This window comes from Rhodococcus sp. NS-SX18, from assembly GCF_057367935.1.
Genome location: NZ_CM170633.1, coordinates 4905845 through 5351543 on the forward strand (window position 1 = coordinate 4905845; position 445699 = coordinate 5351543).

The 445699-nt window shown below is 69.6% G+C and carries 437 protein-coding genes, 1 tRNA gene and 1 riboswitch (2 of these 439 cut by a window edge); of the genes, 205 read left to right on the top strand and 233 right to left on the bottom strand.

Annotation, left to right across the window (positions count from 1 at the left end; genetic code table 11):
- From AC2IPW_RS22445 to AC2IPW_RS22465, 5 genes are all read right to left on the bottom strand, one after another.
- Positions 1-211: the start of an acyl-CoA dehydrogenase family protein gene (locus tag AC2IPW_RS22445; protein WP_486375733.1), read on the bottom strand. Its footprint begins 1034 nt before the window's first position; only the first 211 of its 1245 coding nucleotides appear in the window; the start codon lies at positions 209-211; the stop codon falls past the left edge of the window.
- Between the two features lie 85 nt (positions 212-296).
- Complete coding sequence (locus AC2IPW_RS22450) at positions 297-1472, bottom strand: amidohydrolase family protein (protein WP_486375734.1); 1176 nt, start codon at positions 1470-1472, stop codon at positions 297-299.
- Between the two features lie 144 nt (positions 1473-1616).
- Positions 1617-2678: an LLM class flavin-dependent oxidoreductase gene (locus AC2IPW_RS22455; protein ID WP_486375735.1), complete on the bottom strand. Its 1062-nt coding sequence runs from the start codon at positions 2676-2678 to the stop codon at positions 1617-1619.
- Positions 2675-3892, bottom strand: a complete 1218-nt coding sequence (locus AC2IPW_RS22460; RefSeq protein WP_054373011.1) for a CaiB/BaiF CoA transferase family protein — start codon at positions 3890-3892, stop codon at positions 2675-2677. Before AC2IPW_RS22460 ends, AC2IPW_RS22455 begins: the two co-directional genes overlap by 4 nt.
- 247 nt (positions 3893-4139) lie before the next feature.
- Positions 4140-4946 (bottom strand): SDR family NAD(P)-dependent oxidoreductase, encoded by an 807-nt coding sequence (locus AC2IPW_RS22465; protein WP_486375736.1) that lies wholly within the window; start codon positions 4944-4946, stop codon positions 4140-4142.
- A gap of 126 nt (positions 4947-5072) precedes the next feature.
- Between AC2IPW_RS22465 and AC2IPW_RS22470 the strand changes: the two genes are divergently transcribed.
- The 4 genes from AC2IPW_RS22470 to AC2IPW_RS22485 all read left to right on the top strand — a co-directional run bounded on the left by AC2IPW_RS22470 (position 5073) and on the right by AC2IPW_RS22485 (position 9019).
- The gene (locus tag AC2IPW_RS22470) at positions 5073-5861 is read left to right on the top strand and encodes a FadR/GntR family transcriptional regulator (RefSeq protein WP_486375737.1); all 789 of its coding nucleotides are present in this window, start codon (positions 5073-5075) and stop codon (positions 5859-5861) included.
- Between the two features lie 103 nt (positions 5862-5964).
- On the top strand, positions 5965-7218 hold the full coding sequence (locus tag AC2IPW_RS22475) for an MFS transporter (protein ID WP_486375738.1): 1254 nt from the start codon (positions 5965-5967) through the stop codon (positions 7216-7218).
- A gap of 137 nt (positions 7219-7355) precedes the next feature.
- Positions 7356-8252, top strand: a complete 897-nt coding sequence (locus tag AC2IPW_RS22480; RefSeq protein ID WP_486375739.1) for an enoyl-CoA hydratase — start codon at positions 7356-7358, stop codon at positions 8250-8252.
- Positions 8253-8302: 50 nt separating this feature from the next.
- Complete coding sequence (locus AC2IPW_RS22485) at positions 8303-9019, top strand: SDR family NAD(P)-dependent oxidoreductase (RefSeq protein WP_486375740.1); 717 nt, start codon at positions 8303-8305, stop codon at positions 9017-9019.
- 3 nt (positions 9020-9022) lie between these two features.
- Here the strand turns inward: AC2IPW_RS22485 and AC2IPW_RS22490 are convergent, their stop codons facing one another.
- The 14 genes from AC2IPW_RS22490 to AC2IPW_RS22555 all read right to left on the bottom strand — a co-directional run bounded on the left by AC2IPW_RS22490 (position 9023) and on the right by AC2IPW_RS22555 (position 23556).
- The gene (locus AC2IPW_RS22490) at positions 9023-9901 is read right to left on the bottom strand and encodes a TIGR03619 family F420-dependent LLM class oxidoreductase (protein WP_486375741.1); all 879 of its coding nucleotides are present in this window, start codon (positions 9899-9901) and stop codon (positions 9023-9025) included.
- 89 nt (positions 9902-9990) lie between these two features.
- Positions 9991-11112 (bottom strand): phosphotransferase family protein, encoded by a 1122-nt coding sequence (locus tag AC2IPW_RS22495; protein WP_486375742.1) that lies wholly within the window; start codon positions 11110-11112, stop codon positions 9991-9993.
- Positions 11112-12401 carry an acyl-CoA dehydrogenase family protein gene (locus AC2IPW_RS22500; RefSeq protein ID WP_486375743.1) on the bottom strand — a complete coding sequence of 430 codons (1290 nt, stop codon included), beginning with the start codon at positions 12399-12401 and terminating at the stop codon, positions 11112-11114. Before AC2IPW_RS22500 ends, AC2IPW_RS22495 begins: the two co-directional genes overlap by 1 nt.
- Positions 12402-12439: 38 nt before the next feature.
- Positions 12440-13582, bottom strand: coding sequence for a thiolase family protein (locus tag AC2IPW_RS22505; protein ID WP_486375744.1), 1143 nt, complete (start codon positions 13580-13582; stop codon positions 12440-12442).
- Complete coding sequence (locus AC2IPW_RS22510) at positions 13579-14016, bottom strand: Zn-ribbon domain-containing OB-fold protein (protein ID WP_486375745.1); 438 nt, start codon at positions 14014-14016, stop codon at positions 13579-13581. The genes AC2IPW_RS22505 and AC2IPW_RS22510 overlap by 4 nt, the downstream gene beginning before the upstream one ends.
- A complete protein-coding gene (locus tag AC2IPW_RS22515) occupies positions 14013-14501 on the bottom strand; it encodes a Zn-ribbon domain-containing OB-fold protein (RefSeq protein ID WP_486375746.1) in 489 nt (162 codons plus the stop codon). The genes AC2IPW_RS22510 and AC2IPW_RS22515 overlap by 4 nt, the downstream gene beginning before the upstream one ends.
- Positions 14498-15685, bottom strand: a complete 1188-nt coding sequence (locus AC2IPW_RS22520; RefSeq protein WP_486375747.1) for a thiolase C-terminal domain-containing protein — start codon at positions 15683-15685, stop codon at positions 14498-14500. The genes AC2IPW_RS22515 and AC2IPW_RS22520 overlap by 4 nt, the downstream gene beginning before the upstream one ends.
- A 91-nt stretch (positions 15686-15776) precedes the next feature.
- Entirely contained in the window at positions 15777-16589 is an 813-nt protein-coding gene (locus AC2IPW_RS22525; RefSeq protein WP_486375748.1) for an SDR family NAD(P)-dependent oxidoreductase, read from the bottom strand.
- On the bottom strand, positions 16586-17413 hold the full coding sequence (locus tag AC2IPW_RS22530) for a mycofactocin-coupled SDR family oxidoreductase (RefSeq protein ID WP_003934401.1): 828 nt from the start codon (positions 17411-17413) through the stop codon (positions 16586-16588). Before AC2IPW_RS22530 ends, AC2IPW_RS22525 begins: the two co-directional genes overlap by 4 nt.
- Before the next feature lie 85 nt (positions 17414-17498).
- Positions 17499-18617, bottom strand: coding sequence for an ABC transporter substrate-binding protein (locus AC2IPW_RS22535; RefSeq protein WP_486375749.1), 1119 nt, complete (start codon positions 18615-18617; stop codon positions 17499-17501).
- A 79-nt stretch (positions 18618-18696) separates the two neighbouring features.
- Positions 18697-19461, bottom strand: coding sequence for an SDR family NAD(P)-dependent oxidoreductase (locus AC2IPW_RS22540; protein ID WP_486375750.1), 765 nt, complete (start codon positions 19459-19461; stop codon positions 18697-18699).
- 107 nt (positions 19462-19568) lie between these two features.
- The gene (locus tag AC2IPW_RS22545) at positions 19569-20618 is read right to left on the bottom strand and encodes an NADP-dependent oxidoreductase (protein WP_486375751.1); all 1050 of its coding nucleotides are present in this window, start codon (positions 20616-20618) and stop codon (positions 19569-19571) included.
- A gap of 74 nt (positions 20619-20692) precedes the next feature.
- On the bottom strand, positions 20693-22180 hold the full coding sequence (locus AC2IPW_RS22550) for a class I adenylate-forming enzyme family protein (RefSeq protein ID WP_486375752.1): 1488 nt from the start codon (positions 22178-22180) through the stop codon (positions 20693-20695).
- Positions 22181-22488: 308 nt separating this feature from the next.
- Entirely contained in the window at positions 22489-23556 is a 1068-nt protein-coding gene (locus AC2IPW_RS22555; RefSeq protein WP_003934406.1) for an enoyl-CoA hydratase/isomerase family protein, read from the bottom strand.
- 45 nt (positions 23557-23601) lie between these two features.
- Here AC2IPW_RS22555 and AC2IPW_RS22560 point away from each other — a divergent pair, with 45 nt between their 5' ends.
- Together AC2IPW_RS22560 and AC2IPW_RS22565 are read left to right on the top strand one after the other, a co-directional pair.
- A complete protein-coding gene (locus AC2IPW_RS22560; RefSeq protein WP_486375753.1) occupies positions 23602-24834 on the top strand; it encodes a CoA transferase in 1233 nt (410 codons plus the stop codon).
- Positions 24831-26228, top strand: a complete 1398-nt coding sequence (locus AC2IPW_RS22565; RefSeq protein WP_486375754.1) for an amidohydrolase family protein — start codon at positions 24831-24833, stop codon at positions 26226-26228. The genes AC2IPW_RS22560 and AC2IPW_RS22565 overlap by 4 nt, the downstream gene beginning before the upstream one ends.
- A 119-nt stretch (positions 26229-26347) precedes the next feature.
- Here AC2IPW_RS22565 and AC2IPW_RS22570 read toward each other — a convergent pair whose 3' ends face one another.
- The gene (locus AC2IPW_RS22570) at positions 26348-26776 is read right to left on the bottom strand and encodes a DUF4247 domain-containing protein (RefSeq protein WP_003934424.1); all 429 of its coding nucleotides are present in this window, start codon (positions 26774-26776) and stop codon (positions 26348-26350) included.
- Between the two features lie 180 nt (positions 26777-26956).
- Here AC2IPW_RS22570 and AC2IPW_RS22575 point away from each other — a divergent pair, with 180 nt between their 5' ends.
- Together AC2IPW_RS22575 and AC2IPW_RS22580 are read left to right on the top strand one after the other, a co-directional pair.
- Positions 26957-28291 carry a YhgE/Pip domain-containing protein gene (locus AC2IPW_RS22575; RefSeq protein WP_486375755.1) on the top strand — a complete coding sequence of 445 codons (1335 nt, stop codon included), beginning with the start codon at positions 26957-26959 and terminating at the stop codon, positions 28289-28291.
- A gap of 103 nt (positions 28292-28394) precedes the next feature.
- Positions 28395-29969, top strand: coding sequence for a bifunctional 3'-5' exonuclease/DNA polymerase (locus AC2IPW_RS22580; protein ID WP_486375756.1), 1575 nt, complete (start codon positions 28395-28397; stop codon positions 29967-29969).
- Here AC2IPW_RS22580 and AC2IPW_RS22585 read toward each other — a convergent pair.
- Genes AC2IPW_RS22585 through AC2IPW_RS22600 form a run of 4 tightly spaced genes read right to left on the bottom strand, consistent with a single transcriptional unit; the run spans position 29948 to position 32355 of the window.
- Entirely contained in the window at positions 29948-30805 is an 858-nt protein-coding gene (locus AC2IPW_RS22585; RefSeq protein WP_486375757.1) for a DNA-3-methyladenine glycosylase family protein, read from the bottom strand. The two genes, AC2IPW_RS22580 and AC2IPW_RS22585, sit on opposite strands and share 22 nt — an antisense overlap.
- On the bottom strand, positions 30802-31383 hold the full coding sequence (locus AC2IPW_RS22590; RefSeq protein WP_003934428.1) for a methylated-DNA--[protein]-cysteine S-methyltransferase: 582 nt from the start codon (positions 31381-31383) through the stop codon (positions 30802-30804). Before AC2IPW_RS22590 ends, AC2IPW_RS22585 begins: the two co-directional genes overlap by 4 nt.
- Positions 31380-31871: an RNA polymerase sigma factor gene (locus AC2IPW_RS22595; RefSeq protein WP_003934429.1), complete on the bottom strand. Its 492-nt coding sequence runs from the start codon at positions 31869-31871 to the stop codon at positions 31380-31382. Before AC2IPW_RS22595 ends, AC2IPW_RS22590 begins: the two co-directional genes overlap by 4 nt.
- The gene (locus AC2IPW_RS22600) at positions 31858-32355 is read right to left on the bottom strand and encodes a methylated-DNA--[protein]-cysteine S-methyltransferase (protein ID WP_486375758.1); all 498 of its coding nucleotides are present in this window, start codon (positions 32353-32355) and stop codon (positions 31858-31860) included. The genes AC2IPW_RS22595 and AC2IPW_RS22600 overlap by 14 nt, the downstream gene beginning before the upstream one ends.
- A gap of 291 nt (positions 32356-32646) precedes the next feature.
- Between AC2IPW_RS22600 and AC2IPW_RS22605 the strand changes: the two genes are divergently transcribed.
- The 5 genes from AC2IPW_RS22605 (at position 32647) to AC2IPW_RS22625 (ending at position 35991) form a co-directional block, all read left to right on the top strand.
- Positions 32647-32934, top strand: coding sequence for a hypothetical protein (locus AC2IPW_RS22605; protein WP_054372104.1), 288 nt, complete (start codon positions 32647-32649; stop codon positions 32932-32934).
- Positions 32935-32983: 49 nt separating this feature from the next.
- On the top strand, positions 32984-33661 hold the full coding sequence (locus AC2IPW_RS22610; RefSeq protein WP_486375759.1) for a TMEM175 family protein: 678 nt from the start codon (positions 32984-32986) through the stop codon (positions 33659-33661).
- Between the two features lie 346 nt (positions 33662-34007).
- Positions 34008-34130 (top strand): hypothetical protein, encoded by a 123-nt coding sequence (locus tag AC2IPW_RS22615; protein WP_255325546.1) that lies wholly within the window; start codon positions 34008-34010, stop codon positions 34128-34130.
- A 234-nt stretch (positions 34131-34364) separates the two neighbouring features.
- Entirely contained in the window at positions 34365-34532 is a 168-nt protein-coding gene (locus AC2IPW_RS22620) for a hypothetical protein (protein ID WP_210063094.1), read from the top strand.
- A 91-nt stretch (positions 34533-34623) separates the two neighbouring features.
- Positions 34624-35991, top strand: a complete 1368-nt coding sequence (locus AC2IPW_RS22625) for a hypothetical protein (RefSeq protein ID WP_486375760.1) — start codon at positions 34624-34626, stop codon at positions 35989-35991.
- Between the two features lie 120 nt (positions 35992-36111).
- Here the strand turns inward: AC2IPW_RS22625 and AC2IPW_RS22630 are convergent, their stop codons facing one another.
- From AC2IPW_RS22630 to AC2IPW_RS22660, 7 genes are all read right to left on the bottom strand, one after another.
- Positions 36112-36462: a HepT-like ribonuclease domain-containing protein gene (locus tag AC2IPW_RS22630; protein ID WP_416062048.1), complete on the bottom strand. Its 351-nt coding sequence runs from the start codon at positions 36460-36462 to the stop codon at positions 36112-36114.
- Positions 36459-36917: a helix-turn-helix domain-containing protein gene (locus AC2IPW_RS22635; RefSeq protein WP_486375761.1), complete on the bottom strand. Its 459-nt coding sequence runs from the start codon at positions 36915-36917 to the stop codon at positions 36459-36461. Before AC2IPW_RS22635 ends, AC2IPW_RS22630 begins: the two co-directional genes overlap by 4 nt.
- 155 nt (positions 36918-37072) lie before the next feature.
- Positions 37073-37879, bottom strand: a complete 807-nt coding sequence (locus tag AC2IPW_RS22640) for an acyl-CoA thioesterase domain-containing protein (protein ID WP_486375762.1) — start codon at positions 37877-37879, stop codon at positions 37073-37075.
- A gap of 36 nt (positions 37880-37915) precedes the next feature.
- On the bottom strand, positions 37916-39169 hold the full coding sequence (locus AC2IPW_RS22645; protein ID WP_486375763.1) for a hypothetical protein: 1254 nt from the start codon (positions 39167-39169) through the stop codon (positions 37916-37918).
- A gap of 755 nt (positions 39170-39924) precedes the next feature.
- Positions 39925-41544, bottom strand: a complete 1620-nt coding sequence (locus tag AC2IPW_RS22650) for an alpha/beta fold hydrolase (RefSeq protein ID WP_416062052.1) — start codon at positions 41542-41544, stop codon at positions 39925-39927.
- Positions 41545-41677: 133 nt separating this feature from the next.
- Positions 41678-41938 (bottom strand): Txe/YoeB family addiction module toxin, encoded by a 261-nt coding sequence (locus AC2IPW_RS22655; protein ID WP_054372088.1) that lies wholly within the window; start codon positions 41936-41938, stop codon positions 41678-41680.
- A 2-nt stretch (positions 41939-41940) separates the two neighbouring features.
- On the bottom strand, positions 41941-42201 hold the full coding sequence (locus tag AC2IPW_RS22660; RefSeq protein WP_003934441.1) for a type II toxin-antitoxin system Phd/YefM family antitoxin: 261 nt from the start codon (positions 42199-42201) through the stop codon (positions 41941-41943).
- 315 nt (positions 42202-42516) lie between these two features.
- Between AC2IPW_RS22660 and AC2IPW_RS22665 the strand changes: the two genes are divergently transcribed.
- Positions 42517-42831 (top strand): hypothetical protein, encoded by a 315-nt coding sequence (locus AC2IPW_RS22665; RefSeq protein ID WP_486375764.1) that lies wholly within the window; start codon positions 42517-42519, stop codon positions 42829-42831.
- A 48-nt stretch (positions 42832-42879) separates the two neighbouring features.
- Here the strand turns inward: AC2IPW_RS22665 and AC2IPW_RS22670 are convergent, their stop codons facing one another.
- Positions 42880-43338, bottom strand: coding sequence for a hypothetical protein (locus AC2IPW_RS22670; RefSeq protein WP_416062054.1), 459 nt, complete (start codon positions 43336-43338; stop codon positions 42880-42882).
- Positions 43339-43649: 311 nt separating this feature from the next.
- Between AC2IPW_RS22670 and AC2IPW_RS22675 the strand changes: the two genes are divergently transcribed.
- Positions 43650-44282, top strand: coding sequence for a ribulose 1,5-bisphosphate carboxylase large subunit (locus tag AC2IPW_RS22675; RefSeq protein ID WP_416062055.1), 633 nt, complete (start codon positions 43650-43652; stop codon positions 44280-44282).
- Between the two features lie 3 nt (positions 44283-44285).
- Here AC2IPW_RS22675 and AC2IPW_RS22680 read toward each other — a convergent pair whose 3' ends face one another.
- Positions 44286-45341, bottom strand: a complete 1056-nt coding sequence (locus tag AC2IPW_RS22680; protein WP_371383783.1) for a 2,3-butanediol dehydrogenase — start codon at positions 45339-45341, stop codon at positions 44286-44288.
- Positions 45342-45561: 220 nt separating this feature from the next.
- Between AC2IPW_RS22680 and AC2IPW_RS22685 the strand changes: the two genes are divergently transcribed.
- Positions 45562-46827: a helix-turn-helix domain-containing protein gene (locus AC2IPW_RS22685; RefSeq protein WP_003934446.1), complete on the top strand. Its 1266-nt coding sequence runs from the start codon at positions 45562-45564 to the stop codon at positions 46825-46827.
- Between the two features lie 4 nt (positions 46828-46831).
- On the opposite strand, the gene AC2IPW_RS22690 is transcribed toward AC2IPW_RS22685, so the two are convergent.
- The 5 genes from AC2IPW_RS22690 to AC2IPW_RS22710 all read right to left on the bottom strand — a co-directional run bounded on the left by AC2IPW_RS22690 (position 46832) and on the right by AC2IPW_RS22710 (position 51847).
- On the bottom strand, positions 46832-47584 hold the full coding sequence (locus tag AC2IPW_RS22690) for an SDR family NAD(P)-dependent oxidoreductase (protein WP_486375765.1): 753 nt from the start codon (positions 47582-47584) through the stop codon (positions 46832-46834).
- Positions 47581-48612 carry a phosphotransferase family protein gene (locus AC2IPW_RS22695; protein WP_486375766.1) on the bottom strand — a complete coding sequence of 344 codons (1032 nt, stop codon included), beginning with the start codon at positions 48610-48612 and terminating at the stop codon, positions 47581-47583. The genes AC2IPW_RS22690 and AC2IPW_RS22695 overlap by 4 nt, the downstream gene beginning before the upstream one ends.
- Positions 48609-49826 carry an acyl-CoA dehydrogenase family protein gene (locus tag AC2IPW_RS22700; RefSeq protein ID WP_486375767.1) on the bottom strand — a complete coding sequence of 406 codons (1218 nt, stop codon included), beginning with the start codon at positions 49824-49826 and terminating at the stop codon, positions 48609-48611. Before AC2IPW_RS22700 ends, AC2IPW_RS22695 begins: the two co-directional genes overlap by 4 nt.
- A gap of 114 nt (positions 49827-49940) precedes the next feature.
- Complete coding sequence (locus AC2IPW_RS22705) at positions 49941-50561, bottom strand: TetR/AcrR family transcriptional regulator (RefSeq protein WP_003934450.1); 621 nt, start codon at positions 50559-50561, stop codon at positions 49941-49943.
- Positions 50562-50719: 158 nt separating this feature from the next.
- Positions 50720-51847, bottom strand: coding sequence for an NDMA-dependent alcohol dehydrogenase (locus AC2IPW_RS22710; protein WP_003934451.1), 1128 nt, complete (start codon positions 51845-51847; stop codon positions 50720-50722).
- A 142-nt stretch (positions 51848-51989) separates the two neighbouring features.
- Here AC2IPW_RS22710 and AC2IPW_RS22715 point away from each other — a divergent pair, with 142 nt between their 5' ends.
- Both AC2IPW_RS22715 and AC2IPW_RS22720 read left to right on the top strand, forming a co-directional pair.
- Positions 51990-52433, top strand: a complete 444-nt coding sequence (locus AC2IPW_RS22715) for an SRPBCC family protein (RefSeq protein ID WP_003934452.1) — start codon at positions 51990-51992, stop codon at positions 52431-52433.
- A gap of 139 nt (positions 52434-52572) precedes the next feature.
- On the top strand, positions 52573-53016 hold the full coding sequence (locus AC2IPW_RS22720) for an SRPBCC family protein (protein ID WP_486377052.1): 444 nt from the start codon (positions 52573-52575) through the stop codon (positions 53014-53016).
- Between the two features lie 32 nt (positions 53017-53048).
- Here AC2IPW_RS22720 and hppD read toward each other — a convergent pair whose 3' ends face one another.
- The gene (hppD, locus tag AC2IPW_RS22725; RefSeq protein ID WP_486375768.1) at positions 53049-54254 is read right to left on the bottom strand and encodes a 4-hydroxyphenylpyruvate dioxygenase; all 1206 of its coding nucleotides are present in this window, start codon (positions 54252-54254) and stop codon (positions 53049-53051) included.
- 184 nt (positions 54255-54438) lie between these two features.
- Here hppD and AC2IPW_RS22730 point away from each other — a divergent pair, with 184 nt between their 5' ends.
- From AC2IPW_RS22730 to AC2IPW_RS22740, 3 genes are all read left to right on the top strand, one after another.
- Positions 54439-54948: an Lrp/AsnC family transcriptional regulator gene (locus tag AC2IPW_RS22730; protein ID WP_003934455.1), complete on the top strand. Its 510-nt coding sequence runs from the start codon at positions 54439-54441 to the stop codon at positions 54946-54948.
- 209 nt (positions 54949-55157) lie between these two features.
- Entirely contained in the window at positions 55158-56423 is a 1266-nt protein-coding gene (locus AC2IPW_RS22735) for a Glu/Leu/Phe/Val dehydrogenase dimerization domain-containing protein (RefSeq protein ID WP_003934456.1), read from the top strand.
- Positions 56416-57825: an amino acid permease gene (locus AC2IPW_RS22740; protein WP_486375769.1), complete on the top strand. Its 1410-nt coding sequence runs from the start codon at positions 56416-56418 to the stop codon at positions 57823-57825. The genes AC2IPW_RS22735 and AC2IPW_RS22740 overlap by 8 nt, the downstream gene beginning before the upstream one ends.
- Positions 57826-57905: 80 nt before the next feature.
- On the opposite strand, the gene fabG (AC2IPW_RS22745) is transcribed toward AC2IPW_RS22740, so the two are convergent.
- The 4 genes from fabG (AC2IPW_RS22745) to AC2IPW_RS22760 form a co-directional block, all read right to left on the bottom strand.
- On the bottom strand, positions 57906-58667 hold the full coding sequence (gene fabG, locus AC2IPW_RS22745) for a 3-oxoacyl-ACP reductase FabG (protein WP_003934458.1): 762 nt from the start codon (positions 58665-58667) through the stop codon (positions 57906-57908).
- A gap of 27 nt (positions 58668-58694) precedes the next feature.
- On the bottom strand, positions 58695-59456 hold the full coding sequence (locus tag AC2IPW_RS22750) for an SDR family NAD(P)-dependent oxidoreductase (protein ID WP_003934459.1): 762 nt from the start codon (positions 59454-59456) through the stop codon (positions 58695-58697).
- 148 nt (positions 59457-59604) lie between these two features.
- The gene (locus AC2IPW_RS22755) at positions 59605-60822 is read right to left on the bottom strand and encodes an acetyl-CoA C-acetyltransferase (RefSeq protein ID WP_289377431.1); all 1218 of its coding nucleotides are present in this window, start codon (positions 60820-60822) and stop codon (positions 59605-59607) included.
- Positions 60823-60858: 36 nt separating this feature from the next.
- Positions 60859-62004 carry an acyl-CoA dehydrogenase family protein gene (locus AC2IPW_RS22760; RefSeq protein WP_003934461.1) on the bottom strand — a complete coding sequence of 382 codons (1146 nt, stop codon included), beginning with the start codon at positions 62002-62004 and terminating at the stop codon, positions 60859-60861.
- Positions 62005-62113: 109 nt separating this feature from the next.
- Between AC2IPW_RS22760 and AC2IPW_RS22765 the strand changes: the two genes are divergently transcribed.
- From AC2IPW_RS22765 to AC2IPW_RS22795, 7 genes are all read left to right on the top strand, one after another.
- Positions 62114-62716 carry a TetR/AcrR family transcriptional regulator gene (locus AC2IPW_RS22765; RefSeq protein ID WP_010595708.1) on the top strand — a complete coding sequence of 201 codons (603 nt, stop codon included), beginning with the start codon at positions 62114-62116 and terminating at the stop codon, positions 62714-62716.
- 362 nt (positions 62717-63078) lie between these two features.
- The gene (locus AC2IPW_RS22770) at positions 63079-64356 is read left to right on the top strand and encodes a WXG100 family type VII secretion target (RefSeq protein ID WP_486375770.1); all 1278 of its coding nucleotides are present in this window, start codon (positions 63079-63081) and stop codon (positions 64354-64356) included.
- A complete protein-coding gene (locus AC2IPW_RS22775; RefSeq protein ID WP_486375771.1) occupies positions 64353-65111 on the top strand; it encodes an ESX secretion-associated protein EspG in 759 nt (252 codons plus the stop codon). The genes AC2IPW_RS22770 and AC2IPW_RS22775 overlap by 4 nt, the downstream gene beginning before the upstream one ends.
- Complete coding sequence (locus AC2IPW_RS22780; RefSeq protein WP_486375772.1) at positions 65104-65577, top strand: DUF309 domain-containing protein; 474 nt, start codon at positions 65104-65106, stop codon at positions 65575-65577. The genes AC2IPW_RS22775 and AC2IPW_RS22780 overlap by 8 nt, the downstream gene beginning before the upstream one ends.
- Positions 65577-66197 carry an LON peptidase substrate-binding domain-containing protein gene (locus AC2IPW_RS22785; protein WP_486375773.1) on the top strand — a complete coding sequence of 207 codons (621 nt, stop codon included), beginning with the start codon at positions 65577-65579 and terminating at the stop codon, positions 66195-66197. The genes AC2IPW_RS22780 and AC2IPW_RS22785 overlap by 1 nt, the downstream gene beginning before the upstream one ends.
- A gap of 381 nt (positions 66198-66578) precedes the next feature.
- A complete protein-coding gene (locus tag AC2IPW_RS22790) occupies positions 66579-67145 on the top strand; it encodes a DUF8017 domain-containing protein (protein WP_486377053.1) in 567 nt (188 codons plus the stop codon).
- Entirely contained in the window at positions 67145-68365 is a 1221-nt protein-coding gene (locus tag AC2IPW_RS22795) for a WXG100 family type VII secretion target (RefSeq protein WP_486375774.1), read from the top strand. Before AC2IPW_RS22790 ends, AC2IPW_RS22795 begins: the two co-directional genes overlap by 1 nt.
- A 424-nt stretch (positions 68366-68789) precedes the next feature.
- On the opposite strand, the gene AC2IPW_RS22800 is transcribed toward AC2IPW_RS22795, so the two are convergent.
- The 3 genes from AC2IPW_RS22800 to AC2IPW_RS22810 form a co-directional block, all read right to left on the bottom strand.
- Positions 68790-70298 carry a solute symporter family protein gene (locus AC2IPW_RS22800; RefSeq protein WP_003934470.1) on the bottom strand — a complete coding sequence of 503 codons (1509 nt, stop codon included), beginning with the start codon at positions 70296-70298 and terminating at the stop codon, positions 68790-68792.
- Between the two features lie 5 nt (positions 70299-70303).
- Positions 70304-70630 carry a DUF485 domain-containing protein gene (locus AC2IPW_RS22805; protein ID WP_486375775.1) on the bottom strand — a complete coding sequence of 109 codons (327 nt, stop codon included), beginning with the start codon at positions 70628-70630 and terminating at the stop codon, positions 70304-70306.
- 108 nt (positions 70631-70738) lie between these two features.
- The gene (locus AC2IPW_RS22810; RefSeq protein ID WP_054372057.1) at positions 70739-71278 is read right to left on the bottom strand and encodes a MarR family winged helix-turn-helix transcriptional regulator; all 540 of its coding nucleotides are present in this window, start codon (positions 71276-71278) and stop codon (positions 70739-70741) included.
- Between the two features lie 125 nt (positions 71279-71403).
- On the opposite strand from AC2IPW_RS22810, the gene AC2IPW_RS22815 reads away from it, so the two are divergent.
- Positions 71404-72366 (top strand): MBL fold metallo-hydrolase, encoded by a 963-nt coding sequence (locus AC2IPW_RS22815; protein WP_486375776.1) that lies wholly within the window; start codon positions 71404-71406, stop codon positions 72364-72366.
- 28 nt (positions 72367-72394) lie between these two features.
- Positions 72395-74020: an FAD-dependent monooxygenase gene (locus AC2IPW_RS22820; protein ID WP_486377054.1), complete on the top strand. Its 1626-nt coding sequence runs from the start codon at positions 72395-72397 to the stop codon at positions 74018-74020.
- Between the two features lie 49 nt (positions 74021-74069).
- Here AC2IPW_RS22820 and AC2IPW_RS22825 read toward each other — a convergent pair whose 3' ends face one another.
- From AC2IPW_RS22825 to AC2IPW_RS22840, 4 genes are read right to left on the bottom strand one after another with little or no spacing between them, the layout of a single operon-like run.
- A complete protein-coding gene (locus tag AC2IPW_RS22825) occupies positions 74070-74321 on the bottom strand; it encodes a WhiB family transcriptional regulator (RefSeq protein WP_486375777.1) in 252 nt (83 codons plus the stop codon).
- Positions 74318-74941: a LutC/YkgG family protein gene (locus AC2IPW_RS22830; RefSeq protein ID WP_486375778.1), complete on the bottom strand. Its 624-nt coding sequence runs from the start codon at positions 74939-74941 to the stop codon at positions 74318-74320. Before AC2IPW_RS22830 ends, AC2IPW_RS22825 begins: the two co-directional genes overlap by 4 nt.
- Entirely contained in the window at positions 74938-76440 is a 1503-nt protein-coding gene (locus AC2IPW_RS22835) for a LutB/LldF family L-lactate oxidation iron-sulfur protein (RefSeq protein WP_289377417.1), read from the bottom strand. Before AC2IPW_RS22835 ends, AC2IPW_RS22830 begins: the two co-directional genes overlap by 4 nt.
- Complete coding sequence (locus tag AC2IPW_RS22840; protein WP_003934478.1) at positions 76437-77201, bottom strand: (Fe-S)-binding protein; 765 nt, start codon at positions 77199-77201, stop codon at positions 76437-76439. Before AC2IPW_RS22840 ends, AC2IPW_RS22835 begins: the two co-directional genes overlap by 4 nt.
- 187 nt (positions 77202-77388) lie before the next feature.
- Here AC2IPW_RS22840 and AC2IPW_RS22845 point away from each other — a divergent pair, with 187 nt between their 5' ends.
- From AC2IPW_RS22845 to AC2IPW_RS22860, 4 genes are all read left to right on the top strand, one after another.
- Positions 77389-79056 (top strand): L-lactate permease, encoded by a 1668-nt coding sequence (locus tag AC2IPW_RS22845; RefSeq protein ID WP_003934479.1) that lies wholly within the window; start codon positions 77389-77391, stop codon positions 79054-79056.
- Between the two features lie 107 nt (positions 79057-79163).
- Positions 79164-79916, top strand: a complete 753-nt coding sequence (locus AC2IPW_RS22850) for a FadR/GntR family transcriptional regulator (protein WP_416062066.1) — start codon at positions 79164-79166, stop codon at positions 79914-79916.
- A 12-nt stretch (positions 79917-79928) separates the two neighbouring features.
- A tRNA-Met gene (locus tag AC2IPW_RS22855) sits at positions 79929-80005 on the top strand.
- Between the two features lie 204 nt (positions 80006-80209).
- Positions 80210-81373, top strand: coding sequence for an AI-2E family transporter (locus AC2IPW_RS22860; RefSeq protein ID WP_486375779.1), 1164 nt, complete (start codon positions 80210-80212; stop codon positions 81371-81373).
- Positions 81374-81377: 4 nt separating this feature from the next.
- Here AC2IPW_RS22860 and AC2IPW_RS22865 read toward each other — a convergent pair whose 3' ends face one another.
- The 3 genes from AC2IPW_RS22865 to AC2IPW_RS22875 form a co-directional block, all read right to left on the bottom strand.
- Positions 81378-81929, bottom strand: a complete 552-nt coding sequence (locus AC2IPW_RS22865) for a peroxidase-related enzyme (RefSeq protein ID WP_416063739.1) — start codon at positions 81927-81929, stop codon at positions 81378-81380.
- 325 nt (positions 81930-82254) lie between these two features.
- A complete protein-coding gene (locus AC2IPW_RS22870; RefSeq protein ID WP_003934485.1) occupies positions 82255-82908 on the bottom strand; it encodes a CoA transferase subunit B in 654 nt (217 codons plus the stop codon).
- Entirely contained in the window at positions 82905-83651 is a 747-nt protein-coding gene (locus AC2IPW_RS22875) for a CoA transferase subunit A (protein ID WP_003934486.1), read from the bottom strand. The genes AC2IPW_RS22870 and AC2IPW_RS22875 overlap by 4 nt, the downstream gene beginning before the upstream one ends.
- Before the next feature lie 169 nt (positions 83652-83820).
- Here AC2IPW_RS22875 and pcaH point away from each other — a divergent pair, with 169 nt between their 5' ends.
- Genes pcaH through AC2IPW_RS22905 form a run of 6 tightly spaced genes read left to right on the top strand, consistent with a single transcriptional unit; the run spans position 83821 to position 89680 of the window.
- Complete coding sequence (pcaH, locus tag AC2IPW_RS22880; protein WP_054372046.1) at positions 83821-84540, top strand: protocatechuate 3,4-dioxygenase subunit beta; 720 nt, start codon at positions 83821-83823, stop codon at positions 84538-84540.
- Entirely contained in the window at positions 84533-85129 is a 597-nt protein-coding gene (pcaG, locus tag AC2IPW_RS22885) for a protocatechuate 3,4-dioxygenase subunit alpha (protein ID WP_416062070.1), read from the top strand. Before pcaH ends, pcaG begins: the two co-directional genes overlap by 8 nt.
- Before the next feature lie 13 nt (positions 85130-85142).
- On the top strand, positions 85143-86483 hold the full coding sequence (locus tag AC2IPW_RS22890) for a lyase family protein (RefSeq protein ID WP_486375780.1): 1341 nt from the start codon (positions 85143-85145) through the stop codon (positions 86481-86483).
- A complete protein-coding gene (pcaDC, locus tag AC2IPW_RS22895) occupies positions 86480-87646 on the top strand; it encodes a bifunctional 3-oxoadipate enol-lactonase/4-carboxymuconolactone decarboxylase PcaDC (RefSeq protein WP_486375781.1) in 1167 nt (388 codons plus the stop codon). The genes AC2IPW_RS22890 and pcaDC overlap by 4 nt, the downstream gene beginning before the upstream one ends.
- On the top strand, positions 87643-88440 hold the full coding sequence (locus AC2IPW_RS22900) for an IclR family transcriptional regulator (protein ID WP_486375782.1): 798 nt from the start codon (positions 87643-87645) through the stop codon (positions 88438-88440). The genes pcaDC and AC2IPW_RS22900 overlap by 4 nt, the downstream gene beginning before the upstream one ends.
- Positions 88441-88468: 28 nt before the next feature.
- Entirely contained in the window at positions 88469-89680 is a 1212-nt protein-coding gene (locus AC2IPW_RS22905; protein ID WP_003934492.1) for an acetyl-CoA C-acetyltransferase, read from the top strand.
- A gap of 54 nt (positions 89681-89734) precedes the next feature.
- Here AC2IPW_RS22905 and AC2IPW_RS22910 read toward each other — a convergent pair whose 3' ends face one another.
- The 18 genes from AC2IPW_RS22910 to AC2IPW_RS22995 all read right to left on the bottom strand — a co-directional run bounded on the left by AC2IPW_RS22910 (position 89735) and on the right by AC2IPW_RS22995 (position 106442).
- Positions 89735-91018, bottom strand: a complete 1284-nt coding sequence (locus tag AC2IPW_RS22910; protein WP_054372038.1) for an MFS transporter — start codon at positions 91016-91018, stop codon at positions 89735-89737.
- 52 nt (positions 91019-91070) lie between these two features.
- The gene (locus tag AC2IPW_RS22915; protein ID WP_040781009.1) at positions 91071-91475 is read right to left on the bottom strand and encodes a RidA family protein; all 405 of its coding nucleotides are present in this window, start codon (positions 91473-91475) and stop codon (positions 91071-91073) included.
- Positions 91472-91804, bottom strand: coding sequence for a hypothetical protein (locus AC2IPW_RS22920; RefSeq protein WP_040781011.1), 333 nt, complete (start codon positions 91802-91804; stop codon positions 91472-91474). The genes AC2IPW_RS22915 and AC2IPW_RS22920 overlap by 4 nt, the downstream gene beginning before the upstream one ends.
- Positions 91801-92895 carry a Rieske 2Fe-2S domain-containing protein gene (locus AC2IPW_RS22925; protein WP_054372036.1) on the bottom strand — a complete coding sequence of 365 codons (1095 nt, stop codon included), beginning with the start codon at positions 92893-92895 and terminating at the stop codon, positions 91801-91803. The genes AC2IPW_RS22920 and AC2IPW_RS22925 overlap by 4 nt, the downstream gene beginning before the upstream one ends.
- Before the next feature lies 1 nt (position 92896).
- Positions 92897-93139, bottom strand: a complete 243-nt coding sequence (locus AC2IPW_RS22930) for a recombinase-like helix-turn-helix domain-containing protein (RefSeq protein ID WP_371383805.1) — start codon at positions 93137-93139, stop codon at positions 92897-92899.
- A complete protein-coding gene (locus tag AC2IPW_RS22935; protein WP_289377406.1) occupies positions 93136-93600 on the bottom strand; it encodes an alpha/beta fold hydrolase in 465 nt (154 codons plus the stop codon). The genes AC2IPW_RS22930 and AC2IPW_RS22935 overlap by 4 nt, the downstream gene beginning before the upstream one ends.
- Positions 93597-95282, bottom strand: coding sequence for a thiamine pyrophosphate-binding protein (locus AC2IPW_RS22940; protein WP_450121197.1), 1686 nt, complete (start codon positions 95280-95282; stop codon positions 93597-93599). Before AC2IPW_RS22940 ends, AC2IPW_RS22935 begins: the two co-directional genes overlap by 4 nt.
- 32 nt (positions 95283-95314) lie before the next feature.
- Positions 95315-96100, bottom strand: a complete 786-nt coding sequence (locus AC2IPW_RS22945; protein WP_371383808.1) for an SDR family oxidoreductase — start codon at positions 96098-96100, stop codon at positions 95315-95317.
- 39 nt (positions 96101-96139) lie between these two features.
- Entirely contained in the window at positions 96140-96877 is a 738-nt protein-coding gene (locus AC2IPW_RS22950) for an SDR family oxidoreductase (protein ID WP_486375783.1), read from the bottom strand.
- On the bottom strand, positions 96877-97644 hold the full coding sequence (locus AC2IPW_RS22955; protein WP_289377404.1) for an alpha/beta fold hydrolase: 768 nt from the start codon (positions 97642-97644) through the stop codon (positions 96877-96879). Before AC2IPW_RS22955 ends, AC2IPW_RS22950 begins: the two co-directional genes overlap by 1 nt.
- On the bottom strand, positions 97641-98639 hold the full coding sequence (locus AC2IPW_RS22960; protein ID WP_486375784.1) for a VOC family protein: 999 nt from the start codon (positions 98637-98639) through the stop codon (positions 97641-97643). Before AC2IPW_RS22960 ends, AC2IPW_RS22955 begins: the two co-directional genes overlap by 4 nt.
- A gap of 17 nt (positions 98640-98656) precedes the next feature.
- Entirely contained in the window at positions 98657-99544 is an 888-nt protein-coding gene (locus AC2IPW_RS22965) for a PDR/VanB family oxidoreductase (protein WP_289377402.1), read from the bottom strand.
- Positions 99545-99648: 104 nt separating this feature from the next.
- Positions 99649-100167, bottom strand: a complete 519-nt coding sequence (locus AC2IPW_RS22970; RefSeq protein ID WP_003934505.1) for a cupin domain-containing protein — start codon at positions 100165-100167, stop codon at positions 99649-99651.
- Between the two features lie 29 nt (positions 100168-100196).
- Positions 100197-100568 carry a RidA family protein gene (locus AC2IPW_RS22975; RefSeq protein WP_003934506.1) on the bottom strand — a complete coding sequence of 124 codons (372 nt, stop codon included), beginning with the start codon at positions 100566-100568 and terminating at the stop codon, positions 100197-100199.
- Positions 100565-102124, bottom strand: coding sequence for an aldehyde dehydrogenase (locus AC2IPW_RS22980; RefSeq protein WP_486375785.1), 1560 nt, complete (start codon positions 102122-102124; stop codon positions 100565-100567). The genes AC2IPW_RS22975 and AC2IPW_RS22980 overlap by 4 nt, the downstream gene beginning before the upstream one ends.
- A 239-nt stretch (positions 102125-102363) precedes the next feature.
- Complete coding sequence (locus tag AC2IPW_RS22985; RefSeq protein ID WP_416063740.1) at positions 102364-102885, bottom strand: MarR family winged helix-turn-helix transcriptional regulator; 522 nt, start codon at positions 102883-102885, stop codon at positions 102364-102366.
- A 74-nt stretch (positions 102886-102959) separates the two neighbouring features.
- Positions 102960-104870, bottom strand: coding sequence for an NHL repeat-containing protein (locus tag AC2IPW_RS22990; protein ID WP_486375786.1), 1911 nt, complete (start codon positions 104868-104870; stop codon positions 102960-102962).
- A 201-nt stretch (positions 104871-105071) separates the two neighbouring features.
- Positions 105072-106442: an NAD(P)/FAD-dependent oxidoreductase gene (locus AC2IPW_RS22995; protein ID WP_416063741.1), complete on the bottom strand. Its 1371-nt coding sequence runs from the start codon at positions 106440-106442 to the stop codon at positions 105072-105074.
- 142 nt (positions 106443-106584) lie between these two features.
- Here AC2IPW_RS22995 and AC2IPW_RS23000 point away from each other — a divergent pair, with 142 nt between their 5' ends.
- From AC2IPW_RS23000 to ygiD, 3 genes are all read left to right on the top strand, one after another.
- Positions 106585-107487 (top strand): LysR family transcriptional regulator, encoded by a 903-nt coding sequence (locus AC2IPW_RS23000; protein WP_003934511.1) that lies wholly within the window; start codon positions 106585-106587, stop codon positions 107485-107487.
- 96 nt (positions 107488-107583) lie between these two features.
- Positions 107584-108420: an alpha/beta hydrolase gene (locus AC2IPW_RS23005; protein WP_054373219.1), complete on the top strand. Its 837-nt coding sequence runs from the start codon at positions 107584-107586 to the stop codon at positions 108418-108420.
- Positions 108421-108445: 25 nt separating this feature from the next.
- Complete coding sequence (gene ygiD / locus AC2IPW_RS23010; protein ID WP_003934513.1) at positions 108446-109288, top strand: 4,5-DOPA-extradiol-dioxygenase; 843 nt, start codon at positions 108446-108448, stop codon at positions 109286-109288.
- 98 nt (positions 109289-109386) lie between these two features.
- On the opposite strand, the gene AC2IPW_RS23015 is transcribed toward ygiD, so the two are convergent.
- The 5 genes from AC2IPW_RS23015 to catA all read right to left on the bottom strand — a co-directional run bounded on the left by AC2IPW_RS23015 (position 109387) and on the right by catA (position 114049).
- Positions 109387-110364, bottom strand: coding sequence for an alpha/beta hydrolase (locus AC2IPW_RS23015; RefSeq protein WP_054373227.1), 978 nt, complete (start codon positions 110362-110364; stop codon positions 109387-109389).
- Between the two features lie 65 nt (positions 110365-110429).
- Positions 110430-111563: an alkaline phosphatase family protein gene (locus tag AC2IPW_RS23020; protein WP_486375787.1), complete on the bottom strand. Its 1134-nt coding sequence runs from the start codon at positions 111561-111563 to the stop codon at positions 110430-110432.
- A 24-nt stretch (positions 111564-111587) separates the two neighbouring features.
- Complete coding sequence (gene catC / locus AC2IPW_RS23025; RefSeq protein WP_003934516.1) at positions 111588-111875, bottom strand: muconolactone Delta-isomerase; 288 nt, start codon at positions 111873-111875, stop codon at positions 111588-111590.
- Positions 111876-111942: 67 nt separating this feature from the next.
- Positions 111943-113070, bottom strand: coding sequence for a muconate/chloromuconate family cycloisomerase (locus tag AC2IPW_RS23030; RefSeq protein ID WP_003934517.1), 1128 nt, complete (start codon positions 113068-113070; stop codon positions 111943-111945).
- Positions 113071-113197: 127 nt separating this feature from the next.
- On the bottom strand, positions 113198-114049 hold the full coding sequence (catA, locus tag AC2IPW_RS23035; protein ID WP_003934519.1) for a catechol 1,2-dioxygenase: 852 nt from the start codon (positions 114047-114049) through the stop codon (positions 113198-113200).
- Positions 114050-114246: 197 nt separating this feature from the next.
- On the opposite strand from catA, the gene AC2IPW_RS23040 reads away from it, so the two are divergent.
- Positions 114247-115017 carry an IclR family transcriptional regulator domain-containing protein gene (locus AC2IPW_RS23040; RefSeq protein ID WP_040781014.1) on the top strand — a complete coding sequence of 257 codons (771 nt, stop codon included), beginning with the start codon at positions 114247-114249 and terminating at the stop codon, positions 115015-115017.
- Positions 115018-115023: 6 nt separating this feature from the next.
- Here AC2IPW_RS23040 and AC2IPW_RS23045 read toward each other — a convergent pair whose 3' ends face one another.
- A complete protein-coding gene (locus tag AC2IPW_RS23045; RefSeq protein ID WP_289377391.1) occupies positions 115024-115953 on the bottom strand; it encodes an AraC family transcriptional regulator in 930 nt (309 codons plus the stop codon).
- Between the two features lie 287 nt (positions 115954-116240).
- On the opposite strand from AC2IPW_RS23045, the gene AC2IPW_RS23050 reads away from it, so the two are divergent.
- From AC2IPW_RS23050 to AC2IPW_RS23060, 3 genes are all read left to right on the top strand, one after another.
- Complete coding sequence (locus AC2IPW_RS23050) at positions 116241-116804, top strand: flavin reductase family protein (RefSeq protein ID WP_054373214.1); 564 nt, start codon at positions 116241-116243, stop codon at positions 116802-116804.
- A 56-nt stretch (positions 116805-116860) separates the two neighbouring features.
- On the top strand, positions 116861-118480 hold the full coding sequence (locus AC2IPW_RS23055) for a 4-hydroxyphenylacetate 3-hydroxylase family protein (RefSeq protein WP_289377390.1): 1620 nt from the start codon (positions 116861-116863) through the stop codon (positions 118478-118480).
- 70 nt (positions 118481-118550) lie between these two features.
- Positions 118551-119042, top strand: a complete 492-nt coding sequence (locus AC2IPW_RS23060; protein ID WP_371383815.1) for a hypothetical protein — start codon at positions 118551-118553, stop codon at positions 119040-119042.
- Between the two features lie 65 nt (positions 119043-119107).
- On the opposite strand, the gene AC2IPW_RS23065 is transcribed toward AC2IPW_RS23060, so the two are convergent.
- Positions 119108-120040: an AraC family transcriptional regulator gene (locus AC2IPW_RS23065; RefSeq protein WP_486375788.1), complete on the bottom strand. Its 933-nt coding sequence runs from the start codon at positions 120038-120040 to the stop codon at positions 119108-119110.
- A gap of 171 nt (positions 120041-120211) precedes the next feature.
- Here AC2IPW_RS23065 and AC2IPW_RS23070 point away from each other — a divergent pair, with 171 nt between their 5' ends.
- The 9 genes from AC2IPW_RS23070 to AC2IPW_RS23110 all read left to right on the top strand — a co-directional run bounded on the left by AC2IPW_RS23070 (position 120212) and on the right by AC2IPW_RS23110 (position 132413).
- Positions 120212-121423, top strand: coding sequence for a cytochrome P450 (locus AC2IPW_RS23070; protein ID WP_486375789.1), 1212 nt, complete (start codon positions 120212-120214; stop codon positions 121421-121423).
- Positions 121424-121449: 26 nt separating this feature from the next.
- Complete coding sequence (locus tag AC2IPW_RS23075) at positions 121450-122448, top strand: 2Fe-2S iron-sulfur cluster-binding protein (RefSeq protein ID WP_054373209.1); 999 nt, start codon at positions 121450-121452, stop codon at positions 122446-122448.
- 205 nt (positions 122449-122653) lie between these two features.
- Complete coding sequence (benA, locus tag AC2IPW_RS23080; RefSeq protein WP_003934528.1) at positions 122654-124033, top strand: benzoate 1,2-dioxygenase large subunit; 1380 nt, start codon at positions 122654-122656, stop codon at positions 124031-124033.
- A gap of 13 nt (positions 124034-124046) precedes the next feature.
- Positions 124047-124550 carry a benzoate 1,2-dioxygenase small subunit gene (gene benB, locus AC2IPW_RS23085; RefSeq protein ID WP_003934529.1) on the top strand — a complete coding sequence of 168 codons (504 nt, stop codon included), beginning with the start codon at positions 124047-124049 and terminating at the stop codon, positions 124548-124550.
- Positions 124551-124583: 33 nt separating this feature from the next.
- Complete coding sequence (benC, locus tag AC2IPW_RS23090; protein ID WP_003934530.1) at positions 124584-126191, top strand: benzoate 1,2-dioxygenase electron transfer component BenC; 1608 nt, start codon at positions 124584-124586, stop codon at positions 126189-126191.
- Between the two features lie 14 nt (positions 126192-126205).
- Positions 126206-126997 carry a 1,6-dihydroxycyclohexa-2,4-diene-1-carboxylate dehydrogenase gene (locus tag AC2IPW_RS23095; RefSeq protein ID WP_486377055.1) on the top strand — a complete coding sequence of 264 codons (792 nt, stop codon included), beginning with the start codon at positions 126206-126208 and terminating at the stop codon, positions 126995-126997.
- Positions 126998-127106: 109 nt separating this feature from the next.
- Complete coding sequence (locus tag AC2IPW_RS23100) at positions 127107-128453, top strand: MFS transporter (protein ID WP_416062087.1); 1347 nt, start codon at positions 127107-127109, stop codon at positions 128451-128453.
- Positions 128454-128464: 11 nt separating this feature from the next.
- Positions 128465-131149: a helix-turn-helix transcriptional regulator gene (locus tag AC2IPW_RS23105; RefSeq protein WP_486377056.1), complete on the top strand. Its 2685-nt coding sequence runs from the start codon at positions 128465-128467 to the stop codon at positions 131147-131149.
- Positions 131150-131156: 7 nt separating this feature from the next.
- Positions 131157-132413, top strand: a complete 1257-nt coding sequence (locus AC2IPW_RS23110; protein ID WP_003934534.1) for a benzoate/H(+) symporter BenE family transporter — start codon at positions 131157-131159, stop codon at positions 132411-132413.
- A 49-nt stretch (positions 132414-132462) separates the two neighbouring features.
- On the opposite strand, the gene AC2IPW_RS23115 is transcribed toward AC2IPW_RS23110, so the two are convergent.
- Entirely contained in the window at positions 132463-132633 is a 171-nt protein-coding gene (locus tag AC2IPW_RS23115; RefSeq protein WP_486375790.1) for a hypothetical protein, read from the bottom strand.
- 187 nt (positions 132634-132820) lie between these two features.
- Here AC2IPW_RS23115 and AC2IPW_RS23120 point away from each other — a divergent pair, with 187 nt between their 5' ends.
- From AC2IPW_RS23120 to AC2IPW_RS23135, 4 genes are all read left to right on the top strand, one after another.
- Positions 132821-133828: an NAD(P)H-dependent glycerol-3-phosphate dehydrogenase gene (locus AC2IPW_RS23120; RefSeq protein WP_054373207.1), complete on the top strand. Its 1008-nt coding sequence runs from the start codon at positions 132821-132823 to the stop codon at positions 133826-133828.
- 90 nt (positions 133829-133918) lie between these two features.
- On the top strand, positions 133919-135346 hold the full coding sequence (locus tag AC2IPW_RS23125) for a flavin-containing monooxygenase (RefSeq protein WP_486375791.1): 1428 nt from the start codon (positions 133919-133921) through the stop codon (positions 135344-135346).
- Between the two features lie 37 nt (positions 135347-135383).
- A complete protein-coding gene (locus AC2IPW_RS23130; protein ID WP_450121512.1) occupies positions 135384-136064 on the top strand; it encodes a nitroreductase in 681 nt (226 codons plus the stop codon).
- 81 nt (positions 136065-136145) lie between these two features.
- On the top strand, positions 136146-136730 hold the full coding sequence (locus AC2IPW_RS23135) for a sigma-70 family RNA polymerase sigma factor (protein ID WP_040781017.1): 585 nt from the start codon (positions 136146-136148) through the stop codon (positions 136728-136730).
- Here AC2IPW_RS23135 and AC2IPW_RS23140 read toward each other — a convergent pair.
- Entirely contained in the window at positions 136684-137871 is a 1188-nt protein-coding gene (locus AC2IPW_RS23140; RefSeq protein WP_003934540.1) for an AAA family ATPase, read from the bottom strand. The genes AC2IPW_RS23135 and AC2IPW_RS23140 overlap by 47 nt on opposite strands.
- Positions 137872-137990: 119 nt before the next feature.
- Here AC2IPW_RS23140 and aztD point away from each other — a divergent pair, with 119 nt between their 5' ends.
- Positions 137991-139229 (top strand): zinc metallochaperone AztD, encoded by a 1239-nt coding sequence (gene aztD / locus AC2IPW_RS23145; protein WP_486375792.1) that lies wholly within the window; start codon positions 137991-137993, stop codon positions 139227-139229.
- A 97-nt stretch (positions 139230-139326) separates the two neighbouring features.
- On the opposite strand, the gene AC2IPW_RS23150 is transcribed toward aztD, so the two are convergent.
- The 4 genes from AC2IPW_RS23150 to AC2IPW_RS23165 all read right to left on the bottom strand — a co-directional run bounded on the left by AC2IPW_RS23150 (position 139327) and on the right by AC2IPW_RS23165 (position 143228).
- Positions 139327-140382 (bottom strand): AAA family ATPase, encoded by a 1056-nt coding sequence (locus tag AC2IPW_RS23150; RefSeq protein WP_416062093.1) that lies wholly within the window; start codon positions 140380-140382, stop codon positions 139327-139329.
- 21 nt (positions 140383-140403) lie between these two features.
- Positions 140404-141441, bottom strand: coding sequence for an aliphatic amidase (locus AC2IPW_RS23155; protein ID WP_003934543.1), 1038 nt, complete (start codon positions 141439-141441; stop codon positions 140404-140406).
- Between the two features lie 42 nt (positions 141442-141483).
- On the bottom strand, positions 141484-142122 hold the full coding sequence (locus AC2IPW_RS23160; RefSeq protein WP_289382386.1) for an AmiS/UreI family transporter: 639 nt from the start codon (positions 142120-142122) through the stop codon (positions 141484-141486).
- Positions 142123-142202: 80 nt separating this feature from the next.
- Positions 142203-143228: a substrate-binding domain-containing protein gene (locus AC2IPW_RS23165; RefSeq protein WP_486377057.1), complete on the bottom strand. Its 1026-nt coding sequence runs from the start codon at positions 143226-143228 to the stop codon at positions 142203-142205.
- 154 nt (positions 143229-143382) lie between these two features.
- On the opposite strand from AC2IPW_RS23165, the gene AC2IPW_RS23170 reads away from it, so the two are divergent.
- Positions 143383-143874: a MarR family winged helix-turn-helix transcriptional regulator gene (locus AC2IPW_RS23170; protein WP_486375793.1), complete on the top strand. Its 492-nt coding sequence runs from the start codon at positions 143383-143385 to the stop codon at positions 143872-143874.
- 28 nt (positions 143875-143902) lie between these two features.
- Here AC2IPW_RS23170 and AC2IPW_RS23175 read toward each other — a convergent pair whose 3' ends face one another.
- The 3 genes from AC2IPW_RS23175 to AC2IPW_RS23185 all read right to left on the bottom strand — a co-directional run bounded on the left by AC2IPW_RS23175 (position 143903) and on the right by AC2IPW_RS23185 (position 146398).
- Positions 143903-145333, bottom strand: coding sequence for a glycoside hydrolase family 183 protein (locus AC2IPW_RS23175; RefSeq protein WP_486375794.1), 1431 nt, complete (start codon positions 145331-145333; stop codon positions 143903-143905).
- A 145-nt stretch (positions 145334-145478) separates the two neighbouring features.
- Positions 145479-145907 carry a VOC family protein gene (locus AC2IPW_RS23180; RefSeq protein ID WP_054373199.1) on the bottom strand — a complete coding sequence of 143 codons (429 nt, stop codon included), beginning with the start codon at positions 145905-145907 and terminating at the stop codon, positions 145479-145481.
- Positions 145908-145990: 83 nt separating this feature from the next.
- Positions 145991-146398: a helix-turn-helix transcriptional regulator gene (locus AC2IPW_RS23185; RefSeq protein ID WP_486375795.1), complete on the bottom strand. Its 408-nt coding sequence runs from the start codon at positions 146396-146398 to the stop codon at positions 145991-145993.
- 236 nt (positions 146399-146634) lie between these two features.
- Between AC2IPW_RS23185 and AC2IPW_RS23190 the strand changes: the two genes are divergently transcribed.
- Positions 146635-147861 carry a glycosyltransferase 87 family protein gene (locus AC2IPW_RS23190; protein WP_289382440.1) on the top strand — a complete coding sequence of 409 codons (1227 nt, stop codon included), beginning with the start codon at positions 146635-146637 and terminating at the stop codon, positions 147859-147861.
- Here the strand turns inward: AC2IPW_RS23190 and AC2IPW_RS23195 are convergent.
- The 6 genes from AC2IPW_RS23195 to AC2IPW_RS23220 form a co-directional block, all read right to left on the bottom strand.
- A complete protein-coding gene (locus AC2IPW_RS23195) occupies positions 147831-148160 on the bottom strand; it encodes a branched-chain amino acid transporter permease (protein WP_003934551.1) in 330 nt (109 codons plus the stop codon). The genes AC2IPW_RS23190 and AC2IPW_RS23195 overlap by 31 nt on opposite strands.
- A complete protein-coding gene (locus AC2IPW_RS23200; RefSeq protein WP_054373196.1) occupies positions 148153-148845 on the bottom strand; it encodes an AzlC family ABC transporter permease in 693 nt (230 codons plus the stop codon). Before AC2IPW_RS23200 ends, AC2IPW_RS23195 begins: the two co-directional genes overlap by 8 nt.
- Complete coding sequence (locus AC2IPW_RS23205) at positions 148776-149150, bottom strand: WhiB family transcriptional regulator (RefSeq protein WP_003934553.1); 375 nt, start codon at positions 149148-149150, stop codon at positions 148776-148778. Before AC2IPW_RS23205 ends, AC2IPW_RS23200 begins: the two co-directional genes overlap by 70 nt.
- Positions 149151-149240: 90 nt before the next feature.
- Positions 149241-150254 carry a glucose-6-phosphate dehydrogenase (coenzyme-F420) gene (gene fgd, locus AC2IPW_RS23210; RefSeq protein ID WP_486375796.1) on the bottom strand — a complete coding sequence of 338 codons (1014 nt, stop codon included), beginning with the start codon at positions 150252-150254 and terminating at the stop codon, positions 149241-149243.
- A 93-nt stretch (positions 150255-150347) separates the two neighbouring features.
- Complete coding sequence (locus tag AC2IPW_RS23215) at positions 150348-151958, bottom strand: flavin-containing monooxygenase (RefSeq protein WP_289379806.1); 1611 nt, start codon at positions 151956-151958, stop codon at positions 150348-150350.
- A gap of 14 nt (positions 151959-151972) precedes the next feature.
- A complete protein-coding gene (locus AC2IPW_RS23220) occupies positions 151973-152920 on the bottom strand; it encodes an alpha/beta hydrolase (protein ID WP_486375797.1) in 948 nt (315 codons plus the stop codon).
- A 237-nt stretch (positions 152921-153157) separates the two neighbouring features.
- Here AC2IPW_RS23220 and AC2IPW_RS23225 point away from each other — a divergent pair, with 237 nt between their 5' ends.
- The gene (locus AC2IPW_RS23225; RefSeq protein ID WP_268965698.1) at positions 153158-154078 is read left to right on the top strand and encodes an SMP-30/gluconolactonase/LRE family protein; all 921 of its coding nucleotides are present in this window, start codon (positions 153158-153160) and stop codon (positions 154076-154078) included.
- A 64-nt stretch (positions 154079-154142) separates the two neighbouring features.
- On the opposite strand, the gene AC2IPW_RS23230 is transcribed toward AC2IPW_RS23225, so the two are convergent.
- From AC2IPW_RS23230 to AC2IPW_RS23245, 4 genes are all read right to left on the bottom strand, one after another.
- The gene (locus tag AC2IPW_RS23230) at positions 154143-154580 is read right to left on the bottom strand and encodes a nuclear transport factor 2 family protein (protein WP_054374578.1); all 438 of its coding nucleotides are present in this window, start codon (positions 154578-154580) and stop codon (positions 154143-154145) included.
- Positions 154581-154658: 78 nt separating this feature from the next.
- Positions 154659-156113, bottom strand: coding sequence for an aldehyde dehydrogenase (locus AC2IPW_RS23235; protein WP_486375798.1), 1455 nt, complete (start codon positions 156111-156113; stop codon positions 154659-154661).
- A 63-nt stretch (positions 156114-156176) separates the two neighbouring features.
- Complete coding sequence (locus tag AC2IPW_RS23240; RefSeq protein ID WP_486375799.1) at positions 156177-157367, bottom strand: NAD(P)/FAD-dependent oxidoreductase; 1191 nt, start codon at positions 157365-157367, stop codon at positions 156177-156179.
- Positions 157368-157424: 57 nt separating this feature from the next.
- On the bottom strand, positions 157425-158669 hold the full coding sequence (locus AC2IPW_RS23245) for a cytochrome P450 (protein ID WP_054374580.1): 1245 nt from the start codon (positions 158667-158669) through the stop codon (positions 157425-157427).
- Between the two features lie 151 nt (positions 158670-158820).
- Between AC2IPW_RS23245 and AC2IPW_RS23250 the strand changes: the two genes are divergently transcribed.
- A complete protein-coding gene (locus AC2IPW_RS23250) occupies positions 158821-159018 on the top strand; it encodes a ferredoxin (RefSeq protein WP_003938422.1) in 198 nt (65 codons plus the stop codon).
- Positions 159019-159132: 114 nt separating this feature from the next.
- On the opposite strand, the gene AC2IPW_RS23255 is transcribed toward AC2IPW_RS23250, so the two are convergent.
- Positions 159133-159870 (bottom strand): FadR/GntR family transcriptional regulator, encoded by a 738-nt coding sequence (locus AC2IPW_RS23255; protein WP_238586427.1) that lies wholly within the window; start codon positions 159868-159870, stop codon positions 159133-159135.
- 202 nt (positions 159871-160072) lie between these two features.
- Here AC2IPW_RS23255 and AC2IPW_RS23260 point away from each other — a divergent pair, with 202 nt between their 5' ends.
- The 7 genes from AC2IPW_RS23260 to AC2IPW_RS23290 all read left to right on the top strand — a co-directional run bounded on the left by AC2IPW_RS23260 (position 160073) and on the right by AC2IPW_RS23290 (position 166965).
- Positions 160073-160858, top strand: a complete 786-nt coding sequence (locus tag AC2IPW_RS23260; RefSeq protein ID WP_003938424.1) for an enoyl-CoA hydratase/isomerase family protein — start codon at positions 160073-160075, stop codon at positions 160856-160858.
- A gap of 189 nt (positions 160859-161047) precedes the next feature.
- Positions 161048-161788 (top strand): FadR/GntR family transcriptional regulator, encoded by a 741-nt coding sequence (locus tag AC2IPW_RS23265; protein ID WP_003938425.1) that lies wholly within the window; start codon positions 161048-161050, stop codon positions 161786-161788.
- 245 nt (positions 161789-162033) lie between these two features.
- Positions 162034-163155, top strand: coding sequence for an NDMA-dependent alcohol dehydrogenase (locus AC2IPW_RS23270; RefSeq protein ID WP_289379816.1), 1122 nt, complete (start codon positions 162034-162036; stop codon positions 163153-163155).
- A 106-nt stretch (positions 163156-163261) separates the two neighbouring features.
- The gene (locus tag AC2IPW_RS23275) at positions 163262-163807 is read left to right on the top strand and encodes an SgcJ/EcaC family oxidoreductase (RefSeq protein WP_486375800.1); all 546 of its coding nucleotides are present in this window, start codon (positions 163262-163264) and stop codon (positions 163805-163807) included.
- A 39-nt stretch (positions 163808-163846) separates the two neighbouring features.
- The gene (locus tag AC2IPW_RS23280) at positions 163847-164689 is read left to right on the top strand and encodes a mycofactocin-coupled SDR family oxidoreductase (RefSeq protein WP_003938428.1); all 843 of its coding nucleotides are present in this window, start codon (positions 163847-163849) and stop codon (positions 164687-164689) included.
- 25 nt (positions 164690-164714) lie between these two features.
- Positions 164715-166511, top strand: a complete 1797-nt coding sequence (locus tag AC2IPW_RS23285) for a flavin-containing monooxygenase (protein ID WP_486375801.1) — start codon at positions 164715-164717, stop codon at positions 166509-166511.
- Positions 166512-166542: 31 nt separating this feature from the next.
- A complete protein-coding gene (locus AC2IPW_RS23290) occupies positions 166543-166965 on the top strand; it encodes a nuclear transport factor 2 family protein (protein WP_003938430.1) in 423 nt (140 codons plus the stop codon).
- An 82-nt stretch (positions 166966-167047) separates the two neighbouring features.
- Here AC2IPW_RS23290 and AC2IPW_RS23295 read toward each other — a convergent pair whose 3' ends face one another.
- A complete protein-coding gene (locus AC2IPW_RS23295; protein WP_003938431.1) occupies positions 167048-167356 on the bottom strand; it encodes an EthD family reductase in 309 nt (102 codons plus the stop codon).
- Between the two features lie 290 nt (positions 167357-167646).
- Here AC2IPW_RS23295 and AC2IPW_RS23300 point away from each other — a divergent pair, with 290 nt between their 5' ends.
- On the top strand, positions 167647-169272 hold the full coding sequence (locus AC2IPW_RS23300) for a flavin-containing monooxygenase (RefSeq protein WP_003938432.1): 1626 nt from the start codon (positions 167647-167649) through the stop codon (positions 169270-169272).
- Positions 169273-169498: 226 nt separating this feature from the next.
- Here AC2IPW_RS23300 and AC2IPW_RS23305 read toward each other — a convergent pair whose 3' ends face one another.
- From AC2IPW_RS23305 to AC2IPW_RS23350, 10 genes are all read right to left on the bottom strand, one after another.
- The gene (locus AC2IPW_RS23305) at positions 169499-171481 is read right to left on the bottom strand and encodes an oxidoreductase (protein WP_486375802.1); all 1983 of its coding nucleotides are present in this window, start codon (positions 171479-171481) and stop codon (positions 169499-169501) included.
- A gap of 5 nt (positions 171482-171486) precedes the next feature.
- Positions 171487-172002, bottom strand: coding sequence for a pyridoxamine 5'-phosphate oxidase family protein (locus tag AC2IPW_RS23310; protein WP_003938434.1), 516 nt, complete (start codon positions 172000-172002; stop codon positions 171487-171489).
- A 6-nt stretch (positions 172003-172008) separates the two neighbouring features.
- The gene (locus AC2IPW_RS23315) at positions 172009-172848 is read right to left on the bottom strand and encodes a mycofactocin-coupled SDR family oxidoreductase (protein ID WP_003938435.1); all 840 of its coding nucleotides are present in this window, start codon (positions 172846-172848) and stop codon (positions 172009-172011) included.
- 30 nt (positions 172849-172878) lie between these two features.
- The gene (locus tag AC2IPW_RS23320) at positions 172879-173295 is read right to left on the bottom strand and encodes a MaoC family dehydratase (RefSeq protein WP_054374588.1); all 417 of its coding nucleotides are present in this window, start codon (positions 173293-173295) and stop codon (positions 172879-172881) included.
- Positions 173292-173759 carry a hypothetical protein gene (locus AC2IPW_RS23325; RefSeq protein ID WP_486375803.1) on the bottom strand — a complete coding sequence of 156 codons (468 nt, stop codon included), beginning with the start codon at positions 173757-173759 and terminating at the stop codon, positions 173292-173294. Before AC2IPW_RS23325 ends, AC2IPW_RS23320 begins: the two co-directional genes overlap by 4 nt.
- Positions 173756-175312, bottom strand: coding sequence for an AMP-binding protein (locus tag AC2IPW_RS23330; protein WP_003938438.1), 1557 nt, complete (start codon positions 175310-175312; stop codon positions 173756-173758). The genes AC2IPW_RS23325 and AC2IPW_RS23330 overlap by 4 nt, the downstream gene beginning before the upstream one ends.
- 15 nt (positions 175313-175327) lie before the next feature.
- Entirely contained in the window at positions 175328-175735 is a 408-nt protein-coding gene (locus AC2IPW_RS23335; RefSeq protein WP_003938439.1) for a nuclear transport factor 2 family protein, read from the bottom strand.
- A gap of 115 nt (positions 175736-175850) precedes the next feature.
- Positions 175851-176936, bottom strand: a complete 1086-nt coding sequence (locus AC2IPW_RS23340) for a 2-oxoacid:ferredoxin oxidoreductase subunit beta (protein WP_486375804.1) — start codon at positions 176934-176936, stop codon at positions 175851-175853.
- Entirely contained in the window at positions 176933-178870 is a 1938-nt protein-coding gene (locus tag AC2IPW_RS23345; RefSeq protein WP_003938441.1) for a 2-oxoacid:acceptor oxidoreductase subunit alpha, read from the bottom strand. The genes AC2IPW_RS23340 and AC2IPW_RS23345 overlap by 4 nt, the downstream gene beginning before the upstream one ends.
- Positions 178871-178900: 30 nt before the next feature.
- A complete protein-coding gene (locus tag AC2IPW_RS23350; RefSeq protein ID WP_458602949.1) occupies positions 178901-180049 on the bottom strand; it encodes an acyl-CoA dehydrogenase family protein in 1149 nt (382 codons plus the stop codon).
- 162 nt (positions 180050-180211) lie between these two features.
- On the opposite strand from AC2IPW_RS23350, the gene AC2IPW_RS23355 reads away from it, so the two are divergent.
- The 3 genes from AC2IPW_RS23355 (at position 180212) to AC2IPW_RS23365 (ending at position 182969) form a co-directional block, all read left to right on the top strand.
- Positions 180212-181006: an SDR family NAD(P)-dependent oxidoreductase gene (locus tag AC2IPW_RS23355; RefSeq protein WP_003938443.1), complete on the top strand. Its 795-nt coding sequence runs from the start codon at positions 180212-180214 to the stop codon at positions 181004-181006.
- Between the two features lie 20 nt (positions 181007-181026).
- Complete coding sequence (locus tag AC2IPW_RS23360) at positions 181027-181458, top strand: acyl-CoA thioesterase (protein WP_248957373.1); 432 nt, start codon at positions 181027-181029, stop codon at positions 181456-181458.
- A 242-nt stretch (positions 181459-181700) separates the two neighbouring features.
- Complete coding sequence (locus AC2IPW_RS23365) at positions 181701-182969, top strand: cytochrome P450 (protein ID WP_003938445.1); 1269 nt, start codon at positions 181701-181703, stop codon at positions 182967-182969.
- Between the two features lie 107 nt (positions 182970-183076).
- Here AC2IPW_RS23365 and AC2IPW_RS23370 read toward each other — a convergent pair whose 3' ends face one another.
- The 20 genes from AC2IPW_RS23370 to AC2IPW_RS23465 all read right to left on the bottom strand — a co-directional run bounded on the left by AC2IPW_RS23370 (position 183077) and on the right by AC2IPW_RS23465 (position 206016).
- Positions 183077-184321: a cytochrome P450 gene (locus AC2IPW_RS23370; RefSeq protein WP_450121655.1), complete on the bottom strand. Its 1245-nt coding sequence runs from the start codon at positions 184319-184321 to the stop codon at positions 183077-183079.
- Between the two features lie 43 nt (positions 184322-184364).
- Complete coding sequence (locus tag AC2IPW_RS23375) at positions 184365-185198, bottom strand: mycofactocin-coupled SDR family oxidoreductase (protein ID WP_054374256.1); 834 nt, start codon at positions 185196-185198, stop codon at positions 184365-184367.
- A 226-nt stretch (positions 185199-185424) separates the two neighbouring features.
- On the bottom strand, positions 185425-187101 hold the full coding sequence (locus AC2IPW_RS23380) for an FAD-dependent oxidoreductase (RefSeq protein ID WP_486375805.1): 1677 nt from the start codon (positions 187099-187101) through the stop codon (positions 185425-185427).
- Between the two features lie 22 nt (positions 187102-187123).
- Positions 187124-187651, bottom strand: coding sequence for a nuclear transport factor 2 family protein (locus AC2IPW_RS23385; protein ID WP_054374260.1), 528 nt, complete (start codon positions 187649-187651; stop codon positions 187124-187126).
- Positions 187652-187692: 41 nt separating this feature from the next.
- Positions 187693-188520, bottom strand: coding sequence for a mycofactocin-coupled SDR family oxidoreductase (locus AC2IPW_RS23390; protein WP_486375806.1), 828 nt, complete (start codon positions 188518-188520; stop codon positions 187693-187695).
- A gap of 227 nt (positions 188521-188747) precedes the next feature.
- Entirely contained in the window at positions 188748-190022 is a 1275-nt protein-coding gene (locus AC2IPW_RS23395; RefSeq protein WP_486375807.1) for a cytochrome P450, read from the bottom strand.
- Positions 190019-191095, bottom strand: coding sequence for an LLM class flavin-dependent oxidoreductase (locus AC2IPW_RS23400; protein WP_486375808.1), 1077 nt, complete (start codon positions 191093-191095; stop codon positions 190019-190021). The genes AC2IPW_RS23395 and AC2IPW_RS23400 overlap by 4 nt, the downstream gene beginning before the upstream one ends.
- Positions 191080-192750 (bottom strand): AMP-binding protein, encoded by a 1671-nt coding sequence (locus tag AC2IPW_RS23405; RefSeq protein WP_486375809.1) that lies wholly within the window; start codon positions 192748-192750, stop codon positions 191080-191082. The genes AC2IPW_RS23400 and AC2IPW_RS23405 overlap by 16 nt, the downstream gene beginning before the upstream one ends.
- Positions 192747-194228 carry an aldehyde dehydrogenase family protein gene (locus AC2IPW_RS23410; protein WP_486375810.1) on the bottom strand — a complete coding sequence of 494 codons (1482 nt, stop codon included), beginning with the start codon at positions 194226-194228 and terminating at the stop codon, positions 192747-192749. Before AC2IPW_RS23410 ends, AC2IPW_RS23405 begins: the two co-directional genes overlap by 4 nt.
- Positions 194225-194545 carry an AtuA-related protein gene (locus AC2IPW_RS23415; RefSeq protein ID WP_486375811.1) on the bottom strand — a complete coding sequence of 107 codons (321 nt, stop codon included), beginning with the start codon at positions 194543-194545 and terminating at the stop codon, positions 194225-194227. Before AC2IPW_RS23415 ends, AC2IPW_RS23410 begins: the two co-directional genes overlap by 4 nt.
- Positions 194542-195864 carry an acyclic terpene utilization AtuA family protein gene (locus AC2IPW_RS23420; RefSeq protein ID WP_486375812.1) on the bottom strand — a complete coding sequence of 441 codons (1323 nt, stop codon included), beginning with the start codon at positions 195862-195864 and terminating at the stop codon, positions 194542-194544. The genes AC2IPW_RS23415 and AC2IPW_RS23420 overlap by 4 nt, the downstream gene beginning before the upstream one ends.
- 123 nt (positions 195865-195987) lie before the next feature.
- Positions 195988-197199, bottom strand: a complete 1212-nt coding sequence (locus AC2IPW_RS23425; protein WP_486375813.1) for a CaiB/BaiF CoA transferase family protein — start codon at positions 197197-197199, stop codon at positions 195988-195990.
- 73 nt (positions 197200-197272) lie between these two features.
- Entirely contained in the window at positions 197273-198754 is a 1482-nt protein-coding gene (locus AC2IPW_RS23430; protein ID WP_486375814.1) for an aldehyde dehydrogenase family protein, read from the bottom strand.
- 1 nt (position 198755) lies between these two features.
- Positions 198756-199223 carry a MaoC family dehydratase gene (locus AC2IPW_RS23435; protein WP_003938466.1) on the bottom strand — a complete coding sequence of 156 codons (468 nt, stop codon included), beginning with the start codon at positions 199221-199223 and terminating at the stop codon, positions 198756-198758.
- Positions 199223-200113: an HpcH/HpaI aldolase/citrate lyase family protein gene (locus AC2IPW_RS23440; RefSeq protein WP_003938467.1), complete on the bottom strand. Its 891-nt coding sequence runs from the start codon at positions 200111-200113 to the stop codon at positions 199223-199225. Before AC2IPW_RS23440 ends, AC2IPW_RS23435 begins: the two co-directional genes overlap by 1 nt.
- Before the next feature lie 9 nt (positions 200114-200122).
- Positions 200123-201289, bottom strand: coding sequence for an acyl-CoA dehydrogenase family protein (locus AC2IPW_RS23445; protein WP_003938468.1), 1167 nt, complete (start codon positions 201287-201289; stop codon positions 200123-200125).
- 21 nt (positions 201290-201310) lie between these two features.
- Positions 201311-202981 carry an AMP-binding protein gene (locus AC2IPW_RS23450; protein WP_003938469.1) on the bottom strand — a complete coding sequence of 557 codons (1671 nt, stop codon included), beginning with the start codon at positions 202979-202981 and terminating at the stop codon, positions 201311-201313.
- Positions 202981-204006: an LLM class flavin-dependent oxidoreductase gene (locus AC2IPW_RS23455; protein ID WP_003938470.1), complete on the bottom strand. Its 1026-nt coding sequence runs from the start codon at positions 204004-204006 to the stop codon at positions 202981-202983. Before AC2IPW_RS23455 ends, AC2IPW_RS23450 begins: the two co-directional genes overlap by 1 nt.
- Before the next feature lie 28 nt (positions 204007-204034).
- Complete coding sequence (locus tag AC2IPW_RS23460) at positions 204035-204808, bottom strand: SDR family NAD(P)-dependent oxidoreductase (protein ID WP_235157548.1); 774 nt, start codon at positions 204806-204808, stop codon at positions 204035-204037.
- Positions 204809-204852: 44 nt separating this feature from the next.
- Positions 204853-206016: an acyl-CoA dehydrogenase family protein gene (locus tag AC2IPW_RS23465; protein ID WP_054374247.1), complete on the bottom strand. Its 1164-nt coding sequence runs from the start codon at positions 206014-206016 to the stop codon at positions 204853-204855.
- A 226-nt stretch (positions 206017-206242) separates the two neighbouring features.
- Here AC2IPW_RS23465 and AC2IPW_RS23470 point away from each other — a divergent pair, with 226 nt between their 5' ends.
- From AC2IPW_RS23470 to AC2IPW_RS23485, 4 genes are all read left to right on the top strand, one after another.
- Positions 206243-206797, top strand: a complete 555-nt coding sequence (locus AC2IPW_RS23470; protein ID WP_003938473.1) for a nuclear transport factor 2 family protein — start codon at positions 206243-206245, stop codon at positions 206795-206797.
- A 90-nt stretch (positions 206798-206887) separates the two neighbouring features.
- Positions 206888-208063, top strand: coding sequence for a thiolase family protein (locus AC2IPW_RS23475; RefSeq protein ID WP_486375815.1), 1176 nt, complete (start codon positions 206888-206890; stop codon positions 208061-208063).
- Between the two features lie 25 nt (positions 208064-208088).
- Positions 208089-208853: an SDR family NAD(P)-dependent oxidoreductase gene (locus tag AC2IPW_RS23480; protein WP_003938475.1), complete on the top strand. Its 765-nt coding sequence runs from the start codon at positions 208089-208091 to the stop codon at positions 208851-208853.
- A gap of 9 nt (positions 208854-208862) precedes the next feature.
- On the top strand, positions 208863-209627 hold the full coding sequence (locus tag AC2IPW_RS23485) for a crotonase/enoyl-CoA hydratase family protein (RefSeq protein WP_003938476.1): 765 nt from the start codon (positions 208863-208865) through the stop codon (positions 209625-209627).
- A gap of 126 nt (positions 209628-209753) precedes the next feature.
- Here the strand turns inward: AC2IPW_RS23485 and AC2IPW_RS23490 are convergent, their stop codons facing one another.
- The 9 genes from AC2IPW_RS23490 to AC2IPW_RS23530 all read right to left on the bottom strand — a co-directional run bounded on the left by AC2IPW_RS23490 (position 209754) and on the right by AC2IPW_RS23530 (position 218558).
- Positions 209754-210917: an ABC transporter substrate-binding protein gene (locus tag AC2IPW_RS23490; RefSeq protein ID WP_486375816.1), complete on the bottom strand. Its 1164-nt coding sequence runs from the start codon at positions 210915-210917 to the stop codon at positions 209754-209756.
- Positions 210918-210934: 17 nt separating this feature from the next.
- On the bottom strand, positions 210935-211660 hold the full coding sequence (locus AC2IPW_RS23495) for an ABC transporter ATP-binding protein (protein ID WP_054374243.1): 726 nt from the start codon (positions 211658-211660) through the stop codon (positions 210935-210937).
- A complete protein-coding gene (locus AC2IPW_RS23500; protein WP_486375817.1) occupies positions 211644-212462 on the bottom strand; it encodes an ABC transporter ATP-binding protein in 819 nt (272 codons plus the stop codon). The genes AC2IPW_RS23495 and AC2IPW_RS23500 overlap by 17 nt, the downstream gene beginning before the upstream one ends.
- A complete protein-coding gene (locus tag AC2IPW_RS23505; RefSeq protein ID WP_003938480.1) occupies positions 212459-213445 on the bottom strand; it encodes a branched-chain amino acid ABC transporter permease in 987 nt (328 codons plus the stop codon). Before AC2IPW_RS23505 ends, AC2IPW_RS23500 begins: the two co-directional genes overlap by 4 nt.
- Positions 213442-214332, bottom strand: coding sequence for a branched-chain amino acid ABC transporter permease (locus AC2IPW_RS23510; protein ID WP_003938481.1), 891 nt, complete (start codon positions 214330-214332; stop codon positions 213442-213444). The genes AC2IPW_RS23505 and AC2IPW_RS23510 overlap by 4 nt, the downstream gene beginning before the upstream one ends.
- Positions 214333-214428: 96 nt before the next feature.
- A complete protein-coding gene (locus tag AC2IPW_RS23515) occupies positions 214429-215613 on the bottom strand; it encodes an ABC transporter substrate-binding protein (RefSeq protein WP_003938482.1) in 1185 nt (394 codons plus the stop codon).
- A 105-nt stretch (positions 215614-215718) separates the two neighbouring features.
- A complete protein-coding gene (locus AC2IPW_RS23520; RefSeq protein WP_486375818.1) occupies positions 215719-216969 on the bottom strand; it encodes an MFS transporter in 1251 nt (416 codons plus the stop codon).
- Positions 216966-217283: a ferredoxin gene (gene fdxA / locus AC2IPW_RS23525; RefSeq protein ID WP_289382593.1), complete on the bottom strand. Its 318-nt coding sequence runs from the start codon at positions 217281-217283 to the stop codon at positions 216966-216968. The genes AC2IPW_RS23520 and fdxA overlap by 4 nt, the downstream gene beginning before the upstream one ends.
- Before the next feature lie 66 nt (positions 217284-217349).
- Entirely contained in the window at positions 217350-218558 is a 1209-nt protein-coding gene (locus AC2IPW_RS23530) for an MFS transporter (RefSeq protein WP_486375819.1), read from the bottom strand.
- 82 nt (positions 218559-218640) lie between these two features.
- On the opposite strand from AC2IPW_RS23530, the gene AC2IPW_RS23535 reads away from it, so the two are divergent.
- Positions 218641-219429 carry a M50 family metallopeptidase gene (locus AC2IPW_RS23535; RefSeq protein WP_486375820.1) on the top strand — a complete coding sequence of 263 codons (789 nt, stop codon included), beginning with the start codon at positions 218641-218643 and terminating at the stop codon, positions 219427-219429.
- Here the strand turns inward: AC2IPW_RS23535 and AC2IPW_RS23540 are convergent, their stop codons facing one another.
- Both AC2IPW_RS23540 and AC2IPW_RS23545 read right to left on the bottom strand, forming a co-directional pair.
- Positions 219430-220080, bottom strand: a complete 651-nt coding sequence (locus AC2IPW_RS23540) for a cyclase family protein (protein WP_486375821.1) — start codon at positions 220078-220080, stop codon at positions 219430-219432.
- 83 nt (positions 220081-220163) lie between these two features.
- Positions 220164-221582 (bottom strand): FUSC family protein, encoded by a 1419-nt coding sequence (locus tag AC2IPW_RS23545; protein ID WP_486375822.1) that lies wholly within the window; start codon positions 221580-221582, stop codon positions 220164-220166.
- 72 nt (positions 221583-221654) lie between these two features.
- On the opposite strand from AC2IPW_RS23545, the gene AC2IPW_RS23550 reads away from it, so the two are divergent.
- A complete protein-coding gene (locus tag AC2IPW_RS23550) occupies positions 221655-222167 on the top strand; it encodes a MarR family winged helix-turn-helix transcriptional regulator (RefSeq protein ID WP_003938489.1) in 513 nt (170 codons plus the stop codon).
- A 9-nt stretch (positions 222168-222176) separates the two neighbouring features.
- On the opposite strand, the gene AC2IPW_RS23555 is transcribed toward AC2IPW_RS23550, so the two are convergent.
- Positions 222177-222650, bottom strand: coding sequence for a hypothetical protein (locus AC2IPW_RS23555; RefSeq protein WP_003938744.1), 474 nt, complete (start codon positions 222648-222650; stop codon positions 222177-222179).
- 78 nt (positions 222651-222728) lie between these two features.
- Positions 222729-223544, bottom strand: a complete 816-nt coding sequence (locus AC2IPW_RS23560) for a DUF72 domain-containing protein (RefSeq protein WP_003938745.1) — start codon at positions 223542-223544, stop codon at positions 222729-222731.
- A gap of 108 nt (positions 223545-223652) precedes the next feature.
- On the opposite strand from AC2IPW_RS23560, the gene AC2IPW_RS23565 reads away from it, so the two are divergent.
- Complete coding sequence (locus tag AC2IPW_RS23565) at positions 223653-224246, top strand: HdeD family acid-resistance protein (protein ID WP_059174542.1); 594 nt, start codon at positions 223653-223655, stop codon at positions 224244-224246.
- 31 nt (positions 224247-224277) lie between these two features.
- On the opposite strand, the gene AC2IPW_RS23570 is transcribed toward AC2IPW_RS23565, so the two are convergent.
- Positions 224278-224688, bottom strand: a complete 411-nt coding sequence (locus AC2IPW_RS23570) for a TIGR03618 family F420-dependent PPOX class oxidoreductase (RefSeq protein ID WP_003938747.1) — start codon at positions 224686-224688, stop codon at positions 224278-224280.
- 154 nt (positions 224689-224842) lie between these two features.
- Here AC2IPW_RS23570 and AC2IPW_RS23575 point away from each other — a divergent pair, with 154 nt between their 5' ends.
- Complete coding sequence (locus AC2IPW_RS23575) at positions 224843-225163, top strand: GYD domain-containing protein (RefSeq protein WP_003938748.1); 321 nt, start codon at positions 224843-224845, stop codon at positions 225161-225163.
- A 42-nt stretch (positions 225164-225205) separates the two neighbouring features.
- On the opposite strand, the gene AC2IPW_RS23580 is transcribed toward AC2IPW_RS23575, so the two are convergent.
- Positions 225206-226069: a LysR family transcriptional regulator gene (locus AC2IPW_RS23580; protein WP_059174543.1), complete on the bottom strand. Its 864-nt coding sequence runs from the start codon at positions 226067-226069 to the stop codon at positions 225206-225208.
- A 477-nt stretch (positions 226070-226546) separates the two neighbouring features.
- Between AC2IPW_RS23580 and AC2IPW_RS23585 the strand changes: the two genes are divergently transcribed.
- Complete coding sequence (locus AC2IPW_RS23585) at positions 226547-227638, top strand: IS110 family RNA-guided transposase (protein ID WP_486375622.1); 1092 nt, start codon at positions 226547-226549, stop codon at positions 227636-227638.
- A gap of 285 nt (positions 227639-227923) precedes the next feature.
- On the top strand, positions 227924-229111 hold the full coding sequence (locus tag AC2IPW_RS23590) for an MFS transporter (RefSeq protein ID WP_486377058.1): 1188 nt from the start codon (positions 227924-227926) through the stop codon (positions 229109-229111).
- 44 nt (positions 229112-229155) lie between these two features.
- Here the strand turns inward: AC2IPW_RS23590 and AC2IPW_RS23595 are convergent, their stop codons facing one another.
- Complete coding sequence (locus tag AC2IPW_RS23595) at positions 229156-229749, bottom strand: TetR family transcriptional regulator (protein ID WP_081005181.1); 594 nt, start codon at positions 229747-229749, stop codon at positions 229156-229158.
- A 417-nt stretch (positions 229750-230166) separates the two neighbouring features.
- Between AC2IPW_RS23595 and AC2IPW_RS23600 the strand changes: the two genes are divergently transcribed.
- Positions 230167-231090: a 3-oxoacyl-ACP reductase gene (locus AC2IPW_RS23600; RefSeq protein ID WP_486375823.1), complete on the top strand. Its 924-nt coding sequence runs from the start codon at positions 230167-230169 to the stop codon at positions 231088-231090.
- 101 nt (positions 231091-231191) lie between these two features.
- Positions 231192-232016: an IclR family transcriptional regulator gene (locus AC2IPW_RS23605; protein ID WP_486377059.1), complete on the top strand. Its 825-nt coding sequence runs from the start codon at positions 231192-231194 to the stop codon at positions 232014-232016.
- A gap of 78 nt (positions 232017-232094) precedes the next feature.
- Here AC2IPW_RS23605 and AC2IPW_RS23610 read toward each other — a convergent pair whose 3' ends face one another.
- The 10 genes from AC2IPW_RS23610 to AC2IPW_RS23655 all read right to left on the bottom strand — a co-directional run bounded on the left by AC2IPW_RS23610 (position 232095) and on the right by AC2IPW_RS23655 (position 242409).
- Positions 232095-232700, bottom strand: a complete 606-nt coding sequence (locus AC2IPW_RS23610; RefSeq protein WP_289378027.1) for a PaaI family thioesterase — start codon at positions 232698-232700, stop codon at positions 232095-232097.
- A gap of 82 nt (positions 232701-232782) precedes the next feature.
- On the bottom strand, positions 232783-233910 hold the full coding sequence (locus AC2IPW_RS23615) for an acyl-CoA dehydrogenase family protein (protein WP_486375824.1): 1128 nt from the start codon (positions 233908-233910) through the stop codon (positions 232783-232785).
- A 1-nt stretch (position 233911) separates the two neighbouring features.
- Positions 233912-235120: an acyl-CoA dehydrogenase family protein gene (locus AC2IPW_RS23620; RefSeq protein WP_486375825.1), complete on the bottom strand. Its 1209-nt coding sequence runs from the start codon at positions 235118-235120 to the stop codon at positions 233912-233914.
- A gap of 32 nt (positions 235121-235152) precedes the next feature.
- A complete protein-coding gene (locus AC2IPW_RS23625; RefSeq protein ID WP_486375826.1) occupies positions 235153-237354 on the bottom strand; it encodes an acyl-CoA dehydrogenase family protein in 2202 nt (733 codons plus the stop codon).
- Positions 237355-237357: 3 nt separating this feature from the next.
- Positions 237358-238494, bottom strand: a complete 1137-nt coding sequence (locus tag AC2IPW_RS23630; protein ID WP_486375827.1) for a steroid 3-ketoacyl-CoA thiolase — start codon at positions 238492-238494, stop codon at positions 237358-237360.
- 103 nt (positions 238495-238597) lie between these two features.
- On the bottom strand, positions 238598-239803 hold the full coding sequence (locus AC2IPW_RS23635) for a DegT/DnrJ/EryC1/StrS family aminotransferase (protein ID WP_054372626.1): 1206 nt from the start codon (positions 239801-239803) through the stop codon (positions 238598-238600).
- Positions 239804-239832: 29 nt separating this feature from the next.
- Positions 239833-241032 (bottom strand): lipid-transfer protein, encoded by a 1200-nt coding sequence (locus AC2IPW_RS23640; RefSeq protein ID WP_486375828.1) that lies wholly within the window; start codon positions 241030-241032, stop codon positions 239833-239835.
- Positions 241029-241439 carry a hotdog family protein gene (locus AC2IPW_RS23645; protein ID WP_003938761.1) on the bottom strand — a complete coding sequence of 137 codons (411 nt, stop codon included), beginning with the start codon at positions 241437-241439 and terminating at the stop codon, positions 241029-241031. The genes AC2IPW_RS23640 and AC2IPW_RS23645 overlap by 4 nt, the downstream gene beginning before the upstream one ends.
- Positions 241436-241846 carry a Zn-ribbon domain-containing OB-fold protein gene (locus AC2IPW_RS23650; protein ID WP_003938762.1) on the bottom strand — a complete coding sequence of 137 codons (411 nt, stop codon included), beginning with the start codon at positions 241844-241846 and terminating at the stop codon, positions 241436-241438. The genes AC2IPW_RS23645 and AC2IPW_RS23650 overlap by 4 nt, the downstream gene beginning before the upstream one ends.
- Positions 241846-242409: an FAS1-like dehydratase domain-containing protein gene (locus AC2IPW_RS23655; protein ID WP_486375829.1), complete on the bottom strand. Its 564-nt coding sequence runs from the start codon at positions 242407-242409 to the stop codon at positions 241846-241848. Before AC2IPW_RS23655 ends, AC2IPW_RS23650 begins: the two co-directional genes overlap by 1 nt.
- 140 nt (positions 242410-242549) lie before the next feature.
- Here AC2IPW_RS23655 and AC2IPW_RS23660 point away from each other — a divergent pair, with 140 nt between their 5' ends.
- Complete coding sequence (locus AC2IPW_RS23660; protein ID WP_054372629.1) at positions 242550-243128, top strand: TetR/AcrR family transcriptional regulator; 579 nt, start codon at positions 242550-242552, stop codon at positions 243126-243128.
- A 22-nt stretch (positions 243129-243150) separates the two neighbouring features.
- Here AC2IPW_RS23660 and AC2IPW_RS23665 read toward each other — a convergent pair whose 3' ends face one another.
- The 7 genes from AC2IPW_RS23665 to AC2IPW_RS23695 form a co-directional block, all read right to left on the bottom strand.
- On the bottom strand, positions 243151-244356 hold the full coding sequence (locus AC2IPW_RS23665; protein WP_395704428.1) for a CoA transferase: 1206 nt from the start codon (positions 244354-244356) through the stop codon (positions 243151-243153).
- Complete coding sequence (locus AC2IPW_RS23670) at positions 244353-245588, bottom strand: acetyl-CoA C-acetyltransferase (protein ID WP_395704427.1); 1236 nt, start codon at positions 245586-245588, stop codon at positions 244353-244355. Before AC2IPW_RS23670 ends, AC2IPW_RS23665 begins: the two co-directional genes overlap by 4 nt.
- Positions 245575-247275, bottom strand: a complete 1701-nt coding sequence (locus AC2IPW_RS23675) for an AMP-binding protein (RefSeq protein WP_302069464.1) — start codon at positions 247273-247275, stop codon at positions 245575-245577. The genes AC2IPW_RS23670 and AC2IPW_RS23675 overlap by 14 nt, the downstream gene beginning before the upstream one ends.
- A complete protein-coding gene (locus tag AC2IPW_RS23680) occupies positions 247272-248129 on the bottom strand; it encodes an alpha/beta fold hydrolase (protein WP_486375830.1) in 858 nt (285 codons plus the stop codon). Before AC2IPW_RS23680 ends, AC2IPW_RS23675 begins: the two co-directional genes overlap by 4 nt.
- Positions 248126-248869 carry a hypothetical protein gene (locus tag AC2IPW_RS23685; RefSeq protein ID WP_486375831.1) on the bottom strand — a complete coding sequence of 248 codons (744 nt, stop codon included), beginning with the start codon at positions 248867-248869 and terminating at the stop codon, positions 248126-248128. The genes AC2IPW_RS23680 and AC2IPW_RS23685 overlap by 4 nt, the downstream gene beginning before the upstream one ends.
- Positions 248866-250062: an acyl-CoA dehydrogenase family protein gene (locus AC2IPW_RS23690; RefSeq protein ID WP_003938770.1), complete on the bottom strand. Its 1197-nt coding sequence runs from the start codon at positions 250060-250062 to the stop codon at positions 248866-248868. The genes AC2IPW_RS23685 and AC2IPW_RS23690 overlap by 4 nt, the downstream gene beginning before the upstream one ends.
- A gap of 87 nt (positions 250063-250149) precedes the next feature.
- On the bottom strand, positions 250150-250752 hold the full coding sequence (locus AC2IPW_RS23695) for a TetR/AcrR family transcriptional regulator (protein WP_416062132.1): 603 nt from the start codon (positions 250750-250752) through the stop codon (positions 250150-250152).
- A 122-nt stretch (positions 250753-250874) separates the two neighbouring features.
- Between AC2IPW_RS23695 and AC2IPW_RS23700 the strand changes: the two genes are divergently transcribed.
- Genes AC2IPW_RS23700 through AC2IPW_RS23710 form a run of 3 tightly spaced genes read left to right on the top strand, consistent with a single transcriptional unit; the run spans position 250875 to position 253314 of the window.
- The gene (locus AC2IPW_RS23700; protein WP_003938772.1) at positions 250875-251369 is read left to right on the top strand and encodes a nuclear transport factor 2 family protein; all 495 of its coding nucleotides are present in this window, start codon (positions 250875-250877) and stop codon (positions 251367-251369) included.
- The gene (locus AC2IPW_RS23705) at positions 251366-251701 is read left to right on the top strand and encodes a DUF485 domain-containing protein (RefSeq protein ID WP_003938773.1); all 336 of its coding nucleotides are present in this window, start codon (positions 251366-251368) and stop codon (positions 251699-251701) included. The genes AC2IPW_RS23700 and AC2IPW_RS23705 overlap by 4 nt, the downstream gene beginning before the upstream one ends.
- Positions 251698-253314: a solute symporter family protein gene (locus AC2IPW_RS23710; RefSeq protein ID WP_450119675.1), complete on the top strand. Its 1617-nt coding sequence runs from the start codon at positions 251698-251700 to the stop codon at positions 253312-253314. Before AC2IPW_RS23705 ends, AC2IPW_RS23710 begins: the two co-directional genes overlap by 4 nt.
- A 51-nt stretch (positions 253315-253365) precedes the next feature.
- Here AC2IPW_RS23710 and AC2IPW_RS23715 read toward each other — a convergent pair whose 3' ends face one another.
- From AC2IPW_RS23715 to AC2IPW_RS23745, 7 genes are all read right to left on the bottom strand, one after another.
- Positions 253366-253554 carry a hypothetical protein gene (locus AC2IPW_RS23715; protein ID WP_003938775.1) on the bottom strand — a complete coding sequence of 63 codons (189 nt, stop codon included), beginning with the start codon at positions 253552-253554 and terminating at the stop codon, positions 253366-253368.
- Between the two features lie 151 nt (positions 253555-253705).
- The gene (locus AC2IPW_RS23720) at positions 253706-254236 is read right to left on the bottom strand and encodes a DinB family protein (RefSeq protein ID WP_054372637.1); all 531 of its coding nucleotides are present in this window, start codon (positions 254234-254236) and stop codon (positions 253706-253708) included.
- Positions 254237-254320: 84 nt separating this feature from the next.
- A complete protein-coding gene (locus AC2IPW_RS23725) occupies positions 254321-254503 on the bottom strand; it encodes a hypothetical protein (RefSeq protein WP_003938777.1) in 183 nt (60 codons plus the stop codon).
- 42 nt (positions 254504-254545) lie between these two features.
- Positions 254546-255733, bottom strand: coding sequence for an acyl-CoA dehydrogenase family protein (locus AC2IPW_RS23730; RefSeq protein ID WP_486375832.1), 1188 nt, complete (start codon positions 255731-255733; stop codon positions 254546-254548).
- Positions 255734-255856: 123 nt separating this feature from the next.
- Positions 255857-257035: a CaiB/BaiF CoA transferase family protein gene (locus AC2IPW_RS23735; protein ID WP_486375833.1), complete on the bottom strand. Its 1179-nt coding sequence runs from the start codon at positions 257033-257035 to the stop codon at positions 255857-255859.
- Positions 257032-258735, bottom strand: coding sequence for an acyl-CoA dehydrogenase family protein (locus AC2IPW_RS23740; RefSeq protein ID WP_486375834.1), 1704 nt, complete (start codon positions 258733-258735; stop codon positions 257032-257034). Before AC2IPW_RS23740 ends, AC2IPW_RS23735 begins: the two co-directional genes overlap by 4 nt.
- A 20-nt stretch (positions 258736-258755) precedes the next feature.
- On the bottom strand, positions 258756-260120 hold the full coding sequence (locus AC2IPW_RS23745) for an MFS transporter (RefSeq protein ID WP_289378013.1): 1365 nt from the start codon (positions 260118-260120) through the stop codon (positions 258756-258758).
- Between the two features lie 139 nt (positions 260121-260259).
- Here AC2IPW_RS23745 and AC2IPW_RS23750 point away from each other — a divergent pair, with 139 nt between their 5' ends.
- From AC2IPW_RS23750 to AC2IPW_RS23765, 4 genes are all read left to right on the top strand, one after another.
- On the top strand, positions 260260-261156 hold the full coding sequence (locus tag AC2IPW_RS23750) for a LysR substrate-binding domain-containing protein (RefSeq protein WP_486375835.1): 897 nt from the start codon (positions 260260-260262) through the stop codon (positions 261154-261156).
- A gap of 82 nt (positions 261157-261238) precedes the next feature.
- Positions 261239-262234 (top strand): LacI family DNA-binding transcriptional regulator, encoded by a 996-nt coding sequence (locus AC2IPW_RS23755; RefSeq protein ID WP_486375836.1) that lies wholly within the window; start codon positions 261239-261241, stop codon positions 262232-262234.
- Positions 262235-262289: 55 nt separating this feature from the next.
- The gene (gene aroQ, locus AC2IPW_RS23760) at positions 262290-262748 is read left to right on the top strand and encodes a type II 3-dehydroquinate dehydratase (RefSeq protein ID WP_003938779.1); all 459 of its coding nucleotides are present in this window, start codon (positions 262290-262292) and stop codon (positions 262746-262748) included.
- 142 nt (positions 262749-262890) lie between these two features.
- Positions 262891-264720: a TIM barrel protein gene (locus AC2IPW_RS23765; RefSeq protein ID WP_486375837.1), complete on the top strand. Its 1830-nt coding sequence runs from the start codon at positions 262891-262893 to the stop codon at positions 264718-264720.
- A gap of 6 nt (positions 264721-264726) precedes the next feature.
- On the opposite strand, the gene AC2IPW_RS23770 is transcribed toward AC2IPW_RS23765, so the two are convergent.
- Positions 264727-265731, bottom strand: a complete 1005-nt coding sequence (locus AC2IPW_RS23770) for an NAD-dependent epimerase/dehydratase family protein (RefSeq protein WP_486375838.1) — start codon at positions 265729-265731, stop codon at positions 264727-264729.
- A gap of 125 nt (positions 265732-265856) precedes the next feature.
- Here AC2IPW_RS23770 and AC2IPW_RS23775 point away from each other — a divergent pair, with 125 nt between their 5' ends.
- On the top strand, positions 265857-266858 hold the full coding sequence (locus AC2IPW_RS23775; protein WP_450119740.1) for an MBL fold metallo-hydrolase: 1002 nt from the start codon (positions 265857-265859) through the stop codon (positions 266856-266858).
- 42 nt (positions 266859-266900) lie between these two features.
- Here the strand turns inward: AC2IPW_RS23775 and AC2IPW_RS23780 are convergent, their stop codons facing one another.
- The 3 genes from AC2IPW_RS23780 to AC2IPW_RS23790 form a co-directional block, all read right to left on the bottom strand.
- Positions 266901-267581 carry a TerD family protein gene (locus AC2IPW_RS23780; protein WP_486375839.1) on the bottom strand — a complete coding sequence of 227 codons (681 nt, stop codon included), beginning with the start codon at positions 267579-267581 and terminating at the stop codon, positions 266901-266903.
- An 81-nt stretch (positions 267582-267662) separates the two neighbouring features.
- Complete coding sequence (locus tag AC2IPW_RS23785; RefSeq protein WP_371382651.1) at positions 267663-268751, bottom strand: DUF475 domain-containing protein; 1089 nt, start codon at positions 268749-268751, stop codon at positions 267663-267665.
- Positions 268752-268875: 124 nt separating this feature from the next.
- A complete protein-coding gene (locus AC2IPW_RS23790) occupies positions 268876-269451 on the bottom strand; it encodes a TerD family protein (RefSeq protein WP_003938785.1) in 576 nt (191 codons plus the stop codon).
- A 233-nt stretch (positions 269452-269684) separates the two neighbouring features.
- On the opposite strand from AC2IPW_RS23790, the gene AC2IPW_RS23795 reads away from it, so the two are divergent.
- The 10 genes from AC2IPW_RS23795 to AC2IPW_RS23840 all read left to right on the top strand — a co-directional run bounded on the left by AC2IPW_RS23795 (position 269685) and on the right by AC2IPW_RS23840 (position 281177).
- Positions 269685-270806: a hypothetical protein gene (locus AC2IPW_RS23795; protein ID WP_486377060.1), complete on the top strand. Its 1122-nt coding sequence runs from the start codon at positions 269685-269687 to the stop codon at positions 270804-270806.
- Positions 270803-271993, top strand: a complete 1191-nt coding sequence (locus tag AC2IPW_RS23800) for an HpcH/HpaI aldolase/citrate lyase family protein (protein WP_289378007.1) — start codon at positions 270803-270805, stop codon at positions 271991-271993. Before AC2IPW_RS23795 ends, AC2IPW_RS23800 begins: the two co-directional genes overlap by 4 nt.
- Positions 271990-273264 carry a phosphoribosyltransferase family protein gene (locus tag AC2IPW_RS23805; protein WP_486375840.1) on the top strand — a complete coding sequence of 425 codons (1275 nt, stop codon included), beginning with the start codon at positions 271990-271992 and terminating at the stop codon, positions 273262-273264. The genes AC2IPW_RS23800 and AC2IPW_RS23805 overlap by 4 nt, the downstream gene beginning before the upstream one ends.
- Positions 273261-274367 carry a cysteine protease StiP family protein gene (locus AC2IPW_RS23810; protein WP_486375841.1) on the top strand — a complete coding sequence of 369 codons (1107 nt, stop codon included), beginning with the start codon at positions 273261-273263 and terminating at the stop codon, positions 274365-274367. The genes AC2IPW_RS23805 and AC2IPW_RS23810 overlap by 4 nt, the downstream gene beginning before the upstream one ends.
- A gap of 35 nt (positions 274368-274402) precedes the next feature.
- Complete coding sequence (locus AC2IPW_RS23815; RefSeq protein ID WP_051059578.1) at positions 274403-275245, top strand: HAD family hydrolase; 843 nt, start codon at positions 274403-274405, stop codon at positions 275243-275245.
- Positions 275246-275262: 17 nt separating this feature from the next.
- On the top strand, positions 275263-276537 hold the full coding sequence (locus tag AC2IPW_RS23820) for a TerD family protein (RefSeq protein ID WP_486375842.1): 1275 nt from the start codon (positions 275263-275265) through the stop codon (positions 276535-276537).
- Between the two features lie 268 nt (positions 276538-276805).
- Positions 276806-278368, top strand: coding sequence for a long-chain-fatty-acid--CoA ligase (locus AC2IPW_RS23825; protein ID WP_450119684.1), 1563 nt, complete (start codon positions 276806-276808; stop codon positions 278366-278368).
- Positions 278365-279423, top strand: coding sequence for an MBL fold metallo-hydrolase (locus tag AC2IPW_RS23830; protein ID WP_048771366.1), 1059 nt, complete (start codon positions 278365-278367; stop codon positions 279421-279423). The genes AC2IPW_RS23825 and AC2IPW_RS23830 overlap by 4 nt, the downstream gene beginning before the upstream one ends.
- A 4-nt stretch (positions 279424-279427) precedes the next feature.
- Positions 279428-280303, top strand: coding sequence for a LysR family transcriptional regulator (locus AC2IPW_RS23835; RefSeq protein WP_486375843.1), 876 nt, complete (start codon positions 279428-279430; stop codon positions 280301-280303).
- 4 nt (positions 280304-280307) lie between these two features.
- The gene (locus tag AC2IPW_RS23840) at positions 280308-281177 is read left to right on the top strand and encodes a LysR family transcriptional regulator (protein WP_054372650.1); all 870 of its coding nucleotides are present in this window, start codon (positions 280308-280310) and stop codon (positions 281175-281177) included.
- Positions 281178-281239: 62 nt separating this feature from the next.
- On the opposite strand, the gene AC2IPW_RS23845 is transcribed toward AC2IPW_RS23840, so the two are convergent.
- Positions 281240-282448, bottom strand: a complete 1209-nt coding sequence (locus AC2IPW_RS23845) for an acetyl-CoA C-acetyltransferase (RefSeq protein ID WP_450119685.1) — start codon at positions 282446-282448, stop codon at positions 281240-281242.
- Between the two features lie 32 nt (positions 282449-282480).
- Complete coding sequence (gene fabG, locus AC2IPW_RS23850; protein ID WP_003938575.1) at positions 282481-283221, bottom strand: 3-oxoacyl-ACP reductase FabG; 741 nt, start codon at positions 283219-283221, stop codon at positions 282481-282483.
- 207 nt (positions 283222-283428) lie between these two features.
- On the opposite strand from fabG (AC2IPW_RS23850), the gene AC2IPW_RS23855 reads away from it, so the two are divergent.
- Positions 283429-284613, top strand: a complete 1185-nt coding sequence (locus tag AC2IPW_RS23855; protein ID WP_486375844.1) for an acyl-CoA dehydrogenase family protein — start codon at positions 283429-283431, stop codon at positions 284611-284613.
- Positions 284614-284732: 119 nt separating this feature from the next.
- Here the strand turns inward: AC2IPW_RS23855 and AC2IPW_RS23860 are convergent, their stop codons facing one another.
- The 4 genes from AC2IPW_RS23860 to AC2IPW_RS23875 all read right to left on the bottom strand — a co-directional run bounded on the left by AC2IPW_RS23860 (position 284733) and on the right by AC2IPW_RS23875 (position 289799).
- Positions 284733-286406, bottom strand: a complete 1674-nt coding sequence (locus AC2IPW_RS23860) for a class I adenylate-forming enzyme family protein (RefSeq protein WP_450119687.1) — start codon at positions 286404-286406, stop codon at positions 284733-284735.
- Positions 286407-286416: 10 nt separating this feature from the next.
- Positions 286417-287181 carry an SDR family NAD(P)-dependent oxidoreductase gene (locus AC2IPW_RS23865; RefSeq protein ID WP_003938572.1) on the bottom strand — a complete coding sequence of 255 codons (765 nt, stop codon included), beginning with the start codon at positions 287179-287181 and terminating at the stop codon, positions 286417-286419.
- A 29-nt stretch (positions 287182-287210) separates the two neighbouring features.
- Entirely contained in the window at positions 287211-288341 is a 1131-nt protein-coding gene (locus tag AC2IPW_RS23870; RefSeq protein ID WP_003938571.1) for a thiolase family protein, read from the bottom strand.
- A gap of 123 nt (positions 288342-288464) precedes the next feature.
- Positions 288465-289799 (bottom strand): MFS transporter, encoded by a 1335-nt coding sequence (locus tag AC2IPW_RS23875; RefSeq protein ID WP_054373525.1) that lies wholly within the window; start codon positions 289797-289799, stop codon positions 288465-288467.
- A gap of 313 nt (positions 289800-290112) precedes the next feature.
- On the opposite strand from AC2IPW_RS23875, the gene AC2IPW_RS23880 reads away from it, so the two are divergent.
- The 3 genes from AC2IPW_RS23880 to AC2IPW_RS23890 are packed head-to-tail and all read left to right on the top strand — an operon-like array spanning position 290113 to position 293779.
- Positions 290113-291381, top strand: a complete 1269-nt coding sequence (locus tag AC2IPW_RS23880; RefSeq protein WP_289377997.1) for a CoA transferase — start codon at positions 290113-290115, stop codon at positions 291379-291381.
- Positions 291378-292571, top strand: coding sequence for an acyl-CoA dehydrogenase family protein (locus AC2IPW_RS23885; protein WP_486375845.1), 1194 nt, complete (start codon positions 291378-291380; stop codon positions 292569-292571). Before AC2IPW_RS23880 ends, AC2IPW_RS23885 begins: the two co-directional genes overlap by 4 nt.
- A gap of 50 nt (positions 292572-292621) precedes the next feature.
- A complete protein-coding gene (locus AC2IPW_RS23890) occupies positions 292622-293779 on the top strand; it encodes an acyl-CoA dehydrogenase family protein (RefSeq protein ID WP_486375846.1) in 1158 nt (385 codons plus the stop codon).
- Between the two features lie 98 nt (positions 293780-293877).
- On the opposite strand, the gene AC2IPW_RS23895 is transcribed toward AC2IPW_RS23890, so the two are convergent.
- The 8 genes from AC2IPW_RS23895 to AC2IPW_RS23930 all read right to left on the bottom strand — a co-directional run bounded on the left by AC2IPW_RS23895 (position 293878) and on the right by AC2IPW_RS23930 (position 303677).
- On the bottom strand, positions 293878-294708 hold the full coding sequence (locus tag AC2IPW_RS23895; RefSeq protein ID WP_486375847.1) for a sugar phosphate isomerase/epimerase family protein: 831 nt from the start codon (positions 294706-294708) through the stop codon (positions 293878-293880).
- Entirely contained in the window at positions 294705-296435 is a 1731-nt protein-coding gene (locus AC2IPW_RS23900) for an FAD-dependent oxidoreductase (RefSeq protein WP_450119691.1), read from the bottom strand. Before AC2IPW_RS23900 ends, AC2IPW_RS23895 begins: the two co-directional genes overlap by 4 nt.
- Positions 296432-297526 carry a Gfo/Idh/MocA family protein gene (locus AC2IPW_RS23905; protein WP_119700166.1) on the bottom strand — a complete coding sequence of 365 codons (1095 nt, stop codon included), beginning with the start codon at positions 297524-297526 and terminating at the stop codon, positions 296432-296434. The genes AC2IPW_RS23900 and AC2IPW_RS23905 overlap by 4 nt, the downstream gene beginning before the upstream one ends.
- Positions 297526-298362 carry an aldo/keto reductase gene (locus AC2IPW_RS23910; RefSeq protein ID WP_486375848.1) on the bottom strand — a complete coding sequence of 279 codons (837 nt, stop codon included), beginning with the start codon at positions 298360-298362 and terminating at the stop codon, positions 297526-297528. The genes AC2IPW_RS23905 and AC2IPW_RS23910 overlap by 1 nt, the downstream gene beginning before the upstream one ends.
- Positions 298359-300311 (bottom strand): oxidoreductase, encoded by a 1953-nt coding sequence (locus AC2IPW_RS23915; protein WP_486375849.1) that lies wholly within the window; start codon positions 300309-300311, stop codon positions 298359-298361. Before AC2IPW_RS23915 ends, AC2IPW_RS23910 begins: the two co-directional genes overlap by 4 nt.
- Positions 300308-301207 carry a shikimate dehydrogenase gene (locus AC2IPW_RS23920; protein ID WP_486375850.1) on the bottom strand — a complete coding sequence of 300 codons (900 nt, stop codon included), beginning with the start codon at positions 301205-301207 and terminating at the stop codon, positions 300308-300310. Before AC2IPW_RS23920 ends, AC2IPW_RS23915 begins: the two co-directional genes overlap by 4 nt.
- Positions 301208-301273: 66 nt before the next feature.
- Positions 301274-302638 carry an MFS transporter gene (locus tag AC2IPW_RS23925; RefSeq protein ID WP_486375851.1) on the bottom strand — a complete coding sequence of 455 codons (1365 nt, stop codon included), beginning with the start codon at positions 302636-302638 and terminating at the stop codon, positions 301274-301276.
- 145 nt (positions 302639-302783) lie between these two features.
- Positions 302784-303677: a LysR family transcriptional regulator gene (locus AC2IPW_RS23930; protein ID WP_003938731.1), complete on the bottom strand. Its 894-nt coding sequence runs from the start codon at positions 303675-303677 to the stop codon at positions 302784-302786.
- A gap of 132 nt (positions 303678-303809) precedes the next feature.
- Here AC2IPW_RS23930 and AC2IPW_RS23935 point away from each other — a divergent pair, with 132 nt between their 5' ends.
- A complete protein-coding gene (locus tag AC2IPW_RS23935; RefSeq protein WP_003938730.1) occupies positions 303810-304502 on the top strand; it encodes an SDR family NAD(P)-dependent oxidoreductase in 693 nt (230 codons plus the stop codon).
- Between the two features lie 120 nt (positions 304503-304622).
- On the opposite strand, the gene AC2IPW_RS23940 is transcribed toward AC2IPW_RS23935, so the two are convergent.
- Together AC2IPW_RS23940 and AC2IPW_RS23945 are read right to left on the bottom strand one after the other, a co-directional pair.
- Positions 304623-305807, bottom strand: a complete 1185-nt coding sequence (locus AC2IPW_RS23940; protein ID WP_289379872.1) for a 4-hydroxybenzoate 3-monooxygenase — start codon at positions 305805-305807, stop codon at positions 304623-304625.
- 102 nt (positions 305808-305909) lie between these two features.
- Entirely contained in the window at positions 305910-306650 is a 741-nt protein-coding gene (locus AC2IPW_RS23945; RefSeq protein WP_119700171.1) for an IclR family transcriptional regulator, read from the bottom strand.
- Positions 306651-306731: 81 nt separating this feature from the next.
- On the opposite strand from AC2IPW_RS23945, the gene AC2IPW_RS23950 reads away from it, so the two are divergent.
- From AC2IPW_RS23950 to AC2IPW_RS23990, 9 genes are all read left to right on the top strand, one after another.
- Entirely contained in the window at positions 306732-307352 is a 621-nt protein-coding gene (locus AC2IPW_RS23950) for an AIM24 family protein (protein WP_003938727.1), read from the top strand.
- 8 nt (positions 307353-307360) lie between these two features.
- On the top strand, positions 307361-308062 hold the full coding sequence (locus AC2IPW_RS23955) for an AIM24 family protein (protein ID WP_003938726.1): 702 nt from the start codon (positions 307361-307363) through the stop codon (positions 308060-308062).
- Positions 308011-308814 (top strand): AIM24 family protein, encoded by an 804-nt coding sequence (locus AC2IPW_RS23960; protein WP_371382668.1) that lies wholly within the window; start codon positions 308011-308013, stop codon positions 308812-308814. Before AC2IPW_RS23955 ends, AC2IPW_RS23960 begins: the two co-directional genes overlap by 52 nt.
- Before the next feature lie 135 nt (positions 308815-308949).
- The gene (locus AC2IPW_RS23965; RefSeq protein WP_003938724.1) at positions 308950-309147 is read left to right on the top strand and encodes a (2Fe-2S)-binding protein; all 198 of its coding nucleotides are present in this window, start codon (positions 308950-308952) and stop codon (positions 309145-309147) included.
- Between the two features lie 46 nt (positions 309148-309193).
- Complete coding sequence (gene bfr / locus AC2IPW_RS23970) at positions 309194-309670, top strand: bacterioferritin (protein ID WP_003938723.1); 477 nt, start codon at positions 309194-309196, stop codon at positions 309668-309670.
- Complete coding sequence (locus AC2IPW_RS23975) at positions 309667-310131, top strand: carboxymuconolactone decarboxylase family protein (protein WP_486375852.1); 465 nt, start codon at positions 309667-309669, stop codon at positions 310129-310131. The genes bfr and AC2IPW_RS23975 overlap by 4 nt, the downstream gene beginning before the upstream one ends.
- 44 nt (positions 310132-310175) lie before the next feature.
- A complete protein-coding gene (locus AC2IPW_RS23980) occupies positions 310176-310637 on the top strand; it encodes a MarR family winged helix-turn-helix transcriptional regulator (protein ID WP_054373541.1) in 462 nt (153 codons plus the stop codon).
- A 17-nt stretch (positions 310638-310654) separates the two neighbouring features.
- Positions 310655-310945: a GNAT family N-acetyltransferase gene (locus tag AC2IPW_RS23985; protein ID WP_003938720.1), complete on the top strand. Its 291-nt coding sequence runs from the start codon at positions 310655-310657 to the stop codon at positions 310943-310945.
- 23 nt (positions 310946-310968) lie between these two features.
- A complete protein-coding gene (locus AC2IPW_RS23990) occupies positions 310969-311751 on the top strand; it encodes a putative protein N(5)-glutamine methyltransferase (RefSeq protein ID WP_486375853.1) in 783 nt (260 codons plus the stop codon).
- 76 nt (positions 311752-311827) lie between these two features.
- Here AC2IPW_RS23990 and AC2IPW_RS23995 read toward each other — a convergent pair whose 3' ends face one another.
- A complete protein-coding gene (locus AC2IPW_RS23995) occupies positions 311828-312349 on the bottom strand; it encodes a CGNR zinc finger domain-containing protein (protein ID WP_486375854.1) in 522 nt (173 codons plus the stop codon).
- A 26-nt stretch (positions 312350-312375) separates the two neighbouring features.
- Here AC2IPW_RS23995 and AC2IPW_RS24000 point away from each other — a divergent pair, with 26 nt between their 5' ends.
- From AC2IPW_RS24000 to AC2IPW_RS24040, 9 genes are all read left to right on the top strand, one after another.
- Positions 312376-312546, top strand: coding sequence for a hypothetical protein (locus AC2IPW_RS24000; protein ID WP_191902546.1), 171 nt, complete (start codon positions 312376-312378; stop codon positions 312544-312546).
- 32 nt (positions 312547-312578) lie between these two features.
- Entirely contained in the window at positions 312579-313100 is a 522-nt protein-coding gene (locus AC2IPW_RS24005) for a DnaJ family domain-containing protein (RefSeq protein ID WP_003938717.1), read from the top strand.
- Between the two features lie 233 nt (positions 313101-313333).
- Positions 313334-314242 carry a VTC domain-containing protein gene (locus AC2IPW_RS24010; RefSeq protein WP_486375855.1) on the top strand — a complete coding sequence of 303 codons (909 nt, stop codon included), beginning with the start codon at positions 313334-313336 and terminating at the stop codon, positions 314240-314242.
- A 42-nt stretch (positions 314243-314284) separates the two neighbouring features.
- Positions 314285-314962 (top strand): DUF4956 domain-containing protein, encoded by a 678-nt coding sequence (locus tag AC2IPW_RS24015; RefSeq protein ID WP_010594140.1) that lies wholly within the window; start codon positions 314285-314287, stop codon positions 314960-314962.
- 95 nt (positions 314963-315057) lie between these two features.
- Complete coding sequence (locus AC2IPW_RS24020; RefSeq protein ID WP_486375856.1) at positions 315058-316503, top strand: CotH kinase family protein; 1446 nt, start codon at positions 315058-315060, stop codon at positions 316501-316503.
- 94 nt (positions 316504-316597) lie between these two features.
- Complete coding sequence (locus AC2IPW_RS24025) at positions 316598-317368, top strand: AAA family ATPase (protein WP_486375857.1); 771 nt, start codon at positions 316598-316600, stop codon at positions 317366-317368.
- A 227-nt stretch (positions 317369-317595) separates the two neighbouring features.
- Positions 317596-318012, top strand: a complete 417-nt coding sequence (locus AC2IPW_RS24030; protein ID WP_486375858.1) for a sigma-70 family RNA polymerase sigma factor — start codon at positions 317596-317598, stop codon at positions 318010-318012.
- A gap of 270 nt (positions 318013-318282) precedes the next feature.
- A complete protein-coding gene (locus AC2IPW_RS24035; RefSeq protein WP_486375859.1) occupies positions 318283-318948 on the top strand; it encodes a GAP family protein in 666 nt (221 codons plus the stop codon).
- A gap of 98 nt (positions 318949-319046) precedes the next feature.
- Positions 319047-320222: an ATP-binding protein gene (locus AC2IPW_RS24040; protein ID WP_486375860.1), complete on the top strand. Its 1176-nt coding sequence runs from the start codon at positions 319047-319049 to the stop codon at positions 320220-320222.
- Between the two features lie 5 nt (positions 320223-320227).
- On the opposite strand, the gene AC2IPW_RS24045 is transcribed toward AC2IPW_RS24040, so the two are convergent.
- On the bottom strand, positions 320228-321412 hold the full coding sequence (locus AC2IPW_RS24045) for an ROK family protein (RefSeq protein WP_017680143.1): 1185 nt from the start codon (positions 321410-321412) through the stop codon (positions 320228-320230).
- A 168-nt stretch (positions 321413-321580) separates the two neighbouring features.
- Here AC2IPW_RS24045 and zwf point away from each other — a divergent pair, with 168 nt between their 5' ends.
- The 3 genes from zwf to eda are packed head-to-tail and all read left to right on the top strand — an operon-like array spanning position 321581 to position 325502.
- Complete coding sequence (zwf, locus tag AC2IPW_RS24050; RefSeq protein WP_017680144.1) at positions 321581-323044, top strand: glucose-6-phosphate dehydrogenase; 1464 nt, start codon at positions 321581-321583, stop codon at positions 323042-323044.
- Complete coding sequence (gene edd, locus AC2IPW_RS24055) at positions 323041-324867, top strand: phosphogluconate dehydratase (protein ID WP_450119703.1); 1827 nt, start codon at positions 323041-323043, stop codon at positions 324865-324867. Before zwf ends, edd begins: the two co-directional genes overlap by 4 nt.
- A gap of 11 nt (positions 324868-324878) precedes the next feature.
- Positions 324879-325502, top strand: a complete 624-nt coding sequence (gene eda, locus AC2IPW_RS24060) for a bifunctional 4-hydroxy-2-oxoglutarate aldolase/2-dehydro-3-deoxy-phosphogluconate aldolase (RefSeq protein WP_486375861.1) — start codon at positions 324879-324881, stop codon at positions 325500-325502.
- Between the two features lie 22 nt (positions 325503-325524).
- On the opposite strand, the gene AC2IPW_RS24065 is transcribed toward eda, so the two are convergent.
- Genes AC2IPW_RS24065 through AC2IPW_RS24085 form a run of 5 tightly spaced genes read right to left on the bottom strand, consistent with a single transcriptional unit; the run spans position 325525 to position 330072 of the window.
- Positions 325525-326001 carry an OsmC family protein gene (locus AC2IPW_RS24065; RefSeq protein ID WP_486375862.1) on the bottom strand — a complete coding sequence of 159 codons (477 nt, stop codon included), beginning with the start codon at positions 325999-326001 and terminating at the stop codon, positions 325525-325527.
- On the bottom strand, positions 325998-327335 hold the full coding sequence (locus tag AC2IPW_RS24070) for an LLM class flavin-dependent oxidoreductase (protein WP_486377061.1): 1338 nt from the start codon (positions 327333-327335) through the stop codon (positions 325998-326000). The genes AC2IPW_RS24065 and AC2IPW_RS24070 overlap by 4 nt, the downstream gene beginning before the upstream one ends.
- Positions 327336-327369: 34 nt before the next feature.
- Positions 327370-328455, bottom strand: coding sequence for an NrtA/SsuA/CpmA family ABC transporter substrate-binding protein (locus AC2IPW_RS24075; RefSeq protein ID WP_486375863.1), 1086 nt, complete (start codon positions 328453-328455; stop codon positions 327370-327372).
- A gap of 31 nt (positions 328456-328486) precedes the next feature.
- Positions 328487-329236, bottom strand: coding sequence for an ABC transporter ATP-binding protein (locus tag AC2IPW_RS24080; protein WP_486375864.1), 750 nt, complete (start codon positions 329234-329236; stop codon positions 328487-328489).
- Positions 329233-330072, bottom strand: a complete 840-nt coding sequence (locus tag AC2IPW_RS24085; protein ID WP_486375865.1) for an ABC transporter permease — start codon at positions 330070-330072, stop codon at positions 329233-329235. Before AC2IPW_RS24085 ends, AC2IPW_RS24080 begins: the two co-directional genes overlap by 4 nt.
- 190 nt (positions 330073-330262) lie before the next feature.
- Here AC2IPW_RS24085 and AC2IPW_RS24090 point away from each other — a divergent pair, with 190 nt between their 5' ends.
- The 7 genes from AC2IPW_RS24090 to AC2IPW_RS24120 all read left to right on the top strand — a co-directional run bounded on the left by AC2IPW_RS24090 (position 330263) and on the right by AC2IPW_RS24120 (position 337987).
- Positions 330263-330892, top strand: coding sequence for a GntR family transcriptional regulator (locus tag AC2IPW_RS24090; protein WP_486375866.1), 630 nt, complete (start codon positions 330263-330265; stop codon positions 330890-330892).
- A gap of 22 nt (positions 330893-330914) precedes the next feature.
- Positions 330915-332081, top strand: coding sequence for an ROK family transcriptional regulator (locus AC2IPW_RS24095; RefSeq protein WP_486375867.1), 1167 nt, complete (start codon positions 330915-330917; stop codon positions 332079-332081).
- A gap of 213 nt (positions 332082-332294) precedes the next feature.
- On the top strand, positions 332295-333737 hold the full coding sequence (locus AC2IPW_RS24100) for a sugar porter family MFS transporter (RefSeq protein WP_450119705.1): 1443 nt from the start codon (positions 332295-332297) through the stop codon (positions 333735-333737).
- A 36-nt stretch (positions 333738-333773) separates the two neighbouring features.
- Entirely contained in the window at positions 333774-334757 is a 984-nt protein-coding gene (locus AC2IPW_RS24105) for an ROK family glucokinase (protein ID WP_003938703.1), read from the top strand.
- Positions 334758-334840: 83 nt separating this feature from the next.
- Complete coding sequence (locus AC2IPW_RS24110) at positions 334841-335731, top strand: AAA family ATPase (protein WP_003938702.1); 891 nt, start codon at positions 334841-334843, stop codon at positions 335729-335731.
- Positions 335732-335739: 8 nt separating this feature from the next.
- Positions 335740-336855: a vWA domain-containing protein gene (locus AC2IPW_RS24115; RefSeq protein WP_017680148.1), complete on the top strand. Its 1116-nt coding sequence runs from the start codon at positions 335740-335742 to the stop codon at positions 336853-336855.
- On the top strand, positions 336848-337987 hold the full coding sequence (locus AC2IPW_RS24120; protein ID WP_203011241.1) for an XdhC family protein: 1140 nt from the start codon (positions 336848-336850) through the stop codon (positions 337985-337987). Before AC2IPW_RS24115 ends, AC2IPW_RS24120 begins: the two co-directional genes overlap by 8 nt.
- Positions 337988-337998: 11 nt before the next feature.
- Here the strand turns inward: AC2IPW_RS24120 and AC2IPW_RS24125 are convergent, their stop codons facing one another.
- Genes AC2IPW_RS24125 through AC2IPW_RS24135 form a run of 3 tightly spaced genes read right to left on the bottom strand, consistent with a single transcriptional unit; the run spans position 337999 to position 339991 of the window.
- On the bottom strand, positions 337999-339465 hold the full coding sequence (locus AC2IPW_RS24125; protein ID WP_486375868.1) for an aminotransferase class I/II-fold pyridoxal phosphate-dependent enzyme: 1467 nt from the start codon (positions 339463-339465) through the stop codon (positions 337999-338001).
- A gap of 38 nt (positions 339466-339503) precedes the next feature.
- Complete coding sequence (locus AC2IPW_RS24130; RefSeq protein ID WP_486377062.1) at positions 339504-339767, bottom strand: DUF6098 family protein; 264 nt, start codon at positions 339765-339767, stop codon at positions 339504-339506.
- The gene (locus tag AC2IPW_RS24135) at positions 339764-339991 is read right to left on the bottom strand and encodes a DUF6098 family protein (protein ID WP_486375869.1); all 228 of its coding nucleotides are present in this window, start codon (positions 339989-339991) and stop codon (positions 339764-339766) included. Before AC2IPW_RS24135 ends, AC2IPW_RS24130 begins: the two co-directional genes overlap by 4 nt.
- Positions 339992-340189: 198 nt before the next feature.
- On the opposite strand from AC2IPW_RS24135, the gene AC2IPW_RS24140 reads away from it, so the two are divergent.
- Genes AC2IPW_RS24140 through AC2IPW_RS24160 form a run of 5 tightly spaced genes read left to right on the top strand, consistent with a single transcriptional unit; the run spans position 340190 to position 345693 of the window.
- On the top strand, positions 340190-340693 hold the full coding sequence (locus AC2IPW_RS24140; protein ID WP_003938697.1) for a (2Fe-2S)-binding protein: 504 nt from the start codon (positions 340190-340192) through the stop codon (positions 340691-340693).
- Positions 340690-343077, top strand: a complete 2388-nt coding sequence (locus AC2IPW_RS24145; RefSeq protein WP_416062171.1) for a xanthine dehydrogenase family protein molybdopterin-binding subunit — start codon at positions 340690-340692, stop codon at positions 343075-343077. The genes AC2IPW_RS24140 and AC2IPW_RS24145 overlap by 4 nt, the downstream gene beginning before the upstream one ends.
- Complete coding sequence (locus AC2IPW_RS24150; RefSeq protein WP_486375870.1) at positions 343074-343931, top strand: FAD binding domain-containing protein; 858 nt, start codon at positions 343074-343076, stop codon at positions 343929-343931. Before AC2IPW_RS24145 ends, AC2IPW_RS24150 begins: the two co-directional genes overlap by 4 nt.
- A gap of 38 nt (positions 343932-343969) precedes the next feature.
- Positions 343970-344767 (top strand): SRPBCC family protein, encoded by a 798-nt coding sequence (locus AC2IPW_RS24155; protein WP_486375871.1) that lies wholly within the window; start codon positions 343970-343972, stop codon positions 344765-344767.
- Between the two features lie 23 nt (positions 344768-344790).
- Entirely contained in the window at positions 344791-345693 is a 903-nt protein-coding gene (locus AC2IPW_RS24160) for an LLM class F420-dependent oxidoreductase (RefSeq protein ID WP_486375872.1), read from the top strand.
- A gap of 67 nt (positions 345694-345760) precedes the next feature.
- On the opposite strand, the gene AC2IPW_RS24165 is transcribed toward AC2IPW_RS24160, so the two are convergent.
- Positions 345761-346495 (bottom strand): helix-turn-helix transcriptional regulator, encoded by a 735-nt coding sequence (locus AC2IPW_RS24165; RefSeq protein WP_486375873.1) that lies wholly within the window; start codon positions 346493-346495, stop codon positions 345761-345763.
- Between the two features lie 94 nt (positions 346496-346589).
- Here AC2IPW_RS24165 and AC2IPW_RS24170 point away from each other — a divergent pair, with 94 nt between their 5' ends.
- The 6 genes from AC2IPW_RS24170 to AC2IPW_RS24195 all read left to right on the top strand — a co-directional run bounded on the left by AC2IPW_RS24170 (position 346590) and on the right by AC2IPW_RS24195 (position 351744).
- Positions 346590-347039, top strand: coding sequence for a hypothetical protein (locus tag AC2IPW_RS24170; RefSeq protein ID WP_003938687.1), 450 nt, complete (start codon positions 346590-346592; stop codon positions 347037-347039).
- Positions 347040-347109: 70 nt separating this feature from the next.
- Entirely contained in the window at positions 347110-347586 is a 477-nt protein-coding gene (locus AC2IPW_RS24175; protein WP_124259007.1) for a hypothetical protein, read from the top strand.
- A 1-nt stretch (position 347587) separates the two neighbouring features.
- The gene (locus AC2IPW_RS24180) at positions 347588-349414 is read left to right on the top strand and encodes a glycoside hydrolase family 15 protein (RefSeq protein WP_486375874.1); all 1827 of its coding nucleotides are present in this window, start codon (positions 347588-347590) and stop codon (positions 349412-349414) included.
- A 52-nt stretch (positions 349415-349466) separates the two neighbouring features.
- Entirely contained in the window at positions 349467-350108 is a 642-nt protein-coding gene (locus AC2IPW_RS24185) for a hypothetical protein (RefSeq protein ID WP_052455305.1), read from the top strand.
- On the top strand, positions 350105-351508 hold the full coding sequence (locus tag AC2IPW_RS24190; protein ID WP_486375875.1) for an FAD-binding oxidoreductase: 1404 nt from the start codon (positions 350105-350107) through the stop codon (positions 351506-351508). Before AC2IPW_RS24185 ends, AC2IPW_RS24190 begins: the two co-directional genes overlap by 4 nt.
- A gap of 47 nt (positions 351509-351555) precedes the next feature.
- Positions 351556-351744 carry a hypothetical protein gene (locus AC2IPW_RS24195; protein ID WP_416062177.1) on the top strand — a complete coding sequence of 63 codons (189 nt, stop codon included), beginning with the start codon at positions 351556-351558 and terminating at the stop codon, positions 351742-351744.
- A gap of 7 nt (positions 351745-351751) precedes the next feature.
- Here AC2IPW_RS24195 and AC2IPW_RS24200 read toward each other — a convergent pair whose 3' ends face one another.
- Positions 351752-352003 (bottom strand): hypothetical protein, encoded by a 252-nt coding sequence (locus AC2IPW_RS24200; protein WP_003938681.1) that lies wholly within the window; start codon positions 352001-352003, stop codon positions 351752-351754.
- A 47-nt stretch (positions 352004-352050) separates the two neighbouring features.
- Positions 352051-353196: an LLM class flavin-dependent oxidoreductase gene (locus tag AC2IPW_RS24205; protein WP_486375876.1), complete on the bottom strand. Its 1146-nt coding sequence runs from the start codon at positions 353194-353196 to the stop codon at positions 352051-352053.
- A 104-nt stretch (positions 353197-353300) separates the two neighbouring features.
- Between AC2IPW_RS24205 and AC2IPW_RS24210 the strand changes: the two genes are divergently transcribed.
- A complete protein-coding gene (locus AC2IPW_RS24210) occupies positions 353301-354128 on the top strand; it encodes an esterase/lipase family protein (RefSeq protein ID WP_450119719.1) in 828 nt (275 codons plus the stop codon).
- A 9-nt stretch (positions 354129-354137) separates the two neighbouring features.
- Here AC2IPW_RS24210 and AC2IPW_RS24215 read toward each other — a convergent pair whose 3' ends face one another.
- Complete coding sequence (locus tag AC2IPW_RS24215; protein WP_029540012.1) at positions 354138-355121, bottom strand: DUF389 domain-containing protein; 984 nt, start codon at positions 355119-355121, stop codon at positions 354138-354140.
- A 441-nt stretch (positions 355122-355562) separates the two neighbouring features.
- Here AC2IPW_RS24215 and AC2IPW_RS24220 point away from each other — a divergent pair, with 441 nt between their 5' ends.
- Both AC2IPW_RS24220 and AC2IPW_RS24225 read left to right on the top strand, forming a co-directional pair.
- On the top strand, positions 355563-356006 hold the full coding sequence (locus AC2IPW_RS24220) for a hypothetical protein (RefSeq protein ID WP_289379433.1): 444 nt from the start codon (positions 355563-355565) through the stop codon (positions 356004-356006).
- 83 nt (positions 356007-356089) lie between these two features.
- The gene (locus AC2IPW_RS24225; RefSeq protein ID WP_289379434.1) at positions 356090-356542 is read left to right on the top strand and encodes a DUF6069 family protein; all 453 of its coding nucleotides are present in this window, start codon (positions 356090-356092) and stop codon (positions 356540-356542) included.
- Positions 356543-356607: 65 nt separating this feature from the next.
- Here the strand turns inward: AC2IPW_RS24225 and AC2IPW_RS24230 are convergent, their stop codons facing one another.
- From AC2IPW_RS24230 to AC2IPW_RS24245, 4 genes are all read right to left on the bottom strand, one after another.
- Positions 356608-357093, bottom strand: coding sequence for a TspO/MBR family protein (locus AC2IPW_RS24230; RefSeq protein ID WP_289379435.1), 486 nt, complete (start codon positions 357091-357093; stop codon positions 356608-356610).
- 377 nt (positions 357094-357470) lie between these two features.
- Positions 357471-360053, bottom strand: coding sequence for a cation-translocating P-type ATPase (locus AC2IPW_RS24235; protein WP_486375877.1), 2583 nt, complete (start codon positions 360051-360053; stop codon positions 357471-357473).
- Between the two features lie 142 nt (positions 360054-360195).
- Positions 360196-361497, bottom strand: coding sequence for an MFS transporter (locus AC2IPW_RS24240; protein ID WP_486375878.1), 1302 nt, complete (start codon positions 361495-361497; stop codon positions 360196-360198).
- Positions 361498-361609: 112 nt separating this feature from the next.
- Positions 361610-363277 carry a class I adenylate-forming enzyme family protein gene (locus AC2IPW_RS24245; RefSeq protein WP_486375879.1) on the bottom strand — a complete coding sequence of 556 codons (1668 nt, stop codon included), beginning with the start codon at positions 363275-363277 and terminating at the stop codon, positions 361610-361612.
- 288 nt (positions 363278-363565) lie between these two features.
- Here AC2IPW_RS24245 and AC2IPW_RS24250 point away from each other — a divergent pair, with 288 nt between their 5' ends.
- Positions 363566-365884, top strand: a complete 2319-nt coding sequence (locus AC2IPW_RS24250) for an FHA domain-containing protein (protein WP_486375880.1) — start codon at positions 363566-363568, stop codon at positions 365882-365884.
- 16 nt (positions 365885-365900) lie between these two features.
- Here the strand turns inward: AC2IPW_RS24250 and AC2IPW_RS24255 are convergent, their stop codons facing one another.
- Complete coding sequence (locus AC2IPW_RS24255) at positions 365901-366479, bottom strand: hypothetical protein (protein ID WP_450119725.1); 579 nt, start codon at positions 366477-366479, stop codon at positions 365901-365903.
- 145 nt (positions 366480-366624) lie between these two features.
- Here AC2IPW_RS24255 and AC2IPW_RS24260 point away from each other — a divergent pair, with 145 nt between their 5' ends.
- The 31 genes from AC2IPW_RS24260 (at position 366625) to sfnG (ending at position 401367) form a co-directional block, all read left to right on the top strand.
- Entirely contained in the window at positions 366625-367608 is a 984-nt protein-coding gene (locus AC2IPW_RS24260) for a GlxA family transcriptional regulator (RefSeq protein ID WP_450119726.1), read from the top strand.
- A 143-nt stretch (positions 367609-367751) separates the two neighbouring features.
- Positions 367752-369326 (top strand): FMN-binding glutamate synthase family protein, encoded by a 1575-nt coding sequence (locus AC2IPW_RS24265; protein ID WP_450119727.1) that lies wholly within the window; start codon positions 367752-367754, stop codon positions 369324-369326.
- Between the two features lie 102 nt (positions 369327-369428).
- Positions 369429-369590: a hypothetical protein gene (locus tag AC2IPW_RS24270; protein ID WP_301914262.1), complete on the top strand. Its 162-nt coding sequence runs from the start codon at positions 369429-369431 to the stop codon at positions 369588-369590.
- Positions 369591-369600: 10 nt separating this feature from the next.
- Positions 369601-369693 (top strand): Ms4533A family Cys-rich leader peptide, encoded by a 93-nt coding sequence (locus tag AC2IPW_RS24275; protein WP_312026504.1) that lies wholly within the window; start codon positions 369601-369603, stop codon positions 369691-369693.
- 209 nt (positions 369694-369902) lie between these two features.
- Positions 369903-370934 (top strand): sulfate ABC transporter substrate-binding protein, encoded by a 1032-nt coding sequence (locus AC2IPW_RS24280; protein ID WP_301914263.1) that lies wholly within the window; start codon positions 369903-369905, stop codon positions 370932-370934.
- Between the two features lie 46 nt (positions 370935-370980).
- The gene (gene cysT / locus AC2IPW_RS24285; RefSeq protein WP_486377063.1) at positions 370981-371823 is read left to right on the top strand and encodes a sulfate ABC transporter permease subunit CysT; all 843 of its coding nucleotides are present in this window, start codon (positions 370981-370983) and stop codon (positions 371821-371823) included.
- Positions 371820-372626 (top strand): sulfate ABC transporter permease subunit CysW, encoded by an 807-nt coding sequence (cysW, locus tag AC2IPW_RS24290; RefSeq protein ID WP_140189042.1) that lies wholly within the window; start codon positions 371820-371822, stop codon positions 372624-372626. The genes cysT and cysW overlap by 4 nt, the downstream gene beginning before the upstream one ends.
- Positions 372623-373630, top strand: a complete 1008-nt coding sequence (locus AC2IPW_RS24295; protein WP_416062188.1) for a sulfate/molybdate ABC transporter ATP-binding protein — start codon at positions 372623-372625, stop codon at positions 373628-373630. The genes cysW and AC2IPW_RS24295 overlap by 4 nt, the downstream gene beginning before the upstream one ends.
- Positions 373631-373909: 279 nt before the next feature.
- The gene (locus tag AC2IPW_RS24300) at positions 373910-374881 is read left to right on the top strand and encodes an amino acid ABC transporter permease (RefSeq protein ID WP_486375881.1); all 972 of its coding nucleotides are present in this window, start codon (positions 373910-373912) and stop codon (positions 374879-374881) included.
- Complete coding sequence (locus tag AC2IPW_RS24305; protein WP_486375882.1) at positions 374878-375660, top strand: amino acid ABC transporter ATP-binding protein; 783 nt, start codon at positions 374878-374880, stop codon at positions 375658-375660. The genes AC2IPW_RS24300 and AC2IPW_RS24305 overlap by 4 nt, the downstream gene beginning before the upstream one ends.
- 17 nt (positions 375661-375677) lie before the next feature.
- Positions 375678-376652: an ABC transporter substrate-binding protein gene (locus tag AC2IPW_RS24310; protein WP_119700192.1), complete on the top strand. Its 975-nt coding sequence runs from the start codon at positions 375678-375680 to the stop codon at positions 376650-376652.
- Between the two features lie 28 nt (positions 376653-376680).
- Positions 376681-377811 (top strand): FAD-dependent oxidoreductase, encoded by a 1131-nt coding sequence (locus AC2IPW_RS24315; RefSeq protein ID WP_486375883.1) that lies wholly within the window; start codon positions 376681-376683, stop codon positions 377809-377811.
- Positions 377808-378311: a GNAT family N-acetyltransferase gene (locus AC2IPW_RS24320; RefSeq protein ID WP_054371826.1), complete on the top strand. Its 504-nt coding sequence runs from the start codon at positions 377808-377810 to the stop codon at positions 378309-378311. The genes AC2IPW_RS24315 and AC2IPW_RS24320 overlap by 4 nt, the downstream gene beginning before the upstream one ends.
- Positions 378312-378679: 368 nt before the next feature.
- Positions 378680-379924 carry an LLM class flavin-dependent oxidoreductase gene (locus AC2IPW_RS24325; RefSeq protein ID WP_486375884.1) on the top strand — a complete coding sequence of 415 codons (1245 nt, stop codon included), beginning with the start codon at positions 378680-378682 and terminating at the stop codon, positions 379922-379924.
- A complete protein-coding gene (locus AC2IPW_RS24330; protein WP_486375885.1) occupies positions 379921-381279 on the top strand; it encodes an NtaA/DmoA family FMN-dependent monooxygenase in 1359 nt (452 codons plus the stop codon). The genes AC2IPW_RS24325 and AC2IPW_RS24330 overlap by 4 nt, the downstream gene beginning before the upstream one ends.
- 12 nt (positions 381280-381291) lie before the next feature.
- Entirely contained in the window at positions 381292-382713 is a 1422-nt protein-coding gene (locus tag AC2IPW_RS24335; RefSeq protein ID WP_486375886.1) for an MFS transporter, read from the top strand.
- Between the two features lie 45 nt (positions 382714-382758).
- A riboswitch (SAM riboswitch) is annotated at positions 382759-382853 on the top strand.
- Positions 382854-383057: 204 nt separating this feature from the next.
- Positions 383058-384689 carry an ABC transporter substrate-binding protein gene (locus AC2IPW_RS24340; protein ID WP_054371823.1) on the top strand — a complete coding sequence of 544 codons (1632 nt, stop codon included), beginning with the start codon at positions 383058-383060 and terminating at the stop codon, positions 384687-384689.
- Between the two features lie 3 nt (positions 384690-384692).
- Positions 384693-385724, top strand: coding sequence for an ABC transporter permease (locus AC2IPW_RS24345; protein ID WP_416062197.1), 1032 nt, complete (start codon positions 384693-384695; stop codon positions 385722-385724).
- Positions 385717-386610, top strand: a complete 894-nt coding sequence (locus AC2IPW_RS24350) for an ABC transporter permease (protein WP_054371821.1) — start codon at positions 385717-385719, stop codon at positions 386608-386610. Before AC2IPW_RS24345 ends, AC2IPW_RS24350 begins: the two co-directional genes overlap by 8 nt.
- On the top strand, positions 386607-388208 hold the full coding sequence (locus tag AC2IPW_RS24355) for a dipeptide ABC transporter ATP-binding protein (RefSeq protein WP_486375887.1): 1602 nt from the start codon (positions 386607-386609) through the stop codon (positions 388206-388208). The genes AC2IPW_RS24350 and AC2IPW_RS24355 overlap by 4 nt, the downstream gene beginning before the upstream one ends.
- Complete coding sequence (locus AC2IPW_RS24360) at positions 388198-389301, top strand: LLM class flavin-dependent oxidoreductase (protein ID WP_054371819.1); 1104 nt, start codon at positions 388198-388200, stop codon at positions 389299-389301. The genes AC2IPW_RS24355 and AC2IPW_RS24360 overlap by 11 nt, the downstream gene beginning before the upstream one ends.
- A gap of 14 nt (positions 389302-389315) precedes the next feature.
- Positions 389316-390686, top strand: a complete 1371-nt coding sequence (locus AC2IPW_RS24365) for an NtaA/DmoA family FMN-dependent monooxygenase (RefSeq protein ID WP_054371818.1) — start codon at positions 389316-389318, stop codon at positions 390684-390686.
- Entirely contained in the window at positions 390683-391459 is a 777-nt protein-coding gene (locus AC2IPW_RS24370; protein WP_054371817.1) for a DUF1684 domain-containing protein, read from the top strand. Before AC2IPW_RS24365 ends, AC2IPW_RS24370 begins: the two co-directional genes overlap by 4 nt.
- Positions 391456-392610, top strand: a complete 1155-nt coding sequence (locus tag AC2IPW_RS24375) for an LLM class flavin-dependent oxidoreductase (protein ID WP_054371816.1) — start codon at positions 391456-391458, stop codon at positions 392608-392610. The genes AC2IPW_RS24370 and AC2IPW_RS24375 overlap by 4 nt, the downstream gene beginning before the upstream one ends.
- A 242-nt stretch (positions 392611-392852) precedes the next feature.
- The gene (locus tag AC2IPW_RS24380) at positions 392853-393431 is read left to right on the top strand and encodes a hypothetical protein (protein WP_395704397.1); all 579 of its coding nucleotides are present in this window, start codon (positions 392853-392855) and stop codon (positions 393429-393431) included.
- A 173-nt stretch (positions 393432-393604) separates the two neighbouring features.
- Positions 393605-394777: an LLM class flavin-dependent oxidoreductase gene (locus AC2IPW_RS24385; protein WP_054371814.1), complete on the top strand. Its 1173-nt coding sequence runs from the start codon at positions 393605-393607 to the stop codon at positions 394775-394777.
- A gap of 1 nt (position 394778) precedes the next feature.
- A complete protein-coding gene (locus AC2IPW_RS24390; protein WP_054371813.1) occupies positions 394779-395993 on the top strand; it encodes an SfnB family sulfur acquisition oxidoreductase in 1215 nt (404 codons plus the stop codon).
- Between the two features lie 122 nt (positions 395994-396115).
- Positions 396116-397333: an acyl-CoA dehydrogenase family protein gene (locus AC2IPW_RS24395; protein ID WP_054371812.1), complete on the top strand. Its 1218-nt coding sequence runs from the start codon at positions 396116-396118 to the stop codon at positions 397331-397333.
- Positions 397330-398742 carry an LLM class flavin-dependent oxidoreductase gene (locus AC2IPW_RS24400; RefSeq protein ID WP_486375888.1) on the top strand — a complete coding sequence of 471 codons (1413 nt, stop codon included), beginning with the start codon at positions 397330-397332 and terminating at the stop codon, positions 398740-398742. Before AC2IPW_RS24395 ends, AC2IPW_RS24400 begins: the two co-directional genes overlap by 4 nt.
- 29 nt (positions 398743-398771) lie before the next feature.
- A complete protein-coding gene (locus AC2IPW_RS24405; protein WP_486375889.1) occupies positions 398772-400145 on the top strand; it encodes a styrene monooxygenase/indole monooxygenase family protein in 1374 nt (457 codons plus the stop codon).
- A 100-nt stretch (positions 400146-400245) separates the two neighbouring features.
- A complete protein-coding gene (gene sfnG / locus AC2IPW_RS24410; RefSeq protein WP_054371809.1) occupies positions 400246-401367 on the top strand; it encodes a dimethylsulfone monooxygenase SfnG in 1122 nt (373 codons plus the stop codon).
- Between the two features lie 10 nt (positions 401368-401377).
- Here the strand turns inward: sfnG and AC2IPW_RS24415 are convergent, their stop codons facing one another.
- The 6 genes from AC2IPW_RS24415 to AC2IPW_RS24440 form a co-directional block, all read right to left on the bottom strand.
- Positions 401378-401869 (bottom strand): NADPH-dependent FMN reductase, encoded by a 492-nt coding sequence (locus AC2IPW_RS24415; protein WP_486375890.1) that lies wholly within the window; start codon positions 401867-401869, stop codon positions 401378-401380.
- Between the two features lie 222 nt (positions 401870-402091).
- Positions 402092-402604: a winged helix-turn-helix domain-containing protein gene (locus tag AC2IPW_RS24420; protein ID WP_040272936.1), complete on the bottom strand. Its 513-nt coding sequence runs from the start codon at positions 402602-402604 to the stop codon at positions 402092-402094.
- Positions 402605-402705: 101 nt separating this feature from the next.
- Positions 402706-403269, bottom strand: a complete 564-nt coding sequence (locus tag AC2IPW_RS24425; RefSeq protein ID WP_486375891.1) for a flavin reductase family protein — start codon at positions 403267-403269, stop codon at positions 402706-402708.
- Between the two features lie 64 nt (positions 403270-403333).
- Positions 403334-403405, bottom strand: a complete 72-nt coding sequence (locus AC2IPW_RS24430; protein ID WP_372446906.1) for a putative leader peptide — start codon at positions 403403-403405, stop codon at positions 403334-403336.
- Positions 403406-403500: 95 nt separating this feature from the next.
- The gene (locus AC2IPW_RS24435; RefSeq protein ID WP_486377064.1) at positions 403501-404328 is read right to left on the bottom strand and encodes a nitroreductase family protein; all 828 of its coding nucleotides are present in this window, start codon (positions 404326-404328) and stop codon (positions 403501-403503) included.
- A gap of 94 nt (positions 404329-404422) precedes the next feature.
- Complete coding sequence (locus AC2IPW_RS24440) at positions 404423-405541, bottom strand: LLM class flavin-dependent oxidoreductase (protein WP_486375892.1); 1119 nt, start codon at positions 405539-405541, stop codon at positions 404423-404425.
- Between the two features lie 492 nt (positions 405542-406033).
- On the opposite strand from AC2IPW_RS24440, the gene AC2IPW_RS24445 reads away from it, so the two are divergent.
- The 8 genes from AC2IPW_RS24445 (at position 406034) to AC2IPW_RS24480 (ending at position 414215) form a co-directional block, all read left to right on the top strand.
- Positions 406034-407098 (top strand): isopenicillin N synthase family dioxygenase, encoded by a 1065-nt coding sequence (locus AC2IPW_RS24445; protein WP_486375893.1) that lies wholly within the window; start codon positions 406034-406036, stop codon positions 407096-407098.
- The gene (locus AC2IPW_RS24450) at positions 407095-407934 is read left to right on the top strand and encodes a MetQ/NlpA family ABC transporter substrate-binding protein (protein WP_371382742.1); all 840 of its coding nucleotides are present in this window, start codon (positions 407095-407097) and stop codon (positions 407932-407934) included. Before AC2IPW_RS24445 ends, AC2IPW_RS24450 begins: the two co-directional genes overlap by 4 nt.
- A complete protein-coding gene (locus tag AC2IPW_RS24455) occupies positions 407931-408941 on the top strand; it encodes a methionine ABC transporter ATP-binding protein (RefSeq protein WP_486375894.1) in 1011 nt (336 codons plus the stop codon). Before AC2IPW_RS24450 ends, AC2IPW_RS24455 begins: the two co-directional genes overlap by 4 nt.
- Positions 408938-409606: a methionine ABC transporter permease gene (locus AC2IPW_RS24460; RefSeq protein ID WP_416062214.1), complete on the top strand. Its 669-nt coding sequence runs from the start codon at positions 408938-408940 to the stop codon at positions 409604-409606. The genes AC2IPW_RS24455 and AC2IPW_RS24460 overlap by 4 nt, the downstream gene beginning before the upstream one ends.
- Positions 409607-409725: 119 nt before the next feature.
- Positions 409726-410769, top strand: a complete 1044-nt coding sequence (locus AC2IPW_RS24465; protein WP_486375895.1) for a YeiH family protein — start codon at positions 409726-409728, stop codon at positions 410767-410769.
- 170 nt (positions 410770-410939) lie between these two features.
- Complete coding sequence (gene ggt / locus AC2IPW_RS24470) at positions 410940-412901, top strand: gamma-glutamyltransferase (protein ID WP_486375896.1); 1962 nt, start codon at positions 410940-410942, stop codon at positions 412899-412901.
- A gap of 133 nt (positions 412902-413034) precedes the next feature.
- Positions 413035-413463 (top strand): CBS domain-containing protein, encoded by a 429-nt coding sequence (locus tag AC2IPW_RS24475; protein WP_003938628.1) that lies wholly within the window; start codon positions 413035-413037, stop codon positions 413461-413463.
- Between the two features lie 80 nt (positions 413464-413543).
- A complete protein-coding gene (locus tag AC2IPW_RS24480) occupies positions 413544-414215 on the top strand; it encodes a hypothetical protein (RefSeq protein ID WP_191902526.1) in 672 nt (223 codons plus the stop codon).
- On the opposite strand, the gene AC2IPW_RS24485 is transcribed toward AC2IPW_RS24480, so the two are convergent.
- Positions 414206-415933 carry a cutinase family protein gene (locus AC2IPW_RS24485; RefSeq protein ID WP_486375897.1) on the bottom strand — a complete coding sequence of 576 codons (1728 nt, stop codon included), beginning with the start codon at positions 415931-415933 and terminating at the stop codon, positions 414206-414208. The genes AC2IPW_RS24480 and AC2IPW_RS24485 overlap by 10 nt on opposite strands.
- Positions 415934-416152: 219 nt before the next feature.
- Between AC2IPW_RS24485 and AC2IPW_RS24490 the strand changes: the two genes are divergently transcribed.
- Together AC2IPW_RS24490 and AC2IPW_RS24495 are read left to right on the top strand one after the other, a co-directional pair.
- Positions 416153-416563 carry a TIGR03618 family F420-dependent PPOX class oxidoreductase gene (locus tag AC2IPW_RS24490; RefSeq protein WP_486375898.1) on the top strand — a complete coding sequence of 137 codons (411 nt, stop codon included), beginning with the start codon at positions 416153-416155 and terminating at the stop codon, positions 416561-416563.
- 302 nt (positions 416564-416865) lie between these two features.
- The gene (locus tag AC2IPW_RS24495; RefSeq protein WP_054371797.1) at positions 416866-418170 is read left to right on the top strand and encodes an MFS transporter; all 1305 of its coding nucleotides are present in this window, start codon (positions 416866-416868) and stop codon (positions 418168-418170) included.
- Positions 418171-418279: 109 nt separating this feature from the next.
- Here AC2IPW_RS24495 and dnaB read toward each other — a convergent pair whose 3' ends face one another.
- From dnaB to rpsF, 5 genes are all read right to left on the bottom strand, one after another.
- Entirely contained in the window at positions 418280-421489 is a 3210-nt protein-coding gene (gene dnaB, locus AC2IPW_RS24500) for a replicative DNA helicase (protein ID WP_486375899.1), read from the bottom strand.
- 470 nt (positions 421490-421959) lie between these two features.
- A complete protein-coding gene (gene rplI, locus AC2IPW_RS24505; protein WP_003938622.1) occupies positions 421960-422415 on the bottom strand; it encodes a 50S ribosomal protein L9 in 456 nt (151 codons plus the stop codon).
- 19 nt (positions 422416-422434) lie between these two features.
- Positions 422435-422677, bottom strand: a complete 243-nt coding sequence (gene rpsR, locus AC2IPW_RS24510) for a 30S ribosomal protein S18 (protein WP_003938621.1) — start codon at positions 422675-422677, stop codon at positions 422435-422437.
- Positions 422678-422720: 43 nt separating this feature from the next.
- Complete coding sequence (locus tag AC2IPW_RS24515; protein WP_486375900.1) at positions 422721-423233, bottom strand: single-stranded DNA-binding protein; 513 nt, start codon at positions 423231-423233, stop codon at positions 422721-422723.
- Between the two features lie 64 nt (positions 423234-423297).
- A complete protein-coding gene (gene rpsF / locus AC2IPW_RS24520) occupies positions 423298-423585 on the bottom strand; it encodes a 30S ribosomal protein S6 (protein ID WP_003938619.1) in 288 nt (95 codons plus the stop codon).
- Positions 423586-423715: 130 nt separating this feature from the next.
- Between rpsF and AC2IPW_RS24525 the strand changes: the two genes are divergently transcribed.
- The 3 genes from AC2IPW_RS24525 to AC2IPW_RS24535 all read left to right on the top strand — a co-directional run bounded on the left by AC2IPW_RS24525 (position 423716) and on the right by AC2IPW_RS24535 (position 425958).
- Positions 423716-425059 (top strand): glycosyltransferase 87 family protein, encoded by a 1344-nt coding sequence (locus tag AC2IPW_RS24525; RefSeq protein ID WP_486375901.1) that lies wholly within the window; start codon positions 423716-423718, stop codon positions 425057-425059.
- A gap of 123 nt (positions 425060-425182) precedes the next feature.
- A complete protein-coding gene (locus AC2IPW_RS24530; RefSeq protein WP_486375902.1) occupies positions 425183-425533 on the top strand; it encodes a CD225/dispanin family protein in 351 nt (116 codons plus the stop codon).
- An 11-nt stretch (positions 425534-425544) separates the two neighbouring features.
- Entirely contained in the window at positions 425545-425958 is a 414-nt protein-coding gene (locus AC2IPW_RS24535; RefSeq protein ID WP_486375903.1) for a DUF2752 domain-containing protein, read from the top strand.
- 84 nt (positions 425959-426042) lie between these two features.
- Here the strand turns inward: AC2IPW_RS24535 and AC2IPW_RS24540 are convergent, their stop codons facing one another.
- The 3 genes from AC2IPW_RS24540 to AC2IPW_RS24550 form a co-directional block, all read right to left on the bottom strand.
- Positions 426043-427620, bottom strand: a complete 1578-nt coding sequence (locus AC2IPW_RS24540) for a glycosyltransferase family 87 protein (protein WP_486375904.1) — start codon at positions 427618-427620, stop codon at positions 426043-426045.
- 9 nt (positions 427621-427629) lie between these two features.
- Entirely contained in the window at positions 427630-430182 is a 2553-nt protein-coding gene (locus tag AC2IPW_RS24545; RefSeq protein ID WP_486375905.1) for a transglycosylase domain-containing protein, read from the bottom strand.
- Positions 430183-430522: 340 nt separating this feature from the next.
- Positions 430523-430945 carry a DUF5318 domain-containing protein gene (locus AC2IPW_RS24550; protein ID WP_486375906.1) on the bottom strand — a complete coding sequence of 141 codons (423 nt, stop codon included), beginning with the start codon at positions 430943-430945 and terminating at the stop codon, positions 430523-430525.
- A gap of 94 nt (positions 430946-431039) precedes the next feature.
- On the opposite strand from AC2IPW_RS24550, the gene AC2IPW_RS24555 reads away from it, so the two are divergent.
- From AC2IPW_RS24555 to AC2IPW_RS24565, 3 genes are all read left to right on the top strand, one after another.
- Positions 431040-431150, top strand: a complete 111-nt coding sequence (locus AC2IPW_RS24555; protein WP_486375907.1) for a DUF1707 domain-containing protein — start codon at positions 431040-431042, stop codon at positions 431148-431150.
- A gap of 119 nt (positions 431151-431269) precedes the next feature.
- The gene (locus AC2IPW_RS24560; protein ID WP_003934937.1) at positions 431270-431827 is read left to right on the top strand and encodes a PadR family transcriptional regulator; all 558 of its coding nucleotides are present in this window, start codon (positions 431270-431272) and stop codon (positions 431825-431827) included.
- Complete coding sequence (locus AC2IPW_RS24565; RefSeq protein WP_003934938.1) at positions 431820-432908, top strand: inositol-3-phosphate synthase; 1089 nt, start codon at positions 431820-431822, stop codon at positions 432906-432908. Before AC2IPW_RS24560 ends, AC2IPW_RS24565 begins: the two co-directional genes overlap by 8 nt.
- A 122-nt stretch (positions 432909-433030) precedes the next feature.
- On the opposite strand, the gene AC2IPW_RS24570 is transcribed toward AC2IPW_RS24565, so the two are convergent.
- Genes AC2IPW_RS24570 through AC2IPW_RS24580 form a run of 3 tightly spaced genes read right to left on the bottom strand, consistent with a single transcriptional unit; the run spans position 433031 to position 436097 of the window.
- Positions 433031-433783 (bottom strand): SDR family oxidoreductase, encoded by a 753-nt coding sequence (locus AC2IPW_RS24570; RefSeq protein ID WP_289381461.1) that lies wholly within the window; start codon positions 433781-433783, stop codon positions 433031-433033.
- Positions 433780-434850: a phosphotransferase family protein gene (locus AC2IPW_RS24575; protein ID WP_003934941.1), complete on the bottom strand. Its 1071-nt coding sequence runs from the start codon at positions 434848-434850 to the stop codon at positions 433780-433782. Before AC2IPW_RS24575 ends, AC2IPW_RS24570 begins: the two co-directional genes overlap by 4 nt.
- Positions 434847-436097, bottom strand: coding sequence for an acyl-CoA dehydrogenase family protein (locus AC2IPW_RS24580; RefSeq protein WP_486375908.1), 1251 nt, complete (start codon positions 436095-436097; stop codon positions 434847-434849). The genes AC2IPW_RS24575 and AC2IPW_RS24580 overlap by 4 nt, the downstream gene beginning before the upstream one ends.
- An 84-nt stretch (positions 436098-436181) precedes the next feature.
- Here AC2IPW_RS24580 and AC2IPW_RS24585 point away from each other — a divergent pair, with 84 nt between their 5' ends.
- Positions 436182-436745: a TetR/AcrR family transcriptional regulator gene (locus AC2IPW_RS24585; RefSeq protein WP_486375909.1), complete on the top strand. Its 564-nt coding sequence runs from the start codon at positions 436182-436184 to the stop codon at positions 436743-436745.
- Here AC2IPW_RS24585 and AC2IPW_RS24590 read toward each other — a convergent pair.
- A complete protein-coding gene (locus AC2IPW_RS24590) occupies positions 436723-437436 on the bottom strand; it encodes a class I SAM-dependent methyltransferase (protein ID WP_486375910.1) in 714 nt (237 codons plus the stop codon). The genes AC2IPW_RS24585 and AC2IPW_RS24590 overlap by 23 nt on opposite strands.
- A 116-nt stretch (positions 437437-437552) precedes the next feature.
- On the opposite strand from AC2IPW_RS24590, the gene AC2IPW_RS24595 reads away from it, so the two are divergent.
- Positions 437553-438278, top strand: coding sequence for a TetR/AcrR family transcriptional regulator (locus tag AC2IPW_RS24595; protein ID WP_486375911.1), 726 nt, complete (start codon positions 437553-437555; stop codon positions 438276-438278).
- Here AC2IPW_RS24595 and AC2IPW_RS24600 read toward each other — a convergent pair.
- From AC2IPW_RS24600 to AC2IPW_RS24625, 6 genes are all read right to left on the bottom strand, one after another.
- On the bottom strand, positions 438181-440382 hold the full coding sequence (locus tag AC2IPW_RS24600; RefSeq protein WP_450120909.1) for a transglycosylase domain-containing protein: 2202 nt from the start codon (positions 440380-440382) through the stop codon (positions 438181-438183). The genes AC2IPW_RS24595 and AC2IPW_RS24600 overlap by 98 nt on opposite strands.
- A gap of 109 nt (positions 440383-440491) precedes the next feature.
- Positions 440492-440689 carry a hypothetical protein gene (locus AC2IPW_RS24605; RefSeq protein WP_003934945.1) on the bottom strand — a complete coding sequence of 66 codons (198 nt, stop codon included), beginning with the start codon at positions 440687-440689 and terminating at the stop codon, positions 440492-440494.
- Entirely contained in the window at positions 440686-441537 is an 852-nt protein-coding gene (locus AC2IPW_RS24610; RefSeq protein WP_003934946.1) for a carbohydrate ABC transporter permease, read from the bottom strand. Before AC2IPW_RS24610 ends, AC2IPW_RS24605 begins: the two co-directional genes overlap by 4 nt.
- Complete coding sequence (locus AC2IPW_RS24615) at positions 441534-442616, bottom strand: carbohydrate ABC transporter permease (protein WP_486375912.1); 1083 nt, start codon at positions 442614-442616, stop codon at positions 441534-441536. Before AC2IPW_RS24615 ends, AC2IPW_RS24610 begins: the two co-directional genes overlap by 4 nt.
- A 14-nt stretch (positions 442617-442630) precedes the next feature.
- Complete coding sequence (locus tag AC2IPW_RS24620; protein WP_371382756.1) at positions 442631-443908, bottom strand: ABC transporter substrate-binding protein; 1278 nt, start codon at positions 443906-443908, stop codon at positions 442631-442633.
- Positions 443909-444054: 146 nt separating this feature from the next.
- Positions 444055-445128, bottom strand: coding sequence for an ABC transporter ATP-binding protein (locus AC2IPW_RS24625; protein ID WP_486375913.1), 1074 nt, complete (start codon positions 445126-445128; stop codon positions 444055-444057).
- A gap of 89 nt (positions 445129-445217) precedes the next feature.
- Between AC2IPW_RS24625 and AC2IPW_RS24630 the strand changes: the two genes are divergently transcribed.
- On the top strand, positions 445218-445699 hold the 5' portion of the coding sequence (locus AC2IPW_RS24630; protein ID WP_486375914.1) for a DUF2786 domain-containing protein. Its footprint extends 328 nt past the window's final position; 482 of the gene's 810 nt are visible here — the first part of the coding sequence; the start codon lies at positions 445218-445220; its stop codon lies off the right edge, out of view.

A 445699-nucleotide genomic window follows, 5' to 3' on the forward strand; every position in this document is an offset into this window, starting at 1 on the left:
ACTCCTCGGGCCAGTCGAGGGCACCGTAACCGGCATCGAGCTTGACCTTCTGCCAAGTGCGGTGCTGATCGAGAAGTGCCTTCTCGTCGTCGAATCCGAGGTCGTGGAACACGGCCACGTCGTAGGGGTCGTCGACCCGGTCGAACCCGAGCCGGGCGACGGTCTCGACGACCCAAGCACGGGCGCGGGACTCGAAATCCGAGAGGGACATCTTTCCTCCACTTGACTGGGCCGGCGAGTGCACGGCCGAGAAGACGACGGGGGCGCAGGACCCGGAACCCGATCGGGCTTCCAGGTCAGGAATCCAGGTTGTACAGCGCGGCGGCGTTGTCGTGCAGTATCTTTCGAGCATCCGACTCGGACAGGTGGGAAAAGTTGCGGCGCAGGTACTCGTCGGGCGCCAGCGCGTCGGAGGCCGGGCCGGGCGACATCGACGTCGGGTGCGGGTAATCGGTCTCGTACAGGACGTTGTCGGCACCGAGCTGCTCGATCGCGCTGCGGGCCGAGTCCTGCTCGAACCAGAAGCAGCCGTAGATCTGACGCTTGAAGTACTCGCTGGGGAGCAGCTCGTACTCCGGGTGCTCCTTGTGCACGCCGCTGTTCTTCCATTGCCAGTCCAGTCCCTCGAGGGCGAACGGGATCCAGCCGATGCCGGACTCGACCGAGACGAACTTGAGTTCGGGGAATCGGTCGCAGATGCCGCCACAGATGAGCTGAGAGATGGTGCGAGCGTTGTCCATGAAGAACGAGATGCCCATCATCGCGTAGTTGGCGTGAACACCGTTGCTCTCGTGACCGAAGCCGCTGAGGTCGACCTCACCGGAGGCAATGTGGAAGTTGATGGGCAACTTCTTCTCCTGCGCCGAAGCCCACAGGCGGTCCCAGTACGGGTCGGTAAGCATCGGCAGGCCGAACGCCGCGGGATTCTGCGTGAAGACCAGCCCCTTGTGGCCGGCAGCGGCGATACGCTCCACCTCGGCAAGCGTGGCCTCCATGTCCCAGAAGGGCAGGATGCCGACCGGAATGTACCGCCCGGGGGCGAATTGCGCCCATTCGGTGAGGTAGTCGTTGTAGGCCTTGATGGACGCGATCTGCAGCTCGTTGTCGCCGTTGGACTGCAGCGTCTTGGAACTGAACACCGCGACGTTCGGGTAGAGGATCTGAGCGTGGATACCGTACTCGTCCATGATCGTCAGGCGCTTGGCCGGATCCCACGAGCGCGGGTCGGTGTCCTCGAAGCGGGGCGGGCAGTTCGGCGGGTACTCGTGCCAGCCGGCCATCGCCGGCGACCCGACTGCACTCATGCGCTTGCCGGCAACGAACCAGGCCTGGTCACCGCGCTGGTCGTCCCAGCGTACGTGTGGCACCAGATCGCCCCACTTCTTGGTCGACATCCGCGATGTCCACAGGTCCGGCGGCTCGACGACATGCGTGTCGGTGTCGATGATCTTGATGTCGCGAAGGTCGTACACGTAATCCTCCTGAGAATCGGATGGAGTTCGAACGGGAGATCCGCTCGGTGGATTGCATGCCCTTACTATTAGGAACATGCGAATATTAACGGAGATTTAGATCACAGTCCATACCTGAAAGCGATCTGCGCCATGACAGTGGAATCAATCGTTCAGCGCTGGGAAGACGGCTGTTCCGAGCAGCCGGATCGACTCGCGGGTCGCCACATCGTCGACGCCGGGAAACACCACGCGCACCGTCACATGCGCGCTGACCGTCCGAGGTAGGGCTCTCAGCAGTTCCCACCACGGACGCAGTTGGTCGACACACTCTTCGGGCGTGCCGGCCACGACATGGTCCGGCCGCGTCGGGACGGGCACGTTCGTGTCCGGCCCGTCCGGTACGGCGCCGTCCCCGGCCTGCGCCATCCACCGCCGGTACCGCTCGCCGACGAGGGAATGCCCGGGCGCCACCGTCTCCCACGCCCCGGAGGCGGCGGTGAACGCGCACATCGTCAGTGCGACGTGGAAGGGCCGGTCCAGGTCTGCGAGTTCGAGCGTCCCGATCCGGCGGGCCAGCTGCGCGACGGACGCGAGCTCGGGCGCGATCCAACCGTCGGCGATACGTGCAGCGCGGCGCACACCCCGACTCGCGAACGCGCCCAAAAGGATCGGCGGACCCCCGATCCGGGCAGGAAGCGGGCGGACCTGGACGGCCTGCCCGCTCCGTCCGGGCGGCACGACCGACTCCCCCGACCAGGCTGCACGTAGCGTGCAGACAGTCTCCTCGAGGATCAGCGCACGCCGCGAACGGTCGATGCCGAGCGCCGCGAATTCCTCCGGGCGATAACCCAGTCCGAGGCCCAGGAGCACGCGCCCGCCGCTGAGCTGGTCGGCGACCGCGACGTCCTCGGCCAACCGCAGCGGGTTGTAGAGCGGACCGATCGCGACGTTCGTCGCGAGGTCGACGTCGGTCGTCTCGCGGGCGAGCGCACCCATCACCACCAGTGGGCTGGGGAGGTAACCGTCCTCTGCGAAGTGGTGTTCGCTGAGCCAGACCGAGTCGAACCCGGACTCCTCGGCGGTCACGGCATGCCGCACGAGGGCGTCCAGCGCCCGACCCGACTCCGCCGCGGTCCCGCCGACAGTCTGGGCGGTCAGCGCTCCCAGCCCGACCCGGATGCGACGGCCTCGCTCACCCGTTGCCGCATCCCGGATCCGGCTCACTTGATGGCGCCGTCGATCTTGAGCTGGACGATCTGGTCCCAGTCAAGGCCGTGCTCGAGCAGCACTTCCTCGGTGTGCTCGCCGTGCTGGGGAGCACGGGTGAGCACCGGGGCCTCGTTTCCGAACCGCATCGGCGCCGTGACGAGATCCAGCGTGCGTCCGTCCTCGTACTCGACGGTGCGGACGTACTCGTTCGCGATCGCCTGCGGGTCCGTCAGCACGTCGAGGGGCTTGCGGAACACGTCCCACTGCCCCTCCTGCTTGCCGAGGATGTCCGTCCACTCCGCGAGGGTGCGGCTACGGAACACGTCGGTCAGCTCGGCGGTGCACTCGCGAGTGTTGCGGGCGCGGTCCTCGAACGTCGCGTACCGCGGGTCGTCGATCAGGTCGGGTCGGCCGATCGCCTCGCACAGGCCGGGCCAGTACTTCTGACTCTGCAGCAGCGCCAGATGGATGTACCTGCCGTCACTGGTCCGGTAGATGTTCGAGACCGGATTCACCGGGGCGGACCGGTCCGGATAGGGCAGTTCCGCAGCCCCGATGAGCTGGGCGCCGGCGATGGTCGCCTGCATCGCCCACGCGCCGACGGCAAACAACGAGGTATCGACGACGATGCCCTCTCCGGTGCGTTCACGGTGCAGCAGTCCGGCCGCAATCCCGCCGGCGAGCGCCATCCCGCTCTGCACGTCGCCGAAGGCCGGGCCCGGCATGTTGGCCGGCCACTCGAGGTCGTCGGGGGCGATCGACCCCGCTGCACCGGAGCGGGCCCAGTAGGTGATGCCGTCGAATCCACCCTTCTCGGAGTCGGGTCCGGCGACGCCCTGGGCGGTGCCGCGCGCGTAGACGATGCGCGGGTTACGCGCCATGATGTCGTCGACGTCGATACCCAGCTTGGCCCGTGCATCCGGCAGGAAGTTGGTGGAGAAGACGTCGGCCGTCTCGACCAGCTTCATGAGGACCTCGCGGCCCTGCGGGGTGGCGATGTCGAGCGCGATGGCGCGCTTGCCGCGGTTGTTGATCTCCCACAGACCCGACATGCCGTCGACGTCGCCGGGCACGCCCCACGCCGCGGTCGTGCGCATCGGATCCCCGAAATCGGAGTGTTCGACCTTGATCACGTCGGCTCCCCAGTCGGACAGGATCGCGCCGGCCGAGGGGACGAACGCATACAACGCGACCTCCACGACCTTGATCCCGTTCATCACCTTGGTCATCGAGCGTTCTCCTTGTTCGTACCGCAGTCGCATTCGGCTGCACCGCTTTCGGCATACGGGGCAGTTGCGCTGCGCGTGGTGGTGGTTCCGGCCGGCCGCAGCGACGTGCGGGCACGGATTCGGCGAGCAGCTCCAGAGAGGGAGCGGAAACACCATAACTATAGCAAGGTTTTATGCGTTGTACATCACATCGACGGAGGTCGCCGGTTCAGCGACCGGGACCGGCACACCCCTCGGGTGCGGGAAATCAGTACAGAGACTCCCCGCCGTCGACGACGAGGTTCGTCCCGGTGACGAACGCGGACTCCGGCCCGGCGAGGTACAGGGCCGCGCTCGCCATGTCCGCCGGCGTACCGGCGCGCCCCATGGGCACGGTGGCGGCACGTTCGTCGAAGAGCGAATTGCGCTCCTGCGTAAGCGGGGTCGCCGTGATTCCGGGGGACAGCGCATTGACCCGGACACCCGTCGAGGCGAGCTCGAACGCAGCCATTCGCACCAACTGGTTGAGACCGGCCTTCGCGGTGCCGTACGGCACCAGACTCGGCCGCACTCCCAGCGCCCGGATCGACGAGACCACGACGATCGAGCGGTTCGTCCCCTCGTGGGGGACCATCGCGCGGGCCGCAGCCTGCACGCACCGGAACGTGCCGGTGAGGTTGAGATCGATACAGGCCTGCCACTGCTCCTCGGTGAGTTCGAGGAACGGCGCCACGGTGCCGCTGCCGGCGTTCGCGATCAGGATGTTGAGCGATCCGAACTCCCGCTCGGCCCGCTCGAACATCGCCGCCACCGAGTCGGCGTCCGCGATGTCGGCCACGATGCCCGAGACCCGCGACTCGTCGCCGCATCGAGCGCGCAGCGACGCGACCGCCTCGTCGAGGACCTCGGGGCGACGGGCGGCTACCGCGACCGTCGCGCCGGCGTCGAGCAACCGTTCCGCGATGCCGCGACCTATACCTTCGCTACCACCTGTGACCAGGGCACTCTGCCCCGCCAGTGACTGGTGCCGCGAGTAGGAGTGCTGCGAATAGTGTTCCACTGTGTGCTGCGTCATAAGTTTGGTATAGCATTAGATACGAAATATTGGCATGGTTAATAGGGAGGACGCGGTCGGGAGGGTCTCGGTCCCTATACTCGTCACCATCCCGATCGCCGACCGAACAACCGACGAGGACATCGAATGACGCGCAACACCATGGGTTCTCCCGCAGGAACCGCGGCCCTCCGACGCGCCATCGCGATGACACGGAACGAGAAGGTCTCGCGGACGGTCGCGCGCATGGTCGCCAAGGACATCGCCGACCGCCGACTCGGCCCGGGTTCCGCGCTCGAGTCCGAGAACGACATGGCCAAGCGGTTCGGGGTCGGCCGCGCGTCGGTGCGAGAGGGCCTGCGCCTGCTCGAGGCGCAGGGGCTGGTGACGGTCCGGCAGGGCTTGGGCGGGGGACCGATCGTGTCCGAACCCTCGGGCTCCGAGTTCGGCGACACGCTGTCGATGTACCTGCAGGCGAACGGTATTCAGTTCCGTGAAGTGGCCGAGGCGGCCCTGGAGATGGAAGGCCTGGCCGCAGCCATGCTCGCCGATCGGATCGCCGCCGGTGAGGACGTCGACCTCACCCCTCTGGCCGCCCACGACGTCAGCCCCGACATGTCGAACGAGGAGTTCACCGAGACCGCCACCGGATTTCACACCGCGTTGCGAAACCTGACGGGGAACTACGTCCTGAATCTGACCGGTTCGGCCCTCGCCCACCTGTACACCGACCGGGTGCTCGGCGCCCACCCCGAGGAATGGGACGAGAACGATCGGGAGTCGGTCACCGAACCGCACCGCCGGATCCACGACGCCATCGCCGCTGGCAACGCCGAACTCGCCCGCACTCTGACCCGTGCACACATGCGCGAGGTCATCGACCGCATCAGCCGTCTGAACCCACGCCTCCTCGACGAGCGGGTGGAGTGGCTCTGACCGGCTAGTCCGCTCCTCGTCGTTCAGTCCGCGCCACCCAGGGCACGCACGGGCTGCGAACGCGTCCGGGTCCCGTCGAGCGACGAACGAAAGCGGAGACCCTTTGACGACCACACCTCCCACGCCTACCGACGAGACGTCCTTCCCGGCGGGATCGTCCACAGCAGCGCCCGCACCCCGGCCGGCCGTCGTGCCGGGGCGGACGAAGCAACCGCGTGCGGTATGGGCGATCACGTTCGCCGTGATCGTCGCATTCATGGGCATCGGCGTGGTCAGTCCGATACTGCTCCCGCTGGCCGAGCAACTCGGGGGCACACCGTCACAGGTGTCGTTGCTGTTCACCGGCTACATGGCCGTGATGGGGCTCGCAATGCTCGTGACCGGCGCGGTCTCCAGCCGCATCGGCATCCGCAGGACTCTGTTGTTCGGCCTGTTCGTCATCGCGGGGTGCGCACTGGGCGCGAGCCTGTCGGGGACCCTCGGTCAGATCATCGGCTTCCGTGCCGGCTGGGGCCTGGGGAATGCACTGTTCGTCGCGACCGCATTGGCCGCGATCGTCGGTGCCGCGGCCGGCGGTGCACCGAGGGTCATCGTGTTCTACGAATCGGCCGTCGGCATCGGCATCGCGACGGGCCCGCTCGTCGGGGGGCTCCTGGGTCAGATCTCTTGGCGCGCCGCCTTCCTCGGCGCTGCCGCGCTCATGGCCGTGGCATTCGCGTTGCTCGTGGTACTGCTACCACCCCCGACGACGCCCGACCAACCGGCCCCGCTCCTTGCACCGCTCCGGGCGTTCGGGCATGCGGGTCTGCTGTCGATCGCGCTCGTCTCCCTGCTGTACCACCTCGGGCTCTTCGCCCTGTTCGCATACGCACCGTTCGTCCTCGAACTCGATCCTCTGCCGCTCGGATTCGTCTTCTCCGGCTGGGGCATGTGTGTGGTGATCTCGGCGGTGTCCGTCGCGCCTCGGCTGCGCACCGCCCTGGGTGCGATCGGCGCGACCGCCCTGGGTCTGGCCCTGTTCGCCGTCACTCTTGCGGTCGTGGCCGTGTTCACCGGCAACCGACCGGCGGTCGTGGCGTGCATTGTCGTCTCGGGCCTGTTCCTCGGCGTCCTCAACACCCTGGTGACCGAGATCGGCATGGACACCGCACCGGTGGCCGGGAGCACCGCAGCCGCGGCGTACAGCTTCGTGCGCTTCGGCGGCGGCGCGATCGCCCCGTGGGCCGCAAGCTGGATGGGCGAGGTCTTCAACCCGCACGTTCCGTTCGCCACCGCCGCGGGCGCCGTCGCCCTCGCGCTGGGGGTGCTCGCCCTCGGCCGACGTCGACTGCCCGCTCACCACCGTCGGCAGCATTGAGCTGCAAAGGTTTACAAGATGCTGGTGACTTGTGCCACAACGGGCGGTACGGTAGAAATAACCCTATCGAATATTGGCATGTTTTGCCGGAGTCGGGGGCACCGTCGGCCGGCACGCCTAACTCCGTGAGGAACGCGATGACCGACTACCAGTACCTGACCTACGAGTCCCTCGATGCGGGCCGAATCGTCCGCATCATGCTGGACCGCCCGAAGCAGCGCAACGCCCAGAACCGGGGCCTGCTCGTCGAGCTCGGCGAGGCCTACGCACGCGCGGAAGCCGACGACGCGGTGCGCGTGGTCATCCTCGGAGGTCACGGACCAGCCTTCTCGGCCGGGCACGATCTCGGTTCCTCCGACGACGTGCGCGAACGTACTCCCGGTCCGGACCAGCACGTCACCTACGCCTGCAACGGCGCCACCTACTCCGAGATCGAGATGCGCCACCACCAGGAGTGGCACTACTACTTCGAGAACACCCGCCGCTGGCGCAACCTTCGCAAGATCACCATCGCGCAGGTGCACGGAGCCGTGTACTCCGCCGCGCTCATGTTGATGTGGAGCTGCGATCTGATCGTCGCATCCGAGGACACCACGTTCGCGGACGTCGTCGGCACCCGGCTGGGGATGTGCGGCGTCGAGTATTTCGCCCATCCGTGGGAGTTCGGTCTCCGCAAGACCAAGGAACTTCTGCTGACCGGTGACTGCCTCGATGCGGCCGATGCTCACGCCCTCGGCATGGTTTCGAAGATCTTCCCCGAGAACGAACTCGCCGACTCGACCCTCGCATTCGCGCGCCGGATCGCCCGGGTCCCTACGATGGCGGCCCTGCTGATCAAGGAGTCGGTGAATCAGAGCCAGGACGCCGGCGGATTCCAGTCCGCGCTCGACGCGGGCTTCACCCTGCACCAGCTCAATCACGCGCACTGGTCTGCACTGACCCGCGGCGACACCTGCATCGGCACGGCCGAGCACGGTCTCGACGACTGGCGCACGGCCCCCGAGATCCGGCGCGCCGACCCTCGCGTGCCCTGACCGCCTCACCCATCCCGGATCGCTCATTCAGATCTCGAAAGGCCGTGCCCATGAACGAGAAGTCCCCTGCCCGCACCGTGATCGTCACCGGCGGCACCGGCGGCCTCGGCGTTGCCGTCACCCGACACCTCCTCGACACCGGCTGGCGACTGGTGGTCCCCTGGTACGTCGATGCCGAACTCGACCGCATCGCTCCGCACCCGAATCTCGAGACGATCCGCGCCGATCTGTCCGACGAGCAGGCCGTCGAGGCGATCGTGGAGTGCGCGACGAAGGACGAGGACCGGCCGCTGTACGGCGTGGTCAACCTCGTCGGCGGATTCGCTGCCGGCCGCCGGGTCCACGAAACGCCCATCGAGGTCCTCGAGACCCAGCTGTCGATCAACCTCACGATCGCCTACCGCGTCATCCAAGCCGCCCTACCCGAACTCATCCGCCACGGCGGCGGGTCCGTGGTGTGCATCGGCTCCGCCGCCGCCGTCCGGCCCTTCCCCGGCGCCGCCACCTACGTCGCGTCCAAGGCTGCCGTCTCCGCCCTCGTCCAGGCACTTGCAGTCGAGTACGCCGACGACAACATCCGGGTGAACGGCCTGCTGCCCACCATGATCGACACCCCCGCCAACCGCGCCGCGATGCCCGAGGCCGACCGCTCCAGCTGGGCCCGCCCCACCGACATCGCCGAGGTCATCGGCTTCCTGCTCGGTGATTCCTCGCGCGCGGTCAGCGGCGCGTCGATCCCGGTCGTGAACGTCGCAGGCTCGGACTGACCCTCACACCCGCGACGGTCCCACACCCAGGCGATCGGCGGCCGCGGTCAGGAAGGCGCGGCGCTCTTCGGCGGAGTCGCCCTTCCAGACCGAGTCGGCCCAGACCACGACGTCCTCGATGCCGTGGTCGCGGTACCGGCGCAGGTCCGCCGAAGTCGCCGCGTCGACCCGCACGTAGCACGGGAACTCGCCGATCCGACCGAATTCGCGCCGAAGCCTGCGAATCTCGTTCACCATCTCCACCGCCTGCTCGAAGCTCGGGGTGCCGGAGGAGAACCATCCGTCTCCCAGCCGCGCCGCGCGGGCAAGCGCCTTCGGACCGTTGCCGCCGTGGATGACGGGCACGTGCACGGGGCGAGGATGCAGTTGTACCTCATCGAACCGGTAGTGCTCGCCCTCGTGGGAGAACGGCCCGCCCGACCACGCCTTCCTCAGGATGGTCACGCACTCGTCGGTTCGCGAGAAGCGTTTGCGGAACGGCACGTCCAGCGCTGCGAACTCCTCCTCGAGCCAACCGGCACCGACCCCGAAGAGCAGGCGACCACCGCTGAGTTCCTGCACGGTGATGGTGGTACGCGCAGTGTGCAGCGGGTGCCGCAGCGCAGCGACATACACGGCCGTGCCCAGTTTGATGCGGTTCGTGGTCGCGGCCACGGCCGCGTGCACCGCCCACGGATCCGTCAGCTCCGTCGACACATCGACGATGGGTCCCGTGTGGTGCTGCGCCGTCCCCGTCGACGGGTGGCTGCTGGAGTAGGCGACCGGATGGAGCACGTGCTCCCCCAGCCACAGTGCGTCGAATCCCAGATCATCGGCGCAGGTCGCCAGTTCGAGAAGTTCGGTGGGATTCATCCCGTATGCGCTCAGTCCGACGGAGGCCATGGGGGTTCGCCTTTCGTGTGATCGGTGGTGAGACGACTCGTCCGCGCGGTAGCCGGTGCCACCGCGCGGACGGGCGTGCGGAGGCGAGGTCAGGCAGGGAGCAGGCCGAGCGCGCGACGCGCGAGCGGTGCGACGAATTCGCCGCGCTGACCCATCCGCGCGTCGGTGGTCTCGCCGCGCACGAACCGAGCGTAGAGCTGCTGCAGAACGACCACGGTCTTCCAGCATCCGAACGCCTCGTACCAATCGATGCGCGACAGGTCCAGACGGCTGCCGTTCGCGTACCGCGCGACCACCTCCGCCCGCGACGGCAGGTCGAGGCCGTGCATGCCGGGCACGACGATGAACGCCGCGTCCGAGGCCGGATCCACGGTCCGGTCCGGCCAGTAGTTGAGCAGCGTGCCCAGGTCGACCAGCACGTCCCCGGTCGTGGCCATGTCCCAGTCGAACACCGACTTGACCCGGTCCGGGTCGCCGTGGGGGAACTGGCAGTTGTCGACCTTGTAGTCGTTGTGGACGATCCCGGCCCGCTGGCTCGCCGGGATCGCCGCACGGATCCGCCGGGTCACCTCGGCCACGAGCGCCGCGGTCTCGGCCGGGGCGTACTCGGCGACGGCGTCCCATCGCGCCGACCAGCCCCGCACCTGGCGCTCGAGGTAGCCCTCGGGCCGGCCGAGGCCGGCCAGGTCGCATGCGGCGGGGTCGACCGCATGCAGGTCCGCGAGCGCGTCGATCACCGCGAAGCCGATCCGCCGGCCGGCGTCGTCGACGCCGGACATCGAGTCGGGCACCGAATCCCACACCACGACGCCGTCACGGTACTCGGAGACGAAGAACTCGGCGCCGACGACACTCTCGTCCGCACAGTGCAACAGTGCCCGGGGGGCGCGATCGTACTCGCGGTGCAGGCGGGACAGGACCCGATATTCGCGCGTCATGTCGTGAGCGCCCCGAGCGAGCTGACCGAAGGGCGGGCGGCGCACGACGAGGAGACGGTCGCCGAAGCCCACACGATAGGTGAGATTCGCCGAGCCGCGCGGGAACTGCAGGACGGAGAACTCCCCGTCGAGGTCGTCGAGGTGCCTCCGGAGGTATGCCTCGAGCGCGGCCCAGTCGAGGTCCTCCCCCGTGCGGACCGGCGCGACCTCCGTGCGTGGCTCCTCGACGCTCGGGGCCGAGGGCTGCTCGTCGGACACGACCGAGCCCCCCATCACTGGGCTCCCACCGCGGGCAGGCCGAACTTGAGTTCGGCGGCCGCATCGAGCGCCGGCAGGTGCGTCGTCGGGAACAGGCCCGAGGCCGACGTGGCGTTCTTCAGCAGCTGCTTGGCGATCTGCTGCTTGTGCAGCTCGGTGGCGCCGTCGGCCAGGCCCATGTGGTAGCTCTCGAGCAGCCATTTGCCGAACGGCATCTCCTTCGAGATGCCGAGCGAGCCGTGCAGCTGGATCGCCCGGGACACGACGTTGTTGAGTACCTTGGGCATCACCATCTTCACGGCGGAAATGTCGGCGATGACCTTCTTGTAGTCGTCGAGTTCGTCGATCTTCCAGGCTGTCCGCAGGACGAGCAGGCGGAACTGCTCGAGCTCGGCCCACGACTCGGCGATCATGTCCTGCACCAGCTGCATGTCGGCGAGACTCCGGCCGCGCGTCTCACGAGACACCGCGCGCTCGAGCATCATGTCGAGCGAGGCGCGGACCAACCCGACGGTGCGCATCGCGTGATGGATGCGTCCGCCGCCCAGGCGGGTCTGCGCGACGGCGAAGCCCTCGCCCTCCTCGCCGAGCAGGTGGTCGGCGGGCACGCGCACATCGGTGTAACGGATGTAGGCGTGGGTACCCTCCGACTCGTTGTGTCCCCACACCCCGACGTTGCGGATGATCTCGATGCCCGGGGTGTCCATGGGGACGACGAACATCGACGCGCGCTTCGTCCGCGGCGCGGCGGGGTCGGTCACGGCCATCACGATCAGGAACGACGAGAACCGGGCGTGCGAGGAGAACCACTTCTCACCGTTGATGACGTAGTGGTCGCCGTCCCGGACGGCACGGGTGACGAAGCTGGTCGGATCCGAGCCGCCCTGCGGTTCGGTCATCGAGTAGCAGGACATGATGTCGCCGTCGATGAGGGGACGGAGGTACCGCTCCTTGAGTTCGGGTGTGCCGTAGTGCGCGAGGATCTCGGCGTTGCCGGAGTCCGGTGCCTGGCAGCCGAACACCACGGGGCCGCTGTGGGTCGCGCCGAGGATCTCGTTGAGCAGTGCGAGCTTGACCTGCCCGTAGCCCGGGCCGCCGAGCTTCGGACCCAGGTGGCACGCCCACAGGCCCTGCCCGCGCACGACGTCCTGCAGGGGCCGGATGAGCTTGTTCCGGGTGGGGTCGGTGACATCCCATGCGTGCTCGACGACGCGGTCGACCGGTGCGACCTCCTCGTCCACGAATCGCTGTACCCAGTCCAGCTTTTCCTGGAACTGCGGATCGGTTTCGAAATCCCATGCCATATCAGTGGTCTCCTACTCGGAAGGTGAATTCGCGACGCTCAGCGCGTGAGGACGGTGCAGGCGCTGATACCCGGCGCGCCGTACACGTGGGTGAAGCCGACCTTCGGCTCCCCCGGGACCTGCCGGTCCCCTGCCGCGCCGCGGAGTTGTACGACGTTCTCGTAGACCTGGCGCAGGCCGGTCGCGCCGATCGGCTCGCCGTTGGCCAGGCAGCCGCCGTCGGTGTTGACAGGGATCGAACCTCCGATCTCGGTGGCACCGGACCGGATGAGGGACTCCTGCTCGCCGTGCTTGCACAGTCCCGTCTCGGCGAGGTGCATGATCTCGGCTCCGGCCTCGGTGTCCTGGATCTGTGCGACGTCGACGTCCCCGGGTTCGATGCCGGCGGCCTCGAACGCCGCGCGGGACGCGGTGACGGTCGGGCCGTCGGCCCGCTCGGGTGACGTCCAGGGGCTGAACACCTCGAACGAGCCGAACTCTCGGGACCGCAGTTCCGCAGCGTCGAGAAACACCGGGGTATCGGTGTATTCGTGGGCCCGGTCCGCACGGGCGAGGACGAGGGCCACCCCTCCCTCGGCCGGTGAACAGAACATGTACTGCGTGAGCGGGTCGTTGACCATCGTGGAGCCGGCGATCTGCTCCTCCGTCAACGGTGTGCGGCGCCACGCGTGCGGGGCGAGCGCACCGTTGCGGAAGGCCTTGGCGGCGACCGTCGCGAGCAGCGACTTGGGCAAGTTGTGCTCGACGAGGTAACGCTGGATCTTCATTGCGAAGAACTGGGTGGTGACCATCATGCCGCTCTCGCCGTACCAGCGGCCGATCCCGTTGTCCTCGGGGCGGGCATTGAACGCGCCACGCGGGTGCTTGTCGAACCCGACGACCAGCCCCAGATCGGATTCGCCGGAACGGATCCGGCTGACCGCGGAGGTCAGGGCACTGCCCCCGGTCGCGCAGCCGTTCTTGACGTTGACGAACGGCAGCCCGGTCAGGCCGAGAGCGGAGACGAGTGTGTCGGCGTTGCCGGCCGAATCGCTGCCCCCGTAAGCGAACTGGATATCCCTGAACTCGACACCGGCATCGGCCAGGGCCTGCCGTGCCGCATGCGCGCCCTGTTCGAGCCCGCTGACACCCTCCGTGCGGCCGAACCTGTGGATGCCGACACCCACGATCGCGACCTTCATCGCTGCTCCTCACTGTTCGGGGCGAACGCGAACGTGACGATCTCGGTGCCGTCCTCGTCCACGTGGTTGACGATCGTGGTCAGCCGCATCGGCATGTCGATTCGCAACGCATCCGCATCGGCGACGGTCAGTCGGGACTCGACGATCACGTCACCGAGGGCGACGTAGCCGACGCCGAACGGCTCGAACGGCTCGACGCACTCGAACGGGCTCTTCGGGGCGAACGATTGCACCGTGTAGGACCACAGGGTCCCTTCACGCGGCAGTTCGAGGTCCGTCATCGCCTCCTCACCGCACCGCGGGCAACCGCGCTGGTACGGGAAGGTAACGGTGCTGCACGACGGGCAGCGGGCGCCGCGCAGCCCGGCCTCGGCGGCGCCACCGACGAACAGATCCGGGTCGATGGGGCGCCGCGTTGCGATGGAGGCGCTCATCGGCCGACTCCGTCCGCCGCGGCCGCGCGGTCGGTGTCGATTTCCCACACGGGCAGTACGACAGGGTTGCCCGCGGAGTCGGTACCGAGGTCCTCGAATGCGCTGCGCACCGGAGTGCCGGCTGTTACGTCGACGCGTCCGGGCAGGTTGCCGATCAGCCGAACCCCGTCCGCCTCACCGTCGACGTCGACGACGATCACCGTGTACGGCACAGGGAACAGCGGGTGGACCTGGTGCTCGACGACCGTGTGGGCGTAGACGCTGCCCGTGCGAGCGACCGGCTTCCAGCGCACCGACGTGCTCGCACAGTACACACACCGCGGCCGGGGCAGGTGTATGCGGCGGCCACAGTCTTCGCAGGTCAGGATAGCGAGTTCACCGTCGGCGGCGGCGTCGAAGAAGCCCCTGCTGGCGCGCTCGGTGACGAGGGGGCGCAGCCGGTCCCTGGTGGTGTCCGCCGGTGCGGCGGTGCCGCCGGCGCTCATGCCGACACCAGGATCAGCGCGCTGGCCGCCGGCGGCGGCGCGGAGGTGACGAGGGAGACCCGGGCTCCCTCGACCTGGCTCGTGGAGGTGCCGCGGATCTGCCGCACTCCCTCCACGACGTGGTTCATTCCGTGGATGTATCCCTCGGACATGTGTCCTCCACTCGTATTGATCGGGATCGACCCCCCGAGGTCGATCTGTCCGTCGGCGAGGAAGTCGCCGGTGTCCCCGCGCTTGCAGAAGCCGTAGTCCTCGAGCTGGATCAGCGCCGTGATCGAATAGCAGTCGTAGATCTGTGCGACGTCGACGTCGGCCGGTCCGAGCCCGGCCCGCGAGTACAGCGTCTCCTGACACACCCGCGACGGCAGGGCGGTGATGTCCTCACGCATGAGCGTCGGGTACATGAGGCCCGGCTGGGGGTGCGGACAGGTGGACATCGCGACCGATCGGATCAGGGCCGGTGTCTGCCTCAGGTCCTCGGCCCGTTCGGTGGTGGTGACGACGACTGCGGCGGCACCGTCGGTTTCGAGGCAGTAGTCGTACAGACGCAGCGGCGACGACAGCATGCGCGAGTCGAAGTAGTCGTCGAGCGTCATAGTGCGCTCGTACATCTGTGCAGCCGGATTGGTGTTGGCACGGCGGCGGGTCACGAGGGCGATCTGCGCGAGTTGCTCGGCGGTGAGGCCGGTCTCGGTCATGTAGCGCTGCGCGACCAGGGCGAAGTACTGGCCCGACGACAGCAGGCCGTAGGGGCCGAAGAACTCCTCGAACGTCTCGTTGCCCCCGACCTCGGGGGTGGCGACCGGGGACAGACCGAAGCGGCGGCCGGAACGGCCGTTGAGGGAGCGGAAGACCACGACGGTGGTCGCCTGCCCGCTCATGATCGCGGCGACGGCCTGCGCGACCATCGCGGCCGGGCCGGAGCCGCCGGGGCCGGCCTCGCCCCAGTAGGTCAGGTTCGGAACGCCCAGTCCGTCGGCCAGGGCCGCACACGAGACCAGGTCCATGTCGTTGCGGACGATGCCGTCGACATCGGCCGGAGTCAGTCCGGCATCGGCGAGGGCATTCGATGCGGCCTCGACGGCCAGAGCGGTGACCGACACACCGGAGTCACGGGAATACTCCGTCGTGCCGATGCCGGCGATCGCGCAGGCATCCCTGCGCCAGGTGGGGTCGGTGGACATAGACGGTCCTCTGCGTAGCGCTCGCCGGGAAGCGGCGGGCGGATGGGTTCGGTCGTGTTCGGAAGGGTGGGTGTGAGTGCCACCGGTCTCGTCAGTTCGCGGTCAGGCCACCGTCCGCGGCGATCGCGGCTCCGGTCATGAACGAGGCGTCGTCGGAGAGCAGGAACGCCACCACCGATGCCATCTCGCCCGGGTCGGCCGACCGCGCCAGCGCTGTGTTCTCGACGACCCGGCTGCGCGTGGCCTCCGGTTCCGGCCCTTGCAGCGCAGCGGAATTCGCACGCAGTCCGGTACTCACCAGACCCGGACACAGGCAGTTGGCCCGGATCCCCCGATCGGCGTACCCCATGGCGACCGAGCGGGTCAGTTGCAGGACGCCTCCCTTCGACGCGTCGTAGCCGGGAGTGTTCAGATTCGTGGACACGAGGGACGCAACCGATCCGACGGTGACGATCGAACCCCCGCCGGCGTCGAGCAGGTGCGGAATCGACGCCCGCAGCGGCAGGAAGGTGCCGGTGAGGTTCACCCGCAGGATGCGCTCCCAGTGCTCCAGGTCCATCTCGTGCAACATCGCGGTGCCCGAGATGCCCGCGCACGTGACCACCCCGTCCAGACCACCGAGTTCTGCGACAGCCGCGCGTACGGCTGCGGCGACGGAGGACTCGTCGCCGACGTCGCATGCCGATCCGATCACGGTGCCGCCGGCCGCCCGCACCGCGTCGGCGACCTCTACGGCCGCGCCCTCACGGGCGTCGGTGACCGCGACGGCTGCGCCCTCGGCGGCGAGCCGGTGTGCGACGGCCGCCCCGATTCCACTGCCGCCGCCGGTGAGGAACACCCGTCGTCCGGCGAGCCGCCGAGTCAGGTCCGCGGATGTCGTTCCGCGAGTGTCGGTGATCGTCACAACCGGACCCCCATGTCGACGGGCAGTGCGACCCCGGTGATGAACTGGGCTTCGTCGGAGGCCAGGAACAGCACGGCGTTGCTCAAGTGGGCCGCCGAAACCCATCCGACGCCCATCGGATTGCGATCTTTGGAGCGTTCCCACAGGTCTTCGCGACCGGGATTGTCCAGATCCGGACCGAAGATCCGGAAGGTGGCGTCGTTCAGCAGCATCGGGGTTTCGACGGCGCTCGGATTGACGGTGTTGACCCGGATGCCGTGCGGGCCGAGTTCCGCGGCGAGCGTGCGCATCAGACCCATGACACCGCTCTTGGAGGCGTTGTAGTGCGCGATGTTGGCGGACCCGAGCATGGCCTGGATCGAGCTCGTGATGACGATCGATCCACCGTGACCGGCCTCGATCATCGCCGGCACGACCGCCTTGACGGTATGGAAGGCGCCGGTGAGGTTGACGTCGAGCATGTCCTGCCACTCGGTGTCGCTGAGCTCCCACGTGGGGCGGAAGCCGACGATGCCGGCGTTGGCGGCGACGATGTCGATGTGGCCGAACTCCGCGAGGGCCTCGTCGACGACCGCGTCGAGTTGCTCCTGGCTGCGCACATCGGCGGTGCGCGCCAGTACACGCCGGCCGGTCGCGGCGACCAAGGCCTCGGTCTCCTTCAATTCGACCTCGGTCGCGAGCGGGTAGGGCACCGAGTCGATCCCGGTGCAAGCATCGAGGATGACGACATCCGCACCCTCCTGCGCGAACCGCAGCGCGTGCGACCGGCCCTGGCCCCGGGCTGCGCCCGTGACGAGTGCGACCTTGCCTTCAACTCTTCCCATCAATCCGTCTCCTTCTCGGAAGTATCGTCGTGTGTCCAGGCCGGTTCCAGAGCGCCGCACGACCGGACGCTGTTGCCTGCCGTCGTCACTGGTTGAACAGCTGGCCGAAGCGAAGCTTCAGCGCCTCCAGCGCCTCGGGAGTCATCGCCCTCAGGTCCTGCGGAGCCACCGTGTCGATCGTTGTCACCGCCGACGAGACGCCTGGCAGCACGGCCGCGTTGCGGAACGAGAGCGCCTCCTGCCCGGACGGCGTGATCATGTAGTTGGCGAGGAGCTGGGAAGCGTTGGGGTGCGGGGCTTTCGCGAGAATCGAGGTGTACATCGGGGCACCCCACACGAGCTTGTCGAACCCGCTGTCGACCGGTGCACCGTTCTTCTTCTCCACCGTCTGGTCCTGGGCGAACACCGTCGCGGCGATCTCGCCGGACGCGAGGGCCTGCGCGACCGGCAGCGCGCCGGGGTAGATCCGCGGCTTCTGTGCGGCGAGCTTCTCGACGAAGCCCTCACCACCGACCTGCTCGAGGTAGCTGCCGTAGAAGTCGACGTGCGCGGTCGATGTCGGCAGCACGATGCCGATCTTGCCGTCCGCCAGCGCCGGGTCGAGCAAGTCCTCGTAGCTTTCCAGTCCCGCGGGGTACCGGTCGGTGTTCCAGCCGAAGGTCAGCACGGAGGCGCCGGTGACGAAGTCGCCGGACTCACGCAGCAACGTGTCGGTGTCGTATTCGGAGGCCGGGTCGGTGAAGGCCGGGCCGATCGGCTTCACGACACCGCCGGCAGCGGCGAGCTCGACGACCCAGGGAGAGGTGGCCTGGGTGACGATGTCGGCAACCTGGTTGCCGGTGGCCGCCTCCGCCCCGACCTTCTGGTGGATGTTCGCATCGACGTCACGGACGACGTTCACTCGGATGCCGTAGTCCGCCTCGAATCGGCGGCCCAGTTCGGCAAGGGCGTCGGCCGCATTGGACGAGTAGATCGTGACCTCGCCCTCCGTCCTGGCGGCCTCGACGACCTGCTGCCAGGCCGAGTCCCCGGCCGGGCCGGTGGCGCCGACGAACTCCGAGGTGATGCGATCGTCGCCGCCCCCACCGCATGCGGCGAGCATCGTGGACACGACGGCGACGGCGATCCCGGCGGTGGCGCGGGTGAGGGAGGACCGGCGACGGACGGTGCGGTCAGGGCGCGAGCGCCGGGCGAGAAGGTGCATGCTGGACGACTCCTGTAGGACGGTCGGTACGGGCGACGGTATGGGTCAGTGCGTTCTGGCGATCACGGGTTCGCCACAATCAGGCGGTCGACGTCCGGCCACCGTCGACCGGGATGATCGCACCGGTGGTGTAGGTGGAGCCGGGACCGGCCAGATACAGGGCGGCGCCGACGATCTCGTCCGGGTTCCCAGCTCGCTGCAGCGGCAGGGCGTCGAAGATCTCGTTGGCGTAATCCATGTCCCATGCTTTGCTGATGTCGGTGAGGAACGCACCGGCCATGATCGTGTTGACCCGGACGGTGGGCCCGTACGCCTGCGCGAAACCCTTGGTGAGGGCGTTCAGTCCCGCCTTCGCCGCGGCGTAGGGCAGGTCGTTCGGGGTCGGTCGCTCGGCCGCGATCGAACTGATGTTGATGATCGAACCGCCCGTACCGGCCGCCATCCGCGGCGCGATCAGGGCGGTGAGACGGAAAGGCCCTTTGAAGTTGACGTCGACGACCTTGTCGATCAGGGCTTCCGACACCTGGTCCAGGCTCGGGTACAGCGGGGCCATACCGGCGTTGTTGACGAGGACGTCGACGTGGCCGAACTCCTCGTAGACACGGTCGACGAGCGGTTCGTGGGCGTCCCAGTCGCCGACGTGGAAGGCCAGCGGAAGAGCCCGGCGACCGGTGGTCTCGGCGACCTCCGCAGCCAGCTTTTCGCAGCTCTCCACCTTGCGGCTGACGATCACCGTGTCCGCACCGGCCCGCGCGAACGCGAGGGTCATCTCCCGCCCGAGGCCACGGCTCCCGCCCGTGACGAGGGCGACCTTCCCTTCCAACGGCAGCGCCTGGTCAGTCATCGTATGGCTCCTTCGGATATGAGGCCACCCCGTGGGATTCGGGGCTGCGCCGGATTTCGGTAGGTTGGTGGGGCACCACAGGGGCGGTGCCGACGGATTCAATTCGCTCAGGTGCCGGCGTCCGCGGTGAGCGGGACCACGGCCTTCCCGGTGGCGGTGCCGTCGAGCATGCCGAGGAAGGCGTCCCACGCTCCCGCAACACCGCCGGGGAATTCGGTGTGCACAGGTCGAATTCGATTCGTTCGGATGAGATCGGCCATTTCGGACTCGAATTCGTCACGGGCATCGAGGTGGTCGCCGAGGAGGAAACCCTCCATACGCGCGCGCCGCCAGATGAGCTTGAGGAGATTGCTCGGGCCGGGCTGCGGCGCGGCCGAGTTGTAGATGCTGATCATTCCGCACAGCGCGATCCGGGCGTGGTCGTTGATCACCCGGATGGCGGCCTCGAGATGTTCCCCACCTACGTTGTCGAAGTACACGTCCACACCCCTGACACCGAGTCGGCTCATCGCACCGCGCAGCAGATCCTTGATCGAGCCGTCGTGGTAATCGAATGCGGCGTCGGCTCCCAGGCTCCTCGTGAGCGCGACCTTCTCGGGGGACCCGGCACTTGCGATCACCGTGGCACCGCGCTGCTTCGCGAGCTGGACGACCGTCGAGCCGACTGCTCCGGCCGCTGACGAGACGAATACGACGTCGCCGGCCACGACGTGAGCGATCCGCTCGACGCCGACCCATGCCGTCATGCCGGGAATCCCCAGCAGGCCCAGGTGCACAGCGGGCGGGAGGTCGTCGTGCCGCAGGACACGGCACTCGGAGACCGGGACCAATGAATGCTCCCGCCAGCCGTGGTCGTGCAGGACGAGAGCACCGACCGGGACGGTGCTGTCGGAGGACCCGGTAACGCGCCCGACGGTCGGGGCGAGCATCGGCTCGCCGATCTCGTAGGGTTCCGCGTAGGTGGCCTCACCGCCCATGCGCCCACGCATGTACGGCTCGACCGACATCACCAGGTTCGCGACGCGGACTTCGCCAGGTCCGGGAGTGCCGATCGTCGTCGGCACGAGTTCGACGTCGGTGTCCCGTGGCCGGCCGGTCGGCCGGGCCCGCAGCACCCATGCGTGCTGTGTCGGATCTGCTGTGCCAGTGAGATTCACGACGGTCTCGTCCTCCGTGTCGGATCGGAACTGCGAAAGCTCTCATGAGCCCGGGCGGAACCCGGAAGGGGCGATCAGGCGACAGCGCAGATCCGGTCGACGAGATCGCGCCGCACGAGTTTGCCGGTCGGCGTCCGTGGCAGCTCGTCGACGAACACGACGTCGTCCGGGGTGCGCGAACTGCGCAGCCGCTCACGGCACCAAGTCCGGAACGACTGTGCGTCGTCGTGGATCTCGCCGTTCGGCACGATCACCGCGCAGATCCGCTCGCCCCATTCGTCGTCCGGCACTCCGATCACGGCCACCTCACGGACCTGGGCATGACATGCGAGAACGTCCTCGATTTCGGCCGGCGCGATGTTCTCGCCACCCCTGATGATGGTGTCGTCGGCGCGGCCGCCGATGTAGAGGAAACCGTCCTCGATCCGGGCGCGGTCCCGGGTGGGAAACCAGCCGTCCGCGTCGAGCACGGAACCCTTGCCCATGTACTCGCCGCTGACCTGCGCGCCCCGGACCCACAGCAGCCCCGTTTCCCCCTCCGCGAGAACGGTTACGTCGTCGTCGTCCCGGATCTGAGCCTGCATTCCGGGAACGATGCGCCCCGCAGAAGCAAGCCGACCGCGAAGGGTGGGTTCGGCGAACGCTTCCCGATGGTCCTCCGGACCGAGCACGGCGATCGTCGAACTGGTTTCGGTGAGACCGTAGGCATTCACGAAGCCGGTGTCGGGGAAGGCTGTCAACGCCTTTTCGAGGACCGGCTGTGGCATACGGGCTCCGCCGTACGCGAGGGAGGCGAGGGACGGCGTGCAGGCGGGAGCGCCGTCGAGGTGCTCCACGATGCGCGCGAGCATCGTCGGTACGACCATGGCGCTCGATACCTCCTCCTCTCGGACGAGATCGAGCCAGGCCCGGGGCGAGAAGTCGGGCAGATGCACCATCCGACGTCCGGCGTAGATGTTGCTGAGTACCGCACCCAGACCCGCGATGTGATACGGCGGGGTGCTGACGAGCGTCGCCTGTTCTTCTCCCGCAGAACCGAATTCGACGGTGTTGAGCAGATACGACAGCAGATGCCGGTGGCGCAGCAACACGCCCTTCGGCGCGGAGGTCGTCCCAGAGGTGAACAGCACGATCGCCGTGTCGTCATCGGTCGAGCGGTCTCCGGCCGCGCGTTCGGCTGTGCGCGCGAGTTCGAGGAACCGATCGGACGTGAGGATTCGATGCGAGATTCCGGAGAGCTTGTCGGCGTAGACGTCGTCGGCGACGACGAGCGGCCGGTCGAGGCGATCGATCAGCTCTCGCAACTGGTCGGCGGCAAGCCGGTAGTTCAGGGGAGCGAGCGGGACACCGGCCCGCGCCGAGGCAAACATCAGAACCGGCAGAACGGGGCCGTTCACGCCCACGAAGACGACGTGACCCGCGCCGAGTTCCTCCAGGAGCGTGGCTCCTCCGGCCGCAAGTTCGTCGAGCCGGCCGTAGGTCGTCCCGTCGGACCGACGGCCCATTGCGAGCCGATCGGGTGTAGCCGACGACGCCATGTCCAGGACCATTGCGATGCCCATTTTCACCACCTGTCTTCGAGCACTCTCACGTCGCGGCGACCTCTCCTGCCCTGCCGGCCGTCGCCCTCTCCAAAGGAAAGCGGGAAGTGCTGTACGTCACTTCTCTCTCTGGATGTGAACCATAGCAACTATGGCAATATTTGTGAAGGTAGTAGTAGTTCCTGCTGGTTGTGCTGCATTGCCCCAGGAATTGAGGTGCGGCGCTGCCCGGAGGAATCCCTGGAACGCAGCGCAGCCCTCCGACCGTGAGCGGTCGAAGGGCTGCGGCGAACTCGGAACTCAGACCTTGGTGGGGCTGGCGCGCTTGATCAGGCTGACCGCCTGATCTCGTCGATCAGACCCCATTCGAGCGCGCGCTGCGCGTCGAGTGCGGTGCCGGTGACGAACAGGTGCAGGGCGCGCCAGCGGCCGATGCGGCGCGGGACGCTGACGGTGCCGCCCGCGCCGGGAAGCAGTCCCATCGTCACCTCCGGGAGCCGGAAGACGGTGCCGGGGTCGGCGGCGATCCGGTGTGCGAAGGCCGGAACCTCGATCCCGGCACCGACGCAGTGCCCGTGCAGGTGCACCGTGGTGCGGTCGGCGAGCGCAGCGATCAGGCGTCCGGCGCCGCCGCGGGTGCGGATCAGGTGCGCCGTGGCGGTGTCGGGGGTGTGGCCGAACTCGTCGAGGTCGCCGCCGGCGCAGAACGACGGACCGGCTCCGTCGAGGATCACGGTCGTGATGGTGTCGTCGAGCAGCGGCAGGCGCAGCGCCTCGACCAGGGCGTCGCGCAGCGCGGTGCCGTAGGCGTTGCGCCGCTCGGGCCGGTTGAGCGTGATGCGCAGCGTGCCGCCGTCCCGGTCGATGAGGACCGGGTCGGCGACGGGCGGCGGCGGCAGGGGCCGGCCGAGGCGGCGGCGCTCGTCGAGCCAGCCACCGAACTCGGCGCCGCCCTGCAGGGTGGAGTAGGCGAGCGATTCCACGTCGATCGCTTCGGGCACCGGCAGCGTCTCGGTGATCCGCACGACCTGCCCGGCGACGAGCGCGGACTGCGGAAACCGGTCCACGCACGCGACGAACTCGGCGAGTGCGGCGTCGACGTCGGCGGCGGCGACCACGGCCCGGTCCGCCGGATCCGGGCCGGCCGCGTAGGTCAGGTCCAGCGCCGCCGTCAGCGGAGCAAGGACGGGCGGGACCGGGCCACTGGCCCGGCCGACGACCAGGCGGTCCAACGCGGGCACGCGCGCGGCCGCGGCGGCGGCCACCGACTCGTCGGCGCCGTCGAGGTCGACGATCAGCACCGGCTCGCGCAGCACCGCCCCGTCGCCGAGCACCGGGGTGTCCGCGGCGCCGTCCGCGAGGTCCGCCGCTGTGAGGGTCCGTACGCCTGTGTTCATGTCCGCCGTCCTGAAGTGGTTGTGCCGCAATGTAGCATCGGCCACGTGTCGACCCCTGCGTGCCCTGATCCGGTGCGGGACTGGGCCGAGAGCGGCATCGCCTTCCTCACCGGCCGTCCCGACGGCCCCCCGTTGATCCCGCCGGGCCGGGCGGCGACCGTCGCACGCGAGCGCACCGCGTGGATCGCCGAGGTCACCGGCGGCGCGGTGACCCTCGACGGGGCCGCGCTGCTTTCCGAACGCGCCGCCTTCACCGGGCATCGCCGGGCGGGCGCGACGTCGGCCGGCGGAGCGTGCCGGCTGCTGCCCACCGCCGACGGGTGGGCCGCCGTCTCCTGCGCCCGACCCGACGACCCGTCGCTGCTCGGCGCGCTCGTGGGCGCCGACGTGGGCGAGGACCCGTGGCCCGCGGTACAGGCGTGGCTGCGCGAGCACTCCGGCGCCGAGCTCGCCGAGCGCGCCGAGCTGCTCGGCGTGGCGGCCGGACCCGTTGCCCCGCCCGGCGGCCCCGTCCCGCAGACGCTGCGGCCGCTGAACGCGCGCCCGGTCGCCGGGTTGCGCGTGGTCGACTTCAGCGCCCTGTGGGCCGGTCCGTTGTGCGCACATCTGCTGGGGCTGGCCGGGGCGCGGGTGGTCAAGGTCGAGACCCCGTCGCGCCCGGACGGGGCCCGTCGCGGCAACGCCGAGTTCTACCGCCTGCTGCACGGCGGTCACGAGTCCGTGGTGCTCGACCCCACGCTCGTGCGCGAGCGTGAGGCCCTGGCGGCGCTCGTCGCCGCCGCCGACATCGTGATCGAGGCCTCGCGTCCGCGGGCCCTGCGCGGATTCGGGGTGGACCCGGACGGATTCGTGGCCCGGGGCGGGACCTGGATCTCGATCACCGCGTGCGGGCGCGCCTCGGACCGGATCGGCTTCGGCGACGACATCGCCGCCGGTGCCGGACTCGTCGCGCGCGACGGCGCCGGGCCGATGTTCGTCGGCGACGCGCTCGCCGACCCGCTGACCGGCCTGACGGCGGCGGCCTTGGCGATGTCCGCCCCCGCCGACGGTTCCGGGACGCTATGGGACATCTCGATGGCGGCGGTCGTGGCAGCCACCTTGACCTTGATCGAAGCCGTTGCTGGGCACGCGTATCGGCGACACGGCCGCTGGTGGATCGACACCGCGACGGGACCCGCGGCGATCGCGGAACCGCAGCGCCGCACCCCGCGCGGCGCCGTCGCCGCGCCGGGCCGGGACACCGCGTCGGTGCTCGCCGAACTGGGGATCGCGTCGTGACCGGCCTGCTGCTGCGCCGCGTCGAATTGCCGTCCGGTCTGCGCGACGTCGCGGTCCGCGACGGCCGCGTCGCACAGATCGGTGTCGGCCTCGCCGCCGACGGCGCCGAAGTCGTCGACGGCCGCGGTGGCGCGTTGCTGCCGGGGCTGCACGATCATCACCTGCATCTGCACGCGATGGCCGCCGACGCCGCCTCGGTGCGGTGCGGTCCCCCGCAGGTTCGCATGCCCGCCGAGCTGGCGCGCGCGCTGGACGCCGCGCCCGGCGACGGCTGGATCCGCGGGGTCGGGTACGTCGAGACGGTCGCCGGCCTGCTCGACGCCGCCGCTCTCGACCGGCTGCACGCACGGCGCCCGGTGCGCATGCAGCACCGAAGCGGCGCGGTCTGGATACTCAATTCGGCCGCTTCGGCGCTGGTCGGGCTCGAGTCGGCCGACCATCCGGGGGTCGAGCGCGACCACACCGGCCGCCCAACCGGGCGGGTGTGGCGCGCGGACGCCTGGCTGCGCGAGCGACTGCCCGCCACCGGCCCCCCACCGCTCGACGCCGTCGGCACGGACCTGACCCGGTTCGGCATCACCGGAGTCACCGACGCCACCCCGGACCTGCCCCCGGACTCACTAGCAGCACTCATCGACGCGCACACCACCGGCGCTCTCCCGCAGCGACTGCATCTGCTCGGCGCACCGGTCGGCGACGATCCGGCGTCCCGGCCGGCGACCGTGACCACCGGCCCCTACAAGATCGTGCTCGCCGACTCGGGGCTGCCCGACTTCGAGGCCCTCTCCGACACCGTCCGCCGCGCCCACGCCCACGGCCGCCCGGTCGCGGTGCACTGCGTCAGCCGCGAAGCACTCCTCCTGCTCTTGGCGGCGTTCGACGAGGTCGGCACCCTGCCCGGCGACCGGATCGAACACGGCGCACTGATCCCGGCCGAGTCGATCCCCGAGCTGCACCGCCACGATCTGTGCGTCGTCACCCAACCCGGATTCCTCACCCACCGCGGCGACGACTACCTCGACCGCGTCGACCCGCGGGATCTGCCGGACCTGTACCGCTGCCGGTCACTGGTCGACAACGATGTGCCCCTGGCGATGTCCAGCGACGCCCCCTACGGACCACTCGACCCGTGGGCGGTGATCGCCGCCGCAACCGACCGCCGCGCCCCCACCGGCCAAGTCGTCGGAGCACAGGAGACCATCACCGCCAACGAGGCCCTCGACCGCTACCTCACCCCGCCCGACCGGCCCGGCGGCCGACCGCGAACGGTCGTCCCGGGCGCGCCCGCCGATCTCGTACTGCTCGACTGCTCGCTCGCTGAATCGCTTTCCGCTCCTATCTCGAACTCATTGCGTTGCACAATTATTCGAGGAACGATCCGCTTTCTCCACTGAACGTGATGTCCGGGTGGCCGGCGCGTGCCGCGAGTGACCGAGCAGCATCTCGGATCCTCCGCGGAGAAGTACTCCGGCACCGTCGAACGGGTCCGATCCAGAGCGGTGTAGTGCCGCACCTACCTCACCCCTCGCTCGGATCCCGGCCGGTGCCCCGCTCCGGACGAGTCGGACCCGAACAGCGCCCCCAGCCGCTGCAGCAGACCCCGGCGCGGTCGCCGGTCGAGGTCCCGGACGGTGACTGTGCTGCCGCCCTCGGCCGCGGCCTCGACGGTCACGACGTCACCGGGGAATCGCAGCTCCCACCGGCCGCGATCGACCGTCTGCGCGGTCGGCTCCTGCCTGCGCACGATCGCCTCGACCGTCACCTGCACCGGATCCGGCGAGTGGTAGACCTCGGTGTTTCTCCTCGTCTCCCGATGCTCGTAGGTTTCGGCGATGTGATCCCGGCTCTCGCCGCCGCAGCCCGCGAGCAGCAGCGACGACACGAGCACCGGCACCAGCCGTTTCGCGACGGACGTCCGGCCCGCGTGCACGATCTCCCCCATGAAATCCCCCCGTATCGAATTGTTCCGCGGGGCACCATACAGTCCGGGAGTGAGCCGCCTCGCGGGCGTGCATGTTTCGTGTCTCGTACCACGAGACGGCGGGGAAGCATCCACATCTGACTACGGGTGTGCACAATTGAAGGGCACCGCACCGACTCCACACATCACGGAAGGCCTGGAATGAGTTCGACGGAGATCAGCGCCGACCCGCACGCCGGCACCCTGCGCAGCCCCCGCTTCTGGCTCGCGCCGGTCGTCGTGGTCACCGCTGTGATGGCGGCCCTGGCGGCCCTCTACATCGGCAGCATGATCAATCCGGCCGACAATCTGCACAGGTTCCCGGTCGCCATCGTCAACCAGGACGTCGGCGACGTGCTGCCCGGTTCGGACCAGCAGCGCAATCTCGGCGCCGAGATCACCGCCGCCGTCGCCGACGGGGTCGATCCGGCGGAGATCGACCTGCAGCAGGTCGGGATCTCCGGGGCGATCTCGGGGCTCGACTCGGGCCGGCTCTACGGCGCGATCGTGATCCCGAGCGACTTCACCAAGCGCACGTCCATCCTGGCGCAGGGCAGCGTGATCCCCGGCGACATCGAGAAGCCGATCATCACCGTCTACACCAACCCCCGCACCGGCACCTTCGGCAAGGGCATCGTCGAGTCGATCGCCGACCGTGCCCTGACCACCGTGAACACCACCGTCGGGGAGCAACTCACCACCACGGTCACCGACACCCTCGCCACCAGCGCCCCGGATCTTCAGCTGTCCGGCGGCAGCCGGTTGGCGCTGGCCGATCCCATCGACGTCCGCTTCGTCGAGCACAAGCCGCTGCCCGACGGCACCGGGCTGGGCCTGTCCGCGTTTTACTACACGCTCCTGCTCATCCTCGCGGGCTTCACCGGCGCCACCATCGTCAACTCGCTCGTCGACAGCGCCCTCGGATTCGTCCCCACCGAGTACGGACCGTGGTACGTCGACCGGAAGACGGCGCATCTGTCGCGGTTCCGGGTGCTGCTCGTGAAGTGGGCGATCATGGTGATCCTCGGGTTGATCGTCTCGGCGCTCTACCTGTGGATCGCCACCCTGCTCGGCATGCCGGTGACCCGTGCCCTGCTGCTGTGGGAGTACGGGGCCCTCGCAATCACGGCCGTGGGCGTCACCTCGATCTCGGTGATGGCCGTGTTCGGTTCCGCCGGACTGCTGGTGAACCTGTTGATCTTCATCATCCTGGGCCTGCCGTCGTCGGGCGGGACCGTGCCGCTCGAGGCGATGCCGCCGCTGTACGCGTGGCTGTCGACCTTCGAACCGATGCACCAGGTGTACGTCGCGACCCGGGCCATCCTGTACTTCGACGGCAGCGGCCCCGCCGGGCTGACCCGCGGCGTCCTGATGACCCTGCTCGGCCTCGGGATCGGCCTCGTGCTGGGCGCGGTCGTGACCCGGATCTACGACGTGCGCGGGTTCCACCGCCGCAGCGACGCCGAGCCCGCACTCGTTCCGGCGCAGGACGCGTGAGACAGGACCCCGCTGCTCCTCGAGGGCAGAGCAGCGAGGTCCCAGGTCCCGAAGGTAGCGTTCCGCTTCCGCCCGGCCCAGCCGCGACGGGGTGAAACGAGGGATGAAATCGGACGGGGTGCAGACTGGACGGGTGCGCACCGTCCTGGTTCCCGACACCGCCGGCGGGCAGTCGCCCGGCGGATGGACCGTTCCGGTCGACGCCGACGGACGACCGCTCGCCGCGGCCGAACACCACGACGACCTCACGGCATTCGTCCGGGGGTGCGAGGCGACGGACCCGCCACGGTGGATCTGGACCGGCACCGCCTCCGTCTACCCCGCACTGCTGCGCGGCGGAGCCCGCGTGCGCCGATGCCACGACCTCGCCTCGACACGCGCGATCCTGAACGTGCGCGCCGGGATTCCCGCACCACCGGAGCAATCGGTCGACGAGCGTCCGGGACTGTTCGACGTCGTCCCCTCCGCCGACCTCGACTCGGTGCTCGCCGAGTTCGCCCGGCAGCGCGCCGAACTCGGCGGCCGTGCCCGGCTCGAACTGCTCGTCGCCGCCGAATCGGCGGGCACGCTGGCCGCCGCTGAGATGGGCTTCGACGGGTTGCCGTTCTCCGCCGACGCCCACCGGCAGGTGCTCGAGCGCACCCTCGGGCCACGCCCCACCGACGACGGGTTGCCGCCTCGGATAACCGAACTGAACGCAAGGATCGGTGCGGTGTTCGGTCGTGCGCTCAACCCCGCCTCGCACACCGAGGTGCTCGACGCGTTCCGGCGCGAAGGCATCGAGGTGCCGTCCACCCGCAAACGGGTACTGCGCGAACTCGACCATCCGGCGGTGCCGCTGCTCCTGCAGCACCGGGATCTGTCGAAGCTGCACAGCACCAACGGCTGGCACTGGCTCGACACCTGGGTACGCGACGGCCGGTTCCGCCCGGTCTATGTACCCGGCGCCGTGGTGTCCGGGCGCTGGGCGAGCCGTGGCGGTGGCGCCCTGCAGATCCCGAAGGCGCTGCGGTCGAGCGTGATCGCCGAGCCCGGCCACGTTTTCGTGATCGCCGATGCCGGCCAGCTCGAACCGCGCATCCTCGCCGCGATGTCCGGCGACCCGCGGATGACGACGGCGGCGGGGGCCGAGGACCTGTACGCGCCGGTGGCGGCGACCACGTTCGGCGGCGACCGCGCGAAGGCGAAGGTGGCCGTGCTCGGTGTGCTCTACGGCGCGACGTCCGGCGAGTCACGGGCGTTGCTCACGATGCTGCGGCGGAGTTTTCCCGAGGCGGTGGAGTTCGTCGAGCGCGCCGCGCGGGCCGGGGAACGCGGCGAGGTGGTGCATTCGTGGCTGGGTCGCGCGTGCCCGCCCCCCGACGCCGGCTTCTTCACGCACGGCGACGCGCGGGCCCGGGGACGGTTCACCCGCAACTTCGTCGTCCAGGCGACGGCCGCCGAGTGGGCGCTGTGCGTGCTGGCCGATCTGCGCCTGCGCCTGGCCGCCGACGACGCCGGTGAACTCGTCTTCTTCCAGCACGACGAGATCGTGGTGCACACCCGCACGCCGGAGACTGCGACGGCACATCTGTCCGCCGCGGTGGGGTCAGCCACCCGGTTGCTGTTCGGTGACACGAAAGTGCGCTTCCCCATGCAGGTCTCGGTGCGCGACTGCTACGGCGCCGACGAGCCGTAGGCGGCGTACGTCCACAGGTGGAACGCGGCGTAGGCCCGCCACGGACTCCATCGCTGCACCCGGGCCGTCACCGCACCGGCGGTGTCCACGCCGAGGGCCCTGCGCAGCACCAGATCTCCGGCGGGACAGGCGTCGCGGTCCCCGAGCACGCGCACGGCGAGGTAATCCACGGTCCACGGCCCGATTCCCGGCAGCGCGAGAAGGTCCCGGCGGAACCGCACCGGGTCGGACGGGTCGAGACCGTCGGCTGCGGCGCGGGCGAGCACGAGCACGGTACGCACCCGGGCACCGGTCAGCCCCACCGCCGCCTGCAGTTCGTGCGGATCCGCACCCGCGAGCCCACTCGGCGACGGGAAGCAGCGCAGACCGTCGCGTCCCGGATCGCCGTAGCGCGCGACGAGGCGGCCGGCGAACGTGGCGGCCGCCGCGACGCTGACCTGCTGTCCCAGCACGGTCTGCACGGCGGTGTCGAACCAGTCCGTCGTTCCGAGCACGCGCAGTCCCGGCCGGGCCGCCACCATGGGCGCGAGGTACGGATCGGCGTCGAGCGCAGCGTCGATCGGGGCCGGGTCGGCATCGAGGTCCAGCCACCGCCGGACCGTCTGCTCGAGCTCGGGTAGGTCGCGACGGTCCGCGTCGATCCGGACGGACACGTGCTCGGAGCGGGGCCGGATCGCGACCACCGCGGGACTGTGCCGCCCCCGCACCGACCGGACGTGCGTGCCGGTGTCCACGTCGTGCCGTTCGAGGCCGGGGACGGTGTGGCCGCGCAGCGCGGCGAGCATCGGCGCCGCGGCCAGCGGCGGCGTCACGGTCGGCCGCAGGACGACGCTCACGCCGCGAGCTCGAGCCGGAGCAGGACGCGCTTGGCCTCCACTCCGCCCACGTACCGGCCGAGGTCGCCGTCGCTGCGCACCACGCGATGGCACGGCAGGACGACGGGCAGCGGATTCGTCGCGCATGCCGTGCCCACCGCCCTGACGGCCCGGGGGCTGCCCGCCACGGCCGCCACCTCGGCGTAGCTCGCGGTCCGGCCGTAGCCGGGCAGGTGCGTGATCACCTCGCGCCGGAAGCCCCGCGCCAGGCTCAGGTCGAGCGGCAGGTCGAACGTGGTTCGGGTGCCGCGGAAGTACTCGTCGAGTTGGCGGGCGGCGGTGTCGAGCCGCGCGGGCGCGGCCAGGATGCGGGGGCTGAGGTCGGCGGCGAGCCGGTCGAGGACCGCGTCGTGGTTCTCGACGGCGTAGGCGACTCGCACGAGTCCGGCGGGGGTGGCGGCGAGCAGCAGCGGTCCCACCGGGGTGTCGACGATGCGGTAGGCGACGTCGAGCAGGTCGGCGTCGGCGGCAGCGGCGGTCAGCCGGGCATGCAGGCGGGTCAGGTCGGCGGTGTCGACAGGGGACGGTTCGAGCGTCATGACGGTTCCTCCGTCGGATAGCGGCGGCGCAGCGCGGCCCGGCCGTCGGCGGCGGCGCGGCGCGCGGCGTCGGTGGAGTTGCCGAGGATCGTGGCGATCTCGGCGTAGGGCAGACCGACCACATGGTGGTAGACGACGGCAGCGCGTTGGGTGAACGGCAGCGCGGCGACCGCGGACCACAGGTCGTCGTCGGGTGCGGGGATGCCCACCTCGGCCGGGCGCTCCGGGAGAACGGCGACCGGTACCGGCGTGCGAGCCCGGGACCGATGGACGTCGACGGCCTTGCGATGGGCGATCGTCACGAGCCACGCTTCGACGTTGCTGCCCGGACGCAGCGCCGGGTAGGCCCGCAGGGCGGCGAGGAACGTCTCGGACCAGGCGTCGTCGGCATCGACGGGACCGAGCAGCGCACGGCACACCCGCAGGACGGTGCCGCCGTGTTCGGCGACGACCCGCTCGAACGGGGGCAGCGGGTCACTGGCGTGCACGGGTCACCTGCGCCTCCCGGTCGAGCAGGTAACGCTTGCGGTCGAGACCGCCGGCGTACCCGGTGAGGGTGCCGTCGCGACCGATCACGCGGTGGCAGGGCACCACGATGCTCACCGGGTTGCGGCCGTTCGCGGCGGCCACCGCCCGCACGGCGGTGGGGTGCCCGACCGCGGCAGCGAGCTCGGTGTATGTGCACACCGTGCCGTACGGGACGCTCTGCAGCGCCTGCCATACCCGGCGCTGGAACGGGGTCCCGTGCAGCTCGAGCAGCACGGTGAACTCGGTGCGCCGGCCCGCGAAGTACTCGTCGAGCTGCTCGATGATCTCCTCGAAGCCGGTCGCTGCGACATCCCCGAAGGCGTGCGGGCCGGGCCGGTGCCGGTGTTCGGCGAGGTACAGGCCGCTGAGGGACCCGTCGGTCCGCACCAAAGTCAGCGGTCCGATCGGTGAGTCGACGACCGTGTGGGTTCGCGTCGCGTTCACAAGTTCGATCCTTCCATCCGGCGTATACGAGGTAGACGCCTCCACGGACGGAAACGTGAGATCGATCCGTGACACAGTTCACCGGGTTGCGGTCGGAATACCCGGGAACGGGTCCGTGTTGAAGAGTTCGGATCGGCACGCTCCGTGTCCCCCGGGCTCAATATTTCTGCCTTTGCAGAGTTCCGTCCGGCTGGAGCTGCATTGCGCCTTTCGCCGTGAGGCGACCGGGCGTGTCGGTCCTTCATCTTTCCTCGGGTGCGTGGCTCCGCCCCGGCCGGGGAACCCGGACTCATGGCCAGGCGAACCGAACCCGCGGTCGCGGCGTCGAGCCGGTGGATCGACGACGACGGAATCCGATACCCGCGCGGCGATACGCACGCCTGGACGCCCGGCACCAATCAGACCCTGTGCGGCGTTCCGCTCTCCCGTGCCCGCCTCGCCCGGTTCCCGCACGTGCCGTGGAGCGAGGCGCTGTACCTCGCGGACACCGGCGAACACGGTGTCGTACCGTGCCGCCGCTGCACCGCGGCCACGCGCCACGATCGGCCCCGGTGGACCCGCACGGACCCGCGGCCCTGACCGCCGGTTCGGCCCCGAGCCGGGACGCGCGATGCCATGCTGAGGAGCCATGACGGAACCGAGAGAGCGGGCCCGGAGCTTCGAACGGTATCTGACGTTCCTCGACGCGATCGTGGCCATCGCGATCACCCTGCTGGTGTTGCCGCTCGTCGATCGAGCCTCCGATCACGAGGGGACGACGATCGAATTGCTGCACGACGCCGCCGGGGCGCTCGGGGCGTTCGCCCTGAGCTTCGTCGTCATCTTCCGGTTCTGGTGGGGGCAGCACCGGCTGGTGCGCGACATCGTCGCCGACGATCCCTGGGTCGATCGGGCCCTGTTCCTGTGGGCATTCACCATCATCTTTCTGCCCTTTCCCTCCGCGCTGGTGGCCACGAACTCCGACGAGACCGCGACACGCGCGCTGTACATCGGCACCATGGCGGCGAGCGGGGCGGCGCTGATGCTGTCGGCGTGGGCCGCCGGCCGGCACCCGGCCATCACGGCAGGTGCCGCGCCACCGGATCTGGCGGGGACCGTCGCGTTGACGGCGCTCCTGCTGGTCGCACTGGTCCTGAGCGTCACCGTCCCGCCGCTGTCGTACTATCCGCTGCTGCTGTTGCTGCTGTCGAGTCCGTTGACGAGGCTCGTGCGGCGCGGCCGACACCCGTCCGGCGCTCGAGTCAGGTCACCGATGGGAGCCGCTCGCCGCCCAGTCATCCGCGGCGACGATCGTCAGAGCGGATGACCGGCCGGAGAGCGGGTACCCGCTCGGACAGCACCCGCTCGAGCTTCCCGGCCGCGCCCCGCAGTACCTCGGTCGCGTTCCTCGGCAGCATCCCGTAGTTCGGTGCCGCGGCGAGCACCGCAAACCCTCCGCCCGTGCAGAATCCGATCACGCCGGCCTTGCCGGTGCAGTCGGCTGTCCACCGGCAACAGCCGCGCGCCGGCCGGTCATCCGCGGCGACGATCGTCGACTCGGATGACCGGGCGGCGCGCGGGTGTGGGAACGCCGCCTCTCCGAAGTGGACTTATTTTTTCTTTTGGGTATGGTCGAGCCGAGTTCGCGATTGCCGATTCGGAAAGGATTGACAATGGCTGCCAAGTCCGCCGTCAAAAGTTCCAAACAGTCCGCCCGCGCTTTGAAGGAGCGCCGCGCGGAAAAACGCGCCAAGGCTCAGGATGCGGGTCAGCTCATCCGCAAGCGCAAGAGCTGATCACTCGAGCAGAGCCAGGACACTCATTCGAATGCACTCCACGACAACGACTCTGGAGACCCTCTACCGGAATATCGGGGAAATGATGACGCGAGGCCGGAATCTCGAAATCGATTTTCCGGGATACCGCCAGGGGCTGGAAACCGCCCGGTTGTACGTACTCGACGAACTCGCCCGATGCTCCGGATTTTCGATGGCGAGAAAGGACAGCACCGAGCAGAAGGCACGAGCCGCATGAAAATCACCAGACACGCGCTGCAGAATATTCGCAGCAATCTGGAAAACGAACTGGCGACCGTCGGATCGTCCACCCATACCGCGGGCTACCGCCGCGGGCTCCACGACGCCTTGGCACACGTGGTGGCCCTGCAGGACACCACCGACGCGCGCACACCGCACTGAACATCTCCCCTCGCTCCGTCCCGGCCGATGTATCCGGGACGGAGCGTCGTCTCGGCCCGGTGGGGCCGGTGTCGAAAGCGATGACCGAACCATGATGCGCATCCCTGCGAGCGCGCCCGTAGCCCGGCTCGAGCCGGGCAGCACACCCGTGCGGGCCGCTGTGCTGAAGGTGATGTTCCTACCCCTGGACATCGGCGAACGGCCTGTACCGCCCCCGGTACCCGCCGTGTCCTACGCCGAGCCGTTTCTGCCGGCCCGGATCGCCGGCGGCACCGACTACCTCGAACGCCCCGGGGCCCTGCTGGCGTTCCGGCACCGCACCGAGCCCGGCACCCGCCTGACCTTCGGGACGCCCGCCTCCGCCGCGCACTCGCGGCCGTACGACGGACCGGCGGGCGCATGTGCGTCGCTGTGGGAGGTCCCTGGCGCCGGACCGGTACTGGTCTGCGAGATCCTGTCCGCCGACCCACCGGGTGCCGTGCTCACCTGGCACAGCGACCCCCTGTTCGACGGCGCCGAGACGGGCTTCCGGCGAACCCTCGACACCTTCCTCGCCCCGTTCGGGATCACCGCCGACGCCAGTCTGGTGGACCTGTTCCCGCGGCTGGACACGCGGTTGCCCGACACCGAGGTGTACCGCCCGCTCGCGCAGGTGGCCGTCCGCACCGCGCCTTTCCTCACCGACGAACCCTCGATCGAGGGTTTGGTGGTCGAGGTTGCCGGCGACGGGCGCGAGGCGGTGCGCCGGCTGGTGGACTGCCCACCCGCTGGTGCACTGGCCGAAGCGGCCGCACGCTCGTGCGGACGATTGCAGGCCTGGCACCGACCGGCAGCGACGGACGTGGCCGTACGCGGGGACGGCCGGGCTTTGCTACTCGACCTCGTCACCGGCGGCGGACACGTCGGTGCGCACGGCCGGGAGATGCTGTACCACCTGATCGGCTGGGCGGGCCTGCGCGCACAACTGCATGCCGATCACCGTCGCCTGCTGACCGCGCTGCGGCGGCACGAGACGCTCGACCCCGACGAGATCCGCACCGCCCTCGACGATGTCGCCCGGGCACGGGTACGACTCGTCGAACTGGCCGTGCTGTCCGCCGAGGCCCGTCCGGCGCACACCGACCCGACCTGGGTACGCACCCTGCTCGTGTCGTCCGGCGCCGAGGAGGTCACCGCGGCGCGGGTGGCGGTGGAGGAGTTGTGCGACGCCGCAGAGCGGGTGCTTTGGCAGCGCTTGCACCTGCGCTCGACTCGTCGGTCGCGGTGGGCCGACCCGAAGGCGATGGCGGCCGCCGCGACCTGGGTGGTGTTCGTCGTTGCGGTCACCGCGTTCACGGCGTCGACGCAGGTCCTGGCAGCTGCGGCGATCGTCGCCGTGGCCGCCGGCGCGGCCCTGGGGTTCGTCGAGTCCGTCGAGCGCCGACGGGTGCCGAAGCGACGACGTCGCGACCGCCGGTGAGTTGCGCCGCAGGGCGTTGCGCCCGCCCCTCCACACCTGCTCCGGACATCGACAACGAACGCGACGGTTGTCGATGTCCGGCGTTGTCCAGCCTGCGAGGCGGGCGGCGGAGAACCGAGCTCAATGCCCCAGCGTGGCGCTCAGCTCGGGGATCCGCGTCGCCAAGGCCGAGTACACGAGACGGTCGTTCACCTGGTCGTAGTGGTGTGCGATCAGGTTTCGCATCCGTCCGATCGCCACCCAGTCGACGCCGGGGAACTCGGACTTGAACGTCTCCGGCAGCTTCTCGACGATCGTGGCTACCTGGATCAGGATGTGCCGGCCGTTGTTCCGCAGCACGCGCCCGTAGGGACTGTCCTCCAGGTAGGCATCCAGACCGAGTCCCACCGTGTAGGCCGCATCCGCCGCGAAATCGGCGACGTCCTGTAAACGACGGCGAACGCGCTCGTCTGCATTCTCCTCCGACGTCACAGCGCCACGGCTTCCTCCCGGGCCCGGTCCCCCACGCGCCCCCCGGCTCGCCCATCGATGATCTCGACCCGCACGGTGAGCATGTCTTCCAGAGCTTGCTGCAACCCGAGAAGGTCGACGATGTCGTGGCGATCGCTGAAATCCACGATGAGGTCGACATCCGAGGCGAAGTCGTCGTCGCCACGCGCCACAGATCCGAACACCCTCGGGCTCGGCAGCCCCGCCTCGGCGAAGAGCTCGCACACTTCCCCACGTCGGGCTGCCAGAGCCTCGGAGGGACGAACGGGCAGCGCTGCCGTCAGCGCCGAACGGGCCGGCTCGGACGGTTGCCGTCGTCCTGTCTCGATTGCGGCGATCAGAGGTTGCTTGATGCCGGAGCGCTCGGCGAGCTCCCGCTGCGAGAGACCCAGAATCCCCCGCCGGATGCGAACGAAGTCACCGAAGCCGACAGCCACGACATCACGATGACAGATTTTGTTATCACTTGAGGCGATGTAGGCCGCACGCGGCCCATGTCCCGCAGCCAGTCACGGGCTCGCTCGGATGTGCAGTTCTCGTGACGACTCGCCGGGCAACTACCACGAAAACTGCGCGCTCGGCACAGCGCCGCTCAACCGAAGTTCACCTGACGACGAGCGTTCGCGAGGCACGTGACGGCGCCCGTCCCGAACGGGCCGAGCCGGTCGAACAGCACCGAGGTGCCGACCGCGACGCCGTCGGCGCTGAGGTGGTGATCAGCTTCGACGCCGACCTCGGTGCCGACGGGCAGCCGCGAGAGGGTCAGGGTGAGGTCGCCGTTGATGAAGCCGACGCCCTCGTCGCTCCAATTGGCCATGAAGCTGGTGCCCTCGCCAACGACCGCGGTCCGCACGAACGGCGACATCTCCTCCCCCACGATTACCGGAATCTGCCGGGACCACATGCGTTTCCGGCTCGCGTTCTGGTGTTCGGCCCGCACCTGCGACCAGCCGTCGGGGTGCGCGTCGCTGCCGAACCAGGTGCGCGCGAATCCCGTCTCCGGGTCGTCGAGTGCCTCGATGGGCGGCGTCGGGTGCTCGTCGCGGGTCCAGACGGTGCCCGGCGGCTGCTCGGACGGGCGCAGGTAGACGACGGTTCCGCGGGCGGTGACGTCGTCGCCCTGGATCAGGTAGGCATCGGCGACGCGGATGCGGTTGCCGTCTCGCACGCGGGTCGTCTCGAACCGGACGGGCGCGTTCTGCACCGGGCGGAACAGGTCGACGGTGAGCCGGGCGGGAACGAACCCATCGGGACCGTGATCCTTGTCGGGTTCCCGGGCGAGCAGGCCGGTCACGCACGGCCCGGCCAGCATGGTCGACGACCAGGGGCTGACGGCGTACTTCGTGGGAAGGTACGTGCCGTCGGATTCGGTGAAGTATCCGCACGTGGAGTCAGGCATCCTCGGATTCTCGCAGTGTCCGTTTCCGCGGCTGTATCAGGTTCCGGCGTCCTCACTCCCCCTGTGGTATCGAAGCCACGCCATCGCCGCACCGCAGGCCAGCACGGCGGCGGTCGACGCACCCACCGACGACCACGCCCACGCACTCGGGCTCCACCCGGCTGGGCCGTCGGTGAGCGGGGTGTATGCCGTCCACCCGAACTGCGCGAGCAACGGCAGCGCCAGCACCGCCGGCGGGGTCAGCGAGGTGACGGTCACGGGCGCCGTCGACGGCAGTGACGCGACGATCGTGTACGCGGCGGCGAACGGCACCACGAGGACCGTCGCCGCGAAGTTCGCGTTGTCCCACGGCGGACGATCGAAGATCCCGGAAGCCGCGACGAGCGCGAGCAGCCCCACGCCCACCAGGGGCATCGGCCTGCGGCGACCCAGCCACACACCGACGGCCACAAGAGCCGGCGCGATCAGCAGCGCCGGCCACGCGGCCGGCGACCACGAGACGGCGCCGCCCACGGCGACGACCATCGCCGTCGCCGCCAGGAGCACCGTCCCCGTCCGTCCCCGCAGCCACAGCGCCGCGACGATGAGCACCGGCACCGCCACCAGACCCCACAGCCACCGACCCTCCCCGAAGTCGTCCAGAGCGAACAGCGCGTGGTGGAACGACCAATACAGCCCCACCCCGAGGATCGGCACACCGATACCGACGGCCACCTCCCGCCCGCGGGCCCGGGACGCGTCGACCGGCGCCGTGTCGTTTCCGGCGGTCAGCGCCACCACCCCCGCCGCGACGGCGGTGACGATCGCCAGCGACAGCCACGCGGCATTGACCGGCTGAACGCTCGCTGCGAGATAGGACGCGTACCGCTGAGGCGCCGAGTCCAGCTCCCGGAACTGCGCGAGCGGCTCGGCCGTCAGCAGCCCGGCGACCACCGCTCCGGCCAGCGCAGTGTGCAGCTTCTCGGCGCCCAGCACGACGAGCGCGCCGAGCAGCAGGCCCGCGCCGATCGTCGCGACGTACACGTCGAACCGCCATCCTCCCGGCAGCGCAACGACGGCCACCGCCATCGCGCCGACCAGGGCGGCCGCGAGCACGCGCCGGCGAATCGCTGCCGCCACGGCCAGCGCCGTAAGCGCTCCCGCTGCAGCGGCGGCGACGTCGGAGGTGAACACCGGGCCGGGCAGCAACCCGTCGGCCAAGGGATAGGTGTCGACGCTCGGGGCGGCCAGCACCAGGCCGGCGGTGAAGCCGCCGACGACGAGTAGGACATATCGGAAAATTGACGCCACGCCCTACCATCGCCGGGCGGCTCACCTCGGGCGTGCTCGACGCGCCGGACTCTCTTCGGATTTCGTCACGCACGCCCGAGGCATCCGAACGCGCGTTCGAGTTGACGGTATGCGCCGGCCGTGCCACCATCCCTCCATTGGCCTGAAAACAGGTCGACCCCGGCAGGTGTTGCAGCACCGCACCGGGGTCTGGGCACACGACAGAGGAGACTGTCATGCACCGTAGGGTGGAGTCTATCCACACGCCCGGCAGGGGCGTGTACCCGCAACCGCGCGCACGTTCCGTCGCGCCGATCCCCCACCGCGGCACCCGCGCCCGGTCGACGTCCTGACGCACGAGCCCCTCGGCATCGAGGGGCTCGTCGTGCATCGCTGTTCCCGGTGTGCGCCAGGGTAACCGAGGCACACCGGTCCACGTCGCTACTCTCCCGTGGTCCGACGTCAGCGCACGGACGCTGCGAGCGCGAGTTCGTCGCGCTCGAAACCGACTGGGCACCAGTACCTTTGTCCCCGTAGCTGGTGGCGGGGCACCTGATCGCGCGGGTCGACACGTTCGTTCGGGTCCAGCACAGCCGCACGTCGCCCGCGACGTGGGGCCGAAAGTGCTGGCCGAGACGGTCTATCGGGGTATGGCGACCGGGCAGCGTTGGGGAAGGGGCCGAAGAACACAGGGACCCGCAGGGTCTCCGCTCGGTCGAGGGCAGCCGCCCGCAGGGCGTCCGCTTCCGCAACGTGCCTCATCCTGGGCACATTCGTCATCCGCCGGGAACCCCGCCACCGAGGAAGTCCGTCACCGCCTCCATCACCTCGGCGGTCTGCTCGTCGTGCGGGTTGTGCCCGGCACGGTCGATGATCCGAAGGCGCGCATGGGGAATGCCGGCGGCCAGCTCCAGTTGGCACTGCGGCGGGAACACGAAGTCCTCGCGCCCGGCCACGACGAGCGTGGGGGCGGTGATCTCACCGAGCCGATCCACGACCGTCCAGTCCCTCATCAGGTGCCGGCCCGCGAAGATCAGCGGCTCCGCCCGCGGCCTCGAGCGCCACGCCCCGCTGCTCAGTTCGCGCGCCAGCATGGCGAGGCCGGAGCCGTCGAAGTACGCGTCCCCGATCTGCGAGAAGATCGAAAAGTACTCGCGGGGGGTGAATTCTCCGTTGAACCACCGCCGCGCCAGCTCCGCCTTCTCCCGGCCGTAGCCGCGTGCGATCAGTACCTCGGACGCGTTCTGCCGCTCCCAGTGACTGTCGGCGCCCGTGTCGAGCAGCACGAGGTGCGTGACCCGCTCGGGGTAGCGCAGAGCGTACTCGAGCGCGACCTGCCCGCCGAACGAGTGGCCGAGCACCGCCCACCGCTCGAACCCGAGCCGCTCGCGCAGGGCGTCGGCATCCGCAGTGAGGTTCTCCCACGTCATCGTTTCGACGGGTGGCCCGATCGAGCGTCCGTTGCAACGGTGGTCGTAGAACACCAGGGTGAACCGGTCCGCGCACTGCCGGAAGGCCTGCATCGTCCACAGGTCCGCCGACGGTCCGCCGTGCATGACCACCAACGGAGGTCCCTGCCCGACCACATCGACATAGAGGGAGGTGTCCCGGATCGGGACCCGGCCGGGCCGGACGCGGTGCAGGCTGCCGCGCCATTTCACCGCTACCGACGAAAGACCACGAGAGTGACGTCGTCGCACCTCGCCTGTTGCCGTGTTCGAACCCGTTGCCCGCGAGCTATTTTCGATGTTGCGCTTGAGGACTGCCAGCATGCGTGCCTGCATGATCCACACGACCGGCGGAAAGATCCCGGAGTAGACGAGGCGCGCGACCCATCGCGGTCGGCCCGCTTGATACCCACTGACGACGAGGCGGGTGCGTCCGCCGGGCAGCTCCTTCAGCTGGAAGCCCCACAGTCCTTCCAGATAGGCGGACGGGCGCGGCTGACCGGGGTCGAGGGCGCCGCCCCGCAGATCGATCAGCCCGTACAGCCCGAGGAACCGGTTCGGCTCGACCCGCGCGACCTTGTACGCGTCCAGAGGTCCCGCCCCGGGCGCCCAGTACTTCAGTTGGTCGCCGGGCCGGATGTCCTGCCATTCCGGGTGCACTTCCCGCGCGCTCGGACGACCGGCGTTGTCCAGGTGATCCCAGGAGTACCAGCCGCCGCGGTCCCAGCCCATCTGCACCAGCCACGGCCACACCTGTTCCGGCGGCGCGTCGATGGTGACGGCCATCGCGCCCGATCTCTCCCCGTCGGGCACCAGATCGGCGCCGGGGAACGGCCCGCTGACCTCCTCATCGGTGGCGCCCCACCGCACGAGCCGCGGGCGCACGAAGCGTCCGTAGACCACGGCTGCCGCCGCGCCTGCTACCGCCACCTTCGGTGCGACTGCCATGTGTCCAGCGTGCGCCGGTTTCCCCGTGCTTCACAAGGGACAAGCGGCCCTCGTCATCGCAGCTCAGCCGCCGGTAACACGGCTGCCGCTTCGCAGGCCCGAATCCCTGGTTCGAGAGTCTCGCCGAGGCCTCTCACCGGCCGTAGTGATAGCGGCACGCAGCGATGCGGACCTCTGTGTCGGTGATCTTGTAGACCAGGCGATGTTCATCCGTAATGCGCCGGGACCAATAGCCTGCGAAATCATGTTTCAACGGCTCAGGCTTGCCGATTCCTTCGTTACCGTTGCGCAGGATGTCCTGTACCAATGCGTTGATGCGTCTCAATACCTTCCGATCCTGGGTCTGCCACCACAGGTAGTCCTCCCAGGCATTGACGTCCCACACCAGCCGCACGGTCAGTCGTCACCCTCGATCAGTTCGTGCACTTGCCCCTCGCCTGCCTCGAGCCGTTCCATCGCGTCGAGCAGACGTCGAGCGTTCGCCGGTGAACGCATCAGGTAAGCCGTTTCCCGCAGCGACTCGAAGTCCGCCAGGGAGACGATCACAACGGGCTCGTGGCCCGAGCGGGTAATGACGATCTCCTCTCGGTCGTTGACGACAGAGTCCAAGACCTCGGCGTACCGGGCGCGCGATTCGCTGTAGCTCATAGTTCGCATGACGACCTCCATCCTTGTACAGAAAATTGTACCTCTAGCCGCGGCGGCTGGCCCCTTCCCCTCGATCCCCCTGATCGATATCGGTTGCGGACCATTGGGGGCTTGCTCGCGCTGCCGCCGCCGACTCGATCGGCCAGTACGTCGACTGACGGCTCACCCCTACGTCCGCCGCGGTCTGAAGCGAGCCCACCTCTCCGAGCGAAATCGGCCGAACCGGCAGATGGTCGACGACTCCGGCCGAAAGGGAGCCCTAGGATCGAGGATGGAAGCCTGGAGATGCGTCCCGAGGACGCACAGCTCACGAAAGAGATAGCCATGGCCGACGAACAGTCCTTCTGGCAGTCCCATCGCACTCTTGCCGGTGTGGCCCGCGACGCCGAACGCTTCGCGGTGCACCTGCCCCTGGTGGGCCGGCTCGGCATTCCCCGGCCCGAACAACTCGCCTATTTCGCCGGCCTCGGCCTGCTCGTGGCATTGGATCTGATCGAGTGGCCCGTGGCGGTGGCGATCGGTGTGGGCCAGGTCCTGGTCACCGAGCATGCCAAGTCCGCCGCCGAAGGTCCTGGCTCGCCGGCCCAGGCAGCGGCGACGGACGGCAGCCCGGGCGCCGCAGTCGTCCCTGCGACGTAGCCGAGCGCACCGGACGCCGTCCCCGCGGCGGTGCACTCAGGACGGCGATCACCGCTTCCGTGCCGGTGCCTTCTTTGCCGGTCGCTCCCCCGTCGTCGGCTTCCCGGCCGACGGCTTCGCCGCTGCCGCGGTCGGGGCCGCGCCGGGGCTGGTCGGTGTGGTGTCCGGGGTCGGCGCCGGCGCACGCTCGATCGTGGGAGCGCCGGGTGTCGGGGTGGGGCGGGGTGTGAGCAGCCGGATGGCCAGGGCCGTGGCGCCGAGTCCGGCCAGCACGGGCGCGGCGGCAATACCGGTTGCCAGTCCGGTAGCGCCCAGCACGACGATCGTTGCCGCTGCCGTCGTCGTCGACTCGGCTCCACTGCCGAGACCGGAGCGAGCTCCTTCGGCGGCGCCGCGCACGCTGCCTGTCAGAGCGCCCAGGGCGGCGCCGCCGACGGCACCGGCGGCGCGGGTGGTGGCGTCGGCGGTGCCGACGACTACCTGCGTGGTCTTGTCGAGGACATTCATCACTGCTACCTCCCGATCCGAGCGAAATGCGTCGCGGGTTGCCCCCGACCGCAGTGTCGCGCGACCGCAGCGGCCCGGGCTCGGAATCGGCAGGTTCGAATGCCACTTGCGGAGACGCGCTCCCGGATCTCCGGTCGACACGGCCGATGCTCGCCCGAAGACCTGGTGACGAAAACGATACGGCGTCCGCCACTGCGGTGTCACACCCCGACGATCGGCGCCGATCTCGGAATGCCGTCGAGACTGTCGGCGCCCAGAACCGTCGCCGGTCCCCGCGCGGGCCGGGCACCTCCGTCCGGCAGGATGAGCACATGATGTCGCTTCTCGCCGCGCCCATCGGAGCCGCCCGCCTCGTCCTGGACCGGACCGTGGAGGTCGCCGAGTTCGCGGTGTCCGTCCCCGGCCGCGTCGTCAACCTGCTCGAGACGACCGAGGCCCTGGTGGGGCGTATCGACGGCGTCGTCACCGAGGCCCGCGAGATCGTCGCGCGGATCGACGACGTGGTCACCGACGCCCGCGCGACCGTCGGGAGGGTCGGCGAGGTCGTCGACAGCAGTTCGGCGGTGGTCGGCGAGGCGGCGACCGTCGCGCACCGCGCGCAGGACGTGGTGGCGTCGGCCGGCCGCACGTCCGACTCGGCGGGCGAACTGCTCGACACGTATGCCCCGATGGCGACGCGGGCCGCGCCGCTCGCCGGCCAGTTCATCGACGAGCTCAGCGCCGAGGAGGTGCACGCGGCGGTCGTGCTGCTCGATCAGCTGCCCGAGCTCGCGGACCGGATGACGGCTCTGATGCCGATCCTCGGCACGCTCGAGACCGTCGCCCCGGAGATCCACGAGCTGCTCGGGGTGGCGAAGGACGTGCGGCAGGCGATCGTCGGCGTGCCGGGGTTCAACTTCCTGCGCCGCCGCGGCGAGGACAAGGAGAACGGCGACGACGACTGACCGTCACGGCCGGACGAGGATCTTGACGTTCTCCTCCTTGTTGGAGATCAGTTCCTCGAACCCGTGGGCGACGATGTCGTCGAGGTCGATGCGGCCGGTGATGAACTGGTAGGGGTCGACCTTGCCGGAGGCGATCATCTCGATCGTCGCGGGATGGTCGTTCGCGTAGGCCAGGCTGCCGAGCAGGTTGACCTCGCGGAAGACCAGGTCGTTCATCGCGACGGACGCCTCGTGGCCCCAGATCGCGACGTTGACGCACGTGCCGCCCGCCCGGGTGGACAGGATCGCGGACTTCAGCACCGCGTCGATGCCGGCGCATTCGAAGGAGACGTCGGCGCCGCGGCCGCCGGTCAGCTCGAGGACCTGCTCGGTGACGTCGCCGTCGCGCGGGTCGATGATGTGGTCCGCGCCGGCCGGCTCGGCCTTCTTCTTCCGCACGTCGGCGGGTTCGACGACGATGATCTGGTCGACACCGGCGGCGCGCAGCGCCGACGTGGTGACGAGGCCGATCGGCCCGGCGCCGAACACGAGCGCCGAGTGGCTCGGTCGCGCTCCGGACAGGCGCACCGCGTGGTACGCCACGGCGAGGGGTTCGACGAGGGCGCCGACGTCGGTGCCGAGTTCGCCGAGCGGGTGGATCCAGCGCCGCTCGGCGACGACGTACTGGGAGAACCCGCCCCCGTAGCCCGACAGACCCACGAATCCCAATGTGCCGCAGACGTTGTAGCGTCCGTTGCGGCAGGCGTCGCAGCGACCGCAGATGATGTACGGCTCGACCGCGACCCGGTCGCCGACGCGCAGATCGTCGACGCCGTCCCCGACTTCCGCCACGACGCCGGCGAACTCGTGCCCGAGGGTGATCGGCACGGTCTCACCGGTGACGGGGTGCGGCGTGTCGGCGGGCGGGGCGAAGATCGGGCCCTCGAGGTACTCGTGCAGGTCGGTGCCGCAGATGCCGCACCACTCCACCTCCACCTTGACGGTGCCGGGGCGGGTGGCCGGTTCGGGAATGTCCTCGACCCGGATGTCCCCGGGGCCGTGGAAGCGGGCTGCCTTCATGGGTCGATCTCCTCGCTGTACGGGCGTCGGATCATGGTCGGCCTAGTCCGACGCGGGATCATCCGGGTGCGCCGCTGCCGAGGCCGGCGCGTGATCCAGCACACAGCGGGCACGTCGCCGCGGCAAACGTTGCAGTGCGTTGCGCGTACCGTCGGGTGTGGTGCCGGACACACCCGAGGGCATATGCTCGCGGCAACTCGACCGACGAGAGACGGAGACCGTGGGCAACTTCAGCGCCATCGAACCGGGCACCGACCTGCACCGATACGCGCGCGAGCTGGCGCGTATGCACGACGCGGTGATCGGTGGCGGCCAGTCGCCGCTGCGGCCGCGGTCGGTGGTCGCGCGGTCCTGGACGCGGGTGCTCGGCGCCGGCCTCGCACCCGACGGCAGCAACGCCCGCGCCCTGCTGCCGCTCGCCGAGGTCGAACGCCGGCGCCGCGCCTCGCCCCTGTCGGGGGTGATCGGCGACCTCGAGCAGGTGGTGTGCTCGGTGGCCGAGGCGTCGCACATGCTGATGGTGGTGACCGACGCGGACGGGATCGTGCTGTGGCGGGCCGGGTCGGCGAAGGTCCGCAGCCGGGCGGACAGCCTGGGGTTCAGCGAGGGCGCCCGGTGGACGGAGTCGACCGTGGGCACCAATGCGATCGGCACGGCGCTCGCCGAGGCCGCCCCGGTGCAGTTGTTCTCCGCCGAGCACTTCGAGCAGTCCCAGCATCCCTGGTACTGCACGGCCGCGCCGATCCACGATCCCCGCACCGGGGAACTGCTCGGCGTGGTCGACGTGAGCGGTCCGGCGCTGACGATCCATCCCACGATCAGTGCGCTGGTGGAGACGGCGGTACGGCTGGCCGAGGCGCAGCTGTGGCGGCTGCACGAGAACCGGCTCGAGCGGCTGCGCACGGTCGCGGCACCGGTGCTCGCGTCGATGAGCGGTCCGCTGCTGCTCGTCGACGAGCACGGGTGGGTGGCGCACGCGTCGGGCGTCGCGGCCACCAAGCGGGTGGCGGCACCGACCGCCGACCGCACCCTGAGTGTGCCGGGCCTGGGGATGTGCGTCCCGGAGCAGCTCGCGCACGGCTGGTTGATCCGGCCCGCCGGGGGTCCGGCGCGGATCACGATGGAACTCGACCTGTCCGGCGCGCCGACGGTGGTCGTCAGCGGCGCGGACTCGACGTGGCGCAGCGCGCTGTCCGCGCGGCACGCGGAGATCCTGCTGATGTTGCACCTGCGGGGCCGCGAGGGGATGACGGTCACCGAACTCAGCAACGGCATCTACGGCGACCCGGACCACGCCGTCGCGGTGCGGGCGGAGGTGTCCCGGCTACGCCGCGCGCTCGGCTCCGTCGTCGAGAGCCGCCCCTACCGGCTCGCCGACTCGGTCGACCTGACGCTCACCCTCGGTGCGGCCGAGCGGCTCTCGGATTGCGCGTTCGTCCGGCACAGCGCGAGCCCGGCCGTCCGCGCGCTGGCGGACGGCCGGTGAGAGCTCACGCCCGGTAGGCGTCCGTTCCGGCGCGGCTGAGCACCAGGCGCGGCAGCACCGCGCGCGACGACAGCCGCAGCACCGCGTCGACGAGTTCGACGACGTCGTTCACCTCGAGCATCTCCTCGGCGGGGATGCGGTCCTTGATCCAGTCGGACATGTCGGTGTCGACGTACGCGGGCGCGATTGCGGACGCGCTGATGCCGTTGCCGGACTCCTCGGCGTTGAGGGTCTCCACGAGCGAGATCAGCGCGGCCTTCGTCGCCCCGTACACGGCCAGGCCCGCCTCGGCGTAGACACCCGTGATCGACGACAGCGCAACCACTTTCGACCCTCGACGCGGAGCGGCCGACGCGGCCTTGCGCAGCAGCGGCAGCGCCGACTGGACGAATGCGAACGGGGTCTCGAAGTTCACCGACACCGTCTTGCCGAACCGCCGCATCGGGAACTCGGCGATGGTACCGGCGGTGCCGACGCCCGCGTTGAGGACGAGCGCTCGCATGCTGCCGAACGTCTCCTCGTGTGCCGCGACGACGCGGCTCGCGGTCTCGGGGTCGCCGAGGTCGGTGGCGACGACGCGCACCTCGGGCGCGCCCGCGTCGCGAAGGTCGGCGGCGACCGCGCCGAGCCGGGCCTCGTCACGCGCGGTGAGCGTCAGGCCGTAGCCCTGCTGCGCGAGACGGGTGGCGACACCGAGCCCGATGCCGCGCGACGCACCCGTGACGAGCGCGCTGGGGTTGGCGAGATCGGTTGTCATGCGCCACCTCCCCGCAGCGCGGCGAGTCCGGCGGCGGCGAAGACCGGTACGGCCTCCCCCGCCTTGTCGAAGCCGTCGCCGACGGTCGCGCCGACGCGCCAGCGGTGGTTGATGCCCTCGGCGATGACGGCGAGCTTGAAGTTCGCCAGTCCCATGTAGAAGTCCCAGTGGGCGAGCTCGCGCCCGGTCGCGACCGCGTAGCGCTGGGCGAGGTCGTCGGCCGACGGCAGGCGCGGGCTGGTCCACGCGGCGGACTCGCCGAGCACCTGGTCGAGCGCGGGGTTGCGGTACACGCACATCAGGGCGACGTCGGTGAGCGGGTCGCCGAGCGTCGACAGCTCCCAATCCACAACCGCCGCAATCTTTCCTGCGTCGTCGAGATCGAGGATGGTGTTGTCGATGCGGTAGTCGCCGTGCACGATCGACGCCGCGGACGACGCCGGGATCGCGTCGGCGAGGGCGGCGTGCAAGCGATCGATGTCGTCGAGGTCGCGGGTCTTGACCCGGCCCCACTGACCGGCCCACAGCTTGACCTGGCGCGCGACGTACCCGTCGGGGCGGCCGAGGTTCCCCAGGCCGACGGCCTCGTAGTCCACCGAGTGCAGCGCGGCGAGCACACGGACGAGTTCGCCGGTGCACGCTTCGATCTCGGTGTCACTCAGGGTGGCGAGGTCGTCGGTCGTGCGGATCACCCGTCCGGTGACGTGCTCGACGACGGTGAACGGGGCACCCATCACGGAGTCGTCCTCGCACAGGGCGACCGTCTGGGCGACCGGCACACCGCAGCCCTGGAGCGCCGAGGTGATGCGGAATTCGCGGGCGACGTCGTGGGCGGACGGGGTGAGTCCCGCCGTCGGCGGCCGGCGCAGCACCCACCGCGACGTGCCGTCGGAGATCGCGTACGTCAGGTTCGACTTTCCGCCGGAGATGAGATCGGCGCGCAGTTCGCCGTCGAGGGCGATGCCCGAGTCCTCCAGGTAGCGTTGCAGGGCACCCAGGTCGAGTCCCTCGTGCTGTGCGGTCTTCATGCCCGGCCCTCCTTCGCGGCGGCGGCCTTCTTCGCGGCGCCGACGGCCCGCTTGGCGATCGCCCAGCGATGCACTTCGGACGGTCCGTCGTAGATGCGGAACGGGCGGACCTCGCGGGCCAGGCGGGCGACGGGCAGGTCGGCGGAGACGCCGAGCCCGCCGCACATCTGCATCGAGCGGTCGACGATCCGGAACACCGCCTCGGCGGCGAAGGTCTTGGCGATGGACGTGGAGTTCGACGCGTGGGAGCCCTGGTCGAGTTCCCAGCACGCCTGCGTCAGCAGGGCGCGGGTGGCGGCGATGTCGATCTCGTTGTCGGCGACCATCTTCTGGATCATGCCGAGGTCGCCGAGCTTGCTCCCGAATCCTTCGCGTTCGGCGACGCGGGCGACGGCGATGTCGTGGCCGCGGCGGGCGGCGCCGAGCCAGCGCATCACGTGCGTCATGCGGGCGGGTCCGAGCCGCACCTGCGCGTAGGCGAAGCCCTGGTCGACCTCGCCGAGGACGGCGGAGTCGGGCACGAACAGGTCCTCGAAGAAGACCTCGCAGTGGCCCCCGATCATGGCGCGGTCGATGGTGTCGATGTGCCGGCCGACGGTCAGTCCGGGAGTGTCGGCGGGCGCGAGGAACATCGTCGCCCCGCCGCGCTGGCCGGGTTCGCCGGAGGTGCGGGCCATGATGATGAAGAAGCCCGCGCCGTCGGCTCCGGTGATGAAGTACTTGCGGCCGTTGATCTTCCAGCCGCCGGGGGCCTTCTCGGCGCGGGTGGTCAGGGCGTTGGGATCGGATCCGGCGCCGGGTGCCGGTTCGGTCATCGCGAAGCCGGACCGCACGTCGCCGTGGGCCAGCGGCGCGAGGAACTGCTCCTTCTGCTCCGGGCTGGCGATGTGCGCGAGCATGTGCACGTTGCCCTCGTCGGGCGCGGCGATGTTGAGCGCGATCGGTCCGAACAGCGAGTACCCGGCCGCCTCGAACACCGGGGCGCGGTCGACCATGCCGAGGCCGTGGCCGCCGTACTCGACGGGCGCGTGCGGCGCGAAGACACCGGCCTCCTTGGCCGCCTGCTGCAACTTCACGCGCAGGTCGTCACCCCCGGCGGCGGTGATGTCACCGTTGTGGGCGTCCTCGACGGGCAGCACGTGCTCCCGGACGAACTCCTCGGTCTTCGCCACGAGTGCCTGGACGTGTTCCGGGTACGACAGATCGACAGCCATCGCGATTCCTCCTCCTCACCCCGACCGATCGATCGCTCGGTTGCCTCAACCGTGACATACCCCACCCCGCGCGGTCAACCCAGGGCGCCCTACCGAGCGCCTACGGCGCCGTGCCTACCGAGCACCTACGGCGCAGCGCGCAATGGCGAGGTAGCGGCGGACGACCTCGTCGGGAGACAGCGGTCCGTCCGGCCGGTACCACGAGGCGACCGCCACGCACATGGTGGTCACCGCCCGGCTCGCATCCTCCGGGAACTCGGTACCGAACTCGCCGCTCGCCACCCCGTCCCGGACGATCTCGTCGAGCATTCGCTGCTGCTCGTCGCGCAACGCGATGTAGGCCTTCCGGTTGTCCGGTTCCATGCTGCGCATCTCGGTGGAGGCGACGAACGCCTGGTTGCGCCGGAACATGTGGTACCGCAGCAGCGACTCGACGACGGCGTCGAACCGCTCGGACGGTGTCGGTCCGGCCTCCTCGAGGGCTTGCCTGCTCCGGTCGAGCAGATCACGCATCACCAGCGTCGTCAACGACACCAGCAGCGCCTGCTTGGACGGATAGTGGTGATACAGACCCGGAACCGACAACCCGGCCCGGGCGGCGACCTCCCGGATCGAGGTGCCGTCGTAACCCCGCTCGGCGAACGCCTCGAGGGCAGCCTCGAGCGGCTTGGGCAGGGTCGACGGCCCGTACTGCCGCCATGTCCCCGGTTCGACGGCTTCCTCACGCGTTTCCATGGCATCACCGTAAGCGACCCTGCGGGGCCGGCCGAACGTCACCGCCGGCGGGCCAGCCGAACGTCACCGCCGGCGGGCCGGCCGAACGTCACCGCCGGCGGGCCGGCCGGACGTCACCGCCGGCCGGCCACGGAGCGAGGTGCCGGTATTCGCTCTCGTCAGTAGTCGTCGTCGCCGTAGAGCACCATGCCGCGCAGGTTCCGACCCTCGTGCATGTCGGCGTAGCCCTCGTTGATGTCCTCGAGCCGGTACGTCTTGGTGACCAGCTTGTCGAGTTCGAGCTGTCCACTCCGGTACAGGTCGAGCAGCTTCGGGATCTGCGATCGCGGACCGACGCCACCGAAGATCGCACCCTGCAGCCGCTTCTGCAGCAGGGTCAGCTCGAACAGGCTCAGCGTGACCTGGGTGTCGGCGGCGCTACCCATGCCGACCACGACCACCTGACCGCCCTTGCCCGTCAGCGCCATGGACGGAGCGATGATGTCGCCGTGGATCTCGCCGACAGTGATGATCGTGACGTCGGCCATCGCCCCCCAGGTAATCTCGCCGATCACCGGCAGCGCCTCCTCGATCGAGGCGAAGGTGTGGGTCGCCCCGAACTTCTTGGCCTGATCCCGCTTGAACTCCACCGGATCGACGGCCACGACGTGCCGGGCACCCGCGTGCGCAGCACCCTGCACCGCATTGATGCCCACGCCGCCGATGCCGATCACGACGACGGAGTCACCCACCTTGGTGCCGCCGATCGCGGTCGCGGAGCCCCAGCCCGTGGCGACGCCACAGCCGAGCAGGGCGGCCTTGTCGAGCGGGATGTCGTCCTCGATCTTGATGACCGACGCCTCGTGCACGGTGACGTACGGCGCGAACGTGCCGAGCAGGCACATCTGGATCACCGGGTCACCGTTGAGCGTCACCCGGTGGGTCTTGTCGGCGATCGCCTGCCCGGTGAGGAGGTTCGCCCCCTCGTCGCAGATGTTCTGCAGGCCCTTCGCGCACGCGCGGCACCGTCCGCAGGCCGGGATGAAGGCGAGCACCACATGGTCGCCTTCTCGAATATTGGTCACGCCCGGTCCGACCTTGGTGACCACGCCGGCACCCTCGTGCCCGCCGAGGATGGGGAAGGACGCCATCGGCGTCGCGCCGGTGCGCAGATGTTCGTCGGAATGGCACAGTCCGGACGCAGCCAGACGCACCTGTACTTCGCCGGCGACCGGATCGCCCAGGTCGATCTCCTCGATCTCCCACGGTTGATTGAGCCCCTTGATCACCGCAGCCTTGGTCTTCACGAACCCTCCCACCGGATCCACTGTGAACTGTGTCACCATGAGTAGAGCAGGACGAGCGTCCGAACGGACCGCTTTGAGGATCTCCCCAGGACGCGAGTTACCTGATACTTTGGGTAACAGAAATGTCCCCACGGAGGTACAGATGATCCACATCCGTCACAGCGCCGTCGCGGAGGTCCCCGTCGACGTGGCGTTCGCCTACCTCGACGACCACCGCACGGTCCCCGAATGGATGTACGGCGTCCACCGCTTCGAACCGGTGGGATCGCAGGTCAACGGCATCGGCGCGATCTTCGACGCCACCATGCAGATCGGCCCGAAGGGCCTCGATTCACGCCTGGCGATCGTCGACTGGGAACTCGACCGCAGAATCGTCCTCGACTCCATCGCCGGATTCCGCACCTCCTCGTGGTGGGAACTCGCCGATCTCGGCGACGGCCGGGTCCGCCTCGACGTCGACTTCGCCTACCAGCTCCCCGGCGGGCTGGCCGGGCGGGCACTGGGCAAGCTCGTCGAACCGGTGGTGGGTACCGCGATCCGCCAGACGGAACAGGCGCTGCGCTCGAATCTCGGCCGCGTCGCCTGAGCGGCGCGTGCTGTCTGCGAGCAGGGAAATTCGCCCGCTCGTCCGGAATTCGCCCGCCCTGTGGCACGGGCGGATTCCGAAGGCGCGAGCAAGTCCGCTAGGTTCCCGGCGGAGGTGCCCGATGCCCGACGACCGTCACATGATCCACGTGCGCCACGACGGGGTGGCGCACGTCGAACTCGACACCGCCTTCGCGTATGTCGCCGACCACCGCACGGTCCCGGAGTGGATGTTCGGAGTCACCCGCTTCGAGCCCGTGGGCAAGCAGGTCCGCGGCGTGGGCGCGGTGTTCGACGCGAGCATGCGGATCGGGCCGGCCACCTTCGACTCCCGGCTCGAGATCGTCGAGTGGGAAAACAACCACCGGATCGTGCTGAGCTCGATCTCCGGGTTCCGCACCCGGTCGGCGTGGCAGTTCGACGACCTGGGCGACGGCGACATGCGGCTCGCCGTCGACTTCGGCTACCAGCTGCCCGGCGGTCTGGCCGGGCGTGCGGCCGGGCTGCTCATCGAGCCCCTGGTGGGCACGATCGTGCGGCGGACCGAGAACGCGCTGCGGGACCAGGTCGTCCGGAACGCCTGATCCCGCAGCCCTGATCCCGCAGCGCGGAAGTGTCAGAAGTTGCCGCGCGCTTCCTGCTCCCGCTCGATCGCCTCGAACAGGGCCTTGAAGTTGCCCTTGCCGAAGCCGAGCGAACCGTGCCGTTCGATCAGTTCGAAGAAGACGGTGGGCCGGTCGGTGATCGGCTTGGTGAAGATCTGCAGCAGGTAGCCGTCCTCGTCGCGGTCGACGAGGATGCCGCGCTTCTGCAGCTCCTCGATCGGCACCCGCACCTCGCCGATCCGGGCCCGCAGCTCGGGGTCCTCGTAGTAGGCGTCCGGGGTGGCGAGGAACTCCACGCCCTCCTCGCGGAGCCGGTCGACGGCGGTGAGGATGTCGTTGGTGGCCAGCGCCAGGTGCTGCGCGCCGGGACCGCGGTAGAAGTCGAGGTACTCGTCGATCTGCGAGCGCTTCTTCGCCACGGCCGGCTCGTTGAGCGGGAACTTGACGCGGTGGTTGCCGTTGCAGACCACCTTGCTCATCAGGGCCGAGTAGTCGGTGGCGATGTCGTCGCCGATGAACTCGGCCATGTTGGTGAATCCCATGACGCGGTTGTAGAAGTCGACCCACTCGTCCATGTGGCCGAGTTCGACGTTGCCGACCACGTGGTCGAGCGCCTGGAAGATCCGCTTGGGAGCGCCGTCGCGCTTGCGGTAGGTCGACGACTTGTCCACGTAGCCGGGCAGATACGTGCCGGAGTACCGCGAGCGGTCGACGAGGGTGTGCCGGGTCTCGCCGTAGGTGGCGATCGCGGCGAGACGGACCGTGCCGTGCTCGTCGCTGATCTCGTACGGCTCCTCGAGCACCGTCGCGCCCTGGGCCCGGGCGTGCGCGACGCACTTGTCGACGTCGGGCACCTGCAGCGCGATGTCGACGACCCCGTCGCCGTGCCGGCGGTGATGTTCGACGAGCGGGCTGTCCGGATCCACCGCACCCTTGACGACGAACCGCACCGCCCCGCTCCGCAGGACGTAGGCGTGGTGGTCGCGGTTGCCGGTGGTGGGACCGGAGTAGGCGATCAGTTCCATTCCGAACGCGGACTGGTAGTAGTGCGCGGTCTGCGTGGCGTTACCCACTACCCAGACCACCGCGTCCCAGCCACTGACGGGGAACGGGTCCCGCTCGGCGTCGTACTGGACGAGGCCGACGAGCTGCCGCAGTTCCTCGGCGTTCAGCTGGGCGAGCTTCTCGCTGTCGGTAAGGGTGAACTCGAGAGTCATGGCGATTCCTCCTGCCGCCGGACGCGGCGCCATCGGTGTGTCGTGTGTCACCAGGAAAAACCTGTCGCGAGGGCAGCGCAATCTCCCCCATTCCAGCTGGCCGACCTGACTGGAAAACGAGGGAAGCCTGGCGTGCCGCTATACAATCGGCACAGTTTCCGCCGCCTCTTCGGAAGGAACGGCTATGCGTGACGCCGTGCAGCTGGACGAGTTGGATTTCGCGCTCCTGGAGACGCTGCACACCGATCCGAAGATCGGCGCGCTGGAGTTGTCCCGGCGGCTACGGGTGGCGCGCGCGACGGTCTCGGCACGGCTGCGCCGGCTCGAAGAGTCCGGCGTCATCGCCGGCTACGAACCGCGCCTGAACCTGGCGGCCGCCGGATTCGAGGTCCAGGCGTTCGTGACGATGGAGATCGTCCAGGGCGCGCTCGAAGCGATAACCGATGTGCTGGAAGCGATTCCGGGGGTACTCGAGGCGTTCGCGACGACCGGCGCCGGCGACATCCTGTGCCGGATCGCCGCGGACTCCCACCTCGGGCTGCAGCAGACGCTGATCGAACTGAACCGCTCGTCGATCGTCGCCCGGTCGACCAGCGTCATGGTGTTGTCGGAGGTGGTCCGCTACCGGGCCATGCCGCTGCTGCGCACGCTCCAACCGGGCAGAACCGCCAAAGCGCCCGCCTACCGCCGGTAGAGCTGAAAACCGGACCACCAGCCCGCCCCCGCCGAAAACGGCGAGTCAGCTCTGCACACTGCACAGAAAATCAGCGGCCCGCTGCACTACAGCTCTTCAGGCTGACCAGTAGCGCAGGCCGCACTTGCGCGCCCTTTGTAACCACGGTCACAGTCTTCTTCATTCGCCCGCACCCGGGCACCGCACCGTCCCGACTCCCGAGAGAAGACATGAAGAACCTGCTGACCCGTTTCGAGGACAAGGCCCCCGAGATCGTCTTCGAGTGGCACGACACCGAGACCACTGCCCGCGGCTGGGTCGTCATCAACTCCCTGCGCGGCGGAGCGGCCGGCGGCGGCACCCGCATGCGCCGCGGCCTCGACCGCCGCGAGGTCGAGTCCCTGGCCAAAACGATGGAGGTCAAGTTCACCGTCTCCGGCCCGGCCATCGGCGGCGCCAAGTCCGGCATCGACTTCGATCCGTCCGACCCCCGCAAGGACGGGGTGCTGCGCCGCTGGTTCGCGGCCGTCGCGCCGCTGCTGCGCGCCTACTACGGCACCGGCGGCGACCTGAACGTCGACGAGATGACCGAGGTCGTGCCGCTCACCGAGAGCAACGGTCTGTGGCACCCCCAGGAGGGCGTCGTCAACGGGCACTTCGCCGCGGACGAGCGCGAGCGCATCCAGCGGGTCGGGCAGCTGCGGCTCGGTGTGGCCAAGGTCGTCGAGGACACCCGCTTCACCCCCGCCCCCGACGCGAAGTACACGGTGGCCGATCTCATCACCGGCTGGGGCGTCGCCGAGTCGGTACGCCACCACTACCGCATCTACGGGGACGCGGCCGGCAACCGCGAGCTCGCCGGTAAGCGCGTGATCGTCCAGGGCTGGGGCAACGTCGGTGCGGCCGCGGCCTACTACCTGGCGCAGGCCGGCGCCCGCGTCGTCGGCATCATCGACCGCGACGGCGGCATCCTCGACACGGACGGGCTCGACTTCGACGAGGTGCGCACCCTACTGCTGACCAAGAACGGCAACGCGCTCCGCAGCGACCGGATGCGCCCGTTCACCGAGGTGCACGACGCGATCTGGGACCTCGGTGCCGAGGTCTTCCTCCCGTGCGCCGCGTCCCGCCTGGTCACCCGTGAACAGGTCGACCGTATGGTTGCGGCGGGGCTCGAGGTGATCGCCAGCGGAGCGAACGTCCCCTTCGCCGACGACGAGATCTTCTACGGACCCACCTACGAGCACGCCGACAAGTCCGTCTCGGTGATCCCCGACTTCATCGCCAACAGCGGCATGGCCCGCGCCTTCGCGCAGCTCATGGAGGGCGACGTCGAGGTCTCCGACGCCGCGATCTTCGGTGACGTCTCCGACACCGTCGCCGGTGCGCTGCAGCGTTGCCACGATCGCAGCGCCGACCATACGGGCGTCGCGGCCACGGCGTTCGAGATCGCCCTCGACCAGCTGGTGCCGGCCGGGGAGCGCATCGATGACTGATACCTTGGCCACCCCACCGGTCACCACGACCACGCCCGCACCGCGGGCGATGCTGCACCAGGCGATGCGACCGCGGCAGCTGGTGATGATGAGCCTCGGCGGCGCGATCGGTGCGGGTCTGTTCGTCGGCTCCGGCGCCGGTATCGCGGTCGCCGGCCCGGCCATCCTCGTCTCGTTCCTCGCCGCCGCCGCCCTCGTGGTCCTCATCATGCGGATGATGGGCGAGATGGCGGCCGCGAACCCCGCCAGCGGTGCGTTCTCGGTGCACGCGGAGAACGCCCTCGGTTCCGTCGCCGGTCGCACCATCGGCTGGCTGTACTGGATCCAGGTGGTCATCGTGATCGCGGCGGAGGCCACCGGCGCCGCCGCCATCACCGCCGCCTCGATCCCCGGGATCCCGCAGTGGGCCGCGGCCCTGTTCTTCATGGTCGTCCTCACCGGCGTGAACCTCGTCGGCGTGCGCCGGTTCGGTGAGGTCGAATTCTGGTTCGCGGCACTGAAGATCGTCGCCATCGTCGCCTTCCTTGCGATCGGCGTCGCGATGATCGCCGGGTGGGTGCCGGCCTTCGACAGCACCGGGTTCGCAAACCTGACCGCACACGGAGGCTTCGCCCCCACCGGTATCGCCGGCATCGCCGCCGGCCTGCTCATCGTGGTGTTCGCGTTCGGCGGCACCGAGATCATCGCGATCGCAGCCGCCGAGACCTCGGATCCGCGCCGCAACGTCGGCCGCGCTGTGCGCACGCTGATCTGGCGCATCCTGGTCTTCTACATCGGCTCGGTGCTGATCATGGTGACGGTGCTGCCGTGGACGTCCGAGGATCTCGTCACGGGACCGTTCGTCGCGGTGCTGAACGCCGGCTCGGTGCCGGGGGCGGCCGCGGTGATGACCGTGATCGTCGTGGTGGCTCTGCTGTCCTCGCTCAACGCGATGCTCTTCAGCGCCTCCCGGATGATCTACTCGCTCTCGCAGCGCGGTTCGGCGTACCCGGTGTTCGGCCGGGTGGCCGCCAACGGCGTGCCCCGCAACGCGGTCCTGGCCTCGGTGGCGTTCGGATTCGTCACCGTCGCACTCAACTACGTGCGTCCCGACAAGGTCCTGCCGCTGCTTCTCAACGCGGTCGGCTCGACCATCCTCGTGCTGTGGACGTTCGTGGCGGTCTCCCACCTCGTGCTGCGCAAGCGGGCACGTCGCGACGGCACCGAAGACGCTCTGCCGCTGAAGATGTGGGGCTTCCCGTACCTGTCGTACGCGACGCTCGGACTGCTCGCCGGCATCGCCGTGCTGGCACTGTTCGACTCGGCCGCGCGCACCCAGCTCGTCGCGACCGGCGCCCTCACGGCCACGATCGCGGGCGCGTGCTGGCTCCTGCACCGTCGGCAGGCGGTCCGGCAGCCGTAACGACCGTACAGACGACGACGCCGTGCGTCCTCCCGCAGGGGGGAAGGACGCACGGCGTCGTCGTGGTTCGGTCCTCGTCGTCAGTCCTTCGGACCACCGGCGACGTAGATGACCTGGCCGGAGACGAAGCCCGCACCCTCACTCGCGAGGAACGACGCGGTGTGCGCGATGTCCTCGGGCTTTCCGGTGCGGGCGACGGGGATCTGCGAGGCCGCGGCGGCCTTGAAGTCCTCGAACGACATCCCGACCCGCTCGGCCGTCGCCGCGGTCATCTCGGTCTCGATGAAGCCGGGGGCGATCGCGTTGGCGGTCACACCGTACTTGCCGAGCTCGATCGCGAGGGTCTTGGTGAAGCCCTGCATGCCGGCCTTGGCCGCGGAGTAGTTGACCTGGCCGCGGTTGCCCAGCGCGGAGGTGCTCGACAGATTGACGATGCGACCGAACTTGGCTTCCACCATGTACTTCTGCGTCGCACGGGACATGAGGAACGCGCCCCGCAGGTGCACGTTCATCACGGCGTCCCAGTCGTCGACGGTCATCTTGAACAGCAGGTTGTCGCGGGTGATTCCAGCGTTGTTGATCAGCACCGTGGGGTCGCCCAGTTCGTTCGCGACCTTCTCCACGGCCGCGGCGACGGACTGCTCGTCGGCGACGTTCGCGCCGACGGCGAGGGCCTTGCCGCCGGCCGCCTCGATGGCCGAGACGGTGTCGGCGCACGCGGACTCGTCGAGGTCCAGAACCGCGACCTGGAATCCGTCCTCGGCGAGACGCTTGGCGACTGCGGCGCCGATGCCGCGCGCGGCGCCGGTGACGATGGCGGTGCGGGTGCTTGCTTCGCTCACTGCTTACCTCCGGTGTGGTTGGAAACTTCAGTTGATGGTCAGGCCGCCGTCGACCGCGATCGTCTGTCCGGTGACGTAGCCGGCGGCCGCCGAGGTGAGCCACACGGCGGTGGCAGCGATCTCGGCGGGATCACCGGTGCGGCCCAGAACAATTCGCGGCTTCATGCTGTCGAGGTAACCGGGCTGGTATTCGTCGGTCATCTCGGTCGCGAAGAATCCCGGCGCGATGGCGTTGACGCGGATACCCTTGCGGGCCCCCCACTGCTGGGCCAGGTCGCGGGTCAGGCCGATCACGCCGGCCTTGCTCGCGGCGTAGGCGGCCTGCGGCAGTCCGGCGGTGGTGAGGCCCAGGACGGAGGAGATGTTGACGATGGCGCTGCCCGGCTGCATGACGCGCCCGACGGCCTGCGCTGCCCAGTACGAGCCGTTCAGGTTGATGTCGATGACGCGCCGGAACTGGTCCGGAGTCTCCTTGGTGGCCGGGACGGCCGTGCCGATACCGGCGTTGTTGATGAGGATGTCGACCTTTCCGAAGTGCTCGACCGCGGCGTCGACCATCCGCTGCGCCTGCTCGGGCTCGGCGATGTCGGTCTCGACGGTCAGCGCGCGACGGCCTGCCGCACGGACGAGTTCGGCGGTCTGTTCGAGTCGGTCCGCGCGACGGGCCGCGAGCACCACGTCGGCACCGGCCTCGGCGAGGGCCTGGGCGAAGGCGACGCCGAGGCCGGAGGAGGCGCCGGTGACGATCGCGACGCGGTCGTCGAGGCGGAACTGGTCGAGTACGGACATGGGGGTAGTCTCCTCCGGAAATTGGTACCTACGCGACTTGTATAGTTGAATTCGCGCTCGAGTTCAATATGTAGTTTTCGAAAAAGGCGCGGTCACAAGCCCTTTCGGGCCCGCGGCCGCGCCTCGTTCGCGTTCCGGTCGGAAGGGATCAGCTCAGGCGCTCGAGCACCATCGCCATGCCCTGACCGCCGCCGACGCACATGGTCTCCACGCCGAACTGCTTGTCGTGGGTCTGCAGGTTGTTGAGCAGCGTGGCGGTGATTCGCGCGCCGGTCATGCCGAACGGGTGACCGAGGGCGATCGCGCCACCGGAGACGTTCAGCTTGTCCTCGTCGATGCCGAGCTCACGGGCGGAGCCGAGCACCTGCACGGCGAACGCCTCGTTGATCTCGAACAGGTCGATGTCGGAGATGGTCTTGCCGGCGTGGGCGAGGGCCTTCTTGACCGCCTCGATCGGGCCGAGACCCATGATCTCCGGCGACAGACCGGACACGCCGGTCGAGACGATCCGCGCCAGCGGGGTCAGACCGAGTTCCTTGGCCTTGGTGTCGGACATGATCACCAGGGCCGCGGCGCCGTCGTTGAGCGGGCAGGCGTTGCCCGCGGTGATGGTGCCGTCGGGTCGGAAGACCGGCTTGAGCTGGCTCACGGCCTCGTAGGTGGTGCCGGGCCGCGGGCCGTCGTCGGTGGTGACGACGGTACCGTCGGCCAGGGTGACGGGGCTGATCTCGCGCTCGAAGAAGCCGGACTTGATGGCTTCCTCGGCCCGGTTCTGCGACCGCACACCCCACCGGTCCTGGTCCTCACGGGAGATGCCGGTCATCGACGCGACGTTCTCCGCGGTCTGCCCCATCGCGATGTACACGTCGGGCAGCAGACCCTCGCTGCGCGGATCGGTCCACGCCGTGCCGCCCTCGGCGAGCGTGGCGGTGCGGGCCTCGGCGTCGGCGAAGAGCGGGTTCTTGGTGTTCGGCAGGCCGTCGGCGTTGCCGGTGACGAAGCTCGAGACGGACTCGACACCCGCGGAGACGAACACGTCGCCCTCGCCGGCCTTGATCGCGTGCAGTGCCATGCGGGTGGTCTGCAGCGACGACGAGCAGTAGCGATTGACGGTGACGCCGGGCAGGAAGTCGTAGCCCAACTGCACCGCGACGACGCGGGCGATGTTGAACCCGGACTGGCCGGCGGGCTGACCGCAGCCGAGCAGCAGGTCGTCGATCTGGGTCGGGTCCAGATCCGGCACCTTCGCCAGGGCGGCGGCGACCATCTGGGTGGCCAGGTCGTCCGGGCGCACGGTCTTGAGCGACCCCTTCATCGCCCGCCCGATGGGAGAACGGGCGGTGGAGACAATCACAGCTTCGGGCATCACGCGCTCCTTGTTCGGTGTTGACGCTTCGAGTCTCTACAGGCCCAGATCGCGGCCGATGAGTTCCTTCATGATCTCGTTGGTGCCGGCCCAGATCTTGGTGACGCGGGCGTCCTTCCATGCACGAGCCACACGGTACTCGTTCATGAACCCGTAGCCACCGTGGATCTGCACGCACGCGTCCAGGACCTCGGACTGCGTCTGCGCGCTCCACCACTTCGCCTTGGCCGCATCCACTGCGGTGAGCTTGCCGTCGGCATGTGCCTCGACGGCCTGGTCGACGTACGCCTCGGCGACCTCGATCTTGGTGACCAGTTCGGCCAGCAGGAACTTGTTGTACTGCATGGCACCGATGGCCTGGCCGAACGCCTTGCGCTCCTTCGCGTACTCAATGGTCTCGAGCAGGATGTGCTTGGCGTGGTGCACGTTGTTGACCGCGGAGCCGAGTCGCTCCTGCGGCAGCATCTTCATCATCGAGATGAAGCCCATGCCCTCCTCGCCGATGAGGTTGGCGTGCGGGACGCGAACGTCCTTGAAGAACAGCTCTGCGGTGTCGGCCTCGGGCTGGCCGACCTTGTCCAGCTTGCGGCCGTTCTCGAAGCCCTCCATCCCGCGCTCGACGGCGAACAGGGAGATGCCCTTCGCGCCCTTCGACGGGTCGGTGCGAGCCGCGACGACGACGAGGTCGCAGTTGTAGCCGTTGGTGATGAACGTCTTGGCGCCGTTGAGGATCCAGTCGTCACCGTCGCGCACGGCGGTGGTCTTCAGGTTGGCGAGGTCGGAGCCGCCCGACGGCTCGGTCATGCCGATGGCGCAGATGAGCTCGCCGGTGGCGCAGCGCGGCAGCCAGCGCTCGCGCTGCTCCTCGTTGCCCAGGTGGACGATGTAGGGGACGGTGATGTCCGAGTGGATCCCCATCGACGAGGACAGCGCCATGTTCGCGCGGGCGAACTCTTCACCGAGGATGGCGTTGAAGCGGTAGTCGTTCGCTTCCATGCCACCGAAGCGCTCCGGGATCTCGAGTCCCAGGAAGCCGGCCTTGCCGGCCTCGATCCAGATGTCACGCGGAATCTCGTGACGTTCGATGAGCTCCTCCGCACGGGGCATGACGAACCGGTTCACGAACTCGCGAGCCGACTCGCGGAACGCCTCGTGATCGGGGCCGTACAGGGTGCGTCGCATCAACCGCTCCTCAAATCTGTAAGCATCTGCTTATTTTCTAAGCGTGCGCTTATAGTGAACCGCGGCCGCTATCTTGTCAACCAGGCCGTAGCAGGAACGGGAGCACGACGTGAGCACATCCAGGGACGCGGTGATCAGCGGATCGAAGGCCGCGGCCCGGCTGCGTGAGGCAGCCGTCGAGGTGTTCGCCGAGAACGGCTACGGCGGCACCACCACCCGGCAGATCGCCGCTCGTCTCGACATGAGCCCGGCCGCGATGTACCCGCACTACAAGTCCAAGGAAGAACTGCTCTACGCGATCAGCTACGAGGGCCACGACCTGGCCCTCGAGGTGGTGCGCACCGCAGACCTGCCCGACGAGGACGCCACGACGCGCCTGTCCACCGTGATCGCCCGGTTCGCGGAGTGGCAGGCCGAGCACCATCGCCGCGCCCGCGTCGTCCAGTACGAGCTGACCGCCCTCACCCCGGAGCACTACCGCGTCATCACCGGTCTGCGCCGACGCACCACGCAGGTCGTCCGCACCATCGTCGACGCCGGCGTCGCCTCGGGTGAGTTCACCGTCCCCGACACCGAGGGCGTCACCCTGGCCCTGATGTCGCTGTGCGTCGACATCTGCCGTTGGTACCCCTCCGGCCGCTACAACGAGCCCCACGCCATCGCGAACCTCTATTCCGATCTGGCCCTGCGCCTCGTCGGCGCCGTCCGTTAGGATCTGCCCCCACCCGACGGATCGGGGGGTCCATGAGCGGGGGCACGTTTTCGCGCGGCGATCGGCCGTCCGCGCACGCAACCGGTGTCGGGGGTGATCGGAGAACGCACGGCTTCCCGAGTCGTGCGGTATCCGCGCGGGCGCCAGTCACCCGCGAACGCAATCGAGGCAGCGTACGACTGGGGAACGCGCGGATGGGAGGAACGATCCCGGTACCACCGGCACGACTCGCCACAGACTGCCCGGTCCGCTAGCATCCTGCGCACGACCACGGAATCGGGGGGACTCCATGGGCATGTCAGTCGAGGATTCACACGGCACCGGAAGGCGCACGACGCGGCCGGCCGCGATCGTGAGTGGAAGTGCCGGATAAGTTGTCGCACAACGAGAATCCGATCGAATCGATGCTCGCACCGCTGCTCGATCCCGCGGTACCGGATCGGGTCGACGCGCTGACGAACTGGCACACCAGCCTGGTGGCACGGCTCGACGGCAGTTTCGACCCGGACTACGCCACCGTGTTCGAGAACTTCCACGGCATGGAACACGACGCCATCTACCGGGACGTGCAGACAATGGACCCGGGGGCGATGCGCAGCCTGGCGGAGAGTTGGCGCACGATCGCGACCGACATGAGCGTCGGCTTCATCTTCGGAACCCAGATGATCTGCAAGAAGATTGCCGAGGGATGGGACGGTGAGGCGGCGCGGCAGGCCGTCGCGGCGACCCGCTCCTTCGCGAAGTCGACCGAACAACTGGTGGCGGCCCTGCTGGCGGTGTCGACGAAGCTCGCTGCGGCGTCGGAGATCGCCACGGCCGTGCGAACCAATGTGCAACCGCCGCCGGCACGGATCCCGCTGCCGTCGGGCGTGGTGGTACCCCAGGACGCGGCGGAGTTCGCGCGGGCGGCGGAGGCTGCGCGCACCGAGGCCGTGCGCGTCATGGAGTCGCTCTACGTCCCGCACTACCGTGAATCCGGCACGGCGGTCCCGATCCTGCCGTCCCCGCACGAGGCGACGGCAGGATCGGGACCGGCCGGATCGAGCCCGGCCCGGCACGCCGCGGACGCCACGAACACCGCGGACAGCGCGGACGGCCGAGGTGGCGGTTCCGAGCCCGCAGGAGCCGACAGCGACGGCGGACCGGCCACGGGCACCCCGTCCACCGACGCTCCTGCGACAGACCGTCCCGCAGCGCCGAGCGGCCCGGCGGCGGATGGTGCCGAGTCCGCGACGACCGTCCCGGCGGCGACGACGACGGCCGGCGCAGCCACGGCCCCGGAGCGCTACCCCGACGGAGTCCCGGGCGGACCCGGTGGAGCGACGTCAGGGGGTGGCGGCGTGGGGGCCGGTCCAGGCGGCGCCGGCGCTCCGGGACTCGGCAGACCCGGTCCCGTCGGGGGTGTGCCGACGGCGAACGGAACGACCGGTTCGGCGACGTCGGGTCCCGGCACCCGCGCCGGTTCCGCCCGCGCGAGCGGCATGTACCCGGGCATGCTGGGCGCCCCCGCGCGTCCGGCGCGTGACGACGAGGCCGCTCGCACGGTGCCCAGCTACCTGGTGGGCGTCGACAACGGGAACGAGCTGATCGGTCCGATGCCGCTCACCGCGCCGCCGGTGCTGGGGGTCGATCCGGCATGACGTGGCGGCTCACACCCGACCGGTTCCTCGCGCTGTGGACCGCGACAGGACTCGACGAGATCCCGTTTCCCCTGCGCTACCGCTCGACCGCACTGTGGGAGGACGAGCACGCCGCGAACATGGAGGCGGCCCAGCGGTGGCGGCGCGCGAATCCCGACGAGCAGCTCACCGCGGCGATGGCGACGATGCGACATGCGGAGGTCACCGTCGAGGTGTACGGGCAGGTCTCGGGCGACTCCGAGCTGCGGCTCCGGGGCTGCATCAGGCACGACGCCGCAGTTGTGGTGCGACAGGAACCGGGACGTGCCGGCGATTTCGTCGTCACGACCTCGGCGGCGTACGCCCTGGCGGACGCCGTCGTGCAGTGTCTGCCCGACGCGCCTGCAGGCACGGCGCCGGCGCTGTCGGCACCCACCGCGGAGGTGACCGAGTTCTCGACCCCGACGCAGATCCTGCGGACCGCGCAGGCGCCGCCGGCGGTCCGGTTGCGACGGTTGCTGACCGATCCGCGGTCGGGAACGGGCAACCTGCGGGTGCTGTGTTCACCCGACGGTCTGACCTTCACGCCGGTCACCGATCTCGGCTGGTTCGACGTCGTGGGCGACGGGCGGTACCTGTTCCGCACCGGACGCCACACTCACGTCTGTCCCGCGACGCCGGCGCTGCTGCGCGACGAGCTGGCCCTCGCCGTCGACGGGGCCCGCGAGAAGCGGAGTCGGGTCGGCGATACCGGTTTACGCTGGGTTCATGGCTGAACGGGATCGAACCGTCGACGGCAAACCGCAGAACGCCCGTCCGCGCGACGCGCTGGGACGCCCCCTGCCCTACGGCGAGGAGGGCGTCGAGCGGGTCCCGGAGGACCTGGACCTCGAGCCCGACGAGGCGATCACCGAGGCCCAGCGGCTGCTCGACCACGGCCATCCGTTTCATGCGCACGAGGTGCTGGAGAGCACGTGGAAATCGGCGCCGGTCGAGGAGCGGCCCCTGTGGCAGGGGTTGGCGCAGCTCGCCGTGGGACTGACGCACCTGCTGCGGGGCAATCCGGTCGGCGCCGCATCGTTGTTGCGGCAGGGGGAGGCTCGGATCCGCCACTACGAGGACGAGCCGCCGCACGGGCTGGACATCGACGGCCTGGCGGCGTGGGCCGAGCACCTGCTGACCGAGATCGAACGCGACGAGCCGATTCCGACACCGCCGATTCCCCGGCTGCGGCTGCCCTGATGCCCGTGCTCCCGATGTTCCCGCTGGGAACCGTCCTGCTTCCGGGCGACGCCCTTCCGCTCCACGTCTTCGAATCGCGCTATCGCCGTCTCGTCCAGGACTGCCTCGCAGATCCGGACGGGCCGCGCTTCGGCGTCGTGCTCATCGAACGAGGACACGAGGTGGGGGGCGGCGAGACTCGCCACGACGTCGGCACGGTCGCGCGGATCGTGATGGACACCGAACTCGACGACGGTCGATACGTCCTGGAGTGCATCGGTGAAGAGCGGATCCGGGTGAAGAACTGGCTTCCGGACGATCCCTATCCGCGCGCAGAGGTCGAGCCGTGGCCGGACACGGACTCCGGCCCGGTGGATTTTGCCGGACTGAGCGTGGGGCTCGGCCGGCTCTACGGTCTGCTCGACCGGCTGTCGAACGGGCGGATCGAACCGCCGAGCATCACCGAACTGCCCGACGAGCCCGGCGCGCGGCTGTTCGCGCTGGCACGATTCGTTCCGATAGGTGAAGCGGATCGCCTGCAGATACTCACGGCACCCGGACCCGCCGAACGGTCGGCGGTGGTGACCGAATGCGTCTCGAACGCAGTCCAGCTCGCACAGTGGCGTCTCGACAGCATGTGAGGTCGAGATCGACCGGTCCCCGGACCACACAGCCCCCGTTCGCCCACGTCCGACGGCCGCTGCCCATCCGGCGGGCCGAGTTGTCCACACCCTCGGAGCACGGAAACCCCTGTGGACCAGATCAACTGGTATTGTTCCGCTGTCGACAAGGGGGGTCGAGAAATGTCGAAGTGGGGCGTCGTCGTCTTCGAGCTGGGCAAAGTCGTGTTGTGGTGTGTGGCGGGTGCGCTCGCCATCGGCGGGATATCGGCAGCAGGGAGCCTGCTGGCTCCGGATGTTCCGGAGGCGGTGCCGGAGTGGGCCCCACCGGTCACGACGTCACGGACCGAGTCCCCCACTGCCACAACGCCACGACGTGAACTACCACCGGGATTCCCGTCGATGGAGCGGGCTCCGGACCTGCCCGACGTTCCCGAGGGCGCACCGCAACCGGTACCGACGAAGTTCGGACTCACGTACACCACGCCATCCGGCTGGTTCGGGGGAGAGTCCGTGATGGGGTGGAAGGGCCGTGACGGTCGAATGCTGGTGATCGGTTCGGCGTCCTCTCTCGGGAAGGGGTACTGCGCCGCGGAAGACACGTCCACGCTGGCGTCCGTGGGTATCACGGGGCGGTCCGCCGGTGACCTGCTGACCGTGGCTGCTCACGAGGTTCGAGCAGTCGAGTGGATGTACTCCGGCGGGGAACAGTCGCCGACGGTCGAGTATTCGGACCCGGTCCATTTCGACATCGACGGAAATCCGGCGGTCCGGATCACGGCGCTGGTATCCGACATTCCTCCCGTCCACGAATGTGCCCCGCCGGCAGCACGGTGGGACTTCGTGGCCACCACCGGTCTGGCCTCGGCGGAGGTCGTGGTCTTCGTCGTGCAGACGGATCGCGGAGTGGCCGGCCAGCTCGACGACGACTCCATCGACGGCCTCGTCGAGTCGCTGAGGAGGTCGTGATGTCCGAGACATACGAAAGTTTCAGTGCCACCGCGACTCAGATCGCCGGCGCTGCCGTCGCTGCGCAGGAGATCGGCAACGATGTGTTGTGGGCCAACCGGTACCTCGCCGTCCACGGTGAGCCGACCGGCACACTGGACGGTGCACTGTTGCGGACGATCCAGGAAGGGTTCCGGGCGGTTCTGCCGTCGGCACAGTCTCGATACTTCGTCCTTGCCGATCTCTGCCTGAAGACCGGCATCGAATTGAACCGCTGCGCGTGGATCTACTACGACACGGAGAAACGCAACTACGAACGGCTCAATGCCAACCTCCTCTTTCCGGAATCGATCGACGCACACGGTCCCGAGGCACCGGCCACAGGGCCGGCGCGACCGTACCCCGGTTTCGTGCGGCACGGGGGTGCGCGCAGGATCGAACTCCCCCACCCCGAAACCCCCGACGAGGACGTCCGGGAGGTCGTCGCGGAGGTGGCCGGCTGGCTCGGCGACGTCGACAAGACAATCGAGATGCTGACCGGGTGGAGTCCGATCGCGCAGGTGCTCGAACCGCTGGGCGGAAACTGGAACGAACTGGAGCGCCTCGGCAACGCATACCGCGTCGCCGGGGAGGCGGTGGAGACGAGCGGTGAGAACCTCGCCGCCGTCGTCGGGACGCTGGATCCCCACTGGGACGGGCAGGCTGCGCGGGCCTTCACGGACTACGCCGCCCGGATCGTCGATGCCCTCCGATGGGAGGGACCGGTCGGACGAGTGATGGAGGAGACGTGCCACCTGGTTGCGGACAAGATCCGGGAAGGGATCGTCACCGCGGTTCGGTCGCTGAGGGAGATGCTCGAGGAAGAGGTAGCGTTCGACGACGGGGTGCAGAAGCTGAAGTTCGCGCTGAAGAAGGTCCCGTTCGCCGGCACGGCCGTACAGATCGTCACACTCGCCAGGATCGTCCGGGACACTATGGAATTCGTCGACGACGTCGTGTCCCGCATCCGGGAGCTCACGGACGCGCTGACGATGTTTCTCGACGCACTGGCGTCGCCGGCGAACGCCCTGCAGGAGCGGGTCGAGCAAGATCTGGCGCCGCTGACCGAGGCGTACGAGCGCACCGGGCACCGGGCGGCGGTGGCCGTCGATCTCGCCGGCGTCGCAGACGTGCGCGGCCCCACGAACAGGCCCACCGAAGCGTATTCGGTCGGCGGGGACCCGTGGGCGGATGCGCCGTGAGGGACGTGCCCGCGCACCTCGACGGTCCGCTCCGGCGCATCCACCGGGCCGTGACGGACCTCGACAGCGCGGTGATCTGCGCACGACGATTCACCGGTGCCGGCCGGGACCGACGTATCGAGGTCGACGAGGCGTTACTGGAACAACTCGCGGCAGGTGAGGACGCGTCCCCCGAGTTGCGCCGGTACGCGGCGAGAGTTGCTGCCGGACAATGCCACTGGTCCGAGATCGAGATGATGGCACGTCCGGTTCCGCCGGAGGTGGCCGAACTGAGGGCGGACCCCCGGCTCCGGTGGTTCCCGCAGTCGCCGCGTTCCGCGCCCGCAGCCGAGCAGGAGCCCTACCGGATCCCCTGGCAATCGCAACGTCCACGGCGGTGTGTCCTTCGGGCTGCCAGGGCAACCCGAAGGACACACCGGCCGCGTCAGCGGCCGAGGAGGGCCAGGCGTTCGATGTCGGTGAAGTCGGTGCCGGCCGCCTCCGGACGGGACCGCCCGACGAGCGAGCCGACGTACGCGAGCAGGAAGCCGGCGGGTACCGAGACCAGAGCAGGGATGGTCAGCGGGAAGAGCGGGTCGATTCCGTGGATCAGGCCGGTGGGTCCGAGGATGTTGGGGCTGATCGCGACGAGACCCAGGCTGACGGCGAGGCCGCCGACGAGCGCCCAGGTGGCGCCGACGCGATTGAAGCCGCGCCAGTAGATGCTCAGCAGCAGCACGGGCAGGCTGGTGCTCGCGGCGACGGCGAACGCGACGTTGGCCAGGAAGCCGAGGTTGAACCCCTTGGCACCGAGCGCGAGGAACATGGCGACGACGGCGATGCCGAGCAGTGAGAGCCGAGCAACCTTCAATTGCTGCTCTCCCGTTGCCTTTCCACCCTTGATCACATGGGTGTACAGGTCGTGGGCGAACGCGCCGGACGTGGCGATGGCGACGCCGGCGAGGACCGCGAGGATCGTGGCGAGCGTGATGCCGATGATCACCGCTTCGAGGGCGGGACCACCGAGGGCGCCGGCGAGCTGGACGACGGCGAGGTTGCCCTGCGGATGCGCCGCGGCGATGGTGTCGGAGCCCAGGGCCCGGATCGCGCCGTACCCGATGAAGGGCAGCACGAGGTAGAAGCCGCTGAAGATCCACAGGGCGACGACGCCGGACTTGCGTGCGGCACGGGCGTCCTTGACGGTGAGGAACCGGACCATCACGTGTGGCAGACCCATGACGCCGAGAGCGAGCGCGAGCTGCTGGGAGATGATGTCGAACGTCTTGGTCGTGGTCTGCGGCTGCGAGGACGTGGACGCGTCGGGCAACGACTCGACGACGTGCAGGGGACTCGGACCGTACTTGGCGAGGACCAGGAACAGGATCAGGGCGGTGCCGGTGAGCAACAGCCCGGTCTTGAGAACCTGCACCCACGTGGTGGCGAGCATGCCGCCGAACATGGTGTAGACGACCATGAGCATGCCCAGGACGACGACCGCCACCCAGAATTTGATGCCGAGCAGGGCCTGCACGAGCAGACCGGCGCCCACGAACTGGATCACCATGTACATCGCGGAGATGACGATCGTGGTGACGGCGAGGGCGGCGCGCAGTCCGCGCCCGTCGAACCGGGCGGCGACGGCGTCGGCGAGGGTGAAGCGGCCGAGGTTGCGAAGCGGTTCGGCGATGATGAGCAGCACCAGCAGGTACGCGAGAGGCACGGCGGTGGCGTAGTAGAAGCCACTGAAGCCGGCGATGCCGATCATGCCGGTGATACCGAGAAACGAAGCGGCCGAGACGTAGTCGCCGGAGATGGCGAGACCGTTGCCGACGGGTCCGACCTGTCCTTCGGCGACGTAGTGCGAGTCGGTGGAGGTGTTGCGCTTGGCGGCGAGGTAGGTGATGCCGAGGGTGACGCCGATGATGGCGACGACGATCGTGACGCTCAGTCCCATCCCGGTCACCGTCCTTCGAGCGCGGCGAGATGGGCGTCGACGACCGCGTCCATGCGGCGTGCCCAGCGGGTGTAGACCTGCGCGACGACGAGGATCACCCCGAAGACGGCGAAGCCGACCCAGTAGGCGAGGCCGAGCCCGCCGAGGCGGCCCGAGAGGAGAGTGGTCGACGTGGTCAGGGCGATGTAGCCCATGAACACGACGAGCAGGACGGCCGCGGAGCCGAGCGAGAGGCGCCGGCGCTGCCGGGCCAGGGCGAGGACCGCGTCCAGGTCGGCCCCGGCGGGCCGGGCTGCGACGCCGTCGGCGGGTGCAGTGATATCGAGCGACATGATCACCTCGGTGCGAAGAAGGGATCAATCAATCAATGGTTTGATTGATTGGCTGGCCCTACGGTAAGTGAGGACCATCACAGAGCGCAAGGGGGGTGCGGGCGTGGCTCAGTCGCGGGTGTGGATCTCCAACTCGTCCGCGGCGGTTGCGAGCTTCTCCAGCAAACCGATCAGGATCGTCTGCTCGGGCTTGCTCAGGACACCGGTCCACGTCTGTTCGCGCCTGTTGTGCGCGGCATAGGTGCTGGTGATGGCGTCGACGCCGGCTTCGGTCAGAGCCAGCTCGACCGCACGACGGTCGTGCTCCGCACGCCGTCGCGTCACCAGACCGTCCCGCTCGAGGGTGTTGACCAGGGCGGACACCGCAGCGCGGCTCATTCCGGAGAGCTTGGCGACACGCTTGGCGTCGCTCGGCCCGGAGAGCCAGAGCATGAACAACACCCGGAACCCCGGCCAGCTCCAACCCTGGGGGCGATGGACGCTGGACTCGAGGTCGTAGACGAGGGCGCTGGCAACGCGAGTCAGCTCGAGGACGAGTCGCATCGCCTGCGGGTCCACCTCCGGCATGACCCGCGTCGTCTTGCGCACGGCGAAGTCCACGAAGCTCAGAAAGTCCAGGTCGTCGACGTTCTCGGCAGGCTCGGTCACGCTGCCAGCGTAGAGGCGACGACCCCGGATACGGGCACGAAGTGGTCAAAGGCTTGCGCATTCGGTGTGACGCCACTTACATTGGATCCAGTTTTATTCAAACCTTTGATCAAAGGTGGTTTCACATGACCTCACTGTCCTTCGCCTCTTCCGCCGATCTGGGCGAGAAGACGCAGACTCTGGAAGTTCTCGCCGACGGCGTGTACGCCCTCACCGCCGAGGGCGATCCCAATCTCGGAGCCATCGAGGGCGAAGACTTCCTCGTCTGCTTCGAGGCGCTCGCCACTCCCGTCGCGGCCCGCGAATGGCTGGCGAAGCTGCGCGAGCACACCGACAAGCCCGTCCGGTACCTGGTGCTCTCGCACTACCACGCGGTGCGGGTGCTCGGCGCCTCCGCATTCGATGCGCAGACGATCGTCGCGCACGAGGCCACCGCCGCGCTCATCGCCGAACGCGGACTCGAGGACTGGGCCTCCGAATTCGGCCGGATGCCGCGACTTGCCAAGGGCGCCGACTCGGTGCCCGGTCTGACGTGGCCCACCGCGACGTTCGCGGACCGCATGACCATCGACCTCGGCGGCGACCGTGGGGAACTGGTGCTCGAACACGTCGGCCGCGGCCACACCGAAGGCGACCTCGTCGCGTGGCTGCCGGAGCAGAAGATCCTCTTCGCCGGTGACCTCGTCGAGGCCCAGGCCGCCCTCTACACCGGCGACGCCTTCCACCGCGACTGGTCCACCGGCACCCTCGACCGGATCAAGGCGTACGGCGCCGAAGCGTTGGTCGGCGGACGCGGCGCCGTCAGCCACGGCCGGGCCGCCGTCGATGCCGCGATCGAGCAGACCCGCCATTTCCTGCAGGTGATGCTCGACGAGGTCGGAGCGGTGCAGCGCCGCGGCGGCACCCTGAAGGAGGCCTTCGACGCCACGCACGCCGCCCTGCACGAGCAGTACGGCCACTGGCCGATCTTCGAGCACTGCCTGCCCTTCGACGTCTCCCGTGTGTGGGACGAGCTGGCCGGCATCGAACGCCCCGTGATCTGGACCGCGGAACGCGACCGCGAGGTGTGGGCCCAGCTGCAGGGCTGAGCCTGCCACGGCACGAGAGGGAAAGATGATGACAGCGCGCAATATTCACAACGGCACCGTTGCTGTTCTCGGTAACGGGCCCGTCGGTCAGACCACTGCTCTGCTGCTCGCCCGGTGGGGCATCCGGGTGATCGTCCTCGACGGCCGCCCGGAGCGCGACCCGATCGGGTCGAAGGCGATCTGCCAGCAGCGTGACGTGCTCGAGGTGTGGGCGGCGGTAGGGGTCGGCGAGCAGGTCGCCGCCGAAGGCGTCACCTGGGACACCGCAAGCACCTTCTACCGCAACGAGAAGTTGTTCACCCAGCCGTTCGTCGACAACGGCCGCTCGGCGTTCCCGCCGTTCGTGAACATCTCCCAGGCCCGCACCGAGGAACTCCTCGACGAGCGCATCGCGGCCGAACCGCTGATCGAGGTCCGCTGGGGGCATCACGTCGACGGCATCGACCAGGACGAGGCCGGCGTACGCGTGCTGTGCACAACGGCGGACGGCCCGGCCGTCGTGCCGGTCGACTACGCTGTCGCGACGATGGGAGCCCGGGCCGACGCGTTCCGCAGGCACCTCGGTCTGGATTTCGCAGGACGCACGTTCGACGACAAGTTCCTCATCTGCGACATCACGACCGACATCCCCGACTGGGCACACGAACGCCGGTTCTACTTCGATCCGGAGTGGAACCCCGGACGCCAGGTGCTCATCCATCCGTGCCCCGACTCGACGTTCCGGATCGACTGGCAGGTCCCCGGCGACTACGACCTCGACGCCGAGGCCGCCTCGGGTGCTCTCGACCGCCGCATCCGGCAGATCATCGGCAACGATCTCGACTACGAGATCGTGTGGAAGTCTGTGTACCGCTTCCACGCTCGGCTCGTCGACCGGATGCGCGTCGGCCGGGTCCTCGTCGCCGGTGACTGCGCGCATCTCGTCTCCCCCTTCGGGGCCCGCGGCCTGAACTCCGGTGTCGGCGACGCCGAGAACGCCGCGTGGAAGCTCGCCTTCGTGCTGCGCGGCTGGGCCGACGAGTCGCTCCTGGACACCTACGACACGGAGCGGCGCGCCGCGGCCCTGGAGAACATCGAGGTCACCTCCGCGACGATGGACTTCCTGGTGCCGCAGACCGACGAGCTGCGTGCGCGCCGCGTCCGGATCCTCGGCGCGGCAGCCGGCGACCCGGACGCGCGCGCCCAGGTCGACTCGGGTCGCCTCGCCGAGCCGTTCTGGTACGTCGACTCGCCGCTGACCACCCCGGACCCGACCCGGCCCTTCACCGGGCGACCCGCCAAGGGTGTCGCTCCGCAACCGGTTCCGGGCGTCCTGCTGCCGGACATGCCGGTCCGCGCCGGGCGGGCCGTGCGGCTGCGGGCGCTGGCGCGCGAGGGATTCCTGCTCCTGCACGGCAGCGCCGTGGACCCGGAGTCGGTGCGCACGCTCGCGCTGGGCGCAACCCGAGCGCCGGTGCGCATCCACGGCATCGACGATCTCGACCCGAGCGCAGCGCTCGCCGAGAGTCTGTCCGCCGCGCCGCACGAGGTGTGGGTGATCCGGCCCGACGCCCACATCGCCGCCGTGGTCGACGGCACGGACCACGATGCCCTGGTCGCCGCGATGCGGGCCGCCATCGGCCGGACTGCGACACCGCTCGCGGCCGTGGGGTGAGGCTGCGGCGAGGCGTTCCCGGTCCGCGCGGACCGGGAACGCCTCGCCGTCAGCACCGGGCGCGGCGTTCCCGCTCCGACAGCCCGCCCCACACCCCGTGCCGCTCGCGGCCGAGGACCGCGTGGGTCCGGCACTCCGTCAGCACCGGGCAGCTCGAGCAGATCCGTTTCGCAGCTGCCTCACGCCGTCGCCGCAGGACAGGGTCCTCACCGTCCGGGGCGAAGAAGTAGAACTCGCCGAGGGAGCGGCAACTGCCGCGGAACTGCCACCCGAACCCCGGCCGGGTGCGGGTGGCGGTCATCCGACGATCACCACGATCAGGGTCCGTGGCCCGTGCACCCCCTCGACCCTTTCGAGTTCGATGTCGGACGTCGCGGAGGGGCCGCTGATCATGGTGGTGGGGCGTTCCGGCACCAGGCGCATCAGCGTCTCCGGCACCCCCACTTCGACGTCGGCGAGGGGCACGACGCACACGTGCAGGTCCGGCACGAGGGTCAGCGCACGCCGGCCTTGGTCGGGGCCGCCGTCGAGGAAGATGGTGCCCGTCTCGGCACACGTGACCGCGGAGGCGGTGACGACGCCGTCGAGGCCGCCGAGGTCCGGGGCGGGGATCTCGGACGAGTCCACCACCACGTCGCCGTCGAACCGTGCGAGCCACGACCGATCCAATCCCGCGGGAACCCCCACGCGGCGCACGCCGTGCTCGGTCAGCACCCGGGCGAGCACGCCGGGAAGCTCGGCCGGCGCGCACTCGTGCACGTGCGCCTTGTAGTCGACGAGCCGGTCCACGAGCAGTTCCCGCAGCTGCGCGTCCGGCAGGGTGCGCCCGGTGCGGTAGTCCCGCGGCACCTGCACCGGGACCGGTGGGGCAAGTGTCCGGGCGTCGCGGATCCGGCCGAGGATCACGTCGCGGGTGCTCACTGCTGCCGTCCCTTCTCGCGCGCCTGCGCCAGCGCGGCACGTCCCTCGTCGGAGTTCCACCATTGCCGGAAGGTCTGTTTGGGTGGCGCCGGGATGTCACGGGCTTCTGTCCAGCCGGCGAGCGGACCCGGCAGCGAGGTGATCTTCCCCTTCTTCCCGGCCAGGAGCCGGCCGAGTCCCGCCGCCTTCTGCGCCGCCGTCCAGCGACGCGACGACGACATCGCCAGGGACGCCGCCTTCATCGCGGCCGCCTCGATCCCGAACGACGCGTGCTCGACCTTCTGGTGTCGCAGTTCGACGAGCAGCGACGGGATGTCGATCTTGACGGGGCACGCGTCGTAGCACGCCCCGCACAGGCTCGAGGCGAACGGCAGGGTCGCGTTCGGATCGCCCGGGGCATCCATCCCGGCGAGCTGCGGGCTGAGCACGGCCCCGATCGGCCCGGGGTACGTCGAGCCGTAGGCGTGGCCGCCGGTGCGCTCGTACACCGGGCACACATTCAGGCACGCCGAGCACCGGATACAGTGCAGCGCCTCACGTCCCACTTCGTCGGCGAGCGCGGCGGTGCGCCCGTTGTCGAGCAGCACGAGATGGAACTCCTGCGGACCGTCGCCGGGGGTCACGCCGGTCCACATCGACGTGTACGGGTTCATCCGCTCGCCCGTGGACGAGCGGGGCAGCAGCTGCAGGAACACCTCGAGGTCCCGGTAGGTGGGCAGCAGCTTCTCGATGCCCATCACGGTGATCAGGGTCTGGGGCAGTGTCAGGCACATGCGGCCGTTGCCCTCGGATTCGACGACCGCGAGCGTGCCGGTGTCGGCGATTCCGAAGTTCGCACCCGAGACCGCGACCGGCACGGTCATGAACTTGTGGCGCAGGAACTTCCGGGCCGCAGCCGCGAGATGCCGCGGATTGTCGTCCAGGTCGGGGTCGACGCCCGGCATCTCGCGCAGGAAGATCTCACGGATCTCGGCCCGGTTGCGGTGGATGGCGGGAACGAGGATGTGCGAGGGCTTGTCGTGCCCCAGTTGGACGATCAGTTCGGCGAGGTCGGTCTCGTAGGTCGCGATACCCTGCTCCTCGAGGTGTTCGTTGAGCCCGATCTCCTGCGTGGCCATCGATTTGACCTTGATGACCTCGTCGGAGCCGGTCGCGCGGACAAGCTCGGCGACGAGGGAATTGGCCTCGGCGGCGTCGGCCGCCCAGTGCACGACGCCGCCACGGGCGGTCACCGCGGCCTCGAACTGGATGAGCAGCTCCGGCAGCCGGTTCAGCACGTCGGTCTTGACAGCAGCGCCGGTGTCGCGCAGCTGCTCCCAGTCGGGGAGCTCACCGGTCACGCTCAGGCGCTTGGCCCGGATGGTGTGGGTGGCCTTGCCGATGTTGCGGCGCAGCTGGGTGTTTGCGAGTTCCTCGTGCGCCGCGGCAGGAAACGTCACGGCACCCCGCAGATTTCCGGAGCCGCGCGGAGGAAAGGGCGGCATGCCGAGAGCGGTCACGCGGGCACTCCCTTCGGGGAGACGGCCGGTTCGACCGCGGCGAGGATCTCGGCGAGGTGGATGGTGCGGGTTCCGGTGCGCAGACGCGACAGTCCGCCACCGATGTGCATGAGGCACGACGAATCGCCGGCGCTGCAGTACTCGGCGGCCGTCGACGTGACGTTGCGCAGCTTGTCCCCGAGCATCGCCGTGGAAGTCTCGGCATTCTTGAGCGCGAACGTGCCGCCGAATCCGCAGCAGGCGTCGGCCTCGGGCAGTTCCACGAGGTCGATCTCGCGGACGGCGCGCAGCAGCTGCAGCGGTTTGTCTCCCACCCGCAGCATGCGCAGCGAATGGCAGGTGGGGTGGTAGGTCACGCGGTGCGGGAAGTAGGCCCCGACGTCGGTGACCCCGAGGACGTCGACGAGGAACTCGGAGAGTTCGTACGTCTTGGCCTTCACCTCGTCGACGCGGCTGCACAGCGCCGGCGAACCGTAGCGACCGGCGACGATCTCGTGCTGGTGCCGTACGGACCCGACGCAGGATCCGGACGGGGCGACGATCGCGTCGATGCCGTTGTCGCCGAAGGCATCGGCGTAGTTCTCGACGAGCGGCAACGCGTCGGGCTGGTAGCCGGTGTTGACGTGCATCTGACCGCAGCAGGTCTGGCCGTCGGGGAAGACGACGTCGTGGCCGAGCCGCGTGAGGAGGAGGGCGGTGGCCGAGACGGCGTCGGGGAACATCGTGTCCCCGAGGCACGTCGCGAACAGGGCGATTCGCATGTGGATCTCCGCATCGGGTGTATGTGGTCAGACCACAGTAACCCATGGTAGGTGCCCTGCGTCACCCCCTGTCCGATTTTCTTCCGAATCCCCTACGGCCCTGGATTGTGACCGAGGTCATGGTGTACGGTCCTGTGGTCTGACCACAGATCCCGTCGCGGTCCGCGGCGCAAACCTGGAGTTTCATGTGGAAACCGAACTGCTCGCGGTGACGTACACACCGTCGACCACCGCCGTCGCCGGCAACCTCACCGCGACGGCTCTGCTGGGCCTGGTCCCCCTCCTGACCTTCTTCGTGCTCCTCGCCGGCCTCAAACTCAAGGCCTGGTACTCCGGACTCGGTGCGCTCGCCGTGGCCCTCGTCGTCGCCGTCGTCGGCTTCGGCATGCCGGCGCCGCTGGCCGGCCTGTCCGCCCTGCAGGGCTTCACGTTCGGCCTGTTCCCGGTCATGTGGATCGTCGTCACCGCGATCTGGTTCTACGAACTCACCGTCGTCAGTGGACGTTTCGAAGACCTACGGCACGTGTTCAACTCCGTCGGCCACGGCGACATGCGCATCCAGGCGATGCTCATCGCTTTCTGCTTCGGCGGAATGCTCGAGGCGCTCGCCGGTTTCGGGGCACCGGTCGCCATCACCGGTGCGATGCTCATCGCGATCGGCATGCCGCCGATCCGCGCCGCAGTCACCGTACTCGTCGCGAACACCGCCCCGGTCGCATTCGGCGCCATGGCAATTCCGATCACCACCGCCGGAAACCTCACCGGTATCCCGGCGACCGAGATCGCTGCCGTCGTCGGCCGGCAGACGCCGGTGCTCGCCTGGTTCGTGCCGATCCTGTTGCTCTTGCTGGTCGACGGCCGGCGCGGCGTCCGTCAGGTGTGGCCGATTGCGCTGGTCACCGGCTTCGCGTTCGCGATCGCGCAGTACTGGTGTTCGAGCCACTTCTCGTACGAGCTCACCGACGTCGTCGCCTCTCTCGTCGGCCTCGCCGCAGCCGTGGTCATGCTGCGCTTCTGGCGGCCGAGCACCCCCGACGACCAGCACTCGCACGTGACCGCGGAACCGATCGGTGCCGCGCGCACGGCGATGGCGCTGTTCCCGTACCTGCTCGTGATCGTCGTGTTCGGGATCGCCAAGCTGTGGACGCTCGGCGTGGACGTGCCGAAGTGGCTGGCGAGCACCGACATCAAAATCGAATGGCCGGGCTTGTACGGGAATCTGCTCACCGCGAGCGGCGATCCGTCGACCGGCGCGATCTACACACTGCCGTGGTTGTCGAATCCCGGCACTCTCCTGCTGTTCTCGGGCATCGTCGTCGGCATCGTGTACACGGTGTTCAGCGGCGGCGGCCGGTTCCCGATGACCCTGCGCCTGACCCTCAGCACCTTTCCCGAGACACTGTGGAAGATGCGGCTTTCCGTCGCCACCGTGGCCACGGTACTCGGCTTGGCCTACGTGATGAACCACTCCGGGCAGACCGTCGCCATCGGCACGTGGCTCGCCGGGACCGGCGCGATCTTCGCGTTGCTGTCGCCGATCCTGGGCTGGCTGGGCACCGCGGTGACCGGTTCGGACACCTCCGCGAACGCACTGTTCGCCCGGCTGCAGCAGACCGCGGGACAGGCCGCGGGCATCGACCCGACGCTGCTGGTCGCGGCGAACACCTCGGGTGGTGTCGTGGGCAAGCTCATCAGCCCGCAGAACCTCACCATCGCGGCGACCGCCGTCGGCCGGCCGGGCAGCGAGCCGCTGCTGCTGCGCAAGGTCGTCGGCTACAGCGTCGGCATGCTGGCCCTGCTGTGCGTGCTGGTCTACCTCCAGTCGACTCCGGTGCTGTCGTGGATGCTGCCGTGAGTCGTCCCCCGGGCGGGCACGGCACGGGGCCTGCTCTGCCGCACGCCGGACCGTCGCGCGCCCGGCCGCCGGGCGTTCGGGTCCGGCGACCGGCATAGGCTCACACCATGCCGCACTCCGAGCCCCGCGCATGGGAGACCGTGTTGAACCACCTCGAGCAGCAACTGGTCTCGGGACAACTCGCGCCCGGCCAGCGGTTGCCCGGGGAGCGCATCCTGGCTGCCGATCTCGGCGTGGGCCGCTCGTCGGTGCGGGAGGCCCTGCGCGTCATGGAGGCACTCGGGTTGCTCAGCGCGCAGACCGGATCCGGGCCCACGGCGGGCGCGATGATCGTCTCGCGTCCGACCGGGGGCATGTCGATGCTCATGCGCATGCAGGTGGCGGCGCAGAGCTTCCCGGTAGCGGACGTGGTCCGGACCCGGCTCGTCCTCGAGACGGAGGTGATGCGCGCCCTGGCCGAGAGTGATCCGGCGCCCGACCTTGCCCACGCGGAGCAACTGCTCGACGCGATGGACGACGCCGAGCTCGCGGCCCACGAGTTCCTGGTGCTCGACGCCCGGTTCCACATCGCGATGGCGGACGCAGCCGGGAACCAGGTGATCGCGGCGATGATGACCGGACTGCGCGACTCCATCGAGAGCTACGTGCTCGCCGGCGCTCCGCTGGGTACCTGGCCCACGACGTGTGCCCGGCTGCGGTGCGAGCACCGGGGACTGCTCGAGGCGGTCCGTGCCGGCGACGCCGACCTCGCCCGTTCCCGCATCGTCGATCACATTCGCGGCTACTACGCGGAGAGCCTCGGGCGTGACCACACCCGTCCGGACGACCCCGAAACGGAGCACTCTCCGCCTCGTGTATAGTCGGTGATGCAACGCGGGGTGGAGCAGCTCGGTAGCTCGCTGGGCTCATAACCCAGAGGTCGCAGGTTCAAATCCTGTCCCCGCTACCACCGCCGGCCCGGACTCTCACGAGTCCGGGCCGGTTTCGTCGTATCGGCCTCGTCCGGCTCGCCTCGCGCTCGTCCCGGCCTCGTCGAGCGAAGGCATCGTCCGTCTCGATAGTGGTGGCGACCGATACATTCGCTCTGTCCGGGCGGCGCGGACGGGTAGATTCCGGCTGTGAACGGATCTGTCGGGCGACCGCGGAGAGTGCGATGAGCGAGGACGGGCCGGCCCCGCTGCCGGCACACCGCAAACGCAACGGACCCCGGGCTCCACAATGGCTTCGCCCGGCGATCCTGTACGTCCTCCTTGCCGTCGCCGCCTACCAGCTGTCCGGTTGGCTGTTCCACAATCTGCGCGGCTTCCTCGGACTGCTGTTTCTCGCATGGCTGCTGAGCATCACGCTCGAGCCCGTCGTCGACCGGCTCGAGCGTTACGGCCTGCGCCGGGGAGCGGCCACCGGATTGGTGCTGTTCGGACTACTGGCGTTCGCCGTCGGATTCGTCGCTCTGTTCGGGACGTTGCTCGCCGAACAGCTGGGCCAGTTGCTGAAAGCCTTGCCGGACGCGCTGACCGCGGTCACCGAGTGGGCCAACCGTGTCTTCGACACGAACTTCACCACGGGCCCGGAACTGCTGCGGCTGACCCCCGAGACGGTGCGCGACCTGGTCCAGCGGTTCACCCCCGGCGTGCTGGGCGTGGTGTCGTCGGTGGTGGGCGTGGTCTTCCAAGCCATGACGATGCTGCTGTTCGTGTTCTACATGTCGGCCGAGGGCCCGGCGATGCGCCGCACGATCTCGAGTTGGTTCCCGGCCCGGCAGCAACGAGTCATCTCGACCGTGTGGGAGATCTCCGTCGAGAAGGCCGGTGGGTACGTCGTCTCCCGCCTCATCCTCGGTGCGATCAGCGCCGTGGGCACCGGCATCTTCCTCATGATCATCGGCGTGCCGTACTGGCTGCCGCTCGCGTTGTGGACCGGGATCGTCTCGCAGTTCGTGCCCACCCTCGGGACGTACCTGGCGATCGCGCTGCCCGCGATCATCGCCGCGGCCAACCAGCCGATCGACGGGTTATGGGTGGTGCTGTTCGGCACGGCCTACCAGCAGGTCGAGAACTACGTCCTGCACCCGCGCATCACGTCGAAGACCGTGTCGATCCATCCGGCCGTCGCGTTCGGATCGGTGATCGTGGGGGCGTCGCTGTTCGGTGCGATCGGCGCGCTGGTGTCGGTCCCGGTCGTCGCTGTCCTCCAGGCTCTGGTGGAAACGTACGGCCGGCGCTACGAACTCGTCGTCGACACCGGCAACACCGGCGACACCGGCGACACCGGCGGCCCGGACGACGCCGCGCCCGGCCCCGAACCGGGCGACCGCTGAGCGGCTACGCCCGGGGGATCCGGCCCATCAGGTAGAACTCCGGATTGGGCATCATGCCGGCGACACCGGCCATCCTGTTGCTCAGACCGAAGAACGCGGTGACGGAGGCGATGTCCCAGGCGTCCTCGTCCGTGAAGCCGTGTGCGTGCAGAGCCTCGAAGTCCGCGTCGTCGATCTCGTACGCCCGCTCGTTGACCTTGGTGGCGAAGTCGAGCATCGCGCGCTGACGCGCAGTGATGTCCGCGGTGCGGTAGTTGATCGCCACCTGGTCCGCCACGGTCGGCTGCTTTTCGTAGATCCGCAGGATCGCCCCGTGCGCGACGACGCAGTACAGGCAGTTGTTGGCGGCGGAGATCGTCGTCACGATCATCTCGCGGTCACCCTTGGTCAGGCCGGAGTCCTCGCGCAACATGATCGCGTCGTGGTAGGCGAAGAAGGCTCGCCATTCCGCGGGACGTCGCGCGAAGGTGAGGAACACGTTGGGCACGAAGCCCGACTTCTCCTGCACTTCGAGCACCCGGGTGGCGATGTCCTCGGGCAGGTCCTTCAGTTCCATGGCGGGAAAGCGCGTACTCACGGGGCCTCCTGGTCCGTCGCGACAACGAACCTCGAAGTTAATCGCTGTTAACCGAGTTGTCCAGATCGCCCGGCTCGCGGCACGACTACCGGTCGAACCACGCCTGCGCGTCGAGCCGGACGTCCTGACCGCGCGTGACGGCGCGCAGGTCGCCCTCCAGGCGCTCGAGCCGGTCCGCGCCGGCTCCGACGCCGACGGGCCGAATGTCACATTCGGTCGGTCAGATCGACGCGGTGTGACATTCGGCCCGTAGGTGTTCGGCCCGTAGGGTGTTCGGCCCGTGAGCCTTTCGGGGACGGTGAGGTCAGACGAGAAGGGTCGCGGCCGTCGCGGCGACGACGTCGTCGACGCTCACGCCGGGCGCGGTCTCGACAAGCTTCAGGCCCTCGTCGGTGACGTCGATGACGGCCATGTCGGTGATGATCCGCTGGACGCAGCGCTTGCCCGTGAGGGGCAGGGTGCACTCGTCGAAGATCTTCGGGTCACCCTTCTTCGTGACGTGTTCCATCATCACGATGACGCGCTTGGCACCGTGGACGAGGTCCATCGCACCACCCATGCCCTTGACCATCGCGCCGGGGATCATCCAGTTGGCGATGTCGCCCTTGGCGGAGACCTGCATCGCGCCGAGGACGGCGACGTCGATCTGGCCGCCGCGGATCATCCCGAACGACTGCGCCGAGTCGAAGAACGACGCGCCGGGGATGGTGGTGATGGTTTCCTTACCGGCGTTGATCAGTTCGGGATCGAGCTCGTCCTCGGTCGGGTACGGGCCGACGCCGAGCACGCCGTTCTCCGAGTGCAGGATGACCTCGACGCCCGGGTCGAGGTAGTTGGGCACCAGGGTCGGCATGCCGATGCCGAGGTTGACGTACTGCCCGTCCGAGAGTTCCCGGGCCACGCGCGCGGCCATCTGCTCGCGGGTCAGCTTCTTCACGGTGGTGGCGGTCTGGGTCATGAACGAACCGTCCGATTCTCGATGCCGACAGTGACAGGTCCGACGGGCACGACGCGCTGGACGTGGATGCCGGGGGTGTGGATCTCGTTGGGGTCGAGCTCGCCCGGTTCGACGAGGTGCTCGACCTGCGCGATGGTGATGCGGCCCGACGTGGCGGCGGGCGGGTTGAAGTTGCGGGCGCTCGCGCGGTAGACGAGGTTGCCGTGCCGGTCGCCCTTCCAGGCGTGGACCAGGGCGTAGTCGGCGACGATTCCGCGCTCCATGACATAGGTCTCGCCGTCGAACTCGCGGACCTCCTTCGGAGGCGACGCGACCGCGATGCCGCCGTTGCCGTCGTAGCGCAGCGGAAGCCCGCCCTCCTCGACCTGGGTGCCGACGCCCGCCGGGGTGAAGAACGCGGGGATGCCCGCACCCCCGGCGCGCAGCCGCTCGGCGAGGGTGCCCTGCGGGGTCAGTTCCACCTCGAGCTCGCCGGCGAGGTACTGGCGGGCGAACTCCTTGTTGGAGCCGACGTAGGAGGAGATGGTGCGGCGGATGCGCCCCTTCTCCAGCAGCACGCCGAGGCCGAAGCCGTCGGTGCCGCAGTTGTTGCTGACCGTCTCGAGGTCGGTGGCGCCCTGTTCGAGCAGCGCGTTGATGAGGATTTCCGGGACGCCGACCAGGCCGAATCCACCCACGGCGATGGTGACGCCGTTCGGGATGTCGGCTACGGCCTCGGCGGCGGTGGCAACGACTTTGTCCATGCCTCTACGATAGCGGCAGTCGTGCGGAATGTGAACCCTCGTCCGTCATACGAACCATTTCGATACTGTTTCATTTTGGAATATTGATTCGCGCCGAGGGAGCCACTAGCCTTGTACGCATAGCGTCCCTCCGTCCATATCGCGAACACGCGCCGAACACCGAGGTCTCATGCTTCATCTGCCGCCCCGCTTTGCGCGCCCCGAAGGCGCACACCCGCCGCTGGACTTCCCCGACTACCGGACCACCGCGCTGCGCCGCCCGGCCCAGCCGCTGACGTTGATCCCGCAGCGGCTCGGCGAACTCACCGGACCCGTCTTCGGTGAGGACCGCGTCCAGGAGGGCGACGCCGACCTGACCCTCGCCCACGGAGGCGAAGCCGCCGGGCAGCGCATCATCGTGCACGGCCGGGTTCTCGACGGCGACGGCAAGCCGGTGCCCCACGCGCTGGTCGAGGTGTGGCAGGCCAACGCCGCCGGCCGGTACCGGCACGTGAACGACAACTGGCCCGCCCCGCTCGACCCGCACTTCGACGGCGTCGGCCGGTGCGTCACCGACGCCCAGGGCAATTACCGGTTCACCACCGTCAAGCCCGGCGCCTACCCGTGGCGCAACCACCACAACGCGTGGCGCCCCGCCCACATCCACTTCTCGCTGTTCGGCACGGCGTTCACCCAGCGGCTCGTCACCCAGATGTACTTCCCCGACGACCCGATGTTCTTCCAGGACCCGATCTACAACTCGGTGCCCGCCGAGGCACGGCACCGCATGGTCAGCGTCTTCGACTACGACGCCACCGTCGACAACTGGGCCCTCGGGTTCCGCTTCGACATCGTCCTGCGCGGCCGCGAGGCCACCCCCTTCGAGAACGAGGAGGACGACGATGAGTGAGTTCGCTCCTCGTTACCCCGTCACCGCCGGTGACCAGAGCACGGCCCCGTTCGGCCCGACGCCGTCGCAGACCGTCGGCCCGTACTGGAAGATCGGCCTCGACTGGGGCGCCGACGGCGAGAACGTCGTCCCCGCCGACACCCCGGGCCGGATCACCGTGCGGATCACCGTGATCGACGGCGACCGTACGCCGATCGCCGACGCGATGGTCGAGACCTGGCAGGCCGACGCCGACGGCCGGTTCGGCACCGACGGTTTCCGCGGCTTCGCCCGCAGCGCCGCCGACGAGACCGGCACCGCCACCGTCCACACGATCAAGCCCGGCGCCCACGAGTCCGACACGGACGCCGACGAGGCACCGCACCTGAACGTCGGGATCTTCGCCCGCGGCATGCTCGATCGTCTCTACACCCGCCTGTACTTCCCCGAGGACCTCGCCGCGCACGCGACCGACCCGGTGCTCACCGCGCTGCCGGAAGCGCAGCGGCGCAAGCTGATCGCCGAGAAGTCCGACGACGGGTACACCTGGACCGTGTACGTTCAGGACCTCGATCCGAACGGTGTGGAGACACCGTTCTTCGCGATCTAGACGGGAGCGTGCCTTGACCGTGCCGGCGCAGTCCGACCCCACCCGCGGTGCCCTCTTCGACCCCGTGTTCGGCGCCGGCGACCTCGCACCGCTGCTGTCCGACCGGGCCTGGATCACCGCCCTGCTCGAGGTGGAGGTGGCGATCACCCGCGCCGCCGAGAAGCACGGTCGGGCAACCCCCGCCGACGTCGCCGGCGTCGCCGTCGCGGCCGAGGACCTCGCCCGCGAGCTGGACCCGGCCGAACTGGGCCGGCTCTCGGCGGCCGGGGGCAACCCGGTGATCCCGCTGGTGAAGATCCTGCGGGAGCGCGCCGGCGTCCCCGCCGCCGCGGTGCACGTCGGAGCCACCAGCCAGGACGTGCTCGACTCCGCGCTCATGCTGCTCGCCCGCGAGGCCGGCCGGCACGTCGTCGCCGAGCTACGCGCCGCCGCCGACGCCGCGGCGCACCTGGCCCGGCGGCACCGTGACACCCCCACGGTCGCGCGCACCCTCGGCCAGCAGGCGCTGCCCACCACCTTCGGTGCCCTCGCCGCGACGTGGCTCGTCGCACTCGACGACGCCACCTTCGAACTGGACCGCGCTCTGAGCGCCCTGCCGGTCCAGTACGGCGGGGCGGCAGGAACTCTCGCGGCCGTGCACCCCGACGGACTCGCGTTCGCGGACACCCTCGCCGACCTGCTCGGCCTCGCTCGGCCCCTCGTGCCGTGGCACACCGCCCGCACCCCGATCACCCGGCTCGCGACGGCGCTCGGCGTCGCCGCAGGTGCCGTCGCCAAACCCGCCACCGACGTCGTGCTCATGGCCGCCACCGAGTTCGGCGAGGTGAGCGAGGACGCGCCCGGCGGATCGTCGGCGATGCCGCACAAGCGCAACCCGGTCGCCGCGATCACCGCACGCGCCGCCGCCCGCCGGGTACCCGGCCTGGTCGCGACCGTGCTCGCATCGACCGACCACGAATTCGCCCGCGCCGCGGGCGCGTGGCACGCCGAATGGGAGCCGCTCACCGACCTGATCCGCCTGACCGGTGGTGCAGCACATCAGCTTTCGACCAGCATCGGCGGACTGCACGTCCACCCGGACGCACTCGCCCGCAACCTCGACCGCACGGGTGGCGCGATCCTCGCCGAGAAGGTCACCGCCGCCCTGGCTCAGCACACCGACGATGCCCGCGACATCGTCACCGCCGCCGCACAGGCCGGCACCCCGCTCGACCGCGACCCGGCGATCACCGGACACCTCGGTGCCGAACGGGTCCGCACCCTGCTGGACCCCACCCGCTACCTCGGCCACGCCGGCGATCTCGTCGACCGTGCCCTCGCCCACCACGACCGGCTCCTCGGAGGACAAGCATGACCGTCACGCTCAACTACGAACAGTACGGCGACCCCTCGGCCCCGCCGGTCGTGCTGCTCGGCTCCCTCGGCTCCGACCTGTCGATGTGGACACCGCAGATCACCGCGCTGTCCCCGATCGCGAACGTCGTCGCCGTCGACCACCGCGGGCACGGCAAGTCACCCGTCGTGGACGGGCCCTACACGGTGGCCGATCTCGGCGGCGACGTCGTCGCGCTCCTCGACTCCCTCGGCCTCGACTCGGTGCACTTCGTGGGCCTGTCGCTCGGCGGTGCCGTCGGCCAGTGGCTCGCCGCGCACCGTCCCGAGCGCATCCGCACCCTCACGCTGCTGTGCACGTCCGCCGCGTTCGCCCCGCCCCAGCCGTGGCTCGACCGCGCCGCCACCGTCCGCACCGACGGCCTGGCATCGATCGCCGAGTCGATCGTCGGCCGCTGGTTCACCCCCGAACTCGCCGAGCGCGACCCGGAACTCGTCGCACGGCACGTCCAGATGGTCTCCGGCACGAGCGACGAGGGCTACGCCGCCTGTTGCGAGGCGCTCGCGACGTGGGACGGGCGCCCCGACCTGGCCCGCATCGTCGCGCCCACCCTCGTCGTCGCCGGCGAGCAGGATCCGGCCACCCCGCCGGCCACCATGCAGCTCATCGCCGACGGCATCGCCGACGCCGACTTCCACATCGTCGGCCCGGGCGCGCACCTGGCCAACGTCGAGCAGGCCGGCCGGATCACCGCGCTCGTCCGCGAGCACATCACCCGTGCGACGCCCGCCGGTGCGCAGCGCACCGCCGCGTTCGAGCAGGGCATGCGGGTGCGACGCGCGGTCCTCGGCGACGCCCACGTAGACCGGGCCGTGGCGTCGGCCACCGAGTTCACCCGGCCGTTCCAGGACTTCATCACCCGCACCGCGTGGGGCGACATCTGGTCCCGGCCGGGCCTGGACCACCACACCCGCCGGCTGCTGACGCTGGCGATCCTCACCGCCGTCGGCAACGACCACGAACTCGACATGCACATCCGGGCCGCGCTGCGCGCCGGTGTGGACCCCGACGAGCTCGTGGAAGTATTCCTGCACACCGCGATCTACGCGGGAGTGCCGAACAGCAACCGGGCCTTCGCGCTCGGCAGGCAGGCACTCGCAGACGGCGAGGGGAGCACCGCATGACGATGACCGACGGCGAACCGATCGCGGCATCGCCGGACTACGTACAGTCGCTCGCGCGCGGCCTGTCCGTCATCAAGGCATTCGACGCCGAGCATCCGCGCCGCACCCTCAGCGAGGTCGCCAAGGCCACGGACCTGACTCGGGCCACCGCGCGACGGTTCCTGCTCACCCTGGTCGAGCTCGGGTACGTACGTACGGACGGCTCCCAGTTCTGGCTGACGCCGCGCGTGCTCGAACTCGGCTACAGCTACCTGTCGAGCCTGACGCTGCCGGACGTCGCCCGCCCGCACCTCGAGGCGCTCGCCCAGAAGGTCCACGAGTCGACGTCGGTGTCCGTGCTCGACGGCGGCGACGTCGTGTACGTCGCGCGGGTGCCGGTCAGCCGCATCATGACCGTCTCCATCACCATCGGCACCCGCTTCCCGGCGCACGCCACGTCGATGGGCCGGGTGCTGCTGGCCGGCCTGTCCCCCGCCGACCTCGACGCCTACCTCGCCACCGCGACGCTCGAGCCCCTCACGTCGCGGACCCTCGTCACTCCCGACGACCTGCGCGCCGAACTCGACCGGATCCGGCGGGACGGCTACTGCATCGTCGACCAGGAGCTCGAGGAGGGCCTGCGGTCGCTGGCCGCACCCATCCGCGACGCCTCGGGCGCCGTCGTCGCGGCCGTGAACATCTCCACCCAGGCCGCCCGCTACAGCCTCGACGCCGTTCACAGCGAGCTCGTGCCCGCTGTCGTCGACACCGCGGCGGCGATCTCGGCCGACCTGGCCCGGACCCAGAACCACTGACCCCCCGATTCCCCGACAAGGAAGTGCCATGCGCGACGTCGTGATCTGCGAACCCCTCCGTACCCCCGTCGGCCGCTTCGGCGGCGTCCTGAAGGACGTCGCGCCGGAAGATCTGGCCGCCACCGTGATCCGCGAGCTCGTCGCCCGCACCGGCCTCGCCGGCACCGACGTCGACGACGTGATCCTCGGTCAGGCCTCACCCAACGGCGAAGCTCCCGCGCTCGGCCGCGTCGCCGCACTGAACGCCGGTCTGGGTGTGGAGGTTCCGGGACTGCAGGTCGACCGTCGCTGCGGCTCCGGCCTGCAGGCGATCCTGCAGGCCGTCATGCAGGTCCAGTCCGGCGGCAGCGACCTGATCCTCGCCGGTGGCGCCGAGTCGATGAGCCAGGCCGAGTTCTACGCCACCGGCATGCGGTGGGGCGTCAAGGGCGAGGCCGTGGCCCTGTCCGATCGGCTGGCCCGGGCGCGGGTCACCGCCGGCGGCCGGGACTTCCCGGTGCCCGGCGGCATGATCGAGACCGCCGAGAACCTGCGGGCCGAGTTCTCCATCAGCCGCGCGGACCAGGACGCTCTGGCGGTGCAGTCGCACCAGCGCGCCGTCGCCGCGCAGAAGAACGGCGTCTTCGCGCAGGAGATCGTTCCCGTGGCGGTGCCGCAGCGCAAGGGCGAGCCGCTCGTCGTCGACACCGACGAGCACCCCCGCGCCGACACCAGCGTCGAATCGCTCGCCAAGCTGCGCCCGATCCGCGCCAAGATCGATCCGGAGTCGACCGTCACCGCCGGCAACGCCAGCGGCCAGAACGACGGTGCGGCCGTCGCGATCGTCACCACCGCCGAGAAGGCCGCCCAGCTGGGACTGCGTCCGCTGGCCCGCCTGGCGAGCTGGGCGGTGGCGGGAGTGCCGCCGCGCACCATGGGCATCGGCCCGGTCCCGGCCACGGAGAAAGCCCTCGGCCGGCTCGGCCTGACCCTGGCCGACATGGACGTGATCGAGCTCAACGAGGCGTTCGCCGCGCAGGCCCTCGCCGTGACCCGCAGCTGGGGCCTCGAGCCCGACGACGCCCGCCTCAACCCCAACGGCTCCGGCATCTCCCTCGGCCATCCGGTCGGCGCGACCGGCGGCCGGATCCTCGCGACGCTGCTGCGCGAACTGGACCGTCGCGGGGGTCGCTACGGCCTCGAGACGATGTGCATCGGCGGCGGTCAGGGCCTGGCCGCGGTGTTCGAAAAGGCGGCGTAGCCGCCGGTGTGTCCTTCGGGCTGCCAGGGCAGCCCGAAGGACACACCGGTCGCGTCAGCGGCGGGCGGGCACAGCGGCCGGTTCCGTCGTCGAGAGCGCGTTCGGTGCGGTGATCCGACCGAGCACCGCGATGAGGACCAGAGCGACGAGGACCGGGACGCAGGCCACGAGGACGATGGTGCCGGTGGGAACGCCCAGGCCGATCAGTGCGCCGCCCAGGACGGGGCCGACCACGGAACCGAGCCGGCCCATCGACGCCGACCAGCCCACCGCCGTCGTCGCGGTGGCCTGCGGGTACATCGAGACCGACAGTGCGGTCTGGCCGATCATGCCCGCCTGGATGCCGAGCCCCACTCCACCGAAGACGATCAGCAGCAGCACCTTGTCGGCGCCGAGGAAGGCGGACACGACGAGGAAGACGATCGCCAGCGACGTCGTGACCACGAGCACCGACGGCATCCGGAACCGCAGCGCACCGATCATCAGGACCGCCGCGCCGACGATGCTGCCGATACCGAGCGCCGCCGACCCCAGCGGCGCGAGGCTCGTCGAGAACCCGTAGCTCGTCAGCAGCGTCGGCAGCCACGACGAGAAGACGTAGAACACGGTGAACATCAGGAACGAGAAGCCCCACAGCAGCAGCGTGCGGCTCCGCAGGCCGGGATCGAACAGGCGCGCGACGGAGGCCTGCCGCGCCGCCGACGAGGTGGCATCCGGTGCGGGCTCACCGGCGGCGGCGCGCCCGTCGGGCAGTCCGATCCACAGCAGCGGCAGCAGGACGGCGGATGCGGCGGCGCCGGCGAGGAACACCGACTCCCAGCCGAACGCGGCGATCAGGCGCGTGCCGACCAGACCGGCGAGCAGCGCACCGAGCGAGATGCCCATCGTGACGAACACCGCGATGGACTGCCGCAGCCGGGGCGGGTTGAGCGCCGTCGCGTGCGACACCGCGGCGGGCAGTACCGCGCCGAGACCGAGTCCGGTGAGCACCCGCAGGGCGGTCAGTTCGGTGATCGTCGACGCGAACGCGGTCAGCAGCGAACCGACGGTGAACACCACCACGGCCGCCAGCACGACGCGGCGGGCACCGAACCGGGCGACGAGGCGGCCGCAGGCCAGATAGCCCAGGGCGACGCCGACGCTGGTCAGCGACAGCGCGGGGGTGAAGTGGGACGGGGCGACGCCCCAGTCCTTCGCCAGTGCCGGGACCGACAGTCCCAGGGCGATCGTGTCGTAGCCGTCGAGGACGACGGCGACGAAGGTCAGGACGAGAACCAGCCAGTTGGGCGAGGCCTCGTCGGTTCGGGTGAGGGACGGTGTGCTGTCGGTTCCGCGCATGGTGGCGTCCTCGGGTCGGTCGATGCCCTGCCAAGGGCGTCGAAAAGGAAGATTACGCGTCCGCCGTCGCGGTCGCTGAGATGATTCCCTGTGCTTCGACCTCGACACCGAGGCCGGCCTCGACCAGGGCCGACACCTCGACCAGGGTCGAGCACGGGAAGTCGCCGCGGAACACCTCCGCGCGGGCCCGCCCGACGGCGGCCTTGTCCGCGATGTCCGTGACATAGATCCGCAGGGCGAGGATGTCGTCGACCTGCGCCCCGCAGGCTTCGACCAGGACGCGGGTGCGCCGGAACGCCTCCCGCGCCTGCCGGTAGACGTCGCCGCCGCCGACGGGACCGTCGGGGGTGCCGGCGTGCATGCCGGAGACGAAGAAGTGCCGGCCGACGACCCGGGCGTTGCTGAACATGCCCGGACGCGGGGGTTCCGGAACGGTGGGGTGGCCGACCCGGCTCATCGGAGCACCGCGCCGCGACGAGCGTCGGATTCGCGGGTCAGCCGCTCCCGTACCGGCACGAAGTCGTAGGTCGGATAGCACTCGGTGTGGAACACCCCCCACGCGCGACGTTCGAGTTCGACGTTGACGGCGGCCAGCCGATCGGCGGGCAGCCGCAGGGTCACGATCTGTCCGATCCCCATCGCGACGACCCACGAGACGACCTCGCATCCCTCGGGCGGGAACCCGTGCCACCAGTCCGCGTCGTCGAGCCGGCCCTGCAACTGTTCGAGGTTCCGGCTCTGGTCGTGCCGCAGGACGACGGTGAGCATCAGGGTCCCGCCACTCATGCCGGCACTCCCGCGAGCACGGCCGCCTGCTGCTTCGCGTCGGCCCGGTAGATCCGGCGGATCCGGGAGACACCGAGGTCGTGCTGGTAGAGGTGTTCCTCGACGTCGGCGTCCGCGGCCAGCGCCTCGAGGACGGCCCGGTCCTGTTCGAGGACCTCCCAGTGCCGTTCCTCGAGCCGGGTCCGGTACAGGAAGCGCCACGCCTCCCGTTCCCAGCCCGACACCCGCCGGGTGCGCCAGTGGAAGATGGCGGAGTGGTCCCGGTCGATCGGGGTGCACATCCCGACGATGCCGAACACCCCGCCGGGACCGGCGTTGGGGGCGTACGGGATCTCGAGGTCCACGTAGTCCATCGATCCGCGCACGAACTCGACCCAGTCGAAGTTCACGCCGCGCTGGTCGGTCTTCTCGAAGAAGAACCCGCGGTCGGTCTCACGGATCCGGAACCGCGCCGACGTGTCGCCGCCGAACATCGAGTGCGAATTGCGGTGCAGGAACGCCCCGTGCATCGGGTCGAGCACGTTGTCCATGTAGAACCGCCACGGCCCGGCCCACTCCGCGTAGTTCGGGAACCACGACACCTCGTCGTCCGCGAGCCGGTCCGGCAGCACGAACGGGGTGGGGACGGAGTCGTGGGTCAGGGGCACGAACGCGAAGATCGTGTCGGCGGCTTCGACCACCGACAGCGACGCGGTGGCGCGCTTGCCCTCGAGCGCGCACCCGGGCATGCCGGGCACGGAGACGACGGTGCCGGTGCCGTCGACCTGCACGCCGTGGTACAGGCAGGCGACGCGGTCACCGAGATGCTGCCCGACGGACAGCGGGGCGCTGCGGTGCGGGCACCGGTCCTCGAGCATGTGGACCGCGCCCCGCGCGTCGCGGAACAGCAGCCAGTCCACGCCGAGGCGGGTGACCTTGACCATGGCGCCCGGTTCGACCATCCGCGACGGAAGGATCGGGTACCAGCGGTCGCGCAGGCCGGTCGCGGCGATCTCGTCGGCATCCATCGGCCGACGGGTGCCGACGGCGAATCGGGGTCCGGCCGGGCGCGGGCCGCCGGTGGTGGTCTGTGTGGTCTCGAAGGTGGTCATCTCATCTCCCCAGTCGTCGCATCTCGGCGCGGAAGGTGTCCTCGGTCCAGGGCCGGCCGTCGGGGCCGTGCAGCCCCAGGCCGTTGAGTCCCTCGACGACACCGGGCAGGTCGTGGGTGCCGGTCCCGAAGATCTCCATCAGGGAACCGGCGAGCTTGTCCTCGTAAGGGGTCAGCGGATCGGGATGGGTCTGTCGAGATTCCAGGTACGGTTCGGCGGATCGTGCCGTCGCGGTGCGGTTCACGCGAGAACTCCTTCGATGTGGGGGGTGGGGGCGGCGAGCCCGGATCGGTAGCGGGCGGCGAGTCCCTCGGCGATGGCGGCGAAGGCGCTCGCCCATTCGGCGAACGACTCGGGCCGGGTGAGGTGGACGGGCGCCGGACATCCGTCGACGACGACGAAGACTCCGTTGTCGATCTCGCCCGCGAGGCGCTGCGGTACGGACAGATCGGTGTCGTCGCCGAGCGCGGAGGCCACCACCAGGGTGGGGACGGTGATCCGGCCGAGGACGCCGCCGACGGTGTCGACGTCGAGCACGGGATCGGCCAGGATCAGGCTGCGCAGCAGGGTGCCGTGACGGTCGGCCGCGCGCAGGGCGGGTCCGGCATCGGTACCCGCGGCGTACAGGTGCACCGCGCGGCCGTCGCGCAACGCCGCCTCGGCCTGCCCGTCGGCCCACCACAGCGCCTCGGCCGGCGAGTTCATCGCGCACCTCCCGTCGGCACGTGCACCGGTGGGACGAACGGTCCGGGCGGGGGGTCGAGGGCGGTCACGTCGACCTCGACCAGGGCGGGCCGGCGCGCCGCGACCGCCTCCGCCAATGCGGCCTCGAAGACGCCGGGCCGCTGCACGAGGGTGTACGGCATGCCCATCGACGCGGCGAGCAGATCGAACCGCGGCGTGTGCAGGTCCACGCCGGATCGACGGAACCCGTTGGCTTCCTGCATGTTCCGCAGAACGCCGTAGCCGCCGTCGTTGAACACCAGCACGACGCACCACGCGTCGGTGCCGGCGAGCGAGGCGAGCTCGCCGAGGTGCACCGCCAGACCCCCGTCCCCGGCCATGACCACGGTCGGCACGTCCCGGCGGGCATGGGCGGCACCGAGTCCCATGGCCAGTCCCTGCCCGATGCCGCCGCCGAGCGGGAAGATGTTGGTCCCCCGCTCGTAGAACGGCAGGAGGCGGTTGCCCCACTGGCTGGACGGAATCGTCACGTCGCGGGCGACCACGGACCGGCGGGGCAGCACGCGGCGCATGCCCTCGCAGATCTCGGCGTAGCCGCCGATGTACTCGGTCAGCGCGGCCCGGCTGCGCTTGCGCACCGCCTGCACCCGGGCCGCCCAGTCGTCGCGCCGGCCGGCACCCTCGAGCGCGTCGAGGAGGCCGCGCAGTGCCGTGCGGGCGTCGGCGACGATCCCGACCGTGGCCGGATACACCCGGCCGATCGCGGCGGGATCGACGTCGATCTGCACCTGCGTGCCGGGCAGCGCGAGGCGGTAGCTCTTGGTCTCGTTGGACCGGAAGTGGGTTCCGACGGCGAGCAGGACGTCGGCATCGGCGAGGAGACCGGCGACCTCGGGGGACGCCGCGAAGTTCCCGACGACGAGGTCGTCGTCCTCGGGCACGATGCCCCGCCCGGAGTTGCTGGTGAGGATCCCCGCCCCGAGCCGGTGCGCGAGGACGCGCAGTTCCTCGCCCGCGCCGGCCGCTCCCCCGCCGAGCCACAGCAGGGGCCGCTCGGCGGCGGCGAGCACCGCGGCGGCCCGGTCCAGTACCGTCGAGGCGGGGGCCGGCGGCTGCACGCTCCGGACGTCGGCGGCCCGCTGCTCCTGCGGCGACGCCAGATACTGCAGGTCGGTGGGCCATTCGACGCTCGCCGGCCCCTGGGGTGCCGACAGGATGCAGGCGATGGCGGCCTCGAGTTCCGCCTCGGCGTCCTTGGCGTCGGTGATCGTCGCCGCGTAGGCGGACACGGCATCGAGCATCTGCCGTTGCCGGGGGAATTCGTGGATCACGCCGCGGCTCGACGAGGCCGGTTCGGGCGTGAGGAATTCGCTTTCGATCTGACCGGTCACGTGCAGGACGCGGCTGCCGGCGGTGAGCGCCTCGATCATCGACCCGGCGGCGTTGCCGGCGCCGGTGCCGGTGCTCGTCAGCGCCACACCGATGCGGCCCGAGGCGCGGGCGTACCCGTCCGCGGCGTTGACCGCGGCGGCCTCGTGCCGGACCTCGACAAAGGTCAGGTCGCGGGCGACGGCCTCGACGAGGGGCAGGTTGTGGATGCTGACGACGCCGAACGCGGTGTCGATGCCGTGCCGGCGCATGACCGACACGAGGACGTCGCCGCCGGTGGTGCGCCGAGCCGGCTCGGTCGAGGGGATGTCCATGTTTCCTCCGTTGCAGATGACCACTGGGGGGGTCAGACGTAGCGTCCGACTCCGCCGCCGACGTCGACGGTCGCGCCGGTCACGTAGCTGTTGCGGGGTGAGAGCAGGGTGGTGACGGGGAAGGCGACCTCGTCCGCAGTTCCGAAGCGGCCCAGTCCGATCCCGCGATCGGCGGCAATCTCGGCGCTCCACTCGTCGAAGTCGCGGCCGTCACCGGATTCGGCGTGGCGGCGCTGCCACTGCCCGGTGTCGACGAGGCCGAGCAGCACCGAATTGACGCGGATGCCCTCGGGGGCGAGCTCCCCGGCGAGGGACTGCGCCAGGTTGAGCAGTCCGGCGCGGGCGGCCGAGGTGACGGCGAGCCGCAGTTCGGGTTGCCGCGCGAGGATCGCGTTGACGATCACCACGGAGGCCGCATCGGACTTCGCGAGCGCCGGCCGGGCCGCGCGGATCAGATGCAGCGCGCCGAAGATCTTGAGCTCGAACTCGTCCCGGATCTGCTCGTCGGTGGTGTCGGTGAGTGTCGACATCAGCGAGCGCCCGGCGTTGCACACCACCCCATCGATCCCGCCGAACCGGTCGACGACCGCATCGACGAAGGTCTGCACGGAATTCCGGTCGGTGACGTCGCACGCGACGGTCAGGACGTCGGCCGGGTCGGCCGCCAGGGTGCCGGCGGCGGCGCGCAGGCGTGCGATATCGCGTGCGCACAGTGCGACGCGGGCACCTTCGGCGGCGAGCATCCGGGCGGTGGCGAGGCCGACCCCGGAACTCGCGCCGGTGACGATCACCGTGCGTCCGGTGAGGTGCAGGTCCATTGAATCTCCGTGGGTTCGGGTGCTCGCCGGGCGAGCAGGTCAGTTCAGGACGAAGCCGCCGTCGACGACGACGGTCTGGCCGGTGACGAAGGCGGCGTCCTCCGAAAGGAGGAACCGGACGACCCCGGCGACGTCCTCGGGGGTCTGGTCGCGCGGGAGGGCGCGGCCCTGCGCGTAGGTGGCGTAGCGGGCGGCCGGAACGGATTCGGTGGCCTCGACCCGGACGAGTCCGGGGGCGACGGCGTTGACCCGCACCCCGTGGGGGCCGGCGTCCCGGGCCATCGAACGGGTCATCGCGACGACTGCGCCCTTGGAGGTGACGTAGTGGATGAGCCGCGGTGATCCGTAGAACGCCACGTCGGAGGCCATGTTCACGATCGCGCCACCGGCGGCGGCGAGCAGCGGCCACAGGTGCTTGGTCACGAGCCACGTGCCGCGCACGTTGACCGAGGTGATCCGGTCGAATTCGGCCTCGGACAGCTCCCAGAAGGTGTCCCCGCCGACGCCGTCGGCGACGGCGGCGTTGTTGACCAGGCCCACCAGCGGCCCCTCCTCGGCGACGCGCGCGGCCAGAGCGCGCACGGACGCGGCGTCCGCGATGTCCGTGACCACTGCGACCGCCTCGCCACCGCGGGCGCGCAGGGCGGTGGCGGCGGCTTCGGCGTTCTCCGCGTTGCGCTCGGCGATCACCACGCGTCGTCCGTCGGCACACAGCCGTTCGGCGATGCAGTAGCCGAGTCCGCGACCGGCGCCGGTCACCACGACGGTTCCGCTCATCACGCCACCTCTTCCCAGAATCGGACGAGTTCGCCGGCGACCACGCGGGGCTGTTCCTGGATCGCGGCGTGACCCGCACCGGCGACGACGGTGAGCCGCGCGCCGGGAATGGCGTCCGCCAGGAGGCGTGACTCGGCGACGCCGGTGACGTGGTCGTGCTCGCCGACCACCACGAGGGTGGGGACGGCCAGCGTGTGCAGGATGGGCCCGTGGTCGGTCGACGCCATGCATTCGGCGGCGGCCGCGTACCCGGCGGGCCGGACGGCAGCCATGTCGGCGGCGACGCGAGCCCGGACGTCCTCGGCTGCGTCCGGCGCGGTCAGTTTCGGTGCGCGTTCGGCCGCGAAACGTTCGGGGCCGGCGGTGCGCAGCGCCGGGACGCGGTCACGCATGGCGGCAGCGCGGGCGGGCGACGTGCCCGATCCCCGTGTGCTGTCGGCGAGGACGAGCGTGCGGACCCGCCCGGGCCGACGGCGCGCGACCTCGAGCGCGACCACTCCGCCCCAGGACGTTCCGACGAGATGCACGGACCGGTCCGGGTCGATGTCGTCGAGGACGGTCAGGACGTCCGTCGCGTGGTCGTGGTGGACGTCGGCCGGGTCGGCGGAGCGGCCGTACCCCGCGGCGTCGAGCCGGTAGGTCGCGTGTCCGCGGGCCGCGAGTTCCGCGGCGAGCGGTGCACAGGAGTTCGCGTTCCCGCCGATGCCGTGCAGCAGCAGCACCGGATCTCCCGTCCCGAGCCGCTCGACGTGCAGGTGCCCGGTCACGACAGCGCACCGGCCGCGACGGCCCCGTAGAAGTAGCCGGCGTCGCGGGCTTCGACGCGGTCGCGGTGACCCGGGTCGGGGCTGCCCGCCATGGCGGAGCGCACGGTCGTGGTGGGCGGCCCGGCCGTCCCCCACTGGTCGGACAGTTCCGGGGTGCGCTTCCAGGTACGGCACAGCCAGGCGTCCTCGTCGATCTGGGCGACCTCGGAGGTGTACTCGCACACCAGGCCCGCCGGATCGGTGAAGTAGGAGAAGGTGTTGTCGCCGGGACCGTGCCGGCCCGGTCCCCACTGCGGTGCGATGCCGTGGGTCTTGAGGCTGCCGATGCCGCGCATGAAGTGATCGAGACTCTGCATCTCGTACGCCACGTGGTTGAGCGAGGGCCACGGCGCCCGGTTGAGCGCGATGACGTGGTGGTCGGAGTTGCAGCGGAGGAAGGACATCTGCCGTTCCGACCAGTCGGAGACCCGCATGCCGAGCACCTGGGTGTAGAAGGCGGTGGTGCGCTCGATGTCGGTCGTGTTGAGCACGACGTGGGCGATCTTGCGGGGAACGGCGCGGCGCCCCGCCGGTTCCTGCTCGGTGACGGCGTGGGTGTCGGCCGACAGCTCGACGCAGCGTCCCTCCGGATCGACGAGCTGCAGCCCGTAGCCGCCCCCGGCATCGTCGAGGGGTCCCGGCGTGCGCAGCATCGGGATGCCGAGCCGGTCGAGGGCCAGTGCGGCGTCGTCGATCTCACGCGGGGTGGCGACGGCGAAGCTGATCCGTCCCAGCGCGTTGGTCTCCCCTCGTTCGACCGTCAGCACGTGGTGCTCGGGTCCGGTGGCGCGCAGCCAGAATCGATCCCCGTCGGCCTCGACGGTCGTCAACCCCCAGGCCTCGTGGTAGAAGTCCCGCGAGGCGGCCGGATCCGGCACCGACAGGGTCACCGAGCGCAGCGCGCGCAGCCGGCAGGCGGGCGAGTCGCTGTAGCGCGGAAGTTGGTGGTGGTACATGCGTTCCGGTTCCCTTCTCACAGGTCCAGCACGAGTTCGGCAGAGTGGCAACGGGACACGCACGGGAACATCGTCGATCCGGCGGCGTGTTCGGACTCGGTGAGCAGGAAGTCGCGGTGGTCCACGTCGCCCTCGAGCACCTTGACTTCGCAGGTCCCGCAGATACCTTCGGTGCACGAGTTCGGCACGGGCACACCGGCGGCGGTGAGGGCGTCGAGCACCGACACGGTCGGCGGCACCGGGATGCGCCGGCCGGTGCTCTCGACGATCACGTCGAAGGCGGTGTCCTCGCCCGCGCGCGGCGCCGGTTCCGGGGCCGCGAACCGCTCGGTGCGTACCTGGCCGGGGTCCGGGGCCGCGGCCGTGACCGCATCGATGAGCGGTGCCGGCCCGCAGCAGTAGACGACGGCGGTCGGGGCGAGGCCCGACAGCGCCCCCGCCAGGTCCGGCAGACCACCGGCCTCGTCGTCGGCGTGGACGGTCACCTGCCCGGCGGGTCCGGCGGCGATCTCGTCGACGAACGCCATCGCCGCCCGGGAGCGTCCGGCGTAGAGCAGGCGCCACTGCTGCCCCTCGGCCTGCAGTTGCCGCATCATCGCGACGATCGGGGTGATGCCGATACCGCCGGCCACGAGGACGTGCTCGGTCGCGGCGTCGTCGAGGGCGAAGGCGCTGCGCGGTCCGTCGACGTCGATCTCCGCGCCGATCTGCAACGATTCGTGCACGTAGGCGCTGCCGCCGCGGGAGCGCTCGGCGCGCAGCACGGCGACCGTCCAGCGCGTGGTGTCCCGCGGATCCGAGCACAGCGAGTACTCGCGCACCACACCGTTCGGCAGGTGCAGGGCGAGATGCGCACCCGGCTGCCACTGCGGCAACGCGGCACCGGTCGGATCGACGAACGTCACGCTGGTGACTCCGTCTGCCTCCCAAGTTTTCTGGTGGACGCGGAGGCGACGTCGGACGGACTGCTCCATCGGGATCTCCCTGTCGGCGGGTCTTCTCGGTGGCGTCAGCGAGTGACGCCGTACATCTCCGAGCTCGGCGGGTAGGTGGGCAGCTGCGGCTTGGCGGCGCCGATGATCACGCAGAACAGCGCGTCGGTGTCGCCCACGTTCGCGAGGCTGCGCGGCACGCCGGCGGGCACGCGGATCATGTCGCGGTAGCCGAGCCGGCGGACGGCCTTGCGGGTGCCGTCCTCGACGTCGTGGACTGCGACCTCGAGCTCGCCCTCGAGCACGAAGAACACCTCTTCGACGTCGTGGTGGGTGTGCTCGGGTCCGACCGCACCGGCGGGCAGCCGCATGTTGGACAGGGTGAAGTGTTCGGCGGGCAGCGTGCGGGCGTCGCCCTCGTGGTTGCCGGTGGCGCCGGAGCCGATGTAGCGGATCTGGGCGCGCTTGAAGCGGTCTCCGCCCTTGGCCGCCTGGAAGCCGAGGGTGTCCCAGTCCTCGTAGCGGCTGTCGCGGCTGGCGATGCAGGAGTCGATGAGGGTTTCGAGGTCGACGGTGGTCTTCTCGGGTGCGGCCATGTCGGTGGTCCTTTCGTGCGGTGGGTGGTTCAGGCGCGGTAGGCGACGGCTTCGATCTCGACGGTGGCGCCGTAGGGCAGGGCGGCGACCTCGACGAACGAGCGGGCGGGCCGGGGAGTGGCGAAGATCTTCTCGTAGTGGCGGTTCGCCTGGTCGCGGAGCGACACGTCGGTCACGAAGTACGTGGTCTTGACGACGTCGGACAGGGTCATGCCGATGGTGGCCAGGCGCTCGCCGAGGCGGGCGATCGCGGCGTCGAGGGCGGCGGTCGTGCCGTCGACGGCGATGCCGTGTTCGTCGACCGACAGGGCGCCGGAGACGAACCCGAAGCCGGCGACGGCGTAGGCGGGACTGTACGGATGGGCGGTGGGTTCGTGCGTGACGGCAATCGAATCGGTCACCGGGAGGGGTCCTTTCGGGTTTCGGTCGGGCCGGGGGTGGCCCAGGCGATCGGTTCGCCGGACAGGTCGAGGTAGATGCTCTTCTGATCGCAGTACTGGCGGATGCTGTCGCGCCCCTTCTCGGTGCCGAGACCGCTGTCGCCGAGACCGGTGAAGGGGGTCGAGATGCTGAACTGCTTGTAGGTGTTGATCCAGACGGTGCCCGCCTTCACCGCACCGGCCACGCGCCACGCCCGTCGGTAGTCGGCGGTCCAGATGCCGCAGGCCAGCCCGTACACCGAGTCGTTCGCCTGCACGATCAGGTCCTCCTCGTCGTCGAAGGGCAGCACGACGGCCACCGGCCCGAAGACCTCCTCGCGGCAGATCGTCGCGGAGTTGTCGACGCCGGTGAGCACCGTGGGCGGGTAGTACGCGCCGGAGGCGAGCCGCTCACCGGTCGGGATCGCGCCCCCGCACAGCACCTGGGCTCCGGCGGCGACGGCGTCGTCGACCATGGCAGCGACGTGGTCCCGGTGGGCGAAGGTGACCAGCGGGGCCACCCGGGTGTGCGGGTCGGTGCCGGGCCCGAGGCGCAGCGCCGCTGCGCGCCGGACGAGTTCGGCGGTGAAGGTCTCGGCGATGCTGCGGTGCACGAAGATCCGCGATCCGGCGATGCAGCTCTGCCCGGCCGAGGAGAAGATGCCGTAGAGCACGCCGGCGAGGGCCTGTTCGGGATCGGCGTCCTCGAACACGATCGTCGGGGACTTGCCGCCGAGTTCGAGGGTGATCGGCATGAGCTTGTCGGCGGCGAGATGCGCGAGGTGGCGGCCGGTGGCGGTGCCACCGGTGAAGCTGACCTTGGCGACGTCGGGGTGCCGGACCAGCGCCTCGCCGACTGTGCGCCCCGAGCCCGGCAGGACCGAGAGGACGCCGGCGGGCAGACCGGCCGCCTCGCAGATGCGGGCGAGGAGCAGGGTCACCCACGGGGCCCACACCGGCGGCTTGCTCACGACGGCGTTGCCGGCGGCGAGGGCCGGGGCGATCTTCTGCGCGTCGGACGCGATCGGAGAGTTCCACGGCGTGATCGCGGCGACGACACCCATCGGCTGGTACGTCGACATGGTCAGCCACGGCCCCCGGGGCGTGGTCACCGCCGAGTCCATTGTCTCGAGGGCGGCAGCCGTGTAGCGAAAGGTGTTGGCGGCGCTGGCAACCAGCGCCCGGGTCTCGGTCAGGGTCTTGCCTGTGTCGAGGGTCTGCAACCGGGCGACGCGTTCGGCCTCGTCGTCGAGGGCGTTTCCGATGCGGTGCAGCACGCGGGCCCGTTCGTGCGGGAGCAGCGACGACCATCCGCCGTGCGCGGCCCGAAGACCTTCGGCGACCGCGCGGTCGACGTCGTCGACGGTCGCCGTGTGCAGGCCGGCGAAGACCCGGCCCGTCGCGGGGTCGACGGATTCGAGGCACTCTCCGAGTCCACGCTGCCAGCGGCCGGCGACAAAGATCTCGTCGACCGTGTCGACGGACTCGGCGTGCTCGGCGGTTCCCGCCTGGAGCGGGGACGCGTACGCAATGGGCATGAGGGGGGTCCGTTCGATGGGGAGGGACGCGGACCACGGTGCTCGTGGAGGGTGGTGCGCGCCGGATCGATATCTTTGCACTAAGAGATTTGTAGCGTCTTAGCACTAAGAGGTCAAGACTCGAATGCCCAGATCAGCCGGTCGTTACGCCGCATTTACGGCCGCGAAACGGAGGAGACGCAGGTCACAGCGGTGTGGCGGGCATCATAAGTTTCTCGAAATTTTTCCCGGCCGGACCGTCAGACCCGACGATCGGCACCCGAATCCGCGTCGGCATCGAACTCGGCCGCGCGGGCAGAGCGCTCCAGGCGGGCGAGCAGGCGCGAAAGCGTCTCGCGCTCGGTCGCGTCGAGGTCACCGAGCATCGCGCGCAGTTTGGCGAAGTGCGCGTCGGCCACCGAGTCGACGAGCGCGGCGCCGGCAGAGGTGAGCTCGACGTACACGACGCGGGCGTCCTGGCTGTCCTTCGACCGGGTCACCAGGCCCGCCTCCTCGAGCCGGTTCACCCGCAGCGACAGCCCGCCCGTGGTGACCAGCGTCTGCTCGGCGAGCTCCCCCGCGGTGAGCCGATGACGGGGTACCGCGCGGCGCAGGCAGGCGAGGACGTCGAATCCCGAATCGTTGATCCCGTGCTCCTCGAAGGTGGGCGCGATCCGGGACTTGTAGACGAGGAAGCTCCGATGCAGACGCCCGAAAACCTTCAGTCCCGAGACGTCGAGTTCGGGACGGGCCACCGCCCAGTGCGCGACGATGGCGTCCACGGCGTCGCGTTCTCCAGGCTCTCCCACAATGCCGGGAGTCTACCGGGCACGAGCGCCGATCCCGGTCGGCATGCCTACCGCGCGACGGGACCGGCGACTCCGACGAAGACCACCATCTCGTAGCCGCCCGGGTTCTTCTGGATCGGGATGTCCTTCCAGTTGTTGGCCACCCAGACGTTGCCGGCCTGGTCGACGACGACACCGGTGTTGCGCGTGAGGCCGTCGAAGGCGTACCCGACCACATCCGGGGAGATCGGCGTGCCGACCGCACTCCCGGGCCGGCATGCCACGAGCCGGACACCGCAGAACTGGGAGAGTCGCTTACCGGCGAAGTTCGCGACCCAGACGTTGTCGTTGCCGTCGACCGCGTTGCCCCACGGGACGAACAGACCACCACCGGTGAGCGGGGCCGGGGTGAGCAGCCGGCCACCCGGGTCGATCATCGTCAACGACCCGCCCACCGCGGGGGTGACCTCCGCGTCGGGGCACGGTATCCCGATCACCTGGGAATTCGACACCCATGCGTTGCCCGCGCTGTCGGTGGCGACTCCGAGGGGTTTGTCGAGCCCGCCGCCGCTCACGGGCGGAGCCACCGGCGTCCCGTCCGGGCCGAGGACGGCAACGGTGTCGCTGCCGTTGCCGGTGACGAACACGTTGCCGAGCACGTTGTCCGCGAGCGCGAACGGCTCGGTGACCCCGAGCCCGGTCAGCTGCCGGGCAGCAGCCGGGTCGCCCCCGGGATAGACGGTGACGCTGTCGTTGCCGCAGTTGGCGATCCAGATGTTGCCGTCCGGGTCCGAGATGGTGCCCTGCGGCCAACTGATGCCACCTGCGGTGTAGCCGTCCGCCGGCGAGAGCGCACGGCCGTCGGGAGTGAACAGGGAGACGCTGTCGTGCGGTGGCTGCCGATCCTGCGGACAGTCCGGCGCAGGGGCGGCGAAGCCGAAGTTACCGACCCACACGTTGCCGTCGGGATCGATGTCGATACCGAATCCGGCACCGCTGAGCCCACCGCCGGTGTACGGGGATCCCGGGGCGTACTGCCCGGTGGGAGTGAACTTCAGCAGGTTCTCGGCACCGCAGACCGGCGTTTCGGCATTCGGGCTCCACTCGTAATTGTTGGTCGACCACACGTTCCCGTCGCGGTCGACCGCCATGTTGCCGGGCCCGTCCATCGACACCCCGTCGCCGACGAATCGCAGCGCCAGGGTCCACGCACTCGGCGGGAACGCCCGATCGGGCGCGTACGGACCCGGCCCGGCCTTCGACAACGCGAACAGGGCCTCGACGTTGTGCCACGGGTGTTTCGCGATCTCGGTCATCGCCTGCCACGTATCGGCGACCGGGGCCCCGCCCGGCGGAGTCGCGAGCAGGAGCAGTCCGTCGCACGACATCGGCACCGCAACACAGTTGGCGACCATGTCCGCGAGAGAGTGGAAGCTGCCCAGCGTTTCGGTGGTCGCTCCGTTGGGCGGTGCCGCCAGTACCGCACCCACCTCGCCGGTGACCGGGTCGACGAGGTTGCGTGTCATCGCCGCCGCGTTCTGCAACCCCGGCGCGACGCCCTCGACGTTCCGGCCCGAAGTGAACTGAGCCATTGCGAAAGCGGTTGCCACAGTCGTTCTCTCGTTCACCACGATGGCGCCGTCCGGCCGTCCGGTGCCGAGGGCACTCGCCAGCGTCATCCGCTCGTCGCGCGGGTTCGCCGCGACGACGTACAGCACGGACTGCGGGTCGGCGGACGCGGTGAAGGAGACCTCGAACGAGCCGTCGGCCTCGGTCGTGGCCGAACCCACCTCACGGGCAGGAGATCCCGGCTCGGTGCTCATCACGGTCACCGAATAGCCGCCCAGCGGACCGGCTCCCGAGCTGACGTGTCCACGCATCGTCGCCGCCTCGGCGGGAACCACGCCCGCCCACAACGCCGTCCCCACGACGGCACCGAGGACGACACTCCTGAACTGCACACGACGGAAACGACTCATGGTGCGTGTCCTCTCGCGATCGGCTTCGACCCGCCGGTCTGCGACCGTCGCGGCTCGACCGAAATGCCCGAAAGCGATCATGACACGGCGAGCACCGGGATCGGCACGGAAACGACGGATCGGACGTATCCCGCCGCAACGAGCCGGGCCCCGGGCCGTTCGTGACGAACGGCCCGGGGCCCGGTTTCTCGTCGAGCCGCCCTATCGAACGCTGACCTTCTCGGGTTCCGGCTCCTTCTCGGGAGCGCGGTCCACCCGGGGCGGTACAGCGGCGACGGTCATGTCGTCGGGGACGTCCGCGTCGAGCGTCACCGATTCCTGCGCGTAGTGGAAGTGGGGGCGACGGTGACCGAGGAAGGATCCGAACCACGACATCACTGCGACGTAGCGGTTGCGGAAGCCCACCATGTAGACCAGGTGCACGGCCAGCCACAGCACCCACGCGACGAAGCCGCTCAGCTCGATCTTTCCGACGCGGGTGATCGCGCGGAAGCGGTTGATGATGGCCATGCTGCCCTTGTCCCGGTACTTGAACGGGGTGCCCTTGCCCTGCTTCCCGAGGATGGTCCGGGCCACGTGGCGGCCGCCCTGCATCGCGACGGGCGACTGGCCGGGCAGGTTGTTCAGCGACGTCATGTCACCGATGGCGTACACGTCGGCGTAGCCGCCCACGGTGAGATCCGGGTTGACCAGCAGCCGGCCGGCACGGTCGGTGGCGCAGCCGGTGCGCTCCGCGAGGACGCCGGCGAAGTCGTTGGCCCGCACCCCGGCCGACCAGATGATGGTCTCGGCGGTGATCCGGCGCTCCTCGTCGTTCTTCGCCTTCAGAGTGGCACCGTGCTCGTCGATGTCGGTGACGAAGGTGTCGAGCACGACGTCGACGCCCGACTTCTGCAGCGACTGCTTGGTGTACTCGCTGAGCTTGCCGCCGAAGGCCGGAAGAGCCTCGCCCGCGCCCTCGACGAGGGTGACGGACACGTCGTCGGCGCTGATGTCGTGGAACGACTGCTCGAAGTAGCGGCCCGCGAGTTCCTTGATCTGGCCCGCGAGCTCGACGCCCGTCGCACCGGCACCGATGACCACGAAGCTCAGGAGGTTGCGACGGCGTTCCGGATCGGCGGTGGTGTGCGCCTCCTCGAAGCACCGCAGGATCTGCCGGCGCAGCCGCTCGGCGTCCTCCACGGTCTTGAGGGCGTAGGTGACCTTCTCGAACTCGTCGCGGCCGAAGTACGCCTGCCGGGCGCCCGTCGCTGCGACGAGCGAGCGGTAGCCGACCGTGTGCACGGCGCCGCCGGCGACGTAGTCGACCTCGTGCTCGTCGGGCCGGACGTCGACGACACGGCCGAGCCGCACGTCCGCGTTCGGGTACTTCGCGAGGATGGAGCGGATCGACGGAGCGATCTCGCCGGCCGAGAGGACACCGGTGGCGACCTGGTACAGCAGGGGCTGGAAGAGATGTTCGGTGGTCTCGGAGATCAGGACGAACGGCGTCCCGGCCTTGGCGAGTTTCTTCGCCGTCGCCAGCGCGCCGAAGCCCGAACCGACGACGACGACCTCGGTCCGGTCGGTCACTGCTGTGCTACTCACGATTACCTCTACCTCCACACTGAAGTCGATGTATGACACCCACCGTATGGACGGGAGGCCGTGAAGACCACCAACCTGCCGAAGTCGGGGAGCTCTTATCTCGATCGCTCATAAGTAGGATGGGGGTATGGACTTCCGGCAGCTGCGGTACTTCCTCGCCGTCAGCGAGGAGCTGAGCTTCAGCAAGGCCGCCCAGAAGTGCTTCATCTCCCAGTCCGCGATCAGCCACCAGATCACCCGGCTCGAGAAGGAACTCGGCGCGTCGCTGTTCGAGCGGTCGACGCGGATGGTGCGGCTCACCCCGGCCGGCTCGCGCCTGGTCCCCATCGCGCAGCAGGTGCTGAGCCTCGAAGCGCAGGCGTTCTCGGTCGCACGCGAGCCGCGCAACCGCATCCGGATCGCCGCGAACATGACCTTCGCGTCCCAGAGCCTCGACGCCATCGCGCATGTTCGGGAGCAGTACCCGGCGATCGACATCGAGTTCGTCATCAAGAGCTTCGCCGACCGGATCGACGCGGTCGCCGGCGGCGACGCCGACATCGCCCTGATCCGGGGTGAGGTCGACCGTCCCGGACTCGAGACCGTGGAACTGGGCATCGAGGATCTGGTCATCGTCACATCGAGCCGGCACCCGCTCTCCGCGTTCTCCACCGTCGACCTCGGCGATCTCGCGCCCTATCCGCTGCTCCTGCCGCCCCGGCACAGCCAGGTGCTCATCCACACGGTGATCGAGGACGCCTTCCGGGCGGTGGGACGACGGGTGCAGCTCGGACCCTCGATCGCCAGCGACCACACCGCCACCCTCGACGTCATCACCAACCCGCGGGCGTGGACGGTTCTGTACCCGAGCACCGCCGCGGAAACCCCCAGGACCGGCCTGGCCTACATGCGCGAGGCGCGCAACCGGCTCAGCATCCCGGTGTGCGGAGTGCTCCGCAACGACGCCCCCCGGTCGTCGGCCATGTCGAGTCTGATCCTCGCGCTGCGCCAGTCGATGACCAGCCAGGCACCACCGGGATCGGAGAGCTGAACACCGCCGCCCGGTCGTCGCAATGCGTACCGATCCGGTGCCTTTTCGTGGAAGGATGACCGAGCCGACGGCGGACCCACGCGGTGAGGAGCGATCATGCAGCGAACCGAGACCTCGTTCACCAGTGCCGACGGCACCCGCGTCGTGTACGACGTGTGGTCGCCCGACGCAGACCCCACAGGCGTGCTGGTGCTCTGCCACGGCTTCGGCGAGCACGCCCGCCGGTACGACCACGTGGTCGAACGCCTCGGCGAGCTGGGTCTCGTCGTCTACGCCCTCGACCACCGCGGGCACGGTCGCTCGGGCGGACGACGGGTGTTCGTGCGGGACATGGACCAGTTCACCGGCGACGTGCATCGCCTGGTCGGCATCACCGCGTTCGATCAGCCCGGCCTGCCGCGGGTCCTGCTGGGCCATTCGATGGGCGGAGCCATCGCCCTGGCCTACGCGCTCGAGCACCCCGACGAGCTCACGGCCCTCGCCCTGTCCGGTCCCGCCGTCGACGTCACCTCCGGCACGCCGCGGCCCGTCGTCGCACTCGGCAAGGTGATCGGGCGCGTCCTACCGCAGCTGCCGGTGCAGAAACTCGACTCGGCGGGCATCTCGCGCGACCCCGACGTCGTCGCGGGGTACGAAGCCGATCCCCTCGTGCACCACGGTCTCGTACCTGCCGGCATCGCCCGCGCGCTGGTCACCACGGGCGAGAGCCTGCCGGCCCGGCTGCCCGCACTGGATCTGCCGATCCTGCTGCAGCACGGCACCGAGGACCGGCTCACCGCGCCGTCCGGCAGCCGGCTCGTCGCCGAGCTGGTCGGGTCGCAGGACGTGACGCTCAAGATGTACGAGGGCCTCTACCACGAGGTGTTCAACGAGCCGGAGAAGAAGCAGGTCCTCGACGACCTGGTGGAATGGCTCCGGCCGAGGCTCGGCTGAGGTGGCGGCTGCTCCGCCCGCGCGCATGCCGGCCGCGTTCGTCGGCCACGGCAGCCCGATGAACGCGCTCGAATCGAATCGCTACACCAGGGCGTGGCGGGAGTTCGGTTCCGCGGTGCCGACGCCCCGGGCGATACTCGCGATCTCGGCGCACTGGTACATCAACGCCACCGCGGTGACCGCGATGCCGAACCCGCGCACCATCCACGACTTCTACGGATTCCCGCAGGAGCTGTTCGACGTCGACTACCCCGCGGCCGGGCTGCCGGAACTGGCCGAGGAGATCGCCGACGTCGTGCATCCGACGTGGGTGGGCGCGGACGTCGACTCGTGGGGTGTCGACCACGGCACCTGGTCGGTGCTCACCCACGCCTTCCCCGAGGCGGACGTGCCGGTGGTGCAGTTGAGCCTGAACGCCTACCGCGACTTCGACTACCACCTCGAGCTCGGCGCGAAGCTCGCCCCGCTGCGTGACCGCGGCGTGCTGATCGTCGGCAGCGGCAACATCGTGCACAACCTGGCCGGCATGGACCGTCGCCGCCCGGACGAGGGGTTCGACTGGGCGCACCGGTTCGACGCGGCCGCCCGGGTCATGGTCATGGACCGCCCCGAGGGAGTCGCAGGTCTCGACGGGCACGCGGACTTCGACCACGCGGTTCCCACCCCGGACCACTTCCTGCCGTTGCTGTACTTCGCGGGCCTGGCGGGCGTGGGCGAGGACCTCGTCGAACCGCTGATCGACGGTTTCGCGTACGGGTCGCTGTCGATGAGCGCCTACACCCTCGGTCTCACGTGCACGGCCGGTGACGGCGGTCCCCCGTCCGCTGGGTTCCCCGCCACCCCGGACCCGGTGAACACCAACGCGTGATCGTGATCGTGGTCGTGGCCGAATGTCACATCGCGTCGATGCAGTCGACCGAATGTGACATTCGGCCACCCCGGGTGCGGCCATCTCGAGGGGCAGGGTCATGCCGTGTGGCGACGCTCCTCCGCGACGACCGTGCGCCGCGCGAAGTCGATGCTGTGCTGCAGCAGTGTCCGCGCCTCGGGCAGCACCTGCCCGATGACGGGGAAGGCGTGCACCTGGCCCGCCCACAGGTGTGTCTCGACCGTCGTGCCCACCTCGTCGAACGCCTCCGTCATGATCTCGACGTCGGGACGGGTGATCTCGTATTCGGCGACGGAGAAGAACGCGGGCGGGAACAGTGCCGGATCGGCGCGGACCGGCGACTGGGCACCTTCGATGTAATCGGGACCGGCGAGCCAGCGGTCGCGCAGCTTCTCCACCTGCCGCATCGGCAGGTACGCGTCGCGCTTCATGAAGTCGGGATCGTGCTCCTCGAGATCGAGGTTGAGCAGCGGTGAGTACCCGATCACCGCGGCCGGACGGATCATGCCGCGCAGCGCGGCGATCTCGGCGACCTTCATCGCCAGATATCCCCCGGCCGAGTCGCCGGCGACGACGATGCGCGTGGGGTCCTCGGCCGTCTCGAGCAACGCGGTGTACGCGGCCATCGCGTCGATGACGGACGTCCCGATCGAACCGACAGGTAGCTGCCGGTAGGCGACGGAGTACACCGGCACCCCCGATTCGGTAGCGAGCAGGGAACACACCGTGCGGTGCGTGGCGAGCCCGCAGAAGACGAAAGCGCCGCCGTGGAAGTAGAGGATCGTCGCGCCGGCGAGGGAGTCCTCGGCGGGACGCGGCGGTTCGATGCGTTCGCTGGGCACCCCGCCGAGAGTGAGGGGATCGATGTCGACGTTGCGCGGGCGGGGCAGCATCTTGTCGACGCGACGGTCGAGCCGGCTGAGAGTCTCGATCCCGCGGTCGGTGGCCGGCCAGTAGGCGAACAGCGGCTTGACGAAGATCCGCACGAACCAGAACACGAGGATCGCCCGCAGGCTCACCGTCCAGTGCCAGATCGTCGATCCGTGGGTGCGCATGTACGCCACGATAGGACGGGTCCGGCACCCGGTCGAGGTACTCTCCGTCACACGTATCCGTTGCCTCAGACCTGCAGCAACGGCACCAACAGCTCCTCGTCGGTCAGCGCACCGTGCTGTCCGGGCAGTTGCGACATGACCAGCTCGCCGTCGGTACGGATCACCGTGGACTCGCCGAGTCCGATCGCGACGACGTCACCGATGCGGCGGCACGCGGCGGGCGAAGGGTCCGGGCCGAACAGTCCGCCGGCGATCACGTCGTCGCGGGTACCGACCCACAGGTCGTCACCGAGTTCGTTGCGCCAGCGCTCGAGCACCGCGTCCGGTCGCCGGGTGTGCACGTGCCGGCAGCGCGGTTCACCGGCGATCACGTCGACGTCCTCGGAGAGAGCAGGCAGGTGGTCGAAGTCGGCGCGTCGGCCCCGGGAGGCGTCGACCATGCCGTGATCGGCGGTGATCAGCAGCCGTGTCCCGGTGGGTAGGGCAGCGACGAGTTGCTCGACGAACCGGTCGACGACGGTCAGCTGCGCGATCCACGAGGGGGACTCGGGTCCGTACAGGTGCCCGATCGTGTCGACCTCACCGAGGTAGCAGTAGACGAGGGTGCGGTCGCCGGTGGTGACGGCGGCGACGACGTGGGCGAGCAGGTCGCCGTAGGCGGAGACACCGACGAAGTTGCCGCCGCGGAGCACGGCCCGGGTGAGGCCGCTGCCGTCGAAACTGCGGGGAACGACGGTGGTCACCGTCAGTCCGGCCGCGTCGGCTCGTTCGAACACCGTCGGGTGGGGCTGTATCCATTCCGGGACGAACCGCTCGCGCTGGTCGACGGCGGTCCCGGCGAGGGTCCAGCGGAGCCAGTTGAACGGGGCGTCGATCTCCTCGACGTAGGACTGGTAGCCGGTGACGGCGTGGGCGCCGGAGGCCAGTCCGGTGCCGAGCGAGGCAATGCTCACCGCGGTGGTGGTGGGAAATCCGGCGCGGATCGGCCGGCCGTCGAGTCCGGCGAGAAAGGGGGCTGCGGCCGCATTCCGTCGCAGGAGGTTCCATCCCATGCCGTCGACGAGCAGCACGACGGTGCGGGACTGCTCGGGGAGGGCGAGACAGTTGGCCTCACCGGGCACCCCCGCGGACGCGAGGACGGACGGCATCAGATCCGCGAGGGTGGGTTCGGCGTAGACGTCGTGCAGCGGCAGGTCCATTACCCGAGTATGGCCTGCCGGGCGTCACTGGTCCTTGATGTCGGACCCGTGCTTGGTCAGCGGCATGATCTCGATGTTCATGTACGGGAACAGCGGCAGGTTCCACAGGATCTCGTGGAGTTCGTCGGCGGAGCCGACGTCGAAGATGCTGATGTTGCTGTACTTGCCTACGATGCGCCAGATCTCCCGCCACTTGCCCTCGCGCTGCAGTTCCTGGCTGTATGCCTTCTCCCGCGCGACGGTCTCGGCGCGCACCTCGGGGTCGAGGTCGCGGGGGATGTCGACGTCCATGCGAACGTGGAACAGTGCCATGGTCGGTACTCCTTTCGGGCCGTGCGCGGTTCCGGTAGCGGGTGCTACCGGAACCGCGCACGGGGGGTCAGTCGCGGGCGAGGTGCTTGACGACGTCCATGTCGAGTTCGACACCGAGGCCGGGTCCCTGGGGCAGGTGCACCTGGCCTTCCGAGTAGTCCAGCGGAGTCTGCAGCAGCTCGACGGCGAACAGCTGCGGCCCGAACAGTTCGGTGCCGTAGTTGATTCCCGGCTCGGCGCAGGCGAAGTGGACGGATGCCGCGGTGCCGATGGGCCCCTCGATCGAAGTGGCGCCGTGGCAGCGGATTCCGGCGGCCTTGGCGACCGCCACGACCTCCTTGCTGCGCTGCAGGCCACCGCACTTGGTGGTCTTGAGGGCGATGACGTCGGCGGCCCCGAGCTTGGCGATCTCGAGGGCGTCGTGCGGTGTCTGCACGGACTCGTCGGCCATCACCGGGGCAGCCACGAGCCGGTTGATCTCGGCCAGCACTTCGCGCTGCTCCCCGGGGGTGGGCTGCTCGATGAGTTCGACACCGCCGTCGACGAGTTGCGGAACGTATCGCAGCGCGGTGAACCGGTCCCAGCGGGCGTTGACGTCGATGCTCACGCCGGCCTTGCCCTCGAGGGCTTGCGCGATCGTGACGACACGCTCGGTGTCGACCTTCGGGTCGAGCGCGCCCATCTTGAGCTTGAACGCGAAGTTCAGCCGTGCCGCCATCTTCTCCTCGACTTCCTCGAGGATTTCGTCGACCGGCGCGGCACCGAGCGCCCACCGCACGTCGACGCCGGTGCGGAACGCGCCACCGAGCAGGGTGTGCACCCCGACGCCCAGGGCGCGGGCCCACGCGTCGTGCAGGGCGACGTCGACGGCTGCCTTGGCGAAACGGGCCCCGGAGACGACGCGTTCGATGTCGACCATGATCCCGCTGATCTCGTCGACGCCGCGGCCGGTGATGTAGGGGGCGATGTAGCGGTCGACGATCGCCTTCATGGTCTCGACGGACTCGCCGCCCCACCACGGACCGCCGGGGACGACGCCCTCGCCGTGGCCGGTGACGCCGCCCGCGGTGGTGATCGCCACGAGCAGGATGGGCTGCTTCTCGGCGGTGGTGGTGGCGAACTTGTGGGGACGCACCAGCGGTACGTCGACGATCGTCGTATCGATCGAGACGATCTTCAGGTCGGGGTCGGACATCGAACAGCTCACAATCGGATTTCGGCGGTGATGCGGGTAACAGTCGGGCCTCCGCGACGACGAATGCCGGTGCCCTTGGCGGACACCGGCATTCGTCACCACACGTGGACCCGGTTCACAGGAGTGCTCAGGCCTGGGGGTCGAGCGCGAAGTTGTAGGTCACTTCGTCGACGCCGTCGGCGTTCGGCTGCGGATCCAGGATCAGCTCGGGCTTGGTCGCGGTCGCGACGTCGTCCTCGACCCACTCGCCGCCCTGGAAGTAGAGCTGGGTGGTGATGGCGCGCTTGCCCGGGGCCTTCACCATGAGGTGCAGGTGGGCGGGACGCCACGGGTGGCCGCCGTAGGAGTCGATGAACCAACCGGTCGGGCCGTCGGCCGGGATCTTGTAGGGCGCGGGCTTGAGCGTGGTGATCTCGAAATTGCCTTCGTCGTCGCACTCGATGGTGCCGCGCAGGTTCCACTCGGGGATGCCGGGGGCGAACTGCGAGTAGTAGCCCTCTTCGTCGGCGTGCCACAGCTCGATGGTGGCGCCCTGCAGGCCCTTGCCCTCGAGGTCGGTGACCTGGCCCTTGAAGATCAGCGCCTTGGCGGCCTTGTCCTGCTCACGCATCGGCATGGTGCACTTGGCCGGCAGCTTCGGCGAGTCCGGCACGTAGTAGGGGCCCTCGATGCTGCCCTTGGTGCCGGAGAAGTGCTTGCGGTTGTAGTGCACTTCCTCGATCTCGTGCTCGACGAAGACGTCCAGCCACAGCGGCCACTCGCCGTACTCGCCGACGTCGATCATCCACTGCTTGAGCACCCGGTACTCGTCGTAGGTGACCTGGTGCTTGTGGATGATCTCGGCGAACGCACCGAGCACGTCCTTGTAGATGGCGGCGGCGCGCTCGACCGACGTGTCAGACGAGACCCGCTCGCTCTTGAACTTGTCGGTGGCGGCGTTGCCCGAGGCGTGGGCGGTGGGGTTTTCGGTGGTGGTCATGTGTCCTCCTCGGCGAGGCTCGAACGGTGGTCGCGAAAGCTGTGGGTGGTGATCGCGGGGCTGGCGCTCTCGCCACTCGGGTTGTACGCTGTGCGTACTTACATATCGCAGTGCGTACACATACTGTGCGTCCAGTCACAGGTGATTGTCAACACCCGGGTGTCCGAATGGCCCGAAACCGCAGGTAGGAGACCACAATGCCTAGTCAGGACCGGGATTTCGTCCAAAGCATCGAGCGGGGCTTCGCGGTGCTGCTCGCGTTCGACGAGCGGCACCCCAATCCGTCCCTCGCCGAACTGGCAGCGAAGACCGACCTGTCCCGACCTGCGGTGCGCCGCATCCTGCTCACCCTGCAGAAACTCGGCTACGTGAACAGCACCGGCAGCCGCTGGACGCTGACCCCGCGTGTACTCAGCATCGGCCAGCACTACTCCGCCTCCCACGCCCTGGTCGAGGCGGCCATGCCGAGGCTGGTGGAGATCGCCGAGCACACCGGCGAATCCGCCTCCCTCGGCGTGCTCGACGGCGCGGAGGTCGTCTATGCCGCCCGCGTGCCCGTGCGCCGCATCATGAGCATCAACGTCTCGGTCGGCACCCGGGTCCCGGCATACGCCACGTCGATGGGCCGGGCGCTGCTGGCGTGGGCACCCGAGGAGATCGTCGAGCAGGTCGTCGCCGAGACCCGCTTCGAGAAACTCGCCACGGCCACCGTGCGCAACGCCGACGAATTGCGCGCCGAGCTCGCGCGCGTGCGCACCCAGGGCTACGCGCTCACCTCCGCCGAGCTCGAGGAGGGGCTGATCTCGGCCGCGGCGCCGGTCCGGGACGCCACCGGCACCGTGGTCGGCGTGCTCGCCTGCTCGACGTCGACGGCCCGGCACACGCCCGGAGAGTTCCGCGAGCTCGCCGCGGAATGCCTGATGAAGTCCGCGCACGCCCTGGGCGCCGACCTCGGATACCGCGGATAGGGCGCGTCAACCGCGCAGGGTCGCCGAGGGCGCCACACCGTACTTGCGGCGGTAGGCGGCCGCGAATCGACCGGTGTGGGTCATCCCCCAGCGCAGGGCCACATCCGTGACCGACGTCGTCGCCGGGTCGCCGGCCGCGAGTTCCTCGTGGATCCGCTCGAGCCGCAGATCGAGCAGGTAGTCGCGGGGACAGACACCGAGGTACTCGCGGAAGCCCTCCTGCAGCCGTCGCACACTCACGCCCGCCAGCTCGGCCATGTCCGCGGTGGTCCACGGCTGTGCCGGGTCCTCGTGGATACGGTCGAGAACGCGCTTGACGATCCGAGGCCGCGCCGCCGTACCGGCACCCGCATTCGGCATCACGGCGAGCACGAACGCCGAGGTCAGCGCCCCCGAAAGCTGGTCGGCGACGAGGGGGTTGCGCCACAGTCCCTCGTCCGCCCGCAGCTGCTCGACCACCGACTGCAGCAGGGCCATCCAGCTCCGCCCCGCTTCGCTCGTCAGGTCCACCTGGTCGGGCAGCCCCAGGTCGGGACGACCGAGGATCCGGTGCATCTCGCGGTCGAGGTAGTCGCGGTCGAGCTTGACCCCGACGATCTCGCAGTCCTCGGTCCACCGCGTGATCCGCGCCGCCGTGTCGGGCCGGAACACCGAGGCCTGCCCCTGTGCGGAACTCACTTCCCGTCCCGCCGCCACCGACTCGATGTGGCCGGACAGCGGGATGTTGACCGCGTACGCACCCGGATGATCCGAGTCCACGGCGACCTCGGCCCCCCAACCGATGCGGGCGAGCCGCAGCGGACCGAGCTGCAGCGAGCGCACGTTGACGTGCGGTTCCGAACCTCGCGCGAGCGGAGTCAGTGTGTGCGGGAAATACGCGTCGGACACCACATGCTCGGCCTCGTCCCAGTCGGCCGGCTCCGGCGTCGACACCACCTGCGCACCTCCCGTGTGCGTTCTCGGGACCTTCGGCCCGTGTCCTCGGGGGCTTTCGGCCCGTGTCCTCGGGGCTTCCAGCCCGTGTCCTCGAGGGGCTTCCAGCCCGTGTTCGAGAACCCTACTACCCAGTGTGATGGGCAACACGTCCCCGGGCAAACAGCATCGTTCGTCACAACGACCGCGCCGAACGGATAGCGACCGCGCTCAGCGGATCGCGAAGGCCGTCCGGTCGCTCCTATGGTCTACATCACACCAGGACGGAACGACCGGCAAGGAGCGCCGAAATGGAACAGCGTCGTCTCCGAAACATCTTCGGACAGTTCGCAAGTGGCGTCACCGTGATCACCTGCGCCAATCACGAGGGCACACCTCACGGCGCAACGGTCACCGCGTTCACCGCGGTCTCCCTCGAGCCCCGCCTGTGCCAGGTCACCCTGACCCGTACTTCCAAGGCGTGTGCCTTCCTCTCCGGCGCGCCGTTCGCGGTGAACATCCTCGCCGCCGACCAGGTCGACACCGCCCTGCACTTCGCCGGCCGACCGCAGACCCCCGGCCCGGTGTTCGAGGACGGACCCACCGCACCGGTGCTCACCGGCGCAGCGGCAACCCTGTCCTGCGTTCCGTGGCGCGAGTACGACGGCGGCGATCATGTCATCTACATCGGCGAGATCGTCGACGCGCAGTGCCGCGACACCGAGCCGCTGCTGTTCTACCGCAGCACCTTCCACGAACTCGGCGCACCGAGCGCCTCCGCGGCGTGGAACGGGTCGATGGACGACCCGCACAGCGGCTGGTTCGACGCCCGGACGCGGTTCACCCCGCTGTACGTCGACACCGCCGTCCGCTGACCACGAGCCCCCGAAACCTTCCATCCCAGTCACGTCCCAGTCGCAAGGAGACAGCCATGACCACCCTCGAGTCCCGTCCCGACGAGAATGCGATCGACCGTTCCAAGGTCAACGTCGCCGCCGACGCCCCGGCGAACCGGCAGCAGAACTTCGCCACGCGGCCCATGACCGGCGACGAGTACATCGAGTCGATCAAGGACGGCCGCGAGATCTGGCTGCACGGCGAGCGCGTCAAGGACTTCACCAACCACCCCGCGTTCCGCAACTCCATCCGTATGACCGCCCGGCTGTACGACTCGCTGCATTCCGGCGAGCACGTCGATACCCTCACCTGCCCCACCGACACGGGCAACGGCGGGGTGACCATGCCGTTCTTCCGCACCCCGAAGACCTCCGACGACCTGCTGAAAGAGCGCGACGCCATCGCCACCTGGGCGCGGATGACCTACGGCTGGATGGGCCGGTCCCCCGACTACAAGGCCTCCTTCCTCGGCACGCTCGACGCCAACAGCGAGCTCTACGCCCCGTTCCAGGACAACGCGAAGCGCTGGTACCGCGAGTCGCAGGAGAAGGTCCTGTACTGGAACCACGCCATCATCAACCCGCCGGTGGACCGCCAGCTCCCGCCCGACCAGGTCGGCGACGTGTTCATGAAGGTCGAGAAGGAGACCGACGCGGGCCTGATCGTCTCCGGCGCCAAGGTCGTCGCCACCGGCTCGGCGATCACCAACTACAACTTCATCGCCCACTACGGCCTGCCGATCAAGAAGAAGGAATTCGCCCTGATCTGCACGGTGCCGATGGACGCCCCGGGCATCAAGCTGATCTCCCGGGCCTCCTATAGCCAGAACGCCGCCGTCGTCGGCTCCCCGTTCGACTACCCGCTGTCCTCGCGCATGGACGAGAACGACGCCATCTTCATCTTCGACAAGGTGCTGGTGCCGTGGGAGAACGTCTTCATGTACGGCGACGTGGAGAAGATCAACGCGTTCTTCCCGCAGTCCGGCTTCCTGCCCCGGTTCACCTTCCAGGGCTGCACCCGCCTGGCGGTCAAGCTCGACTTCATCGCCGGCCTGCTGATGAAGGCGCTCGACGCGACCGGCGCCGGCGGGTTCCGCGGCGTGCAGACCCGCGTCGGCGAGGTCATCGGCTGGCGCAACCTGTTCTGGTCGCTGACCGAGTCGATGGCCCGCGATCCCGAGCCGTGGATCGGGGACACCGTCATCCCCAAGCTCGAGTACGGCCTGACCTACCGGATGTTCATGATCCAGGGCTACCCGCGCATCAAGGAGATCATCGAGCAGGACGTCGCCTCGGGCCTGATCTACCTGCCCTCGTCGGCCGCGGACTTCAAGAGCCCCGAGGTGCGCCCGTACCTGGACAAGTACGTCCGCGGCTCGGACGGCATCACCGCGGTGGACCGGGTCAAGGTCATGAAGGCGCTGTGGGATTCGATCGGCTCCGAATTCGGCGGCCGCCACGAGCTCTACGAGCGCAACTACTCCGGCAACCACGAGAACGTCAAGGCCGAGCTGCTGTTCGCCGCCGAGAACCGCGGCATCGTTTCCGGCATGAAGGGCCTGGCCGAGCAGTTCATGAGCGAGTACGACCTCGACGGCTGGACCGTGCCCGACCTGATCGGCAACGACGACGTCAGCGCCTACTACCGCAAGTAACCCCAGCTGCCGCGCGCGGACGATCCCCTGCCGCCCGCGCGCGGCGTTCCACCCGCGAAGGAGTGCCCCGATGACCACTGCCTCGAAGTTCGTCGTCCCCGCCCCGGTTCCGGAGTTCGACGCCGTGGTCCTCGGGCACTCCTTCGCCTCCCGGCGGGCGGCCACCCGCCTGCGCGACGAGGTGCGCCTGGCCGTGCTGGAGGCGGACGAGGCCACCGCCGCCCGCTACGACGAGGTCGACCACCGCTGGGAGATCGTCGACGGAACGACCGTCGTCGCGCGGGCCAAGTTCGTCGTCGACGGGGACGGCACCCTCCCGCTGTACGGCCGCGACGGTGCAGGATGCACATCGACCACCTTGACGGAGAACGGTTTTCCCAATCTCTTCCGGCCGCTCACCGCCGCCCACCCCGATCCGGTCGGATACACCGTCGCGTGCCTCGGTTACATGCGCGACTTCGGCCACGACTACGTCGAGCGCCGCGCCCGGATACCGATCTGCGACGACGACTTCCCGGAGTTGTCGTTCGACCGGCCCACCCCGCAGTTCTGGGTCGAGTAGGCCCACAGCGACACAGGTCCCGGACATCGACAACCGTCTCGGCGGTTGTCGATGTCCGCTGTGTGTCACCGGCCGCGCAGTACCTGCGCCGGCGTCGTCCCGTAGCGCCGCTTGAACGCCGTGGCGAACCGTCCGGGGTGACCGAACCCCCACCGGTACGCCACGTCGGCGACGGTGACGGCACCGGCTCCGGCAACCAGGTCGTCGTGCGCACGGCTGAGCCGGATGTCGAGCAGGCACGCCGACGGACTGGCCCCGACGTACTCGGCGAACGCCTCCTGCAGGCGCCGGACGCTGGTCCCGGCCAGCTCGGCCATGTCGGCCGCGGTCCACGCCCGCGCGGGGTCGTCGTTCAAGGCGTCGAGGACGCGACGGACCATGCCCGGCCGCGGCGGAGCGACCGGCCCGTCCTGCGGCGAGACGGCAAGGACGAATGCCGCGGTGACCGCCCCGGCGAGCTGGGCACCGACGATCGGGTTGCTCACCATCTCCAGGCCACCGTCGAGCTGTTCGGACAGCGCCCGTACCAGCCCGTGCCATTCGCTCGCCGGACCGGACAGGTCCAGCTGGTCGGGCAGCACCAGCTTCGTGCGCACCGGCGAACCGAGGATCCGGTCGGCCTCCCGCTCCAGATGGTCCCGGTCGAACTTGACGCCGAGAACGGAACACGTTGCACCCCAACGGGTGATCATGCTCGGCGTGTCGGCCCGGAACACGGTGGCCTGACCGGGCGCCGACACGACCTCGCCGTGGCTGCCACGCGACTCGAGCCGGCCGGTGATCGGGATGTTCACCTCGTACGCGCCGGGGTAGTCGCAGGCGATCGCGACGTCGGCACCCCAGTGCAGGCGCCCGAGGGTCACCCCGCCCAGGTCGACTGTCCGCAACGACAGCGCGGGCCGGTCCGTACCCGACAGATCGGTCAGTTCGTGCGGGAAGTACGCGTCCGCCACCGCCCGGGACGCGGCGTCCCAGTCTCCGATCTCGGCCGTGCTCACACCACGAGGGTACGGATCCGAGACCCCGATCACACAAAGTCGCGCGATGTGTCCAGCCGCCGCGCACATCGTCTCGGCGTCGGCGTGACCCCCGTCATATGTTCCAGGTCACACGACGACGACCCACCCGGGCGTGCGTCCCGGCCGACGACACATCCAGGAGCAGAACCCATGACGAGCACCCTCTCGTGGATCGACGAGATCACCATGACCCAGCTCGAGCGCAACCCGTACGCCGTGTACGAGCGGCTGCGCGCCGAGGCACCCATCGCCTACGTGCCGGTGCTCGGCGCCTACGTCGCCTCGACCACCGAGGCCTGCCATGCCATCGCGACCAGCGACGACTTCGAGGCCGTCATCACCCCGGCCGGGGGCCGCACCTTCGGGCATCCCGCGATCATCGGCGTCAACGGCGAGATCCACCAGGATCTGCGCTCGATGGTCGAGCCGGCGCTGCAGCCGGCCGAGGTGGACCGGTGGATCGACGACCTGGTCCGGCCGATCGCCCGCCGGTACGTCGAGACCTTCGAGTCCGACGGCAGAGCCGACCTCATGGCCCAGTTCTGCGAGCCGGTCAGCGTCCGCGCGCTCGGCGACCTGCTCGGCCTGAAGGACGTCTCCTCCGACACGCTGCGCGACTGGTTCCACCGGCTGTCGCTGTCGTTCACCAATGCGGAGGTCGACGAGAACGGCGAGTTCGCCAACCAGGAGCGGTTCGCGGACGGCGACCGTGCGAAGGCCGAGATCCAGGCCGTCGTGGACCCGCTGATCGACCATTGGATCGAGCACCCGGACGACAGCGCGATCTCGCACTGGCTGCACGACGGCATGCCGGAAGGACAGACCCGCGGCCGGGACTACATCTATCCGACGCTGTACGTGTTCCTGCTCGGCGCCATGCAGGAACCGGGCCACGCGATGGGCTCGACCCTCGCCGGCCTGTTCACCCGGCCCGAGCAGTTCGAGGCCGTCGTCGACGACCCGGATCTGATTCCCCGCGCGATCGCCGAGGGCATGCGCTGGACGTCGCCGATCTGGTCCGCGACCGCGCGCATCGCAACCCGCGACACGACGGTGGCCGGCATCGACATCGCCGAGGGCACCGTGGTGATCCTGTCGTACGGCTCGGCCAACCACGACACCGGCAGGTACGACGCCCCCACCGCGTACGACATGACCCGCCCCCCGCTGCCGCACCTGGCGTTCGGCGCCGGCAAGCACGCGTGCGCCGGCATCTACTTCGCCAACCACGTGTGCCGCATCGGACTCGAGGAGCTGCTCGAGACCATCCCCAACCTGGAGCGTGACACCGACGCCGATGTGGAGTTCTGGGGCTGGGGTTTCCGCGGCCCCACCGCGCTGCACGTCACGTGGGAAATCTGACCTCGCCGAGCGATCAGGAAACTGCCATGACCCAGCACACCGTCACCGTCGGCACCACCACCGTGCCGTGCGGACCCGATCAGACCGTCCTCGACGCCCTCCTCCGCGGCGGCGTGTGGATGCCCAATTCCTGCAACCAGGGCACATGCGGCACGTGCAAGATCCGCGTCCGTTCCGGCTCGGTCGAGCACAACGCCTCGCCCGAGGACACCCTGCCGCAGACCGAGCGGGCCGACGGATTCGCCCTGGCCTGCCAGGCGACCGTCTGTGCGGACACCGTCGTCGAACCTCCCGCGGGCGAGCAGACCACGGCCACGCACGTGTTGCGGGATCTCGTCGCCACGGTGACCGAGGTCCGCGACATCGCACGCGACACCCGGCGCGTCCTGCTCACCCTGGACGCCCCGCTCGAGTTCTCGGCGGGGCAGTACGTCGAGGTCACGGTGCCCGGCACGGACGTCCGGCGGCAGTACTCCCTCGCGAACCCGCCGAGCGAGCCGAAGCTGCTCGAACTGCACATCCGCCGCCGGCCCGGCGGGGTGGCCAGCGACGGATGGATCTTCGGGGCCGTCTCGGTCGGGGACCGGGTCGACGTCACGGGACCGTTCGGCGACTTCACCTTCGATGCCGAATCGACGGGACCGATGGTCCTCCTCGCGGGCGGGACGGGACTCGCCCCGATGAAGAGCATCGTGCGGCACGCCCTGGCGCTCGACCCGCACCGGGCGATCACCGTCTATCACGGGGTGCGTACGGCCGAGGACCTGTACGACGTCGCGCTGCTGCGGGAATGGGAAGGCCAGCACCCGGGCTTGCGGCTGGTCACCTGCCTGAGCCGCGCGACCGGCGGCGACCGCGAGGGCTACGCGACCGACGCGTTCGTCGAGGACGTGGCGTCGGCGAAGGAGTACACCGGCTACATCTGCGGGTCCGAGGCGTTCGTCGACAGCGCCGTCAAGGCGTTCAAGCGGCGACGGATGTCGCCGCGCCGGATCCGCCGGGAGAAGTTCACTTCGGCGGTGTAGTCGCCCGGTGCGTCCTTCGGGCTGCCTGGGCAGCCCGAAGGACGCACCGGGCGATTGAGGACCTCTTACCCTCCTGCCGAGGGTCCTAGGTAGGCCTAGGCATTTGCCTGGTGTGACTGCGGCCACATGCTGGCAGTCTGGATGCAACGCGGAGACAGCCCCGCTCGCCATCCGGGGCCGACCGACACCCTTTTGGAGGATCCCCATGACCGAGACCCTGGACCACGTGCGAGCCGAACTCGACGGCGCCCTCGTCGAAGACGCGGAGGCCGGCCGATACCAGGTGCGCCGCAACATCTTCACCGACGAAGAGATCTTCGAGCTGGAGATGAAGCACATCTTCGAAGGCAACTGGGTTTACCTCGCGCACGAGAGCCAGATCCCGAACAACGGGGACTACTTCACCACCTACATCGGCCGCCAGCCCATCGTGATCAGCCGCGACAAGGAGGGCGAGCTGCACTGCCTGATCAACGCGTGCAGCCACCGCGGCGCCATGTTGTGCCGCCGCAAGACCGACAACCGCACGACGTTCACGTGCCCCTTCCACGGCTGGACCTTCCGCAACAACGGCAAGCTGCTCAAGGTCAAGGACCCGCGCGACGCCGGCTACCCGGAACAGTTCAACAAGGACGGCAGCCACGACCTGACCAAGGTCGCCCGCTTCGAAAGCTACCGCGGGTTCCTCTTCGGCAGCCTGAACGCCGACGTCAAGTCGCTCGAGGAGCACCTCGGTGACACCACCAAGATCATCGACATGATCGTCGACCAGTCCCCCGAGGGCCTCGAGGTGCTGCGCGGCTCGTCCACCTACACCTACGACGGAAACTGGAAGCTGCAGGCCGAGAACGGCGCCGACGGCTACCACGTGTCGGCCACGCACTGGAACTACGCGGCCACCACCGCGCGCCGTACCGCCGGCGAGTCGGCCAACGAGACCAAGGCGATGGACGCCGGCACCTGGGGCAAGCAGGGCGGCGGCTACCACTCGTTCGACAACGGCCATCTGCTGCTGTGGATGTGGTGGGGCAACCCGCAGGACCGTCCGCTCTACCCGCGCCGGGAGGAACTCGCCGCCGAATTCGGCGAGAAGAAGGCCGAGTTCATGGTCGGCGCGTCGCGCAACCTGTGCCTGTACCCGAACGTGTACCTGATGGACCAGTTCTCCTCGCAGATCCGGCACTTCCGGCCGATCTCGGTGGACAAGACCGAGGTCACCATCTACTGCATCGCGCCGAAGGGTGAGAGCGCCGAGTCCCGTGCCAACCGCATCCGGCAGTACGAGGACTTCTTCAACGCCACCGGCATGGCCACCCCGGACGACCTCGAGGAGTTCCGGTCCTGCCAGAAGACCTACCTGGCCACCGCCGCCCCGTGGAACGACCTGAGCCGCGGCGCCACCCACCAGCTGAACGGGCCGGACCAGGTCGCCCTCGACCTCGGCATGAAGAACGTGCTGTCGAGCGGGGTGAAGACCGAGGACGAGGGCCTGTACCCGATCCAGCACGGCTTCTGGCTCGACAGCATGCGTAAGGCCGTCGCGGCCGAGGCCGCCGCCGAGTCCACCGCCGCGAACGAGCGCTGAGGAAGACGAGAACATGACCACCGCAATGGAATTGACCCAGAACGACATCGAGCAGTTCCTCTACCGCGAGGCCCGTCTCCTCGACGACCGCGAGTTCGAGAAGTGGCTCGAGTGCTACCACCCGCAGGCCGAGTACTGGATGCCGGCGTGGGACGACAACGGTGAGCTCACCACGGACCCGCAGCGCGAGATCTCGCTCATCTACTACCCCAACCGGGGCGGCCTCGAGGACCGGGTGTTCCGCATCCGCACCGACCGCTCGTCCGCGACGTCGCTGCCCGAACCGCGCACCGGACACAACATCACCAACGTCGAGATCCTCGAGCGCCGCGGCACCGAGATCGACCTGCGCCACAACTGGTTCTCGCTGTACTACCGGTACAACACCACCGACACCTACTTCGGCACGACCTTCGTCACGCTCGACGTCTCGGGCGCCCAGCCGGTGATCAAGAAGAAGAAGATCGTGCTCAAGAACGACTACATCCACCACATCGTGGACGTCTACGTCGTCTGATCCACCCCCGATTCACGAAAGGAGGCCCGTGCCGTGAGTTTCCAGGTGGCATTGAGCTTCGAGGACGGGGTGACCCGCTTCGTCAAGTGCGGACCGAACGAGACGGTCGCCGACGCGTCGTACAAGGCGCGCATCAACATTCCTCTCGACTGCCGTGACGGCGCGTGCGGTACCTGCAAGGCACTCTGCGAGTCCGGCACCTACGACGGTGGCGACTACATCGAGGAGGCGCTGACCGACGACGAGGCCGAGCAGGGCTACTGCCTGCCGTGCCAGATGACGCCCGAGTCGGACCTGGTGCTGCAGATCGCCACGACCTCCGACGTCGCGAAGACCTCCGCCGCGACCTACACGGCGACGATCACCGACATCCGTCGCTTCTCCGACAGCACCGTCGGGTTCTCCGTCGAGATCCCGAACCGCGACGAGCTGGTGTTCCTGCCCGGCCAGTACGTCAACATCACGGTGCCCGGCACCGGGCAGACCCGGTCGTACTCGTTCAGCACCGGCCCCAACGATCCGCACCTGTCGTTCCTGGTGAAGATCACCGAGGGTGGTCTGATGTCGGAGTACCTGCGCGACCGCGCCCAGGTCGGCGACACGCTCGAGTTCACCGGTCCGCTCGGCAGCTTCTTCCTGCGCGAGCGCACCCGGCCCGCGCTGCTGCTCGCCGGCGGCACCGGACTCGCCCCCATCCTGGCCATCCTCGCCAGGATGCAGGAGCAGGACAGCGATCTGCCGGTGCATCTGATCTACGGCGCCTCGTTCGATCAGGACGTCGTCGAACTCGACAAGCTCGAGGAGTACACGCGGTCGCTGCCGAACTTCACGTTCGAGTACTGCGTCTCGGACCCGGCCACCTCGGCCGCGAACAAGGGCTATGTCACGTCGCTGTTCGAGCCGAAGCACCTCAACGACGGCGACGTCGACGTGTACCTGTGCGGGCCGCCGCCGATGGTCGAGGCGGTGCGCACGCACTTCGACAACGAGGGCCTCACGCCCGCCAACTTCTTCTTCGAGAAGTTCAACAACTCCGCGACGGGCGCCGCCGAGCAGGCTCCCGAGCCGACCGAGGCGGAGCGCATCGCGGCCGAGAAGGCCGCCGCCGAAACCGGACTGCCGGTGTCGCTCGGGTCCGCGAACGCCGTGGCACAGGACAACTACGAGATCGGCGAGGAGCACCCGCCCGTCACCGAGTCCGACGCCCAGTTCGATGCGCGCATGGCGCTCGAGCTCGGCGCGCTGGAGTTGACCATCGGCCGGCTCACCGACGCGCAGCTCGTGGAGTTCCGGATCCTCGCCGAGGCGTCGACCGCGTCGATCGACCACGACCGCTTCACCGATGCGGGCGCGTTCACCGACACCAACGCCGCCTTCCACGAGTTCCTGTTCCGCTGCTGCGGCAACCCGGTGCTGCTCGAGGCGTACAACCGTCTCGAGGTGACGCAGCTGATGCGCAAGGTCCTGCGCACCGCACAGTGGGTGGACGAGCAGGTTCCGCACGACCACCTGCAGATCGTGCGGGCGTTCGAGCGCAAGGACCGCGCGGCGGCGCGCGATCTCATCGTCAGCCATGCCGAGCACGCCAAGGCGACGATGCGCCGCGCCATCGAGGACTCCGCGAAGGCGGAGATCGCGTGAGCGTCCTCCTCCCGATGGGCACCGTGTACCCGGGCCGCTTCGACGGCAGGGTCGTCACCGTCACCGGCGCCGCGCAGGGCATCGGCCTCGTGGTCGCGACCCGCATCGCGGCCGAAGGGGGATCCGTGATCCTCGTCGACCGCTCCGAGCTGGTGCACGAGGTGGCGAAGAAGCTGCGCGAGAAGGGTTTCCAGGCGCACTCCGTCACCGCCGACCTCGAGACGTTCGAGGGAGCCCAGTCCGCGATCGACGAAGCCCGGCAGCAGCACGGCCGCATCGACGTGCTCGTCAACAACGTCGGCGGGACGATCTGGGCGAAGCCGTACGAGCACTACACGCCGGAGCAGATCCAGGCGGAGGTGCAGCGCTCGCTGTTCCCGACGCTGTGGACGTGCCGCGCGGTGCTGCCGTATCTGATCGAGCAACGGTCGGGCACGATCGTCAACGTGTCCTCCGTGGCGACCCGCGGCGTCAACCGTGTCCCGTACGCCGCCGCCAAGGGCGGGGTCAACGCGATCACCGCCGCGCTCGCCCTCGAGGCCGCCCCGCACGGGATCCGGGTCGTCGCCACCGCCCCCGGTGGCACCGACGCCCCCGCCCGGCGGGTGGCGCGCGGCCCCGCCGCGCAGAGCGAGCAGGAGAAGACCTGGTACCAGCAGATCGTGGACCAGACCGTCGACTCCTCACTGCTCAAGCGGTACGGCACGCTCGACGAGCAGGCCGCCGCGATCACCTTCCTGGCCTCGGACGAGGCCTCCTACATCACCGGCACGGTCCTTCCCGTCGCCGGCGGCGACCTGGGATAACCACCCCAGCTCCGCCACAGGCCTCACCGGCAGGCCAGGGATCCCCTGCTGGTGAGGCCCTCTTTCTGCCCCGTTTTCCTTGTGACCGCACTCACAGACCGGAGCCGACATGGCCGACAACACAACCACCTGGGCGAGTCCCCGGCACCGCAACAGCGTCATCTGGGTCGTCGCCCTCGCCACGCTGGCGATCATCTTCGACGGCTACGACCTCGTCGTCTACGGGACGATCCTGCCCACATTGATGGCCGACCCCAGCCAGATCGGCGCGATCTCCGCGCAGCAGGGCGGCGCGCTCGGCTCGTACGCCCTCATCGGCGTCATGGTCGGCGCCCTCCTCAGCGGCGCGTTCGGCGACCGGATCGGGCGCCGGAAGATGATGCTGATCAACATCGTCTGGTTCTCCGTCGGCATGGGCGCCGCCGCGATGGCCACCAGCATCACCTCCTTCGGCATCCTGCGCTTCTTCACCGGCATCGGCGTCGGCGGTCTCGTCGCCACCGCGGGCGCCGTGGTCGCCGAGTTCGCCCCGCCCGGAAAGCGGAACCTGTTCAACGCGATCGTCTACAGCGGCGTCCCCGCCGGTGGCGTCCTCGCCTCCCTGCTCGCCATCGTGCTGCGCGACGCCATCGGCTGGCGGGGGTTGTTCTGGATCGGTGCACTGCCTCTGGTGATCCTGCTGCCCCTGGCTCTGGTCAAGCTCCCGGAATCCCCGATGTGGCTGCAGGCGCGCGGACGCACGGACGAGGCCGCCGCGGTCTGCGACAAGTTCGGCCTCCCCCGGCCCACGGCCGCTCCGGCCCCGGCCGAGAAGGTCGGCTTCGCCGCACTGGCCACCCGCCGCTACGCGTTGGGCACCACCCTGCTCGGGCTGATGAGCTTCGCCGGGCTGCTGCTGACCTACGGGCTGAACACGTGGCTGCCGAAGATCATGGCCGACGCCGGCTACGACGCGAAGGGTTCGCTCGCATTCCTGCTGGTGCTCAACGGCGGCGCGATCATCGGTGGCCTCCTGGCCTCCCGGATCGCCGACGGACGCGGCCCCCAGCCGGTCATCGCCACCACGTTCGGCCTCGCCGGCCTGGCACTGATCCTGCTCACCTTCGGCTTCCCGCTGCCGGTCCTGCTGACCGCGGTGGCGATCGCCGGGGTCGGCACGATCGGCACCCAGGTGCTCATCTACGGGTTCGTCTCCAACTACTACGAGACGGCCGCGCGCGGCGCCGGCGTCGCCTGGTGCGCCGGATTCGGCCGGCTCGGCGGCATCTTCGGCCCCATCATCGGCGGCCTGCTCATCGGCGCCGGGCTGAGCAACGACGTGAGCTTCTACATCTTCGCCGGCATCGCCGTGGCCGGCGCCCTGGTGACGGTGTTCGTCCCCGTCCGGCGGGGTGCGCAGTACGTTGCCCGAACCCCGGGGGCTGCGGCGCCCGGCCCCACTACCGTGGAAGTGTGACTCAGCCCACCATGTTGGTCGGACGTACCCGGGAGCTCTCCGAGCTCGACCGTCACCTCGGCGAGGCGCGAGCCGGTTCACCCGTGCTCGCCCTCGTCGAGGGCCCTCCGGGTATCGGCAAGTCCGCTCTGGTGCAACGATTCACCGAGCTGCTCGACGGCTGGCAGGTGCGTACATCCGCGGGCGTCCCGTGGGAGGCGCGGCGCGCGTGGAGCACCGTCGAGCAACTGCTGCAGGCCCCCGCCACCGGACGTGATCCGGTGGAAGTGGCACACGAGTTGTTGTCCCTGGTGGACGATCCCACCGTCCTCGTCGTCGACGATGCCCACTGGGCCGACTCCGAGTCGCTGCAAGCCCTGTCGTCCACCGTCCGCCGTGCCCACGGCAGGCAGCTGCTCGTCCTGCTGGTGATCGTGGATCCGCTGCCGGACACGATCCCCGACAGCACCCGGCAGGTGCTCGATCACCACCGCGCCCTCGCCGTGCACGTGGGACCGCTCGGACCCCAGGACATCGCCCAGCTCGCCCTCGCCCGCATCGGTGTGGACCTGTCACCGTGGACCGCGCGGCGGCTGTTCGAGCACACCCACGGCATCCCCCGTCCGGTTCTGCAGCTGCTCGACGAGATCCCCCGCGACCAGTGGCAGCACTGGCGGGCCCGGTTCCCGGCTCCGCAGGAACGAGCGGGCGCCGTGCGCCGCACGCTGGACCGCTGTCCGGCCGAGACCCGGGCACTCGTGGAGGCGGCGGCCGTGCTCGGCTCGGAATGCACACTGACCCAGGCGGCGGCACTGGCCGGTCTGGCGGACCCGATCGCGGCGCTCGACGCCGCACACACCGCCGGAGTGCTGTGCCGACGCGAGCAGCGCGGCACGGTCACCCTCGTCTTCCCGGACCCGATGACCCGGGCCGCCGTCGCCGACGACATCGGCCCCGCCCGCTGGCGCGACCTGAACGCCCGCGCCGCCGAACTCGTCGACGACGAGGGGGCTGCGCTTACCCACCTGGTTTCCGCCACCGCCACCGCCGACGCGGACCTGGCGGACCGCCTCGATCGGTACGGCCGGCGCCGCGCCGCCGTCGGCGCGTGGTCTGATGCTGCCGAGGCCCTGATCGTCGCGAGCGGCATCAGCCCCGACCGGGACCAGCGCGCGCAGCGGCTGATGCGCGGCGTCGATGCCCTCACGGGCGCGGCGGATCTGCCCCAGGCGCTGACGTTCGTTCCGGCCGTCGAGACCGCGCCCGACGGTGCCATGCGCGACGTGGTGCTCGGCTATCTCGCCATCCAGCGCGGGCGGCAGGACGAGGCCACCCAACTCCTCACCCGCGCATGGCAACTGCTCCCGGACCCGGCCCGGGACCCGGACCTGGGGGCGATGATCTGCCAGCGCATGGTGCTGCACTCGCTGGCCCGGCTCGACGGGGAAGGCCTGGTCGAATGGGCCGACCGCGCGTCGTCCCTCGTGGCCGCAGACACCCCCGCCGCCGTCGAGTCGGCCGCGATCCGCGGACTCGGCCTGGCCATGACCGGCCACGTCGACGAGGCCCGCGCCTCGTACGCCACACTGCCGGAGAACGTCCGGCTCGGCGCCCAGGGCCAGCGCATCCGCATGGCGGAGGGCTGGCTGGCGCTGGCGCTCGACGAGCCGGAGCGGGCCCGAGCGGAACTGGAGAGCGCGGAGCCGACGGTCTTCCGCGGGGGATCGATCCGGATCTCGCTGTGGGCACAGGCGTGGCTGGCCCGCACCGAGTTCACGCTGGGCGCCTGGGACGACGCTGTCCGCACGGTCGACCGGGCCGCCGCGCAGCTCGACACCGCGGGTCTGGATCTGCTTCGGCCCCTGGTGCATTGGACCGGCGCCCAGGTGCACGCCCTGCGGGGCGACTGGGCTCTGGCTCGCGAGCACCTGCGACGTGGCCGCGCGGGTGCCACCGACTATGCCGTCATGGTGGTGCCGGCCTGCATCGCGGCCGCCCAGTGCGCCGAGGTCGCCGCCGACTACGACGGCGTCCTGCGGCACCTGGCGCCGCTCACCGCGCGTCGACGGCAGGCATTGGTGGAGCCGGGTTTCTGGCCGTGGCCGGACCTGTATGCGAATGCCCTCGTGATGACGGGGCGCGTCGACGAGGCCGACGAATTCCTCCGTCCGTTCGAGGACCTGGCCGGCTCCCGGGGACACCTGTCCGCGCGGGCGAGACTCGGATACGTGCGCGGACGGATCCACGGGGCACGCGGGGACATCGACGCCGCACGCGAGACGTTCGAAGCCGCGCTCGAGAACCTGGCGACGTTGTCGTTGCCGTACGACCGGGCACGGGTGAACTTCGCGTACGGCCAGACGCTGCGGCGGGCCGGTCGGCGGCGGGAGGCGGACGCGGTGATGCGCACCGCCCGGGAACTGTATGCGACGCTCGGCGCGACGTCGTACGTGCAGCGCTGCGACCGCGAACTCAAGGCCGGTGGCTTGAAGGCGAGCGGCGACGGTGCCCGCCGGACACACATGGACCTGGCGGCGTTGACGCCGCAGGAGAAGGCGGTCGCCGCGCTGGTGGCCGCGGGCAATACCAACAAGGACGTGGCGGGTGAGCTGTTCCTGTCGGTGAAGACGGTGCAGTACCACCTGACCCGGGTCTACGCGAAGCTCGGCATCCGTTCACGCAGCGAGCTCGCCGCCCGATTCCGCGAGGACGAGTGAGGAAGCGATGACAGCAGTCGACGAGAAGACCACCGGCCCCGGCGATACCGACCTGCTCGAGCGGCCTGCGCGGCCTCTCACCCGGCCCCGCCGGGTGCTGCGGGATCTGGGCGTCGAGTATGCGGCGAACGGCGTGATCGGCCTGGTGTTCTCGTCGACGGGCCCGGTCGCGGTCGTCCTCGCGGCCGGCGCGGCCGGTGGGCTCGACGCGGCCGAACTCGCGTCGTGGATCTTCGGGATCTTCGTTCTCAACGGGGTGCTGACGGTCGCGATGAGCGTCGCCTACCGGCAGCCGCTCGGCTTCGCCTGGACGATTCCGGGCACGATCCTCGTCGGCGGGTCGCTGGGTCACCTGTCCTGGCCGGAGGTGATCGGCGCGTTCCTGGTCACCGGCCTGCTGGTGCTGGTGCTGGGAGCGTCCGGACTGGTACGGCGAGTGATGGAGGCGCTGCCGATGCCGATCGTCATGGCGATGGTGGCGGGTGTCTTCCTGAAGTTCGGCGTGGACCTGGTGGTCGCGCTCGGCGCGGACGCCGCGATCGCGGCGCCCATGGTGCTGACGTTCCTGGCATTGAGCGCGTTCGGGCGGATCGGCCGGTGGTTGCCGCCGATCCTGGGGGCGCTGATCGCGGGGGCGGTGGCGGTGTCCGCGTCGGGGCGTTTCTCGCCCGCGCCGGGCGGATCGGGCATTTTTGCCTCTCCCGTCTTCACCGCTCCCGTGTTCACCTGGACGGCGTTGCTGGAGTTGGTGATTCCCTTGGCGATCACCGTGCTGGTGGTGCAGAACGGGCAGGGCATCGCCGTGCTCACGGCGGCCGGGCACCGGCCTCCGATCAACGTCACCACGATCGCGTGCGGGGTGTGGTCACTGGGCGCGGCCTGCGTGGGTGCGGTGTCGACGTGTCTGACCGGCCCGACGAACGCACTGCTCACCGCGTCCGGGGAGCGGAGCCGTCAGTACACGGCAGCCGTGTGCTTCGGGCTCTACTCGATCGTATTCGGGTTGTTCGCCCCGCTGTTCGTGCGGTGGATGACAGCTGCGCCGGCAGCGTTCGTCGCGACCCTCGGCGGCCTGGCGATGCTGCGGGCGCTGCAGGGCGCGTTCGTGACGGCGTTCGCCTCGAAGTACACGATGGGGGCGCTGGTGGCGTTCGTCGTCACGGCCGCGAACGTGACGTTCTGGAACATCGGTGCGGCGTTCTGGGGGCTGGTGGCCGGGGTGCTCGTGTCGCGGCTGCTCGAGCGGGGCGACTGGGCCCGATGACCCCGGCGGGTGCGCGAGCGCACCCGCCGGCCGTCAGCGGCCGAACAACTCAGCGGCCGAACAACGAGGCGAAGAAGCCGGACTTCGCCTGGGGAGCGGAGTCCTGGTCGCAGGTGCACCGTTCGGCGACCGGCACGGACTTCATCACGCTGTCGACGTGCTGGCCGCAGCCGCCCCAGCCGGTCTTTCCGCACTGGGAGCAGGTGACGGGGTAACACATGGGCGTCCTCCTCGGGGATGATCGGAATCTGCGGTCAATATACCCCCTAGGGTATGAACCGTGCCAGTGCGCACATGCGGGACGACAGCGACGGAGGACGGACATACCGCGAAAATCCGGCGCCGGGACGGGCGAACTGACACCCTGAGGCCGTACCGTTCCTCCTCGCAGACAGGATCCACAACCCATGGCACGTCCGGTTCGCGTCGTCGTCCTCGGTTCCGGTTCGTGGGGTACCACCGTCGCAGGACTGTCGGCCCGCAACACCCCGACCCTGCTCTGGTCCCGCAACCCGGACACCGCCCGGGAGATCGACGAGGAGCACCGCAACACCCGGTACCTCGGCGAGCGAACCCTGCCGGCCAATCTTCGCGCCACCTCGGACCTTCTCGAGGCCGCACACGAGGCCGACGTGCTGGTGGTCGGGGTGCCGTCCCACGCCGTCCGCGCCACCCTCGCCGAGATATCGAACGAGGTGCGGGCCTGGGTGCCGATCCTCTCGCTGGCGAAGGGACTCGAACCGGGCACCCGCCTGCGGCCGACCGAGGTGATCGGCGAATGCCTGCCCGGCCACCCGGTGGGGCTGCTGGCCGGACCGAACATCGCCGGCGAGGTCGCCGACGGGATGGCGGCGGCCGCAGTGGTGGCCACCGCGGACGAACGCGTCGCGGCGGCCCTGCAACCGCTGTTCGCCTCGAAGGTCTTCCGCGTGTACCGCAACACCGACGTCCTCGGCTGCGAACTCGGCGGCGTCCTGAAGAACATCGTCGCGATCGCGGCAGGCATGGCCGAGGGGCTGCGGGTCGGCGACAACACCCGGGCGATGGTGCTCACCCGGGGGCTCGCCGAGATGACCCGGCTCGGCGAGGTGATGGGAGCCAACCCGCGGACGTTCGCGGGCCTGACCGGGATGGGCGACCTGATTGCGACGTGCACGAGCCCCGCGTCGCGCAACCGCCGGATCGGCGAGGCCCTCGCGAGCGGGCTCACCCTCGACGAGGCGGTGGCCCGGCTGGGCCAGGTCGCGGAGGGTGTGAAGACCGCGCCGACGGTGATGGAACTCGCGCGCGAGTACGACGTCGAGATGCCCATCGCCGCCGAGGTCGAGGCCGTCGTGGCCGGCCGCCGCTCCCCCGCCGACGCGTACCGGGGACTGCGCCGGGTCACGCCGGGCAACGAGGAAGACGTGGTCTGATCGGAAGATATCCGGCAATCTCGGATACGGGGTAGAGAGCAATATATTTCCTGATTTGCCTGCTGAGCCCCGAACTTGCACACTGTTCAAGTGATCGACGTCGAAGCACTCGTGGTCGGAGCCGGCTTCGCCGGGCTCGGTGCCGCCGCACATCTGCGGCGACGCGGCCGCGACGTGCTCGTCGTCGAACGCGGTGCCGCCCTCGGCGGGACGTGGCGCGACAACACCTACCCGGGGTGCGAGTGCGACATCCATCCCGCCCTGTACTCGTACTCGTCCGCACCCCAGGCCACCTGGGCCCGAGGCCGTGCGACCCAGACCGAGATCCTCGCGCACCTCCACGCGTTCGCCGCAGAGAACGGACTCGACGACCGGATCGTGTACCGCACGGCCGCCGCCGCGTGCCGGTGGGACGAGTCGACGGGCCGCTGGCACGTGCGCACCGACCACGGCCCGGCCTACGCGGCCCGCTTCCTCGTTCTGGCCACCGGCGCCCTGAACGTCCCGCAGATCCCCCGCCTCGACGGCTCCTTCGGCGGCCCCGCGTTCCACACTGCCCGGTGGGACCACGACGCCCACCTCACCGGCCGGCGCGTGGGCGTGATCGGGACCGGCGCGAGCGCCGCGCAGGTGATTCCGCACCTCGCCGACGTCGCCGACCACCTCACCCTGTTCCAGCGCACGCCCGCCTGGGTGCTGCCGCGGCGCGCACAGCGTCTGCCGCTGCCGCACCGCGCGCGCCGGACGGTCGAGTACTGGCGCGGCGAAGCGCTCGTCCCCGCGCTCACCGGGTCCGGCCGCCGACTTGCTCGCCTGGAGTCCCGGGCGCTGCGGCACCTGCACCGGCAGGTGCCCGACCCGGACCTGCGTCGCGCCCTGACCCCGCCGCACCGAATCGGCTGCAAGCGAATCCTGTTCTCCGACAGCTACTACCCCGCACTCGTCCGGGACTCCAGCACGGTGGTCACCAGCCCGATCGCGGAACTGCGCCCGCACGGCGTGCGCACCGCCGACGGCCGGGACCACGCGGTCGACGTCCTGGTGTACGCGACGGGATTCCGGGTCTCCGCCGCCCTCGCCGGACTGCCCGTGGTCGGTCGCGACGGCTGCACCCTGCTCGAGCGGTGGGGCCGGGACGGTGCGTCGGCGCACCTGGGCACGACCGTGGCCGGGTTCCCCAATGCGTTCCTGCTCGGCGGTCCCAACACCGGGATCGGTCACACCTCGCTGCTGTTCATGATCGAGAGCCAGCTCCGCTACGTCGCTGCCGCGATGGACGCCGCCGACCGGGAGGGCGCCGCGCTCGAGGTACGGGCCGCCGCGCAGCGGGAGTTCGCCGACGAGATGCGCCGACGCTCGTCGGGCACCGTATGGACCAGCGGGTGCCGGAGCTGGTACCTGGACCGCGGCGAGGTCAACCGGTCGCTGTGGCCGGCCTCGTCCTGGGGATACCGACTCCGGACCCGGCGGTTCGACCGGGAGAACTACATCACCGCCGGTCCCGCACAACGGACCTGAACGAGCGCTATACAAGCGCCTGTGCGACCCTGGTCACATGACGATCGACCACCGCGCCTCGCTCTCGGCACTGCTCGACACCCGCTACTCCTGCCGGGCATTCCTGTCCAAGCCGGTACCCCGCGAGGACATCGAGACGATGCTGCGCATGGCGCAGCGCACCCCCTCCTGGTGCAACTCCCAGCCGTGGGAGGTCGTCCTGGTCGGCGGGGACGCCGTCGATCGGCTACGGACCGCGGTGTACGAGCAGGCGGCCTCCGGTCGGCTCGACCCGGACATCCCCGGCCCGTCCGAGTACCGCGGGGTGTACGCCGAGCGTCGTCGCGGCGCCGGGTACGCGCTCTACAACAGCCTCGGCATCGCCCGCGACGACTACGCCCGCCGCACCGAGCAGATGCTCGAGAACTACCGCTTCTTCGGAGCGCCGCACGTCGCGATCGTCACGACCGACAAGGCCCTCGGCACCTACGGCGCGGTCGACTGCGGTGGGTACGTCGCCACCCTGCTCCTCGCCGCGCAGGCACTGGGCATCGCCGCCGTCCCGCAGGCCGCCGTCGCGATGGCCGCCGGAGCCGTCCGCCGCGAACTCGGCATCTCCACCGAGCGCGACATCGTGTGCGCGATCTCCTTCGGATACGCCGACGAGAGCCACCCCGCCAACACCTGCCGCACCGACCGCGCGAGCCTGGACGACACCGTGCGGTGGGTGGAGGAGTAACCACCCCAGGGGTCCTGGCCCGGGGCGCCCCGGCGACGGATGGTGGAACTCCCCACCTTCCGCCGCCCGAGAGGACACCCCGTGCACCGCGTCGAAACCGAGGAACTGCTCCGCCGATGGGTACCGCGCGCCGTCGCCGGTGAACCGCACGCCGTCGGCGTGGTGGTGAGTTCCGTTCGCCCCCATGTGCTGAACTTCTGCGCCGCACGCATGGACGAGGGGACCAGCGCGCACACCCCCGCCGAGGACGTCACCCAGGAGGTGTGCCTCGCCCTGGCACGGGCACTCCCGCGCTACCAGGATCGCGGTGCGTCGCTGCTGCGCTTCGCATTCGGCATCGCCACGCACAAGGTCGCGGACGTCCGGCGCAAGGCCGCGCGCACCGTGACACCGCTGCACGACGTCGCCGGCCCCGGTCCGGAGGAGGGCGTCCTCGACGAGGAACTGCGTACCGCGGTCCGCCGGCAACTCGCGCTGCTGCCGGAGCAGCAGCGCCGCGTGGTGCAGCTGCGGATCCTGCAGGGCTACAGCGCCGAACGCACCGCCGCGCTGCTCGGCACGTCGGTCGGCGCGGTCCGGATCGCCCAGCACCGGGCTCTGCAGCGAATCCGGGTGCAGCTCAGTCGTGCTGAGCGCGCAGATACCGTCCGAAGTGCGGCACGGTGAATCCGATGAAGCCCCGCTCGGCGGAGTAGATGAGCCCCTTCTTGATGAGCCCGTCGCGGGCGGGCGACAGCGACGCCGGCTTGCGGCCGAGTTCGGCCGCGATCTTCGACGTCGCGACGGGACCGTCGTCGCCGGAGAGGTCGGCCATGGCGCGCATGTACTCGCGCTCGGCGGGTGTGGCGCGTTCGTACCGGGAACCGAAGAACCCGACGGCCAGTTCCTCTTCGGCAGCGGGTGCCCCGACCCGCACGTCGTCGGCGGTGATGGGGCTCGTCGCCGCAACGTCCCACGTCGCCTTGCCGTAGGCCTGGACGAAATAGGGATATCCGTCGGCGGTCTCGTAGAGCGCGTCGAGGGCTTCCGCCGTGAAGGTCACGCCCTCACGCTCGGCCGGCGCGAGGAGCGCGACGTCGGCGGAGTCGCGGTCGAGCCGGTCGATCCGGTGGTAGCTGAACAGCCGCTCCGAGTAGCTTTTCGACGCGGAGAGCACCGCCGGCAGGTGCGGCAGCCCGGCGCCGACCACGATGAGGGGCGCCGCGTCCTGGCTCAGTTCGTGACACGCCCCGCAGATCGCGGAGATGTCCGCCGCGCCGAGGTCCTGCATCTCGTCGACGAACAGCGCGATGCCCACCCCCACGTCGCGGGCGAGCCCGGAGGCGTCGATCAGGAGCTCGACGAGGTCGATCTCGAGGTCGCCGGTGTCGGCACGTCCCTTGACCGCGGGCGCGTCGATGCCGGGCTGCCACCGTTCGCGCATGCCCTTGTCCGCGGTCGCCCGCAACGCGAACGACTTGAGCACGCCGAGGAAGTACTCGACCGATTCGGGATGCGGGTGGGCCGGAGCGATCTCGCGTACCGCCATGTGCAGCGCCGACGACAGCGGCCTGCGCAGGTCCTGATCGGGCCGGGCCTCGATCTTGCCGGTACCCCAGCTCCGCGAGATCGCCGCGGAGCGAAGCTGGTTGAGCAGGACCGTCTTGCCGACGCCGCGCAGCCCGGTGAGCACGACACTGCGTTCGGGCCGGCCGCGGGCGATCCGTTCGAGCACCACGTCGAAGGCGTCGAGCTGCTTCGCCCGGCCGGCGAGCTCGGGCGGACGCTGCCCCGCGCCGGGAGCGTACGGGTTGCGGACCGGGTCCATCGGTCGATGGTAACGGCGCTGCGTACGGACACCTCCCTCCTTCCGCCGCGTGTCGCGGATGCGCGCATTCGCATAATAGACTTTGACATTCGTTTGCAATAAAGCGTAGATGTTCCGGCATGAAGTCCTCCCGAAGTCTCGCGCTCACCGCCGGGCCGGCCACCGTGCTCGTGGCCGGCTGCGCCACCGTGCTCGTGGCCGGCTGCGCCACCTCCACCGCCGACGACACCGCCGCGCCCGCTCCCACCTCGGCCGCACCCGCCGAAGTCGCCGCCGCCGAGCCCCGGCTCGCCGTCACCTACGACGGCGGCATCCTCGTCCTCGACGCGAACGACCTCGACGTCGTCGCCGATCTGCCACTCGACGGATTCAACCGACTTGCTCCCGCCGGCGACGGCCGGCACGTGTTCGTCTCCACCACCGGCGGCTTCCGCGCCCTCGACACCGGCAGCTGGTCCGAACCCCACGGCGACCACGCGCACCACTACGCGGGTACTCCGGCCCTCACCGACGTCGAGTTCGCCGCCACCAAGCCCGGGCACGTCGTCCGGCACGCAGGCCGGACCGCGCTCTTCGACGACGGCACCGGCCGCATCGACATCCTCGACCCCTCCGAGCTCGCCGAGGGCAAGCCCCGGGCCGACACCTACACCGCCCCGGAAGCGCACCACGGCGTGGCGGTGGCGCTCGCCGACGGCAGCCTGATCGTCACCCTCGGCGACAGCGAATCCCGCAGCGGCATCGCCGTGCTCGACGCCGAACGCCGGGAGCTCACCCGCAACGAGCAATGCCCCGGCGTGCACGGCGAGGCCGTCGCCGCCGACGAGACCGTCGTGCTGGGCTGCGAGGACGGCCTGCTCGTCTACCGTGACGGCACGATCACCAAGGTCGCCTCGCCGGATCCGTACGGCCGGATCGGAAACCAGGCCGGATCCGAGGAATCCGTCGTCGTTCTCGGCGACTACAAGAGCGATCCGGACGCAGAACTCGAACGACCCCAGCGCGTTTCGCTCACCGATACCCGAACCGGCGAGCTACGGCTCGTCGACCTCGGCACCAGCTACACGTTCCGTTCGCTCGGACGCGGACCCCACGGTGAGGCGCTCGTCCTGGGCACCGACGGCGCGCTGCACGTGATCGACCAGAACAGCGGCGCGGCGGTGCGGCGCATCGATGTTCTCGCCCCGTGGACCGAACCCGACGAATGGCAGTCGCCGCGCCCGGCCCTGTACGTGCAGGGTCACACCGCTTACGTCACGGACCCGGCGAACAACGCACTGCACGCGGTCGATCTCGACTCCGCCCAGGTGCAGACCGCGTCCCTGCCGCAGACCCCCAACGAGATCACCGGCACCTAGCCTCGTGCCCGTGGCCGAATGTCACACCGGTTCGATGTCATCGAACCGGTGTGACATTCGGCCGGGGTCGGGGGCGGTCAGGGGGCGGTCAGGGTGGTCAGGGGGCTCGGGGGGTCACGCGGATCTCGCCGTCGGTGACGGTGACCGACAGAGTCAGTCGTGCGGAACCGTGCGGACGATGCTCGAGCACCGCTGCTGCTACCGGTTCGGTCACCAGGTTCCGGATGGTGCGCCGGAGTCCTCGTGCTCCGTAGACGGGGTCGAATCCTCGGGTGCACACCAGGGCGACGACGTCGGATCCGATGTCGACCACAATCCCTCGGCGGGCGAGTCGACCTGTGACGATCTCGATCTCCCGGCGCGTCAGTTCCTCGGCCGTCCGGTCGTCGAACTCGTTCAGCACCACCGTGTCGTCGAGGCGGTTGAAGAACTCGGGATCGAAGAATCGTTCCACCGCATTCCGAACGACGACGCGGCTGCCCTCCGACCGTGGCCCCCATCCTGCGCGGCGAGCCAACCGCGCCCACGGGGCGCGTCTTCTTCGCGCCACCTCGCGGGATCCGAGGTTCGACGTGAGGAACACGTAGCTGTTGCGGAACGAGATCGTCTGCTGGCCGTTGGCGAGCCGCAGTTCCCCGTGATCGAGGATCTGCAGGAGCGCTCGCAGAACGGTGGTGTCTGCCTTCTCCACCTCGTCGAAGAGCACGATTCCGGGGGTGTACGGGTCACCTTCGATCCTGCTCCTGTCGAACAGCGTGAACGACTCCTTGCTGCCGGCGTACCCGGGTGGTGCTCCGGAGAAGGAGGCGGCGTAGTGCTCCTGGGCGAGCGCGTTCATGTCGATCCGGCACATGTCGTCGGGCCCGGACCGCAACTCCGCCGCGACTCGGCGGACGAGTTCGGTCTTGCCGACGCCGGTGGGCCCGACGAGGAGGATGTTGGCGAGGGGTCGGGTCGGGTCGTGCGCGCCTACCCGTGCCAGCGACACGGCGCGGACGACCGCGTCGACCGCGGGCCGTTGCCCGACGATGCAGGCGTTGAGCCGGTGTGACAGCGTCGTCGGATCACCCTTGTCCGCTGGGGCGTCGGCCGGTTCCGCGATCTTCACCCGCGTGCGATTCTGGTCGTGGAACATGTCGGTGAGATAGGGCATCTGGGCTCCCGGCATCCGCGGCTACGCCTCGGCGGTCTCTTCGACGGGGAGCGAGCCGACTCGGCAGTCGGCCACTCCCACCGTATCTCTCGTGATGGCCTCGACACGTTCCTGAGCCTTCCGCGCATCGGTCACCCACAGCTTGTAGAACTCGAACGGGCAGTCCGCGACCCCCTTGTCTCCGTCGCCGGCGGCGTGGACACCCGAGTAGCCGCGGTGCAACAGCTTGAAGAGGTGGTTCTGCGACTGGTCGTTCTCGCGAGCGTCGCGGATGGCCGAGACCGACAGTTGGGCATATTGGATGCCGTACTCCTCTTCCCCGGTCTCACCGAGGGTGCGTCCGTCGAATCCGATGATCGCCGAGTGCCCGAAGTAGGAGTAGACACCGTCGAATCCGGCGGCGTTCGCGACGGCGACGTAGCAGTTGTTCGCCCACGCCATTGCCTTCGACATCAGCACCTGCTGGTCTTTCGCGGGGTACATGTAGCCCTGGCAACGCACGATCAGTTCGGCGCCCTTCATCGCGCAGTCACGCCAGATCTCCGGGTAGTTGCCGTCGTCGCAGATGATCAGGGAGATCTTCAGTCCCTTCGGGCCCTCGGTGACGTGAGTCGTGTCGCCCGGATACCAGCCCTCGATGGGGCACCAGGGCAGGATCTTTCGGTACTTCTGGACGATTTCGCCCCGGTTGTTCACCAGGATCAGGGTGTTGTACGGCGGCTTGGCCGGGTGGTCTTCGTGCTGCTCACCGGTGATCGAGAAGACACCCCACGTGTCGGCCTCCCGGCACGCCGCCGAGAAGATGGCCGTTTCGTCGCCGGGGATGGTCGCTGCAGTCGCGTACATCTCCTGCTCGTCGTACATGATGCCCTGCGTCGAGTACTCGGGGAACACCACCAGGTCGAGTCCGGGCAGACCCGACTTCATCCCGATCATCATGTCGGCGATGCGTCGTGCGTTGTCGAGTACCCCGGCCTTGTCGTGCAGGCGCGGCATCTTGTAGTTGACCACCGCCACGCCGACCGTGTCGCTGCTGGAGGAGATGTCTCCGTGTCGCATATCGTGCTCCTTCTTCGAGTTCGCCCGGCGAGTTCGCCGAGTTCAGTTGTGGACGGGACCGTATTGGGGGGAAGGCTTTTCGTCGAGACGAGACGATGCGGGGAAGCCGAGCACAGCGGCGATTCCCACGAGGACGGCGAGGACCGACCCCCAACCGGCCGCGGCGAACGCGGTGGTGTGGAGGCTACCGGTCAAGGCGAGGAACGCCGGGACGGTACATGTCGGCTGGCTGAGGAGGATCGCGACCCAACCCGTGAATCGGGTGAGTCCGTCGAACCCGAGCGCGAGAACGAGGAAGAACAACGCCCACAGGAACGCCCACGAGAGCCAGATGACCCCGAATACGGGGTCGCCGACAACGGTGAACGACACCGCCGAGTAGACGAGGGCGGCAACCGCGACGAAGCCGGAGAACCATCCGATACCCTGCGGCTCGAGTCCGGCCAGGTTCACGATTCCCACGTACAGGTAGGTGAACCCGAACAGATACAGGCCGGATGCGGCCAGAACGTCCGCCGCGTCCCCCTGGGCCTGGATCAGCAGGGCGGTAGGGATGACGCACTGCAGCGCGCCGACGAACAGGTTCAACACTGCGGCCGACCTGGCAGGTACGACGGAGAGAAGCATCAACCCGTTGACGAGGAGGACCGCTCCCACGTACAGCAAACCGACATTGCCCACCGGAGACCTCTCATTGCTTCCAAATGAAACTGTTTCGAATGAAAGTAGTGGCCGGCGCCACACATGTCAACGGGTGTCCGTCAGAGCGCCGTCAGAACCTCGAAGTCGACGCCGTCCGCAATGGACAGGTGAATCCGCTGCCGAGCCACTCCGTTTCGGAACTCGACCGTGCCTCGAGGTCCGTCGAACGCCGCCCCGTCCACCACGTCGTCGAGAGCGGCCGTATCCGCCGTTCCGGCGCGGGCCACGAGACCGGCCAACGTGTTCATGCCTTCGTAGCAGGACTCGGCGGCATTGTTCAGCGCGGGCGCGTGCGGCCCGTGCATCGCCACGTACCCGGTGAGCAGATCCATCGCGTCGGCGCCGGCCAAGGACCGGAAGTAGGAGGCGGCGACGTAGAGGTTCTCCGTCGCCGCCGGCCCACTCGCAAGCAGCATGTTCTCCTCCATGAGTGGGCTGAATCGGACGACCCGATCGGCGAGCCCTCGCCGCGCGAAGGCCCGGTTGAACTCGACAGCATCCTGGCCGACCAGGAGCATCACCACTCCGTCGCACCGGGAAGCCGCGACCGCGTCCACGACATGTCTCATGTCGGCGCGCCCGAGGTCGACGAACGACTCGCCGACGATCTGCAGGTCGAACTCGTGCGCGTACATGCGTATCGCACCGAGGGAACCGCGGGGCCACACGTAGTCGTCCCCGACGACGAACCACCGACGCGTCCCCACGTTCTCCCGCAACCATTTCAACGCAGGCCCGATCTGCTGCGCGGGGGTCTCACCGCAGCAGTAGACGCCACTACGACTCTCGCCGCCCTCGTAGAGGGAGGTGTAGGCGTACGGAACGCGGCCGGTCACCACCGGGGCGATGGCATGACGCACGGACGAGATGTGCCAACCGCTGACCGCATCGATCGAACGGGTGGCCACCAGACGACGAATCTCGGCGGCGATCTGCCGAGGGTCGCCACCCCCGTCGACGATCTGGACACAGACCTCGCGACCGAGGACGCCACCCGCCGAATTCAGGTCGCGCGCCGCCAACTCGCTCACCGCTTCGCAGGACGGGCCGAACAGACCGGCCGGCCCCTGCAGCGGTACCACCATGGCCACACGCCACTGCGACGCGCGTGCACGATCGAGCAACGCGCTCACGTCGGTGCCCCCACGGCACCGCGGGTCACGACCCGCACGTCGGCTATCATTTCACTTGGAAGTATTATTGGTGAGACGTGGACTGTGCAATAGCTCGGGGGCTGTCATGTCGGACAAAGGTGTTGCCACATCGAGGGAAGCATCTGCGACGACCGCGCTCGTCCTCGCCGCACGCCTCGCCACGCAGTCGATCGAGGCGGTCCTCTCCTCCGACGAACTCAACATGGACCACTTCCTCGTGCTCGAGGCACTCGCGGTCCGGCCGGGACTGACCATGGCCGAACTGCGCGATCGGACCCACACCCCGGCGCCGACACTCACCCGGGTCGTCGACCGCCTGGTCTCCGTCGCGGCGGTGTACCGCGAGGCCGACGCCCACGATCGCCGGAAGACCCGGGTCTATCTGAGTGTGCGGGGCAGGAAACTCTTCGACCGTCTCTCCGCGTCCGTGCGCGACGTCGAGCAGGCATGGCCGGGACCACTTCCGGGCGGTCTACCCAGTGACGTGCACTTGATCCTCGCCACGTTGGAGGAGGCCACCACCCGCGAACCTCGTGGCCGAATGTCACATGGGTTCGATCGAATCGACCCGATGTGACATTCGGTCCGGGGCAGGTGCGCGGGGCTCAACGCTCGAGCCTCGCTCGCAGCAGGAAGGTGTTGTAGTCCGACCACGTCGAGAGCATGAAGTACAAGTCCTCGTCCGTCGACCACGGATGCATGAATCCGCCGTACAGCTCGAGGTGCTGCTCCACCCCGACCAGGCGTGCGCTCTCCGACCACATCCCCTGGGGTGACGCGGCCTCGCGCACGACGATCGCGGCCTCGGCGGTGTCGAGGTACGCCATCTGCCAGCGGTCCGCGGCGGCGTCGTAGCGCACGGACAACTCTCCGGCGGGACCGTGCACGACGGGCGTCGCCGCGGTGTATCCGCCGACCGGCGTCCAGGTCCCGTCGCGCCAGTACTGGTAGGCGCCGGGCTCGAGCACCCGGTCCTCGGGCACCCGGGCCAGTGCCACCGAGCCGAGCCGGGTGTTCGGGGTGCCGAACAGGTACACGTAGCCGTGCGCCGGCACCGCCGCGGCCACCTGGAAGTTGGTGATCCCGAAAATGTTGTCCCACTTCGCATGCGGATCCTTGACCCAGGTGGAACCACCGTCGTCCGAGTATGCGATGCCGCCGTGGTTGGTCCACCACGTGCCGGGGATGCTGTTCCACGTCCGGATGGACATGTACGTCAGGTACTGGCGGCCGCCGATCGCGAATCCCGACGTCGGGATCGTGGTGATCTCGACGTTGTCGAGCTTGCGGCTGCCGAGGATCTCCGCGGCGTGGCACCGCGAGTCCTGGATCATCGAATCGAAGCTCATCCCATCCGTCAGGTCGCGGTCGGTGGAGAAGGCCAGCACGTTGCTGCGCCAGTCCCCGCCCTGCCCGCCCGGCGGATGGAAGCCCTTGCCGACGGTGTCACCGAACGCGACGGCGATCCGGCCGGGCTCCGACTCCCACATGAGGCCGAGATCGGTGCCGTACACCTGCCAGCGCTTGTCCGTCCGATTGACGGACCCGGCACCGGTCTGCTTCGCCACCGTGGTGACCTCGACGACCCGCGGCGTCGGGGGCGCGGGGATCTGCGCGGCGGGCTCGATCGGCGGGGCCTCGGGCGCCGGAGGTGGCGGCGGCGCGGCGCCCTCCCCGGGCACCGGGATGCCGAGGTGGAAGGGACTGGGCTTCAAGGCGATCCGCGGGAAGACCGGATCCGGATCAACCGGCTCGTCGGTCAGGTCCGGGCACGGATCCGTGCACGGATCGACCGGCAGCGGCGGTGGATCGATCCGCACCGGGTCCGGTTCCGGCGCCGGGTACGGCACGGTGGTGATCACCGGATAGGGCACCGGGATGTCGAGGTCCTTCGGGATCACCGACTCGTGCTGCCACGTGTCGCTCGCACACGGGCCGCTCCCCGGCACCCCGTCCGTCGCGGGCTCGTCGGCGCGGGCCGGCGTCGCCGCCAGCACCGCGACGAGCAGCGCGATCGCCGGCGCCTGCCGTCTCATGGGTTCCCCTCCCGTGCGTCACGTCGCCGGCCGGACCGGCGCCGCACAGGAGGGTACCGCCACGGCGGCGCGACGGCGCCGCACGCGGATATGCGTCTTTATATCTCTGTCTCGGGGCATTGCGAGAATCCCGAAGAATTCCGAATCAACGAAAGTCCCCGGGCGTGTACTCACGGGGCTCCACCAGCACGAGCCAGTTGCCCGAGTTGTCCCGGAACACGGCCTCGACACCGTAGGGCCGCTCGGACGGCGGCTGGGTGAACTCGACCCCCTTGGCCGTGAGCTCCTCGTACGTTTTGTGGCAGTCCGCGGTGCGGAGCCCGAAGCCGCCCATGGTGCCGTCGGCGAGCGCGCGACGAATCGCCTCGGCCATGTCCGGGTTCAGGGGTGGGCCGGGCACCATCAGCGTCACCTCGAGTTCCGGGTGGTCCGGGTGCGCGACGGTCACCCAGCGGAAGCCCTCACCCATCGTCACGTCGGCGGTCTCCACGAACCCCAGCGTGTCGAGGTAGAACTTCTTCGCCGCGTCCTGATCGGTGACATAGAGGGTCACCAGGGAAATGTTCGTGATCATGGCGTGTCCTCCGGATCGGTGATGTGGCACGTCTCGACGGTAGAGCGACGGGCACGGTGCAAGCTTCTCCGAAATTGCGGAGTTCAGCGGAGGTCGCTCAGACCGTGCATGAACACCCAGCAGCCCGGGATGCGAGGCGCCCCGGACTCGGCGAACGCGGCCTGATACTCACTGGGGGTGACACCGACCAGCTGACGGAACCTGGTGCTGAACGACCCGAGGCTGCTGTACCCGACGAGGTGACAGACCTCCGTCACGCTCAGGTTCGTCGCGCGCAGCAGATCCTGCGCCCGCTCGATGCGGCGTTCGGTGAGGTGGACCCCGGGCGTCTTGCCGTACACGGCGGTGAAACAGCGCAGGAAGTGGTACTTCGAGACCCCCGCGGCGGCGGCGAGCCCGGCGAGGTCGAGAGGCTGCGCGTACTCCCGGTCCGCGAGATCACGGGCCCGGCGCAGGTGCGGCAGAAGCTCCTCCGGCACGCGGCGCGACATGCGGCCAGTATCGCAGCGCCCCACGACAGGAGTTTCTGCCCGTGTCTACGCCACGGAGTAGAAACGGTGATTTCATCGCGACGCCATGACGCACGCCACACGCCGGAACCACCCGAACAGGACAAAGCGACCGGAAACGTGCTGGGAGGCCGGGCAACCCGCGTATCCGGCCCCGAAGGCAACGATTGTGTAACGTATCCGAGAGTTCCTGTCCCGACAAGCGGAGGTGATCGTCCGTGCTGCTGTCCGAAGTTCGCGCCCGGCCCGGGTACTCGCTGCTCGTGGGGGCAGGGCTGCTCGTGTCGGCCGTGGTCGCAGGCATCCACCTCGAGAACGCTGTCACCGGATACCTGATGGACCTGTCCGTCTTCCGCGACGCGGGGTGGGCGTTCCTGCACCACACCCCCCTCTACACCGAGGGCTTCCACACCAGTTCGGGGTTCCGCTTCATCTATCCGCCGTTCGCGGCGTTCCTCTTCGCCCCGCTGCCCCTGCTGAACGCGACGTTGATGCAGGTGCTGTGGACCGCAGGGCTGATCGGCCTGGTGTGGTGGGTGCTGAAGGTCTCGCTCGAGCACATGGACGTCCGTCGCGCGAACCTGGTCGCGACCGCCGGTCTGGGCGTGGCGCTCTGGCTCGAACCGATCCACTCCAACTTCCTGTTCGGGCAGATCAACATCCTCCTCATGGCCCTCGTCGTCGCCGACGTCCTCGGCGTGATCCCGCAGCGGTTCCGCGGCGTCGGAATCGCCCTCGCCGCCGCGATCAAGGTGACCCCGGCCGCGTTCGGTGTGCTGTTCCTGCTCCGCCGGGACATGCCGTCGGCGGCGCGTGCCTTCGGCGCGTTCCTCGCCGTGGCGGGCTTCGCGTACTGGCTCCGCCCGGAGTCCTCCGTGTACTTCTGGACCACCGAGGCCTGGGCCACCGACCGGGCCGGGAATCAAGACTTCTTCCGTAATCAGGCGCTCAGCGGGCTGCTTGCCCGGCTGGGCCTCGAGGGTCACGCCTACACCGCAGTCTGGCTCGCGGGCGTCGCACTCGTCGTCCTCGGGGCGCTGTGGGCCGCCCACCGCTTCACCCGATCGGGCGAGCACGTCGTCGCGCTCGGTGTGATCGCGCTCGCGACCCTGCTGGCGGCGCCCATCGCGGTCACGCATCACTGGGCCTACAGCGTGCTGCTCGTCGCGGTCGCACTGGCTCCGCGGTACCGCTCGTGGTGGCCCGTGCTGCTGCCGGCCGCGCTGGTCTTCCTCGTCGGACCCAACTACCTGCTCGAGGACACCTCCACGCACGGCTGGGTCGAGTCGGCCATCCAGCAGACCCTCGGCAACGCGCAGTGCGTCACCGGTCTCGCGGTACTCGTCGCGGCGGTCGTCGCGGCACGGTCCCGCCGTCCCGGCACGGTGCCGGCACCGGCCGGCGCTCGCCCCGCTCAGCTCCAGAACGCCCCGGCCAGGACGTAGATCGCGGTTCCGGCGACGGTGCTCAACGCCGCACTCCGCCGCCACAGGTGCACCGCGACGGTCCCGGCGAGACCCAGCACCGCCGGTAACCACGTCGCCGGCCCGACGTCGCGCAGGGTGTACATCACCAGGATGACCATCACCCCGGCCGGCATCGCGCCGCCGAGGTAGCCCACCACGTCCGACTCCCGCAGCCGGGCGAGCGCGGCGAACGGGACCGCCCGCAGACCCACGGTGACGACGAACATCGCGATCAGGGCACCGACGACGTAGCCGGCGCCCGGTACCGACTCAGGCACGGGCCACCTTGTTGCGGTAGACGAACCGCAACAGCAGATACGCGACGAACAGGCCCAGCGAGATCACCAACATGCCGTCCTTCGACACGGTCATCCCGACGAGGCCGCACACCAGTGCGGCGGCCGACGCCGGCAGATCGCGCCCGAGACGAAATGCGTCGAGCGCGAGCACGGCGAACAACGCCGTGAGGGCGAACTCGAGGCCCGACAATCCCGCGGGCAGCGCCGCTCCGAGCAGGGCGCCCGCGGTCCCGGATGCGACCCACAGCAACTGGCACGTCGCCGCGACCGCAAGCATCCGCGCGCCGGTCAGCCCGTCGCGGCGCTTGGTGGCGACGATGGCATAGGTCTCGTCGGTGAGGGCGTAGACGCCGTACGCCCGCCCGAGCCGGCTACGGATCTTCTCCAGTGGAAAGGACAGTCCGTAGAACACGTGGCGGAAGTTCACCAGCAGAGTCGCTGCCGCGATCGATGCCACCGGAGTCACCGCACCGATCAGGCCGACGGCGAGGAACTCCATCGAACCCGCATAGATCACCGTCGAGAAGAGCGGCGCCCACCACCAGTCGAAGCCCGCCTGTGTGAGCACGACCCCGAATGCGAGGCCGAGCGGGATCAGGCCGAGACCGACTGCCCAGGAGTCGCGGACACCAGTGCGGATCTCGGAGCGACGGCCATCTGCCATGGCTCCAGGCTATGGGGTGACCTGCTCGCCCTGCGCAGCAGGATGCGACGTTCCTCTTCCGACATCCCACCCCAGATGCCGTGCCGCTCGCCGGCCTCGAGTGCGTGCCGGAGGCACTGGGTCAGCACGGGACAGGACTGACAGATTCGCTTCGCGGCGCGGACGCGGTCGGTGCGCGCCTCCCCACGCTCGTTCTCCGGATGGAAGAACGTCGCGGCGTCGGCGTCCCGGCAGGCGGCCTGCAGCTGCCAGTCCCAGGACTCCGTGATCGCCGGGGGCAGCATCAACAGCTTGGGCGCGGGCATAGGTTCTCCCTTCGTAAGGCGGCTCAGCCGCCGGTGTGTCTTTCGGGCTGCCCTGACCGCCCAAAGGACGCACCGGGGGCGTCAGCCGTGTCAGGCCAGCGCACGCAGGCGCGGCGCCAGATCACGCTCGAACAACTCCAGGAACCGTCGCTGATCGTGCCCCGGCGCATGGAACACCAGATGATTCAGCCCGGCCTTCACATACGCGGCGACCTGCTCGACCGCCTCGTCCGGATCCGACGCCACGATCCACCGCTTGGCCACCTGCTCGATCGGCAACGCATCCGCCGCCGCCTCCATCTCCACCGGATCGTCGATCGAGTGCTTCTGCTCCGCCGACAGCGACAACGGCGCCCAGAACCGGCAGTTCTCCAACGCCTTCTCCGGATCGGTGTCGTAGGAGATCTTGATCTCGATCATCTTGTCGATCCCGCCGGCGTCCCGCTCGGCCTTGCCCGCGCCCTCCGCCACCGCCGGCAACAACTTCTCGGTGTACAGCTCCATCCCCTTGCCCGACGTGCAGATGAACCCGTCCCCCGCCCGGCCCGCGTACCGCGCCACCACCGGACCGCCCGCAGCGATGTACACCGGGATCCCGCCGGCGGGCACGTCGTAGATCGACGCCCCCTTCGTGGTGTAGAACTCCCCCTCGAAATCGACCCGCTCCCCCGTCCACAACGCCCGCATCAACCGCACCGACTCGCGCAGCCGCGCGAACCGCTCCTTGAACTCCGGCCACTGTCCCTCGTAGCCGGTGGCGATCTCGTTCAAGGCCTCCCCCGTGCCGACCCCGAGCATGACCCGCCCCGGATACAGACACCCCATCGTCGCGAACGCCTGCGCTATCACCGCCGGGTTGTACCGGAACGTCGGGGTGAGCACACTCGTGCCCAGCTGCAACCGCGACGTGCGCTCGCCCACCGCGGTCATCCACGCCAACGAGAACGGCGCATGCCCCCCGTTGTGCCGCCACGGCTGGAAATGATCCGACACCGTCGCCGAATCCATCCCCCGCTCCTCGGCGAGCACCGCCAGCTCCACCAGCTCCCGCGGCCCGAACTGCTCCGCCGACGCCTTGTACCCCAACTTCAGACCCTGCGACACCACGAACTCCTCGTCGTCGGAACCTCGGAAACGGCGGCAGGACGCGCCGCGGCCTGCAGCCGCGAATGCGCGTCCTGCCGTTGCCGTTTCCCCTTACTTGATGGCGAAACCGCGGTAGCCGTCGGCTGCGACGTCGTCGCAGATCTCGCGGTAGGTGTTGAGCCCACCGACGTAGGACATGATCACCTGCGGCTTGCCCGGCACGTTGGCGCCCGTGTACCACGAGTTGCCCTCGGGGTAGAGCGTGCCCTTCGCCAGCTCGTTGTTCAGGTCGGTCCAGTCGTGCGTGTACGGCTCGAGCGCCTCGAACCGGCGGGCGCCGCGCTCCTCGAGTCGTTCGATGCAGTCGGCGGTCCACTCCACGTGCTGCTCGATCGCACACACCACGTTGGTGAGCACGTTCGGACTGCCGGGGCCGGTGAGCATGAACATGTTCGGGAACCCGTCGACGGCGATTCCGAGGTACGTGACGGGGCCGTCCTGCCACTTCTCCTGCAGCGTCTGCCCGCCCACGCCGGAGATGTCCATCTTCAGCAGCGGACCGGTGATCGCGTCGAATCCCGTGGCGAGGACCACCGCGTCGAGCTCGTGCTCCACACCCCCGGCCCGGATGCCCTTGTCCGTGAATTCCTCGAGCGGCGCCTCGCGCAGCGACACGAGCTCGACGTTGTCCCTGTTGTATGTCTGGAAGTAATTGGTGTCCAGCGTGATCCGCTTGGCGCCGAGCGGGTGTGTCCGCGGCGACAGGCGTTCGGCGAGCTCGGGGTCCTGCACCACCGCACGGATCTTGCTGCGGAAGAACTCCGCGATGGTCTCGTTGGCCTCCCGATTGGTGAACAGGTCGGGGTAGGCGGCGATGAGATCGATCGCCCGGTGCCGGTTCCATCGCTCCTCGTAGGTCGCCCACCGCTCCTCCGGGGAGTGATCGAGCGCGCTGACCGCGAGGGTGTCGGTGTACTGGCCCGAAGGGGTGGTCTTCGAGGTGGCCTTGAAGGTCTCGATGTTCTCCTTGAACTCGCGCTTCTCGTCCTCGGTGAGGGGACGGTTGCCGCAGTCGAGGCTGAACGCGGGCGTCCGCTGGAATACGGTCAGCTTCTCGGCCTGCTCGGCGACGAGCGGGATCACCTGGACGCCGGACGAACCGGTGCCGATCACCCCGACCCGTTTGCCGGTGAAGTCGACGCCCTCGCTGGGCCAGTCGGCCGTGTGGTACGTCGCACCGCGGAAGTTCGCCAGGCCTGGGAAGTCCGGCGTCTGCGACGTGGACAGACAGCCGACCGCGGTGACGAAGTACTTGGCGACGGCGACGTCTCCGGAGTCGGTGGTGACCGTCCACCGGTCGGTGTGGTCGTCGAACCGAGCCGAGTCGACCCGGGTCCGGAACCGGAAGTGCTTCTTCACATCCAGCCGGTCGGCGGCGAAGTTCAGGTAGCGCAGGATCTCCGGCTGTGCCGGGTAGCGCTCGGTCCACTCCCACTCGTCGATGAGTTCGGGCGAGAACGTGTAGGCGTATTCCATGCTGATGCAGTCGCATCGGGCCCCGGGGTACCGGTTCCAGAACCAGGTGCCACCCACGCCCTCGGCCGCTTCGAAGGCGCGGACCGTCAGCCCCATCTCCCGCAGCCGATGCACCATGTAGATGCCGGAGAAGCCGGCACCCACCACGATCGCGTCGAATTCCTCCGCAGTCTTCTCGAATCCCATGTCGGCCTCCGGTGTCATCGGGCGATGTCCGCGCCGGCGAGCGCGTCCTCGACCGCTTCGACGACGTAGTCCATGCCGTCCTTGGCGCCCGGCAGGATGTTCACGAACTGGAAGAAGCCGTGCATCTGTCCGGTGAACACCTTCTCGCGCACGGGGATCCTCGCGGAGCGGAGCGCCTCGGCGTACTTACGGCCCTCGTCGTGCAACACGTCGTGCTCGGCGATCAGCACCGCGGCCGGCGCGACACCGGCGAGCGATTCGGCGTTGATCGGGGCGACTTCCCATCGGGTGCGGTCCTTCGCCTCGGGCACGTACAGGTCCCAGAACCACACCATCGCGTCGCGGGTGAGCATGAGCTCGTTCGCGGGATCGAGGTAGCTGGGTGTGTCGAAGTCGCAGTCGATGACGGGGTAGGCGAGGAACTGCAGGGCGAGTTCGGGCCCGTTCTCCCGGACGGCGCGCTGCGCGACGACCGCTGCGAGGTTGCCGCCGGCGCTGTCACCACCCACGATCAGCGGGGCGTCCGCGGCCGCATAGGCGCTCCGGTTCACCGCGAGCCACTGCAACGCGGTCCAGGCGTCGTCGGCAGCGGCGGGGAACAGATGCTCGGGGGCCAGGCGGTAGTCGACGAGGGCGACAGCGCAACCGGTGCGTTCGGCGAGCTGCCGGCCCAGCGTGTCGTAGCCGTCCAAGCTGCCGACCACCCAGCCACCACCGTGCAGGTAGACGATCACGCCGCGGGCGTCGTCGACCGGGACCAGCACGCGAACCGGCACCTCGTGTCCGTCGGCACCGGGGACGGTGATGTCGTCGACCCGGGCCATCTCCGGTCCGGCGCCGACCAACTCGATGAAGCCGTCGCTCAGCGTGCGCGCTTCCTGCGGGCTCATCTCGTGCAGCGGAGGACCGCCCGCCTCGGCCATCTGGGCGAGGAACGCGGTGGTGGCGGAATCGAGGGCCATGGCATCTCCTTCGTGTGCAGCATGGGTTTCGACAGACGTCGACAACTCCCGATCGATGCGCAGAGTCGGCGCCCAGCGAGTGATGCGCATCACCATAACCATACGCATGATTATTTGCAATAGGTCGCGCACGGCCCTTTATCTATGCGCATGATTGGTCTAGCTTGGAAGAGAGAGTCCGGGGGCGTCTCCCCGCATCTGCTGTCTCCCCGCATCTACTACGGAAGGCCACCGACCATGACTGCCGGAAACCAGGACACCGCGCTGCAGAGCCCCATCGACACCGTCGTCTCCGACCGTGCCTTCCTCGAGTGCCCGCGCTGGCACGACGGACGCGTGTGGGTCTCGGATCTCTATCGGCACGAGGTGATCTCGATCGGCGCCGACGGTGCGGTCACCGTCGAGGCCACCCTTCCCGGCGACGAGCCGTCCGGTCTCGGCTGGCTGCCCGACGGACGCCTGCTCATCACCGCGATGGAGTCCGGGCGGATCATGCGCCGCGAGCACGACGGCGAGATCGTCGTCCACGCCGATCTCTCCTCGGTCGCGACCGGCAAGCTCAACGACATGGTGGTCGCCGAGGACGGCACCGCCTACGTGGGCAGCTTCGGCTTCGAGTTCAAGCGCGACACCCCGATCGCGCCGGCCAACCTGATCCGGGTCGCGCCGGACGGATCCTTCACCGTCGAGGCCTCCGACCTCCGCTTCCCCAACGGCATGGTGATCACCCCCGCCGGCACGCTGGTCGTCGCGGAGAGCATGGGCAACAAGCTGACCGCCTTCGACATCGGCGCCGACGGCCGGCTCGACGGGCAGCGCACCTGGGCCGCGTTCGGGCCGGACCTGCCCACCGAGTCGGTCAAGGCCGCGATGAGCGCCGCGGCGGTCGCGCCGGACGGCATCTGCCTCGACAGCGACGGCGCGGTGTGGGTCGCCGACGCTCTCAACCGCCGGGTCATCCGCGTCGAGGAAGGTGGCGCGATCACCGCCGAGGTCGTGTTCCCGACCGGGGTGTTCGCGTGCATGCTCGGCGGCCCGGAAGGCGACACCCTCTACGCCTGCGCGGCGCCGAACTCCTCCGAAGCCGCCCGTCGCCACACGCGCGATGCGAGCCTGCTGGCCACCCGCGTCGGTGCCACCCACGGCGGTCGCCCGTAGGACGGCCCACTGGACACGGGAAAGGGGCGGCGATTCGTCGAATCGCCGCCCCTTTCCCGTTCGATCAGTATGGCGCGTACGCCGCCGCAGATGCGGGCTGTTCCAGCACGCGGTCCACCGTGATGTCCTTGCGCTCGATGAGCAGCGCGCCGTCGCGCTCGGCGAACGTGTCGGCGTAGCGCCCGTACAGCCGCTGCGTGCCCTCGGGGCCGGCCACCGTCGCCTCGAAGTACGCGTCGACCCGCACCCGGCCGTCGCCCTCGCCGGTCACGCGGACGTTGGTGATCGCGTGGCGGGAGAACTCCGCGCCGGATTCGGCGAAGGCGCGGTAGACCCCGAGGAACTCCTCCGGCCCCACATCCTCCTTGCCGTTCTGGATGATCGAGACGTCGTCGGTGATCAGCGCGCGCAGTGCGTCGAGGTCGCCCCCGTCCACGGCGGACGCGTACGCGTACATCAGGTCTTCCGCGCGGCGAGCGAGTTCGGGTGATACCGCAGTCATGTCGGGTCCTCCGCTTTCGTCGGTGCCGGATAGCGGGGTGCGCCCTCCTTTCGGGCGCACCCCGGTATCCGTTGTGGATCAGGGAAGCTGGATCAGCTTGGTCTCGAAGAACGCATCGAACCCTTCGATTCCGCCCTCACGGCCGAGACCGGACTGCTTGTAGCCGCCGAAGGGCTGCACGACGCACATCGCGTAGCCGTTGACGGAGATCTGGCCGGTGCGCACCCGTCGGGCGATGCTCTGGGCCAGCTCCTCGTCCTTCGCGTAGACGGAGCCGGACAGCCCGTAGTCCGAGTCGTTGGCGATGGCGACGGCCTCGTCGATCGAATCGAACGGGATCACCACCAGCACCGGTCCGAAGATCTCCTCCTGCGCGATCCGCATGTCGTTGGAGACGTCCGCGAACAGGGTCGGTTCGACGTACCAGCCGCGGTCGAGGTGCGCCGGCTTGCCGCCGCCGGTCACCAGCCGCGCGCCTTCCTTCTTCCCGAGCTCGATGTAGTCGAGCACCCGCGTCTGCTGACGTTCGGCGGCGAGGGGGCCGAGGACCGTGTCCTCGTCCCGCGGGTCACCGACCTTCACGCTCTCCATCACCGCCTTGATCGCCTCGACGACCTCCTCCTGGCGCTCGCGCGGGACGATGATGCGGGTGAGGGCGGCGCAGACCTGCCCCGAATGGCCGATGCCACCGAACACCATGCCGGGCAGGAAGGTGTCGAGGTCGATGTCGTCGGCGATGATCGCGGCCGACTTGCCGCCGAGTTCGAGGGTGACCCGCTTGATCCGCTCTGCGGCCCGGCTCATGACCACACGACCGGCCGCGGTGCTGCCGGTGAAACTGATCTTGTCGACGTCCGGGTGGCTGACGAGGTAGTCACCCACCTCCCGTCCTGCCGGGACGACGCTGACGACGCCTTCGGGCAGGCCCGCGGCGTCGAGCGCCTCGGCCAGCATCATCATGGTGACGGGCCCCTCCGGGGCCGGCTTGAGCACCACCGTGCAGCCCGCGGCGAGCGCAGGCGAGATCTTCAGCGAGCCGGTCGCGACCGGACCGTTCCACGGGACCACGACCGCGACGACCCCGATGGGCTCCCGCACGACCTTGCCGTGCCCGCCCTTCCAGGTGCGCTCCTCCTCGAACGCGAAACGCTCGTGGAAGGTGGCCGCGTCGTCCCACATGTCGACGGCGTTCTGGTGGAACAGCGTGGACACCGCTGCGGGAGCGCCCAGTTCGAGAGTGAAGGCCTCGGCCATCTCCGGGATCCGCTTCTTCACCTCGTTTCCGACACGCACGAGGATCTCCGCGCGCTCGGCGGGCGTCATCCGCGGCCAGGGGCCTTCGTCGAACGCCTTGCGTGCCGCCGCGACGGCGCGGTCCATGTCGGCCTCGCGTGCCTCGGGCACGGTCGCGATGACCTCACCGTTGATCGGGGAGATCACCTCGATCAACGCGTCGCTGGACGGCTCGACCCACGATCCGCCGATGAACAGCTTGTCGTAGCTCTTCAACTGGATGGGAGTGGCTGTGGTCATGCTGTGTTCCTCCACTCGACCGCGGACTCTCGCCACGGCGACTCGCTGGATGGGATGGGAGTACTACTTCACTGCCGGCGCCGGCGCCTGCAGGGGCGCCGACAGATCCCGGATCGCGTCCGGATCCACGACGGCACGGCGATCGATCGCCATGCGGGCTTGCACCATGTGGCGGGGGGAATCGACGCTCAGGTGCGCGGTGAGCTGCCCGGTGGCATCGAACCAGGCCGCACCCCACTTGCCGTCCGCGCCCTCGCGGACCACCATATCGTCGGATTCGCTTCTGTATCCGACGAATTGGATCTTGTGCCCGAACTGGTCGCTCCAGAAGTACGGGATCGGGTCGAAGACGGGCGGCGACTGCGGCCGCAGGAGTGCACCGGCGACCGTCGCCGGTCCGGTGCGCGCCTCGTCCCAGTGCTCACCGCCGAGTCGTGTCCCGAACCGGGGCGACCAGCGCATCGCGACGTCGCCGACGGCGAACACCGACGGGTCGGAGGTACGCAACGACTCGTCGACGACGACCCCGCGATCGATCTCGAGTCCCGAGCCGGTCAGCCAGCCCACGTCGGGCCGCACTCCGATACCGGTGACGACGACGTCCGCCGGGAGTGCGGTGCCGTCGTCCAGTGTCAGCCCGCCGGGCGTGATCTCGCCGACGCCGGTGCCGCAGCGCAGGTCGACGCCGTCCCACCACGCGTGCAGGCGCTCGGCCACCTGCGCGCCCAGCGGTCCCGCGAGCGGCCGGGGCCCGGCCTCCACGCAGGTCACCGAGCAGCCCAGAGCCAGTGCAGTCGTGGCGATCTCGGCGTTGATCCAGCCGGCACCGACGAGAACGACGCGGGATCCCGGGCGCAGCTCGGTGCGAAGACGCTCGGCGTCCGCGGCGGTGCGGAGCACGAGCTGCCGGCCCGCGCCGGGCAGGGTGACCGGGGCCGCCCCGGTCGCGACGACGAGCGCATCGTAGGAGTGATCGCCGGCGTCGGTGTGCACTACGCGGGCGGCGGTGTCGAGCGACCGGGCCCGGGCACCGAGGCGCAGCTCGACCCCGAGCGCCGCGTAGTCGACGTCGAACGTGGTGTCCTGCGGCTCGAGGAGTACGGACTTGCTCAGCGGCGGCCGGTCGTACGGCGGGGTGGATTCGGCGCAGAGCAGCTCGAGCTCCCCGTCGAAACCTTCGGCGCGCAGCGCCTCACACGTGCGGAGCCCCGCGAGGCCGCCGCCGACGACGACGATTCTTCGGCCGTTGAACACGGCGTTCCCCTGTCCTGTCGATGGATCGGATGGTGCGGTGGACGCGCTCGGCACCCCTCAGTACAGGGTGTAGTCCGACAGCACCCGCGGACCCGGCGTGTAGGTGGCCGGGATCCGCTGCCAGCCCATGTTGGTGCCCTGGTGCGGGTACCGCTCGAGGGCGGAGAAGTCCACCTCGTAGTCGGGCATCCGCTCGAGGATCTGACTGATGAGCGTCTTGGACATGTAGCGACCGAGATGTGATCCGGCGCAACGGTGTACGCCGATACCGAAGGCGGTGTGCCGGTTCGGCCACCGTTCGATGTCGATCTCGTCCGGGTTCTCGAAGAGCTTCTCGTCGCGGTTGGCCGACGACCACGACAGCAGCACCCGGTCGCCCTTCTTCATGGGGCAGCCCTGGAAGTCGGTGTCCTTGGTGACGGTCCGGGCGAGCGCCTGGGTGGGCGAGAAGTACCGCAGGAACTCCTCGACGGCGTGGTCCATCAGGCTCGGGTCGTCGATCAACCGCTGCCGCACGGCCGGGTGCTCTGCGAGCCACACGAGGGCCTGGCTCACCAGGGACGCGGTGGTTCCGACGCCGCCGGCGAGCAGCAGATCGACGATCGAGTACATCTCGAAGTCGTTTAGCGGACGGCCGTCGACCTCCTGTTGCACGAGGTAGCTGATGATGTCGTCGGTGGGGTTCTCGCGTCGCGCCCGGATGGTCTCGCGCATGCGGTCACCCAGGTAGGGGAAGTCGACTTCCATCGCATGGCGGTAGTCGTCGCTTCCCGGAATGCCGGCGAGTGCCTGATGGTGCGCATGGGAGTAGCGCTTCCAGTCGGCCAGGTCGAGGCCGAGCCAGTCCACCGTCACGATGGACGGAACCGCGATGACCGAGGTGAGGTCGCATTGCCCGTCCTCGATCACGCTGTCGATGAACCCGGCGGTGTGGCGGTCGACGAGGGCCTTCATCCGCTCGACGGCCGCGGGGGCGGTGATCGGGTTGACGATCTTGCGGTACTTGCGGAACTCCGGGGGATCGAGCTCGATGGGGATGTGGAAGTGCATCGGAGTCTTCGGGATGACGACCGAAAGGCCTTCTCCCCCATATTCGTTACGTGCCGACGAGAACGTCTCGTCGTCGCGGGCGGCCTCGAAGACCGAGTCGTAGTCGCTGAGCACCCAGTACCCGCCGTGCGCCTCCGTCCAGGCGACTCGCTCGTTCTGGCGAACCTTGCGGTACGAGGCGACCGGATCGGCAGAGTGTTCCTGCGAGTTGTGGTCGAAGTTGATGACGGGGCAACGATTGCGGCTGTCCATCGCGTGGACCCTCCTGCGTCGGATCGGGCATCTCCTGCTAATGGTTATAACAGATGATATAGTAGTGTAGATCACACCGCCAGCCCGGCCATCAAATCAAATGTTCAACGAGCTGGCATCCTCGATATCCGGATGACGGAAGGAGCGACCGATGAAGGTTGTTGTCGACGAGAACCACTGCCAGGGCCACGGGCTGTGCTTCATGACCTCCCCGCAGGTATTCGCGCTGCGCGAGGAGGACGGCCACGCGTACGTCCTGCCCGGGGGCGACGACCCGGCCAACGAGCACGCCGCACGCGAGGCCGCCGCGTCCTGCCCCGAGCGTGCGATCTCCGTCGTCACCGAGTGACGACGCCTTTCGATCGGCCGGTACACGACGCAGGAAGGGGCCCCGGATTCGAATCCGGGGCCCCTTCCTGCGTCTGCGGACCGGTGCGCGTCAGCCCAGCGCCTGCGGTGGGCGTCAGCCCAGTGCGCGGTCCCACTGGATGACCTGTTCGAGCAGGTCGGGGTACTTACGCTGGGCATACCTCCGGTAGGCGTCGATGTGCTCGCGCATGCGCTCCTCGGAGCCGATCTCGTCGCCCTGGGAGAGCGACTCGTAGATCCGGGTGTGCGCGACGATGATCGCCTCGCGCCGGTGCGGCGGGTAGTCGATGCCGATCGCCGTGCCGTCCATGATGCCGAGCAGGGAATCGACCATGTACCCGAACAACGGATTGCCCGAGGACCAGGCGATCAAGTCGTGGAAGCTCTTGTTCGCCTCGAGGAACTCGTACTGATCGCCGAGCGATCCGTGCATCCGTTCGATGGTTTCCTTGAGCTCGACGAGCGTCTCGCCGCTGATGCGCTGGGCGGCCAGCCGGCTGATCATCGGCTCGAGGGCGCTGCGCGCCTCGATGATGACGCTGAACGGGGCGTCCTTGAGCTGCATGAGGAGGATGAGCGAACTCGCGAGGTGGGACGCGTCGGGGTCCAGCATCACCGGCCCGCCCCTCGGTCCCGGCTTGAGCGCGATGACCCCCTGGAATTCCAGCAATCGCAGGGCTTCCCGCAATGTGCCACGGCCGATCTCGTACTTCTCGAGCATGACCCGTTCCGACGGCAGCAGATCACCCGCCGCCAAGTTCTGCCTGGTCGCGTCCCTGATGATGTGCTGCGCCACCACCATGGCCGCTTTCGGCGCCCGTCCTGTGATCATCGCGCCTTCTCCTCCCCGGAGCACCTGCCGGCTCGGGAACGCCGTCCGGATCGGACACTCCCCGCTTCCCGCCGAGCCAAAATAATGCTAACGATTATAACGTACAGTTCGTGTGTCGGGCCCGGAAAGATACCCCGAGTGAGCCGGCATCTCCCAGGTACCCAGCCGAGCCGAACCGTGAACCTCGATCGAAGGAGTTCCGATGAGCAGCCCCACCTCAACCACCACGAGCGTCGTTCTCGACTCGGTCGACTCGAGCCTGTGGATCCGGCTCAACCGGCCCGAGCGCCGCAACGCGTTCGATGCCGAGATGTGCGCCGTCATGGTCGACGCGCTCCACAACGCCACCGAATACCGCTCGGTGGTCATCACCGGATCCGGTGGGAGCTTCTGCGCCGGTGGATCGCTCGGCCAGCTCAGCCAGCCGACCGTCAAGGAACTGCGCGGCCTGTACCGGTCCTCGCTCGAACTGTTCGACGCGATCCGCACCTGCCCCCGGCCGGTCGTCGCGGCTGTCAACGGTGCCGCGGCAGGCGGCGGCAACGAACTGGTGGTGGCCTGCGACCTCGCCGTCGCCGCCCGATCGGCGACCTTCGGGCAGACGGGCCCCCGCGTCGGTAGCGCTCCGGTCAGCGGCGCCACGAACGTGATGGGCGTTCAGATCGGTGAGAAGCGCGCCAAGGAACTGTCGCTGCTGTGCCGGCGCTACCCGGCGGAGCGCGCATACGAGATGGGACTGGTCAACGAGGTGGTCGACGACGACCTCCTCGAGGAGTCCGTCCGTTCGCTGTGCCGCGAGTTCGAGGCGCTGAGCCCGCGGTATCTCGAGATCACGAAGGTCAGTTCGAACATCTGGTGGAACTCCGCCCGGGACTCCTTCAGCAACGGCCTCGGCATGCTCATCCAGGCGATCGGCAGCGCCGACATGGTCGAGGGGGCGCAGGCGTTTCTGGAGAAGCGCAAGCCGCAGTTCCCGCCCGCCGAATAGACACACGTCCGATAATGGTGCACATCAATGTGCACAATCGCGTGCACAATGAGTACAGTGCACATTTCGGATCGACCGGGGAAGTTGCCCGGACGATCCGCCGACACGGCGAGCACCCGCTCCGCCGTGACAGCCTCCGCTTCCCGGAAGTCAGGAGGCCGAGAGGCTGAGGAGGCTTTCGTGGCTGCAATGTCGAGAGGCCCGAAGACGTCGCTGGTGGTAGCGCAGCAGATCGTCCGGGACACGGCGCGAAAAGGCCTGCAGCCCGGGGACCTGCTGCCCCCGGAGAAGGCGATGCTCGAGGAGTACCAGATCGGCCGCGGGACCCTGCGGGAGGGACTGCGACTGCTCGAGTTCCAGGGGATGATCGCCCTGAAGCCGGGCCCCAAGGGCGGTCCCGTCCTCCTCGATCCGGACGCGTCCCATCTGGCGAGCACCATCATCCTGCTGATGCAGCTCCAGAACGCCTCGCTCAGCACCATCGTGGAGGCCCGCACCGCCCTCGAGCCCGTCATCTGCCGCCTGGCCGCCGAGCGGATCAGCGACGAGAACCTGCAGGAGCTGAAGCAGTCCGTCGACCGCATGCAGCAGTCGTTCGACACGGCGGACATCGACACGTTCCTGGAGACGAACAAGCAGTTCCACGACGTCATCGCCTGGTCCACCGGGAACGCACTCTTCGGCTACCTGACGGACGCGCTGCTGCGGATCACCGGCGGCACGGTGATGGGCGTCGACCATCCCGCACCGCTGCGGGAGACGACGCTGAAGGCGCACACGCAGATCTACGAGGCGCTGAATTCACATGACGCGGATCTGTCCGAGGACCGGATGCGCGACCACATCAACGAATACGTCCGCTATGCCGAGCGCAAGTTCCCCGAACTCCTGAGCCAGGTCCTGCCCTGGAATCAGGCACTCGGCGGCTGACCACGGCCGTCGGCGACGTCCGACGCCACGGACCCGCGGGCCCGCACCGAGCACCGTCTCGGCGCGGGCCCGCCGTCGTTGCGGGCTCCCATGATTGGTTTCGCAGCCGCACTATTGCTTATATCCATGCGTATGGTTATGGTGATAGCGATCACATGCACACATCGCGATCACATGCGTCGAGCCTGTGCCGGAGCCCTGCACCGGCCGCCGCTCGCGCCTTCACCCCGTCACGAGGAGAAGCCATGAAGACCATCGGAGCGCTGCTGTGGGAGCCGGGAACCCGGTCCGGTTGGAGCGTCGAGGAAATCGAGATCGATCCGCCGAAGAGCCGGGAGGTGCGGATCAAGCTCGCCGCCTCCGGCATCTGCCACAGTGACGACCACGTCGACACCGGCGACATCCCCCTCGACTGGGCACCGATCATCGGCGGCCACGAAGGCGCCGGCGTGATCGAGGAACTCGGCCCCGACGTCACCGGTTTCGAGGTCGGCGACCACGTCGTCCTGTCCTTCCTGCCGTCCTGTGGCCACTGCAAGATGTGCACCATCGGCCGTTCCAACATGTGCGAGATGGGCGCCGGCGTGCTCGGGGGCTACGCACCCGACGGCACGCACCGCATCCACGCCCGCGGCCAGGGCGTCGGCCCGTTCTCCTACCTCGGCACCTTCTCGCCGTACGTCGTGGTCAACATCGACTCGTGCGTGAAGATCGGCAAGGACATCCCGCTCGACAAGGCCGCGCTGATCGGCTGCGGCGTCCCCACCGGCTGGGGCTCGTCCGTCTACGCGGCCGACATCCAGCTCGGTGACACCGTGGTCGTCATCGGCACCGGCGGCGTGGGCATGAACGCCGTCCAGGGCGCCCGGCACAAGGGCGCCAAGAACGTCGTCACGATCGATCCCGTCGAGTTCAAGCGCGACCAGGCCAAGATCTTCGGTGCCACCCACACCACCGAGAACTTCGACCAGTGCCGCGAGGTCGTCGATCAGCTCACCGACGGACAGGGCGCCGACGTCGTGATCATCACCGTCGACATCGCCTACGGGCACCTGCTCAACCCCGCGCAGGAGATGACCCGTCGCGGCGGCACCCTGGTGCTCACCTCGGCGGCGCCGGTCACCCAGCGCGACGTGCCGTTCGACCTGTTCACCTTCGCGATGTCGGGCAAGCGCCTGCAGGGCACCCTGTACGGCACCACCACGGCCCGCCGGGACATCCCGCTCATCGCCGACATGTACCGCCGCGGCGAGTTCAAGCTGGACGAGCTGGTCACCAAGACCTACAAGCTCGAGGACATCAACACCGCGTTCAAGGATCTCCGCGACGGCAAGAACATCCGCGGCGTCATCATGTACGACGACTAGATCGGTACACGCGACCGCGCGGGTGACCCGCGCCCGGCGCCCGGGCCGGGACGGAGTCGACCCTCCGTCCCGGCCCGGGCGTGTACCTCCGACAGGAACAGAGCCGATGACTGCCTCGAACCTCGCGGAACTCGATTCCGCTGCCCTGAGCCGCCTCGTCGCCAAGGACGAGATCCGGGACCTGGCCGGGCGCTACGCCCTGGCCGTCGACGACCACGACATCGACACCGTGCTCTCGATGTTCACCGAGGACGGTGTCTTCGAGGTCGCCGGCACCGAACTCCGCGGCCGCGAGCAGATCCGACCCTTCTACGTCTCCAGCATGGACCGCTACCACACCATGCTGCACACCCCCGAGATCCACCTCGTCACGCTCGAAGACGACTCGCACGCAAGCGGAATCATGACCGGTCACGCCGAACTGGCGGTCCACGACACGCTGATGATGACCGCCTTCCGCTACCGGGACCGATACGTGCGACGGGACGGCGCATGGCTTTTCGAAAGACGCACCGTAGCGTTCATGTACGCGGTACCGTTCGAGTCGATGGGCTCGAGTTTCCGTACCACCAAACGGATTCGGTGGCCCCAGACCCGATACACCGATGCCGACTATCCGGAGTCGGCTCCCACCTGGAACACCTACCGCTGACGGCGGATCGGGCCCGTCGGCGGCCCCGAAGGAGCAGCTATGACAGGACGGGTAGCAGGTAAGGTCGCGTTCATCACGGGTGCGGCCCGCGGCCAGGGACGCAGCCACGCGATCCGCCTCGCCGAGGAGGGCGCCGACATCGTCGCTCTCGACGTCGCCGAGGAGATCGAGAGCGTCACCCGCTTCTACCCCGGCGCCACCGAGGAGGATCTGGCCGAGACGGTTCGCGCCGTCGAGGCCCTCGACCGCCGGATCATCGCCCGCAAGGCCGACGTCCGCAACTTCGACGCTGTCAAGGCCGTCGTCGACGAGGGCATCGCCGAACTCGGCCGGATCGACATCGTCGCCGCCAACGCGGGGATCTTCCTTTTCGGCGACGAGACGCACCTGGTCACCGAACGCGACTGGGACGACGTCCTCGACATCAACCTCAAGGGCGTGTGGCACACCTGCAAGGCCGTCACCCCGCACCTGATCGAGCAGGGCACCGGAGGATCGATCGTCATCACCAGCTCCACCGCAGGCCTGAAGGGCACGCCGAACGTGGCGCCCTACACCGCGAGCAAGCATGCCGTGGTCGGCCTGATGCGCACGCTGGCACTGGAACTGGGGCCGCACGGCATCCGCGTCAACACCGTGCATCCCACCGGCGTCGCCACGGACATGATCCTGAACGAATCCTGCTTCCGGCTGTTCCTCCCGGACGTGGAGCATCCCACTCAGGAGCAGGCGGCACCGGTCTTCGCCACCACCAACGTCCTGCCCGTGCCGTGGATCGAACCGATCGACATCTCCAACGCGGTGCTCTACCTCGCCTCCGACGAGGCCCGGTACGTCACCGGCACCGAACTCAAGGTCGACGCCGGCTACACCCTGCGCTGACACGGCCGGACGAACGGGAGACCCCATGACCGCACGACTCGACACCCCGCGTCTCGATCCTGCCCGCCCCGCCGAGGTCGCCGAGCGCTGGCTCGCGGATTTCGCCGATGCACTCCGCTCGGGCAGTACCGGCGACCACCCGGATGCTCTCGCCACCGACGCATGGTGGCGCGATCTGCTCGCCTTCACCGGTGATCTGCGCAGCCTGCACGGCGAATCGGCGATCCGGCCGCTGCTCACCGGCGCGGCGGACCTCGAGGTCCGCGACGAGGCACTCGATTCCTCCGCTCCGCCGGTTCTGCTGCCCACCGGCGACGGTCCGCCGGTGATACAGCTGCTCTTCCGCCTCACCGTCCGCTTCGGACAGGTCCGTGGCGTCGCGCGCCTGACGCCGGACGAGACGGACCGCTGGCGTGCGACCGCCGTGCTGACCGCCCTCGACAGTCTCGTCGGGGCCGAACCGGCTGTGGGAGAGCGCCGTCCGATCGGTGCGCCGGAACCCGGGGAACGCGTCACCACCCACTGGGGGGACCACCGCCGCCTCGCGAACGAGTGCACCGACCGGGATCCGGACGTCCTCGTGATCGGTGCCGGGCATTCCGGACTCGGACTCGCCGCCTACCTGGGCGCGATGAACGTGCACACGCTCGTCGTCGAACGCAACGAGCGCGTGGGCGACAACTGGCGCAACCGCTACGACTCGCTGGTGCTGCACGACCCCGTGTGGTCGAACCATCTGCCGATGATGCCGTTCCCAGCCACGTGGCCGGTGTTCACGCCGAAGGACAAGATGGGTGACTGGCTCGAAATCTACGCCCGGGCCCTGGAACTGAACGTGTGGACCCGCACAGAGCTGGTGAGCGCCTCCCACGATCCGGCGACGGAGCGCTGGGAGGTGCTCCTCGACCGCGGCGGCGAACGGCGCGTCCTGCATCCGCGCCACGTGGTCCTGGCCACCGGCCTGAGCGGAACCGAGCCGCTCGTCCCGGACATTCCGGGGGGCGAAGAATTCGCGGGCGAGCTGCTGCATTCCGGCCGGTACACGACGGACCCACGCCGGAGCGGCCGGAACGTCGTCGTCATCGGCACCGGCAACAGCGGCCACGACATCGCGCAGGACCTGTACAACACCGGCGCGAACGTGACCCTCGTCCAGCGGGGTCCGACGTACGTGGTCGGCGGCACCACCGTGGTCGACGTCATGCTGAAGCCGGCCTACGGCGAGGACACCGCGCCCACCGAGATCGCCGACCTCATCGGCGCGTCGTTCGCGCGACGGGACGAGGGATTCGTCGACGGGCTGCGTTCCGCGGTCGCGGCGATGGCCGACATCGATCGCGACCTGCTCGATGCCCTGAGCGCCCGGGGATTCCGCCACAGCCTGGGCGACGGCGGGACCGGAGCGATGAACCTCTTCCTCACCCGCAACGGCGGCTACTACATCGACGTCGGCGCTTCGCGGCTCGTCGCGGACGGGTCGATCGGGCTGGTCGCCGGGAAGACCGTCGAACGGTTCGTCCCCGAGGGAGTCGTGATGTCGGACGGCACCGTCCTGCCCGCCGACACCGTCGTGTTCGCCACCGGATTCCGGGGCATTCTCGACACTGCCCGTCGCGTCCTGGGCGACGCGGTCGCCGACCGGTGCGGACCGGTCTGGGGCCTCGACGACGAGGGCGAGATCCGGTCGGTGTGGCGACGTTCCGGCCACGACGGGTTCTGGTTCAGCGGCGGAAATCTCACCTTCGCCCGGATCTACAACAAGTACCTCGCACTCCAGATCAGAGCCGACCTGGACGGCATCGACCTGCCGTCCGTTCCTTGACCCATTCCCTCGAGTACACGGAGACCGACACATGCGCGCCGACGACATCGACGAGATCATCCGCGTCACCCACCTCTACGCCCGGGGCCTCGACCGATTCGACCCCAAGGAAGCCCTGTCCGCCTTCGCACCCGACGGAGTGTGGGACGCCAGCGCCGTGGGCCTGACGCGGTACGAGGGCCACGAGCAGATCCTCGACTTCTTCGAGCGGGACGCACAGGCGGTGGACAAGCAGTTCCACATCATCACCAATCACGTCATCGACTTCGAGGACGACGACCATGCCACCGGTACGAACTACGTCTTCTCCGAAGCGGAGATGAAGAACGGCGCCGCCATCAAGGCGATCGCACTCAACGAGGACCGTTACGTCCGTACCGCCGACGGCTGGAAGATCGCCGAGCGGATCATCACGGGTCTCACCACCCCGCAGATGGACGGCTTCGACGCCTGACCGTGCGATGCCGAGACACGCGACCGGGGTGGGGACTGCGCAGTCCCCACCCCGGTCGCGTGTCTCCGGTCGGTGTACCGGGTCAGATGTCCTTGGTGATCTCGTAGAAGTCGAACGAGACGCCGGCCTGCGCGAAGTTCTCGAGGTCGGCTGCGCCCTGCTGCCCCTCCGGAGACGCCATGTCCGCGAGCATGGCTTCCTTGCTGTCCCAGTCGCATACCGCGACCAGGAAGTGCGGCGGGGTGCTGCCGTCGGGAGTGGAGCACACGCCCCATTCGTAGTTCCGGATGCCCTGCTGCTTCAGTGCGAGCTTGGAGTGCACGTTGCGGTAGTGGTCGAGGAACTTCTCGGGATCCTCGGGGTGGTTGTACGCGGCGACGAGTCGGTACATGTCGACCTCTTTCGATGGTGGATTCGGAAATTCTCCGCAGGCAGCGGGCCCGCACGCGGGGCGGTGGAGTGCTCCCGCACGCAGGGAGGAGACAGGAAGCCCGCCACATATATTCACTCCCCGTCTTTGATTATATCCATTCGCATTGATAGAGTGATACCCGTCACAGACTTTTTCCGCGGCGGCCGACCAGCCGGGCGGATCATGCTCCCGCCGGACCCACCGAATCCGCGAGTCCGGCGGCAACATCGGCACATCCGATCGAATCCCTCAGTCAGAGAGGCCATCCGATGACTGCAACCCCCACCCCCACCGCCGCTGCCGAAGTCGACGCCGTCGTCGTCGGTGCGGGCTTCGCAGGCCTGTACCTGCTGTGGAAGCTGCGCCGCCATGGTTACACCGCCGTCGCACTCGACAAGGGCAAGGAGGTCGGCGGCACCTGGCACTGGAACCGCTACCCCGGCGCCCGCTGCGACGTGGACAGCCACGACTACTCCTTCGGGTTCGACGAGGAGCTCGAACAGGAGTGGGAGTGGAGCGAGCGTTACCCGTCGCAGCCCGAACTGCAGGCGTACCTCTCGCACGTCGCCGACCGGTTCGACCTGCGCCGCGACATCCGGCTCGAAACCGCCGTCACCGAAGCCCGTTTCGACGACAGCGAGCAGAAGTGGCACGTGCGTACCGACCGGGGCGACGAGTACGTCGCGCGGTTCTGCCTCATGGCCGTCGGCTGCCTGTCGGTACCCAAGGACGTCGATGTTCCGGGCCTCGACAAGTTCCAGGGACCGATCTACCGCACCAGCGCGTGGCCGGAGGAGGGGGTGGACTTCACCGGTCTGCGGGTCGCCGCGGTCGGTACGGGTTCGTCCGGGGTGCAGGCCATCCCGGAGATCGCGAAGCAGGCCGGCAAGCTGACCGTTCTGCAGCGCACCGCCAACTTCGTCATCCCCGCCCGCAACCACAAGCTCGACCCGGAGTTCGTCGCGAACATCAAGGCGAACTACCGCGAACGGCGCCAGGCCTGCCGGACCGCCGCCGCCGGCTGCATCCGCGACGACAACCCCAAGGCCGCATACGACGTCAGCGACGACGAGCGGTGGGCCGAATACGAGAAGCGCTGGCAGGGCGGCGGCATCGCCTTCCTCGGCGCGTTCGCGGACCTGATGGTCGATCAGCGGGCCAACGATTCGGTGTGCGACTTCATCCGGGCCAAGATCGACGAGATCGTCGACGATCCGGACGTCGCGGACAGCCTCAAGCCGTTCGGCTACCCGATGGGCGCGAAGCGGCCCGTCATCGGCACCGACTGGTACGAGACGTTCAACCGCGACAACGTCGAACTGGTCGACCTGCGGAAGAAGCCCCTCGACAGCTTCACCGCACACGGCATGCATCTCGCCGACGGCACCGAGTACGAGTTCGACGCCGTCGTGCTCGCCACCGGATTCGACGCCTTCACCGGCGCGTTCACCCAGATCGACATCCGCGGCCGCGCCGGTCTGCCGCTGCGGGAGGCATGGCAGGAGGGCCCGAAGACACACCTCGGCCTGGGCACCGCCGGCTTCCCCAACATGTTCATCATCGCCAACGTCGGCAGTCCGTCGGTGCTGTCGAACATGGTGACCGCCATCGAGCAGCACGTCGAGTGGACGGTCGAGACCATGGATCACATGCGCGAGCACGGACTGACCACGATCGAGGCCACCGAGGAGGCGCAGAACGCGTGGGTCGAGACGGTCGAGGAGATCGCGAACATGACCCTGTGGCCGCAGGGCGAGTCGGGATCCTGGTACCGCGGTCAGAACATCCCCGGCAAGCCGCAGATCTTCATGCCCTACGCCGGCGGCATCGTGCTGTACGAGCAGACGTGGAACGAGGTCCGGGACGCCGACTTCAAGGGATTCGTCCTGACCTGACGTCGGGGCCTCGCGCCGGACGATCGCGACCAGCGATCGTCCGGCGCGTTTCGCTGCGTCGTTGGTGTCGCGCGGGTGGATCTCGCGCCGAGCGGGAGGATCTCGCGCCGAAACGCGAGAAGCGACGACGACAACCTCCCGCTCGGCGCAGCAACATCCCGCTCATCGCCGGCGGACACGACGACGGGGGTGCGGGCCGAAGCCCGCACCCCCGTTCGCGTGTCCGTCAGATCAGCTTGGCCAGCGCATATGCCTGACGGGTGGCGAACACCAGTCGCCGCGGCGCGTAGGCGTCACCGAGAATGTGCACCTCCCGCTCGCCTTCGGCCGCCGGGCCGTCCTCGAGACTCTCGTACAGGTCGGCATCGCCGATGCCACCGCAGGCGAGCACCACCGAGTCGAAGCCGTCCACCTGGTAGGTGCGCCCCGAATAGACGTTGCGGGTGACCACTCCGGTCGGGGTGATCTCGACGACGTCCTCCATGAACCGGTACTGCACGCCCTTCTCGTCGAGGCGCCCGAGGATCGCGCCGACGATGTAGCGGCCGAGCAGCTGTCCCGCGACCTGGGTCGCGTAGACGACGGTGACGTCGTGCCCGCGATCGGTGAGGAAGTCGGCGAGCGACAGCGGCGGCATGTGATCGTCCTGCGCGACGATCAGGACCCGCTTGCCGACGGCGGCGTCGCCGTTGAGGACGTCGCGGATGTCGGCGACGTTGTCGCCGTAGACACCCGGGATGTCCGGGATCCGGCGGGTGGAGCCGGTGGCCACCGCCACCACGTCGAATCCCGTGGACTCGATCTCCGCCTTCGTCGCCGCGTGCCGGTAGTCGATCTTCACGCCGGCCCGCTCGAGCCGGCGCTGCTGCCAGTCCAGGTACTTCTCGAACATGTCGTACGTGGGGGCGTTGATCGCGGTGCGCAGCTGGCCGCCGAGCACGTCGGACGCCTCCCACAGCTCCACGTCGTGGCCTTTCTCCCGGGCCAGGGCCGCGAACTCCATGCCGGCCGGACCACCACCGACGACGAGCACGCGCTTGGGGTCGGTCACGGTGGGCCACGGCCCGTCGACCTCGTTGCTGGTGACGGGGTTGACCGCGCAGCCGAACGGCAGCCCCTCGACGTAGCGGCGGCTGATGCACTCGTTGCCGCCGACACAGGGCCGGATCTCGTCGACGCGGCCGGTGCGGACCTTCTCGACGATCGACGGCTCGGCGATGTGCGCACGAGCCATGCCGACGACGTCGGCGTCGCCGGCGGCGAGGATCCGTTCGGCGACGTCGGGGTGGTTGATCCGGCCCGTGTGCACGACGGGCAGCGACACCGCCCGCTTGAGCTGCCCGGCGAGATCGCTCCACTGGCCGGCCTCGTAGAAGTGCGGCTGGATGTAGGACGGGTTGCCCCACGGGCTCCCCACCACGCCGTGGAAGTAGTCGACGAGTCCGGTGCTCTCGAGGTACTGCGCGATCTCGATGGCGCCGTGGATGTCGTATCCGCCCGGCACCTCTTCGCGAAGGTTCAGACGGATGCCGATGACCATGGACGATCCGATCACGTCACGGATGGCCCGCAGCACCTCGACCGGGAACCGGCAGCGGTTCTCGATCGAGCCGCCGTACTCGTCGTCGCGCTTGTTGGTCAGCGGCGAGAGGAAGTACTCGAGCAGATCGTCGTGGTTCATGTGGAGCTCGACACCGTCGAGGCGTGCCTTCTGGGCCTGCTCCGCACAGAACTTGTACTGACCGACGAAGTAGGCGATCTCGTCCCGGTTCAGCTTGTGCGGAACGTTGTTGATCACCGGAGCGCTCAGGACCGACGACGCGCCGTGCGGCATGCCGCCCTGGTGCACCATCTGTCCCGTCGCCACCGCCCCCTCGGCGTGCAGGGCGTCGGAATAGGCCTGCACCCGTTCGACGAAGAACGGCAGGCTGTAATGACCTTCGACCGTGGCGCCCACGCCGGTGGGTTCGAACCCCGGGATCACCCCGGTGTTCGGCACCCAGGCGCTGAGGCTGTCGAACCATGCGGCTCCGCCCCGGGCCCGGGACACGTAGTAGGCGAGGTTGCGTTCGGCGTCGGCCTCGGACCCGAAGATGTTGCCGATCGCCGAGGCGTGCGGCGGCAGCACCACGCGGTTGCGCAGTTTCATCGGGCCGATCTGGAACGGCGAGAGCAGATGGGCGTAAGCGGAGTCCGGATCCGCGGTCATTTCGTTCACCCCTTGTTCGGTCGGGGCCCGAGCGAGCCACCGCGTCCGTCCCCCGGCATCCTGGTCGAGTCGTGACTGACCGCGATTCGGACGGGACGGACTTCCAGGACAACTCGGTTCGGGCTGTCCAGCAGGCGCTGGAAGGCTTCGGGATCGTTCGGAGCATGGTGCGCCGCGAACGCCGGGTAGAACCAGCGTTTGGTTTCCGCATCGGCGTGGACGGTGACGCGGCCGCGGACGGCGAGCATCCTCCTGCCGGGCAGTCCGGTACCTGCATTCGAGACCACCAGCGTCACACGGGGTTCGCGCATCGCTGCCCGGACGTGGGCGCGCTCCTTCGCGGCGGTGAGCCAGAACCGGTCGTCGTGGTGCAAGTAGCTCATCACCACCCCGGCCGGCCAACCGGCCGCGGTGGTGAAGGCGAAGGTGCATTCGCGCTGCGCCGCTACGAGTTCGGCGATACCGTCCTCGTCGACCCGTAGCGTGCGCAGATCCTCGTTGTCGTCGATGCCGACGGCCATCTCACATCACTTCACGTATGCGCCGGCGTCGACCGGGAAGGTGACTCCGGTGACGTACCGCGCCTCGTCGCTGCCGAGGAACAGCACCGCGTTGCTGATGTCGATCGGTTCGACCCACGGCACCGGCAGCGTGTTCAGCGACATGAACCCCGGCATCGCCTTCTCCTGCGACGGCTCCGGATCCCCGGGGGAGAACATCCCGTACGTCCCCGGGTTCTGGATCATGATGGTGTCGACGTTCGTCGGGTGGATGGTGTTGACGCGAATGCTGTAGGGGCCCAGCTCGTTCGCCATGGTGCGCATGAGGCCGACGATGCCGTGCTTGGCCGAGACGTAGTGGGCGACCTGCTGGATACCCTTGAGTCCGCCGATGGAACTGGTGAACATGATCGAACCCCCGCGGCCCTGCTCGATCATCGTGGGGATCGCGACGACGGCGGTGTTGTAGACGCCGGTGAGGTTGACGTCGATCATGTCCCGCCACTGCTCGGCGGTGAGTTCCCACGAGCGGCCGTAGGTGGCGATGCCGGCGTTGGCGACCACGATGTCGACACCGCCGAGCTGCGCCACGCCGTCGTCGAAGGCGCGCTGCAGCGCTGCGCGGTCCCGGACGTCGGCGCGGTGGGCCACGATCCGGCGGTCGAGGGCCTCGACGAGCCGCACGGTCTCCTTCAGCTCGTCCTCGGTGGCCAGCGGGTAGTACGGGGTCACCGTGTCGATGTTCTCGCAGATGTCGACCGCGATGATGTCGGCGCCCTCCTCGGCGAGCCGCAGCGCGTGGCTGCGACCCTGGCCGCGGGCGGCCCCGGTGATGAACGCGACCTTGCCTTCTACTCGTCCTGCCATGGTTGACGCTCCTCTCGTGGAAAACGATGTCTAGTGCTCGGCGGGGACCAGGACGGTCCCGGTGCCTTCGAGAACACGCGCGCCGCCCAGGACGTCGAGCGTGAGATCGCAGCGCACCAGGAGACCGTCGGCGGTGTCCTCGACGTCGGTCACCACCCCTGCGGCCCGCAGCCGGTCTCCCTCGAACACGTTGCCGAGGAATCGGAACCGGTATCCGGTGACCCGGTCCACGCCGCCGGCCCAGGATCCGAGCATGGACACGACGTAGGCGATGTTGCTCGGCCCCTGGTTGACCGTGCGCTCCCCGAGGCCCAGCGCAGCCGCGGCGTTCCGGTCGAAGTGGATCGGGTTCGGGTCGCGCATGAGGGCCGAGAGGGTCTTCATCCGGGCCGGATCCACCGCATCGACGGTCCGTTCGGGAATCTGCTGCCCGACAGCCGGTTTCATGATGTTCCTCCTCGGCGGGGGAACACGATCGAGTTGGTGGTGGAGGCGCACAGCGCACCGTCCTCACCGTGCAGGTCGAGGCGGTAGCCGACGATGTCGAAGACGCCGGTGCGCCGGCCCACCTTGCGCGTCGCGGAGACGATCTCGCCCGAGACGCGGTAGGTGCCGCCGACACGCAGCGGCCGGTGCACGACCGTCTCGGTCTCGCCGGCCATCGGCCCGTCGGCCTCGGTGGCCCCGAACACGGCGAACAACTCGTCCCAGCTCCAGCCCATCGCGCCGGTGGCGACGAGGAACACCAGCACCGGGTGCGCGCCGCCGTCCGCGGGGTCGGCGAGCATGCTGTCGAGGACGAGGTGCACCCACCACGGCTCGAGCGTGGCCTGCCCGCCCGGGAAGCGGGTGCCGACGAGGTCGGCGAGCTCGGCTTCGGTCGGCACCCGGCGCCCGGTATCCACGGTCATCGGGCCGCCGTCGTCTCGAGATACGGGGCCCGCAGGTCCCGCTTCATGATCTTCCCGGTGGGCGCCTTCGGCAGGGCGTCGACGAAGTCCACCGAACGGGGCTTCTGGTAGGAGGCCAGGTTCCGCTTGGCGGTGTCGATGATCTCCTGTTCGGTGGCGGTCTGCCCGGGCTTGAGGACCACGACGGCCTTCACGACCTCGCCCCACTCGTCGTCGGGGATGCCGATGACGGCGCATTCGAGGACGGCGGGGTGGGCGCCGATGGCCTCCTCGACCTGGATGCTGTAGATGTTCTCGCCGCCGGAGATGATCATGTCCTTGGCCCGGTCGACGATGTAGACGTAGTGGTCCTCGTCCCAGACCGCGACGTCGCCGGTCCACATCCAGCCGTCCCGCAGGGTCTGTGCGGTCAGTTCCGGCTTGTTCCAGTAGCCGAGCATGTTGGCTTCGGAGCGGACCACGATCTCGCCGGGGGTCTTGCCGTCCTTGGGGACCTCGTTGCCGTCGAAGTCGACGACCCGGATGGTGGTGCCGAAGCCTTCCCGGCCGCAGGACTTGAGCCGGTGCTCGTTGATTCCGTTGACCGCGTCGAGGTGGTCCTCCTGGGACAGGAACGACATGGTCGTGCCCTCGGTCTGGCCGTACCCCTGGATGAGGGTGCAGGGGAACGCCTCGAGCGCGCTGCGGACGATCGCGGACGGCATGGGGCCGCCGCCGTACTGGATGTTGCGCAGGCTCGACAGGTCGTAGGAGTCGAAGTTCTCGACGGCCATCATCCAGTTCAGCATCGTGGTGATGCCGAGGAATGCCGAGACCCGCTCCGACTCGATGATCTCGAGGGCCTGCTTGGCCTCGAAGTTGACCAGCACCACCGGACATCCGTGCTTCATGTAGTTCATCGAGAGCACCACCGGGATGTGGTACATCTGGCCGGTGAGCATGTAGACGTCGGTCGGCACGACCCGCTCGGCGACGGTCTGGTTGAGCATGCCTGCGGCCGCGCTGGTGTGCGAGTGCAGCGCACCCTTGGATTCGCCGGTGGTGCCGCCGGTGTAGAGGATGAAGAACGGGTCGTCTCCCCCGATGCTCGGCGTCCAGATCGGTTCGGCCGGGCTGGAGCTCGCGAGCAGCTCTTCGTACGTCCCGTTACCTCCCGGACCGAACTCGAGCCAGTGTTCGACCGTGGCGGCTCGGCTGAGTTCCTCTCCGACGGAACGGAACTCGGACGCGGTGATGAGCACCTTCGGGGTGGCATCGGCGACGAGCCCGAGCAGGGAGGGGGTCGCGAGTCGCCAGTTCAGCGGCTGCAGGATCAGGCCCGCGCGACCGACGGCGAAGAACAGCTCCTGGAACTCGATGCTGTTCTTGGTCAGCACGGCGACCCGGTCGCCCTTCTCGAGGCCGAGTCCGCGCAGTCCGTTCGCCAGGCGCCGGACGCGCTCGTCGAGGCCGGCGAAGGTGATGCGCCGGTCGTTGGGGACGTCGTACAACGCCATGCGGTTCGGGGTGAGGGCGGCCCACTTGGCGGGGATGAGGCCCTGGTTCATCGTCATGGTGGCTCCGGAGGCTCAGTACGGGAGGTCGAGGGCGATGTGCCGCTTGGTGAGCACCCAGTCGCCTCCGCTCCTGGTCCACTCGTCCTCGTACTTGCCGGTGGACAGCGCCCGCAGGGCACCGTTCTCCGCAGAGGTGATGAGCAGGTACGACACGGTGCGGACGTTCTTCTCGTCGATCTCGTCGATCAGCAGATTGGTGGTGATGTGCCGCCGCTGATCGGTCTGGGACTCGTGGGCTCCGCGGAACAGGCCCATGATCTCCTCACGGCCGTTGAGCGGCCCGATGAGGTCCCCGTCCCCGATCTTCATGGTGAACACGGCGGTTTCACCGAAGACGCGCTCGACACCGTCCATGTCGCCGTCGTCGTAGGCGAGAGCGTATCGGGCGAGGGCGTTTTCGATTTCGTTCCTGAGCGACATTACGACTACTCCTGCCGAAGGGAGGGAAGGGAGATGTGATGACAGTCACTTTATACTAATCATGCGCATTGTCTAGGGGCACGAAGACCCCGATTTCCGCGCCGGGAGACGGCGCTCAGCGTGATTCGGACACGGTCCAGGTGTCGTGCCCGGTCAGCAAGGACTGCAAGGAATCTCGTCGACGGGGCTCGCCGGCTCGGGCGCTCTCGTTCTGCTCGCGCACGAGGTCGTCGTAGGTCGGGCGGGCGACGCTGCGGAACACGCCGAACACGGTGTGGGCGAGGTCCTGGTCGGACAGTCGCGACAATGCGAAGGCGTACTCCGGGTCGTCGGCGTGCGCATCGTGCACCACGATCGATCCCGGATCCGCCGACGCCGCGTCCACCACGCGCAGTCCGAATCCGTCACGGACAACGCACTTCTGCCCCTCCGCGCCGAAGACGATCGGCTCACCGTGGCGCAGCGGGATCACCCGCTGCTCCGCGTCCTCCTTGCGCAGCACGTCGAACGACCCGTCGTTGAAGATCGGGCAGTCCTGGTAGATCTCGACGAACGCGGTGCCCCGGTGTTCGGCTGCGCGGCGCAGCACGTCGGTCAGCCCCTTGCGGTCGGAGTCGAGCGCGCGGGCCGCGAAGGTGGCCTCGGCACCGAGCGCGAGGGAGAGGGTGTTGAAGGGGTGGTCCACCGAACCCATCGGGGTGGACTTGGTGACCTTTCCGACCTCGGACGTGGGCGAGTACTGCCCCTTCGTCAGCCCGTAGATCCGGTTGTTGAACAACAGGATCGTGAGGTTCACGTTGCGGCGCAGCGCGTGGATCAGGTGGTTTCCCCCGATCGAGAGGGCATCGCCGTCACCGGTGACGACCCACACCGACAGGTCGGGCCGCGTGACGGCCAGGCCGGTCGCGATCGCCGGCGCGCGGCCGTGGATGGAGTGCAGCCCGTAGGTGTCGAGGTAGTACGGAAACCGGCTCGAACAGCCGATGCCCGAGACGAACATCAAGTTCTCGCGGCGCAGCCCGAGTTCGGGCAGGAAGTTGCGGATCGCGGCCAGGATGACGTAGTCACCGCAACCCGGGCACCAGCGCACCTCCTGGTCGCTCGTGAAGTCCTTGGCCTTCTGCGGGGCGTCGGTCGTCGGGACGAGCGCGGTAGCGCTGAGCCCGAGATCGGTGCCCACCCGGCTGATCAATTCGGTCATGCCGATTCCTCCTCGCGGTCAGGCGCCGGCCGGTACTCGGCCGCAGCCAGCGCCGCGGTGGTCTTGGCGTCTTCGAACTCGCGCAGGGTGCCGGCGAGCGCGGCATCGATCGCGTCGACGATCTCGTCGGCGAGGAAAGCCAGACCCTCGACCTTCGTCACCGGTTGGACGTCGACCAGGTAGCGCGCCCGCAGCACGCTCGTCAGCTGCCCAAGATTCATCTCCGGCGCGATCACCGTGCGGTACCGGCCGAGCACCTCACCGAGGTTGCGCGGCAACGGGTTCAGGTGCCGCAGGTGCAGGTGGGCGACCGCGGTACCGCGACGCCGGGCGCGGCGGCAGGCCTCGCCGATCGGCCCGTAGGAACTGCCCCAGCCCACGATCAGCAGTTCGGCCTGCCCCGACGGATCGTCGACCTCGGCGTCCGGAACGGAGATGCCGTCGATCTTCGCCTGCCGCAGGCGCACCATCAGATCGTGGTTGGCGGGATCGTAGGAGATGTTGCCGCTGCCGTTCGCCTTCTCGAGGCCACCGAGCCGGTGCTCGAGGCCGGGAGTCCCGGGTATCGCCACGGCACGGGCGAGGGTCTCGCGGTCCCGCGCGTAGGGACGCAGCGGCGTGCCGGCGGCGTCCGGGCCCGTCTCGTAGTTCGGATCGATCGGGGGGAGGTCGTCGACCTGCGGGATCTGCCAGGGCTCCGAACCGTTGGCGATGGCGCCGTCGGACAGCAGCAGGACCGGCGTCCGGTACGTCAGGGCGATGCGGGCCGCCTCGACGGCGGTAGCGAAGCAGTCGGCCGGCGAGCGCGGCGCGAGCACGGCGACGGGCGACTCGCCGTTGCGTCCGTACAGTGCCTGCAGCAGATCGGACTGCTCGGTCTTGGTGGGCAGGCCGGTCGACGGTCCGCCACGCTGCACGTCGATCACGACGAGCGGCAGCTCGGTCATGACGGCCAGGCCGATGGCCTCGCTCTTGAGGGCCAGGCCCGGGCCGGAGGTGCTGGTGACACCGAGTGCGCCCCCGAGGGAGGCGCCGACCGCCGCGCCGATGGCGGCGATCTCGTCCTCCGCCTGGAAGGTGGTCACGCCGAGACCACGGTGCTTGGTCAGCTCGTGCAGGATGTCGGAGGCGGGGGTGATCGGGTACGTCCCGAGGAACACCTCGAGCCCGGACAGCTCACCGGCGGTCACCAGACCGTAGGCCAGCGCGGTGTTACCGGTGATCTGCCGGTACGTGCCGACCGGCAGGTCCGCCTTGGCCACCTCGAACGTCGTCGCGAACGTCTCGGTGGTCTCGCCGTAGTTCCACCCGGCCTGGAACGCGAGCAGGTTGCCCTGGGCGACCTGCGGCTTCTTGGCGAACTTGGTGCGCAGGAACTCCTCGATCCGCTCCACCGGCCGGTTGTACATCCACGACAGCAGCCCGAGCGCGAACATGTTCTTCGCGCGCTCCCCGTCTTTGCGGCTCAAGCCGGCCGGCTCCACCGCCCCCACCGACAGGCTCGACATCGGGACCTGGTGGACCACGAACTCGTCGAGGCTTCCGTCGTCGAGCGGGTCGGCGGCGTAGCCGACCTTGGACAGGTTGCGTTTGGTGAACTCGTCGGTGTTGACGATGACGGTGCCGCCCCGCGGCAGATCGTCGATGTTCGCCTTCAGTGCCGCCGGGTTCATCGCGACGAGGACGTCCGGTCGATCACCCGCGGTGAGGATGTCGTGGTCCGCGATCTGGATCTGGAACGACGACACCCCCGGCAGGGTGCCCTGGGGCGCCCGGATCTCGGCGGGGAAGTTGGGCTGCGTCGCGAGGTCGTTGCCGAACGCGGCCGCCTCGGAGGTGAAGCGGTCACCGGTCAGCTGCATGCCGTCACCCGAGTCGCCCGCGAAGCGGATGACGACTCGCTCCAGCTTGGTGGTGTTCGCGTCCGTTGTCATGGATTCCTGCCTCTGGTCCGCATTCTGCCCCTACGGGGCTTCCTTCACGAGTTGCTTGGCCAGCGAATCGAAGATCACCTCGGTCGAGCCCTCGTAGATCCGCATGGGACGCGCCTCCCGGTAGAGGCGTTCGAGCTTGCCGCCGCGCACGAGCCCGAAACGACCCATGATCTGCACCGACCGGTCGACGACGCGAGCTGCCGCCTCGGTCGCCCCGACCTTCGCCATCGACGACAGGTGCAGATTGGCGCGGGCATCGCGGGCCGAGGCGGCGGCCGCGCGGTAGGTCAGCGAGCGGGCCATCTCGATGTCGGTCCAGCACGAGGCGAGGTGCTCGGGCACCGACCCCAGGCGCGCGAGGCTGACACCGAAGCCCTCCCGGGACTTGGCATGAGTGACAGCCTCGTCCAGCGCGGCCTGGGCCACGCCGACGGCGGCGCCGGCCACGGACACGCGGAACGTGGCCAGGGTGGCGAGGACGAGCGCGAAGCCCTTGCCCGGTTCCCCGATGCGGTTGCCGACCGGGACCTCGACGTTCTCGAGGATGACGTCGCTGAGCACGTGGGGCGCGATGATCTGGTGCGGGTGCTCGATGCGCAGGCCGGGCGCGCCGGCCGGGACCAGCACGAGGGAGTATCCGTCGCCCTCGCGGGCGAGGATGCTGTAGAAGTCCGCGTCGCCGCCGTTGGTGATGAAGGACTTGTGGCCGTCGACGACGAGCTTGCCGTCGCGCTCGACGACGGTGGTGCTGAGGGCCTTGAGATCGGATCCGACGTGCGGCTCGGTCAGGCCGAGCGCGGCCACCGCCTCGAGCCGGGCCACCTTGGGCAGCCACTCCGCCTTGAGTTCCTCGGACCCGCCGACACTGATGCAGTAGCTGCCGATGCCCTGCATGCCGAACATGGAGTCGAGGTGGGCGGACTCGGCGGCGAGGGCCTCGCGCACAATGGTCACCGCGAGGGAATCGACCTTCTCGAAGCGGCCACCGTAGGCGGCCGGCACGACGACCTCGGTGAGACGGGACGCGGTCAGCCGCTTGCGGACGTCCGGGTCGAAGCTGTCCGCCTCGTCGGCACGCGCGGCGATGTCGGCACACTCCGCTGCGAGGGCGCGAGCTTCCCGCTGGAGGTCGAGGTATCGCTGCGGCAGGGCGAACAGGTCCTGCTGGTCGTCACTCACCTTGTACTCCGTTCTGGCGATGCGTCCGCTCACCGGAGGCGCCACGGCGCTGTGACTCGGTGCGGTCTCGGCCATTGTCGTGAACTGGATCACTATCCGCTAATCTATGATCACAATAGCAAGGAATTGGGTACCGTCAACCAGGACCAGCGGAGGAATTCGATGACCGATTCAACGACCGGCCGGACCCGCCCGGGGTTCGACCCCACGCGCGCGTTCGATCTCACCGACCGCACCGCGATCGTCACCGGCGGCAGCCGGGGCCTCGGCCGCGCCATGGCGTTCGGGCTGGCCCGGGCCGGCTGCGACGTCGTCATCGCCAGCCGTGACCTGGCCTCGTGCCAGGCCACCGCCGACGAGATCACCGAGGAGACCGGCCGCAAGACGCTCGCGCACTCGTTCCACGTCGGCAGGTGGGAGTCGATCGAGGAACTCGTGGACGCGGCCTACGACCACTTCGGGAAGATCGATGTACTGATCAACAATGCGGGCATGTCCCCGCTGTACGACAGCCTCGACACCGTCAGCGAAACGCTGTTCGACAAGGTGGTCGGAGTGAACCTCAAGGGCCCGTTCCGGCTCGCGGCACTCGTGGGAACCCGCATGGCGCAGGGCGACGGCGGATCCATTATCAACATTTCCAGCGCCGGGTCCGTCCACCCGAGGCCCGACATCCTGCCCTACGCCGCCGCCAAGGCCGGACTCAACGCCGTTACCATCGGCATGGCGCACGCGTTCGGTCCCACGGTGCGCAGCAACGCGATCATGGCCGGTACCTTCCTCACCGACGTGAGCAACTCCTGGGACATGGAGGCATTCTCGCGGCGGGCGCAGAGCTTCGCCGCCAAGCGCGGCGGCCAACCCGACGAGATCGTCGGCGCGGCCCTGTACCTCGCGAGCGACGCCTCGAGTTTCACCACCGGTTCCATCGTCACCGTCGACGGCGGCCACCCCTGATCCGCCCGGAAGGACAAGACATGACCACCGCCACCACCGCCGTCACCCAGCAGCGCTTCCAGCTCGCCTACGGCGACTGCGACGCCGTCGGCATCTCGTACTTCGCGATCAACTACCCGTGGATGGAACGGACGTACAGCGTCTGGCTGCACTCGTTCGGCCTCGACAGCCACACGATGCTCGACACCATCGGCGTCTACACCGTGGGCCTGAAGTCGGAGTGCCAGTACCTCACCAGCTGCGAGGTGTTCGACGAACTGACCTGCACGGTCGTCCTCGACCACCTCGGTACCACGTCGTACGCGCTCGGATTCGACTTCCAGCGCGGCGACGAACTCGTCGCGCACGGCAAGATCACGTTCGCCGTGCGAGGCGCGGACGGGAAGAAGGCGCAGATTCCCGAGCGACTGCTCGCCGCCCTCCACACGCTGGAGCCACCGAAATCGGCTTGATCACCGTCGCTTCCGGAAACGGGCGTCCACTCCTCAGGGGTGGGCGCCCGTTCCCGTCGAGAACCCGTTTCACCAAATCCATTGACATCATTCAGATCGTATTTATAGTTATCAGCACTTAGTGATCCGGATCACTTCCCCCCTCCGGCCCCAGACCCTCGGCGGAGCGGCACGACCCCGACCGGTGCCTGCCGGCACCGATCCTGCTCGACCCCTCGATTCGACGATCAGGAGATTCCAGAGTGACCGCAGTCGAACCCCGCCCCACCGCCCCCGACATCCTCTCCCCCGAGTTCCTCGCCGACCCCTACCCGTCCCACCGCGTACTGCGCGACCACTACCCCGCCCTGCGCCACGAAGCCACGGAGAGCTACCTCATCAGCCGGTACGCCGACTGCGCCGAGGCCTTCCGCAGCCCGAAGTTCTCCAGCCGCAACTACGAGTGGCAGCTCGAGCCCATCCACGGGCGCACCATCCTGCAGATGGAAGGTCGCGAGCACTCGACGCATCGCGCGCTGCTCAACCCGTTCTTCCGCGGCAACGGACTCGAGAAGTTCATGCCGGCCATCACGCACAACGCGGCCGACCTGATCGGCGGCATCGTCGCCCGCAACGCCGGCGAGCTGCTCGGCGAGGTGGCCGGACAGGGCGAGGCCGAACTCGTCTCCCAGTTCACCAGCCGATTCCCCATCAACGTCATGGTCGACATGCTGGGACTGCCCAAGAGCGACCACGAGCGGTTCCGCACCTGGTACTTCTCGATCATGGCCTACCTCAACAACCTGGCCGGAGACCCCGAGATCAACGCCGCCGCCGAACGTACCCACGTCGAGCTGCGCGAGTACATGCTGCCGATCATCCGCGAACGACGCTCCGGCGACGGCGACGACCTGCTCTCGCGCCTGTGCCGCGCGGAGGTCGACGGCGAGCAGATGTCCGACGAGGAGATCAAGGCCTTCGTCAGCCTGCTCCTCGTCGCCGGTGGTGAGACGACGGACAAGGCGATCGCCAGCATGATCCGCAATCTCATCGACCACCCCGACCAGATGCGGGCCGTCCGCGAGGACCGCAGTCTCGCCGACCGCGTCATCGCCGAGACGCTGCGCTACTCCGGACCTGTCCACATGATCATGCGCCAGACCGAGGACGAGGTGCAGATCGAGGACTCGACCATTCCCGCGGGGGCGACGTGCATCATGATGCTCGCGGCCGCCAACCGCGACGAGCGTCATTTCTCGAACCCGGACGAGTTCGACATCTTCCGAACCGATCTCAACGTCGATCGAGCCTTCAGCGGTGCGGCCAACCACGTGCAGTTCATCCTCGGCCGGCACTTCTGCGTGGGTTCGATGCTCGCGAAGACGGAGATGACCATCGCGCTGAACCTCGTGCTCGACACGATGGACTCGATCGAGTACCAGGACGGCTTCGTCCCGCGCGAGGAAGGCCTGTACACGCGCAGCATCCCGGAGCTCCGCGTGAAGTTCGAACCGACGGGCGCCCTCGGCTGAGACCGGACACCCCGAGCACAGCCCTCGGCGAGATCCGCGAAACGGCCGGTCGTCCGCGTAAGCGAATACTTACGCGGACGACCGGGACCGTCGCGGATCGGAAGTCCTTACTGCAGGGTGTAGTCCGTCAGTACCCGCCGGCCCGGCGTGAAGGTGGCCGGGATGCGCTGGTAGCCGGTGTTCACGCCCTGTCGCGGGTAGGGCTGCAGCGCGTCGTAGTCGACCTCGTAGTCCGGCATCCGTTCGAGCACCTGGCTGATCAGCGCGTGCGACATGTAGCGGCCGAGATGCGAACCGGCGCAACGGTGCACACCGATACCGAAGGCGGTGTGCCGGTTGGGCCATCGTTCGATGTCGATCTCGTCGGGCTTGTCGAACAGCTCCGTGTCCCGATTGGCGGAAGCCCAGGACAGCAGCACCCGGTCACCCTTGCGCATGGGGCAGCCGTGGAACTCGACGTCGTGTGTCACGGTGCGGGCGAGCGCCTGGGTCGGCGAGAAGTACCGCAGGAACTCCTCGATGGCGTGATCGAGGAGATCGGGATGGTCGGCCAGGCGCTGCCGCACGTCCTTGTGGCGGCTGAGCCAGACCAGCGAGTTGCTCACCAGGGAGGCGGTGGTGCCTACGCCACCGGAGATGAGCAGGTCGACGATCGCGAAGACGTCGTGATCGTTCATCGGGCTGCCGTCGACCTCCTGCTGGACGAGGTAGCTGATGATGTCGTCCTCCGGGGCCGCGCGTCGTTCCGCGATGGTCTGCTCGATGCGGCCGGCGAGGTACGGGAAGTCGACCTCGACCGCATGGGTGTGTTCGGGGGTACCGGGGATCCCGGCGAGCACCTGGAAGTGGGCATTGGAATAGCGGCGCCACTCCGAGACGTCGAGGCCGAGCCACTCGACCGTGACGATGGAGGGCACCCCGATGACCGACGTCAGGTCGCACTCGCCGCTCTCGATCACGCTGTCGATGAAGCCCGCGACGTGCCGGTCGATCGTGGGCTTCATCTTCTCGACGGCGGCCGGCGCACTGACCGGGTTGACGATCCTGCGGTACTTGCGGAACTCCGGCGGATCGAGTTCGATCGGAATGTGGTCGTGGTGCGGGGTTTTCGGGATCACCACGGACAGCCCCTCGCCGCCGTACTCGCTGCGCGCGGAAGAGAACGTCTCGTCGTCGCGGGCGGCGTCGAAGACCGAGCTGTAGTCGGAGAGCACCCAGTAGCCGCCGTGGGCGGGAGTCCAGCCGATCTTGACGGTTTCCCGGATCTTCCGGTACGACTCGGCCGGGTCGGCCGAGTGCTCGGGCGAGTTGTGGTCGAAGTGGACGACCGGGCAGCGGACGGGGCTTTCCATCGTGCGTTCCTTCCGAGTCGGGATTCGGCGGCGAGCCGGAGGTCTAGGTCTTGGCGAGCAGTCCGGCGTCGATGGGCAGCACCACGCCGGTCACGTAGCGGGCCTCGTCCGAGGCCAGCCAGACCAGGGCGTTGCTGATGTCGACGGGCTCGACCCAGGGGACGTCGAGCTCGTTGCGCCGGCGGCAGTGGTCGACGATGTCCGCCTGCGTAGGCGATTCGAGGTCGGGACGGTAGATCCGGTACATGGCGTCGTTCTCGATCATATCCGTGCGGACGGTGCCGGGGTTGAGGGTGTTGACCCGGATACCGTGCTCCCCCAGCTCGTTGGAGAGGGTGCGCATGAGGCTGACGACCCCGCCCTTGCTGGCGGCGTAGTGCCCCAGATTGCGACTCGCCCGGATCGCCGCGACGGAACTGGTGAGTACGATCGCGCCGCCGGTGCCCTGCTCGATCATGCGGGGGACGACCGCCCGCACGGTGTGGAAGACCCCGGTGAGGTTGACGTCGATGACGTTCTGCCACTCCTCGTCGCTGAGGTGCCAGGTGGGGGTGAAGCTCACGATGCCGGCGTTGGCGCTGACGATGTCGATGTGCCCGAACTCGTCGACGGCGTCGGAGACGAGCAGGTCGAGGGCCGCTTGGTCGCGCACGTCGACGACGCGGGACAGGCAGCGACGGCCCGCGGCCTCGACGAGACGGCGGGTCTCGGCGAGGTCGTCGGGGGTGGCGAGCGGGTAGGCGACCGTGTCGATGTCCTTGCAGGAGTCGAGGATCACGACGTCGGCGCCTTCCTCCGCGAGGCGGACGGCATTCGAACGCCCCTGCCCCCGTGCGGCGCCCGTGACCAGCGCGACCTTCCCGGTTACTCGACCCATTTCCGATCTCCTCTTCTGCTCGAATTGTGACGAAGAGCACCTTAATGCTTATCATCATTATTAGCTAGCGCGCCCACTAGGTCCGAAGGTCCCCGATCGTCGGACACCTACGTCCCGCGCCGGAACAGATTCCGGACCCGCGCGCACAACAGTCAGACGCAACAGCAATTGCTGTCGCGTCTGACCGGGAACTGCGCGGGTGTTCGGCGGGTCCGCCCGCCGAATGTCACACCGTCGTCGGCTCCATCAGGATGCCGTCGGATTCGGGCGGGGATCCGGCCGCCCGCGCCGCGGCCCGGCCCGCCCGGTAGCCGAACACCAGTGCCGGACCGAGCGTTCCGCCGGCTCCGCCGTACACCATCCCGGTGGGGGCCGCCATGACGTTGCCCGCGGCGAACAGTCCGGGGATGACGCGATCGTCGACATCGAGGACCGCGCCGTCGGCGTCGGTGCGCGGGCCGCCCTTCGTGCCGAGCGTGCTGCTGTGGATCTGCACCGCGTAGAAGGGCCCCCGCGCGACCGGTCCCAGGGTGGATTCCACGCCCGGGTACTTGTCCTTGTCACCGACGAACCCGTCGTACACGCTCTCCCCGCGGTGGTACTCGCTGTCGTGGCCCCGGCGCACGTCCTCGTTCCAGTGGGCCACCGTCGACTCGAGCGCGTCCGCGGGGACCTCGATCCGCCGCGCGAGATCGGCGAGGGTGTCGGCACGCACCACCCACTCGGGCACTTCCGTACCCGGCGCGGCCCCGAACGCCCCGTACTTCTCGACATGGTCGGCGTCGAAGATCAGCCAGCAGGGCTGGTTCGGATAGTCGAAGTCGTGGGCGTCGAGATGATGGAACGCGCCGCCGAGGGCGTTGTAGTTGGTCGCCTCGTTGGTGAACCGGCGTCCGTGCCGGTTCACCATGATCGAATGCGGCGCCGTCCGCTCCCGGTGCACGAGCTGAACCGCCTGCGCACCGTTCGCCCGTTGCCCGGGCAGCACCGCGACCGGAGCCCACCAAGCCTCGCGCATATTGCCGAGCTGCGCGCCCACACGCATCGCCATGCGCAGACCGTCCCCGGTGCACGTGGGGACCGTGGCCGGGTGCGCCAGCGGCCCACGCAGGAAGTCGCGCCGCAGACGCTCGTCCCATTCGAAGCCGCCGGTGGCGAGGACGACGCCGTGCTCGGCGCGCACGTCGTGCAGACCGCCCCGCCCCTCGAACCGCACACCCGTGACGCGGCCGGACTCGTCCTGGATCAGCCGCACGCCGCGCTCGCCGGTGTGCACCGCGACGCCCTCGTCGAGACAGCCCTGGAGCAGGGCCGCGACCATGCCACGCCCCAGACCCTCGACACGGTCGCGCTCACGCTGCTCCCGTACATCGGACGGAAGGTGCCCGGTGCCGCCGCCGATGGGGGTCTCCGCAACCGTCATCCGGCGCGGGACCCCGACGAGCTTGTCCTCCCATCGACCGAGGTCGATGAAGCTGAACAATTCGGGCTCCAGCGAGCGTCCGCCCTCCGGCATGCCGCCCGGCCGCTCGGGGTGGTAGTCGGGATACCCGGCGACGAGGCGCATCTTCAGCGGTGTGGTGTCGAGCCAGTCCAGCAGTTCGGGAACCGTGTCGACGAAGGCCTCGGCGAGTTCGGGCAGGATCATCCCGTGCGACAACGACTCGAGATAGGCGAGGGCCCCCTCGCGCGAGTCGGCGATCCCCGCGTCCCGCGCGTACCGATTGTTCGGCAACCACGCCACGGCGCTCGACAAGCACGTGGTGCCGCCGAGCAGCTCGCCCTTCTCGAACACACCCACCCGGGCTCCGCTCCGGGCAGCCGACAACGCGGCGCACAGTCCGGCGGCGCCGCTGCCGAGCACGACGACGTCGTACCCGTCTGTTTCTTCGTTGTGTTGCATCGCAATCCCTCTCTCGGGTGGTTCAGTCGACGACGGCGGACGGACTCGGCCGGCGCCGTCCGTCCTGCTCGGCGGGACGCGGGGCCTCGGGTGCTGTCGCAGCTGTGAGAACAGTCCCGTAGGCGGTGGTGGGTGTCGCGTACCGGACCTCGAGCCGGCGTTCACCGAAGTACCAGCGGTCGTCCCGTCGGACGTAGCGATCGTGGTACCGGAGGGCGAGGATGCTCTGCACGCCCGCCTGGGCGAACTCGACGTGGCAGGGCACGACGCCGCGTGCTGTGTCCTCGCCGGTGAAGTCCACCGTGCCGGGGTGCGGGGTGTGCACGCTGAGGCCGTCGTAGCCGTCGAGCGCGGACTGCACGTAGGCGACGATCGCGTCCCGGCCGCGCAGCGTCTCGGTGAGACCGCAGAATGCGGCGTCGGGCGCGTACAGGGCGGCCAGCGTCGCCATGTCGTGGTCGTCGACTGCCAGCGCGTACCGCGCCGCCAGCTCCCGGATCTCGAGGACGTCCGCCGTCCGTCGCGGGTGGCGGTCCCGGGGGTCGTGCATGCCGGATCCTTCCGTCGCGGAGTGCATGTCGGGTCCTGCCCCTACTTCACCAGTGCGCCGGCGTCGATCGGCATCGTGATGCCGGTGACGTAGCGGGACTGGGTTCCGGCGAGGAACAGGACGGCGTTGCTGACGTCGTCGGGCTGCACGAACGGGACGTCGAGGGCGTGCATGCCGTGCAGCAGGGGTTCGACCTGTTCACGGGTGGGCTGCGCCTCGTCCGGCAGGAACAGTTTGTAGATCGCATCGTTGAGCAGCATCCGGGTTTCCACGTTGGTCGGCAGGACCGCATTGACGCGGATGCCCTCGGGGCCGAGTTCGTTGGCGAGGCTGCGCATCACGCCCAGCACGCCGTGCTTGGCAGCCGCATAGTGGACGTTGTTCGGCAGCCCCTTGAGTCCCGCGATGGAACTGATCAGCACGATGCTGCCGCCACGGCCGCCCGCTCGCAGGTGCGGGACGGAGGCCTTCACCGTGTTCCACACGCCGGTGAGGTTGATGTCGATCATGTCGCGCCAGATCTCGTCGGTGAGATCCTCGACCGGATAGCTACCGGCGATCCCCGCGTTGGCGACGACGACGTCGAGGCGCCCGAACCGCTCGACGCCCGCCGCCACAGCCTTTGCGACCGCTGCCGAATCCCGCACGTCCGCTTCGGAGGCGACGATCTGCCTCCCCTCGGCCTGCACCAGTCGGACCGTCTCGTCGAGGTCCGCCCGGGTGGCCATGTCGTACGGGGCACCTTGCACCGGCGCGCACAGGTCGAGTGCGATGATGTCGGCGCCCTCCCGGGCGAGGCGCACCGCGTGGTTGCGTCCCTGCCCCCTCGCCGCACCGGTGACGAATGCAACCATGCCGTCGAATCCCACGGTGTAAGCCTTTCCCTCGGTGTTCGGTTCGCATCCCGGACGGCCTGGTCGTGACCTACCGGCGGCGATCACCGGTGGCGCACTGCGCCGGGACTGCGCGAAGACAGCAGCGGAAGAAATCTGTGCATATGATTATGCTCACACCGTACCCCGGGGCGTCAACGGCAGAGCCCGGAAAGTTTGCCGGCCGGAGCGACCACTTCGGCCGACAGTCGAGCGCCGTTCCCTCAGTTGCGATTTCGCAGATCGTCCGCAGTGCGGGCCTCGCGGCGCCGGCCCGGGGTGAAACGCGCGGGGATGCGCTTCCACCCAGGATTGACCGCCTGGTGCGGGAACGGCACCACCTCGTCGTGCAGGATCTCGTAATCCGGCATGCGGACCAGGATCTGGCCGAGCAGCTCGAGCGACAGGGCGCGGGCGATGTGTGCGCCCGCGCATCGGTGCACACCCATCCCGAACGCCGTGTGCCGGTTCGGCCACCGCTCGATGTCCACGGTGTCCGGGTCCTCGAACGCCTTCGGGTCGCGGTTCGCCGACGCCCAGCCGAGGAGCACGCGGTCGCCCGTGCGGAAGTCGTGCCCGCGGAACTCCACGTCCCGGGTGACGGTGCGGGCCAGCGCCTGCGTGGGCGAGAAGACCCGAAGGAATTCCTCGATCGCGCGCGGCAGCTTCTCCGGATGCGCGGCCAGAGTGCGGCGCAGGTCGTGGTGGCGGTCGAGGTACATGAGCGTCTGGCTGACGAGGGAAGCGGTGGTGCCCACGCCGCCGGAGACGAGCAGCTCGGCGATGGCGAACACCTCGTCGTCCGTGACCGGCCGGCCGTCCACCTCCGAGCCCACGAGACGACTGAGCACGTCCTCCCGCGGAGAGGTGCGCCGCTCGGCGATCGCGGCACGCAATTGTGATTCCATCCAAGGAAACTCGACGGCGATCGCGTGCTCGAACTCCGGTGTTCCCGGTCGGTCCGACAGCGCGGCGTGATGCGCGTGCGCGTACCGTTCCCAGTCCTCGGGAGGCAGACCGAGCCAGTCGATCGTCACCACCGCGGGAACACCGATGACGGTTGCGAAGTCGCACTCGCCGTCCTCGATCACCTCGTCGAGGAACCGCGTCGTGTACTTCTCGATCACCGGCCGCAGGTGCTCGACCGCCGCCGGGGCGGTGAGAGGGTTGATCAGCTTGCGGTACTTCCGATGTTCCGGAGGGTCGAGTTCGACCGGGATGTGGTGGTTCACCGGCGTCTTGGGGATGACGGTGGCCAGGCCCTCGCCCCCGTAGGGGCACCGCGCGGACGAGAAGACCTGATCCTCGCGGGCGGCCTCGAAGACGCCCTCGTAGTCGGTGAGTACCCAGAAGCCCCCGTGCCGGGTGGACCGGATCACCGGTCCCGCTTCCCGCAACCGCCGGTAGGAGGCGACCGTGTCCTCGGCGTGCGACGCCGAGTTGTGGTCGAAGTCGAGTACCGGACAACGTGGTTCGAGGCCGCGATCGTCGTCCGTCATCGTGCTTCTCCTGTCGGGCCGGGGTGCGGGACCGCCGAGTGGTCCATCACGGCACGGGCGTCGACCGGCACGATCTCGCGCATACCGGGAACGATGCCCCGGCCGAGATCGTCGAGGTACGCGACGACGTCGTCGGCCGTCATGTCCGGCCACTGGGCCCGGACGATCACCGGATCGACGGGCACCTGAGTCGCGAGCGTGCGCAACTGGTCGAGACAGTCGTCGGCGGTGCCGATGATCGCCTCCTTCGCGGCGACCTGCCGGAACCTGTCGGTGAGAGCGCCGGCATCGCGTGTGGCCAGTTCTCGCTGGGCGTAGGCCAGGAGACGGTCCCGTGCCATGAATTCGAAGCGCCGGAACGCTTCTTCGGTGGTGGCGCCGGGAACGATCTCGCGGCGCAGCGGATGCCGCGCGACCGGGGGCCGCCCGTGTCTGCGCCGGGCCGCCGCGTACACGCCGAACATGCGATGCATGTCCTCGGTCTGTGTCTCCGGTGTCACCGGCCACGCGTCCCCGAGCCGTGCGGACCGTCGGACACCCGAATCCCTCAGCGCGCCGATCCAGATCGGCGGATGCGGGTCCTGCCAGGGGCGGATGTGGGTCTTCACGCCGTCGAGCCGCCAGAACTTGCCGTGGAAATCGACCTCGTCCTGCGTCCACATCATCCGCACGATCTGCAGCGCCTCGTCCATCATGGCGAACCGCTGGTCGAAGTCGACACCGAAGGCGGTGAACTCCTCACGCCGGTACCCCGCGCCGGCGCCGACGATGAGATTGCCGCGGGTGAGGATGTCGAGGGTGGCGAGTTCCTCGGCGAGTGCGACCGGATGGAACAGCGGTACCTGCACCACCATCGTGCCGATCTTCACGCCCGGGTCCAGTTCGGCCGCGATCCGGGCGAGCGTGGGGATCGGCTGCAGCCAGCGCAGGTTGCCGTAGATGTAATGGTGGCCCATCACGATGTAGCGCACACCGTTGCGTTGCGCCGCCTCGACCTGTCGCAGGAGTCCGTCGAGATGTTCGCGCGGCGACAGCGTGGTGTGCACGTCGCCGAGGATCACACCCAGGTCCATGTCTTCCTCGCTTCCGCAGGCGGCTCGAGAAGCCAGTTCCGCAGCTTCGCCTTGGCGACCTTGTTCAAGGTGGCGCGCGGGAACTCCGGCACCAGATGGATCTGACGGGGCCGTTTGAAGTCGGACAGCAGTTCGGCACACACCCGGTCGATCTCGGCGGGCAGGTCGCCGGGCGCGGCACCGTCCGCGATCACGAACGCGACCGGGACGTCGCCGAGCATGCGGTCCGGTTTCGCCACGACGGCGACCTCCCGGACCCCCGGCACGGTGGCGACCACGCGTTCGACCTCGGCGGCGGCGACGTTCTCCCCACCGACCTTGAGCATGTCCTTGGACCGCTCGACGAACCAGAACTGTCCGGACCGGTCCTGGCGCACCCGGTCGCCGGTGCGGAACCACCCGTCGGTGGTGAAGGCCGCGCGGGTGGCGTCGTCGTCGTGGAGATAGCCCGCGAACAGGGACACCCCCGGTGTACCCCGCACCCACAGCTCCCCCACCGTGCCCGGTTCCACGGGACGACCGTCGGCGCCGACGACGGCGACGGCGTATTCGGGCGCCGCACGTCCCATCGTCCCGTCGGAGTCGGGATGCGCCAGTTCGCTGACGACGGGGTGCGAGACGGTTTCCGTCATGCCGAACCAGCCCGTCGTGCGGATTCCGCCGGCCACCGACCGCTGGGCCGCGCTGCCCGACCAGTGCCGGTAGGTGTGGTCGGGCGGGACCGGTGTGCCGGCCAGGGCGCGGAGCATGAACGACACCACCGACGCCCACGTGCACCGGTGCCGGAGGGAGACGTCCCAGAAACGCGACGCGGAGAACTTCGGCGTCAGCACCGCGGTGGCGCCGGCCCACAGCAGTCCCAGGAAGGAGTACCCCAGGGCATTGGTGTGGAACAGCGGCAGGGTGATCAGCCCGACGTCGGTCCCGCGCAGACCGGCGTGGGCGGAATTGACCTGTGCGGCCCACAGGCAGTTGGCGTGTGTCCAGACCACGGCCTTCGGTCGCGCCGTCGTCCCGGAGGTGTACTGGATGCTCGCGGGTGCGAGCGGATCGATGGACACCGGTGCCGGCGCCGCCCCGGCTCCGCAGAGCTCGCCCAGAGCACAGGTCGTCCCGGTCGGCGCCGGGCACACCGCGGACGGGACGGCGAGACTGTCGGTGCCGCCGGACGCGGCGATCCACTCGAGCCCGGGCATGGCGTCCCGAGCGGTCTCCGCCAGACCGGTTCCGGCCAGCGCGGCGCGGGGGGCACAGTGCCGGTCGTAGTAGGCGAGTTCGTCGACGCTGCTGCGGGTGTTGAGGCACACCGCCACCGCTCCGGCCGACACGATCGCTGCCCATCCGACGAGGAAGTCGGGGCAGTTGTCCATCAGCAGCACCACCCGGTCGCCGGGTGCGATGCCGCGTGCCTGCAGTCCGGCCGCGAGCCGATCGACCGCGGCGCCGAATTCCGCGTAGGTCCAGCGCTGCGCCCCGGCGCCGGTATGCGGCTCCCAGACGAGGAAGGTCTTGTCCCGCCGGTCGGTGCGCCACCGGTCGAGCAACCACGGCACCGTGCGGTCGCCGGTGTACGCGCCCGTTGCGCTGCCGGTCGGCAGGCCGTCGAGGATCGGGTATGCGGGCGCCTGCGGGGTCGTCGGCGATTCGGGCGTCATGCCGGCACCTGCCAGTTCAGGTGCTTGACGCGGAAGAACTCGAGGAATCCGTCCTCGCCCATCTCGACGCCGGTGCCACTGCGTTTCGATCCGCCCCACGGCACGTCGGCCCGCATCGGGCCGCCGCCGTTGATCGCGACGGTGCCGGTGTCGAGGCGTCGAGCCACGGCCACCGCCTCCGCGTGGTCACCGAAGACGCTCGCGTTGAGCCCGTACGGCGAGTCGTTGGCGATGGCCACGGCCTCGTCGACATCCCGGTACGGCAGGACCACCGCGACGGGGGCGAACAGTTCCTCCCGGGAGATCTCGGCCGAATTGTCCACGCCCGTCACCAGGGTGGGTGGCAGGAACCAGCCCTTGCCCACCGGCCGCTCGCCACTGACCGCGATGCGGCCCCCGGCGGCGACGGTGCGGTCGAGGCAGCCCAGCACGCGGGCGAGGTGCTCGGCGGAGATCAGCGGACCCACCTCGGTGCGCTCGTCGGACGGGTCGCCGGTCGGCACCCGTTCCTCGATGAATCCGGCGGCCTGATCCAGGAATTCGTCGATCCGATCGTGTGGCACGAGAATGCGCGTGGTGGCACCGCAGCCCTGGCCCGCGTTGCGGCAGAACCGCAGGATCGACGGCCCCACGGCGGTGGCCAGGTCCGCCGACGGGAGCAGGATGTTGGGGGACTTGCCACCGAGCTCGAGGACGACCTTCTTGTGGGTGGCCGCGGCCTGCGCCATCACGGTCGCGCCGACGGCGGAGGATCCGGTGAAGCTCACCATGTCGATGCCGGGGTGCGTGGTAAGCACTTCACCCACGTCCGCTCCGCCCGGCACCAGATTCAGCACACCCGGCGGCAGACCGGCCTCGGCGGCGAGATGCACGAAGGCCAGCGCGGACAGTGTGCCCCGCGGCGAGGGCAGCAGCACGACGCTGCAGCCGGCGGCGAGCGCGGGTGCCACCTTCCACGAGATCATGTTCAGCGGGTAGTTGTACGGGACGATCGCCGACACCACCCCGATCGGTTCGCGCAGCAGCAGGCTCTCGGACGAGACGGCACCGCGGATGCCGGGCAGCCGCTCCTGGTAACCGCCGCGGGGACCGCGCAGCGCCGCGTCGGCGAACCACCGGAAGTTGATCGCCGGCTGCGCCACCTGCAGGGTGCGGGCCAGACCGACGGGCGATCCGACCTCCCGCACGACCAGCTCGGTGAGCTGATCGGCGTGCTCGTCGATCAGATCCGCCAGCCGTCTCAGGACACCGGCGCGCTGCTCGGGGGAGGCGGCCCGCCATTCCCCGGCGTCGAAGCTGCGCCGGGCGGCCGTGATCGCGCTGTCGGTCTGTTCCCGGTCGGCGCCCGTCCACCGGGCCAGCGCCTCCTCGGTGGCGGGATCGACCGACTCGAACGCCGCACCCCGCCCGCTCTCCCATCCGCCACCGACGTGCACGGACGGACCCTGGGACGCGCGGGCGAACAGATCGCCGATCATCGCTTCTCCTCGCGCCAGGGTACATCGATGTCGAGAATCAGGGACTGGTAAGACTTTCCGTGCGGATCCACCCGCAGGGACTTGGAGACACCACCCGCGAGCGCGCGGGTGAGGACGAAGTTCAGGCAGCAGTTCACCGGAATCTCGTAGCGGATCACCTCACCCTGGACGAGATCACCGAAGGCTCTCGCGACGACGTCCTCGGTGAGCACCGACCGGAGCCACTCGTAGTCGGCGTCGTCGTGCGGGAACACACAGATGTTGCTGGTGTCGCCCTTGTCGCCGGAGCGGCTGTACGCGACGTCACGAAGTTTCATGCGGTGGTCACCTCCACGGACAGGGGGACATCGCTGCGGGGCAGCAGCGCGGGGGTCACGACGATGGTCGGGACGACCGAGGTCACCACCCCGCCTCCGCCCGCGGGACCGAAGTACAGGTATTCGACCTCGTACGCGGCGGCCTTGGCGACGTCGGGATCGAGCGCACGTGCCGCGAGCCGCAGCCGGACCTCGGCCGGCTCGCCGCCGGCGATGCGATCACCGAAGAGGGTGTTCACGCCGTGCAGCTCGATCCGCAGCTCGTCGATCTGCGCCCGGATCGGTTCGAGGCGCCGGCGCACGATCTCCTCGGCACGGCGGGCGCGGTCGACGCAGCCCGGGCCGCCGTAGGAGATCTCGGCGACGGCCTTGTAGCCGAGGTCGACGCCGACGAGCACCTTGAGGGTGTCGGGGCGGGCGGAGCCGCGGGCGCCGGACAGGCGCACCCGGTCGGGTCCGGCCTGTTCGATCCGGACGTCGCTGAAATCGGCGGTCACGTCGGGCGTGAGATAGCGCGTGGGATCGTGGATCTCGTAGTAGAGCTGCGTGCGGGTGGTGCGCAGGTCGACGGCCCCGCCGGTGCCGTCGAGCTTGGTGACGATCAGCTCGTCGTCGTCGATCTCGGCGAGGGGGAAACTCAGGTTGTGGGGATCGGGGACGACCCGGTAGGGCGGGTCCTCGAAGTTGCCGCCGGTGCTGTGGACGCCGCACTCGAGCAGGTGCCCGGCGAGGGTCGCGGTGCCGACGCGGTCCCAGTCGTCGAGCGCCCATCCGAGCTCGTGGCAGATCGGCCCCACGAACAGGGAGGGGTCGGCGATCCGGCCGCCGAGCACGATCTGGGCGTCCTGCTGCAGGCAGTCGACGACGGGGTCGGCCCCGATGTAGGCGTTGGCGGAGACGATCCGGTCGGCGACGGCCCGGGTGGTGGTGTCGAGTTCGGGGAGTGCGACGTCGGCTTCCGTGACGGCCGCCCGCACGTCGTCGCCGCGGATGATGCCGATCCGGGTCCCTCCGAGCCCCAGGGCGCGGAGGTTCGCGGCGAATTCGGCTGCGGCGGCGTCGGGATTGGCGGCACCGAAGTTGCCGACGACGCGGCCTCCCGATTCGAGGAAGCGGCGCAGGATCGGCACCAGGGCGGAGATGCGCTCGTCCTGCCCGGTCGACGGATCGCGCAGGCGGCGGATCTGGGCCAGGGCCATGGTGCGTTCGGCCAGGCAGTCGAAACCCATGTACTGCACCCGGCCGCTGTCGGCCATGGCAGCCGCCGTCTCGAGGCGGTCGTTGGCGTAGGCCGACCCCGAACCGATACTCAGATGCATTGCTACCTCGTCTCGTTGCGTGCGTCGGCGAATCCGGAGCGCGCGTGTGACCGGAATCCGCGCACGCTGTGTCGTGAGCGGATTCCGGTTCACCGCATCGATGTCGAACCGGGACGGCGGCTCTCAGGGCCGGCCGATCACCCCCGCCTCGGCGAGCGCCGCGAGCTGGTCCCCGGTGAGCCCGAGCCGGTCCGAGAGCACCTCGGCGGTGTGCTCACCGATGGTGGGCACCCCGTCGTAGTCGGGGCCGTCGTAGCTGCCGAGGTGCAGCACCGGTCCCGGCATCAGCACGCCCTTCATGATCTCGTTGCCCGTGATCTCGACGAGGGTGCGTTCCTGGAAGTGCGGGTCGGCGACGACGTCCGCAGCATCGTTCACCGGCGCGCTGACGACCTCGAACTTCTCCAGGGTCTCGAGCACGCTCGCCCGCGGCATCGAGCCGACCCATTCCTTCACTATCGCCTGCACCTCGTCGTTGTGCTCGAGACGCGCGGCGTTGGTGGCGTAGCGGGGATCCTCGATGATCTCGGGCCGTCCCATCGCGGCGAACAGCCGCTTGGCGATGCCCTGGTTGGACGCCGCGATGGACAGGAAGCGCCCGTCCTGGGCCTCGTAGATGCCGCGTGGCGACGCCGCACCGGTCGCGTTGCCGATGCGCTGCTGGATCTCCCCGAGCGCGGTGTAGCGCAGGAACATGTCGCCGATGATGAACATCAGCGGCTCGTACAGCGCGACGTCCACGACGTCGCCCTGCCCGGTGCGTTCCCGCTTGTACAGCGACATCGCCACGCCCATCGCGGCGGACAGCCCGGCGATGGAATCGGCGAACCCGAACGGCGGGGAGGTCGGCGGCGAGTCCGGCCAGCCGTTGACGTGGGCGAACCCGCTGGCCGTCTCGGCGACGGTGCCGAAGCCCGGCAGGCTCCGGTTGGGCCCGGTCTGCCCGAACCCGGACACCCGGGCCAGCACCAACCCCGGATTGTCCGCGCTCAGCACGTCGTAGCCCAGGCCCCACTCCTCGAGCCGGCCGGGACGGAACGACTCGACGACGACGTCGACCTCGGCCGCGAGCCGGCGCACCAGGTCGCGGCCTTCCGGCGAACGCAGGTCGATGCCGAGGGACTTCTTGCCGGCGTTGAGCCGGGAGAAGCCCAGCGACAGCCCCTCCTTCTGCGGAACCCACTGGCGTGCGAAGTCGCCGGTCGTCGGATCCTCGACCTTGACCACCTCGGCACCGAAGTCGCGGAGCATGCGCCCCGCGGTGGGGGCGGCATACATGGTGCCGAGTTCGAGCACCTTGACGCCCGCGAGCGGGCCCGCAGCGGATGCGTTCATCGTCGTCTCTCCTAGCCTTGTCGTCCGATTCGGCCCGGCCGAATGCGATACTGCCGAATGCCCTGCCGGCGAATCAGATCCGCCACTGGATGTGCTTGACCTCAAGGTACTCGCGCATCCCCCACTCGCCGAGTTCACGGCCGACGCCCGAGCGTCCGTAGCCGCCGAACGGGGCGTCCGGGCGCATGGCGCCACCGCCGTTGATCCACACCGTTCCGGCCCGGATCTTCTCGGCCACGCGGCGCGCCTCGACCGGGTCGTCGCACCAGACGTTCGCGGCGAGACCGAAGGGGGTGTCGTTGGCGAGGCGGATGGCCTCCTCGGTGTCCTTGAACGGCAGGATCACCGCGACGGGGCCGAAGATCTCCTCCTGCACCGCACGCGCATTGTGCGGAAGGTTGCCGAGCAGAACCGGATTGACGAACCAGCCCTTCTCCGGCAGCGGCTTGGTCACCTCGAGCAGCTTCTTGCCGCCCTCGGCCGCCGCGCCGTCGATGAAGCCCTGCACGCGGTTCTGGTGGTCGGGCCGGATCATCGGGCCGATGTTCGTCGCACGGTCCCAGGGGTCGCCGACGACCATCTGGTCGAAAGCCGACGCACCGGCCTCGAAGAACTCGTCGTAGACCGAGTCGTGCACCAGCAGCCGGGCGAGGGCCGCGCAGCCCTGCCCGCCGTTGCGGGACCAGCGCAGGTGCATCTCGACGGCGATCTTCTGCACGTCGACACCGGGCAGCACGATGTTCGGCGACTTGCCGCCGAGCTCGAGGGTCACCCCGGCCAGGTTCGCCGCGGCCTGCTCCATGATCTTGGCGCCCACCCCGTCGGAACCGGTGAAGGACACCCGGTCCACGCCGGGATGCGAGGACAGCCGCTGTCCGACGTCCGCGCCGCCGATGACGACGTTCATCACGCCCGGCGGCAGGCCGGCCTCGCGGATGAGATCGCCCAGGAACAGGGTGGTCAGCGGGGTACGCGGGGACGGCAGCAGCACCACGGTGCAGCCGGCGGCGAGCGCTGCGCCGAACTTGAAGATGGCCAGGTTCAGCGGGTAGTTGTAGCCGGTGATCGCGGCGACGACACCCACCGGCTCGTACACGACGTCGCTCATCGTCGGCACCGGCTTGTCGTACTCGCCGAGATGGACGGTGCGGTCGGTCTTCGCCGCCTCGGCCGCCCACCGCAGGTGCTCGTCGACGGCCATCTTGACCTGCAGGTACTCGGCGAGCGAGACCGGCGTGCCGACCTCGTTGACGATCGAGGGCAGCAGCCGGTCGGCGGCCTTCTCGAGCACGTCGGCGAAGCGGTGGATGTGGCGGGAGCGCTCCTCGCCGCTCAGGGCCGACCACGCCGGGAAGGCGGCGCGGGCGGCGGCGACGGCGTCGTCGACCTGGTCGGTGGAGGCGCCGCCGACGGTGGCGATGACCTCCTCGGTGGCCGGGTTGTAGACGTCCCACGTCTCACCGGCGGGCTCGACCTCCCGGTCGCCGATCAGCAGGGTCCGGGTCTCGGGAACCCAGTCCTTCAAGGGGAATTCGGTTTCGGGCGCTGCAGTCATCTCAGGCACCTTCCTCGGTGGTGGGGCGCTTGGCCATCAGGCCGACGCGCTCGAGCAGGCAGACGAGTTCGTCGCGCTGGTTGAAGCCGCGGTGTTCGAACCACACGATGCCGCTGTCGGTGCGGCTCTCGGATTCACGCTTCTTCAGGATGGTGGTCTCGGCGCGCAGGGTGTCGCCGTGGAAGACCGGATTCGGGAACTTGACCTTGTCGTAGCCGAGGTTCCCGAGGGTGGTCCCCATGGTCAGCTCGGGAACGTGGAACGCGCCGATGAGCGCGACGGTGAACAGGCTGTTCACCACCCGCTGCTTATGGATCGTCGTCTTGCAGAACTCCTCGTCGAGGTGCAGCGGCTGGATGTTCATCGTCAGCGAGGTGAACATCACGTTGTCCATCTCGGTGACGGTGCGGGTCATCGAGTGCTTGTAGTGCTTCCCGACCTCGAACTCCTCGAAGTACAGACCGCGCATCACCGTTCACCTCTCCGTAGGATCGCCTCGGCTCGGTCGAGCCATTGAATTGCCTTGTCGTAGTGGGCCTTGTCGATGTGCAGGCCGCGGTACCGCAGCGCGCCGACGCCCTCCGCCTCCGCCTTCTCGTAGGCCTCGGCGAGTCCGCGGTAGAACTCCAGATCCTGCTCCGACGGGCTGAACACGTCGTTGACGGTGGCCACGTGGGAGGGGTGGATGGCGATCATCCCGCGGAACCCGAGCTGGCGGCCGCGCACCGCGAACTCGCGCAGCCCGTCCAGGTTCTCGAGATCCTCCCACAGGCCGGTCAGGGCGTGGATGCCGGCCTCCCGGCAGGCCAGCAGCACCCGGCTGCGCAGGTAGAGCGTCTCCTGCCCCTCCGGGGTCCACTCGTAGCCGACCTCGCGGGCGATGTCGGCGTGCTCGGCGGACGGACCGATCATCGCCCCGACGCGCGGCGACGCGGTGGCCACCTCGAGGCAGTTGTGGATGGCGCGCACCGTCTCGACCGGGACGATGTACTCGAGCCCGTCGACGCCGTTTCGCAGCTCGAAGTGGTCGAGCAGGGCGTCGTAGCGCAGGACGTCGGTGGCCTGCTCGATCTTGGGGGCGAAGATTCCGGTCAGTCCGGGCACCACGACCGCCTCGAGATCGGCGCCGGTCAGCCGGGTGGCGAGCGGATTGACCCGCACGAACAACCCGACTTCCCGGTTCGTTTCACGCACGCGGGCGATGGATTCGGCGACGGTCGCGCGGGCCGCCGCCTTCTCCGCGGCGGGCACCGAGTCCTCGAGGTCGAGCACCACGCAGTCGGCGCCGGCGGCGATCGCCTTGTCCACCCACTTCGGGCGGTGCCCCGGGACGAACAGGATCGAACGATACGGCTGCACGTCGCCCTCCTAGTAGCTTCGCGGCAGGCCCAGCACGTGCTCGGCCGTGTAGTTGAGGACCATCTCCTGGCTGATCGGCGCGATCCGCATGAGGCGGGCCTCCCGGAAGTACCGCTCGACGTGGAACTCCTTGCCGTACCCGAAACCGCCGTGGGTCTGCAGGGCCACGTCCGCGGCGTAGAAGCCGGCCTCGGCGCACAGGAACTTCGCCGCGTTCGCCTCGCGGCCGCACGGCAGTCCCTGGTCGACCATCCACGTCGCCTTGTCCAGGACCGCCTCGGCGGCGTCGAGCCGGATGCGCGCCTCGGCGAGCTGGAACGCGATGCCCTGGTTCTGCCCGATGGGCCGGCCGAAGACCTCGCGCTGCTTGGCGTAGTCGACGCCGCGGCGCAGCGCCGCCTCACCGATACCGAGCGCGGCGTTCGCGGAGATGACCCGTTCGGCGTTGAGGCCGCCGAGGATCGTGCGGAAGCCGTGCCCGACCTCGCCGACGACGTCCTCGTCGGCGACGAACAACTCGTCGATGAACAGTTCGTTGGTGTCGACGGCGTTGCGGCCCATCTTGGGGATCGGCCGGATCTGCACCTTGCTGCGATCCATCTCCGCGAACATCAGCGTCATGCCGGCGGTGCGCTTGGCGTTCTCGTCGCGGGGGCTGGTGCGGCACAGCAGGAGCATGCGCTCGGCCTCCTGCGCCTTGGTGATCCACACCTTCTTGCCGGACACCAGCCACCCGCCGTCGACCTTCTTGGCGAAGGTGCGGATGTTGGTGGTGTCCGTGCCGGCGTCCGGCTCGGTGACGGCGAACGAGGTATGCAGCTCACCGGTGACGACGCGCGGCAGGTACTTGCGCTTCATCTCCTCGGAACCGTGGTGGATGATCGGCTCGAACCCGAAGATGCCGATGTGCACCGCGCTGCACCCGCCCATGCCGGCGCCGGACGCGGCGATCTCCCGCTCGACGATCGCGGCCTCGGTGACGCCGAGGCCGCCGCCGCCGTACTCCTCCGGGACGGTCAGGCCCATCCAGCCGCCCTCGGCCATGGCGTTGTAGAACTCCCACGGGAACTCGTGGGACTCGTCGTGCTCGGCCCAGTACTCGTCGGGGAACCGCTTGCACAGATCGCGGATCCCGCGCCGGATCTCCTCGTGCGTCTCGTTCTTGCTGTAGTCCATCTCGGTTGCCTTTCCCGGCCGTCAGACCGCAGGAACCGCGGTGCGGTCGCTGTCGGAGACCGCGGTGCGGTCGTAGGTGTCGGGGGTGATGCCCTCCTCGCGCAGGACCGCCTTGCGGACCTTCTCCGACGGCGTCTTCGGCAGTTCGCCGACGAATCGAAGGTAGCGCGGGATCGCGAAGGCCGGAATCCGGCCGTCGCACCAGGCCAGGATCTCCTCCGGGCCGACGTCACCGGTGCCCACCACCGTCGCGAGGACCTCGTCCTCACCGCCCTCGACGTCGGCGGGGACACCGATCACCGCGCACTCGACGACGGCCGGGTGGCCGAGGACCGCCTGCTCGATCTCGTAGGAGCTGATGTTCTCGCCGCGACGGCGCAACGCGTCCTTGTAGCGGTCGACGAAGTAGAACCAGCCGTCCTCGTCCTTCTTGAGGGCGTCGCCGGTGTGGAACCACAGGTTGCGCCACGCCTCGAGCGTCTTCTCGGGCATGTTGTAGTACCCCATGCTGCACGTCCACGGCTGCACCGGACGCACGACCAGCTCACCGACCTGGCCGACCTCGACCTCGCGGTCCGTCTCCGGGTCGACCAGGCGGATGTCGAACCACTCCGAGGCGGCGAGTCCCGCCGCGCCGGCCGGCCGGGGCACCCCGTAGGGCGCGACGATCGGTGCGCAGGTCTCCGTGAGCCCGAACGCGTCGACGAACGCCTCGATGCCGTAGCGCTTCTTGAAGTCGTCGACGATCGAGGACGCCGTGGGCGCCGCGTAGACGCAGCGCAGGCGGTTGTCCAGGTCGTTCTCGCGCGGCGGCTGCTTCCACGCGAAGTCCATCATGACGCCGACGAAGTTGGTGACGGTGACGTCGTCGTCGCGCACGTGGTCGATCCAGCGGCTCGCGCTGAACTTCGGCCGCACCACGGCCCGCGCCCCGGCGACCAGTGCGGGATAGACCGCCATGAACTGGGCGTTGCCGTGGAACAGCGGGGTGGTGGTGAGGTAGGTGTCCTCCCGGGTCAGCCGGGTGAAGCACACCACCTCCTGCGCGAAGAAGTACAACTGCGAGTTCGGCATGGCCACGCCCTTGGACGGGCCGGTGGTTCCGGAGGTGAAGAAGATCGCCCCGAGGTCCTGGGGCCGGGCCTGCGGCAGCTCCTGCACCGCACCCGATTCCAGCGTCTCCCACGCTTCGGCGTCCCATCCGTGGGCGCGCAGCAGTTCGACGGCGCGGTCCCGGCTTCCGGTGCCCGAGTCGATCACCCAGAACTTCTCGATGCCGCGCGCGTGCTCGGCGATCGTCACGAAGCGTTCGGCGTAGGTGTCGTCGACGACCGCCCACCGCGGCTCGACGGTCACCACCTGGTGACGGAGGAACTCACCCTCGTAGTTGGTGTTGATCGGCACCTCGACGAGCGCGCCGACGGCCGTGGCGAACCAGGAGCGCACGAGCTGGGACGAGTTCTGCGCCATGATGACGACGCGGTCGCCCTGCTGCGCACCGGCCCGGTACCAGGTGCTCGCGATCCGCTCGGCGGAGGAGAGCATCTCGGCGTAGGTGAAGCGCCGGTTCTCTTCCGGCGTGACGAGGAACTCCGAATCCGGCTGGGACGCAGCGTACGTGCGCAGCACGTGGTTGAGTGTCCACTCGTCCGGATCGGTGAAGGTCGGTTTCAGATCGGTGTAGGTCTGCATCAGGACAACTCCCGGTTCGCGGGGATCGCAGTGATCGACGGAACGATTTCCTTGCCGAGCCGGGCGATGGCCGCGATGGTCTCGTCCGCGTCCATCGTCGGCCACTGCGGACGCATCAGCAGCGGATCGACCGGCATGGTGGTCACCAGGTCGGTCAGCTGCGCGACGACCTGCTCGGGATCACCGACGACGGCGTGACTCGACACCGCCTTGGCGAACTCGTTCTCGAGGTCGGTGCCCTTCATGACGTCGAGGCCCTTGTTCGCGTAGGTGAGGTAGCGGCCTTGCGCCACCCGCGCGTATTCCTGCATCGCCTGCTCGCGGGTGTCGGCGACCAGCACGTTGCGCCGCAGCGGCTGGGGGCCGAATTCCTTGCCGCGTTCGGCGAAGAGATCACGGACGACCCGGAAGCGTTCGAGCACTTCCTCTTTCGGGGTCTCCGGGGGCGTCGCGTAGGCGTCACCGTACTTGCCGGCGCGGCGGACACCGCCCATCGCGTGCGCACCGATCCAGATCGGCGGGTGCGGATCCTGCACGGGGAACAGGTGCGGCTTGACGCCCTCGAGCTGGAAGTACTTGCCGTGGAAGGTGACCTCTTCTTCCGTCCACAGCTTCTTCATGATCTGCAGCGACTCGTCGAACCGCCCGGCGCGCTGCTTGAACGGGATACCGAGGTAGTCGAATTCCTCGGGCCGGTAGCCGAGCCCGGCACCGAAGATCAACCGGCCCTCGGTGACCACGTCGAGCGTGGCGATCTCCTCGGCCAGCATCACCGGGTGGTACAGCGGCGCGATCATGATCTGGGTGACGAGCTTGACGTTCGGCTCGACGTGCGCGGCGAGGCGGGCGAGCAGCGGGACGGGCTGCAGCCACCGCAGTTCCCCGTAGAGGAAGTGCTGACCGATCGCGATGTATGTGAAGCCGTTCTCCTGCGCCGCATCGACGATGCGCAGTACATCCTTGAACTGCTGTGCGGGGCTCACCGACTTCGGAACGTCGCTGAGCAGCAAGCCGACCTGAACCATGGTCCTGTCCTCCCGGTCGAAGTGGTCGTTACTGAGCGGTGAGTCCGCCGTCGACCGGAATGGTCACGCCGGTGATGTAGCTGGCATCGTCACTGTTGAGGAAGGCGATCACCGAGGCGATCTCCTCCGGCTGCGCGCCCCGGCCCAGCGGGATGGTGGCGACGAAGTCCTTGGTCAGAGCCGAGACGTCGGCGCCGGGCTCGCGGCCGAAGAACTGCGAGAGCATCGGGGTGACGACCTGCCCGGGGCAGATGACGTTGACCCGGATGCCGTCCTTCGCGCCGAGCAGGGCGAGGGAGCGGCCGAAGGGGACGAGCGAACCCTTCGTCATCGAGTAGATCGGGCTGAAAGGCGAACCGATGAGTGCCGACGTCGACGACGTGAGCGTCACCGACCCCTTGCCCTCGGCCTTCTTCAGCAGCTCGAACCCCAGCGTCGTGGAGTAGTACGCGCTCTTGACGTTGACCGCGATGTTCTTCTCCCACTGCGCGTCGTCGACGTCGAGGCCGCCCGGGCCGGGCATGCCGACCTGGGCGTGCAGTGCGTGCAGGACTCCGTGGTCGGCGTCGATCTTGCCGAACAGCGAGCGGAGATCGGCGTTGTTCGTCGCGTCCACCCGCATCGGAGTGGCCTGACCGCCCTCGGCCCGGATCTCCTCGGCGACGGTGACCGCCCCGTCCTCGGACAGGTCGGCGACGTACACGTGACCGCCCTCCTGGGCGATGCGATGGCTGATCGCGCGGCCCATGCCCGAACCGCCACCGATGATCGCGGCGATACGTCCCTCGTAACGACCCAGCATTTCGTTCACCTCGTTCTCGATAAGTTCTTCGTTGATGTGCAATGTCAGGCGCGCTGATCGAACGTGCGGCCCAGCAGTTCGGAGACGATCCGGGTGCGCTGCATGGTCGGCGTGCCACCGGCCAGTGCCCATCCGTGTGAATCGCGGTGCAGCCGCTCGATTCCGAACTCCTCGGTGTACCCGTTGCCGCCGTGCAGCTGGATGGCCATGTCGGTGACGCGCTTGGCCATTTCGTTGGCGGTGCACTTGGCGAGGGAGACCTCGAGCGGATCGGGCAGGCCGTCGGTGATGTTGGCGACCGCGCGGTCGCGGAGCAGGCGAGCGGCCTCGACCTGCAGGACCATGTCGGCCAGCGTCATCTGGACGGACTGGAACTCTACGAGCGGCTTGCCGAACTGGTAGCGCTCCTGCACGTAGGTGATGGTGCGGTCGAGCGCCTCCTGCCCGATGGCCAGGCTCATGGTCGTGTTGCCCAGGCGCTCGATGGTGAACGCGCCGAACAGCTTCCGGAAGCCACCGGCCTCCGCGACGATGTTCTCCTCCGGGACGACCACGTCGTCGTAGAAGATGTCGGCCGAGGGGATACCCCGGAAGCCCATGAGCTTCTCGCGCGCGCCGTAACTGATGCCGGGCCGGTCGGCCTCGACGAGGACCGCTCCGATGCCCTTGGCGCCGGGGGCGTCGCCCATGCGGCAGTAGGTGAGGTAGACGTCGGCCTCGCTGCCGTTGGAGATCCACCGCTTCATGCCGTTGACCACGACACCCTCGTCGGTGCGCACGGCCTTGGTCGTCATGTCGGTGGCGGCGGAGCCGGCGTCGGGCTCGGAGATGGCGACCGCCATGGTCTTCTCCCCCGCGACGATCTGCGGCAGGAACGTCTTCTTCTGGTGTTCCGTGCCCAGTCGGGCGATGGCCTGAGCAGGACCGGTGTTGGACTCGAAGATCTGGAAGGCCGCCGGCCGGCAGACCTTGGCGAACTCCTCGATCACCGCCAGGGCGTGGGACAGCGGAGCGCCGGATCCTCCGTATTCCTCCGGCAACGAGATGCCGAGGTACCCCAGCTCGCCGAGGAAGCGGCGCTCGTCGTGCGGGAAGGCGGTGCGTTCGAGATCCCACTGCGCAGCCTTCGGTGCGTAGCGCTCCCGGGCTACGGTCGCCGCGGCCGCACGGATGTCCCGGAGCTCGTCGTCGACGTGCGCTTTCGCCATGTCCCCACCTTTCTGTGTTCATCATTAACCTAAAGCGCCCGCCAGATGTGGTCAAGGTCACTCAGTTCGATGACTCACATACTAACCATGATAATGATTAAGAGGCAACGGGTTGCCTCACAGCTCCCTCGCGTCGCGCCCCCTTCGCGGAGCGCCGCCCCCTTCCCTGCCGGTACGTCATGATGTGTAATACATCACAATCGTTATCATTATTCAGGGAGGTCACATGACGACCGTCGATCCGCGTCCCGGCACTCTCGAGGAGCTGGCTCACCGCCTCACCCGCCTCGAGGACCGGGCCCGCATCCAGGACCTCGTCGCCGCCTACGCCATCGCGGTGGACGATCACGACATCGAGACGCTGCTGTCGCTGTTCACCGAGGACGGCGAGTTCGAACGGGCAGGTTCCGTCGCCCACGGGCACGAGGAGATCCGCGAGTTCTACGTCGCCGCCATGGACAGGTACAGCCTGACCCTGCACTCCCCGCTCAGCGACCAGATCTGCGTCGAGGGCGACACTGCTCGCGGGTTGCTCACGGGCAGAGCCGAACTCGCCCTCGACGGCACTCTCGTGATGGCCGCCTACCGGTATTCCGACGAGTACGTCCGCGACCGGGACCGATGGTTGTTCCGGCGACGGAGCCTGCGGTTCATGTACGCCGTGCCGTTCGAGAAGATGAACGCAGGATTGTGCACGACCGAACGCATCCAGTGGCCCGGCACCCACCCCCAGCGCGCCGACTTCCCCGAAAGCCTGCCCACCTGGTCCACCTACCGGTGAGCCGCGGTGTGATGCACGCCATATCGAGCGCTGGACCGTGCTCTATAGTAACCATCATCATGAATTAGTCCCGCGAGTGGAGGAGAGCCCATGACCCGCGCCGTCATCGTCGATGCCGTCCGGTCCCCCGTCGGCCGGGGCAGAGCGCAGGGCGCGCTGGCCGGCGTGCACCCCAGCGATCTGCTCGGCCAGGTCCTGGCCGGGTTGGTCGCCCGCAACAACCTCGACCCCGGCCTGATCGACGACGTCGTCATCGGCTGCGTCAACCAGTCCGGCGAACAGTCCGCCACACCGGGCCGGCAGGCCCTGCTCGCGGCCGGATTCCCCACCCACGTGCCGTCGGTGACCGTCGAACGCAAGTGCGGCTCCGGCCAGCAGGCGATCGACTTCGCGGTCCAGGGCATCGTCGCCGGCGCGTACGACATCGTCGTCGCCGGCGGCGTCGAATCGATGAGCCGGGTCCCGATGGGATCGGCGGCCATGGGCAAGGACCCGCACGGGCCCGCCGTCCGCGAACGCTTCCCCGATCTCGTCCCGCAGGGCATCGCCGCGGAACTCGTCGCGCAGAAGTGGGCCCTGAGCCGTGCCGAACTGGACGAATACTCGGCCCGCTCGCACGAGCGCGCCGCACATGCGCGTGCCGCCGGATGGTTCGACGGTGAGATCGTCCCCGTCACGACGCCCACCGGGGTGGTCACCGCCGACGAGACCATCCGCGAGGGCACCACCGCCGAGCGGCTCGCCGGACTGCCCGCGGCCTTCGGCACCGACACCTGGCGTGAGCGCTTCCCCGACCTGGATTGGAAGGTCACCGCGGGCAACTCCTCGCAGATCTCCGACGGCGCGTCCGCTCTGCTGATCATGTCCGAGGCGAAAGCCGCCGCCCTCGGTCTGCGCCCGCGGGCCGCGATCGTGGCCTCCGCGGTCGTGGGTGACGATCCCACCCTCATGCTCACCGGCCCGATTCCCGCGACCGAGAAGGTCCTCGCCCGGGCCGGACTGTCGGTCGCAGACATTGCCGCCTTCGAGGTCAACGAGGCGTTCGCGTCCGTCCCCCTCGCCTGGCAGCGCGAGATCGGCGCGTCCGACGACGTCCTGAACCCGGTGGGCGGCGCCGTCGCCCTCGGACATCCGCTGGGCGCGTCCGGGGCCCGGCTGGCGACCACGCTGATCGGCCACCTCGAACGCACCGGCGGCCGCTACGGCCTGCAGACCATGTGCGAGGCCGGCGGCATGGCCAACGCAACGATCGTGGAACGGCTCTGAATTCCTCTCGAAGACAGGAGAAGTCATGGACATGACCAACGGATCGGCGGTCGTCACCGGCGGGGCCTCCGGCCTCGGCCTGGCCACCGTCAAGCGCTTCGTCGGCCTCGGCGTGCCGACGGTGATCCTCGACCTGCCCACCTCGGACGGGGAGGTCGTCGCCAAGGAACTCGGTGAACTCGCCGTGTTCGCCCCGGCCGACGTCACCGACCCCGACGCGGTGAACCGCGCGCTCGACGCGGCCGAGGAGCGTGCCCCCCTCCGCGCCGTCGTGCACTGCGCCGGCCGCGGCGGCACCGTCCGCGTCGTCGAGAAGGACGGCACCCCCGGCTCGCTCGACATGTACGAGAACCTGATCCGGATCAACCTGATCGGCTCGTTCAACGTGCTGCGCCTGTCGGCCGCCCGGATGGTGAACAACGAACCCGTCGACGGCGAACGCGGCGTCGTCGTCCTCACCGCGTCGGTCGCGGCGTGGGAAGGCCAGATCGGCCAGATCCCCTACGCCTCCGCCAAGGCCGGAGTCGTCGGCATGACCCTCGTCGCCGCCCGCGACCTCGCCCGGAAGCTGGTGCGGGTCAACAGCATCGCCCCCGGCACCTTCGACACGCCGATCCTGTCCCGGTTCTCGCAGGAGATCCGTGACGGTCTCGCCGCCCAGACCCCGCACCCCGCCCGTCTCGGGCAGCCCGACGAGTACGCGAAGCTCGCCCTGTCGATCGTGGACAACGCGATGATCAACGGCGAGACGATCCGCATCGACGGCGCGATCCGCATGCAGCCCCGATAGGAGACAGACATGGACACCCCCGTACACGTCGAACAGTCCGACGGCGTGCAGATCATCACGATCAACCGGCCCGAGGTGCGCAATGCGATCGACACCGAGACCGCCGTCGCGATCGCTGCCGCCCTCGAGGAACTCGACGCCCGCGACGACCTCGTCGCCGGCGTCGTCACCGGTGCCGGGAAGACCTTCTGCACCGGCATGGACCTGAAGGCCTTCCTCGCCGGCGAACGCCCCTCCGTCGAGGGTCGCGGCTTCGCAGGCATCACCGAGAAGTCCTCCGACAAGCCGATCATCGCGGCGGTCGAAGGGCACGCCGTCGCAGGCGGTTTCGAGATCGTCCTCGCGTGCGACCTCGTCGTCGCGTCGGAGACCGCCGTCTTCGGCCTGCCGGAGGTCAAGCGCGGCCTGCTCGCCGGGGGTGGCGGTCTGCTGCGGTTGCCGCGCAAGGTTCCCCATCAGCTCGCCGTCGAATGGAGCCTCACCGGCGAGTACTTCACGGCGCACACCGCGTACGAGGCGAAGCTGCTCAACCGGCTCGTCCCCGAGGGGCAGGCGCTGACCGAGGCCGTCGCGCTCGCGAAGGCGATCGCGAAGAACGGCCCGCTCGCGGTGCGCGCCACCAAGCAGATCATCGCGCAGGCCCGGGACTGGTCCAACGACGAGGAGTTCGAGCGCATGCGCGAGATCTACGAGCCGGTGCGTTCCTCCGCCGACGCGAAGGAAGGCGCGCTGGCGTTCAAGGAGAAGCGCGAACCGGTCTGGCAGGGACGCTGACCGAACGACACGGGGCCCGGGGATTTCTCCCCGGGCCCCCTTCGTGTTCGTGCCCTCCGCAGTTGGACCGAATGTCACATCGCGTCGATCAGATCGACGCGATGTGACATTCGGCCACAAGAAGAGTCAGGCCGACGGCTTCGACACGACCACCTCACGGCTGCCGTCCCATTCGACGAGCACACCCGGGGTACGCATGTCGTGGCCCTCGAACGTGATTTCGCCCTGCGCGCCGTCGAACCCTTCCGCGGTGACCTGCTCGAGGCCGCGCTGGATGTCCTCGCGGGACGCGCCGCCGGACGCCTTGATCGCCCGTGCCAGCAGCCAGGCAGCGTCGTACCCCTCGGCCGCGTAGTTCAGCGGGTCCTCGTTGTACTTCGCCCGGTACGCCGCGACGAACTCCTGGGACGACGGTGTCGGCTGGTCGAGGGTGAAGTTGGCGGTCCAGAACATGCCGGCCCCGTCGGCGCCCGCCGGGACGAGGTTCTTCGCGCCGGCACCGGTCTGGCCCAGCACCGGTCCCGTGTAGCCGGCCTGACGCAACTGCCGCATGGCCGTGGCGTTCTGGGCGCCGGTGAGCAACATCGCCACCGCGTCGGGCCGCTCCCCGGCGATCTTCGTCGCCGAGGACGCGAAGTCCTGGGTGGTGTTCTGCACGGACGTGGTCGAGACGATCTCGTACCCGTGCTCGGACTGCCCTTCGGGAAGGTTCTTCTCCGCCATCTCCGCCAGCGCCGGGTTGGCGGCGTTGAACAGCACGCTGACGCGCTCGACCCCGAGGTCCTCGAGGTGGGCCAGGGAGGTGCCGATGTGTGTGGTCTGCGGCGGCGTCGCGCGGAAGGTGTAGTCGCCGCCGAGCACACCGTCGCTGGCGGATTGGGTGTAGACGGTCGGCAGCTTCGCCCGGTCCACGATCGGGGAGATCGCGATGGCCTGAGCGCTGGAGATGCCGCCGAGCAGCGCGCTGACCGACCGGTCCGCCGTCGCCTCGGTCGCCTGGCTCACGGCGGTCTGCGTGTCGCTGGCGGCGTCCCGGCTCTCGAGCACGAGGGTGGAGTCGCCGAGGAATCCACTGCTGTTGACCTGTTCGACGGCGAGTTCGATGCCCCGGAACTGGGGCAGGCCACCAAAGGCGGTCAGACCGGTCTTGTCGGTCACCGAGACGATCTTGATCTCGGCGGGCATCTCGCCGGATTCGACGGTCCCGCCGCCGCCCGACCCGCACGCGGTGGTCAGGGCGAGGCCGGCGACACCGGCGAACGCAGCGACGGCAATACGTTTGCTCTTCATTCTCTTCCGTTCTCGGTTCAGTTGTCGGTTCCGGTCAGCGCGGCTTCACCGAGGAAGGCCAGCACCACCGACGAGTGGTTGCGTGCCTCGTCGACCGGCCCGGAGTACACCGATTCACCGCGGTTGACGACGACGACGTCGTCCGCGATCCGCATGCCGGCCTCGGCGTTCTGCTCGACCATGAGAACGCCGATGCCCCGGTCGGCGATGGTGCGCACGCTGGCCATGACCCGGTCGACCACGGCGGGGGCCAGCCCCATGGACGGCTCGTCCATGAGGATGTACTCGGGCTGCGACATGAGGCTGCGGCCGAAGGCGAGCATCTGCTGCTCGCCGCCGCTGAGCAGACCGGCGGGTCCGGACTGCCGCTCCTCCAGGATGGGGAACATCTCGAACACGGTCCGCATCGATTCCTCGCGGGCCTTCTTCGACGCCACCAGGCCACCGATCTTGAGGTTCTCGTGCACGGTGAGCGAGCCGAACACCTTGCGGCCCTCGGGCACCAGCGAGATGCCGCGCTTGAGGATCCGGTGGGCGGGCCATCCCTTGATCGACTCACCGTCGACGAGGACGTCGCCGGAGGTGGGCGTGGTCAGGCCTGCAACGGTGCGCAGGGTGGTGGTCTTGCCGGCGCCGTTGGCACCGAGGACGAGCGTCACCCGGCCCGGCCGCGCGGTGACGGACACCCCGCGTACCGCACTGACCTTGCCGTAATCGACGTGCAGATCACGAATCTCGATCATCGTTGTCCTGCTTTCCCAGATAGGCCTCGCGCACCGCCGGATCGCGCACCACGTCGGCGGGGGCACCGGAGGCGATGAGCTGTCCGGAGTTCATGGCGAACAGGTGATCGCAGACGTCCACCATCATCTGCACGTCGTGTTCGACGATCAGCTGGGTGAGTCCTTCCGCACGCAGGTCGGACATCAGCCGGCCGATCTCCTCACGTTCGAAGCGATTCATGCCGGCGGTGGGTTCGTCGAGCAGCAGCAGCTTCGGCGACATCACGATCGCGCGGGCGATCTCGACCCGGCGCTGCAGACCGTACGAGAGCTGACCCGGACGCAGCTTCTCCTTGCCGTCGAGCCCGGTGCGTTCGAGCGCGGTATGCACGGCCGCCTCGGCGGCGTCGCGCTCGGTGCTGTCGACCCGCCGCCACCACCGACGCGGTCCTGCGATCAGGTCGTGCCCGAGCTGGACGTTCTCGTGCACGGTGAGATCGTCGAGGAGGCGGACGGTCTGGAAGGTACGTCCGATGCCGAGCCGGGCCACCTGCTCGGGCCGGACACCGGAGAAGTCCCGGTCCTCGAAGTACATCGATCCGCGGGTCAGGGGCGTGAGCCGGGTGACGGCGCCGAGCAGTGTGCTCTTACCCGAGCCGTTGGGCCCGAGGATTCCGGAGATCAGACCGCGCTCGAGACCGAGGGTGATGCCGTCGACCGCCTTGATGCCGCCGAAGTGGACCGCGAGGTCCTCGACACGCAGCACCTGATCCGGAATCCGCCGGCCGGGAACACCCTCGTGGGGAACGGCTTCGGTGGTCATCGCGATTCTCCTGTCGGGGCGGAGTGGGCGCCGGTGCCCGCGAGTTCGGCACCGAGTTCGGCGGCGGCCTCGTCGTCGGCGGCGTCGGCGCGACGTTCCGCTTCGGCCTCGTCCTCGAGCGCCGCGCTGTCGCGGCGGGCAGTGCGGCGACGGTACAGGTCGGTGACGACGCCGGTGATGCCGCCGGGCATGAAGATCGCCGCGATGGCGACGATGATGCCGTAGACGATGCTCTGGTAGGTGCCCACCTGCTCCAGCATCACCGGCAGCCAGGTGAAGATGAGGGCACCGATGAGCACGCCGAGCCAGGACCGGGAACCACCGACGATGATGATCGTCAGGGCGAGCACGATCAACGGGAAGCCGATGTTCTCCGGGGCGATGGCCGTCATCATCAGGATGTTCAGGGCGCCACCGAGCGCGCCGAGAACACCACTGATCACGAAGGACATCCGGCGGTAGCGGGCGACGTTGACACCCATGGCCGAGGCGAGTTCCGGGTCTTCGCGGACCGCCTCGATGCGCCGGCCCATGCTGCCGCGCTCGCTGAAGATCATCGCTGCGACGACGACCGCGCAGACGACGGCCAGGTGCGGGACGGAGATTTCCGGGGTGGTGAGCACGCCGAACAGGCCGACCGAGCCACCGGTGAGTTCACCGCCGTTGTGGGCGACGACGGTGACGATCATGACGAACGCGACGGTGGCCATGGCCAGGTACAGGCCGGTGAGACGTTGCAGGATCAGCGAGAGCAGGTATCCGGTGACCGCACAGATCGCGACGATGGCGGCGGTCGCGGAGATCGCGTCGAATCCGTAGTGCAGCACGAAGATCGCGGTGCCGTAGGAACCCATTCCGTAGAACGCGGCGCCGGCGAAGGAGAACACTCCCATCCGGAACTGGATCTGGATGCTCAGGGCGAGCAGCAGGACCGTGAACGTGCTCTGGATGAGGACGATGTTGGAGAAGTAGAAGTCGCTCATACCCGTCGCACCTCCTTCCTTCCGAAGATGCCCTGCGGCCGCAGCAGCAGAACAGCGAGGATGAGGCCGAAGCCGACGGCGTCGACCCAACCGCCCCCGGTGTAGCGGAGCACCAGGACCTCGGAGAATGCGAGCACCATGGCACCGAGTGCGGCGCCGCCGGTGCTGCCCACACCGCCGAGGATGATGATGGCGAATGCCTTGATGAGCAGGGTTTCACCGCTCTCGGCCGTGATGGCGCCGAGGTTGTAGGTGAGCAGGGCACCGGCGAGACCGGCGAGGCCGCCCGACACCGCCATGGTCAGCAGCGACAGCTGACGCCGCTTGACGCCCATCAGTTCGGCGGTCTCCGAGTCCACGCCGATGGCCCGCAGGGCGAGACCGTGGCTGGTGTTCTTGAGCCAGAAGGAGATCGCCAGCGTGAGGATCAGGGCGCAACCGAGCACGATCAGCCCCGTGCTCGTCAGTCGCAACCCCCCGATCGTGTAGACCGACGTCTCGTAGGAGCTGCCGACGAAACCGAACGGCTCGCTCAGCGTGCGGAACTGCACGATCGCCACCGGGATGGTGCCGATACCGATACCGCCGATGAGGATCTGCAGTTCGGCCGTCCGCTGGTTCTTGGCCCGGCGCAGGATGGGCTGGAACGCGAAGACGTCGATGGCCGCCGAGAGCGCCGCGCCCACCACGACGGAGATCAGGCAGACGGTGACGAGCCCGAGCCCGACGTTGGAGACGATCTGGGAGGCCACGAACGCGGAGAACATGAAGATCCCGCCGTGGGCGAAGTTGAGGATGTCGATCGTTCCCCAGGAGATGCTCATTCCCAGGCAGAAGAGCAGGTAGATGGAGCCGAGCACGAGTGCGTCGATCACCAGCTGTGACATGACCCCTGCCTTCCTCCGGCCGGGTTGCCCCGGTGACTGTGCGATGTTCCGGTCATTCGTCGAACTCCTTGGTGCACGGGTGCGGTGAGGTCCGCACTATTCCGTCGATTCCTGGCCGTCGAGCAGCACTTCTTCCGTGCCGTTCCATTCGACGAGCACGCCGTCGACGCGCATGTCGTTGCCTTCGAAGCGCACCGGCCCGAGCGCGCCGTCGAAGCCCTCGGCCACGACCTGCTCGAGACCGCGCTGCAGGTCGTCGCGGGACGCACCGCCCGAGTTCTTGGCCGCGTGGGCGAGCATCCAGGTCGCGTCGTAGCCCTCGGCCGCGTAGTTCAGCGGGTTCTCCCCGTTGTACTTGGCGCGGTACGCCTCGACGAACTGCTGGGACGTCTCGTTCTTCTGGTGGAAGCTGAAGTCGGTGGCCCAGTACATTCCCGCTCCCGCGGCACCCGCGGGGGCGAGGTTGCCCGCGCCGGCGGCCGGGTTGCCGACGACGGGGCCGGTGTAGCCCGCCTGGCGCAGCTGCGACATGGCGGTGGAGTTGCCGGCACCGACGAGCAGGACGATGACGGCGTCGGGGTTCTCACCGGCGATCTTCGTTGCGGTGGTACCGAAGTCCTGGGTCGTGGCCTGGACGGAGGTGCTCGACAGGATCCGGTAGCCGTACTTGTCCTGGCCCTCGGGAATGGTCTTCTCGCCGAGTCCGGCGAGCGTGACGTTGCCCGCGTTGTAGAGCACGCTGACGGTCTCGGCGCCCTGCTGCTGCAGGCGCTCGAGTGCCTTGACGAAGTAGGTCTCCATCGGCGCCGTCGCGCGGTAGGTGTAGTCGCCGATGACGACACCCTCGCTGCCGGACTGGGTGAAGATCGTCGGCAGCCCGGCGCGTTCCACGAGCGGGGCGATCGCGACGGCGTGGGCGCTGAGGACCGGGCCGAGCAGGGCGCTGACGCTCTTGTCGGTCAGCGCCTCCGTGGCCTGGCTGACGGCGGTCTGCGTGTCGCTCGCCGAATCGCGCTTCTGCAGAACGATCTTCGAATCCCCCAGGTAGTTCTGGTCGTTGATCTCCTCGATGGCGAGTTCGATGCCCTTGAGCTGACTGTTCCCGACGTAGGCCGTGGTGCCGGTCTGGTCGGTCACGGAGACGACCTTGATCTCGGCCGGTAGATCACCGTCGGCGACGGTGCTGTTCCCCCCGGAACTGCAGGCGGCCGCGAAGAGGACGCCGAACGCGCTCGCAGCGCCGAGCAGGCGGCGCCGGACTTTCCGGTCGACTCGAGACATGTGTGCACCTTCCGGTCGAATGATATGCATCATTAGTCGTGATGCCCGTCACAGTAGAGCCACGTGCGGGAAAAGTCCAGAGTTCGATCCGAACATGCGCAGGAATTACCGGCGGGTGGGGACGGCCACGGGAGCCACGGCGACGGCCGGTGTCCACCGCCCCCGCCCTGCTGCCGCGACGGTCACGCAGAACAGGACGAAGATCGTTACCGCACCGGCGGATCCGTAGGAGTAGCCCCACGCGGACGACAGGGCGCCGGCCACCAGGATCATCACCGCCGCGAAGCCGTACGACGAGCATGCATACAGCGACGTGCTCCTGCCCTGCTCCACCGGCGTCATCCCGGCGGTGAGCAGGATCAGGCCCTGCGCGTAGGCGAATCCCTGTCCGATGCCCCACAGGAAGCTGCCGGCCAGCACCGGCCACAACGTGTGCGCGAGGAGCCCGGCAGCGACGAGCACACCGCCGCCGGCGAGCAGGAGCAGGCACAGGCCGGGCCCCGGGGCGCGGCCCACTGCCCGGGCGACGTAGGGACCCAGCCAGGCAGTGACGAGCAGGATGATGGCGGCGAGGACGCCGATCACCAGTAGCTCGGAGCCGATCCCGTCCCGCAACGCCGAGGGCAGCACGCCGACGGCGATACCGCCGACGGTCCAGCCGGCCGCGCCCAATCCGTAGGCGAGCAGCGCATTCCGGGACGACCCGGGGTCCGCGCGGGGCGGGAGAGGCCCGGGGGGCCGGGAGGGTTCGTCGTGCCGGAGCGCGGAGAGCCCGCGCCTGCTGCGCCACAGGGCGGCGGCGAGCAGCAGTCCCGAGAGCACCAGCGAGACGGCATGCAGCCGGTAGATGAGCACGGTGGGTTCCGGAAGCAGCTGGGCGACGGTGGCCGCGGCGATCAGACCGAGGAACGAGCCGGCGATCGCGCCGGTCGCCGCGAGGGTGCGGCCCGCGTCACCACGCGCCGCGACGGCCAGCGTCGCGGCGGATCCCGTGGCGAGCCCGACGCACGTTCCGGTCAGCGCGCGGCCGACGAAGAGTAGCCAGGCAGTGTCTGCCCCGGACCACAGGGCGACGTCGCCGAGCAGCCCGACGACGAGTGCTCCGGGCAGCACGGCCCACGCGAACCGCCCGAGCGAGGTCCGGCTCACGAGCAGGAACATCGACACCAGGGCGACGAAGTACGTCACGAACAGGGCGGCCAGCACGAACGGGGACAGGCCCAGATGGTCCTCGTACAACGGGAGGATCGGGCCCGGAATGTTGGATCCGACGACGGCGAAGGTGAAGGCCGCCGCCACCGCGGCACCGAGGAGCACCGAACCCTGGCCGGGGCGATCCGCCCGGACCGCGATCATGCCCGTACGGGCAGACTCTTCACCAGCGGGGGATCGTAGTCGGTCTTTCCGATCTTGGAAGCGCCGCCCGGAGAGCCGATCTCGACGAAGAAGTCGGCATTGATCTGGGTGTAGTCGGCGCGGTCCTCGGGGACGTCGTCCTCGAAGAAGATGGCCTCGACGGGGCAGACCGGTTCGCACGCGCCGCAGTCGACGCATTCCTCCGGGTTGATGTACATCATCCGGCCGCCCTCGTAGATGCAGTCCACCGGGCACTCTTCGATGCAGGCCTTGTCGAGGACGTCGACACAGGGCTCGGTGACGGTGTAGGTCACGGCGCACTCCTCCGATTCGATGACTGCGTGATTTAAGTCATAATCATATTCATTGATTGATCGGTGTCAATGGGTGTCGGCCTCGAGTGCCTCGACGACCGGCCGGCGACGCATCACCGCGACCCCCGCTCCGCACACGCACGCCAGGAAGAACCCACAGAAGGCGTAAGTCGCGGGACGCAAGCCGATTCCGTCCGCCAGGAACCCCAGACCGAGAATTCCCGACCCGACGGTGGCGTATCCGGCGAGCCACACCATCGACACCACCTCGGCGGTCCGTCCCGCCGGGGCGTACCCGCGCGCGAGGGTGAGCCCGGCGAGCTGCGCCAGGCTCTGGCCCAGACCCGCCGCGATCGCCGCCACGACGATCACCGGCACCGAGGCGGCGCCGACCGCGACGGCGATCAGCACCGCAGCCAGCGCGGACACCGAGAGTCCCACCACCGCGACCCGGTAGATGCTCATCCGCCGGACGAGGAACTGGGCCGAGGCACCGGCACCGAAGACGACGAACGACACCGCCCCGGCCAGGGTGCGACTGTCGTTGCCGAGCAGGTCTGCGATCAGCGCCGGACCGAGGGAGATGAACAGCCCTGCCAGCGCGAAGGGGCTGCCGGCCACGGCCATGGCCAGCACGACGGTGCCCGCGATCTCCCGCGGGATACTCGGCAGCTGCACCCAGCGCCCGCCCACCCCGGCCGGGCGACCGCCGACGGCGGTCAGCGGTATCACTGCTGCCGCCAGCGGAACGATCAATACGAGGAAGACCAGGCGGGTGGGTGCCGGTGCCACGTCGGCCAGCACCCCGGAGAGCAGCGGCCCCACGGCCGACCCGGCGACGGGTGCCGCACTGGCGTACAGCGCGGCGCGCCCTCCGCGGCCGGGGCCGAACGCGTCGGCGATCGCCGCCGATCCCGCCGCGCCGAACGCCCCGGAGGCGAGGCCGATGAAGAACCGGCCCGTCTCGAGCCAGAGCGGCGTGCGGGCCGTCGCGAACACGAGGCAGGCCACGATCGCGAGGCCGAGCGCCGGCAGCAGCACGGCCCGTCGCCCGAACCGGTCCGACGCCCGCCCGCCGAACACCAGCGCCACCACCGATCCGACGATGTAGCTCACGAAGATGAGGCTGACCGTGCTGGGCGGAAACCCCATCTCTCGCTGCCACACCACGTACAGCGGAGCCGGGGCGTTGCTCGCGGCGAACACGAGGAACACCGACAGTGCGATCCACGACGGCCGGGCCACCCGGCGCCTCTCCAGAATCCCGACCGACACGCGGCCTCCCTATTGATATGAATGATTAGCCTAAAGGGTGGCACATTCCCGGCGCCCATGAAGCGGATTGCCGGACCGTACGATGGCGGACTCCGACAGAAAGGTGCCGTCCGTGGACCCCGAGGCCGACCCGTCCACACTGCTCGAGTCCTTCACCTCCGCCGTCCGCGCCGGCTGGCATGCCGTCAGCTCGGTGAGCGAACCCGCGCCGGCCGTGCTCGTCGTCCTCACCGCGGCCGTCGCGCTGGTGCTGGTCTCGGTGCGCCCGCTGTGGCTGGTGACCCGGCACGTGATCACCCAGGCCCACGAAGGCTCGCATGCGCTCGTCGCCCGGCTCGTCGGCCGGCGGCTGGCAGGCATCCGCCTGCACAGCGACACCTCGGGTGTGACCGTGTCCTCCGGCAATCCGCGCGGGCCGGGCATGATCGCGACCGCGTTCGCGGGGTACACCGGCCCGGCCGCACTCGGGTTCGTCGCCGCAACCATCCTCACCACCGGACGGCCCGCGGCGGTGCTGTGGTCGGTACTCGCGGCCCTCGCCCTGCTGATCCTGTTGATCCGCAACTTCTTCGGATTCGTCTCGGTTCTCGCGGTCGGCGCGGTGATCGGCATCGCCGCGTACTACGGCGACGAGCTGGTGCGCTACACCGTCGCGTACCTGACGACCTGGGTGCTGCTGTTCGGTGCCACCCGGCCGGTGCTCGAACTGGCACGCACCCATCGGCGCGGCCGCGGGCAGGGTTCCGACGCAGATCAGCTGCGATGGCTCACCCGCGTACCGACGGCCGTGTGGATCGCGGCGTTCGCGGTCGTCACGCTCGGCACCGCGGCATACGGCACCGCACGGATCGTCGCGGCGCAGGTGCCCTGATCACGGTTCGAGTTCGAGCGCCACGGCCCGCACCGGCGCACCGTCCGCACCCTGCAGCCGCAGCGGGAGAAGACTGATCAGCGGATCGGGAAAGTCGACGAATTCGAGGTTGCACAGGTTCTCGCACACGATGCCGCCGGCCTCGGCGACGAGCCGATGCGTGGAAAAGTCCTCTCCCAGAGCGGAGTCGATGCTCGGGGCATCGAGACCGATGGTGTGCACGCCGCGTTCGAGCACCCACCGGCACGCATCCTCCGACAGGTAGGGATGCTCGAAATACGTGTCGGTGCCGTAGTGCTCGGCCCAGCCGGTATGCACGAGGACGATGTCGCCGGGCCCCGGTTCCGGCCCGCCGTCGAGGTGCCGCGGCGTCACGGCGGTACGCGGCGGCAGGCCCCGCACGTCCAGGACGACTCCCCGGCCGACGAAGCGGCCGAGGGGAACCTCGTCGATCGGTGCGGCCCCGGCGCGCATGTGCAGCGGCGCGTCGACGTGGGTTCCGGTCTGCGACCCCATCTCGATCCGTAGCAGGTTGTAGCCGTCGCGCTCGAGTGTCGCGTGCGGGCTCAGCACCGGGACGGGGTCTCCGGGATAGACCTGGGTGTCGCCGGAGACGGTTCGGCTCAGGTCGACGATCCGGCGCACGCGCATGCGCCGATGCTAGACCGAGTGCGATCGTGACCGTCGATACGTCGCAACTCGGGCGCCGGCCCCGGACCGCCGCGCAAGGTGCGTTACCGCGCGGGTCGCAGGTGGTGCCGGTCGGCGCGGTCGATGGTCACCGCGGCGACGAGCACACCGACCACGACCCCGACGAGCGTGTCGGCGATCCGGCTCATCGCGATCTCCGGGCCCAGGTTCTCACCGAGCCCGGTGAGCAGCAGTGCCATCGCGGTCACCGCAACGGACGTCGCGGCATAGTTCTTCATCACGTACAGCTCGGCGACGACCTGCAGCACCACGATCGCCAGCGCGTACGGCCAGTAATCCAGGGACAGCGCGATCAACGCCGCCGCCAGCACGGCGCCCGCGACGTTGCCGAGCAGACGCTGGATCGCCCGCTGCACCGTCTGCCGGTAGTTGACGCCCTGCAACGCGGCCATCGCCCCCATCGTCGCCCACAACGGGTGGTGCAGACCCGCCGCGGCGGCGAACCAGCCCGCCAGGAGCGAGGCGAGGAGCACCCGGGCGGCGCCGACGCGGATCGCGCGGTCCCGCAACCGTGGGACGCCCTCACGCACGAATCCGACGGGTCGTGCGAGGACGGGTGTTCCGGTCCCGTCGACACGGGGAATGGCGATGTCGCGCCGGACCTTCCGAAGTTCGACCTCGAATCGGGCGAATTCGGCCACCCGATCGGGCACGGCGTCGGACTCGGCCTCGTCGACGACCGTGCCGGCCGCGGCGAGCAGCGCGAGGAGTTCGTGGGTGTGCGCGTCCGCCCGACGGGAGCCGAGCGCGACGACGTCGTGAGCCCGGGCGATCGCGGCGTGGGCGCCCGGCACCGCGCGGTGGCCGTCGCGCTCGATTGCCGAGACCGCCGCGAGGGCGCGGGCGACGGCGATTCGTGCGGGCCCGTGCGGGTGATACAGGGCGGGAACCATCGAGATCACCCATCCCACAACCACTCCCACAGACGCGGCAACGACCGCGTCCCGTACGTCCGTGGCGGTGCGCGCGAATCCGGCTGCGCCGGCGGCCGCGAAGACCAGGATGACCGGTCCCGGCCCGGACAGCCGGAAGGCCCCCAGAACCCAGAAGGCGAACCCGGCCGCTACCGAGAGCGCCGCAATCTGCATCCCCATCGGCACCGTGGCCGCGCCGACACCGGCGCCGAGTGCGACGTAGCCGACCACACCGAGTCCGACCATCGCCATCTTTCCGGCCAGTCGCGGATAGGGCTCGTAGCGTCCGAAGGCCGAGGCGAGCGCGCCGAGGGCGGCGAATCCGGCCAGGTGCGGCAGGTGCAGGAGGCCGCCTCCGACGAGCGCGACGAGCACCGCCGATCCCACGCGCAGCGCAGGCGCCACGGTGGCGTCGGCACTGCGGAATTCGAGCGCCTCGCGCCACGCGGCAGGCGACAGCGAATGCGCGAGCGCGGTCGTCGAGTGCCTGAGACGGTTGTGGTCTGGGATCGGGAGGGAGGGGCGCACCGCTCCAGTGTAGATATTTCAGAGATAAATTAAATGTGAATTGAGTGTGAGACTCCTCGCTAGGATGGACCCATGTCGGACACCGCCCAGCCCGAGGACTTCGTGGACCACGTTCGGCTCGGCTGGGCCGAGACGCACCCCGGCTTCGACACCCGCCCGATCGACGTCATCGGCCGTATCACCCGGATCAGTTCCCTCGCCCTCTCCCAGCTCGACCGGGAACTCGTGCCGAGCGGTGTCACACGCCCCGAGTTCGAAGTGCTGTGCGCGCTGGCGCGCAGCAACACGCCTCTGCGTGCCAGCGAGGTCACGTCGGTCACCGGGTTGAGCGGCGCCTCCACCACCAAGCACGCCGACCGCCTCGTGGGGCTCGGGCTGGTCGAGCGCCGGCGTTTCGAGCGCGACGGCCGCGTCGTCCTGCTCTCCCTCACCGAAGCGGGCCGCGCCGTGGTCGACGCCGAGTTCCCCCGACGCGTCGAACGTGAGCGCCGCATGCTCGACGGCTTCACCGACGACGAACTCGACACCCTCACCGCGCTGCTGCGACGACTCACCCGCGCAGTCGAGGACCACACCCGGCACTGAGGCGAGCCGTCAGGGCATCTCGACCGTCTCGGCACGCTCGATCTCTCCGAGCGCGCGACGCAGGTACGTGCCCGGGTCCGCCCGGCGGGCCGCCAGCAGGTCGGCCAGCACGACCAGGCCGGCCTGCAGGTACTCGTCGGGACGAGCCTTCGGTGCGTCGGGATCCGACACCCCGAGGGTGCCGGTGAGCACGGCCACCACCGTGTCCGGGTGCAGCGACGGCAGCCACGCGGCCCCCGTGCGCGCGCTGCGCTCGAACACCGCCTGCACGTCCTCGCCGGCCAGGCCGTCCGGGTGCAGCTCCTCGAGCAGCTCGCGCATCATCGTCGCGTGCACGCCGGCGACCTGTTCGTACGGCAGCGCTACCAGCTCGGTCGTCGCGTCCTCCCAGGCCGGGACCGAGCGCGTCCGGGCGGCGGCGAGCGCCGCGCTGGTGTGCTCCGCGATTTCCCGCGCCAGCTGCGGCCAGTGCGTGGGCCACACGGTGTCCTCCTCGGGTCGCCGATGCTCCCGGCGAGCGCCGGCGCGTCACGACGAGCGTGCCATGCGGCACCGACACGGTCAGCCGACGCGGCGCTGCAGTTCGAGCGCATCCCAGGGCGCGTAGCCCTTGATGTCGTTGTCGAAGTACACGTACACGTCGCGCCCCTCGGAGCGCCAGCCACGGACCCGCGCCGCCCACTCGTCCAAGGTGTCGGGGGCGTACCCGCTCGCGTACAGCTCGGTGTCTCCGTGCAGTCGCACGTAGACGAAATCGGTGGTGGCCTCGGTCAGGAACGGGAACCGCCCGGCCGTGTCGGCGACGACGAGGGCGACGCCGAGCCGGGCCAGCAGTGCCGCCGCGTCCGGGTCCGTGAAGCTCGGGTGCCGCACCTCGAGCGCGTACCGGAGGGGCCGATCCGCCTCGGTTTCCGTCCACGCCCGATCGTCGGGAACCTTCTCGGTGTGGCGCACGGCGAGTGCCGCGGCCTCGGTCGTCGAGGCGGGCAACCGCTCGACGAACGCGGCGATCCGCTCCGGCTCGAATGCCAAGGAGGGCGGCAGTTGCCACAGCACGGGCCCCAGCTTCGGGCCGAGGGCGAGCACACCGGACGCGAAGAAGTTGGCGAGGGCGTCGTCGACGTCGACGAGGCGCTTCATGTGGGTGACGTACCGGCCGCCCTTGACGGCGAAGACGAACCCGTCCGGTGTCTCGTCCCGCCACCGCAGGAAGCTCGACGGCCGCTGCAACGCATAGAAGGTGCCGTTGATCTCGATCGATCCGAACCGCTCCGCGGCGTACTCGAGTTCGCGGCGCTGCACCAGCCCCGCCGGGTAGAAGTCACCGCGCCATTCGGCGTACCGCCAGCCGGAGATTCCGATCCGCACCTGAGCCATCGCTCCACGGTAACGCTCGTCACGACTGGGAATCGGATCGTCATTCGGCAGGCGGGGGGAACCGTACGGGCCTACGCTGTGCCCGAACTACGAGACCGCATCCTAGGAGTGGCCGTGTCCGAGAGAGCGTTCACCGCAAACGATCAGTTCAGTCCCCTGTTCAAACAGATGTGGTGGTTGGTGCTGATCCGGGGCATCCTCGCCGTGTTGTTCGGTGTCGTCGCCCTGGTATGGCCGGGGATCACCGTCTGGGCCCTCGTGGTGGTATTCGGCATCTACGCCATCGTCGACGGCGTCGTACTCGTCTACCACTCGATTCGCGACCGGGCCCGCCTCGACGGCTGGGGCTGGTGGCTCGCGATGGGCCTGGTCTCCATCGCCGCCGGCATCGTCGCCCTCGTCTGGCCCGCGGCCACCGCACTCGTGGTGCTGTACATCATCGCGTTCTACGCGATCCTGTTCGGCGTCACCGGCATCATCGGTGCGCTGAGCTTCCGGAAGGTCCCGAACTCGGGATGGGGGTGGTCGCTCTTCGCCGGCATCCTTGCGGTTCTGTTGGGTGTCGTGCTGCTGATCTTCCCCGGCAGCGGGATCATCAGCCTCATCTGGCTGTTGGGTATCTACGCCATCCTCTTCGGCGTGCTGCTGATCGTCGTGGCCTTCCAGGTCCGGAAGGTGGCGAAGGAGGCCGGGCTCGTGTGAGCCCGGCCCCGGGGCCGGCGGCGGGACTGTGTCAGGCCGCATCCTTCAGCCGGCCCCACGCATGCCAGCGGTCGATCTCGATCCAGGCACTGACGCGCGGCCGGTTGCGCACCCCGTAGGGCGTGCCGGTGTAGTGCCGCGCGACGCGGTCGATGTCGGTCAGCTCGGGGTCGTCGACGAACTCGACGACCCGCCCCTGGAGGCTCACGTGCGTCACCCAGTCCGCCGGGTCCATCGCGCTCAGGCTGACCCGGGGATCTCGGCGCAGATGCTCGAGCCGCTTGCGCTCGGCGTCCATGTTCACCAGGATCCGGCCGTTCTCGAACAGGTACCAGGTGGGCACCGACACCGGATGTCCGTCGGCCCGCACCGTACTGATGGTGGCGTAGTTCGGCTGAGCGAGCATCTCGGCGACGGCCTGCGGCAGCGGAGGTCTGGGCACGGCAGTGGTCCTCTCGTCGGAAAGGTCGGGCGGTTCGGTCACGAACCTACGCCGGTTCGGGGCGAAACCGCCCCACGAGGGCGCGAGCGGGTCGACGATGGAGGGGGCACCGAGCCCGGCCGTGGAATGGCCCGACAGCCGAGGAGTCGAGAACATGCCGAAGTACCTGTGGCAGGTCACCTACACCCCCGAGGGCGCGCAGGGTCTGCTCTCCGAGGGTGGTTCCGTCCGTAGTTCCGCCATCACCGAGATGGTCGAGAGTGTCGGTGGCAGCGTCGAGTCCGTGCACTTCGCGCTCGGCGGGCACGACCTCTACGTCATCGGGGACGTGCCCGACGATCTCGCCGCGGCCACGCTCGAGTTCCGCACCCGTGCGTCGGGTATCGCGCGTTCCGTGCCGATCCGGCTGCTCACCCCTCAGGAGATGGACGACGCGGTGCATCGCAACGCCGCGTACCGGACGCCGGGGCACTGAGCGGGACCGAGCGGGACGCTCCCTGCCGGTCGGATCGCCGGGTCAGAGCAGGTCGAGGAACAGACGCGCGGCGGTGGAGGACGGGGCCGGGTCGCGGCACACCAGCGCCAGTGTGCGGTGCGGCGGCCCGGGCCGCAGCCCGATGCGGTGCAGGCCGCTGCGTCGCGCGATCGGTTCGGGGATGACCGCGACCCCGAGACCGTGGCGGACGAGATCGAGCAGGCGATCCATGTCCCCGACGCGGAACGTCACGTCGCGGTGCACGCCCGCGCGGACGAACAGCGCATCCACGGTGGTCTGCAGTCCGGTGCCGGCCTCGAATTCGATGAACGGGTACGGCTGCAGCCCGGCCGGATCGGTCTCCGCGACGGCGGCCAGCCGGTGGCCGGGTGCGACCACGGCGACCAGTTCCTCGGTGTAGGTGCGCAACGCGACGAGCCCGGGCGGCAGCGGACGCGCGTCGAGGGCGACGAACGCCAGGTCCAGTTCTGCCGTGACGAGGGCGTCGAACAGTTCGGTGGTGGTCGCCTCTCGCAGGGCCACTTCGATACCCGGGTGGGCGCGGTGCAATTGCGCGAGCAGCGACGGCAGGTCCGCGGCCCGGAATGTCTGCACGGTACCCACCGCGAGGGTGCCGGTCTCGCCGCTTTCCAGTCTCGCCACGGCTGCGCGGGCCTCCGCGGCCTCGCGTAGCAGCCGCTGCGCGTAGGGATAGAGGGTCCTGCCCGCCGCGGTCGGGAGCACCGACCGGGTGGTGCGCTCGAACAGCGGCGCCCCGAGTTCGTGCTCGAGCGCGCGCACGGACGCACTGAGCGCCGACTGCGACAGGTGCACCGACTCGGCGGCCCGGGTGAAGTGCCCGTGCTCGGCGACGGCCACGAAGTGCCGCAACTGCCGAAGTTCCATTCATCGACTCTATCGCTCGGATTCATCGATTCATCCCGTTGGACACATCAATGCCGGGGCTCGCAGGATCGGTGCCATGCAGTCCCCGTCCACCGGCGCCCCGACCGCCGACACCCCGACCACGCGCATGCCCCGCCGGCTCGTCGTCGCGATGGCCCTGGCCTCCGGCCTAGACGATATGGAGTGACTCACGACTTGGCGTGACCTTGCCTCCTCGGGGACTGAGGAGTGTCCCCTCGGTCCGATCAGGGTGCGCCCGCGCAGGGCCGAGGTCAACGTCGTTCATGCTCGCTGCGCTGCGCGTGCTCCACGTTGACATCGAGTCTCCTGCACAGGCGGGTGAAGCGATGATCGAGGGACACCCCCCGATGACTGTGGGCCGGTGGCTGTGGCCCGAGACCTCACGCACAAGATTCGTGGGTTACCGAGCAGACGAACCCGTCTGTCCGGCCTATCCGACAATTGTGGGAGGCCCCGGTGTTTACCGAGCGTACGAGCATTGGACTGGACGTGCACGCACGTTCGGTCGCGGCAGCAGCCATCGACAGCGTCACCGGCGAAGTGTTCCAAACCAAACTGACGCCCTCCTACGACCACATCCGATCCTGGATCGCGGACCTCCCCGGCCCGGCGGCAGTGACCTACGAGGCCGGACCGACCGGCTTCGGACTGTATCGAGCGTTGACCGACGCGCAGGTGCGGTGCGAGGTCGCCGCCCCATCGAAGCTGCAGAAACCGGCCGGGGACCGGGTCAAGACCGACGCCCGCGACGCTCTGCACCTAGCCCGCTTGCTACGACTCGACGAGATCACCTCGGTGGCGATCCCCACCGTGGATCAGGAAGCGGCCCGCGATCTGGTGCGAGCCCGGGAGGACTGCCGCGGAGATCTGATGCGAGCCCGTCACCGCCTGTCGAAACTGCTCTTGCGGCACGGCATCGTCTACTACGGCGGACAGGCGTGGACCGGTGCGCACGACCGCTGGCTGCGCACCGAGGCCGCACCGCAGCTGACTTGGCCGGCGACGCGGATGGCGTTCGACGCCGACTACGACCATGTGCTCACCATGCAGGCCCGGCGCCGGCGACTCGATGCGGCGATCGAAGAGATGGCCACGGCGAGTGAATTCACTCCGGTCGTGCGCCGGATGTGCTGTCTGCGTGGAGTATCCATCTTGACCGGGTTCGGTCTGGCGGTGGAGATCGGGGACTGGGATCGGTTCACCGGCAACACTATCGGCTCGTTCGTCGGGCTGGTTCCCGCGGAGTACTCCTCGGGGTCGTCCCGAGTCCAGGGGGCGATCACCAAGACCGGCAACACCCATGCCCGGCGGCTCCTGGTGGAAGCGGCCTGGCATCACCGACCGCGATACCGGATCGGGGCGGTGATGCGGTCGCGGTGGGACCGGGCGCCGGCTGCGGCCCGTGCCAGGGGCGATGAAGGTAATCGTCGGTTGCATCAGCGGTGGGTGGGCTTCCTCGAACGCCGTAAACGACCCGTCGTCGCGAATGCGGCGATCGCCCGGGAACTGGCGGGTTGGTGCTGGTCGCTGGCGGTGATGGATTGCTAGAGCCCACCTGATGGACTTCGTCCCATGGGTTCGGTGGTGGCAGCGCGTGGATCGACCCGCGAAACAGCTATGAGCAGGCCCCGAGAGACCGACGCTCGATCCTAGACACGCGGATGCGATCCAGCCGAAATCCCGTCCTGCGGTATCCAACCCGCGTATATCAGTCTGACCGCGCGTCGCATTATCGACACGCTCACCACGCAGACATGAGGGCGAAGCAACGAGGCGCCGTCGGGGTCGCTCCCCGACGGCGCCTCACCTTGCCCTCTTGACAAACTTCTCTACATATCAGTTGTGGCCAACAGCTACTACGCCCAGCCGCTCGTCGGCGCCGTCGCCGACAGCCTCGACGCCTCCACCACACAGGTCGGATGGGTGGTCACCGCGGGCCAGATCGGGTACGCCGCCGGTCTGGCGCTGCTGGTGCCGCTGGGCGACATGGTCGAACGGCGGCGGCTGCTGCGACGCATGCTCGTGCTCACCGCCGCCGGCCTGCTGGTCATGGCCTGGGCACCGAGCTGGCAGATCCTCGCAGTCACGGCCGTGCTCGTCAGCACCGGATCGGTCGTCGGCCAGATCCTCGTCCCGTTCGCCGCATCCCTGGCCCGGGACGACGAACGCGGACGTGTGATCGGAAACGTGATGACCGGCCTGCTGCTCGGCATTCTCCTCTCCCGCGTCGTGGCGGGCCTGGTGGCCGAGATCGCCGGGTGGCGAGCGGTGTTCGTGCTGGCCGCGGTGCTGATGCTCTGCACCGTGCTGCTGGTGCGGACCCTTCCGGTCCTGCCCCCGGCGACCACCGCCGGCTACCGCACGGTGCTCGCCTCGGTGGTGCACTTGATCCGCGACGAAGCGGTGCTCCGCAGCCGGATCGCCTACGGTGCCCTGACCTACGCCTCGTTCGGGGTGTTCTGGACCAGCGTCGGCTTCCTGCTGGCCGGGCCGGGGTACGGGTGGTCCGAGGCCCGCATCGGGATCTTCACCCTCGTCGGGGTCGCCGGCGCGCTGGCAGCACGGACGGCCGGCATCTTCGCCGACCGCGGCTACGCCCGCCGGCAGACGGGTCTGTTCGTCGCGGTCACCGCGGTCAGCTTCGTGTTCCTCGCCTTCGGCGAACACCACGTGCTGGCACTCGCGGTGGGCGTCGCCCTGCTGGACCTGGGTATCCAGGGAACGCACATCAGCAACCAGAGCCTGATCCAGCCGTTGCGGCCCGACGCCCGCAGCCGCCTCAACACCGCGTACATGACGTCCTACTTTCTGGCCGGCGCCCTCGGCAGCGCGCTGTCCACGGCCGCCTACCTCACCGGCGGATGGCTCGCGGTGTGCGTCCTCGGAGCGGTCTTCCCCACTGCGGGTTTCGCCCTCTTCGCCGGGGAACACCTGATGCAGCACCGGCGCACCCCGGCCGCGGAGACACGCGGTGACGGAGACCCGACGGAGGTACGGAGGCAATCGGGTCCGGACGCGTGAGACTGTGCCTCGCAACGTGATCCGTCGCCCTCGATGGGCAGCCGTCAGCTCGAGGCGGGACGATCGCTCAGTACCAGCCGGCACACGTCCTCGACGTTGCGCAGCGCCTCGGCGAATCTGATGCGATCCGTCGTCCACAGGACCAGCGAATTGAGCATGGTGCTGCCGATCGCCAGCGAGGCCAGCCGTGCCCGCTCGGCCGGAATTCCCTCCATCGCTTCGAGGACGGCCGAGCGGTTGACCGCCGACCGCTCGACCAGTGTCTCCACCACATACGGATCCCTGCAGGTCTGCAGCTCGACCTCCAGGCGGGCGAAGTACGGGCCCCGTTGGAACGCCTTCATCTGCCGCCCGTACAACCGGACGACGCGCTCCACCACATCCCCCGCCCGGGCGTCGCGGTCGGGGCGGCGCCGGCGCTCGGCGGCGAGCCGCTGCGACAGGCGGTCGTTCCATGCCGCCATCGCGGCGGCGAGCAGTTGCGGCTTGGCCGGGAAGTATCGGTACAGGGTGCCGAGCGCCACCCCGGAACGCTCGGCCACGTCCCGCATCTGGATGCTGTCGGGACTCGTCTCCTCGAGCATCTCGACGACGGTCTCGGTGATCCGGCTGCGTCGCCGCAGTTGTGCGGGGGTCATGTCGTCCGGGCTCATGGGTACACCGGCGGCTGCGGAACTCACCTGCGCAGACTAGCGCGGCCCCGCGGCAGCGACGACAGGGTCACAGAGGGCGGACCGGTCGCCGTAGCCGCGTCGAGCGCCCGTGTGGAGCGTCGGTAGAGCGAGCATGATCCCGCCCCCAGGTCCCGGTCAGCGGAATAGAATCACGTTCTTTTATTCGTCGTCGTATACATGGAATATGCAGCTGAACCACTTCTGTATCGGTGAGTCGGGACCGATCCCTTCCTCGACAGAAAAAGAATCTGATTCTATTCTGCCGACCGAGCGGCAGGATCGGTCGCCGCGGGGTGGACCACGCTGCAGGAACAGTCCGCACCTGCGCGGACCCGTCGCACCGGCCCGTGGGACCGGCATCCACCGAAACGAGGAGACGTTGTGAGCGACACCGACCTGACCGGCCGCACGGCCGTGGTGACGGGAGCCGGGTCCGGCCTGGGCCGGGCCGAGGCGCTCGCACTCGCCGAACGGGGCGCAGCCGTCGTAGTCAACGACATCGGAGCTGCTGCACACACCGTCGTCACCGAGATCGAGGCGCGCGGCGGCAGGGCGATCGCCGTCGAAGGTGACGTCGGAGCCTGGTCGATCGGCGACCGCCTCGTCGACGCGGCCGTCGAACAGTTCGGCAGCCTCGACGTCGTGGTGAACAACGCGGGCATCATCCGCGACGCGATGCTGGTCAACATGACCGAGGAGAAGTGGGACGACGTGATCCGCGTGCATCTGAAGGGGCACGCGGCGCTGACCACCGCGGCGGCGAGATACTGGCGTGCGGAGTCGAAATCGTCGGGCTCCCCGGTGTACGGGCGGCTGATCAACACCACCTCGGAGGCGTTCCTCTTCGGCGGGGCGGGGCAATCGAACTACGCCGCCGCCAAGTCCGGAATCGTCGCTCTCACCCTGGCAGCCGCGCACGGACTTTCCCGGTACGGGGTGACCGCCAACGCGATCGCGCCGAGGGCGCGCACGGAGATGACCGCGCACGTCTTCGACGAAGACCCGTCCGGATCGGCCGTCGACATCCTGGCCCCCGAGCGGGTGGCGACCTTCGTGGCCTACCTGGCGTGTCCGGCGGCGAGCCGCGTGAACGGTCAGGTCTTCGTCGTCTACGGCGACATGGTGGCGCTGATGGCTCCCCCGACGGTGGAGAATCGATTCACCGCCGGCTCCGGGGTCTTCACCCTCGACGAACTCGACGCGCAGGTCTCCGGGTACTTCGCCGACCGCCCCGCCGACCGGACGTTCTCCGCCCGCAGCGTCGCAGCCCTGGACACCACCGGCGTGCGTACCAAGCTCTCGTGACGGCACCGATCGTCATCCGGCGGCGCCGCCGCGCCGGCCCGCGTAGCGCACCAAGCAAGTGCTAGGTAACGTGAGCCGAAGGAGGTCAGACATTGACTGTGATGCGTAGTGACTCGATTCCGGTGTCGGACATGCCGCGTGAGCAGCGCCCCAGCGTGGCGGAGCGGTTCACCCAGATCCTCGACGTGTTCACATCCGGTCCCGACCGGATGTTCCTCGAGGAGATCACGGCCGCCACCGGACTGCCCCGCTCGACCGTCTTCCGCCTGCTGACCCAGCTCGTCGACCTCCACTGGGTCGAACACGACTCCCGCGGATACGGACCCGGGCTGCGGATGCAGACGATGGCTCGGCCCCGGGACTACTCACAGCTGCGCGCCGCGGCCGCGGGGATGCTCAACGACCTGCAGATCGGCACCGGCGAGGTCGCGCACCTGACGGTGCTGGAAGGCTCGTCCGTATACTTTCTCGACCGGATCGGGGGCGCGGCCAGCGCGGGCATCCCTTCCCAGGTCGCGGCCCGGCTTCCGGCCGAGAGCACCGTCAGTGGAAGGGCACTGCTCGCCGGCCTCGAGCCGGAGCGGGTCGACGCTCTCATGACGGCCGGGCCGCACGTCCGGTCCCGCACCGATCTGTCGGCACTGCACGACCGTCTGAACCGGGTGCGCCAGCGGCAGGGCCTCGCGTTCGTGCCCGGCCACTCGTGCCCCATGTCCATCAGCGCGGTCGCCGCACCGGTCGTCGGCCCCGACGGCGTCGTGGGCGCGATCTCGGTGGCGTGCCGCGGAACGGTCGAACTCGCCCACATCGCACCGATGGTCTGGGCCGCCGCACGCCGCACCTCGCGGATGCTCACCCCCGGCCGCTCCGGTTCCACCGCGCGGACCCGCCTGGCGCACCGAACACGTGTGGGTGTCGCGAACTAGAACGCGACGGCGCGCCGGACGTCGTCCGGCGCGCCGCGAATTCACTTTTCCTGCATGCTGTTCCGTCGACGGAACCGGTCATTCCTCGACGCGGACGAACACTCCCCGCGCCTCGACCGTGCGCTCACCGCGGCATTCGATCCAGCCCTCGGCGACGGTCTTCCGGCCCTCGGTCTCGACGATCCGCGAATACAGATCCAGCGGCTCGTCGAGCGGCGTGCGGCGCAGGTAGCGCAGGTCGAGCGACGCCGTCAGCGAACGGCTGCCCCGGGCCTGCATGAGGGTGCCGAGCATGCAGTCCAGCAGGTGAGCGCTGAACCCGCCGTGCACGCTGTCGGGCGGACCCTCGTGCAGGGCGTTCGCGACCAGCCGGGCCCGCGCCTCGTCCGCGCCGAAGTGGATCTCGAGCGGAATGCCCATCGGGTTGTGGGTGAACAGCGCCCACGGCTCGCGCCCACCCGTGTCCCGGGACCGCGACGGACCGTCGAACGGGGGACGCAGCACCCGCGAGCGCGGTCGCACGCCGAGGGTCTCGGCCAGTTCGGCGATCGTTGCGCGGGCGGCGCGGACGGTCTCGGCGTCCGCCGTCGTGGTCGCCGCGGCCAGCATCAGCGCGCGGGTCGCGGCGACGAGTTCCGCGGACGCCTCCCGCAGGTCCGCGGGCACATCGATGGTGCGGGTCATCGGGAGTCCTCTCCGGCGATCCGGCGCGTGAGCGCCGAGCCGATGCCGGCGTCGGTGACGAGCGTCGGGCGCCCGGGGTGCGTCATGCGGGTGCCCCGATCCTGGGTGCAGACCCGAGGACGTCGCCCAGCTCGGCCGCGGTGGCGTCCGCACCGCCGAGGCTGAAGCACAGCTGCCGTCCCCACAGGAAGTAGCGGTGGATCGGGTAGTCCACGTCCGCTCCGATACCGCCGTGCAGGTGCTGCGTCGCGTGCACCACCCGCAGACCGCCTCGCGACGCCCACCATTTGGCGACGAGGACCGCGGATTCGGCCTCCTGCTCCCGTCCGGCGTCGAGCAGCCACGCCGCCCGCCGGGTGGTGAGCCGGATCGCCTCGGTGTCGAGGTAGGCGTCGGCGGCGCGCACCGCCACGGCCTGATTGGTCGACAGCGGCCGACCGAACTGGACTCGCTGCGAGGTGTATTCGGCCGTCGTCTGCAGCGCCTGCGCGCACACGCCCAGCTGCACCGCCGCGAGCGCGAGCTGGATCCGGCGGCGCACCCAGGCGACCGTCTCCGCGCCGTCGCCCGGCAGACGATCGGCCGCGGGCACGACGACGTCGTCGAACCGGAGGTTGGCGAAGCTGCCGCGGTCGGTGGCGGCGACCGGTTCCACCGTGACGCCGTCCGCCCCGGTCGGTACCACTGCGACGGCGAGCGATCCGTCGTCGCACCGGACCGGCACGGTCGTGGCGGCGGCCACGGCCGCGGCGGGCACGCCGGCGACGGTTCCGCTGACGACCAGGTCGTCGCCCTTGCTCACCGCCGACAACGAGGTGAGTTCACCGTAGGGTGCGTCGAACGCGGCGACGACCGGTCGGGAGCCGTCCACGATGCCGGGCACCAGCCGTTCGACCTGCTCGGCCGTGCCGAACCGGACGATCGCCGACGCGGCCGCCGTCACCGACCACAGCGGCACCGGCGCCACGTGCCGGCCCTCCTGCTCGAGCACGGTGATCAGGCCGAGCAGACCCATCCCGGCGCCACCGGACTCCTCGGGCACCGCGATGCCGAGCAGACCGGCGTCGGCCAGGGCGCTCCACAGCTTCGCGTCGAAGCCGCCCTCGTTCTTCTCCACCTCGACGACCCGCTCGACCGGCGCGAGCTGCCGGAAGAGCTGGGACGCCAGGTCCTGCACACTCGTCAGGTCCTCGTCGAGTTCGAAATCCATGTCAGCTCCTCGTGCTGGTGGGGGCGTCGGTGCGGCGACGGGCGGCGAGCGTCATGCCGAGGCACTTGGCGGCGACGATCTCGCGCATCACTTCGTTGGTGCCGCCGCCGAAGGTGTTGTTCTGGGCTCTGCGCGCCAGGGTTTCGACGCGCCCCTCGACGACGGCTCCGGGGCTGCCGGGCCGCAGCAGGCCACGGACGCCGAGGATCTCCTGCATCTTGCCGTAGGCGGTGACGACCGCCTCCGTCCCGAAGATCTTGGCAGCGGCGGAGTCTCCGCCGCCGAGCGTGTTCGCGGCGACGTCCGCGACGAGCCGGAGGTTGACGAGATCGGCGGCGCTGAGCAGTGCGTACGTCTCCGCCAGATTGGTGCGCACCCAGGGCAGGTCGTAGACGGTCCCGGCGCCCAGGGGCTCGGACTGCGCCCAGGCGAGCACGGCGTCGTACAGCTCGTTCGCGATGCCACCGCGGGCCGCGAGCGCGACCCGCTCGTGGTTGAGCTGGTTGGTGATCAGGCCCCAGCCCTGGTTCAGCTCGCCCACGACGTTGGTCAGCGGCACGCGGACGTCGTCGTAGTAGGTGGCGGAGGTGCTGATGCCACCGACGGTGTGGATCTCGGTCACCGAGAACCCGGGCGCCGACGTCGGCACCAGCACCACCGAGATGCCCTGGTGCCGCGGTGCGTCCGGGTCGGTGCGGACGGCCAGCCAGATCCAGTCCGCGTAGACGCCGGCGCTGGTGAAGATCTTGTTGCCGTTGATGACCAGTTCGTCGCCCTCGATGCGGGCGCGGGTCTGCAGCGAGGCGAGGTCGGTGCCCGCGTTCGGTTCGGTGTAGCCGATCGCGAAGATGAGTTCACCGGCCAGGATCGGCGGCAGGAAGAAGTCCTTCTGCGCCTGGGTCCCGTGCTTCATCAGCGCCGGCGCGACGGTGTTGAGAGTGACCAGCGACAGCGGTGCGCCGGCGCGGATCACCTCGTCGTAGAACACGTACAGGGCCTCGGGATCCTCTCCCCGCCCGCCGTATTCGGTGGGCCAGCCGAGACCGAGCCACCCGTCGCGGCCCATCCGTCGCAGGATGCGGTCGAACACGGGTCCGCCCTCGGTCTGGTCGGCGAGGGCGCGCCGGTCGTCGTCGTCGATGATCTCGGCGAAGTAGTTGCGTAATTCGGTGCGGAGCCGACGTGAATCGTCGGACAGTTCCGGGTGCATAGCCCCTCCAGGTGGATGTGGTGTGGTCGGTGTCAGCGCGGCAGTCCCAGCACGCGACGGGCGATCACGTTCAGCTGGATCTCGATGGTGCCGCCGCCGAAGAGCACCGCGGGCAGACCGAGGTGGTCGAGCATGTGTCCGTCGTCGTCGGCGGCGCCGAGCGGACCGAGCAGCGAGACCAGCCCGCGCGAGCCGTCGCGTTGGGCGAGGGCACTGAAGACCTTCTGCACGCTGATCTCCGCCCCGGCGTCGAGACCGGACAACCGGCGCAGCACGCTGCGCAGGTTCATCGCCGACAGGGCCATCTCGCGGCCGGTGTTGCGGCCGAGGACGCGCAGTGCGTCGTCGCGGGCGGCGGCGTAGCGGCCCGACTCGACGATGTCGCGCACCCGTGCGGCCGCACCGTGCGCGAGCTGTGCGCCCATGCTGAGCCGTTCGTTGGCGAGGGTGGTCACCGCGAGGCGCCAGCCCTGCCCCGGTTCCGAGACCAGGCAGTCGTCGGGGACGAAGACGTCGTCGAAGAACACCTCGTTGAACTCCGCCCGCCCGGTCGCCTGCCGCAGCGGTCGCACGTCGAGCCCGTCGCTGCGCATGTCGACGAGGAAGTACGAGATGCCCTCGTGCTTGGGCGCATCGGGGTCGGTGCGAGCCAGGCAGATGCCCCAATCCGCCTCGTGCGCCATCGAATTCCACACCTTCTGTCCGGTGAGGACCCAGCCGCCGGCCACCTTGCGGGCGCGGGTGGACAGCCCGGCGAGGTCCGAGCCGGCGCCCGGCTCGCTGAACAGCTGGCACCAGACGATCTCGCCGCGCAGGGTGGGGGTGACGAAACGCCGCTGCTGGTCCTCGGTGCCGTGCCGCAACAGGGTGGGCAGGGCCCACTCGCCGATGACGGTGGTCGGCAGTTCGAGGCCGCGGCGCGCGAATTCGTCTGCGATCACGGCCTGTTCCTGCGGTCCGGCCGCGAGGCCGTAGGGCCGAGGATAGTGCGGCGCGACGAGTCCGGCCTCGGCGAGCCGGGCACGACGTGCCCCGCCGCGTGCCGGCGCCCAGCCGTCGCTGCGCACCGCGTCGTCCGGCAGTGCCCGTACTTCGTCGAGGACGGCACCGACCTGCGCACGCAGCTCCGGTAGCGCATCGGCTTCGACGAAGGAGAAGTCACGCTCGCCGGACAGCGCGAGCTCACCGAGCCGGCGCGCCCAGACGTCCTCCGGACCGGCGACGGAGGCGATCGACAGTGCCCGTCGCCAGTACAGGTGCGCGTCGTGTTCCCAGGTGAATCCGATACCGCCGAGCAGGGTGACGCATTCGAGCGCCACGTCCACGGCCGCCGGGACGGCCGTCAGCCCCGCCTGCGCTGCCGCGAGACGCTGCTGCTCCCGGTCCTGCCCGACCGACCGGGCGGCGTCCCACGCCGCCGCACGGGCGATCTCGCTGCGCACCAGCATCATCGCGGCCTTGTGCTGCACGGCCTGGAAGCTGCCCACGGGTCGGCCGAACTGGTGGCGGTTACAGACGTGGTCGACGGCGGTGTCCAGCGCCCACGCCGCGATTCCGGCGGCCTCGGCGCCGAGCACGGTGTTGACGATCAGCTGCACGTCGTCGTCGGCGATCGCCGGGAGCAGGTGCTCGGGTGTGATCGCCGCTGCGGACAGTCGCAGTCGTCCCACCGATCGGGTGAGGTCCACGCCGTCGGCGGTCTCGATCTCCCCGGCGGTGGGTGGGAGCCGGAACCACACGGGTGCGCCGTCGGCGGTGGCGCGCACGATCACCTCGTCGGCGCCCGGTAACCCGAGCACCGGCTCGGAGACACCGGTGACCGTCCATCCCTGTCCCGACGCGGTCGCGACGAGGCCGGGGGTGGTGACGGCGGCGCCGGTCGCGCCCTCGGCGAACCGCCGCAGCAGGTCCGCGACGAGACCCTCGGGCGGGAGGGTGGCGACCAACGCCCCGGCCAGCACGGTCGGAACCCACGGGCCGGGAACGAGGGCGCGGCCGAACTGCTCGGCCACGACCGCGAGTTCCGGCAGTCCCGCCCCACCGCCGCCGTGCTCCTCGGGCAGGTGCAGGGCGTGCAGGCCCTGCGCGACGCACGCATCCCAGAGCTCCGGCCGCTTGCCGGCCGCCAGGTCGGCGAACGCGGCGCGGGTGCGCTCGATCGGGGCGTGCCGACGGGCGAGCCCCGCGACGGCGTCGGCGAGGTCGCGGTGGTCGGCGTCGAGTGCAATGGCCATGACCTACATCCGTTCCAGGATCATGCACGTGGTGGCGGCGGACGCGCAGATGGCGATCATCGCGACCTGCCGGTCCCGCCGTTCGAGCTCGTCGATTGCGGTGGCCAGCAGCCGGATTCCCGTCGCGCCGGCCGGGTGACCGAGGGCGATGGCACCGCCGCCGACGTTGAGCACGTCCGGGTCGATCTTGTGCACCTCGGCGAACGACATCGGCACGGCCGCGAAGGCTTCGTTGACCTCGAACAGGTCCACGTCGGCGACCGTCATCCCGGTGCGGTCGAACAACGTCTGCGCCGCGGCCACCGGACCGTCGAGCATGAACTCGGTGTCGCCGCCGATGACGCACTGCGCGAGCAGCCGGGCCCGCGGTGCCGCGCCGAGTTCTCGTGCCCTGTCCTCGGACATCAGGATTGCGGCGCTCGCCCCGTCGGACACCTGCGACGAGGTGCCGGCGGTGTGCAGGCCGCCCTCGATCGTGGGACGCAACCGCGCGAGCGCCTCCGGGCTGGTCTCGCGCAGTCCCTGGTCCCGGGCGACGGTGGTGCCGCCGTCGTCGCCCGGGACGGCGACGGGGATGATCTGCCGGTCGAACCACCCGGCGTCCCAGGCCGCGCGCGCCCGCTGCTGCGACCGCAGGCCGAACGCGTCGAGGTCCTCACGGGCGAAGCCGCGGTGCCGGGCGATGCGGTCGGCCGCGGTGTACTGGTCGGGGGTGTCCACCGACCACGACGCCGGCCGCGGGGTGCCGGCGCCGGTGCCGACCTTGTAGGTGAGCGGGACGCGCGACATCAGTTCCACGCCGCACGCCAGGCCGACCTCGAGGGTGCCGAGCGCGATCTGCCCGGCGACGAGATGCACCGCCTGCAGCGCGGTGCCGCACTGGGCGTCGATGGTGGTGGTCCCGGTGTGGGAGGGCAGACCGGCATGCATCCACGCGGTGCGGGTGATGTTGCCGAACTGCTCGCCGATCGGGGTGACACACCCGCCGACGGCCTGCTCGACGAGGGCGACGTCGAGGCCGAGCCGGTCGAGCACGCCGCGTTGCGCGAGACCGAGCAGCTCGGCAGCGTGCAGGCCGGAGATCCAGCCGTCGCGCTTGCCGAAGGGAGTGCGTGCGGCATCGACGATCACGGGTTTCATGCGGGTACCTCCGGTCGGGTCCACTGTCGGTTGCCGAGCCCGAATTCGTCGACGAGGCCGAGACCGTCGAAGCTGCGGCCGGTGAAACGGGACGGCACGGCGATCACCGCCACTTCGCGGCGAACGCGTGGATCGCGTCGGTCACGCGGGTGACTTCCTCGTCGGACAGCCCGTGGCTCATGCCGAGCGTCATGCCGCGCTCGAACACCGCATCGGCCTCGGGCAGGCCTTCGTCCGGCACGCGGTGCTCGACGCCGGCCATCATGGGATGGCGGGTGATGTTGCCGCTCCACACGGTTCGCGTGTCGATGCCCTGCGCTTCGACGAACTCCTGCAGGTCGCTGCGGGAGAACGGGGCGTCGGCGGTGACCGTGACGGGATAGCACAGCCAGGCGGTGTCGAGGCCGTCGGTTTCGACCGGCGTGCGGAAGAATTCGGGGTAGGCACCGTATGCGGCGGTGAATTCCGCGAAGGTCTTGCGGCGCCGCTCGTAGTTCTGCGCGAGCTTGTTCAGCTGCACGACGCCGTAGGCGGCGCCGAGTTCGGACGGTTCGAAGTTCCACGGCAGCAGATCGAAGATGAAGTCGTTGTCGTAGTCGACCCCGTCCAGGTCCTCCCGGAAGACGCGTCCACCGCCGTTGCCGAACAGGTTCGGCTCGGAGCGACGTCCCCAGCGGCGCAGCAGAAGTGCACGATCACGGGTCTGTTCGTCGTCCATCATGACCATGCCGCCGGTGCCGGCACACGTGATGATGTGGGCCATGGAGAAACTGGTGACGCTCAGGTCGGCGCGCGCACCGGTAGGGGTGCCGTGCAGCCGTGCGCCGAGGGTGTCGCAGGTGTCCTCGACGACCTTCAGGCCGTGCCGGTCGGCGACGGCCCGGATCGCGTCCCAGTCGGGGCAGTTGCCGGCGAGGTTCGGGATGAGCACGGCGCTGGTGCGGTCGGTGACCATCGCCTCGATCTTGGCGACGTCGACATTGAACGTGTCCGGTTCGACGTCGACGAAGACCGGTGTCAGGCCGGCACGCACGAGGGGCGCGACGTCGGTGGAGAAGGTCAGCGGCGAGGTGATGACCTCGCTGCCCTTCGGCAGGTCGAGCAGCTCGACGGCGAGGTACAGGCCGGAGGATCCGGAGTTGCACATCACGCCGTACTGCTTCCCGGACAGCTCGGGGATACGGCGTTCGAGCTCGAAGACGTTCTTGCCGATGCGCAGCCCCTGATGGCCGCTGCGCAGGACGTCGACCACCGCTCGGATTTCGTCCTCGCCGTGGGTGGCGCGGGCATAGGTGATGCGTTCGGTCATGTTCGGACTTCCTCTGAATGGGTGGTCGGTCAGTGGTCGGTGGAGAGCACGAGTGCGCTGTGCGGCACCGGGGAGCCGCCCGTGACCAGGACGTTCGCCACGTCCTTGCCGGGCTGGTTCACCGACGTGCCGCGGATCAGGCGCACGCCCTCGGCGATTCCGTTGACGCCGTGGATGTATCCCTCGCCGAGTTGGCCGCCGTGGGTGTTGACGGGCAGGCGGCCGCCGAGTTCGAGGTTGCCGTCCGCGATGAAGTCCTTGGCCTCGCCGCGGCCGCAGAACCCGTACTCCTCGAGTTGCAGCAACACCATCGGAGTGAACGCGTCGTAGAGGATCGCGGCGTCGATGTCGTCCGGATCGATACCGGCCTGATCCCACAGCTGCCGTGCCACCAGCTCGACCTCGGGCATCTCGTCGATGTCCTCGCGGTAGTAGCTGCTCATGGAGATCTGCTGGGGTCCGACGCCTTGCGCGGCGGCGGAGACGACGGCCGGCGGGTGCGGCAGGTCGCGGGCCCGCTCGGTGCTGACGATGACCAGGGCCTGACCGCCGTCGCTCTCCTGGCAGCAGTCGAGGAGCCGCAACGGATCGGCGATCATCCGGGAGTTCTGGTGGTCGTCGAGGGTGATGGGCCGCTCGTAGAACCAGGCCCTGGGGTTGACGGCGGCATGCTTGCGCGAGAGCACGGAGATGCGGCCGAAGTCGGCGCTGGTCGCACCGTACTTGTGCATGTAGCGCCGGGCGAGGAACGCCTCCTGCTGGGCGGGAGTGAGCAGCCCGTAGGGGTTGATCCAGTTGCGGTATTCCTGGTCGGTGTTGGCCGTGTAGGCGAACGGCGGCGGCCCGGCGCCGAACCGGGTGCCGGAGCGTTCGTTGAAGGCCCGGTAGACGACCACGACGTCGGCGACGCCGCTCGCGACGGCGAGCGCGGCCTGCTGCACGGGTGCGCACGCGCCGCCGCCACCGTGCGGGATGCGGCTGAAGAACTTCAATTCGGGGATGCCGAGTGCGCGTGCGACCGCGATCTCCGGGTTGGTCTCCATCGTGAACAGCGCGAAGCCGTCCACCTCCTCGACGCCGATCTGCGCGTCCTCGAGTGCGGCGAGCACGCTCTCGCAGGCCAGCTGCCATTCGCTGCGCCCGGAGTTCTTGGAGAACTCGGTGGCGCCGATACCGGCGATCGCTGCCTTGCGGGCGAAGCCCCCGCCGGGAATTGTCCTGCCGCTCATCGTGTCTGTCCTTCGTACGGTGCGACGGTGACCTCGGCGGTCACGTGCGTTCCTCGGGCGTTGCGGCCGAGCACCTCGACGGTGACCGCGCCGGCGTCGACGCGGGTCACCGTCCCGGTCAGACGCATGGTGTCGCCGGGAAAGTTGGGGACGCCCAGCCGCAGTGCGACGCGGCGGATGCGGGCGGTCGGCCCGGCCCAGTCGGTGATGTACCGGTCGACGAATCCGTTCGTCGAGTTGATGCTCATGAAGATGTCGGGCGTGCCGCGCTTTTCGGCTGCGCCCGGATCGTGGTGCACGTCCTCGAAATCCTGGGAGGCGATCGCGGTGGCGACGATGGTGCTGCGATCGAGCGGTAGGTCCAGTACCGGCAGTTCGGTGCCGACGGACACGGCCGGCAGGCTCATGCGGCACCTCCGCCCGGCAGGCGCAGCTGCGGCAGGATCTCGCCGTGTGCGTGCTCGGCGAAGCCGACCTCGAGCTCCATGCCGATCCGCAGCCGGTCGTGCTCGACCCCAGCGATGTCGGCGACGATCCGGATGCCCTCCTCGAGGTCGATCAGCCCGACCGCGAGGGGATAGTCGAAGGACGGGTCCTTCGGATGGTGGATCACGGTCCAGCTGTGCAGGGTGCCCCGCCGCGACGACTCGACGGTGTCCCACTTGAAGGAACGGCATTTCGGGCACGCCGGTCCCGGCGGATGCCGGAGTGCGCCGCAGTCGCTGCAGCGCTGGATCTCGAGCCGGCCCTCGCGGGCGGCGGCGAACCAGAATTCGTTGTCCTGGGTGACAGTCAGCCTGGGAACGGCCGTCATCACGCCTCCTCGGTGGTGTTCGGGTCGAAGCGGAGCAACCGGAATCGCTCCTCGACGAGCAGTTCGCCGTGCTGGTTCTCGTAGCGCTTGTGCAGGGTGACGAAGCAGCCGCGGCCCAGGCCGGTGCGTTTGACCGGGGAGATCGACTCGATCGTGAAGTGCGCGGTGACGTGGTCGCCCGGGACGAGTTCGCGGTGGTAGTCCTGCTCGACGTTGGTGGCGACCACGGAGGTGAAGCCGTGCCGGTCCAGCAGTGTCATCAGTTCGGAGTAGGCGAAGTCCTCGGTCCGTCCTTCGGCGCGCAGCCGCTGCACCTCACGCCAGCGCCGGTAGCCGGCCATCACCCACGTCGAGATCATCGCGGGCGGGCACACCACGTCCGGTCGTCCGGTGGCGCGGGCCGCGTCCCGGTCGACGTAGACGGGGTTGTAGTCGTCGTGGGCCTCGACCCAGTTCCGGATCATCGCCTCGTCGACGGCGTACCGGGCCACCCGGGCGGGCTCGGCCTCCCGCCCGACGTACGGTTCGAACTCCCGTTCCAACTCCTGTTCCAGCGTCGGCACGTCCGCACCACCTTTCTTGAGCAAGCGCTTGGTGCAGTACGGTAGGCGCGGGTGCCCCGCCGGAACTGCCCGTTCCCACTCAGTTGGAACGGACGGCAGAAAACTCGAACCGAACGGGCGAAACGGAAGGAGAAGTGGCCATGACGTCGGACCGACGCGACGAGATCATGCGGCTCGCGGCCGAACTCTTCGCAACCAAGGGGATCGCCCCCACCACGGTCCGCGACATCGGCGAACGCGCAGGAGTGTTCTCCGGCAGCCTGTACCACTTCTTCACATCGAAGAATGCGATCGTCGCCGAGATCCTCAGCGGCTTCATGGCCGACATCGACCAGCGCTTCCGGCGCGTGGTGGAGACATCGACGAGTGCCCGCGAGACGGTGCGCGGCCTGATTCGACAAACTCTCGCCGTGATCGAGGAACATCCCCACCCGACCGCGATCTACCAGCAGAACCGGCAGTACCTGCGCGACAACGGCCTGCTCGACGTCGTCGACGCGCCGTCACGCACGGTGCGCGACTACTGGCTCACCGCCCTCGCCGCCGGTGTCGCCGACGGCAGCTTCCGCTCCGACATTCCCGCCGAGGTCTTCTACCGCACCGTGCGGGACACACTGTGGGCGAGCATGCACTGGCCGGGACGCGACGACTACACGACGGACGAGTTCACCGACCTGCTCGTCGCGCTGTTCTTCGGGGGCTTCGCCGAGGAGAAATAACGCCGTGTTCGCGGGCGTGGTGCTACGCCCCGTCGGGCCGGGCCGACGGCGCCGGCGTCCCCGCCTGGGCATCCAGGAGCGCGTCGATGCTGCCGGCTCCCAGCCCGAGTTCCGCCAGCACCTCGCGGGTGTGCTGCCCGTGCTGCGGCGCCGGGCGCGCCCCGGTGTACGTCCCGTCCCAGCGCAACGGGGAGCGCGCCGTCGGTACCGCACCGACGCCGGGCTGTTCGACGCGCTCGATGACGGCATACTCGCGGGCGGCCACCTCGTCCATGGTCCGGTACGGCGCCCACAGCACCCGGCTGCCGGACAGTTCCTTCTCGATCTCGGCGAGCGTGCGCGCCGCGAACCACGGACGCAGGATCGCGGTGATCTCGTCCCGCGCGGCGTAGCGGTCGCCCTCGTCGGCGAATCGGAGCCCGCGATGCCGTTCGAGCGCCGCGAACACCTCGGCGGTGCCGGTGACCTCGACGAGCCCCCGCCACTGGGCGGCGGTGAGGCCGACGACCATCACGGCACGGCCGTCGGCGGTGGCGAAATCCGACCCGTAGCTGCCGTAGAGCGCGTTGCCCTGCCGCTCCCGGCCGGCCCCGCGGTCCTCTGCCTCGGCCAGCCAGCCCATGCTCGCGACCGCGGACACGGCGACGTCCTCGAGGGCGAGTTCGAGGTAGGCGCCCTCGCCCGTGCGGTCGCGCCGCCGCAGCGCGGCGACGATGCCCAGGGCCGCCTGCACCCCGGTGAGCAGGTCCCAAGCCGGTAGCACGTGGTTCACCGGGACGGTCCCGTCGACGGGTCCGGTCATCAGGGGCAGGCCGACCGCGGCGTTGACGGTGTAGTCCACGGCGGGCGAGCCGTCGGCGTTGCCGGCGATGTGCAGGTGGATCAGGTTGGGCCGGCGCGCGGTGAGCACGTCGTGTGCGAGCCAGGACGCGCGAGCCGCGTTCTCGAGCACGATGCCCGCCTCGGCGATCAGGTCGGTGACGACGGCGCGGCCGTCGTCGCTGCGCAGATCCACCGCGACGGACCGTTTGGCCTGGTTCAGGCCCGTCCAGTACAGGCTGGCTCCCGACTCCGCGAGGGGCCAGCGACCACCGTCGACCGCGCCGCCGATCGGGTCTACGCGGATCACATCCGCGCCGAGTTCGGCAAGGATGCGCCCGGCGGTCGGGCCGGCGACGAAGCTGGACAGGTCGACGACGCGGACCCCGTCGAGCGGCCGGGTCGTCATGCGACCCGCTCGAAGATCGCCGTCAACCCTTGCCCACCGCCGATGCACATCGTCTCGAGGCCGTATCGTGCTCCGCGGCGGTCGAGTTCGCGCAGCAGCGTGGCGAGGATGCGCACGCCGGTCGCCCCCACCGGGTGACCGAGCGAGATCCCCGAGCCGTTGACGTTGGTCCGCTCGAAATCGGCTTCCGTGAAGCCCCACTCGCGGGTCACCGCGAGCGCCTGGGCGGCGAACGCCTCGTTGAGTTCGACGAGGTCGATGTCGGCGAGCGTGAGACCGGCCCGCTTCAAAGCCTTCTCCGTCGAGGGCACCGGTCCGATGCCCATTTCGGCCGGGGCGACGCCGGCCACCGCCCATGTGACCAGCCGGCCCAGCGGTCGCAGCCCGAGCCGCTCCGCGTGGGCGCGGGTCGTGACGAGACATGCTGCAGCACCGTCGTTCTGACCGCTGGCGTTGCCGGCGGTCACCGTCGCCGCCGGGTCCTGTGCCGCCATGATCGGCCGCAGCTTCGCGAGGGTGTCGACGGTGGTGTCGGCCCGCGGGTGCTCGTCCCGGTCGACGACGCGGTCGTCGCCCCTGCGCTGAGGCACCGACACCGGCACGATCTCCTCCGCGAACACCCCGGAATCGATCGCCGCCACCGCACGCCGGTGCGACTCGACCGCCAGCTCGTCCTGTTCGCGACGACCGATCCCGTACTTGCGGCGCAGGTTCTCCGCGGTCTCGAGCATCCCGCCCGGGACGGGATGGTTACGCCCACCGGCGGTGACGCGGCCACGGGCGAGCCGGTCGTGCAGCGCAGCCGGCGCGCCCCTGGCGCCCCACCGCATCGATTCGGTGTAGTACTCGGCGCGGCTCATGGATTCGACGCCGCCGGCGATCACGACGTCGGCCACGCCCGTCTGCACGCGCATCGCGGCGTCGAGCACGGCCTGCAGCCCGGAGCCACACCGCCGGTCGAGTTGCAGGCCCGGCACCGTCACCGGCAGGCCCGCGTCGAGCGCGGCGACGCGGCCGATCGCGGGGGCCTCCCCGTTGGGGTAGCACTGCCCGAAGATCACGTCGTCCACCGACTCCGGGTCGATCCCGGTGCGGGACAGCAGCTCCGAGATCACGCGGGCGGCGAGGTCGGTGGCGGGCACGTCGACGAAAACCCCGCCGTACCGCCCGACGGGCGTGCGCAGGGGTTCGCAGATCACCACGTCGCCGGCGGTCGCGTCAGTTGTGGTCATGTCGGAAGTCCCTTTCCCGGTCGGTCCAGTCCTGCGCCCATTCGCGCAGCTCCACGGCACGGATCTTGGTGCCGTTGCCGCCCACCGTCGTGGGCATCGCCTCGATGACGTGAATCGCCGTGGGCACCTTGAACGCGGCGAGCGTTTCGGCACACCATGCCTTCAGCGACGCCGCATCGAAGTCGGTCGGGTCGTCGTCGGTGGGGACGACGAAGCCCACGGCTCGGGTGTAGCCGCCGTCGCCGGTGATGCCGACGACCTTGGCCGTCCGCACCCCGGGGTGCTCGGCCAGCCGGTGTTCGATCTCGGCGGGGTCCACGAGAAATCCCCGCAGCCGCAGCACGTCTCCCATCCGGCACACGTAGGTGTAGCCGCCGTCGCCGGTCGCGACGGCGAGATCGCCGCTGCGGAACCAGCCGTCGGCGGTGAACGCGCGCGCGGCGGCGTCCGGGTTGCCGAGGTACGCGTCGACGACGTTGGGGCCACGCAGTTGCAGCTCGCCCTGCTCGCCGTCCGGCAGCACCCGGTCGTCGAGCGGGTCGGCGATACGCACCCGGATCGCCGGATCGACCGGCCGGCCGCCGCCGTTCCAGCGCACCGCCTCCGGGTCGTCGTCCGACCAGAGCAGGGTCAGCGCGAACACCTCGGACGAGCCGAACACCCCCGAGGTGTGGGCGGCGAACTCGTCACGGGCCCAGCGGGCGATCTCGTGGGAACGGCCGAGGAAGTCGGCGATGCCGAGCCACTTCAGCGCGGACAGGTCGGCGCGCACCTCGCCGTGCCACGTGTCGTACAGGCGCCCGAACAGGTCGTCCCCGCCCACCACGTGCGTGACGTGCAGGTGCTCCATGCGGCGCAGCGTCGCCGCCGCGTCGAAGACCGGTTCCATGAGGAGCGTGGCGCCCCCGGCGAGGGCGGCCATCGCGGTGCTGTAGCCGAACACGCCGGACACCGGCAGCACGCACAGCGCGACGTCGCCGGGGACGACCCGCATGACCGCGGCGTCCGCGCGGGCATGCCGCACCACCGCGGAGTCCCGGTGCGCCGCGAGCTTCGGGGTGCCGGTGGAGCCGGAGGTGGTGAACGCGACGGCCAGCGGATCCGCCGGATCGTCCTCCGCCCCGGCCGGGGTGGGTAGGGCGGTGTCCGGGGTGTCCGGCGCGCGCACCCCCCGGGTGTCGCCGCTGCCCGCCCACCAGCAGCCCGCACCGAGATCGAACCCCGCGGGATCGCCGGCGTCGCTGCCGGGGCCGCCCACGACGGCGACCGCGGGGGGCGGCACCGTCACGGTCCCCGCCGCGTCGCGCAGGGTGCCGAACAGGTCGAGCCCGTGGAAGCCCGCCGCGACGGCGACGACCGCGGGCCGCGCGGCCGTGAGGATGTGGGCCACCTCCCCGGTGTTGTAGCGGGTGTTGACCCCGATGACGTGGGCGCCGAGCGCGGCGGCCGCGAACTGCCAGACGAGCGCGTCGGACCAGTTGGGGAGCAGGACGGCGACGCACCGGCCGCGTTCGACGCCGACGGCCTCGAGTTCGGACCGCAGCGCCTGCGCGCGGCGGCGCAGCTCGGCCCGGCTGCAGGGCAGCAGCCGGCCGTCGGCGGCGTCGTAGGTGGCCACGGCGTCCGGATCTGCGGCGACGAGGTCGTCGAGGAAGGGGGCGAGCCCCGCGGTGGTCGTAGCGGTCACGACAGCACCTCCGCGGTGGCGGCTCGCAGGTCGGTCAGCCACGAATCGGCGAGGCCGGCGAAGTCGTCGACCTCCTCCATCGGGTAGTGACCGATGCCGTCGAGCCGGGTGAACCGGGCGCGTCCGGGAGAGATCTCGTTGATCCGTTCGGCGAGGTCCGCGACGGCGTCCGCCTCGAGCCACGGGTCGTCCGATCCGACGACGAGGTGCAGGGGGCAGGTCAACTGCGACAGGCGGTCGCGGACGTCGTGGGTGCCCCAGCCGATGAGGTCGGACGAGGAGATCTCGGGGTCCTCCCGCTTGTGCATGAGGGCGATCCGGTGCGCCGTGTCGGCGGATACCGAGCGCCCGACGGAGGCGAGGGTGCCGAGGTAGGTCCGTTCGGCACGCGACGGCCCGGCGACGTCCTCGAGTTCGCGCCGCAAGCCGGCGACGTTGACCCGGCCCGGAGCGGCCTCGGCCTCCATCGCGACGGCGCCGGCGAGCGGCCGGTCCGGCCGGGTGGCGAGCTCGAGGGTCAGCTTGCCGCCGATGGAGCAGCCGAGCACGTACGGCCGGTGCACGTCGAGCGCGTCGAGGAGGGCGCCGAGCCAGTCGCCGTAGGTGGTGAGGCTGGTGACCGGTCCGGCCGGGTCCGGTTCGGAGCGGCCGTGGCCGGGCAGGTCGGGCACGAGGACGCGGTAGCCGCGGACGGCGAGGTCACGGGCGACGTGCCGCCACTGCACCCCGCTCTGGCCGGCGGTGTGGAGGCACAGCACGGTGGGCAGCGGGTCGGAGGCGGGAGTCCCGTCGGGGGTGACGATCTCGACGAACCCGAGGGCTCCGTCGATGTCCAGGTAGCGGGCCTCGATCATGAGCGGGCCTTTCTCGCGACGGCACGGGCGTGGCCGATGATCAGGTTCAGCGGCTTGGTGAGCCGGAGGTACTCGTATCCGTCTCCGGTGGCGGAGAATTCGCCACCGATCGCGCGGCGCATGAAGTCGTCGCGCTCACCGAGGATCAGGTCGGCCCACAGGTGGTCCGGTGCGACGAACGTGAAGGTGGCTCCGTGCGGGGTGCGGCGGGTGACGTCGACGATTCGGCCACGGTAGATCCGCAGGTGCACCTCGCGGTCGCCGCTGCGCAGGCCGACGGTGCCGTCCCAGGTGGCCAGCGACGACGCGAAGGCCGGATCCTCGGTGAGGCTGTCGCGCAACAACTCTCCCCACGCGGGGGTGCAGAACTCGAGTTCGGTGGCGGTCGCGGCGGGCGAGTCGAGCAGCCAGGTCTCGGTCCCCTCCTCGCGGACGGCGCCGGTGGCGTCGAGCACGCGGACGAACCGCTCGGCGGTGGTGCCCGCGACGCGGGTGACGACGGCCTCCGACCGGATCCGGTCCACCGCCGTGACCGGCGCGATCGCCGTCCAGCGCAACCCCGTGCGGTGCGCGGCCGGCACGCGCGCGGTGAGCAGCTCGGCGGCCACGGTGCCGAGGGCGAACGTGCCGGTGGGAAGGACGATTCCGGACTCGCAAAGCAGCTCGGAGGCCATCCGGACGGGGCTGGCGGCGCGATCGCCGACGCGGACGGTGTGCGAGGTGGTCACGATGGTGCTCATGCGGTTTCCGGCCTTCCGAGCAGCTCGTCGGAGATGATGCGCATCTGGATCTCGCTGGTGCCTTCGAAGATCTTCGTCAGGCGGGCGTCGCGCCAATGTCGTTCGACCTGGAAGTCGGTGGTGTAGCCGGCGCCGCCGTGGATCTGCACCGCCTCGCTGGTGACCTGCTCGGCCATCTCGGTGGCGACGAGCTTGCACATCGACGCCTCGAGCGAGCAGCGGCGTCCGGTGTCGATGTCGGTGGCGACGGAGTACATGAGCTGGCGCGCCGCCTCGATGTCGGCTGCCATCTTCGCGATCTTGAACCGCAGGTGCTGGAAGTCGCCGATGGGACGGCCGAACTGGCGCCGGGTGTGCACGTAGGCGATCGAGTCCTCGAGGGCTGCGCGGGCAAGGCCGATCGCGCGGGCGGCGGTGTGGGCCCGGCCGACCTCGAGCCCGGAGACTGCGAGGTAGAAGCCTTTTCCTTCCTCGCCGAGCATCTTGTCGGCGGGGATGCGGAAGTTGTCGAACGACAGTTCCCAGGTGCTCCAGCCGAAGTAGCCGATCTTGCGGACCTTGGTGCCCGAGATCCCCTCCGGGAAGACGCCGCGCTGCTTCTCGACGAGGAACGCGCTGATTCCCCGGTGCGGCTTGGCCGGATCCTTGCGCGGATCGGTGCGGGCGAACAGCACGAGGTAGTCGGCCTCGTCGGCGTAGGTACACCACATCTTCGTGCCGTTGACGACCCATTCGTCGCCGTCGCGGACGGCCCGGCAGGAGATGTTGGCGACGTCGGAGCCGGCCTCCGCCTCGGACAGCGCGTACGCGCCGAGGTATTCGCCGCGGGCCACCTTCGGCAGCAGGGCGGCCTCCTGCGCGGGGGTGAAGCCGCCGCCCATGCCGTTACCGCGGGCGAGCAGCCCCGACACGCTCATCCAGGCCCGGGACAGTTCCTCGGCCACCAGGCAGTACTCGAACACGCCGAGGCCGAGGCCGCCGTGCTCCTCGGGGATCATGATGCCGAAGAACCCGATCTCGGCCATCTCCTTCTTCAGCGAGTCGGGGATGGTGCCCTGGACCGGGTCGAGTTCGTTGGCGACGGGCAGCACCTTCGTCATGGCGAAGTCGCGGGCGAGGTCGCGGATGGCGAGGCGCTCTTCGGTGAGGTACCGCGGGGTGTCGGTGCGCGGCTGCGACGGCCGGTGGGTCATTGGGGACTCCCTCGATGAACCAGTATCTGGTCATTAACGCTTGTTCACCCAGTAGAGCATGACGCCGCCCACACGTCAACGGCCGGTTCAGGACGGGCGGTAGCCGAGCAGATTGAGGGCGTAGCGGCCGTAGTCGTCGGCCACCTCGGTAGCGCTCAGCGGTCCGTCGGGCCGGAACCACAGCGGGATCCCGGCACACATCGTCAGGACGGCGGTCACCGCCTGGTGCACGTGCGGGACCTCGAATATTCCCAGTTCAACGCCTTTTTCCGCGATGTCGACGAACAGCTGCTCCTGGGCGTCGCGCGAGCCCACGACCCGCTTGCGGTCCACCTCCCCCAGGTACCGCAGCTCGGTGTTCGCCACCAGGCACTCGCGCGGGTTGCGGGCGGTGAACAGCGCATGCGCCACCACGGCCGTGCGCCATTGCTCGGCGGGATCGGGACCGGCCTTGCGCAGGGCGGTACGCGTGGCGGTGAACTGCTCGTCGCTGGCCGCGCGGAGGATCTCGACGAGCAGTTCCGACTTGTTCTCGAAGTGGTTGTAGACGTTGGCGGCGCTGCAACCAGCACGATTGGCGATCGTACGCATCGTCGCACCGTGGAAACCAGCCGCGAAGAACTCGTCGAGCGCCGCGTCGAGGATCCGGTCGCGGACGCCCACCAAGGCCGTGCCCGATCGAGTGTTCATGAGGTGCAGGGTAGAGGCCCGGGTCGGGACCAGCAAGAAGTCCGTCTTGACGCTGCCATTGCGCTCCATTTATGGTCCATCTCACATGAACATGCGTTAACCACTTCATCGAAGGACGCGCTGTGACCACCCTCCCCGACATCACGCTCGCCGAGCGGATCGCCCGCCTCGAGGACCTCGAGGCGATCCGCTCGCTCGACGCCCGCTACTGTCGCCATCTCGACGACGGCGACTGGGACGCCCTGATGGACCTGTTCACCGACGACGGCGAGTTCGACGGCCTGTCCCGTCCCCGCGGCAAGGCCGAGATGCGCGAGTTCTTCGCCGGCCTCGCCGCCGGCGGACTCACGACGTTCTGGCACTTCATCACGAACATGGAAATCGACCTCGACGGCGACCGCGCCACCGTGCGGTCGTTCCTGTGGCAGCCCTGCGTCACCGACGGCACCCCCGCGATCGCCGCCGGGCGCTACACCGACGAGGTGGTCAAGGTCGACGGCCGCTGGCGCTACCGCGTCAAGCAGGTCCGCTTCCACTTCTTCGGCCCCCTCGAACAGGGCTGGGACGAGAATCTGTTCGCGCTCGAGACGGCGCGGCGTGCGGCGGTGCGACCGTGACCGAACTGCGCACGCAACCGACCTGGAGCGCGATGCTCGCCCTGCCCGAGGTCGTCGAACTGCGCCGCCGTCGGCGCACCGTCACCAACTCCCTCGGCGGCCTCGCCATCGCCCTCTTCGCGTCCTTCCTCGTCGGCTTCGCCTACTTCCCCCACTTCCTCGGCGAGACCGAACTGCTCGGAGTCCCCCTCTCGCTGTGGGTCGTGTTCTCCCAGTTCGCCGGGACGTGGGTCCTCGTCTACGCCTACTTCCGGCTCACCCGCACCTACATCCAGCCCGCCGCCGACGCGGCCGTCGCGGCCGTCCTCGAGAACCAGGAGCGTGCGGCATGACCGGCGACGCCGACTACCTCGCCATCGCGATCTGCGCGGCGGTGATCTCGCTGACCCTGTGGGTCACGTTCGCCGTGTCCCGGCGGGCCCGCAGCGCCGACGGATTCTTCGCCGCCGGCCGCTCGATCTCGAGCTGGCAGAACGGTTTCGCGATCGCCGGTGAATTCATCTCGGCCGGAAGCTTCCTCGGCACCACCGGCCTGATCTTCTACAAGGGTGTCGACGGTGCGGTCATCCTCTGCACCTCGGTGATCTCGTTCCTGCCCGTGCTGTTCCTGCTCGCGGAGAAGATGCGCAACGTGGGCAAGTACACCCTCGCCGATGTGCTCGTGTTCCGCACCGAGGCACGCAGTGTGCGAGTCGTCGTGGCGCTGAGCACCATCGCCACCGGCACCTTCGTGTTGCTCGCGCAACTCGTCGCGGCCGGGGTGCTGCTCGAGTCGGTCTCCGGTATCCCGTTCTGGCTGTCCGTCATCGTCGCCGGCACCCTCATGGGCATCTACGTCTTCGTCGGCGGCATGCTCGCCACCACCTGGGTGCAGGTCATCAAGTCCACGATCCTGTCGGTCCTCGCGATCGTCGTCGGCCTGGGTATCCTCGCGCAGTTCGGGTTCAGCTTCCCGAAGGTCCTCGACACCGCGACCGATCACGCGGTCGCGGGCGAGGCCGTCCTGTCCCCCGGCCTGATCTTCGGGCAGACCAGCGCGCTGAACCTCGTCTCGTACTCGCTGGCGTTCGCGCTCGGCACCGCAGGCATGGCGCACATCCTGATCCGCTTCTTCACCGTCCCCGAGGCGAGCACCGCACGACGCTCGCTGGGCTGGACCGTCGCGCTGTGCAGCATGTTCTACCTGATCGTCATCGTGATGGGCTTCGGCGCCGCCGCACTGCTGGGCGACGGGGGCGCCGATCGGGTCGGTGCCGGGGGCAACCTCGCGGCGCCCGTGCTCGTCACCGAACTCGGTGGGGGCGTGGGCACGATCGGCGGCTCGATCGCCCTCGCGATGGTCGCGGCGGTGGCCTTCGCGAGCATCGTCGCCGTCGTCGCCGGCGTGGTGATCTCCGCCGCGGGCACCTTCGCCCGCGACATCTGGCCGGCGCTGACCCGCACGCCGCCGGTGGACGAACTCGACGTCGCGGCCCGCACCCGCGAGGAGAATGCGCAGGCCCGCGTCGCCCGGTTCGGTGCCGTCGCATTCAGTGCCCTCGCGATCGGGCTGACCATGCTGATCGGCGACGACACCAACATCACCTACTTCATGGGCATGGCGTTCATGGTGGCCGGCAGCGCCCACCTGCCGTCGCTGGTGCTCAGCCTGAACTGGCGGCGCTTCAACAGCACCGGCGCCGTGTGGGGAATCCTCACCGGCCTGATCTCGACCGTCGTCAGCCTCATGTTCACCGAGGCGCTGTGGCTCGGCAGCGGGCCGGCACCCCTGACGATCCAGCTGCCGGTGATCGTCACCATGCCGCTCGGCCTGGCCGCGTGTGTCGCCGGTTCGCTGATCGGTGAGAAGCGGCGCGGGCGCACCGCACACGAGGACGAGAAGTTCGCGGAGATGCTCGTGCGCGCCGAGACCGGCATCGGGGCGGAGGTCGCGACCGCCCACTGACGACGACGGGCACCCGCACTCGGCAGATGCGAGTGCGGGTGCCCCGTCATGTCAGGGCAGGTCGAACAGCGTCGGATGGTCCTGCTGCGCCTGCTCCGCGAGCACCGCGCCGTGTCTCTCGCACATCTCACGGGCGATGTGCTCGGGGCACGCGAGTTCACGACCGATCTGTTCCCAGTCCCACCCGGACGCGTGCAGTTCCCAGGCGACGCGGCCGTCTTCGTCCCAGAGTGCCGACATGGGCCGATACTGCTCCCGGAAACCGCGAGCACCAAGGACATCCGACCGCGTGTCGCCGATCGCCGCGATTCGGCGGCGACCCCGCGCCCGAAAGTGCTTCCTGCGCGCGTGAGAACGCGCGCAGGAAGCACCGCGGCGCGCGACGACCCGGCTAATCGAAAGTCATCCCCGCGTCGGCGCCCTGCTGCCTGGTGGTGTTCGCGCCGTCGAGGGATTCGCGGATGATGTCGGCGTGGCCGCTGTGGTGGGCGGTCTCCCGGATGATGTGCAGCAGCACCTTCCGGGCGCTCCACCACTGTCGCTCCGGGGCCCACGGTGCGGTCGGCAGTGGCACCTGCAGGTCGAGGTCCTCGAGGCCGGCGACGAACGTCTCCGTCTCCTTTGCGATCGCCTCGTACCGTTCGAGCAGTCCGGCGACGGTGTCGTCGTCGCGCATGAAGTACTGCTCCATCGCGGACTCCAGGTCGAACTCGGCGGTGTCGTCGAGCGTGCGGATGGTGTCGATCCAGTGCTGTTCGGTGGTCGCGACGTGCCTGAGCAACCCACCCAGGGTCAGCTCGCTGACGGTGCTGCGGGTGCGGGCCTGCTCGTCGTCGAGGTTGCGGAGGGTGATCAGGAACGTCTTCCGTTGTTCTGCCAGGATGTCGAGGATGTCGGCGCGTTCCCCGGTCCGCTCGGTCATCTGGTGTCCGCCCTTCGTGAGGTCGATTCTCCTGCTACGACGACAGTAGGGAGGATTGCGGACGACTTCGGTCCTCGATAGCGATCAGGTGGCGAAGAAGACCGCGCCGGTTACCGGGACGAGGGTCAGGAACAGGACCGACAGGACGAACAGCGTGATCGTCAGCTTCCGGTTCCATCCGCCGCGGGTTCCGCTCGCGGCGAGCACGAAGAGCACGAATCCGATGCAGATGGACACGATGCCCACGATCACAGGTGTCTCGATCATCTGCTCATCATCGTTCAGCCGGTGGTCCCGCGACGACGCAGGTCACCGGAAGGCGGCCTCACCGGTCAGGGCCTGACCGATGGTCAGCTGGTGCACCTCGGAGGTGCCCTCGTAGGTCAGCACCGATTCGAGGTTGTTGGCGTGCCGCAGGACCGGGTACTCGCCCGTGATGCCGTTGGCACCGAGGATGGTGCGGCACTGGCGGGCGATCGCGATGGCCTCCCGGACGTTGTTGAGCTTGCCGAGGCTGACCTGCTCCGGGGAGATCTCGCCGCGGTCCTTGATGCGACCGAGGTGGTAGGCGAGCAGGTGGCCCTTGCCGACCTCGAGGGCCATGTCGGCGATCTTGGCCTGGGTGAGCTGGTAGCCGGCGAGCGGCTTGTCGAACACCTCCCGGGACCGCGCGTAGTCGATTGCGGTCTCGAGGCAGTCGCGGGCCGCACCGATCGCCCCGAACACGATGCCGAAACGGGCCTCGCCGAGCGCGGTGAGCGGCCCGCGCAGCCCCTGCGCCTTCGGCAGCATCGCCGAGGCGGGCAGGCGCACGCCGTCGAGGACGAGTTCGGAGGTGACCGAGGCGCGCAGCGACAGCTTGGCATGGATCTGCGGGGCGGAGAAGCCGGCGGTGTCGGTGGGCACGACGAAACCGCGGATGCCGCGGGCGCCGTCGTCGAGGTCGGTCTGCGCCCACACGACGGCGACGTCGGCGATCGAGCCGTTGGTGATCCACATCTTGGTGCCGTGGAGAATCCAGTCGTCGCCGTCGCGTTTGGCGTGGGTGCGCATCCCGGCGGGGTTGGACCCGAAGTCCGGTTCGGTCAGGCCGAAGCAGCCGATCGCCTCGCCGGCGGCCATGCGGGGCAGCCACTGCTGTTTCTGTTCCTCGCTGCCCCAGTGGTGGATGGAGAACATCGCCAGCGAGCCCTGCACGGAGACCAGGCTGCGGATGCCGGAGTCGACGGCCTCGAGTTCGAGGCAGGCCAGGCCGTAGGCGGTGGCGCTCATCCCGGCGCAGTCGTAGCCGTGCAGGTGCATGCCCAGCACACCGAGCTGCCCGAGTTCCTCGGCGAGCTCGCGGGCCGGGAGCTTCGCGTCCTCGAACCACCCGGCCACGTGCGGGCGGATGCGCTCGTTGCCGAACTTGCGGACGGTGTCGCGGATGGCGATCTCCTCCGGCTCGAGCAGGGCGTCGAGCGCGAAGAGCTGGGACAGCGACTGGGCGTGGGTCATGTCTTCTCCGAAGTTCTCGTGCTGAAACGGTTGTGCCCTGCCGGCCGCGGCGCCTGGGGCCCAGGTTGTCGCACGCCTGCGGGTGGGACCGGCGGCCACGGTGCCGCCGGCGGACCGGCCTCCTCACCGCACCGCCGGCACCTCCCGGTACTGCGCCAGTACCTCGTCCGTGTGCTGTCCGTGGACGGGCGGTGCCGACCCCAGCGGGGGCCGCGCACCCCCGAAGTTGACCGGGAACGCGATCTGTTCGAGCGGCCCCGATTCGTGATCGACGGTGCCGATCATGCCGATCGCGGCGGTGTGCGGGTCCTGGTAGATCTCGTCGAGGTGGCGAATCGGCGAGACCGGCACGGCGTGCGTTTCGAGCAGCCGGCACCAGTGCTCGACGGTGTTCGACCCGAACGCCTCGGTGAGGACCTCCTCTAGGGCCTCACGGTGTTCGATCCGGTTGCGGTTGCGAAGAAACCGCGGGTCGGCCGCGAGGTCCGGACGCTCCAGGGCCTCGCACAGGTGCTGCCACAAAGTGTCGTTGCCTACCGCCACCACGAAGTAGCCATCGCGCGCCGGATATGCCTGGTAGGGAGCGAGATTCGGGTGGGCGGATCCGAGCGCGCGGGGCCGCTGCCTCGTGGCGAAGTAGTTGGTCGCCCAGTTGACGTGCATGGCCAGTTGGCATTCGAACAGGGAGGTCGTGACGTACTGTCCGCGGCCGGTGCGGTTGCGCTCGACGAGGGCCGCGAGTACCCCGATGACACCGAACAGGGCGGCACCGAGGTCTCCCATCGCGTATCCGGCCTTCATCGGTGCGCCACCCGGTTCCCCGGTCAGGGACATCAGCCCGCCGGCGGCCTGCGCGACCATGTCGTATCCGGGTTGGTCGCGCAGTGGACCCTCCTCGCCGAATGCCGAGATGTGCAGGACGACGAGCTGGGGGTACTGCTCCGAGAGCGCACGGTAGTCGAAGATCCGTTGCAGGCCGCTGCCCGGTTTGAAGTTCTCGACGAGGACGTCGGCGTCCTCGAGCATGCGGTGCACGATCCGCTGCCCCTCGTCGGACTTCAGATCGATCGTCACGGACTTCTTGCCGCGGTTGACGGCGAGGTAGTAGGTCGCGTCGTCGCCCACGAACGGCGGTCCCCACACCCGCGTGGGATCGCCGCCGTCGGGATGCTCGACCTTCGTGACGTCGGCGCCGAGGTCGGCGAACGACATGGTCGCGTACGGGCCGGCGAGGATCTTCGAGAGGTCGAGCACCTTGACGCCGGCGAGCGGGGCCGGGCCGGTGGCGGGGTTCTCGGTCATGGTCGTGCTCCTGTCAGTGCCGGCGCCGCAGCGTGCGCGACGGGCGGGTCGATGTCGGTACCGTCGGCGACGGCGTCGAGATGTTCGAGGGCGACGGCGTTCGGCACCCCGGCGAGGCCGTCGAGGTACGCGTGGGCGACGAGCAGCGACCGATGTTCGGGGCCGTGCTCGAGGCGATGCGAGGCGAGGTCGACGAGCAGCGTGGCCGTCACGGTGCGCGCGAGGTCGTCGGTGTATGCCGCGCAGCGGGTCTGGGCGCGGACGTCGTCTCCGGCGAGCAGATCCTCGCCGCGGGCCTCGAGCGCATCCCAGCGCTCGCGCAGCTCCGCGACCGCCGGCGCGCAGCCCGGTGCCGCGGCGTCGAGCATCGCGCGCATCGCCGCCGTCAGAGTCTGGTGCGCGCCGCTCTTGCGCATGGATCGCAGCACGTCGAGGGCGATGACGTTGCTCGACCCTTCCCAGATCGACCCCAGGTGCGAGTCGCGGACGAGCCGCGTGAACGCCCAGTCCTCGATGTACCCGCAGCCGCCGCGCACCTCCATCGCTTCGCCGGTCACGGCCCGCGCCCGCTTGCACACGTAGTGCTTCGCGACCGGGGTGAGGATCCGGACGATGCTGCGCGCCTCGTCGTCCCCGCGGTCGGCGCGATCGAGGCACACCCCGCTGTAGGCGACGAGCGCGAGCGCGCCCTCCGCGTCGAGCAGCAACGGCAGCAGGGTGGCACGCATGAGCGGCTGCTCGAACAGCGGCTTGCCGAAGACGACACGATCCCGGGTGTGGGCGACGGCGTCCCGCACGGCCCGCCGCATCAGGGCGCTCGAGCGCATCGCGTTCGACAGCCGTGAGGTGTTGAGCATCTCCGTCATCTGTAGGAACCCGCGCTCGAGCTCGCCGACCTGCAGCGCGTACGCGCCGTGCAGCGTGACCTCACCGCTGGGCATCGAACGGGTGCCGAGCTTGTCCTTGAGTCGGTCGATCGTATGGGAGTTCCGGGTTCCGTCGGGAAGATGTTTGGGCAGCATGAACATTCCCACTCCGCGTGTCGATCCTTCGGCGCCGCCGGGGAATCGGGCGAGGGTGATGACGACGTCGGCGTCCGGGTTCGAGGCGAACCACTTGCGCCCGGTCAGCCGCCATGCCGTGCCGTCGAATTCGGCGCGGGTCTCGGTCCGGGCGATGTCGGTTCCCGCCTGCGTCTCGGTCATGAACATCGCACCGGTGAGCGCGGTGGCCGGGTCGGTCGAGGTCAGTCCGTCGATCCACGGGCGGAAGGTGGCGGGGTCGCCGAACATGCGTAGGGTGCGTGCGGCGGCGTCGGTCATCGACACGGGGCAGGCGAGCCCGAACTCTGCCTGCACGAACAGGTACGACGCGAGGTACTTGACGAGATGGGGCGGCACGTCCGTCCAACCGTGCAGCGGGCGATGCGACAGGGCGGAGAGACCGTATTCCGAGTACGCCGCGCGGCACAGCTCGAGATATGCGGGGTGGTAGTCGATGGTGTCGACGCGCTGTCCGTCCCGGTCGTACTGCCGCAGGACGGGAGGGTGGGCGTTCGCCGTGGCCGCGAGGCCCTCGAGCCGCTGCGCTGCGTCCTCCCCCAGGCGATCGAGGAGACCGTCGGTGAGGTTGCGGTCGGCCTCGGCGATCCACCGGTCGACCACCGCCCGCAATGCCGGATCGGTGTGTGCGTAGTTCATTCGTCTCTTCCTTTCGGACTTCAGTGCGTGGCAGCGGCGGTCCGGGCCGGGGCAGGATCGGCGGTCTCGGTCCTCGGTGACCGGCGCAGCAGTGCCGTCATGCAGACGAGCGAGAGCAGGACGTATCCGAGTCCGAGTCCGACGACCGGCCAGATCGAACCGCTGCGGTTGAGCAGGAACTGGCTGACCATCGGCGCCGTACCGGCAAAGATCGCCGTCGACATCTGGTACGAGAGGGAGATTCCGGTGTAACGGACGTGGGTGGGGAACACCTGCGCGAGGATTCCGGCGAGTGCCGAGTAGTACATCGCGTGCGGAGCGGTCGCGACGACCATTCCGACGATCGCCCACCCGAGTGATCCGGTGCGGATCAGCACGAACATCAAGGGCAGGACGAGTAATTCGGGTGCGAGCATCCACCACACGGCTCGGCGCACGTCCATCCGGGTCGCAAGGACGGCACCGAACGGTTGCACGATCACCTGCGCGACGAGCGCCACTGTGATGACGAGCAGGAAGTCGCTACGTTCGAACCCGAGGTCCGTCGTCGCCCACGACAGCGCGAAGGTCGTCTTGACGTAGGTGATCGCGACACCGGCCACCACTGCGCCGATGCCGAGGAACAGTGGGACGGGATGCGAGCGGAGCACTTCCACGAGGGGAAGGCGCGTGTGCTGCCGGGACGCCGCCGCCTGCATCTCCGGGGTCTCCTGGATCCGGAGCCGGATGTAGAGCGCGACGATCACGAGGCCGGCGGACGCCAGGAACGGGATACGCCATCCCCAGCCCTCGAAGGCCGCGTCGGACATCGCGGTCAGTCCGAGGAAGGCGACGGTCGCGAGGAGGTTGCCGACCGGTGAGCCCTGCTGCGCGAAGGCGCCGTAGAGGACCTTCCGCCGGGGCGGGGCGAATTCGGTGGCGATCAGGACGGCCCCGCCCCATTCCCCACCCATCGCGATGCCCTGCAGCACTCGCAGGAGGACGAGGAGGACCGGCGCCCAGACTCCGATCTGGTCGTACGTGGGCAGCAGACCCACACCGACGGTGCCGGTGCCCATGATCGCGAGAGTGACGATCACCGCGTTCTTGCGGCCGAACCGATCGCCGAAGTGGCCGAAGACGACACCGCCGAGCGGACGTGCGACGAACCCGACCGCGAACGTCGCGAACGCGGCCAGCGTGCCGAGCGCGGGAGAGACGTCGGGGAAGAACAGACTTCCCAGCACGAGCGCCGAGGCGGTGCCGTAGATGTAGAAGTCGAACCATTCGATGGTGGTGCCGACGAAGGCGGTGACACCGGCGCGCCGGGCCGCCGTGGAGTCGTGGACCGGTGGCGAAGGCTGTGGTCCGGGGGCGGGCGCGGCGTGCTCTGGCTGTGGATTCACGGTGCACTCCGGGGACTGTCACGCGGGCGTACCCGCTGCTGAATGAGGCGTACATCACCCTCTCCCACGCATCCATGTAATGTCCAAGACCTAATCGAGAACGATTGTGTGGTTCTCACACAGAATTGCGAGGGCGATCGTGGAGCTTCGGCAACTGCAGGCATTCCTCGCGGTGGCGGAGGAGCTTCACTTCGGGCGCGCGGCGGAACGGCTGCACATCGCCCAGTCGCCGCTCAGCCAGATGATCCGCTCCCTCGAGCGTGAGCTCGGCGCCGAATTGTTCGCCCGCACCACCCGGTCCGTCCGCCTCACCGCGGCAGGTACCGCACTGCTGGCCCCCGCCCGGGTGATCGCCGCACAGGCCGACGTCGCCCGTAACGTCGTGCGCGCAACCGCCGCCGGCGAGACCGGAATCCTCAGTGTCGGATTCGGCGGGGCGAGCGGTTACACGGTCCTGTCCGAACTGACCCGCGCCCTGGCAGATCATCACCCCGGCATCGAACTGGACCTTCGCCCCCAGACCTATTCGGGGGAAGTGGTCGACCTCGTCTCGCGGGGCCTGCTCGACATGGGCATCGTCGGCCTGCCGGTCCCCGACGACGTCGCAACCGAGACGGTGCGCCACGAGTCGCTCCTCGTCGCGGTCCCGGCCGGTCACCCGCTCGCTGCCCGCAACTCGGTCGCCGCCGCCGAACTCGCCGACGAGCGATTCGTGGTCTACCCCGCGGCACACGGCTCCATCGTGCGCGACACCATGCTCGTGATGTGCAGCGGCGCGGGCTTCACCCCGACGATCGCGCGCGAAGCACCGGATCCCTACAGCCTGCTCGCCCTCGTCGGAGCAGGAGTGGGCATCGCGGTGGTCGTCGCCTCGACCACGCACATCACGGTCGACGGCGTCCGGTACGTGCCGCTCGACCACTCTCCGGTTCTGCCGATCGCCCTGGCCTGGCGGCGCGACGGCGCTGCACCCGCCGTCCGCCGCGTCGTGGAGGTGCTGCGTCGGCTCCCTCCTCGTGTCCCGGCCGACGAGTAACCGCCGCGCACCCGCGCGGGCATGCTTGACAAAGCAATGTAACCGCTTGCACAGTGGGTGGACCCCACCCCGAGGAGAACCCATGGCGACGCTTCGCGAGGTCGCGGCGCGCGCCGGCGTCTCGACCGCCACGGTCTCCCGCGTGTTCTCCCGACCGGAAGCGGTCAGTCCCGACACCCGCGCGAAGGTCTTCACCGCCGCGGAGGCGCTGTCCTTCACTCCGAACCCCACCGCCCGCTCGCTCGCCCTCGGTCGCACCCACAACCTGGGCTTCCTCGTCCCCGACATCCGCAATCCCGTGTTCGGTCCCGCCGTCGAAACCGCGCAGGACCGGGCGCGCGAGCGCGGCTACTCCCTGTTCGTCGCGGCGGGCGAAGGACGGTCCGCCGACGAGCTCGACCTCGTCCGGGCGATCGCCCGGCAGGTCGACGGACTGGTGCTCATCGCCCCGCGCATGTCCGACACCGACCTCGAGGATCTCGCACGGGTCACCCCCGTCGTGCTCGTCAACCACACCTGCGGGGAGCTGCCCGCCGTGCTGCTGACCTCCGACGACGGCATGTCCCAGGCGGTGGACCACCTCGCCGACGCCGGGCACACCGCCGTCACGTACCTCGGCGGTCCCGACTACTGGCTCGCCCAGCGGCGGCGCCTCACCGCCTTCACCACGGCCTGCGCCGCCCGGGGCATCACCGGCACCGTGCTCGGTCCCCTCGAACCCGACTTCGTCGTCGCGGGCCGGAACGCGGCGGACGAACTGGTCCGGACCGGCACGACGGCCGTCGTGGCGTACAACGACCAGGCCGCCGTGGGCCTCATGCAGGGCTTCGCCGAGCACGGACTGCGTGCGGGCCGCGACTACTCGGTCGTCGGATTCGACGACTCGTGGCTCTGCGAGATGACCTCGCCGCCGCTGACCACCGTGCATCTGGCATTCGACGAGGCCGGCGTGACGGCAATCGATCTGCTGTGCGACGTCCTCGACGGAAAGACCGCACTAGACGCCGGACCCGTGGAACTCGGCACCCACCTCGTCGTGCGTTCGAGCACCGTGACCGCCGGGCTGCCCGTCGGCTGACAGACCGTTCCGGGGCGTTGTTCCGGAACACGCAGAAAGCGAAGGAGATTCGTTCATGACCTCGGTGCTCGTACTCAACGGCCCCAACCTCAACCTGCTCGGCACCCGTGAACCCGGTGTGTACGGCGCGCAGACCCTCGAGGACGTGGAGACCCTGTGCCGCAACGTCGGCAAGGAACTGGGCGTCGACATCGACTTCCGGCAGTCCAACCACGAAGGCGTCCTGATCGACGCCCTCCACGACGCCGGCGCCGCGGTCGCCCGCGGGGAATCCCTGGGCGTGGTGTTCAACGCGGGTGCCTACACGCACACCTCGGTGGCCCTGCACGACGCGATCAAGGGCGCGCACGTGCCGCTCATCGAGGTGCACATCTCCAACGTCCATGCCCGCGAGGAGTTCCGCCACCACTCCTACATCTCCCCGGTCGCCTCCGGGATCATCGTGGGCCTCGGCGTCGCCGGCTACGAATGGGCACTGCGCGCGCTCGTCGCCCAGCGCACGACCCAGGCGTAACCGGCGCCGTCACCGGTCCTCTCGCGCGCGTGACCCGCAGCGAGCCGTCCGTGCCGATACCGCCGGGGCGAACCCGCCCCGGCGCATCGGTCCCCGATTCCGCGCCCGCCCGCACAGGCGGCCGCTGTGGAGGAACCCGACCATGACCCACTCCCGACCCGGAACCAAGCGCGCCAAGGCAATTGCCACGGTGTGCCTGTCCGGCACCCTCGAGGACAAGCTCGTCGCCGCCGCCCACGCCGGCTTCGACGGCATCGAACTGTTCGAACCCGACCTGATCGGCTCCCCGCTCACGCCCGCGGCAGTGCGCGAGCACTGCGCCGAACTCGGGCTGAGCATTCCGCTGTATCAACCGTTCCGCGACTTCGAGGCCGTCCCGGCCGACATCCACGCCCGCAACATGCGCCGCGCGCGGCACAAGTTCGACGTGATGGAACAACTCGGCACCGACCTCGTGCTGGTGTGCTCGTCGGTCTCGCCGCACACCGTCGACGATGTCGACCTCGCCGCCGCGCAACTGCGGGAGCTGGCGGATGCGGCGGCGCAGCGCGGCATGCGGATCGCCTTCGAGGCCCTGGCGTGGGGCCGCCACGTGAACACCTGGCAGCGCTCGTGGGAGATCGTGCGCCGGGCCGATCATCCGGCCCTCGGCCTGTGTCTCGACAGCTTCCACATCTTCTCCCGCACCAAGGACGTTGCCGGGATTGCGGACATCCCGGGCGAGAAGATCTTCTTCCTGCAGCTCTCCGACGCACCGGAGATGGACATGAACGTCCTGCAGTGGAGCCGCCACTACCGGGTGTTCCCGGGCGAGGGCGAGTTCGATCTCGTCGGACTCGTCGCCCACGTCCTCGCCGCCGGCTACACCGGCCCGCTCTCGCTCGAGGTGTTCAACGACGTGTTCCGCCAGTCGGCCCCGGTGCCGACGGCGATCGACGCGATGCGTTCGCTGCTCGATCTGGAATTGCGCCTCGACGGTGACCCCGAACCGGTGCAGGTGCGCGGACACGCGTTCACGGAGATCGGAACCCCGCCCACCGCCGCGGAACCGGTCCGTGAGGCTCTCGCCGCGCTCGGCTTCACCCACTCGGGACAGCACCACAGCAAGCCGGTGGAGCTGTGGGAACAGGGGGACGCGCGCGTGCTGGTGAACACCTCGAACCCGGCCCACAGTGCGGCCGACGGCGCCGCCGTCACCGCCCTCGGGATCGAGGTCGCGGATGTCGGCGCCGTCTCCCGGCACGCCCACGAGCTGCTGGCACCTCAGCTGGCGCGGGTCGTCGGGCCGGGTGAGGCACCGTTGTCCGCGGTGGTCTCCCCGGACGGCACCGCCCTGTTCCTCTCGGCGGAAGCAGACGGTACCGCCGACTGGCGCAACGACTTCCGCCCCACCGGCACGTCGCCGGCCAGGACGGTGGGCGTGCGATGCACCGAGTACGTCGCACTGACCCAGGCCTACGACCGCTTCGACGAAGCCACCCTGTTCTACCGCTCGGTGCTGGGCCTGAACGATGCCGAGGCGGCCGAATACGCCGGGCCGTTCGGTCTGGTGCGCAGCCGCGTCCTAGCCGCGGACGGTTTCGAGGTCGGCCTCATCGCGCCCGTGCTGCGGCGCGGGGAGTGGGCGCCGGGGGTGCGGCACCCTCAGCACATCGCGTTCGGGGTCGACGATGCGGTGGAAGCGGCACGCACCCTGCATGATTCGGGCGCGCCGGTGCTGGAGATCCCCGCCAACTACTACGACGATCTGGATGCGCGGCTTGCTCTGGATCCGGAACTGCTTGCCGCCCTTCGGGAATACAACGTGCTCTACGACCGGGACGAGGACGGTGGCGAACTGTTCCAGGTGTTCACCAGGGTCGTCAGCGCGCGGGTGTTCTTCGAGCTGGTGCAGCGGCGCGGCGGCTACCGGGGTCACGGCACCGTCAACGCCCCGGTCCGTATGGCCGCGCATGCGGCCGCGCGACGCTGAACGCCGCTACCGGACTTCACCCACCGCCTGCGCCAGCGCCTCCAGGGTCTGGGCGCTCGTGTAGCGCGGCTGCCAGCCGAGCTGTGTCCGGGCTTTCGTCGTGTCCATCACGACGGACGTGCGGCCGGTGTGGATCCACTCGACGAGCGAGGGCAGGAACGGTAGCCGCGCCACCACGGCCGACGCCGCCGTCGCGACCGCGGCGGGGACGCGGACCGGCTGGGCACCGAGCGCGGTCGCGACGTCCGACAGCGACACCACCCCGTCACCGGCGATGTTGTACGCGCCGGGCGGCCCGTCGGATGTCACCGCCGCGCCCACGGCACTCGCCACGTCGTCGTGGTGCACGAGCTGGAGCGGGTGACCCGGATCCGGGAACAGCGGCGGTGGCAGCGGCATTGCACCCGCGGCCTTCCGCACGGCTCCGGGCAGGTGCTCGGCGATCTGCCGCCACGGCATGGCGTCGGCCAGGGCGGTCGCGTTCGGTCCCGCGACGATGCACGGCCGCAGCACGAACACCTCGAGATCCGATCCGCGGGTGACCTCGTCGAGGACGCGCTCGAGTTCGGCCTTCTGCTCCGAGTAGTAGTGCTCGTGCGAGCCGCGGGTGGGCACGTCCTCGGTGATCGGGGTCGGATTGTCCGGGTGGTAGCCGTATGCAGCGACGGACGAGGTGTACACGAGGCGTCGTGGCCGGGCCGCGGCGACCGTCGCCTCGAAGACGTTGCGGGTGCCCGCGATGTTGATCCGGTGGCTCTCGGCCCGCGAACCCATGATGACGAACGCCAGGTGCACGACGACGTCGGCCTCCGCGACCAGGGCGTCGACGGCGCCACGGTCGAGGATGTCTCCCTGCCGGTACTCGGTCTTGGTCCACCCCTGCGCGGCGGGGTCGAACGGGCTTCGTGCCATGCCGAGGATCCGGTCGATGCGCGGGTCCTGTTCGAGGGCCGCGACCGCGGCTCTGCCGATCTCGCCGGTGGGTCCGGTGACCGCAACTGTCGTGCCCATGAGAATCCCCTCGCTCGTGCCGTCGCCGGTGCGACCCGTACCGCGTTCCCGGGCCCGTCGGGGAGCAAACCTCCGGTCCGGCGCCTGCTATTAGACTCTCCGCCACCGTGGACAGGGGGCGAATCGTGGGCGACGGCGGATCGACGCAGATCGGCGACGGGGTGTGGGCGTTCGTGCGGGCACCGGGCGGCTGGGGCGAGGCGAACACCGGTCTCGTCGTCGATGCGGGCACGGCGTCACTGGTCGTGGACACTGCCTGGGACACCCGCCTGGCGCGCCGGATCGCAGAGGCGCAGCAGCCGCTGGTGGCGCGGGCACCGATCACCGAGGCCGTCAACACCCACTCCGACGGCGACCACTGGTGGGGCAACGACACGCTGCCCGCGACGACCCGCATCACGACCAGTGCGGCCGCGCTGCGCGGCATGCGCGAGGATCTGCCGCCGGCCGCGGTGGCGGCGCTGGCGACGGCGGGCCGGTGGCTGGGCGCGGTGCCCGGCCGGATCGGCGCCGCGGCCGCCTACATGCGCCGGGTGCCGGGCGGCGCCCACCTGCCGTGGCGGTCGCCCCGGCTGCCCGACCACACCTTCGACACCGATCTGCGGCTCGAGGTGGGACAACGTCCGGTGATGCTGGAGCGTCTCGGGCCGTGCCACACCGCCGGAGACGCGATCGTGCACGTGCCGGACGCCGGCGTGGTCTTCGCCGGTGACCTGCTGTTCATCGGCTCGACGCCGATTCTGTGGCACGGACCGCTGGAGAACTGGATCGCCGCGATCGATCGGCTGCTGGCCCTGGACGCCGACGTCTACGTGCCGGGCCACGGGCCGCTGTGCGGACCGGACGAGATCCGCGAGTTGCGCGCCTACTGGGTGTGGCTCGAGCAGGCCGGCCGGGAACAGTACGCGCGCGGCGCCGGGCCGCTCGAGGCGGCCCGGCAGTTGGTGCGCGATCCCGAATTCGTCCGGTGGGACGACTGGATCCATCCGGAGCGGATCGTCCTGAGCCTGAGCACGCTGTTCCACGGGTGGGGCGGGCATCCCCCGGCGCCGCCCACCGTCGTGCGGCGGGCCGGGGCGTTCGCCGACGCCGAGACGCTGCTGCGCGAGTTGTTATCGACACGGTGAGGATCCCGTAATCGGTGCGGACGCCGGGGTGTGTCGGCGTGGCTACTTCCGGCCCGGCGCCCAGTTCATGCCCCAGCCGTAGGCGCGATCGAGGTCGGACTGGCTGCCGTCGACGTATTTGACGAGCCGCGAGACGCTGATCTCGCGGCCGGTGTTCTGCAGCATCGCGATGGCACAGATCCGTGCGCCGTTGTTCGGCGAGTCGAGGCGCACCTCGATCTGCGGCCCGGAGGGCGGGGTGAGGGTGACGACGCCGTCCACGGCAGCCCAGTTGGGGGCGCCCTCGTAGATCATCGCGAAGATCAGGATCCGGCGGAATCGCTCGGGTTGTCCCAGGTCGATTCGCATGGTCTCACCGGCGGAGACGGCACCGGTCCGGTCGTCGCCGTCCAGCGCGACAAACGGAGGTTTCTGCAGCGCACCGAAGCTGTTGCCGAGTGCCTGGACGACACCCTTGGAGCCGTCGGCGAGCTCGTAGAGACAGCCGAGGTCGAGGTCGACGCCGCGGGCCGCCGCGCCGCCGGTGAGCTTGGCGAGGAATCCCTTTTTCGGTGGGGTCGGGGAGCCGGCCTGTGACCAGTTCAGGTTCACCAGGGTGATCCCGCTGCCGGACTTGGTGAGATCGACCGTCGGAGCAGCCTTGGTGAGACTGATCTTGCTCAGGCCGACTCCGCTCTTGTCGTCGCCGGGGTTCTTCGGGGGCCGGGTGTAGTCGATTGCCATGGATGGAACCTTTCCCTGGATACGAAGATGGGAACCCGCGATCGCTCGAACCGATCGCAGGTTCCCATCGATGTCGTGCGGTCAGGCGGCGACCGGCGCCTTCATCTCCTGACGATTGCGCCGGATGCTGCTGGCGAATGCGGCGCCGATGAGCGCGACCCCCACCAGACCCGTGATGATCTCGTTCACGTGATGGCCGATCGAGTACAGCAGGATGAACGCGAGCGCACCGATCGCCCAGTGCGCGCCGTGCTCGAGGTAGCGGTACTCCGACAGGGTGCCCTTGCGGACGAGGAACACCGTGATCGAGCGGACGAACATCGCGCCGATGAAACCGAGGCCCAGCGCGATGATGATCGGATCGGAGGTGATCGCGAATGCGCCGATCACGCCGTCGAAGGAGAACGACGCGTCGAGCACCTCGAGGTAGAGGAACAGGAAGAAGCCCGCCTTGCCGGTGGCCTTGGCCAGCTGGCTGGGCCCGCCGGCGGTTTCTTCCTCACCCTCCTCGGGGATGTGGAACATCTCGCCGAGGCCGTTGACGGCGATGTAGGTGATCATGCCGAGTACGCCGGCGATCATCACCGTGGAGACCTTGTCCTCGGGGGCGAGGATCGTGGCGGTCAGCACGAGCAGCACCGACGCGACGACGACCTCGAGCTGGTCGAGCTTGCCGGCCCGCGCGAGCGGACGCTCGAGCCACGCGAGCCACTTGATCTCGCGTTCCTCGAAGACGAAGTTCAGGAACAGCATCAGCAGGAACATGCCACCGAAGCCGGCGATCTGCGGGTGGGCGTCGGTGATGATGGTCTCGTAGCTGGGGCTGCCGTCGGGGAAGTAGGCGGCATCGTTGGGCGGTGGGTTCAGGGCGAGGTCGAGTGCCTCGACGGGACCGAGGCCGGAGGCGACCCACACGATGAGCAGCGGGAAGATCAACCGCATGCCGAACACGGCGATGAGGATGCCGATGGTGAGGAAGATCTTCTGCCAGAACTCGCTCATCCGCTGCAGCACGGTGGCGTTGATGACCGCGTTGTCGAACGAGAGCGAGACCTCGAGGATGCCGAGGATGGTGGCGAGGAACAGCGCCTGGGGTCCGCCGTAGAGGAAGGCGACCACCAGGGACACGACGGTGACGGCGAACGATATGCCGAAAATGCGCAGAACCACGAAGCGTGGCCTTTCTGTCTGGATCGGGCGGTGCAGGGTGGTTACTGCAGCAAACTATCGGTGAATCAAGGAAAGCGGCCCCCGGCGACGAAGCCGGGGGCCGGTTCCGGGGTCCGGGTCGACGTCAGACGTTGACACCGTAGTCGCGGGCGATGCCCGCGAGGCCGGACGCGTAGCCCTGCCCGATGGCGCGGAACTTCCACTCCGCACCGTGCCGGTACAGCTCCCCGAAGACCATGGCGGTCTCGGTGGACGCGTCCTCCGAGAGGTCGTAGCGGGCCAGTTCGTTGCCGTTGGCGCGGTCGACGACGCGGATGTAGGCGTTGCGGACCTGACCGAACGACTGGCTGCGGGAGTCGGCGTCGTAGATCGAGACCGGGAAGAAGATGCTCTCGATGTTCGCCGGCACGGCGCTCAGGTCGACGTTGATGACCTCGTCGTCGCCCTCGCCCTCACCGGTGCGGTTGTCGCCGATGTGCTCGATCGAGCCGTCGGGGGACTTGAGGTTGTTGAAGAAGACGAAGTGCTGGTCCGACACGACCTTCTTGTCACCGCCGGTCGCGATCGCACTGGCGTCGAGGTCGAAGTCGGCACCGGTGGTGGTGCGGATGTCCCAGCCGAGGCCGACGGCCACGGCGGTGAGGTTCGGCGCTTCCTTGGTGAGGGAAACATTGCCGCCCTTGGTCAAGCTGACGCCCATGCGGGGTCCTTTCGATCTGTCGGTCCGGACGAGGTGCCCGGGCGGGCACGCCCGATTTGCGCGTGTCCCACCACCCTAATAGCTGTTCCGCGCCCACGCCCCCGCGCTCCGCACGCACACGGGGCGGAAGGGCGCGGACCAGTACCATTCGGGGCGTGGCGAGCCGATGGACGCGCCGCCTCTTCGGGGGTGGGAGCACCGACGATCCGGTGGCGCTGCGCGCCTACGACGCGATGGTCGCCGCGTTCCTCGACATGGACCGGCGCCAGTCCGTCGCCGAGGCCGGGGTCACGGCCTCGCACGAACTCACCCCGCAGCGCGGCCTGCGGCGGGAGTGGGAACCCGTCCGTGAAGAGTGCTACCGCGCGGCCGAGACGTACCTGAACCTCTCCCGCACCGAACCGTCCGATCCGCTCGCTCCCGCCCCGGCCTACGAACAGGCCCTGCAGCAGATCGGTCTCGCCACCCGCACCCTCGACCAGTTCTACGAGCGCCACCGTGCACACCTCGAGCACTCGGTGGCGGTGGCCCGGACCGTCCCGCAGCTCGCCCGGCAGGTCCGTACCGAGGCGCAGGCCGCGGCGGCACTGGTGACCGCGCCCGAGCATGCGGCCTACGCCGACTACCCGTCCGTGCGGGCCGCGGCGGACACCCTCGACGCGGAGATCCGGGCGCTCGATGCGGCCGGGGGAACCGGAGCGGCCCGAACGGCGGCACGCCGGACAGAGGAGGCGGCGACGGCCCTGCGCCGCGCCCTCGCGCAGGCACCGGACCGAGCCGAGTCCGCCCGGAAGGCTGTGGCATCGGTCACAACCCGGTTGTCGGCGGTGCGCACCCGTGCCGAGAGCCTGGCGCCGGCGTTCTCGGCGCTGCTGCGCGAGTTCAACGCCGCCAGCTCCGCCGACCTGGCCGGCAACGAACGCGCCGCCCGCGAGTTCCTCGATCGGGCCGACGCCGACGTGTCCGCTGCGCGAACGGCATCGGCCGCGAACCGGCCCGAACAGGCGCTCGAACTGACCGCGGCGGCCCGGGCATCCCTCACCCAGGCCGAGCGGTACGTCGACGCCGTCACCGACCGGCTGTCGGTCCTCCGCGAGGTCCGCCGTGATCCGGCCGCGAAGGTGGAGCAGGTACGGTTCCGTCTGCGCGACGCGCAACAACTCGCGGTCCAACGGGGGTTGACCGCAGAATGGGGCTCGGTGCTCGACGCGCAGCTCGATCGGATCGACAGGGCAGTCGGTTCGCTCACCGGAGTACACCCCGACTACTGGGCGTACGTTCGGGAGCTCGACGCCGTTTCGCGCTTCATCGCCGGTGTGGTGCAACGAATGAGAGGACGAACGGACGAGGTATGAGTGGGGGATCCTTCACCGACATGCGCACGATGCATCATTTCCACCACCTCGACGATGCGGCCCGGGACACCTTGTTCCTGCATTTGCCGCGACCGTTCTCCGATGCCGACGAGCGTGAGCGGCTCGCCGTCGCGCTCGGGGCGACCCTGTACGTGCCCGCCACCCGCACGGACCTCGCCGCCACGATCGCGCGCCGCAGCGGGGAGGGCGTCGCCTCGATGGTGATCGACCTCGAGGACGCCGTCGCCGACCACGAGGTCGAGGACGGCCTGCGCAACGCGGTCGCCACCCTCGACGCACTCGCCGGTACCACCGCCTCGACGATGCTGCTGTTCGTCCGGGTGCGCACCCCCGACGGTGTCGACCGCATCGCCGACACGCTGGGCCCGGGCGTCGCCGCACTGACCGGCTTCGTCCTGCCCAAGTTCACCGCGGCCTCGGGGCCGGCGTTCCTCGACGCCGTGGCTGCGGCGTCCGAGCGCCTCGGCAAGCACCTGTACGCGATGCCGGTGCTCGAATCCGCCGAGCTGGTGCACCGGCAGACCCGCGACGGCGAGCTCCAGCAGATCGCCGCGCTCCTGGCCGGGCACCGCGACCGCGTGCTGGCCGTGCGGATCGGCGCCACCGACATGTGCGCCACCTTCGGCATCCGCCGCGACCGCGACCTGACCATCTACGACGTGCGGGTCGTGGTCGACGTCATCGCGGACGTCGTCAACTACCTGGGCCGCACCGACGGCACCGGATTCGTCATCACCGGTCCGGTCTGGGAGTACTTCGCCGACCACGAGCGCATGTTCCGGCCGATGCTGCGGGCCACCCCGTTCGCCGAGCACGACGCGGTGCTGTTCCGGCAGCAGCTCGTCAGCCGGGACCTCGACGGCCTGCTGCGGGAGATCGCCCTGGACCGGGCGAACGGCATCCAGGGCAAGACCGTGATCCACCCCTCGCACGTGGCGGCCGTGCACGCGCTGTCCGCCGTGACGCACGAGGAGTACCACGACGCGGTCGACATCCTCGGCGGTGATGCGGGCGGCGTACAGGCCTCCGGATACCGCAACAAGATGAACGAGCGGCGCCCGCACCGCACCTGGGCGGAGCAGACGTTGCTGCGCGCGTCGGTGTTCGGCGTCACCAACAAGGGAGTGACTTTCGTGGACCTGCTGACGGCACTGGTGGACCGGTGATCACCGGAGTGCGATCGCCCTGGGCGACGGAACGATTCGGGCTCGAGCTGCAGCACCTGGCGTCGGCCACCGGTGACACCGTGCCGGAGCTCGTCGTGCCGGGACTGCGCCGCAACCCCCGTCGCGCGCACCTGCTGGTCTCCACGGTCCTCGGCAAGCACCTCCCCACCGAACCGGCTGCGGTGATCGGCGCGGGCGACCGGCTCGGCGATCTCGTCGCGGACCTGCTGGGTCCCGCCGCGTCCGATGCGGTAGTCCTCGGTTTCGCCGAAACCGCAACGGGACTGGGCCATTGCGTGGCGAGCCGGCTGCGGGCACGCTGCTACCTGCACTCCACCCGGCGCGACGTGCCCGGCGCCGGCACCTTCGCCGGATTCGAGGAGGGGCACTCGCACGCCACGTCGCACCTGCTCCAGCCGACGTCGCCGGAGCTGTTCGCGAACGACGCGCCGCTGGTCCTGGTGGACGACGAGATCTCCACCGGGGCAACCGCGGTCGACGCCATCCGGTCCCTGCACCGGCACAGTCCCCGCACCCGGTACGTCGTCGCATCGCTGGTGGACATGCGCACCGCCGAACACCGTCGCGCCGTCGCCGAGGCGGCCACCGGGCTCGGCGTCCGCATCGACCACGTGAGCCTGGCGACGGGGCACACCGTCCTCCCCGACGGACTCACCGAGCGGGTGGGCGCGCTACCGGACCCGGACCTGAATCCGGTTGCACCGGAACGCGGAACGTACACCTTCGTCTCGCTGCCGTGGCCGGCGGTCGTGCCCGACGGCGGTCGGCACGGGTTCCTGCACACCGACACCGCGGCCTTCGACACCGCGATCGACCGCGCCACCGACGCCGTGACCACTGCCTTGTCGCCGGGACGGCCGGTCGTCGTCGTGGGCCACGAGGAACTGATGTACCTGCCGCTGCGAATCGCCGACACCCTCGCCCGCAGGGGCGTCGCCACACGATTCCAGACCACCACCCGCTCCCCCGCGTACGTCCGGGACGTGCCCGGCTACCCCCTGCGCCGCGGATTCACCTTCACCGCACCCGAACCGGACGACGTCCCGCGCTACCTCTACAACGCGCGGTGGCCGGAGGGGGAACGCGCACAGCTGCTGCTCGTGGTGGACGCTCCCGCCGACACCGACCGTCTGCGTGCCGACGGGGGGCTGCTCGACGTGCTGACCGCCGCCGGGGAGGACGTCGTCGTGGCCGTCGTGCCCGCCACCGATCCCACCGTGCTGCGCGCCGACCGGGAGGGACGACGATGACGGCCCCGTTGACCGGGCCCGGCTTCGGCTCCTACGCCGCGGACGAGGTGAGTTGGCTCCTCAAGGACCTCTCGCACGTCGCGCTCGAGGCCGACGTCGCCGAACGCGAGCGCCGCATCCAGGCGGGCCTCGCCCACTACGCCGAGTCGCTGCCGATCGAGTACCAACCCGATGCCGCCTACCGCGAGCTGTTCGACAAGGTGCTCGCCGCGACGGCGGGGCGCCTCGCCCACGCCGTCGGTACCGTGACCGAACTGCTGCTCGCCGAACGGGGCCGGGACCTGACGCTCGTATCGCTGGCCCGCGCAGGCACTCCCGTCGGGATCCTGATCCGTCGCTGGGCGCAGCGGCACCACGGGCTGAACCTGCCGCACTACGCGGTGTCGATCGTGCGGGGCCGTGGTATCGACTTCGCCGCCCTCGACCATGTGACGGCACGACACGATCCGGCCTCGGTGGTGTTCGTCGACGGCTGGACCGGCAAGGGCGCCATCGCCCGCGAACTCACGGCGGCCCTGGCCGAGTACCGGGCCGCGGGCGGCCCGGAGCTTTCCGACGACCTCGCCGTGCTCGCCGATCCCGGGTACTGCGTGCGGACCTACGGCACCCGCGACGACTTCCTCATCGCCTCGGCGTGCCTGAATTCCACTGTATCCGGACTGGTTTCACGCACCGTCCTCAACGAAACCCTGATCGGCCCGGGCGAGTTCCACGGCGCCAAGTTCTACGCCGAACTTGCCGGCGAGGACGTCTCGGCGGTCCTCCTCGACACCGTGGCGGCCGAGTTCGGCGACCGGGAGGCCGCGGTCACCGCCGCCGGGAACATCCTGCACTCCGATCGCACCCCCACGTGGGCGGGCTGGGAGTCGGTGGAGAAGGTGCGGGCCGAGTACGGCATCTCCACTGTCAACTACGTCAAACCCGGTGTCGGCGAGACCACCCGGGTGCTGCTGCGGCGCGTGCCGTGGCGGGTGCTGGTCCGCGAGGCCGACGCCGAGGAGCACGCGCACATCCGGATGCTCGCCGCCGCCCGCGACGTGCCGGTGGACGTGGTTCCCGACCTGGCATATTCGTGCATGGGCCTGATCAAGGATCTGCCGTGACCACCACCCTCGTCGCCACCGATCTCGACCGCACGATGATCTACTCACGCGCCGCGATGGGCGAATCACCTGTCCCCGACGGCGATCTGGTGTGCGTCGAGCACTACGACGGCGCACCCCTGTCGTACGTGACCGTCACATCCGCGCAGCGCCTGCGCGACCTCACCGCGGCGGCGGTGGTGGTGCCGACCACCACGCGCACCCCGGAGCAGTTCCGGCGCATCGACCTGCCCGGGGCGCCGTGGCGGTACGCGATCGCCAGCAACGGCGGCATGATCCTCGCCGACGGGGTGCCGGACGCCGGGTGGCGACGGACGGTGGACACGGCCGTGCGCACCGAGGGCGCCGGACTCGACGAGGTCACCGCCGAACTGCGCCGCCGCATCTCCGACGACTGGGTGCACAAGTTCCGGGTCGCCGACGAGCTGTTCTGCTATCTCGTGATCGACGTCGCCGCGCAGCCCGTCGGCTTCCTCGACGAATGGGACCACTGGTGCCGGCGCCGCGGATGGAACGCCTCCCAGCAGGGCCGCAAGCTGTACACGATGCCGTCGGCGGTGTGCAAGAGCCGCGCGGTCGCCGAGGTCCGCCGACGTCTGGTCGACGACGGCACGCTCGTTCCGGACGCCGTCGTACTGGCCGCCGGGGACGGCGCGCTCGATGCCGAGATGCTGACCGCCGCCGATGCCGCGATCCGGCCGCGCCACGGCGAACTCGAGGCGCTGGACTGGCGGCACCCGACGGTGGCGGTGACCCGGCAGGCGGGGATCCGGGCCGGCGAGGAGATCCTCGCCTGGTTCGCCCGATCCGCCCGGATCGAGACGGCTTCGTACAGTGGCAGTGACGCTCAACCATCCCCGAGACAGAGTTTCCAGTAACAGTGAGGACCCCACCCGTGCCCGTATCTCTCGCCAAGGGTCAGAACGGCCCCCTCACCGCCGCCGACGTCGTCGTCTCCCTCGAGCTGACCACCCCGGCCGACCTGTCCGCGCTGCTGGTCAAGGCCGACGGCAAGGTGCGCTCCGACGCCGACTTCGTCTTCTTCAACCAGCCCACCGGGCCCGGGGTGCGGCTCGTGCCCGGCGCACCGGGCCAGGCCGCCTCGCTGGCCGTGTCGCTGAACCAGGTGCCGGCGGACATCGACCAGGTGCGCGCGGTCATCACCCTCGACGACGCGTCGAGCAGCTTCGGCCGTTTCGCCCCGCCGACCGCGCGGGTCGCCGACACCGCGGGCAACGTCCTCTACGAGTACCGGGTCGACGGACTGAGCAGCGAGTCGATCGTGATCGCCCTCGAGCTGTACCGGCGGCAGGGCACCTGGAAGGTTCGGGCCGTCGGCCAGGGCTACGCGGGTGGATTCGCCGCGCTCGTGACCGACCACGGCGTGAGCGTCGACGACGCGCCGGCCGCTGCCCCGCAACCGGCTCAGCCCGCACCTCCGGCCGCGCCGCCCGTCCCGCCGACCTACTCCACACCGCCGGCTTCCGCCCAGCAGCCCTACCCGCAGCCGGCTCCGCCGCAGCCGTACGTGCAGGCCTCCGCGCCGCAGCCGGCGCAGGACGCCCAGCCCGAGGTCAGCCTCACCAAGAGCCGTCCCGTCAGCCTCGTCAAGGGCCAGAAGGTCACCCTCCGCAAGGAGGGCGGCGTGGCCCTGACCCACCTGCGCATGGGGCTGGGCTGGGATCCGGTCGCGAAGCGGGGCCTGTTCGGCAATCGCGCCGCCGACATCGACCTCGACGCGTCGGCCGTGCTGTTCGCCGACCAGAATCTCGTCGACGTCGCGTACTACGGACAGCTGCGGTCGAAGGACGGCTCGATCCAGCACCAGGGCGACAACCTCACCGGCGAGGGCGCCGGCGACGACGAGGTCGTGCTCGTCGACCTCACCCGGGTGCCGGCCCACATCACGACGGTCATGTTCATCGTCACCTCGTACAAGGGCCACACCTTCGAGCAGGTCGCGAACGCCTTCTGCCGGCTGGTGGACGGCACCAACAACGCCGAGCTGGCCCGCTACACCCTGCAGGGCGGTATGCCGTTCACCGGCATGGTGATGGCCAAGGTGTACCGGCAGGGGCAGGACTGGAAGCTCCAGGCCATCGGCGAGGGCATCCAGGCCAAGCACCCCGGTGAGGCCGCGCCGCAACTCGGCCGGTTCCTGGTGTCCTGACGGGGAGCTGCACGGCGCTGGGGCACTGAGCCCCGGGGTCGAACCGGACATCCGCGCGGGGTTGTGCTTCTTGCGCGCGTCCGTCGGTACCCGCGCAAGAAGCACTTCTGCGCGCAGGGACAGTCGCCCGCTGCCGACCCCGACATAGGCACTCGCTATCGGTCGCTGTGGATCTTGGACTTTGTTCCGCCGAGGCGGCGGTGATCGACTGATCGGGCACGGCGGGCCCGGCATCGAGGCGCTCGCCGAACGGAACGAGGAGTGTGATGTGAGCGGTCTGCACCTTCCGCAGCGGGTCCGGCAGCACGCGGCGGAACGGCCGGACGCACTCGCACTGACCTGCGGCGACACCACCGTCACCTTCGCCGAGCTCGACGGGCGCACCAACCGGGTCGCGACCGCCCTGAACGGGCTGGCCCGGCGTGGCGGGCGGATCGGGGCCCTGCTGCGCATGCGACTCGAGGCCGCCGAGACGTTCGTCGCCTGCGGCAAGGCGGGGCTGGTGTTCGTCCCCCTCAACTGGCGACTCACCCCGGCGGAAGCCGCCCGCATCGCCGAGGACGCGGATCTCGACGTGCTTGTCGTCGAGTCCGGGTTCGCCGCGGCAGCCGAGGCGATCCGTGCCGCACTGCCCGGCCTGCCCGTCGTCCTCGTCGACGCCGAACCCGGCGACGATCTGCTGCCGGGGGCCTGGACGTGGCAACGGCTCGGCGGCAGCGGCACGGACGACGACCCCGGCCGCGGCGACGACCCGGACACGGTCCTGTTGCAGCTCTACACCTCCGGCACCACCGGCACGCCGAAGGGCGTGCTCATCACCCACCGCAACCTCCACAACGACGCGGAGGGACAGCGCATCTACCACTGGCAGAGCGACTCGGTGGCACTGAACGCGATGCCGCTGTTCCACATCGCCGGCGCCGGCTGGCTGAGCACCTGCCTGTCCGCCGGGGTGCACACCGTCCTGCTCGGCGAGTTCCATCCGCGCACCGTCGCCGCGCTCGTCGAGCAGCACGGCATCACCCACGCGTTCCTGGTGCCCGCGACCGTGCAGATGCTGCTCGACCTGCCCGAACTGGACTCGTTCGACCTGTCGAGCCTGCAGTTGATCTTCTACGGCGCCTCCCCGGTCACCCCGACGATGCTGCGGCGCGCCGTGCACACGCTCGGGTGCGGATTCGTCCAGCGCTACGGGATGACGGAGACGAGCGGCTCCGTCACCGCGCTGCGCGTCGAGGACCACGACCCGACCGGTCCGCGGTCCTACCTGCTGCGCTCGGCGGGCCGCCCCATGCCCGGCGTGGAGCTCGCCATCCGCGACGTCGTGACCGGCGCGGACCTGCCGGTCGGACAGTCCGGCGAGATCGTGTGCCGCTCCCGCCACAACACGTCCGGCTACTGGCGGCGCCCGGAGGAGACCGCGGCGCTGTTCACCGACGACGGGTTCCTGCGCACCGGCGACGCCGGTCACCTCGACGAGGACGGCTACCTGTTCGTCACCGACCGGGTGAAGGACATGATCATCACCGGCGGCGAGAACGTCTACCCGATCGAGGTGGAGTCGGTGCTCGCCGAGCATCCCGCCGTCGCCGAGGTCGCCGTGATCGGAGTGCCCGATCGCAAGTGGGGCGAGGCCGTCACCGCCGTCGTCCGGTTGGCCGACGGTACCGCCGCGCCGGACGAGAACGAACTGGTCGCGTTCACCACCGGCCGGCTCGCGTCCTACAAGAAGCCGCAGCGCGTCCACTTCGTCAGTGAGCTGCCGCGCAACGCCAGTGGCAAGATCCTCAAGCGCACGTTGCGCGACACTCTCGCGGAGGAGGTCTCGTGACCGCGGTCGAGGTCGTCGGCGTCGTGCAGCAGGAGGCGTGGCGGCGCGGCGAGCTGCCGCCGGTCGAGCAGGTCCGGCCCGGGCTGTGGTCGATTCCCGTGCCCATGCCGAACAATCCGCTGCGCTACGTGCTGGTCTACGCGTTGGCGCTGCCCGACGGCCTGGCCCTGATCGACGTCGGCTGGGACTCGGAACAGTCCTGGCAGGCCCTCGTCGACGGGATCCGGCAGACCGGGCACGACATCACCGAGGTCCGGTTCGCGGCGATCACCCACCTGCACCCCGACCATTTCGGCCTGGCACCGCGGCTGCGCGAGGTCAGCGGAGCCGCGCTGGCGATGCACGCCGCCGACGCGTCGCTGCTCGGCCACCACACCGCGACGGACCGGGAAGGGTACGCCGCGTCGTGGGCCCGGCAGCTGGCCCGGCTCGGAGCGCCCGACGAAGTCCGCTCGGGCGAGGTCATGGAACTGGTCCGCTTCGGGCCGCACGAATCACTCGACGTCGTGCTCGACGACGGCACCCCCCTCGACCTGCCCGGCTGGGATCTGCGCGCCGTGTGGACGCCCGGCCACACCCCCGGTCACCTGTGCTTCGTCGACGACACCCACGAACTGGTGTTCAGCGGCGACCACATGCTCCCCCGCATCAGCCCCAACATCTCCACCATCCCGGGTGAGCTGCCGAATCCGTTGCACCGCTACCTGCTGTCGCTGCACGCCACCGTCGGCCTGCCCGACGGTGAGGTCTTCCCCGCGCACGAATACCGTTTCCGCGGTGTCGCTTCCCGCGCGCAGGCACTGCTCGGCCACCACGAGGAACGCCTGGACGAGATCGCCGACGTCGTGGCCCGGCATCCCGGCTCCACGGCATGGGAGGTCTCCACCCGGATCTCGTGGTCCCGGCCCTTCGAGACGATGGCGCCGCGGCTGCGCCGGCTCGCGGTGCGCGAGACCGACGCCCACCTGCTGGTTCTCGCCGACCGGGGAGTGGTCACCGGATGCGGCACCGACCCGGACCGCTGGGCGACGGCCGTGACCACCCCCGTACGATAAGCGAGTGGACCTTCACCTCATCACCTACTTCGTCGCGGTCGTCGACCGAGGTGGGATCACGAAGGCCGCCCAGTCCCTCTACATTTCGCAGCCGTCGCTGTCGCAGGCCATCCGGACCCTCGAACGTCGGCTCGGCACAACCCTGTTCGACCGCACCGGACGCCGGCTCACACTGACCGAGGACGGACGCCGGCTCGACGTAGCGGCCCGCCGGATCCTCGCCGACGTCGAACGGGCGAAGGCGAAGGTGGCCGCGGTACGCGAACTCGCCTCGGGCCGCGTCGACGTGGTGACGTACTCGTCGTTCTCCTTCGATCCGATGATCGAGCTCGCGCGCCGCTTCCGTGACCGCTACCCGCACATCCTGGTGCGGATCGTCGATGCGGACGGCCCGGGCGGCGTGCACACTGCGCTGCGACGCGGGGAAGCCGAGATCGGGGTGACCGACCTGTCCGTCGAGCACGCCGGCATGATCACCGTGCCGCTGTTCGAACAGGAACTCGTGCTCGCTCTCCACCACGACCTCGCGGCCGGCCTGCCGGACCCGGTCCCGCGCGTCCGTGTGCGGGACGTGCCGCTCGTCGTCGACGTCGGTGATCGCACCAACGCTGCGAAGGCCGGCGAGCTGCTTGCAGAGAACGCCGCCAACGTCGTCGTCGACTGCGCCCACCCGGCGGCGACATGGGAGCTGGTGTGCCTGGGCACCGGCGCCACGGTGGTGCCCCGGCCGGTGGCCGAACAGCAGATGCCCACGGTGACGGTGCGGCCCCTGGAGCCGCCGCTGACCCGGCCGGTCGGGTTGGTGCTGCGTGCGGGTGAGCCGTCGCCGGCCGCGGCGGCGTTCCTCGAGGTCGCCTCGACGCTGCGACAGGGGGCGTAGGACTGTGGATTTCCGGCAGGTGGAGTACTTCCTCGCGGTCGTCGAGAACAACGGCATCAACGGGGCCGCCGCCGCGCTCGGCGTCGCACAGCCGACGGTGTCGCAGGCGCTGCGCAGCCTCGAACGCGAACTCGGCGTCGAGCTGTTCCACCGCATCGGCCGCGGCATGGTCCTCACCGCGGCCGGCCGCAGCCTCGTCGGCCCCAGCCGGCAGATCCTGCGCGACGTGACTGCCGTCGAGGAGTTGCTGACCACGTCCGACGGCGCGGTGGCGGGCCGGCTCGACATCATGGCGTTCCCGTCGCTGTCCGTCGGCCCGCTGGTGGAGCTGATCGCCCGGTTCCGGCGCGAGTATCCGAAAGTGGCGGTGCGGCTGTCACCGCTGCGCGACGAGGAGCAGGTCGCGTCGTTGATTCGCGACGGCCACTGTGAGTTCGTCGTCGCGCACCTGCCGCTCGAGGGCGGTGACGGGCTCGAGGTGATCGAACTCGGCGAGCAGGAGTACTGGCTGGCGTTTCCGCCGGGATTCGAGGTGCCCGACGGCCCGATCCACCTGTCCGAACTACCGGACATTCCCATGGTGTTCGCGCCGACCGGCGCCTCGATGGTCGACGCGGTGGAATCGGCGCTGCGGGCGGCCGGCGCCCGTCCGGAGATCTCCGTCCTGGTCGGTCAGCGCGAGGTCCGGCTGCCGATGGTGGCGGCCGGACTCGGCGGGTCGATCGTGGACCGGGTGCCGGCCGAGGCCGCCGGGGACCGGGTCGTGGTGCGCGCATGCGAGCCGCGGCTGGCGCGCGCCTACGGCCTCGCCTTCGACCCCGCATCCCTGTCGGCGGTGGGTCAGGCGTTCGTCGACCTGGTGCGTCGGCGCTGACGCGCCGGTGTGTCCTTCGGGCGGCCCTGACAACCCGAAGGACACACCGGCGGCTACGCCGCCTACGCCTTTTCGAACACCGCGGCCAGGCCCTGGCCGCCGCCGATGCACATCGTCTCGAGGGCGTAGCGGCCGTCGCGGCGGTGCAGCTCGCGGGCGAGCGTTGCCAGCATGCGGCCACCGGTCGCGCCGACCGGGTGCCCCAGCGAGATGCCGGACCCGTGGATGTTGGTGCGCTCGAAATCGGCTGCGCCGAACTTCCATTCGCGCGTCACCGCCAGCGCCTGCGCCGCGAAGGCCTCGTTGAGCTCGATCACGTCGACGTCCGCGAGGGTGATGCCGGCCTTGGCGAGGGCCTTCTCCGTGGCCGGGACCGGGCCGATGCCCATGACCTTCGGCGCCACGCCGGCCAGCCCCCAGGACACGACCCGCACCAGCGGGGTCAACCCCAGCTCCGCGGCTTTCTCCGGGGTCGTGACCAGGCACATCGATGCGGCGTCGTTCTGGCCGCTGGCATTGCCGGCGGTGACCGTCGCCTCGGGGTCCTGCTTGCCCATGATCGGCTTCAGCTTCGCCAGCGACTCGACGGTGACGTCCGGACGGGGATGCTCGTCGGTGTCGATGACCTCGTCGCCGGCGCGGGTGGTGACGGTGACCGGCACGATCTCCTCGGCGAGGATGCCGTTCTTCTGCGCGGCGACGGCCCGGGCATGGGACGACACGGCGAGTTCGTCCTGCTCGAGCCGGCTGATGCCGTAGTCGCGGCGCAGGTTCTCGGCGGTCTCGATCATGCCGCCGGGCACGGGGTAGTGGCGTCCGCCCGCGGTGGCGCGGGCCCGTACCAGGCTGTCGTGCATCTGCACCCCGGTGCGGGCACCGCCCCAGCGCATGTCGACGGAGTAGAAGGAGGCGTTGCTCATCGACTCGGCGCCGCCGGCGACCACGACGTCGTTGTCACCATTGCCCACCTGCAGCGCGGCCTGGATGACGGCCTGCAGTCCGGAGCCGCAACGACGGTCGATGTGCATGCCGGGCACCGTGATCGGCAGACCGGCGTCGAGCGCGACGACGCGGCCGATGGCAGGTGCCTCGCTGTTTCCGTTGCAGTGACCGAGGATCACGTCCTCGATCGCGTCGGGGGCGACTCCGGTGCGGTCGAGCAGCCCCTTCAACGCGGCGACACCGAGGTCTACGGCGGTGAGGGACTTGAACATTCCGCCGTAGCGACCGATAGGGGTGCGGACCGGCTCGCAGATGACGACTTCGCGCATGACGACCTTTCGGGAGGGGTGAGTTCCGGAACTCACATGAATCGACCGCCGGTGACCTCGAGTACCGTGCCGGTCATGTAGGAGGACATGTCGGAGGCGAGGAACAGCGCCACGGACGCGATCTCGGACACCTCGCCCGGTCGGCCCATGGGGATCTCGCTCATCTTCTGATCCCACGCCTTCTGCGGCATGGCCTCGGTCATCGCGGAACGGATCAGGCCCGGCTGGATCGCGTTGACGCGCACGCCGTGGTGCGCCATCTCCTTCGCAGCCGCCTTGGTCAGGCCGACGATGCCTGCCTTCGCCGCCGAGTAGTTGGTCTGACCGACCATCCCGACCTTGCCGGAGAGCGACGAGATGTTGACGATGGCGCCGCGCTTGGACTCGCGCATGATCGCCGACGCCTTGCGGGTGCCGTGCCAGGTGCCCTTGAGGTGCACGGCGATCACCAGATCGAAGTCCTCCTCGGTCATGGTGCGCATCGTCGCGTCGCGGGTGATGCCGGCGTTGTTGACGACGACGTCGAGCGAGCCGAACCCGTCGACGGCCTCCGCGAGGAGCGTGTCCCACTCGTCCGCGTTCACGACGTCGCACCGCACCGCGCGGGCCACGTCGCGGCCACCGAGCTTCTCGGCGGCGGCCGTGGCGGCGTCGAGATCGAGGTCGCCGAGGACGACCCGGGCACCGGCGTCGACGAACTCCTGTGCGATTGCGAAACCGATGCCCTGAGCGCCTCCGGTGACGACGGCGGTTCGGTTCTCCAGCAGTGACATGAGGTTCCTTTCGCACGAGCCCGCCCGGTCCGGGGACGGCGGGAAGGCACCGATGAATCGAGGTCGCGGGCGACGCCCGTCGGCTGATGCTCCGAATCATAGCGAGAGGAACGATGATTCGACCCCGGTGAATTCATCGACAGTGCCTATGTGGCGATGGGGCGATTCGTATTGGACACCCGCGGCCCCGGAGCCGATGGTGGTTTCATGACAACCTCGACTGCGATGCCGGCCACCGAGGTGGACGACGACGACTTCCAGGAAATCCTCGCCCAGACCCGCGCATTCGTGCGCGGCGTGGTCGTGCCGCGCGAACAAGAGATCGCCGACACCAACGCGATCCCCGACGACATCCGCAATGCCGCCAAGGAGATGGGCCTGTTCGGCTACGCCATCCCACAGCAGTGGGGCGGTCTGGGCCTGAACCTGATGCAGGACGCCGAACTGGCGATGGAACTCGGGTACACCACGCTGTCGCTGCGTTCGATGTTCGGCACCAACAACGGCATCGCCGGGCAGGTCCTCGTCGGGTTCGGCACCGACGAACAGAAGGCGCAGTGGCTCGAGAAGATCGCCTCGGGTGACGTCGTGGCCTCCTTCGCCCTCACCGAGCCCGGCGCCGGCTCCAACCCGGCCGGGCTGCGCACCAAGGCCGTGCGCGACGGCGACGACTGGGTGATCACCGGCGAGAAACGCTTCATCACCAACGCCCCGCTCGCGAACCTGTTCGTCGTCTTCGCCCGCACCCGCCCCGCCGACGCGAACGGCACCGGCATCGCGGTGTTCCTCGTCCCCGCCGACACCCCCGGGGTGCAGGTGGCGGCGAAGGACCGCAAAATGGGCCAGGAAGGCGCCTGGACCGCGGACGTGCACTTCGACCAGGTGCGGGTGCCGGCCGCAGCGCTGGTCGGCGGCAGCGAGGACGTCGGCTACCGCGCGGCGATGACGTCGCTGGCACGCGGGCGGGTGCACATCGCGGCCCTGTCGGTCGGTCAGGCCCAGCGCGCTCTCGACGAGTCGGTGGCGTACGCGGCCACCGCGACCCAGGGCGGTGCCGCGATCGGCAGCTTCCAGCTGGTGCAGGCGATGCTCGCCGATCAGCAGACCGGGGTGATGGCCGGGCGGGCGTTGGTGCGCGAGGCGGCGCGGGCGTGGGTGGAGGACACCGACCGGCGGATCGCGCCGTCGGCGGCGAAGCTGTTCTGCACGGAGATGGTCGGCAAGGTCGCCGATCTGGCGGTGCAGATCCACGGCGGCACCGGCTACATGCGGGAGGTGCCGGTCGAGCGGATCTACCGGGACGTGCGGCTGCTGCGCCTGTACGAGGGCACCAGCGAGATCCAGCGCCTGATCATCGGCGGCGGGCTCGTCAAGCAGGCCCAGCGCGGCTGACCCGCACCCGTGCGTGGTTCTGGTAGCCAGGACTACCAGAACTACGCACGGGCAGCACGACCACGCCGTGCGTGTTTCCGGTAGTCGGTACTACCGAAAACACGCACGGCGATGGTGGTTCAGTGCGTGGCTGCGGACTGCTCGAGGCGCGTCCGCAGGTCCGTCTTGAGGACCTTGCCTGCCGCGGAGGTGGGCAGGGCGTCCACGAGGACGATCTCGCGAATCTTCTTGTAGGGCAGGACCTGCTCGGCGACGAACGCCATCAGCTCGGCCGGGTCGGGATCGGTTCCCGGCAGCGGCACCACGAAGGCGACCGGTTCCTGGCCGACGCTTCCGACCTCCCGGCCGACCACCGCGGCCGTCGACACCGCCGGATGGGACACCAGAATCTCCTCGAGCTCACGCGGATACACGTTGTAGCCCTTGTAGATCAGCATGTCCTTGGCGCGATCGCAGATGTAGACGTAGCCGTCGGCGTCGCGGTAGGCGATGTCGCCGGTGTCGAGCCAGCCGTCCACGTACTGCTGGGCCGTGATCTCCGGATGGCCGAGATAGCCGTCGGTCACCTGCGGCCCCCGGATCCACAGCTCGCCGCGCTCGCCGTCACCGAGGACGACGCTCGGATCGCCCTGTGCCCGGATCTCGAGCTCGGTGTCGAAGAGGGGCAGGCCCACACTGCCGAGACGGTAGGCCGACCCGACGACCAGCGGCATGGCGGTGACCACGCACGTGCCCTCGGTCAGGCCGTACCCCTCGGCCACACGGGCGTTCGGGAACGCCACCTCCAGCGCCTCGAGCGTGACGTGATCGATCGGCGCCGCACCCGACGACACGACCCGCACCGACGTGGTGTCACGGCGTGCGACGTCCGGGTGGGTGGCCAGTGCATGCCACATGGCCGGGCTGCCGGTGATGTAGCTGACGCGGTGCCGCTCGACGAGCTCGAGCATGCGCGCGGGGTCGAATCGGCCCGCGAGCACCTGGGTGAGGCCGCACAGCAGCAGGAACGACGTGTTGAGCAGCGCGTGGGCGTGGAACAGCGGGGACACGACGACGGTGGCGCCCTCCCCGGGGATCACCCCGTGCACGTCGAGCCCCTCGATCGGGCGCAGCGCGACCAGCCCGTCACCGGTGGTGACGACCTGGTGGGCGGCCCGCCACCCGCACATCTGGGTCACGTTGGCGACCACGTTGCGGTGCAGCACCCGCACACCCTTGGAGATGCCGGTGGTGCCGCCCGTGTAGGCCAGATGCGCGACGTCCGTTCCGGCGACGTGTGCCGGTGTGAACGCGGTGGGCTGTCCGGAGAGGAAGTCGTCGAACCGCACCACGGCCGCGGACGTGGGCGGTGCGGACACCGGGTCGTCGGATGCCACCACGATCGTCGCGACCGTGGTGCCCGCGGCGGCGCCGAGCAGCACTCCCAACTGCTGCGTCTGGGTGACGGCCGCGACGGCGCCGGTCTCCTCGATCTGCTTGCGCAGACCCGGTTCCGGTTGCAGCGGATTGACCAGCGTCACGGTGGCCCCGGTGCGTAGCGCGCCGTAGTAGGCGACGAGGAACTCGATGCAGTTGCCCACGTGCATCAGCACCACGTCGCGCGGAGCCACACCGGCCGCCGTCAGCGCGGAGGCGAACTGCGCGGACCGCTCGTCGAGCTCGCGGTACGTGCACGTCCGCTCGCCGTCGACGACGGCGGGGCGGTCGCCGTACAGGGCAGCCATGCTCGGCGCCCACACACCCATCGTCACGTCCGGGTAGGTCAGGGACAGGGCGGGCACGTCGGTGCTCATCGTCGCCACCTCAGCGCGGGGCCATGCGGATGGCACCGTCGAGTCGGATGGTCTCACCGTTGAGGTAGCCGTTCTCGAGGATGTTGGTGGCCAGCCGGCCGAACTCGTCCGGGCGGCCCAGGCGCGCCGGATTCGGCACGGTCTTCTCGAGCGAGGCCCGCACGTCGTCGCGCAGGCGGGCGAGCAGCGGGGTGTCCATGATGCCCGGCGCGATCGTGTTGACCCGGATGTTCTTGCTCGCCAGGTCGCGGGCAGCGACGACGGTCATGCCGACGATGCCGGCCTTGGACGCCGAGTAGTTGATCTGGCCGATCTGGCCCTCGAACGCCGCGACGGAGGCGGTCATGACGATGGCACCGCGCTCGCCGTCGACCGGTTCGAGCGCGGCCATGCGCTCGGCGCCGAGGCGCAGCGCGTTGAACGACCCGATGAGATTGAGGCGGATCACGAACTCGAAGTCCTCGAGCGAACCGGCCTTGCCGTCCTTCTCGAGGATCCGCATCCTGCGGCCGGCGCCGGCGCAGTGCACGAGCCCGCGCAGACCGCCGCGCTCGTGCGCGACGTCCAGGGCGGCGGCGAACTGCTCGGCGTCGGTGACGTCGGCCGCGGCGAACGTCGCGCCGTCACCGAGGGAGCTCGCGACGTCGGCCCCCGGCGAGCCGGGCAGGTCGATGAGGGTGACGGCGCCGCCGGCGTCGAGGACGCGACGAGCGGTGGCCAGGCCGAGACCGGAGGCGCCGCCGGTGATCGCGACGGAAAGACCCTTCAGTTCCATATCTTTCGTTCCTTTGCGTGAAGTGCGTGTCAGAGCAGTTCGAGAATGGTGGCGTTGGCCATGCCGCCGGCCTCGCACATCGACTGCAGTCCGTACCGGATACCGTTGTCGCGCATGTGATGTGCCAGTCGAGTCATGAGGACCGCGCCGGATCCGCCGAGCGGGTGTCCCACGGCGATGGCGCCGCCGACGGGGTTCAGGCGCGCGTCGTCGACGCCGGTCTCGGCCTGCCACGCGAGCGGAACCGGTGCGAACGCCTCGTTGATCTCGAAGGCACCGATGTCGTCGAGCGACAGGCCCGAGCGGTCGAGCGCCTTCTGGGTCGCGGGGATGGGTCCGGTGAGCATGATGACCGGGTCGTCGGCGGCGACGACGGCGGTGTGGATGCGCGCCATCGGCGTCCACCCCTGGGCGGCCGCGTACTCGCTGGTGGTGACGAGCAGAGCTCCCGCGCCGTCGGAGATCTGCGAGGAGTTGCCGGCATGGATCACGCCGTCCTCCTTGAAGACCGTCTTGAGCTTGGCGAGCGATTCGACACTGCCGCCGCGGCGGATTCCTTCGTCCGCGGTCAGCCCGGCGATCGGCGCGAGCTGCCCGGTGAAGGCTCCGGCGTCGGTCGCGGCGGCGGAGCGCTCGTGCGAACGCAGCGAGAACTCGTCGAGGACGGTGCGGGACAGGCCCCACTTCTCGGCCATCATCTCGGCGCCCACGCCCTGGCTGAAGCCGTCGACGCCGAACCGGTCGAGCACCTCCTTCGGGAAGTGCTCGCCGTTCTTCGCGGCCGTGCCCATCGGCACCCGGCTCATCACCTCGACGCCGCCGGCGATCACCACGTCGTTCTGACCGGACAGGACGGTGGCGGCGGCGAACGAGACCGCCTGCTGGCTCGAACCGCAGGCCCGGGTCAGCGTGGTGGCCGGAACCGTCACGGGCCAGCCGGCGGCGAGCACCGCCGAGCGGGAGACGATGCCGGCCTGCTCGCCGACCTGGCTGACGCAACCGAAGATCACGTCGTCGACGGTGCCCGGATCGAAACCGACCCGCTCGGCCAGCGCCGTCAGCACATGCGCCGACAGGTTGACGGGGTGGATCTCGGACAGGGCGCCGCCCCGGCGTCCGATCGGGGTGCGGACGGCATCGACGATCACGGCATCGCGCATGGGTGGATCCTTTGCAGTAACGGGAGACGACGACCGGCCGGGTGGTGGCCCTCGATATCGAGTCGATCACGCACCCGGCCGGTGGGGAAAGGACATTCGGTGGATGGCTCCGTTAGGCGGAAGCTATGCCTTCGCGGTGGCCTCCGACCGGATGATGGCGCGGTCGCGTTCCGGGTTCGCGAAGATCAGGACGAGGATCGCCGCGACGATGCCCAGCGCACCGATGACCTGGAAGGCGGTGGCGTAGCCCTCGGCCGCGGTGGCGGCGTTGTCGACGAGTACACCGGTGCCGTAGGGGGCGACCAGGCCGCCGACGGCCATGAGCGCGAGGAACACGCCCATCGTGCCGGCGGTCTGCTGCGGCGGGCACAGCTCCGAGATCGCGGCGTTGATCAGGGGGAAGACGATCGCACCGAAGCCGTAGCCGATGGACACGGCCGCGACCGCCAGGCCCGGGGTGCCGATGCTGGGCAGGAACACCAGGACGGAGCCGCAGATCAGGACGCCGATGCCCGGGACGATGATCCGCACGACGCGGGAGCGGTAGCCGCGCTGGGCGAGCCGGTCGGTGACCGAGCCGGACGTGACCATCAGGAACAGGCCGACGATCGACGGCAGGGCGAACATCGAACCGGCCTGCAGGGCGCTGTAGCCGAGCCCCACCTCGAAGTAGGAGGGCAGCCAGGTCAGCACGACGGTGGTGAGCGCGTAGACGACCATGATCAGGACGACGCAGCTGAGGAACGTGCGGGTGAGGAAGATCTTCTTCCACGGCACCGACGGCTCGGTGGAGGCGGCGCCGGTCCCCTTCTTCACGGCCGTCGCGGTGAACGGGCCTTCCTTCCAGCCGGTCAGCCACGACGCCATCCACACGGCACCGAGGATCGACAGGGTGATCAGGGCGGCGCGCCAGCCCCACTGGACGGTGATGTAGGCGAGGATCGGGGCGAGAGCGATCTTCGCGACCGACGCCGAGCCGGCGAGGAACGCGCCGGGCAGACCGCGCTTGGCCGGGGGATGCCAGGAGTACGCGGCGGTGTGCATGAGGGCGGAGCTGGGGCCCTCGGCCAGGCCGAGCAGCATGCGGGTGACGATCAGCATCACCAGGCTCGCCGAGACGACCAGCGGCAGCATGACCACCGACCAGGCGGCGCCCAGTGCCAGCAGCGCCCACCGCAGGGTGAGGTACTTGTTCAGGGGGCCGGCGAGGAAACCGCCGAGGGTGAAGGTCACGAAGAACAGGGAGCCGACCAGACCGATCTGGGAGGAGGACAGTCCCAGCTCGCGAGCGAGCGGCTGCGCGATGATGCCCAGCACAGCCTTGTCGGCATAGTTGACGACGTACAGGAAGATCACGAGGCCGGTCATGCCCCACGCCTGCTTGCCGCTGACGAGTGAGGTAGCCCCCTTCGGCGGGGCGCCGTGCGCTGCGTCGTGCGAGATTTCGCCAGTGGTCACCGGAGTGTCCCCTTAATGGCTCGAAGGGATGTGTCGATCGGACGGTGCGTCGTCGATCGAGAGATGTGCACCGATCAGGCGCTCGGGATCCATTCAACGTGGTGTAGGTCACTGAAGCAATGTCCCGTCGGTGAATCGACCGATTGCCGCTGCCTATGGACTTCCAGCGGTTCGAACAGGGCCATTGACGGCCGCTAACCGACCTATAGCCGAACGGTGTTGGTCCTACGTTCCGATGGTGCTGCATATTTGGCCGTACAACTTCGTCGGCGCGTTCCGGGCTCCGACGTCCGGGCGGATGAGGACAGGCGACATGAACCCCACTGCTTCCATCGACGGGCTCCCCTCGTCCACCGCGCCCCTGGCCGGGGTACGGGTCGTCGAGGTCTCGAGTTTCATCGCGGCTCCCCTGTGCGGCATGACGCTGGCGCAGCTCGGCGCCGAGGTCGTGCGCGTCGACCCGATCGGCGGGGCCGCGGACTACCACCGGTGGCCGGTCACCGACGACGGCGAATCGATCTACTGGGCGGGCCTGAACAAGGGCAAGCGTTCGTTCGCCGCCGATTTCCGGGATCCCCAGGCGCACACTCTGATCCGGGATCTGATCACCGACGCCGGGGTGCTCGTCACCAACGCCGCCGGGCGGGACTGGCTGGACTACGACAGCCTCGCCGCGATCCGTCCCGACCTGATCCACGTGCAGGTCCTCGGCCGGGCCGACGGCGGCTCCGGCGTCGACTACACCGTCAACGCCGCCGCGGGCTTCCCGCTCGCGACCGGTCCGGTCGGGCACGCCGGTCCGGTCAATCATCTGCTGCCGGCGTGGGACCTCGCCTGCGGTCTCTACGCCGCACTGTCGGTGGCGTCCGCGGTGCACCGCCGCGAGGTCACCGGCGCCGGCGCGAAGATCGTGCTGCCGCTCGAGGACGTCGCCCTCGCCACCGCCGGCAACCTCGGCTATCTCGCCGAGGCCCAGCTCGGCGGGCCCGAGCGCGACCGGATCGGCAACTCGGTCTACGGCACCTACGGGCGCGACTTCACCACCTGCGACGGCGTGGCCTTCATGGTCGTCGCGCTGACCCCGCGACACTTCCGGGACCTGACCGAGCTGACCGGCACGACTGTCGCCGTGGGCGCGCTCGAATCCGCCCTGGGCGCCGACTTCCGCGACGAGGGCGACCGCTACCGGCACCGCGAGGTGCTCGACGCACTGTTCGCCGTGTGGTTCCGCGAGCACACCGCGGCCGAGGTCGAGGCCGCCCTCGCGGGCACCTCGATCCTGCACGAGCGGTACCGCACCTTCGCCGAGATCGCGAAAGACCCTCGCGTGACCGCCAACCCGATGTTCCAGTACGTCGACCAGCCCCGTGTCGGCGGGCACCTGGCCCCCAGCCTGCCGATGTCGTTCGACGGCCACCACCCCGCACCCCGTCCGGCGCCCGCCAACGGCGACGACACCGCCGCCGTTCTCGCCGAGCACCTGGGTCTGACGCCCCAGGAGATCGATCGCCTCGCCACCGACGGGACCATCCGGGTGCCCGCCGGAACCCTCCCCGCCCTCGAGAAGGACCTCGCCGTATGACCCGCCTCGCCCAGACCCTCGGCCTGACCGAGTTCCAGACCGAGATCCTCGCCACCGTCCGGCAGTTCGTCGACCGCGAGATCATCCCGAACGCCCAGGAACTCGAACACTCGGACACCTACCCGCAGGACATCGTCGATGCGATGCGGGAGATGGGCCTGTTCGGGCTGATGATCCCCGAGGAGTACGGCGGACTCGGCGAATCCCTGCTCACCTACGCGCTGTGCGTCGAGGAACTCGCCCGCGGCTGGATGAGCGTGTCCGGGGTGATCAACACCCATTTCATCGTCGCCTACATGCTGCGTCAGCACGGCACCGTCGAGCAGAAGAGCTACTACCTGCCGAAGATGGCCACCGGCGAGACCCGCGGCGCGTTCTCGATGTCCGAACCGGAACTGGGCTCGGACGTCGCCGCGATCCGCACCAAGGCCAAGCGCGACGCCGACGGCGACTACGTGATCAACGGCCAGAAGATGTGGCTGACCAACGGCGGCAGCTCCACCCTCGTCGCCGCCCTGGTGCGCACCGAGGAAGGCGCCGCCAAGCCGCACGAGAACCTCACCACCTTCCTCGTCGAGAAGCCCGCCGGTTTCGGCGAGGTCGTCCCAGGCGTCACCATCCCGGGCAAGATCGACAAGATGGGCTACAAGGGGATCGACACCACCGAGCTGATCTTCGACAACTACCGTGCGAAGGCCACCGACGTCCTCGGCGGCGCCCCGGGCAAGGGGTTCTACCAGATGATGGACGGCGTCGAGGTCGGCCGCGTCAACGTCTCCGCCCGCGCCTGCGGCGTCGCGATCCGCGCGTTCGAGCTCGCCGCCCGCTACGCCCAGCAGCGCACCACCTTCGGCAAGCCCATCGCCCAGCACCAGGCGATCTCGTTCTCCCTCGCCGAGATGGCCACCAAGGTCGAGGCCGCCCACCTGATGATGGTCAACGCCGCGCGGCTCAAGGACTCCGGCGAGCGCAACGACGTCGCCGCGGGCATGGCGAAATATCTCACCAGCGAGTACTGCTCGGAGGTCACCCAGGCCAGCTTCCGCATCCACGGCGGCTACGGCTACTCCAAGGAGTACGAGATCGAACGGCTCATGCGCGAGGCACCGTTCCTGCTCATCGGCGAGGGCACCAGCGAGATCCAGAAGACGATCATCAGCAAGGGCGTGCTGCGCGAATACGCGTTGTAGTCCCGATTCAGCTGTAGTCCTGATTCATCCGAGACCCGAGGAGACCGACCGTGCAGCGTACGGTGTTCGACGAAGACCACGAAGCGTTCCGCAAGACCGTCCGCGACTTCATCGCGAAGGAAGTCGCCCCCGTCCAACACGAGTGGGAGGCCGACGGCCATCCCCCGCGTGACTTCTACCGTCGCCTCGGCGAACTCGGCATCCTCGGTATCCAGGCACCCGAGGAGTACGGCGGTGGTGGCGAGTCGTCGATCAAGTTCAACGCGGTCGTCGCCGAGGAGGTCGCTGCAGCCGGCGCGTCGTTCGGCTCCTACTCCGTGCACACGAATCTGATCCTGCCGTACCTGATGGAGTACGGCACGGACGAGCAGAAGCAGCACTGGCTGCCCGGATTCTGTTCCGGCGATCTGATGTTCGCGATCGCCATGACCGAACCCGGCACGGGATCGGACCTCGCGAACATCTCGACGACGGCGAAGCTGTCGGAGGACGGCAGCCACTACGTCGTCAACGGCGCGAAGACGTTCATCACCGGCGGTGTGCTCGCCGACCGCATCCTCACGGTGTGCCGCACGGCCCCGTTCGACCCGGAGAACCGGCGGGCCGGGCTGTCGATCCTCGTCGTCGACACCACCACCGAGGGGTTCGCCGTCGGCCGCAAGATCGAGAAGATCGGCCTCAAGACCTCCGACACCGCGGAACTGTCGTTCACCGACGTCCGGGTGCCGGTGCAGGATCTGCTCGGTGAGGAGGGCAAGGGCTTTTCCTACCTGACGCACAACCTCGCGCAGGAACGTCTGACGATCGCATTCGGCGCATCCGCCACCGCGGCCGCCGCCCTGCAGCACGCACTCGCATACACCAAGAACCGCAAGGTGTTCGGCAAGCCGGTCGCCGCGTTCCAGAACACCAAGTTCGTGCTCGCCGAATGCTCCACCGAGTTGCAGGCCGTGCAGTTGATGGTCGACAACGCCCTCGAGCTGCACGACCGCGGAGAGCTCACCGTGCCGGATGCGGCACGTGCCAAACTGTTCAGCACCGAAGCCGCCGGCCGCATCATCGACAAGTGCCTGCAGCTGCACGGCGGATACGGCTACGTCCTCGAATACCCGATCGCGCGGCTCTACGCGGACACCCGCGTCAGCCGCATCTACGGCGGCACCAGCGAGGTCATGAAGACGATCATCGCCAAGGACCTCGGTCTCTGACCCCACGCACACAGGATCCGTACGGTGAACCGGAATCCGCCCACGTCACGGCGTGGGCGGATTCCGATGTTCCGAGCGAATTCTGCTGTGCGGCTCAGCTACTCGACGGTCGCGGCGGCCGGGACCCGGCCCAGTACGGCCCTGGCCGCCGTGATCAGTTGCTCGAGCCAGACGTCCGTGCCGACCGCTCGGCGCAACGGCTCGTTCGGCAACTCGATGCTCACCGGCAGCCCCGCCGGGAGGGCGGACCAGATCGCCGGCAGGTCGATGCCCCCCGACCCCGGCACCAGGCGTTCCTCGCGGGCGTGCCGGATCAGCTCCGCGTGGTCACGCGGGGCGGGAACCGAGCCGTCGCACATCTGGGCATAGTGCAGCCACTCGCGCGGAATCGCGGTCAGGTCCTCGAGCGACGTGGCCGAACGCGCGACGTGCAGCGCGTCGACGAGGACGCTGCGGGCCGGGCCGTCGGCCTGCCCGACGATCTCCACCGCGGTCTTCGCGTCGGGAACCGCCGTCCACGGCATGAATTCGAGGCTCGCGACGATGCCGTAGGAGGCGCACAGTTCCGCTAGGCGTGCGTACGAGTCGGTGAGACGGCGGCGGTCGCGGTCGTCGCCGCCGACGAGCACCGCCTTCGCCCCGAGCCGGGCCCCGGCCTCGAGTAGCGGCACGTACGCCGTCGCGTCGAAATCCGGTCCGATCCGGATGATCTCGAGATCGAACACCTCGACCGGAGAATCGTTCAACCGCCGGACGAGCGCGGACAGCGCGGCGTCGTCCTCGTGCAGCGGATAGGCGGTGGTGCCGGGCGCTGCGGGCAGCAGACGCAGTCCGATCGTGTCGAAGCCGTGCCGCTCGGCGAGGTCGACGTGCTGCAGCGGCGGTGTGTCGAGGACGGTGAGGGCGGCGAGGCCGAGTGGGGTGCTCATCGGGTGGCTCCTGTGGTCGAGGCGAGTCGGCGTCCGGTCAGATACCCGAAGGTCATCGCCGGGCCCAGATTGATTCCGCCGGAGGGGTAGTGGCCGCCCATCACGCTGGACTGGTCGACACCGACCGCGAACAGCCCGTCGATCGGCCGGTCGTCGCCGTTCAGCACCCGCGACGACGAGTCGGTGACCAGGCCGGCGAACGTGCCGAAACTGCCCGGGACTACCTTGACGGCGTAGAAGGGACCGCGTTCGAGCGGGGCGAGGGACGGGTTCGGCCACGGGTTGTCCGCATCGCCGGACTTGACGTTGAACGGTGTGGTGCCGCGGCCGAATTCGGGATCCTCCCCGACTCGGGCGCTCTCGTTGAACGCGGTGACGGTCTTCTCGAGCCCGTCCGGGTCGACGCCGATCTTCTCCGCGAGGTCGCGGATCGTGCGCCCCTTCGAGAGGTATCCGGATCGCAGGTAGGGCCAGGTGGGGATCGGGAAGGGCTTGGCCATGCCGAGCGGGAAGTACCGCAGGTACTGCTGGTCGGCAATCAGCCAGGAGCACACCTCCTCGCCGTCCGGCACCTGCTCGATCATGGCCAGGGTGTAGTCGTGGTAGCCGAGCGCCTCGTTGACGAAGCGGCGCCCGTCGGCGAGCACCCCGATGACGCCGGGCTTTCCGCGGTCCAGGATGTGCGGGAACACCCCCTGCCTGCCGTTGCGGTAGCGGACCAGGGAGACGGGACAGTACGCCACCGGTGACGCGAGGGAGCGGTCGAGGCGGCCGCCGACGGATTCGCCCAGTGAGATGCCGTCGCCGGTCGTCGTCGGCGGGGTGAGCGTCCAGTGTTCACGTCCGGTCGGAGTCCGCGGGAACAGCTCTCGTCGCCGGTCGATGTCGTGGGTGAACCCGCCGGTGGCGAGGACGACACCGCGACGGGCGGACACGGTACGGGCACCGCTGGGACCGTCGATCCGGACTCCGGTGACGCGCCCGGACGGGTCGGTGACGAGTGCGGTGGCGGCGGTGGCGACCCGGATGTCGACGCCGGCGTCGAGGGCGGAGCGCAGCAGCCGGCCCACGAGTGCGGTGCCATTGACCAGTTGCTGGCCGCGGCGCTCGGTGGCGAGGTCGAGCATGTGGGTCGAGACCCGTCGTGCACAGTGCACGAACGCGCGGCCGGAGCGCGTCGAGTGCAGGAAGGCCTGCAGGTCCGGGCCGGCCATGATGCCCATGCCGAGGAACGAGGTCTCGTACAGCTGCCGTCGCAGCAGCGCGGCGACGTCGGATCCGAGCCGGCGCAGGCTCACCGGCTTCGGCGCGACGGAACGGTGTCCCGTGCCCGCGCCGGGCGTGTCACCGTGGATGTCGGCGATGGCGGCACCGGGGACGAACTGCAGCGCCGTGTGACGTTCGAAGAACTCGACCATCTCGGGGGCGCCGTCGAGGAACGCGTCCACCTTGGCGGCATCGAACTCGTCCCCGAGCCGGTGTTCGAGGTAGCGGCGCGGCTGCGCGCGGTCCTCGTGCACACCGTCGGCGTGGGCGAACAGGTTCCGCGGTGTCCACATCCATCCACCCGACCAGGCAGTGGCGCCGCCGCACACGTCCGCCTTCTCGACGACGAGCACGGAGGCGCCCCCGTGGGCGGCAGCCACGGCCGCGGACAGCCCGCCGGCACCGGACCCGACGACGACGACGTCGTAGGTGAGGGATTCGGACACTGTGGCGGGGTTCATCGGGGCTCCTTGCCGGACGGGACGAGGGTGGGTGCGGGCGAGAGTTCGACGACTCTGCCGGTGCGGGAGGATTCGTAGATCGCGGCGACGACGGCCAGTGAGGCGCGGGCGTCGCGACCGGTCACCGCGGGCCGGCGACCGGTCAGCACCGCCTCGGCGAAGTCCTGGACCTGCAGGGTGTGGAAGTCGGTGAGCCCGGCGTTGATGTCGCGGACGTCGAGGTTGGCGTCGACAGCCGGCGAATACGGAGACCGCAGCTCCACCTCGCCCGGCACGGTCCACAGCTCGTTGACGCCCTCCCGTCCCTCGGGGAACTCGAGGACGCTCGCGATCGCCCCGGTTGCGCCGATCACCGTGACGCGGTTGCCGAGGTTGTGGCCGGCGCCGGTGGTGGCGGTGATCGTCGCGGTGCCGCCGGAGGCGAACGAGACGACGGCCGAAGCAGTGTCCTCGGTTTCGATGTGCTCGCCGTGGAAACGGGTGCCGACGAACCCGCCGACGCGGACCGGCTCGCCCATGAACCACTGCAGCATGTCGATCTGATGGACGGCCTGCGTCATCAGGACGCCGCCGCCGTCGGTGTCCCACCGCCCGCGCCACGCGTCGGCCGAGTAGTAGCGGGAGGGGCGGTGCAGGAGCACCGACACCTCCCCGAGAACGGGCACGCCGAGACGGCCGTCCTCGATCGCCGCCTTGATGCGGCGGGCCGCGGGCCAGAATCGGCGCTGGAACAACACCCCGAAGGTGATGCCCGCGCGGTCGGCGGCCGCGATCATCCGGTCGGCCGCGGCCACGTCCACCGCGATCGGCTTCTCGCACAGCACGTGGATCCCGGCCTCGGCCGCGGCGACGACGATCTGTTCGTGCACGGGGTGCGGGGTGCACACGGTGCAGGCGTCGAGGCCGAGCCCGAACAGCTCGTCCACCGATCCGACGGCGTGAGCGATACCGTGCCGGGCGGCGAAGGCGCGGGCGCGCTCCAGGTCGGGATCGCAGCACGCGACGACCTCGACGCCGGGCACCTGCTGCAGCGCGTGCGCGTGGTTGCCCGCGATCTTTCCGCATCCGACGATGCCTGCGCGGAGGGCCATCAGAAGTGCTCCTCTCGTTCGACGTCCCGGGCTGCGGCTTCGCCGCGGTCCAACCGGTTCAGCGCGGCGACGTCCGCTGCCGTGAGTGCCACGTCGACGGCGGCCAGATTCTCGGCCTGGCGCGCCGGATTCGCCGACCGCGCGACCGGCACGACGCCCTGCGCGAGGTGCCAGGCCAGCACGACCTGCGCACGGGTGCAGCCGATGCGGTCCGCGATCGAGGCGACGGCGGGGGCCGCGAGCACCTCGCCGCGGCCGAGCGGGCTCCACGACTGCGTGAACACGCCGAGTTCGTCGTTCGCGCGGCGGACGGGCAGCCGGGCCAGCAACGGGTCCATCTGGATCTGGTTGACGGCGGGCGCCTCCCCGGTCTCGGCCACCACCCTGCGCAGGTGGTGACCGAGGAAGTTGGACACCCCCACGTAGCGCACGAGCCCGGCGTCGCGGCACTCGAGCATGGCCTCGAACGCCGCGGCATACCGGTCGAACCGCGGCAGCGGCCAGTGGATCAGGAACAGGTCGAGCCGCTCGAGGCCCAGGCGCTCGAGGCTGCGCTCCACGGCGCCGCGGACGTCCCCGGACACATGGTCGCTGCCGCGGAGTTTCGTGGTGACGAACAGGTCCTCACGGGGCACGCCGCAGGTGGCGAGGGCGGCACCGACGGCGTCCTCGTTCCCGTAGATCGCGGCCGTGTCGATCAGCCGGTAGCCGGCCTCGATGCCGGTGAGCACGGCGCGGGTGGCGTCGGGCCCGACGAGCGGCCAGGTGCCCAGGCCCAGGCGCGGCAGTGCGGTGCGGACGGAATCGGGCGCGGGTGCGGTGGTCTCCGCGCTCATGCGTCGGCTCCCACGCGCGAATCGGCGGCCTCGGTGATCCGGACGGCGACGTCGGCGGCGGTGACGAGCGCGGCCTGGATCGATCCGCCGTCGCCGCTCGCGTCGCCGACGCAGTGCACGCCGAGGCGGGGCTCGAGCCGGCGCAGATCGGCCAGCAGGTCGGTGCGCGGCTCGATGCCGTGCGAGACGAGCAGCTCACCGGGTGCGGCGACGGTGCGTTCGCGCCCGTTCGTCGAGACGACCACGTGCTCGGGTTCGATCCGGGTGACGATCGACGACAGGTGTGTGGTGAGACGTTGGCTCGCCGCGAGCCGGGGCAGCAGGACGATCTTCGTCCGGCGGCCGACGTCGTGCGCGATCGTCTCCTGGGGGCCGATCAGCACGACCGTCGTCCCGCGCCGGAGCAGATCGTCGGCCACGGCCGCGGCCTCCCGGTCGGCACCGAAGATCGTGATCGCCTCGGGCGCAGGGTCTCCGGAGGCGAGAAACTCCCGCACGTCGCGGATCGACCGGGTGTGGGCACCGGGGATGTCGATCGCGGGTCCGCGTCCGCCGGTGGCGAGCACCACCGCGTCGAAGCCGAGCGGCGCCAGGGTCGCGGCGTCGACCCGAGTGCCGGTGTGGCAGGTGACGTCGAGGTCGGCCAGTTCGTCGCGGTACCAGTCGACGATCCGGTGGTACTCCGGGTACTCGTGCAGCCGGGAGGCCAACGCGAAGTCGCCGCCCAGGGTGTCGCGCTCGTCGTAGAGGTCGACGCTGTGGCCCGCCAGGGCGAGCTCGCGCGCTGCCGCCGTACCGGCCGGGCCGCCGCCCACGACGGCGACCCGCACCGGGGTCCCGGCCGGTTTCGTCGGCTGCTCGAGCTCGCGGCCGACCCAGGGGTTGACCGAACACGGAATCGGCCCTGCGGCAAGGTTGTCGATGCAGAAGTTGCAGGCGATGCAGGGCCGGTAACGACCCCCGTCCAGCGCCCGGTTCGGGAAGTCCGGGTCGGCGTGCAGCGTCCGGGCCAGGCTCACGAAATCGGCGCGGCCGGAGGCGATGATGTGTTCCGCCGTCTCGGGGGTGTTGATCCGGCCGGCGACGCCCACCGGGATGGCGAAGTCGCGGGCATACGGTTCGGCGTAGGGGGCGAGCAGACCGCGCTGCCATTCCCCCGGCTGGATGATCCACTGCCCCGACTCGTAGTTGCCCGCCGAGACGTCGAGGAAGTCCAGCCGGTGCGTGTCGACCGCGTCGATACGCTCGCGGGTCGTCTGCGCATCGAGCCCGCCGTCGACCGCCTCGAACGCCGAGAAGCGCAGTCCCAGAGCGATACCCGGTGCCATGGTGCGGACCGCATCGATGACCCGGTTGAGGAACAGTGCCGGGTCGGCCCACTCGTCGTCGCGGTGGTTGTATGCGGGCGAGAGGAATTGGTGGATGAGATAGCCGTGGCCGCCGTGCAGGGAGATCACGTCGACGCCCGCCTCCGCGCAGCGCGCGGCGGCCTCACCGAAACACTCGACGATGTGCTCGATGTCGTCGCCGTCGAGTTGCTCGGGCATCTCGCCGCCGACCACTGCGCACGGAATTGGGGTGGGGGCCACCGGGACGAACCCGCTGACCGCTCCCTGCGCGGTGCGGCCACCGTGGTTGAGTTCGACCCCGAGCAGCGCGCCGTGTGCGTGCACCGCCTCGGCGAGCCGGGCGATGCCGGGGATGCGGTCGTCGACGTCGACCCCCATCTGCCGGATGCGGCCCTTGCCGTCGGCCCGCACATAGCTCGCCTCGGTGAAGACGAGCGCGGCACCGCCGGCGGCACGTCGTTCGAGATAGGCGATGTAGGCGTCGGTCATCGAGCCGTCGGGTTCGCAGTAGTTGCGTTCCATCGGCGCCGACACGAAGCGGTTGCGCAACCGGACGGGACCCATGTCCAGGGGCCGCGCGAACGCGGGGGTGGTGGTCATCGTGCCTCCTGGTGCGTGGCGAGGACCTGGTTCGACAGCAGCTCGTCGAGGTGACGTCGCATGCGGTCCGCGTCGGGGTCGATGCCGGTGAGCAACGCGAACGTGTCGGCGGCCTGGGCGACGAGCATCTGTCCGCCGTCGAGCACGTCACAGCCGAGAACCGCGGCGGCGGAAATCAGTTCGGTTCGGATCGGCCGGTAGACGATGTCCGCGACCCACAGCCGGGGGTGCAGGGCAGCGACGTCGAACGGCGTTCCCGAGTGGCCGACCATGCCGATCGGCGAGGCGTTGACCACCCCGGTGCACGTGCGAAGGGCGGCCGGGATCGCCTCCACCGGCAGAGCCGTGGCCCGTGTCGAGGGGAAAGCGGCCGACAGTCGTGCGCAGACGTCCGCGGCGCGAACGGTGTCGACGTCGGCGATCCGCAGGTCCGCGACACCCGCGGCGGCGAGCGCGTACGCCACGGCCGAGCCGGCGCCGCCCGCACCGACCAGCACGACCGCATCCAGCGCGGCGGCCGGCAACCCGCGCCGCAGCGCCGTGAGGAATCCGCTGTGGTCCGTGTTGTGGCCGATCAGGCGCCCGGCCCGGACGACGACGGTGTTGACCGCGCCGAGCAGACGGGCGTTGTCGGACAGATCGTCGAGGACCGGCAGGACGACCTGCTTGCACGGGTGGGTGATGTTCAGCCCGGTGCAGCCGTCGGCGACGGCGGAGCGCACCAGGTCCCCGGTGCGTTCGACGGGTACGTTCTCCGCCTCGAGGTCGAGCAGTTCGTAGCGGTAGTCGGTCAGGCCGAGTGCGGCGGCCTCGCGCTCGTGGAGGGCCGGCGACAGGGACGAGGCGATGCCTGCCCCCACGAGCCGGATGCGGTGGCGGGCGGTGGACGGGGTCACGGTTACTCCTACGGGATGGGACGGGCCGTGGCCCCGGCGCCTCGGGCGCCGGGGCTCGATGGCCGGTCAGACGTCGCTGCGGACGAGTTCCTGCGCCGGTCGCGCCACCGACGCCGGGCGAGGCTCGCCCAGATCCGCGGTGCGGGTGCGGTAGGTCTCCGGCCCGGTGAGGGCGGCGATCGACGACAGCACCGCGAAGCCCAGGCACATCCAGGCGACCGGGGTCCAGTTGCTGGTGTCGCCCGCCGAGAGCAGCTGCGCGACGGCGGGGGTGAATCCAGCGACGAGCAGACCGAGCATGAGGCTCACGGCCATGCCGGTGTAGCGCACCCGCGCCGGGAACTGCTCCGGGAAGTAAGCCGGGTAGACACCGTTCGGCATGGCGTAGAAGAAACCGATCAGAACGATTCCCGAGGCGAACACCATTGGCGTGCTTCCGGTTCCGATGGCGTGGAAGAAGACGAACACCATCGCGCCGGAGCCGAGGGCACCGAACACGAACACCGGCTTGCGGCCGATCCGGTCGGCGAGCAGCCCGGCGACGGGCTGGCTGAGCACCGCCACGAAGTTGGCGGTGGCGATCGCCCACAGCATCGTGGAGCGCTCGAAGCCTTCGACCTGCACGGCGTAGGCGAGCGCGAAGACGTTGACGATCGTGTTGATCATGGCGAACGTGGCGCTGAGGCTGATCCGCACGACGGTGCGCCAGTGCGACCGGAACATCTCGACGACGGGGAGGGCGGCGGTGTCGCCGTTCTCCTGGAGCTCCTCGAACACCTCGGGTTCGTCGAGCTTGCGGCGCAGCCACACCGCGACCACCGTGACGACGATGCTGAGCCAGAACGGCACCCGCCAGCCCCACGAGTAGAGCGCCTCGTCGGGAAGCGACGCCACCGGGATGAACACGAGGCTCGAGATGACGATGCCGAACATGATGCCGCTCATGGTGAACGACGTGAAAAACGAGCGCCGGTTCGCCGGGGCGTGTTCGAGTGTCAGGGACGACGAGCCCGGGGATTCACCGCCGGCCGACAGGCCCTGCAGCAGGCGCAGCAGCACCAGGATCACCGGTGCGGCGATACCGATCTGTTCGTAGGTGGGCAGGCAGCCGATCACGAACGTGGCGATGCCCATCAGCAGCAGGCAGGCCAGCAGGGCGTTGCGCCGGCCGAACTTGTCGCCCCAGTGCCCCCACAGCACCGCGCCGAGCGGGCGGGCGATGTAGGCGACGCCGAGGGTGCCGATCGACAGCAGCGTCGATGTCGCTCCGTCGCCGGGGAAGAAGATCTTCCCGAAGACGAGCGCTGCGGCAGAGCCGTAGATGAAGAAGTCGTAGTACTCCAGGGTGCTGCCCAGGAAACCGGAGATGGCCGCCCGGCGGGCGTTCTCGTTCGGTCGTCCGTCGGGGCCGGCAGCGTGTGTGTTCGCCATGGCGTTCCTTTCGTCCCAGGATCCGACGGACGCCGAGTCGGCCTTCGGTGATGGCCCTCACAGTCGCCGGAACGGAACGAGCCTGACACGCCGCACTATGCAGCGTCCAACACTGAAAAAGTCTCAGATAAAGACGATTGTCGTCTCAATTGGGGGTGGGAAGGATCTCCTCGGCGACCCGCAAGGCGACTTCGAGCGCCGGGGACACGCGGCGCGGTGACCAGCCGATCCCGTGGTGCATGTAGACGGATTCGTCGGCGAGAGGGACGAAGACCGTGCCCGGCGGCGTGATCGTCGCGATGCTCGACGTCATCAGCGCCACTCCCACACCGGCCGAGACGAGCACCAGGATCATGTACGGGTCGGTGATCTCCTGGACCACGCGCGGGCGGAATCCGGCGTCGAGGCAGGCCCGCATGGCGCTCTCCTGCAGGGCCGACCCCGCCGACAACGGCGTGGTGATGAAGCCGTCGTCCGCGAGGTCGTGCAGGTCGATCTCCGCCTCCCCGGCGAGCGGGTGGTCGGAGGGCAGCACGGCGCCGAACGACTCGCGGCGGATCAGCCGGGTGGCCACCGCCGTGGACTGGACCGGCAGCCCGACGAACGCGAGATCCAATGCGCCGCTTTCCAGTTGGGTGACGGCCTCACGGGTCATGATGCGGCCGACGAGATCGAGTTCGATGTCCGGGTACCGCTGCCGCAGCGCCCGCGTCAGCGGGGGGAGCGAAATATGGTTCAGCACACCGGTGAACCCGATCTTGATGCGGCCGTACACTCCGCCGGCGGACGCGCGCGTGGCCTGTCGTGCCGTCTCGACGCTTTCGAGAATGTGGTAGGCGTGGGGCAGGAAGGCATGCCCCCCGGCCGCGAGAGCGACACTGCGCGTATTGCGTTCGAACAACGGCACACCGAGGTCCTTCTCGAGCTTGCGCACCGTCTGGCTCAGCGGCGACTGCGCCATCTGCAAGCGGGCGGCTGCCCGCCCGAAGTGCAGTTCCTCAGCGACGGCGACGAAGGCCTGAAGCCAGCGGATCTCCATCTCGATCCCTCCGGGGACTTGACGGCTGCGCCTACAGCCGTATATCCAGATCCATACATGGTGCGTCGTCGATTGTTTCGATTTCGCACATGGATTCAGACTACTACCGGCACACCCGCGAGGAGCGAGCGCATGGTGACCTATCCCTCGGGCACGACCGCGCTCGTCACAGGCGGGGCGAGCGGAATCGGTGCGGCCTGCGCGAGGCGGCTGTCCGCCGAAGGCATCCGGGTCGTCACCGCCGACGTCGCGGACGGTGCCGACGAGCACGTCGACGTCACCGATCCCCAGGCCGTCGACCGGCTGCGCGCACGCCTGGGGCGGGTCGACATCCTCGTCAACAGCGCCGGGGTGGTGGGTCCGTCGGCCCCGCTCGTCGACACCGCCCTGACGGACTGGCAGCGGACGTTCCGCATCAACGTCGACGGCACGTTCCTCATGTGCCGCGCCTTCGTGCCCGCCATGATCGACGCCGGCTGGGGCCGGGTGGTGAACCTGGCGAGCATCGCCGCCAAGGACGGCAACCCGAACCAGAGCGCCTACTCCGCGTCCAAGGCCGCGGTGATCGCGCTGACGAAGTCGCTCGGCAAGGAGATCGCGACCACCGGGGTGCTCGCCAACGTGGTTGCGCCCGCGGCGGTGGAGAGCCCGATGAATGCCGGAACGGATCCGGCGATCCTGGCCCGGTCGCAGAGCCTGACGCCGATGGCCCGGATGGGCCGGCCCGACGAGATCGCCGAACTCGTCGCCTGGCTGTCCTCGGACGCGCTGAGCTTCTCGACCGGCGCCGTGTACGACGCGAGCGGCGGCCGCGCGTCGTACTGACGGATGCCGCGTCCAGCGGGAGCTTGTCGTCGGGGCTACTCGGCCGGTGCCGCGGTCACGGTCCGCTCGGCGCGACCGGTTGGCCGACGCCGAGCGGACCGCGCAGCGAACTCCCGCGTCTCAGACCAGCGGCCAGCCGGTGTACTGCTCGGCGATCAGGGTGCGTCCCGCGACGGAGCGGGTGACCGCGTCGAGCTCGGCGTCCTGCCGCTTGTTGTCGAACGGGCTGTTGCCCGGGTGGGTGTGCAGCATCGACGACATCCACCACGAGAAGTGCTGGGCCCGCCACACGCGCGGCAGGACCTCTTCGGTGTAGCCGTCGAGCCGGGCGCGGTCGCCGCGGGCGAGGTACTCGTCCATCGACCGGGCGAGCACGAAGACGTCGGCGACCGCGAGGTTGAGGCCCTTGGCGCCGGTGGGCGGCACGGTGTGCGCGGCGTCGCCGGCGAGGAACAGGTTGCCGTGCTGCATGGGTTCGCACACGAAGCTGCGGAACTGCAGGATCGACTTCTCGAAGATACGGCCGTCCTTGATCTCGGCACCCTCCCCGTCGACCCGGGCGTGCAGTTCGCTCCAGATGCGGTCGTCGGACCAGTTCGCGATGTCGTCGTCCGGATCGACCTGCAGGTAGTGCCGCTGCACATCGGCGGTCCGGGTCGAGACGAGCGCGAAGCCACGCTCGTGCCGCGCGTAGATCAGCTCCTCGGACGAGCGCGGCGCCTCGGCGAGGATGCCGAGCCACGCGAACGGGTACTGACGGAAGTGGTCGGTGCGGATCTGCGGCTCGGGGATGAGACCGCGGGTGCTGGTGCGCGAGCCGTCGCATCCAGCGACGAGCCGGGCATCGAGACGCTGCGGGTTGCCCTGCGGGTCGGTGTAGGTGAGGTAGGGCCGATCGGTGAGGTGATCGTGGACCTGCACGTCGGAGACCCCGAAGCGGATGTCGCCACCGTCGGCGAGGCGGCGCGCGATGAGATCCTTGTTGACCTCGTGCTGTGGGTAGACGGTGACCGCACGGCCGACGAGTTCGTCGAACGCGATGCGGTGTCCTCGGCCGCCGAAACGGAACTCCACGCCGTGGTGCTCGTACCCCTCGGCCTTCAGCCGGTCGCCGACCCCGGTTTCGACCATCAGGTCGACGGTGTTCTGCTCGAGCACGCCCGCACGGATGGTGGCCTCGATGTCCTCCCGGGAGCGCGCCTCGAGCACGACGGACTCGATGCCGCGCAGATGCAGCAGGTGCGACAGCATCAGGCCGGCAGGGCCGGCGCCGACGATCGCGACCTGGGTGCGGGACTCGCTCATGGGAAGACTCCTCGGAAACGGGGACGATCGGTGATGCCCCTCACTGTCCGGGAGGAAGGACCACGTCGTCACCCCCCGCTTTCACTCACCGAAAGACGGCTTTCAGGTCAGCCTGCGGGAGATGCCGCTGGCGGCGGCCCGCATCGCCGGGATCAGCGGCGCGGCATCCGCCTCGACCGACACCACCACCGACACCGCGGCGACGACCCGGCCCGAGCGCTCCCGGATGGGCGCCGCCATCGCCATCGTGCCGACGTTGAGGTACTCACGGGCGATCACGACACCGGTCCGCCGGATGTCGTCGAGCACCCGCCGCAGCCGGGACTCGTCGACGATCGTGGCGGGGGTGAACCGTTCGAGTCCGGCATCGAGCACCTCCTGCAGCAGCTCCGGCCCGCCGTGGGCGAGCAGCACCAACCCACCGCTCGACGCGTGCAGGGGCAGCCGGCCACCGGCCCGGCCGACGACGGGCACGGCACCGCGCGCCGAAAGCCGCTCCACGTACAGGGCCTCGAGTCCCTCGCGGACGACGAGTTGCACGTTCTCCCGCGTCGCGTCGAACAGGTCCTCGAGATAGGGCATCGCCACCTGGCGCAGACCGTGAGCCCGCGGCGCGAGGGCACCGAGTTCCCACACCCGCACCCCGATCTGGTAGCTGCCGTCCGCCCGGCGCTCGAGAGCTCCGGCGTCGACGAGCTGACCGCACAACCGGAACACCGTCGGCAGGGGCAGTCCGGTCCGGCGGCTCAGTTCCGACTGGGTCAGGCGCGGCCGTTCGGCGGTGAACGCGCCCAGCACTGCGAAGGCACGGCCGAGCAGGGACCGGTCGGGAGCATCGGGCACGCATACATTGTGGAGTGTCCGCGCCACCGGGCGCCGAGCCGGAAGGGCGAACCGGCGGCCGAGCGTCTATCGTCTTGCCGCATGCGACTGGTCGAGAAATCGAAACGGGTCATAGAGGCGCACCTGAACAACACCAGTGTCCGGGCACTGTCGGGGTCGATGGTGGCGTACGAGGGCCAGGTGCAGTTCAAGTCGGCCGGGTTCGGCGGGGGCGAGGGCGTGCTGGCCGGACTGCGCCAGCGGGCCACCGGGGAGGGCCTGTCGCTGATGGAGTGCAGCGGCAACGGCGTGGTCTATCTCGCCCACCAGGGTCAGGACGTCACGGTGCTCGAGTTGAACAACGAGACGCTGCAGGTCGAATCGGAGCAGCTGCTCGCCCTGAACGGCAACCTCGGCACGAACGTCACGTTCGCCGGGGTGCGCGGCAACATGAGCGGCCAGGGCCTGTTCACCACGACGGTCACCGGGAGCGGGCAGGTCGCGCTGCTCTCGGCCGGCGGTCCGCTGATCCACCTCGAGGTATCCCCGCAGTATCCGCTCGTCGTCGACCCGGACGCGTTCGTGTGCGCGAAGGGACAGCTGAGCCAGTCGTTCGTCACCGACGTCTCGTGGCGCACGTTCGTCGGGCAGGGCAGCGGCGAGGCGTTCTCGCTGCGGTGGGACGGCATGGGCGTCGTGTCCATCCAGCCGGCGGAGCGGTGAGGGAGAGCATGTTCTCGAAGATCAACGGCAAGGTCGTCAAGGTCGATCTGAACCAGTCCGGTCCGGTCGTCGCCCGCCGCGGGGCGATGCTGTTCTATACGGGCATGGTGCAGTTCGCTCCGCACCAGGTGCCCGGCGCCGGCGGGATGCCGGGCATGGGCGGGATCGCCGGAATGGCGGGACGGATGATGCAGGGCGAGCACGAACGCACGATGCTCGCGCAGGGCAACGGCGTCGTCCACTACGGCTTCCGCGGCCTCGAGGTGCACGTGGTGGACCTGTCCGCCGGCGGTGATCTGCGGGTGGAGGCGTCGCGGCTGCTCGGGTACACCGCGAGCCTGCAGAGTTCGGTGGTGTCGATGTCGGCGCCGCCGGCGGGCGGTGGCGGCGGGGGTGGCGGCTTCCTCGGCGCGCTGCGCAACGCCGCGACGGGCATGGTGACCGGCAGCGGCATGTTCACCACCCAGCTGTCGGGGCGCGGCACCGCGGTGCTGCTCGGGCACGGCGGCTTCCTCGAACTGCAGGTGGGCGGTCCGGCCCCGGTCGTCGTCGACCCGCAGTCGTTCATCGCCGCGTCCGGATCGGTGCGGACGGAACTGAAGTCCGCCATGAGCTGGCGCAACGCCGGCCGCAGCGGCGGCGAGGGTCTTCAGCTCGAATGCACCGGTCAGGGCATCGTCTACGTGCAAGCGTCCGAGGAGAAACTGTGAGCGTCGTCCTCAATCCCTCTCATCTCGTCGGCAGCGACAACCTGCCCGGCAATCACTACGCCTTCTGCATCGACCTGCAGAGCCCGTGGTTCCTGTCCAAGGGCGCGATGATCGCCTACTACGGGCAGGTGCAGTTCACCTCGCTCACGCACGGACTGCAGGGGCAGCTGCTGCAGATGGTCGCGCATCAGTTCTCGGCGCCGCTGTACATGGGGGACTACGTCGTCGCCGAGGGGTACGGGAAGCTGATCCTCGGCGACCGGGGCTACGACATCAACTCCTACGACCTCGACGACGGCAATCTGACCATCCGGGCCGCGAACCTGCTCGCGTTCGAGCCGGGGCTCTCGCTGAACCAGTCGATCGTGCCGGGCTTTCTCACCCTGATCGGGACGGGCAAGTTTCTCGCCTCGTCGAACGGGCCGGTGATGTTCGCCGAGCCGCCCCTGCGGGTCGACCCCGAGGCGCTCGTCGGTTGGGCCGACTGCCCGTCACCGAGCCATCACTACGACGAGGCCTGGGTCAACGGCTTCGTGGCCGCCGGAGCGCGCATGTTCGGCGTGCAGTCCGGGGAGGAACGGCAGTTCGACTTCACGGGCGCGGGGACCGTGCTCATCCAGTCCAGCGAGAAGGTGATCGACGACAGCGCGGTCGTCCGGACCATCGAAGGGCAGCTGCCCGGTCTGACTCCCGGTGGTCTGCAGCGGATCAACCAGGTGGTGGCGTCGCAGTTGCAGTCCCAGCAGCACTGAGCCCGGGCGCCCTGGGTCGGGACTGGGTACTTGCCCGGGGCGCCCACCGCCGGACTGTGACTACCATCACAGGTAAGCCACACCTCATTGAGGTAAGGTTTGGTGAACCTAAGTAGTACGTCCAGGAGGGTCTCGATGATCGTCTGCAGCTGCCACGCTCTCTCGCACCGGCACATCGAGGCCCACATCGCTGCCGGTGCGCGCTGCACACGCGAGATCGGGGCGGCCTGCCGCGCGGGCACCGACTGCGGACGCTGCGTCCGGAATATCTCGGCGATCGTTCGCGCATCCCGCGACCGGGATGAGAGGATCGAACTCGAGACCGCCGTCTAGACCCAATACCCGGCGGTCGATCCGCGTTCGGTCCCCGGGAGGCGCCATGAAGGGCGACAAGAAGGTCATCGAGTACCTCAACGAGCAGCTCACCGCCGAGCTCACGGCGATCAACCAGTACTTCCTGCACTCGAAGATGCAGGACAACAACGGTTGGACGAAGCTCGCCGCGCACACCCGCGCCGAATCCTTCGAGGAGATGCGGCACGCCGAAACCCTCACCGACCGGATCCTGTTCCTCGAGGGCCTGCCCAACTACCAGCGCCTCGGCACGCTGCGGCTCGGTGAGACGGTCAAGGAGATGTTCGAGGCCGACCTGCAGGTCGAGATCGAGGCCCGCGACCGGCTCCGCAAGGGCGCCGAGTACATGCGCTCGGTCCACGACATCACCTCGGCCCGCATCTTCGAGGAGATCCTCGCGAACGAGGAAGAGCACATCGACTACCTGGAGACCCAGCTGGGCCTGCTCGAGCAGCTCGGCGAACCCCTCTACATCTCCGTGCACGTCTCACCGCCGGAGTGAGCGACAAGCGCGTCCCGATCGACAAGCAGACCCGCCCGGTGTACCGGGCGCAGATCGCGGTCGCCCAAGCGATACGCCAGGCCACGGCCGACGCCGGACTCAGGCGTCGGCTCGTGGAGCTGGTGAACATCCGCGTCTCCCAGATCAACGGCTGCGCCTACTGCCTGGACGTGCACGTCCGGGACGCCCTGCGCGAGGGCGAGACCACTCAGCGGCTGGCGGTGTTGCGGGCCTGGCGGGACACCGACCTGTTCAACGAGCAGGAGCAGGCCGCCCTCACCCTCGCCGAATCGATCACCGAGCTGCCCGACAGTCGTACCCAGGACCGGGACTACGCCTTCGCCCGCGCCCGCCTCACCGAGGACCAGCTCTCCGCGATCGCGTGGGTGGCCGTGGCGATGAACACGTTCAACCGGGTCTCCATCGTCAGCCGGCACCCGGTCCGTCCCCCGCAGGAGTGACGCCGAACTGATTTCCTGAGCAACCATCCGGTTATCCTCGACTGATGACGAAGACCCGGTGGCTCAGCGACGACGAGCAGCGCACCTGGCGCGCCTACCTCGACAGCACCCGTCTGCTGATGAATGCCCTGGACCGGCAGCTCACCCGGGACTCCGGCATGTCCCTCACCGACTACGAACTGCTGGTCGCGCTTTCGGAGGCCCCCGGCCGACGGCTGCGCATGCGCGCGCTCGCCGACGCCGTCGTGACGACCCGCAGCGGCGTCACCCGCGCGATCAGCCGCCTCGTCGACGCCGGCTGGGTCCGGCGCGTCGAATGCGACGAGGACAAGCGCGGCACGCTGGCCGAACTCACCGACGCCGGCGCCACGAAGCTGGCCCAGGCCAGTCCCGGGCACGTCGAGGCCGTACGCTCCTACGTGTTCGACCTGCTCGGTCCCCAGGACGTGACCCGCTTCGGGGACACGTACACCGCGATGCGCACGCACCTGCTCGAGAACACCTGAACAGCCGGAGGAATGCCATGAGCGAACCGTCCGTCGTTGCCGTCCACAATCCGCAGCAACAGCGTTACGAACTGCGCGACGGCGACAACGTCGTCGGCTACACCCAGTACCACCCCGACGGCGACGTCCAGCTCGTGTTCGACCACACCGAGGTCGACAACGCCTACTCGGGCCGGGGCCTGTCGAGCACGCTCGTGCGATTCGCGCTCGACGACGTCCGCGCCCGCGGGAAGCGCGTCGTGGCGATCTGCCCGTTCGTCGACGGCTTCATCGACAAGCATCCCGAATACAAGGATCTCGCCGACTGAGACCCGACGCCGGGCACCACCGCATGCCGCCCCCGCCGGACGTCACCGCCGTCGCCGCCACCCTGCGACGCGCGGGGTGCGTGTTCGCGGAGGACGAGGCCCGGCTGCTGATCGACGCCGCCCGGACGCCCGGCGACCTCGCCGACTCGGTTGGCCGGCGCGCGGCCGGCGAACCGCTCGAACACGTTCTCGGCTGGACCGAGTTCTGCGGCCTGCGCATCCACGTGGCCCCCGGGGTCTTCGTTCCGCGCCGGCGCAGCGAGTTCCTCGTCGACCGCGCCGTCGCGCTCGCCGTGCCCGGCGCCGTCGTCGTCGACCTGTGCTGCGGGTCCGGGGCGCTCGGTGCCGCCGTGGCGGCGGCCGTCACCGAGGTGGAACTGCATGCGGCGGATCTCGATCCGGCGGCGGTGCAGTGCGCGCGCCGCAATCTCGCCGCGCTCGGCGGTCACGTGTACGAGGGCGACCTCTACGACCCGCTGCCCGCGGGGCTGCGCGGGCGCGTCCACCTTCTGCTCGCGAACGTGCCGTACGTCCCGACGTCGGACCTGGCGCTACTGCCCGCCGACGCCCGGGAGCACGAAGCCCGCATCGCACTCGACGGGGGCGCCGACGGACTCGACGTGCTGCGCAGGGTGGCGGCCGCGGCCGGGCGATGGCTCGCACCGGGCGGGCATCTGCTGGTCGAGTCGAGCGAGCAGCAGGCCGACGGGATCGCCGCGTGCTTCGACCGCAGCGGGCTGGCCCCTCAGGTGGTACACAGCGACGACGACTTCGCGACCGTCGTCGTCGGCACCGCGCCGCGCTGAGCCCGGCTCACCCGGCGTGCACGGCGCGGTTCAGACGGCGCGCACGGCGCGGTTCAGACGGCGCGCACGGCGCGGTTCAGACGGCGCGCACGGCGCGGTGCCGGCGCACGGCGTCGCGGTTCGCGCACCGCGGCGAACAGTACCGCTGCCGCCCGTTCCGGGAGGTGTCCGCGTAGACGTCGTCGCACTCGTCGAGGGCGCAGCGGCCCAGTCGGTGCATGCCCCGGCCCACCAGGTGCAGAGCCGTACCGACAGAGATCAGCGCCTCGAGCACCCCGGCGAGCGAATGCTGATCGTCCCGGTAGTGCAGGTGCCAACCGTCGCCCGCGTGATTCGTCATACGCGGATACGCCGAAGCGGCGGCCAGCATCTCGTTGACGAGCGCAGCACGCTCGGCGTCACTGGTCGCGTCGACGACGCCACACCATCGCACGAGCATCGCCTCGACGTCGCGCAGGTCGCCGGCACCGACGGGAAAGTCGATCACCAGGCCCGCTTCGAGGCAGCGGCGCACCAGCGCGTCGACGGTCGCGGGTGGGTCGTTCACCAGATCCGCGGCGAGGCGCACGGCGTATTCGCCGTAAGGGTTGAGATGCATAATGTCATTACATCACGCTGGGTGGCATGCAGACATCCCACAGCCACCACTGGACCGAGGTCTCCCGCCACCCGACGAGCGAAGGCATCGTGCGATACCAGCGCTGCGCGTGCGGCCGCTGGCGCCTGCTCTCGACGCTCTCAGTCCCCGACCCGATCGGCGTGTCCGCAACGGTCCCGGTGACCCGCCGAGCGTGAAACCCGACGCCTCGCGGAGGACAATCGCCTCCATGACCGAGCGCAAGCGGCCGGACATCACCTTCGAGTCGTGGATCGAACGCCAGATCCGCGTCGCGCAGGAGCGGGGCGACTTCGACAACCTGCGCGGAGCGGGCAAGCCGATTCCGCACCGCAGCGACGACGAGCTGTGGTGGGTCAAGGACTACCTGCGCCGGGAAGGACTGTCGACCGAGGCCCTGCTGCCACCCCCGCTGCAGCTGCGCAAGGAGGTCGAGCGGCTGCGCGACACCGTGCGCGACGTGCCCACCGAGCCGGCGGTGCGGCAGATCGTCCGGGAGCTGAACCGGCGAATCGTGGACTGCCTGCGCGCACCGAGCGGTCCCCTGGTTCCCATCCACCGGGTCGACCCGGAGGAGGTGGTCCGGCAGTGGGCCACAGATCGGGCGGAGCTGCGGTCGCAACGGGCCGAGCGGGCTGCGGCGGCGGCCGCAGCGCTGCGTGAGTACACCGCCGAGCCGCCGCGTCGACGCTGGTGGCACCGCGTCCTGGGGATCCGGCCCGCCGGAACCTGACGACGCGCGGGACGGCCTTCGTCGGTGCCGCACGGTCGCGCACTTCGCAGCCGTACGCGACAGCGATCGTCGGTGCGTTCGTCGATTCGTGTCGCGGGTACGAGTCCCGATCCCGGCACGTTGCCAGCAGACTGCCAGGAACGTCCCAAGATCCCTCGAGGGTCACCGGCTGTACTGGTCTCGTTCGCATCGCGTTCACCGCAGCGCAGTTCTTCGACGAGAGGCCGGGTTCCATGGGAGTGTTCGACCGATTCCGCACGTCCACCCCGCAGGACATGCCCCCGACCGACGCCGTTCCCACCGCACCGACGGGCTACCGGCAGACCGTCGGTAGCCTGCATGCCTTCAACCGCTACGAGATCAAGTACTTCGTCGACGAACTGAAGGTTCCCGACCTGCGCCGGGAACTCACGGCACGGATGGACACCGATCCGTATTCTCCACACGGCGGGTACCCGGTCACCTCGCTCTACTACGACACGCCGGACCTGCGGTTCTACTGGGAGAAGATCGAGGGCCTGAGATTCCGGCGAAAACTGCGGATGCGTCTGTACGGCAACCCTTCCGAATGCACCGACGACACGCCGGTGCACATCGAGGTCAAGCAGCGCGTCAACCGGGTCACCCAGAAGCGGCGCATCGCGATGCCGTACGGGACGGCGCAGCGCTGGCTCGACGGACGGCAGGAGGTCGGCTGTGATCCCCCGCAGCGTCCGTTCGTCCACGAGGTGACGACGTTGATCGGCAATCTCGACCTGCGACCGATCGTGACCACGGGATATCTGCGAGAGGCGTTCGTCGGCCGCGAGGCCGACCTCGGCCTCCGAGTGACGATCGACCACAAGGTGCACGGCCGCGACCGCGATTTCGGCTTCGCGTCGGGAGCGCAGAACCGGTTCGTCGTGCCGCCGAAACTCGCGATCGTCGAACTCAAGGCCAACGAACGCGTTCCGTACTGGGCGACCGATCTCACTGCCCGCATGGACATGTCGGTCGTCCGCGTCTCGAAGTACTGCCAGTCCGTCGAGGCGTTCGGTCTCGCGCCCCGTTCCCGGTTCGGCGCTCCCGGACTCGTTCTGCCGCAAGGCTTCGACGGCCGTGTGCCGACCGGCCTCCTCGAGACCACGACGACGGTGCCCTGACCTGCCGCCCTGTTCCCGTCCCTACACCGAACCAGGACTCTCATGAATTTCGACCTGCAAGACCTCAGCGGGACGTTCACCACGTTCGACATCATCGTGTCGCTGTCACTGTCGTTCGTCCTCGCCTCGATCATCGGCTGGGTCTACCGGCACACCCACAAGAACGTCTCCTACAGCCAGTCCTACGTGCAGACCCTGGTACTGGTCGGCATGGTGATCGCGCTGATCATGCTGGTCGTCGGCTCCAACATCGCCCGCGCGTTCGCACTCGTCGGCGCCCTGTCGGTGGTTCGGTTCCGCAACGCCATCAAGGAAACTCGCGATGTGGGCTTCATCTTCCTGGTGATGGCCGTCGGCATGACCACCGGCACCCGCTTCTACCTGCTGGCGATCGCCGCGACGATCGCGATCTGCCTGGTGCTGCTGATCATGAGCAAGTTCAACTGGTTCGAGCTCGACGTCCGGCGCCAGGTCGTCAAGGTGCAGGTACCGCCGGAGCAGCAGTACAGCGCGATGGTCGAAGACGTGCTCGTCCGGTACTGCACCGAGTTCGAGCTGGTCTCCACCGAATCCGTCCGCTCCGGGGCGCTGACCGAGTTGTACTACACCGCGCAGCTGAAGAAGGACGCGAAGCCGAACGAGCTGATCTCGGCCCTGAGCGCGGTCAACACCGGTCAACGGGTGACGGTCCTGACCGGCTACGACCAGACGGACATCTGATGGGCGGGAGGCCGACCGGCGGACAGCCGCCACCGCGACGACGGCTCCGGCACCGGATCCCGGTGTCGTTACGACAGCACTGGAAACTTCTGGCGGTGTTCGTCGCGTTCGTGACGATCCTGGCGACCGTGTTCGGGGCGACCCGCATCCGGCCGTACCTCACCGGCGACCCGACGATCATCGCCTCGGAGATCACCGACAACATCACCGGCAGGGTGGACCTGTTCGACGCCTCTGTTCCGCACGAACTCTCGGTCGAGATCACCGATGCGGAGTACGACGAGATGATCACCGCCTTCCAGAGCACCGGCGAGAAGAAGTGGGTCACCGCCGACGTCACCCTCGACGGCACGCTGATCACCGACGTCTCGGTGCGATTGAAGGGCAACTCCACCCTGATGGGATTGCGCGGCACCGATACTCGCGTCGGCGGTCAGGGCGTCGCACCACCGGCGGGGCTGGAGCTGCCCGAAGGATTCGAGCCGCCGGCCACGGGCGGCATGTCGCAGGCGACCGCGGACGATCCGACGTCGCTGCCGCTGCTCGTCAGCTTCGACGAGAACGCCGACGGCCGCGCCTACCAGGGCATGACCGAGATCTCGGTGCGCCCCGGTTCGCCCGTGCTCAACGAGGCGATGGCCTTGTCGCTGACCGCGGAGACCGAGCAGCCGACACAGCGTTACGCGTACACGGTCTATTCGGTCAACGGCAGCGCCACCACCACGCGCCTGCTGCTCGAACATCCCGACGACACCTATGCGAACTCCCTGTTCGACTCCGACGGCTACCTGTACAAGGCTGATGCGTCGTCGCGGTTCGAGTACATCGGCGACGACCAGTCGGACTACGCCGACCAGTTCGAGCAGATCAACGCGGTCGGGGCGGGGAACCTGCAGCCGATCATCCGCTTCCTGGAGTGGCTGGATTCGGCGGGCGACGAGGAGTTCGACGCACACCTGTCGGAGTGGGTGGACGTGGACTCGTTCGCGCGGTACGCCGCCACGCAGAATCTGCTCGTCAACGGCGACGACATGAGCGGGCCGGGCCAGAACTACTACCTCTGGTACGACCTCGGGACGGGCAGGCTCTCAGTCGTGTCGTGGGACCTGAACCTGGCCATGCAAGGTGATGCCACGACCGGCCCGCACGACACCGTCTCGATGGGCCCCGGAGCGAGGGGCGGCGCCGGGCAGGACGGCCGCGGTACCCCACCCGCCGGCGTCGGCGCGGTGGCTCAGCCGCGCGCGATGCCCTCGGACGCAGCCGCGCCCCCGGGAGATGGCCGGATGCAGTCCGGCAATGCGCTGAAGACACGGTTTCTCGGATCCGATGCCTTCACCGGCGTCTACGAGGACGCCTATCGGGAACTGTACGACCAGATGTACGGCAGCGGACGCGCTCTCGAGATACTCGACACCCTGGTCGCGACCGTTCCGGTGAGCGACGGGCTCCCGGCCGATTCGCTCCGATCGAGTGCGGACTCGATGCGGTCCTGGATCGAGCAGCGCACCGCTGCGCTCGCGGAGCTGCGTGACAGTTGAGCTGCGTGACAGTTGAGCTGCATGACTGCTGAGCTGCGTGACAGTTGAGCTGCGTGACAGGGGACCGGCCGAGGCGTGAGAGGCGGGCCGCGCGGTGCGGCCCGGTTTCACAGCCGGACCTCAGGAAGGTCTCAGCGGCGGCCCAGTCCGTGCCGGCATTCTGGAGACGGCAGAATCGATCGCGAACCTGATCGCGGGGAAAGGAATCGTCATAACCGCTTCAGCTCCGACGGTCTCCCGCCTGGCACATCCGTCCGGGCGCGACACCGGTGCCGTCTTCCTGATGGTCGGTGGCATTCCCGGAGCGGGTAAGAGCACCCTGCTTCGCCGGATCGAGCACGACATCCCGGGTCTGATCGTTCTCGATCCGGAATGCCGTGCCGAAGGCCTCGCCGCCGCGCTTCCGCCGGACCTGCCGTATCGCCGGTATCGGCCACTCGTCCATCTCATGCACACCCTCGACGTGGTGCGCACTCTCCTGGCCGGACCGCACCGGAGCGAAGGGCCTGTGGCCGTTCACGACACCGCCACACGCAGCCGCCGACGCGACTGGACGGCTCGCCTGGCGCGGCGGCGAGGCTGGACGCCGGTGCTCGTCTTCCTCGACGTACCCCGCGATGTCGCGCAAGCCGGGCAGCACGCTCGCGGGCGCGTTGTGAACGAGTCGTCGTTCGCGCGGCACTGGCATCGATGGACCGTTCTGCGATCGCACCTCACCGACGAGGACGACGCCACGGCCGGGAGCCCGTGGGACCAGGTCGTCGTCACCACCCGCGACAATGCGAAGAGCCGAGTATGCGACGTGCTGACACAGGACGGCACGGACCCCTGCGAGCTCGGCGGCGGATCTCCGGTACCGCAGTGACATCGACACCCCGGTGACCGGTGTCTCCGACGCCTGCCGGGTTCGCCGCAGACGCAGTTCCCAGCAGATCCACGGCGCACTCCCATGGACGCCGGGCGAACGTCCGGTTGTGTGGGTGCGTGGACGGACGCGATGCGTCATGTCACAGCAAGGAAAGGCACGACTCGATGACAGCTCCTGTGAACGACGGGCTTCCGTCCGACTCCCTACGATCGAGTGCGGACACGATGCGGCCCTGGATCGAGCAGCGCACCGCTGCGCTCGACCCCGAGAATCCTGATGCCGTGCGGTCGGATCCACGGAACGCAGCACCGGTCGGAGACGTTCCCGACGTAGCGTGGGGACCGGAGGCTCCCGAGACCCACGCACGGCGCCGCTACGAGCGGCGTCGCATCGATGCGCTGCTGGACGTCCTGACCGACAGGCAACGCGACATCCTGCATCTGCGGGTCGTCCACGGCATGTCGACGGCGGAAACCGCCGCCGTCCTGCACATCACGCCCGGCGCGGTCCGGCTCGGACAGTACCGCGCACTGTCTCGGCTACGCGTCGCCCTGACCCGCCCTGCGGATGAGCCGATCACCTGCCGAGGCACGGTGGTTCCGCTCGATGCCCGGCGCCGCGACGCGACCCGGCCTGCGTGACGCCGGCCGTTCGGTGTGCGGTGCCGAGCGTGCACGTCCCGTCGTTGTCCCGACCGGGGCGTACCGGACCGTATGTGTGCTTGATGTTCCCCAACGGGTGATTCGGACGCCTGGGACGGGCGGGGTGGCAGAGACAGGGGGACAAGATCCGCGTCGCGGAGGACTGGGTGTCGGCCCGGAGGAGACCGCGCGACCGTGTCCGTCTCCACCGGACGGGGATGCGACTACTCTTCGTCGGAGATCGATGATCGGCGATCCGAGGGGTGGCTCATGGCAGGTGCGATCGGGCAGTCCCTGCCGATTGCGGTCGGCCTGCTGCTGGCGGCGATGCCGCTGGTGATGCTGTCGGTGCTCTTGGTCACCAAGCGGCCGCTGCGCGTCTCCTACGCCTTCGTCGGCGGCTGGTTCGCGGGTCTGCTCGTGGTAGGCGCCGTGGTCATCGCGGTGGCGGATGTGATCATGCTGTCCGACGAGCCCACCTGGTGGGCCGCTGCTGCGAAACTCGTGCTGGGAGTCGTGCTGGTCCTCCTGGCCGTCCGGAAGTGGTACTCGCGGCCGCAGCCGGGCGAGGAATCCACCGTGCCCGGATGGATGGCGGCCGCCCAGACCATGACCGCTCGACGGGCACTGGCTCTCGGATTTCTGCTTGCAGCGGCGAATCCGAAGAACCTCGCCCTGGTCGCAGCCGGCGCGGTGGTCATCGCGGACGCGACTGTGCGCGTGCACGAACAGATCGTGGCGCTGATCGTCTTCGCGGTCGTAGCCAGTCTGGGGGTGGCTGCCCCGCCCGTGGTGCGCGGCGTGTTCGCCGACCGTGCCGACCGGGCGCTCGCGGTCACCGACGAGTGGATGACCCGCCACCACACGGTGATCATGGCGGCAGTACTTCTGATCCTCGGCCTGATCCTGATCGGCAACGGGATCGCCGGGCTGTGAATCGGACGGCGACGAAGCGCGGCGGACGAATCTATCGGTAGTTATGGTCAACTATGGAAATCTTCAGATAAGTCGCCATAAGTCTCTATACTCGGCTCGTGGACCTCGAGCTCAATCCGTTCAAGCCCGGCTCCGGCCTGCGGCCGCCGGCGCTCGAGGGGCGTGACGAGCAGATCGGGGCGTTCGAACTCCTCGTCGCCCGCAGCAAGCGGCAGATCTACGACCGCGGACTCATCCTGTCGGGTCTGCGGGGGGTCGGGAAGACGACCCTGCTCAACGCTCTCGTCGAGCACGCCGACCGGCAGGGGTGGCTGACGATCGCCCTCGAGGCACGGCCCAGCGAGGCCGGAACCAGCGCGGTTCGCGCCAAGCTCTCCCAGGAGCTGACCGTCGGACTGCGCCGCTACAGCCGCAAGCACCGGATCCAGCATGCGATCGACCCGCTCATCGACCTCGCCAGGGGCTTCTCCCTCGGTCTCGGCCTCGGCCCGGCCACCGCGAACTTCTCCCTCGAGCAGCGTCCGGCGGCGACCGGGGACATCGACCTCGACCTCGAGGAACTCGTCGAGGCGATCACCGCCGAACTCCGGCCGAGATCCAGCGCCTTCGGATTGTTCGTCGACGAGATGCAGGACCTCGACTCCGACCTGCTGTCGGCGTTGCTCGCCGTCCAGCACCGGGCGAGCCAGCGGGAATGGCCGTTCTTCCTCGTCGGCGCCGGACTGCCCAATCTTCCCGCGGTCCTGGCCGGCAACCGCTCGTACGCGGAGCGTCAGTTCCTCTACAGCACCATCGGCCCCCTCTCGCCGGTCGCCGCCGCCGACGCCCTGCGGATCCCGGTGCGCCGCCAGGGCGGGGACTTCACCGACGACGCCCTCGCCGTGCTCGTCCAGGCCAGCGGGGGCTATCCGTACTTCCTCCAGGAGTTCGGGAAGGCGATCTGGAACATCGCTCCGCACAGCCCCTTCCAGCTCGAGGATGCCGAGCTCGCCGTCGAGGTGGGCCGCCGTCACCTCGACGAGGGATTCTTCCCGTCGCGCTGGAACCGGGCCACCGACCGTGAGCGCCGGTATCTCACCGCACTCGCCGCGGCCGGCGAGGAGGCACCCCGGTCCGGAAAGGTCGCCCAGCTGATGGGCTCGACGGCCACCGGTGTCAGCGACGTCCGCAACTCGGCCATCCGCAAGGGCCTGATCTGGGCGCCGGAGCACGGTCGCATCGCCTTCACCGTCCCGGGTATGGCCGATTTCATCCGCCGCCAGCCGGCGGAGTAACCGGGTCACCGGCCCCGCTCGGCCACCATCCGGTCCACGGCGCGCACGCTGAGCACCTGGTCGAGCGCCATGGAGGCGCAGCCGATCATCCCGGAGCGATCGCCGTGCGACCACGGCAGGATCTGCAGGGCACGGGTGGCGACGGACACCGCATCGCGATAGAGGGTCTCGCGCAGTCCGGCGACGAACACGTCGTAGGCCTCGGCCATGTCGCCGCCGACGACGAGCACCGCCGGATCGAGGAGGTTGACGGCACCGGCGATGACCTCGCCGATCCGCCGGCCACTGTCGCGAATCATGCGGCGCGCCTCCGCATCCCCGCCGACGGCGAGGGCCACGACGTCGCGGATGTGGGTCACGTCCCGGCCCTGCTCCTGCAGGTCACGGACCAGCGCCCAGCCCCCGGCGATCGCCTCGACGCAGCCGACGTCGCCGCAGCGGCACAGGACGCCCTGCGCCGCAGCGGTCTTGGTGTGCCCGATCTCGCCGGCCGCGCCCACCGCGCCGCGCTGCAGCACCCCGCCCGACACGATGCCCGCCCCGAGGCCCGTGGATGCCTTGATGAGGAGCATATCGTCGAACTGCCTTCGCTCGCCCAGCCTTTCGGCGAGAACCATGACGTTCGCGTCGTTGTCGACGAACACCGGTGCGTCGCCGAGGTCCGCCAGGAACGGCTGCAACTCGACACCGTCCCAGCCGGCCATCATCGGCGAATCCAGGCTGCAGCCGCGGACCGTGTCCACGGTGCCCGGCAGGCTCACCCCGATACCGACGGTGCGGGGGGCGCCGGGACCGAGCGCGTCACGCAGGTCGGCGAGGTGCGCGGCCACCTTCGGCATCAGCTCACCCGGGCTCGCCCCGATCTCCTGCTCGAGGTCCTCGGTGCGGAGCAGTTCCCCGGCGAGATCGCAGACGGCGAGCTGGGTGCGGCTGCGGCCGATCGCGACGACGAGCACGATGCCCGCCCCCGCCCCGAAGGTGAGGGTGAGGGGCGGGCGCCCCCCGGTCGAGGGCCCCTCCTCCGTTTCGACGACGAGGCCGAGGTCCTGGAGCGCCGCGACCCGTGCCGCGACGGCGGTGCGGGAGAGCCCGGTGTGGTGCCCGATCTCGCTTCGGGTGGTCGCGGCGCCGGCACGGACGAGGGCGAAGACCTCGCCCGCTGTGGCGGGCGCGCTGGAGGATCGGCTCATATCGCCATTGAACCAAGGAAACGCACTCGAGAGCGCCCGGCGCCGCGGCAGGACGCCGCACCCCGGCGAACTTTGTTCTTAGAAATGCGTAAGTTTGTTGTTTCAGTGCGGAAGATGCTCTACGGTTGCGAGTGACAGCCCTCACCCCCTCATTCGGGAGGACAAGCCATGTCACCCGCCGCCCCCTGTACCGTCGTCGTCTTCGGCGGCACCGGCGATCTCGCCGTCCGTAAGCTCCTGCCCGCCCTCTACCTGCGCGATCGGGACGGCCAGCTGCCACCCGGCAGCCGGATCGTCGGCGCCGCACGCGCCGGCCTCGACACCGACGGCTACCGCGACAAGATTCGCGGCGAGCTCGCGCGCTTCGTGCCCGCTCCCCTGCTGGACGTCGGCACTCTCACCCGGTTCCTGGACCGCCTCGACTACGTGAGCCTCGACTTCGCAGGCGGGGACGACTGGTCCGCCCTGCACGACGTCCTGACCCCGGACTCCGTGCGCGTGTTCTACCTCGCCTGTGCCCCTTCGCTGTTCGGGCCGATCTCCCATCACCTCGCCCGGCACGGACTCGTCGAACCGACCTCGCGGGTGGTGCTCGAGAAGCCCATCGGCCGCGACCTCGCCTCCGCCCGCGCGATCAACGACTCGGTCGGCGAGGTGTTCGACGAGTCGCAGATCTTCCGCATCGACCACTACCTCGGCAAGGAGAGCGTCCAGAACCTGCTGGTCACCCGGTTCGCCAACACCCTGCTCGAGCCGCTGTGGAACTCGACGTGGATCGACCACGTCCAGATCACCGTCTCCGAATCCCTCGGCGTGGGCACCCGCGGCGGCTACTACGACACCTCCGGCGCGCTGCGCGACATGCTGCAGAACCACCTGCTGCAGGTGTTGTGCCTGGTGGCGATGGAACCGCCGACGATCGTCGACCGCGAAACGGTGCGCGACGAGAAACTGAAGGTGCTGCAGGCACTGCGGCCGATGACGGCCGACGACGTCGAAAGATTCACGGTGACCGGCCAGTACGGCCCGGGACTCGTCGACGGCGGTGCCGTGCCCGGGTATCGCGACGAGGTGGAGAACCCGGACAGCCGCACCGAGACCTTCGTCGCGGTACGCGCGGAGGTGCGCAACTGGCGCTGGGCCGGCGTGCCGTTCTACCTTCGCACCGGTAAGCGCCTCGAGAAGCGCAGCTCCGAGATCGTGGTGCAGTTCAAGGACGTTCCGCACCCGATGTTCCCCCGCGCCGAAGGCGCCACCGAACCCAATCGCCTGGTGATCCGGCTGCAGCCCGACGAGGGCATCTGCCTGCACATGACCGCCAAGGAACCCGGACCCGGCGGGATCCGCCTGCGCCCGGTGTCCCTGGATCTGAACTACGTCGACGCGTTCGACCGGCCCTCCCCCGACGCGTACGAGCGGCTGCTGATGGACGTGGTGCGGGGCGACCCGACCCTGTTCATGCGGCGCGACGAGGTCGAGACCGCATGGGCGTGGGTCGAACCGATCCTGCAGACCTGGGACCGCACCGGCCGGATGCCGCGCCGCTACCCGGCGGGGACGTCCGGCCCCACCGACGCGACCACCCTCATCGAGCGCGACGGACGCGCCTGGTACGAAGGAACTTCCGTATGAGCCATCCCGTTCTGGACCGGGTCACCGACCGCATCGTCCGGCGCAGCCGGGCCGAGCGTGCCGCCTACCTCGAGCGGCTGCGCGCCGCCGCCGACAAGGGGCCGGCCCGCGGACGTCTCGCGTGCGCCAACCTGGCCCACGGATTCGCCGCCGCCGAACCTGCCGACAAGTCCGCGCTGCGCGGGCTGGTGAAGCCGAACATCGCGATCGTCTCCTCCTACAACGACATGCTCTCCGCGCACCGGCCTTTCGAGGACTACCCAGCACGGCTGAAGGCCGCGGTCCTCGAGGCCGGGGGCATCGCGCAGTTCGCCGGTGGCGTCCCGGCCATGTGCGACGGCATCACCCAGGGCCGCGACGGAATGCAGCTGTCGCTGTTCAGTCGTGACGTCATCGCGATGTCCACCGCAATCGCGTTGTCGCACGACATGTTCGACGGCGCCCTCATGCTCGGGGTCTGCGACAAGATCGTCCCCGGCATGCTGATCGGCGCGCTCGGCTTCGGGCACCTGCCTACGGTGTTCGTCCCGGCCGGACCGATGACGTCGGGGCTGCCCAACGGCGAGAAGGCCCGGGTGCGGCAACTCTACGCGGAGGGCCGCGCCGGACGTGAAGACCTGCTCGAGGCCGAGGCCGCGTCCTACCACGGCGCCGGCACCTGCACGTTCTTCGGCACCGCCAACTCCAATCAGCTGCTGATGGAGGTGATGGGCCTGCACCTGCCGGGCGCGAGCTTCGTCAACCCCGGCACCGAACTGCGGGACGCGCTCACCGCCGAGGCCGCGCGCCGCGTCACCGGCCTGACCGCCCTCGGCTCCGACTTCACCCCGGTCGGTGAGGTCGTCGACGAGCGGGCCGTCGTCAACGGCTGCGTCGCACTCCTCGCGACCGGCGGGTCCACCAACCACACGATGCACCTGGTAGCGATCGCCCGGGCCGCCGGCATCACTCTCACGTGGCGCGACCTGGCGGACCTGTCGGCCGTCGTGCCGCTGCTCGCCCGGATCTACCCCAACGGTGCGGCCGACGTGAACCACTTCCACGCCGCCGGCGGGCTCGGTGTCGTGGTCTCGGAGCTGCTCTCGGCAGGCCTGCTGCACGACGACGTCACCACCGTCGCCGGGCCCGGTCTGCACCGGTACACGCAGGAGCCGCGGCTGCGGGACGGAAAGCTGCGGTGGGCGGCCGGGCCGTCCGCGAGCCTGGACCGCACCGTGCTGCGCGACGTCGCGGATCCGTTCGCCGTCGACGGCGGACTCAAGGTGCTCGACGGCAACCTCGGCGAGGCCGTGCTCAAGGTGTCCGCGGTCGCCCCCGAGCACCACGTCGTCACCGCCCCGGCCCGGGTGTTCGACGACCAGGCGGACTTCCTCACGGCGTTCGAAGCCGGCGAACTCGACCGCGACGTCGTAGCGGTGCTGCGCTACCAGGGCCCGCGCGCGAACGGGATGCCCGAGTTGCACAAGCTCACCCCCGCGCTGGGGGTGCTGCAGGACCGCGGGCGCCGGGTCGCGCTGGTGACCGACGGCCGGATGTCGGGTGCGTCCGGCAAGGTGCCCGCCGCCATCCACGTCACGCCCGAGGCCGCGGCCGGGGGTCCGCTCGCCCGCGTCCGCGACGACGACCTGATCACCGTCGACGCCGTCGCCGGCTCGCTGCGCGTGCACCTGTCCGACGCCACACTCGCCGATCGCGTGGCGACCGGCCACGCCCCCACCGACGACGCCTGGACCGGCACGGGCCGGGAGCTGTTCGCGGGCCTGCGGGCCACCGTGGGCCCGGCCACCCACGGCGCCAGCGTCTTTCGACCCGAATTCGTGTGAAGGAGTCCCCGATGAGCCTGCTGGACGTGACCCCTGTCGTGCCCGTCGTCGTGATCGACGATGCCGCGGACGCAGTCCCGATCGCCCGAGCCCTCGCCGACGGTGGCGTGCCGATGATCGAGCTGACCCTGCGCACCCCGTGCGCCCTCGAGGCGATCGAGCGGATCGCCGACGAGGTCCCCGACATCACCGTCGGTGCCGGCACGATCGTCGAACCCGGACAGGCCGCGCAGGCAGCGGCGGCCGGTGCGCGCTTCCTGGTGTCACCGGGCGCGACGGAGTCCCTGCTGAAGGCCATGACCGACACCGGACTGCCGCACCTGCCGGGAGCGGCGACCGTCTCGGAGGTGCTGGTGCTCCTCGAACGCGGCTACCGCGAGATGAAGTTCTTCCCCGCGGAGGCCGCGGGCGGCACCCGGTTCCTCGCATCCGTCCATTCCCCCGTGCCTGCGGCCCGGTTCTGCCCCACCGGCGGAATCTCGGTCGCGACGGCCCCCGACTACCTCGCACTGCCCAATGTGGGTTGTGTGGGGGGCTCGTGGCTCACCCCCGCCGATGCGGTGCAGACCCGGGACTGGGCCCGGATCACCCGCCTCGCGCAGGTGACCACGAAACTACGCCTGGCCGAGGCGTAGGCCGACCGGGCTCGCCCCCGTCCTACTCGGACGCGACGGGGGCGAGCCCTCGTCCGTTGAGGCGCAGTTCCACCCCACTGCCGCGCCTGATCGTGTTGTAGATCGGGCAGGTGGCCACGAATTTTGCGGCCAGTTCCTCCGCGTCGCGGACCCCTGGGCCGTGGATTTCGAGCTCGAGCAGCGTCCGGTCGTAGACGGTCGGATCGTCCGTTCCCCGCACGTGGGACGCGCGGGCGATGAGTGCATCGAGTTCGAGTCCGTCCGAGGCGGCATTGTGCTCGATGTTCGCGAGGGCGCAGGAGGCGAGCGCGGACAGCAGCAGTTCCCCGGCATGAACGGCCTCACCGTCGGCAAGCCTCGAATCGCTGACGAAGTGGTTGCCGCGAGCGCTGAGCACGAACCTGCCCGGGGCGCCGGCCGAGGTGCCGACGGCCACTGCATCGGCGAGCGGCGCCGCGTCCACCGCGTCCGGATGGTGTGCGAATTGCCAGGCATTCACAGGCGCACTCCGGCGCGCTCGGCCCACTCGCCGTGCCCGGGACGGGACAGGCCGAGGTTCTCCCGCAGCGTGGCACCCGTGTACTCCGTACGGAGGATTCCACGCCGCTGCAACTGGGGCACCACCTCACGGGCGAACGTCTCGAATCCGCCGGGCTGGTGCGGTGCCTGCAGCGTGAATCCGTCTGCGGCACCGTCCTCGAACCACTCCTGCAGGCCGTCGGCGACCTCGGCCGCGGTCCCGACGAACCCGCCCTCGTAACGCCCGCCGTACTGCTTACCGAGTTGACGCAGGGTGAGGCCCTCGCGCTCGGTGATCTCGCGAACCTCGTTGTAGTGACCCTCCACTCCCGGCACCTCCACCTCCGGCAACCGTTCGTCGAGCGGGAACGTCGACAGGTCGACGTCGAGATGGTATGCAAGAGTAGACAGTCCACCGATCGGTGGCACGAGTTCGAACATCTCCTCGGCCAGTTCCTTCGCGCGGGCCGACGTGGGGCCGACGACCGGCGTGATCGAGGGCAGGATCTTGACAGATTCCGGATCGCGGCCGTACTTCGCTGCCCGCTCCTTGATCTCCGTGTAGAACGCCTGCGCCGACTCCTTCGATGCGTGACTGCAGAAGATCACGTCCGACCAGCGGGCGGCGAAGTCCTTGCCCTTCGCGGAGGCTCCGGCCTGGATGAGGACGGGGTACCCCTGGGGCGGGCGCGGCACGTTGAGCGGCCCCTGTACCGAGAAGAACCGGCCCTGGTGATCGATGCGATGCACCTTGGCCGGCTCGGCGAAGAGCGGCTCGTCCGGGTCCAGGACCAGCGCATCGTCGTCCCAGCTGTCCCACAGCTTGCCGGTGACCTGCAGGAATTCGTCGGCGCGCTCGTATCGGGTGGCTCGGTCGAACTGCTCGTCGAGGTCGAAGTTGCGGGCCTCCGATTCCTGGAACGACGTGACGATGTTCCACGCGACGCGGCCGGAGGTCAGGTGGTCGAGGGTCGCGAAGGTGCGGGCGAGGTTGAACGGCTGCGCGTACGTGGTGGACACGGTCGCGGCGAGTCCGAGATGCCGGGTCGCGGCGGCCATCGACGCGATGATCGGCAGCGGATCCATACGAAGGGAGCCGAGAGCACCGTAGCGGAGCTGGGAATCGGTGCTCCCTCCGAACCGGTCCGGGACGGACAGGATGTCCGGGAAGAAGGCGAGGTCGAAGCGACCGTGCTCGAGGGTGCGCGCGATGTTCTGGTAGTAGCCGGCGTCGAGCCATCCCGGCACCGAGCCGGGGTGACGCCACCCGCCCGGGCGTCCGGGTCCGGCGGTGACGAAGGCAGCGAGGTGCATCTGTGCGGTCACGAGAGTCTCCTGAGGTGAACGGTCAGGCCTGGGCGAGTTCAGCGGCGACGGCGGCACGAACGGAGTCGAACCTGCTGTCGGACAACCAGGTCCGCACATCGACGGGCTCGGGGTACACGCCGAGCCGGTGGAAGTTGTCGGCGAGATCCTGAGTGCCGGCGATCGCTCCTTCGTCGACGGCGGTGAACTGCCCCGCCCCGGAGTAGGACAACCGCCGGGCTTTCACCAGATCGAGGTAGACGTCCCGCTCGAGCGTCGAGTCGCCGAACCCGCCGAGCGCCGTGAACTCGTCGACTGCCGTCTCCGGATTCGCCTCGACCCAGCGCTGGGCGTCGCGCACGTTGCGGGCCAGTGTCGCGGCTGCCTCCGGATGATCGAAGGCGAAATCCTCGCTCGCGACGAAGAACGCGTAGTCGTACGTCTTCACTCCGGGCAGGGTGTCCGCGTTGTGCTTGCGCCGGGCCAGTTCGATGGTGGGCTGCCAGTTGATCCACGCGTCGACCTTCCCCTGGGCGAAGGCGGCTTCCGCGTCGGCGGCAGTGAGATTGACGTAGTCGACGTCGTCGATTGTCAGCCCAGCGGAGTCGAGGTACTTGACCAGGCTGTAGGTACCCGTCGTGCCCTGATGGTCGGCGATGCGACGGCCGCGCAGGTCGGCGGCGCTCTTGATGTCGGATCCCTTGGGGACGAGGATGTCGACCTCGTTGGAGGGAAGCGGATAGGACACGAGCGGCACGACCGGTACGTTGCCGCCGATCGCGTAGATGACGGCGGTGGCCGTGGCGAACGAGAAGTCGACGCTACCGGCCTTGATGGCCTCCATCACCGGCAGCGATGCGGGGAAGCCGGACGGATAGGTCACCGGCACGCCGAGGTCCGAGGCCAGGTCGAAGCCTCCGAGGTTGTGGGACAGGACGGTACCGGGTTCGGCCTTGCCGTCGCCGATCAGTGCGTAGCGCACTTCGGTGAGTGCCGTCGCGGCGCCCGACGAGTCCTTCGTGCCGCAGGCGGCCAGCGCTCCGATGCCGGTGACCGCGAGCGCTCCGAGACCCGCGGCCTCGAGGAAACGACGGCGCCCGAATCCGGGAAGTGGCGAGCGGGGATTCATAGGGGACAACCTCTCTCGGATAGGGCTGATATCAGTGGTCGGGATGGGCGGCACGCTCGGCGTCGAGGAGTCCGGCGAGCAGCTCCTCCTTCCAGGCGGCGAGCTGCGCGTCGCCGCGATGCCGCGGCCGCTCCTGCGGGACGCCCAGGTCGCGCGTGATGCCGGAGGGAGTGAGCAGCAGGACGCGATCGGACAGCACGAGCGCCTCCTCCACGTCGTGCGTGACGAGCAGGACCGTGCGCGGGTGCTCCACGAGCAGACGTTCGAGCAGCTGGTGCATCGTGACGCGGGTGATGGCGTCGAGAGCCCCGAACGGCTCGTCGAGGAGCAGAACCTCCGGCCGGTGGAGCAGGGCCCGCGCGAGCGCGACGCGCTGGCGCTGGCCGCCGGACAGTTCGGCCGGCCAGTTCTTCTCCCGACCCGTGAGTCCGACCTGCCCGAGGAGTTCGACCGCCCGGGCACGCGCTCCACGGGTGCCCAGAGTGACGTTGCCCAGGACCGACTTCCAGGGCAGCAGCCGATCCTCCTGGAACATCATCCGCGAGGTGTGGCCACCGGCGGGCACACCTCCGGTCGGTTCGACGGTGCCGGCTGCGGGCACTTCGAGACCGGCGAGGATGCGGAGCAGCGTGGACTTGCCGACCCCGCTCGGGCCCAGGATCGAGACGAACTCGCCCGGCGCGACGTCCAGGTCGATATTCCTCAGTACCCAGTGGTCGCGGTACCGCTGTCCGATGCCGCGCAGGCACAGGCCGACGAGTTCGTCTGCGACCGTCTTCACCGGTTCCCCCTTCGGTAGTTGGCATTCCAGCGCAGGACGCGTGCCTCGATCAGGCGGACGATCTGGTCGGCGAGCAGACCGGCAACCGCGTAGAGAACGATGGCAAGGACGATGCGATCGTTGCGGAGCATTTCCCGGCCGTTCTGGGCGAGATACCCGATTCCTTCGCGGGTCGCGATGGTTTCGGCGATGACGAGGGTGAGCCAGGCGACGCCCAACGCGTATCGGATGCCGTTGAGGACGACCGGCATGGCCCCGGGCACCACGATCTCGCGGATGATGCCCCAGTGGGCCAGGCCGTAGGAGCGGCCGAGCTGGATCAGCTTTGCGTCGACCGTGCGGATTCCGTTGACGGTGTTCAGGTACACCGGGAAGACGACGCCGAGGATCACGAGAACGATCTTGGGCAGTTCGCCGATCCCGAACGCGGCGATGAGCAGGGGCACCAACGCCAGATGCGGGAGTGCGCGCACCATCTGCAGGGTGCGGTCGAATATCCCTTCCGCGATACGGGAGAGGCCGACGGCGAAACCGAGGACGAGACCTATGGTCGCGCCGATGCCGAAGCCGATGACGATGCGCCGGAGGCTGACTGTGATATGCGACTGCAACTCGCCCGTGGACCACAGCGAACGCGCGGTGTCGAGGACGTCGGTCGGCGGCGGCAGGACGGAGGCTGGGACGACTCCTTCGGTGGAGGCCCACTGCCAGCTCAGCAGAACCAGCAGCGGAACTGCCCAGGGCAGCAGTAACGCCCCCGGCAGCACCCGTCGAATCCCGGCGGTTCGCTCGCCGCCCTGCACGCTCGCAAACTCGGGTGCGATTGCCTCACTCATGAATCGAAGTCGGGATGGAACGGATCATGCGACACTCCTCGATCGGTCGGACGCCGGTCACGCTATCCAGATGTGCACGCACATGTCGTCAGTTGTATACACATGGATTCAAACTCTGTACACGCGTCCACGAGCGTGGTACGGCTTGACGAATCCCTCGACACGAACCGCCCCGACAGGAAGGAAGCCGGTGACATCTGCAGGTCCGGGTCCCTACAGCGAACTGCGCACACGCATCATCTCCGGCCGCTACGCCCCGGGCGCGCTGCTGGTTCCGGCCACAGTGGGTGAGGAACTCGGGGTTTCCCGGACACCGATCAGGGAGGCGCTCATCCGGCTGGAACTCGAAGGCCTCGTGACGAAGGTGTCGCGCGGCTTCGTCATCCGCGAGCGGTCGCCGGAGGAGATTCTCGACATCTGCGAAGCACGCATCGCACTCGAATCCGTCGTGGCGCGTTCCGCGGCACTCCGACGCACCGAGTTCGACGTCGCGATGTTGCGGCGGGCACTCGAGTCGGCACGGACCGGGGTTCCCGACGAACGTCTGCGGGCGCATGCCGAGTGGCACATCGTGCTGCGGGTCGCAGCGCACAACCCCACCATCTCCGAGTTGATGGAACTGCTCGACGCCCGCCTCCATGTCTACGACGGGACCGCGTCCCGATCCACCGCCAATCTCGATCTGATCGAAGCCGAGCACGAGGAGATCTACCGCGCCGTGGTCGACGGAGACGGGGAGCGCGCGAGCGAGTTGATGGTCGTCCACCAGACGAGGACCCGCGACCTGCGAATCGCCGAGATGGTCGAATCGAAGCGGTAGCACCGGGCGGTACGCTGGGTAGATGCGTGAGGAGAACGGCCACCCTGGCTCGCAGTCGTCGCTGCGTTCGGCCAATCAGCAACGGGTGGTTCGGGTTCTGCAGTCGGGCGGGGAGCTCACCCAGGCGGAGATCGCCCGGCGCACCGGTCTGGCCCCGGCGACGGTGTCGAATCTGGTTCGGGAACTGACCACCGGCGGGCTGGTGGAGGTGGCCGCGGCGGAGCGTCCGGGCCAGCGGGGACGGGCCGTCAAGCTCACCCGGTCGGCGGGCCTGGCCGTCGGAATCGACTTCGGGCACCGGCATCTCACCGTCGCCGTCGCCGACCTGTCGCACGAGATCCTCGCCGAGAAGCGGGTCGAGCTGGCGACCGGGCACCGCGCCGAGGACGGAATAGAAAGAGCCGGAGCACTTCTCGACGACGCTCTCGTCGAACTCGGGTGTGGTCGCGACGCCGTGGCGGCCGTCGGCATGGGACTGCCCGCACCGGTCGAGTCCGCCACGCACCGTATCGGCGGGCCGTCGATCCTGCCGGGCTGGGTCGGCGTCGACCCGGCCGCCCTGGCCGCCGACCGGCTCGCGCTTCCCGTCCATGTCGACAACGACGCCAATCTCGGCGCACTGGCCGAACACATCTGGGGTGCCGGGCGCGGCATGGACGACCTGGCCTACATCAAGCTGTCCGACGGCGTCGGCGCCGGACTGGTCCTGGACGGGCGGCTCTACCGTGGCCGCGCCGGCACGGCCGGGGAGATCGGTCACACCTCCCTCGACGAGTTCGGCCAGGTGTGCCGGTGCGGCAACCGCGGCTGCCTCGAGACGATGGTGGCCTCGCATGTGGTGATCGGGCTGCTCGAGCCGAGCCGGGGACCCGGCCTGACGATCGCGGACGTGGTGGCACTCGCCGAGGCCGGCGACGCCGGGTGCGCCCGGGTGCTCGCGGACACCGGCCGTCACGTCGGGGTCGCGGCGGCGGGCCTGTGCAACCTGCTCAATCCGCAGCTGATCCTGATCGGCGGCGAACTCGCCCTGGCGGGAGAGTTGCTGCTCGAGCCGCTGCGCCGCGCGATCGAGCGGTATGCGGTGCCCAGCGCCGCGCGCACCGTGCAGGTGCGCACCGCGGCCCTCGGGGCCCGCGCCCAGGTGCTCGGGGCGGTCGCCCTGGGCCTGCGGGCGGCCAACCCGCACTGATGATCGACTCCGACGATTTCTTCTCGCTCCAGGTCGCTATTTAAGTTCACATTCGAACATAGAAGATCATCAAGAAGGATTTGTTCGTTCATTTCTTGACGACAGAGCCGTCTTCGCCCTACTGTGGTCCAGCACACAGTTCGCGTGACCGCCGCCACTCGCCTCCCGGAACGGGACCGCCGCGGCCGGTTCCCGCCGCCTACGAGGAGTCCCATGAGCAACCACGTCGCGCTCCCGACCGTCCCCGACACCGGGCCGGACACCGCCGGCGCCGCGGTGCCGGTCCGCATCGCCGTCATCGCCGCGCTCGGCGGTCTGTTGTTCGGCTTCGACAGCGCCGTCATCAACGGCGCCGTCTCGGCCATCGAATCCCGGTTCGCCGTCTCGTCCGCCGTCCTCGGTTTCGCCGTCGCCTCGGCCCTGCTCGGCGCGGCCGGCGGCGCCGTCCTCGCCGGTCGCATCGCGGACCGCTACGGCCGCCTCACCACGATGCAGGTCGCCGCCGCGATGTTCCTGGTCAGCGCGTTCGGCACCGGATTCGCCTTCAACGTCGAAACTCTCGTCCTGTTCCGGATCGTCGGCGGCGTCGGCGTCGGACTCGCCTCCGTCATCGCCCCCGCCTACATCGCCGAGATTTCCCCCGCCCGGGTACGCGGCCGCCTCGGATCGCTGCAGCAACTCGCGATCGTCGTCGGCATCTTCTCCGCCCTGCTCGTCGACTATGCACTCGCCGCTCTCGCCGGCGGCTCCCGCGAGGAACTGTGGTTCGGACTCGAGGCGTGGCGCTGGATGTTCCTGTCCATGGCCGTCCCCGCCCTCGTGTACGGATTCCTGACCCTCACCATCCCGGAGTCGCCGCGCTATCTCGTCGCGAAGGGCCGCATCGGCGAGGCCCGCGGCATCCTCGGCATGCTGCTCGGCGAGCAGGGCATCGACCTGCGCATCGAATCGATCCGCGCCACCCTCGGCCACGAGCACACCCCGTCGCTGCGCGACCTGAGAGGACCCGCGCTGGGCCTGCTGCCCATCGTGTGGATCGGCATCGGACTGTCGGTGTTCCAGCAGTTCGTCGGTATCAACGTGATCTTCTACTACTCCAGCATCCTCTGGCAGGCAGTGGGATTCGACGAGAGCAGCTCCCTCGTCATCACCGTCGTCACCTCCGTCGTCAACATCGCCACCACCCTCGTGGCCATCGCATTCGTCGACCGCGTCGGACGCCGGCCCCTGCTGATCATCGGCTCGGCGGGCATGGCCGTCACCCTCGCCACGATGGCCGTCGTCTTCGCCACCGCCTCGACCACCGTCGTCGACGGTGTGACCACCCCGCACCTGACCGGACTGCAGGGACCGATCGCGCTGATCGCCGCGAACCTGTTCGTCGTCGCCTTCGGCATGTCGTGGGGACCGGTCGTGTGGGTCCTGCTCGGCGAGGCCTTCCCCAACCGGATCCGCGCGGCGGCACTGTCGCTCGCCGCCGGCGCGCAGTGGGCGGCCAACTGGGTCATCACCGTCTCCTTCCCCGCCATGAAGGAGCTGTCGCTGGGCATGTCGTACGGCTTCTACGCCGTGTGCGCGGTGCTGTCGCTGCTGTTCGTCCTGCGCTGGGTGAAAGAGACCAAGGGCCGCGAGCTCGAGGACATGGACGCCGCCTGAACCCGTCCGGCAACTGAAGTCAGGGAGAGAACAGACATGGCACTGACCATCGGAATCGACGTGGGCGGCACCAAGGTTGCCGCCGGCGTGGTCGACGAACACGGCACCCTGCACGCCCGGCTCCGCCGCGCCACGCCGTCGGACGACCCCGCCCGCACCGAGGACGTCGTCGCCGACGTCGTCCGCGAACTCCGCGCCGCGCACGACGTGTGCGCGGTGGGGATCGGCGCCGCCGGGTTCGTCGCCGCCGATCGTCGTACCGTACTGTTCGCCCCCAACCTCGCGTGGCGCGGCGAACCGCTCGGGGCGGCCGTCGAGGCCGCGTGCGGGCTGCCGACCGTCGTCGAGAACGACGCCAACGCCGCCGCCTGGGGCGAGGCGCGCTTCGGCGCGGGCCGCGGCGCCCGCACCGCGATCGTGCTCACCGTCGGCACGGGCATCGGCGGCGGGCTGATCATCGACGGCGCCCTGCACCGCGGATCCTCCGGGCTCGCCGCGGAACTCGGCCACCTCAACGTCGAACCGCACGGTCGGCGCTGCGGGTGCGGGAACCACGGCTGCTGGGAGCGGTACGCCAGCGGGCGGGCCCTGGTGCGGGAGGCACAGGAGATCGCAAGCGTCTCGCCCGCGCTCGCCGGCCGGCTGCTCGAGCTGGCCGGCGGGCGCGCCGAGCAGATCACCGGGCACCACGTCACCACCGCCGCGCGCGAGGGCGACGCCGCCGCGCTCGAGTGCTTCCGCACGATCGGCACGTGGCTCGGGCACGGCATGGCCGACCTCGCGGCGTTCCTCGACCCGGAGGTCTTCGTCCTCGGCGGCGGAGTGTGCGAGGCCGGGGAGCTGCTGCGCGGCCCCGCCGTCGCCACGTTCGCCCAGCGGCTGACCGGACGCGGGCACCGCCCGGCCGCGCCGGTGCGCCTGGCCGAACTCGGCCCCGACGCCGGGATCGTCGGCGCCGCGGACCTGGCCCGGCACCGCACGGACGACACCCCGCGCCTCGAGGTCGTGGCCGTCGCCTGACCGCCGAGCTGCTCGGTCCCCGCCCGCAGTGCCCGGGGATCGGAAAACGCACCTCGGCAGCGGCGCTGCCATAGGCTCGCACCATGACGGCAACGGCGGCGATCGGCTCACCGGCGGAGCTGACGCGGGCACTGGACACGACCGGGTACCTCGCCGACGACGGGCTCGCGACGGTGGCGTTCCTGGCGCTGCGCATGGGCCGCCCGCTGTTCTGCGAGGGGGAACCCGGCACCGGCAAGACGTCGCTGGCCGTCGCCCTCGCCGACGCGCTGGGCCTGCCGCTGATCCGGTTGCAGTGCCACGAGGGCATCGACGCGTCCCAGGCCCTCTACGACTGGGACTTTCCCCGGCAGCTGCTGCATCTGCGCACCCTCGAGGCCGCGAGCGGCGGCCGTCTCGAGGCCGAGGAGGCGGAGCGCTCGCTGTACACCGAGCGGTTCCTGCTCGCGCGGCCCCTGCTGCAGGCGCTCACCGACGCGCCGTGCGTGCTGCTCGTCGACGAGATCGACCGGGCCGACGACGAATTCGAAGCCTTCCTGCTGCAGGTGCTCGACGAGAACGCCGTCACCATCCCCGAACTCGGACAGGTGCGGGCGCAGACGCCGCCGCTCGTGGTGCTCACCTCGAACCGCACCCGCGAGGTGCACGACGCCCTCAAACGCCGCTGCCTGTACCACTGGCTCGAACACCCCGACCTCGCGCGGGAAGTGGAGATCCTGCGCCGCCGCATCCCGGGCATCGACGAACACCTCGCGGCGCAGGTCGCCCACGCCGTGCAGGCCATGCGCGGGATGGACCTGCTCAAACCGCCCGGGGTCGCGGAGTCGCTGGACTGGGCACGAGCGCTGCGGGAACTCGACCGCGACGTGCTCGACGCGACGACCGCGGCCGCGACCCTCGGTGCCGTCCTGAAGTACCGGGAGGACCTCGACCGGGTGGTCCGCACCGGGCTCGACCGGCTCCTGACGGGGTGACAGCCGCGATGACGACGACCACCGACGCCGGGGGTTCCCTCGTCGGACTCACCGGCTTCACCCGCGCCCTCGCCGCGGCCGGCCTGTCCGTCGCCTCGGACGCCACCGTGGCCTACCTGCGCGCGCTGCGCGAGATCGACCTCGGCGACCGCCGTCAGGTGTACTGGGCCGGGCGCGCCACCCTGTGCCACGACCCCGACGACATCCCCCGCTACGACCTCGCGTTCGAAAGCTGGTTCGGCGGAACGGCACCCGACGTGACGTCGCCGCGCACCCGCACTCCGCGCCGGGCCCGCATCGCGGGCCTCACGCCCTCGGGAGGCGACGAGACCGCCGGCGGCGGCCCCGAACTGCGGGTCGCGGCGGACGACACCGACGTGCTCCGCCGGCGCGACATCGCGGAACTGACCGACGCCGAGCGGGCACACCTCGCGGAACTGATCGCGACGCTGCATCCGCGGCCGCCCACCCGTCCGGCGATGCGGCTGCGCCCGTCGCGCCGGGGCCGCATCGACCCGCACCGCACGGTGCGCCGGATGCTCGCGGCCGGAGGCGAACCCGTCCGGCCGAGCCGGCACGGCAGGGCGACCCGGGCGCGCCGGGTGGTGCTGCTGCTCGACGTCTCCGGCTCGATGAGCCCGTACGCGGACGCGCTGCTGCGGTTCGCGCACGTGGTGACCCGCGCCGATCCCGCCCACACCGAGGTGTTCTCCCTCGGCACCCGCCTCACGCGGCTCTCGCGCGCGCTGCGGGCCCGCGACCCGGAACGCGCCCTCGCCGCGGCGGGCCGGGCGGTCCCCGACTGGGCGGGCGGCACCCGGCTCGGCGAGACCCTGCGGGCTTTCCTGAACCGGTGGGGCCGGCGCGGCCTCGCGCGCGGCGCCGTCGTGGTGATCTTCTCGGACGGGTGGGAACGCGGCGATCCGGCCCTGCTCGCCGAGCAGCTCGCCCAGCTGCGGCGGCTCGCCCACGCCGTCCTGTGGGTCAATCCGCACGCCGGGGCGGCCGGGTACGAGCCCGTGCAGTCCGGCATCGCGGCCGCCCTGCCGCATCTCGACCGTCTGCTCGCGGGGCACAGCCTCGCGACGCTGCAGGAACTGCTGGAGGAGGTCCACCGTGCGTGAAGTTCTCGACGAACTCGAACGTCGCTACCGGGCCGGTGACACCGTCGCCCTCGGAACCGTGGTCTCGACGTTCCGGTCCGCGCCCCGCGCACCGGGCGCCGCGATGCTCGTCGCCGGGGACGGCACGGTGACCGGCAGCGTCTCCGGCGGTTGCGTGGAAGGCGCCGTGTACGAGCTCGGGCAGCAGGTGCTCGACGACGGTGTGCCCGTGTTGCAGCGGTACGGCGTGTCCGACGACGACGCCTTCGCCGTCGGCCTCACGTGCGGCGGCATCATCGACGTGTTCGTCGAACGGGTGGATGCCGCCGCGTTTCCCGAGCTGGGTGAAGTCGTCGCGTCGATGCGGGCCGAGGAGGCCGTCGCGGTCGCCACCGTCACCGAACATCCCGATCCGGCATGGGTGGGGCGTCGCCTGGCGGTGTGGCCGGATCGCGCGCGCGGGTCGCTGGGGTCGGCGCGGGCGGACGACGCCGTCGCCGACGACGCGCGGGGTCTGCTCGCCGCGGGCCGGACCGCGACGCTGCACTACGGGCCCGACGGGCAGCGCCGGGGCGAGGGCATGTCGGTGTTCGTCCACTCCTTCCAGCCGCCGCCGCGGTTGCTGGTGTTCGGCGCCATCGATTTCGCGGCCGCCATGGCGCAGCTCGGCTCATTCCTCGGCTACCGCGTGACGGTGTGCGACGCCCGGGGCGTGTTCACCACCGCCGCCCGGTTCCCCGCCGCCGACGAGGTGGTCGTGGACTGGCCGCACCGCTACCTCGCCGCCGAGGCGGCCGCGGGGCGCGTGGACTCGCGCACCGTGGTCACGGTGCTCACCCACGACCCGAAGTTCGACGTGCCGCTGCTCGAGGTGGCGTTGCGGCTCGACCTGGCCTACGTGGGCGCGATGGGCTCGCGGCGCACGCACGAGGACCGATCGGCGCGCCTGCGTGAAGCGGGGATGACGGACGACGAGCTCGCGCGGCTGTGCTCTCCCATCGGGCTGGATCTCGGGGCGCGCACACCGGAGGAGACCGCGGTGTCGATCGCGGCCGAGATCATCGCGCTGAAATGGGGCGGCCGCGGCGAGCACCTCGCCCGCACCGCGGGCCCGATCCACGCCCACGAGGACACCGCGGTGCCGGGTCAGTAGGTGCGCGGCGGTCAGTTCTCGGCGACCACCCGGAACTGCTCGAGCGAGGTGTCGGTCGCGTCGGGAATCGTCATCCCGGCGTTCACGCCGCTGCGCAGGTAGTCGACGACGGCGTCGTCGAGGCGCTCCCCCGGCACGACGGCGGGAATGCCCGGCGGGTAGGGGGTGATCTGCTCGGCCGCGATGCGCCCGGTGACACTGCTCGCATCGACCATCTCCGCCTTGCCGAAGAACGCGTCGCGTGGCGACATCACCGAGTCGAGCTGCAGTTCCCCGGGACTCGGCAGATACATCTGCGGCGGCGGATCGAACGACTCCGCGGCCTGCGACAGCGACTCGAGCGCCGAGACGAGCCGATCGGTGGTGCTCTCGTCGTCGGCCATGGACAAGGTCGCCAGGATGCGCCGGTGATCGGTCATGCCGAGATCGAGCCGGCAGTGCTCGCGCAGCCAGTCGCTGCACTGGTAGCCGGAGACGCCGAGTTCGCTCACGTCGATCAGGACCTGGAGGAGATCCAGGTCGTGTGAGGCCTCCTCGCCGAGCAGGCGGTCCTCGAGGACGGTGAGGCCGTCGATCCCGGCGATCCGCTCGCGGGTCCGCCGGGCCAGTTGCAGGGCGTCGCCGAGCAGTTCGATGCCGTGCTCGACCATCTGCCGGCGCCACCCGTCGATCGCCGAGTAGATCATCACGTTCGGGCTCGTCGTCATCAGCAGATCGGCGCAGGCCGACAGGTGCGCGCCGTCCACCAGGTCGCCCTGCAGGTGATAGACCGATCCCTGCTCGAAGCCGGCACCCATCTTGTGGACACTGACGACGCAGATGTCGGCGCCGGCGTCCATCGCCCAGGTGGGCAGGTCGTCGTGGAACGGCAGGTGCGCACCCCACGCCTCGTCGACGATGAGGGGCTTGCCCCGCTCGTGACAGACCTTCGCGATGCCCTCGATGTCGGCGCACGTGCCGTAGGGACTGGGACTGACGATCAGCGCGCCGGCCGCGTCCGGGTACTTCTCCCACGTCTCTCGCACCTGTTCCGGCGACGGCGGATGGGAGAAGTGCATCTCCTCGTCCCAGCGGGGCGTGATCCAGCGGGGCGTGACGCCGCTGAAGATCAGACCGGCCACGATCGACTTGTGCGAGTCCCGGCCGACGAGCAGTCCCCCCGGATCGTTGCCCGCCACCGCCATCATCGCGGCCTTCACCGACAGCGAGCTGCCACAGGTGGAGAAGAACGCCTGCTGCGCACCGACCGCCTCGGCCATGAGCTGCTCCGCCCGCGACAGGTAGCCATTGCGCGACCTCCGGTCGTCGAGGCCTCCGGAGGCGAGCACGTCCGAGCGGAACGGATCGAGCCCGAGCACTTTCGTCACCCGCGGGTCGGCGCCGCGGCCCTGCCGGTGGCCGGGCGGGGAGAATCCGTAGCGGTCGAGTCGGTGGTACTGATCCAGCGCATCCAGCATGGGAGTTTCGGACTGGTCCATGCCCGACGGGTACCCCGCGCGCGCTCCCGCGACGCGACTCAGCTCCGCGAATCGTTCCCGACGCGGAACCGGGCCCGGTAGCACTCGGCCGCCTCGTCGAGCAGCTCGTCGGACAGGCGTGCCAGCGGGCGGGCGCGCACGACGAGCGGTTCGTGGTCCGGCCCCTCGCCGACCACCGTGCCGGTCAGCAGCCACGCGAATCGGCCGCTCTCGCGGCCCAGCTCGGCGTACTTGCGGATCCGGCGCGCCACCCAGTCGACGGCGGGCCGGGGCCACCACGGCTCCGGGACGATCGTGGTCACCGACAAGCCGGGACGATCGTGGTCACCGACAAGCCGGGCAGTGTCACGTCGGCCTCGTAGTCCTTGCTCGGGCCCTTCCGCGCATCGCTGTCCGGACCCTTCGAGTACCGCAGGTAGATCTCGGAGTCGTGGGACATCACCAGGTCCGTCAGTTCCGCCAGGCTGCCGACGACGGGCAGTTCCCGTCCGGCGCCTCGCTCGACGATCTCCTCCACCGCGGTCACCTCTCACCTCCGCCTGTCGCTCTCCGACGAACGTGTCCGTGCGAATTCCCTCGGCCCGGCCGCCGCAAACGCGGGAACAAGGTTGATCCGCCACCGATTCGGCGAATCGGCGTGTTCGGTAGTCACCGTTGGAGCACAGTGTCAGTGAACACTTCTCGACGATCTTGGATCCCGGATGTTCCCGGCATTGGAGGCCCGATGCGCATCACTGTCACCGTCGACGGGACGGCCTACACGGACGAGGTGGAACCGAGGCTGCTGCTCGTGCACTACCTGCGCGAGCGGCTCGGCAAGGTCGGCACCGTGGTCGGCTGCGACACCAGCAACTGCGGCGCCTGCACCGTGCATCTCGACGGCCGCAGCGTCAAGTCCTGCTCGGTGCTCGCCGTGCAGGCCGACGGTTCGGAGGTCACCACCGTCGAAGGCCTGTCCCGCGACGGCGTGCTGCACCCCGTCCAGCAGGCGTTCCACGACAACCACGCCCTGCAGTGCGGCTACTGCACGCCCGGCATGATCATGTCGACTATCGACCTGCTCGAGGAGAACCCCGATCCCGACGAGCAGGAGGTGCGGCTCGGCCTCGAGGGCAATCTGTGCCGCTGCACCGGCTACCAGAACATCGTGAAGGCGGCGCTGGACGCGGCGCAGAAGGCCCGAGCGGCCGAACTGCAGACCGACGCGGCGGCGGGAGGCGGACGATGACCAGTACCGTCGAACCGGAGATCGGCCAGGCGCGGCGGCGCAAGGAGGACGAGCATCTCGTCACCGGACGCACCCGCTGGACCGACAATCTCGTCCTGCCGGGGATGCTGCACATGGCGATCCTGCGCAGCCCGTTCGCCCACGCCCGCATCACGTCGATCGACACGTCGGAAGCCCGGCAGCGGCCCGGCGTGGTGGCGGTGCTCACCGGTGCGGACGCCTCGCCGGAGCAGGGCAGCCTGCCGTGTGCGTGGGTGATCACCCCCGACATGAAGATCCCGCCCGCGCCGGCGCTGGCGGTGGACACGGTCAACTTCGCCGGGGAGGCCGTCGCCGTCGTCGTCGCGCGCAGCGCCTACGAGGCCCACGACGCCCTCGAGGCGATCGACGTCGACTACGACGATCTGCCCGTGGTCCTCGACCTGGCGGACGCGGCCCGCGACGGCGCCGACCTCGTGCATCCGGACCTCGGCACCAACGTCAGCGCGACGTGGACGTTCGATTCCGCCGAGGCCGGCACCGGAGGCGACGTCGAGCAGACCATCCGGGACGCCGAGGTGGTCGTCGAGCGCACGTTCCGGCAGCAGCGGCTCATCCCGGCATTCATGGAACCCCGTTCCGTGGTCGTCGACCCGACCGGGCCGCAGATCACGGTGTGGTCGGCCACGCAGGTCCCGCACATCCTCAAGATCATGCTGGCGATGACGCTCGGCATCCCCGAGCACAAGCTGCGGGTGATCGCCCCGGACGTCGGCGGTGGCTTCGGCGGCAAACTGCAGGTGACGCCGGAGGAGTTGCTCGCCCTGCTCGTCGCGCGCCGGCTCGGGAAACCGGTGAAGTACACCGAGACCCGCAGCGAGTCGATGGTCGCGGCGCATCACGGCCGCGACCAGATCCAGAAGCTCACCCTCGCCGCGCGCCGCGACGGCACCGTCGTCGGCCTGAAGGTCGAGCTGCTGGCCGACATGGGTGCCTACCTGCGGCTGGTCACCCCCGGCGTGCCGATCCTGGGCGCGTTCATGTTCAACGGCATCTACAAATTCGGCGCCTACCACTTCACGTGCACCAACGTGTTCACGAACAAGGTGCCCACCGACGCCTACCGCGGCGCGGGCCGGCCCGAGGCGACGTTCGGGATCGAACGGATCATGGACGAGCTCGCCGCCGAGCTGTCGATGGATCCGCTCGAGCTGCGCGCGAAGAACTGGATCCGGCACGAGGAGTTCCCGTTCGACACCGTCGCGGGCCTGACCTACGACTCCGGCAACTACGAGGCCGCCACCGCGAAGGCCCGCGATCTGTTCCACTACGACGAGCTGCGCCGTGAGCAGGAGGAACGTCGCGGCCGGAACGATCCGGTGCAGCTCGGCATCGGGGTGTCGACCTTCACCGAGATGTGCGGCCTGGCGCCGTCGCGGGTACTCGGCTCGCTCAACTACGGGGCGGGCGGCTGGGAGCACGCCGCGATCCGGATGCTGCCCACCGGCCGGGTCGAGGTGGTCACCGGTTCGTCGTCGCACGGGCAGGGGCACGAGACGGCGTGGAGCCAGATCGTCGCCGACCGGCTCGGTGTGCCGTTCGAGGACGTCGAGGTGCTGCACGGTGATACGCAGAGCTCCCCGCGCGGACTGGACACCTACGGATCCCGGTCGCTGGCCGTCGGCGGCGTGGCGGTCGTCAAGGCCGCGGAGAAGGTGATCGCGAAGGCCAGACCGATCGCGGCGCACATGATGGAGTGCTCGGAGGACGACCTCGAGTTCGCCGAAGGCCGGTTCCGGGTGAGGGGCACCGAGAAGGCCGTGGGCATGAGCGACATCGCGCTCGCGGTGTTCACCGCCGCGGACCTGCCCGAGGGCATCGAACCCAACCTCGACTCCGAGGCCACCTACGACCCGGACAACTTCTCGTTCCCGCACGGTACGCACCTGTGTGCCGCCGAGGTGGACACCGAGACCGGCCAGGTGCGTATCCGCTCGTACGTGTGCGTCGACGACGTCGGGCACGTCGTCAACCCGCTCATCGTGGAGGGGCAGGTGCACGGGGGTCTCGCCCAGGGCATCGCGCAGGCCCTCTACGAGGAGGCCGTGCACGACGAGTCCGGCACCCTGCTCAGCGGCTCGTTCGCCGAATACCTGCTGCCGTCCGCTGCGGACCTGCCGACGTTCACCACCGACCGCACCGAGACCCCGGCGGTGGGAAACCCGCTCGGTGTCAAGGGAGTCGGCGAGGCCGGCACGATCGCCTCCACCCCCGCGGTGGTCAACGCCGTCCTCGACGCCGTGCGTCACCTCGGCGTACGGGACATCGAGATGCCGTGCACGCCGATGCGGGTGTGGCACGCCGTCGAATCAGCCCGGAACTCGGCTCAGGGAGGCGCCCGATGATCCCGTCGACGTTCGACTACGTCGCGCCCACCACCGTCGACGAGGCCGTCGCCGCCCTCGCCTCGGCGGGGGAGGACGCCAAGATCATCGCCGGCGGGCAGTCCCTGATGCCGGTGCTGCGGCTGCGGCTGGCGGCCCCCACCACGCTCGTCGACCTCGGACGGATCCCGGAGTTGCGGGGTGTCCGCGAGGACGGCGGCGACCTCGTGATCGGTGCGATGACCACGCACCACGATGTGATCCACGATCCGCTCGTGCGGGAGCACGCCCGGTTGCTCGCCGAGGCCACGAGCACGGTGGCCGACCCGCAGATCCGGCACCGGGGCACTCTCGGCGGGGCACTGGCCCACGCCGATCCCGCCGGGGATCTCGGCGCGCCGGTGCTCGCGCTCGAGGCGACCCTCGTCGCGGCCGGACCGTCGGGGCGGCGCAGCATCCCCGCCGCGGACTTCTTCGACGACTACTTCACCACCACCCTGCAGCCCGAGGAGATCCTCGTCGAGGTGCGGATCCCCAAGCGCACGGGGTGGGCGGCGCGGTACGAGAAGTTCAACCGTGTGGCGCACGCCTGGTCGATCGTCGCGGTCGCCGCCACCGTGCAGACCGACGGCGGCACGATCCGGCAGGCCCGGGTGGCGCTGACCAACATGGCGGCCGTGCCGGTCCGCGCGCACGCCGTCGAGCAGGCACTCGTCGGGCAGCCCGCGACGGCCGACACCATCCGGGCCGCTGCCGAGCAGGCCACCGAGGGCACCTCCCCCATGAGCGACGGCAACGCCGACGCCGACTACCGTCGCCAACTCGCGCGGGTGCTCACGCGCCGTGCGGTGTCGACGGCAGCGGACATCGCCTGAGCAAGCACTGTTGCCTGAACAAGCACTGGAGACGACCCATGCAACTCGAACACCACATGTCCGTGCCGGCACCCGTCGAGGAGGTGTGGACGGCCCTGCTGGATCCGGAGAAGGTGGCACCCTGCATGCCCGGGGCCACCCTCACCGGCGTCGACGGCAACACCTTCACCGGCACCGTGAAGATCAAGATGGGGCCGGTGCAACTGCTGTACAAGGGCACCGGGAAGTTCGTCGAGACCGACGAACAGGCCCGTCGCGCGGTCATGGAGGCCGCCGCGAAGGATTCCCGCGGCAACGGCACCGTGAACGCGACGTTCACGATCACGCTCACCGGCGACGGCGACCGTACCGAGGGCACCGTCGTGACCGACCTGTCCATCACGGGCAAGCCCGCCCAGTTCGGCCGGGGCATGATCTCCGACGTCGGCGGCAAGATCATCGAGCAGTTCACGGCGTGCCTGGCGGACAAGCTCGGCGGCCCGCCCGCCGCACCGGCCCCGGTCCCCGCCCCGGAAGCGGCCGCGGAAGCCGTCGCGCCCGCCGCCCCGGCAGGACCGCCCCCGGAAGCCGCCCTGGCCACCCCGGTGACGCCCGCACCCCAGCCCAGCGAGGCCGCACCCCTGGACCTGATGCAGTACGCCCGCGGGTCCGTCCTGAAACGGGTCGGCCCGGCGGTCGCCGTGTCGGCGGTGGCGGCGCTGGTCGTCTACCTGGTCCTGCGGCAGCGCCGGCAACGCCGTCGCACCCCGGTGGGCCGGGCGGCACCTCGCAGGGCCGGATGCCGATCGCGGGGTGCGTCGCGTCGGCGGGCGCAGGTCCGGATACGGCGGGGGTGAAGAGCGGCGATCGCTCACCCGGAATGAAACCGGATCCCCCGAAGGTTGGATCCGGGGTGACCGATTCGACGAAGGCAGAGAACACGACACAGACTCCCCCGCTCGGCCGTTTCGGCGTCTGGCGGCACGCGACCGGCCTCCCACCGGAGACCGGAGCCGAGATCGAGAAACTCGGTTACGGCACCATCTGGATCGGCGGCTCACCGCCCGCCGACCTCGAGGTGGCCGAACGTCTCCTCGACGCCACCGAGAACATCGTCGTGGCCACCGGCATCGTCAACATCTGGACCGCCCCCGCCGACGAGATCGCCGCCTCCTACCACCGGCTCGAGGAACGCCACCCCGGCCGCTTCCTGCTCGGGGTCGGCGTCGGCCACCCCGAGGCGCACGGTGAGACGTACCGCAAGCCGTACACGGCACTGGTCGAATACCTGGACGTGCTCGACCGCGAGGGCTTACCCGAGGCGCGGCGGGTGCTCGCCGCGCTGGGACCGAAGGTGCTGAAGCTGTCCGCAGACCGGTCCGCCGGGGCCCATCCGTACCTCACCACCCCCGAGCACACCCGCGAGGCGCGCGATGTGCTCGGCCCGGACGTCGTGCTCGCCCCCGAGCAGAAGATCGTGCTGTCCACCGACGTCGCCACGGCCCGCACCATCGGCCGCAAGGCCGTGGCCAACCCGTATCTGAAACTGCGCAACTATCGGGCGAATCTGGAACGCACCGGCTTCACCGCCGAGGAACTCGACAACGACGGCACCGACCGGGTCGTCGACGCGCTCGTCGCGCACGGCGACGCGGAGTACATCGCGACCCGGCTACGAGAGCACCTCGACGCCGGGGCGGACCACGTCGCGGTGCAGGCCCTGCCGATGCGCGACGACCCGGTGCCGGCCCTGCGCGAGGTGGCCGCGGCCCTCGGGCTCTGACGTCCGGACGGGACCGCGCCGGCCGGTGCGGTCCCGTCGTCCGCGGCGGGAGCGGTGCGGCGCCGGTTCACCGGTCCCCGCTCCGGATCCGGACGCAGCAGAATCCCGGTTCCGGGGCGAGTTCTGTGTCGAGCTCGGCAGTGTCGAGACCGGCAGCCCCGAGCCCGGCGACGACCGCCTCGACCAGAGCGAGGTTCATGCCACAGACCAGGTCCCGGTGTTCGCCGGCCAGCCGGTCGAAGGGGCAGTTCGCCAACCGGATCTGCCCGTCGCCGGACAGGCGCGGCTCGTAGCCGTGCCGGGCGAGCACCCGCGCCACGCCCTCGAGGCCGGCCGGTGCCTCGACATCGTCTCCGTTCGCGGGGCCGTCCGCCGGGGCCGGCTCCGCCGCGATCCGCCGTCCCCGCTCGGCGGCGACGGTCCGCACCGCGTCCGCGACGGGCACCGACTCACGCATCGATCGCTCGATGGCAGTTGCCAGAATCTCCCCCGCCAGGTCGTAGCGACGCTCGGGCAGGGAGATCGACAATTCCTGCGACGAGCGCCGGTAGAGCTTCGACGGCCGTCCTGCGCCCGGGCCGGTCCGTCCCGAAAGCCGTCGGAACTCCGTCTCGAGCAGACCGTCGGCGACGAGCCGGTCGAGATGGAATTTCGCCGTATGCACCGGCACCCCCACCGCGGCCGCCGCCTCCTCGCGCCCGACCGCGCCCGCCTGCGCGACGACGTACCGGTAGAGCGAGCGCCGGACCGGGTCCGCCAGCGCCCCGATCCCCGCAGCCTGCTCCGCAAACTCGTCCTGCACGCTCGCTCTCCTTCTAAAAGAGAAACTTCTTGACGTAATCTACGTCACAGATCTAAAATAGATAGTACCCTCTTTTAGAAGTCAGGAGACTTCGATGAGCCCCTCACCTCTCTCCCCTGCCACGTCCCCTCGCACCCGCATCGACGCCGACGCCGGAGCCCGCCAGGCATTCGTCCTTCTGCGGACCGTCTTCACGGTCGCTCCGATCGCCTTCGGTCTCGACAAGTTCACGAACCTGCTCACCGACTGGGAGCGCTATCTCGCCCCGTGGATCGACGACATCGTCCCCGGCACCGCCCACCAGGCCATGCTCGCGGTAGGAGTGGTCGAGATCCTCGCCGGCATCCTCGTCGCGATCCGACCTGCGATCGGCGGCTACGTCGTCGCCGCGTGGCTGCTCGGCATCATCGTCGATCTGGTCACCCTGGGCGGCTACCTCGACATCGCATTGCGCGACGTCGGACTGGCGGTCGCCGCCCTCGCCCTCGCCCGGCTGGCCACCGCCCCGGCCGCCCGGCGCAGAGTCACCGCCGGCACCCCGTGACTTCGAGCGGCGGGTCCACGCCGGACGCCGACCGTGGACCCGCCGCTCCCGCACCCGAAGGTGAAATGCCATGGACTGGGCCGGATGGGCACTCTTCGGATCGCTGGCCACCACCGTCCTGACGGCGGTCATGATCGCCGCCCAACTGGCGGGTTTCAGCCGACTGGACCTGCCGTTGGTGCTCGGCACGGCCGTCACTCCCGACCCGGACCGCGCCCGGGTGGTCGGCTTCTTCGTCCACCTCGCGATCGGCCAGGGTTTCGCGCTCGGGTACGCCGCCACCTTCGCGCTTCTCCATCAGGCGACGTGGTGGCTCGGCATGATGCTCGGCCTGCTGCACGGCGTCGTCGCCTTGACGGTCCTGCTGCCGCTGTTGCCGGGCGTACATCCACGCATGGCTTCCCGGCGAGCCGGTCCGCGCAGCACCGCGGTCCTCGAACCGCCCGGACTGCTCGGCCTGAACTACGGTGCCCAAACTCCGGCCGTCGCCGTCGTCGCACATCTCGTCTACGGCATCGCACTCGGACTGTTGTTGCAGGTGTCCTGAAGTGACCTCCACGGCAAGCGCTTTCGATCGGATCAGGGACGAAGCGGCCGTGCCGTCCCGGATCGAGGACTACGGCCTGCTCGGCGACACTCGCACTGCAGCGCTGGTCTCCGACGACGGATCGCTCGACTGGCTCTGCGTGCCGCGCTTCGACGGAGATCCCGTCTTCGGCCGGCTCGTCGGCGGGGCGCAGGCCGGACGGTTCCGGCTCGGGCCCGAGGGTCCTGCCCCCGTCGTCCGGCGCCGCTACCGGACACACACCGCGACGCTGGAGACCACCTGGGATCTCGGCAACGCCCGGCTCACCCTGCGCGAGGCGATGATCGCGGAGGTGGCCGGGCGGCTGCTACCGACGACGGTCCTGGTGCGACAACTCTCCGCCGAGGGCGAATTCGCCCGCGCAGTAGTCGATTTCGATCCCATGCTCGGTGAACGGCACCGTTCTCCCAACGTGCGGCGGCGCGGCCGCGATCTCGTGTGCGAGTGGGGCTCGCTCGCCCTGTCGCTTGCCTGCGATTCCGAAACCCCGATCACGCCGGGCCGGCCGGCCTCGATCACCGTGACCCCCGGGCATCCGGTCACCTTCGTCCTGGCCGTGGCCCACCGCGAGCCGCTGATCCACCTCGCTCCCGACGCCGCCTGGGGCCTCGTGGCCGAGGACGAGGCCCGCTGGCGGGCGTGGACGGCCGAGATCGCCCACGACCTGCCCCACCGGGAGGCCGTCGTGCGAAGCCTGCTGACGCTGCGTCTGCTCACCTATTCCCCTTCCGGCGCACCCGTCGCCGCGCCGACGACGTCACTGCCCGAACGGCCCGGGGGCATCCGGAACTGGGACTACCGCTACGCCTGGCCGCGCGACGCCGGCATCGGCGTCGCAGCCTTCCTGGGAGTGGGCAAGGTCGACGAGGCACGCGGGTTCCTCGGGTGGCTCCTGCACGCGAGCCGTCTGCAGCGACCCCACCTGCCGGTCCTGTTCACACTCGACGGCCGTCCCGGACCCGCCGAACGCACGCTGGCGGGATGGCCCGGCTTCGCCGGCAGCGCCCCCGTGCGGTTCGGCAACGACGCGGCCGACCAGCACCAACTCGACGGCTACGGCTGGGTCGTCGACGCGGCGTGGGGGTTCGTCCGGTCCGGCCGCCCGCTGTATTCCGAAACCTGGCGCATGGTGCGTGGATTCACCGATCATGTCTGCGAACGGTGGGCCGAGCCGGATGCCGGCATCTGGGAGATCCGTGGCGACGCCGCCCACCATGTGCACTCGAAGATGATGGCCTGGCTGGCCCTCGACCGTGCCCTGCGCATCGCCGAGACCCATCGCCTGTCCGCCCGTCGCCGCCGGCGCTGGCGCGCGGTGCGGGACGCCGTCGCCGCAGAGGTGCGCGATCGCGGTTTCGACCGGCTCGGAGACCGCTACACCCGCACCTACGGCTCCCGCGACGTCGATGCCGCCCTGCTCGTGCTTCCCGTTCTGGGTATCGACGACCCGGACTCGCACCGGGTGCGGGGCACGATCGACGCGATCCGGCGCGAGCTGTCGGCCGGAGGCCCGCTGCTGTACCGGTATCCGCCCGGACAGGACGGACTGCCCGGAGGCGAGGGCGCATTCCTGCCGTGCTCCTTCTGGCTGGCCCAGGCACTGGCTCTCACCGGCCGGCGGGCGGAAGCCGAGGAGCTGTTCGAAACCCTGCTGCGGCACACCGGCGCCCTCGGCCTTCTTCCGGAAGAGGTGGATCCCGCCACCGGCGCCTTCCTCGGCAACTATCCGCAGGCGCTCACGCATGCCGCGGTCGTGCAGGCCGCCCTCGCCCTCCGGACCGTCCGATGAGCGGGACCGCCGGGACCTTCTCTCCCCGGCGCCGATGTGGAACAGTTTTCTCATGGCGATCCGCACGCTCGCCGCAGTCACGACAGCGGTGAGTGCCTTCGTCCTGTATCGCCGGTGGCACCGGCGCTGGGGAGCGACGACTGCCGAGTGCGCCGGCCCGATGCCCGGAGACGACATCCTCTCCTCGGCCGCGTTCAGCGCGACCCGCGCCCTCACGATCGACGCGCCGGCCGAGTGCGTGTGGCCGTGGATCGTCCAGGTCGGCTACAACCGGGCCGGCTTCTACTCCTACGACCGTCTCGACAACCTGGGGCGGCCCAGCGCGACGACGATCGATCCGCGTCTGCAGTGCGTCGAGGTCGGCGACGTGGCGGCGCCGATGGCGAGTCCGGCCACGGCGGCGACGTCCTTCCGGGTGCACTCCTTCGATCCGGGGCGCTACCTGGTGTGGGCGAAGCCGGATTCGACGTGGTCGTGGCGCCTCGATCCCGTCGACGGCGGGCGACGGACCCGGCTCGTGAGCCGGTTGCAGGCCGCCTACCGGCCCACACCGTCGCTGCCGCTCACCGTCGCACTGATGGAACTGGCCGATTTTCCGATGATGCGCAGGATGCTGCTCGGCATCCGGGAGCGCGCCGAGCGCCTCGCGGCCCGCGAGTCCGCTCGTTCCTGGCAGGTTCGGGAGGACACATGACTCACACGACCGGCGACCTCGGCATGCTGCGGGCCGCGATGGAGGGGCCGGTGCTCGGACCCGGCGATCCGGACTACGACGAGGCCCGCAAGGTGTGGAACGCCGATATCGACCGGCGTCCGGCCGCGATCGCACAGTGCCGGAGTACCGCCGATGTTCAGGCGGCGATCGCCTATGCGACCGGGCACGGACTGGAGCTGGCTGTGCGCGCGGGCGCCCACAGCACCGCAGGCGCGTCGGTCGTCGACGACGGCCTGGTGATCGACCTCGGATCGATGGATCACGTCGTCGTCGACCCGGAGCGCAGACGGGCGCGGGTCGGTGGCGGCGCCCTGCTGCGTGATCTCGATGCCGCCACACAGGCCCACGGACTCGCCGTCCCGGCCGGGCTGATCAGTCACACGGGCGTCGCGGGACTCACGCTGGGCGGAGGAATGGGCTGGCTCACGCGGCAGGCCGGATTGACCATAGACAACCTCGAATCGGCCGAGGTGGTCACCGCCGACGGCCGGATCCTGCGCGCCGCTGAGGACGAGAATGCGGACCTGCTCTGGGCCATCCGGGGCGGCGGCGGAAACTTCGGTGTGGTGACGGAATTCGAGTTCCGCCTGCACGAGGCCGGTCCCGTCGTGCAATTCGGACTCCTGTTCTGGGACTTGGATCAGGGCACCGAGGTGCTGCGGCTCGCCCGGGAGGTGATCGGTACGCTGCCGCGCGAGCTGAACATCGTGGTTGCCGGCGTGAACGCCCCACCGGCCCCGTTCGTGCCCGAGCAGTACCATCTGCAGCCCGGCTATGCCCTTCTGGTCACCGGTTTCGGAGCAGCGCAGACGCACGAGGACGCGCTGACGCGAATTCGGCGCGCTCTGCCACCACTGTTCGAGTTCGTCACGCCGATGCCCTATCTCGACGTGCAACAACTGCTCGACGAGAGCAACGCGTGGGGCTTCCACTGCTACGACAAGGGCTGCTACCTCGAAGCTCTCTCCGACGACGTCATCGAGACCGTGGTCGAGTTCGTGCCGCAGAAGACTTCGCCTCTGTCGCTCCTGTTGTTCTACCGGCTGGACGAGGCGTACTGCGAGACCGGGGAGGACGACACCGCCTTCGGGGGCGGACGGACGCCACGCTTCGCCGTCTTCATCGTCGGCGTCTGTCCCGATCCCGCACTGCTGCCACCGGAGCGAGCCTGGGCCCGGTCCCTGTGGGATGCCCTGCGCCCGTATTCGGTCGGCATCGGCGCGTACGTCAACTCCATGACCGAATTCGAGCAGGACCGGGTGCGCGCCACCTACGGTCCGGACAAGTACGCGCGATTGGCCGAGATCAAGGCGAAGTACGATCCGCACAACGTCTTTCACCGGAATGCGAACATCGTTCCCGGCGTACGGCACGCGTGACACCGGGTGGACGTCCCGGCCGGATGCGACCGGACGACTACGCTCCCGTGGACCGATACGGATCGGTGATCTCCCGGCTCACCGCTACCGACGTCGAATGGTCGGTCGGCGAGGGGCCGGAGATCCGGGGACCGATCTCCGCGATCCTGTTGCTGCTCACCGGCCGTCGCGCGGCGCTGCCCCGGTTGTCCGGCCCGGGTGTGGACGATCTGCGGGCACGGGTGGCGACCGGGTGATCCGGGTTCAGGACGAGCCGTCTCGCTCCCACGCCGCGGCGATCTCCGGGTATCCCGCCGCGATCTCGTCGAGCCGTTCGTCCGAGGCGGTCTCGATCTCGGCACGGTGCCGCTGCGCCGCCACGAGGGATCCGTCGAACTCCCCCGATGTCGGCACCGGACTCTGTTCACCGGGACCCGGGGCACTCGTCTCCAGGGCACCGATGATCTCGTCGAGCCGCTGAGCCACGAACCTGCGCTTGTCGTTGTGTGTCTCCATACGAACCGGCATACCCGGCTCGCTGCGCGTCACACCGCCGGTTCGGCTCACCGAGTCCCGGCCTCCCCGGCGGCGGACAGGTCGACCTTCGCGGGTATCACGAGCCGGTGCGGAGAGTCTGCGCCCTCGGCGACGAGCGAGGCGTGCGTCGGCGGATCCGACGGCACGTGCGCCGGGCGGCGACGTTCGAATTCGGCGCGCAGCACTGGCACGACGTCCCGGCCGAGGATCTCGATCTGCTCGAGCACCACGTCGAGGGGCAGGCCGGCGTGGTCCATGAGGAACAGCTGCCGCTGGTAGTCGCCCGCATAGTCGGCGAAGCCGAGGGTGCGCTCGATCACCTGCTCGGGGGTGCCGACGGTGAGCGGGGTGGTGGCGGAGAAGTCCTCGAGCGACGGTCCGTGACCGTAGACGGGGGCGTTGTCGAAGTACGGACGGAAGACGCGCTTGGCCTTCTCCTCGGTCTCGGCCATGAACACCTGGCCGCCCAGCCCGACGATCGCCTGGTCGGCGGCACCGTGTCCGTACTGCTCGAACCGGGTGCGGTAGAGGCCGATCATCTGCTGGATGTGTTCGCGGTTCCAGAAGATGTTGTTGTGGAAGAAGCCGTCGCCGTAGAACGCGGCCTGCTCGGCGATCTCCGGCGAGCGGATCGAGCCGTGCCACACGAACGGCGGGGTGTCGGCGAGGGGCCACGGGGTGGAGGTGTAGCCGCGCAGCGGGGTGCGGAACGTGCCTTCCCACTCGAGGTCCTTCTCTCGCCAGAGCCGGCGCAGCAGGTGGTAGTTCTCGATCGCGAGCGGGATGCCCTGGCGGATGTCCTTGCCGAACCACGGGTAGACCGGGCCGGTGTTGCCCCGGCCCATCATGAGGTCGACGCGGCCGCCGGACAGGTGCTGCAGCATCGCGAAGTCCTCGGCGATCTTGACCGGGTCGTTCGTCGTGATCAGCGTGGTCGCGGTCGACAGGATCAGTTTCTCGGTCTTCGCCGCGATCCAACCGAGCATGGTGGTCGGCGACGACGGGACGAAGGGCGGGTTGTGGTGCTCACCGCTCGCGAAGACGTCGAGCCCGACCTCCTCGGCCTTCAGCGCGATCTCCGTCATGGCGACGATCCGCTCGTGCTCGGTGGGGACGCGGCCCGTGGTGGGGTCGCGGGTGACGTCGCCGATGGTGAAGATGCCGAACTGCACGGGTGCCTCCGTCTAATCGTTGATTACTCAACTATACGAACGGTGGGGGCTCGCCGGTATTCCCCCTCCGCTCGTTCCGTCCCCCGCCTGCACCTCGACGGTGCATGATCGGCGTCATGATCCGCACACTCGCGGTCGCCGGTCTCCTGGTGCTGGGCAGCAGTGTCGTCGCGAGTCCGCCGGCCTCCGCCGACGCGCCGACGGGCCCGCCCCAGAGCACCTTCGGCGCCGCGCTCGTCTACTCGCTCGCGCATCCCGGTGTCGTCCCGGCCGGGACGAACGACTTCGACTGCGTGCCTGTGCCGGAGCACCCCGAGCCGGTGGTGCTCGTCCACGGTTTCCTCGAGAACTCCTACGCCAACTGGGCCGGATTGGCACCGGCCCTGAAGACCGAGGGGTACTGCGTGTTCGCGCTCGACTACGGGGCAGCGCCGGGCGAGCCGTTCAAGGCGCGCGAGCCGATCCCGGACGCCGCCGGCGAACTGGCGACGTTCGTCGATACCGTCCTGGCCGAAACCGGTGCGGAGCGGGTGTCCATCGTCGGTCACTCCAAGGGCGGCGCCGTCCCCCGGTGGTACGTGCGGTTCCTCGGCGGGGCGGACAGGACCAGCCGGATCGTCGGGCTGGCGCCGGCGAACTATCCGTCGCTCGGACCGCCGTCCGTCGCGCAGGACGCCGTGCTCGCCGCGCTCAACGCCGGCAGCGACACCGTCGAAGGGGTTTCCTACACGGTCGTCGCCACCAGATACGACCAGGTGATCATCCCCTACACGGCGTCGTTCCTCACCGGCCCCGGCGCCCAGAACATCCTGCTGCAGGACGTGTGCCCGGCGAACACCGCCGACCACGTCTCGATCCCCTACGATCCCGTCGCCGAGCAGCTCGTGCTGGCCGCGCTGGACCCGTCCGCAGACCGGCCGATCGTGTGCTGACCACGGCCGCTACCCGCCGGGCAGGCGCCGCGTTCCGCCGATCACAAGCGTGATCTCGACGTCGACGTCGCGCAGACCGGCCTCGTCCAGGGCGTCACGCAGCGTCGCCGGGTCCGCCTCCGGAGGCGGGCCGAGCGCCTCGATCCAGAGCACGGACTGCCGGAATCCGATGTCGGTGATCGCCCAGCCCTGCTCCTGGGCCCACCGCTCGGCGACCGGAGCGACGTCGGCCTTCAGCGTCTCCTGCCGGATCACCCGGGCGCTGGACAGACCCAGCGGCACCGCGACGACCACCACCGCGGCCACCACCGTGAGCAGGCTGAGGCCGCGCAGGTCCCCGACCTCGCGACCGGCGCGCCGCGCCGCCCCGCGCACACCCGAGAACAGGAAGACCAGCGTGCCGGTGGCGACGATCGCCGCGACGTTCGTGGCGAACAGCAACAGCGCCCCACCGGCCTGCCGCGGCGCGTCGGACTCGAGGGTCAGGCCCACCACCGCGAGCGGCGGCACCAGCGAGATGGCGATCGCCACCCCGGGCAGGGCGTCGGACACGTCGCGCCGCACCAGCGCGAACGCCCCGACCGCGCCCGTGGCCAGGGCCGCGACGAGGTCGATCAGCCGCGGTGCGACCCGGCCTGCCACCTGGCTGTTGTTCTCGGCGAGCACATCCAGAGGGTCGAGCAGGCCCACCGCGTATCCGGTTGCCACCACCGCGGCCGCTCCCGCCGCGACGAGCAACGCGGAGGCGACCAGATTGCGATGGTCGTTGAGCACCACCGCCAGGGCCGTCCCGACGATCGGCGTCATCAACGGAGCGACAATCATGGCGCCGATGACGGTGGCGGTGGAGTCCGCGACGACGCCCGCCGAGGCAATGACCGAGGCCAGCACGAGCAGGGTCCAGAACGTCGCGCGCCGCGACCGTGGCCGGGCGTCCTCGGACAGGAACAGCGTCGCGGTCATCCGCTCGATGTCCTCGGTGGTGAGTCTCACGGAAGCCTCCCGGGTGCGTCGTGTCGCGAGTGCATCACAGCAGACGCCGGGCGCCCGCGCGATCGGGACACCGGTCCCTTCCGTCCGGGACACCGGTCGCGACACGATGTCCCGCACCGGACGGAGGAGGACGCACGCGGTGACGACGGACGAGGCGGTGACGACGGACAAGGCGGCGACACGACCCTCGACGCTGATCGCTGCCCTCCCGCACCGCTACCGCGCCGTGCTGCACCTGCGCATCGCGTGTGGCCTGTCGATCACCGACACGGCTCGTGCCCTGAACACCGATGCCGCCTCCGTCCGGCTCGCTCAGCACCACGCCCTGAACCTGCTCCGGCACCAGCTCGGGCACTCCCGGAACATGTCGGACCCCCGGCGCACACTGATCACAGAACCGGGGACCACCTCGCCCGGACGTACCGAGGAGGAGCGAGTGTCATGGACACGGGGTGTGGGGCCTTCTTCAGCTGGACCTCACGACGGGTGACGTTGCCGCGCTGCCTGCGTGCCGTCGCGGCGGGAACGCAGCAGTCCGGGCTGACTCTCGATCGGCGGCTCGCCTCGGACACCGTCCGCGGCCGCCTGCTGGCCTATCACGATGCCGACGACGACGCCGACTACGTTGCCCTGCTCATCGGCGACGTGGCCGGATCGGACGACGTGCCCGTTCGGATCGTCGACGAGGAACGGCTCCTGATGGAAGGTGCGCGCAGCACCGAGCCGGCGGAGATTCTCGTGGGCACCTCCGACGACCGCGACCCGGACGCCGAGTGGCGCGAACTCGACCGGCAGCTGTGCCTGGGCGGCCCGGTGCGTTCCATGCTCGCGCATTCCGGTGCGCGCTCGGTCACCGTGGACTGGTGCGCGGTGGCGGCCGCGTAACTCGTGCAGAAAGGCTTGACCTCGAGTCGACTCGAGGTTGAACGATGGGCGACGTCAGTTCATCGGCCCTTCCGGAGGACATCATGAGTGTTGTCAAGCCCCTCGATCACACCGCCACGGCGACCCTGCCCGCCTTCTCGCTGAGTCGTCCGACGGCGGTGCTCGTCCCGGTCGTCGTGGCACTCGTCGTCAACGTCGCGCTGTGGCTCGTCGGTCTCGCCGCCGGCGGCACGTTCGAGCTCACCAACGGCGACACCGTCGAAAGCGCCGCCCCGGGTGGCGTTCTCGTCATGACCGTCGTCCCACTCACCGTGGGCCTGGGTCTCGCGGCGTTGCTCAGCTTGCGCTGGTTCGGCATCATCCGCGTCGCCGAGGTGGTCGGCGCGGTGGCCGCGCTCGGCACCATCGCGTCGACGATCGTCGCCGATTTCGACGCGCCGAGCACGATCACCCTGTCACTGATGCACGTGGTGATCGCGATCGTCGTCGTCGCAGGGCTCGAGGCGATGCGCAATCGCATTGCAGCCCAGCGGTAACCACCGGGCGACGCATCCGTCCCGGAGGTCCCGGTTCGAGGGATCTCCGGGACGTCGCCGCCCGGTCAGTTGAGCCGCGCGATCCTGCCACTGAGAACCGTGGCGAACGCGCACCACACCGCGTAGGGGCCGAGCGCGGCCCCCGCCGCCGGCTTCGCGAGCGCGGCGCGGCGCGCCAGGTCGGCGCTGCTCACCGCGAGCGCGCCGGCGACCACCGTCGCCGGAACGAGCCGGTGCGCCTTGAAGAACACCCACGACCAGGACGCGTTGAGCACGAGGTTCGCTGCGAGGGCCGCCCGGTAGTAGGTGGCTTCGTCGACCCGCGCCTCCGATTCGAGTTCGTCGATCGCCACCGCGGAACTCACCGCGATGTCGGCGTACAGCGCCGTCCACACGACGGGGAAGACCGCGCTCGGCGGCTGGAACGACGGCTTGCGCAGCCGCCGGTACCAGCGCGTGTCCACGTCTCGCGAGGCAATCGATCCAGCCACTGCTGTCGCAGCGGTCGCCGCGGTCGTTCCGAGCAACGTGCGGCCGAACATGCTCGACATACCTGCTCTCCTTCTCTCGCCGCCGGCGAGGTCGTCACATCGCGTGGTCGGGGATCTGGGGGAAGGGCCGCTCCGGATGCGGAGGCGAGGGCTCGGGATCCGGTTCGGGCGGGAACGGCGGTTGCGGCTCCGGTGGAGTCGGCACCGGATTCGGTTCCGGCGGGAACGGGGACGGCGGCGGGGGCGTCGGCGGGATCGGCGGGGCCGGCTCGGGCGAGCCCGGCTCGGTATCCGGGTCCGGTGTGGTCAGGTCCGGTGTAGTCAGGCAGGGGGTGGTCATGGCCGGTCCCTTCCGATCGTCGACGAACGGTGTTCCGGGCATACCCGGAGCCGCGGCCCCGCAATCCCCCGGTGCGGCGATGACAGACGCACCGCACTCACCGGCGGCCACGGACCGCCTTGTACACGAAGTCTGCAACAAGGACCGCGGGGATGCCCAGCAGCGCGACGCCCAGAGCCTCCAACGGGGGGACTGCATGGCCCAGCACGTCGGCGACCGGGACGACTCCCAGGAAGACGACGAGGGCGACGAGCTCGACGAGAACGGCCCACAGCAGCAACCGGTTCGAGCCCCACCCGAGTTGCCACGGCGGCCGGGTCGCGCTGCGGCAGGCGAACGCGGTACCCACCTGTCCCAGGACGACCGCGGCGAACGCGGCACCGGAGGCAGCGAGAAGTGCCGTCCCGGTGGGAAATTCGCCACCTGGGCGCCAGCCCGCGACGAGCAGCGCGACTAGGAACGCACTCATCTCGACGATCGCTTCGGTCGGGCCGAGCACCCCGAACACCCGGACCAGCAGGGTCCGGTCGACGAGGTGCCGGCGCTCCGGTGGCCGCTTCAGCGTGTCCCGGCTCGGCGGTTCGCCGCCGAGGGCCAGCGCCGGCAACAGATCGGTACCGATGTCGATGCACAGGATCTGCAGCACCCCCAGGGCGAGCGGGAACTGCCCGCCCGACAGCCCCCACAGCGCGAACGGCGTCAGTTCCGCAACGTTGGAGGTCAGGTGGTAACTGAGGAAGCGGCGGATGTTGGCATAGGTGGCCCGGCCCTGTTCGACCGCGGTGAGGATGGTTGCGAAGTCGTCATCGAGCAGCACCAGGTCCGCAGCCTCGCGGGCGACGTCGGTGCCGCTCTCTCCCATCGCCACCCCGATGTCGGCCTGCCGCAGGGCCGGCCCGTCGTTGACGCCGTCGCCGGTCATCGCGACGACGTGCCCGCGGTCCTGCAGGGCCTTCGCGACGCGCAACTTCTGCTCCGGGGAGACCCGGCTGATCACGACGCCGTCGCGATCGAGGAGGGCACCGAGCAGCTGATCGTCGTCCGGCAGATCCTTGCCCTGCACCACCTTGCCCTCAGGCCCGAGCAGACCGATCTCGCGGGCGATGGCGCGGGCCGTCTCCGGGTGGTCACCGGTGAGCATCGCGACCTTGATGCCGGCGCCGCGGGCGGCCCGCAGCGCGGCCGGGACGGCGATCCGCGGGGGATCCTCCATGCCCAGCAGGCCCAGGAGTTCGAGGTCGCGTTCGGCGAGATCGGCGTCGGTGACCGCGCCGGGGTCGGTCAGGGTCCGGCGGGCGACGGCGAGCACCCGCAGCCCCCGCGACGCCATGTCCGCGAGCGCATCCTCCGCGCGGTCGATCAGCTCACCCGCGTCGGCGCAGCGGGGGAGCACCGCGTCGGGTGCGCCCTTGAGGAGCAGGCGCCCGCCCACGATCACCGATTCCCGGCGGCGCCGGGGGTCGAACCCGAACCGGCGGATGACCGGTCCCGGCTGCACGTCGAGGCCGGCGAGACGAGCCGCGAACGCGGCGATCGCGGCCTCCATCGGGTCACCGACCGCCCGCCACTCGTCGTCGTCGAGGGTGATTCCGCCCTTCGACGCGGCGGTACCGGCGAGACCCGCGGTCGCGGCGGCCGCCACCGCTGGCTCCGGGCCGGTCACCTCGCCGGTGGGCGCATACCCCTCCCCGCGCACCGTGACCGCCCCGGCCGGGGTCCAGGCCTCGACGACGTTCATCCGGTTCTGGGTGAGCGTGCCGGTCTTGTCGGTGCAGACGAACGTCGTCGCACCGAGGGTCTCGACGGCCTCGAGGTTGCGCACCAATGCGTTGTCCTTCGCCATGCGCTGTGCCCCCATCGCCAGCGACAGCGTCACCGTGGGCAGCAGTCCCTCGGGCACCAGAGCGACGGTGATTCCCACCGCGAAGAGGAAGGCGTCCCGCCAGGAGATCCCCACCAGGAGGGACACGGCGAAGAACACCGCACCGACGCCGACGGAACCGAAGGCGAGCGTCCGGACGATCCGCTGGATCTCCAGATCGAGCGGACCGGGTGGGCGCCGCACCGAGGTCGTCAGGGCCGCGATACCGGCGAGGCGGGTGTGCGCACCCGTCGCGGTCACGACGCCCTCGGATTCGCCCTCGGCGACGAACGTGCCCGCGAACACGACCGCGCCGGCTTCGCGGAGCACCGGTTCGCTCTCCCCGGTGAGGGTGGATTCGTCGAACGTGCAGCGGCCCGCGACCACGAGGGTCAGATCGGCCGGGACGCGGTCACCGCCGGTGAGCACGACGACGTCGCCGACCACCAGGTCGCGGGCGTCGACCGTGCGCAGCGCCCCGTCCCGGCGCACCACGATGGTGGTGGGCAACAGCTCGCCGAGACGTTCGGCGGCCTTCTCCGCCCGTTCCTGCTGCACGAAGGCGAAGATGCCGTTGACGACGATCACCACGATCACGGCGATGCCCAGCTCCGGCATGCCCGCGACGAACGCGAGCGCCGAGGCGAACCACAACAACAGCGCGAAGAAGTGCGTCAGCTGCGCGACCAGCCTGCGCCACCACGGCACCCGTCGTGCGGCGGGGAGCTGGTTCGGGCCGTCGCGGGTCAGCCGCGCGGCGGCCTCGCTACCGGTGAGGCCGTCGCCGGGGAGCACCTGCGGACCGGGATGTGCCTGCACGCCGCCTCCTCGCCCACCCGGATGCGTCACCGCAGCCGGGTCGGCCCCGTCGCGGCAGGCCCAGCGTATCGACAGGGAGGCGGTCGCGGACGCGACTGCGCCCCACCGGCACGACGGCCGGTGGGGCGCAGTGGACGAGCCGTCAGGCGTGCTCGAGGCGGATGCCCTTGGTCTCCCTCATGAAGATGCAGGCAACTCCGGTCAGCACGCACAGCACCATGATGTACACGCTGAACGCCCACCCGATACCCCGGCCGATCAGCAGCTGGTTCAGGTACGGGGCGGTGCCGCCGAACACCGCGACCGAGAACGAGTACGCGAAGCCGATCGCCTGAGTCCGCAGCCGGGTGGGGAAGCTCTCCGACAGCGTCGCCGACAGCACCGACGCGGGAACGGACACCACGAGCAGCGCGACCGTCGTCGCGACGAGCAGGGTCCATCCGGCCGAGGAGATCATCATCGTCAGCGGCAGCTGCAGCACGAGCATCAGGCCGGCGAACGCGAACAGCATGGGACGGCGGCCGATCCGGTCCGACAGCATGCCCCAGAAGGGCAGGGAGATCAGCGCGATCGACTGGGCGATCACCGACATCCAGTAGGCCACGTCGGGATCCATGCCCTGCTGGGTGATGGCGTAGGTGGAGACGTACGACGTCCAGGTGTAGTGCGCGGCGGTGATGCCGGAGGTCATGCCGATCATGAGCAGGATCGCGCGGACGACGGTCTTGCGCGGAATACGCGGCTGGTCGTCCTGCTCCTGCTGGGCGTCGAACACGTCGCTCTCGTCCATGCTGCGGCGCAGGTACAGGGCCACCAGCGCCAGGCAGGCGCCGATGAGGAACGGGATGCGCCAACCCCATTCGGCGACAGCGCTTTCGGAGAGCGACGAGGTGACCACGCCGCCGATGCTGTAGGCGAGGACCGAGCCGCCGAAGATCGCGATGAAGGCGACGCTGCCCCACATGCCGCGACGATGCGGCGGGGCGATCTCGCCGACGTACGAGTAGGCGGTGGCCGATTCACCACCGTGGGCGAAGCCCTGCATGATACGCGCGGCGAGCAGGATCAGCGACGCCCAGGCACCGATGGACTCGTAGGTGGGCATGATGCCGATGACGAGGCTGCCCGCCGCCATCATGAGCATCGTGGTGACGAGGACGAACTTGCGGCCCCGCCGGTCGGCGATGCGGCCGAACACGATGCCACCGAGGGGACGCATGAGGAAGCCGACGGCGAAGACCGCGAGCGTCGACAGCAGCGCGGAGATCGGATCGGAGTTGTTGAACATCACCGCGGCGATGAACGGGGCGAAGACCGCGTAGGCGCTCCACTCGTACCACTCGAGTACGTTGCCGACCGCGCTGGCGAACAGCGATTTCTTCTTCGAGGCCAGGGTGGGCGCGGTGTCGACCGCATCCCGGGGGTTCCGGACGTCGGTGTTCACGTCGTGTCTCTTTTCGTTCGCGGGAGCAGTGGCCGAATGTCACATCGGGTCGATGTGACCGAACCCGTGTGACATTCGGTCGGTAGGAGGGGGTCGGGCCGGGGGCGGATCGTCAGGTGGTCGGGGTGGGGATCGTGCGGTCGCGCAGGTCGCTGCGCCGGATCTTGCCGGTCTGGGTCTTGGGGAGGTTCTCGACGATGTGGACCCGCCGTGGCCGCTTGTAGGCGGCGAGGCGGTCGCGGACGAAGTCCACGAGTTCGCCCTCGGTGGCGTGGGCGTCGCGTTCGAGCGACACGAACGCCACCACGGATTCGCCCTGGTAGTCGTCGGGCTGACCGACGACGGCGGCCTCGTGCACGGCGGGGTGCTCGTAGAGGGCGTCCTCGACCTCGCGGGGCCACACCTTGTAGCCGGAGACGTTGATCTGGTCCTTCAGGCGGTCCACCAGGTAGACCCAGCCGTGCCGATCGATGATCGCGCCGTCGCCGGTGCGCAGCCGTCCGCCGGGCAGGGTGGAGGCGGATGCCTCGGGCTTGCGCCAGTACCCCGAGATCACCTGCGGGCCGGCCAGTTCCAGCTCCCCCTGCGTGCCGGGTTCGACGACGGCACCGTCCGCGTCGACGACGCGCGCATCGATCAGGGGCAGCGGGACGCCGATCGCGAGGGTGCCGCTGGCGGGGTCCACGGGTGCCCGCCGTCCGGGGGGCACCGCGATGACGCCGGAGGAGGTCTCGGTCATGCCGTACGCGTTGTGGATGTACTTGCCGAACTTCGCTTCGAACTTCTCCACGGTCGCGGGCGGGATCGGTGCGCCGCCGGAGTAGAGGGTCTTGACCGACGCGAAGTGGCGGGCGTCGGCGCCGGGGGTTTCGTACAGGGCGTTGAACACCGTGATCGAGCCGATCGTGAACGTGACCTTGTGCTCGACGAGGGCCTCGAGCGCGACCTCGGCATTGAAGCGGTTGGCGAAGACCAGGGTGGTTCGGTGCACCAGCGCCAGCGTGGCGTTGATGACGGCGCCGGTGATGTGGAACAGGGGGGCGACGGCGAACACCACGTCGCCGTCGGTGAGGCCGACGAAGGAGCCGAAGGTGGTGGTCACGGCCAGCACATTGGCGTGGGAGTTCATCGCGCCCTTCGGCGGTCCGGTGGTTCCCGAGGTGTAGGCGAGCAACGCGACGTCGTCGCCGGTGATCTCGACGGGCGACGGCCGCCGGCCCCGGTACTGCTCGATCAGCTCGACGAGGTCGCCGTCGGGCGCGGCCACGGCACGGTCCGTCGTCGGGAAGACCCGCGCGTCGTCGCGGCTCTGGAAGTCCAGGTCGCTGGTGCTGACGATCCAGCGCACCGAGCTGTCGCGCACGGTGTCCGCGGTCTCCGCGACGGCGGTGTCGGCGCACACCATGCCGACGATCTCGGCGTCGTCGACGAGGCGGCGCAGCTCGGCTCTGCGGTACATGGGGTTGAGCACGAGCGCCGCGGCGCCGAGTTTCCACAACGCGAGCAGGGTCAGCGCGTACTGGGGGACGTTCTGCAGGTAGATGCCCACGCGGTCGCCGCGCTGCACCCCTCGGGCAGCGAAGGCGACGGCGAGAGCGTCGGAGAGCTCGTCGGTCTCGCGGGCGGTCAGCACACCGTCGAAGTAGGCGATGGCCTTGCCGTCGGGATCGGCGTCCACACGGGCGCGCCACGCGTCCACCAGGGAGACGAACGGCACCACCGGCTCGGGGGCGAGTCCGTTCGGGTAGAGCGCGGTCCAGGGGCGCATCTCGGACGTCACGACGCAGTTCCTTCCACTCGACTGCGGGGCCTTCCACCACCACGACCGATCGCTCGGTCGGTAAGCGGTCTGTCAGTAGTGTCCTGGGCCACACAACCGCATGTCAAATCGGACAGGCCACACCCGTCGCGGCCGCAGCCGCGCCCTGGCCTGGGCATTCCCGGAGTGGGAGAATCGGAGGTCGAACGACCACCGGCGCACGACGCGACGAGCGGTCGGAAATCGTCGGTGGGCGGTCGAGAACCGCACGTCGGTGCGAGCGGACACGGCTGACGGAAGGCCGAGACGATGGACGACGTGGACACCCGGCACGCGCAGGTCCTGCTCGAATGGGACGGCGGCCGCGCCGGCTACGACCCCGGAACGACGGTGCGCATCGGCCGGGACCGATCGATGGACGTCACGCTCGAGCACCCCGTGGTCTCCCGCGAACACGCGCTCCTGCAGTGGGAGGACGGCTGGTATCTCGTCGACTCCGGCAGCAAGAACGGGCTCTTCGTCGACGGCCGCCGGGTCGAGCGGATCCGCGTCACCGGAACTGTCGTCGCCCGGATCGGCGACCGCGCCGAGGGACCGGACGTCCGGATCTCCGTCGCCGAACCCGAGGCGACCCGTGAACGCAGAGGGGGCCTGCTCGACCAGCTGACCGCGGTCCGGGCCGGCGAGACCCGCGGCGCGCGACGCCGGCCCCGGCGCGCGCCCCGCACCGGCGACGTGTCGATCGGCCGGGCCGCCGACAATGCCATCGTCGTCGACGACGTCCTGGCCTCCCGCCATCACGCGGCCCTGCGCACCGGGCCGACCGGTCTCGAGATCGAGGACCTCGGCAGCGTCAACGGCACGTTCGTCGCCGGCACCCGGATCGACCACGCAGTCCTCGCCGAGGGCGACGTCGTGACGATCGGCAACACCGACCTCGTCGTCCACGACGGCACCCTCGTCCCGCGGGAGAAGACGGCGGCTGCCACCACCGACGGCCTGCGCGTGCGCGCCGTCGGGCTGACCATCGACGGGAGCCGGCGCCTGCTGCACGACGTCACCCTGGCCGCGCCGCCCGGCACGCTCACCGCCGTCATCGGCCCCTCCGGCGCCGGCAAGTCCACCGTGGCCAAGATCGTCTCCGGCACCGGCAGCCCCACCGATGGGGTCGTGGAGTTCGACGGCCACAGCGTGCACGCCGAATACCAGGCGCTGCGCTCCCGGATCGGCCTCGTTCCCCAGGACGACGTGCTTCACCGGCAGCTCACCGTCCGTGAGGCCCTCGGCTACGCCGCCGAACTACGGCTGCCACCGGACACCACCCGTGCCGACCGCGACGAGGTGATCGCCCGGGTACTCGGCGAACTCCAGCTCACCGAGCACGCCGGCACCCGGGTCGACCGCCTCTCGGGCGGGCAGCGCAAACGCGCGTCGGTCGCCCTCGAACTGCTCACCGGACCGTCGCTGCTGATCCTCGACGAACCCACCTCCGGCCTCGACCCGGCGCTCGACCGGCAGATCATGACCACGCTGCGCCGCCTCGCCGACTCCGGCCGGGTCGTCCTCGTCATCACCCACTCGCTGTCCTACCTCGAACTGTGTGATCAGGTGCTGCTGCTCGCGCCCGGGGGCAAGACCGCCTATGTCGGGCCGCCCGGCGAGGTGGGACCCGCGCTGGGCAGCTCCGACTGGGCGGAGATCTTCGCCCGCGTCGCCGCCGAACCCGATGCGGTGTACGCCGAGCACCTCGCCCGCAATGCGACCGTCGACCACCCACCCGCCGCCGCGCCCGGTCCGCTGGGCCGGCCCGCCCACACCTCCCGTCGCCGGCAGCTGAGCACCGTCGCGCGGCGGCAGATGCGGCTGATCCGCGCGGACCGCGGCTACCTGATCTTCCTGTCGTTGCTGCCGTTCATCCTCGGCGGGCTGTCGATCCTGGTGCCGGGTAGCGACGGATTCGGTCCGCCCAGCCCGGGCGCCGAACCCGGCGAACTGGCGTTCATCCTCATCCTGCTGATCCTCGGGGCCTGCTTCATGGGCTCCTCGCTCACCGTCCGGGACCTCGTCGGCGAACGGATGATCTACCACCGCGAACGCGCCGCCGGGCTCGCACCCTCGGCGTACCTGATCGCGAAGATCGTGGTGTTCTGCGCCGCCGCGATCGTGCAGTCGTTCGTGCTCGTCCTCGTCGTCCTGATCGGCAAGGGCAGCCCCGGCACCGGAAGCGTGATCCCTTCCGGCAGTGTCGAACTCGTCGTCGACATCGCCCTGACCACGTGTGCCTGCGTGGTGGTCGGCCTGGCCCTGTCGGCCGTCGCCCGGTCCGGCGAACAGGTGATGCCGCTGCTCGTCGTGACGGTCATGGTGCAGCTCGTGCTCAGCGGCGGCCTGATCCCCATCACCGGGCGTGCCGTGCTCGCCCAGCTGTCGTGGCTGTCGCCGTCACGGTGGGGCTACGCCGCGACCGCCTCGACCACCGACCTGCGTGCCAAGGACCCGACCGCCGAGGCCGACGTGCTGTGGCAGCACGCGACGTCGTGGTGGCTGCTCTCGGCCGGGATGCTGCTCCTCCTCGGGATCGTCTACGCGACGTTCACCTACACGCGGCTGCGGCTGCGCACCCGGTGAGCGCAGCGCCGCGGCGTCACACCAGGACCAGCGCGACGGCGACCGCGACATCGAGGACGGCACAGAACTCGGCGAAGGACCGGTCCACCGTGCTGCGCAAGCGATGGTGGACGAGATCCCACACGCCGTGCAGGAACCATCCCGCCGCGACGAGGTACCGGGCGAGATCCGGATCGACCGCTAGCGCCACCAGACCGAGCGCCCCGAACGCGGCCATGCCGGCCACCTGGACGAGGAACCGGCGATCGCGCAGCCGTCCGCGCACCGCACCCACGACGACCACGACCGCTGCCGCGGCGCCGATCAGCGCCGTCGACGGCACCACGTCCAGCGCCCGCAGCACGAACCACGCCGCGTAGGAGACCGGGAACACCACCCACACCGCACGCGGCCGGCCCAGCACGGCCGTCACGAGATACAGGAACGGCAGCAGCATCATCATCTCGGTGAGCACGTCGACGCTCGCCTCGGCGGGCGTGCCGAACAGCGCGAACGCCAGCGCCGCCACCGTCGGCCAGCGCTGCAGGAGCAGGGCCGGGCCGGCGGAGCGGCGCGGTGCGGGGTGGGCCGTGGTGACGATCGTCGTCGAATCCATGTCATCTCCCGGGAGCAGTGGTAAGCGGATCCCTCCACGATCGGCGGCCGGATCCGGCCGGACGAGGCCCGATCTCGGACAGGTCCGGAAATTTGGGATCCCTGTCCGCCGGACACACCGCGGTCGGGGGGTTACGGTCGACGGTGTGGACGAACGACTCGTGGTGGTCGTCGGCTACGACGGGGCGGAACTGCTCGACATCGCCTGCGTGACGACGACGTTCGCGGCGGCGAACCGGTTCGGTGCCGCCCCGCCGTACCGCGTCGCGCTGGCCACCCCCGGCGGGGCCGCGATCACCTGCGACACCGGACTGGTGCTGGCCGGGCAGCGACGGCTCGAACGACTCGTCGGAGCACTCGACACCCTCGTGGTCTCCGGCGGCTTCGGGCACGTCGACGTGGCCGACGACGCCCGGTTCGTCGGCCACGTGCGCCGCCTGGCGCGGGACAGCCGCCGGGTGGCGTCCGTGTGCACGGGCGCCTCCGTCCTCGCGGCCGCCGGCCTGCTCGACGGCCGCCGCGCCACCACCCACTGGGCGTTCGCCGCTCACCTCGCCGCGCGATACCCGCAGGTGCAGGTGGATCCGACACCCATCTTCGTGCGCGACGGCCACGTCGCGACCGCCGCCGGGGTGACCAGCGCCCTGGACCTCACCCTCGCGTTCGTCGAGGAGGACCACGGCCCCGACCTCGCCCGCCACGTCTCCCGCGCCCTCGTCACCTACCTGCAGCGACCGGGAAACCAGGCCCAGATGAGCCTGTTCACCACGGTGCCCGAACCGGAGGACCGCGGCATGCGGCGCCTCGTCGACCACATCACAACCCACCTCGGCAGCGATCTGTCGGCCGCGGCGCTCGCCGCACGGGCCGGGATGAGCGAGCGGCATCTCACCCGGGTGTTCCTGCATCACGTGCACGACACCCCGGCCCGCTACGTCCGCCGGGTCCGGCTCGAGGCCGCCGCGGTCCTGCTCACCACCACGTCGCTGCCTGTCACGGCGATCGCGGCCCGCTGCGGGTTCGGCACCACCGAGACGCTGCGGCAGGCGTTCACCCGGCGCTACGGGGCGTCACCGGCGGCGTTCCGCGCCGGTCACTCCCGCACTGCCGCCCGGCACACCGTCGGCTGAACGGGTCCCGGGACAGGTATTCAGGTCTGTGCGTCCGATCCGAGGATGCCCTGATGCACCTCCGCCGGGCACTCGTCGCTGCGCCCACGAAGCCGGGCTCGCGAAGGTCGGCGGGCCTGGCGGCAGCGTCGTACGGTGGCCTCATGAAGTGGTCGAAAGCCCTCGGACTCCCCGCCGCGGCGATGGCCGCGGTCGCCTCGTACGACCTGCTGCAGCGACGCCACGCGCTGCTGCGCAACTTCCCCGTCGTCGGGCACGGCCGCTACCTGCTCGAAGCGGTCGGTCCCGAGTTACGGCAGTACATCACCACCGGAAACGACGAGGAGCGTCCCTTCACGCGCGATCAGCGCCGCTGGGTGTACACGTCGTCGAAGCTCGTGAACAACACCTTCGGTTTCGGCACCGACAACGACGTCGAATACACCGACGGGTACACGATCATCAAACACCGCACGTTCTCCGAGACCCCGCCGTCGGCGGCGCCGCACGCCGGGGAGGAGCTGCAGATCCCGTCGGCGAAGATCCTTGGCGGCGCCCGCGGACGAGCGAAGGCGTTCCGGCCGCAGTCGATCGTCAACGTCTCGGCCATGAGCTTCGGCTCGCTGAGCGGGGCCGCCGTCACGGCCCTCAACCGCGGCGCCGCCGCCAGCGGGTGCCTGCACAACACCGGCGAGGGCGGCCTGTCGCGCTACCACCGCAACGGGGCAGACCTGATCTTCCAGATCGGCACCGCGTACTTCGGTTGCCGCGACGCGGAGGGCCGGTTCGACCTGGCCCGGCTGAAGGCCGTCGTCGAGTCGGCGCCGGTGCGGGCGATCGAGATCAAACTGAGCCAGGGCGCCAAGCCGGGCCTCGGCGGCCTGCTGCCCGGGGCGAAGGTGACGCCCGAGATCGCCGAGATCCGCGGCATCCCGGAGGGCCGCGACTGTGTCAGCCCGTCGCGGCACACCACGTTCCACGACGTCGACAGCATGCTTGACTGGATCGAGCTGCTCGCCCACGAGACCGGGCTGCCGGTCGGCATCAAGTCGGCGGTCGGCGACATGGTGTTCTGGCAGCACCTCGTCGACGCGATGTGCAACTCCGACCGTGGCGTCGACTTCGTGACGATCGACGGCGGCGAGGGCGGCACGGGTGCGGCGCCGCTCGTGTTCACCGACGCTGTCTCGCTGCCCTTCCGCAGCGGCTTCGCCCGGGTCTACAAGCTGTTCGCGGAGGCCGGTCTCAGCGACGACGTGACGTTCATCGGCGCCGGCAAGCTCGGACTGCCCGACAACGCGGTGGTGGCGATGGCCCTCGGCTGCGACATGGTCAACATCGCGCGGGAGCCGATGCTCGCGATCGGCTGCATCCAGGCCCAGAAGTGCCACACCGACCGGTGCCCGACGGGCGTCGCCACCCAGAACCCGTGGCTGGAGCGGGGACTCGACGTCGAGCTGAAGTCGGTGCGCGCCGCCAACTACATCCGGGCGCTGCGCCGGGACATGTTCAAGCTGGCCGAGGCCTGCGGCGTCGCGCATCCCGGTCTCATCACCCCGACCGACATCGAGGTGGCGGACGGCAACCGTCGCGCGATCACCCTCGCGGAGATGTACGGCTACCAGCCCGGCTGGGGTCTGCCCGGCGGGTCGGACCGGGAGGAGATCACGCGGCTGATGCTCGGGGTCGCCGCGGCCGAGGGCGGCGACGGCTCCCCGGGCGCGCGGACGACGCCCTGACACCGGCACTGTCCAGATTCCGGACAGTTCGGGACGCCGACCCCACGTCACGCTGGAGCACGACCACTCGCGACACCACGGAACCCGCCGGGGAGGAAGATCGTGATCGACAGGATGTACGCCACGGTGCTCACCGTCGGCGGAGTCGTGTTCGCCGGCTGCCTACTCCTCGGCGAGGCCGTGGACGCGATGGGCGGCGCGGGCGTCATCGGACTGCGCGCGCTTCCGGACGAGACCGTCGAACAGGCCGAGCGCCTCTGCTAGAGTCTGCCGCGTGTCCGCTACCGCCGTGCCTCGCGTCCGCCATGAACTGGCGCTGATCGCTGTCGGCGTGCGCGCGGTCGCCGACGTCGACTGTCGTCGCTGACTCCCGTCACCAACCCTTGCGGCATCGTTGCCGCCCCCGGTTGCCGAGGAGTCGCGTCGCCCCGTCCGGCGTGACATTCGTCGGTCCGACTCGTTCGGGTCCACGTCTCCACCACATTCGTCCGTCCTGCGGAGCGTCTCCTCGAACCGGTGTGTCCGGCCCTCCCCCGGTCTCGCACAGAGACACTCCTGCAGGAAAGGCATCACCTCATGAAGAGACGTTCGGGTCTGTTCGTCACCGCCCTCGCCGCCCTCGGCGCGACCGTGCTGACCGCGTGCTCCGGCGGATCCAGCGACACCGTGGGCGGAGGTGAGAGCAGCGGCGACGGCTCCGGCGGCACGATCAACCTGTACGCGTACGCCGTGCCGAAGCCCGGATTCGACAAGCTGATCCCCGCCTTCCAGGCCACCGAGGAGGGTGCGGGCGTCGAGTTCCAGCAGTCCTACGGCGCCTCCGGCGATCAGTCCCGGAAGGTCAAGGACGGCGCAGAGGCGGACTTCGTCAACTTCTCCGTCGAGCCGGACATCACCCGTCTCGTCGACGCCGGGCTCGTCGAGGCCGATTGGAACTCCGTTCCGTACAACGGAATTCCCTTCGGGTCGGTGGTGACGATCGTGGTGCGCGAGGGCAACCCCAAAAACATCACCGACTGGGACGACCTGCTCCAGCCCGGCCTCGAGGTCGTCACGCCCAACCCGTTCAGTTCCGGCTCGGCCAAGTGGAACCTGCTCGCCCCCTACGCGGCGAAGAGCGACGGCGGCGCGAACCCGCAGGCGGGTCTGGACTACGTCACCACACTCGTGAACGAGCACGTCAAGATCCAGCCCAAGTCCGGTCGCGAGGCCACCGAGGCGTTCCTACAGGGCTCCGGCGACGTGCTGCTCAGCTACGAGAACGAGGCGCTGTTCATCGAGCGCAACGGCGACCCGGTCGAGCACGTCACCCCGCCCATCACCTTCAAGATCGAGAATCCGGCTGCAGTGCTCACGAATTCGAAGAACGCCGAGAAGGCACGGGCGTTCGCGGACTTCCTCTACACCCCGCAGGCGCAGCGCCTGTGGGCGGAGGCGGGCTTCCGGCCCGTCGACCCTGCGGTGGCGGAGGAGTTCGCGGCCGACTTCCCGCAGCCGGCGAAGCTGTGGACGATCGCGGACCTGGGCGGCTGGAAGGCTGTCGACGAGCAGCTGTTCAAGGCCGAGACCGGCTCGATCGCCGTGATCTACGACAACGCCACGAAGTAGAGCCCGGACAGTGAGTATCACCGACAGCGCCACCGGGGTGGGACCGATGCCGGCTCCCGCCCCGGCGCCGCGCCGCCGCACTCCGCTGCGCGCAGCCACCGGCACGGTCGGACCGCTCGGCATCGGAGTGTCCGTGCTGTGGCTGTCCGTCATCGTTCTGTTGCCGCTCGCGGCGCTGACCGCCGACGCGTTCGCCGACGGCCCGAGTGGCTTCTGGAACGCCGTCACCGCCCCGGCCGCGCTGGCGACGCTGCGGATCACCGTGGTCGTCTCCGCGATCGTCGCGGTCGTCAACGTGGTCATGGGCACCCTCATCGCGTGGGTACTGGTGCGCGACGAGTTCCCGGGCAAGAAGTTCGTCAATGCCCTGATCGACCTGCCCTTCGCGCTGCCCACCATCGTGGCGAGCATCGTGCTGCTGGCGCTGTACGGGCCGGAGAGCCCGATCGGTATCCATCTCAACGCCTCCCAGCCGGGGCTCGTCGTCGCGCTGGCATTCGTGACGCTGCCGTTCGTGGTGCGTTCGGTGCAGCCGGTGCTCCTCGAAGCGGACCGAGAGGTGGAAGAGGCCGCGGCGTCCCTCGGCGCGAACAACCTGACCGTCTTCCGGTCCGTGGTACTGCCCGTGCTGACCCCGGCTGTCGTCAGCGGTGCCGGGCTCGCGTTCGCCCGCGCCCTCGGCGAATACGGATCGATCGTGCTCATCGGCGGCAACATCCCGTACGAGACCCAGGTGGCGTCGCAGTACATCCAGCAGCAGATCGAGATCGACCGCCCGGTGAACGCTGCCGCGGTGTCCGTGGCACTGCTGCTCATCGCCTTCGTCGTGCTGTTCGTGCTGCGCCTGGCAGCCGGACGCAGCCTGCGCCGGGAGGAGGAGGACCGATGAAGGTCTCCCCGTGGACGCGAATCTCGCTGCGGACGATCGCACTCGGCTACCTGTTGGTCCTGTTGATCGTTCCGATCGGGGTGATCCTCTACCGCACATTCGAGAACGGCGTGGGTGCGTTCCTCCAGTCGATCAGCACGCCCGCGGCGATCTCGGCGTTGAACCTGTCGCTGCTGATCGTCGCCATCGTGGTGCCCGTCAACGTCGTGTTCGGTGTCGTCGTCGCACTTGCACTCGTACGCGGCCGATTCCGCGGTCGCGGGCTGCTGCAAGCCGTGGTGGACCTGCCGTTCGCCGTCTCACCGATTGTCGTCGGTGTCGCCCTGATCATGCTGTGGGGTGCCGGCGGGTGGTTCGGAGGTGTCGAATCCCTCGGATTCAAGGTGATATTCGGGCTACCCGGCATGGTGATCGCGACGATCTTCGTCACCTTGCCGTTCGTCGTGCGCGAGGTCGAACCGGTGCTCCACGAGATCGGCCAGGAACAGGAGCAGGCCGCTGCGACACTCGGCGCGAACGGCTGGCAGACGTTCCGGCGCATCACCCTGCCCTCGATCCGGTGGGGCCTGACGTACGGCGTGGTCCTCACTGTCGCCCGCGCGCTCGGCGAGTTCGGGGCCGTCATCATGGTCTCGTCCGGCTTCCCCGGCGTGTCCCAGACCCTGACGTTGCTGGTGCACTCCCGCTACATCGACGACCACAACACCTTCGGCGCCTACTGCGCCGCGACCCTGCTCATGGCCATCGCCGTGATCGTGCTGCTGCTGATGACCCTGCTCGACCGCAAGAGGAGTACCAGATGATCACCGTCACGGGCGCACGAAAGAACTACGGCGACTTCGCGGCCCTCGACGACGTCGACATCGAGATCCCGTCCGGATCGCTCACCGCGCTGCTCGGACCCTCCGGCTCGGGTAAGTCGACGCTGCTGCGGTCCATCGCCGGACTGGAAACCCTCGATGACGGCATCGTGCGCATCGGCGGCGACGACGTGACCGGCGTGACCCCGCAGAAGCGGGACATCGGTTTCGTCTTCCAGCACTACGCGGCGTTCAAGCACATGACCGTCCGCGAGAACGTCGCGTTCGGATTGAAGATCCGTAAGCGGCCCAAGACCGAAATCAGCCGTCGCGTCGACGAACTGCTCGGCATCGTCGGGCTCGACGGGTTCCAGCAACGCTATCCGGCACAGCTGTCCGGCGGCCAGCGCCAGCGCATGGCCCTGGCCCGCGCCCTCGCCGTCGATCCCAAGGTGCTGCTGCTCGACGAACCGTTCGGCGCGCTCGACGCCAAGGTGCGCGCCGACCTGCGCACGTGGCTGCGGCGCTTGCACGACGAGGTGCACGTGACCACCGTGCTGGTCACCCATGATCAGGAGGAAGCGCTCGACGTCGCCGACCGAATCGCCGTGATGAACCGGGGCCGCATCGAGCAGGTCGGAACCCCGCAGGACCTGTACGACCGGCCCGCGAACGATTTCGTGATGTCGTTCCTGGGCAATGTCTCCAAGCTGAACGGAAAGCTGGTGCGGCCGCACGACATCCGTCTCGGCCGCGAATTCGATTCGGCCCGGGACGCGGACGCCACCGGGTCCGTGGGTGTCACCCGCGCGACGGTGGAGCGGGTCGTGCACCTCGGGTTCGAGGTCCGCGTCGAGCTGCGCAACTCCGCGACCGGTGAGGACTTCACCGCGCAGGTCACCCGCGGTGACGCACGCGCTCTCGGTCTCGCACCCGGCGAGACCGTCTATGCACGCGCGACCGAGGAACCGGCGCTGCCTGAGACGACGCGGGTGCCGATCGGCTAGCCCCACGCCCGCGCACCGCTGCTGCACACGACCGAATGTCACACGGGTTCGAGTAGATCGAACCCGTGTGACATTCGGCCATTCAGAGGTGCAGTATCCCCGCGGACTTCTCGGGTCCGGAGCCGGGTTCGAATCAACCGGATCGGAATCCGTGACGAGCAGGACCCCGCCGGGCGAGAGTGGTGTCCACGCGCCCCGCCCTCCCGGTGTGCACGCCGATCACTCACCCGAGATCCGTGAAAGGTACTACCCGATGAACGCTTTCCCCGGTGGGTCGGCGTGAGCGCGCCGACCGGGATCCGTCCTGCGCCGGCGAGCACCGCGGAGCCCGACGACGCAGGGTTGATCGTCGCCCCCGCCCGCCACCCGCTGCGCTGGCTGGTCGCCGCCCTCGCCCTCGTCCTGGTGGCGCAGTTCGTGCACGGCCTGGCTACCAACCCGGGCTGGGACTGGGCGACGTTCGCTCGGTACTTCACCGCACAGTCCGTGCTCTCGGCCCTGGTGGTGACCATCGAACTCACCGTGTGGGGAACGGTTCTCGGATTCGGGCTCGGCGTGCTGCTCGCCGTCGGCAGGCTGTCGAGGAATCCCGTCCTGCAGGTGATCTCCTGGGTGTACATCTGGGCATTCCGATCCATCCCGCTCATCGTGCAACTGCTGTTCTGGTTCAATATCGCGTACCTGTACCGAACGCTGTCGCTGGGTGTCCCGTTCGGACCGTCGTTCTTCGAGTTCGAGGTCACCGGCGTGATCTCCGGCTTCACCGCCGCGGTGATCGGCCTGGCCCTGCATCAGGCCGCCTACTCGGCGGAGATCATCCGCGCCGGCGTCATCTCCGTGGACCACGGCCAGATCGAAGCGTCGCAGACCCTGGGCATCCCTCGTCGCCGGCAGTTCTTCAAGATTATTCTGCCGCAGGCCATGCGATCGATTCTGCCCAACGCCGCCAACGAGGTCATCAGCCTGTTCAAGGGCACCTCGATCGTCTCCACGATGGCGATCGCCGAGCTGTTCTACCAGGTGCAGGTCGTCTTCGGCCGCAACGGCCGGGTCGTGCCGCTGCTCATGGTGGCCACCGTCTGGTACATCGTGCTCACCACCGCATTGTCGATCGTCCAGTACTACGTGGAGCGGCACTACGCGCGCGGCTCGTCCCGCGCCCTCCCGCTCACCCCCTGGCAGAAGACCGTCGGCAAGTTCCGCGAGATCCGTGACTCGGGTATCGCCGCACCCCGCGGAGCCACCCGATGACCACGCCGGTCGACCCCACCACGTATGCCGTCGACGTCCGGGGCGTGCACAAGTCGTTCGGATCCCTCGAGGTCCTGAGGGGTGTGGACCTGAAAGTCCGCAAGGGCGAGGTCACGGTGATCCTCGGCCCCTCCGGCTCCGGCAAGTCCACCCTGCTGCGCACACTCAACCACCTCGAGAAGGTCGACCGCGGCACGGTCCGTATCGACGGCGAACTCGTCGGCTACCGCCGCCGGAGCAACAAGCTGCACGAGTTGCGAGAGAAGGACATCCTCCGTCAACGGTCGCGTATCGGATTCGTGTTCCAGAACTTCAACCTCTTCCCGCACCTGACCGTGCTCGAGAACGTGGTCGAGGCGCCGATCTCCGCGCAGCGTCGCGACCGCACCGAGGTCGAGACGCTCGCCCGGGAACTGCTCGACCGGGTCGGTGTCGGCGACAAGATCCACGACTACCCCAAACAGCTGTCCGGTGGGCAGCAGCAGCGCGTCGCCATCGCCCGCGCACTCGCGCTGCGCCCGGCCGTGATCCTGTTCGACGAGCCGACCTCCGCGCTCGACCCCGAACTGGTCGGCGAGGTGCTCGAGGTGATCCGCGACCTGGCCCGCGACGGCGCGACCCTCGTGATCGTCACCCACGAGATCGGCTTCGCGCGTGAGGTTGCCGACACCGTCGTGTTCATGGACGGCGGCGTCGTCGTCGAACAGGGGCCGCCCGCGCAGGTTCTCGACCGACCCACCCAGGAACGCACCCGCGCCTTCCTGTCCAAAGTCCTCTGAAGTCCTCCCGAAAGGCAATGATGTCCGCGTTCACCCGACGCACGAGGCTGGTCGCCTCGGCCCTGACCGCCGTCGCCCTGCTGTCGGTCGCCGCCTGCAGCTCCGGCAGCGGCACCGACGAGCCCGACGCGGCCACCTCTTCCGGCTACAACCTCACCGCCGACCAGAACCGCATCACCACCGACTCCGTACCCGAAATCGCCGCCAAGGTCCCGCAGCCCATCCGCGACCGCGGCACCCTCATCGTCACAGGGTCCGCCGGCACCGCACCCCCGCTGCGGTTCTATGCCGACGACGACAAGACCATCATCGGGTCCGAGACCGACTTCGCACATCTCCTCGGCGACGTTCTCGACCTCGACGTCGAGCTCACCGCCGCGGACTGGGCACAGAACTTCGTGCGCGTCGACTCCGGTGAAGCGGACGTGTTCATCTCCAATGTCACCGTCACGGAGGAACGCAAGGAGAAGTACGACTTCTCCACCTACCGTCTCGACAACCTCGCCTTCGAGGTGAAGAAGGACAGCGGGATCGAGGTGAAGGATCCGAAGGATGTCGCGGGTCTGAAAGTCGGCGTGAGCTCCGGCACCAACCAGGAGGCGCTCCTCGTCGAGTGGAACGAGCAGAACGTCGCCGCGGGCCTCGAGCCCACCGAAATCCTCTACTTCCAGAACGCCACCGACTACTACCTCGCGCTCGGCTCCGGCCGCATCGACGCCTACTTCGGGCCCAATCCGTCCGCGTCGTTCCACGTCATCCAGGCCGGGGAGACCGAGATCGCCGGCACGTTCTCCGGCGCGGGTGCGGACCTGCAGGGCGAGATCGCGGTCCTGACCAAGAAGGACAACGGCCTGATCGAGGCGATCAACGCGGCACTCAACCACGTCATCGAGAACGGCACCTACCAGCAGGTGCTCGACCGATGGGGTATCGCGAACGAGGCTGTCGCGACCTCGGTGATCAATCCTCCGGGCCTGCCGAAGAAGCAGTAGCCGGACGACAGCCAGGGGAGGGACAGCAATGAGTCAGGTGGAGCTCCGGGCCGACATCGTGATCGTCGGGGGCGGCGTCATCGGGTCGGCGGCGGCGTGGCGCCTGGCCGCCCGCGGGAAGGTGGTGATCCTGCTCGAACAGTTCGAGCCGGGTCACCGTCGCGGCGCCTCGCACGGCAGTTCCCGCATCTACCGGCAAGCCTACGACGGCGAGTTCTACACGGCCCTCGCCGGCCGTGCCCTGCCGCTCTGGCGGCACCTGCAGGACACCACGGGCACGGAGGTACTGACCCTCACCGGCGCGGTCGACCACGGACTGCCCGCCGTCGTCGAGGCACGTGCCCGGTCGCTGGCCGCCCTCGGCGTCCGGCACGAGGTCCTCGAGCCGCGTGCCGCGGAACGTCGTTGGCCCGGAATACGGTTCGACACAACCGTCGTGCATCATCCCGAGGCGGGACGGCTGCACGCCGACCGCGCGGTCGCCGCGTTCCAGGATGCCGCGGCGCAGGCCGGGGCCGACGTGCGGCACGGGACCGTGGTCGAAAGCCTGCACAGTCACGGAAACGGCGTCGACGTGGTCACCCCGGACGCGGTGGTGCGCGCCCGGCATGTCGTCGTCGCGGCCGGCGCGTGGTCGCACCGGTTGCTCAACCAGGCTTCGGATCCGGCGCCCCTCCTCCCGACGATGCGCACCACGCAGGAGCAGCCCGCACACTTCGTTCCCGTCACGGGGCCCGACTGGCCGAGCTTCGTGCATCACCCTGGCGCGTTGCTCACGACAGCCGGCATCTACGGGCTGGGCGCCGAGGACGGCATCAAGATCGGCGAGCACGGCACCGGACCCGAAGTGACGCCCGAGACGAGAACCTTCCGGGTCGACCCCGCCGGCGTCGCGCGGCTCGCCGCCTACGCTGCCCGATGGCTGCCCGGCGTCGACCCGGGCAGCGCCGTGGCCGACACCTGCCTGTACACCAGCACACCCGACAGCAACTTCGTCGTGGACCGCATCGGCGCCGTCGTCGTGGCCGCGGGCTTCTCCGGGCACGGCTTCAAGTTCGCCCCCGCGATCGGCGAGCTGATCGCAGGTCTCGTCGAGGGCACGACCGTCGCACCGGAGCCGTTCCGGTTCGGCACCCGCGAGGCGGTGACCGCGCGATGACCACCGCCCGCCACATCCAGGTCTGCACCGTGCGGCAGGACGACCCGCTGGCCGCCCCGCTGCTCGCCGAACTCGCCGTCGAATACAGCACCCGCTACGAACGTCCGCTCGACGAGCAGATCCATACCCTCACCACCCACCCGGCCGACGAGTTCGCCGAACCCGACGGCACGTTGCTGGTGCTCGTCGAGGACGGCGAACCTGTCGCCGGTGGCGCGTTCCGGCGCTACGACGCGACCACCGCTGAGCTCAAGCGCATTTGGACGTCGAAAAAGCACCGGCGGCGCGGACTCGGCAGACTCGTGCTGGAGGAACTCGAGGCCGAGGCGGCCCGGAGGGGGTACGCCCGCATCTACCTGACCACCGGGTGGCGTCAACCCGAGGCAGTCGCGCTGTACCTGGCCGCGGGATACACCGCCCTGTTCGATCCCGGCCGACCGGCCGAGGAGATCGGGCCGCACCCCTTCGAGAAGATGCTGATCCGGTTGCGGACGGACTGAACCGCGCCGAGCGGCTCGAGGCAATGCACGAATCGGACGTCCACAGCCGTCGCGACGGGTGTGGACGTCCGATTCTCGTGTGGTTGGCTGCGGCGCGGTCTCCTCCGCCGCAAGTCTTTTCGTTCACGGTGAGTGCAACGGTTCAGGAACCGGGGCCGTGCGTCCTATCCTCGGCGGGAACCATCAAGAGCGACCGAGAAACCCTGATCGCCCGCCGGCTCGGTCCCCGGCCCGAAATCCTCCCATCAGGCCCGGCAGCATCGCGAGCCCGCGGTGCTGCCGGTGCGCCCCGCGGCCGGACACCCCGGTGGCCGGACACCCGTGTGACGCCACCGATCCCCGCCGCACACCGACCAGGAGTCTCGCCGATGACCTCGACAGCACCCGTCCACCTCGCCGTCGCTCTCGACGGCGCCGGCTGGCATCCCGCCGCCTGGCGTGAAGAGAATTCCCGTCCCGACGAATTGAGCTCGTCCGCGTACTGGACCGATCTCGTCACCACGGCAGAGCGTGGACTGCTGGACTTCGTCACGATCGAGGATTCCCTTGCCGTACCGTCGAACCCGTACACGAGTGAGGACCCCGACGCGGTGGACCGGGTACGAGTCCGGCTCGATGCGCACCTGATCGCCGCGCGGGTTGCACCGTCGACCCGGCACATCGGGCTGATCCCGACGATCACCACCACGCACACCGAACCGTTCCACGTGTCCAAGGCGCTGGCCACCCTCGACTACACATCGCACGGCCGCGCCGGCTGGCAGGTCAAGGTGTCCTCCTCCGCGCAGGAGGCCGCACACTTCGGCCGGCGCGACATCCCCGGACTCGACAAGCGCAACCGGCAGGCGCTCGCCGAGAATCGCCTGCCCAAGTTCGTCCACGACCTGTTCGACGAGGCCGCCGACGCCGTCGAGGTTGTTCGGCGGCTGTGGGACAGCTGGGAGGACGATGCGGAGCTCCGCGACGTGAGGACGCGACGGTTCATCGACCGCGACAAGCTGCACTACATCGACTTCGAAGGCCGGTTCTTCCACGTTCGGGGGCCGTCGATCACCCCCCGACCGCCGCAGGGACAGCCGGTGGTCGCACTGCTGGCCCACCGCGACCTTCCGTACGAACTGGCTTCGCGGCAGGCCGATCTGGTGTTCGTCACCCCGTCGGACACCCGCCGTGTGCGTGACCTCGTCGACGAGGTCACGGCGGCGGGCGTGCGGGTCGGGCGGGTCGGTGAACCGCTGCGGGTGTATGCGGACCTCGTGGTCTTCCTCGACACACCGCGCGAGAGCGGAGCCGAGCGGCTCCGGCGTCTCGACGCACTCGCGGGCAGCGCCTTCGACTCGGATGCACTCGTGTTCACCGGGTCGGCGGCCGAACTCGCCGACCGGATCGGTGAGTGGCGTCGACAGGGTATCGACGGCTTCCGGCTCCGACCCGGGGTGGCAGTCGACGACCTCGACGTCATCGTCGACGTGCTCGTCCCGATCCTGCAACAGCGCGAGTTGTTCCGCTCCGAATACCCCGGCACGTCCCTGCGCGGACTTCTGGATCTGCCGACCGACGTTCCCAACCGCTACGCCGTCACCACGGCCGGAACCGAAGGACACGACCGATGAGCACACGCAAGCAGGTCATCCTCGGGGCCTACCTCGGCGGTGTCAATCACCACACCGCATGGTGGGATCCCCGGGCAGGCAGCCAGATCGAGTTCTCGACCTTCGAGCACACCGCCCGTACCGCCGAGCGCGGCAAGTTCGACTTCTTCTTCCTCGCCGAGGGCCTCGTGCTGCGCGAGCGTGCGGGCCGGATCTTCGATCAGGACATCATCGGTCGGCCCGACACCTTCACGGTCCTCGCGTCGCTGGCCGCCGTCACGGACCACCTCGGCCTGGCCGCCACCATCAACGCGACCTTCAACGAGCCGTACGAGCTGGCTCGGCAGATCGCCTCTCTCGATCACCTCTCCGGCGGCCGGGCCGCGTGGAACGTGGTCACCTCCTTCGATGCCTTCACCGGGCGCAACTTCCGCCGCGGCGGCTTCCTGGATCGCTCCCAACGGTACGAGCGCGCGGACGAGAACCTGACGCTCATCCGTCATCTCTGGGATTCGTGGCGTAGCGACGACATCGTCGCCGACAAGGCCGGCGGCCGGTTCCTGCGTCGACCCGACGCCGGCACCTTCGCATACCACGGCAACCACTTCGACGTGCACGGCAGGTTCACGGTTCCGCGCAGCCCCCAAGGACGCCCGGTGATCCTCCAGGCCGGGGTGTCCCCGCAGGGCCGGGACTTCGCTGCCGCGAACGCCGATGCCATCTTCTCCCCGTACGGGAAACTGCCCGAGGCCACGGATTTCTACCGAGATGTCAAGGCCCGGGCGATCGCTGCCGGCCGCTCCGCCGACGACATCAAGATCCTGCCGTCGGCGAGCTTCGTGATCGGGGACACCGAGGCCGAGGCCGTCGAGAAGTACCACGAGATCCGTAACCAGCAGGTCACCGGGCAGACCGCCCTGATCCTGCTCGAGCACATCTGGAATCGGGATCTGTCCGAATACGATCCGGAGGGCCCGCTGCCGGACATCGATCCCGACCCCGACGCCGAGTCGATCATCCAGGGACGGGCCTTCGTCCACCAGGACCGGTTCGAGACCGTCGCACGGCTCCGCGCGATCGCGGAGGAGAAGAAGCTGACCCTGCGAGAGGTCGTGATCGACCAGTTCGAGCGCGGACCCCTCGTCGGTACCGCGGCACGGATCGCCGAGCAGATCGACGCCTTCGTGCAGAACGACGGCTCGGACGGGTTCATCCTCGGATCCCACCTCGTGCCCTGGGGACTCGACGACTTCGTCGACGAGGTGGTGCCCCTGCTGCAGGACCGTGGTGTCCTCCGCGCCGAGTACACCGGAACCACGCTGCGGCACAACCTCGGGCTGCGGGTACCGGCCGATCCGGTGGCGGTCGGCGGTTAGCCCCCCTCCCGCGTGACACTCACCGATCGGGCGCAGACGCCCCGGCAGACGACGTCGGTGGTGCCGGTCTGTGCGGCCGCCGGCTTCACCACCCTGCTCGATTCGTCGGTGCTGAACATCGGCCTCCCCGCCCTGCGGACCGGTCTCGACGCGGGCGTTTCACAGGTGCAGTGGATCCTGGCCGCATACTCGCTCAGCTTCGGTCTTGCGCTGGTCCCGGCAGGCCGGCTCGGCGATGTGGCCGGCCGGCGGCGGCTGTTCCTCGCGGGCATGACCCTCTTCGCGGTCATGGGAGTGTGCGGAGCTGTCGCGTCCGACCCCTGGACGGTCGTCGCCGCACGGGCCGGTCAGGGGGCCGGGGCCGGCCTGATCAGCGCGCAGGTGCTCGGGATCCTGGCCGAGAACTACACCGGCCCGGCGCGCGCTCGGGCACTGGCCGCCTACAGCACCGCCGGGGGCCTCGCCGGGCTGTGCGGTCCGCTCGTCGGGGGGCTGGTGCTCGGCGCTGCGCCCGGGGAGTACGGGTGGCGCGTTCTGCTGATTCTCAACGTGCCGTGCGCACTCGTCACACTCGTGCTGGCTGCACGCCGCCTGCCCCCGGATCGGGGACGACCGTCGGCCCGCAGCGGGGTCGATGCCGGGGGCCTCGCACTCCTCGCGGCGGCCACGACGCTGGTCATGCTGCCCGTGGTCTCCGATCCGGGTCCGGTGGGTGCGGTGTTCGTCGTCGGGGGAGCGGCGGTCTCACTCGCCACCTTCCTGTGGTGGGAACGCCGTGTCGCCGCGCGCGGCGGCAAGCCCGTGCTGCTTCCCGAACTGACCGGATCCGGCGGATACGTCCTCGGCACCTTGGTCGCACTGTTCTGGTTCGGTGCGGTGCTGTCCCTGAACACCGTCGTGAGCCTGTATCTCATCGAGGGGCGCGGCTATGCCGCTGTCCAGGCGGCCGCCGTGCTGTCCGCCGCTGCCGCCGCGATGGCCGTCGCCTCTGCCGTGGGGTGGCGGGTCGTCGCGCGATACGGCCGGGTGACGGTCGTCGTGGTGGTGGCAGCCGAGATCGCCGTCGTCGGTGGCTACGCCGCCGCTGTGCAGCACGAGGCCACGATGCCGGTGTTCGTGGCGCTGGCCGCTCTGTCGGGCCTCTCGGGTGGATTCGTGGATGCACCCAACCGGGCGCTGACGCTCGAGTCGTCACCGGAGGGCGGTCACGGTGTCGCGGCCGGGTTCCTGCAACTGTCACAGCGGTTGTCCGCGACGGTCGCCCTCGCCGCGGTGTCCGGCCTGTATCTGTCGGCGCTGGCGACGGACGGGGACGACTTCGCCGGTGCCGCGTCGGCCGGCCTCGCGGTGTGCGCCGCCATGCTCTCGGTGTCGCTGCTCTGTGCGCTCGCCGACCGGCGCCGTCGTGCCGGCGTCGGGTTTCGATCACTGTGAGCGAAAGGGTTCTCCGAACTCGTTCGCAACGCGTACGGTCACCGGGAACCATCCAGAGCGACCGAGAGACCCGGCTCGAGGACGTCGCAGCAACCCCCTGCCACCGCAGGTGAGGGTGCTACCGCCGGGAACGATGGAGGAGAAGGTATGGCAGGCGAGGGGTTCGTGGGTGCGTGGGCGCGCCTGCACGTCGACCTGTGCCGTCAGTGCTCGGGCCTCTGTCGCCCACGGTCCTGTCGCGCCTGAGCGGCGCCTTCCAGTCGAAGAACTACGACCGTCTGCCCGGCCGGTGGCATCGCGAAGCGCGGTGCCACCGGCGCCTCACGAGATCATGGAGTTCCCCGGTGCCTGTTCCGTTCACCTCTGCCGCCCGACGTCGCGCCGTCGCGGGCGCCACCGCCGCAATCCTCGCCGGTGGGCTCGCCGCGTGCGGCACCGACACGGCGGGCACTTCCTCCGGTGGCGGCACCCCGCAGCCCGGCGGCACCCTGCGCTACGGCCTGTCCCAGGCCCCCACGTGTGCCGATCCCGCGCAGGCCGGCAGCAACCAGACCATCTACGTCACCCGTCAAATCGTCGACTCGCTCACCGATCAGGACCCCGGGACCGGTGAACTGAAGCCGTGGCTCGCCGAAAGCTGGGAGGTGAACGGGAACGCCTCGGCGTTCACGTTCCGGCTGAAGGACGGCGTGACATTCAGTGACGGCACCCCGTTCACCGCGGAGTCGGTGAAGAAGAACTTCGACGCGATCGTCCAGACCCTCACCGGCGCCAAGGCAGCGCTGGCGGCGAGCTACCTGTCGGGGTACACCGGCACCACGGTGCTCGATCCGCTCACCGCCCAGGTGTCCTTCGCCGGTCCGAACGCGCAGTTCCTGCAGGCGTCGTCGACGCTGCAGCTCGGCTTCCTGTCCGACAGCGACGTCGCGAAGTCCGCGGAGGAACGCTGCGCCGGCAACCTGTCCGGCACCGGTCCCTTCGTCTACGAGGACTACCAGCAGGACAAGTCCGCCACGCTGGTCAAGCGCACCGGATACGCGTGGGGATCCGACGTGTTCGCGCACGACGGCGAGGCCTACCTCGATCGCATCGAGTTCACGATCGTCCCGGAGTCCGGTGTACGCACCGGCAGCCTCGCATCCGGCCAGCTCGACGCGATCAGCGATGCGCTGCCGCAGGACGCTTCCCAGATCGAAGGCAGCGGCGGACGGATCCTCACCACACCGAACCCGGGTGTTCCGTTCGGTTTCCAGCCGAACGTCACCCGTGGCGTCCTGACCGATCCGGCGGTGCGCGCCGCGATCGTGCCGGCCCTCGACCGCCAGGAACTCGTCGACACCGTCCTCGGCCCCGATTTCCGGCCCGCGACCAGCACCCTCGCCTCCCGCACCCCTGGCTACGTCGCGCTCGACGACGTCGCCTACGACCCGGAGAAGGCGAAGTCGATCCTCGACGCCGCCGGCTGGGTTCCCGGCCCGGACGGCATCCGTGCCAAGGACGGCAACCGCCTGTCCTTCTCGGTGTTGTTCAGTTCGGTGTTCGCCGGCAACCAGGCGATCCTCGAGCTCGTGCAGCAGCAGCTGCGCGGGGTCGGTATCGACCTGCAGCTCGACCTGGTCTCCACCCCGGAAGCCACTGCCCGGCAGGGTGCGAAGGACTTCGACGCCACCTACTACAACAGCACGCGCGCCGACGGCGACATCCTGCGCACCACGTTCGGACTCGACGGGCGCAACCTCAACAACCGCGGCCCGATCCCGGCACTGGACGAGGTCCTGTCTGCGCAGCTGCGCACCACCGACCCGGCCGAACGCGGCGAGCTGAGCGAGCAGGCACAGCAGCTCGTCCTCGACAACGGCCTGTGGCTGCCGACCGTGGAGCTGTCCCAGGCCATCGGTGCGGCGGGGGCGGTGCAGGACCTGAAGTTCGAGGCCTCCGCCCGGTTGCAGTTCTTCGACACCTGGCTGAGCGAGTAGACCATGGCCAGGTATCTCGGCTCCCGGCTCGTGCAGGCGCTGCTGGTGCTGTGGGCGGCGTTCACCGTCTCGTTCGGCGTGCTGTACCTGCTGCCGTCCGACCCGGTGAGCATCGCGGTCGACGGCGCCGGCAGCGGCACACCGGTGGATGCGGCCGCTGTCGCGCAACTGCAGGAGCGGTACGGGCTCGACCGGCCGTTGTCGGGGCAGTACCTCACTGCGCTGAGCAACGCCGTCCGGGGGGACTTCGGCATCTCGATCGTCACGGGACAACCCGTGACCGAAGCGATCGCCGCCGCCGTACCCAGCACCCTGGCCCTGGCCGCGGTCGCCCTGGCGCTCGCCGTGCTCCTCGGCACCTCGATCGCGTTCGTCGCCACGTACACGCGCGCCCGGTGGCTGCGCAGCACGCTGTTCTCGCTGCCGCCGCTCGGTGTCGCGGTTCCGACCTTCTGGGTGGGACTGCTTCTACTCCAGCTCTTCTCGTTCCGGATGAAGCTGCTTCCGGCATTCGGCGACCAGGGCATCGAGCATCTGGTGCTGCCCGCGATCACCCTCGCGCTCCCCACCGGGGCGGTGATCGCGCAGGTCCTCGCCGCGAGCCTGCAGACCACATGGCGGCAACCGTTCGTCGAAGCAGCTCGCGCCAAGGGCGCGTCCCGGTGGCGCATCCAGACCCGGCACACACTGCGGCTGTCCAGCATCCCCGCATTCACCATCGCCGGGGTGACGGTCGGTAACCTGTTGGCGGGGTCCGTGGTCGTCGAGACGGTGTTCTCCCGCGCCGGTGTCGGTCGACTGACCCAGACTTCGGTTCTGGCGCAGGATATTCCCGTAGTCCAGGGCATCGTGGTCTTCAGTGCGGTGATCTTCGTGCTCGTCAACCTCGCGGTGGACCTGGTCTATCCGCTCATCGATCCGCGCATCGCCGACGGCCGTCGCGGCGGCGGTTCGCCCTCGCATCCGACGCCCGCCGAGTTGACCACCGAACTCACCGGCTTCGCGGTGGAGGAGGAGAGGAAGGCTCATGTCTGACGTCCTGATCCGGGAACCGGTCGCCGCATCCGCGCAGGCCGCGGCCGGGCCACACGGACCGTCCCGGCTCCGGGGAGCGACGAGCGCCCTGCGCCGCTACGGGATTCTCGTGGTCTCGACGACTGTGCTGTTCCTCGCCGTCGGCTTCGCTCTGTTCCCTTCGGTCTTCGCGTCCGGTGATCCGCTGCAGGGCGTCCCGGCCGACAAGTTGCAGGGGCCGTCCGCGGCGCACTGGTTCGGCACCGACAACATCGGGCGCGACGTGTACACCCGGGTCGTGCACGGTGCGGGCCTGTCCCTGACCGCGACGCTCGTCGCCGTCGGAATCGCTCTCGTCGTCGGCTCGCTCGTCGGGTTGCTCTCCGGTGCGGTCGGCGGAGCGGTCGACGGGCTACTCATGCGGGTCGTCGATGTTCTGCTGTCCATCCCTGCACTGCTGCTGTCCCTGGCGCTCGTCACCGCCCTCGGATTCGGCACCATGAACGTGGCGATCGCGGTCGGCGTCGGGCTCGTCGCGAACTTCGCCCGCGTCATGCGGTCGGAGGTCCTGCGCGTGCGCCGCGCCCTGTACGTCGAGGCGGCGTTCGCATGCGGTGCCCGCTGGCACACCGTCCTGCGCCGGCACGTGCTGCGCAACTCGTACGCCCCCGTCGTCGCGCTCGCGGCGGTCGAGTTCGGCATGGCCGTGCTCGCCGTGTCGTCGCTGAGCTTCCTCGGCTTCGGCGCGGTGCCGCCCACCCCGGAATGGGGATCGTTGATCTCCGAAGGCAGGAACTACCTGGCCACTGCCTGGTGGATGACGACACTGCCCGGCCTGGTCATCGTGGCGGTCGTCCTGTCGGCGCACCGCCTCGGTCACGCCATCGAAGAACGGAGCACTCGATGACCGCGCCCCTGCTGGACGTACGCGACCTGCGGGTCGAGTACGGCAGCCGTCGCGACCCGGTCACCGCGGTGGACGGAGTCGGCTTCACGCTTTCCCGGGGTGAGGTCGTCGCGGTGGTCGGCGAGTCCGGTTCCGGCAAGTCGACGACCGCACATGCGATCCTCGGCCTGCTGTCGGGTAGCGGCCGGATCACCGGCGGTACCGTCACGTTCGACGGGCAGCGACTGGACTCCCTGCCCGAACGCGCCTTCGAGAAGGTGCGCGGTGCCCGCATCGGACTCGTGCCACAGGACCCCACCACGTCCCTGAACCCGGTCGTCCGCATCGGTGACCAGGTCGCCGAGGTCCTGCGTATCCACGGTCTCGCCGACCGGCGCACCGCGAAGACCGACGCGCGGCGCATCCTCGCGGAAGCCGGGCTCGACGATCCCGAACTCCGTGCCAGGCAGTACCCGCAGGACCTGTCCGGCGGGCAGCGGCAGCGCGTGCTCATAGGCATCGGGCTCGCATGCCGGCCGGACCTCGTCATCGCCGACGAGCCGACCAGCGCCCTCGACGTCACCGTGCAGCGGCGCATCCTCGACCACCTCGACAGCCGCATCGCCGAGACCGGTACCGCGGTCCTGCTCATCACCCACGACCTCGGCGTCGCCACCGACCGCGCCGACCGCATCGTCGTGATGAGCCAGGGCCGGATCGTCGAGGCCGGGCCGGCCCGGCAGATCCTCGAGGACCCCCGGCACGAGTACACCCGGGCGCTCGTCGCCGCCGCACCGAGCCTTGCCGGCGCCGCGGCCCGGCCCGGCCGCGGACCCGCGGAACCCCTGCTCACCGTGTCCGGGGTCTCGAGGACCTTCCGCATCGACCGGCGCACGTCGCTCGAGGCGGTGCGCGACGTCTCCCTCTCGGTTCCGCGCGGTCACACTCTGTCCCTGGTCGGCGAGTCCGGTTCCGGCAAGTCCACGGTGTCCCGCATCGCGATCCGACTGGAATCCGCCACGTCCGGGCAGGTCCGGTTCGACGGGCGGGACATCACCGCGCTGCGCGGCCGGGACCTGCGCGAGCTCCGCCGCCGGGTGCAGATCGTCCACCAGAACCCCTATGCGGCCCTGAATCCCAAGCTCCGCATTCGCGACATCGTGGCCGAACCGCTCGAAGCCTTCGGCATAGGCACGAAAAGCGAGCGCGCCGAACGTGTTGCGGAGCTGCTCGGGCAGGTGGCGCTGAGCACGGCACACCTCGAGCGCAGACCCGCGGAACTGTCCGGCGGACAACGACAGCGCGTTGCGATCGCCCGTGCGCTCGCGCTGCACCCGGAACTCCTCGTGCTCGACGAGCCCGTCTCCGCGCTCGATGTGTCGGTCCAGGCGCAGATCCTCGACCTGCTCGCCCGCCTGCAGGATGAGCTGGGGCTGAGCTACCTGTTCATCTCCCACGATCTTGCCGTGGTCCGGCAGATCAGCGACACCGTCGCGGTGATGCGGTCCGGCGAAATCGTCGAATCGGGAACCACTGCAGAGATTTTCGAAAGACCACAGCACGAGTACACGAAACTGCTGCTCGATGCCATTCCAGGGAAGGTTCGGCATGCCCGATAGTTCACAGTTGTTGCTCGCCCTCGAATTCCGCGGAACCGGCACGCATCCGCATTCGTGGCGTCGCACGGATTCACGCGCGGAGGACGTGTTCACCGCCCGCTACTGGGCGGATTTCGTGAGCCGTGCGGACCGTGCCGGCGTCGACCTGGCCTTCATCCCGGACTCGTTCGGTATCGACTCCGGTGCGGACACCGTGCGCGGCCGGCTCGAAGCGGTCGGCGTCGCCGCGCGCCTGTCCGCAGTCACCTCGCGGATCGGGCTGATCCCCACCGCGACGGTGACCCACACGGAACCGTTCCACGTGGCCAAGGCCGTACAAACCCTCGACCACACCACGGCCGGTCGTGCGGGGTGGCAGGTCGCCGTCTCCGAGGGCGAGGACCGGGCCGCCCTGTTCGGCCGCAAGGGCACCCAGGACACCGGCTCACTGTGGGCCGAGGCCGCCGAAGCCGCCGAGGTCGCGGCCCGCCTGTGGGACAGCTGGGAGGACGACGCCGAGATCCGCGACGTCGCCACCGGCCGGTTCGTCGACCGGGACAAGCTGCACTACATCGACTTCGTCGGCGAGCACTTCTCCGTCAAAGGTCCGTCGATCACGCCCCGGTCACCCCAGGGTCGGCCCCTCGTCGCGGTTGCGGTAGCGGACGAGAAGTCATTCGACTTCGCCGCGGAACGCGCCGATCTCGTGCGTATCGAGGCCGCCGACCTCGGGTCCGCCGCGAACCTGGCCGAGCGCCTGCGCGCGCAGGCCGGTGATCGGCGACCGGCGGTGCTGCTCGACATCGACGTGCTGCTCGCCGCGGACGACGCCACCGCCGCCGCGGACCTGGCCCAGCTCGAGAACTGGGCCGGCGCTGCCTACACGCCGGAGTCGCTGTTCTACCTCGGCGGCCCGGCCGGGCTGCTCGCACTCCTCGGGGACGTGGACGGCCTGGACGGCGTGGTGCTACGTCCGCTGGCCCTCGCCGGTACGGTCGCGGCGCTCACCGAACGGGTCCTGCCGGTGTTGCGGCCACAGGTCCCGACGTCCACCGGAACCCTGCGGGACCGTCTCGGCCTGCCGCGCCCCGCCAACCGCTACGCCACCGCCTGAGGAGGACGATCACCATGCCGCAGAACACCGTTCGAAAACAAGTCCACCTGGCCGCGCACTTCCCGGGCGTCAACAACACGACCGTGTGGGCGGATCCCGAATCGAAGAGCCAGATCGACTTCGAGTCCTTCCTGCACCTGGCCCGGACCGCAGAACGCGGACTGTTCGACTTCTTCTTCCTGGCCGAGGGACTGCGGCTGCGCGAACACCGCGGCCGCATCCACGATCTCGACGTCGTCGGTCGGCCCGACACCCTCACAGTTCTCGAGGCCCTCGCCGGTGCGACGACCCACCTCGGGCTCGCGGGCACGATCAACACCACCTTCAACGAGCCGTACGAACTGGCCAAGCAGTTCGCCACCCTCGACCATCTGTCCGACGGCCGCGCCGCGTGGAACCTCGTCACCTCCTCCGACGCCTTCACCGGTGAGAACTTCCGGCGTGGCGGCTATCTCGACCACTCGCAGCGCTACGTCCGCGCCCACGAGATCGTCGACGTCACCCGGCGGCTGTGGGACGGCTGGCGACCCGGAGCACCGGTCGTCGACCGCGAAAACGGCATCTTCGCGGCGGATTCCGACATCGCTCCGTTCGACATCCACACCACGCAGTTCGACATCTCCGGGCGGTTCGAGGTGCCACGCAGCCCGCAGGGACACCCGGTGCTCCTGCAGGCCGGCGACTCGGACGAGGGCCGCGAATTCGGCGCCGCCAAGGCCGACGCCATCTTCACCGGCCACGGCACCCTCGAGGAGGGCCACGCCTTCTACGCCGACATCAAGGGTCGCCTCGCGAAGTACGGGCGCAGCCACGCCGACCTGAAGGTCCTGCCGGCTGCGACGTTCGTCCTCGGCGACTCCGCGGAGGATGCGGCCGAGCGGGCCCGCCACATCCGGCTGCAGCAGGTGAGCCCGCAGACCGCGATCGCGTTCCTCGAGCAGGTGTGGGGCCGCGACCTGTCCGGGTACGACCCCGAGGGGCCGCTGCCGGACGTCGAACCGGAGGACAACCTGAACATCACGCGCGGCCGCGTCCGCCACGCCAAGGATCCGCGCGCCGTCGCGCTGGCCTGGCGGGAGAAAGCCGAGGCCGAGCAGCTCAGCATCCGCGAACTGATCATCGAGGTCACCGCGCGGCAGCAGTTCGTCGGCACGCCCGAACACGTCGCCGCCGAGATCGACCGCTATGTGCAGACCGACGCGAGCGACGGCTTCATTCTGGTTCCGCACCTCACCCCCGGCGGCCTCGACGAATTCGTCGACAAGGTCGTGCCGCTGCTGCAGGAACGCGGCAGTTTCCGCACCGAGTACGAGGGCACCACCCTGCGCAGTCACCTCGACCTGCGCCACCCGCACGAGATCGACGAAGGAGTCCAGGCATCGTGACCACCACACTCGACCGAGAGACGTTCACCGAGGACTGGCGGAGCTGGCACGCAGCCCGTGAGGAGGCGCTGCGCAGCCCGGACGGCTGGCTCAGCCTGACCGGGCTGTACTGGCTGGACACCGAGCCCACGATCCTCGACGAGGTGCCCGGATCGTGGCGGGTGGACGGCGAGCGCGTGCTCCTCGAATCCGACGGCGGAACCGAGGTGCACGAGCCGATCGAGGGCGCACCCGGTGTCCGGGTCGCGGCCGGCGACGGCTACGCCGAGATCATCCGCCGCACCGGCCGGTTCGCCGTCCGCATCCACGACCCGAAATCGCCGGCTCTGGCGGCCTTCACCGGAATCCCTGCGTACGAGCCCGCGCCGGAGTGGGTGCTGCAGGGCCGTTTCGAGCCCTTCGATCAGGTGCGGACCGTCACCACCGGCGCCGTCGTCGACGGCCTCGAGCACCACCACAGCGCGGCCGGACTGATCCGCTTCAGCCACGACGGCTCCGAGCACCGCCTCGTCGCGTTCGGTGACGGCTCGGGTCCACTGCGCGTGCTGTTCACCGACGGGACCAGCGGCGTGACGACCTACCCGGCCGCGCGGATCCTCGAGGTCGCCGCGCCGACCGCCGACGGCTCGGTCACACTCGACTTCACCCGGGCCGCCAACCTGCCGTGCGCGTTCACCGACGCGGCGACGTGCCCTATCGCCCCGGAGGAGAACCGGCTGCCGTTCGCCATCGAGGCCGGCGAACGCACTCCACGCGACGAGGAGGCCCGGTGACGACCGCATCGAATCCGGTGCCGCTCTCGGTCCTCGACCTCTCCCCCGTCAGCGAGGGATCCACCACGGCGCAGGCGGTGCACAACACCGTCGACCTGGCCCGGAGGACGGAAGGCTGGGGGTACCGCCGGTATTGGGTGGCCGAGCACCACTTCGTCGCCGTCGCGTCGTCGTCGCCGGCCGTGCTGATCGGCGCAATCGCCGCCGCCACCAGCACGATCCGCGTCGGCGCCGCCGCGGTTCAGCTCGGCCACAACACCGCGGCCGGTGTGGTCGAGGCGTTCGGCACGCTGGACGCGCTGTATCCGGGCAGGATCGACCTGGGACTCGGCCGGTCGGGACAGCGCCGGGCGGAAGCGCTCGCGGCCGCCCGGTCCGGGGCCGCCGCACAGGAATCGCACCGCGCCACCGAGGTGCGCGACGGCCTTGTCATTCCGCCGCCGTACCAGCCCGGGCCGTTGCTGTCCTCCCCGCGCCTGGCCGCCGGGTTCGCCGCATTGCAGCAACCCGGGGCGCAGGCCCCGGACTTCGACGGGCAGGTGGACGACATCCTCGCTCTGCTGGACGGGACCTATCGCACCGAGGACGGGATCGAGCTGCACGCCAGCCCCGGCGAGGACGCAGACGTCGAGCTGTGGGTCTTCGGGACCAGTGCGGGGCCGTCGGCGTCGCTGGCTGGACGACTGGGCCTGCCGTTCGGTGCGAACTACCATGTCAGTCCCGGCACCACCGTCGAGGCGGTCGAGGCGTACCGCGCGGCGTTCCGCCCGTCCCGCTTCCTCGACCGGCCGTACGTGGTGGTGTCCGCCGACGCGGTCGTCGCCGACGACGACGCCACCGCGCGTGACCTAGCGGCCACGTACGGGCACTGGACGCACAGCATCCGGTCCGGCCACGGGGCCGTCCCGTACCCGGACCCGGCCACGTCGGCACCGCTGACCGACGAGGAGCGCAGCCTCGTCGACGACCGGCTGATCACCCAGTTCGTCGGCGCTCCCGCCACCGTGGCGGAGCGGCTCGAGTCGCTGCAGCGCGTCACCGGGGCGGACGAGCTCGTGGTCACGTCGGTGACGCACCGGCACGAGGACCGGTTGCGTTCGTACGAATTGCTGGCGCGCGAGTGGGGGCTCGCCGCGCTCCGCGCGGCCTGACCCCGGTGGTGAACCCACCCGGACGGCGGGTTCACCACCGAATCGAGCATTCCCGACCGATTGTGTAGGATATCTCCCATGGCACCCGAGACCGCAGCGACCGTCGTCGCCCGCTGGCGCCGTCGTCACGTCGATCTGGGCCGGACCTCCTCGGGCATCTGTACGGGCTGACCGCTCACAGCCCCTTCCGCCACGCCGAGCCGGAGTACCACCGGCGCGGCGCATGATCCAGGAGAAAACCCTTGTCGCACAAAGCTATCCGATCACTCGATCGCCCTCTGCGGATCGCCGTCGAGCTTGCCGGGCCCGAGGGCCCGCACTACTGGGCCGATCTGACCACCGGACGCGCCGACGAACCGGCGCTCGACCTGAGCGCCTCGCCGTCGAACGTGGTCCGGATCCGCGCCGCCGACCTGAGGGAGAGCGCGAAGCTCCGCGAACGGGCACGGTCCGAAGCCCGAGCCGACGGTCGCGATCCCGACAGCATCAGTGTCCTGGTCGATCTCGAGGTGCTCGTCGCCGAGGAGGCCCACAGCGCCCGCAAGCAGTATGCGCTGCTCGACGGCCGTCGTCGCGCAGACACCCTGTCCTACATCGGCACCCCGCACGGTCTCGCCGGATTGATCGCCGACATCCACACCACCCGCGTGGCCGACGGCGTGACCCTCCTCCCGCTCGGTGCCGAGTTCACGATCGAGCACATCGTCGACGGTACCCTGCCGTGGCTCGAATCACGGGGTCTGGCAACGCCATCACCCGCCGTGGTGGAGGTCCTGCGCCGCTTCGGTGCCGGGGACCGCGGGCTCATCCGAGCGTCCTGACCGTCGTTCGAGATGCGGGGCGAGAGTTCCTTACTCTCGCCCCGCCTTTCGTCGTCCGGTCCGCGTGTCCCGCTCGGCAGGCGGCGCCGGGAGGCGTCCGGCGAGGACCAGAATTGGAATCGGACCGATTTCAACCGTGGCCCGCGCTCCGCCCCGCCCTTAACCTCGCAACAATGTCCCTCGCATTCCATTGGTTTCTTCCCACCTACGGCGACAGCCGCCTGATCATCGGCGGCGGCCACGGAACGCCCGCCGGGGCGGCCCGCGGTGATCGGCGCGCCACCGTCGGGTACCTGGCGTCGATCGCCCGCGCCGCCGAGGAGTTCGGATTCGTCGGCGCACTCACCCCTACCGGCGCATGGTGCGAGGACGCCTTCCTCACCACGGCAATGGTGGCGCGCGAATCCGAGCGACTCGCCTTCCTCGTGGCGTTCCGTCCGGGACTGATCAGCCCCACCCTCGCCGCCCAGATGGCGGCGACGTTCTCTCTGCACGCCCCGGGGCGGATCCTGCTCAACGTGGTGGTGGGCGGCGAGGCCCACGAGCAGCGCGCGTACGGCGACCACCTCGGCAAGGACGAGCGGTACGCCCGAGCGGACGAGTTCCTCTCGATCGTCCGACGGCTGTGGGCCGGCGAGACCGTCACCCACTCCGGCACGCACCTGAACGTCTCGGAAGCCACGCTGGCCACGCTCCCGAGCCCTGTCCCCCCGCTGTACTTCGGTGGATCGTCCGCCGCCGCGGGCCCGGTGGCCGCCGAGCACGCCGACGTCTACCTCACCTGGGGCGAGCCGCCGGCGGCCGTCGCCGAAAAGATCGCATGGATCCGCGAACTCGCCTCCCGGCGCGGACGCACCATCCGGTTCGGCATCCGCCTGCACGTCATCACCCGGGACACCGCCGCCGATGCGTGGGCGCAGGCCGACCGGCTGATCGCGGCACTCGGCCCCGACACGGTGACCGCAGCACAGGCGGGTCTCGCACGCAGCGAGTCCGAAGGACAGCGCCGCATGCTCGCCCTGCACGAGAACAACCGGCGCAGCGGAGACTGGCGCGACGCCCGTAACCTGGAGGTGGCGCCGAACCTGTGGACCGGGGTGGGTCTCGTGCGCGGCGGGGCCGGGACGGCGCTGGTGGGCAGCCATACCGAAGTCGCCGACCGGATCGCCGAATACGCCGCGCTGGGCATCGACGAGTTCGTCCTCTCGGGATACCCGCACCTCGAGGAGTTGTACTGGTTCGGCGAGGGGGTGCTACCGGTCCTGCGGGAACGCGGCCTGTTCACCGGCGGTGCCGGCGGCGCCGTGTCCGGAAGCGTTCCCTTCCTTCCCGCCGGGGTCCGCTGAGATGGGCACTGCCGACGTCGCATCCGGAATCGCCAACGGCGACCACGCGCTCGAGACGGCCACGGTGCTGGGCCGGCGATTCGCCGAGAACGCCACGCTCCGCGACGCGAACCGCGAACTGCCGCACACCCAGATCCGCGAGTTCGCCGGATCGGGCCTCGGCGCGGTGACGGTGCCCCGCGCGTACGGCGGGATCGACGTGCCCACCGAGACCCTCGTGGAGATCTTCCGGCTCCTCGCCGAGGCGGATCCGAGTATCGCGCAGATCCCCCAGTCCCACTTCACCTTCCTCGAACTGCTCCGGTCGCAGGGAACCCCGGATCAGCAGGAGTTCTTCTACGGTGAGGTGCGGTCCGGAGCCCTGTTCGCGAACGCGCAGAGCGAACGGGGCCCCCACCCCGTCGACGTGGACACCACGGTGCTCGTCCCGTCCGGTGCGGATTTCACCCTCTCGGGCCGCAAGTTCTACAGCACGGGCGCCCTCTTCGCGGACTGGATCGCCGTGCGCGCCAGTGTGGTCGGCGACGGCGGCACCCCGGGCCGCGGCACTCCGAAGGCCGTGGCGTTCGTGCCCCGCGACGCCGCCGGGCTCACCGTCGTCGACGACTGGGACGGCATGGGGCAACGCACCACCGCCAGTGGCACCGTCACCCTCGACGGCGTGACGGTGCCCGCCTCGTCGATCGTCCCGTACTCGGGGTTGTTCGACGGGCCCACCACCTACGGGGCACGGGCACAGATCCTGCACGCCGCGATCGACGTGGGAATCGCGACCGGCGCCCTGCGCGAGGCGGTCGTGCAGGCCGGCCGCGCCCGTCCCCACTTCGAGGCGGGAGTCGACCGCGCGGTGGACGATCCGTTACTGGCTCAGCTCGCCGGGGAGGTGACGGTCACGGTGCGGGCGGCCCAAGCCCTGCTGACCGTCGCGGCCCGCTCGGTGGACTCCGCGCGCGCCGACCTCGACGCCGATACCGCCGCGGCGGCATCGATCGACGTCGCCACCGCGAAGGTCGCGGCGACCCGCGCCGCGCTCGAGGCCGCGAACGCGGTGTTCGAACTGGGCGGCACCCGAAGCGCATCCGGCGCGGCCAACCTGTCGCGCTACTGGCGCGACGCACGCACCCACACCCTGCACGACGCGACGCGCTGGAAGCTGCAGCACATCGGCCGTTGGACGCTGAACGGGACATCTCCACCGCGGCACGGGGTGATCTGAGGCGACTGCACGCCCGTTCCCCGGCGCCAGTATTGAACTCTGGCCGATCGCAACCGGTGCCATCGCGGGCCCGATTGTCCATCGTTGTGTCGACATCGACGCCACACCGAGGAGCATGACAGGTGAGCAGTTCAACGATCCAGACGCCGGCCGTGACCGACGACGAACTCCGGGAGCGCTTCCGGCCGATCTTCGACCGGATCGCCGAGGGAGCCGTCCAGCGCGAGCACGAGCGCCGGCTGCCGTTCCACGAGGTGCAGTGGCTGCGGGAGGCCCGTTTCGGCGCCCTGCGGGTGCCGGTCGAGTTCGGCGGCTTCGGTGCCACGGTCCGTCAGCTGTTCGACCTGCTGATCGACCTCGCTGCCGCCGAGTCGAACCTGCCACAGGCGCTGCGCGTGCACTGGAGCTTCGTCGAGGACCAGCGGCTCGCGGGTGACGAACGCGCCCGGCACTGGCTCGCGGCCACTGCGGACGGCACGCTCGTCGGCAACGCCATCACCGAACCGGGGGTCGGTGCCGCCGACCGCTACCGCACGACCCTCACCCGCAAGGGCGGCGACTGGGTTCTCGACGGAACCAAGTACTACAGCACCGGAAGCCTCTACGCCGACCACATCCTCGTCGCCGCGGACCGCGACGGCGAGCGGGTCTCGGTACTGGTGGACGCGCGGCAGGCGGGCGTCGAGCAGACCGACGACTGGGACGGTTTCGGCCAGCGGCTCACCGCGAGCGGTACCACCACCTTCAGGGGAGTCGTGGTTCCGGAGGACCGCATCCTCGGGCCCGGCTACGGCGCCCCGGGCCGCACCTACGCGACCGCCTACCTGCAGCTGGTGCAGCTCGCGGTGCTCGCCGGCATCGCCCGGCGGGCCGAGGCCGACGCCGTCGACTGGGTTCGGGCGCGCACCCGCACGTTCACCCACGCCGCGGCCGACCTGCCACGGCACGACCCGCTGGTCCAGCAGGTGATCGGGAAGCTGTCGGCCGCGGCCTTCGGTGCCCGCGCAGCCGTGCTCGCCGTCGCCGACGACCTCGACGTCCTTCTCGACACGGGCGCCGACGACCCCGAACTGCTCGACCGCGCCGAGGCTTCCGCCGCCCGCGCCCAGTCGGTGGTGATCGGGCTCGTCCTCGACGCGACGGCGCAGCTGTTCGAGGTCGGCGGCGCATCCATCACCTCGTCGGAGGCGGCGCTGGACCGGCACTGGCGCAACGCACGGACCGTCGCGGCGCACAACCCGCTGATCTACAAGCAGCAGGCCGTCGGCGCCCACGTGCTCAACGGGGATCCGCTGCCCTACGCGTGGAGCGCGGGCCGTCGCCCCGGAGTCATCGCGTGACCCGCCACATCCGCTTCAACGCGTTCGACATGAACTGCGTGGCCCACCAGTCCCCCGGACTGTGGCGTCACCCCGCGGACCGGTCGCACCGCTACACCGACCTCGGGTACTGGACCGAACTTGCCCGGCTCCTCGAACGCGGCCTGTTCGACGGCCTGTTCATCGCCGACGTGCTCGGCACGTACGACGTCTACGGCGGCACCGACGAGGCGGCGCTGCGACAGGGGGCGCAGATCCCGGTGGCCGATCCGCTCCTGCTCGTCTCGGCGATGGCCGCGGCGACCGAGCATCTCGGCTTCGGGATCACCACCGGAACAGGATTCGAGCATCCCTACCCGTTCGCGCGGCGGCTCTCGACCCTCGACCACCTCACCCGGGGCCGCATCGGATGGAACGTCGTCACCGGATACCTGCCGTCCGCGGCCCGCAACTTCGGCGAAGCCGACCAGCTCGATCACGACACCCGCTACGACCATGCCGACGAGTACCTCGAGGTGCTCTACAAGCTGTGGGAGGGCTCCTGGGAGGACGACGCCGTCGTCCGCGACGCCGAGCGCGGCATCTACATCGACCCGGAGAAGGTGCACCACATCGGGCATCGCGGTCCGCATTTCACGGTGCCCGGCATTCACCTGTCCGAACCGTCACCGCAGCGGTCCCCGGTGATCTATCAGGCCGGGGCGTCGCCGCGCGGCGTGCGCTTCGCGGCGGAGAACGCGGAGGCGATCTTCGTCGGGCCGCCGTCCAAGCGGGTCCTGCGCGACACCGTGGCCCGCATCCGGGCCGCGCTCGTCGACGCCGGCCGCGATCCGTACTCCGCGCGGATCTACGCCCTCGCCACGATCGTCACGGACGCCACCGACGAGGCGGCCGCGGCCAAACACGAGGAGTACAAGCGGTACGCCAGCCTCGAAGGCGCGCTGGTGTTCACCTCCGGCTGGATGGGTATCGACCTGTCCCGCTACGACCTCGACGAGCCGATCGGCAACGTCGAGAGCAACGCCATCCGCTCCGCGGTCGCGGCCTTCCAGGAGGCCGACGACGACGGCCGTGAATGGCGCGTCCGCGACATCGCCGAGTGGGCGAGCATCGGCGGACTGGGCCCCCGCTTCGTCGGCTCCGGCGAGTCCGTCGCCACCCAATTGCAGGAGTGGGTGGCCGAAACCGACGTCGACGGGTTCAACCTCGCCTATGCCGTCACGCCCGGCTCGTTCGAGGACATGATCACCCACGTCGTCCCCGTCCTCCAGGAGCGCGGTGCCTACCCGACGACCTACACAGAGGGAGCGCTGCGCCACAAGCTCTTCGGCAAGGGCGACCGTCTCCCCGACGAGCATCGGGGCGCCCGCTACCGGCTCGGCGCGTCCCTCTCGACCGTGACCGACCGCTACCGCGCCTACGTCGGCTGATCCATCACCGCCCATCACGAGGAGATTCCATGACCACCACTCGACGTTCCGTCGCCGTCGTCGGCGCCGGACTGGCCGGGACCACGGCCGCGCTCGGCTTCCTCGATGCCGGATTCGACGTCACCGTCTTCAGCGACCGGGATCGCGAGTCGCTGCGCAACGACGTGCCGGCGACCGGAACGGCCGTCTACTTCGGCAAGTCCCGTGAGTCCGACGCCCGGATCATCGAGGATCTGTACGCCGACGGACCCCATTCGACCGGCATGAGCACGCGCCTGTACTCGGGCGACGGCGACACCCGCACCGAGGTCCTCGAGTTCGACCCGGATTTCCGGTACGTCGCGCAGGGCGTCGACGTCCGGCTGCGGGCGGACGACCGGCTGGGCCGTTTCCTCGACCGGGGTGGCCGGTTCGAGGTGCGCGCGGTGACGCCGGAGAATCTCGATGCGATCGCCGCCGAGCACGACCTGACGCTCGTCGCGACCGGCAAGGGCGGCCTGTCGTCGCTGTTCCCCGTCGACGCCGAGCGCACCGTCTACCGCGAGCCCCAGCGCAACCTGCTGCTGGTGACGCTCCGGGGACTCGGGCACGGTCCGGACACGTGGGGTTACCGCTCCGAGGCGGGGGGCGCCCACAACCTGTTCAACCTGCACACCGAGTACGGCGAGGCCTGGCTCGGCCCGTACCTGCACAAGGACGCGGGTCCGACGTGGAGCTTCCTCGGCTTCGCCAAGCCGGGCAGCCCGTGGGTCGAGCGGTTCGAGGCGGTCACCGACGTCCACAGCGCCCGTCGCACCGTCGTCGAGCTGTACCGCGACTACTTCCCGCAGGACGCCCCCGAGGTGGAGAAGCTCGAGGTCATCGAGGCCGATCCGCACTCCTGGCTGCGCGGGTCCGTCACCCCGACGGTGCGGCGGGCGGTGGGCCGCACGGCCGGGGGCCACGTCGTCGCCGCGATCGGCGACACCGCCATCGCGTTCGACCCCATCGCCGGCCAGGGCGCACAGAACACCGTGGTGCAGGTGGCGGCGCTGATCGAGGCGGCACGCGGCCACGAGGGCGAGTTCACCGCCGACTGGCTCACGGATCAGTTCGAAAAGCACTGGGACACCCGCGGTCACGCCGCCGCGGAGGTGACCCGGTTGTTCCTCGGCGATCCGAAGTACGCCGTGCACGCGGAGTTGCTCTTTCCCGCGGCGACCGTGAGTGAGCCGGTGGCCGCCGCGCTGTTCGGGTTCCTGTCCGAACCCGGCACGCTGCTCGGCATCGACACCCGCGACGACGTGCTGGCATTCATCACCGCGCATGCCGGCGAGCCGGCCGAGGACGTGCTGGCGCGGTTCCAGCCGAGCGGCGGCTTCAGCGCGTCGCCGCTCGCCGGCGCCGCGGTCCAGCCCGCCTGACGACGACCCGGTCCCGACCGTCGCGACCGCTCGCGACGGTTGGGATCGGGTTGATTCCAACGATTGGGTGCGGCAGGTGCGGACGCTTGAATTGGTGCCCATGTCGACCGAACACATCACCCCCGAGATCAAATTCGCCTACTGGGTGCCCAACGTCAGCGGAGGCCTGGTCACCTCGAACATCGAACAGCGGACCAGCTGGGACTACGACTACAACGTCCGGCTCGCCCGCACCGCCGAGAACAACGGCTTCGAGTACGCCCTCAGCCAGGTGCGGTACGAGGCCAGCTACGGTGCGGAGTTCCAGCACGAGTCCACCAGCTTCTCCCTCGCTCTCCTGCTGGCCACCGAGCGCCTGAAGGTGATCGCCGCCGTCCATCCCGGACTGTGGCAGCCGGCGGTGCTCGCCAAACTGGGTGCCACCGCCGACCAGCTCTCCGGCGGCCGGTTCGCTGTCAACGTCGTCAGCGGCTGGTTCAAGGACGAGTTCACCCACCTCGGCGAGCCGTGGCTCGAGCACGACGAACGCTACCGCCGCAGTGCCGAGTTCCTGCAGGTGCTGCGCAAGATCTGGACCGAGGACGATGTCGACTTCCGCGGCGACTTCTACCGCATCCACGACTTCACCCTCGAGCCCAAGCCCGCCAACACGCCCGAGCGGCCCAATCCCGAACTGTTCCAGGGCGGTAACTCCACCGCCGCGATCGCCAACGGTGGGCGCTACGCGGACTGGTACTTCAGCAACGGCAAGGACTACGACGGCATCAGCGAGCAGATCGCCGACCTGCGCGCCGTCGCCCGCGAGCACCAGCGCGAGGTCAAGGTCGGCCTCAACGGGTTCATCATCGCCCGTGACACCGAGAAGGAAGCGCGCGACACTCTCCGCGAGATCATCGAGAAGGCGAACCGCCCGGCGGTCGAGGGCTTCCGCGGCGCCGTGCAGCAGGCCGGTGCGTCCACCGGGGACAAGAAGGGCATGTGGGCCGACTCGACATTCGAGGACCTGGTCCAGTACAACGACGGCTTCCGCACCCAGCTCATCGGCACGCCCGAGCAGATCGCCCACCGCATCGTCGAATACCGCCGGCGCGGAGTCGATCTCATCCTGTCCGGCTTCCTCCACTTCCAGGAGGAGATCGAGTACTTCGGCGAGAAGGTGCTGCCGCTCGTGCGCGAACTCGAGGCCGCGGATCAGGACGACCGCGAGCCCGTGGTCGTCTGACCCGGCCCGCTCACCGCCACGCGGATCGCAGGACAGGCGTCCAGCGTTGGGCGTAGTCCGCGATCCGCGTGTCGGTCGTGTACGTGGATTCGAGCAGGTACAGACCCGGCGCCGGGGTCGTGGCGCCGAGTTCGACGAGCACCGGCTTGAGCAGCAGGTCCGGGGCCAGGGCGTGGGCCGGGCCGGCGCCGAGCATGAGCGGCACGGCGGTGACGTCGCGCAGGCCGTCGCTGGTGGCGAACTGGTCGAGGAACAGCTTGAGGATGCCCGTGTAGGCGGCCTTGGAGGTAGGGCTGGCGAAGACCACGAGGTCCGAGTCGGCGACGGTCTCCACCGCCGCCGTGACGGCATCGTCACCCCAACCGAGCAGACCGGGCCCGAGGGTGATCACGTCGACGGCGTGGTCAGGTGCGGAGCCGGTGAGCTCCGTGGCCAGGAGGGTGGCGGCGTCGAGGGTGCGGGAGCCGGGCTTGGGGTTGCCGGCGACGACGGTGGTCTTCACGCAGGTGCCTTTCCAGGTACATTCGGGGTATCCCGGTGCGGTGCGCTGCCGGGAGGTTCTGGTCGGACCGCGCTCACCATGTGCACAGCTCTATCACCGCGCGGGTGGTGGCGACGTCCGGCCACCGGACCTCGGTGAACAGCCGCCGCAGTAGACCTAGCGTCTCCGATTCGGGGGCGGCCGCCGAAGGGCGACCTGCGGGGAGGTCGTCGTGCCCGGGCGTCATGCGCACCGCCTCGTCAGCAGTTCCGTGATGTGAACGGCCGGGTGCGGGTCGAAGCGGTATCCGCTGCCGCGGACCGTGGAGATGATGCTGCCGAACTGCTGCAATTTGGTCCTGATCCGGGAGACGTGGACATCGACGTTCCGGCCGCGACTGTCCACCTCCCGCACCCCGGTGCCGAGGTCGCGCAGGACGGCCCGGGACACCACGGTCCTCGGGTTGCGGACGAGATAGGCGAGGATCTCGAACTCGCTGTGGCTGAGCAGCACTCGCCGGCCGTCGAGCAGGACGTCGCGGGCGGGAAGGTCGATGATCAACGGGATGGGGGTCGGGCTGAGCACCGTATGGGTGCTCACGCCCGGAACCAGATCCTGGGCGGCCTCGCGAAGGGCGTCGGCGAGCGCCGCCAGGTCACGCGAGGAGTGTGTTCCGATGTCGGGCAGTCGCAGGACGAGAACGAGTTCGGCACCGGCGTCGGTGACTACGTCATTGCGAGTGGCGAGGATTTCCATGTGAGGCTCCGGTCGAGGAGGGGATCCGACGAGCTGACGGGCGATGCGGTGTGGTGACAGCTCGGACACTCGTTCCGGATACTCGGCAGGCGACTCATGATTCACTCCTCCAATGCGACGGGGCGGTGGTAGGCGCCCTCGTGGTAGAGCAACGGAATACGCTTGCCCTCCGCCGGATTCGGGTCCTGGTGCGCACGAACCACGACACCGACGACCAGAGTGCTGTCACCGAGCTGAATCAACCGGTCGACGACAACCCGGAGCCAGACCGGCGTGCCGTGTAGGACGGGTTCACCGGATTCGAGTCGGGTCCAGAGCGACTCGTCGGAGAACCGCTCCGACGCGCTGCGCGCGAAGCGCTGCGCGAGATGCTGCTGATGGTCGCCCAACAGGTGGATCACCAACGACTCGGCCGAGCGGACGGCGCCGATGCTCGACGACGTGTCGGTGATGTTGAACGAGACCAGCGGCGGATCGAGGGAGAGCGAAGCGAAGGACGTCGCAGTGAACCCGACCGGGCCGGAGCCGGATTCGAGAGTGACGATCGTGACCCCGGCGGGGTGCCGCCGAAGGGCCGAGCGGTATTCGTCGCTACGGACGCCCGGAACGTGCTCCGATGCGGCGGTGGCGGAGTATTCGAGGGCATTCGACATAGACAGGGACATAGCCGTTCCTTGAAGGAGGTACATACCGAGACGGAGGGAGGAATCGGGAAGATACGTACTCAGGTCAGCAGGCACAGAGACACGAGCGGGTGCGGCACAGGTCCACGTGCCTGCGGCTCCACGCTGTTTCGTTCATAGTGCTCGATCCTCACCTGTCTGCAGTCGATCGCGGCCGTGCCCGACGGTCTTCGTCAGGGCACAGCCGAGGCGGTGCCGGAGTTGCCGGCGCCCCTAGTTCGTCGGGAAACCCCTTTCGCGCAACGCGTCTCGAATTCGACGGCGCGATCCCAGCGTACCCGGATCCGTCAGTCGTGCCACGATTCGTCCGGTCCAGCTGCCCGGCAGGCCCTGTCCACGGTAGAAGTCCTCGGCGCGGGTGTCGTACCGAGCGATACCCGCGTCCTGCGCCTCGAGTCGGTAACGGTCTCGGTGGCACACCACGTCGAAACCGAGTCGCGGCTCGACCTCGGCCTTCTCCGCCGGATCGGGGAAGCCGACCGAGAGGCCGACGACCGGGAAAACCCGCTGCGGCAGTTCCAGGACGTCGGCGACGCGCTCGGGCTCGTTGCGGATGCCGCCGATATACGCGGTGCCCAGGCCGATCGATTCCGCCGCGACCACGGCATTCTGCGCGGCCAGGGCCGCGTCGACCACGCCGAGCAGGGTGCCCTCGGCGAAGTCCGCATTGACGAGTTCTCGGCCGTGGACCGTAGCGATGCGCTCCCAGCGTGCGAAGTCTGCGAGCCAGACCAGGAAGAGCGGCGCGCGGCGGACCGCATCCTGATCGCCGGCAAGGGTGGCGAGCGCATCGATCCGCTCGCGGTCGGTGACGGCGACGACGGACCACAGCTGCAGATTGCTCGAGCTGGCCGCGGACGACGCGGCGGCGACGACGGCGCGCAGATGGTCCTCGGGGACGGGACGGTCGAGGAACCGGCGCACCGACCGGTGCGCCAGCCGAGTCGCCAGCACCTCGTTCCAGGGGCCGGCCGTGTCGGCAGCACCGAAGCGTCGTTCGAGGGCATCGCGCCGGTCGAGTGCATCGGAGCGAGCGACCACCCGATCCGCGCCGGCGCCGGGGTTCGCTGTGAGTGGGTGGGACGTGGTCACGGGTGGAGCCCTTCTGGCCGGTTCCCGGCCGGTCGACGGATCGCTATCGGCTGCCCACCGGCGAATCGGTGGTGAACCCTCTGGCGCGCTCGGTGTCGGATTCGCTCCACAGCGTCGTCGGCGGTACCTCGGCGCGCACCAGCGGTACGACCTCCTCGGCGAATCGACGCAGGGTGTCCTTCTGGCGTCCGAAGTCGAGCACGTGGTTGACGGATACGGATTGGAGGACGTGGCCGAAGCACTCGTGGTAGTCGAAGATCTTCTCGGCCACGCGGTCCGGGGAACCGACAAGGGCCGGACCCCGCTCGACCGCCTCCTCGATCGTGCGGAAGCTGGTGGTCTTGCCGACGGCGTCCGGATCGTGTTTCCTCTTGTCGGCCTGGCGTACCATGCCTTCGTAGATCGGCCGGTACTCCTCGATCGCCTTCTCCGTGGTGTCCGCGAGGAACAACCCGCCCGAACCCGAGCCGACGTAGGCCTTCGCCGGGTCGTGACCGTGTGCGGCGAAGCGCTCGCGGTATCGATCGATCAGGACCTTGTAGTTCTCCCGCGGCTGCAGGGCGTTGGCCGTCACGATCGGGTCTCCCCACTTCGCCGCCAGGTCCACGGCGCGCGCCGACGTGGCAGATCCGTGCCAGATGCGGAACGGCCCGTCGAACGGGCGGGGCAGCGTCGTGACATCGGCGAGTGCCGCTCGGTACGAACCCGACCAGTCGACGTGTTCCTCCCGCAGCAACCGGCGCAGCAGTTCGTAGTTCTCGGTGAGGTAGTCGTACTGCTTGCCGATGTCGAGGCCGAACAGGGGGTACTGGAGCACCTCGTTGCCCTTACCGATGACGATCTCGAGGCGGCCCCGGCTCAGCTGATCGATGGTGCACAGATCCTCGGCGACGCGCACGGGATCGAGCACCGACAGCACGGTCACACCCGTGGACAACAGGATCCGCTCGGTGGCCTGTGCGATGGCACCGAGGACGACGGTCGGGCTGGACGAAAGCACGTCGCCGGCATGACGTTCGCCGATCGAGTAACTGTCGATGCCGAGCTGCTCGGCGAGCACCGCCATCTCGACGACGCGGTTCAGGCGGTCCGCGGGAGCGACGACGTCGCCGGTGACCGGATGCGGTGGGTTGAAGATGATGTCCAGTATCTGGAAGCGCACGAACTACAGAGTCTGCCGTCCCGGTGGGCGTCCGCGAAGGGTTGTCCTCGAGGTGATCGGAACCGTTGCGCCCGGCCGGACACGTCGCCGTCTCGGCATCGGCGTCACGGTAGCCGTGCACCGGGGTGCGGACCAGGATTGCGATCGTCGTGATCCGAAATCGGTGCAGGTCGGACCCGCCCGAAAGGGCGTGGGTTGTCCGAGACCCGTCCAATGGATAGCGTGACCGTCCAGCAGCACCGAGGGCGGATTCCCGCCACGAACGGGCCGCGCCCGCGGCCCCTCGGAGGAAAGATGGTCGGCACCAGTCACGCGCAGGTCGTGATCGCATGCGTCGTGGGCACGCACGCCCCGGCGTGTTGTTGTCGCTGACAGCCGTCCCACCGGACGCACCCGCGTCTCCCGATACCGACATCTCCTCCGGCCGCCGATGCCGCGTTGCCCGTTTCCCGGGCACCCGGCGCTCGACGTGGCCCGAAAGGACTCCCCGCGATGCCTCCCTCGACCACCCTGCCCGTCGTCGACCTCACAGGCCTCGACGGCGATGCCGCCACCCGGGCCGCCCTGCTCGACCGGCTGCGCCGGGTCACGCACGAGGTCGGCTTCTTCCACCTGGCCGGCCACGGCATCGACCCGGCCCTCGCCGACCGGCTGATCGCGGCGGCACGCGCGTTCTTCGCCCTGCCCGACCCCGTGAAGCTGGAGATCGAGAACTCCCACTCACCTCATTTCCGCGGCTACACCCGCGTCGGGGGTGAACGAACCCAGGGATATGTGGACTGGCGCGAGCAACTCGACATCGGCCCCGAACGGGCTCCGGTGGCACAGTTCGACCCCCATCGGCCGTGGGAGGTGCTGCACGGTCCGAACCTGTGGCCCAGCCGGGTGCCGCAGCTGCGGCCGCTCGCGCTGCAGTGGATCGAACAGTCCGGCACGGTCGGCCGTAGACTCCTCCGCGCATGGTCCGAATCCCTTTCCGCACCAGCCCATTTCTTCGAGGGTGCGTTCACGGACCCCGATCCGCTGCTGAAGATCGTGCGTTACCCGGGCCACGACCGATCGATCACCGGACAGGGTGTGGGCAGTCACAAGGACGTGGGAGTTCTCACGTTGCTCTATCCGGAACCCGGAAGCACCGGCTTCCAGGTGGAGATCGACGGTACCTGGGTCGACGTCGAACCCCTGCCCGGACACTTCATCGTCAACATCGGCGAGCTCCTCGAACTGGCCACCGGCGGCTACCTGAAGGCGACGACGCACCGGGTCCTTCCGCCGGCTCCCGGCACCGACCGGGTATCCCTACCGTTCTTCCTCAATCCCGCACTGGATCGGGCGTTGCCGCATGTGCGACTGCCTGGCGCACTCGCCGCCGAGGCCCGCGGCGTCGGTGCGGACGAGCACGGTGACGCCTTGCACGCCGTGTACGGGCTCAACGCACTCAAGTCACGACTGCGGGCACACCCCAACGTCACCGAGCGCCATCACGCCGACCTCTCGAATTCCCCCCTCATCGCCGGCCGGCCCGGCGATGTCGACGAAAGCGAACACTCCGAATGACTCTGCGCCGCAACCTGTCCTTGGTCTCCGCCGTCGCCCTCGCCACCGGACTGGCCGCCTGCTCCGCCTCCGGGACCGGCGAGGACACGCTCGTGATTTCCGCCTCCGCGACACCGCACGTCGAAATCCTGGAACACGTGCGGCAATCCGGTGCGCTCGGTGACGTCGTCCTCGACATCAAGCCCGTAACCGGCGAGGTGGACCCGAACGAGTTGCTCGAAGCCGGTGACGTCGACGCCAACTTCTTCCAGCACCACCCGTACCTCGCCGACTGGCAGCAGCAGAAGGGCGTGGACAACCTCGAGTCGGCCGCCGCCGTACACCTCGAACCGCTCGGCCTGTACTCGAACAAGATCGCCGCGGTCGCGGACCTGAAGAACGGCGACACGATCGCGCTGCCGAAGGACACGACCAATTTCGCGCGCGCGCTCTACCTCCTGGAGTCGGCGGGCCTGCTCGAACTCGACAAGCCGCTGTCCGAAGCGGACATCGCGACGGTCACTGCCGCGAACATCGTCTCGAATCCGAAGAACCTGAGGTTCGTCGAACTCGAACGCGCGCAGCTCGCGCGCACCGTCGACGATCCGGCGATCACGGCCTCGGTCGTCAACTCGAACTACGCGCTCGAAGCGGGGCTCAACCCTGCGGACGACAGCATCGTCCGAGAATCCGTCGACAACAACCCGTTCGAGAACATCCTCGTGGTGCGGTCGGAGGATGCGTCCGATCCCGCCGTCACCGCCCTCGCAGACGCCCTCGAGTCGCCCGAGGTCGCTGCCTGGATCGCCGAGAACTACGACGGCGCAGTCGTACCCGTCCACGAGGTCGGGGCGTGATCGTCGTCGACGGACTCACCAAGTCGTACCCTGCAACGGGTAGCACCGGCACGATCGACGCACTCCGCGGAATCGACCTGAAGATCGAGGAGGGAGAAGTCTTCGGCATCGTCGGCCCCAGTGGTTCCGGCAAGTCCACGCTGCTGCGATGCCTGAACCTGCTGGAACGCCCCACGAGCGGACGCATCCTCCTGCGCGGCGAGGACCTCTCGCACCTGTCCGAAGGCCGGCTGCGCGCGTCCCGCCGCCGCATCGGCACCGTCTTCCAGCAGTTCAACCTCCTGCACTCCCGCACCGTCCGCGCGAACGTCGAGTTTCCGCTCGAGGTCGCCGGCGTACGGAGGACGGAGCGCCGGGACCGGGCCGAGATGTTGCTCGAGCTCGTCGGGCTCACCGACAAGCGGGACGCCTTCCCTTCGCAGTTGTCCGGCGGGCAGCAGCAGCGCGTCGGCGTCGCCCGCGCACTCGCCGCGGAGCCCGACGTACTGCTGTGCGACGAGGCGACCAGTGCCCTCGACCCGATCACCACGGAGCAGGTGCTCGATCTGATCGCGGCCGTCAACCGGACACTCGGCGTCACCATCGTCGTCGTCACCCACGAGCTGTCCGTGGTGCGCCGGATCTGCACGTCCGCGGCTCTGCTGGACGGGGGCCGCATCGTCGAATCCGGTCCCGTGGCCGATCTCGTAGCCGACCCCGGGTCCCGCCTCGGTGATGCGCTGCTGCCGGCGGGTGTCGGCGAGCAGAACGGTGACGTGACCGCGCTCGTCACCGCCCGCGGATCCGCCGTCGCCACGCCGTGGCTGTCCCGGCTCTCCCGCGGCGTCGGGGTCGACGTCGCGGTCGTCGGCGGCCGGGTCGACCGTGTCGCCGGTACCGATATCGGCAAGCTGCACGTGCGTTTCGACGGTGACGTGGATCGCGACGCGGTGGACCGATTCTTCGCCACCCTGCCCGACGTCACCGTCGCGTGGACGACCGGCGCCGTGGCGAGAGTAGGGGCATGAACAAACTCAGCTGGTACGACGCCCTGCCCGAGGTGTGGGCCGCCACGCTCGACACCCTCTACATGGTGGGCGTCGCCTTCCTCCTCACCGTCGTGGGCGGGGTGCTCGTGGGTGTTCTGCTGCACGTGACCGCGCCGGACGGGCTGCGCCCGATCCGACCGCTGTATCTCGTTTTGGGGGCCGTGGTCAACGTGTTCCGTTCACTGCCGTTCCTGGTCCTGCTGATCGCGCTGATCGGTGTGACCCGTCTGGTGGTCGGGACTGCGATCGGGCCGACCGCCGCGCTCGTCCCCTTGACGATCGGCGCGATCCCGTTCTTTGCCCGCATCGTCGAGAGCGCGCTGCGAGAGGTTCCGCGTGGGCGGGTGGACGCGGCCCGGGCCATGGGGGCCTCGAACCGGCAGATCGTCACCAAAGTACTTCTTTCCGAATCGCTTTCGTCTCTGATCTCGGGTTCCACCCTCACCGCGGTTCTGCTGGTCGGGTACTCCGCGATGGCCGGGGTCGTCGGCGGCGGCGGGCTCGGCGACTTCGCCATCGTCTACGGGTACCAGCGCTTCAACACCCCGGTCCTGATGGTCGCGGTGGTGGTGTTGGTCGTGCTCGTGCAGGCGCTGCAGACCGCGGGAGACGTCGCGGTGCGGGCGCTCGCACACCGGCGATGAATTTCGCTTCGCGGCGGCGCGGCCGTGCCTACTGCAGCATCAGCTCATATCGAATCGATATGAGGTGATGCCGAAACACCGTCTATCCGCGACGCGCGCCACCCGCCAGGGTGGAGACCATGGCCACCTCTCTCCAGGCGCTCTCGGCTCCGGCCGCGGCACGCCTGCGCGCTCCGCTCCCGGGACTCGCCGTCTGTGCCGCGGCGGCAGCGGTGGCCCTCGTCGCCGCCCGCTTCGTCGGGGGCATCAGCCCCCTGCTGATCGCCATCGTCCTCGGCGCACTCCTGGCCAACACGACCTCCCTCCCGGCGGCCACCGGCCCCGGCCTGGCCGTGGCCTCTCGCCGATTGCTCCGGATCGGGGTCGCGCTCCTCGGGCTGCAACTCCTCGTCACCGACGTGCTCGCGCTCGGCTGGGGTGTACTCGGCCTCGTCGTGGCCGTGGTGGCCGGCGGCATCGCCGGGACGATGGCACTGGGCAGACTCCTCGGGCTCGACTGGACCCAGCGCCTGCTCGTCGCCTGCGGCTTCTCGATCTGCGGCGCCGCCGCCGTCGCCGCGGTGGACGGGATCGTCGACGCCCGCAAGCAACACGTGGTCACCTCGGTCGCGCTCGTGGTCGTCTTCGGCACCGCCATGATTCCCGGCCTTCCGCTCGCGGCCTCCGCACTGGGACTCGACACCACCCAGGCCGGCATGTGGGCCGGGGCGGCGATCCACGAGGTGGCGCAGGTCGTCGCCGCGGGCGAAGCCGTGGACACCGGAAGCGCCGGGGCGCTGGGCGCGAGTGCGCTCACGGTGGCCGTGACCGTGAAGCTCGCCCGGGTCGCGATGCTCGCACCCGTGGTCGCCTGGATCGGGGCGGTGTCGCGCCGACGCAACCGCGAGCAGACCGAAGTGCGGCGACCGCCGCTGGTGCCGCTGTTCCTCCTCGGCTTCCTCGGCTGCGTCGCCCTGCGGGCCACCGGCCTGCTCCCCGACCCGGTCCTGGACGTCGCCCGGCTCACGCAGACCGCATTGCTCACGGCCGCCATGTTCGCGCTCGGCACCGGCGTACGGCTCGACGTACTGCGGGGAGTGGGCTGGCGCCCCTTCGCCCTCGCCGCCGCATCCACGGTGTGGGTCTCGGCGATCGCCCTCACGGGAATCCTGCTGCTGGGATAGCGGATACGCTCCGCAGCCGCGCGCCGATCGGACACGGACAACGGTCGTGCCGCACGCGGATGACCGGACGGTTCGCCGCTGGACGCGGTGGCCCGGAGCGACGGCCCGGCCGAAACGGATTTCGTCGGAAGCACTTCGGGCACCGGCGGCCCGCTGTTACCGTCGGAGGGATGACAGCGCCGGCGAAGGTGGGCTCCCCGATCCGCGTCGCGATCGCCGCGACCCTGTCCGTCGCGTTGCTCGGCGCCTGCACGTCGTCCGGTGACGACCCGGCGGTCACCGCGGAGTGCATCTCGGTTCCCAACGGCACCCCCCTGTCCGCCGCGCCGCCGGCACCGCCCACAGGTGAGCGGGACCTGGCCACCAACCCCGAGGTCGCCACCGGCTACCGGGACGACATGACGGCCGTGACGACCGCGACGTACGCGGTGTCCACTGCCAACCCGGTCTCGACGGAGGCGGCATGCAAGGTGCTGCGCGACGGCGGCACCGTCGCCGACGCACTGGTCGTCGCGCAGACGGTGCTCGGACTCGTCGAGCCCCAGTCGTCGGGGATCGGCGGCGGCGCCTTCCTGCTCTACTACGACGCGGAGACCAGGCAGGTGCAGGCGTACGACGGCCGCGAGACGGCACCGATGTCGGCCACCGAGAACTACCTGCGCTGGATCAGCGACACCGACCGCACCGAACCCCGGCCCGACGCCCGTGCCAGCGGCCGCTCGATCGGGGTGCCCGGGGTGGTGCGCCTGCTCGAGGAGGTGCACCGCGACCACGGGAGCACCGAGTGGGCCCGGTTGTTCGACCCGGCCGTCGCCCTCGCCGAAGACGGGGTGGTGATCAGCGACCGGATGGCCGCGGCGATCGCCGACGCCGCGCCCGACCTCGCCGTCGACGACGAGGCACGGGCGTACTTCCTGAACCCCGACGGCACACCCAAGACCGCGGGCACCGTCCTGGTCAATCCGGCCATGGCGAAGACGCTCGGCACCATCGCGTCCGACGGAGCCGACGCGTTCTACACCGGAGCGCTCGCCCAGGACATCGTCGACGCCACCGCCACCGACACGGGGGGCCGCACCCCCGGGACGATGACCGTCGACGACCTCGCCGGCTACGAGGTGAAGACGCGTACCCCCGTGTGCACGCCCTACCGGGAGCACGAGATCTGCGGCATGCCGAACCCGTCCTCGGGAGGGATCGCCGTCGCGGCGACGATGGGCATTCTGGAGAACTTCGACGTGTCCGCGCTGGGACCGACCGAGGTCGACGAGAACGGGGGCGAGCCGACCGCCGACGCCGTGCACCTGATCTCCGAGGCCGAGCGGCTCGCGTACGCGGACCGCGACAAGTACGTGGCGGACTCGGACTTCGTTCCCCTGCCCGGCAATTCGCCGCAGACCCTGCTCGACGACGACTACCTGCGCGCCCGGGCGGATCTCATCGACCCGGGCCGGAGCATGGGCACGGCACAGCCCGGCGACTTCGGACCGGTGCCCCTGGGCGTTCCGGCGCAGGATCGCGAACACGGCACCAGTCACATCTCCATCGCGGACGAATACGGCAACGTGGCCTCGATGACCACGACGATCGAATCGGCGTTCGGCTCGTTCCACATGGTCGACGGTTTCCTGCTGAACAACCAGCTGACGGATTTCGCCGCCGAACCCGTGGACGAGGCCGGGGTCCCGGTGGCCAACCGCGTCGAACCGGGCAAGCGGCCGCGCAGTTCGATGGCACCGACCCTCGTGTTCGACCGCAACCCCGACGGCACCCGCGGCGACGTGCGCATCGTCGTCGGCTCGCCGGGTGGTTCCGTCATCATCCAGTTCGTGGTCAAGACCCTCGTGGGCATGCTCGACTGGGGTCTGGATCCCCAGCAGGCGGTGTCGGCGGTCGCCTTCGGCGCGGCCAACACGCCCGTCACCGGGGTCGGCGGCGAGCATCCGGCGATCGACGGCAGCGACGACGGGGCCCGCGATCCCCTCGTCGCCGAGCTGCGCGCACGAGGTCATCAGGTTGCGGTGCTCCCCCAGTCCAGCGGCCTGAGCGCGCTGCGCCGGGACGAGTCCGGGTGGATCGGCGGCGCGGACCCGCGTCGCGAGGGCGCTGTGATGGGCGACGCCACCGGATAACGATCCGGGGGGCGACTCGGAGCACGAGTCACGACTGGATAACCACCCAGAATTTCGCCGACCTGCGGGAATAAGATCGACAACCATCGATCGCCGTCACGGCGGGTGGGAACGGATGGATCGGGGTGCCCGGATGCGGATCGCGGACGTGCTGCGGAACAAGGGCCCGGTGGTGGCCACGATTGAGCCGGACCGCTCGGTCGAGGAGATGATCGGTACGCTCGCCCGCCACAACGTGGGCGCCCTCGTGGTGGTGGAGGGCGACGCCGTGATCGGCATCGTCTCCGAGCGCGACGTCGTGCGCCGGCTCCACCACCACGGCCCCGCCCTGCTCGCCGCCCGCGTCCGGGACATCATGAGCACGACGGTGTCCACCTGCCTGCCCACCGACACGGTGGACAGCCTCGCCGAGACCATGACCGAACGCCGGATCCGGCACCTGCCCGTCGTGGTGGACGGCCGCATGGTGGGCATCGTCAGCATCGGCGACGTCGTGAAGAGCCGGATCGACGAACTGCAGTGCGAACGCGACCAGCTCGAGTCGTACATCGAGCACGGCTGAACCCGGGCACGACAATTTCAGGGGGATTCTCCGGGTGATCCCGGATCCGCTCCAGCGTGCTCCGGACGACAGTGGACCCCATGGCGAAGCGTCCGGGGCAGCGGTGGCGGCAGGCGACGGTGTGGCTGCACGTGGTCACGTCCGTGGGATGGATGAGCCAGGCCCTCGCGCTGCTCGTCCTGCTGACGCTGAGCAGCACCGCGGTGGATCCCGCGGTGCGGGTGGCCGGCACGACGATGGCGCAGCACCTCGACAGCTCGCTGCTCGCCCCGCTGGCCAACGCGTCGGCGTTCACGGGCTTCCTGCTCGCGGCGGCGACGCCGTGGGGCTTCCTGCGCTACTGGTGGGTCGCGATCAAGTTCGTCCTCACCGTGGTCCAGGTGAACCTCGGGATCTTCCTGCTGTCGGCGGGCCTGAACAGTTCGGTGGACGCCACCCGCGACGGCGCGTCCGGACCGGCGGGGCCGATGATCGCGGGTACCGCTCTGATGGTCGGGGCGCTCGCCTTCCAGGCGTGGTTGTCGGTCGCGAAACCCTGGGCCCGTACCCCGTGGACGGCCGGGAAGGCGAAACTGCCCACCGCGCCGCCGTGGGTCTTCACGATGGCGACGGGCGCAGTGGCCGCCGATCTGGCCGTCGCGGTGCTGCTGGGCCATCCACTGCCCGCCTTCTCCGCGGTGGCCCTGGTCGTCGCGTCGACGACCAGGGCCAGGACGATCCGCGAGGCGAGCCTTCGACCGGCCTACGGCTGAGGCACCGGCGTGGTGGTCGTCGCGGTGGTGGTGGTGGTGGCCGGCGTCGTGGTCTCGGCGGCACTCGACTCCGTCGTCGTGGACTCGACGGGCGGCAGCGGCTCGACGACCGGGGACTGCACTGCAGGGGACGGAACCGGGGACGTCGTGGTCGCCGTCGGAGCGGGAGCCGCCGCCTGGGCGGGCGCGGGGGCCTGGACGGGCGCCGGCGACGCCGCCGTCGTGGTGGTCGCGGCCGGGGTCCGCGAGGTGGTCGTCGGGGCGGTCGCGGTGGCCTCGGCGGCGGCCTTCTCCGCGTCCTCGTCCACCGTCGGCGGGATCGGCGCCGGATCGATCGGCTTCGACGAGACGACCAGCTTCGGGGCGGTCGACTCGGCCTCGGCCTTGTCGAGCTCGCCGCTCTCGGCCTGCTTCGCCAGGTGCGTCAGCCAGGCTGCCGCGTACTGCGCCGAGGTCAGGGGCTTTCCGTTCTCGGGGTCGGAATCGCGCCAGTAGTCGAAGTGGTGCCCGGTGTCGGGAGCGAGGGTCTGCTGGTACGGGTCGCTCAGCGCCACCTCGAGGGTGTTCTCGTTGTCGGCGAGGAACCCGATGACCTCGTTGCGGAGCTTCGCCGGCAGGTAGGCCAGGTCGATCAGCTCACCCGAGGTGATCTCCTCGTCCGTGCCGTCCGAGGCGACATCGCGGGTGGCGGGCTCGTAGGACGGATCCGACACCTTGATGAGCACGTCGAGGAACGTCTCGTCGCTCTGCATCCAGTTCTCCTGCGACTGGATGTCGGCGAAGGCGGCCATGGCGATCCGCCCGAGGACTGTGGCGACGTCCAGCGCGGTCTGCGGCGTGAGGCCGTCGCGCTCGAGTGCGTCGACGTTCAGCTGCCGGCCCACGTTCACTGCGAGCTGCAGCAGGGCGATGTTCTCCGGAGCGGAACAGGTGAGGTCGCCCTCCGAGCAGAACGACGCCACCTTGCCGTCCAGCGCCCCGAAGCTTCCCGAGGTGCCCGGCAGCGAACCACTGCCCGACGCGCTGTTGCGGCCCGACTGGTAGGCGAGGTCGAACCCGTCCGGGTTGCGGAACTCGTCCTCCGCGCCGGGGAACGGTCCCTCGCCCGCCTGACGACCGGCGTCGGCCAGGATGACCACACCGACGACCGAATCCGGATCGACGATCTCGTACGACCCGTCCTCGGCGGCCTCCTGGTTGCCGATCTCCATCGCCACCCGGCGCGCCACATCGGCGCCCTCGCTGTACCCGACGACGGCGAACTTCGTGTCGGGGCACGCCTCGCGGATCGCCTGCATCACGGTCTGGGCGTTGTCCACGCCGGTCTCGACGGCGTCGTCGTACGACGACATGTCCGCCGGGTACTCGACGTACACGGCGGAGTACGAGCCCTCCGGCACGTCGTCGCGCGGGGCGTTGACGACCTCGTCGACCCAGGGGCTGCTGAAGTCGGTGGACGAGGCCGCGGGCAGGGGGTTTCCGTCGGCGTCGAGGAGCATCGCATGCGTGCCGGGACGCGGGCTGTCGTTGCGCCCGCCGACCGCGATGCTGACCATGTCGTGGCACTCGGTGACCGAGGCGGTCAGCGTCGTCGGGGCCGTCGACGGGGCCGACGGTTCCGAGACGGCGATCGCTACCACCGCCGCCGCCCCGAGCGCCACGGGTGCCACCGCAGCCGCGACAATCCGCTTGTTTCGCACCGCCCAGTCGAGTGCCATGGTCCCACCCCATCCGATCTCGATCCGTGTCGACGACCCCGGTTGCGGTGTCGACGCGTCGGACGGAACGTCGCTCGGGACCTCGGTCGTGTTACATGTCCGTATCGCGGGAGTGGCCCCTGTCCCCGCGTCGTTCCGCTGGGGCAGCACCTCCGTCCGGGCCGCCTGTCCTGCGGCAACAGCCTGTGCACCGATGCGCACGCGAGTAGGCTGCCGCTCATGGCCGAACTGTCCGCTGAGGTGCGGGCCTTGCTCGGGGCGCGGAACATGGCACACGTCGCGACGCTCATGCCCGACGGCTCACCGCATGTCTCTCCCGTGTGGATTGCGGTCGAAGGTGATCGCTTGGCGATCTTCTCCGCTCTCGAGAACCAGAAGGTCGCCAATCTGCGTCGTGACGGGCGCGTCGCCGTGTCGGTCTGCGACGAGCACAACCCCTATCGGTCGGTCGTCGTCCGCGGCCGGGTCGTCGAGGAACTCCAGGGCGACGAAGCGGTGGAGATCATGGACCGGATGAGCAACCGCTACGTCGGCACCGACTTCCCGATGCGCTCGGCGATCGTCTCGCTCATCGAACCCGAGCGAGTTCACCTGCAGGAACTGCCGTTCCGGCATCCCACCGGCACCTGAGCCACACCATCCGAGGCCGCCCGGGCGCGCCCGTCGCCCACCATCCGGGATTCGCGCACTGCACCACTGCAGCGCATTCCGCTCCGTCCCGTCGTTCCGGAGATCGCCTTTCACCCTCGCGCCCCAGGCTGAGCCTGTCTGATCCACCTCGGGACCGCCGACACAATGGTCGTTTTCACTGAGTGAAATAGCTTCTGCCTGATCATTTTTCCCGATCGAGCTTGTCTCGCAGGGGAGTTGACGTACCGCAGTGCACACAGTCACAATCCGAACGATCACTCGGTTACGAACAGGTGTGCACTATGCGAACAAGCTCGGACGGGACCGCCACCGAGGCGGCCCGACACACGACCCGCTCCGCGCGACTCGTCATCGCGCTGTGCTGGGTCGCGGTACTCCTCGACGGCTTCGACCTCGTCGTTCTCGGTGCGGTGAACCCGGCGCTGCTGGACTACCCGGATTGGGACGTCGACGCCGGCAGCCTCACGGTCATCTCGACCGCCGGCCTGGTCGGCATGACACTCGGAGCCCTGGCTATCGGCACCCTGACCGACGTCCTCGGCCGGCGACGCACCCTCATCTTCTCCGTCACCGCCTTCTCGGTACTGACGCTCGCATGTGCGTTCGCGACGTCACCGGAGATGCTCGGCGTCCTGCGCTTCCTCGCGGGCCTCGGCCTCGGCGGGGCACTGCCCACCGCGTTGGCGATCGTCGCCGAATTCGCGCCCGGTAAAAAGGGATCCGCGTCGACCACCGTCATGACCGGCTACCACGTCGGCGCCGTTGCGACGGCCCTGCTCGCTCTCGTCCTGCTGGAGAGCTCCGGGTGGCGTGCGATGTTCGTCGCGGGCACGCTGCCGGCGTTCGTTCTCGTCCCCCTGATGTTCCGCTACCTGCCCGAGTCGCCTGCGTACCTGTCCGCGCGAGGCCGGCACGACGAAGCCGAGCGCATCGCGGCCGACTACGGACTTCCGTCCACGGATGTCGTGCCGTCGGATGCCGACCACACCCCGGCCACCGCGAAGCCGGCGTCGCCGGTGCGGGCCCTGTTCTCGCCGCAGTTGCTGCGCACCAGCGTGTCCATCTGGGTCACTTCCTTCATGGGGCTGCTCCTGGTGTACGGCCTCAACACCTGGCTGCCGACGATCATGCGAGAAGCCGGATACGACCTCGGAGCGTCGCTGTCGCTGCTGCTCGTGCTCAACGCCGGTGCCGTCGCGGGCCTGCTGGTCGCCGGCCGCGTCGCCGACCGGATCGGCGCCCGCACCGCGGGCCTCGTGTGGTTCACCCTCGCCGCGCTGTTCCTCGCGACGCTCAGCATCAACCTCGCCTACGGCGTCTACGTGCTGGTATTCCTTGCCGGCTGCTTCGTCTTCAGTTCCCAGGTGCTCGTCTACGCCTTCACCAGCGCGGCCTACCCGGCCGAGGCACGCGCCACGGCGCTCGGCTGGTCCGCCGGCGTGGGCCGCATCGGCGCCATCTGCGGTCCGATCCTCGGCGGCGCGCTCCTGCAGGCCGGCATCGCCTACCCGTGGGGCTTCTACGCCTTCGCCGCCGTCGGCGTACTCGGCGCCGTCGCACTGTCGACGAGCCGGCCGGTGCGGTAGCGCTCCGAACTTGCCCACCGATTCGGAATTTGCCGCGTGAATTGCACGGGCAAGTTCCGAATCGGTGCGCGAACGCCGTCGGACGTCGCCAAGGCCGCGCGGCGGACCCTCAGCCCCGCGCCATGTCCACGAAGCGCGACAGGTGCAGCTGGTGCGCGACGGTGATCGTGGCCGTCGGACCATTACGGTGCTTGCCGAGGATCAGATCCGCCTCACCGCCACGCGGGTCGTCACGTTCGAATGCGTCGGGCCGGTGCAGCAGAATCACCATGTCGGCGTCCTGCTCGAGACTGTTATGCACCGAGATGCCATCGGCAACGAAGTTGTGTGTGCCCGGGACGGTCCCGTCGTACACGTCCTGCTCGCCGAGGCTGGCGATGGAGACGATCTCGTCCCAGTACACATTGTTGGTGGCGAGCATTTCGATGTCGGCGGTGTCGAGGACGCCTGCCACCTGAGCCAGACTCGACCGTGAACCCCCAGCGGACCGCGAAGCCGCGGCCGCGACGAGCTCGCTGGGAGCGAGTTCCTCGACAGCGAGGAGCCGGCCCAGCGTCGCCTCGACGTCGGGAGTCACGGTGTCGGCGTCGTGACGTACGAGCTTCGGGCCGAGCTGCGCGAGCACCCACTGCGCGGCAGTGCCGTGGGCGCCCACGTCGTGCAGGAAGACGGCCTGATTCTCCGGGCCGGTGACGACGACATCCCAATCTGTTTCGGCTGCAACGATCCGAGCGAAAACGCCGATTCGCAGGAGCAGACGGGCCAGGTCGTCGGCGAGGCACCGGTCTGCGGACGGATACCGGACATCGGCCCGCCCCCGGGCTCCGTCCCACGCGACGACCCCGTTGCCCTCCCACAGGTGGCACACGAGCGCGGCGATCTGTTCCTTCGGCAGCGCGAACGCCTGAGGCGGAACAGAGCTTTCGGCGACGGCGCGCTCGGCCAGCGCGACGACGTCGTCCTCGGAGACGGCGTGCGTGGCCAGGGGAGCAGGAACGGCGCGGGGCGCCGCGACCCGCTCGCCGACCGTGAGCTCGCCGAGAGGAATCCACCCGTCGACGGTGAGGAAGGGATGGTTCGCGGTGGCCTCCACCTGACGACCGGAGTCGAGCGTCAGCCGGAACACCTCCTTGCGTCCGCTCGGGAACACCTTGGTCATCGGGCGCGCAACCATGCGCATGCGTTCGTCCAGCGACCAGACGACGGGCTGTTCCCCACTGGCGAGCAACTCACCGAGGGTGACCTCGCAGCCGTTGTCCGCGCGCAGGACGCGGGTGCTCGCAGTGAGGCATCCCGACTCTCGAAGGTCGGAGACCATGGGCTTCTTGTCGGTGCGTTGCTCGGGACCGCGGTTGAGCTGACAGATCGCGACCACCGGGACCTCGAGTTCCTTCGCGAGAAGCTTGAGGCTACGGGAGAATTCGGAGACCTCCTGCTGACGGGACTCGACCTTCTTACCGGAGGTCATCAGCTGCAGGTAGTCGACGACGATCAGCCGGATGTCGTGTTTCTGCTTGAGGCGCCGCGCTTTTGCGCGGATCTCCATCATCGTCAGGTTGGGGGAGTCGTCGATGAACAGGGGCGCTTCGCTGATCTCGCTCATCCGCCGGGCGAGGCGCGTCCAGTCGTCGTCGGTCATCCGGCCCGAACGCATGTCGCCGAGCTTGATCTTCGCCTCGGCGGAGAGCAGCCGCATGACGATCTCGGTCTTGCCCATCTCGAGGGAGAACATGACAGAAGCCATGCCGTGCTTGACCGAGCAGGACCGCAGGAAGTCCATGCCGAGCGTGGAGTTGTGGGTGGGCACCATCGACCGCCCGGCGAGATACAGGTGCTCGCCGTCGACCTCGACGCACCGCACCGGCACGGACTCGACCGGACGGACGGCGACGATGCGACGCTGCCGCGGCACCGTCGTGCGGGTCTGCTTGTGCGCCTTGGCCTTGCTGGGGAGGACGAACACGTCGTCGTCGGTGGCGAATTGCACCGCCGATCCGGTGGCGGTGCAGGTGTAGCCGAGGCCGACCAGCAGCTCGGCGACGTCGGCCCGCAGGCGGGCGCAGTCCGATTCGAATCGCACGGTGCCGTCGTCCTCGACGTGGCCACCGGCGTCGAGCAGACCGGCGAGCAGTTCGCGCCGCTGCTGTTCCGACGCCCGCTGGTAGGCACCGGGGATGTGCGCGCCGAGCGTCATGAGTTCCTCGGCGAATCCGCCCTCGCCCTGCACCCGCATGTGCACGTGGGGATCGGCCGACGGACCACCGAGCCAGGCGCCGAGCGTGAACGGGGCGACGGGCAGCTCGGCGACGGGCAGGTGCAGCGGAGCGACGTTGCCGACGATGTGGCCGGCGGAGAGCGAGGCCGCGAGCTCCCCGGTGGTGCGCACGCGCGACGGGCCGCCGTCGGAGGTGAGCCACTGGTGCTGCTCGTCGGCGACGAGGACCGTGCCGTCGGAGAACTCCACCTCGAAGCAGGGGCGGCCGTGCAGCACCTCGGTGGCGGCCAGCACCCGGGTGGGACGGCCGTGGGCGTCGAGAAGTTCGTCGCCGACTGCGACCTCGCCCATGGTCGTCCAGCCGCCGGGCGTGGGCAGGGGAGTGTCGAGGGCAAGCGCCTTGCCGACGCCCGGGCGGGCGGCGACGATGATCATCTGCCCGGCGTGGAGACCGTTGGTGATCTCGTCGAGCTCGGCGAACCCGGTGGGCACGCCGAGGGAGATGCCGCCGCGGCTGGCGATCGAGTCGATCTCGTCCATGGTGGGCTGCAGCAGCTCTTCGAGCGGGACGAAGTCCTCGGAGGTGCGGCGCTCGGAGACCTCGAAGATCTCGGCCTGGGCGCGGTCGACGACCTCGGCGACGTCCTGCCCCTCGGAGCCGGCGTACCCGTACTGGACGATGCGGGTGCCGGCCTCGACGAGGCGGCGCAGGATGGCCTTCTCGGCGACGATCTCGGCGTAGTAGCTCGCGTTCGCGGCGGTGGGCACGGTCTGGGTCAGCGTCACCAGGTAGGCGGCGCCACCGATGCGGCGGAGCTCTCCGCGCCGGTCGAGTTCTGCCGACACCGTGACGGGGTCGGCCGGCTCACCACGGCTGTAGAGATCGAGGATCGAGTCGTACACCGCCTGGTGGGCGGGACGGTAGAAGTCGCCGGGCCGCAGCACTTCGAGCACGTCGGCGATGGCGTCCTTGCTGAGCAGCATCCCCCCGAGCACCGACTGCTCTGCGACCATGTCCTGCGGGGGCTGGCGGCCGAAGTCGCCCGCCGGCTCCTCCGGCGGTCCCGGGTACTCGGAATGGCCCCGATCGTCCACTACAGCCACGCGACGCCGTCCTTCCCCGTCTCGGCACCTTCGCGGGGGACAGGCCCTGTCCACCCGCGCTCGTCACCACTTCTACCCGGCCCCACCGACACGTCCTTCGGACGCGCGCGCTCGACGTTAGGCACTGGGAACGCCCCGTCCAAATCCGCCTGTGCACACATCTGTGGATGAATTGTGGAAACGGGAGGACGGCCTTGTGCACCTCCTGGGGACAACCTGGGGACAACACATCTCACACTTCGCATCGATGCTGTTCAGAGGGCACAAATCGCGTTTCACAAGTGTGGAGAACAACCCGCTCGGCGTGTCGCGTCGGATGCGTTTCCGGGCGTGTTACCCGGTTCCGACACCCGCGTCGCTATGCCGCAGGTCACAAACCTACCGGTACCCTTGCCGAGTTATCCACAGGCCCTGTGGACAGACGACGAAGAGCCCTGCACCGGGGGCGCAGGGCTCTTCGAGAACCGGAATCAGGCGGCCACGACGTTCAGATCGAACTTCGCGGTCACGTCCGGGTGCAGCTTCACGATCACGGTGTGCTTGCCGGTCGACTTGATGTGCGCCTTGGGCAGCTCGATGATGCGCTTGTCGACGACGGGGCCGCCGGCGGCCTTGACGGCTCCGGCAACGTCCGCTGCGGTGACCGAGCCGAACAGCTTGCCCGAGTCGCCGGCGGTCTTCACAGCCAGGGTGACGTTCTCGAGGCCCTCGATCGCGGCCTTGAGCTCCTTGGCGTGATCGAGACCGCGCACCGCACGAGCCTCCTGGGCCCGGCGGATGCCCTCGACCTGCTTCTGGGCACCACGGGTGGCGACGATCGCCAGGCCGCGGGGCAGCAGGTAGTTGCGGCCGTAGCCGTCCTTGACCTCGACGGTGTCGCCAGGCGCACCGAGGTTGTCCACGTCGGCAGTGAGAATGAGCTTCATCGTGTGTCCCTCCCTTTCCTTAGCGAGCCGTCGAGACGTAAGGAAGCAGGGCCACCTCACGCGAGTTCTTCACAGCGATGGCAACGTCGCGCTGGTGCTGCACGCAGTTGCCCGTGACACGACGGGCGCGGATCTTGCCGCGGTCGCTGACGTACTTGCGCAGCAACGTCGTGTCCTTGTAGTCGATCTGCACGTTCTTTTCCTTGCAGAAGGTGCAGACCTTCTTCTTCAAAACCTTTTCGCGCGCGGGCGCCTTAGGCATGGTCTTTCTCCGTACTTTCCGAATGTTCCGATCGAAGGTCGGATCAGAACGGCGGCTCGTCGTCCCCGCCGAAGGAGCCCGTCGCCGGAGCGCTGCCCCACGGGTCGTCCCCGCCGGTGCTCGCGCCCGCACGGGCCCCGCCCGATCCTCCGGAGGAACCACCGAAGCCGCCCCCGCCACCGCCTCCGCCACGGCTGGCCTTGTTGACCTTGGCCGTCGCGTAGCGGAGCGAGGGGCCGATCTCGTCGACCTCGAGCTCCACGACAGTGCGCTTCTCGCCTTCACGCGTCTCGTAGCTGCGCTGCTTGAGCCGGCCCTGCACGATCACGCGCGAGCCACGGGTCAAGCTCTCGGCCACGTTCTCCGCTGCCTCACGCCAGATGTTGCAGCGCAGGAACAGCGCCTCGCCGTCTTTCCACTCGTTGGACTGACGGTCGAAGATGCGGGGCGTGGACGCGACGGTGAAGTTCGCGACCGCGGCCCCCGCCGGGGTGAAACGCAGCTCGGGATCAGCCGTCAGATTGCCGATGACGGTGATGACGGTGTCGCCTGCCATGTGGTTCCTCCTGCTGTGTGTGGAGTCCTGATGCGCCCGAGCCTACGGCCGGACGCCGACAGACTCACTTGCCGTGGCGCAGAACCTTGGTGCGGAGCACCGACTCGTTCAGGCCGAGCTGACGATCCAGCTCCGCGACAGTGGCGGGCGTAGCGCTGATGTCGATCACCGCGTAGATGCCTTCGCTGTGCTTGGCGATCTCGTACGCGAGACGACGCTTACCCCACACGTCGACCTTGTCGATCTTGCCGCCGTCCTGGCGAACGACGTTGAGGAACGTATCCAGCGACGGGGCGACAGTGCGCTCGTCCAGGCTGGGGTCGAGAATGACCATCAGTTCGTAATGACGCATAAGACCTCATCACCTCCTATGGACTATGGGCGGTCACGGACGGTCCGTGACAGGAGGGTCGTTGCGTCAGCAACCCATGCAGGCTACACGACGCGCCCTTGACCAGCGAAATTGGCCTAGGGTGAAGAACATGCGCACGAGTTCCCGGACGCCCGCGCTCGTCGCCGTCGTGACGTGCGCGCTCGCCATGTGGCTCGGCTACCTGAACAAGGCCCGCTGTGCCGGGCCGCCGTTCGACCCGCAGGGCCGCAGCGTGCGGTTCGACGCGGTCAAGGACGCCACGGTCTGCTACTCCGACATCCAGCAGTTGTGGATCGGGCGCGGCATCAACCTGCACCTGTTCCCGTTCCTCGACGGCGGGATCACGCGCGACGGCGTGCTCACGGGCGGCACCGTCGAGTACCCGGTGCTCAGCGGAATCCTCATGTGGGTCGGGGCCCTGCGTGCCCACACCGACGCCGAGTTCCTCCTGCACTCCGCGCTGCTGCTGGCCCCGTTCGGCCTGCTCGTCGCGTGGCTCCTCGGCCGGCTGGCCGGATGGGCCGCGCTGCTCTGGTCGGTCACGCCGCCGCTGGTGCTGTACGGCTTCCTCAACTGGGACCTGCCCGTCGTCGCGACCACCGTCGGGGCCGTCGCCGTGCTCGGGGTGCGACGCTGGTCCCTGCGCACCCGTGCGGTGGCCGCGGCCGTCCTGCTCGCGATCGGGTTCTGCCTCAAGGTGTATCCCGGCATCTTCGTGCTGCCGTTGATCGCGTACGTCCTCACCGGCGGGGACGAACCTCGACCCCGGCGCGACGTGCGGGGCGCGGTGACGGTGGGCGCCGCAGCGGCGGCCACGGTGATCGCCGTGAACCTGCCGTTCGCGCTGCTCGGGTATCCGGGGTGGCGGGCATCGTTCGAGTTCCAGGGCAACCGTGCGGCCGATGCCACGAGCAACTCGATCTGGTACTGGGGGCTGCGGCCGCTGGTCGGCGGCTACCAGGACACCGAGGTCACGGCCGAGTACAACGACATCGTCTCCGTCGTCTCGCCGTTGTCGATCTGCGCCGCCTTCGCGCTGGCGCTGTGGCTGGGGTGGCGGCGGTACCGCCGCGACGGCAGCTACCCGTGGGTCGCGGTCGGCGCCGCGATGCTGTGCGGATTCCTGCTGCTGCACAAGGTGCATTCGCCGCAGTACACCCTGTGGTTGCTGCCGTTCCTGGTGCTGTTGCGGGTGCGCTGGCCGCTGATCGTCTCGTACCTCACCGTGGACCTCGCCATCGGGATCGGGGTGTTCCTGTGGTTCGACGCGACCATGACCCACAGCGACACCACGATCCCGCTGCTGCTCACCCTCGTCGGGGTGTGGGGCCGGGCCGCGCTGCTCGTCGTGCTGTTCTTCGTGTTCGCCGGCGCACCGCTGCGCCGGCCCGGCCCGACCCCACCCGACGAGGAGCAACCCCGGATGCCGGTGATGAGCGGGGAACGCCGCTGAACACGTCCCGGCCGGGCAGCCGATGCGGTCGTCGTGGGTGCGGCAGCACCGAGGCTGGTCTACCCTTCCGCGCGGGGGGACTCGGAACAGGCCGAGATCCCGACGGGGTGATCGAGGACGAAGATGAGTGACTATCCGCAGTACCCGCCGAACAATCCGGGCGGGTATCCCCCGCCGGGCGGCTACGGGTACTACCCGGGGCCGCAGTTCGGGCCACCGCCCGACAACAACCTGGTGTGGGGCATTCTCACCACGATCCTGTGCTGCCTGCCGCTCGGCGTCGTCTCGATCATCAAGGCGAGCCAGGTCAATTCCCTCTGGGCGCAGGGCCAGTTCGATGCCGCGCGCCGATCGGCCGAAGACGCGAAGAAGTGGGCGATCTGGTCGGTGGTGGCAAGCGTCGCGGTATGGGCGGTGATCGTCGTCTTCTACATCGTCGTCATCGCCGCGGCGGTCTCGTCGTCGAGTTACTGAGGCACCCGGCCGTGCAGACGCTCACCGCCCGGCTCGCCGCTCCCGTCGGGGTGGCGGCCGTGTCGGTGTGCGTGTGCGCGGCCGTCGCGTGGGCGGATCCGACGACGCCGGGCGGCCCGATTCCGCCGTGCCCGACCCGCGCGCTGTTCGGCATCTGGTGCCCCGGGTGCGGCTCGTCGCGAATGCTGTATTCGATGGTGCACCTCGATGTTCCGGCAGCGCTGCGCTACAACGCCCTCGGTGTGGTCGCGGTGCTCCTGCTGGGGTTGTCGTTCGTCGTGTGGACGGCCGGCCGGGTCCGTGGCCGGCGGATCGTCCAGTGGTACCAGTGGCGGTGGGCGCCGCAGATCGTGCTGTGGGCGGTGCTGGGCTGGTTCGTCGTCCGCAATCTCCCCGTCGCGCCCTTCGACGCGCTGCGCGTGTAGAGCGCGGACGCGCGCTCGCGCGCGGAAGTTCCTCCTGCGCATGTTCTTACGCGCGCGGGAAGCACCGTCGCGCGCGGCTCTGGACTACAGCGCGGCGCTCGACGCGGGTGTTCGTGGATCGGACGATTCGGGGGGCGATTTCCGCCGGGCGCCGGGCCGGAGACGGCCCGGTACCCACCGAGGGGGAGCGTCGGGGGCGTGGTCGAGCACACCGCCGACGGGATCGTCGACGAAGCCGTAGCGCACGAGATCTTCGTCCGGACGGAGAATCTGCCGGACGACGAGCGCGCACAGCGCCACGACCGCGAGGTCGCGCAGCAGCACGGTCGTCGTGAACCACTGCTCGGGCAGGCCCTTGTTCTCGGCACCGAGATAGAAGTACATACGCGGCACCCAGACGAGGGCGTCGATCGTCATCCACGCCAGCAGGATCCGCCGGTGCGGCAGAGCCAGTACGGCCAGCGGCACCAGCCACAGCGAGTACTGGGGACTCCACACCTTGTTGGTGAGCAGGAACGCGGCGACCACCAGGAAGCACAACTGGGCGAGACGGGGGCGGCGCGGAGCCGTCCACGCGAGCCACGCGATGCCGGCGCAGGCCACGGCGAACAGCAGCAGCGACACCGAGTTCAGCGTGGAAGTGTCCCAGCCGGACCACCCGGTCAGTGACCGCGCGACGTTGTAGATCGAATCGGGGTCCGCACCGCGTTCGGTGTTGAGCCGGAAGAACTCGGCCCAGCCGCGCGGGTAGAGGATCATGATCGGCAGGTTCACGGCGAGCCAGGCGGCCGCCGCGGCACCGGCCGCCTGTCCCAGCGCCCGCAGCTTCCCGGTGCGCAGGCACAGCAGCAGCAGCGGCCCGAACAGCAGCAGCGGGTACAGCTTGGTGGCGGCACCGAGTCCGAGCAGCACCCCGGCGAGCACCGGCCGCCGCCGCGCCCAGGCCAGCAGCCCGCCGGCCGCGAAGGCGGTGGCGAGGGCGTCGAAGTTGGTGAATGCGTGCACGACGACCAGCGGTGAGGCGGCGACGAGCGCCGCGTCCCAGATTCGCCGGCCGGCGGAGAGCGCGGTGGCCCACACGGTGACGAGCCAGGCCGCGGCGAGACCGACGGCGACGATGTCGAAGTAGATCGCCACCTGCAGGCCGCCCGGAAGCCACGACGCGGCGTCCCAGGCCTTCGCGGTCCGCATCGAGACGTACTGGTAGAGGCCGGCGAGGACCGGATACTCCATGTACCGGACCTGGGTCTGCCCGTCCGGCCCGGGTTCCTCCCACGACGTCTTGTACGGGAAGGCGCCGGCACTGAGACGTTCGGCGCCGTAGAGCGGCACGACGTCGGAGTAACACATGGCGACGTACTGCCGGTTGCCGCTCCAGTCCAGCCCGAGCACGCCGTTCTCACCCACCGGCCCCTGCTGGATGCAGGCCGCCTTGGTGAACCAGCCGAGAGCGAGGAACACCACCGCCAGGAGCAGCAGCGCGCGCAGCGGCGTGAAGAACCGGGTGCGTCCGAGCAGCGCGTACCGCCCGACGGGGCCGCCGATGGCGGTGGACAGACGCGACACCGTCGGGTCGGTCCATCCGGGTGCGTCGCGCCAGTCCGCGGAGCGGCGGTCGGCGACGAGCGGACCCGGCGACGCGAGCTCTCTCTTCTCGGTCACCCCGCGAGGCTACCCGCCGGGTGTGGCGCCGACGGGGTCCTCCTGGAAGCGGCTGTTGCCGGACTGCCCTTCTCCGCCGGCGCCGGTCGACTCGTCCTGCGTCCCGAAGCCCGGCGTGTCCGCCTCTGTGGTGGGGGCCGGGGTGGGCACCTGCCGGGTGGTGGTCTGCGGCGCCACACCCGGCATGGGAATGGTCACGCCCGGGAGGATCTCGACGTTGCGGGTCGTGATCTCCGGCGGCGTGGGCAGCTCCGGCGTCGTCCGCTCGGTCGTCGTCGGGGTCTGCGTCGTGGTCCTCGGCGGCGCGGGCGCCGAGTACGCCGGCACGCCGGCCTGTCCGGCGATCGGTTCGGGAGTCGGGAACTTCTCGACGTCCGTGCCTTGGAGGGCACCGTCCATCGTGTCCTTCCAGATGTCCGACGGCAGGCCGGACCCGTAGATCATGCCGCCCCAGCTGTTCTCCAAGGGCAGGCCCTGTTCGGTGCCGACCCACACGGCCGTCGACAGCGACGGCGTGTAACCCACCATCCAGGCGTCCTTGTTCGAGCCGGTGTCGCCGAGCTGCGCGGTGCCGGTCTTGGCGGCGGACGGGCGGCCGCCGGCGAGGGCGTGTCCGTTGGAGTACGCGGCGATCGGCATCATCGCGGCGGTGGTGTTGTCGGCGACGGCCTCGTCGACCCGCTGTTCCCCGGCCGGGGTGCCGCGGTCGAGCAGCACGGTGCCGTCGGCGGTGACGACCTTCTGCACGAAGTAGGGCTCGTGGTAGGTGCCGGAGGCAGCGAGCGTCGCGTACGCCGACGCCATGTCGATCACGCGGGACTGGTACTGGCCGAGCACGATGCCGTAGTTGGGGCCGGCGCCACCCGGCTCGGTGAGGGTCTCGCCGACGCCGGGGATCTCCTCGGGGATGCCGAGCTGGTGCGCCATGTCGGCGATGGCCTGCGGGCCGTTGTCCATCTCGAGCATCATCCGGTAGAAGCTGGTGTTGAGCGACCGCTTCAGCGCCTCGGCGATGGTGCAGGTGCCGCAGTTCTCGCCCTCGACGTTGCCGATCGAGATGCCGTTGACGGTGAGCGGTCCGCTGTCGTACATCGCGGACAGCGGGTTGCCCTGGTCGAGGTTGGCGGCCAGGCCGAACACCTTGAACGACGAACCGGTCTGCAGACCGGACTGGGCGAAGTCGAAGCCACCGCCGTTGTCGCCGCCGTAGTAGGCGCGGACGGCGCCGCTGCGCGGGTCGACGGACACGACTGCGGTGCGCAGCTCCTCCGGCTCACCCTCCATGTTCGTACGCACCGCGTCGAGCGCGGCCTCCTGCGCCTGCGGGTCGATCGTGGTGGTGATCTGGAGTCCCTCGGTGTTCAGGAGGTTCTCGTCGATGCCTTCTTCGGAGAGCTCCCGGAGCACCTGGTTGCGTAGCAGGCCCTCCGGTCCGTTGGACTGTCCGCCGTTGTCGACCTCGGCCAGCGGCACGTACCGCGGATACTGCATCGAGGCCCGGTCGGCCTCGTCGAGGGTGCCGGCGGTCACCATCCCGTCGAGGACGTATTTCCAGCGCGCCTGGGCGCCCTCGGGGTTGGTCTCCGGATCCAGCAGCGACGGCAGCTGGATGGAGGAGGCGAGCACGGCACCCTCCTCGACAGTGAGCTCGCCGACGGGCTTGCCGAAGTACGCCGTCGAGGCAGCAGCGATACCGTACGCGCCGCGCCCGAAGTAGATGGTGTTCAGGTAGGCGGCGAGGATGTCGTCCTTGGACCACTGGTTGGCCATCTTGGACGCGAGGACGAGTTCCTTCATCTTGCGGGTCAAGGTGCGCTCGGAGCCGACCAGCGCCGTCTTCACGTACTGCTGGGTGATGGTCGAGCCACCGCCGGCGCTCTCCCGGCCGAGGATGTTGTCGCGGGCCGCGCGGGCGAAGCCGCTGACCGAGAATCCGGGGTTGCTGTAGAAGTCGCGATCCTCGGCGGCGAGTACGGCGTTGCGGACGTGCTCGGGGATCTCGTCGAGGCGCACCTCGGTGCGGTTGCCCTCGGGGGGCACCACCTTGGTGATGACGGTCGAACCGTCGGAAGCGAAGACCGTGGCGACCTGATTGGTCTTCAGGTCACCGGGACGCGGCACCTCCTGGACGACGTAGGCCAGCATGAACGCGAGGATCGGCAGCACCAGGGCCAGGGCCACGGCTACGTAGCCGACGCGCCGCACGGTGCGCCAGCGCGTCGACTTGGGGTCGCCCGGACCACGCGGCGGCTCGTCACCCCCGCCACGTGCGGTCGGGGGCGGGGTCGGCGGGCGCCCGCCGGGGGGCGCGCCGGCGGGCCGGTCGGGCGGCTGCTGAGGGTTGCGGTTCTGCACCGGCGGCCGGTTCTGCGGTGGAAGCTGCCGAGTCCGGTCGGCCGGCGGTTGCTGCGGTCGCGGCCCGCGAGCGTCCGGCGACGGCATCCCTGCGGCCCCGTACTGCTGCTGGGGACGTTGCTGCGGCGGATACGGCTGGGGCCGCGGGCCGCCCTGCTGGGGGCGCGGCGGCTGCGGCGGGTACGGGCGTCCCTGCGGCGGGGGCATCCGCCGTTCGCCGGGCGGCGGGCCGCCGGGACCGCGCTGCGGTGGGGGACCCCCCACAGGTCCCGGTCGCCGCGGCGGCGGGGGACCGGCCGGTCCGTTCCCGTGCGGCGGCATCGGCCGTTCGCCCTGCGGGTCGTTGTGGGGGGAACTCACGTACTCATCTCCAACCGGTAGCGCGGACGCGCGGCACGCGTCCTCGTTTCACGTCTGCAGACTTCGGTCTCGTCGGGCAGCGCGCGTTCGGGCAGTGCAGTGTTCGGGCAGTGCAGTGTTCGGGCAGTGCGGTGTCGCCCGGGGACTTCACCGGGGACGGGGCGGTTCAGCAGGGGTCGCGCACGGCTCACTCGCTCGCGGTGCGGCGGCTCTGGCCGGTCGACCTGCGGCGGGGCCGCTTCGGAGCGGGCTCCGCCCCCAGGACATACGACTGGACGAGGTGGTTCCAGCTGCACGTGCGGCACACCTCGACCACGTGGACGGAGAACTCATCCTGGCTGGCGGCCAGGCGGACCAGTTCCTCCGCGGTACGGGCCGACCCGGACACCGGGCCGAGCTTGTCGCCGAACACCCACGACACGAGTGTCAGCTGCTCCTTGCGGCAGATCGGGCAGACCACGTCACTGCCCCGACCGTGGAACTTGGCGGCGCGGAGCAGGTAGGGGCTGGCGTCGCACACCTCCGAGACGCCGGTCCGCCCCGAGTAGACCTGAGCGAGCAGCGACCTGCGCTGCAGCGCGTAGTCCACCACCTGCCGCTGTATCCGCACGGGTCCAGAGTACGTGCGGACGGCACGCGGGTGGGCGGGGTGTGGGCCGCGTGACTGTGCGACACGCACATATCGGACGTTCCAGGCTGCCCGGGTGGTGAGCCGACACACGCCTCGAACGCGGGCACACGACACCGACCGGGCGCAGGCCTGCGGTCGTCTCGACACCGCCTACGCGGACGGTCAGCTCGACTTCGAACCCTGACATTCTTACCGATACCCGTTGTCACATGAACTTCTGTCAGTTATCGTCCTATATATCGGTGCGATATAATCGGTGATCGCATCACTCGGATAGTTCGACGACACGGTGGAGGAGGCCTCTTGCTCGAGCTGGCAATTCTCGGGCTGCTCCTCGAGTCGCCCATGCACGGCTACGAGCTCCGCAAACGACTGACCGGGCTGCTCGGCGCGTTCCGCGCCTTCTCCTACGGTTCCCTCTATCCGACGCTGCGACGGATGCAGGCCGACGGACTCATCGAGGAGGACTCGGGACCACCCGGCACCGTCAAGCGACGAGCCCGTCGCGTGTACCAGCTCACCCCGGAGGGCCGCAAGCGCTTCTCCGAGCTGGTGGCCGACACCGGGCCGCAGAACTACACCGACGACGGTTTCGGCGTGCACCTCGCCTTCTTCAGCCGCACCCCCGCCGAGGCGCGGATGCGGATCCTCGAGGGCAGGCGCCGCCAGGTCGAGGAGCGCAGGGAAGGGCTCCGCGACGCAATCGGACGGGCCAGCGGGACGTTGGATCGCTACACCCGTCAGCTTCATCAGCTCGGCCTCGAGTCCAGTGAGCGCGAGGTCCGCTGGCTCAACGAACTGATCGCCGCCGAGCAGTCGACAGCACAACGCAACAAAGAAGGAGAACCCGACCATGGGTGAGAACAGCACCTCGGTGCGCGTGGCCATTGTAGGCGTGGGGAACTGTGCCTCGTCCCTGGTCCAGGGCGTCGAGTACTACAAGGACGCGGAAGCGAACACCACCGTTCCCGGCCTGATGCACGTCGAGTTCGGCTCGTACCACGTGCGCGACGTCCAGTTCGTCGCCGCGTTCGACGTGGACGCGAAGAAGGTCGGCTTCGACCTCTCCGAGGCGATCTTCGCCAGCGAGAACAACACCATCAAGATCGCCGACGTTCCGCCGAGCGGCGTCACCGTCCAGCGTGGCCACACCCTCGACGGCATCGGCAAGTACTACGCCGAGACCATCGAGCTCTCCGAGGCCGAGCCCGTGGACGTCGTCCAGGCGCTGAAGGACGCGGAGGTCGACGTGCTCGTGTCCTACCTCCCCGTCGGGTCCGAAGAGGCCGACAAGTTCTACGCCCAGTGCTGCATCGACGCCGGTGTCGCGTTCGTCAACGCGCTGCCCGTGTTCATCGCCTCCGACCCGGAGTGGGCCGCCAAGTTCACCGAGGCCGGCGTCCCGATCGTCGGCGACGACATCAAGTCGCAGGTCGGCGCCACCATCACCCACCGCGTGATGGCGAAGCTGTTCGAGGACCGCGGCGTGCAACTCGACCGCACCATGCAGCTCAACGTCGGCGGCAACATGGACTTCAAGAACATGCTCGAGCGTGAGCGCCTCGAGTCGAAGAAGATCTCCAAGACCCAGGCCGTCACCTCCAACCTCAAGAAGGAGATGGGCGCCAACGACGTCCACATCGGCCCGTCCGACCACGTCGGCTGGCTCGACGACCGCAAGTGGGCATACGTCCGCCTCGAGGGCCGCGCCTTCGGCGACGTGCCGCTGAACCTCGAGTACAAGCTCGAGGTGTGGGACTCGCCCAACTCGGCCGGCATCATCATCGACGCGATCCGCGCCGCGAAGATCGCCAAGGACCGCGGCATCGGCGGCCCCGTCCTGCCGGCGTCCGCCTACCTGATGAAGTCCCCGCCGGTCCAGATGGCCGACGACAAGGCCCGCGCCGAGCTCGAGGCCTTCATCATCGGCGCCGACGCCTGATCCCTAGCGTCACAACACCCCTCGCGGGTGGTAGTGGTAGTAACGGTGGTGGTGGTGGCCGAATGTCACATCGCGTCGATTAGATCGACCGAATGTGACATTCGGCCACACACGCGGCGTCGTCAGACCATCCGGCTGACGACGGACAGCGGCAGTACCTTCATCGCGTAGGCGATCGGTGTCCACGGCCAGGCCGGGACGTACGCCTTGTGCGGTTCCTTCTCGATCGCGGCCGCCAGTGCGCGGCAACCGGTCTCGGTGTCGACGATGAAGGGCACGTTCTTCACTTTCTCGTTGATCTCCGAGCGGATGAACCCCGGGAAGATCGTGCTCACCCGGATGCCCGTGCGCGCCAGGTCCGCACGCATTCCCTCCCCGAGCGCTGCGACGGCAGCCTTCGACGCCGCGTACGTCGTGAGATTGCGCGGCATCCCGCGCACCGCACTCACCGACGAGATCAGCACCACGTGACCGGCATTGCGGGGGCGCATGAGTTCGAGGGCCGCCTCGCTCTGCGCCAGCGCACCGAGGAAATTGGTGTTTGCCGTCTGCGCATTGGCACGGAAGTAGCCCGTGCCCAAGGGCTGCCCCTTGCCCAGGCCCGCATTGACGACGACGCGGTCGAGGCCGCCGAGCTCGTCGTCGAACTCCCGGAAGACGGTGAACACGTCCTCGTGCCGGTCGACGTCGAGCCGCCGCACCGCGACGGTGATGCCCGGATGCTGCGCGAGCAGTTCGTCGCGCAACTCCTCGAGCCGCTCGGTCCGTCGCGCCGCGAGGGCGAGGTTGCGCCCCCGCGCGGCGAACTCGCGGGCCATGCCGGCGCCGAGGCCCGAGCTCGCCCCGGTGATGAGGATGTTCTGCCGCGTGCTCATGCTCGTCCCGCCTCGATGTCGTCGATCAGCTTGTTGCACCGCGAGTCCAGATAGCCCACGATCACCCAGAAGTCCTTGAATGCCGGGTTGGTGGTCTGCCCGTGGTGGTAGCGGTAGTAGATCTGCTGCGCGATCACCGCCAGCCGGAACAGGCCGAAGACCTCGTAGAAGCCCCAGTTGTCAACGGCCAGACCGGTCTTGCTCGAGTAGTAGTCGACGATCTCGCGTCGGGTGAGCATGCCCGGCAGATCCGACGGCTGCCGCTTGGTGGCGAGCAGCATCGGATCGTCGTCGGCCTGCACCCAGTAGGCGAGGGAGGAACCGAGGTCCATCAGCGGATCGCCGACGGTGGCCAGTTCCCAGTCCAGCACCGCGACGGGCTGCAGCGGGTCGTTCTCGTCGAGCACTACGTTGTCGAGCCGGAAGTCGCCGTGGATGACGGCCGAGGCCACGTCGGCGGGCTGGGTGTCGTTCAGCCACTTCGTGACCCGGGCGAAGTCCGGAACGTTCTCGGTGCGCGCCTTCTCGAAGCGCGCAGTCCAGCCCGACACCTGGCGCGCGACGTATCCGGAGCCGCGGCTGAATTCGCTCAGCCCCGTGGCCGCGGGATCGACGCCGTGCAGCTCGACGAGCAGGTCGACGATCCGCAGGCACAGGGTGCGGGTGCGCTCGGGGGTCAGGTCGAGTTCGGCCGGGGGGTTCGCCCGCAGGATCGTCCCCGGTACCCGTTCCATCACGTAGAAGTCGCTGCCGAGCACGCTGTGGTCGGTGCACAGGCCCACCATGCGCGGCACGTACCGGTAGGCGGGCGCGAGGAGCGACTGGATGCGGTACTCGCGGACCATGTCGTGACCGGAGGACGGCTTGGCCCCCACCGGCGGCCGGCGCAGCACGAGGTCCCGGTCGGGGTAACGCAGCAGGTATGTGAGATTCGATGCGCCACCGGAGAACTGGTGCACCTCCGGGAGTCCGGTGATGCCGGCGTGCTCGCCGAGCCAGGCCGCGACGGCCGCGACGTCGAACGCGTCCTCGTCGCGGACGGCGCGGGCGTTGTCGGGAATTGTCACTTGCGACCCTCCGGGTTGGTGTACTTGCCGAGTTCGAAGCGCGCCACCAGCCCCTGGTGCACCTCGTCGGGACCGTCGGCCAGGCGCAGTGCCCGCGCGGCCGTCCAGGCACCGGCGAGCGGGAAATCGTCCGAAAGTCCGGCGCCGCCGTGGATCTGGATGGCGAAGTCGACCACCTGCTGCACGACGCGCGGGGTGGCGACCTTGATCTCGGAGACGGCGGAGCGCGCGCCGGCCAGGCCCTGGGTGTCGAGCAGCCAGGCGGTGCGCAGCACGAGCAGCCGCAGCTGGTTGATCGCGATGCGGGCGTCGGCGATGCGTTCGCGGTTGCCGCCGAGGTTGACCAGGGGCTTGCCGAACGCGACGCGGTCGAGACCGCGCCGGCAGGCGAGTTCGAGGGCGTGTTCGGCGAGCCCGATCAGGCGCATGCAGTGGTGGACGCGGCCGGGACCGAGCCGGCCCTGGGCGATTTCGAATCCGCGGCCGGGTCCGGCGATGATCGCGTCGAGCGGCAGGCGCACGTCGGTGAACGACACCTCGCCGTGGCCGCCGGGCTCGTCGTAGAAGCCCATGGTGGACAGCATCCGTTCGACCTTCACCCCCGGGGTGTCGATCGGCACCAGCACCATCGAGTGCTGCTGATGCTTGGGCGCCTGGGGATCGGTGAGACCCATGAAGATCAGGATCTTGCAGTCGGGGCTGCCGATGCCCGTGCTCCACCACTTACGTCCGTTGAGCACCACCTCGTCGCCCTCGACGACGGCGGTGGCGGCCATGTTCGTCGCATCGGAGGAGGCGACACCGGGTTCGGTCATGCAGAACGCCGAGCGGATCTCGCCGTCGAGCAGGGGGCGCAGCCAGCGTTCCTTCTGTTCGGGGCTGCCGTAGTGGTACAGCACCTCCATGTTGCCGGTGTCCGGGGCGTCGCAGTTGAAGATCGACGACCGGAACGGGGAGCGGCCCATCTCCTCCGCGAGGGAGGCGTACTCGACGTTCGTCAGTCCCGCTCCGAGGTCGGCGTCGGGGAGGAAGAGGTTCCACAGGCCCTGGGCGCGGGCCTTGCGCTGCAGGTCGCGGAACTCCTCGGGTACCGACCACGTCGCGTCACCCGAGGAGTCGCCGCGTGCCGCGAAGGGGGCGACCCGTTCGCGCCGCAGCTTCTCCTCGACGGGCACCACCTCGGTGGCAACGAAGTGGCGCAACCGCTCGAGGTAGTCGCGCGAGCGTTCCGACTGACCGAAATCCATGAGGCCTCCGTAGCTCTAACTGAGCAATGCTTAGTTAGACTAGCCGGGTGCGCAGCACACCATCAAGAGGGAGGGACCACACCTGTGAGCACCGAGAAGCGGCGGCGCCTTCCTCCGGAGGAACGCAAACGCCAGCTCGTCGCCATCGGCCTGCAGGAGCTCGCCACCCGCCCGATCCACGCCCTGTCCGTCGACCGGGTCGCCGAGATCGCCGGCATCTCCCGCGGCCTGCTGTTCCGCTACTTCCCCACCAAGCAGGACTACTACGTCGCGGTGGTCGCCGCCGCCGCGCGGCGCCTGCTGCGGGCCGCCGTCCCCGATCCCGACGACGCCGACCCGCTGCGCGCCGTCGTGCAGCCGTTCGTGGCGTTCATCGATCGGCACGGCCGGCACTATCAGGCGTTCTTCCACGGTGGATTCGGCACCGATCCGCAGATCCGGGCCATCCACGAGAATATGCGGAACACGATGGTCGAACGCACCGTCGCGGCGATCGGTGTCGAGCCGACCCCGATGACGCGGATACGGATCCGGGGGTGGTGGTCGCTGGTCGAGTCCATGGCGATCGACCGGCTCGACGAGCCGTCCGTGACGGTCGGCGACGTCGTCGACCACGCCGTGCGGCTCATCCGCGAGGAGCGGGCTTGACGGCGATCAGACAGCCGGTCGACGGCCTGATCCGATGGAAGACCGGCTCGCCGAATCCGGTACTGCGCAGAGCGCCGGCGTAGCGACGGACGTCGACGGCGGCGATCGGGTCGCGGGCCACGTCCGAGGCGTCGGCCCCGCCGTGCCGGTGCCCCATCGCACGGGCCAGCACCCGCACCGCGAACGGGCGGACCCGGTCGGTGGGGAACATGTCCGCGAGCAGCAACCGGCCGCCGGGGCGGAGTACACGGAAGAACTGGGCCAGCGCGTGGTCGCGCCGATCCTCGGGAATGTGGTGCATCGAGAACGTCGCGGTCACCGCGTCGAACGACTCGTCCGGATCGTCGAGGTCCTGCGCCGTCCCGACGCGGAACTCGCACTGCGGCACGGTCCCCGCCCGGGCGGTCGCATGATCGATCATCGGCCGTGACGGGTCCACGCCCACCACACGGCCCGTGGGACCGACCCGCGCCGCCAGCACCCGGGCGAAATCACCTGGTCCGCAACCGATGTCGAGGACTCGCTGGCCGAGCTGCAGGTCGAGCAGGTCCGCCGCCGCGGCGTCGACCCGCGAACGTCGCCCGGCGAATAAGACCGCGTTGAACGCGGCGTACCCGCGGACCCGGGTGATCAGCACCCCCGGCGCATCGTCGTGTACTTCGGGGCGTTGCCGGAATTCGTTGTGTGTCATGGCTCCATGGTGGAGGCGACGGTGGCACGGCACCAGGAGCGAAACCCCGGAAAGCGTCCGGTTCGGCACACTCGGGCGCACAATGTCCGGTAACGCCGACGATCGCAGGAGAACCCGTGCCTCCCCACCAGGACCGCCGTGTCCGGCGGACCCGCACCGAATTGCACCGCGCGCTGATCGAGCTGCTCACCGAGAAGGGATACGACCGCGTCTCGGTCCAGGACATCCTCGACCACGCCGACGTGGGCCGCTCGACGTTCTACCATCACTTCCGCGACAAGGACGACCTGCTGGTGGTGAGCTGCACCGAATACATGCAGCGGGCCGTCGAGGAACGCGCCCGGGGACGGTCGTCGCCGTGGGAGCCGGTGCGCACCGTGTTCGACCTGTGCGAGGAGTACCCGCGGGTGTATGCGGCCCTGGCCGGCCGACGCAGCGACGCCGTGCTCGTGCGCGCCACCGCCCACATGGTCCACGAGGTCCTCACCCGTTACCTGGGTGCACCCCGCGGGGCGGACGACGCGGCGCTCGATCCCGCGGTGCAGTTCCTCGCGTGGGGGATCGTCGGCCTGTTCGGTCCGATCACCGCGGGGAAACTCACGGCAGCGCAGGCGTTCGCCACCTTCGAGGCCGCCGCGCAGCCGTGGCGGCGTGCGGGATCAGAGTGGGTCCGCGACGATGCCACGGCGGCGGTGCCGCCCACACCTACGGCGGCGGTGCCGCCCACACGCACGACGGCAGCGCCTACCCCGGGATCTGGATCGTCACGCCCGGCAGCACCTCGATCTGCTGCGGCACCTGGATCTGCGGTGGCAGTTCCACCGGAGGTGCCGGGATCGTGATCGGCGGCAGCTCCGGCAGCTGCAGCTGGGGTAGCTGCACCGGGGCGGGGACGTTGTTCGACGGCGCCGTGACCCCGGTGTCGACCGGCACGCCTGCCTGCCCGCCGATCGGATCGGGCCACGGGAAGCTCTCGACCTCGGTGCCCTCGAGGGCACCGTCCATCGTGCCCTTCCAGATGTCCGACGGCAGCATCGAACCGTAGATCGACCCGCCCCAGCTGTTGGTGATGGCGGTGCCGTCCGGCGTGCCGACCCACACTGCCGTGGACAGCGACGGGGTGTACCCGACCATCCAGGCATCCTTGTTCAGGCCGGTGTCGCCGAGCTGGGTGGTACCGGTCTTGGCCGCCGACGGCCGCCCGCCGGCGAGCGCATGTCCGCGCGAGTACGCGGCGATCGGCTGCATGGCCTGCGTGACGTTGTCCGCGACGGCCGGATCGAGGCGCTGCTCGCCCGGAGACGCGGGCCGGTCCAGCAGCACCTCACCCTCGGCGTTGACGACGCGCTGCACGAAGTAGGGCTGGTGGTAGGTCCCCGAGGCGGCGAGCGTGGCGTATGCCGACGCCATGTCGATCACCCGCGACTGGTACTGACCCAGCACGATGCCACCCTCCGGCGCGCCGCCGTTGTGGCTGAGCGTGGGGCCGTCGACGCCGGGAATCTCGAGCGGGATGCCGGCCTCGTGGGCGGCGTCGGCGATCTTCTGCGGCCCGTCCTCCATCGCCATCATCAACCGGTAGAAGCTGGTGTTCAGCGACCGCTTCAGCGCCTCGGCGATGGTGCACACCCCGCACGATTCGCCCTCGACGTTGCCGATCTCGAGATTGCCGACGGTCAACGGGGCGCTGCTGAACCGGGCGTTGAGGCCGATGCCGTCCTTCAGCGCCGCGACGAGACCGAACACCTTGAACGCCGAACCGGTCTGCACCGGGGCCTGCGCGAAATCGAACCCGGCCCCTTCCTCACCGCCGTAGTACGCCCGCACCGCGCCGGAGCGCGGATCGATCGACACCACGGCCGTGCGCAGGTTCGCCGGTTCCCCCTCGAGAGTCTCGCGCGCCGAATCGATCGCCGCCTGCTGCGCCCGCGGATCGATGGTCGTCGTGATCTGCAGGCCCTCGGTGCTGAGCACCTGGCCGCTGATGCCCGCCGCCTCGAGCTCGCGGATCACCTGGGTACGCAGCAACCCCTCCGGGCCGGTGGCAGCATCGGCCTGCGTCGCCTGGGCAGCCGGCACCGTCGGGGGGAACTCCTGCACGTCGCGTTCGGCGGTGTCGAGCTCGCCCATCTCGACCATGCCGTCGAGTACGTAGTTCCAGCGCGCCTCGATCGCCGGCCGGTTGAACTCGGGGTCGAGCGCCGACGGGGTCTGGATCACCCCGGCGAGCACGGCACCCTCGGCGACCGACAGCTCACCGACCGGCTTGCCGAAATACGCCTGCGCGGCGGCGGCGATGCCGTAGGCGCCGCGGCCGAAGTAGATGGTGTTCAGGTATGCCTGCAGGATCTCGTCCTTGGACCACTGCCTGGCCATCTTGGTCGAGATCACCAGTTCCCGCATCTTGCGGGTGACGGTCCGGTCGGCGCCGACGAGCACGTTCTTCACGTACTGCTGGGTGATGGTGGACCCGCCGCCGGCGGTCTCCTTGCCGAGCACGTTGTCGCGGGCCGCGCGGGCGAATCCGCTCACCGAGAAGCCCGGGTTGCTGTAGAAGTTGCGGTCCTCGGCCGAGAGCACGGCGTTGCGTACATGCTCCGGGATCTCTGCCAGATCGACCTCGACACGGTTGCCCTCGGGTGGCACGATCCGGCTCAGCTCGGTGGTACCGTCCGCGGCGAGGACGGTCGCGACCTGGTTGGTCTTCATGTCCGACGGGCGGGGCACGTCCGTCGATATGTACGCCACCGCGAACATCAGCGCCGGCACGAGCACCAGAACGGCTACCAGGGCGAGCGCGAGGTTGCCGACGATGCGCCACCGCCGCGCTTTCGCGGCGGCGGCGGGTTTCCTGTGCTGGGGGTTCGACGGGGTCGTAGAACTCACACGTACCACTTTCTCGGATAGATCCGGGTCCGACGAATGATCGCACCCTCTCGACCGCATGGTACGGAGTTCCACCCCGATGTGACGGGTACCGCAGGCCGCGCAGACCCGGTCCGGCCCGCGGTCCGGGGTCGAGAAACCGGCCCCGACCTGCAGCGATGCGAGCCCCTCAGGAGCCGGTGCGCCGCCAGGCCCGGAACGTCAGCCCCCACGCCACCACGCAGGCGAGCAGCAGCAGCGACGGGGCCACCCCGGGCGTGGCGGACAGCAACCCGGCGACCGCGCCGACCAGCGCCAGCAGCGTGACCATCGTCAGGAACCCGAGCAGCAGCTCGAGTCGCTGCCGGCGCGACGGCCGTCGGCTCACGACTTGACGCCGCCCGCGGTCAGTCCCGCGATGATGCGACGTTGGAAGATCAGCACCATCACCACCAACGGCACCATCACCAGGGTGCCGCCCGCCATGATCGACGCATACGGGGTGACGTACGGGTCGGTTCCCGTGAAACGGGCCATCGCCACCGTCACCGGGGCGGTCTTCTCGGTCGACAGCTGCGACATGAGCAGGAACTCGTTGACGGTCGCGATGAACGCGAGGATCGCGGTGGTGAACAGCGCGGGCGCCGCGAGCGGCAGCATGATCATCCGGAACGCCTGCCCCCGGCTGGCGCCGTCCATGCGGGCGGCCTCCTCGAGCTCCCACGGCAACTCGGAGAAGAACGACGTCAGGGTGTAGATCGTCAGCGGCAGCACGAACGAGATGTTCGGGATGATCAGGGCCTGGTACGTCCCGATCCAGTCCAGGTCGGTGAACAGCTGGAACAGCGGCGTCACCAGCGCGACGACGGGGAACATCGACGCACCGAGGATGATGCCGGTGACGAAGTACTTGCCGCGGAAGTCGTACCGCGACAGGGCGTAGGCGGTGAACACACCGACCAGCAGCGCGATCGCGGTGGTGGCCCCGGCGATGATCACGCTGTTGAGCAGCGCCCGGGAGAAGTTGACCTTCGCCGACGGATCCAGGGCGTCCGCGAAGTTCTGCAGCGTCGGATTCGACGGCCACAGCGTGGTGCTGAAGGTGTCGGCCGGGTCGCGCAGCGCCGTGACGATCATCCAGTAGCACGGGGCCAGGCCCCACACGACGATGAGCGCGACGCCGACGTAGGTGCCGATACTGCCGCGCAGTGCCTTGCCGGTGCCCGGTCGGCTCATGCCGGGGTCCCCTTCCGCTGTTCTTCCTGCGTGCGCACCGCGTTGGCACCGAGGAACCGGACCAGGACGAACGCCACCGCGAAGATGATGAGGAACGTGATCGTCGACAGGGCCGACGCGGAGTTCGCGCCCTGACGCATCTGGTCGACCACCAGCACCGAAATGGTCGAGGTGGCCGGGTTGGAGCCCATCATGATGGCGGGCAGGTCGTACATGCGCAGCGCGTCCATCGTGCGGAACAGGATCGCGACCATGAGCGCGGGCTTGACCAGCGGCAGCGTGATCTGGGTGAACCGCTGCCAGGCGGTGGCACCGTCGACCTTCGCCGCCTCGTACACGTCCGACGGGATCATCTGCAGCCCGGCCAGGATGAGCAGCGCCATGAACGGTGCGGTCTTCCACACGTCGGCGACGATGATCGCGAAGCGCGCGGGCCACGGGTCGGCGGTCCACAGGATCTCGGTGCCGAGGATCTGATTGGCGATGCCGTCGTTGGCGAAGATGAAGAACCACAGCTTCGCGGTGACCGCCGTCGGGATCGCCCACGGCACGAGCACGGACGCGCGCAGCAGGCCGCGCCCGCGGAACGACTTAGCCATCACCAGCGCCATCGCGAAGCCGATGACCGTCTCGAGCGCCACCGTCACCACGGTGAAGAAGAAGGTGTTGCCGACCGAACCCCAGAACTGCGAGCCGAGGGTGCCCGGTGGGCACGGGATCGAGCCCGTCGCGGTGCCGCAGGTCTGCGTGATCCAGCGGACGTAGTTCTCGACTCCGACGAAACCGCCGGTGACGAACCGGCCCGTCTCGGGGTCGAGTTTCTTCGCGTCGCCGTGGAACGACATCCATACCGCCCGGCCGAGCGGATACAGGATGACGACGGCCAGCACGACCAGGGTCGGCGCGACGAACGCCCACACCGGGATCCGCCGGCGCGGCTTCGCGGCCGCGGCCGGCGGCTCGGGGGGTTCGGGGGCTCGGTGCCGGCCGCCTCCACGGCCACGGTCGGGACCGAGCACTGCGGTCCCGACCGTGGTGAGAGGCGACTGATCCGCGGGCTCGACCTGCGGCTTCGCCATGTACTACTCCTGCATCAGTTGCCGGCGGTCTCGATGCCGGCGCGGGTGTCCGCGAGCGCCTGGTCGACCGTCTTCTCACCGCGGATCGCCGCGTAGGCGTTGTCGCGGATGGCCTTGGAGACCTGCGAGTAGTACGGGGTGACCGGACGCGGCTGCGCGTTGGCCAGGGATTCCTTCAGGGTCGCGAAGTACGGGTACTGCTCGAGGATCTGCGGGTCGTCGTAGACCTCCTCGAGGACCGGCGCGCCGCCGGCCTCGGCGTAGTAGGTCTGCGACTTACGCGTCTGCATGAACTCGAGGAAGTCGCGGGCCGTCGCCGGCGCGTCGGAGAACGCGCTGATACCGACGTTGTAGCCGCCCAGGGTGGAGGCGCCGGGGCCGTCCACGCCCGGCAGCACGGCGATGCCGTAGCGGCCGGCGACCGACGAGGACTCGCCGTCGGTGAAGAAGCCCGGCCAGGTCCGCATGAACAGGGCGCGGCCCTCACCGAAGGCGTTCTGCGACTCGCCCTCGGTGTAGGTCTGTGCGGCTTCGGGGATGGTGCCGTCCTCGAACGAGTCGACAATGAACTGCAGGCCCTCGGCGGTCTTGTCGTCGATGGCGGGGGTGGTGCCGTCCTCGGCGACGAAGGCTCCGCCGTAGGCGTTGACGATCTCGGAGACGTTGACCGTCAGGCCCTCGTAGTTCTTGAACTGCCCGACGTAGCAGTCGATGCCCGCCTCCTGCGCCTTCGGGCACTGCTCCTTCAGCTCCGTCCACGTGGCCGGGGCCTTGTCGACCAGGTCCGTGCGGTAGTACAGGAACGCGCCGTTGGTGTTCTTCGGCGCCGCGTACAGGGTGCCGTTGTAGGTGGCCGAGTCGACCGTGGCGGGCAGCAGGCCGTCGGTCTCGATCGCGTAGTCACCCTCGAGCGGTCGCAGCCAGCCGTTGGCCGCGAACTCGGCGGTGTTGGTGACGTCCACGGCAATGAGGTCGTACTCGTCGCTCTGGGCCTGCATGCGCTGGGTGATGTCGTCGCGCTGCTGGTCCGCTTCCTTACCCAACGGCTTGAAGGTGACCTGCTCGTCCGGGTTCTCCGCGTTCCAGTCGGCGATGATGCTCTCGAGTGCCGTGTTCAGCGGATCCTGACCCTCGACGATCGTGATCGGTCCGCGGCCCTCACCGCCGGCGGCGGTGCCCCCTTCGCTGCCCGAGTCCGAGCCGCCGTCGGAGGAACAGGCCGTGAGCACCAGCATCGACGCGGCGGACGCCGCGACCGCCGCGCGGCGCATCGCCTTCGAGTTCAGAATCATGAATGACTCCCCGTTGAGATCGTGAGAAAACCCTCGTCGGCGGCACCGGGCCACCGACATCGGCCCTTACTCTGGCATGGAGGGCACCGAACTGCAGGCATTCCCCCTGACCTTGATCGGTTCCGTGTCGGCGCCGCGGCACCCGGTCAGCCCAGGCGACGACCGTCGGATGTGGTGAAGACGTGCACCTGGTCGGGATCGAACCGCAGGTGCACCCGCTCGCCCTTCTGCGGCGGATTCCGCCAGTCCCCGCGCGCGACGATCTGCTGCGGACGGCCGGCGACCTGGGCGCGGCCGTAGACGTAGGCGTCGGAGCCGAGTTCCTCGACGACGTCGACGTCCATCGCGAGACCGTCGGGTGCGATCTCGAAATGCTCGGGGCGGATGCCGACCACCACCTCGGACTCGGTGACCCGGCCGACGACGTCGCGCGGCACCTGCACGGCGGTGTCGCCGAGCATCACCCCGCGGTCGAAGACCGGCAGCGTGAACAGGTTCATCGCCGGTGAACCCATGAACCCGGCGACGAACACGTTGGCGGGCTTGTTGTAGAGCACGCGCGGGGAGGCGCACTGCTGCAGGATCCCCTTGTCGAGCACGGCGACGCGGTCGCCCATCGTCATCGCCTCCACCTGGTCGTGCGTGACGTAGACGGTGGTGGTGCCGAGGCGGCGCTGCAGCTGCGCGATCTGGGTGCGGGTCTGCACGCGCAGCTTCGCGTCGAGGTTGGACAACGGCTCGTCCATCAGGAACACCTGCGGCTGACGGACGATGGCACGGCCCATGGCGACGCGCTGCCGCTGACCGCCGGACAGCGCCTTGGGTTTGCGGTCGAGGTACTGCTCGAGGTCGAGCATCTTCGCCACCTCCTCGACCCGCGCCCGGATCTCCGCCTTCGGCGTCTTGGCGAGCTTGAGCGCGAAGCCCATGTTTTCGGCGACGGACATGTGCGGATAGAGGGCGTAGTTCTGGAACACCATCGCGATGTCCCGGTCCTTGGGCTCCTGCGCCGTGACGTCGCGGCCCCCGATGAGGATGCGCCCACTGTGCACCTGTTCGAGCCCCGCGAGCATGCGCAGGGAGGTGGACTTGCCGCAGCCGGACGGACCGACCAGGACGAGGAACTCGCCGTCCTCGATCTCGAGGTTCAGCGCGTCGACGGCAGGCGTATTCGACCCGGGGAACAGACAGGTCGCGTGGTCGAAGGTCACTGGGGCCATGGCAGGAGAATAGGCGACCCCGTCGCCGTGGTGTCCTCTCGGATCGCCACAGGCCCGGAAAGGCACCACGGCAGGCGTAACCTGCCTGAGTGAGTTCGGAGAAGATGCTGACCCGCATCGGTGGCCTGCTCCGTCAGGCAGAATCCACCGACAACCCCCACGAAGCCGACGCGTTCCTCGCCGCCGCACAGCGGCTGGCCACGGCCGCGTCGGTGGATCTGGCGGTCGCGCGTGCCCACACGGCGAGCCGGGAGCGCCGGGCGGCGCCGGTGCAGCGCCTGATCACTATCGGGGAGAGCGGGAAGAAGGGGCTGCGCACGTACGCGCAGCTCTTCCTGGCGATCGCCGCCGCCAACGACGTGCAGTGCGATATCACCACGACGTCGACGGTGATCTACGCCTACGGCTTCGCCTCCGACATCGACGTGTGCGAGGCCCTGTACTCGTCACTGCTGGTGCAGATGGTCCGCGCCTCCGACGCGTACCTGCGTTCGGGCACCTACAAGGACGAGACGACGGTACGCACGGTGGTCGAGACGCGCGGGGGGCGGCGGGTGCGCACGCGGGTGCG

What these genes read in the sequence shown, in the direction of transcription:
- AC2IPW_RS22460 (WP_054373011.1), bottom strand. Translation starts at nt 3,892, where the DNA reads ATGACCAAGGTGATGAACGGGATCAAGGTCGTGGAGGTCGCGTTGTAT.
- AC2IPW_RS22465 (WP_486375736.1), bottom strand. Translation starts at nt 4,946, where the DNA reads ATGACGCAGCACACAGTGGAACACTATTCGCAGCACTCCTACTCGCGG.
- AC2IPW_RS22470 (WP_486375737.1), top strand. Translation starts at nt 5,073, where the DNA reads ATGACGCGCAACACCATGGGTTCTCCCGCAGGAACCGCGGCCCTCCGA.
- AC2IPW_RS22480 (WP_486375739.1), top strand. Translation starts at nt 7,356, where the DNA reads ATGACCGACTACCAGTACCTGACCTACGAGTCCCTCGATGCGGGCCGA.
- AC2IPW_RS22485 (WP_486375740.1), top strand. Translation starts at nt 8,303, where the DNA reads ATGAACGAGAAGTCCCCTGCCCGCACCGTGATCGTCACCGGCGGCACC.
- AC2IPW_RS22490 (WP_486375741.1), bottom strand. Translation starts at nt 9,901, where the DNA reads ATGGCCTCCGTCGGACTGAGCGCATACGGGATGAATCCCACCGAACTT.
- AC2IPW_RS22495 (WP_486375742.1), bottom strand. Translation starts at nt 11,112, where the DNA reads ATGGGGGGCTCGGTCGTGTCCGACGAGCAGCCCTCGGCCCCGAGCGTC.
- AC2IPW_RS22500 (WP_486375743.1), bottom strand. Translation starts at nt 12,401, where the DNA reads ATGGCATGGGATTTCGAAACCGATCCGCAGTTCCAGGAAAAGCTGGAC.
- AC2IPW_RS22505 (WP_486375744.1), bottom strand. Translation starts at nt 13,582, where the DNA reads ATGAAGGTCGCGATCGTGGGTGTCGGCATCCACAGGTTCGGCCGCACG.
- AC2IPW_RS22510 (WP_486375745.1), bottom strand. Translation starts at nt 14,016, where the DNA reads ATGAGCGCCTCCATCGCAACGCGGCGCCCCATCGACCCGGATCTGTTC.
- AC2IPW_RS22515 (WP_486375746.1), bottom strand. Translation starts at nt 14,501, where the DNA reads ATGAGCGCCGGCGGCACCGCCGCACCGGCGGACACCACCAGGGACCGG.
- AC2IPW_RS22520 (WP_486375747.1), bottom strand. Translation starts at nt 15,685, where the DNA reads ATGTCCACCGACCCCACCTGGCGCAGGGATGCCTGCGCGATCGCCGGC.
- AC2IPW_RS22530 (WP_003934401.1), bottom strand. Translation starts at nt 17,413, where the DNA reads ATGGGAAGAGTTGAAGGCAAGGTCGCACTCGTCACGGGCGCAGCCCGG.
- AC2IPW_RS22535 (WP_486375749.1), bottom strand. Translation starts at nt 18,617, where the DNA reads ATGCACCTTCTCGCCCGGCGCTCGCGCCCTGACCGCACCGTCCGTCGC.
- AC2IPW_RS22540 (WP_486375750.1), bottom strand. Translation starts at nt 19,461, where the DNA reads ATGACTGACCAGGCGCTGCCGTTGGAAGGGAAGGTCGCCCTCGTCACG.
- AC2IPW_RS22550 (WP_486375752.1), bottom strand. Translation starts at nt 22,180, where the DNA reads ATGGGCATCGCAATGGTCCTGGACATGGCGTCGTCGGCTACACCCGAT.
- AC2IPW_RS22555 (WP_003934406.1), bottom strand. Translation starts at nt 23,556, where the DNA reads ATGAACACAGGCGTACGGACCCTCACAGCGGCGGACCTCGCGGACGGC.
- AC2IPW_RS22570 (WP_003934424.1), bottom strand. Translation starts at nt 26,776, where the DNA reads ATGGGGGAGATCGTGCACGCGGGCCGGACGTCCGTCGCGAAACGGCTG.
- AC2IPW_RS22575 (WP_486375755.1), top strand. Translation starts at nt 26,957, where the DNA reads ATGAGTTCGACGGAGATCAGCGCCGACCCGCACGCCGGCACCCTGCGC.
- AC2IPW_RS22580 (WP_486375756.1), top strand. Translation starts at nt 28,395, where the DNA reads ATGAAATCGGACGGGGTGCAGACTGGACGGGTGCGCACCGTCCTGGTT.
- AC2IPW_RS22590 (WP_003934428.1), bottom strand. Translation starts at nt 31,383, where the DNA reads ATGACGCTCGAACCGTCCCCTGTCGACACCGCCGACCTGACCCGCCTG.
- AC2IPW_RS22605 (WP_054372104.1), top strand. Translation starts at nt 32,647, where the DNA reads ATGGCCAGGCGAACCGAACCCGCGGTCGCGGCGTCGAGCCGGTGGATC.
- AC2IPW_RS22610 (WP_486375759.1), top strand. Translation starts at nt 32,984, where the DNA reads ATGACGGAACCGAGAGAGCGGGCCCGGAGCTTCGAACGGTATCTGACG.
- AC2IPW_RS22615 (WP_255325546.1), top strand. Translation starts at nt 34,008, where the DNA reads ATGGCTGCCAAGTCCGCCGTCAAAAGTTCCAAACAGTCCGCCCGCGCT.
- AC2IPW_RS22620 (WP_210063094.1), top strand. Translation starts at nt 34,365, where the DNA reads ATGAAAATCACCAGACACGCGCTGCAGAATATTCGCAGCAATCTGGAA.
- AC2IPW_RS22625 (WP_486375760.1), top strand. Translation starts at nt 34,624, where the DNA reads ATGATGCGCATCCCTGCGAGCGCGCCCGTAGCCCGGCTCGAGCCGGGC.
- AC2IPW_RS22640 (WP_486375762.1), bottom strand. Translation starts at nt 37,879, where the DNA reads ATGCCTGACTCCACGTGCGGATACTTCACCGAATCCGACGGCACGTAC.
- AC2IPW_RS22650 (WP_416062052.1), bottom strand. Translation starts at nt 41,544, where the DNA reads ATGGCAGTCGCACCGAAGGTGGCGGTAGCAGGCGCGGCGGCAGCCGTG.
- AC2IPW_RS22660 (WP_003934441.1), bottom strand. Translation starts at nt 42,201, where the DNA reads ATGCGAACTATGAGCTACAGCGAATCGCGCGCCCGGTACGCCGAGGTC.
- AC2IPW_RS22665 (WP_486375764.1), top strand. Translation starts at nt 42,517, where the DNA reads ATGGCCGACGAACAGTCCTTCTGGCAGTCCCATCGCACTCTTGCCGGT.
- AC2IPW_RS22670 (WP_416062054.1), bottom strand. Translation starts at nt 43,338, where the DNA reads ATGAATGTCCTCGACAAGACCACGCAGGTAGTCGTCGGCACCGCCGAC.
- AC2IPW_RS22675 (WP_416062055.1), top strand. Translation starts at nt 43,650, where the DNA reads ATGATGTCGCTTCTCGCCGCGCCCATCGGAGCCGCCCGCCTCGTCCTG.
- AC2IPW_RS22680 (WP_371383783.1), bottom strand. Translation starts at nt 45,341, where the DNA reads ATGAAGGCAGCCCGCTTCCACGGCCCCGGGGACATCCGGGTCGAGGAC.
- AC2IPW_RS22690 (WP_486375765.1), bottom strand. Translation starts at nt 47,584, where the DNA reads ATGACAACCGATCTCGCCAACCCCAGCGCGCTCGTCACGGGTGCGTCG.
- AC2IPW_RS22695 (WP_486375766.1), bottom strand. Translation starts at nt 48,612, where the DNA reads ATGAAGACCGCACAGCACGAGGGACTCGACCTGGGTGCCCTGCAACGC.
- AC2IPW_RS22700 (WP_486375767.1), bottom strand. Translation starts at nt 49,826, where the DNA reads ATGGCTGTCGATCTGTCGTACCCGGAACACGTCCAGGCACTCGTGGCG.
- AC2IPW_RS22705 (WP_003934450.1), bottom strand. Translation starts at nt 50,561, where the DNA reads ATGGAAACGCGTGAGGAAGCCGTCGAACCGGGGACATGGCGGCAGTAC.
- AC2IPW_RS22715 (WP_003934452.1), top strand. Translation starts at nt 51,990, where the DNA reads ATGATCCACATCCGTCACAGCGCCGTCGCGGAGGTCCCCGTCGACGTG.
- AC2IPW_RS22720 (WP_486377052.1), top strand. Translation starts at nt 52,573, where the DNA reads ATGATCCACGTGCGCCACGACGGGGTGGCGCACGTCGAACTCGACACC.
- hppD (WP_486375768.1), bottom strand. Translation starts at nt 54,254, where the DNA reads ATGACTCTCGAGTTCACCCTTACCGACAGCGAGAAGCTCGCCCAGCTG.
- AC2IPW_RS22730 (WP_003934455.1), top strand. Translation starts at nt 54,439, where the DNA reads ATGCGTGACGCCGTGCAGCTGGACGAGTTGGATTTCGCGCTCCTGGAG.
- AC2IPW_RS22735 (WP_003934456.1), top strand. Translation starts at nt 55,158, where the DNA reads ATGAAGAACCTGCTGACCCGTTTCGAGGACAAGGCCCCCGAGATCGTC.
- AC2IPW_RS22740 (WP_486375769.1), top strand. Translation starts at nt 56,416, where the DNA reads ATGACTGATACCTTGGCCACCCCACCGGTCACCACGACCACGCCCGCA.
- AC2IPW_RS22750 (WP_003934459.1), bottom strand. Translation starts at nt 59,456, where the DNA reads ATGTCCGTACTCGACCAGTTCCGCCTCGACGACCGCGTCGCGATCGTC.
- AC2IPW_RS22755 (WP_289377431.1), bottom strand. Translation starts at nt 60,822, where the DNA reads ATGCCCGAAGCTGTGATTGTCTCCACCGCCCGTTCTCCCATCGGGCGG.
- AC2IPW_RS22760 (WP_003934461.1), bottom strand. Translation starts at nt 62,004, where the DNA reads ATGCGACGCACCCTGTACGGCCCCGATCACGAGGCGTTCCGCGAGTCG.
- AC2IPW_RS22775 (WP_486375771.1), top strand. Translation starts at nt 64,353, where the DNA reads ATGACGTGGCGGCTCACACCCGACCGGTTCCTCGCGCTGTGGACCGCG.
- AC2IPW_RS22780 (WP_486375772.1), top strand. Translation starts at nt 65,104, where the DNA reads ATGGCTGAACGGGATCGAACCGTCGACGGCAAACCGCAGAACGCCCGT.
- AC2IPW_RS22785 (WP_486375773.1), top strand. Translation starts at nt 65,577, where the DNA reads ATGCCCGTGCTCCCGATGTTCCCGCTGGGAACCGTCCTGCTTCCGGGC.
- AC2IPW_RS22790 (WP_486377053.1), top strand. Translation starts at nt 66,579, where the DNA reads ATGGAGCGGGCTCCGGACCTGCCCGACGTTCCCGAGGGCGCACCGCAA.
- AC2IPW_RS22795 (WP_486375774.1), top strand. Translation starts at nt 67,145, where the DNA reads ATGTCCGAGACATACGAAAGTTTCAGTGCCACCGCGACTCAGATCGCC.
- AC2IPW_RS22800 (WP_003934470.1), bottom strand. Translation starts at nt 70,298, where the DNA reads ATGGGACTGAGCGTCACGATCGTCGTCGCCATCATCGGCGTCACCCTC.
- AC2IPW_RS22805 (WP_486375775.1), bottom strand. Translation starts at nt 70,630, where the DNA reads ATGTCGCTCGATATCACTGCACCCGCCGACGGCGTCGCAGCCCGGCCC.
- AC2IPW_RS22815 (WP_486375776.1), top strand. Translation starts at nt 71,404, where the DNA reads ATGACCTCACTGTCCTTCGCCTCTTCCGCCGATCTGGGCGAGAAGACG.
- AC2IPW_RS22820 (WP_486377054.1), top strand. Translation starts at nt 72,395, where the DNA reads ATGACAGCGCGCAATATTCACAACGGCACCGTTGCTGTTCTCGGTAAC.
- AC2IPW_RS22825 (WP_486375777.1), bottom strand. Translation starts at nt 74,321, where the DNA reads ATGACCGCCACCCGCACCCGGCCGGGGTTCGGGTGGCAGTTCCGCGGC.
- AC2IPW_RS22840 (WP_003934478.1), bottom strand. Translation starts at nt 77,201, where the DNA reads ATGCGAATCGCCCTGTTCGCGACGTGCCTCGGGGACACGATGTTCCCC.
- AC2IPW_RS22850 (WP_416062066.1), top strand. Translation starts at nt 79,164, where the DNA reads ATGCCGCACTCCGAGCCCCGCGCATGGGAGACCGTGTTGAACCACCTC.
- AC2IPW_RS22860 (WP_486375779.1), top strand. Translation starts at nt 80,210, where the DNA reads ATGAGCGAGGACGGGCCGGCCCCGCTGCCGGCACACCGCAAACGCAAC.
- AC2IPW_RS22865 (WP_416063739.1), bottom strand. Translation starts at nt 81,929, where the DNA reads ATGGAACTGAAGGACCTGCCCGAGGACATCGCCACCCGGGTGCTCGAA.
- AC2IPW_RS22870 (WP_003934485.1), bottom strand. Translation starts at nt 82,908, where the DNA reads ATGACCCAGACCGCCACCACCGTGAAGAAGCTGACCCGCGAGCAGATG.
- AC2IPW_RS22875 (WP_003934486.1), bottom strand. Translation starts at nt 83,651, where the DNA reads ATGGACAAAGTCGTTGCCACCGCCGCCGAGGCCGTAGCCGACATCCCG.
- pcaH (WP_054372046.1), top strand. Translation starts at nt 83,821, where the DNA reads ATGCTTCATCTGCCGCCCCGCTTTGCGCGCCCCGAAGGCGCACACCCG.
- pcaG (WP_416062070.1), top strand. Translation starts at nt 84,533, where the DNA reads ATGAGTGAGTTCGCTCCTCGTTACCCCGTCACCGCCGGTGACCAGAGC.
- pcaDC (WP_486375781.1), top strand. Translation starts at nt 86,480, where the DNA reads ATGACCGTCACGCTCAACTACGAACAGTACGGCGACCCCTCGGCCCCG.
- AC2IPW_RS22900 (WP_486375782.1), top strand. Translation starts at nt 87,643, where the DNA reads ATGACGATGACCGACGGCGAACCGATCGCGGCATCGCCGGACTACGTA.
- AC2IPW_RS22905 (WP_003934492.1), top strand. Translation starts at nt 88,469, where the DNA reads ATGCGCGACGTCGTGATCTGCGAACCCCTCCGTACCCCCGTCGGCCGC.
- AC2IPW_RS22910 (WP_054372038.1), bottom strand. Translation starts at nt 91,018, where the DNA reads ATGCGCGGAACCGACAGCACACCGTCCCTCACCCGAACCGACGAGGCC.
- AC2IPW_RS22915 (WP_040781009.1), bottom strand. Translation starts at nt 91,475, where the DNA reads ATGAGCCGGGTCGGCCACCCCACCGTTCCGGAACCCCCGCGTCCGGGC.
- AC2IPW_RS22920 (WP_040781011.1), bottom strand. Translation starts at nt 91,804, where the DNA reads ATGAGTGGCGGGACCCTGATGCTCACCGTCGTCCTGCGGCACGACCAG.
- AC2IPW_RS22925 (WP_054372036.1), bottom strand. Translation starts at nt 92,895, where the DNA reads ATGACCACCTTCGAGACCACACAGACCACCACCGGCGGCCCGCGCCCG.
- AC2IPW_RS22935 (WP_289377406.1), bottom strand. Translation starts at nt 93,600, where the DNA reads ATGAACTCGCCGGCCGAGGCGCTGTGGTGGGCCGACGGGCAGGCCGAG.
- AC2IPW_RS22940 (WP_450121197.1), bottom strand. Translation starts at nt 95,282, where the DNA reads ATGGACATCCCCTCGACCGAGCCGGCTCGGCGCACCACCGGCGGCGAC.
- AC2IPW_RS22945 (WP_371383808.1), bottom strand. Translation starts at nt 96,100, where the DNA reads ATGGACCTGCACCTCACCGGACGCACGGTGATCGTCACCGGCGCGAGT.
- AC2IPW_RS22950 (WP_486375783.1), bottom strand. Translation starts at nt 96,877, where the DNA reads ATGAGCGGAACCGTCGTGGTGACCGGCGCCGGTCGCGGACTCGGCTAC.
- AC2IPW_RS22960 (WP_486375784.1), bottom strand. Translation starts at nt 98,639, where the DNA reads ATGTACCACCACCAACTTCCGCGCTACAGCGACTCGCCCGCCTGCCGG.
- AC2IPW_RS22970 (WP_003934505.1), bottom strand. Translation starts at nt 100,167, where the DNA reads ATGGCCGCACCCGAGAAGACCACCGTCGACCTCGAAACCCTCATCGAC.
- AC2IPW_RS22980 (WP_486375785.1), bottom strand. Translation starts at nt 102,124, where the DNA reads ATGCCCATTGCGTACGCGTCCCCGCTCCAGGCGGGAACCGCCGAGCAC.
- AC2IPW_RS22990 (WP_486375786.1), bottom strand. Translation starts at nt 104,870, where the DNA reads ATGAGTCGTTTCCGTCGTGTGCAGTTCAGGAGTGTCGTCCTCGGTGCC.
- AC2IPW_RS23000 (WP_003934511.1), top strand. Translation starts at nt 106,585, where the DNA reads ATGGACTTCCGGCAGCTGCGGTACTTCCTCGCCGTCAGCGAGGAGCTG.
- AC2IPW_RS23005 (WP_054373219.1), top strand. Translation starts at nt 107,584, where the DNA reads ATGCAGCGAACCGAGACCTCGTTCACCAGTGCCGACGGCACCCGCGTC.
- ygiD (WP_003934513.1), top strand. Translation starts at nt 108,446, where the DNA reads ATGCCGGCCGCGTTCGTCGGCCACGGCAGCCCGATGAACGCGCTCGAA.
- AC2IPW_RS23015 (WP_054373227.1), bottom strand. Translation starts at nt 110,364, where the DNA reads ATGCGCACCCACGGATCGACGATCTGGCACTGGACGGTGAGCCTGCGG.
- AC2IPW_RS23020 (WP_486375787.1), bottom strand. Translation starts at nt 111,563, where the DNA reads ATGGACCTGCCGCTGCACGACGTCTACGCCGAACCCACCCTCGCGGAT.
- catC (WP_003934516.1), bottom strand. Translation starts at nt 111,875, where the DNA reads ATGGCACTGTTCCACGTTCGCATGGACGTCGACATCCCCCGCGACCTC.
- AC2IPW_RS23030 (WP_003934517.1), bottom strand. Translation starts at nt 113,070, where the DNA reads ATGTCCGACCCCGACCTGAAGATCGTCTCGATCGATACGACGATCGTC.
- catA (WP_003934519.1), bottom strand. Translation starts at nt 114,049, where the DNA reads ATGACCACCACCGAAAACCCCACCGCCCACGCCTCGGGCAACGCCGCC.
- AC2IPW_RS23040 (WP_040781014.1), top strand. Translation starts at nt 114,247, where the DNA reads ATGCCTAGTCAGGACCGGGATTTCGTCCAAAGCATCGAGCGGGGCTTC.
- AC2IPW_RS23050 (WP_054373214.1), top strand. Translation starts at nt 116,241, where the DNA reads ATGGAACAGCGTCGTCTCCGAAACATCTTCGGACAGTTCGCAAGTGGC.
- AC2IPW_RS23055 (WP_289377390.1), top strand. Translation starts at nt 116,861, where the DNA reads ATGACCACCCTCGAGTCCCGTCCCGACGAGAATGCGATCGACCGTTCC.
- AC2IPW_RS23060 (WP_371383815.1), top strand. Translation starts at nt 118,551, where the DNA reads ATGACCACTGCCTCGAAGTTCGTCGTCCCCGCCCCGGTTCCGGAGTTC.
- AC2IPW_RS23070 (WP_486375789.1), top strand. Translation starts at nt 120,212, where the DNA reads ATGACGAGCACCCTCTCGTGGATCGACGAGATCACCATGACCCAGCTC.
- AC2IPW_RS23075 (WP_054373209.1), top strand. Translation starts at nt 121,450, where the DNA reads ATGACCCAGCACACCGTCACCGTCGGCACCACCACCGTGCCGTGCGGA.
- benA (WP_003934528.1), top strand. Translation starts at nt 122,654, where the DNA reads ATGACCGAGACCCTGGACCACGTGCGAGCCGAACTCGACGGCGCCCTC.
- benB (WP_003934529.1), top strand. Translation starts at nt 124,047, where the DNA reads ATGACCACCGCAATGGAATTGACCCAGAACGACATCGAGCAGTTCCTC.
- AC2IPW_RS23095 (WP_486377055.1), top strand. Translation starts at nt 126,206, where the DNA reads ATGGGCACCGTGTACCCGGGCCGCTTCGACGGCAGGGTCGTCACCGTC.
- AC2IPW_RS23100 (WP_416062087.1), top strand. Translation starts at nt 127,107, where the DNA reads ATGGCCGACAACACAACCACCTGGGCGAGTCCCCGGCACCGCAACAGC.
- AC2IPW_RS23105 (WP_486377056.1), top strand. Translation starts at nt 128,465, where the DNA reads ATGTTGGTCGGACGTACCCGGGAGCTCTCCGAGCTCGACCGTCACCTC.
- AC2IPW_RS23110 (WP_003934534.1), top strand. Translation starts at nt 131,157, where the DNA reads ATGACAGCAGTCGACGAGAAGACCACCGGCCCCGGCGATACCGACCTG.
- AC2IPW_RS23115 (WP_486375790.1), bottom strand. Translation starts at nt 132,633, where the DNA reads ATGTGTTACCCCGTCACCTGCTCCCAGTGCGGAAAGACCGGCTGGGGC.
- AC2IPW_RS23120 (WP_054373207.1), top strand. Translation starts at nt 132,821, where the DNA reads ATGGCACGTCCGGTTCGCGTCGTCGTCCTCGGTTCCGGTTCGTGGGGT.
- AC2IPW_RS23130 (WP_450121512.1), top strand. Translation starts at nt 135,384, where the DNA reads ATGACGATCGACCACCGCGCCTCGCTCTCGGCACTGCTCGACACCCGC.
- AC2IPW_RS23140 (WP_003934540.1), bottom strand. Translation starts at nt 137,871, where the DNA reads ATGGACCCGGTCCGCAACCCGTACGCTCCCGGCGCGGGGCAGCGTCCG.
- aztD (WP_486375792.1), top strand. Translation starts at nt 137,991, where the DNA reads ATGAAGTCCTCCCGAAGTCTCGCGCTCACCGCCGGGCCGGCCACCGTG.
- AC2IPW_RS23150 (WP_416062093.1), bottom strand. Translation starts at nt 140,382, where the DNA reads ATGCCCTATCTCACCGACATGTTCCACGACCAGAATCGCACGCGGGTG.
- AC2IPW_RS23155 (WP_003934543.1), bottom strand. Translation starts at nt 141,441, where the DNA reads ATGCGACACGGAGACATCTCCTCCAGCAGCGACACGGTCGGCGTGGCG.
- AC2IPW_RS23165 (WP_486377057.1), bottom strand. Translation starts at nt 143,228, where the DNA reads ATGGTGGTACCGCTGCAGGGGCCGGCCGGTCTGTTCGGCCCGTCCTGC.
- AC2IPW_RS23170 (WP_486375793.1), top strand. Translation starts at nt 143,383, where the DNA reads ATGTCGGACAAAGGTGTTGCCACATCGAGGGAAGCATCTGCGACGACC.
- AC2IPW_RS23175 (WP_486375794.1), bottom strand. Translation starts at nt 145,333, where the DNA reads ATGAGACGGCAGGCGCCGGCGATCGCGCTGCTCGTCGCGGTGCTGGCG.
- AC2IPW_RS23180 (WP_054373199.1), bottom strand. Translation starts at nt 145,907, where the DNA reads ATGATCACGAACATTTCCCTGGTGACCCTCTATGTCACCGATCAGGAC.
- AC2IPW_RS23185 (WP_486375795.1), bottom strand. Translation starts at nt 146,398, where the DNA reads ATGTCGCGCCGCGTGCCGGAGGAGCTTCTGCCGCACCTGCGCCGGGCC.
- AC2IPW_RS23200 (WP_054373196.1), bottom strand. Translation starts at nt 148,845, where the DNA reads ATGGCAGATGGCCGTCGCTCCGAGATCCGCACTGGTGTCCGCGACTCC.
- AC2IPW_RS23205 (WP_003934553.1), bottom strand. Translation starts at nt 149,150, where the DNA reads ATGCCCGCGCCCAAGCTGTTGATGCTGCCCCCGGCGATCACGGAGTCC.
- AC2IPW_RS23215 (WP_289379806.1), bottom strand. Translation starts at nt 151,958, where the DNA reads ATGGGATTCGAGAAGACTGCGGAGGAATTCGACGCGATCGTGGTGGGT.
- AC2IPW_RS23220 (WP_486375797.1), bottom strand. Translation starts at nt 152,920, where the DNA reads ATGGCCCTCGATTCCGCCACCACCGCGTTCCTCGCCCAGATGGCCGAG.
- AC2IPW_RS23225 (WP_268965698.1), top strand. Translation starts at nt 153,158, where the DNA reads ATGACTGCCGGAAACCAGGACACCGCGCTGCAGAGCCCCATCGACACC.
- AC2IPW_RS23230 (WP_054374578.1), bottom strand. Translation starts at nt 154,580, where the DNA reads ATGACTGCGGTATCACCCGAACTCGCTCGCCGCGCGGAAGACCTGATG.
- AC2IPW_RS23235 (WP_486375798.1), bottom strand. Translation starts at nt 156,113, where the DNA reads ATGACCACAGCCACTCCCATCCAGTTGAAGAGCTACGACAAGCTGTTC.
- AC2IPW_RS23245 (WP_054374580.1), bottom strand. Translation starts at nt 158,669, where the DNA reads ATGGACAGCCGCAATCGTTGCCCCGTCATCAACTTCGACCACAACTCG.
- AC2IPW_RS23250 (WP_003938422.1), top strand. Translation starts at nt 158,821, where the DNA reads ATGAAGGTTGTTGTCGACGAGAACCACTGCCAGGGCCACGGGCTGTGC.
- AC2IPW_RS23255 (WP_238586427.1), bottom strand. Translation starts at nt 159,870, where the DNA reads ATGATCACAGGACGGGCGCCGAAAGCGGCCATGGTGGTGGCGCAGCAC.
- AC2IPW_RS23260 (WP_003938424.1), top strand. Translation starts at nt 160,073, where the DNA reads ATGAGCAGCCCCACCTCAACCACCACGAGCGTCGTTCTCGACTCGGTC.
- AC2IPW_RS23265 (WP_003938425.1), top strand. Translation starts at nt 161,048, where the DNA reads ATGTCGAGAGGCCCGAAGACGTCGCTGGTGGTAGCGCAGCAGATCGTC.
- AC2IPW_RS23270 (WP_289379816.1), top strand. Translation starts at nt 162,034, where the DNA reads ATGAAGACCATCGGAGCGCTGCTGTGGGAGCCGGGAACCCGGTCCGGT.
- AC2IPW_RS23275 (WP_486375800.1), top strand. Translation starts at nt 163,262, where the DNA reads ATGACTGCCTCGAACCTCGCGGAACTCGATTCCGCTGCCCTGAGCCGC.
- AC2IPW_RS23280 (WP_003938428.1), top strand. Translation starts at nt 163,847, where the DNA reads ATGACAGGACGGGTAGCAGGTAAGGTCGCGTTCATCACGGGTGCGGCC.
- AC2IPW_RS23285 (WP_486375801.1), top strand. Translation starts at nt 164,715, where the DNA reads ATGACCGCACGACTCGACACCCCGCGTCTCGATCCTGCCCGCCCCGCC.
- AC2IPW_RS23290 (WP_003938430.1), top strand. Translation starts at nt 166,543, where the DNA reads ATGCGCGCCGACGACATCGACGAGATCATCCGCGTCACCCACCTCTAC.
- AC2IPW_RS23295 (WP_003938431.1), bottom strand. Translation starts at nt 167,356, where the DNA reads ATGTACCGACTCGTCGCCGCGTACAACCACCCCGAGGATCCCGAGAAG.
- AC2IPW_RS23300 (WP_003938432.1), top strand. Translation starts at nt 167,647, where the DNA reads ATGACTGCAACCCCCACCCCCACCGCCGCTGCCGAAGTCGACGCCGTC.
- AC2IPW_RS23305 (WP_486375802.1), bottom strand. Translation starts at nt 171,481, where the DNA reads ATGACCGCGGATCCGGACTCCGCTTACGCCCATCTGCTCTCGCCGTTC.
- AC2IPW_RS23310 (WP_003938434.1), bottom strand. Translation starts at nt 172,002, where the DNA reads ATGGCCGTCGGCATCGACGACAACGAGGATCTGCGCACGCTACGGGTC.
- AC2IPW_RS23315 (WP_003938435.1), bottom strand. Translation starts at nt 172,848, where the DNA reads ATGGCAGGACGAGTAGAAGGCAAGGTCGCGTTCATCACCGGGGCCGCC.
- AC2IPW_RS23320 (WP_054374588.1), bottom strand. Translation starts at nt 173,295, where the DNA reads ATGAAACCGGCTGTCGGGCAGCAGATTCCCGAACGGACCGTCGATGCG.
- AC2IPW_RS23325 (WP_486375803.1), bottom strand. Translation starts at nt 173,759, where the DNA reads ATGACCGTGGATACCGGGCGCCGGGTGCCGACCGAAGCCGAGCTCGCC.
- AC2IPW_RS23330 (WP_003938438.1), bottom strand. Translation starts at nt 175,312, where the DNA reads ATGACGATGAACCAGGGCCTCATCCCCGCCAAGTGGGCCGCCCTCACC.
- AC2IPW_RS23335 (WP_003938439.1), bottom strand. Translation starts at nt 175,735, where the DNA reads ATGTCGCTCAGGAACGAAATCGAAAACGCCCTCGCCCGATACGCTCTC.
- AC2IPW_RS23340 (WP_486375804.1), bottom strand. Translation starts at nt 176,936, where the DNA reads ATGACCGAATTGATCAGCCGGGTGGGCACCGATCTCGGGCTCAGCGCT.
- AC2IPW_RS23345 (WP_003938441.1), bottom strand. Translation starts at nt 178,870, where the DNA reads ATGACAACGGACGCGAACACCACCAAGCTGGAGCGAGTCGTCATCCGC.
- AC2IPW_RS23355 (WP_003938443.1), top strand. Translation starts at nt 180,212, where the DNA reads ATGACCGATTCAACGACCGGCCGGACCCGCCCGGGGTTCGACCCCACG.
- AC2IPW_RS23360 (WP_248957373.1), top strand. Translation starts at nt 181,027, where the DNA reads ATGACCACCGCCACCACCGCCGTCACCCAGCAGCGCTTCCAGCTCGCC.
- AC2IPW_RS23370 (WP_450121655.1), bottom strand. Translation starts at nt 184,321, where the DNA reads ATGGAAAGCCCCGTCCGCTGCCCGGTCGTCCACTTCGACCACAACTCG.
- AC2IPW_RS23375 (WP_054374256.1), bottom strand. Translation starts at nt 185,198, where the DNA reads ATGGGTCGAGTAACCGGGAAGGTCGCGCTGGTCACGGGCGCCGCACGG.
- AC2IPW_RS23380 (WP_486375805.1), bottom strand. Translation starts at nt 187,101, where the DNA reads ATGCAACACAACGAAGAAACAGACGGGTACGACGTCGTCGTGCTCGGC.
- AC2IPW_RS23385 (WP_054374260.1), bottom strand. Translation starts at nt 187,651, where the DNA reads ATGCACGACCCCCGGGACCGCCACCCGCGACGGACGGCGGACGTCCTC.
- AC2IPW_RS23395 (WP_486375807.1), bottom strand. Translation starts at nt 190,022, where the DNA reads ATGACGGACGACGATCGCGGCCTCGAACCACGTTGTCCGGTACTCGAC.
- AC2IPW_RS23400 (WP_486375808.1), bottom strand. Translation starts at nt 191,095, where the DNA reads ATGGACCTGGGTGTGATCCTCGGCGACGTGCACACCACGCTGTCGCCG.
- AC2IPW_RS23405 (WP_486375809.1), bottom strand. Translation starts at nt 192,750, where the DNA reads ATGACGCCCGAATCGCCGACGACCCCGCAGGCGCCCGCATACCCGATC.
- AC2IPW_RS23410 (WP_486375810.1), bottom strand. Translation starts at nt 194,228, where the DNA reads ATGATCGGCGATCTGTTCGCCCGCGCGTCCCAGGGTCCGTCCGTGCAC.
- AC2IPW_RS23415 (WP_486375811.1), bottom strand. Translation starts at nt 194,545, where the DNA reads ATGAAACTTCGTGACGTCGCGTACAGCCGCTCCGGCGACAAGGGCGAC.
- AC2IPW_RS23420 (WP_486375812.1), bottom strand. Translation starts at nt 195,864, where the DNA reads ATGCATCTGAGTATCGGTTCGGGGTCGGCCTACGCCAACGACCGCCTC.
- AC2IPW_RS23425 (WP_486375813.1), bottom strand. Translation starts at nt 197,199, where the DNA reads ATGAACGCATCCGCTGCGGGCCCGCTCGCGGGCGTCAAGGTGCTCGAA.
- AC2IPW_RS23430 (WP_486375814.1), bottom strand. Translation starts at nt 198,754, where the DNA reads ATGACTGCAGCGCCCGAAACCGAATTCCCCTTGAAGGACTGGGTTCCC.
- AC2IPW_RS23435 (WP_003938466.1), bottom strand. Translation starts at nt 199,223, where the DNA reads ATGCGCGGTCTGTACTTCGAGGAGTTCGAGGTCGGGAAGCACTACAAG.
- AC2IPW_RS23445 (WP_003938468.1), bottom strand. Translation starts at nt 201,289, where the DNA reads ATGGACTACAGCAAGAACGAGACGCACGAGGAGATCCGGCGCGGGATC.
- AC2IPW_RS23450 (WP_003938469.1), bottom strand. Translation starts at nt 202,981, where the DNA reads ATGCAGACCTACACCGATCTGAAACCGACCTTCACCGATCCGGACGAG.
- AC2IPW_RS23455 (WP_003938470.1), bottom strand. Translation starts at nt 204,006, where the DNA reads ATGGTTCAGGTCGGCTTGCTGCTCAGCGACGTTCCGAAGTCGGTGAGC.
- AC2IPW_RS23460 (WP_235157548.1), bottom strand. Translation starts at nt 204,808, where the DNA reads ATGCTGGGTCGTTACGAGGGACGTATCGCCGCGATCATCGGTGGCGGT.
- AC2IPW_RS23465 (WP_054374247.1), bottom strand. Translation starts at nt 206,016, where the DNA reads ATGGCGAAAGCGCACGTCGACGACGAGCTCCGGGACATCCGTGCGGCC.
- AC2IPW_RS23470 (WP_003938473.1), top strand. Translation starts at nt 206,243, where the DNA reads ATGACGACCGTCGATCCGCGTCCCGGCACTCTCGAGGAGCTGGCTCAC.
- AC2IPW_RS23475 (WP_486375815.1), top strand. Translation starts at nt 206,888, where the DNA reads ATGACCCGCGCCGTCATCGTCGATGCCGTCCGGTCCCCCGTCGGCCGG.
- AC2IPW_RS23480 (WP_003938475.1), top strand. Translation starts at nt 208,089, where the DNA reads ATGGACATGACCAACGGATCGGCGGTCGTCACCGGCGGGGCCTCCGGC.
- AC2IPW_RS23485 (WP_003938476.1), top strand. Translation starts at nt 208,863, where the DNA reads ATGGACACCCCCGTACACGTCGAACAGTCCGACGGCGTGCAGATCATC.
- AC2IPW_RS23490 (WP_486375816.1), bottom strand. Translation starts at nt 210,917, where the DNA reads ATGAAGAGCAAACGTATTGCCGTCGCTGCGTTCGCCGGTGTCGCCGGC.
- AC2IPW_RS23495 (WP_054374243.1), bottom strand. Translation starts at nt 211,660, where the DNA reads ATGATCGAGATTCGTGATCTGCACGTCGATTACGGCAAGGTCAGTGCG.
- AC2IPW_RS23500 (WP_486375817.1), bottom strand. Translation starts at nt 212,462, where the DNA reads ATGACCACCGAAGCCGTTCCCCACGAGGGTGTTCCCGGCCGGCGGATT.
- AC2IPW_RS23505 (WP_003938480.1), bottom strand. Translation starts at nt 213,445, where the DNA reads ATGAGCGACTTCTACTTCTCCAACATCGTCCTCATCCAGAGCACGTTC.
- AC2IPW_RS23510 (WP_003938481.1), bottom strand. Translation starts at nt 214,332, where the DNA reads ATGTCACAGCTGGTGATCGACGCACTCGTGCTCGGCTCCATCTACCTG.
- AC2IPW_RS23515 (WP_003938482.1), bottom strand. Translation starts at nt 215,613, where the DNA reads ATGTCTCGAGTCGACCGGAAAGTCCGGCGCCGCCTGCTCGGCGCTGCG.
- AC2IPW_RS23520 (WP_486375818.1), bottom strand. Translation starts at nt 216,969, where the DNA reads ATGATCGCGGTCCGGGCGGATCGCCCCGGCCAGGGTTCGGTGCTCCTC.
- AC2IPW_RS23535 (WP_486375820.1), top strand. Translation starts at nt 218,641, where the DNA reads ATGGCGGACTCCGACAGAAAGGTGCCGTCCGTGGACCCCGAGGCCGAC.
- AC2IPW_RS23540 (WP_486375821.1), bottom strand. Translation starts at nt 220,080, where the DNA reads ATGCGCGTGCGCCGGATCGTCGACCTGAGCCGAACCGTCTCCGGCGAC.
- AC2IPW_RS23550 (WP_003938489.1), top strand. Translation starts at nt 221,655, where the DNA reads ATGTCGGACACCGCCCAGCCCGAGGACTTCGTGGACCACGTTCGGCTC.
- AC2IPW_RS23560 (WP_003938745.1), bottom strand. Translation starts at nt 223,544, where the DNA reads ATGGCTCAGGTGCGGATCGGAATCTCCGGCTGGCGGTACGCCGAATGG.
- AC2IPW_RS23575 (WP_003938748.1), top strand. Translation starts at nt 224,843, where the DNA reads ATGCCGAAGTACCTGTGGCAGGTCACCTACACCCCCGAGGGCGCGCAG.
- AC2IPW_RS23580 (WP_059174543.1), bottom strand. Translation starts at nt 226,069, where the DNA reads ATGGAACTTCGGCAGTTGCGGCACTTCGTGGCCGTCGCCGAGCACGGG.
- AC2IPW_RS23595 (WP_081005181.1), bottom strand. Translation starts at nt 229,749, where the DNA reads ATGACCCCCGCACAACTGCGGCGACGCAGCCGGATCACCGAGACCGTC.
- AC2IPW_RS23605 (WP_486377059.1), top strand. Translation starts at nt 231,192, where the DNA reads ATGCGTAGTGACTCGATTCCGGTGTCGGACATGCCGCGTGAGCAGCGC.
- AC2IPW_RS23610 (WP_289378027.1), bottom strand. Translation starts at nt 232,700, where the DNA reads ATGACCCGCACCATCGATGTGCCCGCGGACCTGCGGGAGGCGTCCGCG.
- AC2IPW_RS23615 (WP_486375824.1), bottom strand. Translation starts at nt 233,910, where the DNA reads ATGGATTTCGAACTCGACGAGGACCTGACGAGTGTGCAGGACCTGGCG.
- AC2IPW_RS23620 (WP_486375825.1), bottom strand. Translation starts at nt 235,120, where the DNA reads ATGCACCCGGAACTGTCCGACGATTCACGTCGGCTCCGCACCGAATTA.
- AC2IPW_RS23625 (WP_486375826.1), bottom strand. Translation starts at nt 237,354, where the DNA reads ATGGCCATTGCACTCGACGCCGACCACCGCGACCTCGCCGACGCCGTC.
- AC2IPW_RS23630 (WP_486375827.1), bottom strand. Translation starts at nt 238,494, where the DNA reads ATGAAACCCGTGATCGTCGATGCCGCACGCACTCCCTTCGGCAAGCGC.
- AC2IPW_RS23635 (WP_054372626.1), bottom strand. Translation starts at nt 239,803, where the DNA reads ATGACCGAACGCATCACCTATGCCCGCGCCACCCACGGCGAGGACGAA.
- AC2IPW_RS23640 (WP_486375828.1), bottom strand. Translation starts at nt 241,032, where the DNA reads ATGAGCGGCAGGACAATTCCCGGCGGGGGCTTCGCCCGCAAGGCAGCG.
- AC2IPW_RS23645 (WP_003938761.1), bottom strand. Translation starts at nt 241,439, where the DNA reads ATGAGCCTGCCGGCCGTGTCCGTCGGCACCGAACTGCCGGTACTGGAC.
- AC2IPW_RS23650 (WP_003938762.1), bottom strand. Translation starts at nt 241,846, where the DNA reads ATGACGGCCGTTCCCAGGCTGACTGTCACCCAGGACAACGAATTCTGG.
- AC2IPW_RS23660 (WP_054372629.1), top strand. Translation starts at nt 242,550, where the DNA reads ATGACGTCGGACCGACGCGACGAGATCATGCGGCTCGCGGCCGAACTC.
- AC2IPW_RS23665 (WP_395704428.1), bottom strand. Translation starts at nt 244,356, where the DNA reads ATGACGACCCGGCCGCTCGACGGGGTCCGCGTCGTCGACCTGTCCAGC.
- AC2IPW_RS23670 (WP_395704427.1), bottom strand. Translation starts at nt 245,588, where the DNA reads ATGACCACAACTGACGCGACCGCCGGCGACGTGGTGATCTGCGAACCC.
- AC2IPW_RS23680 (WP_486375830.1), bottom strand. Translation starts at nt 248,129, where the DNA reads ATGATCGAGGCCCGCTACCTGGACATCGACGGAGCCCTCGGGTTCGTC.
- AC2IPW_RS23685 (WP_486375831.1), bottom strand. Translation starts at nt 248,869, where the DNA reads ATGAGCACCATCGTGACCACCTCGCACACCGTCCGCGTCGGCGATCGC.
- AC2IPW_RS23690 (WP_003938770.1), bottom strand. Translation starts at nt 250,062, where the DNA reads ATGACCCACCGGCCGTCGCAGCCGCGCACCGACACCCCGCGGTACCTC.
- AC2IPW_RS23695 (WP_416062132.1), bottom strand. Translation starts at nt 250,752, where the DNA reads ATGAACACTCGATCGGGCACGGCCTTGGTGGGCGTCCGCGACCGGATC.
- AC2IPW_RS23710 (WP_450119675.1), top strand. Translation starts at nt 251,698, where the DNA reads ATGACCGGCGACGCCGACTACCTCGCCATCGCGATCTGCGCGGCGGTG.
- AC2IPW_RS23715 (WP_003938775.1), bottom strand. Translation starts at nt 253,554, where the DNA reads ATGTCGGCACTCTGGGACGAAGACGGCCGCGTCGCCTGGGAACTGCAC.
- AC2IPW_RS23720 (WP_054372637.1), bottom strand. Translation starts at nt 254,236, where the DNA reads ATGACCGAGCGGACCGGGGAACGCGCCGACATCCTCGACATCCTGGCA.
- AC2IPW_RS23725 (WP_003938777.1), bottom strand. Translation starts at nt 254,503, where the DNA reads ATGATCGAGACACCTGTGATCGTGGGCATCGTGTCCATCTGCATCGGA.
- AC2IPW_RS23730 (WP_486375832.1), bottom strand. Translation starts at nt 255,733, where the DNA reads ATGACCCACGCCCAGTCGCTGTCCCAGCTCTTCGCGCTCGACGCCCTG.
- AC2IPW_RS23735 (WP_486375833.1), bottom strand. Translation starts at nt 257,035, where the DNA reads ATGACCGAGAACCCCGCCACCGGCCCGGCCCCGCTCGCCGGCGTCAAG.
- AC2IPW_RS23740 (WP_486375834.1), bottom strand. Translation starts at nt 258,735, where the DNA reads ATGAACTACGCACACACCGATCCGGCATTGCGGGCGGTGGTCGACCGG.
- AC2IPW_RS23755 (WP_486375836.1), top strand. Translation starts at nt 261,239, where the DNA reads ATGGCGACGCTTCGCGAGGTCGCGGCGCGCGCCGGCGTCTCGACCGCC.
- aroQ (WP_003938779.1), top strand. Translation starts at nt 262,290, where the DNA reads ATGACCTCGGTGCTCGTACTCAACGGCCCCAACCTCAACCTGCTCGGC.
- AC2IPW_RS23765 (WP_486375837.1), top strand. Translation starts at nt 262,891, where the DNA reads ATGACCCACTCCCGACCCGGAACCAAGCGCGCCAAGGCAATTGCCACG.
- AC2IPW_RS23770 (WP_486375838.1), bottom strand. Translation starts at nt 265,731, where the DNA reads ATGGGCACGACAGTTGCGGTCACCGGACCCACCGGCGAGATCGGCAGA.
- AC2IPW_RS23780 (WP_486375839.1), bottom strand. Translation starts at nt 267,581, where the DNA reads ATGGCAATCGACTACACCCGGCCCCCGAAGAACCCCGGCGACGACAAG.
- AC2IPW_RS23790 (WP_003938785.1), bottom strand. Translation starts at nt 269,451, where the DNA reads ATGGGCGTCAGCTTGACCAAGGGCGGCAATGTTTCCCTCACCAAGGAA.
- AC2IPW_RS23795 (WP_486377060.1), top strand. Translation starts at nt 269,685, where the DNA reads ATGGTCGCCGCGTTCCTCGACATGGACCGGCGCCAGTCCGTCGCCGAG.
- AC2IPW_RS23800 (WP_289378007.1), top strand. Translation starts at nt 270,803, where the DNA reads ATGAGTGGGGGATCCTTCACCGACATGCGCACGATGCATCATTTCCAC.
- AC2IPW_RS23810 (WP_486375841.1), top strand. Translation starts at nt 273,261, where the DNA reads ATGACGGCCCCGTTGACCGGGCCCGGCTTCGGCTCCTACGCCGCGGAC.
- AC2IPW_RS23815 (WP_051059578.1), top strand. Translation starts at nt 274,403, where the DNA reads ATGATCTACTCACGCGCCGCGATGGGCGAATCACCTGTCCCCGACGGC.
- AC2IPW_RS23845 (WP_450119685.1), bottom strand. Translation starts at nt 282,448, where the DNA reads ATGCGCGAAGTCGTCATCTGCGAGCCGGTCCGCACCCCTATCGGTCGC.
- fabG (WP_003938575.1), bottom strand. Translation starts at nt 283,221, where the DNA reads ATGTCACTGCTGGAGAACCGAACCGCCGTCGTCACCGGAGGCGCTCAG.
- AC2IPW_RS23855 (WP_486375844.1), top strand. Translation starts at nt 283,429, where the DNA reads ATGACAACCTCGACTGCGATGCCGGCCACCGAGGTGGACGACGACGAC.
- AC2IPW_RS23860 (WP_450119687.1), bottom strand. Translation starts at nt 286,406, where the DNA reads ATGAGCACCGACGTGCCCGCCCTGTCCCTGACCTACCCGGACGTGACG.
- AC2IPW_RS23865 (WP_003938572.1), bottom strand. Translation starts at nt 287,181, where the DNA reads ATGGAACTGAAGGGTCTTTCCGTCGCGATCACCGGCGGCGCCTCCGGT.
- AC2IPW_RS23870 (WP_003938571.1), bottom strand. Translation starts at nt 288,341, where the DNA reads ATGCGCGATGCCGTGATCGTCGATGCCGTCCGCACCCCGATCGGACGC.
- AC2IPW_RS23880 (WP_289377997.1), top strand. Translation starts at nt 290,113, where the DNA reads ATGAACCCCACTGCTTCCATCGACGGGCTCCCCTCGTCCACCGCGCCC.
- AC2IPW_RS23885 (WP_486375845.1), top strand. Translation starts at nt 291,378, where the DNA reads ATGACCCGCCTCGCCCAGACCCTCGGCCTGACCGAGTTCCAGACCGAG.
- AC2IPW_RS23895 (WP_486375847.1), bottom strand. Translation starts at nt 294,708, where the DNA reads ATGAGCACCCCACTCGGCCTCGCCGCCCTCACCGTCCTCGACACACCG.
- AC2IPW_RS23900 (WP_450119691.1), bottom strand. Translation starts at nt 296,435, where the DNA reads ATGAACCCCGCCACAGTGTCCGAATCCCTCACCTACGACGTCGTCGTC.
- AC2IPW_RS23905 (WP_119700166.1), bottom strand. Translation starts at nt 297,526, where the DNA reads ATGGCCCTCCGCGCAGGCATCGTCGGATGCGGAAAGATCGCGGGCAAC.
- AC2IPW_RS23910 (WP_486375848.1), bottom strand. Translation starts at nt 298,362, where the DNA reads ATGAGCGCGGAGACCACCGCACCCGCGCCCGATTCCGTCCGCACCGCA.
- AC2IPW_RS23915 (WP_486375849.1), bottom strand. Translation starts at nt 300,311, where the DNA reads ATGACCACCACCCCCGCGTTCGCGCGGCCCCTGGACATGGGTCCCGTC.
- AC2IPW_RS23925 (WP_486375851.1), bottom strand. Translation starts at nt 302,638, where the DNA reads ATGGCGAACACACACGCTGCCGGCCCCGACGGACGACCGAACGAGAAC.
- AC2IPW_RS23930 (WP_003938731.1), bottom strand. Translation starts at nt 303,677, where the DNA reads ATGGAGATCCGCTGGCTTCAGGCCTTCGTCGCCGTCGCTGAGGAACTG.
- AC2IPW_RS23935 (WP_003938730.1), top strand. Translation starts at nt 303,810, where the DNA reads ATGGTGACCTATCCCTCGGGCACGACCGCGCTCGTCACAGGCGGGGCG.
- AC2IPW_RS23940 (WP_289379872.1), bottom strand. Translation starts at nt 305,807, where the DNA reads ATGAGCGAGTCCCGCACCCAGGTCGCGATCGTCGGCGCCGGCCCTGCC.
- AC2IPW_RS23950 (WP_003938727.1), top strand. Translation starts at nt 306,732, where the DNA reads ATGCGACTGGTCGAGAAATCGAAACGGGTCATAGAGGCGCACCTGAAC.
- AC2IPW_RS23955 (WP_003938726.1), top strand. Translation starts at nt 307,361, where the DNA reads ATGTTCTCGAAGATCAACGGCAAGGTCGTCAAGGTCGATCTGAACCAG.
- AC2IPW_RS23960 (WP_371382668.1), top strand. Translation starts at nt 308,011, where the DNA reads ATGCACCGGTCAGGGCATCGTCTACGTGCAAGCGTCCGAGGAGAAACT.
- AC2IPW_RS23965 (WP_003938724.1), top strand. Translation starts at nt 308,950, where the DNA reads ATGATCGTCTGCAGCTGCCACGCTCTCTCGCACCGGCACATCGAGGCC.
- bfr (WP_003938723.1), top strand. Translation starts at nt 309,194, where the DNA reads ATGAAGGGCGACAAGAAGGTCATCGAGTACCTCAACGAGCAGCTCACC.
- AC2IPW_RS23980 (WP_054373541.1), top strand. Translation starts at nt 310,176, where the DNA reads ATGACGAAGACCCGGTGGCTCAGCGACGACGAGCAGCGCACCTGGCGC.
- AC2IPW_RS23985 (WP_003938720.1), top strand. Translation starts at nt 310,655, where the DNA reads ATGAGCGAACCGTCCGTCGTTGCCGTCCACAATCCGCAGCAACAGCGT.
- AC2IPW_RS23990 (WP_486375853.1), top strand. Translation starts at nt 310,969, where the DNA reads ATGCCGCCCCCGCCGGACGTCACCGCCGTCGCCGCCACCCTGCGACGC.
- AC2IPW_RS23995 (WP_486375854.1), bottom strand. Translation starts at nt 312,349, where the DNA reads ATGCATCTCAACCCTTACGGCGAATACGCCGTGCGCCTCGCCGCGGAT.
- AC2IPW_RS24000 (WP_191902546.1), top strand. Translation starts at nt 312,376, where the DNA reads ATGCAGACATCCCACAGCCACCACTGGACCGAGGTCTCCCGCCACCCG.
- AC2IPW_RS24005 (WP_003938717.1), top strand. Translation starts at nt 312,579, where the DNA reads ATGACCGAGCGCAAGCGGCCGGACATCACCTTCGAGTCGTGGATCGAA.
- AC2IPW_RS24010 (WP_486375855.1), top strand. Translation starts at nt 313,334, where the DNA reads ATGGGAGTGTTCGACCGATTCCGCACGTCCACCCCGCAGGACATGCCC.
- AC2IPW_RS24015 (WP_010594140.1), top strand. Translation starts at nt 314,285, where the DNA reads ATGAATTTCGACCTGCAAGACCTCAGCGGGACGTTCACCACGTTCGAC.
- AC2IPW_RS24030 (WP_486375858.1), top strand. Translation starts at nt 317,596, where the DNA reads ATGCGGCCCTGGATCGAGCAGCGCACCGCTGCGCTCGACCCCGAGAAT.
- AC2IPW_RS24035 (WP_486375859.1), top strand. Translation starts at nt 318,283, where the DNA reads ATGGCAGGTGCGATCGGGCAGTCCCTGCCGATTGCGGTCGGCCTGCTG.
- AC2IPW_RS24045 (WP_017680143.1), bottom strand. Translation starts at nt 321,412, where the DNA reads ATGAGCCGATCCTCCAGCGCGCCCGCCACAGCGGGCGAGGTCTTCGCC.
- zwf (WP_017680144.1), top strand. Translation starts at nt 321,581, where the DNA reads ATGTCACCCGCCGCCCCCTGTACCGTCGTCGTCTTCGGCGGCACCGGC.
- edd (WP_450119703.1), top strand. Translation starts at nt 323,041, where the DNA reads ATGAGCCATCCCGTTCTGGACCGGGTCACCGACCGCATCGTCCGGCGC.
- eda (WP_486375861.1), top strand. Translation starts at nt 324,879, where the DNA reads ATGAGCCTGCTGGACGTGACCCCTGTCGTGCCCGTCGTCGTGATCGAC.
- AC2IPW_RS24070 (WP_486377061.1), bottom strand. Translation starts at nt 327,335, where the DNA reads ATGCACCTCGCTGCCTTCGTCACCGCCGGACCCGGACGCCCGGGCGGG.
- AC2IPW_RS24075 (WP_486375863.1), bottom strand. Translation starts at nt 328,455, where the DNA reads ATGAATCCCCGCTCGCCACTTCCCGGATTCGGGCGCCGTCGTTTCCTC.
- AC2IPW_RS24085 (WP_486375865.1), bottom strand. Translation starts at nt 330,072, where the DNA reads ATGAGTGAGGCAATCGCACCCGAGTTTGCGAGCGTGCAGGGCGGCGAG.
- AC2IPW_RS24095 (WP_486375867.1), top strand. Translation starts at nt 330,915, where the DNA reads ATGCGTGAGGAGAACGGCCACCCTGGCTCGCAGTCGTCGCTGCGTTCG.
- AC2IPW_RS24100 (WP_450119705.1), top strand. Translation starts at nt 332,295, where the DNA reads ATGAGCAACCACGTCGCGCTCCCGACCGTCCCCGACACCGGGCCGGAC.
- AC2IPW_RS24105 (WP_003938703.1), top strand. Translation starts at nt 333,774, where the DNA reads ATGGCACTGACCATCGGAATCGACGTGGGCGGCACCAAGGTTGCCGCC.
- AC2IPW_RS24110 (WP_003938702.1), top strand. Translation starts at nt 334,841, where the DNA reads ATGACGGCAACGGCGGCGATCGGCTCACCGGCGGAGCTGACGCGGGCA.
- AC2IPW_RS24115 (WP_017680148.1), top strand. Translation starts at nt 335,740, where the DNA reads ATGACGACGACCACCGACGCCGGGGGTTCCCTCGTCGGACTCACCGGC.
- AC2IPW_RS24125 (WP_486375868.1), bottom strand. Translation starts at nt 339,465, where the DNA reads ATGGACCAGTCCGAAACTCCCATGCTGGATGCGCTGGATCAGTACCAC.
- AC2IPW_RS24140 (WP_003938697.1), top strand. Translation starts at nt 340,190, where the DNA reads ATGCGCATCACTGTCACCGTCGACGGGACGGCCTACACGGACGAGGTG.
- AC2IPW_RS24145 (WP_416062171.1), top strand. Translation starts at nt 340,690, where the DNA reads ATGACCAGTACCGTCGAACCGGAGATCGGCCAGGCGCGGCGGCGCAAG.
- AC2IPW_RS24150 (WP_486375870.1), top strand. Translation starts at nt 343,074, where the DNA reads ATGATCCCGTCGACGTTCGACTACGTCGCGCCCACCACCGTCGACGAG.
- AC2IPW_RS24155 (WP_486375871.1), top strand. Translation starts at nt 343,970, where the DNA reads ATGCAACTCGAACACCACATGTCCGTGCCGGCACCCGTCGAGGAGGTG.
- AC2IPW_RS24160 (WP_486375872.1), top strand. Translation starts at nt 344,791, where the DNA reads ATGAAACCGGATCCCCCGAAGGTTGGATCCGGGGTGACCGATTCGACG.
- AC2IPW_RS24170 (WP_003938687.1), top strand. Translation starts at nt 346,590, where the DNA reads ATGAGCCCCTCACCTCTCTCCCCTGCCACGTCCCCTCGCACCCGCATC.
- AC2IPW_RS24175 (WP_124259007.1), top strand. Translation starts at nt 347,110, where the DNA reads ATGGACTGGGCCGGATGGGCACTCTTCGGATCGCTGGCCACCACCGTC.
- AC2IPW_RS24185 (WP_052455305.1), top strand. Translation starts at nt 349,467, where the DNA reads ATGGCGATCCGCACGCTCGCCGCAGTCACGACAGCGGTGAGTGCCTTC.
- AC2IPW_RS24190 (WP_486375875.1), top strand. Translation starts at nt 350,105, where the DNA reads ATGACTCACACGACCGGCGACCTCGGCATGCTGCGGGCCGCGATGGAG.
- AC2IPW_RS24200 (WP_003938681.1), bottom strand. Translation starts at nt 352,003, where the DNA reads ATGGAGACACACAACGACAAGCGCAGGTTCGTGGCTCAGCGGCTCGAC.
- AC2IPW_RS24210 (WP_450119719.1), top strand. Translation starts at nt 353,301, where the DNA reads ATGATCGGCGTCATGATCCGCACACTCGCGGTCGCCGGTCTCCTGGTG.
- AC2IPW_RS24220 (WP_289379433.1), top strand. Translation starts at nt 355,563, where the DNA reads ATGGACACGGGGTGTGGGGCCTTCTTCAGCTGGACCTCACGACGGGTG.
- AC2IPW_RS24225 (WP_289379434.1), top strand. Translation starts at nt 356,090, where the DNA reads ATGAGTGTTGTCAAGCCCCTCGATCACACCGCCACGGCGACCCTGCCC.
- AC2IPW_RS24230 (WP_289379435.1), bottom strand. Translation starts at nt 357,093, where the DNA reads ATGTCGAGCATGTTCGGCCGCACGTTGCTCGGAACGACCGCGGCGACC.
- AC2IPW_RS24250 (WP_486375880.1), top strand. Translation starts at nt 363,566, where the DNA reads ATGGACGACGTGGACACCCGGCACGCGCAGGTCCTGCTCGAATGGGAC.
- AC2IPW_RS24255 (WP_450119725.1), bottom strand. Translation starts at nt 366,479, where the DNA reads ATGGATTCGACGACGATCGTCACCACGGCCCACCCCGCACCGCGCCGC.
- AC2IPW_RS24265 (WP_450119727.1), top strand. Translation starts at nt 367,752, where the DNA reads ATGAAGTGGTCGAAAGCCCTCGGACTCCCCGCCGCGGCGATGGCCGCG.
- AC2IPW_RS24280 (WP_301914263.1), top strand. Translation starts at nt 369,903, where the DNA reads ATGAAGAGACGTTCGGGTCTGTTCGTCACCGCCCTCGCCGCCCTCGGC.
- cysT (WP_486377063.1), top strand. Translation starts at nt 370,981, where the DNA reads ATGCCGGCTCCCGCCCCGGCGCCGCGCCGCCGCACTCCGCTGCGCGCA.
- cysW (WP_140189042.1), top strand. Translation starts at nt 371,820, where the DNA reads ATGAAGGTCTCCCCGTGGACGCGAATCTCGCTGCGGACGATCGCACTC.
- AC2IPW_RS24295 (WP_416062188.1), top strand. Translation starts at nt 372,623, where the DNA reads ATGATCACCGTCACGGGCGCACGAAAGAACTACGGCGACTTCGCGGCC.
- AC2IPW_RS24305 (WP_486375882.1), top strand. Translation starts at nt 374,878, where the DNA reads ATGACCACGCCGGTCGACCCCACCACGTATGCCGTCGACGTCCGGGGC.
- AC2IPW_RS24310 (WP_119700192.1), top strand. Translation starts at nt 375,678, where the DNA reads ATGATGTCCGCGTTCACCCGACGCACGAGGCTGGTCGCCTCGGCCCTG.
- AC2IPW_RS24315 (WP_486375883.1), top strand. Translation starts at nt 376,681, where the DNA reads ATGAGTCAGGTGGAGCTCCGGGCCGACATCGTGATCGTCGGGGGCGGC.
- AC2IPW_RS24320 (WP_054371826.1), top strand. Translation starts at nt 377,808, where the DNA reads ATGACCACCGCCCGCCACATCCAGGTCTGCACCGTGCGGCAGGACGAC.
- AC2IPW_RS24325 (WP_486375884.1), top strand. Translation starts at nt 378,680, where the DNA reads ATGACCTCGACAGCACCCGTCCACCTCGCCGTCGCTCTCGACGGCGCC.
- AC2IPW_RS24330 (WP_486375885.1), top strand. Translation starts at nt 379,921, where the DNA reads ATGAGCACACGCAAGCAGGTCATCCTCGGGGCCTACCTCGGCGGTGTC.
- AC2IPW_RS24345 (WP_416062197.1), top strand. Translation starts at nt 384,693, where the DNA reads ATGGCCAGGTATCTCGGCTCCCGGCTCGTGCAGGCGCTGCTGGTGCTG.
- AC2IPW_RS24350 (WP_054371821.1), top strand. Translation starts at nt 385,717, where the DNA reads ATGTCTGACGTCCTGATCCGGGAACCGGTCGCCGCATCCGCGCAGGCC.
- AC2IPW_RS24355 (WP_486375887.1), top strand. Translation starts at nt 386,607, where the DNA reads ATGACCGCGCCCCTGCTGGACGTACGCGACCTGCGGGTCGAGTACGGC.
- AC2IPW_RS24360 (WP_054371819.1), top strand. Translation starts at nt 388,198, where the DNA reads ATGCCCGATAGTTCACAGTTGTTGCTCGCCCTCGAATTCCGCGGAACC.
- AC2IPW_RS24365 (WP_054371818.1), top strand. Translation starts at nt 389,316, where the DNA reads ATGCCGCAGAACACCGTTCGAAAACAAGTCCACCTGGCCGCGCACTTC.
- AC2IPW_RS24385 (WP_054371814.1), top strand. Translation starts at nt 393,605, where the DNA reads ATGTCCCTCGCATTCCATTGGTTTCTTCCCACCTACGGCGACAGCCGC.
- AC2IPW_RS24390 (WP_054371813.1), top strand. Translation starts at nt 394,779, where the DNA reads ATGGGCACTGCCGACGTCGCATCCGGAATCGCCAACGGCGACCACGCG.
- AC2IPW_RS24405 (WP_486375889.1), top strand. Translation starts at nt 398,772, where the DNA reads ATGACCACCACTCGACGTTCCGTCGCCGTCGTCGGCGCCGGACTGGCC.
- sfnG (WP_054371809.1), top strand. Translation starts at nt 400,246, where the DNA reads ATGTCGACCGAACACATCACCCCCGAGATCAAATTCGCCTACTGGGTG.
- AC2IPW_RS24420 (WP_040272936.1), bottom strand. Translation starts at nt 402,604, where the DNA reads ATGGAAATCCTCGCCACTCGCAATGACGTAGTCACCGACGCCGGTGCC.
- AC2IPW_RS24425 (WP_486375891.1), bottom strand. Translation starts at nt 403,269, where the DNA reads ATGTCCCTGTCTATGTCGAATGCCCTCGAATACTCCGCCACCGCCGCA.
- AC2IPW_RS24445 (WP_486375893.1), top strand. Translation starts at nt 406,034, where the DNA reads ATGCCTCCCTCGACCACCCTGCCCGTCGTCGACCTCACAGGCCTCGAC.
- AC2IPW_RS24450 (WP_371382742.1), top strand. Translation starts at nt 407,095, where the DNA reads ATGACTCTGCGCCGCAACCTGTCCTTGGTCTCCGCCGTCGCCCTCGCC.
- AC2IPW_RS24460 (WP_416062214.1), top strand. Translation starts at nt 408,938, where the DNA reads ATGAACAAACTCAGCTGGTACGACGCCCTGCCCGAGGTGTGGGCCGCC.
- AC2IPW_RS24465 (WP_486375895.1), top strand. Translation starts at nt 409,726, where the DNA reads ATGGCCACCTCTCTCCAGGCGCTCTCGGCTCCGGCCGCGGCACGCCTG.
- ggt (WP_486375896.1), top strand. Translation starts at nt 410,940, where the DNA reads ATGACAGCGCCGGCGAAGGTGGGCTCCCCGATCCGCGTCGCGATCGCC.
- AC2IPW_RS24475 (WP_003938628.1), top strand. Translation starts at nt 413,035, where the DNA reads ATGCGGATCGCGGACGTGCTGCGGAACAAGGGCCCGGTGGTGGCCACG.
- AC2IPW_RS24480 (WP_191902526.1), top strand. Translation starts at nt 413,544, where the DNA reads ATGGCGAAGCGTCCGGGGCAGCGGTGGCGGCAGGCGACGGTGTGGCTG.
- AC2IPW_RS24485 (WP_486375897.1), bottom strand. Translation starts at nt 415,933, where the DNA reads ATGGCACTCGACTGGGCGGTGCGAAACAAGCGGATTGTCGCGGCTGCG.
- AC2IPW_RS24490 (WP_486375898.1), top strand. Translation starts at nt 416,153, where the DNA reads ATGGCCGAACTGTCCGCTGAGGTGCGGGCCTTGCTCGGGGCGCGGAAC.
- AC2IPW_RS24495 (WP_054371797.1), top strand. Translation starts at nt 416,866, where the DNA reads ATGCGAACAAGCTCGGACGGGACCGCCACCGAGGCGGCCCGACACACG.
- rplI (WP_003938622.1), bottom strand. Translation starts at nt 422,415, where the DNA reads ATGAAGCTCATTCTCACTGCCGACGTGGACAACCTCGGTGCGCCTGGC.
- rpsR (WP_003938621.1), bottom strand. Translation starts at nt 422,677, where the DNA reads ATGCCTAAGGCGCCCGCGCGCGAAAAGGTTTTGAAGAAGAAGGTCTGC.
- AC2IPW_RS24515 (WP_486375900.1), bottom strand. Translation starts at nt 423,233, where the DNA reads ATGGCAGGCGACACCGTCATCACCGTCATCGGCAATCTGACGGCTGAT.
- rpsF (WP_003938619.1), bottom strand. Translation starts at nt 423,585, where the DNA reads ATGCGTCATTACGAACTGATGGTCATTCTCGACCCCAGCCTGGACGAG.
- AC2IPW_RS24525 (WP_486375901.1), top strand. Translation starts at nt 423,716, where the DNA reads ATGCGCACGAGTTCCCGGACGCCCGCGCTCGTCGCCGTCGTGACGTGC.
- AC2IPW_RS24530 (WP_486375902.1), top strand. Translation starts at nt 425,183, where the DNA reads ATGAGTGACTATCCGCAGTACCCGCCGAACAATCCGGGCGGGTATCCC.
- AC2IPW_RS24545 (WP_486375905.1), bottom strand. Translation starts at nt 430,182, where the DNA reads ATGCCCCCGCCGCAGGGACGCCCGTACCCGCCGCAGCCGCCGCGCCCC.
- AC2IPW_RS24565 (WP_003934938.1), top strand. Translation starts at nt 431,820, where the DNA reads ATGGGTGAGAACAGCACCTCGGTGCGCGTGGCCATTGTAGGCGTGGGG.
- AC2IPW_RS24570 (WP_289381461.1), bottom strand. Translation starts at nt 433,783, where the DNA reads ATGAGCACGCGGCAGAACATCCTCATCACCGGGGCGAGCTCGGGCCTC.
- AC2IPW_RS24580 (WP_486375908.1), bottom strand. Translation starts at nt 436,097, where the DNA reads ATGGATTTCGGTCAGTCGGAACGCTCGCGCGACTACCTCGAGCGGTTG.
- AC2IPW_RS24590 (WP_486375910.1), bottom strand. Translation starts at nt 437,436, where the DNA reads ATGACACACAACGAATTCCGGCAACGCCCCGAAGTACACGACGATGCG.
- AC2IPW_RS24600 (WP_450120909.1), bottom strand. Translation starts at nt 440,382, where the DNA reads ATGCGGTCGAGAGGGTGCGATCATTCGTCGGACCCGGATCTATCCGAG.
- AC2IPW_RS24610 (WP_003934946.1), bottom strand. Translation starts at nt 441,537, where the DNA reads ATGAGCCGACCGGGCACCGGCAAGGCACTGCGCGGCAGTATCGGCACC.
- AC2IPW_RS24615 (WP_486375912.1), bottom strand. Translation starts at nt 442,616, where the DNA reads ATGGCGAAGCCGCAGGTCGAGCCCGCGGATCAGTCGCCTCTCACCACG.
- AC2IPW_RS24620 (WP_371382756.1), bottom strand. Translation starts at nt 443,908, where the DNA reads ATGATTCTGAACTCGAAGGCGATGCGCCGCGCGGCGGTCGCGGCGTCC.
- AC2IPW_RS24625 (WP_486375913.1), bottom strand. Translation starts at nt 445,128, where the DNA reads ATGGCCCCAGTGACCTTCGACCACGCGACCTGTCTGTTCCCCGGGTCG.